404 protein-coding genes, 7 tRNA genes, 1 other RNA gene, 3 pseudogenes and 1 riboswitch (2 of these 416 only partly in view) are annotated in these 452406 nt (G+C 74.1%); of the genes and pseudogenes, 267 read left to right on the top strand and 148 right to left on the bottom strand.

The window, feature by feature from the left end:
* On the bottom strand, positions 1–1344 hold the 5' portion of the coding sequence (locus tag FGI33_RS07385; protein WP_119456587.1) for a DEAD/DEAH box helicase. It extends 204 nt beyond the left edge of the window; 1344 of the gene's 1548 nt are visible here — the first part of the coding sequence; it begins with the start codon at positions 1342–1344; its stop codon lies off the left edge, out of view.
* A 233-nt stretch (positions 1345–1577) separates the two neighbouring features.
* Between FGI33_RS07385 and FGI33_RS07380 the strand changes: the two genes are divergently transcribed.
* Complete coding sequence (locus FGI33_RS07380; protein WP_237581565.1) at positions 1578–2213, top strand: ferritin-like fold-containing protein; 636 nt, start codon at positions 1578–1580, stop codon at positions 2211–2213.
* A 78-nt stretch (positions 2214–2291) separates the two neighbouring features.
* Here FGI33_RS07380 and FGI33_RS07375 read toward each other — a convergent pair whose 3' ends face one another.
* Together FGI33_RS07375 and FGI33_RS07370 are read right to left on the bottom strand one after the other, a co-directional pair.
* Positions 2292–2579: a hypothetical protein gene (locus FGI33_RS07375; protein WP_119435149.1), complete on the bottom strand. Its 288-nt coding sequence runs from the start codon at positions 2577–2579 to the stop codon at positions 2292–2294.
* 10 nt (positions 2580–2589) lie between these two features.
* Positions 2590–2814, bottom strand: coding sequence for a DUF3107 domain-containing protein (locus tag FGI33_RS07370; protein WP_119403222.1), 225 nt, complete (start codon positions 2812–2814; stop codon positions 2590–2592).
* Positions 2815–2973: 159 nt separating this feature from the next.
* Here FGI33_RS07370 and FGI33_RS07365 point away from each other — a divergent pair, with 159 nt between their 5' ends.
* Together FGI33_RS07365 and FGI33_RS07360 are read left to right on the top strand one after the other, a co-directional pair.
* Positions 2974–6243: an ATP-dependent helicase gene (locus FGI33_RS07365; RefSeq protein WP_237581563.1), complete on the top strand. Its 3270-nt coding sequence runs from the start codon at positions 2974–2976 to the stop codon at positions 6241–6243.
* Positions 6244–6278: 35 nt separating this feature from the next.
* Positions 6279–9500 (top strand): ATP-dependent helicase, encoded by a 3222-nt coding sequence (locus FGI33_RS07360; RefSeq protein WP_237582462.1) that lies wholly within the window; start codon positions 6279–6281, stop codon positions 9498–9500.
* Here FGI33_RS07360 and FGI33_RS07355 read toward each other — a convergent pair.
* Entirely contained in the window at positions 9413–10489 is a 1077-nt protein-coding gene (locus tag FGI33_RS07355; protein WP_119434914.1) for a phosphotransferase, read from the bottom strand. The genes FGI33_RS07360 and FGI33_RS07355 overlap by 88 nt on opposite strands.
* 139 nt (positions 10490–10628) lie before the next feature.
* Between FGI33_RS07355 and nudC the strand changes: the two genes are divergently transcribed.
* The gene (gene nudC, locus FGI33_RS07350) at positions 10629–11582 is read left to right on the top strand and encodes an NAD(+) diphosphatase (protein WP_119434913.1); all 954 of its coding nucleotides are present in this window, start codon (positions 10629–10631) and stop codon (positions 11580–11582) included.
* Between the two features lie 10 nt (positions 11583–11592).
* Positions 11593–13515, top strand: a complete 1923-nt coding sequence (locus FGI33_RS07345) for an ATP-dependent helicase (RefSeq protein ID WP_119434912.1) — start codon at positions 11593–11595, stop codon at positions 13513–13515.
* Here the strand turns inward: FGI33_RS07345 and FGI33_RS07340 are convergent.
* Both FGI33_RS07340 and FGI33_RS07335 read right to left on the bottom strand, forming a co-directional pair.
* Positions 13490–13900: pseudogene (locus FGI33_RS07340) on the bottom strand (TOMM precursor leader peptide-binding protein); the annotation flags it as partial. The gene FGI33_RS07345 and the pseudogene FGI33_RS07340 overlap by 26 nt on opposite strands.
* A gap of 490 nt (positions 13901–14390) precedes the next feature.
* The gene (locus FGI33_RS07335) at positions 14391–15806 is read right to left on the bottom strand and encodes a zinc-dependent metalloprotease (RefSeq protein WP_119435605.1); all 1416 of its coding nucleotides are present in this window, start codon (positions 15804–15806) and stop codon (positions 14391–14393) included.
* Positions 15807–16020: 214 nt separating this feature from the next.
* On the opposite strand from FGI33_RS07335, the gene FGI33_RS07330 reads away from it, so the two are divergent.
* The 3 genes from FGI33_RS07330 (at position 16021) to FGI33_RS07320 (ending at position 20421) form a co-directional block, all read left to right on the top strand.
* Positions 16021–17112 (top strand): YlbL family protein, encoded by a 1092-nt coding sequence (locus tag FGI33_RS07330; protein ID WP_237581562.1) that lies wholly within the window; start codon positions 16021–16023, stop codon positions 17110–17112.
* 127 nt (positions 17113–17239) lie between these two features.
* Complete coding sequence (locus FGI33_RS07325) at positions 17240–20191, top strand: UPF0182 family membrane protein (protein ID WP_182623281.1); 2952 nt, start codon at positions 17240–17242, stop codon at positions 20189–20191.
* 156 nt (positions 20192–20347) lie between these two features.
* Positions 20348–20421, top strand: a tRNA-Met gene (locus tag FGI33_RS07320).
* Positions 20422–20488: 67 nt separating this feature from the next.
* On the opposite strand, the gene FGI33_RS07315 is transcribed toward FGI33_RS07320, so the two are convergent.
* The 5 genes from FGI33_RS07315 to lipB form a co-directional block, all read right to left on the bottom strand.
* Positions 20489–21154 carry a peroxiredoxin-like family protein gene (locus FGI33_RS07315; RefSeq protein ID WP_119434300.1) on the bottom strand — a complete coding sequence of 222 codons (666 nt, stop codon included), beginning with the start codon at positions 21152–21154 and terminating at the stop codon, positions 20489–20491.
* A 118-nt stretch (positions 21155–21272) separates the two neighbouring features.
* Positions 21273–22961, bottom strand: coding sequence for an ABC1 kinase family protein (locus FGI33_RS07310; protein WP_119434304.1), 1689 nt, complete (start codon positions 22959–22961; stop codon positions 21273–21275).
* A 29-nt stretch (positions 22962–22990) separates the two neighbouring features.
* Positions 22991–23566 carry a PadR family transcriptional regulator gene (locus tag FGI33_RS07305; protein WP_119434301.1) on the bottom strand — a complete coding sequence of 192 codons (576 nt, stop codon included), beginning with the start codon at positions 23564–23566 and terminating at the stop codon, positions 22991–22993.
* Between the two features lie 128 nt (positions 23567–23694).
* Positions 23695–24684, bottom strand: a complete 990-nt coding sequence (gene lipA / locus FGI33_RS07300; protein WP_119402962.1) for a lipoyl synthase — start codon at positions 24682–24684, stop codon at positions 23695–23697.
* On the bottom strand, positions 24681–25382 hold the full coding sequence (lipB, locus tag FGI33_RS07295; protein WP_119434302.1) for a lipoyl(octanoyl) transferase LipB: 702 nt from the start codon (positions 25380–25382) through the stop codon (positions 24681–24683). The genes lipA and lipB overlap by 4 nt, the downstream gene beginning before the upstream one ends.
* A 100-nt stretch (positions 25383–25482) precedes the next feature.
* Here lipB and FGI33_RS07290 point away from each other — a divergent pair, with 100 nt between their 5' ends.
* Both FGI33_RS07290 and FGI33_RS07285 read left to right on the top strand, forming a co-directional pair.
* Positions 25483–26358 carry a siderophore-interacting protein gene (locus FGI33_RS07290; protein ID WP_237581560.1) on the top strand — a complete coding sequence of 292 codons (876 nt, stop codon included), beginning with the start codon at positions 25483–25485 and terminating at the stop codon, positions 26356–26358.
* A gap of 110 nt (positions 26359–26468) precedes the next feature.
* Entirely contained in the window at positions 26469–27131 is a 663-nt protein-coding gene (locus tag FGI33_RS07285; protein ID WP_119435615.1) for a YitT family protein, read from the top strand.
* 10 nt (positions 27132–27141) lie between these two features.
* On the opposite strand, the gene FGI33_RS07280 is transcribed toward FGI33_RS07285, so the two are convergent.
* On the bottom strand, positions 27142–27669 hold the full coding sequence (locus FGI33_RS07280) for a DUF3817 domain-containing protein (RefSeq protein ID WP_237581558.1): 528 nt from the start codon (positions 27667–27669) through the stop codon (positions 27142–27144).
* A 320-nt stretch (positions 27670–27989) separates the two neighbouring features.
* Here FGI33_RS07280 and FGI33_RS07275 point away from each other — a divergent pair, with 320 nt between their 5' ends.
* Positions 27990–31373: a sialate O-acetylesterase gene (locus FGI33_RS07275; protein WP_237581556.1), complete on the top strand. Its 3384-nt coding sequence runs from the start codon at positions 27990–27992 to the stop codon at positions 31371–31373.
* A 45-nt stretch (positions 31374–31418) separates the two neighbouring features.
* On the opposite strand, the gene FGI33_RS07270 is transcribed toward FGI33_RS07275, so the two are convergent.
* Both FGI33_RS07270 and cmtR read right to left on the bottom strand, forming a co-directional pair.
* Positions 31419–32105 (bottom strand): cation efflux transmembrane domain-containing protein, encoded by a 687-nt coding sequence (locus tag FGI33_RS07270; RefSeq protein WP_119435499.1) that lies wholly within the window; start codon positions 32103–32105, stop codon positions 31419–31421.
* Positions 32102–32455 carry a Cd(II)/Pb(II)-sensing metalloregulatory transcriptional regulator CmtR gene (cmtR, locus tag FGI33_RS07265; protein WP_119435498.1) on the bottom strand — a complete coding sequence of 118 codons (354 nt, stop codon included), beginning with the start codon at positions 32453–32455 and terminating at the stop codon, positions 32102–32104. The genes FGI33_RS07270 and cmtR overlap by 4 nt, the downstream gene beginning before the upstream one ends.
* 107 nt (positions 32456–32562) lie before the next feature.
* On the opposite strand from cmtR, the gene FGI33_RS07260 reads away from it, so the two are divergent.
* Entirely contained in the window at positions 32563–32994 is a 432-nt protein-coding gene (locus FGI33_RS07260; RefSeq protein ID WP_119435497.1) for an arsenate-mycothiol transferase ArsC, read from the top strand.
* Here the strand turns inward: FGI33_RS07260 and FGI33_RS07255 are convergent.
* Positions 32991–33617 (bottom strand): TetR/AcrR family transcriptional regulator, encoded by a 627-nt coding sequence (locus tag FGI33_RS07255; RefSeq protein WP_237581555.1) that lies wholly within the window; start codon positions 33615–33617, stop codon positions 32991–32993. The two genes, FGI33_RS07260 and FGI33_RS07255, sit on opposite strands and share 4 nt — an antisense overlap.
* Positions 33618–33694: 77 nt before the next feature.
* Here FGI33_RS07255 and FGI33_RS07250 point away from each other — a divergent pair, with 77 nt between their 5' ends.
* Together FGI33_RS07250 and FGI33_RS07245 are read left to right on the top strand one after the other, a co-directional pair.
* Entirely contained in the window at positions 33695–35011 is a 1317-nt protein-coding gene (locus FGI33_RS07250; protein ID WP_237581553.1) for a carboxylesterase family protein, read from the top strand.
* A gap of 137 nt (positions 35012–35148) precedes the next feature.
* The gene (locus tag FGI33_RS07245; RefSeq protein WP_237581551.1) at positions 35149–35943 is read left to right on the top strand and encodes a hypothetical protein; all 795 of its coding nucleotides are present in this window, start codon (positions 35149–35151) and stop codon (positions 35941–35943) included.
* A gap of 25 nt (positions 35944–35968) precedes the next feature.
* Here FGI33_RS07245 and FGI33_RS07240 read toward each other — a convergent pair whose 3' ends face one another.
* Entirely contained in the window at positions 35969–36826 is an 858-nt protein-coding gene (locus FGI33_RS07240; RefSeq protein ID WP_119457255.1) for a helix-turn-helix domain-containing protein, read from the bottom strand.
* 131 nt (positions 36827–36957) lie between these two features.
* Here FGI33_RS07240 and FGI33_RS07235 point away from each other — a divergent pair, with 131 nt between their 5' ends.
* Complete coding sequence (locus FGI33_RS07235) at positions 36958–37698, top strand: SDR family NAD(P)-dependent oxidoreductase (RefSeq protein WP_119435728.1); 741 nt, start codon at positions 36958–36960, stop codon at positions 37696–37698.
* A gap of 13 nt (positions 37699–37711) precedes the next feature.
* Here FGI33_RS07235 and FGI33_RS07230 read toward each other — a convergent pair whose 3' ends face one another.
* Both FGI33_RS07230 and FGI33_RS07225 read right to left on the bottom strand, forming a co-directional pair.
* Complete coding sequence (locus FGI33_RS07230) at positions 37712–38278, bottom strand: GNAT family N-acetyltransferase (protein WP_237581550.1); 567 nt, start codon at positions 38276–38278, stop codon at positions 37712–37714.
* A gap of 123 nt (positions 38279–38401) precedes the next feature.
* Positions 38402–40162 carry a DEAD/DEAH box helicase gene (locus tag FGI33_RS07225; protein WP_204586511.1) on the bottom strand — a complete coding sequence of 587 codons (1761 nt, stop codon included), beginning with the start codon at positions 40160–40162 and terminating at the stop codon, positions 38402–38404.
* Between the two features lie 67 nt (positions 40163–40229).
* Between FGI33_RS07225 and FGI33_RS07220 the strand changes: the two genes are divergently transcribed.
* Complete coding sequence (locus tag FGI33_RS07220; RefSeq protein WP_237582446.1) at positions 40230–41009, top strand: DUF4184 family protein; 780 nt, start codon at positions 40230–40232, stop codon at positions 41007–41009.
* Between the two features lie 13 nt (positions 41010–41022).
* Here the strand turns inward: FGI33_RS07220 and FGI33_RS07215 are convergent, their stop codons facing one another.
* A complete protein-coding gene (locus tag FGI33_RS07215; RefSeq protein WP_119402481.1) occupies positions 41023–42054 on the bottom strand; it encodes an Lrp/AsnC family transcriptional regulator in 1032 nt (343 codons plus the stop codon).
* 192 nt (positions 42055–42246) lie between these two features.
* On the opposite strand from FGI33_RS07215, the gene FGI33_RS07210 reads away from it, so the two are divergent.
* From FGI33_RS07210 to FGI33_RS07185, 6 genes are read left to right on the top strand one after another with little or no spacing between them, the layout of a single operon-like run.
* The gene (locus FGI33_RS07210; protein ID WP_182623316.1) at positions 42247–43797 is read left to right on the top strand and encodes an ABC transporter substrate-binding protein; all 1551 of its coding nucleotides are present in this window, start codon (positions 42247–42249) and stop codon (positions 43795–43797) included.
* A 13-nt stretch (positions 43798–43810) separates the two neighbouring features.
* Complete coding sequence (locus tag FGI33_RS07205; protein ID WP_119434882.1) at positions 43811–44869, top strand: ABC transporter permease; 1059 nt, start codon at positions 43811–43813, stop codon at positions 44867–44869.
* Positions 44862–46664: a dipeptide/oligopeptide/nickel ABC transporter permease/ATP-binding protein gene (locus tag FGI33_RS07200; RefSeq protein ID WP_237582445.1), complete on the top strand. Its 1803-nt coding sequence runs from the start codon at positions 44862–44864 to the stop codon at positions 46662–46664. Before FGI33_RS07205 ends, FGI33_RS07200 begins: the two co-directional genes overlap by 8 nt.
* A complete protein-coding gene (locus FGI33_RS07195; protein WP_119435314.1) occupies positions 46661–47530 on the top strand; it encodes an ABC transporter ATP-binding protein in 870 nt (289 codons plus the stop codon). The genes FGI33_RS07200 and FGI33_RS07195 overlap by 4 nt, the downstream gene beginning before the upstream one ends.
* Before the next feature lie 55 nt (positions 47531–47585).
* Complete coding sequence (locus FGI33_RS07190; protein WP_119435313.1) at positions 47586–48878, top strand: metal-dependent hydrolase family protein; 1293 nt, start codon at positions 47586–47588, stop codon at positions 48876–48878.
* Positions 48875–50113 (top strand): M20 metallopeptidase family protein, encoded by a 1239-nt coding sequence (locus tag FGI33_RS07185; protein WP_237582444.1) that lies wholly within the window; start codon positions 48875–48877, stop codon positions 50111–50113. Before FGI33_RS07190 ends, FGI33_RS07185 begins: the two co-directional genes overlap by 4 nt.
* A gap of 31 nt (positions 50114–50144) precedes the next feature.
* Here the strand turns inward: FGI33_RS07185 and FGI33_RS07180 are convergent, their stop codons facing one another.
* Positions 50145–51002, bottom strand: a complete 858-nt coding sequence (locus FGI33_RS07180) for a class I SAM-dependent methyltransferase (RefSeq protein WP_237582443.1) — start codon at positions 51000–51002, stop codon at positions 50145–50147.
* Positions 51003–51049: 47 nt separating this feature from the next.
* Between FGI33_RS07180 and FGI33_RS07175 the strand changes: the two genes are divergently transcribed.
* The gene (locus tag FGI33_RS07175) at positions 51050–51670 is read left to right on the top strand and encodes a helix-turn-helix transcriptional regulator (RefSeq protein WP_119435574.1); all 621 of its coding nucleotides are present in this window, start codon (positions 51050–51052) and stop codon (positions 51668–51670) included.
* Here FGI33_RS07175 and FGI33_RS07170 read toward each other — a convergent pair.
* From FGI33_RS07170 to FGI33_RS07145, 6 genes are all read right to left on the bottom strand, one after another.
* Complete coding sequence (locus FGI33_RS07170; protein WP_237582442.1) at positions 51667–53160, bottom strand: PASTA domain-containing protein; 1494 nt, start codon at positions 53158–53160, stop codon at positions 51667–51669. The two genes, FGI33_RS07175 and FGI33_RS07170, sit on opposite strands and share 4 nt — an antisense overlap.
* A 140-nt stretch (positions 53161–53300) precedes the next feature.
* Positions 53301–53519, bottom strand: a complete 219-nt coding sequence (locus FGI33_RS07165) for a hypothetical protein (RefSeq protein WP_119435819.1) — start codon at positions 53517–53519, stop codon at positions 53301–53303.
* A gap of 154 nt (positions 53520–53673) precedes the next feature.
* On the bottom strand, positions 53674–55203 hold the full coding sequence (locus FGI33_RS07160; protein WP_119435542.1) for a cation:proton antiporter: 1530 nt from the start codon (positions 55201–55203) through the stop codon (positions 53674–53676).
* Positions 55204–55267: 64 nt separating this feature from the next.
* Complete coding sequence (locus FGI33_RS07155; RefSeq protein WP_237582441.1) at positions 55268–55891, bottom strand: alpha/beta hydrolase; 624 nt, start codon at positions 55889–55891, stop codon at positions 55268–55270.
* Positions 55888–56865: a ring-cleaving dioxygenase gene (locus FGI33_RS07150; RefSeq protein WP_119435352.1), complete on the bottom strand. Its 978-nt coding sequence runs from the start codon at positions 56863–56865 to the stop codon at positions 55888–55890. The genes FGI33_RS07155 and FGI33_RS07150 overlap by 4 nt, the downstream gene beginning before the upstream one ends.
* Before the next feature lie 128 nt (positions 56866–56993).
* Positions 56994–57797 carry an Ltp family lipoprotein gene (locus tag FGI33_RS07145; RefSeq protein WP_119435351.1) on the bottom strand — a complete coding sequence of 268 codons (804 nt, stop codon included), beginning with the start codon at positions 57795–57797 and terminating at the stop codon, positions 56994–56996.
* Between the two features lie 154 nt (positions 57798–57951).
* Between FGI33_RS07145 and FGI33_RS07140 the strand changes: the two genes are divergently transcribed.
* Positions 57952–59079 carry a hypothetical protein gene (locus tag FGI33_RS07140; protein ID WP_237582440.1) on the top strand — a complete coding sequence of 376 codons (1128 nt, stop codon included), beginning with the start codon at positions 57952–57954 and terminating at the stop codon, positions 59077–59079.
* 100 nt (positions 59080–59179) lie between these two features.
* The gene (locus FGI33_RS07135; RefSeq protein WP_119435689.1) at positions 59180–59533 is read left to right on the top strand and encodes a VOC family protein; all 354 of its coding nucleotides are present in this window, start codon (positions 59180–59182) and stop codon (positions 59531–59533) included.
* 22 nt (positions 59534–59555) lie between these two features.
* Here FGI33_RS07135 and FGI33_RS07130 read toward each other — a convergent pair whose 3' ends face one another.
* The gene (locus FGI33_RS07130; RefSeq protein WP_086520580.1) at positions 59556–59996 is read right to left on the bottom strand and encodes an iron chaperone; all 441 of its coding nucleotides are present in this window, start codon (positions 59994–59996) and stop codon (positions 59556–59558) included.
* Positions 59997–60101: 105 nt separating this feature from the next.
* Here FGI33_RS07130 and FGI33_RS07125 point away from each other — a divergent pair, with 105 nt between their 5' ends.
* Both FGI33_RS07125 and FGI33_RS07120 read left to right on the top strand, forming a co-directional pair.
* On the top strand, positions 60102–60371 hold the full coding sequence (locus FGI33_RS07125; RefSeq protein WP_119457174.1) for a hypothetical protein: 270 nt from the start codon (positions 60102–60104) through the stop codon (positions 60369–60371).
* Positions 60372–60436: 65 nt separating this feature from the next.
* Positions 60437–61567 (top strand): SDR family oxidoreductase, encoded by a 1131-nt coding sequence (locus FGI33_RS07120; RefSeq protein WP_119435671.1) that lies wholly within the window; start codon positions 60437–60439, stop codon positions 61565–61567.
* Here FGI33_RS07120 and FGI33_RS07115 read toward each other — a convergent pair.
* Positions 61554–62792 carry a DUF418 domain-containing protein gene (locus FGI33_RS07115; RefSeq protein WP_237582439.1) on the bottom strand — a complete coding sequence of 413 codons (1239 nt, stop codon included), beginning with the start codon at positions 62790–62792 and terminating at the stop codon, positions 61554–61556. The two genes, FGI33_RS07120 and FGI33_RS07115, sit on opposite strands and share 14 nt — an antisense overlap.
* 129 nt (positions 62793–62921) lie before the next feature.
* On the opposite strand from FGI33_RS07115, the gene FGI33_RS07110 reads away from it, so the two are divergent.
* The 4 genes from FGI33_RS07110 to FGI33_RS07095 are packed head-to-tail and all read left to right on the top strand — an operon-like array spanning position 62922 to position 66672.
* Complete coding sequence (locus FGI33_RS07110) at positions 62922–63857, top strand: ABC transporter ATP-binding protein (RefSeq protein ID WP_237582438.1); 936 nt, start codon at positions 62922–62924, stop codon at positions 63855–63857.
* The gene (locus FGI33_RS07105) at positions 63854–64717 is read left to right on the top strand and encodes an ABC transporter permease (RefSeq protein WP_119435590.1); all 864 of its coding nucleotides are present in this window, start codon (positions 63854–63856) and stop codon (positions 64715–64717) included. Before FGI33_RS07110 ends, FGI33_RS07105 begins: the two co-directional genes overlap by 4 nt.
* Before the next feature lie 39 nt (positions 64718–64756).
* Positions 64757–66001 (top strand): sensor histidine kinase, encoded by a 1245-nt coding sequence (locus FGI33_RS07100; RefSeq protein ID WP_237582437.1) that lies wholly within the window; start codon positions 64757–64759, stop codon positions 65999–66001.
* Entirely contained in the window at positions 65998–66672 is a 675-nt protein-coding gene (locus FGI33_RS07095) for a response regulator transcription factor (RefSeq protein ID WP_237582436.1), read from the top strand. The genes FGI33_RS07100 and FGI33_RS07095 overlap by 4 nt, the downstream gene beginning before the upstream one ends.
* Before the next feature lie 25 nt (positions 66673–66697).
* Here FGI33_RS07095 and FGI33_RS07090 read toward each other — a convergent pair whose 3' ends face one another.
* Positions 66698–67381, bottom strand: a complete 684-nt coding sequence (locus tag FGI33_RS07090; protein ID WP_237582435.1) for a DUF4232 domain-containing protein — start codon at positions 67379–67381, stop codon at positions 66698–66700.
* Positions 67382–67749: 368 nt separating this feature from the next.
* Between FGI33_RS07090 and FGI33_RS07085 the strand changes: the two genes are divergently transcribed.
* The 3 genes from FGI33_RS07085 (at position 67750) to mmsB (ending at position 71765) form a co-directional block, all read left to right on the top strand.
* Positions 67750–68892 carry a substrate-binding domain-containing protein gene (locus FGI33_RS07085; protein ID WP_119401534.1) on the top strand — a complete coding sequence of 381 codons (1143 nt, stop codon included), beginning with the start codon at positions 67750–67752 and terminating at the stop codon, positions 68890–68892.
* Positions 68893–69015: 123 nt separating this feature from the next.
* Positions 69016–70560 carry a multiple monosaccharide ABC transporter ATP-binding protein gene (gene mmsA, locus FGI33_RS07080; RefSeq protein ID WP_119434986.1) on the top strand — a complete coding sequence of 515 codons (1545 nt, stop codon included), beginning with the start codon at positions 69016–69018 and terminating at the stop codon, positions 70558–70560.
* Positions 70557–71765, top strand: a complete 1209-nt coding sequence (gene mmsB, locus FGI33_RS07075) for a multiple monosaccharide ABC transporter permease (RefSeq protein WP_119434985.1) — start codon at positions 70557–70559, stop codon at positions 71763–71765. The genes mmsA and mmsB overlap by 4 nt, the downstream gene beginning before the upstream one ends.
* A gap of 103 nt (positions 71766–71868) precedes the next feature.
* Here the strand turns inward: mmsB and FGI33_RS07070 are convergent, their stop codons facing one another.
* The 4 genes from FGI33_RS07070 to FGI33_RS07055 all read right to left on the bottom strand — a co-directional run bounded on the left by FGI33_RS07070 (position 71869) and on the right by FGI33_RS07055 (position 74868).
* The gene (locus tag FGI33_RS07070) at positions 71869–72666 is read right to left on the bottom strand and encodes a signal peptidase I (protein ID WP_237582434.1); all 798 of its coding nucleotides are present in this window, start codon (positions 72664–72666) and stop codon (positions 71869–71871) included.
* A gap of 16 nt (positions 72667–72682) precedes the next feature.
* The gene (locus FGI33_RS07065; protein ID WP_119435139.1) at positions 72683–73579 is read right to left on the bottom strand and encodes a hypothetical protein; all 897 of its coding nucleotides are present in this window, start codon (positions 73577–73579) and stop codon (positions 72683–72685) included.
* Entirely contained in the window at positions 73576–74211 is a 636-nt protein-coding gene (locus tag FGI33_RS07060; protein WP_119435138.1) for a hypothetical protein, read from the bottom strand. The genes FGI33_RS07065 and FGI33_RS07060 overlap by 4 nt, the downstream gene beginning before the upstream one ends.
* Before the next feature lie 111 nt (positions 74212–74322).
* Entirely contained in the window at positions 74323–74868 is a 546-nt protein-coding gene (locus FGI33_RS07055) for an alternate-type signal peptide domain-containing protein (protein WP_119435137.1), read from the bottom strand.
* A 368-nt stretch (positions 74869–75236) separates the two neighbouring features.
* Between FGI33_RS07055 and FGI33_RS07050 the strand changes: the two genes are divergently transcribed.
* The 4 genes from FGI33_RS07050 to FGI33_RS07035 all read left to right on the top strand — a co-directional run bounded on the left by FGI33_RS07050 (position 75237) and on the right by FGI33_RS07035 (position 81229).
* On the top strand, positions 75237–76883 hold the full coding sequence (locus FGI33_RS07050; protein WP_237582433.1) for a sensor histidine kinase: 1647 nt from the start codon (positions 75237–75239) through the stop codon (positions 76881–76883).
* Positions 76884–77019: 136 nt separating this feature from the next.
* Positions 77020–78849 carry a BCCT family transporter gene (locus tag FGI33_RS07045; protein WP_119434445.1) on the top strand — a complete coding sequence of 610 codons (1830 nt, stop codon included), beginning with the start codon at positions 77020–77022 and terminating at the stop codon, positions 78847–78849.
* A 129-nt stretch (positions 78850–78978) separates the two neighbouring features.
* Complete coding sequence (locus FGI33_RS07040) at positions 78979–79995, top strand: diacylglycerol/lipid kinase family protein (RefSeq protein WP_119434450.1); 1017 nt, start codon at positions 78979–78981, stop codon at positions 79993–79995.
* A gap of 55 nt (positions 79996–80050) precedes the next feature.
* Positions 80051–81229 carry an AAA family ATPase gene (locus tag FGI33_RS07035; protein WP_119434446.1) on the top strand — a complete coding sequence of 393 codons (1179 nt, stop codon included), beginning with the start codon at positions 80051–80053 and terminating at the stop codon, positions 81227–81229.
* A gap of 91 nt (positions 81230–81320) precedes the next feature.
* Here the strand turns inward: FGI33_RS07035 and FGI33_RS07030 are convergent, their stop codons facing one another.
* From FGI33_RS07030 to FGI33_RS07015, 4 genes are all read right to left on the bottom strand, one after another.
* Positions 81321–82424 carry a fatty acid desaturase family protein gene (locus FGI33_RS07030; RefSeq protein ID WP_119434447.1) on the bottom strand — a complete coding sequence of 368 codons (1104 nt, stop codon included), beginning with the start codon at positions 82422–82424 and terminating at the stop codon, positions 81321–81323.
* Between the two features lie 328 nt (positions 82425–82752).
* The gene (locus FGI33_RS07025; RefSeq protein ID WP_119434448.1) at positions 82753–83796 is read right to left on the bottom strand and encodes an NAD(P)-dependent alcohol dehydrogenase; all 1044 of its coding nucleotides are present in this window, start codon (positions 83794–83796) and stop codon (positions 82753–82755) included.
* Positions 83797–83852: 56 nt separating this feature from the next.
* Positions 83853–84575, bottom strand: a complete 723-nt coding sequence (locus FGI33_RS07020) for a hypothetical protein (RefSeq protein WP_119434449.1) — start codon at positions 84573–84575, stop codon at positions 83853–83855.
* A 128-nt stretch (positions 84576–84703) separates the two neighbouring features.
* The gene (locus FGI33_RS07015) at positions 84704–85741 is read right to left on the bottom strand and encodes a LacI family DNA-binding transcriptional regulator (protein WP_237582432.1); all 1038 of its coding nucleotides are present in this window, start codon (positions 85739–85741) and stop codon (positions 84704–84706) included.
* 110 nt (positions 85742–85851) lie between these two features.
* On the opposite strand from FGI33_RS07015, the gene FGI33_RS07010 reads away from it, so the two are divergent.
* From FGI33_RS07010 to FGI33_RS07000, 3 genes are read left to right on the top strand one after another with little or no spacing between them, the layout of a single operon-like run.
* On the top strand, positions 85852–87063 hold the full coding sequence (locus FGI33_RS07010) for a fumarylacetoacetate hydrolase family protein (protein ID WP_119435362.1): 1212 nt from the start codon (positions 85852–85854) through the stop codon (positions 87061–87063).
* Between the two features lie 11 nt (positions 87064–87074).
* Positions 87075–88253: a mandelate racemase/muconate lactonizing enzyme family protein gene (locus FGI33_RS07005; RefSeq protein WP_237582431.1), complete on the top strand. Its 1179-nt coding sequence runs from the start codon at positions 87075–87077 to the stop codon at positions 88251–88253.
* Between the two features lie 48 nt (positions 88254–88301).
* Positions 88302–88943, top strand: a complete 642-nt coding sequence (locus tag FGI33_RS07000) for a DinB family protein (protein WP_204586450.1) — start codon at positions 88302–88304, stop codon at positions 88941–88943.
* A 31-nt stretch (positions 88944–88974) separates the two neighbouring features.
* Here FGI33_RS07000 and FGI33_RS06995 read toward each other — a convergent pair whose 3' ends face one another.
* Entirely contained in the window at positions 88975–92001 is a 3027-nt protein-coding gene (locus FGI33_RS06995; RefSeq protein WP_237582430.1) for an alpha-mannosidase, read from the bottom strand.
* A 263-nt stretch (positions 92002–92264) separates the two neighbouring features.
* On the opposite strand from FGI33_RS06995, the gene FGI33_RS06990 reads away from it, so the two are divergent.
* On the top strand, positions 92265–93398 hold the full coding sequence (locus FGI33_RS06990) for an iron-containing redox enzyme family protein (protein ID WP_204586446.1): 1134 nt from the start codon (positions 92265–92267) through the stop codon (positions 93396–93398).
* Entirely contained in the window at positions 93395–93682 is a 288-nt protein-coding gene (locus FGI33_RS06985) for a CDGSH iron-sulfur domain-containing protein (protein ID WP_237582429.1), read from the top strand. Before FGI33_RS06990 ends, FGI33_RS06985 begins: the two co-directional genes overlap by 4 nt.
* Positions 93683–93706: 24 nt before the next feature.
* Here FGI33_RS06985 and ypfJ read toward each other — a convergent pair whose 3' ends face one another.
* From ypfJ to FGI33_RS06935, 10 genes are all read right to left on the bottom strand, one after another.
* Positions 93707–94618 (bottom strand): KPN_02809 family neutral zinc metallopeptidase, encoded by a 912-nt coding sequence (gene ypfJ / locus FGI33_RS06980; RefSeq protein ID WP_119435662.1) that lies wholly within the window; start codon positions 94616–94618, stop codon positions 93707–93709.
* 31 nt (positions 94619–94649) lie between these two features.
* Complete coding sequence (locus FGI33_RS06975) at positions 94650–95279, bottom strand: DNA alkylation repair protein (RefSeq protein WP_237582428.1); 630 nt, start codon at positions 95277–95279, stop codon at positions 94650–94652.
* Positions 95276–96289, bottom strand: a complete 1014-nt coding sequence (locus FGI33_RS06970; RefSeq protein ID WP_119435477.1) for an NAD-dependent epimerase/dehydratase family protein — start codon at positions 96287–96289, stop codon at positions 95276–95278. The genes FGI33_RS06975 and FGI33_RS06970 overlap by 4 nt, the downstream gene beginning before the upstream one ends.
* A 114-nt stretch (positions 96290–96403) precedes the next feature.
* Positions 96404–96919: a DUF2017 family protein gene (locus tag FGI33_RS06965; RefSeq protein WP_119435478.1), complete on the bottom strand. Its 516-nt coding sequence runs from the start codon at positions 96917–96919 to the stop codon at positions 96404–96406.
* A complete protein-coding gene (clpS, locus tag FGI33_RS06960; protein WP_237582427.1) occupies positions 96916–97302 on the bottom strand; it encodes an ATP-dependent Clp protease adapter ClpS in 387 nt (128 codons plus the stop codon). The genes FGI33_RS06965 and clpS overlap by 4 nt, the downstream gene beginning before the upstream one ends.
* Before the next feature lie 88 nt (positions 97303–97390).
* Entirely contained in the window at positions 97391–98089 is a 699-nt protein-coding gene (locus FGI33_RS06955; RefSeq protein ID WP_119433856.1) for a response regulator transcription factor, read from the bottom strand.
* Positions 98086–99330, bottom strand: coding sequence for a sensor histidine kinase (locus FGI33_RS06950; RefSeq protein ID WP_119433855.1), 1245 nt, complete (start codon positions 99328–99330; stop codon positions 98086–98088). The genes FGI33_RS06955 and FGI33_RS06950 overlap by 4 nt, the downstream gene beginning before the upstream one ends.
* Positions 99331–99425: 95 nt before the next feature.
* Positions 99426–100265, bottom strand: coding sequence for an ABC transporter permease subunit (locus FGI33_RS06945; RefSeq protein WP_119433854.1), 840 nt, complete (start codon positions 100263–100265; stop codon positions 99426–99428).
* Positions 100262–101197, bottom strand: a complete 936-nt coding sequence (locus FGI33_RS06940) for an ABC transporter ATP-binding protein (RefSeq protein ID WP_119401394.1) — start codon at positions 101195–101197, stop codon at positions 100262–100264. The genes FGI33_RS06945 and FGI33_RS06940 overlap by 4 nt, the downstream gene beginning before the upstream one ends.
* Before the next feature lie 128 nt (positions 101198–101325).
* Positions 101326–102531: an aminotransferase class I/II-fold pyridoxal phosphate-dependent enzyme gene (locus tag FGI33_RS06935; RefSeq protein ID WP_119433853.1), complete on the bottom strand. Its 1206-nt coding sequence runs from the start codon at positions 102529–102531 to the stop codon at positions 101326–101328.
* 228 nt (positions 102532–102759) lie between these two features.
* On the opposite strand from FGI33_RS06935, the gene FGI33_RS06930 reads away from it, so the two are divergent.
* The 7 genes from FGI33_RS06930 to FGI33_RS06900 all read left to right on the top strand — a co-directional run bounded on the left by FGI33_RS06930 (position 102760) and on the right by FGI33_RS06900 (position 110271).
* Positions 102760–103314 (top strand): hypothetical protein, encoded by a 555-nt coding sequence (locus FGI33_RS06930; RefSeq protein WP_147359311.1) that lies wholly within the window; start codon positions 102760–102762, stop codon positions 103312–103314.
* 428 nt (positions 103315–103742) lie between these two features.
* On the top strand, positions 103743–104207 hold the full coding sequence (locus tag FGI33_RS06925) for a hypothetical protein (RefSeq protein ID WP_237582426.1): 465 nt from the start codon (positions 103743–103745) through the stop codon (positions 104205–104207).
* Between the two features lie 227 nt (positions 104208–104434).
* Entirely contained in the window at positions 104435–105973 is a 1539-nt protein-coding gene (locus tag FGI33_RS06920; protein WP_119433850.1) for a S1C family serine protease, read from the top strand.
* Positions 105974–106123: 150 nt separating this feature from the next.
* On the top strand, positions 106124–107197 hold the full coding sequence (locus FGI33_RS06915; RefSeq protein ID WP_119433849.1) for a glycosyltransferase family 2 protein: 1074 nt from the start codon (positions 106124–106126) through the stop codon (positions 107195–107197).
* Complete coding sequence (locus FGI33_RS06910; RefSeq protein ID WP_119433848.1) at positions 107194–108015, top strand: CDP-alcohol phosphatidyltransferase family protein; 822 nt, start codon at positions 107194–107196, stop codon at positions 108013–108015. The genes FGI33_RS06915 and FGI33_RS06910 overlap by 4 nt, the downstream gene beginning before the upstream one ends.
* The gene (locus FGI33_RS06905; protein ID WP_119433847.1) at positions 108012–108887 is read left to right on the top strand and encodes a glycosyltransferase family 2 protein; all 876 of its coding nucleotides are present in this window, start codon (positions 108012–108014) and stop codon (positions 108885–108887) included. The genes FGI33_RS06910 and FGI33_RS06905 overlap by 4 nt, the downstream gene beginning before the upstream one ends.
* 97 nt (positions 108888–108984) lie before the next feature.
* The gene (locus tag FGI33_RS06900; protein WP_119433846.1) at positions 108985–110271 is read left to right on the top strand and encodes a hypothetical protein; all 1287 of its coding nucleotides are present in this window, start codon (positions 108985–108987) and stop codon (positions 110269–110271) included.
* 41 nt (positions 110272–110312) lie between these two features.
* Here the strand turns inward: FGI33_RS06900 and FGI33_RS06895 are convergent, their stop codons facing one another.
* Positions 110313–111062, bottom strand: a complete 750-nt coding sequence (locus FGI33_RS06895) for a hypothetical protein (RefSeq protein ID WP_119433845.1) — start codon at positions 111060–111062, stop codon at positions 110313–110315.
* 155 nt (positions 111063–111217) lie between these two features.
* On the opposite strand from FGI33_RS06895, the gene FGI33_RS06890 reads away from it, so the two are divergent.
* Positions 111218–111541, top strand: a complete 324-nt coding sequence (locus FGI33_RS06890) for a helix-turn-helix domain-containing protein (protein WP_119433844.1) — start codon at positions 111218–111220, stop codon at positions 111539–111541.
* Here the strand turns inward: FGI33_RS06890 and FGI33_RS06885 are convergent.
* From FGI33_RS06885 to FGI33_RS06870, 4 genes are all read right to left on the bottom strand, one after another.
* Entirely contained in the window at positions 111531–111842 is a 312-nt protein-coding gene (locus FGI33_RS06885; protein ID WP_119433843.1) for a hypothetical protein, read from the bottom strand. The two genes, FGI33_RS06890 and FGI33_RS06885, sit on opposite strands and share 11 nt — an antisense overlap.
* An 84-nt stretch (positions 111843–111926) precedes the next feature.
* Positions 111927–112706 (bottom strand): ABC transporter ATP-binding protein, encoded by a 780-nt coding sequence (locus FGI33_RS06880; protein WP_119401405.1) that lies wholly within the window; start codon positions 112704–112706, stop codon positions 111927–111929.
* Positions 112706–113506 carry an ABC transporter permease gene (locus tag FGI33_RS06875; protein ID WP_119433842.1) on the bottom strand — a complete coding sequence of 267 codons (801 nt, stop codon included), beginning with the start codon at positions 113504–113506 and terminating at the stop codon, positions 112706–112708. Before FGI33_RS06875 ends, FGI33_RS06880 begins: the two co-directional genes overlap by 1 nt.
* Positions 113507–113542: 36 nt before the next feature.
* Positions 113543–114235 (bottom strand): phosphocholine cytidylyltransferase family protein, encoded by a 693-nt coding sequence (locus tag FGI33_RS06870; protein ID WP_012037974.1) that lies wholly within the window; start codon positions 114233–114235, stop codon positions 113543–113545.
* 291 nt (positions 114236–114526) lie between these two features.
* Between FGI33_RS06870 and FGI33_RS15515 the strand changes: the two genes are divergently transcribed.
* From FGI33_RS15515 to FGI33_RS06855, 3 genes are read left to right on the top strand one after another with little or no spacing between them, the layout of a single operon-like run.
* Positions 114527–116425, top strand: coding sequence for an ATP-binding cassette domain-containing protein (locus tag FGI33_RS15515; RefSeq protein ID WP_420022559.1), 1899 nt, complete (start codon positions 114527–114529; stop codon positions 116423–116425).
* Positions 116401–117972, top strand: a complete 1572-nt coding sequence (locus tag FGI33_RS06860; protein ID WP_237582425.1) for an ABC transporter permease — start codon at positions 116401–116403, stop codon at positions 117970–117972. The genes FGI33_RS15515 and FGI33_RS06860 overlap by 25 nt, the downstream gene beginning before the upstream one ends.
* A gap of 48 nt (positions 117973–118020) precedes the next feature.
* Positions 118021–118308 (top strand): DUF3039 domain-containing protein, encoded by a 288-nt coding sequence (locus FGI33_RS06855; protein ID WP_119373878.1) that lies wholly within the window; start codon positions 118021–118023, stop codon positions 118306–118308.
* Positions 118309–118348: 40 nt separating this feature from the next.
* Here FGI33_RS06855 and FGI33_RS06850 read toward each other — a convergent pair whose 3' ends face one another.
* Positions 118349–119665, bottom strand: coding sequence for a nicotinate phosphoribosyltransferase (locus FGI33_RS06850; RefSeq protein WP_237582424.1), 1317 nt, complete (start codon positions 119663–119665; stop codon positions 118349–118351).
* 92 nt (positions 119666–119757) lie between these two features.
* On the opposite strand from FGI33_RS06850, the gene FGI33_RS06845 reads away from it, so the two are divergent.
* From FGI33_RS06845 to FGI33_RS06825, 5 genes are all read left to right on the top strand, one after another.
* Complete coding sequence (locus FGI33_RS06845; protein WP_119434127.1) at positions 119758–121221, top strand: cryptochrome/photolyase family protein; 1464 nt, start codon at positions 119758–119760, stop codon at positions 121219–121221.
* Between the two features lie 58 nt (positions 121222–121279).
* Entirely contained in the window at positions 121280–122176 is an 897-nt protein-coding gene (gene murI / locus FGI33_RS06840; protein WP_119434126.1) for a glutamate racemase, read from the top strand.
* Positions 122173–122910 (top strand): ribonuclease PH, encoded by a 738-nt coding sequence (gene rph / locus FGI33_RS06835; protein ID WP_119434125.1) that lies wholly within the window; start codon positions 122173–122175, stop codon positions 122908–122910. Before murI ends, rph begins: the two co-directional genes overlap by 4 nt.
* Positions 122911–122920: 10 nt before the next feature.
* The gene (locus FGI33_RS06830; protein WP_119434124.1) at positions 122921–123529 is read left to right on the top strand and encodes a non-canonical purine NTP pyrophosphatase; all 609 of its coding nucleotides are present in this window, start codon (positions 122921–122923) and stop codon (positions 123527–123529) included.
* 90 nt (positions 123530–123619) lie between these two features.
* Positions 123620–124537, top strand: coding sequence for a cation diffusion facilitator family transporter (locus FGI33_RS06825; RefSeq protein ID WP_119434129.1), 918 nt, complete (start codon positions 123620–123622; stop codon positions 124535–124537).
* A gap of 180 nt (positions 124538–124717) precedes the next feature.
* On the opposite strand, the gene FGI33_RS06820 is transcribed toward FGI33_RS06825, so the two are convergent.
* The 3 genes from FGI33_RS06820 to FGI33_RS06810 form a co-directional block, all read right to left on the bottom strand.
* Positions 124718–125446 carry a DedA family protein gene (locus tag FGI33_RS06820; RefSeq protein WP_119401586.1) on the bottom strand — a complete coding sequence of 243 codons (729 nt, stop codon included), beginning with the start codon at positions 125444–125446 and terminating at the stop codon, positions 124718–124720.
* 125 nt (positions 125447–125571) lie between these two features.
* Positions 125572–126495 (bottom strand): pyridoxal-phosphate dependent enzyme, encoded by a 924-nt coding sequence (locus FGI33_RS06815; RefSeq protein WP_119434123.1) that lies wholly within the window; start codon positions 126493–126495, stop codon positions 125572–125574.
* 63 nt (positions 126496–126558) lie between these two features.
* Positions 126559–126643, bottom strand: a tRNA-Leu gene (locus FGI33_RS06810).
* Between the two features lie 32 nt (positions 126644–126675).
* Between FGI33_RS06810 and xylB the strand changes: the two genes are divergently transcribed.
* The 8 genes from xylB (at position 126676) to FGI33_RS06770 (ending at position 132811) form a co-directional block, all read left to right on the top strand.
* On the top strand, positions 126676–128109 hold the full coding sequence (gene xylB / locus FGI33_RS06805; RefSeq protein ID WP_119434122.1) for a xylulokinase: 1434 nt from the start codon (positions 126676–126678) through the stop codon (positions 128107–128109).
* Positions 128110–128186: 77 nt separating this feature from the next.
* Positions 128187–129416, top strand: a complete 1230-nt coding sequence (locus FGI33_RS06800) for a TadA family conjugal transfer-associated ATPase (protein WP_119434121.1) — start codon at positions 128187–128189, stop codon at positions 129414–129416.
* Complete coding sequence (locus tag FGI33_RS06795; RefSeq protein ID WP_119434120.1) at positions 129413–130276, top strand: type II secretion system F family protein; 864 nt, start codon at positions 129413–129415, stop codon at positions 130274–130276. Before FGI33_RS06800 ends, FGI33_RS06795 begins: the two co-directional genes overlap by 4 nt.
* Entirely contained in the window at positions 130273–131223 is a 951-nt protein-coding gene (locus FGI33_RS06790; protein ID WP_237582423.1) for a type II secretion system F family protein, read from the top strand. The genes FGI33_RS06795 and FGI33_RS06790 overlap by 4 nt, the downstream gene beginning before the upstream one ends.
* 50 nt (positions 131224–131273) lie before the next feature.
* Positions 131274–131468, top strand: coding sequence for a hypothetical protein (locus tag FGI33_RS06785; RefSeq protein WP_119434742.1), 195 nt, complete (start codon positions 131274–131276; stop codon positions 131466–131468).
* Entirely contained in the window at positions 131468–131845 is a 378-nt protein-coding gene (locus FGI33_RS06780; protein ID WP_041464615.1) for a TadE/TadG family type IV pilus assembly protein, read from the top strand. The genes FGI33_RS06785 and FGI33_RS06780 overlap by 1 nt, the downstream gene beginning before the upstream one ends.
* Entirely contained in the window at positions 131820–132275 is a 456-nt protein-coding gene (locus FGI33_RS06775; RefSeq protein ID WP_119434743.1) for a hypothetical protein, read from the top strand. The genes FGI33_RS06780 and FGI33_RS06775 overlap by 26 nt, the downstream gene beginning before the upstream one ends.
* Before the next feature lie 53 nt (positions 132276–132328).
* The gene (locus tag FGI33_RS06770; protein WP_237582422.1) at positions 132329–132811 is read left to right on the top strand and encodes a pilus assembly protein TadG-related protein; all 483 of its coding nucleotides are present in this window, start codon (positions 132329–132331) and stop codon (positions 132809–132811) included.
* A gap of 8 nt (positions 132812–132819) precedes the next feature.
* On the opposite strand, the gene FGI33_RS06765 is transcribed toward FGI33_RS06770, so the two are convergent.
* Positions 132820–134127 carry an MFS transporter gene (locus FGI33_RS06765; RefSeq protein WP_119434745.1) on the bottom strand — a complete coding sequence of 436 codons (1308 nt, stop codon included), beginning with the start codon at positions 134125–134127 and terminating at the stop codon, positions 132820–132822.
* Between the two features lie 75 nt (positions 134128–134202).
* Here FGI33_RS06765 and prfB point away from each other — a divergent pair, with 75 nt between their 5' ends.
* From prfB to FGI33_RS06735, 6 genes are all read left to right on the top strand, one after another.
* The gene (gene prfB / locus FGI33_RS06760) at positions 134203–135306 is read left to right on the top strand and encodes a peptide chain release factor 2 (protein ID WP_119402571.1); all 1104 of its coding nucleotides are present in this window, start codon (positions 134203–134205) and stop codon (positions 135304–135306) included.
* A gap of 75 nt (positions 135307–135381) precedes the next feature.
* Complete coding sequence (gene ftsE, locus FGI33_RS15495) at positions 135382–137013, top strand: cell division ATP-binding protein FtsE (RefSeq protein WP_337249867.1); 1632 nt, start codon at positions 135382–135384, stop codon at positions 137011–137013.
* Positions 137010–137927, top strand: a complete 918-nt coding sequence (gene ftsX / locus FGI33_RS06750) for a permease-like cell division protein FtsX (RefSeq protein WP_119435197.1) — start codon at positions 137010–137012, stop codon at positions 137925–137927. The genes ftsE and ftsX overlap by 4 nt, the downstream gene beginning before the upstream one ends.
* Before the next feature lie 66 nt (positions 137928–137993).
* Positions 137994–138470, top strand: coding sequence for an SsrA-binding protein SmpB (gene smpB / locus FGI33_RS06745; RefSeq protein WP_119400950.1), 477 nt, complete (start codon positions 137994–137996; stop codon positions 138468–138470).
* 143 nt (positions 138471–138613) lie between these two features.
* Positions 138614–138989, top strand: a transfer-messenger RNA (tmRNA) gene (gene ssrA / locus FGI33_RS06740).
* Between the two features lie 295 nt (positions 138990–139284).
* The gene (locus FGI33_RS06735; RefSeq protein ID WP_237582421.1) at positions 139285–140793 is read left to right on the top strand and encodes an MFS transporter; all 1509 of its coding nucleotides are present in this window, start codon (positions 139285–139287) and stop codon (positions 140791–140793) included.
* A 31-nt stretch (positions 140794–140824) separates the two neighbouring features.
* Here the strand turns inward: FGI33_RS06735 and FGI33_RS06730 are convergent, their stop codons facing one another.
* The 3 genes from FGI33_RS06730 to aroA are packed head-to-tail and all read right to left on the bottom strand — an operon-like array spanning position 140825 to position 144184.
* Complete coding sequence (locus tag FGI33_RS06730; RefSeq protein ID WP_119435551.1) at positions 140825–141637, bottom strand: inositol monophosphatase family protein; 813 nt, start codon at positions 141635–141637, stop codon at positions 140825–140827.
* 10 nt (positions 141638–141647) lie between these two features.
* A complete protein-coding gene (gene rsgA / locus FGI33_RS06725; RefSeq protein WP_119400947.1) occupies positions 141648–142724 on the bottom strand; it encodes a ribosome small subunit-dependent GTPase A in 1077 nt (358 codons plus the stop codon).
* Positions 142721–144184 carry a 3-phosphoshikimate 1-carboxyvinyltransferase gene (gene aroA / locus FGI33_RS06720; protein WP_237582420.1) on the bottom strand — a complete coding sequence of 488 codons (1464 nt, stop codon included), beginning with the start codon at positions 144182–144184 and terminating at the stop codon, positions 142721–142723. The genes rsgA and aroA overlap by 4 nt, the downstream gene beginning before the upstream one ends.
* Before the next feature lie 130 nt (positions 144185–144314).
* On the opposite strand from aroA, the gene FGI33_RS06715 reads away from it, so the two are divergent.
* From FGI33_RS06715 to FGI33_RS06705, 3 genes are read left to right on the top strand one after another with little or no spacing between them, the layout of a single operon-like run.
* Positions 144315–145073: a sigma-70 family RNA polymerase sigma factor gene (locus FGI33_RS06715; RefSeq protein WP_272930241.1), complete on the top strand. Its 759-nt coding sequence runs from the start codon at positions 144315–144317 to the stop codon at positions 145071–145073.
* Positions 145070–145312, top strand: a complete 243-nt coding sequence (gene rsrA / locus FGI33_RS06710; RefSeq protein WP_015490009.1) for a mycothiol system anti-sigma-R factor — start codon at positions 145070–145072, stop codon at positions 145310–145312. The genes FGI33_RS06715 and rsrA overlap by 4 nt, the downstream gene beginning before the upstream one ends.
* 35 nt (positions 145313–145347) lie before the next feature.
* Positions 145348–145788, top strand: coding sequence for a GNAT family N-acetyltransferase (locus FGI33_RS06705; protein ID WP_094115595.1), 441 nt, complete (start codon positions 145348–145350; stop codon positions 145786–145788).
* 100 nt (positions 145789–145888) lie between these two features.
* Here FGI33_RS06705 and FGI33_RS06700 read toward each other — a convergent pair whose 3' ends face one another.
* The gene (locus FGI33_RS06700) at positions 145889–149707 is read right to left on the bottom strand and encodes a multifunctional oxoglutarate decarboxylase/oxoglutarate dehydrogenase thiamine pyrophosphate-binding subunit/dihydrolipoyllysine-residue succinyltransferase subunit (RefSeq protein WP_119434474.1); all 3819 of its coding nucleotides are present in this window, start codon (positions 149705–149707) and stop codon (positions 145889–145891) included.
* Positions 149708–149886: 179 nt separating this feature from the next.
* On the opposite strand from FGI33_RS06700, the gene guaB1 reads away from it, so the two are divergent.
* The 3 genes from guaB1 to FGI33_RS06685 all read left to right on the top strand — a co-directional run bounded on the left by guaB1 (position 149887) and on the right by FGI33_RS06685 (position 153906).
* A complete protein-coding gene (gene guaB1, locus FGI33_RS06695) occupies positions 149887–151326 on the top strand; it encodes a GMP reductase (RefSeq protein ID WP_237582419.1) in 1440 nt (479 codons plus the stop codon).
* A 113-nt stretch (positions 151327–151439) separates the two neighbouring features.
* Complete coding sequence (locus FGI33_RS06690; protein WP_119434901.1) at positions 151440–152870, top strand: hemolysin family protein; 1431 nt, start codon at positions 151440–151442, stop codon at positions 152868–152870.
* Complete coding sequence (locus FGI33_RS06685; RefSeq protein ID WP_086520499.1) at positions 152863–153906, top strand: hemolysin family protein; 1044 nt, start codon at positions 152863–152865, stop codon at positions 153904–153906. Before FGI33_RS06690 ends, FGI33_RS06685 begins: the two co-directional genes overlap by 8 nt.
* Before the next feature lie 69 nt (positions 153907–153975).
* Here the strand turns inward: FGI33_RS06685 and FGI33_RS06680 are convergent, their stop codons facing one another.
* Positions 153976–155055: an NADH:flavin oxidoreductase/NADH oxidase gene (locus tag FGI33_RS06680; protein ID WP_119434900.1), complete on the bottom strand. Its 1080-nt coding sequence runs from the start codon at positions 155053–155055 to the stop codon at positions 153976–153978.
* Positions 155056–155192: 137 nt separating this feature from the next.
* Between FGI33_RS06680 and FGI33_RS06675 the strand changes: the two genes are divergently transcribed.
* Positions 155193–156071: an ADP-dependent NAD(P)H-hydrate dehydratase gene (locus FGI33_RS06675; RefSeq protein WP_420022558.1), complete on the top strand. Its 879-nt coding sequence runs from the start codon at positions 155193–155195 to the stop codon at positions 156069–156071.
* Here the strand turns inward: FGI33_RS06675 and FGI33_RS06670 are convergent.
* The 4 genes from FGI33_RS06670 to FGI33_RS06655 all read right to left on the bottom strand — a co-directional run bounded on the left by FGI33_RS06670 (position 156068) and on the right by FGI33_RS06655 (position 159347).
* A complete protein-coding gene (locus tag FGI33_RS06670; RefSeq protein WP_119435269.1) occupies positions 156068–156748 on the bottom strand; it encodes a YceI family protein in 681 nt (226 codons plus the stop codon). The genes FGI33_RS06675 and FGI33_RS06670 overlap by 4 nt on opposite strands.
* Before the next feature lie 132 nt (positions 156749–156880).
* Positions 156881–157627 carry an amino acid ABC transporter ATP-binding protein gene (locus tag FGI33_RS06665; protein WP_119435268.1) on the bottom strand — a complete coding sequence of 249 codons (747 nt, stop codon included), beginning with the start codon at positions 157625–157627 and terminating at the stop codon, positions 156881–156883.
* Complete coding sequence (locus tag FGI33_RS06660; protein ID WP_119435267.1) at positions 157624–158490, bottom strand: amino acid ABC transporter permease; 867 nt, start codon at positions 158488–158490, stop codon at positions 157624–157626. The genes FGI33_RS06665 and FGI33_RS06660 overlap by 4 nt, the downstream gene beginning before the upstream one ends.
* Complete coding sequence (locus FGI33_RS06655) at positions 158490–159347, bottom strand: ABC transporter substrate-binding protein (RefSeq protein ID WP_237582417.1); 858 nt, start codon at positions 159345–159347, stop codon at positions 158490–158492. Before FGI33_RS06655 ends, FGI33_RS06660 begins: the two co-directional genes overlap by 1 nt.
* A 192-nt stretch (positions 159348–159539) precedes the next feature.
* On the opposite strand from FGI33_RS06655, the gene FGI33_RS06650 reads away from it, so the two are divergent.
* Together FGI33_RS06650 and FGI33_RS06645 are read left to right on the top strand one after the other, a co-directional pair.
* Positions 159540–159857, top strand: a complete 318-nt coding sequence (locus tag FGI33_RS06650; protein ID WP_119434161.1) for a thiamine-binding protein — start codon at positions 159540–159542, stop codon at positions 159855–159857.
* A gap of 51 nt (positions 159858–159908) precedes the next feature.
* Positions 159909–161189 carry an MFS transporter gene (locus tag FGI33_RS06645; RefSeq protein ID WP_119434162.1) on the top strand — a complete coding sequence of 427 codons (1281 nt, stop codon included), beginning with the start codon at positions 159909–159911 and terminating at the stop codon, positions 161187–161189.
* A 29-nt stretch (positions 161190–161218) separates the two neighbouring features.
* On the opposite strand, the gene FGI33_RS06640 is transcribed toward FGI33_RS06645, so the two are convergent.
* From FGI33_RS06640 to FGI33_RS06615, 6 genes are all read right to left on the bottom strand, one after another.
* Positions 161219–161824, bottom strand: a complete 606-nt coding sequence (locus FGI33_RS06640; RefSeq protein ID WP_228503762.1) for a LuxR C-terminal-related transcriptional regulator — start codon at positions 161822–161824, stop codon at positions 161219–161221.
* A gap of 78 nt (positions 161825–161902) precedes the next feature.
* Positions 161903–163132 carry a hypothetical protein gene (locus FGI33_RS06635; RefSeq protein ID WP_119434164.1) on the bottom strand — a complete coding sequence of 410 codons (1230 nt, stop codon included), beginning with the start codon at positions 163130–163132 and terminating at the stop codon, positions 161903–161905.
* Complete coding sequence (locus FGI33_RS06630) at positions 163129–164283, bottom strand: sensor histidine kinase (protein ID WP_119434165.1); 1155 nt, start codon at positions 164281–164283, stop codon at positions 163129–163131. The genes FGI33_RS06635 and FGI33_RS06630 overlap by 4 nt, the downstream gene beginning before the upstream one ends.
* A 166-nt stretch (positions 164284–164449) precedes the next feature.
* Positions 164450–165130 carry a response regulator transcription factor gene (locus tag FGI33_RS06625; protein ID WP_119434166.1) on the bottom strand — a complete coding sequence of 227 codons (681 nt, stop codon included), beginning with the start codon at positions 165128–165130 and terminating at the stop codon, positions 164450–164452.
* 120 nt (positions 165131–165250) lie between these two features.
* Positions 165251–166474 carry a homoserine O-acetyltransferase MetX gene (gene metX, locus FGI33_RS06620; protein WP_119434167.1) on the bottom strand — a complete coding sequence of 408 codons (1224 nt, stop codon included), beginning with the start codon at positions 166472–166474 and terminating at the stop codon, positions 165251–165253.
* Positions 166475–166515: 41 nt separating this feature from the next.
* On the bottom strand, positions 166516–167886 hold the full coding sequence (locus FGI33_RS06615) for a bifunctional o-acetylhomoserine/o-acetylserine sulfhydrylase (protein WP_119434168.1): 1371 nt from the start codon (positions 167884–167886) through the stop codon (positions 166516–166518).
* 134 nt (positions 167887–168020) lie between these two features.
* On the opposite strand from FGI33_RS06615, the gene FGI33_RS06610 reads away from it, so the two are divergent.
* Complete coding sequence (locus FGI33_RS06610) at positions 168021–168818, top strand: SDR family NAD(P)-dependent oxidoreductase (protein WP_119434169.1); 798 nt, start codon at positions 168021–168023, stop codon at positions 168816–168818.
* Between the two features lie 21 nt (positions 168819–168839).
* On the opposite strand, the gene FGI33_RS06605 is transcribed toward FGI33_RS06610, so the two are convergent.
* Positions 168840–169514 (bottom strand): TetR/AcrR family transcriptional regulator, encoded by a 675-nt coding sequence (locus FGI33_RS06605; protein ID WP_119434170.1) that lies wholly within the window; start codon positions 169512–169514, stop codon positions 168840–168842.
* Between the two features lie 150 nt (positions 169515–169664).
* Between FGI33_RS06605 and FGI33_RS06600 the strand changes: the two genes are divergently transcribed.
* From FGI33_RS06600 to FGI33_RS06560, 9 genes are all read left to right on the top strand, one after another.
* Complete coding sequence (locus FGI33_RS06600; RefSeq protein ID WP_119434171.1) at positions 169665–170705, top strand: TerC family protein; 1041 nt, start codon at positions 169665–169667, stop codon at positions 170703–170705.
* Entirely contained in the window at positions 170702–171523 is an 822-nt protein-coding gene (locus FGI33_RS06595) for a PP2C family protein-serine/threonine phosphatase (protein WP_237582416.1), read from the top strand. Before FGI33_RS06600 ends, FGI33_RS06595 begins: the two co-directional genes overlap by 4 nt.
* 79 nt (positions 171524–171602) lie before the next feature.
* The gene (leuC, locus tag FGI33_RS06590; RefSeq protein ID WP_119434497.1) at positions 171603–173072 is read left to right on the top strand and encodes a 3-isopropylmalate dehydratase large subunit; all 1470 of its coding nucleotides are present in this window, start codon (positions 171603–171605) and stop codon (positions 173070–173072) included.
* 3 nt (positions 173073–173075) lie between these two features.
* A complete protein-coding gene (gene leuD / locus FGI33_RS06585; RefSeq protein ID WP_119434498.1) occupies positions 173076–173690 on the top strand; it encodes a 3-isopropylmalate dehydratase small subunit in 615 nt (204 codons plus the stop codon).
* Entirely contained in the window at positions 173691–175061 is a 1371-nt protein-coding gene (gene murA / locus FGI33_RS06580) for a UDP-N-acetylglucosamine 1-carboxyvinyltransferase (protein WP_119434499.1), read from the top strand.
* 122 nt (positions 175062–175183) lie between these two features.
* Positions 175184–175921, top strand: a complete 738-nt coding sequence (locus FGI33_RS06575) for a lysophospholipid acyltransferase family protein (RefSeq protein ID WP_119434500.1) — start codon at positions 175184–175186, stop codon at positions 175919–175921.
* Positions 175914–176984 carry an NAD(P)H-dependent glycerol-3-phosphate dehydrogenase gene (locus tag FGI33_RS06570; protein WP_119434501.1) on the top strand — a complete coding sequence of 357 codons (1071 nt, stop codon included), beginning with the start codon at positions 175914–175916 and terminating at the stop codon, positions 176982–176984. The genes FGI33_RS06575 and FGI33_RS06570 overlap by 8 nt, the downstream gene beginning before the upstream one ends.
* A 2-nt stretch (positions 176985–176986) precedes the next feature.
* Complete coding sequence (locus tag FGI33_RS06565) at positions 176987–178096, top strand: D-alanine--D-alanine ligase family protein (protein ID WP_119434502.1); 1110 nt, start codon at positions 176987–176989, stop codon at positions 178094–178096.
* A 39-nt stretch (positions 178097–178135) separates the two neighbouring features.
* Positions 178136–179149, top strand: a complete 1014-nt coding sequence (locus FGI33_RS06560; protein ID WP_194674188.1) for a glycosyltransferase family 2 protein — start codon at positions 178136–178138, stop codon at positions 179147–179149.
* Here the strand turns inward: FGI33_RS06560 and FGI33_RS06555 are convergent.
* Complete coding sequence (locus tag FGI33_RS06555) at positions 179106–179618, bottom strand: DUF3515 domain-containing protein (protein WP_237582415.1); 513 nt, start codon at positions 179616–179618, stop codon at positions 179106–179108. The genes FGI33_RS06560 and FGI33_RS06555 overlap by 44 nt on opposite strands.
* 24 nt (positions 179619–179642) lie before the next feature.
* Here FGI33_RS06555 and FGI33_RS06550 point away from each other — a divergent pair, with 24 nt between their 5' ends.
* Positions 179643–180800 carry a thiamine-phosphate kinase gene (locus tag FGI33_RS06550; protein WP_420022557.1) on the top strand — a complete coding sequence of 386 codons (1158 nt, stop codon included), beginning with the start codon at positions 179643–179645 and terminating at the stop codon, positions 180798–180800.
* On the opposite strand, the gene rsmD is transcribed toward FGI33_RS06550, so the two are convergent.
* Positions 180797–181399, bottom strand: a complete 603-nt coding sequence (gene rsmD / locus FGI33_RS06545) for a 16S rRNA (guanine(966)-N(2))-methyltransferase RsmD (protein WP_237582414.1) — start codon at positions 181397–181399, stop codon at positions 180797–180799. The genes FGI33_RS06550 and rsmD overlap by 4 nt on opposite strands.
* Before the next feature lie 262 nt (positions 181400–181661).
* Here rsmD and FGI33_RS06540 point away from each other — a divergent pair, with 262 nt between their 5' ends.
* Genes FGI33_RS06540 through mutM form a run of 9 tightly spaced genes read left to right on the top strand, consistent with a single transcriptional unit; the run spans position 181662 to position 191680 of the window.
* Positions 181662–182636, top strand: coding sequence for an AAA family ATPase (locus tag FGI33_RS06540; protein ID WP_237582459.1), 975 nt, complete (start codon positions 181662–181664; stop codon positions 182634–182636).
* Between the two features lie 4 nt (positions 182637–182640).
* Positions 182641–183969 (top strand): DUF58 domain-containing protein, encoded by a 1329-nt coding sequence (locus FGI33_RS06535; protein ID WP_237582413.1) that lies wholly within the window; start codon positions 182641–182643, stop codon positions 183967–183969.
* Positions 183966–186497: a transglutaminase TgpA family protein gene (locus tag FGI33_RS06530; RefSeq protein WP_237582412.1), complete on the top strand. Its 2532-nt coding sequence runs from the start codon at positions 183966–183968 to the stop codon at positions 186495–186497. The genes FGI33_RS06535 and FGI33_RS06530 overlap by 4 nt, the downstream gene beginning before the upstream one ends.
* Positions 186494–188686: an ATP-dependent DNA helicase RecG gene (locus FGI33_RS06525; protein WP_237582411.1), complete on the top strand. Its 2193-nt coding sequence runs from the start codon at positions 186494–186496 to the stop codon at positions 188684–188686. Before FGI33_RS06530 ends, FGI33_RS06525 begins: the two co-directional genes overlap by 4 nt.
* A 26-nt stretch (positions 188687–188712) precedes the next feature.
* Entirely contained in the window at positions 188713–189204 is a 492-nt protein-coding gene (gene coaD, locus FGI33_RS06520) for a pantetheine-phosphate adenylyltransferase (protein ID WP_119434738.1), read from the top strand.
* 19 nt (positions 189205–189223) lie between these two features.
* The gene (locus FGI33_RS06515; protein ID WP_119402373.1) at positions 189224–189796 is read left to right on the top strand and encodes a YceD family protein; all 573 of its coding nucleotides are present in this window, start codon (positions 189224–189226) and stop codon (positions 189794–189796) included.
* A 2-nt stretch (positions 189797–189798) separates the two neighbouring features.
* Positions 189799–190002, top strand: coding sequence for a 50S ribosomal protein L32 (gene rpmF / locus FGI33_RS06510; protein WP_012298174.1), 204 nt, complete (start codon positions 189799–189801; stop codon positions 190000–190002).
* Positions 190003–190027: 25 nt separating this feature from the next.
* Positions 190028–190744: a ribonuclease III gene (gene rnc / locus FGI33_RS06505; protein ID WP_119434739.1), complete on the top strand. Its 717-nt coding sequence runs from the start codon at positions 190028–190030 to the stop codon at positions 190742–190744.
* 6 nt (positions 190745–190750) lie between these two features.
* The gene (gene mutM, locus FGI33_RS06500; RefSeq protein ID WP_119434740.1) at positions 190751–191680 is read left to right on the top strand and encodes a bifunctional DNA-formamidopyrimidine glycosylase/DNA-(apurinic or apyrimidinic site) lyase; all 930 of its coding nucleotides are present in this window, start codon (positions 190751–190753) and stop codon (positions 191678–191680) included.
* Between the two features lie 12 nt (positions 191681–191692).
* Here mutM and FGI33_RS06495 read toward each other — a convergent pair whose 3' ends face one another.
* Positions 191693–192811, bottom strand: a complete 1119-nt coding sequence (locus FGI33_RS06495; RefSeq protein ID WP_119434741.1) for a GNAT family N-acetyltransferase — start codon at positions 192809–192811, stop codon at positions 191693–191695.
* Positions 192812–192966: 155 nt separating this feature from the next.
* On the opposite strand from FGI33_RS06495, the gene FGI33_RS06490 reads away from it, so the two are divergent.
* The 4 genes from FGI33_RS06490 to FGI33_RS06475 all read left to right on the top strand — a co-directional run bounded on the left by FGI33_RS06490 (position 192967) and on the right by FGI33_RS06475 (position 199718).
* Complete coding sequence (locus FGI33_RS06490) at positions 192967–196677, top strand: AAA family ATPase (RefSeq protein ID WP_237582410.1); 3711 nt, start codon at positions 192967–192969, stop codon at positions 196675–196677.
* 20 nt (positions 196678–196697) lie between these two features.
* The gene (gene ftsY / locus FGI33_RS06485; protein ID WP_119402582.1) at positions 196698–197573 is read left to right on the top strand and encodes a signal recognition particle-docking protein FtsY; all 876 of its coding nucleotides are present in this window, start codon (positions 196698–196700) and stop codon (positions 197571–197573) included.
* Positions 197574–197623: 50 nt separating this feature from the next.
* Complete coding sequence (gene ffh / locus FGI33_RS06480; RefSeq protein WP_119434994.1) at positions 197624–199195, top strand: signal recognition particle protein; 1572 nt, start codon at positions 197624–197626, stop codon at positions 199193–199195.
* A 145-nt stretch (positions 199196–199340) separates the two neighbouring features.
* Positions 199341–199718, top strand: a complete 378-nt coding sequence (locus tag FGI33_RS06475; RefSeq protein WP_119434993.1) for a VOC family protein — start codon at positions 199341–199343, stop codon at positions 199716–199718.
* Between the two features lie 10 nt (positions 199719–199728).
* Here FGI33_RS06475 and FGI33_RS06470 read toward each other — a convergent pair whose 3' ends face one another.
* A complete protein-coding gene (locus FGI33_RS06470; RefSeq protein ID WP_237582409.1) occupies positions 199729–200922 on the bottom strand; it encodes a MarP family serine protease in 1194 nt (397 codons plus the stop codon).
* 19 nt (positions 200923–200941) lie between these two features.
* On the bottom strand, positions 200942–202075 hold the full coding sequence (locus tag FGI33_RS06465; RefSeq protein ID WP_182478396.1) for a glutamate--cysteine ligase: 1134 nt from the start codon (positions 202073–202075) through the stop codon (positions 200942–200944).
* A gap of 273 nt (positions 202076–202348) precedes the next feature.
* On the opposite strand from FGI33_RS06465, the gene rpsP reads away from it, so the two are divergent.
* From rpsP to trmD, 4 genes are read left to right on the top strand one after another with little or no spacing between them, the layout of a single operon-like run.
* Entirely contained in the window at positions 202349–202762 is a 414-nt protein-coding gene (gene rpsP / locus FGI33_RS06460; protein WP_015490055.1) for a 30S ribosomal protein S16, read from the top strand.
* Positions 202763–202765: 3 nt separating this feature from the next.
* Positions 202766–203002 (top strand): RNA-binding protein, encoded by a 237-nt coding sequence (locus tag FGI33_RS06455; RefSeq protein ID WP_012038054.1) that lies wholly within the window; start codon positions 202766–202768, stop codon positions 203000–203002.
* Positions 202980–203609, top strand: coding sequence for a ribosome maturation factor RimM (gene rimM, locus FGI33_RS06450; protein ID WP_119435043.1), 630 nt, complete (start codon positions 202980–202982; stop codon positions 203607–203609). Before FGI33_RS06455 ends, rimM begins: the two co-directional genes overlap by 23 nt.
* 1 nt (position 203610) lies before the next feature.
* Positions 203611–204297: a tRNA (guanosine(37)-N1)-methyltransferase TrmD gene (gene trmD / locus FGI33_RS06445; protein ID WP_119401731.1), complete on the top strand. Its 687-nt coding sequence runs from the start codon at positions 203611–203613 to the stop codon at positions 204295–204297.
* Positions 204298–204325: 28 nt separating this feature from the next.
* Here trmD and map read toward each other — a convergent pair whose 3' ends face one another.
* Complete coding sequence (map, locus tag FGI33_RS06440) at positions 204326–205093, bottom strand: type I methionyl aminopeptidase (RefSeq protein ID WP_119434833.1); 768 nt, start codon at positions 205091–205093, stop codon at positions 204326–204328.
* A gap of 70 nt (positions 205094–205163) precedes the next feature.
* On the opposite strand from map, the gene FGI33_RS06435 reads away from it, so the two are divergent.
* From FGI33_RS06435 to FGI33_RS06395, 9 genes are all read left to right on the top strand, one after another.
* On the top strand, positions 205164–205655 hold the full coding sequence (locus tag FGI33_RS06435) for a hypothetical protein (RefSeq protein WP_119434834.1): 492 nt from the start codon (positions 205164–205166) through the stop codon (positions 205653–205655).
* 171 nt (positions 205656–205826) lie between these two features.
* Positions 205827–206171, top strand: a complete 345-nt coding sequence (rplS, locus tag FGI33_RS06430) for a 50S ribosomal protein L19 (protein ID WP_012298189.1) — start codon at positions 205827–205829, stop codon at positions 206169–206171.
* 66 nt (positions 206172–206237) lie between these two features.
* Positions 206238–206990: a signal peptidase I gene (lepB, locus tag FGI33_RS06425; RefSeq protein ID WP_119401728.1), complete on the top strand. Its 753-nt coding sequence runs from the start codon at positions 206238–206240 to the stop codon at positions 206988–206990.
* A complete protein-coding gene (locus tag FGI33_RS06420) occupies positions 206990–207649 on the top strand; it encodes a ribonuclease HII (protein ID WP_119434835.1) in 660 nt (219 codons plus the stop codon). The genes lepB and FGI33_RS06420 overlap by 1 nt, the downstream gene beginning before the upstream one ends.
* A gap of 108 nt (positions 207650–207757) precedes the next feature.
* Positions 207758–208081, top strand: coding sequence for a DUF2469 domain-containing protein (locus FGI33_RS06415; protein ID WP_015490062.1), 324 nt, complete (start codon positions 207758–207760; stop codon positions 208079–208081).
* A 110-nt stretch (positions 208082–208191) separates the two neighbouring features.
* Positions 208192–208548: a YraN family protein gene (locus FGI33_RS06410; protein ID WP_119434836.1), complete on the top strand. Its 357-nt coding sequence runs from the start codon at positions 208192–208194 to the stop codon at positions 208546–208548.
* On the top strand, positions 208548–210104 hold the full coding sequence (locus FGI33_RS06405) for a YifB family Mg chelatase-like AAA ATPase (RefSeq protein WP_119457232.1): 1557 nt from the start codon (positions 208548–208550) through the stop codon (positions 210102–210104). The genes FGI33_RS06410 and FGI33_RS06405 overlap by 1 nt, the downstream gene beginning before the upstream one ends.
* A 188-nt stretch (positions 210105–210292) precedes the next feature.
* Positions 210293–211597, top strand: a complete 1305-nt coding sequence (gene dprA, locus FGI33_RS06400; protein ID WP_237582408.1) for a DNA-processing protein DprA — start codon at positions 210293–210295, stop codon at positions 211595–211597.
* Between the two features lie 226 nt (positions 211598–211823).
* On the top strand, positions 211824–212801 hold the full coding sequence (locus tag FGI33_RS06395; RefSeq protein ID WP_119435412.1) for a tyrosine recombinase XerC: 978 nt from the start codon (positions 211824–211826) through the stop codon (positions 212799–212801).
* Between the two features lie 85 nt (positions 212802–212886).
* Here FGI33_RS06395 and FGI33_RS06390 read toward each other — a convergent pair whose 3' ends face one another.
* A complete protein-coding gene (locus FGI33_RS06390) occupies positions 212887–213438 on the bottom strand; it encodes a murein hydrolase activator EnvC family protein (RefSeq protein ID WP_237582407.1) in 552 nt (183 codons plus the stop codon).
* A 99-nt stretch (positions 213439–213537) separates the two neighbouring features.
* Between FGI33_RS06390 and FGI33_RS06385 the strand changes: the two genes are divergently transcribed.
* The 11 genes from FGI33_RS06385 to FGI33_RS06335 all read left to right on the top strand — a co-directional run bounded on the left by FGI33_RS06385 (position 213538) and on the right by FGI33_RS06335 (position 223955).
* The gene (locus FGI33_RS06385; RefSeq protein ID WP_182478393.1) at positions 213538–215013 is read left to right on the top strand and encodes a sugar porter family MFS transporter; all 1476 of its coding nucleotides are present in this window, start codon (positions 213538–213540) and stop codon (positions 215011–215013) included.
* A gap of 238 nt (positions 215014–215251) precedes the next feature.
* A complete protein-coding gene (gene rpsB / locus FGI33_RS06380) occupies positions 215252–216199 on the top strand; it encodes a 30S ribosomal protein S2 (RefSeq protein ID WP_119434798.1) in 948 nt (315 codons plus the stop codon).
* Between the two features lie 110 nt (positions 216200–216309).
* Positions 216310–217137 (top strand): translation elongation factor Ts, encoded by an 828-nt coding sequence (gene tsf / locus FGI33_RS06375; RefSeq protein WP_119402517.1) that lies wholly within the window; start codon positions 216310–216312, stop codon positions 217135–217137.
* Positions 217138–217292: 155 nt separating this feature from the next.
* Entirely contained in the window at positions 217293–218009 is a 717-nt protein-coding gene (gene pyrH / locus FGI33_RS06370; RefSeq protein ID WP_119434797.1) for a UMP kinase, read from the top strand.
* A gap of 153 nt (positions 218010–218162) precedes the next feature.
* Positions 218163–218681, top strand: coding sequence for a ribosome recycling factor (gene frr / locus FGI33_RS06365; RefSeq protein ID WP_045929184.1), 519 nt, complete (start codon positions 218163–218165; stop codon positions 218679–218681).
* A complete protein-coding gene (locus FGI33_RS06360) occupies positions 218682–219722 on the top strand; it encodes a phosphatidate cytidylyltransferase (protein WP_119456372.1) in 1041 nt (346 codons plus the stop codon).
* 10 nt (positions 219723–219732) lie between these two features.
* Complete coding sequence (locus tag FGI33_RS06355; protein WP_119435247.1) at positions 219733–220278, top strand: DivIVA domain-containing protein; 546 nt, start codon at positions 219733–219735, stop codon at positions 220276–220278.
* Between the two features lie 192 nt (positions 220279–220470).
* Complete coding sequence (locus FGI33_RS06350) at positions 220471–221091, top strand: lytic transglycosylase domain-containing protein (RefSeq protein ID WP_237582406.1); 621 nt, start codon at positions 220471–220473, stop codon at positions 221089–221091.
* Positions 221092–221161: 70 nt separating this feature from the next.
* Positions 221162–222892 (top strand): cation:proton antiporter, encoded by a 1731-nt coding sequence (locus FGI33_RS06345; RefSeq protein ID WP_237582405.1) that lies wholly within the window; start codon positions 221162–221164, stop codon positions 222890–222892.
* Between the two features lie 35 nt (positions 222893–222927).
* The gene (locus tag FGI33_RS06340; RefSeq protein WP_045527577.1) at positions 222928–223224 is read left to right on the top strand and encodes a hypothetical protein; all 297 of its coding nucleotides are present in this window, start codon (positions 222928–222930) and stop codon (positions 223222–223224) included.
* Positions 223221–223955 carry an alpha/beta hydrolase gene (locus FGI33_RS06335; protein ID WP_119435116.1) on the top strand — a complete coding sequence of 245 codons (735 nt, stop codon included), beginning with the start codon at positions 223221–223223 and terminating at the stop codon, positions 223953–223955. Before FGI33_RS06340 ends, FGI33_RS06335 begins: the two co-directional genes overlap by 4 nt.
* A gap of 12 nt (positions 223956–223967) precedes the next feature.
* On the opposite strand, the gene FGI33_RS06330 is transcribed toward FGI33_RS06335, so the two are convergent.
* The gene (locus FGI33_RS06330) at positions 223968–225026 is read right to left on the bottom strand and encodes an AI-2E family transporter (protein WP_119435117.1); all 1059 of its coding nucleotides are present in this window, start codon (positions 225024–225026) and stop codon (positions 223968–223970) included.
* Between the two features lie 45 nt (positions 225027–225071).
* Positions 225072–226829 (bottom strand): coiled-coil domain-containing protein, encoded by a 1758-nt coding sequence (locus FGI33_RS06325; RefSeq protein ID WP_237582404.1) that lies wholly within the window; start codon positions 226827–226829, stop codon positions 225072–225074.
* Positions 226830–227114: 285 nt separating this feature from the next.
* Between FGI33_RS06325 and FGI33_RS06320 the strand changes: the two genes are divergently transcribed.
* Entirely contained in the window at positions 227115–228959 is a 1845-nt protein-coding gene (locus FGI33_RS06320; RefSeq protein WP_237582403.1) for a DUF8094 domain-containing protein, read from the top strand.
* Positions 228956–229957: a tetratricopeptide repeat protein gene (locus FGI33_RS06315; RefSeq protein ID WP_119435522.1), complete on the top strand. Its 1002-nt coding sequence runs from the start codon at positions 228956–228958 to the stop codon at positions 229955–229957. The genes FGI33_RS06320 and FGI33_RS06315 overlap by 4 nt, the downstream gene beginning before the upstream one ends.
* A 78-nt stretch (positions 229958–230035) precedes the next feature.
* Here the strand turns inward: FGI33_RS06315 and glgB are convergent, their stop codons facing one another.
* A complete protein-coding gene (gene glgB / locus FGI33_RS06310) occupies positions 230036–232606 on the bottom strand; it encodes a 1,4-alpha-glucan branching protein GlgB (protein ID WP_237582402.1) in 2571 nt (856 codons plus the stop codon).
* Positions 232603–234831 carry an alpha-1,4-glucan--maltose-1-phosphate maltosyltransferase gene (locus tag FGI33_RS06305; protein ID WP_474198190.1) on the bottom strand — a complete coding sequence of 743 codons (2229 nt, stop codon included), beginning with the start codon at positions 234829–234831 and terminating at the stop codon, positions 232603–232605. Before FGI33_RS06305 ends, glgB begins: the two co-directional genes overlap by 4 nt.
* A 462-nt stretch (positions 234832–235293) precedes the next feature.
* Between FGI33_RS06305 and glgP the strand changes: the two genes are divergently transcribed.
* Positions 235294–237849 carry an alpha-glucan family phosphorylase gene (gene glgP, locus FGI33_RS06300; RefSeq protein WP_119435172.1) on the top strand — a complete coding sequence of 852 codons (2556 nt, stop codon included), beginning with the start codon at positions 235294–235296 and terminating at the stop codon, positions 237847–237849.
* A 39-nt stretch (positions 237850–237888) separates the two neighbouring features.
* On the opposite strand, the gene FGI33_RS06295 is transcribed toward glgP, so the two are convergent.
* Positions 237889–239184, bottom strand: coding sequence for an SGNH/GDSL hydrolase family protein (locus FGI33_RS06295; protein ID WP_237582401.1), 1296 nt, complete (start codon positions 239182–239184; stop codon positions 237889–237891).
* A gap of 145 nt (positions 239185–239329) precedes the next feature.
* Complete coding sequence (locus FGI33_RS06290; RefSeq protein ID WP_119435397.1) at positions 239330–241387, bottom strand: glycogen debranching protein; 2058 nt, start codon at positions 241385–241387, stop codon at positions 239330–239332.
* Between the two features lie 18 nt (positions 241388–241405).
* Between FGI33_RS06290 and FGI33_RS06285 the strand changes: the two genes are divergently transcribed.
* The 4 genes from FGI33_RS06285 to FGI33_RS06270 all read left to right on the top strand — a co-directional run bounded on the left by FGI33_RS06285 (position 241406) and on the right by FGI33_RS06270 (position 247755).
* On the top strand, positions 241406–242611 hold the full coding sequence (locus FGI33_RS06285) for a cysteine desulfurase family protein (protein WP_237582400.1): 1206 nt from the start codon (positions 241406–241408) through the stop codon (positions 242609–242611).
* Positions 242608–243771, top strand: coding sequence for a tRNA 2-thiouridine(34) synthase MnmA (mnmA, locus tag FGI33_RS06280; protein ID WP_182623332.1), 1164 nt, complete (start codon positions 242608–242610; stop codon positions 243769–243771). Before FGI33_RS06285 ends, mnmA begins: the two co-directional genes overlap by 4 nt.
* A 7-nt stretch (positions 243772–243778) precedes the next feature.
* A complete protein-coding gene (gene ligA / locus FGI33_RS06275; RefSeq protein ID WP_237582399.1) occupies positions 243779–246265 on the top strand; it encodes an NAD-dependent DNA ligase LigA in 2487 nt (828 codons plus the stop codon).
* 113 nt (positions 246266–246378) lie between these two features.
* Positions 246379–247755, top strand: a complete 1377-nt coding sequence (locus FGI33_RS06270; protein WP_237582398.1) for an alpha/beta hydrolase — start codon at positions 246379–246381, stop codon at positions 247753–247755.
* A gap of 12 nt (positions 247756–247767) precedes the next feature.
* Here the strand turns inward: FGI33_RS06270 and FGI33_RS06265 are convergent, their stop codons facing one another.
* Positions 247768–248220 carry an META domain-containing protein gene (locus tag FGI33_RS06265; protein WP_237582397.1) on the bottom strand — a complete coding sequence of 151 codons (453 nt, stop codon included), beginning with the start codon at positions 248218–248220 and terminating at the stop codon, positions 247768–247770.
* A 56-nt stretch (positions 248221–248276) separates the two neighbouring features.
* Here FGI33_RS06265 and gatC point away from each other — a divergent pair, with 56 nt between their 5' ends.
* From gatC to FGI33_RS06245, 4 genes are read left to right on the top strand one after another with little or no spacing between them, the layout of a single operon-like run.
* Entirely contained in the window at positions 248277–248645 is a 369-nt protein-coding gene (gene gatC / locus FGI33_RS06260) for an Asp-tRNA(Asn)/Glu-tRNA(Gln) amidotransferase subunit GatC (RefSeq protein WP_015490093.1), read from the top strand.
* A gap of 7 nt (positions 248646–248652) precedes the next feature.
* Entirely contained in the window at positions 248653–250200 is a 1548-nt protein-coding gene (gene gatA / locus FGI33_RS06255) for an Asp-tRNA(Asn)/Glu-tRNA(Gln) amidotransferase subunit GatA (RefSeq protein ID WP_119434766.1), read from the top strand.
* Positions 250200–251702 (top strand): Asp-tRNA(Asn)/Glu-tRNA(Gln) amidotransferase subunit GatB, encoded by a 1503-nt coding sequence (gatB, locus tag FGI33_RS06250; RefSeq protein ID WP_119434765.1) that lies wholly within the window; start codon positions 250200–250202, stop codon positions 251700–251702. Before gatA ends, gatB begins: the two co-directional genes overlap by 1 nt.
* Positions 251699–253336 carry an ABC-F family ATP-binding cassette domain-containing protein gene (locus FGI33_RS06245; protein ID WP_119456661.1) on the top strand — a complete coding sequence of 546 codons (1638 nt, stop codon included), beginning with the start codon at positions 251699–251701 and terminating at the stop codon, positions 253334–253336. Before gatB ends, FGI33_RS06245 begins: the two co-directional genes overlap by 4 nt.
* 16 nt (positions 253337–253352) lie before the next feature.
* On the opposite strand, the gene FGI33_RS06240 is transcribed toward FGI33_RS06245, so the two are convergent.
* Positions 253353–255002, bottom strand: a complete 1650-nt coding sequence (locus tag FGI33_RS06240) for a hypothetical protein (protein ID WP_237582396.1) — start codon at positions 255000–255002, stop codon at positions 253353–253355.
* Between the two features lie 123 nt (positions 255003–255125).
* Here FGI33_RS06240 and FGI33_RS06235 point away from each other — a divergent pair, with 123 nt between their 5' ends.
* Positions 255126–255845, top strand: a complete 720-nt coding sequence (locus FGI33_RS06235; protein ID WP_237582395.1) for a DedA family protein — start codon at positions 255126–255128, stop codon at positions 255843–255845.
* 135 nt (positions 255846–255980) lie between these two features.
* Positions 255981–256652 (top strand): hypothetical protein, encoded by a 672-nt coding sequence (locus FGI33_RS06230; RefSeq protein WP_237582394.1) that lies wholly within the window; start codon positions 255981–255983, stop codon positions 256650–256652.
* Positions 256653–256697: 45 nt separating this feature from the next.
* Here the strand turns inward: FGI33_RS06230 and FGI33_RS06225 are convergent, their stop codons facing one another.
* The 6 genes from FGI33_RS06225 to FGI33_RS06200 all read right to left on the bottom strand — a co-directional run bounded on the left by FGI33_RS06225 (position 256698) and on the right by FGI33_RS06200 (position 264251).
* Positions 256698–258386 (bottom strand): long-chain-fatty-acid--CoA ligase, encoded by a 1689-nt coding sequence (locus tag FGI33_RS06225; RefSeq protein WP_237582393.1) that lies wholly within the window; start codon positions 258384–258386, stop codon positions 256698–256700.
* 109 nt (positions 258387–258495) lie between these two features.
* Positions 258496–258942 (bottom strand): SRPBCC family protein, encoded by a 447-nt coding sequence (locus FGI33_RS06220; protein WP_119434680.1) that lies wholly within the window; start codon positions 258940–258942, stop codon positions 258496–258498.
* A gap of 72 nt (positions 258943–259014) precedes the next feature.
* On the bottom strand, positions 259015–260463 hold the full coding sequence (locus FGI33_RS06215; RefSeq protein ID WP_119434681.1) for a phytoene desaturase family protein: 1449 nt from the start codon (positions 260461–260463) through the stop codon (positions 259015–259017).
* Between the two features lie 9 nt (positions 260464–260472).
* Positions 260473–261471: an SDR family oxidoreductase gene (locus FGI33_RS06210; protein ID WP_119434682.1), complete on the bottom strand. Its 999-nt coding sequence runs from the start codon at positions 261469–261471 to the stop codon at positions 260473–260475.
* A 97-nt stretch (positions 261472–261568) separates the two neighbouring features.
* Positions 261569–263257, bottom strand: coding sequence for a long-chain-fatty-acid--CoA ligase (locus tag FGI33_RS06205; protein WP_119434683.1), 1689 nt, complete (start codon positions 263255–263257; stop codon positions 261569–261571).
* A 64-nt stretch (positions 263258–263321) separates the two neighbouring features.
* The gene (locus tag FGI33_RS06200; protein WP_119434684.1) at positions 263322–264251 is read right to left on the bottom strand and encodes an oxidoreductase; all 930 of its coding nucleotides are present in this window, start codon (positions 264249–264251) and stop codon (positions 263322–263324) included.
* A gap of 121 nt (positions 264252–264372) precedes the next feature.
* Here FGI33_RS06200 and FGI33_RS06195 point away from each other — a divergent pair, with 121 nt between their 5' ends.
* Both FGI33_RS06195 and FGI33_RS06190 read left to right on the top strand, forming a co-directional pair.
* On the top strand, positions 264373–264729 hold the full coding sequence (locus tag FGI33_RS06195) for a hypothetical protein (RefSeq protein WP_119435160.1): 357 nt from the start codon (positions 264373–264375) through the stop codon (positions 264727–264729).
* Positions 264726–265931 (top strand): M20/M25/M40 family metallo-hydrolase, encoded by a 1206-nt coding sequence (locus FGI33_RS06190; protein ID WP_119435159.1) that lies wholly within the window; start codon positions 264726–264728, stop codon positions 265929–265931. The genes FGI33_RS06195 and FGI33_RS06190 overlap by 4 nt, the downstream gene beginning before the upstream one ends.
* On the opposite strand, the gene FGI33_RS06185 is transcribed toward FGI33_RS06190, so the two are convergent.
* Positions 265928–266434, bottom strand: a complete 507-nt coding sequence (locus FGI33_RS06185; RefSeq protein WP_119435158.1) for a metallophosphoesterase family protein — start codon at positions 266432–266434, stop codon at positions 265928–265930. The two genes, FGI33_RS06190 and FGI33_RS06185, sit on opposite strands and share 4 nt — an antisense overlap.
* Before the next feature lie 65 nt (positions 266435–266499).
* On the opposite strand from FGI33_RS06185, the gene FGI33_RS06180 reads away from it, so the two are divergent.
* The 7 genes from FGI33_RS06180 (at position 266500) to FGI33_RS06150 (ending at position 272036) form a co-directional block, all read left to right on the top strand.
* The gene (locus FGI33_RS06180) at positions 266500–267033 is read left to right on the top strand and encodes a GNAT family N-acetyltransferase (RefSeq protein WP_119435157.1); all 534 of its coding nucleotides are present in this window, start codon (positions 266500–266502) and stop codon (positions 267031–267033) included.
* 58 nt (positions 267034–267091) lie between these two features.
* Positions 267092–267706, top strand: a complete 615-nt coding sequence (locus FGI33_RS06175) for a sulfite oxidase-like oxidoreductase (RefSeq protein WP_119435156.1) — start codon at positions 267092–267094, stop codon at positions 267704–267706.
* Positions 267673–268443 (top strand): FAD-binding oxidoreductase, encoded by a 771-nt coding sequence (locus FGI33_RS06170; RefSeq protein WP_237582392.1) that lies wholly within the window; start codon positions 267673–267675, stop codon positions 268441–268443. The genes FGI33_RS06175 and FGI33_RS06170 overlap by 34 nt, the downstream gene beginning before the upstream one ends.
* Before the next feature lie 65 nt (positions 268444–268508).
* Complete coding sequence (locus FGI33_RS06165; RefSeq protein ID WP_119435606.1) at positions 268509–269042, top strand: DUF1697 domain-containing protein; 534 nt, start codon at positions 268509–268511, stop codon at positions 269040–269042.
* 117 nt (positions 269043–269159) lie between these two features.
* On the top strand, positions 269160–270164 hold the full coding sequence (locus FGI33_RS06160; RefSeq protein WP_237582391.1) for an oxygenase MpaB family protein: 1005 nt from the start codon (positions 269160–269162) through the stop codon (positions 270162–270164).
* A 73-nt stretch (positions 270165–270237) separates the two neighbouring features.
* The gene (locus FGI33_RS06155; RefSeq protein ID WP_119457484.1) at positions 270238–271530 is read left to right on the top strand and encodes a DNA polymerase IV; all 1293 of its coding nucleotides are present in this window, start codon (positions 270238–270240) and stop codon (positions 271528–271530) included.
* An 11-nt stretch (positions 271531–271541) separates the two neighbouring features.
* On the top strand, positions 271542–272036 hold the full coding sequence (locus FGI33_RS06150) for a hypothetical protein (protein WP_237582390.1): 495 nt from the start codon (positions 271542–271544) through the stop codon (positions 272034–272036).
* A gap of 47 nt (positions 272037–272083) precedes the next feature.
* Here the strand turns inward: FGI33_RS06150 and FGI33_RS06145 are convergent, their stop codons facing one another.
* From FGI33_RS06145 to glgX, 4 genes and pseudogenes are all read right to left on the bottom strand, one after another.
* The gene (locus FGI33_RS06145; protein WP_119434318.1) at positions 272084–273397 is read right to left on the bottom strand and encodes a UDP-glucose dehydrogenase family protein; all 1314 of its coding nucleotides are present in this window, start codon (positions 273395–273397) and stop codon (positions 272084–272086) included.
* Positions 273398–273564: 167 nt separating this feature from the next.
* Positions 273565–275367 (bottom strand): malto-oligosyltrehalose trehalohydrolase, encoded by a 1803-nt coding sequence (gene treZ, locus FGI33_RS06140; protein WP_119434319.1) that lies wholly within the window; start codon positions 275365–275367, stop codon positions 273565–273567.
* Positions 275364–277715 (bottom strand): malto-oligosyltrehalose synthase, encoded by a 2352-nt coding sequence (gene treY, locus FGI33_RS06135; RefSeq protein WP_119434320.1) that lies wholly within the window; start codon positions 277713–277715, stop codon positions 275364–275366. Before treY ends, treZ begins: the two co-directional genes overlap by 4 nt.
* Positions 277712–279916 (bottom strand): annotated as a pseudogene (gene glgX / locus FGI33_RS06130) (glycogen debranching protein GlgX). The gene treY and the pseudogene glgX overlap by 4 nt, the downstream one beginning before the upstream one ends.
* A 207-nt stretch (positions 279917–280123) precedes the next feature.
* On the opposite strand from glgX, the gene FGI33_RS06125 reads away from it, so the two are divergent.
* The 6 genes from FGI33_RS06125 (at position 280124) to FGI33_RS06100 (ending at position 284534) form a co-directional block, all read left to right on the top strand.
* A complete protein-coding gene (locus FGI33_RS06125) occupies positions 280124–280456 on the top strand; it encodes a hypothetical protein (protein WP_012038119.1) in 333 nt (110 codons plus the stop codon).
* A gap of 102 nt (positions 280457–280558) precedes the next feature.
* Positions 280559–280669, top strand: a riboswitch (TPP riboswitch).
* A gap of 35 nt (positions 280670–280704) precedes the next feature.
* On the top strand, positions 280705–281358 hold the full coding sequence (locus tag FGI33_RS06120; RefSeq protein WP_119434321.1) for an ECF transporter S component: 654 nt from the start codon (positions 280705–280707) through the stop codon (positions 281356–281358).
* A gap of 2 nt (positions 281359–281360) precedes the next feature.
* A complete protein-coding gene (locus tag FGI33_RS06115; RefSeq protein WP_237582389.1) occupies positions 281361–282923 on the top strand; it encodes an ABC transporter ATP-binding protein in 1563 nt (520 codons plus the stop codon).
* The gene (locus tag FGI33_RS06110) at positions 282920–283714 is read left to right on the top strand and encodes an energy-coupling factor transporter transmembrane component T family protein (RefSeq protein ID WP_237582388.1); all 795 of its coding nucleotides are present in this window, start codon (positions 282920–282922) and stop codon (positions 283712–283714) included. Before FGI33_RS06115 ends, FGI33_RS06110 begins: the two co-directional genes overlap by 4 nt.
* The gene (locus FGI33_RS06105; RefSeq protein ID WP_119435076.1) at positions 283704–284252 is read left to right on the top strand and encodes a nucleoside/nucleotide kinase family protein; all 549 of its coding nucleotides are present in this window, start codon (positions 283704–283706) and stop codon (positions 284250–284252) included. The genes FGI33_RS06110 and FGI33_RS06105 overlap by 11 nt, the downstream gene beginning before the upstream one ends.
* A 9-nt stretch (positions 284253–284261) precedes the next feature.
* Positions 284262–284534: a hypothetical protein gene (locus tag FGI33_RS06100; RefSeq protein ID WP_119435075.1), complete on the top strand. Its 273-nt coding sequence runs from the start codon at positions 284262–284264 to the stop codon at positions 284532–284534.
* Positions 284535–284658: 124 nt separating this feature from the next.
* Here the strand turns inward: FGI33_RS06100 and FGI33_RS06095 are convergent, their stop codons facing one another.
* From FGI33_RS06095 to orn, 3 genes are all read right to left on the bottom strand, one after another.
* A complete protein-coding gene (locus FGI33_RS06095) occupies positions 284659–285009 on the bottom strand; it encodes a metallopeptidase family protein (protein WP_160479747.1) in 351 nt (116 codons plus the stop codon).
* Positions 285010–285136: 127 nt separating this feature from the next.
* A tRNA-His gene (locus FGI33_RS06090) sits at positions 285137–285212 on the bottom strand.
* Between the two features lie 44 nt (positions 285213–285256).
* On the bottom strand, positions 285257–285877 hold the full coding sequence (gene orn, locus FGI33_RS06085) for an oligoribonuclease (RefSeq protein ID WP_119435073.1): 621 nt from the start codon (positions 285875–285877) through the stop codon (positions 285257–285259).
* A 56-nt stretch (positions 285878–285933) separates the two neighbouring features.
* On the opposite strand from orn, the gene FGI33_RS06080 reads away from it, so the two are divergent.
* The 4 genes from FGI33_RS06080 to nadE all read left to right on the top strand — a co-directional run bounded on the left by FGI33_RS06080 (position 285934) and on the right by nadE (position 287463).
* Entirely contained in the window at positions 285934–286149 is a 216-nt protein-coding gene (locus FGI33_RS06080; protein ID WP_119401713.1) for an SCO4848 family membrane protein, read from the top strand.
* Positions 286150–286181: 32 nt separating this feature from the next.
* Positions 286182–286514: a thioredoxin family protein gene (locus tag FGI33_RS06075; RefSeq protein ID WP_237582387.1), complete on the top strand. Its 333-nt coding sequence runs from the start codon at positions 286182–286184 to the stop codon at positions 286512–286514.
* Positions 286515–286528: 14 nt separating this feature from the next.
* Positions 286529–286601: transfer RNA gene (locus tag FGI33_RS06070), tRNA-Arg, on the top strand.
* Between the two features lie 40 nt (positions 286602–286641).
* On the top strand, positions 286642–287463 hold the full coding sequence (gene nadE / locus FGI33_RS06065; protein WP_119435072.1) for an ammonia-dependent NAD(+) synthetase: 822 nt from the start codon (positions 286642–286644) through the stop codon (positions 287461–287463).
* A 77-nt stretch (positions 287464–287540) separates the two neighbouring features.
* On the opposite strand, the gene FGI33_RS06060 is transcribed toward nadE, so the two are convergent.
* Complete coding sequence (locus FGI33_RS06060) at positions 287541–288251, bottom strand: hypothetical protein (protein ID WP_237582386.1); 711 nt, start codon at positions 288249–288251, stop codon at positions 287541–287543.
* An 83-nt stretch (positions 288252–288334) separates the two neighbouring features.
* Entirely contained in the window at positions 288335–288571 is a 237-nt protein-coding gene (locus FGI33_RS06055; protein WP_119435392.1) for a hypothetical protein, read from the bottom strand.
* A gap of 170 nt (positions 288572–288741) precedes the next feature.
* On the opposite strand from FGI33_RS06055, the gene msrA reads away from it, so the two are divergent.
* The 7 genes from msrA to FGI33_RS06020 all read left to right on the top strand — a co-directional run bounded on the left by msrA (position 288742) and on the right by FGI33_RS06020 (position 293398).
* Positions 288742–289269: a peptide-methionine (S)-S-oxide reductase MsrA gene (gene msrA / locus FGI33_RS06050; protein ID WP_119435391.1), complete on the top strand. Its 528-nt coding sequence runs from the start codon at positions 288742–288744 to the stop codon at positions 289267–289269.
* A 106-nt stretch (positions 289270–289375) separates the two neighbouring features.
* The gene (locus FGI33_RS06045; protein WP_237582385.1) at positions 289376–289597 is read left to right on the top strand and encodes a hypothetical protein; all 222 of its coding nucleotides are present in this window, start codon (positions 289376–289378) and stop codon (positions 289595–289597) included.
* 272 nt (positions 289598–289869) lie between these two features.
* On the top strand, positions 289870–290133 hold the full coding sequence (locus tag FGI33_RS06040; protein WP_237582384.1) for a hypothetical protein: 264 nt from the start codon (positions 289870–289872) through the stop codon (positions 290131–290133).
* Positions 290130–290693 carry a MarR family winged helix-turn-helix transcriptional regulator gene (locus FGI33_RS06035; RefSeq protein ID WP_119435388.1) on the top strand — a complete coding sequence of 188 codons (564 nt, stop codon included), beginning with the start codon at positions 290130–290132 and terminating at the stop codon, positions 290691–290693. The genes FGI33_RS06040 and FGI33_RS06035 overlap by 4 nt, the downstream gene beginning before the upstream one ends.
* Positions 290690–291169 carry a DUF6993 domain-containing protein gene (locus FGI33_RS06030; RefSeq protein ID WP_237582383.1) on the top strand — a complete coding sequence of 160 codons (480 nt, stop codon included), beginning with the start codon at positions 290690–290692 and terminating at the stop codon, positions 291167–291169. The genes FGI33_RS06035 and FGI33_RS06030 overlap by 4 nt, the downstream gene beginning before the upstream one ends.
* 62 nt (positions 291170–291231) lie before the next feature.
* Positions 291232–292914: an energy-dependent translational throttle protein EttA gene (gene ettA, locus FGI33_RS06025; RefSeq protein WP_119435065.1), complete on the top strand. Its 1683-nt coding sequence runs from the start codon at positions 291232–291234 to the stop codon at positions 292912–292914.
* A gap of 4 nt (positions 292915–292918) precedes the next feature.
* Positions 292919–293398, top strand: a complete 480-nt coding sequence (locus tag FGI33_RS06020; protein WP_119435066.1) for an acyl-CoA thioesterase — start codon at positions 292919–292921, stop codon at positions 293396–293398.
* Positions 293399–293407: 9 nt separating this feature from the next.
* Here FGI33_RS06020 and FGI33_RS06015 read toward each other — a convergent pair whose 3' ends face one another.
* Positions 293408–294313, bottom strand: a complete 906-nt coding sequence (locus tag FGI33_RS06015; protein WP_119435067.1) for an acyl-CoA thioesterase — start codon at positions 294311–294313, stop codon at positions 293408–293410.
* 83 nt (positions 294314–294396) lie between these two features.
* Between FGI33_RS06015 and FGI33_RS06010 the strand changes: the two genes are divergently transcribed.
* Positions 294397–295092, top strand: a complete 696-nt coding sequence (locus FGI33_RS06010; RefSeq protein ID WP_237582382.1) for a DUF8185 domain-containing protein — start codon at positions 294397–294399, stop codon at positions 295090–295092.
* A gap of 27 nt (positions 295093–295119) precedes the next feature.
* Here FGI33_RS06010 and FGI33_RS06005 read toward each other — a convergent pair whose 3' ends face one another.
* From FGI33_RS06005 to pepN, 3 genes are all read right to left on the bottom strand, one after another.
* Positions 295120–295515, bottom strand: a complete 396-nt coding sequence (locus FGI33_RS06005) for a globin (protein WP_119435732.1) — start codon at positions 295513–295515, stop codon at positions 295120–295122.
* Complete coding sequence (locus FGI33_RS06000; protein WP_237582381.1) at positions 295515–296828, bottom strand: mechanosensitive ion channel family protein; 1314 nt, start codon at positions 296826–296828, stop codon at positions 295515–295517. The genes FGI33_RS06005 and FGI33_RS06000 overlap by 1 nt, the downstream gene beginning before the upstream one ends.
* A gap of 162 nt (positions 296829–296990) precedes the next feature.
* The gene (pepN, locus tag FGI33_RS05995) at positions 296991–299534 is read right to left on the bottom strand and encodes an aminopeptidase N (RefSeq protein ID WP_237582380.1); all 2544 of its coding nucleotides are present in this window, start codon (positions 299532–299534) and stop codon (positions 296991–296993) included.
* Positions 299535–299686: 152 nt separating this feature from the next.
* Here pepN and FGI33_RS05990 point away from each other — a divergent pair, with 152 nt between their 5' ends.
* The 3 genes from FGI33_RS05990 (at position 299687) to FGI33_RS05980 (ending at position 301912) form a co-directional block, all read left to right on the top strand.
* Positions 299687–300313: a mycothiol-dependent nitroreductase Rv2466c family protein gene (locus FGI33_RS05990; protein ID WP_119435385.1), complete on the top strand. Its 627-nt coding sequence runs from the start codon at positions 299687–299689 to the stop codon at positions 300311–300313.
* Between the two features lie 114 nt (positions 300314–300427).
* Positions 300428–300916 (top strand): ribose-5-phosphate isomerase, encoded by a 489-nt coding sequence (locus tag FGI33_RS05985; protein WP_119434843.1) that lies wholly within the window; start codon positions 300428–300430, stop codon positions 300914–300916.
* A gap of 6 nt (positions 300917–300922) precedes the next feature.
* Positions 300923–301912: an Fpg/Nei family DNA glycosylase gene (locus FGI33_RS05980; RefSeq protein ID WP_119434842.1), complete on the top strand. Its 990-nt coding sequence runs from the start codon at positions 300923–300925 to the stop codon at positions 301910–301912.
* Positions 301913–302010: 98 nt separating this feature from the next.
* Here the strand turns inward: FGI33_RS05980 and FGI33_RS05975 are convergent, their stop codons facing one another.
* From FGI33_RS05975 to FGI33_RS05965, 3 genes are all read right to left on the bottom strand, one after another.
* Positions 302011–302496, bottom strand: a complete 486-nt coding sequence (locus tag FGI33_RS05975; RefSeq protein ID WP_086520391.1) for a Dps family protein — start codon at positions 302494–302496, stop codon at positions 302011–302013.
* Positions 302497–302638: 142 nt separating this feature from the next.
* Positions 302639–308071 carry an SCO7613 C-terminal domain-containing membrane protein gene (locus tag FGI33_RS05970; protein WP_237582379.1) on the bottom strand — a complete coding sequence of 1811 codons (5433 nt, stop codon included), beginning with the start codon at positions 308069–308071 and terminating at the stop codon, positions 302639–302641.
* A 171-nt stretch (positions 308072–308242) separates the two neighbouring features.
* A tRNA-Gly gene (locus FGI33_RS05965) sits at positions 308243–308316 on the bottom strand.
* Between the two features lie 191 nt (positions 308317–308507).
* Between FGI33_RS05965 and FGI33_RS05960 the strand changes: the two genes are divergently transcribed.
* The 4 genes from FGI33_RS05960 (at position 308508) to FGI33_RS05945 (ending at position 311584) form a co-directional block, all read left to right on the top strand.
* A tRNA-Pro gene (locus FGI33_RS05960) sits at positions 308508–308583 on the top strand.
* Between the two features lie 65 nt (positions 308584–308648).
* Entirely contained in the window at positions 308649–310106 is a 1458-nt protein-coding gene (tig, locus tag FGI33_RS05955) for a trigger factor (protein ID WP_119434182.1), read from the top strand.
* 174 nt (positions 310107–310280) lie between these two features.
* Positions 310281–310868 carry an ATP-dependent Clp protease proteolytic subunit gene (locus FGI33_RS05950; protein WP_012038150.1) on the top strand — a complete coding sequence of 196 codons (588 nt, stop codon included), beginning with the start codon at positions 310281–310283 and terminating at the stop codon, positions 310866–310868.
* Positions 310869–310903: 35 nt separating this feature from the next.
* Positions 310904–311584 (top strand): ATP-dependent Clp protease proteolytic subunit, encoded by a 681-nt coding sequence (locus tag FGI33_RS05945; protein WP_012038151.1) that lies wholly within the window; start codon positions 310904–310906, stop codon positions 311582–311584.
* Between the two features lie 64 nt (positions 311585–311648).
* Here FGI33_RS05945 and sfnG read toward each other — a convergent pair whose 3' ends face one another.
* Positions 311649–312791: a dimethylsulfone monooxygenase SfnG gene (sfnG, locus tag FGI33_RS05940; RefSeq protein WP_119434181.1), complete on the bottom strand. Its 1143-nt coding sequence runs from the start codon at positions 312789–312791 to the stop codon at positions 311649–311651.
* Between the two features lie 166 nt (positions 312792–312957).
* On the opposite strand from sfnG, the gene clpX reads away from it, so the two are divergent.
* The gene (gene clpX, locus FGI33_RS05935; protein WP_116055230.1) at positions 312958–314238 is read left to right on the top strand and encodes an ATP-dependent Clp protease ATP-binding subunit ClpX; all 1281 of its coding nucleotides are present in this window, start codon (positions 312958–312960) and stop codon (positions 314236–314238) included.
* 87 nt (positions 314239–314325) lie between these two features.
* Here the strand turns inward: clpX and FGI33_RS05930 are convergent, their stop codons facing one another.
* A complete protein-coding gene (locus FGI33_RS05930; RefSeq protein ID WP_119434180.1) occupies positions 314326–316389 on the bottom strand; it encodes a M3 family metallopeptidase in 2064 nt (687 codons plus the stop codon).
* Positions 316390–316429: 40 nt separating this feature from the next.
* Here FGI33_RS05930 and FGI33_RS05925 point away from each other — a divergent pair, with 40 nt between their 5' ends.
* Positions 316430–317233, top strand: a complete 804-nt coding sequence (locus tag FGI33_RS05925) for a methyltransferase domain-containing protein (protein ID WP_119434179.1) — start codon at positions 316430–316432, stop codon at positions 317231–317233.
* A gap of 25 nt (positions 317234–317258) precedes the next feature.
* On the opposite strand, the gene FGI33_RS05920 is transcribed toward FGI33_RS05925, so the two are convergent.
* The 5 genes from FGI33_RS05920 to FGI33_RS05900 all read right to left on the bottom strand — a co-directional run bounded on the left by FGI33_RS05920 (position 317259) and on the right by FGI33_RS05900 (position 323327).
* Positions 317259–317753 (bottom strand): helix-turn-helix domain-containing protein, encoded by a 495-nt coding sequence (locus tag FGI33_RS05920; RefSeq protein ID WP_119434178.1) that lies wholly within the window; start codon positions 317751–317753, stop codon positions 317259–317261.
* Positions 317754–317890: 137 nt separating this feature from the next.
* A complete protein-coding gene (locus FGI33_RS05915; RefSeq protein ID WP_119434177.1) occupies positions 317891–318154 on the bottom strand; it encodes a hypothetical protein in 264 nt (87 codons plus the stop codon).
* The gene (locus FGI33_RS05910; RefSeq protein ID WP_119403319.1) at positions 318154–318606 is read right to left on the bottom strand and encodes a GNAT family N-acetyltransferase; all 453 of its coding nucleotides are present in this window, start codon (positions 318604–318606) and stop codon (positions 318154–318156) included. Before FGI33_RS05910 ends, FGI33_RS05915 begins: the two co-directional genes overlap by 1 nt.
* Entirely contained in the window at positions 318603–321248 is a 2646-nt protein-coding gene (valS, locus tag FGI33_RS05905) for a valine--tRNA ligase (protein WP_237582378.1), read from the bottom strand. The genes FGI33_RS05910 and valS overlap by 4 nt, the downstream gene beginning before the upstream one ends.
* A 135-nt stretch (positions 321249–321383) precedes the next feature.
* Positions 321384–323327 carry a phosphoenolpyruvate carboxykinase (GTP) gene (locus FGI33_RS05900; RefSeq protein WP_237582377.1) on the bottom strand — a complete coding sequence of 648 codons (1944 nt, stop codon included), beginning with the start codon at positions 323325–323327 and terminating at the stop codon, positions 321384–321386.
* A 109-nt stretch (positions 323328–323436) separates the two neighbouring features.
* Here FGI33_RS05900 and FGI33_RS05895 point away from each other — a divergent pair, with 109 nt between their 5' ends.
* Positions 323437–324864, top strand: coding sequence for a helix-turn-helix transcriptional regulator (locus tag FGI33_RS05895; protein WP_237582376.1), 1428 nt, complete (start codon positions 323437–323439; stop codon positions 324862–324864).
* 18 nt (positions 324865–324882) lie between these two features.
* Here the strand turns inward: FGI33_RS05895 and FGI33_RS05890 are convergent, their stop codons facing one another.
* From FGI33_RS05890 to FGI33_RS05875, 4 genes are read right to left on the bottom strand one after another with little or no spacing between them, the layout of a single operon-like run.
* A complete protein-coding gene (locus FGI33_RS05890; RefSeq protein WP_237584024.1) occupies positions 324883–326553 on the bottom strand; it encodes a dipeptide ABC transporter ATP-binding protein in 1671 nt (556 codons plus the stop codon).
* Positions 326550–327410: an ABC transporter permease gene (locus FGI33_RS05885; RefSeq protein WP_237582374.1), complete on the bottom strand. Its 861-nt coding sequence runs from the start codon at positions 327408–327410 to the stop codon at positions 326550–326552. The genes FGI33_RS05890 and FGI33_RS05885 overlap by 4 nt, the downstream gene beginning before the upstream one ends.
* Positions 327407–328477, bottom strand: coding sequence for an ABC transporter permease (locus FGI33_RS05880; RefSeq protein WP_237582373.1), 1071 nt, complete (start codon positions 328475–328477; stop codon positions 327407–327409). The genes FGI33_RS05885 and FGI33_RS05880 overlap by 4 nt, the downstream gene beginning before the upstream one ends.
* The gene (locus tag FGI33_RS05875; protein ID WP_119435329.1) at positions 328474–330120 is read right to left on the bottom strand and encodes an ABC transporter substrate-binding protein; all 1647 of its coding nucleotides are present in this window, start codon (positions 330118–330120) and stop codon (positions 328474–328476) included. The genes FGI33_RS05880 and FGI33_RS05875 overlap by 4 nt, the downstream gene beginning before the upstream one ends.
* Positions 330121–330224: 104 nt before the next feature.
* On the opposite strand from FGI33_RS05875, the gene FGI33_RS05870 reads away from it, so the two are divergent.
* From FGI33_RS05870 to ndk, 6 genes are all read left to right on the top strand, one after another.
* A complete protein-coding gene (locus tag FGI33_RS05870; protein ID WP_204586278.1) occupies positions 330225–330830 on the top strand; it encodes a TetR/AcrR family transcriptional regulator in 606 nt (201 codons plus the stop codon).
* A gap of 49 nt (positions 330831–330879) precedes the next feature.
* Complete coding sequence (locus tag FGI33_RS05865) at positions 330880–331638, top strand: class I SAM-dependent methyltransferase (RefSeq protein ID WP_119434455.1); 759 nt, start codon at positions 330880–330882, stop codon at positions 331636–331638.
* A 243-nt stretch (positions 331639–331881) separates the two neighbouring features.
* A complete protein-coding gene (gene ileS / locus FGI33_RS05860) occupies positions 331882–335184 on the top strand; it encodes an isoleucine--tRNA ligase (protein ID WP_119434454.1) in 3303 nt (1100 codons plus the stop codon).
* Entirely contained in the window at positions 335181–336755 is a 1575-nt protein-coding gene (locus FGI33_RS05855) for a bifunctional folylpolyglutamate synthase/dihydrofolate synthase (RefSeq protein WP_119434453.1), read from the top strand. Before ileS ends, FGI33_RS05855 begins: the two co-directional genes overlap by 4 nt.
* Positions 336752–337249 carry a DUF4233 domain-containing protein gene (locus tag FGI33_RS05850; protein WP_119434452.1) on the top strand — a complete coding sequence of 166 codons (498 nt, stop codon included), beginning with the start codon at positions 336752–336754 and terminating at the stop codon, positions 337247–337249. Before FGI33_RS05855 ends, FGI33_RS05850 begins: the two co-directional genes overlap by 4 nt.
* Before the next feature lie 9 nt (positions 337250–337258).
* Entirely contained in the window at positions 337259–337678 is a 420-nt protein-coding gene (ndk, locus tag FGI33_RS05845; protein WP_012038171.1) for a nucleoside-diphosphate kinase, read from the top strand.
* Between the two features lie 62 nt (positions 337679–337740).
* Here ndk and FGI33_RS05840 read toward each other — a convergent pair whose 3' ends face one another.
* Entirely contained in the window at positions 337741–338349 is a 609-nt protein-coding gene (locus FGI33_RS05840; RefSeq protein ID WP_119434451.1) for a vitamin K epoxide reductase family protein, read from the bottom strand.
* A 305-nt stretch (positions 338350–338654) separates the two neighbouring features.
* On the opposite strand from FGI33_RS05840, the gene FGI33_RS05835 reads away from it, so the two are divergent.
* Positions 338655–341675, top strand: a complete 3021-nt coding sequence (locus tag FGI33_RS05835) for an Rne/Rng family ribonuclease (protein WP_237582372.1) — start codon at positions 338655–338657, stop codon at positions 341673–341675.
* Between the two features lie 85 nt (positions 341676–341760).
* Here FGI33_RS05835 and FGI33_RS05830 read toward each other — a convergent pair whose 3' ends face one another.
* Entirely contained in the window at positions 341761–342039 is a 279-nt protein-coding gene (locus FGI33_RS05830) for a DUF4031 domain-containing protein (RefSeq protein WP_119435056.1), read from the bottom strand.
* Between the two features lie 291 nt (positions 342040–342330).
* Between FGI33_RS05830 and rplU the strand changes: the two genes are divergently transcribed.
* The 17 genes from rplU to FGI33_RS05745 all read left to right on the top strand — a co-directional run bounded on the left by rplU (position 342331) and on the right by FGI33_RS05745 (position 356061).
* The gene (rplU, locus tag FGI33_RS05825; protein WP_012038175.1) at positions 342331–342639 is read left to right on the top strand and encodes a 50S ribosomal protein L21; all 309 of its coding nucleotides are present in this window, start codon (positions 342331–342333) and stop codon (positions 342637–342639) included.
* Between the two features lie 24 nt (positions 342640–342663).
* Positions 342664–342918, top strand: a complete 255-nt coding sequence (rpmA, locus tag FGI33_RS05820) for a 50S ribosomal protein L27 (RefSeq protein ID WP_012299161.1) — start codon at positions 342664–342666, stop codon at positions 342916–342918.
* Positions 342919–343040: 122 nt separating this feature from the next.
* Positions 343041–344579 (top strand): GTPase ObgE, encoded by a 1539-nt coding sequence (gene obgE / locus FGI33_RS05815; RefSeq protein WP_119435055.1) that lies wholly within the window; start codon positions 343041–343043, stop codon positions 344577–344579.
* A gap of 3 nt (positions 344580–344582) precedes the next feature.
* Entirely contained in the window at positions 344583–345362 is a 780-nt protein-coding gene (gene proB / locus FGI33_RS05810) for a glutamate 5-kinase (RefSeq protein ID WP_119435054.1), read from the top strand.
* Positions 345363–345411: 49 nt separating this feature from the next.
* A complete protein-coding gene (locus tag FGI33_RS05805) occupies positions 345412–346728 on the top strand; it encodes a glutamate-5-semialdehyde dehydrogenase (protein ID WP_237582371.1) in 1317 nt (438 codons plus the stop codon).
* Between the two features lie 98 nt (positions 346729–346826).
* Positions 346827–347042, top strand: a complete 216-nt coding sequence (locus FGI33_RS05800) for a hypothetical protein (RefSeq protein WP_119402173.1) — start codon at positions 346827–346829, stop codon at positions 347040–347042.
* 17 nt (positions 347043–347059) lie between these two features.
* The gene (gene nadD, locus FGI33_RS05795) at positions 347060–347662 is read left to right on the top strand and encodes a nicotinate-nucleotide adenylyltransferase (protein ID WP_015490179.1); all 603 of its coding nucleotides are present in this window, start codon (positions 347060–347062) and stop codon (positions 347660–347662) included.
* Positions 347659–349176: a hypothetical protein gene (locus FGI33_RS05790; RefSeq protein ID WP_237582370.1), complete on the top strand. Its 1518-nt coding sequence runs from the start codon at positions 347659–347661 to the stop codon at positions 349174–349176. Before nadD ends, FGI33_RS05790 begins: the two co-directional genes overlap by 4 nt.
* A 39-nt stretch (positions 349177–349215) precedes the next feature.
* On the top strand, positions 349216–349593 hold the full coding sequence (rsfS, locus tag FGI33_RS05785; RefSeq protein WP_012299154.1) for a ribosome silencing factor: 378 nt from the start codon (positions 349216–349218) through the stop codon (positions 349591–349593).
* A 49-nt stretch (positions 349594–349642) separates the two neighbouring features.
* Positions 349643–350077 (top strand): TFIIB-type zinc ribbon-containing protein, encoded by a 435-nt coding sequence (locus tag FGI33_RS05780; protein ID WP_119435311.1) that lies wholly within the window; start codon positions 349643–349645, stop codon positions 350075–350077.
* A 112-nt stretch (positions 350078–350189) separates the two neighbouring features.
* A tRNA-Ala gene (locus tag FGI33_RS05775) sits at positions 350190–350262 on the top strand.
* 155 nt (positions 350263–350417) lie between these two features.
* Entirely contained in the window at positions 350418–350741 is a 324-nt protein-coding gene (locus tag FGI33_RS05770) for a hypothetical protein (protein WP_119435312.1), read from the top strand.
* A 41-nt stretch (positions 350742–350782) separates the two neighbouring features.
* Positions 350783–351787: an SGNH/GDSL hydrolase family protein gene (locus FGI33_RS05765; protein WP_237582369.1), complete on the top strand. Its 1005-nt coding sequence runs from the start codon at positions 350783–350785 to the stop codon at positions 351785–351787.
* 134 nt (positions 351788–351921) lie between these two features.
* Positions 351922–352710 carry a DeoR/GlpR family DNA-binding transcription regulator gene (locus FGI33_RS05760; protein WP_119434268.1) on the top strand — a complete coding sequence of 263 codons (789 nt, stop codon included), beginning with the start codon at positions 351922–351924 and terminating at the stop codon, positions 352708–352710.
* Complete coding sequence (locus tag FGI33_RS05755; protein ID WP_119434269.1) at positions 352707–353678, top strand: 1-phosphofructokinase family hexose kinase; 972 nt, start codon at positions 352707–352709, stop codon at positions 353676–353678. The genes FGI33_RS05760 and FGI33_RS05755 overlap by 4 nt, the downstream gene beginning before the upstream one ends.
* A gap of 22 nt (positions 353679–353700) precedes the next feature.
* Positions 353701–355734 (top strand): PTS fructose transporter subunit IIABC, encoded by a 2034-nt coding sequence (locus FGI33_RS05750; protein ID WP_119434270.1) that lies wholly within the window; start codon positions 353701–353703, stop codon positions 355732–355734.
* A gap of 54 nt (positions 355735–355788) precedes the next feature.
* Complete coding sequence (locus tag FGI33_RS05745; protein ID WP_086514791.1) at positions 355789–356061, top strand: HPr family phosphocarrier protein; 273 nt, start codon at positions 355789–355791, stop codon at positions 356059–356061.
* A 73-nt stretch (positions 356062–356134) separates the two neighbouring features.
* Here FGI33_RS05745 and FGI33_RS05740 read toward each other — a convergent pair whose 3' ends face one another.
* Both FGI33_RS05740 and FGI33_RS05735 read right to left on the bottom strand, forming a co-directional pair.
* The gene (locus FGI33_RS05740; protein ID WP_182478388.1) at positions 356135–357661 is read right to left on the bottom strand and encodes an SDR family oxidoreductase; all 1527 of its coding nucleotides are present in this window, start codon (positions 357659–357661) and stop codon (positions 356135–356137) included.
* A gap of 58 nt (positions 357662–357719) precedes the next feature.
* Complete coding sequence (locus tag FGI33_RS05735) at positions 357720–357983, bottom strand: hypothetical protein (RefSeq protein WP_119434271.1); 264 nt, start codon at positions 357981–357983, stop codon at positions 357720–357722.
* Positions 357984–358070: 87 nt separating this feature from the next.
* On the opposite strand from FGI33_RS05735, the gene FGI33_RS05730 reads away from it, so the two are divergent.
* Positions 358071–360611 (top strand): DEAD/DEAH box helicase, encoded by a 2541-nt coding sequence (locus FGI33_RS05730; protein WP_119434272.1) that lies wholly within the window; start codon positions 358071–358073, stop codon positions 360609–360611.
* Entirely contained in the window at positions 360608–361537 is a 930-nt protein-coding gene (locus FGI33_RS05725) for an SDR family NAD(P)-dependent oxidoreductase (RefSeq protein WP_237582368.1), read from the top strand. The genes FGI33_RS05730 and FGI33_RS05725 overlap by 4 nt, the downstream gene beginning before the upstream one ends.
* 40 nt (positions 361538–361577) lie before the next feature.
* Here the strand turns inward: FGI33_RS05725 and FGI33_RS05720 are convergent, their stop codons facing one another.
* Positions 361578–362696: a histidinol-phosphate transaminase gene (locus FGI33_RS05720; RefSeq protein WP_119434960.1), complete on the bottom strand. Its 1119-nt coding sequence runs from the start codon at positions 362694–362696 to the stop codon at positions 361578–361580.
* Between the two features lie 84 nt (positions 362697–362780).
* Between FGI33_RS05720 and FGI33_RS05715 the strand changes: the two genes are divergently transcribed.
* From FGI33_RS05715 to FGI33_RS05705, 3 genes are all read left to right on the top strand, one after another.
* Positions 362781–363686, top strand: a complete 906-nt coding sequence (locus FGI33_RS05715; protein ID WP_119434959.1) for an alpha/beta fold hydrolase — start codon at positions 362781–362783, stop codon at positions 363684–363686.
* 67 nt (positions 363687–363753) lie between these two features.
* Positions 363754–364488, top strand: coding sequence for an esterase/lipase family protein (locus FGI33_RS05710; protein ID WP_119434958.1), 735 nt, complete (start codon positions 363754–363756; stop codon positions 364486–364488).
* A gap of 32 nt (positions 364489–364520) precedes the next feature.
* Entirely contained in the window at positions 364521–365924 is a 1404-nt protein-coding gene (locus FGI33_RS05705) for an MFS transporter (protein ID WP_119434957.1), read from the top strand.
* Here the strand turns inward: FGI33_RS05705 and FGI33_RS05700 are convergent.
* Complete coding sequence (locus FGI33_RS05700) at positions 365921–366898, bottom strand: NAD(P)H-quinone oxidoreductase (protein WP_204586258.1); 978 nt, start codon at positions 366896–366898, stop codon at positions 365921–365923. The two genes, FGI33_RS05705 and FGI33_RS05700, sit on opposite strands and share 4 nt — an antisense overlap.
* Positions 366899–367052: 154 nt before the next feature.
* On the opposite strand from FGI33_RS05700, the gene FGI33_RS05695 reads away from it, so the two are divergent.
* Positions 367053–367619: a YceI family protein gene (locus FGI33_RS05695; RefSeq protein ID WP_086522406.1), complete on the top strand. Its 567-nt coding sequence runs from the start codon at positions 367053–367055 to the stop codon at positions 367617–367619.
* A gap of 104 nt (positions 367620–367723) precedes the next feature.
* Here FGI33_RS05695 and FGI33_RS05690 read toward each other — a convergent pair whose 3' ends face one another.
* The 3 genes from FGI33_RS05690 to FGI33_RS05680 all read right to left on the bottom strand — a co-directional run bounded on the left by FGI33_RS05690 (position 367724) and on the right by FGI33_RS05680 (position 373193).
* Positions 367724–368656 carry an alpha/beta hydrolase gene (locus tag FGI33_RS05690; RefSeq protein WP_119435408.1) on the bottom strand — a complete coding sequence of 311 codons (933 nt, stop codon included), beginning with the start codon at positions 368654–368656 and terminating at the stop codon, positions 367724–367726.
* On the bottom strand, positions 368653–369699 hold the full coding sequence (locus FGI33_RS05685) for an FUSC family protein (RefSeq protein WP_237582367.1): 1047 nt from the start codon (positions 369697–369699) through the stop codon (positions 368653–368655). The genes FGI33_RS05690 and FGI33_RS05685 overlap by 4 nt, the downstream gene beginning before the upstream one ends.
* A 71-nt stretch (positions 369700–369770) precedes the next feature.
* On the bottom strand, positions 369771–373193 hold the full coding sequence (locus tag FGI33_RS05680) for a DNA polymerase III subunit alpha (RefSeq protein ID WP_237582366.1): 3423 nt from the start codon (positions 373191–373193) through the stop codon (positions 369771–369773).
* A 114-nt stretch (positions 373194–373307) separates the two neighbouring features.
* Here FGI33_RS05680 and FGI33_RS05675 point away from each other — a divergent pair, with 114 nt between their 5' ends.
* The 3 genes from FGI33_RS05675 to FGI33_RS05665 all read left to right on the top strand — a co-directional run bounded on the left by FGI33_RS05675 (position 373308) and on the right by FGI33_RS05665 (position 376876).
* Complete coding sequence (locus tag FGI33_RS05675; protein ID WP_119434946.1) at positions 373308–374675, top strand: glucose-6-phosphate dehydrogenase; 1368 nt, start codon at positions 373308–373310, stop codon at positions 374673–374675.
* An 88-nt stretch (positions 374676–374763) separates the two neighbouring features.
* Entirely contained in the window at positions 374764–375513 is a 750-nt protein-coding gene (locus tag FGI33_RS05670) for a dienelactone hydrolase family protein (RefSeq protein ID WP_119434945.1), read from the top strand.
* Between the two features lie 106 nt (positions 375514–375619).
* On the top strand, positions 375620–376876 hold the full coding sequence (locus tag FGI33_RS05665) for an LCP family protein (RefSeq protein ID WP_119434944.1): 1257 nt from the start codon (positions 375620–375622) through the stop codon (positions 376874–376876).
* A 13-nt stretch (positions 376877–376889) separates the two neighbouring features.
* On the opposite strand, the gene FGI33_RS05660 is transcribed toward FGI33_RS05665, so the two are convergent.
* A complete protein-coding gene (locus FGI33_RS05660; RefSeq protein WP_237582365.1) occupies positions 376890–377825 on the bottom strand; it encodes a LysR substrate-binding domain-containing protein in 936 nt (311 codons plus the stop codon).
* A 68-nt stretch (positions 377826–377893) separates the two neighbouring features.
* Here FGI33_RS05660 and FGI33_RS05655 point away from each other — a divergent pair, with 68 nt between their 5' ends.
* Positions 377894–378430: a GNAT family N-acetyltransferase gene (locus FGI33_RS05655; RefSeq protein WP_119434359.1), complete on the top strand. Its 537-nt coding sequence runs from the start codon at positions 377894–377896 to the stop codon at positions 378428–378430.
* Positions 378431–378440: 10 nt separating this feature from the next.
* Here FGI33_RS05655 and pnuC read toward each other — a convergent pair whose 3' ends face one another.
* Both pnuC and FGI33_RS05645 read right to left on the bottom strand, forming a co-directional pair.
* A complete protein-coding gene (gene pnuC, locus FGI33_RS05650) occupies positions 378441–379139 on the bottom strand; it encodes a nicotinamide riboside transporter PnuC (protein WP_119434358.1) in 699 nt (232 codons plus the stop codon).
* A 129-nt stretch (positions 379140–379268) separates the two neighbouring features.
* On the bottom strand, positions 379269–379592 hold the full coding sequence (locus FGI33_RS05645) for a DUF6504 family protein (RefSeq protein WP_015490206.1): 324 nt from the start codon (positions 379590–379592) through the stop codon (positions 379269–379271).
* Positions 379593–379843: 251 nt separating this feature from the next.
* Between FGI33_RS05645 and FGI33_RS05640 the strand changes: the two genes are divergently transcribed.
* Positions 379844–380713, top strand: a complete 870-nt coding sequence (locus FGI33_RS05640; protein ID WP_119434357.1) for an aldo/keto reductase — start codon at positions 379844–379846, stop codon at positions 380711–380713.
* Positions 380714–380793: 80 nt separating this feature from the next.
* On the opposite strand, the gene FGI33_RS05635 is transcribed toward FGI33_RS05640, so the two are convergent.
* Both FGI33_RS05635 and FGI33_RS05630 read right to left on the bottom strand, forming a co-directional pair.
* On the bottom strand, positions 380794–381891 hold the full coding sequence (locus FGI33_RS05635; RefSeq protein ID WP_237582364.1) for an App1 family protein: 1098 nt from the start codon (positions 381889–381891) through the stop codon (positions 380794–380796).
* A 37-nt stretch (positions 381892–381928) separates the two neighbouring features.
* Entirely contained in the window at positions 381929–382660 is a 732-nt protein-coding gene (locus FGI33_RS05630; RefSeq protein WP_119434356.1) for an SOS response-associated peptidase, read from the bottom strand.
* A 190-nt stretch (positions 382661–382850) separates the two neighbouring features.
* Between FGI33_RS05630 and FGI33_RS05625 the strand changes: the two genes are divergently transcribed.
* The 8 genes from FGI33_RS05625 (at position 382851) to FGI33_RS05585 (ending at position 389833) form a co-directional block, all read left to right on the top strand.
* Complete coding sequence (locus FGI33_RS05625; protein WP_119434355.1) at positions 382851–383756, top strand: ABC transporter ATP-binding protein; 906 nt, start codon at positions 382851–382853, stop codon at positions 383754–383756.
* Positions 383753–384448 carry an ABC transporter permease gene (locus tag FGI33_RS05620; protein ID WP_119434354.1) on the top strand — a complete coding sequence of 232 codons (696 nt, stop codon included), beginning with the start codon at positions 383753–383755 and terminating at the stop codon, positions 384446–384448. The genes FGI33_RS05625 and FGI33_RS05620 overlap by 4 nt, the downstream gene beginning before the upstream one ends.
* Entirely contained in the window at positions 384445–385170 is a 726-nt protein-coding gene (locus tag FGI33_RS05615; protein WP_119434353.1) for an ABC transporter permease, read from the top strand. Before FGI33_RS05620 ends, FGI33_RS05615 begins: the two co-directional genes overlap by 4 nt.
* Before the next feature lie 14 nt (positions 385171–385184).
* A complete protein-coding gene (locus tag FGI33_RS05610; RefSeq protein WP_119434352.1) occupies positions 385185–386111 on the top strand; it encodes an ABC transporter substrate-binding protein in 927 nt (308 codons plus the stop codon).
* Between the two features lie 146 nt (positions 386112–386257).
* Positions 386258–386707, top strand: a complete 450-nt coding sequence (locus tag FGI33_RS05605) for a DUF3618 domain-containing protein (RefSeq protein WP_237582457.1) — start codon at positions 386258–386260, stop codon at positions 386705–386707.
* Positions 386704–387924: a type III polyketide synthase gene (locus FGI33_RS05600; RefSeq protein WP_237582456.1), complete on the top strand. Its 1221-nt coding sequence runs from the start codon at positions 386704–386706 to the stop codon at positions 387922–387924. Before FGI33_RS05605 ends, FGI33_RS05600 begins: the two co-directional genes overlap by 4 nt.
* Positions 387924–388646 (top strand): class I SAM-dependent methyltransferase, encoded by a 723-nt coding sequence (locus FGI33_RS05595; RefSeq protein WP_237582363.1) that lies wholly within the window; start codon positions 387924–387926, stop codon positions 388644–388646. The genes FGI33_RS05600 and FGI33_RS05595 overlap by 1 nt, the downstream gene beginning before the upstream one ends.
* Positions 388643–389833: an FAD-dependent oxidoreductase gene (locus FGI33_RS05585; protein ID WP_272930246.1), complete on the top strand. Its 1191-nt coding sequence runs from the start codon at positions 388643–388645 to the stop codon at positions 389831–389833. The genes FGI33_RS05595 and FGI33_RS05585 overlap by 4 nt, the downstream gene beginning before the upstream one ends.
* Here the strand turns inward: FGI33_RS05585 and FGI33_RS05580 are convergent.
* Positions 389826–390671 carry a UbiA family prenyltransferase gene (locus FGI33_RS05580; protein WP_119434665.1) on the bottom strand — a complete coding sequence of 282 codons (846 nt, stop codon included), beginning with the start codon at positions 390669–390671 and terminating at the stop codon, positions 389826–389828. The genes FGI33_RS05585 and FGI33_RS05580 overlap by 8 nt on opposite strands.
* Positions 390668–391138 carry a GNAT family N-acetyltransferase gene (locus FGI33_RS05575; RefSeq protein ID WP_119434666.1) on the bottom strand — a complete coding sequence of 157 codons (471 nt, stop codon included), beginning with the start codon at positions 391136–391138 and terminating at the stop codon, positions 390668–390670. Before FGI33_RS05575 ends, FGI33_RS05580 begins: the two co-directional genes overlap by 4 nt.
* Positions 391139–391194: 56 nt before the next feature.
* Here FGI33_RS05575 and FGI33_RS05570 point away from each other — a divergent pair, with 56 nt between their 5' ends.
* Positions 391195–391731 (top strand): GNAT family N-acetyltransferase, encoded by a 537-nt coding sequence (locus FGI33_RS05570; protein ID WP_119434667.1) that lies wholly within the window; start codon positions 391195–391197, stop codon positions 391729–391731.
* A 310-nt stretch (positions 391732–392041) separates the two neighbouring features.
* On the opposite strand, the gene FGI33_RS05565 is transcribed toward FGI33_RS05570, so the two are convergent.
* Positions 392042–392491: a hypothetical protein gene (locus FGI33_RS05565; RefSeq protein ID WP_119434668.1), complete on the bottom strand. Its 450-nt coding sequence runs from the start codon at positions 392489–392491 to the stop codon at positions 392042–392044.
* A gap of 377 nt (positions 392492–392868) precedes the next feature.
* Here FGI33_RS05565 and FGI33_RS05560 point away from each other — a divergent pair, with 377 nt between their 5' ends.
* From FGI33_RS05560 to cydC, 4 genes are read left to right on the top strand one after another with little or no spacing between them, the layout of a single operon-like run.
* Complete coding sequence (locus FGI33_RS05560) at positions 392869–394281, top strand: cytochrome ubiquinol oxidase subunit I (protein WP_119434669.1); 1413 nt, start codon at positions 392869–392871, stop codon at positions 394279–394281.
* A complete protein-coding gene (gene cydB / locus FGI33_RS05555; protein WP_119434670.1) occupies positions 394281–395285 on the top strand; it encodes a cytochrome d ubiquinol oxidase subunit II in 1005 nt (334 codons plus the stop codon). Before FGI33_RS05560 ends, cydB begins: the two co-directional genes overlap by 1 nt.
* A 7-nt stretch (positions 395286–395292) precedes the next feature.
* On the top strand, positions 395293–397053 hold the full coding sequence (cydD, locus tag FGI33_RS05550; protein WP_237582362.1) for a thiol reductant ABC exporter subunit CydD: 1761 nt from the start codon (positions 395293–395295) through the stop codon (positions 397051–397053).
* Positions 397050–398735: a thiol reductant ABC exporter subunit CydC gene (gene cydC / locus FGI33_RS05545; RefSeq protein WP_237582361.1), complete on the top strand. Its 1686-nt coding sequence runs from the start codon at positions 397050–397052 to the stop codon at positions 398733–398735. Before cydD ends, cydC begins: the two co-directional genes overlap by 4 nt.
* A 26-nt stretch (positions 398736–398761) precedes the next feature.
* Here the strand turns inward: cydC and FGI33_RS05540 are convergent, their stop codons facing one another.
* A complete protein-coding gene (locus FGI33_RS05540) occupies positions 398762–399580 on the bottom strand; it encodes an aminotransferase class IV (protein WP_237582360.1) in 819 nt (272 codons plus the stop codon).
* Between the two features lie 53 nt (positions 399581–399633).
* Here FGI33_RS05540 and FGI33_RS05535 point away from each other — a divergent pair, with 53 nt between their 5' ends.
* From FGI33_RS05535 to holA, 5 genes are all read left to right on the top strand, one after another.
* Positions 399634–401103: an anthranilate synthase component I family protein gene (locus FGI33_RS05535; protein ID WP_119434880.1), complete on the top strand. Its 1470-nt coding sequence runs from the start codon at positions 399634–399636 to the stop codon at positions 401101–401103.
* Positions 401104–401202: 99 nt separating this feature from the next.
* Complete coding sequence (gene leuS, locus FGI33_RS05530) at positions 401203–403761, top strand: leucine--tRNA ligase (protein ID WP_119434881.1); 2559 nt, start codon at positions 401203–401205, stop codon at positions 403759–403761.
* A gap of 148 nt (positions 403762–403909) precedes the next feature.
* Positions 403910–404836 (top strand): ComEA family DNA-binding protein, encoded by a 927-nt coding sequence (locus FGI33_RS05525; protein WP_337249871.1) that lies wholly within the window; start codon positions 403910–403912, stop codon positions 404834–404836.
* A complete protein-coding gene (locus FGI33_RS05520) occupies positions 404833–406578 on the top strand; it encodes a ComEC/Rec2 family competence protein (RefSeq protein WP_237582359.1) in 1746 nt (581 codons plus the stop codon). Before FGI33_RS05525 ends, FGI33_RS05520 begins: the two co-directional genes overlap by 4 nt.
* 72 nt (positions 406579–406650) lie before the next feature.
* Positions 406651–407679, top strand: a complete 1029-nt coding sequence (holA, locus tag FGI33_RS05515; protein ID WP_119402850.1) for a DNA polymerase III subunit delta — start codon at positions 406651–406653, stop codon at positions 407677–407679.
* A 170-nt stretch (positions 407680–407849) separates the two neighbouring features.
* Here holA and rpsT read toward each other — a convergent pair whose 3' ends face one another.
* On the bottom strand, positions 407850–408113 hold the full coding sequence (gene rpsT / locus FGI33_RS05510) for a 30S ribosomal protein S20 (RefSeq protein WP_012038238.1): 264 nt from the start codon (positions 408111–408113) through the stop codon (positions 407850–407852).
* Positions 408114–408248: 135 nt separating this feature from the next.
* Complete coding sequence (locus FGI33_RS05505) at positions 408249–408767, bottom strand: NUDIX hydrolase (RefSeq protein WP_119435233.1); 519 nt, start codon at positions 408765–408767, stop codon at positions 408249–408251.
* 110 nt (positions 408768–408877) lie between these two features.
* Here FGI33_RS05505 and FGI33_RS05500 point away from each other — a divergent pair, with 110 nt between their 5' ends.
* From FGI33_RS05500 to FGI33_RS05480, 5 genes are all read left to right on the top strand, one after another.
* A complete protein-coding gene (locus FGI33_RS05500; RefSeq protein ID WP_237582358.1) occupies positions 408878–410077 on the top strand; it encodes a pyridoxal phosphate-dependent aminotransferase in 1200 nt (399 codons plus the stop codon).
* 9 nt (positions 410078–410086) lie between these two features.
* A complete protein-coding gene (locus FGI33_RS05495; RefSeq protein WP_119434005.1) occupies positions 410087–411346 on the top strand; it encodes an amidohydrolase in 1260 nt (419 codons plus the stop codon).
* On the top strand, positions 411343–412320 hold the full coding sequence (locus FGI33_RS05490) for an epimerase (protein WP_119434006.1): 978 nt from the start codon (positions 411343–411345) through the stop codon (positions 412318–412320). The genes FGI33_RS05495 and FGI33_RS05490 overlap by 4 nt, the downstream gene beginning before the upstream one ends.
* Before the next feature lie 108 nt (positions 412321–412428).
* Positions 412429–414276 (top strand): translation elongation factor 4, encoded by a 1848-nt coding sequence (gene lepA, locus FGI33_RS05485; protein WP_119402261.1) that lies wholly within the window; start codon positions 412429–412431, stop codon positions 414274–414276.
* A gap of 51 nt (positions 414277–414327) precedes the next feature.
* Positions 414328–414981, top strand: coding sequence for a DUF1990 family protein (locus FGI33_RS05480; RefSeq protein ID WP_119402259.1), 654 nt, complete (start codon positions 414328–414330; stop codon positions 414979–414981).
* A 21-nt stretch (positions 414982–415002) separates the two neighbouring features.
* Here FGI33_RS05480 and FGI33_RS05475 read toward each other — a convergent pair whose 3' ends face one another.
* A complete protein-coding gene (locus tag FGI33_RS05475; RefSeq protein ID WP_119434007.1) occupies positions 415003–415704 on the bottom strand; it encodes an HAD family hydrolase in 702 nt (233 codons plus the stop codon).
* A 79-nt stretch (positions 415705–415783) separates the two neighbouring features.
* Between FGI33_RS05475 and hemW the strand changes: the two genes are divergently transcribed.
* Positions 415784–417007: a radical SAM family heme chaperone HemW gene (hemW, locus tag FGI33_RS05470; protein ID WP_119434008.1), complete on the top strand. Its 1224-nt coding sequence runs from the start codon at positions 415784–415786 to the stop codon at positions 417005–417007.
* Between the two features lie 15 nt (positions 417008–417022).
* Here hemW and FGI33_RS05465 read toward each other — a convergent pair whose 3' ends face one another.
* Positions 417023–417436, bottom strand: a complete 414-nt coding sequence (locus FGI33_RS05465) for a VOC family protein (protein WP_119434009.1) — start codon at positions 417434–417436, stop codon at positions 417023–417025.
* Between the two features lie 10 nt (positions 417437–417446).
* Entirely contained in the window at positions 417447–417842 is a 396-nt protein-coding gene (locus tag FGI33_RS05460; protein WP_119434010.1) for a DUF4870 domain-containing protein, read from the bottom strand.
* A gap of 185 nt (positions 417843–418027) precedes the next feature.
* Between FGI33_RS05460 and hrcA the strand changes: the two genes are divergently transcribed.
* From hrcA to leuA, 13 genes are all read left to right on the top strand, one after another.
* Entirely contained in the window at positions 418028–419050 is a 1023-nt protein-coding gene (hrcA, locus tag FGI33_RS05455; protein WP_086514837.1) for a heat-inducible transcriptional repressor HrcA, read from the top strand.
* A gap of 60 nt (positions 419051–419110) precedes the next feature.
* Positions 419111–420226 carry a molecular chaperone DnaJ gene (dnaJ, locus tag FGI33_RS05450; RefSeq protein WP_119434011.1) on the top strand — a complete coding sequence of 372 codons (1116 nt, stop codon included), beginning with the start codon at positions 419111–419113 and terminating at the stop codon, positions 420224–420226.
* A 2-nt stretch (positions 420227–420228) separates the two neighbouring features.
* Positions 420229–420981 (top strand): 16S rRNA (uracil(1498)-N(3))-methyltransferase, encoded by a 753-nt coding sequence (locus FGI33_RS05445; protein WP_119434012.1) that lies wholly within the window; start codon positions 420229–420231, stop codon positions 420979–420981.
* A gap of 28 nt (positions 420982–421009) precedes the next feature.
* Positions 421010–421369 carry a histidine triad nucleotide-binding protein gene (locus tag FGI33_RS05440; RefSeq protein WP_119434013.1) on the top strand — a complete coding sequence of 120 codons (360 nt, stop codon included), beginning with the start codon at positions 421010–421012 and terminating at the stop codon, positions 421367–421369.
* Positions 421356–422405 carry a PhoH family protein gene (locus tag FGI33_RS05435; RefSeq protein WP_119434014.1) on the top strand — a complete coding sequence of 350 codons (1050 nt, stop codon included), beginning with the start codon at positions 421356–421358 and terminating at the stop codon, positions 422403–422405. Before FGI33_RS05440 ends, FGI33_RS05435 begins: the two co-directional genes overlap by 14 nt.
* Entirely contained in the window at positions 422402–422863 is a 462-nt protein-coding gene (ybeY, locus tag FGI33_RS05430) for an rRNA maturation RNase YbeY (protein WP_043669058.1), read from the top strand. The genes FGI33_RS05435 and ybeY overlap by 4 nt, the downstream gene beginning before the upstream one ends.
* 10 nt (positions 422864–422873) lie before the next feature.
* The gene (locus FGI33_RS05425; protein ID WP_119434015.1) at positions 422874–424199 is read left to right on the top strand and encodes a hemolysin family protein; all 1326 of its coding nucleotides are present in this window, start codon (positions 422874–422876) and stop codon (positions 424197–424199) included.
* Complete coding sequence (gene era, locus FGI33_RS05420; RefSeq protein WP_237582357.1) at positions 424192–425256, top strand: GTPase Era; 1065 nt, start codon at positions 424192–424194, stop codon at positions 425254–425256. The genes FGI33_RS05425 and era overlap by 8 nt, the downstream gene beginning before the upstream one ends.
* Before the next feature lie 110 nt (positions 425257–425366).
* Positions 425367–426869: a sensor histidine kinase gene (locus FGI33_RS05415; protein WP_237582356.1), complete on the top strand. Its 1503-nt coding sequence runs from the start codon at positions 425367–425369 to the stop codon at positions 426867–426869.
* Between the two features lie 54 nt (positions 426870–426923).
* Positions 426924–427610, top strand: a complete 687-nt coding sequence (locus FGI33_RS05410) for a response regulator (RefSeq protein WP_119434439.1) — start codon at positions 426924–426926, stop codon at positions 427608–427610.
* A gap of 81 nt (positions 427611–427691) precedes the next feature.
* A complete protein-coding gene (locus FGI33_RS05405) occupies positions 427692–429083 on the top strand; it encodes an alpha/beta hydrolase (protein ID WP_119434438.1) in 1392 nt (463 codons plus the stop codon).
* The gene (locus tag FGI33_RS05400) at positions 429080–431644 is read left to right on the top strand and encodes a phosphatidylglycerol lysyltransferase domain-containing protein (protein WP_119434437.1); all 2565 of its coding nucleotides are present in this window, start codon (positions 429080–429082) and stop codon (positions 431642–431644) included. The genes FGI33_RS05405 and FGI33_RS05400 overlap by 4 nt, the downstream gene beginning before the upstream one ends.
* A gap of 165 nt (positions 431645–431809) precedes the next feature.
* Complete coding sequence (gene leuA / locus FGI33_RS05395) at positions 431810–433576, top strand: 2-isopropylmalate synthase (RefSeq protein ID WP_119434436.1); 1767 nt, start codon at positions 431810–431812, stop codon at positions 433574–433576.
* Between the two features lie 106 nt (positions 433577–433682).
* Here leuA and FGI33_RS05390 read toward each other — a convergent pair whose 3' ends face one another.
* Entirely contained in the window at positions 433683–434360 is a 678-nt protein-coding gene (locus FGI33_RS05390; RefSeq protein ID WP_119403354.1) for a trimeric intracellular cation channel family protein, read from the bottom strand.
* A 118-nt stretch (positions 434361–434478) separates the two neighbouring features.
* Between FGI33_RS05390 and recO the strand changes: the two are divergent.
* From recO to FGI33_RS05370, 4 genes and pseudogenes are all read left to right on the top strand, one after another.
* Positions 434479–435192: pseudogene (gene recO, locus FGI33_RS05385) on the top strand (DNA repair protein RecO); the annotation flags it as partial.
* Positions 435193–435410: 218 nt separating this feature from the next.
* Positions 435411–436277 carry an isoprenyl transferase gene (locus FGI33_RS05380; protein ID WP_119434902.1) on the top strand — a complete coding sequence of 289 codons (867 nt, stop codon included), beginning with the start codon at positions 435411–435413 and terminating at the stop codon, positions 436275–436277.
* Positions 436278–436287: 10 nt separating this feature from the next.
* Complete coding sequence (locus FGI33_RS05375; protein ID WP_119434903.1) at positions 436288–437403, top strand: Gfo/Idh/MocA family protein; 1116 nt, start codon at positions 436288–436290, stop codon at positions 437401–437403.
* A gap of 111 nt (positions 437404–437514) precedes the next feature.
* A complete protein-coding gene (locus tag FGI33_RS05370) occupies positions 437515–438900 on the top strand; it encodes a glycine--tRNA ligase (RefSeq protein WP_119434904.1) in 1386 nt (461 codons plus the stop codon).
* A gap of 52 nt (positions 438901–438952) precedes the next feature.
* Here the strand turns inward: FGI33_RS05370 and FGI33_RS05365 are convergent, their stop codons facing one another.
* Entirely contained in the window at positions 438953–439489 is a 537-nt protein-coding gene (locus tag FGI33_RS05365) for an aminoacyl-tRNA deacylase (protein WP_119434905.1), read from the bottom strand.
* Positions 439490–439540: 51 nt separating this feature from the next.
* On the opposite strand from FGI33_RS05365, the gene FGI33_RS05360 reads away from it, so the two are divergent.
* From FGI33_RS05360 to FGI33_RS05310, 11 genes are all read left to right on the top strand, one after another.
* The gene (locus tag FGI33_RS05360; RefSeq protein ID WP_119456802.1) at positions 439541–440266 is read left to right on the top strand and encodes a DsbA family oxidoreductase; all 726 of its coding nucleotides are present in this window, start codon (positions 439541–439543) and stop codon (positions 440264–440266) included.
* Entirely contained in the window at positions 440263–440475 is a 213-nt protein-coding gene (locus FGI33_RS05355) for a hypothetical protein (RefSeq protein ID WP_204586220.1), read from the top strand. Before FGI33_RS05360 ends, FGI33_RS05355 begins: the two co-directional genes overlap by 4 nt.
* Positions 440476–440567: 92 nt before the next feature.
* Positions 440568–441794: a tRNA dihydrouridine synthase DusB gene (gene dusB, locus FGI33_RS05350; protein WP_119435088.1), complete on the top strand. Its 1227-nt coding sequence runs from the start codon at positions 440568–440570 to the stop codon at positions 441792–441794.
* Positions 441784–443058 (top strand): deoxyguanosinetriphosphate triphosphohydrolase, encoded by a 1275-nt coding sequence (locus tag FGI33_RS05345; RefSeq protein ID WP_119435089.1) that lies wholly within the window; start codon positions 441784–441786, stop codon positions 443056–443058. The genes dusB and FGI33_RS05345 overlap by 11 nt, the downstream gene beginning before the upstream one ends.
* A 61-nt stretch (positions 443059–443119) precedes the next feature.
* A complete protein-coding gene (gene dnaG, locus FGI33_RS05340) occupies positions 443120–445012 on the top strand; it encodes a DNA primase (RefSeq protein WP_194674023.1) in 1893 nt (630 codons plus the stop codon).
* Between the two features lie 200 nt (positions 445013–445212).
* On the top strand, positions 445213–446868 hold the full coding sequence (locus tag FGI33_RS05335; protein ID WP_119434747.1) for an ABC transporter substrate-binding protein: 1656 nt from the start codon (positions 445213–445215) through the stop codon (positions 446866–446868).
* A gap of 172 nt (positions 446869–447040) precedes the next feature.
* The gene (locus FGI33_RS05330) at positions 447041–448135 is read left to right on the top strand and encodes an ABC transporter permease (protein WP_119434748.1); all 1095 of its coding nucleotides are present in this window, start codon (positions 447041–447043) and stop codon (positions 448133–448135) included.
* Position 448136: 1 nt separating this feature from the next.
* Positions 448137–449111, top strand: a complete 975-nt coding sequence (locus FGI33_RS05325) for an ABC transporter permease (RefSeq protein ID WP_119402445.1) — start codon at positions 448137–448139, stop codon at positions 449109–449111.
* Positions 449108–450820, top strand: a complete 1713-nt coding sequence (locus FGI33_RS05320) for a dipeptide ABC transporter ATP-binding protein (protein WP_237582354.1) — start codon at positions 449108–449110, stop codon at positions 450818–450820. Before FGI33_RS05325 ends, FGI33_RS05320 begins: the two co-directional genes overlap by 4 nt.
* Before the next feature lie 109 nt (positions 450821–450929).
* On the top strand, positions 450930–451883 hold the full coding sequence (locus FGI33_RS05315; RefSeq protein WP_119435399.1) for an ABC transporter ATP-binding protein: 954 nt from the start codon (positions 450930–450932) through the stop codon (positions 451881–451883).
* A gap of 110 nt (positions 451884–451993) precedes the next feature.
* Positions 451994–452406: the 5' portion of a D-isomer specific 2-hydroxyacid dehydrogenase family protein gene (locus FGI33_RS05310; RefSeq protein ID WP_119435400.1), read on the top strand. 493 nt of this gene lie beyond the right edge of the window; the window shows 413 of its 906 coding nt (coding positions 1–413); its start codon is at positions 451994–451996; its stop codon lies beyond the right edge, outside the window.

Genomic DNA, 452406 nt, shown 5'->3' with positions numbered 1-452406 from the left:
GCCGGAGCGGTCGCCGCCGCTCGATCGGCCGCCGTCACGGCTCCCGCCGCGGTCGCCGCCGCGTCCGCCGTCACGCCCGCCGCGTCCGCCGTCGCGGCCCGAGTCGGAGCCGCGGCTGCCCGGGCGCTCGCGCGGGGTGCCGTCGGGGTTGACCGTGGGGGTCGCGCGGAGGCGGCCCTTGGATCCGGCCGGGATGTCGAGGTCGGTGTAGAGGTGCGGCGAGGACGAGTACGTCTCCGTCGGCTCCGGCTGGCCGAACTCGAGGGCTCGGTTGATGAGCGCCCACTTGTGCAGGTCGTCCCAGTCGACGAACGTGACCGCGATGCCGGTCTTGCCCGCGCGGCCCGTGCGGCCGACGCGGTGCAGGTACGCCTTGTCGTCCTCGGGGATGGTGTGGTTGATCACGTGGGTGACGTCGAGCACGTCGATGCCGCGCGCCGCCACGTCGGTGGCGATGAGGATGTCCTTCTTGCCGGCCTTGAACGCGGCCATGGCGCGCTCGCGCTGCTCCTGGTTGAGGTCGCCGTGCACGGCGGCGGCGTTGAAGCCGCGGTCGTTGAGCTCCTCGACGAGGCGGGCGGCGGCGCGCTTGGTGCGCGTGAAGATCACGGTCTTGCCGCGGCCCTCGGCCTGGAGGATGCGGCCGATGACCTCGTCCTTGTCCATGTTGTGCGCGCGGTAGACGAGGTGGCGGATGTTCGCCTGCATGAGGCCCTCGTCGGGGTCCGTCGCGCGGATGTGGATCGGCTTCGTCATGAAGCGGCGGGCGAGCGCCACGATCGGGCCCGGCATGGTGGCCGAGAACAGCATGGTGTGGCGCACGGCCGGCGTCTGCGCGAACAGCTTCTCGATGTCCGAGAGGAAGCCGAGGTCGAGCATCTTGTCGGCCTCGTCGAGCACCATCTCGCGCACGCCCTGGAGCGAGAGCAGGCGCTGGCCCACGAGGTCGAGGAGGCGGCCCGGGGTGCCGACGACGATCTGCGCCCCGGCCTTGAGCTGCTCGATCTGCCCCTCGTACGCCTTGCCGCCGTAGATGGAGACGACGGTGGTGGCGCGGTTCGCGGTGGCGATCTGGAGGTCCTCGGTGACCTGGACGGCGAGCTCGCGCGTCGGCACGACCACGAGCGCCTGCACGCCGGGCTCGGGCGTGAGGCCGAGCCGCTGGATGAGCGGGAGGCCGAAGCCGAAGGTCTTGCCGGTGCCCGTCTTGGCCTGGCCGATGATGTCCTGGCCGGAGAGGGCCAGGGGGATGGTCTGCTCCTGGATGGGGAAGGGTTCGAGGATGCCGTGGTCGGCGAGCGCCTGCACCATGTCCTCGTCGATGTTCAGTTCGGTGAAAGTCACGTTGTGCCCTGTCTAGCGGTGCGGTCCACGCCCGGACTGCTTCTCTGCGGGCGCGATGGGGCCCTTCCGATGAGGGACCACGGGCGAGTTTAGCGGGCCGGGGCCCGGGCGCCCCCTCCGCCGCCCTTTACACTGGCCACGTGCTCAAGATGTTCGGACGCCGGTCGACGACGATCGAGGCGCCCCGGGTCCGGTCCCGCGGCGAGTCGAAGCGTCGAGCCTCGGCGACGACCGTGAGCGTGGACGACTTCTCGCCCGACACCCTGCGCTTCCTCGGCGCCGTCGCGTACCTGCAGCTGACGGTCTTCGAGACCCTGTCGCGCGCGGTCGCGGAGGCGCCGGACCTCGCCGGCAAGGAGGCCGTGTCGACGGCCGCCGGCATCGCGCTCGGCAAGCACCAGGCGCTCGCCGCGGAGATCAAGCGGCTCGACGGCGACCCCAGCGTCGTGATGGAGCCGCACCGCGCCGCGTTCGACCGCTTCACCGCCACCGTCGCGGGCGCCGACTGGTACGAGTGCCTGCTCTCCGCGTACATCACCACGGGCCTGCTCGACGACTTCTTCGTGCGCCTCGCCTCCGGGCTCCCGTCGGACCAGCGCCAGCGCGTCGTCGTGCTGCTCTCGTCGGGCGTGGGGCAGCAGGGGATCGTCGACGCGGTGCGCGCCGGGATCCGCCTGGACCCGCGCCTCGCCTCGCGCCTGGCCATGTGGGGCCGTCGCCTCGTCGGCGACACGCTGCTCGTCGCGGGGACGGCCATGCGCGCGTCCCTCGCCGACCCGGACGACGCGCGCGTGCACCTCGAGCCCGTGTTCGCGGGGATCATCACGGCGCACACCCGGCGGATGGACGCGCTCGGCCTCACGGCCTGACGCGCGCCGCCGCCCGGCCCGGCACACGACGACGCCCGGCCCCTCGAGGGGACCGGGCGTGGTGTCGTGCGGGTGTCGTCAGCCGCCGATGGCGGCCAGGTCGCGGGCGTCCGCGGCGGAGCGCCGACGTCCCACCACGAGGTCGACGCCCGCCGCGACGAGCGCCGAGACCGCGAGCGTCGCGATCCAGATGACGCCCTGATCCCAGCGGAGGCCCGCCCAGGTGAGCACGACCCACGCGACCATGGCCGCGATCGTGCCCGCGGCGGGGATCAGCAGCGCGCCGTGCGTGGCGCGGCGGGGGAGCGCGTAGCGCGCGACGAGGCCGATGAGGGCGCCGAAGAGCGCGACGAACAGGAGCTCCACGGGCTTCGGGCTAGCGGACGAAGCCGATGCGCGGGGCGTCGGCGCTGCCGAGCTCCACGTAGGCGAGGTGGGCGGTGACGGCGAGGTGGGTGGCGCCCTTCTCGTCGGTGAACGAGATGAACGGCGAGGAGTCGCGGACGGCGGCGGCGACGGTCTCCTGGACCTCCTCGGGGGACTGCTTGGTGCTGAAGGAGAGCTCGCGGGCGGTGTTGACGAGGCCGATACGGATTTCCACGGGAGGTGCCTTTCGATGCGTCGGATGCGACGGTGCCCCCTCAGGCTAGGGCACCCGCATGCGCGGCCCCGCGGCGTTCACTGAGGGCGGACGGGCGGGCGGAGGACGCGGGTCGATCCTGGCTCCGTCGCCGTCGGGGGCCGCCGGTAGCGTGGGCGCGTGACCATCAGGGGATTCCGCCAGCCGCCCGCCACCGTCGGCGACGGCACGGTCCCCCCGGTGGAGCTGGACCCCTCGCAGCGCGCCGTCGTCGAGCTGCCGGTGGGCGTGAGCGCCGCCGTCCTCGGTGCCCCGGGCTCGGGCCGCACCACGACGCTGCGCGAGCTCGTGGCCGAGCGGATACTCGTCCAGGGGCTCGACCCCGCCGAGGTGCTCGTGCTCGCCCCGTCGCGCGCCGCCGCCACGCGCCTGCGCGACGAGCTGGCGCTCCGGGTCGGCGTGCCCACTCTGGGGCCGCTCGCGCGCACGTCCACGTCCGTCGCGTTCGAGGTCCTCGCGCGCCGCGCCGCCGAGACGGGCACCGAGCCGCCCCGGCTGCTCACCGGGGCCGAGCAGGACCAGATCATCGCCGACCTCCTCGCCGGGCACGAGGAGCTGGGCACCGGGCCCGCGTGGCCGGATCCGCTGGGCGTCGAGGTGCGGCGGCTGCGCGCCTTCCGCACGGAGCTGCGCGAGCTGCTCATGCGCGCCACCGAGGAGGGCGTGCGGCCGGACGCGCTCGCCGAGCTCGGCCGCGCGCACGAGGTGCCCGAGTGGATCGCCGCTGCGGAGTTCGCCCGCGAGTACGAGGACGTCGTCGACTCCTTCCGCGGCGACCACCTCGACAGCGCGGAGCTGCTCGCCGAGGCCGTGCTGCTCGTGTCGCGGGGGGAGGCGCTCACGGGGATCCGGCTGGTGATCGCCGACGACCTGCACGAGGCGACCGTCGCGACCCTCTCGCTCCTCCGGGCGCTCGCGGCGCGCGGCGTCGACGTCGTCGCGTTCGGCGACCCGGACGTCGCGGCCGCCACCTTCCGCGGGGCCGAGGCGTCCGCGCTCGGCCGCCTCTCCACCGTGCTCGGCCTGCCCGGCCTCCGCACGCTCGTGCTCGACCGGGTGCACCGGCAGCCGCCCGCGCTCCGGGCGCTCACCTCGGCGGTCACGGCGCGCATCGGCGCGGCGGGCGCGGGGCGGCAGCGGCAGGCGGCATCCGCGCCGGGCCTCGTCGACGACGCCGACCCCATCCAGGTCATCGAGGCGCCGACGCGCGCCCTGGAGCTCGCCCGCCTCGCGCGCCGGCTCCGCGAGGAGCACCTGCTGGGCGGCGTGCCGTGGGCGCGCATGGTCGTGCTCGTGCGCTCCGGATCCCTCGTGCCCCATGTCGCCCGCAGCCTCGCGACCGCCGAGGTGCCGACGCGCACGGCCGTCGCCGGGCGCGCCCTCCGCGACGACCTCGCCGCGCTCGCGCTCATCCGCGCGGTCGACGTGGTGCTCGGCCGCGTGCCGCTCACCCCGGACATCGCGGCGGAGCTCGCCACCGGTCCGCTCGGCGGGCTCGACGGCGTCGCGCTCCGTCGGCTCCGGCTCGCGATGCGGCAGGAGGAGCTCGCGGGCGACGGCCACCGGTCGAGCGACGAGCTGCTCGTCGAGGCCCTCGCCGCGCCCGGCCGGCTCGAGACGCTCGACCTCGCGCCCGCGCGCCGCCTCGGCCGGCTGGCCCGCACGCTCCAGGGGGCCCGCGAGCTCGCCGCGTCCGACGGCACCATCGAGGAGCTGCTCTGGCACCTGTGGGAGGGCTCCCGGCTCGCGACGCCGTGGTTCGAGCAGGCGCTGCAGACGGGGATCGTCGCCGACCAGGCCAACCGCGACCTCGACGGCGTGGTCGCGCTCTTCACGGCCGCGCGGCGGTTCGTCGAGCGGAACCCGGGCCGTCCCGCGTCGGACTTCGTGGAGGAGCTGCTCGGCGCCGAGGTGCCCGAGGACACGCTCTCGCCCCAGCCGCTCGCGGACACCGTGCTCGTCGCGACGCCGTCCGCGGTCGTGGGCGCCGGCTACGAGGTGGTCGCGGTCGCCGCGCTCCAGGAGGGCGTGTGGCCGAACCTGCGGCTGCGCGGATCCCTGCTGCACCCGCAGCGCCTGTCCGCCGTCGCGCGCGGGCTCGACCGGGCCGACGTCGACGAGCGCGCCGAGGTCCTCGGCGACGAGCTGCGGATGCTCGCCCTCGCCGTCTCGCGGGCGGCGCGCGTCGTGGTGCTCAGCGCCACCGCCAACGACGAGGAGGCGCCGTCGCCGTTCCTGCGCCTCGTGCCGCCCGCGCCGGGCCTCGCCGAGGCGGAGGCGGGAGCCGACGCGGGACGGGTGGCGAAGGACGCCCCTGCCGCGCTGCGGATCCGGCCCGACCACCCGCTGTCGCTGCGCGGGCTCGTCGGCGCGCTCCGGCGCGAGCTCGCGGTCGTGCACCGCGACGCCGTGCTGCTCGACGACGGCCGCGTCGTCTCCGGCGACCGCACGGCCCGCCGTCCCGCCGACGCCACCCGGGAGCGCGGCCTCGCCGCCGCGTCCGCCCTCGCGCGCCTCGCGGCGGAGGGCGTGACGGGCGCGGATCCGGCCGACTGGTACGGCCTCCGGGAGCCCTCCACCACCGAGCCCGTCGTCGACCTGACCGACCCCGAGGCGCGCGTGCCCGTGTCGCCGTCGCGCCTGGAGGCCTTCGAGCGCTCGCCGCTCAACTGGTTCATCGACCAGGCGTCCGGCGGATCAACGAGCACCGCCATGGGCATCGGCACCATCGTGCACGCCGTCATGGAGGAGGCGAGCCTCGATCCCGACGCCGACCTCCGTCCGGCCGCCCTCGAGGCCCGCCTCGACGAGCGGTGGGGCGAGCTGCCCTTCGAGTCGCCCTGGGTGGGCGAGCGCGAGCGGCGGCAGGCGGGCGAGCTCATCGCGGGCGTCAGCGGGTACCTCCGCGACTTCGCCGCCGACGGCGGGCGCATGCTCGCGGCCGAGGGCGGCTTCGAGCTGGAGGTGGGCGTCGCGCGCCTCCGCGGGAAGATCGACCGCATCGAGCTGACGAAGGAGGGCCGGGTGGTCATCGTCGACCTCAAGACCGGGCGCCACTACCCGACCCGCGCCGAGATCCCGGCGCACGCGCAGCTCGGCTCGTACCAGCTGGCCTTCGTGGAGGGCTCGCTCGAGGACGCGCCCGCCGACGCCCCGTCCGGCGGCGCGAAGCTGCTCTACGTCTCCGGCGGCACGCGCGGCCTGCCGTACCGCGAGCTGCCGCAGGAGCCGCTCACGCGCGAGGAGCTCGACGGGTTCCGCGCGCGCATCGCCGAGGCGGCCGAGGGCATGGCGGGCGCGACCTTCGAGGGCACGCCGGACCTGGGGGAGCGGGATCCGGGATCGGCCCGGCGCTACCGCATCCACCTCGTGCGGGCGGTGTCGGCGTGAGCGGCGTGGAGGCGACGGGCTCGGGCGGCGGCGGCATGATCAGCGCCCGGCGCATCGCGGAGACGCTCGGCCTGCCGAGCCCCACGGAGCAGCAGCGGCGTGTCATCGAGTCGCCTCTCGAGCCCGGCCTCGTGGTCGCGGGCGCCGGCAGCGGCAAGACCGAGACCATGGCGAGCCGCGTCGTGTGGCTGCTCGCCAACGGGCACGTCGGGGTCGAGGAGATCCTCGGCCTCACCTTCACGCGCAAGGCCGCGGGCGAGCTCGGGGTGCGGATCCGCGCGCGCATCGAGCAGCTGCAGCAGGCCGGGCTCGCGGCCGTCCCCGCGGACGCGTTCGCGACGCCCACCGTGCAGACCTACAACGCCTTCGCGAACGGCATCTTCCGCGACAGCGCCACCCTCATCGGCCGCGAGGCGGAGTCGGTCGTGCTCACGGAGGCGTCCGCCTGGCAGCTGGCGCGCCGGCTCGTCGTCGAGAGCACCGACCCGCGGCTGCTGGAGCTCGGGCGCGGGGTGGATCCCATCACGCAGGCCGTCATCTCCCTCAGCCGGGCCATGAGCGAGAACGTCGCCGACCCGGCCGAGGTCGTGCGCCTCGCCGGGTCGTTCACGGGCCTCGCGGAGCTGCCCTTCGGATCCGCCCGCATCCGGAAGGCCCCCGCGGCCGAGGCGGTCGCCGCCGTCGGCGCGCTGCCGCCGCTCGTCGACCTCGCCGTGCGGTTCCAGGAGGAGAAGACCCGGCGCGGGCTCGTCGAGTACAGCGACCAGGTCGCCTTCGCGCTCGCCATCTGCGAGCGCGTGCCGCAGGTCGTCGCCGAGCACCGGAAGCGGTTCCGCGTCGTGCTGCTCGACGAGTACCAGGACACCTCGGTCGTGCAGACCCGGCTCCTCGCGACGCTCTTCGGCGGCACGCCCGTCATGGCGGTGGGGGATCCGCACCAGTCCATCTACGGCTGGCGCGGCGCGAGCGCGGCGAACCTCGCGCGCTTCGGGGCCGACTTCGCGCCCGCGGGCGCCGCCGCCGCGGACGTGCCCGTCTACGCGCTGTCCACGAGCTGGCGGAACCCGGGCGCGGTCCTCGGCGCCGCGAACCGGATCGTCGAGCCGCTCACCGCCGCGTCGCGGATCCCCGTCGCGCGCCTCGAGCCCCGGCCCGACGCGGGGGACGGCCGCCTCGACGTCGCGTACGAGGAGACCGTCGCCGACGAGGCCGCGGGCGTCGCCGCGTGGTTCGCCGACCGGCTGCGGCAGACCGGATCCGACGGCCGTCCCCGCTCGGCCGCGATGCTGTGCCGCTCGCTCAAGACCATTGAGCCGTTCACCACGGCGCTCGCCGACCGCGGCGTCCCGTTCCGCGTGCTCGGCCTCGGCGGACTGCTCGACCAGCCCGCCGTGGTCGACCTCGTGTGCGTCCTCCGCGTGCTGCACGACCCCACCGCGGGCAGCGAGCTCGTGCGCCTCCTCACGGGCGCGCGCTGGCGCATCGGTACGAAGGACGTCCACGCGCTGTCCCGCGTCGCCTCCTGGCTCATGTCCCGCGACCACGCGCAGAAGCCGCTCGCCGAGGAGGTCCGCGACGGCATCCGGGCCTCCGTGGTGCCCGACGAGGTCGGATCCGTCGTCGACGCGCTCGACTTCGTGGTCGGCGCCCGCGACGGCCACACCGCGCTCGCGGGCTTCAGCGAGGAGGGCCTCGCGCGCCTCCGCGCCGTCGGCCGCCAGTTGCAGGTGCTCCGCTCCCGCGTCGGGCTCGACCTCGTGGACCTCGTCACGGTCGTCCAGCAGGAGCTGCTCCTCGACATCGAGGTCGCCGCCAACGAGACGGATCCGCTCGGCCGCGCGAGCCTCGAGGCCTTCACCGAGCAGGTGGCCGGCTACCTCCAGGGCGACTCCGCCGGCACGCTCGGGCCGTTCCTCGCCTGGCTCGCCGAGGCCGAGCGGCGCGACAACCTGGCGCCGCGCACCGAGGAGCCGGAGCCCGGCACGGTGCAGATCCTCACGATCCACGGCTCGAAGGGCCTCGAGTGGGACGTCGTCGCCGTGCCGCGCATGGTCGAGGGCGAGCTGCCCGGCACGCTCCGGGAGAAGCGCGGCTGGGTCGCGTTCGGCGCCCTCCCGTTCGAGTTCCGCGGCGACTCGGCCGAGCTGCCGTCGCTCGCCTGGCGCGGCGTCGAGACGCAGAGGGAGTTCCAGGAGGCGATGGAGGCGTTCGGCGAGGAGCTCGAGGAGCGCAACGCCGCCGAGCAGCGGCGCCTCGCGTACGTCGCCATCACGCGCACGCGCTCGGACCTGCTGCTCACCGGGTCGTTCTGGTCGACGCAGCAGAAGCCGCGGGATCCCGGGGCGTTCCTCCGCGAGATCCAGCAGGTGGGCCTCATCGCGCCGGACGCGCTGCCCGAGGGGACGGCGCTCGAGGAGAACCCGCTCGAGCCCGGCTCCGCGCGCGTCGCCTGGCCGCTGCCCCCGCTCGGCCCGCGCGAGGCCCGCGTGCGCGCCGCCGCCGAGGCGGTCGCCGTCGCGGACCCGGACGCGGAGACCGTCTGGACGCGCGACATCGACCTGCTCCTCGCCGAGCGCGACGCCCGCGCCCGCGACGCGGAGCTCGTCGACCTGCCCACGCGCATCCCCGCGTCGCGCTTCAAGGACTTCGTGAGCGACCCCGCGGGTGTCGCCGCGCGCCTGCGCCGCCCCATGCCCGAGCGGCCCTACCGGCAGACCCGGCTGGGCACGCTGTTCCACGGCTGGGTCGAGGCGCGGTACGGGCCCGCGGGCACCGCCGACGTCATCGACGCGTCCGGCGTGGAGCTGGACGCGGATCCGACCGAGCCGCACGTGGAGCAGGCGGACCTGGACCGGCTGCGCGCCACCTTCGAGGCGAGCGAGTGGGCGAGCCGGAGGCCCGAGGAGGTCGAGGTGGAGATCCACATGGAGCTCGCCGGCCAGGTCGTCATCTGCAAGATCGACGCGGTCTTCCTCATCGACGGCCGCTACCGCGTCGTCGACTGGAAGACCGGCCGCACCCCGAAGGACGCGGCCGACCTCGAGCTCAAGCAGCTCCAGCTCGCGCTCTACCGCCTCGCGTTCGCGAAGTGGCGCGGCATCGACCCCGACCTCATCGACGCGGAGTTCTACTTCGTCGCGGACGACCGGTCGCTGAAGCCGGAGCGGCTCTACTCCGAGGAGGACCTCGTCGCGCTCTGGTCGGGCGCGCGCACGCCGGACGCGTCGCGCGCGCCGTCGGGGGAGATCGTGGGCTGAGGCCGCGAGTCGAGCATCTCCTCGACCTGGTCGACGTCCATCACGGGCAGCGTCTCGTGCGCGATGCGCTGCCCCTCGTCGGCGCGCACCGTGTCGACGAGCGCGCTGAGCATGTTGACGGCGTCGTCCACGATGCCCTGGTCGCGCGTGTCGGTGCCGTGCAGCAGCCAGCGGGCGATCTCGAGCTCGGCGTAGAGGAGCGCCCGCTGCTTGAGCTGGCGGTCCACGGTGACGTGGTGGGCCTGGTTGTAGGCGCGGAAGACGCTCTCGGCGACGTGCTCGGCGCGCGCGCCCAGCACCCAGTGCAGGTCGTGCGCGGGGTCGGCGACCCGGAGCTCCGACCAGCCGATCACGCCCGTGACGGCGTCTCCGTCGACGAGGAACGAGGACGCCTGCACGGATCCGTTGACGACCGCGGGCTGGAACTGCCAGAGCGACGCGTCGTCGATGGCCTCCTCCCAGCGCGAGAGCAGCAGGCTCGGCACGAGCGCCGTGGCCGCGGCCCGGTCGATGAGCGCGGCCGTCTGGCTGTGGATCTCCGCGGCCGACAGCACGGGCAGGCCGGCGTCCGCGACGAACCCGGTCGGCAAGCTGTGCACGGCCGAGACGGCGGCGCCGATGGCGCGCGCGAGGCCGTCGCCCGCCGGGATCTCGTCGAGCGAGATGACCCGGCCGGGCACGTGCCCGTAGACGAAGCCGCGGGTCGGCTTGATGGGCGCCTGCCCGAGGAACTCGGGCACCTGGAACGGCAGGCGGGAGCGGATCCCGGTGCTCAGCGCCCTCAGCGCCACGAGGTCCGCGGACTGCTCGGACTCGGCGGCCTGCGTGGTCGGCACGCGCACGAGGAGCTCGCGGCCGTCCCGCGTGGAGATGAGCGCGGAGTCGAAGTCGCCCGCGCCGCCCGCCGTGAAGGGGGTGCTGCGGACCACGTCGAGCCCCGAGACGGCCGAGGTCGCCAACGCGGCTAGAGTGAGGTGGGATCTGGCCATGCCTTACAGGTTAGGTCGCTGGGAGCCCTCCGTCTCACCGCGCCACGCGCTTCCAGCCCCACACGCGCACCGTGGGCGGATCGCGACGCACGCCGTCCCGCCCCTCGGCCCGTCCGCCCCCGAAGTCGATTGGTCACCCGTGCTCGACAGCTTCCTCTCCCGCCTGCCCCTGTCCCGCGAGGGCGTCGACCGCGACGGCCTCCACCGCGACTCGCCCGCCCTCTTCGACGAGCTGTGGGCAGATCCCGCCACGCGCGTCCTCGCGCTCCACGGCCACCGCGCGCTGGGCTCCGCCGCGGACGGCCGCGCCGCCCTCGACCTGCTGCCGGTGGACCGCGTGACGAGCGCGACCGTCCGCATCTACCTCGGCCGCACGACCATCGCGCACGAGGGCGAGCCGGTCGGCACGCCCGTCGTCGCCGCGGTCCTCACCGACGCCGCGGCCGCCGAGCTCGAGCCCGCCGACGGGCGCTGGCTGGAGCTGCGGACCACCGCCACGCAGCTCGACGACCGCGACGCCGCGCTCTTCACGGGCGCGCTCGCCACCGCGAACTGGCACGCCTCCCACCCGTTCTCGCCCAAGACGGGCGAGCCCACGGTCGTCGAGCAGGGCGGCTGGGTGCGCCGCGCGCCCTCCGACGGCTCGCAGGTCTTCCCGCGCACCGACGCCGCCGTGATCATGGGCGTCGTCGACCAGGACGATCGCCTGCTCCTCGGCGCCAACGCCATGTGGGGCGGCGACCGCTACTCGCTGCTCGCGGGATTCGTCGAGCCGGGGGAGTCGTTCGAGGCGGCCGTGAAGCGCGAGGTGCTGGAGGAGTCCGGCGTCACCGTCGAGGATCCCCGCTACCTCGGCAGCCAGCCGTGGCCGTTCCCCGCGTCCGTCATGGTCGGCTTCCTGGCGCGCGTCTCCGCGTCGAGCGGGCCCGCGACGCCCGACGGCGTGGAGATCGTGGACCTCCGCTGGTTCAGCCGCGAGGAGCTGCGCGCGTCGCTCGGCGAGATCGCGCTGCCCGGCCCGTCGTCCATCGCGCGCGCCATCATCGAGGAGTGGTACGGCGGTCCCCTCGAGGACGGCGAGCGGGAGTGGTGATCCGCCGATCGTGACCGACCAGCTCGTCCCCGGCACGCCCGGGCGCGACCCCTACGGGTCGACCGCGCCAGGCGCCCTCCCGGCACCCGTGTCCCTCGGCCCCGCATCCGCGGACGAGCCCGAGGACACGCCCGTCGAGGAGGCGCGCACCGCCGAGTCGCTGCTCGAGGCCCTCGACGACCAGCAGCGCCTCGCCGCGCAGGCGCTCCTCGGCCCGGTCGTCGTGCTCGCGGGCGCCGGGACGGGCAAGACGCGCGCCATCACTCACCGCATCGCGTACGGGATCCAGGCCGGCGTCTACCCGCCCAACCGCGTCATGGCGCTCACCTTCACCTCGCGCGCCGCGGCCGAGCTCCGCGGCCGCCTGCGCGAGCTCGGCGCGGGACCCGTCGCCGCGCGCACCTTCCACGCGGCGGCCCTCAAGCAGCTCAACTTCTTCTGGCCGCAGGTGGTCGGCGGCACCATGCCGCGCCTCATCGAGAGCAAGGGCCGGATGCTCGGGCACGCCGCCGAGTCGCTGCGGTTCCGCCTCGACACCGCGGCCTTGCGTGACATGGCCGCCGAGGTCGAGTGGCGCAAGGTCTCGATGATCTCCATCGAGCAGTACGGCCTGGCGGCGCGCACGACGCGCACGCTGCCGCCGCAGCTCGACGCCGACCAGGCCGTCGCGCTCCTCCAGGCCTACGAGGACATCAAGGACCAGCGCCGCCAGCTCGACTTCGAGGACGTGCTGCTCGCGACCGCCGGCATGATCGAGGCCGAGCCGTGGGTCGCGCAGCAGGTGCGCGAGCAGTACCGCTTCTTCGTGGTCGACGAGTACCAGGACGTCTCGCCGCTGCAGCAGACGATCCTCGACCTCTGGATGGGCGACCGCCGCGACCTCTGCGTCGTCGGCGACGCCAGCCAGACCATCTACTCGTTCGCGGGCGCCAAGAGCGCGTACCTCCTCGACTTCGCGTCGCGCTTCCCCGAGGCGACGGTCGTGCGGCTGGAGCGGAACTACCGGTCGACCTCCGGCATCACCGAGGCGGCGAACCGGCTCATGCGCGGCCGCCCGGGCGCGCTCACGCTCGTCTCGGCGGACGCGGATCCCGACGGCGACGGCACCGGCACCGCCTCGCCCGCGAAGGGGCGCGGATCCGCCGCCGTCCCCGGCCGCGGCGAGGGCTTCCGCGCGCCCCAGGTGAGCGCGTTCCCGTCCGACGGCGCCGAGGCGCGTGCCATCGCCGGCGCCATCGCGCAGCAGATCGCCTCCGGCATCGCGCCCGAGGACATCGCCGTGCTCTACCGCATGAACGGCCAGTCGGCGGTGCTCGAGCAGGCGCTCGGCGACGCGGGCGTGAGCTACCAGGTGCGCGGATCCCAGCGCTTCTTCGACCGCCCCGAGATCAAGCAGGCGCTCCTCGCGCTGCGCGGCGCGTCCGTCTCGATCTCCGGCGAGCCGCTCTTCAAGTCGGTGAGCGACGTGCTCCGCGGCCTCGGCTGGAGCCAGCAGCCGCCCGAGCAGCCGGGTGCCGTGCGCGACCGCTGGGAGTCGCTCGACGCGATCATGGGCCTCGCCGAGCGGATGCCCGCGGGCAGCACCTTCCGCGCCTTCACCGACGAGCTGCTCGAGCGGCAGGCGGGCCAGCACGAGCCGACCGTCTCCGCCGCCACGCTCGCGACGCTGCACTCCGCCAAGGGCCTCGAGTGGGAGCACGTCTACCTGATGGGGCTGAGCGAGGGGCTCGTGCCCATCAGCTACGCGCAGACGCTCGAGGCGGTGGACGAGGAGCGGCGCCTCCTCTACGTGGGGATCACGCGCGCGCGGTCCGGGCTGCGGCTCTCCTGGAGCCGGAGCGGACCGCAGCGATCCGGTCAGCGGGATCCGTCGCGGTTCCTGGCAGAGCTCGACACCCGCATCGCGGGTGGGGGCGCGAAGCGCGGCGCGTGACCCGGCCGGTCCGCACGTCGAGCACCGCCTGGTGCGTCGCGAGCGCGTTCTCGCCCGACGCGAGCAGCCGGTCGGCGGGCCGCGCGGCGAGGGCCGCCAGCTCGGCGGGCACGAGCCCCGCCTCGGATCCGCTGTCGCGCCCGAGCAGCTGGGTCGCGATGGCGGGCCACGCCGGATCCGCGTCCCGCCGCCCGAGATCGAGGCAGTAGCAGCAGGCCGTCCGCCCGGGCTCGACGAGCGGTCCGACGACGGCGTGCCGGTCGCCGAGGACCACGGGCAGGTGCGGCACGTCCTCCCGGGACCAGCGGCCGTAGACGGCCGGGGCGATCGCGAAGTGCGCGACGATCACGGCGAGGGCGGTGCGCGGATCCGCGTCGCCGGACATCGGCCGCGGCGCCACCTCGTGCCCGGCGCGCGCGAGCGCGTCCGCGACGCGGTCGGCGGTCGGTCCGCCGCCGACGACGGCGACCGGGCCGGTGCGCGCGCGGCGGGGGAGGCCGGCGTCGCGCGGCGGCAGGAGAGCCGGCCGCACCAGGTCGAGCAGCTGCGTGACGTGCGCGGGGCCGGCGCCCTCGGTCGCCGCGATCATGTCGAGGCCGCCGCGGCTGATGCCGTGCACGAGCGCGTCGAGCAGCCGCTCGTCGAGCCGCGACACGGAGGCGAGCACGACAGGCGGGCGGTCGACGCCGAGCTGGAGGGAGTCCGGCGTGCGCCAGACGAGCGGGAGGCGGGGATCGAGTCGGATGGCCATGGGCGCGGAGAGTGCCCGAGGCGCCGACCGCCCGCCGGCCGCGTCCACAGGCCGCCGGGCGCGGCGCCGCGCGTGCGGCGCCGCGCGTGCGGCGCCGGCCCGGCGGGGGGAGGCGGGGAGCGCGTCAGACGGGACGCGGATCCGACCCGGACGCGTCGTCGGGACCGTCGCCCGGCGTCTCGCCCGGCTCGGTCGCGCGGCCCTGGCCGTCCTCCACGGGGCGTCCCGCGTCGGATCCGCTCAGCAGGTCCTCGAGCGCCTGGTCGACCTCGTCGGGCTCGGGCTCGCCCTGGGTGAGGCGGGCGACGAGCGCGTGCGGCGCGTCGATGTCCTCCGAGGTGGGCAGCACGTCCGGGTGCGACCACAGCGCGTCGCGCTGCTCGGCGCCGACCCCGTCGGAGACCGCCTGCCACATGGCCGCGGCCTCGCGCAGCCGACGCGGCCGGAGCTCGAGGCCCACGAGCGTCGCGAACGCGGACTCGGCCGGACCGCCCGTCGCGCGGCGGCGACGCACGGTCTCGGCGATCGCCGACGCGCGGGGGAGGCGCACGGTGGCCGCGGCCGTGACCACGTCCACCCAGCCCTCGATGAGCGCGAGCATCGTCTCGAGGCGCGCGAGGGCGGCGAGCTGCGCGTCCGTCTTGGGCGGGATGAGGGATCCGTCGACCATGGCCTGGCGGAGCTCCTCGGGGTTCGACGGGTCGAAGCCCTCCGCGAGCGACTCGAGCCGGTCGGTGTCGATGTGCACGCCCTTCGCGAACTCCGTGATGGAGGTGATGAGCTGCAGCCGCAGCCAGCGCGCGTGGCGGAAGAGGCGCGCGTGGGCGAGCTCGCGGACGGCCAGGTAGATCTGCACCTGGTCGTCGGAGACGTCGATCCCCTCGCCGAACGCCTGGACGTTCTGCGGCAGGAGCGCGGCCTGCTGGTCGTCGAGGAGCGGGATGCCGACGTCGCCGCCCGAGACCACCTCGGTCGACAGCTGCCCGACGACCTGGCCGAGCTGCATGGCGAAGAGCGTGCCGCCGAGGTTGCGCATCATGCGGCCGGCGCCCGCGACCATGCCCTGCATCTCCTCGGGCGCGTTCTGCTGGAGCACCTCGGTGAGGGAGTCGGCGATGCTGAGCGCGACGGGCTCGGCGAGCTGCGTCCACACGGGCATGGTGAGCTCGGTCCACTGCGCGCGGGTGATGAGGCGCGGGGCGACCGTGAGCTGGCTGACGAAGGTGACCTCGTCGAGCCAGAGCGCGGCGACCTGGAACGCCTGGTCGAGGGGCGCGGAGGCGGCGGCCGTGACCTGCGTCTGCTCGGCCGCGGCGAGCTGGCGGGCGCCCTCCCGGGCGACCTTCCAGTCGACGCCGTCACCCGTGTTGCTGAGCGCGCCCTGCAGCTGCGCGAGGAGCTGGCGGACCATCTCCGGGTCCTGCGGCAGGCCCGCGGCGCCCGCGAGCTTGTCCGGGTCGATCTGCCCGTCGGCGCCGAGGAACCGCTCCAGCATGCGACGGAACTCGTCCTCGGGGTTCGGGGTGGGCTCGTCGGCCATGGAGGGTCTCCCGGGTGGGTCGAGGGGGTCCGGATCGCGGTGCCGCGGCCGGTGGAACCACGCTAGCCCGCACCCACGGGAAACCCATCCGCATTCGCCTAGGCTGGGCCGTCGCGGCTTCCGCCCGCCGCGAACAGCGGCCGGCAGGGCCGCCCCGACGCCCGTCGCCCGGCCTCCTCCCGGCCCGACGCGCCCCGACCGCGAGGACATCCGGATGAGCCTGTTCGCCCAGCACGCCCCCCGCGCACCCCGGCCCCCGCGCCGCCGCCGGGTCGGGCGCGTGCTCGCCGGCACGGGCGCCGTGCTCGCCCTCGCGCTCGGCCTCATGCCGTCGCCGTACGTCATCGAGCAGCCGGGTCCCGTGTTCGACACCCTCGGCACGAGCGACCACCAGGGCACCGAGCGTCCCCTCATCTCCATCCCCGACCGCACCACGTACCCGACCGACGGCCGGCTCGACATGCTCACCGTCAGCGTCGTCGGCAACCCCGCGCAGCGCCCCGACTGGTTCGCGGTCGTCTCCGCCTGGCTCGACCCGAGCCGGAGCGTCGTGCCCATGGAGGCGGTGTTCCCGGCGGGCCAGACGGCCGAGGATCGCGACGCCCAGAACCAGGACCAGATGACCGACTCGCAGCAGGACGCCGTCGCCGCGGCCCTCACCGAGCTCGGCATCGACGTGCCGCGCACGCTCCAGGTCCAGAGCGTCCTCGCGGGATCCCCGGCCGACGGCCCCCTCCGCGCCGGCGACGCGATCCGCACGGTCGACGGCGCCGACGTGGTCGACCTCGCCGACCTGCAGGCGCGCGTCGCCGCCGCGGGGACGACCACGGCGCTGTCCTTCGGGATCACGCGCGACGGCCAGGACAGCACGGTCGCGGTGACCCCCGCCGAGGACCAGGGCCGCCCCGTCATCGGCATCGTGACCTCGACCTCCTACGAGTTCCCGTTCGAGGTCGACATCCAGCTCGACGACGTCGGCGGTCCGAGCGCCGGCATGATGTTCGCGCTCGGGATCATGGACAAGCTCGAGGAGGGCTCGCTCACCGGCGGCGAGGCCATCGCCGGCACGGGCACGATCGACGCGGCGGGCGACGTCGGCCCCATCGGCGGGATCCGGCAGAAGCTCTTCGGCGCCGAGCGCGCGGGCGCCGAGTACTTCCTGGCGCCCACCGACAACTGCGACGAGGTGCGCGGACACGTCCCCGACGGCCTCCGCGTCTTCGCCGTCTCGACGCTCGACGACTCGCTCGCGGCGCTCGCCGCCATCTCGACGGACGGCGACCTGGACGCGCTGCCGACCTGCTGACGGCGGCGGCCGCCCGGTCGACGCGAGGTCCCCCTTACCAGACGGGAACCCCTGATCGCTCGCAGGTCCCTGGCAACCGCCCCGCCTAGGATGAGGGCTCCGCTGTCCCCGACTCTGAGGCACATCTGTGACTAGCACATCCGCCCGGCCCGCCCGACGGAGCCGAGCCCCGCTCGCCATCACCGCGGCCATCATCGCCGCACTGGTGATCGCGTTCTTCATCTTCGCCGGCTTCTACGCCGACGTCCTCTGGTACGACCAGCTGGGCTACCTGGGCGTGCTGCTCACGCAGTGGGGCGCGGGCATCGCGCTGTTCCTCGTCGGGTTCCTCGCCATGGCGATCCCGGTGTTCGTCAGCATCCAGGTCGCGTACCGCTCGCGGCCGGTCTACGCGAAGCTCAACTCGCAGCTCGACCGCTACCAGCAGGTCGTCGAGCCGCTGCGCCGCCTGGCCATGTTCGCGATCCCCGCGGTCTTCGGCCTCTTCGCCGGCGTCTCGGCGTCGAGCGGCTGGCAGCGCACGCTGCTGTGGCTGAACCGCACGCCCTCCGGCACGACGGACCCGCAGTTCGGGCTCGACGTGTCCTTCTACATGTTCGAGCTGCCCTTCTACCACGCGGTCGTCGGCTTCGCCTCGGCCGTCGTCATCATCTCCATGCTCGGCGTGCTCGCCACCAGCTACCTCTACGGCGCGGTGCGGTTCACGGGTCGCGAGGTGCGCATCTCGAAGAGCTCCCGGATCCAGATCGCGATCACCGCGGGCGTCTACTTCCTGCTGCAGGGCGTGAGCATCTGGCTGGACCAGTACTCCTCCGTGGTCAACACGGCCAACGGCGGGCTGTTCACGGGAGCCGCGTTCTCCGACGTGAACGCGGTCATCCCCGGCCGCACGATCCTCGCGGGCATCGCCGCCGTCGTCGCGGTGCTGTTCCTCATCACCGCGGCCATCGGCCGCTGGCGCCTGCCCATCATCGGCACGGCGGGGCTCATCGTGGCCAGCATCCTCATCGGCACGGCCTACCCGGCCATCGTCCAGCGCTTCCAGGTGGAGCCCAACGAGCGCGCCCTCGAGTCGCAGTTCTACGAGCGCAACATCGAGGCGACCCGCGAGGCCTACGGCCTCGCGGACATCGAGGAGATCCCCTACGACGCGACCACGGACACCACGCCCGGCGCGCTCCGCGAGGACGCCGCGACCACGGCGAACATCCGCATCCTCGACCCCGCGGTCGTGGGCGACGCGTTCAGCCAGCTGCAGCAGTTCCGGCAGTACTACCAGTTCGGCGACAACCTCGACGTCGACCGGTACGACATCGACGGCCGCGTGCAGGACACGGTGGTCGCGGTCCGCGAGCTGAGCCCCACCAACACGGGCACCTCGTGGGTCAACCAGCACCTCGTCTACACGCACGGCTACTCGCTCGTCGCGGCGTACGGCACGCAGCGCACCTCCGACGGCCAGCCCGTGTTCCTCGAGTCGGGGATCCCCGCCTCGGGCGACCTCGGCGACTTCGAGCCGCGCGTGTACTTCGGCGAGGACTCGCCCGACTACTCGATCGTCGGCGGGCCCGAGTCCGGCGACAAGGTCGAGCTCGACTACCCGTCCGGCGTCGACGGCGCGGACGAGACGTACACGACGTTCCAGGGCGACGGCGGGCCGAAGGTCGACAACGTCTTCAAGCGCCTCATCTACGCGCTGAAGTTCCAGTCGGAGCAGATCTTCCTGGCCAACCAGATCAACGACCAGTCGCAGATCCTCTACGACCGCGACCCCGCGGAGCGCGTCGGCAAGGTCGCGCCGTACCTCACGATCGACAAGGACCCGTACCCCAGCGTGGTCGACGGCCGCGTGGTCTGGATCGTCGACGGCTACACGACGAGCGACCAGTACCCGTACTCGCAGCGCCAGGACATGAGCAGCCTCATCGCCGACTCGCAGCAGACGCAGCCGCTCGTGCCGACGGACCGGATCAACTACATCCGCAACTCGGTCAAGGCCACGGTCGACGCCTACGACGGCAAGGTCACGCTCTACGCATGGGACACCGACGACGCGATCCTCAAGACCTGGCAGAAGGTGTTCCCCTCGACCCTCAAGCCGATCGCGGACATCTCGGGCGAGCTCATGAGCCACCTGCGCTTCCCGGCCGACATGTTCAAGGTGCAGCGCGCGGTCCTCGGCAAGTACCACGTGACCGACCCGGGCTCGATCTACTCGAACCAGGACCTCTGGACCACGCCGAACGACCCGACCGCCACCACGGACCCGGGCCAGACGGCCAGCCTCCAGCCGCCGTACTACCTGACCATGCAGATGCCGGGCCAGGACTCGCCGAGGTTCTCGCTCTACTCGACGTTCATCCCGCCGGCCACGCAGGACACGGCCCGGAGCGTGCTCACGGGCTACCTCGGGGTCGACTCGGACGCCGGCAACGTGGCGGGGGAGAAGGCGGCGGACTACGGGAAGCTGCGCCTCCTGACGCTGCCGAACGACGACACCATCCCGGCGCCGACGCAGATCCAGAACAACTTCAACTCGGACACGAACGTGGCGAACCAGCTCAACCTGCTGGAGCGCGGCGGCCGCACGAGCGTGGTGCGCGGCAACCTGCTGACCCTCCCGGTCGGCGGCGGCCTGCTCTACGTGCAGCCGGTGTACGTCCGCTCGACGGGCGACACGAGCTACCCGCTGCTGCGCAAGGTGCTGGTGGCGTTCGGCGACAAGATCGCGTTCGAGGACACGCTGGACGCGGCCCTCGACAGCATCTTCGAGGGTGATTCGGGTGCCACCGCCGGGGACGAGGACGTCGTGCCCACGACGCCGGTCGACGGCGGCACGGGTGACGGGTCCACCGACGGCTCGACCGACGGGGGCACGGGATCCACGCCCACGCCCAGCCCGTCGGCGTCGGCCGCGGCTCCCGCGCAGGACGTGCAGGCGGCACTCGACGCGGCCAACACGGCGCTCCAGGAGCGGCAGGCCGCGTACGCGTCCGGCGACCTCGTCGCCGCCGCGCAGGCGGACCAGCGGTTCACCGAGGCCGTGCAGCGCGCGTACGAGCTGAGCCAGCAGCAGTAGCGCCGGCTCCTCACCAGACGGCCCCGACGGCCCCGCGATGCGGGTGCCGGCGGGGCCGTCCTCGTGCAGGGGAGCGGCGATCGGTCGACGGGATCGTGCGGGAGCCGCCGACGTGGTCATGAGCACCCCGGAGGTCTGGTAATGTATTCCTCGTAGCGCGGGGTGGAGCAGTTCGGTAGCTCGCTGGGCTCATAACCCAGAGGTCGTAGGTTCAAATCCTGCCCCCGCAACAAGATGAAGGCCCGGTCTCCTGGAGACCCGGCCTTCTGCGTTCCCGGACGCGCCCGAGGACGCTCGCTAGCGGGCCGGCAGCGCGTCGACGGCCGCGAGGATCTCCGCCACCTCGGTCCGCGTCGTGTAGTCGACGTGCACGTCGGCGAAGCTCACGCGTCGGTCGGCGTCCACGACGATCACGGTCGGGAACGGGATGTCGCCCGTGCCGTCGGCGTTGCTGTCCGCCACGTCGAAGCCGAGCTGGGCGTGGGCCGCGCGGGCCTCGGGGGTGGGCTCGGTCACGAGGCCGAGCGCGCGCACGAACGCGTTGGAGGGATCCGACAGCACGGCGAAGTCGAGCCCGCCGCCCGCGACCGCCTGCGCGCTGCCCTCGGGCGTCTGCGGGCTCACGGCCACGAGCGTCGCGCCGCGGTCGCGCAGGGCGGGCAGCAGCTCGGCCTGGTACTGGCGGAGGGTCAGGTTGCAGTACGGGCACCAGGCGCCGCGGTACAGCACGACCACCGCGGGGCCGGAGCCGAGGGACGCGTGCAGGTCGACCTCCGCGCCGTCGGGATCCACGAGGGTCGCGGCGGGGAGCGCGTCGCCGGGGGAGACCGCGCCAGCCGGGACGCCGCCCTCGCGGAGGGCCCGCTGCTCCGCGGCGAAGACGCCGGACAGGTCGGGGCCGATCTGCTCGGCGAAGCCGCGGTCGAACTCGGCGATCTGCGCCTGGATGGTGGTGTCGGTCATGGTGTCTCCTCGGTCCGTCGGGTCGGTGCGCTCACCGTAGGCGGGCGATCCGGGACGGATCCTCAAGCGGCGTCACACGGCGTCACGACCGACACCGAGCGGACAGGCGGACCCCGTCTCAGCGGCCGCGGCGGCCCGGGAGCAGCGCCTGCGCGAGGGGGACGACGGCGACCACCAGGAGCACGGTGCCGAGCGCCTCGTCGTCCGGGCGGAGGAGCACGCCGCCGGCGAGGAGGCCGCCGAAGACGAGCGCGGAGACCGCGCGGCGGAGGGTGCGCTCGAGGGCGCCGACGCGGCGCTCGAGCGTGGGATCGCTGATGGGGAGGGCGCCGTCGTCGATGCGCGTGAGCAGGGCGTCGAGGCGGCCCGGGAGGCGGGCGAGAGTGCCGGCCGTGTCGGAGACGCGCGTGCCGAGGTCGCGCACGACGTTGCCGCGTTCCTCGCGGATGAGGCGCTGCGCGTACGGCTCGACGGAGTCCCAGAGGTTGAACGCGGGATCCAGCGCGCTGCACACGCCCGAGGTGAGCGACATGGCGCGGATGATGAGCAGGAAGTCGTCCGGCAGCTGGAACGGCAGGGTGCGCACCACCTCCTGGAACTCGTTCGCGAAGGCGCGGAACTCCCGCGGATCCACCTCCCGCAGCTCCGCGAAGCCGAGACCGCCGAAGCGGGCGAAGAGGCGGGTCATGGCGAGCTCGAGCTGCGTGGTGTCCGCGGACGGGAGCAGCACGCCGATGTCGCGGGCCGCGTCGACGAGGCCCTTCCCGTCGCGCGACGCGGCGGCGATGAGCATCTTGCGCAGGCCCCTGCGGGTGCTCGGCGGCACCTCGCCCATCATCCCGAAGTCGATGAAGGTGAGCGTCCAGCCCTGCTCGACCGAGCCGTCGGTCACGGGCGTGACGAACACGTTGCCGGGGTGCGGATCCGCGTGGAAGAAGCCGTCGGCGAAGAGCTGGTCGAACATCACGGCGGCGAAGACGGGCGCGACGTCGACGGGGTCGATCCCCGCGGCGAGGAGCCCCGCATGGTCGGTGATCTTGATGGCGGTGACGTCCTCGAGCGTGAGCACGCGCCGGGTGCTGCGCTCCCAGACGATCTCGGGGACGGCCACACGGTCGTCGGCCGCGAACATGTCCTGGAAGCGGGCGGAGCTGCGCGCCTCGTGCAGGTAGTCGATCTCCTCGAGGCTCGTCTCGGCGAACTCCTCGACGAGCGCGGGCGCGTCCACGCGGTCGGACACGAGCCGGACGTGCGTGAGCCACCCGCCGATGCGGCGGAGGGCGGCGAGGTCGATGCGGACGATGTCGTCGATGCCGGGGCGCTGGACCTTGATGACCGCGCCCGTGAGGCCCGTGTCGGCGGCGTCGAGGGGGCCGAGGATCGCCCGGTGCGCCTGGCCGAGCGACGCGGCGGCCACGGGCGTCTCGTCGACCCACGCGAAGGCGGCGGCGAGCGGCATGCCCAGCTCGCGCTCCGCCAGCGCCCGGATCTCGGGGAACGGGACGGCGGGCACCTCGTCCTGCAGGTCCTCGAGCTCCGCGGTGATCTCGGGCGGCAGCACGTCGAGGCGCGACGACATGAACTGGCCGACCTTGATCATGAGGCCGCCGAGCTCCACCGCGAGCACGCGGAAGCGCCGGGCGAAGAGCTTCATGCGCCGGGTGCGCGTGCGGTCGGCGATGCGGCGGAGGCCGACACGGGGGAGGAAGAGCTCGTACCACCACGTGACCGCGAGGTTCCAGGCGGCGAAGCGGAGGATGCGGCGGTAGCGGGCGCGCGTCTCCGGGGCGTCGGCCTCGGGATCCATCCCGGGACGGGCGCCGGCCGTGGCCGCGGTCACTCCCGGGCGAGGATCGCGTAGAGGCGGCGGCGGGCCGCGTCGAGCTCGGTCACGGCCTCGGCGACCTGGGCCGCGGTGCCCGTGCGCTGGACCTGCGCGGCGGCCTGGGCGAGCGAGAGGCCGGCCTTCGGGAGGGCGGAGCGGTCGTGCCGGTCGTGGCCGTCGTGCCCGTGCGCGTCGGAGCCGTCGGCCCACGGCGCGGTGATGCCGTCGCGGGAGACCGCGGCGCGGCCCGCCTCCGTGAGCGCGTAGACCTTGCGCCCGTCGGTGGTCTCGGCGGCGATGAGGCCCTCGTCGGAGAGGAGCTGGAGCGTCGGGTAGACCGCTCCGGCGTTGGGCGTCCAGGCGCCGGCCGTGCGCTCCTCGATCTCGTGGATGATGCGGTAGCCGTGCATGGGCTCCTCGGCGAGCAGCGCGAGGACCGCGTGGCGCACGTCATGCGGGCCGGCGCCGTGCCCGGTCGGAGCGCCGTCGCGCTTGTCGAAGCGCGCGCGGAGCGACTCCATCGCCTGCCACACGCTGTCGGCGGCGTCGCCGAACGGGGATCCTGCGGTGGGGGACGATGCGGCCATGTCGAGCTCCTTGCTGTGGGACGTGCGCGGTGCCTCCGACGATATGCCGCGCACCTGGCCGCGGACCCGGGAGCGGGCGCTTCGTCAGCGACCCGACAGGTCCGCGGGCAGGGGAGGGACGGCCGCGCTCAGCCGACGGCCTGCGCGAACCCGCGCGTCGGGTCGGCGAGGTGCTCGAGGCCGGCGGGCAGCGCGCGGCCCTTGGCGGCCATCGACTGCGCCCACAGCCGACCCGCGCGGTACGACGAGCGCACCAGCGGGCCGGCGAGCACGCCGAGGAACCCGATCGCCTCCGCCTCCGCCTTGATCTCCACGAACTCCTCCGGCCGCACCCAGCGCGCGACGGGCAGGTGCCGCGGCGTCGGCCGGAGGTACTGCGTCACGGTGATGATGTCGCAGCCGGCGTCGTGCAGGTCGACGAGCGCCTCGGAGACCTCCTCGCGCGTCTCGCCCATGCCGAGGATGAGGTTCGACTTGGTGATGAGGCCCGCGTCGCGCCCCTGCGTGATCACGTCGAGCGAGCGCTCGTACCGGAACGCCGGGCGGATCCGCTTGAAGATGCGCGGCACCGTCTCCACGTTGTGCGCGAAGACCTCGGGACGGGAGGAGAAGACCTCGGCGAGCAGGTCGGGGTTGCCGGAGAAGTCGGTCGCGAGGATCTCGACGCCCGTGCCGGGGTTGTCCGCGTGGATCCTCCGCACGGTCTCGGCGTGCAGCCACGCGCCCTCGTCGGGCAGGTCGTCGCGCGCCACGCCCGTGACCGTCGCGTAGCGGAGGCCCATCCGGCGCACGGAGTCGGCGACGCGGCGCGGCTCGTCGGTGTCGTAGTCGGCGGGCTTGCCGGTGTCGATCTGGCAGAAGTCGCACCTCCGCGTGCACTGGGATCCGCCGATGAGGAACGTCGCCTCCCGGTCCTCCCAGCACTCGTAGATGTTGGGGCACGCCGCCTCCTGGCAGACGGTGTGCAGGTCCTCGGTCTTCACGAGCTGCTGGAGGGCCTGGTACTCGGGCCCCATCCGGGCCGTCGTCTTGATCCAGCCCGGCTTCCTCTCGATGGGCGTCTCGGCGTTGCGCACCTCGAGGCGGAGCATGCGGCGTCCGTCCGGCGCGGCGCTCACGCGCGGGCTCCGGAGGCGTGGAGGGCGGGAGGGGTCGAGGGCATGGCGGATCCGTTCGGGGAGAGGGCGCGCACGAGGTGCGGGCGGAGGAGGGGGACGACGTCGGCGGGCGTGACCGTGCGGCCGAGGACGCGGCTGAGGGTGGTGACGCCGGCGTCGCGGATGCCGCACGGCACGATGCGGGCGTAGGAGTCGAGGGCGTTGCTGCAGTTGAGCGCGAAGCCGTGCATCGTGACGCGCTCGGCGACGCGCACGCCGATGGCGGCGACCTTCTCGTCGCGGGGCGTGCCGTCGGGGGCGGCGCCGCGGATCCAGACGCCCGAGCGGCCGTCGACGCGGCACGACGCGACGCCGAGGTCGGCGAGGAGGGCGAGGAGCGCGTCCTCGAGGCGGCGGACGTGGGCCACGACGTCGAGCGGCTCCGGCAGCCGCACGATCGGGTAGCCGACCAGCTGGCCCGGCCCGTGCCACGTGATGCGGCCGCCGCGGTCGACGTCGACGACCGGGGTGCCGTCGCGCGGCCTGTCCTCCGGCTCCGTGCGTCGGCCCGCCGTGTAGACGGACGGATGCTCGAGGAGGATGACGGTGTCCTGCGCCCGGCCCGCGACGACGTCGGCATGCAGGGCACGCTGACGCTCGAGGGCCTCGATGTACGGCACGGAGTTGGCGCTTAGCCCCGTGACGACGATGTCGACCACGCGGCCAGCATAGGCGCACGCCCGGCGGGAGCCGCGGCCCCCGGTCGTGCGCGGGGCGCACGTTGCCCCGGGACGCGGGGGAGCGGAGGATGGGTCCTCGATGACCGACTCCGCCGCACCCGCCGCCCTGCCCGTCCGCGCCCCGCGCGCCCAGCACGTCCTCGAGGTGATCCGCACGGAGCGCCTCAGCCCGCACCTCGTCCGCGTGCACCTCGGCGGGGAGGGGACGCGCGCGCTGCTGGAGCAGGCCGTCCCCGAGCGGCTCGCCGCGACCGACGCCTACGTGAAGCTGATGCTGCCGCAGCCGGGATCGGGCCTCGTCCCGCCCTTCTACCTGCCCGCCCTCCGCGAGACGCTGCCGCCCGAGGCGCTGCCGGCGGTTCGGACCTACACGCTGCGGCACACGGATCCGGCCGCGGGCACGTGCGCGATCGACTTCGTGGTGCACGGCGACGACGGGCTCGCGGGCCCCTGGGCGGCGAGCGCGCAGCCCGGCGACCTGCTCGCGGCGAGCGGCCCCGGCGGGCTGTTCCGGCCGAGCGCGGATCCGGCGGTGACGCGCGTGCTGCTCGGCGACGACTCGGCCGTGCCCGCCATCGCCGCGGCGCTCGCCGCGATGCCGGAGGACGCGCGCGGCGTCGCGCTCGTCGAGGTGGACGGGCCCGACGACGAGCTCCCGCTCGCGCACCCCGCGGGCGTCGAGCTGCGCTGGATCCACCGCTCGCGCGTCCCCGACGCCGTCCCCGGGGCCCTGCTCGTCGAGGCCGCCCGCGCGCTCGAGCGGCCCGACGGCGAGGTCGAGGTCTTCGCGCACGGCGAGCGCGGCGCGATGAAGGAGCTGCGCGCGCTCCTCCAGGACGGCTGGGGCATCGACCGCCGCGCCCTGTCGCTCTCCGCGTACTGGGCGCTCGGCCGCGCGGAGGACCGCTTCCAGGCGGAGAAGCGCGAGCCGGTGGGGGCGATCTTCGCGGACTGAGGGCGCCCCGCCGCGTCCGCCGACGCCCCGCGCATCCGCCATGCTGTTCCCTGCGCGTGACGCGGCACGACCGCCCGCGCGGATCCCGTCCCCCCACCCCGGAGACCGCCATGACCGCTTCCGCGTCCGAGCCCCTGCCCACGCCGATCGCCGCCTCGCCCGGCGAGGCGACCACCGCGGGGATCCCGCACTCCGTGATCGAGGACGTGCTGGGGATCCTGACCGGCACCTTCGTCGCGTCGTTCGGGCTGTTCCTGCTCCGGGACGCCGGGGCGGTGACGGGCGGCACCGCCGGCCTCGCGCTGCTGCTGAGCTACACGGGCGTGCTGCCGTTCGGGGTGCTGTTCTTCGTGGTCAACGCGCCGTTCTTCGCGCTCGCCGTCTGGAAGAAGGGGTGGCGGTTCACGATCCGCACGGCCATCTCGGTCGCGCTCGTGTCGCTGTTCTCCTCGCTCCACCCGCTGATGGTCACGAGCCTCGACCTGCAGCCCGTCTACGGCGTGCTCGCGGGGAACCTGCTCGTGGGCATCGGGCTGCTCGTGGTCTTCCGCCACGGATCCAGCCTCGGCGGCTTCAACATCGTCGCGCTCGTCGTGCAGGAGCGGTTCGGCTTCCGGGCCGGGTACGCGCAGATGATCCTCGACGTGGTCGTGATCCTGCTCGGCCTCACCGTGGTCTCGCTCGTGAGCGTCGTGTGGTCGGCGCTCGGCGCGGTGCTGCTCAACCTGGTGCTCGCGCTCAACCACCGGCCGGGGCGCTACACCGGGATGTGAGCCGCGGCCGTCAGCCCTGGGACGTCGCGCCTCCGGGCGCCGGCGCTGATGCAGGGGTCCCGCGCGTCCCGCCGTCGACCGCGTCGGCCGGCTGCCGCAGGTACCCGCGGCGACGCAGTCCGACCTCGAGCGGCAGGGTCGCGAGCGGCGGGATGGCGGCGACGCCCGCGAGGATCGCCGGCTTCCAGCCCCAGCGCAGGCGGATCGCGGCGACGGCCGTGACGATCACGTAGAGCACGAACGCGGCCCCGTGCAGGCGGCCGAAGACGAAGACGCCGAGCTCGGTCGTCTCCGTCACGTACTTGAGGAACATGCCGACGAGGAGGCCGGTCCACGTCACCGCCTCGACGATCGCGACGACGGCGAAGAGGCGGCCGAGGCGCGACGGGCGGTCGGAGCGGTCGCGCGTGCCGCGGACGAGCGCGGCGAACCCGGAGGCCGGTGCGGCGCCGGCCGCGGCGGAGGTGGCGGGCGATCCCGTGGGGCGGGTCCCGCGCTCGGCGGGAGGTGCGGCGTCGGGGTGCGGGGCGTTCGTCATGGGGCCTTCCGGGGCAGGGGGATCCTCCGGGATCCGACGGGCGGGGCAGGTCGCCGCCCACGGTACGCGGCCGCGTCGGGCGGGAGCTGAGGGGGCGCCCGCAGCATGGCGGAGGAGCCGGAGGGCGGCGTCGAGGACCATCGACTTCCCCTGTGCATCCCCTGTGAGCCCGGCGTGCGCGAGGGCGTGGTCGGACACGTGTCACGCATCACCGTAGTGATGTGCAACTATTTCGACATGAGGTGAATCTCGCCTCGACGATCTGGGGGGATCAATTGGGGGAGCACCACTCTGCCGTCCGCCGTGCCTCGACACGGGGGATGCGCACCGCATCCGCGCGCGCACGTCTCATCGCCGCCGTCACGGGGCTCAGCCTCGGGGTGACGCTGCTCGTGGCCGTCGAGCCGTCCGCGGCTCCGGCCGAGGCCACGACGGCCGCCACCGGAGCGTCGTCCGCGCGCGTCATCGCACCCGGCACGAGCGTCGTGACGCCGGCCGCGACCGACGGCGCGCCGACCACCGCGTCGATGATGCGCCTGCTGCAGGCCACCGCGGCCACGGCGCCGTTCACCGCGACGCCCGCGCCCGTCATCACGGGCAAGGCCGTCATCGGGCAGCGCCTCCTCGCCACGACCGCGCGCTGGACCCCGGCCGCGACGAGCAGCGCGTACGCGTGGCTCGTCGACGGCGTGCCCGTGAGCGGGCAGACCACCACCGCGTACACCGTGCGCGCCGCCGACGCCGGATCCGTCATCACGGTCGCCGTCACGGGCAGCCGCTCCGGCTACGACGCCACCACGCAGACGAGCGCGCCGACCGCCACCGTGCCGACGCCCGTCGTCGCGCCGTTCACGGCCGCCCCGAAGCCCACCATCGCCGGATCCCCGCAGGTCGGCTTCACGCTCACCGCGAGGGCCGGCACCTGGACGCCGTGGCCGACGTTCTCCTACTCCTGGACCCGCGACGGCGTGCTCATCGCGGGCCAGACCGGCGTCACCTACCGCGTCACCGAGCAGGACAGCGGCGCGGCGCTCGCCGTGACGGTCACCGGCACGAAGACCGGCTACGCGACGACGTCCACGACGAGCGACGCGATGACCGTCCCGGCCCCGACGCCGACGGCCACGCCCACCGCGACCGCGGCGCCGACGACGGCTCCGACGCCGACGCCGACGCCGACGGTCGCGCCGACGCACGCCGCGACGCCCACGCCGACCCCGACGGTCGCGCCGACGCAGGCCCCGACGCCCACGCCGACCCCGACCGTCGCCCCCACGTCGGCGCCGACACCCGCGCCGACGACGCCGGCCCCCGCGTCGTTCGCCGCCGCCGCGACGCCGACCATCGCCGGCACCGCGCGCGTCGGCTTCACGCTGTCCGCGCGCGCCGGGGTGTGGACCCCATGGCCGACGTTCTCCTACGCGTGGCTCCGCGACGGGGTCGTGATCGCCGGGCAGACCGGCGTGACCTACCGCGTGCAGGCCGGGGACGCGGGATCCCGGATCAGCGTCACCGTCACCGGCACGAAGACCGGCTACGCCACGCAGTCCCTGACGAGCGCGGAGCTCCAGGTCCCGGCCGCCAGCACGCCGACGCCCACCCCGGCGCCGACGACGCCCGCGCCGACCCCGACCGCGACGCCGGGCACGCCGACGCCCATCCCGACGGCCACGACGCCCGTCCCGACCCCGGAGCCCACCACCCCGCCGCAGGACGCGCCGTTCTCGGCGGCCGCCACCCCGACCATCGCCGGCACCGCCCGCGTCGGCTTCACGCTGTCCGCGCGCGCCGGGGTCTGGACGCCCTGGCCGACCTTCTCCTACCTGTGGACCCGCGACGGCGTCGCGATCGACGGCCAGACCGCCGTCACCTACCGCGTCCAGGAGGGCGACCAGGGCGCCACCATCGCCGTGATCGTCACCGGCACGAAGACCGGCTACGTCACGCAGTCGCTCGCGAGCGCCGGGCTCCTCGTGCCGCTGCCCGAGGCCGCGCCCGAGACGCCCGCGCCGACGCCGGACCCCGAGCCCGTCCCGGACGTGGCGTTCGAGTCGGCCGGCACGCCGTCCATCACCGGCCTCGGCCGCGTGGACTACACGCTCACCGCGAAGTCCGGCACGTGGTCGCCGTGGCCGTCCTTCTCCTACGCGTGGCTGCGCGACGGCGTCGTGATCCCGGACCAGACCGGCCCGAGCTACCGCGTGGTGGCGGGCGACGTCGGCACGGGCATCTCGGTCGCCATCACCGGCACGAAGACCGGCTACGTGACGGAGACCGTGACGAGCGAGGCCGTGCCCGTCACCGCGACGCCCGTCATGCCGCCGCCGCCCGCGCCGTCCGTGCCGTTCGAGGCGACGACCGCGCCGGTGATACAGGGATCGCCCGTCGCCGGGACCGCGCTCCGGGTCGAGACGCCCGCGTGGTCGCCGGAGGCCACCGCATACTCCTACGCGTGGGCCCGCGACGGCGTCACCGTGCTGGGCGCGACCGACGCGACGTACACCGTGCGCCGGGCGGACGCCGGATCGCGGATCACCGTGACCGTCACCGGGACGCGCACCGGCTACCAGGCGACGAGCCGCGCGAGCGAGCCGACGGCGACCGTGGTCGACGCCCTCGACGTGCCGCCCGCGACGCCCGCCCCGGCGCCCGGCGACGAGCCGTTCGCGGACGCGCCGAGCCCGGTCATCACGGGCGACGCGGCCGTCGGATCCACCCTCACGGCCGAGACCGCCGCCTGGACGCCCGAGGCGACCGCGCTCTCCTACGTCTGGAAGCGCAACGGCGTGGTCGTGCCCGGCCGCACCGCGTCGACCTACGTGCCGGCGCCCCGCGACGCCGGGTCGCAGGTCACCGTGACCGTCACCGGGCTGGCCGACGGCTACGCGCCGACGTCCCGCACCTCCGTGCCGCGCCAGATCGCCTCGACCGGCGAGGGCTACGACGTCGTCGTGATCCTCGGCCAGTCGAACGCGCAGGGCGTCGGCACCGGGTGGGATCCGGCCGTCGACGTGAGCGTGCCCGGCCTCGACCAGCTCGCCGGCAGCGGCGCCAAGGCCGGGCAGATCGTGCCCGCCAAGGACTCGCTGAGCCACGTGACCACCTGGACGACCTCCGGCGGCGTGCAGGCCGTCGGCCCCGGGATGGAGCTCGGCCGGCACATGCTGGCCGACGCCCGACCCGGCCGGAAGGTCCTGCTCGTCCCCGCCGCGATGGCGTCCACCTCGATGACGGGCGACGGCACCTACGCCTGGAACCCGTCCGACACCCGGTCGCGCATCAACCTGTTCACCCGCGCGCTCGGGCAGATCGACGCCGCGCTCGCGCAGGATCCCGACAACCGCCTCGTCGCGGTCGTCTGGGCCCAGGGCGAGTCCGACGCGACCCGCACGAACGCGGCCGGCTACCAGTCCATGCTGCTCGACCTCGTCGACCGGCTGAACGCGCGCTACGGCGCGGTGCCGTTCCTCATCGGCGGCATGGTGCCCGAGTGGCTGAACGTGTCGACGCTGCGCCAGGCCATCGACACCGCGCAGCAGGGCATGCCGGCGCTCCGGGCGAACGTGTCCTACATCCCCGGAGCCGCGGGGTACAGCAGGGCCGAGGACTCGATCCACTACACGGCCGCCGGCGCGCGGGCCATGGGCGACAAGTACTTCGCCGCCTACCAGCGGGCGACGGGCGCGGTGCAGCTGTCGAAGTAGGGCGGGAGCGGTCGGGCGGGCAGCCCGGCCGCGCCCCGCGCGGCATCAGCAGCAGGCGTCGTCGTGGTCGTCGTGCTCCCGCTCGCCCGTGAGCGCGCCGACGGGCACCGTGCACGCGTCGCCGCGCCACGCCTCGAGGCTCTCGCGGACGGCGAAGGCGGCGATGGCGAGCCCGGCGACCGGATCCGCCCACCACCAGCCGAGCCCGGCGTCGAGCAGCAGCCCCACGAGGAGCGCGGCCGACAGCCACGCGCACACGAGGGTCTGGCGCGAGTCGGCCACGGCGCTCGCCGAGCCGAGCTCGGTGCCCGTGCGGCGCTCGAGCAGGCTGAGCGCGGGCATCACCGCGAGGCTCAGGGCCGCGAGGACGATGCCCGTGGTGCTCGGGCGCGCCTCGGATCCGCCCGCCAGGGCGAGCACGGCATCCACGCTGACGTAGGCCGCGAGTCCGAGGAACGACACCGCGATGAGCCGGAGGGCCGTGCGCTCGCGCGCCTCCGGATCCGGCGCGGAGAACTGCCAGGCGACGGCGGACGCGGCGAGCACCTCCACGATCGAGTCCAGCCCGAAGGCCACGAGCGCGGTCGACGACGCGGCGGCGCCCGCCGTGAGGGCGACGACGGCCTCGACGACGTTCCAGGTGATGGTGCCCGCGACGATCCAGCGGATGCGACGGCGCAGCACATCGCGGCGCGCGATCGTGAGCCGCGGCACGGACGCGAGGCCGCTCACGCGTCCACCCCGCAGCAGCCGGGGTCGCAGAGCGACGGATCCGCGCACGCCCGGTCGTCGTCCACCGCGAGCACGACCTCCACGAGCGCGCCCAGGCGGCGGGCGATGCGCGCGTCCTGGATCTCGTAGCGCGTGCTCCGCCCCTCGGGCACCGTGCGGACGATGCCGCACCCGCGCAGGCAGGCGAGGTGGTTCGACACGTTCTGCCGCGTGAGGCCGAGCCGGTCGGCCAGGAGCGCGGGGTAGGCGGGGCCGTCGAGGAGCTCCAGCAGGATCCGGGACCGCGTGGGGTCCGCGAGCGCGCGGCCGAGCCGGGTCATCACGTCGAGGCGGGGAGCGAGGGTGGGCACGCATCGACGGTACAGCTTGCGCTGTACCGATGTCGAGGGGCGCCCGCGTCGGTCTGGGAGGATCGTCGGGACGCCCGTCCCTGGGCGCCCACCCGACCGGAGGATCCATGGCCGAGCGCATCCCGCACGTCGTCTTCGTCTGCGCCCGCAACGGCGGCAAGTCCCAGCTCGCGGCGGCCCTCATGCGCCACGCGGCGGGCGACGCCGTGGGCGTGACGTCCGCGGGGACGGATCCCGGCACCTCGCTCAACGCGCTCGCGGTCGAGTCGCTCGCCGAGCTCGGCATCGACGTGGCGGGCGAGCGCCCGAAGCCGCTCACCGACGACATGGTGCGCGAGGCCGACCTCGTGGTCGTGCTCGGCGCGGAGGCGCACGTGGACGGCGACCAGGACGTCGCGGTCGAGACGTGGATCACGGACGAGCCCAGCGAGCGCGGCATCGACGGCATGGAGCGGATGCGGCTCGTGCGCGACGACATCCGCGCGCGCGTCGAGGAGCTGCGCGCCCGGCTCGGCGGGGGAGCGCCGGTCGCGGGCTAGGCGTCGACGGACGCGCGCCGGTCGACCCGGCGCGCGACGAGCGCGTCCACGTGCCGCTCGAGCACGCCGAGCGCGCGGGCGCTGCGGGCCGGATCCGGGTCCTCCACCAGCAGCTGCAGCGCGAGTCCCGCGAGGAGCGCCTGCAGGTGGTCGGCCTCGGCGTCGGGATGCGCGTCGGGCCGCAGCAGGCCCGCCGCGCGCAGCTGCGCGAGCTGCTCGAGGCACGTCTCGCGCGCCGCCGCGTGCGCGGTCGCGCGCACCTCGCGCAGCCGCGGGTGCGAGGCCGCGTCCGCGAGGAGCGCCGCCGAGACCTCCGCCTCGGCGCGGCGCGCGTCGTCGAGCGGCAGGTGCTCCGCGAGGATCCGCACGGCCCGGCGTCGGGCATCCGGGTCCGTCCGCCGCGCCCGGACGCGGCCTTCGATGCGCCGCGCGACGAGCGCGGTGGCGTGCGCCACGAGGTCGATGCGACTGGGGAAGCTGTGGCGCAGGGATCCGGTCGAGAGGCCCGCCTCGGCGGCGACCGTGCGGACCGAGACGCCGCTGGCGCCCTCGCGCCGGATGACCCGCCAGACCGCCTCCGCGAGCTCGTCCTCGCGTCGGGCGTGGTCGATCAGGCGGGGCATGGCGTCACGGTAGCACCGGGGTCCGTCGTGCTCCCGGGCCTCCCGGCGAACGCCTCCCGAACGGTAACGTCGATCGAATGAGCGCCTTCTCGCCGCCCTGCGGCCCCGTGGTCGGCTGGGCGGACGGCGAGGTCGTCCGCTCGACCGGCATCCCCTACGCGACCGCCGCCCGCTTCGCCGCGCCCGCCCCGCACCCGGACTGGACGGCGCCGCGCGACGCCACCACGTGGGCGCCCGCGTGCCCGCAGCCGCCCATGGAGGAGCTCGACGCCGTGCTCGGGAGCTTCTCCGGCCTCGCCGTCGACGAGGACTGCCTGCGCCTCTCCGTCACCATGCCGGGCGACGTGCGGCCCGACGACGCGCTGCCCGTCATGGTCTGGATCCACGGCGGCTCGTACGTGTCGGGCGCGGGCGACGTGCCGATCATGGATCCCGCCGCCCTCGTCGCCGAGCAGCGCGTGGTGGTCGTCACGGTCACCTACCGGCTCGGGCTCCTCGGCTACCTCGGCGACGGGCGCGACCGGCCGGCGAACCTCGGCCTCCTCGACCAGCTGGCCGCGCTGCGCTGGGTCGCGCGCAACATCCGGGCGTTCGGCGGGGACCCGGACCGCGTCACCGCGTTCGGGCAGTCGGCGGGCGGCGATGCGGTCGCGCACCTCATGGCCGTGCCCGAGGCCGCGGGCCTGTTCCGCCGGGCGATCGTGCAGAGCGCGCCGCTCGGCATCTCGCGGGGCCGACGACGCATGGCCGCCGCGATGGCGCGCGCCTCCCGCGGACTCACGGCGGACATGCCCGTGGAGGAGGTGCTCGCCCGGCAGGCGGAGGTCGAGCGCGCCGCCGCGCCGTTCGGGCTGCTCGGGGCGATGCCGTTCGGCACGCAGTACGGGCACGCGCCGCTGCCGCCCGAGTCCGGGATCGACGCGGCGTGGGACGCGGCCGCGCCCCGCGTGGACGTGCTCATCGGCAACACGGCCGAGGAGGCGCGGCTGTTCCTGCCGGGGATCCCGTGGCTGGCCCGCCTCACGCGCCTCCCGGTGGTCGGGCCGCTCGTGCGTCGCGCGGCCGTCGCCGCGGTCACGGGCATCGTCTACGGCGTCCCGGGTCGGCGCTTCGCCCGGCGTCATGCGCGCGCCGGCGGCACGGCCCACCGCTACATGATCCGCTGGGCGGCGCCCGGCAGCCCCTTCGGCGCCGCGCACACCGTGGACCTGCCGCTGCTCTTCGGCGACGCGGAGGCGTGGCGCGGGGCTGGCCTCCTCGGGGGCGCCGACTGGGAGGGGATCCAGCGCGACGCCCGGCACGTGCGGCAGGTGTGGGGCGACTTCGCGCGCGCGCGGATCCCGACGAGGCAGCTGATCCCGGGCGTGCTGGAGCTGCGGCGCGTGCGCGGCTGAGGCGGGCGGACGCGCGCTCCCGCGCCGCCCGCCACCCTCTCGGGGGCCGCGGCGCGCACCGAAGCGGGTCGTCGCGTCCGGCAGGCTGGGCGGATCCGCATCCGGACGCCGTCCGTGCCGCCGCCCCAGAGGAGCCCATGTCCGCGCCGAAGCCGTCCCGCGCACCCCGCACCGTCCGCGAGCGCCGGGGGTCGATGATCCTCACGGGCGCGATCATCGCCGTCGTCCTCGCCTTCTCCGCGGCGGTCTCGCTGCGCGACGGGATCGTCCCGCTGTGGGCGTTCCTCGGGCTCACGGGCGGCGGGATCGCCGCGGGCCTGCTCCTCTACGCCGTGAAGCCGGCCGGCCTGCGCTGGCTGCTCATCGCGCTGGTGGTCGGGCTGGCCGTCGCCCTGCGGATCTCGGCGATGCCAGGCGCGATGGCGCCCTGGCTGCTCGGCGTCGTCGCCGGGTCGTTCCTCTCCCGCGACGAGTGGCCGTGGCGCCGGAGCGCGGAGGAGCGGCAGCGCGAGCGGCAGCCGCGGCCGCTCGCGAGCATCCGGCCGTGGTCGGGAGCCGGTCTCACGGCGTCGATCGCCGAGGTGCCGGTCGGGCGGCGCGGCGCGACCGAGACCGGCGTGCTCCTCGCGGCGGGCGGCGTGGCGGCCCGCGTCCGCGTCGACGAGCTGCACCGGCTCGTGACCGGCAGGGCGGGCATCGCCGAGTCGGTGGACTCCGACGACTCCGACGCCTCGGGCCGGACCGTCTACCTCACGCGCGTCGACACGTCGTCGCCGGACTCGATCGTGGGGGAGGTCCTGGTCGGGCTCCCGGGCGACGCGCTCGCCTTCCTGCGCATCACGGATCCCATGCCCGCGGGCCCCGAGGCGGTGCTGACGGGATCCGACCTGGTCGCGTTCCGGGAGTGGGCGCTGACGGTCCCGGCGCCCTGAGAGCGGGAGCGGGAGCGAGGGCGCGTCAGCCGCGGCGCGAGGCGTCGACGGCGCCGCCGGCCGTGAGCGTCGAGAGCAGCCGCAGGCGGTCGGCGTCGGCGCTGCCGGCGTCCGCGTAGTAGGCGACCAGCACCACCCCGTCCACGGGCAGCTTCTCCCGGTGCAGGCGCATGGTGCCGACGACCGGGTGATGCACGACAGCGGTCCCGCCCGCCAGCGGCCGCACGTCCTGCCGGGCCCACAGCGTGCGGAAGCGGGCGCTCGCGAGCGACAGCTCGCCCACCAGCTCGACGGCGCGCGGATCCTCGACGTCGTCGCCGAGGGATCGCCTGGCCATGGCGACGAATCCCGCGACCGCGCCCTCCCAGTCGTCGTGGAAGGCGCGTTCCTCGGGATCCAGCAGGAGCGACCGCAGGCGGTTCTCGCCGACGCGCAGCCGCGGCGAGAACGCGGCGGCGAGGGGGTTCGCCGCCAGCACGTCGAACGCCCGGCCCTCCACGAAGGCCGGCACGTCGAGCGCGGCCAGGAGGTGGTGCAGGCGTGCGGGCACGCTCTCGGTCCGGCGGGCACGGCGGATCCGCGTCGCCGGCGCCCCCAGCTCGGCCAGGTACGCGGCCTCGACCTCGTCGAGCAGGAGCACCCGCGCCAGGGCCCCGAGCACCTGCGGCGACGGATTGCGGTCGCGGCCTCGCTCCAGCCGCAGGTAGTAGTCGGGGCTGATCCCGGCGAGCATCGCGACCTCCTCGCGACGGAGGCCCGTCACTCGGCGCCGCGCGCCGGCGGGGATGCCGGCCCGCTCGGGGGACACGAGGCCGCGCCGCGCGCGGAGGTACGCGCCCAGGCGGTTCGCCGGGCCGTCCCCGTCGGCGGTCGTCGTGTCCACGGGTCGACGCTATCCCGCGCGCCGCGCCGGAGAGGGGCCCCGCCGCTCCCCGGATCAGGGGGGACCTGCCGCCCGATCCGCGTGCGCGCGAACCTCGACGGGCACCCACCACCGGACCACAGGGAGAAACCATGGACATCGCGCACCGCACCGCCCTCATCGTCGGCGGCACCACCGGCATCGGGCTCGGCCTCGCCCAGCGCCTCGCCGACGCCGGCAGCACCGTGATCGTGGGGGGACGCACCGCGGACGAGGTCGACGGGCTCGCGACGGTGCGGATCGACGTCACCGACCCCGACTCCGTCCTCCGCGCCCGCGACGAGGTCCTCGCCGCGCACCCCGGGCTCGACCTCGTCGTCACGATGGCGGGCGTGCTCCTGATCGAGGACCTGCGTGATCCCGCGCACTTCGCCGCGACGGAGACGACGATCCAGGTGAACCTCCTCGGCACGATCCGCGTCGTCGATGCCTTCACGCCGCATCTGGTGGGGCGGGGGAGCGGCGACGTCGTGACCGTGTCGTCGGGCATCGCCTTCCTGCCGTTCCCGCCCATGCCGTCCTACGGGGCGTCGAAGGCGGGGGTCCACGCGTACACGGAGGCCCTGCGCGCGCAGCTCGCCGGGACGGGCGTCGGCGTCACCGAGCTGATCCCGCCGGCGGTCGCTACCGCGGGGCAGGAGCGGGTGAACCCGGCCGCGCTCCCGCTGGACGCCTTCCTCGACGAGGTGGTCGCGCTGATCACCGCGGAGCCGACGCCGCGGGAGGTCGTCGTGGAGGGCGCCCGCCACCTGCGGCACGCGGAGCGCGACGGCACCTACGCCGAGCTGCTGGAGCGCCGCTCGGCCGCGCTGTCGATGCTGCCGGGGCGGTGATCGGCGCCGCCTGTCACGCGAGCACCGGCCACGGCCGCGGCGTCCGGTCGTCGGTCGCGAGGAGGCCGGCGAGCCAGTCGTCCTCGCGGCTGCCGCGTCCCGCCGCGCCGAGGCGGGCGATCCCCTCGAAGCGGAAGCCGAGCGCGCGGGCGACGGCGGCGGATCCCGCGTTCCCCGCGTACGCGCGCCAGCCGATCCGGGCGAGGCCAAGCCCGGTCGCGGCGTCGAACCCGTGGTCGACGACCGCCGCGGCCGCCTCGCGCATGATCCCGCGACCGCGCGCGCCCGGCGCGAGCCAGTACCCGATCTCCGCGGCGCCGTCCGCGATGTCGTGCAGCCCGACCGTGCCCACGAGCCCGCCGCCCTCGAGCACGGCCCAGGTGAGGCGCTCGCCCGATGCCCAGCCGTCGGCGCAGAAGCCCGCGACGTAGGAGACCGCGTCCTCGCGCGCGTACGGCACGGGGACGGGCACGTAGCGCTGGATCGCCGGGTCCTGGCACGCGACGTGGATCGCGTCGACGTCGTCGAGCGCGGGCGGGCGGAGGGCGAGGCGCGCGGTGCGGAGGGTCACGGGATCCATCGGGCCACGCTACCGGCCGGGCGCCCGCCTTCCGCGGCCGGACGCGATGACGGCCCGCCGCCTCCGAGGAGGCGACGGCCGCCGCCTCCGAGGAGGCGACGGGCCGTCGCGGCGATCAGCGGGTCAGTCGCGGGGCTTCCGCCCGCGACGCTCCGGGGCCGCGCCGCGCTCGGCGGCACGGGGGCCGCCGCGGTCGGGGCGGATGTCGATCGGCCGGCCGTTGATGACCGTGCTGGCGAGCTTGTCGAGCTTGTCCTGCGCGAGCCCTGCCGGCAGCTCGACGAGCGAGAAGTCGGGGCGGATGTCGATGTGGCCGAAGTCCTCGCGGCTGAAGCCGCCCTCGTTGGCGAGCGCGCCCACGATCTGGCGCGGCTCGACGCGGTGGCGGCGGCCGACGTCGATGCGGTACGTCGCCATGTTCCCGCTGCCGCGCGCGGGACGGGCGCGACGCTCGCCGCGGTCGTCGCCGTCGCGGCCCGGGCGGTCGTCCCGGCGCTCGCGCTCGACGCGCGGCGGGCGGAGGTCGTCGGCCGAGAGGAGGAGCGGGGTGTCGCCCTGCGCCACGATCGCGAGCGCGGCGGCCACGTCGGACTCGACGACGTCGTGGTGGTTCACGTAGTGGCCCACGATGTCGCGGAACGCGTCGAGGCGCTCGCGGTCCTGCAGCGCCGATGTGATGGCGTCGTCGAAGCGCGTGAGGCGCGTGACGTTCACGTCCTCCGCGCTCGGCATGCGCATCTCGGTCAGCGGCTGGCGCGTGGCCCGCTCGATGGCGGTGAGCAGGCGGCGCTCGCGCGGCGTGACGAAGCTGATCGCCGCGCCGCTGCGTCCTGCGCGACCCGTGCGGCCGATGCGGTGCACGTACGACTCGGTGTCGATGGGGATGTCGTAGTTGACGACGTGGCTGATCCGGTCGACGTCGAGCCCGCGGGCCGCGACGTCGGTCGCCACGAGGATGTCGAGCTTGCCGGACTTCAGCTGCTCGACCGTGCGCTCGCGCTGCGCCTGCGCGACGTCGCCCGAGATGGCGGCCGCCGCGTACCCGCGGGCGCGCAGCTTCTCGGCGAGCGTCTCCGTCTCGTTCTTCGTGCGGACGAAGACGATCATGCCCTCGAAGTTCTCGGTCTCGAGGATGCGCGTGAGGGCGTCGACCTTCTGCGGGTACGACACCATCAGGTACCGCTGCGTGGTGTTCGCGGAGGTCGTGGTCTTGTTCTTGACCGTGATCTCCTCGGGGTCCTGCAGGTACTTGCCCGAGATGCGGCGGATCTGCGCGGGCATCGTCGCCGAGAACAGCGCGATCTGCTTCGACTTCGGGGTGTCCGCGAGGATCGTCTCCACGTCCTCCGCGAAGCCCATCTTGAGCATCTCGTCGGCCTCGTCGAGCACGAGGAACTTCAGCTGCGAGAGGTCGAGGGTGCCCTTGTCGAGGTGGTCCATGATCCGGCCGGGGGTGCCGACGACCACGTGCACGCCGCGGCGGAGCGCCGACAGCTGCACGCCGTAGCCCTGGCCGCCGTAGACGGGCAGCACGTGCACGCCGCGCATGCCGGACGCGTAGCGCTCGAACGCCTCGCACACCTGGAGCGCGAGCTCGCGGGTGGGCGCGAGCACGAGGGCCTGCGGGGTCTTCTGGGACACGTCGAGGTTGGAGAGGATCGGCAGCGCGAACGCGGCCGTCTTGCCGGTGCCGGTCTGGGCGACGCCGAGGACGTCGCGGCCGGACAGCAGGGAGGGGATCGTGGCGGCCTGGATCGCGGAGGGCGTCTCGTAGCCCACGTCCTTGAGTGCCTTGAGCACCTGGTCGGAGAGACCGAGGTCGCTGAAGGTCGTGCGGGGGGCGGCGTCCGCGTCGGGGGTGGATGCGGTGTCGTCAGTGCTCATGCCTCAACGGTAGGGGGTCGGGGGCGCCCCGGGCCCCACGGCGGGCGCGTTCGCGTCAGGATGGGCCGTGCCCTTCACCGTCAGCCACGCCGTCGTCGCCCTGCCGGCGGTGCGCGGCCCGCTGCCGGCGGCGGCCGTCGCGGCGGGCGCGATGGCCCCGGACGTGCCGCTGTTCCTGCCCGGCGGCCTCTCCTACGCCGACACGCACGCGTTCCCGAGCCTCCTCGTGACGGCCCTGCCCGCAGCGGCCGTGCTGCTGGCGGTCTGGATGCTGCTGCTCCGCCCGGCCGCGGGGATCCTCCTGCCCCGGACGATCGCCGCCCGGCTGCCCGCCGCGTGGGCCGCGCGACCGCGGACCACGACGCGCGGCGCGCTCCTCGCGCTCGCCGCGCTCCTCCTCGGCGTGCTGAGCCACGTCGCCTGGGACGCCTTCACGCACGAGGGGCGCGCCGGCTCCGCGCTCCTCCCGGCCCTGGCGCAGCCGTGGGGCCCGCTGCCCGGCTACCGGTGGATCCAGTACGCCTCGTCCGTCGGCGGCCTTGTGGTGCTCGCGATCGCCGGCGCCACGTGGCTGCGCCGCACGCGGCCGCACCCGTCTGCGCGGGGGGCGGAGCCGGCCGCAGGACGCGTGCTCCGCCGCGCGCTCGCCGGGGCGCTCGTCGCGATCGCCGTCGTCGCTCTCGCGCTGCCGGTCGTCGTGGACGGGGTGCCGCGCGACATGGAGGCGCTCCGCGGGATCGCGTTCGATGCGATCACCCGCGGGGGAGCGGCCATGGCGATCGCCGTGCTGCTGGCGGCGCTCGCCGTGCCGGCGCTGCGCCGCGGACGGGCTGCCGCGGTCGACTGACCCGGCGGCGGCCTCACCCGTCGACGTGCGGATCCAGACCCATCGGCACGAACGAGCTCCACCTGCCCTCGTCGTCGAAGAGGTGACCGGTGCGCTTCGCGACGCGCGGCACCACCCAGCGGTCGACGATGCGGATGTTCTGGAACACGCGCGTGAGCTTGCTCTCGATGTCGTCGAGCTCCTCGAGGTTCCGCAGCCACAGCGACGCGACGAGGTTCGCCTGCCCGGTCACCGACGCGCACATCCGCAGCTGCGGGAAGAGGCGGAGCGCGGCGGCGACCTTCTCCATCTCGGACTGCGCGACGCTCAGCCAGATCATCGCCGAGCTCTCCCAGCCGAGCTGGTTGTAGGCGAAGTCGATGCGCCAGCCCACCCAGCTCGCCGCGAGCAGCGTGTCGATGCCGCGGGAGACGGACGCGAGCGACTTGCCCACGCGCTGCTGCACGGCGGAGACCGGGCGCCGGACGTCGTCGGTGAGGGCGTCGATGAGGTCGAGGTACGCCTGCGTGGGCGTCGCGCGGCGCGGGTTCTGCGGGAGCGTCGCCTCGACCGCGCGCGCCTGCGCCGCCGTGAGCGCGGGGACGCGGTAGCTCGAGCCCTCCTGGAAGAAGCGGCGGACGTGGTGCGTGCGCGTCCCGGCGATGCCCGGCACCGAGCTGCCGAGCTCGTCCACCAGCCGGTCGATGGAGAGGAGGTCGGCCGCGGAGAGGGTGAGGTAGAGGTCGCGGGATCCGCTCGTGCAGTGCACGCTCGTGATCTGGCGGCGGGCCGCGCACGCCCGGATCACGTCCTCGCGGTGGCCGGGCCGGCACATCACCTCGACGAGCGCGGTGCGGCGGGGGAGCGCGAGCCCGTCGGTGGCGGCGGTGCTCGGCGGCTCGAGGTAGAAGCAGGTCGACCAGACCACGCGCTCGTCCTTCAGGCGCTGCCAGCGACGGGACAGCGTCGACGCGTCGACCTGCAGGATCCCGCCCAGCTGCGCCCACGAGATGCGCGGGCTGATCTGCACGGCGTTAATGAGCTGGAAATCCAACGGGTCGGCCATCGCACGAATCTGGCATCGGTGTGCCCGATGTGTCAAGAATCCTGCCGATGCGGGCCGAGGACACGAAGGAGCGGGCGCGGAGGGCCGAGCATCGATCCATCGCGCCACGGAGCGCGGCCCGGCGGCACCCGTGCCCCGGACGGCGACGACGCCCCTCTCCCCATCCGCAGCACCCGCCCCACCGGAGGACCGATGCCCGCACCACGCCACCTCGCCGCCACCTCGCTGGTCGCCCTGTCCGCCCTCTCCCTCACGGCCTGCGCCGCGGGCGGGGCGGGCGGCGCGGGCGACAGCATCAACGCGACCCTCGGCACCGACCCGGGCGGCTTCGACCCCGCGCTCGCCCGCGCCGCCGACGACTACGTGGTCGACCGCATGCTGTTCGACACGCTGCTCCGCAAGGACGACGGCAACGTCTTCGTCGGCGGGCTCGCCACCGACTGGGAGGCGGCCAGCGCCTCCGACTACACGTTCACGATCCGGGACGACGCGTCCTGCGCGGACGGCACCCCCATCACGCCGACCGTCGTCGCCGACTCGCTCACGCGCTTCGCCGACCCGGAGACGGCGTCGACCGGTCGCACCCTGGCGCTCGGCGGCGCGTCCGCCGAGATCACGCCCGACGACGCGGCCGGCACGGTGCACGTGCAGCTCTCCGAGGACTGGGCCGACTTCCTCACCGGCATGACGCTGCCGCACTCCGGCATCGTCTGCCCGGCCGGCCTCGCCGACCCCGAGGGGCTCCTCGCCGGCACGGTGCCGGGCGCCTTCTCCGGTCCGTACACGCTCACCGCCTCGCAGCCCGCCGTCTCCTACGAGATGACGCTCCGCGAGGACTACGCCGCCTGGCCCGAGTTCGCGGATCCCGTCGAGGGCATGCCCGCCACCACCGTCACCTTCACGCCGATCGCCGACCCGGCCACCCTCGCGACGCAGCTGCTGTCCCGGGGCGTGGACGTCGCGAGCTTCAGCGGAGAGGAGGTCGAGCGCTTCGACGGCGACGACTCCTTCGCGCAGACGCAGGTGACGGGGCTCACCTCCTACCTCCTCTTCAACCAGCGCGAGGGCTCGCCGTTCGCCGGCCGGCCGGAGCTGCGCCGGGCGGTCGCGCAGGCGGTCGACGGCGTCGCCCTCACCGACGTGCTCACGGACGGGCGGGGTGACCGGATCGCGTCGGTCAGCTCGGACGCGGTCTCGTGCGTCAGCACCGACGACGGGCTCCTGGTGCCCAACGACCCGGACGCCGCGTCCTCCGCGCTCGCGGGCGTCTCGATCCGCCTGGTCGGCACGCAGCTCTTCGGACCGGGCAACGAGTACATCGCCGAGGTGCTGCGCGCCGCGGGTGCCGACGTCAGCTACGACGAGCTCGACAACGCGAACTGGTCGACCACGACGGGCTCGCCGACCGGCTGGGACGTGACCCTGCAGGGCGACATCAACCTCATGGGCACGCTCACCTCGTCGCTGCTGCGCGTGATGGGCCCGAGCCAGGAGGACGGCGGCCGCAACAAGACGGGCGTGGTCGACGACGCCGGGTACGCCGCGCTCACCGAGGCGATGACGGTCGTGGATCCCGAGGAGCGCTGCGCCCCCATGCAGGAGGCGCAGGCCTCGGTGCTCGACACGGTCTCCGCCGCCCCGCTCGCCGCGGTGCCGACCACGGTCGTGACCGCGGAGGGCGTCACCATCCGGGCGTTCGACGACTACGTCGACCCGTCCACGATGCGCCTCGCGGCCGAGTGAGCCGGGGGACGACATGACCGCCGAGACCGTCCCCGTCGCGGGGCCCACGGCCCCCGCGACGCCCGGCCCGGGAGCCGCGCCCGCAGGAGGCGCCACCCGCCGAGGCCGCTCCCTCTGGGTCGACTTCGCGATCCGCCGTGCCCTCGGGCTCGTCGGCACGCTCGTCGCGCTCGTCGTCCTGTCGTTCCTCATCGTGCAGCTCATCCCGGGGGATCCCGCGGTGGCGCTCGCCGGGGCCGACGCGTCGGTCGACGAGATCGAGGCGCTCCGCACGGAGCTCGGGCTCGACCAGCCGGTGCTCCAGCAGTTCGGCGCCTACGTGGCGCAGCTGGCGCAGGGCGACCTCGGGACCTCGTTCCAGTACCGCCAGCCGGTCGCGACCATCATCGAGAACCGGCTGCCGTTCACGGCCACCATCGCGCTCGTCGGCATCGCCGTCGTGCTCGTGGTCGCGGTGCCGCTCGGCATGCTGATCGGCGTCCAGACCCGTGGCGGCCGCCGGCGCTGGCTCGACACGCTGTTCGGCGCCGTCACCGGGTTCCTCGACTCGGTGCCCGGGTACGTGATGGCGACGATCCTCGTGGTGCTGTTCGCGCTCGGGGTCGGCCTCCTGCCGATCTTCCCGCCGGCCTACAACGCCCGGGCCGGTGCCGTCGCGTACGTGCTGCCGATCGCGGCGCTCGCGATCGGGCCGATCTGCACCATCAGCCGCGTGGTCCGCCGCGAGACGCAGGTCGTGCTCGAGGAGGACTACGTGCGCACCGCCCGCGGCTGGCGGCTCGGCGCGCTGCCGCTGCACCTCAAGTACGTGCTGCCGAACCTCATGACCACGACGCTCACCCTGAGCGGCCTGATCCTCAGCGGCATGCTCGGCGGCGCGCTCATCATCGAGAGCGTGTTCGCCCTGCCGGGGCTCGGCACCGGGATCATCAAGGCGATCCTCGACCGCGACTTCCCCGTGATCCAGGGCATGGTCCTCGTCCTCGGGATGATCGCCGCGCTCGTCAACCTGCTCGTCGACGTGGCCCTCGGCCTCATCGACGCGCGCACCCTCGGAGGACGCCATGACTGACACGACCGCCGCCGCGACCGCGGCCGCAGGGCCCGCCGTCGCGGCACCCGGATCCACGCCCCGCCGCTTCCACTGGACGCCCGGCCTCGTCACGGGCCTCGTGCTCCTCGGCGCCGTGGTGCTCGTGGGGATCGTCGCGCCGCTGCTGCTGCAGGAGCAGGCCGACACCATGGCCGAGCGCGCCGCGTCGCCGTCGGCCGCGCACCCGCTCGGCACGGACCAGGCCGGGCACGACATGCTCGCCCGCAGCCTCGTGGCCACGCGGCTCACGCTCGTCATGACGCTCGGCGCCACGGCGATCGCGGTGCTCGTCGGCATCGTCGCGGGCACGGCCGTCTGGCTGCTGCCGCGGCGGGCCCGCGAGGTCTGCCTGCGCGTCATCGACGCGATGGTCGCGTTCCCCGGCCTGCTGCTCGCCCTGGTGGTGGCGGCGATCCTCGGGGCGGGCGCGGTCCCGGCGGTCATCGCCATCGGCGTGGCCGGCATCCCGACCTTCGCGCGGCTCACGGCGAACCTCGCCGCGAAGGTCTCGCAGCGCGACTACGTCTCGACCGCGCGCCTCCTCGGCGTCGGCAACCGCCGGATCGTGACCGACCACATGCTCCCGAACATGGCGGAGCCGCTGCTCGTGCTCGCCGCCTCCACGTTCGCGCAGTCGCTCACCGCGATCTCGGCCCTCTCCTTCGTCGGCCTCGGCGTGCAGTCGCCGCAGTACGACTTCGGGAAGCTGCTCAACGAGGCGCTGCCGTCGCTGCTCGCGGGGCGGCCCGAGCAGACGGTCGGGCCGGCCGTGCTCATCGTCGTGACCGGCCTCGCCGCGATGCTCGTCGGCGACGGGCTCGCGGCCGCCGCGGACCCCCGCTCCGGCCGCCGCGCGTCGGCCGCCTCCGTGCGCGGCGCCGGCACGACCCTCGTGCCCGGGCTCGACGCCATGGTGCGCGTCGAGGACCTCTGGGTCCGCACGTCGTCGGGCGCCCCGCTCGTGAAGGGCATCTCCTTCACGGTGGCCCGCGGGGAGATCGTCGGCATCGTGGGGGAGAGCGGATCCGGCAAGTCGCTCACGGCCATGTCCGTCGCGCGGCTCCTCGCCGACGGGCTCGAGGCCGAGGCCGCCACCATGCGGCTCGACGACGTGGACCTGCTCGGCCGGGTGGATCCGCGGGTCATGGCCCAGACGGTGAGCCTCGTCTACCAGGACCCCGGCAGCACCTTCAACCCGGCGCTCCGGCTCGGCACGCAGCTCACCGAGGTGCTCCGCACGCACCGCGGGCAGTCGCGGTCCGCCGCGCGGGCGACCGTGCTCGACGCGCTCCGCCGCGTGCACCTCACGCTCCCCGAGAAGCGGCTGCGGCAGCACCCGCACGAGCTCTCCGGCGGGATGCGCCAGCGCGCGATGATCGCCGCCGCGCTGTCGGTGGACCCGAAGCTGATCATCGCGGACGAGCCGACCACCGCGCTCGACGTGACCGTGCAGGCCGAGATCCTCCGCGAGCTCAAGCGCCTCAACCGGGAGACCGGAACGGCCGTCATGTTCATCTCGCACGACATCGGCGTGGTCCGCGCCCTCTGCGACCGCGTGCTCGTGATGAACGGCGGCGAGATCGTCGAGGAGATCGACGCCGACCGGCTCGACGCGGCCACCGCCGCGCACCCCTACACGCGGGCGCTGCTCGCGGCGACGCCCAGCCTCACCGAGCGCGTGGGCGAGCTGCCCGTCGTCGACTGGCGCGGCGAGCAGGCGGCCGCCGCCGCGACCGGCTCCCCGACGACCGACACCGAGGAGGTGGCGCGATGAGCGCCCGCATCGACAGCGCCGAGGCCCGAGCGGGCACGACCGGCGCCACCGCCGCGCCGACGCCCGACGCGACGCCGGATCCCGCCGCCCCGCCCATGCTCGAGGTCCGCGGCCTGGACGTCGTCTTCGGCTCGGGATCGCAGGCGGTCCGGGTGCTGAAGGGCGTCGACCTCACCGTCGGCACCGGCCGCACCGTCGGCCTCGTGGGCGAGAGCGGGTCGGGCAAGTCGACGCTCGCGAAGGCGCTCGTCGGCACCGTCACGCCCAGCGCCGGCACCATCCGGATCCAGGGCGTGGACACCCGGACCCTCGGCCGCCGCGACCGGGCCGCCATGCGCCGGCGCGTGCAGATGATCCCGCAGGACCCGTACTCCTCCCTCGACCCGCGGCGCACGATCGGGCAGGCGCTCGCCGAGGCGGTGGATCCGCGCCACCCCGACGTGCGCCGCCACCGCGACGCCATCGCCGAGTGGCTGCGCGTCGTGCGCATGCCGGCCGACGCGATCGACCGCTACCCGCACGAGTTCTCGGGCGGCCAGCGGCAGCGGATCGCGATCGCGCGCGGGCTCGTGGTGCGGCCGGAGTTCGTGGTCGCGGACGAGATCACGTCGGCGCTCGACGTGTCGGTGCAGGCCGAGATCCTCAACCTGGTCGCGCGCCTCCGCCGCGAGCTCGGCCTCTCGATGCTCTTCATCTCGCACAACCTCGCGGTCGTGCGGCATGTGAGCGACGACGTCGTGGTGCTCTACCGCGGCGACGTCGTGGAGCAGGGGCCGACCGAGCAGGTGTACTCCGACCCGCAGCACCCGTACACGCGGCAGCTCCTGGCCGCCGTCCCCGGCGCGCCCGGCTTCTCCATCGACTGACCGGGCGCCGACCGCGCGTCGGCGCCCGCCCATCCGCCCTGACGAGAGGATCCCCATGTCCCGACCCCCCGCACTGGTGCTGACCGGCGCGCGCCTCATCGACGGCACGGGCCGCCCGCCCGTGGACGACGCCGTGCTCGTCGTCGACGACGCCGGCGTCATCGTCCACGCCGGTCCCGCCGCCACCGCCCCGCCCGTCGACGGTGCCCGCACCGTCGACCTCGGCGGCCGCACGCTGCTCCCGGGCTTCATCGACACCCACGTGCACCTGTCCATGGACAGCGCCGACGGTCCGTACCACCGCGTCGCGAGCGACCCGGCCGTGCTCGCGTTCGAGACGGCCGACCGGATCCGCCGCACCCTCGACGCGGGCGTGACGACCGCGCGCGACCTCGGCGGGCTGGGCGCCGGGTACCGCGTCGCCGTCGAGCGCGGGCTCATCGCCGGGCCGCGGCTGCACGTGGCGGTCAAGGTCATCAGCCACACGGGCGGGCACGGCGACTTCCACCTGCCGGGCGGCGCGATCCACACGCACACCGAGGCGATGTCCGAGATCGCCGACGGCGTGGACGAGGTGCGGCGGGCGACCCGGCGCATCCTCCGCTCCGGCGCCGACGTCGTGAAGATCTGCACCACGGGCGGCATGGGCAGCCCGCACGACGCCCCCGAGGACGAGGGGCTCCGCATCGACGAGGTGCGCGCCATCGCCGACGAGCTCGAGCGGCACGGCGGCATCCCGCTCGCGGCGCACGCGCAGGGCACCGCGGGGATCCACGCGGCCGTCCTCGGCGGCGTCACGAGCGTCGAGCACGGCTACGGCGTCGACGACGAGGCCATCGACATGATGGGGGAGCGCGGCACGTTCCTCGTGCCCACCCTCTCGACCGTGTTCATGGCGATCGACCGCGACCGCATGGCGCCGTACCACTACGCGAAGAAGACGCGCTGGACCGGGATCACCAAGGTCAACGTCGCCCACGCCATCGACCGCGGGGTGCGCATCGCGCTCGGCACGGACTCGGGCGTCGGCCCGCACGGCCAGAACCTGCGCGAGCTGGGCTGGATGGTCGAGCTCGGCATGGATCCCATGGACGCGATCGTCGCCGGGACGCGCACGGCCGCCGAGCTCCTCGGGATCGCCGACACGGTCGGCACGCTCGAGCCCGGCCGCCTCGCGGACCTGGTCGTCACCGACGTCGACCCGCTCACCCGGATCGCCGACCTCGGCGACCCCGACAACGTGCTCGTCGTGGCCCAGGCGGGCCGCGTCGTGAAGGACACCATCGGCCTCCTGGACCGCGCCGCGGCCGGGGCCACCGCCGACCGAGAGACGAGGATCCCCGCATGACCGTCGACGCCACGACCGCCCCGCCCGCCGACACCGCCGCCGCGACGGCCGACGACCCGGCCCTCCGGGCCGCCGCCGCCGCGCTGCTCCCCGGCCTGCAGGACCTCCGCCGCCGGCTGCACGCCGAGCCCGAGACGGGCCTCGTGCTGCCCGCGACGCAGGCGGCCGTGCTCGCCGCGCTCGAGGGCCTCGGGCTCGAGATCACGACGGGCACGAGGACGACCTCCGTGGTCGCGGTGCTGCGCGGCGGATCCCCGGGGCCGACCGTGCTCCTCCGCGGCGACATGGACGCGCTGCCGCTCGCCGAGCAGACCGGCCTCGACTACCAGGCGACCAACGGGAGCATGCACGCGTGCGGCCACGACCTGCACACCGCCGGCCTCGTGGGCGCGGCCCGCCTGCTCGCCGCCCGGCGCGACGAGCTCGTCGGCGACGTGCTGCTCATGTTCCAGCCGGGCGAGGAGAGCTGGGGCGGCGCCGAGATCATGATCGAGGAGGGGCTGCTGGAGGCGTCGGGATCGCTGCCGGTCGCCGCGTACGCGCTCCACGTCGGCCCGGGCGAGCGCGGCGTCTTCCAGTCGAGGCCGGGCCCCGTCATGGCGAGCTCGAACAGCTTCTACGCGACGTACCGCGGGGACGGCGGGCACGGGTCCACGCCGTGGAAGGTCACGGATCCCGTGCCGGCGATCGCGGAGCTCACCCTGGCGCTGTCGACCATGGTCGCCAGGCGGACGAGCGTCTTCGACCCGGCCGTCCTCTCCGTCACGATGCTCAATGGGAGCGCGACGCGCAACGTGATCCCCGAGACGGCGGGCCTCGGCGCGACCGTTCGCGCGCACTCGGAGGGCGCGCTGGAGATCCTCGAGCGCGAGTCCGTCCGGCTCGCCGAGGGCATCGGCGACGCGCACGGGCTCGCGACCACCGCGGAGTTCTCGCGGCACTACCCGCCGACGGTCAACGACGCCGCGGAGATCGCGCGCGTCGAGGACGCCGTCGCGGCCCTCTTCGGCGCCGAGCGCTACGGGACGATGCCGCACCCGATGATGGGATCCGAGGACTTCTCCTTCGTGCTCCAGCGGGTGCCGGGCGCGTTCGTGATGGTGGGCGCGTCGCCTGACGGCGTGGATCCGGCGTCCTGCGCGTCGAACCACTCGCCGTACGTGCTCTTCGACGACGCCGTTCTCGCCGACATGGCGACGCTGCTCGCGCACCTGGCGTTGACGCGGCTGCGCTGAAGCCGGCATCGGCGACCGGCGGCGGATCCCGTCAGCGGGGCCGGCGCCCGACGTACGCGGTGCGGGTCCGGCGGAGGGCGACGCCCGGGATGCGCGCCAGGGCGTGCGGGCCGTCGTCGTCGAGGAGGGCGTCGAGGGCCGCGCGGTCGCCGGCGTCCAGGCGGTCGGCCGATCGGTCGTGAACGCGGGCCAGCCACGCGCGGGCGTAGGGGAGGGTCGCCGTGGCGGCGATCGGATCCGCGGGGTCGGGGTCGATGCGGAACACGCGCGTCGCGACGTCGACGAGGCCCGCGTCCCGCAGCCACGGCGCCCAGTCCGGGTGCGACGGCCCGGCGGTGCCGCCGTGCGTGACCGCGTCGTCGAGGCGGTCGGCGAATCCCGGGCGGACGAGGTCGACATCGAGTTCGTCCGGCAGGAAGCGCGGCGCGCCGTCCATCTCGACGACCGCGAGCAGGCCGCCCGGCGCGAGCCCGTCGTGCACGCGCGCGAGGAGCCGCGCGGGGTCGGCGACCTCGTGCAGCATGAGCGACGCCCAGACCAGGTCGGCGGACGGCAGCGCGGGCCAGCCCGCGTCGAGGTCGGCGAGCACGGTGCGGATCCGGTCGGCGAGCCCGTCGACGACGGCGCGCTCGGCGACGCGGCCGAGCATGGCGGCGCTCGCGTCGACGGCGTGCACCTCGGCCCGGTCGAAGCGCCGCGCGAGCGCGACGGTCCCCGTGCCGGTCCCCGCGCCGAGGTCGACGAGCACGCGGCCGGCGGTGTCGCGCGCGAGGCGGCGGACCCAGGCGGTCAGCTCCCGCTGGTGCGCGTGCAGGATCCGGGCGTCGAGGTCGAGCATGCGGGCGAGCGAGGGGTCGGCGGGGCCGTGGGCGTGGTGCGGGTGCGTCATGGATCCAGGCTGGCGCACGCCTGCTCGTGGCGCATACGATCTTGCCCGTGACGCAAGAGCCCGATCTCGACGCCCTCGTCCGCCAGCGCATCCGGAGCCTGCGGGAGGCCCGCGGCTGGTCGCTCGACGCGCTGGCCGCCCGCTGCTTCCTCAGCCCGTCGACGCTCAGCCGCATCGAGACCGGTCACCGGCGCATCGCGCTCGACCAGCTCGTGCCGATCGCGCAGGCCCTCGAGACGTCGCTCGACGCGCTCATCGAGTCGGGCGACGACGCCGACGTCGTGATCCGCCCCCAGGCGGACTCGGAGGCGGGGCGCACGATGTGGATCCTCTCGCGCGGCGGCGGCAGCGGCTCGGGCCCGTTCGTCGCGAAGATGCGCATGACGCCGACGCGGCCCGTCTCGGTGGACCAGCTCGGCGTGCACCCCGGCCGCGACTGGTTCACGGTGCTCTCGGGCACGGCCCGGCTCCAGCTGGGGGAGCGGACGATCCTCGTGGAGGCGGGCGACGCCGCCGAGTTCTCGACCATGGTGCCGCACGCCATCGGCGCGCACCGCGGCGTGGTCGAGATCCTGACGATCCTCGATCGCGACGGGCAGCGCGCGCACCTGCGGACGACGGGGACGGTGGCCGCCGCGCAGGCGGGAGACGATCCGACGGACGGCTAGCCCTCGGGCGTCGGGGCGTCGCTCGGCACCGGACTCGGGTCAGGGCCAGGGTCCACCGGATCGGTGGTCGCGGGCGGGTCGGTGGGCACCGGAGGCACGGGGTCGGTCGTCGCGGGCGGGTCCGTGGGCACTGGAGGCACGGGGTCGGTCGTCGGCACCGGGTCGGTGGTCGGCACCGGGTCCGTCGTGGGCTGGGGATCGGTCGTCGGTGCCGGGTCGCTGCCCGTCCCGCCGCCGCTTCCGCTTCCGCCGCTTCCGCCGCTTCCGCCGCCACCCGTGCCGGTGCCGCCGCCCGGGGTGAAGGTCCCCGTGCCCGGACGCGTGCCGGGACGCGACGGGACGTCGGGCGCCTTCGGCACGACGGGAAGCGCGATCCGCTCGGGGGCGGCGGTGGCGAGCGTGAGGGTCACGACCGTGCCGGGCGCGACGCGCGTTCCGGCGGCCGGGTCCTGGCTCGCGACGATGCCGACGTCCTGGCGCACGAACCCGCCGCCGCCGCTGCCCGCGAAGGCGATGCCGAAGCCGGACGCGGCGAGCGTGTCACCGGCGTCGGCGCCGGTCATGCGGGTGACGTCGACCATCTCGACCAGGCCGTCGGCCGAGATCGGGAGCGGGTTGGCGGGATCCGTCGCGTCCGGCACGGGACGCGAGTCGGAGATCTCGATGGTGTCGGGGTCCGCGACGTCCTCGCGCGGGGTGGGGAGCGTGGAGGCGACCGCGCCGCCCGCGATGAGCACGAGCGCGAGGCCCGCCGCGACACCGCCGGCCGCGCGGCTGCGGATCCCGGGGATCCAGGCGGAGCCGCGGCGGATGAGCGGGATGAGCCCCGCGACGAGGGCGACCACGCCGAGCGCGATGAGGAGTCCCGGGATCCCGGCGATGACGGCGGCGGCGACCACGAGCACGGCGGCGACCGCGAGCGCGGCCCACGGCCAGGTGCTGCGGCCGCGGAGGGCCGGAGCGGTGGCGGCGGCGCGGGGCACGGGGGCGGAGGCGGCGCTCGTGGCCGGGCGCGGCGGCGCGAAGCTGCCGGCGACGGACGTGGTCCGCGGCGCGGGAGCGGGGGCTGGCGCGTCGAGGGGCGCTCCCGTCGGCGGCGCCATCGGCAGGCCGGCGGGCGGCGCGACGGGGTCGCCGGTCGGCGGCGCCGTCGGGTAGCCCGCGGGAGGCGCGACGGGCGCGCCCGTGGGCGGGGCGAGCGGCGCGCCGACGGGCGGGGCCTCCACGGAGGCGTCGACGGCGGATCCGGCGGGCGGGGCGAGGGGGGCGGCCCCGGGCGCGTAGTCCTCGGGCAGCGGCGACTCGGAGATCAGCTTGGGCTCGGGCGTCGACGACGCGCGGCCCGGGAAGACGCGGCGGCTGGAGACGAGCGACGTCCAGCGGGCGCCGTCCCAGAAGCGCTGGTTCCCCTCGCCGTCGCCGAACCAGCCGGGCTCGTCGGACGACGGGGTGACCGACGTCGGGGAGGCGGGCGGCGGGGTCGACGACATGGTGCTCCTCGGGGAGAGCGCTCCTCAGGTGGAGAAACTGCTCCTCCGCCCAGAGTAGGCGGCGCCCGGGCCGGTCGGGAAGCCCGGGCGCGTCGCCGGGCGGCCCGCCGCACCCCCAATCAGGGGCGCGGCGGCGGGCGTCAGGCGGCGAGCGGCGCGGCGGCAGTCGGAGCAGCGGCCCGTGCGGCGGCGAGCATCGGCGCGAGGTCGACCTCGAGGCTGCGCGTGCCGGCGAGGCGGAAGCCGTCGGCGCCGCCCGCGAAGGCCACGCAGGAGGGATCGCCGGGGAGCGGGGTCGCGGCGGCCGACGGCGTCGGGGCGTAGGCGTGGGCGGTGGTGGGGGCGACGATGGCGGGCACGGGATCCTCCTGATCTCGCCGCCCGGGCGGGCGGTGCACCCAGGCTCGCGGAGCGGCCGCGTGCGCGCGTCCTCCTCGGGGCCCCCGCGCCTCGTCCCGAGGGGGGAGACGCGGGGCCGGCCCGGCCGCGTGATCCGCGGGAGGGCGTCACCGATCAGCGCGCGTCGTCCGCCTCGCGCCGGCCGAGGGCCACGTCCTCCGCGTCGATCATCCCGAGCACGGCGCGCACGGCGATCTCCGGGTAGCGCCCCTCGCGCCGGGCCGCGAGCACGGCGACGCGCTCGGCGTCGATCATGCGGCGCCGCACCCGGTCGTGCGTCAGGCGCTCGGTCGTGGTCTCCGGCAGGGCGTCGTCGCCCGGTCCGTCGTCCGCGCCGTCCTCCCGCATCGCCACGGCGCGCGCCGCGAGCCCGGCCTCGCGCGCCTCGTCGAGGAGGCGGTCGCGGTCGGAGCGCTCCTGGTCGTCGGCGGAGTGCCCGAGCCGCAGCCGGCGGATGATGGCGGGCAACGCGAGCCCGCCGACCAGCGTCCCGGCCACCATCACGAACGCGAGGAACTGGAGCAGCTCCCGCTCCGGCGTCTCCTCGGGCAGGAGGAACGCGGCGGCGAGCGTCACCACGCCGCGGACACCGGCGGACGACACGGCGGTCACGGTGCGCCAGGTCCAGGTGCGGGCCCGCAGCCGCGCCGGCCCGTGGTCGAACAGCACCTTCGCGAGCGCCACCGAGGCGAAGCGCGCGGCGGCGAGGACGGCGAGGAGCAGGATCGAGAGCCCGGCGATCGCCCATCCGTCGAGGCTCGACTCGGGCAGGTCGCGCAGGATGCCGGCGAGGCTCAGCCCGATGATGAGGAAGACCGCGTTCTCGAGCAGGAACTGGATCGTGCGCCAGTTCACCGACTCCGCGATGCGCGCCTCGGGCGACTGGATGAGCGGAGACCGGTAGCCGAGCACGAGGCCGGCCGCGACGACCGCGAGCACGCCGGATCCGCCCAGCTCCTGCGCCGGGATGAAGGCGACGTACGGGATCGCGAGCGACAGGCTCGTGTCGAGCACGGCGGAGCGCAGGTAGCGGCGCACGGCGGAGAAGAGGAACGCGACCGCGAGGCCGATCGCCACGCCCAGCAGCACCGCGACGAGGAAGCCGCCCGCGACGTCGATCGGGTGCACGACGCCGACGATCGCGGCGATGGCCGTGTTGAGCGCCACGAGCGCGGTCGCGTCGTTGAGGAGGCTCTCGGTCTCGAGGATCGACATGACCCGGCGGGGAAGCTTCACGCGCCCGGCGACGGCCGAGACCGCGACCGCGTCCGTCGGCGCGACGACGGCGCCGAGGGCCAGCGCCGCCGCGAGCCCCACGGCCGGCACGAGCGCCCACAGGGTCAGCCCGAACGCGAGCAGCGTGAACACGACGACGCCCACCGAGAGCACGACGATGCTGTCGCGCCGGGCGCGGATGTCGGCGAGCGGCGTCCGGATCGCGGCCGCGAACAGCAGCGGCGGCAGCAGCCCGTAGAGCACGGCGTCCGGCTCGATCACGAGCTGAGGCACGCCCGGCACGAACGACAGCGCCGCGCCGACCGCGACCAGCGCCACGGGCGCCGACCAGCCGACGCGCCCCGCGAGCCCCGAGACCGCGACGGTCACGACGACGAAGGAGACGACCCAGGCGATGATCTCGGGCATGCGCGGCTTCCGGTCGGGGCGGTCGGGGAGGGGTGGGGCGGGACGGGACGGGCCGCGGCGGGGATCAGCCGGTGCGGAGACGCGCGCGGGCCGCGTCGAGGTCCCTCGCGTCGAGCCCGTGCCCGCCCGGTCGCACGTGGGAGGTGACATCGGCGCCGCGGGCCAGCGCCTCGCGCACCGTCCGCTCCACGTCGACGAGCGGCGCCATGGCGTCCGCGTCGCCGTTTAGCAGCGTGATCCGCGTGCCCGACAGGTCGGCCGCGGGCTCCCGGTCGCCGAGCGGCCAGCGCGCGGAGAAGGCGATCGTCTCGGGCAGCGCGGACGGGTGCAGCAGCGTGGTCGCCAGCGCCATGTTCGCCCCGTTCGAGAACCCGACAGCGAGGATCTCCCGGTCCCCCAGAGCGTAGGCCGACCGGGCCTCGGCGACCAGGTCGGCGAGCTCGGCCGCGCGCGCGACCACGTCGTCGACGTCGAAGACGCCCTCGGCGTGCCGGCGGAACCAGCGGGCCGCGGATCCCTCGCGCACGCTCCCGCGCGGCGCCAGCACGGGCTGCCCGGGCGCCAGGAGCCGCGCGAGCTCGAGGCCCTGCCGCTCGTCGGCGCCCGTGCCGTGGAGGCCGAGGATCACGGGGCCGGTGTCGGCGCCCGGCTGGAGCACGTGAGGCGTGCGGTCGAGGAGCGCGCTCACGCCGCGGATCCGTCGGCCGGGGCGGGCTCCTCGTCGGGCAGGCGGAGCGGCGGCACGGCGGCCTCGATGTCGGCGCGGCTGGGCTCGAGCCACGGCGGGAGGCGGAGGCTGCGGCCGAGCTCGAGCAGCGGCTCGTCGATGTCGAAGCCGGGGGTGTCCGTCGCGATCTCGAAGAGCACGCCGCCGGGCTCGCGGAAGTAGATGGAGGTGAAGTACTGCCGGTCGAGGATCTGCGTCACCTGGTGCCCGCGATCCACCAGCTCGTCGCGCCACGCCTGCTGCTCGACGCGGCCGGGCACGCGGAACGCGACGTGGTGCACGGTGCCGCCGGCCGTGAGGCCCTGCTGCGCGCCCGGGTCGGCGACGAGGTCGACGATCGCGCCGGGCCCGCCGTCGCCCGCCGCGAAGCGGAAGCGGCCGTCGCGCTCGTCCACGAGCCGGAGCCCGAGGTCGTCGGTGAGGACGGACGCCGTGCCCGCGGGATCCCGCACGGTGAGCACCGAGGAATGCTGGCCGCGGATCGCGTGCTCGGCGGGGACGTCGGCCGAGTCCCACGGCGCGCGCGGGTCGTCGACGGAGGAGGCCACGAGGTCGATCTGCAGCCCGTCGGGGTCGCGGAGCGAGAGGCGCTCCTCCTCGGATCCGCTCGACGAGATCGACGAGGCGACGCCGACCTGACGCAGGTGCTCGGCCCACCAGCCGAGGCTCCCGGCGGGCACGGAGAACGCGGTCGTCGTGGACTGGCCCGCGCCGACGCGGCCCGCGGGCACGCCCTTCCAGGGGAAGAAGGTGAGGAGGGATCCGGGCCGGCCCTCGGTGTCGCCGTAGTAGAGGTGGTAGCTGCCGGGACTGTCGAAGTTCACGGTGCGCTTGACGAGCCGGAGGCCCATCGCGCGCACGTAGAAGTCGACGTTCCGCTGCGGGTCGCCGCCGATGGCGGTCACGTGATGCAGTCCCTGGGTGCTGGCGGTCATGAGGCGCTCCTTCCGCGCGGCCCGGTCGGGCCATGTCCATGCAAACGCATGAGACGGCGGATCATTCCCGGTGGGACGGAGGAGGGGAGGCGGCATCGGCGCCACCTCCCCTCCTCCGCGCTCACGTGTCAGTCGTCGAGGTGCGCGATGGCGTAGTCCGCCTCCTCCGCGGTGAACTTCTCGCCGTACTCGCTCGTGAGCTGGTCCCGGATCGCGGCGGGCGACATCGCCGCCATCTCCCGATACGTCTTCGCCTTCGCGAGCGCGTTGGCGTTCCAGTCGGCCTGGACGTTGTCCACGGCGTACTGCGCGGCCTCCGGCGTGAACTGCTCGCCGTACTCGCTCGTGAGCTGGTCGTACAGGCCGGCCTTGCTCATGTCGAGGCCGTTCGCGTAGGTCTCCGCCTTGATGAGCGCGGTCGCGCTCTCGGCTGGGACGGCGGGTGCCGCGGGCGCGGCGGCTGCGGTCGTCTCCTCGGCGACGGGTTCGGTCGCCTCGGGCGTCGGGGTCGGCAGCGCCTCGGCCTCGGCGGACGACTCGACGACCCCGGCGGTGCCCGTGGAGCTGCCCGCAGTGCCGAGCGCCGCGGCGAACACGAGGGTCACGACCAACGAGGTGACGGCCCCGACGGCGCCGAGCGACAGGCCGGTGATCGCCATGCCCTTGCTCTGGGCGCGACGGAGGGCGAGGATCCCGAGCACCACGGCCGCCGCTCCCGCGATCAGCCCGAAGAACGGGGCGAGACCCGTGAGGAAGGCGACTATGCCGACGACCAGCGCGGCGACAGCGAGGCCCTTCGGGCGGACGCCGTAGGGCGGCGGCGGCGGCGGCATGGTGGCCGTGCCGGCGGGGGTGGGCGGCCCGTAGGGGCCGGTAGGCGTGGGCTGGTGCGGGTCCGGGGACGGGTATCCCGGCTGCTCGGGTGCGGTCATGCCCGCAGCATGCCAGCGCGGCCGCCGCGTGGAGGACCGATCCCGGGTCGCCAGGACCCCCACTTCGCGGCGCGGGGACCCCCACTTCGCGGGCATCGGTCCTGACCGTGGTCCTCGCCCATCCCCCTAGCCTGGATCGACGAGGGAGACGCCCATGGACCTGCGCTGGCTGAGCGCGCCCGACGACGAGGTCGCGGAGGCGATGCGCACCGTGCGCACCGGCGCCCGGCCGTCGTGGGTCCCGTCGCGCCGCAAGGTGCTCGCGCACGTCAACGACTCGCTGATCCTCTGGTGCGTCTGCATCGTCCTCATGTACTTCGGCATCGTCACCGACGGCGCGGGGGACGGCACCGTCACGCCCGCGACGATCGCGGGGCTCGCGGGAGCCGCCATGGTCCTCGCCGTCTGGATCCTCGGATCCCGCCTCCTGCACCGCTGGGCGGCCCGGCCGCCGTCGCCACGCGCCCGCGGACGGGAGTGGCGCCAGCACCTCACCGCGCTCGCCAACGGGTTCGCGCCGCAGCCGAGCGGCGGCCGCACCTTCCGCGCGCTCATCACCGAGGACGCGGGCGGCGTGCTCGTCGTCCCGCGCTTCCGCGCCGCGGGCGTGGAGTTCGGCAACGTCGTCCGGAAGCGCGCCCGCCGCACCGGCTGGAGCTACGTGGCGGTGACGCTCCCCGTGCCGCTGCCGCACCTGCTGCTCGACGCCACCGCGAACGACGCGCGCGGCGGCGACCTCCCGGCGAGCGTGCGCGGGGGCCAGCGCCTCTCCCTCGAGGGCGACTTCGACTGGCACTTCCGCCTCTTCGCGCCCGCGGAGTACGAGCGCGACGCGCTCTTCCTGCTGACGCCCGACGTCATGGCGGCGCTCGTCGACGACGCGGCGGACTTCGACGTCGAGATGGTCGACGACACGCTCGTGTTCTTCCGCCGCGAGCTCGCCGACTTCGCCGAGGCGGGGCCATGGGAGGCGGCCGGGCGGATCCTCGACGGCGTCGCCGCGCGCATCCGGCGACGCGCGGTCCGGTACCGCGACGAGCGCGTGCTGCTCGGCGCCGGAGGGCGGGCCGCGCCGCTGCGCGCGGACCTGGACGAGCAGGAGCCGGATCCCCGCGCCCCGCGCATCGCCGCCGACGGCCGTCGCCTCGACGTCCGCGACCGCCGCACCGGCTGCCTCGGCGCCCTCGGCTGGTTCGCGTGGATCGCGTTCCGCGCCTCGCTGATCTTCGTGCCCGCGGTCTTCGCGATCGCGGGCTTCATGTCGATCGTCGACGGGCGCTGACCGGCGGGTGGGCCTCAGCTGGTCGTCGACGCGCGATCCGCCCGGCGCAGCGTCGACGCCGGGGCTTCCCCCGCGGATCCGCAGCAGCCAGCATGAGCGCATGGGACGCATCCTCGGCATCGGCGGTCTGCTCTTCCGCGCGGACGACCCCGTCGCGCTCACCGCGTGGTACCGGGACGTGCTCGGGCTCGACCTCGACGCGCAGGGCGTGTGGCAGCAGGAGGCCGGCCCCACCGTCGTCGCGGCCGCGGCGCGCACGGCGCCGCCGTCGCGGGCGCCGGAGCAGCGGCTGATGCTGGACCTCCGCGTGAGCGACCTGGACGGCCTCGTCGCGCGCCTCGCCGCGGCCGGCGCGGAGGTCGCGCCCGGCATCGAGGACATGCCCGGCGTCGGACGCTTCTCCTGGGTGACGGATCCCGAGGGCTCCCGGATCGAGCTGTGGGAGCCGAGCTGACGGCAGTCCCGTCGCCGCCCGCTCAGCCGCCGACGGCCCGCCGCACCAGCTCCGCAACGCGCTCCTCGTTCGCGGGATCCACCGCGGTCAGCGCGTAGGAGGTCGGCCACATCGTGCCCTCGTCGAGCTGCGCCGGATCCTGGAAGCCGAGCGTCGAGTACCGCGTGCCGAACTTCGAGCCCGGCTGGAAGAACACGACCGGCTTGCCGTCGGCGTCCGCGTAGGCCGGGAAGCCGTACCAGGTCTTGGGCGCGAGGTCGGGCGCGTGCTCGAGCACGATGCCGTGCAGCCACTCGGCGATCGCGCGCTCCTCGGGCGGCATCGCGGCGAACGCGTCGAGCACGCCCTGCAGCGCGGCGGCCTGCTTGTCGGCGGCCTTCTGCGCCTTCGCCTCCTCGCGCAGCTCGCGGGCGCGCTGCTTCATCGCGTCGCGCTCGTCCTTGGAGAAACCGCTGTCGGTCATGTCCGCTCCCTCGCGTGGTGGTGTGCCTGGAGCGTGGCAGGTGCCGGGGGAGCCGGCAAGCGCCGCGCGGATCCCGCACCCTCGCCGACGGCGTACCGTCGGACCATGAGCACCCACGAGCAGGACCAGCCCATCATGGACGGCGCCGGCGAGGCCACCGCGGACGAGAAGCGCGCCGGGCTCGCCGAGCAGGTCGCCTACGACCACCGCGACAGCGGATCCGAGGCCATGGCCGCCGACCTCGACCGCCGCACCGCGGACGCCGGGCTCGCCGAGGAGCCCGCCGATCCCGCGGCGACGCAGGCGACCTCCACCGGCCGCGACGGCGTCGACGGCGAGGCCGACGCGGAGGTCGACGGGCCGCACCCCGCCTGATCCCCGACACGCCCGCGAGGAGCCGCCCGGAATGCCCCGGCGGCTCCTCGTCGTTGGGGCAGGGGATGACCGAGAACCGAGAGACCCCCGTCCGCACGTCCGCCCCCGCCGCATCCCCCCGCTCCGACGGCACCGGCCGCACGGCCCTCGTCGTCGGCGCGACCGGCATCAGCGGATCGGCGCTGGTCGACCAGCTCACCGCCGAGGGCTGGGACGTGCTCGCCCTCAGCCGCCGCGCCGGGGCCGACCGCCCGGGCGTCCGCTGGATCAGCGCCGACCTGCGCTCCGCCGACGACCTCCGCCGCGTCCTCGCGCCCGAGAAGCCCACGCACGTGTTCTTCACGGCGTGGTCGCGCCAGGCCACCGAGCAGGAGAACATCGACGTCAACGGCGGCATGGTGCGCGACCTGCTCGCCGCCCTCGACGGCGCGCCCGTCGAGCACGCCGCGCTCGTCACCGGCCTCAAGCACTACCTCGGCCCGTTCGAGGCGTACGGCCAGGGCAACATGCCCGACACCCCCTTCCACGAGGAGGAGGAGCGCCTCGACGCCCCCAACTTCTACTACGCGCAGGAGGACGAGCTCTTCGCCGCCGCCGCGCGCCAGGGCTTCACGTGGTCGGTGCACCGCTCGCACACCGTCATCGGGCACGCGGTCGGCAACCAGATGAACATGGGCCTGACCCTCGCGGTCTACGGATCCCTCTGCCGCGACCTCGGCCTGCCGTTCGTCTTCCCGGGCAGCGAGACCCAGTGGAACGGTCTCACGGACGTCACCGACGCGACCGTCCTCGCCGACCAGATGGTGTGGGCGTCCACCGCCGAGGCGGGCCGCGACGAGGCGTTCAACGTCGTCAACGGCGACGTCTTCCGCTGGCGCTGGATGTGGCCGCGCCTCGCCGTCTTCTTCGGCGTCGAGCCCGTCGGGTTCCAGGACGCGCCGCGTCCGCTCGAGCAGCAGATGGCCGGCTACGAGGACGACTGGGCGCGCATCGCGCGCGAGGCCGGTCTCGCCGAGTCCGATCTGAACCGCATCGCCTCCTGGTGGCACACCGACGCCGACCTCGGCCGGGACATCGAGGTCGTCACCGACATCAGCAAGAGCCGGCTCGCCGGGTTCCACACGCACCACCGCACCCTCGACAGCTTCCTCGGGCTGTTCGAGCGCTACCGCGCGGAGGAGCTCATCCCGCGCTGACCGGCTGCGCGGGCGCCGCGGGTCCCGCGGCCGGGCGCCCGTACGCCAGGCGGCGGATGGCCCACTCGGCGGGACCCGCCCGGCCGGCGCGCTCGAGCGCCACGGCCACCGCGACCGTGACGAGCCACACGCCGATCGCGATCAGCGCGATGCGCGCCGTGCCCGCGCCGACGCCGAGGGCGAGCGACCACGGCTCCAGCAGGATCGCGAACAGCGCCGACTGGAGCAGGTAGCACGTCATCGAGCGGCGGCCCACGGCGACGAGCGCGCGGAGCACAGGTCCGGGCGCGGGATCCCCGAGGCGGGCCCGCGCCGCGACCGCCCAGCCCACGAGGCCGAGCAGGCCGAGCGCACCGCCGACACCGGTCGCGCCGTGCAGCACGCCGAGCAGGTAGAGCGCCACGGGATCCGCGTCGATCGCGCCGACCGTCGCGAGCACGAGCGGGAGGGCGCCGAGCACGCTGACGGGCATCCCCACGAGCGCCAGCCGGCGCAGCAGCGGCACGTGCGCGGCCGGGTCCTCGAGCACCCGGCGGCGGCCGAGCAGGATCCCGATCGCGGCCAGCGGCACGAGCGCCCCGACCGTCACGGGCGTCGCGACGACGAGCGCCGTGAGCGCGACCGCCCGGCTCGCGAGGTCGCCGAGGAAGGTGCCGTCGCCGCCGAGGAGGGATCCGGATCCGTCGTCGCCCGTGAGGCCGTCCGCCCCCGCCACCACGAGGAACACGATCGCGGGCGCCCACACGAGCACGCGGAACGCGCGGTCGCTCGCGCGGTACGTGGCCGCGAGGGCGAGCCCGAGGATCCCGTACGACAGCAGGATGTCGCCCTCGAACAGCAGCACCACGTGCAGCGCCCCGAAGACCATCAACCACAGGCTGCGGCGGAGGAGCAGCCGCTGCGCGCGCGGTCCGTCGACGCCCGCGGCCGCCTGGCGGCGCAGGATCACCGCGAACCCGTACGCGAACAGCATCGTGAACAGCGGGAACGCGCGGTTGTCGACGAGCGTGCCCACGAGCGCGTCGGCGACGTGGTCGAGCGCGGTGCCGTCCGACGGGCGGCCGAGCGGACCCGTCGGGCGGCCGGCGATGAAGTAGACGGAGTTGGCGAGCGCGATGCCGAGCAGCGCGATCCCGCGGAGGAGGTCGGGCGCGAGGCTGCGCTCCGCCGCGGACGTCGGGCCGGCGGAGGGGACGGGCGCGGGGGATGCGGGGAGCGGGGTCACGGATCCAGCCTGCCCGCCAGGTGATCGGCCCGCCACCGCGGCCGCGCGCCCGCATCCACCGATCGGCCGATGCCGTGGATCGACCGCTCGGCCGTTCCGCTCTCGCCCGCCGACCGCCACGCTGGATCCATGACCACAGCAGCCGTCGAGGAGCACGTCAGCGTGCGCGACCTCGAGAAGACCTACGGCACGACCACCGCCCTCCGGGGCGTCACCTTCGACATACACCGCGGCGAGACGTTCGCGCTCCTCGGCCCGAACGGCGCCGGCAAGTCGACGACCATCGAGATCCTCGAGGGGTACCGGCTCCGCTCGGGCGGATCCGCGACCGTGCTCGGCGTGGACCCCGCGACCGGCGGCCGCGCCTGGCGCGCCCGCATCGGCATGGTGCTCCAGTCGAGCTCCGAGAGCGGCGCGATGACGGTCCGCGAGCAGGTCGCGCACTTCGCCGCGATGTACCCGCGGCCGCGCGACGTCGACGCGACCATCGAGGCGGTGGGCCTCACCGAGAAGGCCGGCACGCTGCTGCGCGCGCTCTCGGGCGGCCAGCGGCGGCGGGTGGACGTGGCCCTCGGGATCATCGGACGCCCCGAGCTGCTGTTCCTCGACGAGCCGACCACGGGCTTCGACCCCGAGGCCCGGCACCGGTTCTGGGACCTCATCCGCGAGCTCAAGGCGGAGGGCACGACCATCCTCCTCACGACGCACTACCTCGACGAGGCGGCGCAGCTCGGCGACCGGGCCGCGGTGATCGCGGGCGGGCGCCTGGTGGCGATCGGCCGGCTCGACGAGATCGGGGGAGAGGAGGCGCGGATCCCGCGGGTGCTCTGGCGCGACGACGACGGATCCCACGACGAGCGCACCCGGACGCCCGGCGCGTTCGTGTCGCGTCTCTCGGCGGCGACGCCCGGCGGCGAGCCGCGCGACCTGCGCATCGTCCGGCCGAGCCTCGAGGACGTGTACCTCGGGCTGCTCGCGGAGGCGGGCGCCCCGGACCCGTCCGGGGCCGACGCCCCTGCCGCGACCCCCGCCGCCGCGGCCTCCGCCGAGGAGGTGGCGGCATGACCGCCGTCCGCCCCGCGCGTCCCGCCGCGGACCGCGCCCCGGCCCTGCCCGGCGTCCTCCCGCTCGGGATCCACCGCGTCCGCTACGAGGTGCGCCGCTACTTCCGCCAGACCGACACGATCATCTTCACGTTCCTGTTCCCGGTCATCATGCTGTCGATCTTCTCGGTGGCCTTCGGCTCGTCCGGGAACCTCGGCACGGCGCCCGACGGCTCCGGCGGCGTGAGCGCGGCGGCCTACTACCTGCCGGGCATGATCGCGGCGGGCATCCTCCTCTCGGGCGTGCAGAACCTCGCGGTCGACATCGCGATGGAGCGCAGCGACGGCACGCTCAAGCGACTCGCCGGATCCCCGCTGCCCGTGCTCTCGTACTTCCTCGGCAAGGGCGGGCAGGTCATCGTGACCTCGCTCCTGCAGATGGTAGTGCTGCTGCTCGTCGCCCGGTTCGCGTTCGGGGTGGAGCTGCCCACCGACCCCGGCCGGTGGGCCACGTTCGCGTGGGTCTACGCGCTCGGGATCACGTCGTCGGCCGTGCTCGGCATCGCGCTCAGCCGCATCCCGCGCTCCGGCGCCTCGGCCACGGCCGTCATCACGCCGATCGTGCTCGTGCTGCAGTTCATCAGCGGCGTGTACCTCACCTTCACGATGCTGCCGAGCTGGCTGCAGGACGTCGCCTCCTTCCTGCCGCTGAAGTGGATGGCGCAGGGCATGCGCGCCGTCTTCCTGCCGGACGCGCTCGCGGCGTCCGAGCGCGGCGGCACGTGGGACCTCCCGGGCGTGGCGGTCGTCCTCGCCATCTGGCTGGTGGGCGGCACGATCGCCGCGGTCGCCACCTTCCGCTGGATCCGCCGGGACTCCTGAGCGGTGCGCGACGGTCGGAGGGGATGGCAGGCTCAGGGGATGATCCCGGTCCGCACCGTCCACATCGCCTACGCGGTGACGATGGCGCTGCTGGTCCTGCTCACCCTCGGCACGGGCAGCGACGCCGGATGGGGCGCGTGGGGCGCGATCGCGACGATGACCGCCCTCTACCTCGTGATCGGCCGTCGGGCGCTCGAGGCCTCCGCGGCGGCGGCGGCCACGGAGGCCCGGCTCCCGCCGGAGCCGTCGGCCGTCGTCTTCCTCGCGCTCGTCATCCCGGCCGCGACCTGGGGCGTCGCGAGCCTGTCGTCGTTCGCGATCGTGCAGTGCGTGCTGTGCCCGCTCGTCTGGCTGCTCCTCGACCGGGTGCGCGACGCCGTCATCGGGACCCTCGTGCTCACCGGATCCATCGCCGTGGGCTTCGTGGTCGGCTTCGGGGACCTGCCGGGCGCGCTCCCGACCATGGCGGTGTCGCAGGGGCTCAGCCTCGGCGGGAGCGTCGCGCTCGGGCTGTGGATCACGCGCATCGCCGACCTCAGCCGCGAGCGCCTGCAGCTCCTGGAGGGGCTGCGCGCGGCGCAGGCGCAGGTCGAGGCGCTCGGCCGCGAGGCGGGGGCGGCCCGCGAGCGGGAGCGCCTGTCGGCCGACATCCACGACACGGTCGCGCAGGACCTCACCGGCCTCGTGCTGCTCGCCCAGCGCGGTCGGCGGGAGCTCCGCGGCGGCCAGGCGTCGGCGACGGACGCGACCCTGGCCGAGCTGGAGGAGGGAGCGCGCGACGCGCTCACGCAGACCCGCGCGATCGTCGCCGCCACCGCGCCCGTCGAGCTGACGGACGGCCTGGGCCAGGCCCTGGCCCGGCTCGGCGCGCGCCTGTCCCGCGAGACCGGCACCCCGGTCGCGGTGCGGGCGGACGCGGGCGTCGGATCCGTCGACCGCGACGCCGAGGTCGTCCTCCTCCGCTGCGCGCAGGAGGGCCTCGCGAACGTGCGGCGCCACGCGGGCGCGTCCGCCGTGGAGGTGGTCCTCGGGCGCGACGGCGCGGACGTGGTGCTCGCGGTCCGCGACGACGGCCGCGGGTTCGACCCCGCGCGCGCGTCCGGCGGGTACGGGCTCGACGGCATGCGCCGCCGGCTCGCCTCGGCCGGCGGGCGCCTCGACGTCGCGAGCGGCACCGGCGGCACGCGGCTCACGGCGCGGATCCCGGCGCACGCGGCGCCCGCCGATCCGCGCGACGTCGAGCCGTCACCGGCCACCGCGACCCCCGCCCGGGCCCGCGCATGACGCCCCCGCCCGTCCGCGTCGCCGTCGTCGACGACCACCCCGTCGTCCGCGCCGGCCTCGCCGCGCTCCTCGCGTCCGCCGACGACATCGACGTCGTCGGCCAGGCGGCCGACGGCGAGGCGGCGGTCGCCCTCGCCCGCGCGGAGCGCCCTGACGTCGTCCTCATGGACCTCCGCATGCCCGGTCTCGACGGGGTCGGCGCGACCGCCCGCATCCGCGAGGAGGCGCCGGACGTGCGCGTCCTCGTGCTGACCACCTACGAGACCGACGCGAGCATCCTCACCGCCATCGAGGCCGGCGCGAGCGGCTACCTGCTGAAGGCGGCGCCGGAGGAGGAGATCCTCGCGGGCGTCCGCGCGGTGGCCCGCGGCGACGTCGCCCTCGCCCCCGCGATCGCCGCCGCGCTGGTCCGCCAGGTGGCGCGTCCCGCCGCCGAGCCCGCGACGCCGACGCCGACGCTCAGCCCGCGCGAGACCGAGGTGCTCGCGCTCGTGGCCGCCGGCCGCACCAACGCCCGCATCGCCCTCGAGCTGCATGTGACGCCCGCGACCGTGAAGACGCACCTGCTGCACGTGTTCGAGAAGCTCGGCGTCGGCGACCGGACCCGCGCGGTCACGCTCGCGATGGAGCTCGGTCTGCTGCCGCCCGTGACCGGACCCGCGCGCGGCTGAGCCGCCCGCCACCCGGCGCCACGGGTCAGGACGCCACGAACCCGCCCACCTCGAGCAGCGCGTGGTCGCTCGTCGAGCAGGCGGGCTCCGGCCAGGCGACGAAGAGCGACGCGGTGGATCCGGGCGGGTACACGCGCAGGCCGTCGGCCGGGGTCAGCCCGCATTCCGCGTCGGGGTAGACCTGCCCGTCGGTGTAGTGCAGCGGCGCCTGGGCCGACGCGCCCGGCTCCAGGGTGACGGTGGGGTGGTCCGTGCCGCGGTCGAGCGTGGCGGGGAGGCCGAGCTGGGTGCCGTCCCCGTCCCCGACGAAGGAGACGCCCGGCCAGCCCTGCAGCGTGCACGGCGACGCGGACCAGTTGGTGAGCACGACGGTCACGCGCTGCTGGCTCATCCCCGTGCCCTCGCCCGGGTCGCCGCCGGGCCCGGACGCCGGGGCGATGGATCCGGTGAGCGCGTCGACCGCGCAGCGCGCGGCGTCCCCGGAGGCGGCCGGGTCGCCGGTCGCCCCGTCGGACGCGGCGGCGGTGGGGGAGGCCGCGGGCGTCGCGGTCGGGGTGCCCGTGGGGGCGACGCTGGCGGGCTGGTCGGCCGGGGGCGCGGTCGCGGATCCGCCGCCCGCGTCCGTGCAGCCGGCCAGCGCGAGGGCGGCGGCGAGGGCGAGCGGGGCGAGCAGGCGGGGGATGCGGGAGGGGCGGCGATCGGTGCTCATCACCCCGGTCTACGCCACGTCCCGACCGGGCGCGAGCGCCTGTCCGATCCGCGATCACGCCCCGGCGCGGCCGTCGCGCGCCCGCTCCGCCCCCGACCGAGGGACACCCCGGTAACGCTTGGATAACGTCTGTCGGATGCCGTATCGGCGGCTGCGGAAATGGATAAGTTCTGACCGACGACAAACGCACGGACGCCGCGACCCGGCCGCTCCGCCGGGGGTCGCGCCGCACCGAACCCGAACCACCACCAGCACTCACCGCACCAGCACCCGACCCGAGGACGCGTCGGCGCACCAGGCCTTCGCGAGGACGCGACCGCCGGGTGCACCGCACGACCCGGACGGGCCACCCGAGAGGACCCGCCGACATGGCATCCGGACGACACGCACGAAAGATCAGCTCCCTCCTCCTCCTCGCCGGCGTCGCCGTCGGCATGACCGCCTGCGCGCCCCAGGGCGCCACGAACACCGGCTCCGGCGACGGCGGCGACGCCGCCGGCGGCACCGAGTGCAACGTCGGCATCTCGATGCCTACGCGCAGCCTCGAGCGCTGGATCAACGACGGCGAGGGCCTGAAGACCAAGCTCGAGGGCGACGACTGCACCGTCGACCTCCAGTACGCCGACAACAAGACCGACGCCCAGATCAGCCAGATCCAGAACCAGGTCGCGGGCGGCGCCAAGATCCTCGTGGTCGCGGCCGTCGACGGCAAGACGCTCGGCCCGGCCCTCGAGGACGCGAAGAGCCAGGGCGTCACGGTCATCGCCTACGACCGCCTCATCAACGGCACGGACGCCGTCGACTACTACGCGACGTTCGACAACTACAAGGTCGGCACGCTCCAGGGCGAGTTCATCAAGGACACGCTCGACCTCGACAACGCGGCCGGGCCCTTCACGCTCGAGCCCTTCGCCGGCAGCCCCGACGACAACAACGCCGGCTTCTTCTTCGGCGGAGCGTGGGACGTCCTCCAGCCCTACGTCGAGAGCGGCAAGCTCACCGTGCCCTCGGGCAAGTCGCCCGCCACGAGCGCCGACTGGCAGTCCATCGGCATCCTTGGCTGGGGATCCGACGACGCGCAGGCCGAGATGGACAACCGCCTGCAGTCGTTCTACACGGGCGGCCAGAAGGTCCAGGTCGTGCTCTCGCCCAACGACAGCCTCGCGCTCGGCATCGAAGCGTCGCTCTCCAGCGCCGGCTACGCGCCCGGCGCCGACTGGCCCGTCATCACCGGCCAGGACGCCGACAAGGCGAACGTCCAGGCGATCCTCGCGGACAAGCAGTCCATGACCGTCTGGAAGGACACCCGGGCGCTCGGCGACCAGGTCCAGAAGATGATCGGCGAGATCGTCGCGGGCGACGAGGTCACCGTCAACGACACCAAGTCGTACGACAACGGCAACAAGGTCGTCCCGTCGTTCCTCCTCGACCCGCAGGTGGTCGTGAAGGACGACGTGCAGTCCGTGCTCGTCGACTCCGGCTTCCTCAAGGCGTCCGACGTCGGCCTGTAGCCCCACTCGCGGCCGACGGGCGCCCGGCACCACGCCGGGCGCCCGTCGGCCGCGCATCCGTCTCCACCCGGCGCGCGCCGATCCGGCACGCGCCACCGACCCGAACGGGAACCAGGAGCAGCAATGGACGACGTCATCCTGCAGATGACCGGCATCGTCAAGGAGTTCACGGGCGTGCGCGCCCTCGACGGCGTGGACGTCACCGTCCGCCGCGGCGAGGTGCACGCCATCTGCGGCGAGAACGGCGCGGGCAAGTCGACGCTGATGAAGGTGCTCAGCGGCGTGTACCCGCACGGCTCGTACGAGGGCACCATCACGATCGACGGCCGCGAGGTCCGCTACGGATCCATCAACGACAGCGAGCGCGACGGGGTGGTCATCATCCACCAGGAGCTCGCGCTCAGCCCCTACCTCTCCATCGCGGAGAACATCTTCCTCGGCAACGAGATGTCGCGCGGCGGCGTCATCGACTGGAACAAGACGAACCTCGAGGCCGTCAAGCTGCTGAAGCGCGTCGGGCTCGACGAGAACCCGGCGACGCGCGTGCTCGAGCTCGGCGTGGGCAAGCAGCAGCTCGTGGAGATCGCGAAGGCGCTCTCCAAGGAGGTGAAGCTCCTGATCCTCGACGAGCCGACCGCCGCGCTCAACGACGACGACTCGGCGCACCTGCTGGGCCTCATCCGCCTGCTGCGCGACGACGGCATCACGAGCATCATCATCAGCCACAAGCTCAACGAGATCCGGGCCATCGCGGACGACGTCACCGTCATCCGCGACGGCAAGACCATCGAGACGTTCCCCGTCACCGACTCGGACGAGATCGAGACGCGCATCATCCGCGCGATGGTCGGCCGCCCGCTCGACGCGCAGTTCCCGCCGCGGGATCCGCACATCGGCGAGGAGAAGCTCCGCGTCGAGGGCTGGACCGTGCACCACCCGGTGGACGTCGACCGCGTCGTCGTCGACGACGCCTCGTTCACCGTCCGCGCGGGCGAGGTCGTCGGGTTCGCCGGCCTCATGGGCGCGGGTCGCACGGAGCTCGCGATGAGCATCTTCGGGCGCTCTTACGGCACCGGCATCACCGGCCGGATCTTCAAGGACGGCAAGGAGATCCGCACCCGCACCGTGAGCGAGGCCATCAAGAACGGCATCGCCTACGCGACCGAGGACCGGAAGCGCTACGGGCTCAACCTCATCGGCAGCATCACGGTGAACGTCTCGGCCGCCGCGCTCTCCAAGCTCGTCAAGCTCGGCGTGATCGACCGCCACCGCGAGTACGCGGTCGCCGACGACTACCGCAAGAAGATGAACATCAAGACGCCCGACGTCGCGGGGGTGGTCGGCAAGCTGTCCGGCGGCAACCAGCAGAAGGTCGTCCTCAGCAAGTGGATCTACTCGGGTCCCGACGTGCTCATCCTCGACGAGCCGACCCGCGGCATCGACGTGGGGGCGAAGTACGAGATCTACAGCATCATCAACCAGCTCGCGGCCGAGGGGAAGGCGGTCATCGTCATCTCCTCCGAGCTGCCCGAGCTCATCGGCCTCTCGGACCGGATCTACACGATCGCCGAGGGGCGGCTCACCGCGGAGGTCTCCCGGGCCGACGCGACACAGGAGGAGCTGATGCGGCACATGACCGCCAGCCGGAAGTCAGGAGTCGACCAGTGACCGTCACCGCCGAGCAGGCCACATCGCCCAACGCGCCCGCGCCCGACGGCGTGAAGACGCGCAAGCGCCGCCGCATCGACCTCCGCCAGTACGGGATCCTCGCGGCCCTGGCCGTCATCATCCTGCTGTTCCAGATCCTCACCGAGGGGCGGCTGCTCTACCCGGGCAACGTCGCGAACCTCATCCAGCAGAACGCGTACGTGCTGATCCTCGCGATGGGCATGGTCATCGTGATCATCGCGGGCCACATCGACCTGTCGGTGGGCTCGGTCGTCGCGACGGTCGGCGCCGTCGCCGCGCTCAGCATGAACGAGTGGGGGCTGCCGTGGGGGACCGCGGTCGTGCTGTCGCTCGTGGTCGGCGCGCTGATCGGCGCGTGGCAGGGCTTCTGGGTGGCGTTCGTCGGCATCCCGGCGTTCATCGTCACGCTCGCGGGCATGCTCGTGTTCCGCGGCGTCGCGCTCGTGCTCCTCACGGGCGGCACGATCTCGGGCCTCCCCGCGGAGTTCAACTCCATCGGCTCGGGCAACCTGCCGACGACGGGCGCGCCCGACCTGCTCACGCTCGGGATCGGCGCGCTCGTGTCGCTGGCGCTCGTGGTCCAGCAGCTCCGCACCCGCGCCACGCTCCGCAAGCTCGAGCTGCCGCGCGAGCGGGCGATCTCGTTCTGGATCCGCACCGCCATCGCCGTCTTCGCGATCATGTACCTCTGCTACCTGCTGGCCTACAACCGCGGGACGCCGATCATCCTGATCATCCTGGCGACGCTCGTGCTGCTCTACTCGTTCCTCCTCACGCGCACGGTGTTCGGCCGGCACGTGTACGCGATGGGCGGCAACCTGTTCGCCGCGATGATGTCGGGCGTCAAGACCCGCTGGGTCAACTTCTTCATCTTCGTGAACATGGGCCTGCTCGCCGGGCTCGCGGGCGTCGTCAGCACGGCGCGCGCCGGATCCGCGGTGGCCTCGGCCGGCCAGAGCTTCGAGCTCGACGCCATCGCCGCGGTGTTCATCGGCGGCGCGGCGGTGCAGGGCGGCGTCGGCACGGTCGTCGGCGCGGTCATCGGCGGCCTCGTGATGGGCGTGCTCAACCAGGGCCTGTCGATCCTGTCGGTCGACGCGGCCTGGCAGCAGGTCATCAAGGGCCTGGTGCTGCTCCTCGCGGTCGCCTTCGACGTCTACAGCAAGCGGCGCTCCGGGCGCTGACCCGCGACGCAGCAGGACCTTCGGCCCGGCCGCTCCCCACTCGGGGGAGCGACCGGGCCGTCGTCGTGGGTGGGGGCGGTTCGCCCGCGATCCGCGTCGGCGATCAGCCGCGGTGGCGTCCCCGCGCGCGCGGGCTGTCGGCGGCGGGGGCCGCGTCGACGCCCGGGTGCGAGGGGTCCTGGCGCGCGGCCTCCGCCACGCCCTCGGACATCGCGTCGGAGTGCACGTGATCGCCCTCCGCCACGGCGTCCGCCGCGGCCGATGCGGCGCGCCGGCGCCGGGTCTGCACGGCGCCCGTGATGATCGTGACCGCCGCGTAGCAGAGCAGCGCGACCGCCGCTGCCGGGATGATCCAGCTGCGGGCCTGCCCGTTCACGGCCTGGTTGGCCCAGCCGACGAGCGGCACCGAGTACCAGACCTCGCCCTGGATCTGGCCGGGCGTCACGGGCAGCGAGTCGGGCGACGCGTTGTTGTCGCCCTTGAACGTGAAGGAGCGCGTGCCGTCGGAGGCCGACGCGATGGCGGTGATCCGGTGCGTGATGACCGCGGGGTCGCCCGAGCGGATCTGGTAGGTCGCGACGTCGCCCACCTCCAGCGCGTCCGGGTCGACGGGCCGCACGACGATGAGCGTGCCGGGCGGGAGGGTCGGCTCCATCGACTGCGTGAGGATCGTCAGCGGCACGGATCCCGAGACCTTCGGCACCACGAGCAGCACGCCCGCCAGCGCGATGACGAGCAGCAGGATCCCGACGCTGAGGCCCACGGCCGCCGAGCGGGCGAGCTGCGCGACGCCGCCGCGGGGCGTGGTGCCGGCCTCGAGCTCGACGGGCGCGAGGTCGTCCGCGGGACGGCCGAGGGCGTCGGCGTGCCGCGCGCGGAGGCGGGGGAGGAGGCGGGGCATGGGCGGGGGTCCGGGGTCAGGAGCAGCGGAAGCCGCGCGCGCCGTTCTGGCTGATGGCGACGATCGTGCCGCTGGCGACCTGGCGCACGCTCCTGTCGGAGGAGTCGAGGAGGTCGACCGTGACGCGCACGGTCCCGTCGGGGGCGAGGGAGGCGGGGACCTCGGATCCGCTCACCGTGGCCTGGCCGTAGTAGCCCTGCGACTTGGCGATGCGCGTGCCGTTGACGAAGACGCCGTAGTACGGCTCGTTCTCGACGTCCCACGCGAGCGTGACGTACCAGTCGCCGTCGGTCGGCGTGCAGCGGAAGCCGCCCGTGACGGCGGGGCCGGCGGCGGTCTGCGTGGCGGAGGTGGAGGCGCGGCCGGTCCAGCTGCCGGATCCGAGGACGACGCCGAGCGTGCCCGTGACGGTCGCGGACCCGCTCGTGGGGAAGCCCGACGCGGTGGTGCGCACGCACCAGGTCGACTTCGCGCCGCCCGCGAGGGTGCCGGAGACGGTGGGCGGCGCGGCCCAGGTGCCGGAGACGGACCCGGAGCCGACGGAGGAGGTGGCCGAGCAGCTCGACGCGGTGGTGCTCCAGGCGACGACCTTCGTGCCGCGGGCGAGCGCCTGGTCGGCGTTGCCGGGGGCGGTCGCGGAGACGGTGCCGGTCCAGGGCGACGAGGCGGTGCCGGTGTTGGTGACGACGACCGTCGCCGTGCGGCTCGGGCTGCTGGAGCTGACGGCGCCGGCGAGCTGGTCGAAGCCCGTGCTCGTCACGGCGACGGTCGCGGCGCGGACGGACGTGCCGGTGGTGGTGCTGGATCCCCACAGGGCGTACCCCGCGGTGCTGCCCGCGCCGACGAGGAGGACGGTGAGGCCCACGAGGAGCGCGACGCGGCCGCGGCCCAGGCGGCGACGGGCGCGCGTCACGGCTTCACCTGCGTGCCGGTCAGGGCGAAGGTGAGCTGGCCGGTGGATCCCTGCACGCTCTGCGGCGCGTCCTGGTCGAGGACGACCTCGGAGCAGACGACGGCGGAGGCGCCGGGCTGGATGCGGACGAAGCCGCTCGTGGTGGTGAGCTGACCGGGGCGTCCGGACCACGTGGTGGCGCCGGAGACGCAGGCGGACGTGGAGGCGACCGGCCCGATGCGCACGGAGAGCTCGCCGAGGAAGGCGCTGTTCGATGAGGTGCCTCGGGCGGATACGGCCACGTCCAAGGGTACCGTCCCCGTGTTCTTCGCGGTGAAGGTGCCGATGGCGCCCTGCCCCGGGAGGAGGCGCGAGGAGTCGAGGGCCGACTGCTGCGTGACGACGAGGCCGCTGGTCCCGCTCGTGACGCCCGCGGGCTGCGCGCTCGCGGATCCGTTCCAGAGGGCGTAGCTGCCGCCGGTGGCGGCGAGCGAGGCGACGACGACCGCGGTGAGGAGGCCGGTGGTGAGCCAGGCGGCGCGGAGCGGGCTGCGCTGGGCGGGCTGCGCCGAGCGGCGGCCGTGGACGGGACGCGCGGCCGTGGAGCGACGACCGCGAGCGGGACGCGGGGCGGGTGCCTGCCTCGTGCTCATGTCGGGTCGCTCCGGTTCGTGTCGCGGGTGGATCGTGATGCGGGTGGTGCGGGGAGGGGATGGAGCCCCCTCCCCGCGGGCGACGTCACCGCGGGGAGGGGAGACCGGGGACTAGATCGCGCGCTGCGTGAGCGTGAAGGCGAGCTTGTCGAAGGAGAGCGAGCCGTTCTGGCCGGTCGTCGCGGTGGAGGGGAAGGTGACCGTGAGGACGACGTTGACCTTGGAGGCGGACGTCGACGGCTTGACCGTGAAGGTGTTCGCGGCGGAGGCGGGGGTGATGCTGGCGTCGGTCGAGGTGACGTCGAGCTTCGTGGTGATGGCCGCCTTGAGCGCCGAGTCGCCGGTGATGGAGACGGGGTTGTAGGTGAGGTCCGCGGCGAGCGAGTCGCCGGTCGCCGTCACGGTCAGCGCGCTCGTGTACTGGAGGACGTTGCCGGGGACGATGCGGTAGGTCGACGGGTCGATGACCTTGCTGCCGCCGTTGGTGATGTCGGTCCAGACGCCCGCGGTGTCGGCGGCGATGGCCAGGTTGCCCGAGGAGACGCTGGAGGCGGCGACCGTGGCGTTGGCGTTCCACAGCGCGAAGCTGCCGGCGCCGCCGAGGAGGAGGACGATTCCGGCGGCACCTGCGACGGCACCGGAGACGATCTTGTTCATGGGGATTCCTGTTCTTCGCGCGGTGTGCCGCGCATGCTCATGGGGAGGCGTCGGGTGGGTGTCCCGCCGGTCGTCTCCGGTCCTCGGTCGGCGCCTGTGCGGCGCTCTCGCGGTGTCGGTCCGGTGTTTCCTTCGACGTGCATCACTCTGACGGAGCGGCCTCAAGCCACCCGCTGGGGATCCGCAAGTCCCGCCGAGCTTTCCCGCAAGCCCGGCCCGGCATCGGCTCAAGGGCCCGGCAGCTGTCCGCGGACGATCCGCCCGGGGCCCGCCCGGCGTCGCGGACCGGGGAGGAGGGGGCTCGGCGCGTCGCCCGGTCTAGGCTCGGTCCACGGCGTCCCCCGACGGCGGATGGAGGAGGACAGCGCATGACCCCTCCCGCCCTCGTGGCCCGGATCTCCGCGGACGACCGGCGCCGGCGCGGCTCCACCCGGGCGCAGATCCCCTTCCTCCTCAGCTGCGCGGTGGTCGCGGTCCTCGTGGCGGTGGTGGAGCCCGCCGTCCAGCGCGACGCCTGGTACGCGGCCGCCATCGCCCTCGTGCTCGTCGGCTCCGTCCTCGCCCTCGTGGTCGGGGCCAGCCGGATCCCGTCGGCCGTCCTCATCGCGGTGCCCGCGCTCGACCTGCTGGCGGTGGCGTTCATCCGCGACGCGACGGCGGCCTCCCTCCCGGCCGCGGCGCTGCTCGTGATCTTCCCGCTCCTCTGGCTCGTGTTCGGCTTCCCGTCGGGCGGCGTCCCCGTCGCGATCGCGGGCGCGCTCGCGATCACCGTCTTCCCCGTCCTGCGCGACGGCGCCCTCCCCGACACGAGCGACGGCTGGGCCGACCTCGTCGCCGGCTTCCTCCTCACCGCCCTGCTGGTCACCGCGGCGGGTCAGGCCGCGGCGACCCAGCGCCGGGACCAGCGCGAGCTGGCCGAGTCGACCGCCGCCCAGGCCCGGCTCCTCGCGGAGTCGCGCGAGCAGACCGCGACCATCCGCGACGTCGCGGACGCCGTCGACGTCGGGATCGTCTTCTTCGACGCCGACGACCGTCCCGTCATCCGCAACGCGGCGGTCCGCACGCTGCTCGAGATCGCGGGCTACGACCACGAGACGGGCCTGGCGACGTCGGTGTACGGATCCGACCGCGTCACGCCCGTGGCCCGCGAGGGCAAGGTGCTGATGGAGGCGATCTACGCCGACAAGGTGCACGGCCCCGTCTACTGGGTGGGGGAGCCCGGCAACCAGCGCGCCCTCGTGCTCTCCGTCCGGCCGATCGGACGCCGGCCCGGCCAGCTGACGGGCACGGTCCTCGGGGCCTACGACGTCACCGACCTCGCCCAGGCCGTGCAGGTGCGCGACGAGTTCCTCGCGACCGTGTCGCACGAGCTGCGGACGCCGCTCACGAGCATCGTCGGCTACCTCGACCTCCTCGACGAGATGCACGACCCCGCCGAGCTCGGCATCCAGGAGGAGGTCGCGGTGATCCAGCGCAACGTGGCGCAGCTGTCGAGCATCATCGGCTCGCTCCTCGAGGGCGCCGACCACGCTCCCGCCCTGCGCCGCGGCCCGGTCGACATGACGGCCGTCGTCGACGCGGTCGTGCGGCCGGCGGCGGCGCGGGCGGCCGAGCGCGGCCTGGTGCTCGAGGCGCGGCTCGACGCGGGGATCCGGCTGGACGGCGACGCGGACCGGCTCGCGCAGGTCGTCGAGGCGCTCGTCTCCAACGCGCTCGTCTTCACGCCGTCCGGCCGGATCGACGTCGTCCTCGCGCGCGAGGGCGCCGACGCCGTGCTCTCCGTGGTCGACACGGGCGTCGGCCTCAGCGAGGAGGACCAGCAGCACGCGTTCGACCGCTTCTTCCGCGCGCAGTCGGCCCGCGACGGCGCCGTCCCTGGCCTCGGGCTCGGCCTCTCCATCGCCGAGCGGACCGTCCGGGCGCACGGCGGATCCCTGCGCATCGCGAGCCGCCTCGGCCACGGCACGCGCGTGGTCGCGACCCTCCCGATCGGCGACGGGGCCACCGCTCCATAGCCCTCCCCATAGCGGATGGCAAGGGACGATCGCGAATCGACCGATCCGCGGGCCCCCGCCTAGACTCGGCCGGTCGCTCGCAGGACCCCTGCGGGCGATGCCCATGTCACCGAGCCCATAGGAGCCCATCCCCTCCATGACCTCCACGCGCACGTCCGCAGAACGCCTCCTCGACCGTCTGGTCCCGAAGCGCAGATCGGGTCCCGACGGGACCCGGCCACCCCGCCGCGACCACTCCGACCACCGCCTGCTCGAGGCCCGCTTCACGGGGTCCGTCGACCTCTACGAGCCCGAGCACCCGAAGATCGACCGCCTCGTCTTCGGCGTCACGGCCGTCCTCGCGGTCGGCTTCGTCGTCTGGGGCATCGTGAGCACCGACGGCCTCGCGTCGATCTCGGGCTCCGCGCAGAGCTGGGTCATCGAGAAGACCGGCTGGCTGTTCGTGCTGGCCGCGAGCTTCTTCGTGATCTTCGTCATCTGGCTGGCCGCGAGCCGCTACGGCCGCATCAAGCTCGGCGCTGACGACGAGAAGCCGCAGTTCAAGACGGTGTCGTGGATCGCGATGATGTTCAGCGCGGGCATGGGCATCGGCCTGATGTTCTTCGGCGCCGCCGAGCCGCTCAGCTTCTTCGTCACCCCGCCGCCCGGCACGACGCAGCCGGAGTCGGAGGCGGCGATCCGCACCGCGATGGCCACCGCGATGTTCCACTGGGGCCTCCACCCGTGGGCGATCTACGCGGTCGCCGGCATCGCGATCGGCTACGGCACCTTCCGCAAGGGCCGCAAGCAGCTCTTCTCCTCCATCTTCCAGCCGCTGCTCGGCACCAAGCGCACCGAGGGCTGGGCGGGCCGCGTCATCGACATGCTCGCGATCTTCGCCACGCTGTTCGGCTCGGCGGCCTCGCTCGGCATCGGCGCGACGCAGATCGGCGCCGGCTTGGAGTTCAACGGCTGGGTGGACGAGGCCACGGCCCCGCTCCTCATCGGCATCATCGTCGTGCTCACGATCGCGTTCATCTTCTCGGCCGTCTCGGGCATCGCCCGCGGCATCCAGTGGCTGTCCAACATCAACATGGTCCTGGCCGTCGTGCTGGCCGTGTTCGTGTTCGTCGTCGGCCCGACGCTCCTCATCCTCAACCTCATCCCCGCCACGCTCGGCGCGTACCTCGGCGACATGACCGAGATGGCGTCGCGCACCGCGGCGACCGGCGGCGACGAGATGAGCGCCTGGCTCTCCAGCTGGACGGTCTTCTACTGGGCCTGGTGGATCTCGTGGACGCCGTTCGTCGGCATGTTCATCGCGCGCATCAGCCGCGGCCGCACCATCCGCGAGTTCGTCGTCGGCGTGCTCCTGGCGCCCAGCATCGTGGCCCTCATCTGGTTCTCGATCTTCGGCGGCTCCGCGATCCACGCGCAGCAGACCGACGGCGACATGACCGTCGACGGCGCCGTGGTGAGCGACAACACGCTGTTCCAGCTGCTCAACCACTACCCGCTGGCCAGCATCAGCACCGTCCTCGTGATGCTGCTCGTCGCGATCTTCTTCGTCTCCGGCGCTGACTCGGCGTCGATCGTCATGGGCACGCTCTCGCAGCGCGGCGCGCTCCACCCGAGCCGCAAGGTCGTCATCTTCTGGGGCGTCGTCATGGGCGCGGTCGCCGCGATCATGCTCGCCATCGGCGGGGGAGGCACCGAGGCCCTCACCGGCCTGCAGAACCTCACGGTCGTGGCATCGCTGCCGTTCGTGATCGTGATGCTCGTGGCCTGCTACGCGCTCTGGAAGGAGCTGCGCACGGATCCGCTCATCGTGCGCCGCCAGGTCGCGGTCGAGATGATGCGCGACGCCGTCGTCAACGGCGTCGAGCAGCACGGCGACCACTTCCAGCTCTCGGTCGACCCCGTCGACCCGGACGAGGCGGAGGTCCGCGAGCCCCTCGGCGACGAGGACGAGGCCCGGCGCTCCTGACGCCGATCCCGACGACGACGCCGACCCGCGCCCTGCGCGCGGGTCGGCGTCGTCGTCCGCGGGACAGCGGGCGCACGCGGGTGCCCCGCGGACCCCTCGCGGGCCGCGCGCGTCGGTAGGGTGACCATGATGACGACCTCCACTCCCGCCTCCGCACCCTCGCCCGCGCCCACCGACGGGTCGGGCCGTCGTGCCGCCGTCGTCTACAACCCCATCAAGGTCGACCTCGAGTCGCTGAAGACGAAGGTCGCGCACGCCGCGGGCGTCGCCGGCTGGGGGGAGACCCTGTGGTTCGAGACCAGCGAGGACGACCCGGGACGGGGTGCTGCGGAGGAGGCGCTGTCGCACGACGTGGACATGGTCATCGCGGCGGGCGGCGACGGCACGGTCCGCGCGGTCGCCGAGGGCATGGCCGGATCCGGCGTCTCGCTCGGCCTCCTGCCCTCCGGCACCGGCAACCTGCTGGCCCGCAACCTCAAGCTCACGCTCAACGACGTCGACCACTCGCTGGAGGCGGCCTTCTCCGGCCACGACCGCACGGTCGACCTCGCGAGCATCGAGATCCTGCGCGAGGACGAGTCCCGCGACAAGCACGTGTTCGTCGTCATGGCGGGCGTCGGGATCGACGCGAAGATGCTCGCGAACACCGACTCGGAGCTGAAGAAGCGCGTCGGCTGGCTCGCCTACGTCGACGCGATCTTCAAGGCGCTCCGCGACAAGGACCAGCTCCGCCTGCGCTACCGCCTCGACGGCCGCAGCACCCACCGCCGTCGCGCGCACACGCTCATCGTCGGCAACTGCGGGTCGCTGCCCGCCAACATCCTGCTGCTGCCGGACGCCGCGGTCGACGACGGCATCCTCGACGTGGTGCTCATGCGCCCCGAGGGGATCCTCGGCTGGGTCCAGATCTGGCTCAAGGTCGCGTGGGAGAACGGCGTCGTCCGCCGCACCGCCGCGGGCCGACGCCTGATGGGCCCCGAGAAGGAGGTCCGCGCGCTCGAGTACCGCACCGCCGAGGAGGTCGTGGTGCGCCTCGAGAAGGAGGAGGACATCGAGCTCGACGGCGATCCCTTCGGACGTGCCATCGGCTTCAAGATCAACGTGCTGCCCGGCGGGCTGACCGTGCGGGTGCCGCAGGACTCCTGACCCGCGCCGCCCGGCCGCGCTCGCGCGTGTCGGCGGCCCGTGGGAGGGTCGCGGCATGATCCGCACCCTCGCCGTCTCCGGCTACCGCTCCGTCCGCGACCTCGCGCTGCCGCTCACCGGCCTCGACGTGATCACGGGAGCGAACGGCAGCGGCAAGTCGAACGTGTACCGGGCGCTCCGCCTCATCGCCGACATGGCGCAGGGCGGCGCGGTCGGCGCGCTCGCACGCGAGGGCGGGCTCGAGGCGGTGCTGTGGGCGGGGCCCGAGGGGCTCAGCCGCGCCATGCGCGACGGCGACCACGAGGTGCAGGGCACCATGCGGAAGGGCCCGATCGCGCTCCGGCTCGGCTTCGCGGGCGACGAGCTCGGCTACCTCGTCGACCTCGGGATCCCGCAGCGGGATCCGCGCGCCCTGCCGGCCACCATGTTCGGGCGGGATCCGGAGATCAAGCGCGAGCTCGTCTTCAGCGGGCCCGTGGCGCGTCCCCGCTCGCTGGTGTTGGAGCGCCGCTGGCAGGACGTGCGCGTCCGCGACGAGTCCGACGGGTGGATGCGCGTGCCCGCGATGGTGCCGCCGCACCTCAGCGTCCTCAGCGAGGTGGCCGACGCGGTCACCAGCCCGGAGGCGATGATCCTCCGGCGGCGCATGAGCGGCTGGCGCTTCTACGACCACCTCCGCACCGACGTGGACGCCCCGGCCCGCCGGCCGCGCGTCGGCACGCGCACGCCCGTCCTCGCGAGCGACGGCGCGGATCTCGCGGCCGCGGTGCAGACCATCCGCGAGTGGGGGAACGGCGACGCGCTCGACGCCCTGGTCGACCGGGCGTTCCCCGGCTCGACCATCCTGGTCCGCTCGCAGGACGGGGTCATGACGCTCGGGCTCCGGCAGCCCGGCATGCTGCGCGTGCTCGACGCGGCCGAGCTCTCGGACGGCACGCTGCGGATGCTCATGCTGACGGCCGCCCTGCTCACGACGGAGCCGCCGGAGCTGATGGTGCTCAACGAGCCGGAGACGAGCCTGCACCGGGATCTGCTGCCGGCGCTCGGCGAGCTCATCGCGGCGGCGTCCCGGCACGTGCAGATCCTCGTCGTCACGCACGCGCCGGGCCTCGCCGCGGTTGTGTCGGAGCACGCGGAGGCCGGCGAGCTCGTGCTGGAGAAGCCGCACGGCGAGACCGTGCTCCGCGGGCAGGGGCTGCTCAGCGCCCCGTCGTGGGACTGGGGCAAGCGCTAGACCCGCCTGCCGTCCGACACGACGACGCCTCCCGGTCGCGGCCCGGGTGGGCGGCGCGAGCGGGAGGCGTCGGTGGTGCGGGGTGCCGGGGTCAGCGGCCGAACGCCGCCGATGCGGGGCAGTCGAACGGGTCGCCGCCGGCGGAGAGGCCGACGCGGTTGAGGTAGGCGATGACGATGCCGTACGACGCCAGCAGCGTGGTCTCGGTGTACGGGATGCTGTGCGTCGCGCAGTACTCCTTGGCGATGATCTGCGCCTTCTTGAGCGCGGGCCGCGGCATGTTCGGGAAGAGGTGGTGCTCGATCTGGTAGTTGAGCCCGCCCATGTAGATGTCGGTCAGCCACGTGCTCTTGATGTTGCGCGAGGTGAGCACCTGGCGGCGGAGGAAGTCGACCTTGGAGTCCTTGGGCAGGACGGGCATGCCCTTGTGGTTCGGGGCGAACGAGGCGCCCATGTACACGCCGAAGACCGCGAGCTGCACGCCGACGAAGGCGAACGCCATGCCGAGGGGCAGGAAGAAGAAGACGACCGCGAGGTAGGCGATGATGCGCGTGGAGAGCATCGAGATCTCGAGCCAGCGCTTGTCGACCTTGCCGCGGCCGAAGACGGTGCGGAAGCCGTGCACGTGGAGGTTCAGGCCCTCGAACATGAGGATCGGGAAGAACGCGTAGCCCTGGTGGCGCGTGAACCAGCCGTAGACGCCCTTGGCGCGGGCGGCGTCCTCCGTGGTGAAGGAGATGACGTCGCGCTCGATGTCCGGGTCCTTGCCCATGACGTTCGGGTTGGCGTGGTGACGCGAGTGCTTGGTCATCCACCAGGAGTAGCTGATGCCGACGAAGAGGTTGGCGAGCGTGCGGCCCGCGATGTCGTTGGCCTTGCCGGACTCGAACACCTGGCGGTGCGAGGCCTCGTGGGCGAGGAAGGCGAACTGGGTGAAGATGATGCCGAGCCCGGCGGCGATGAGCAGCTGGAACCAGCTGTCGCCGAGGAGCACGAAGCCGGCGCCGAGGCCGACGAGCGCGGCGGTGATGCCGGCGAACATGAGCACGTAGAAGCCGACGCGGCGCTCCAGCAGCCCGGCCTCGCGGACCGTGTGGAGGAGGCCCGAGTAGGCGGTGGTGGGATTGGATCCGCCGCCGCGCTTGGGCTTGGTCAGGACGATGCGGGGAGGGGCGGAGGTGTCGATGTCTGTCATGTGCCTGCTCGCTCGAAGGTCGGGGCCTCTCGGCCAGGGGGAGCGGTCCGTCTCACGGGACCCGGGGGATGCAGCGCCGTGATCCGCATGACGCTCCGGCTGCCGGGGATCAGGGGCGACCGAGTCCTTACCTTGCCATGCCGGAGGACGTCATGGGCTGGGAAAGCGTCGGTGCGTCGCGGCTCGCCGGTCGCATGTAAGGTTCGCCGCCGACCGCCTGGCGGTTCGGTCCCGTTCCTCGGGAGGAGCTCCACGGAGGCATGCCGTGCGCGGCATGCAGGGCCTCCGCGTGCGGCCCCTCGCCCCGACGCCCGGGCGTCCCCGGGCGCTACGGGACGATGACCGCGCGGCCCCGGACGGCGCCCGCGGCGAGCGCGGCGTAGGCGTCCGGTCCGTCCTCGAGGGCGTAGCGCTGCGTCTCGACCGTGACCTGGCCGGAGCGCGCGAGGTCGAGCACCTCGATCAGCTCGGACCGGCTGCCCCAGTAGGGGATCCGGACGGCGGCGTCGAACGCGATGGTGCCGAATCCGACCTCGACCGTGCCGCCGCCGATGCCGACGATCGTCACGTCGCCGGCCGGCTCGACGACCTGGAGGGCCGTCGCCATGGTGGGCGTCGCGCCGACGAAGTCGAAGACCGCCTGCACGCCGCGTCCTCCGGTGATCGCGCGGATGCCGTCGGCGGCGTCCCCGTCGCTGATCACCGTGTGGTGCGCGCCGACGTGGCGGGCGAGCTCGAGCTTCTCCTCGTTCACGTCGAGGGCGATGACGGTGGCGCCGCTGAGGGCGCGGAGGATCTGTATCCCGACGTGCCCGAGTCCGCCGGTGCCGATGACGACGGCGTACGTGCCCGCGCCGAGCTTCGGCAGCGAGGTCTTGATCGCGTGGTACGGGGTGAGGCCGGCGTCGGTGAGCGAGACGTTCGCGACGGGGTCGAGGTCGCCGAGCGGCACGAGGTGGCGCGGGTCGTCGACGATCATGTACTCGGCCATGGCGCCGGGCGCGCCGAGCCCGGGAGGCTGGATCCCCTCGTCCGCGGCGTTCTCGCAGTAGTTCTCGCGGCCCTCGGCGCACGCGTGGCAGCGGCCGCAGCCCCAGGGTCCGTAGACCGCGACAGCGTCGCCGACGGCGAGGTGCTCGACGCCCGCGCCCAGCTCCTCGACGACGCCCGCGCCCTCGTGGCCGAGCGTCAGGGGGAGCGGGTAGCCGCCGGCGCGGTACTCCTCCTCCGAGAGGCCCATCACGTACTCGTCCGAGTGGCACACGCCGGCGGCGGTGACGCGGAGGAGCACCTGGCCGGGGCCGGGGGTCGGCTTCTCGATCTCGACGACCTCGGGGTGGGATCCGATGCGGGTGTACTGGAGCGCCTTCACGGGACCAGCGTATTCCCCACACGGGGGAACCTCCTGGACGCAGGGGCCAGGACGCGTCAGGGGAGGCGGCTGCCGTGCGGCGGCTCGACGGGCGGGGCCTGCGTGCGCTCCGACTCGGGGAGGGCGAGCTCGGCGTCGGCAGCGTCGCGGAGGAGGGCCATCGGACCGGCCACCCGCGCCGTCGTGAACAGCGTCGACGCGGACATCAGCACGTAGACCGGGAGGAACCAGGCCAGGGTCCCGCCGCCTCCTCCGATCAGATGGGCCGGTGTCCCGACGATCGAGACGGTGAGGAGTACCGCCGCCCCGGGGACGGGCGCCGCCGCCGAGGCGATGGCGCGGCGCGCTTCCGTCGCGACGCGCTCGGCGGTCCCCGGCGCGAGGGTGACGCGACCACGGGAGTCCACGGCGCGGTCGAGGAGTGCCGCGTCGCGCCACGCCGGATGGCTGCCCACGACGGACGGGTGCCGGCGGATCGCGCGGGTCATCCAGATCCACAGCGGCACTACACCCGCGCCCGCGCCGACGACGAGGCCGATCAGGACGGCGGACGGGCTCGCGGTGTCCTCCCCGTCGGCCCGGGCGAAGACGGGTCGGAGGAGCAGCGCCGTGCCCGTGCCCGCGATCACCGCGACGCCGACCGCCACGAGCAGTCGCCGCCGCGTGATGACCTCCGCGATCCACGCGGCGATCGCGCGCGCGCCGATGCGGGCCAGCTCGCGCTTGCCGTGACCGGGGTCGGCGTGCGGGGCGTCGGCGGTCGTGTCGTCGGCGGTCATGCGGGCCTCCCTGGCGGATCCGGGCCGGAGCCCGCGTCCATCCTCCCGGGCGCGCTCGTCCGCGTCGGCCAGCGCGGTGGCCCCCGTCCGGGCGCGACCCTGCTGGCGAGGCCCCTGGCGGTGCTGCGTCAGCCGGCTCCGGTCGAGGCGCGGACCACCAGGCGGGTGGGCAGCTCGACATGCTCGTCCGCCGCGGATCCCGAGCGGGCCGCGTGCACGAGGTCGACCGCCCGGGCCGCCATCGCGGCGAGCGGCTGGCGGACGGTCGTCAGCGGGGGACGCGCGGCGGCGGCGCGCGGCTCGTCGTCGAAGCCCACCAGGAGCACGTCCTCGGGGACGCGGAGGCCCGCGGTCGCGGCGGCGCGGGAGACGGCGAAGGCCATGTCGTCGGTGACGGCGAAGACGCCGAGCGGGCCGCCCGCGGCGGAGGCGGCGCAGGTCGCGCGGGCCAGCTCGCGGGCGTCGATCACCTCGTTCGAGGACCAGCCCGTGGTGATCCGGTCGAGGGGCGCGTGCGGCCGGCCGGCGCGGACGGCGTCGCGGAAGCCCGCCTCCCGGGCGCGGCCGAAGCGGAACCGCGGCGCGCCCGCGACGACGAGGAAGCCGGTCGCGCCCCGCGCCACGAGGTGAGCGCCTGCGTCATGGCCGCCCGCGCGGTCCGTGGTGCCGACGGACGAGGTGCCGTCGGGGACCTCGCCGCGCGGGTCGAGCAGCACGAGCGGGATGCCGAGGTCGCGGAGGCCGTCGCGCTCGGCGGCGGTGGGGGTGGTCACGCCGAGGATCACGCCCGAGGAGCGCCGGGCGACGACGCGCGCGAACCAGTCGTCGGCCGGATCCGCGCGCTCGACCGTGAGGGCGAGGTCGTAGCCGAGGGCGGCGGCGCGGTCGCGGGCGGCGTCGGCGACCGTGCGCGTCCAGGGGTTGCCGAAGCGGCCGACCACGAGCTCGACGAGCCGGGGCTCGTGCAGGGCGGGGCGGCCGCGCCGGGTGGCGGACCGGCGGTAGCCGAGGTCGGCGGCGGCGCGGAGGATCCGGGTGCGCGTCTCCGGCCGCACCTCGCCCCGGCCGCTCAGCACGCGGGACGCGCTCGAGACGGAGACGCCGGCGGCGCGCGCGACGTCGGCGAGCGTCGCCGCGGGCCCTGCCTGCTCCGCCTCCGCGTCCATCCCGCCATATTCGCGCAAATCCGTGGACCGCGGGGCGCCGGTGGGGCACGCTCGTCGCAGCGACGACGCACCGGGGACCCGCCCGCCCGTCGCGGGACGGAGCGGTCGCCATGCAGGAGCACTCCTACGAGGACGGGCGCGGGCGCGGGCCCGCCGACGCGGCGCCCGTCGGCACGCTGCCCGAGGATGCCGACAGGGCCGTCCTCGTCGGCCGGGTCTGGGATCCGCGGGCGGGCGGCCCGTCACCCGTCGTCGTCCGGGACGGCGTGGTCCACGACCTCAGCGCGGTCGTCGCCACCGTGAGCGAGCTGGCCGACGCGCCGGATCCCGTCGCCCTCGTCACCGAGGCGCCCCCGCGCCCGCTCGGCACGGTGGAGGACGTCGTCGCGAACGCGCGGCCGGACACCCGGGATCCGGCCCGGCCGTGGATCCTGTCGCCCGTCGACCTGCAGGCGGTGAAGGCCGCGGGCGTGACCTTCGCCGCGTCGCTCATGGAGCGCGTCATCGAGGAGCGCGCCGGCGGAGACGCGGCCGCCGCCTCCGCGGTACGGGAGGAGATCACGCGCCTCCTCGGCGCGGAGGTCCGCGACGTCGTGCCCGGCTCCCCGGCCGCCCTCCGCCTCCGCGACGCCATGCTCGCCGCGGGCACCTGGAGCCCCTACCTCGAGGTGGGCCTCGGCACGGACGCCGAGATCTTCACGAAGGGGCAGCCGCTCAGCACCGTCGGGACGGGCGACGACGTGGGCGTCCTCGCCGCGAGCGACTGGAACAACCCGGAGCCGGAGGTCGCGCTCGTCGTCTCCTCCGCCGGCCTCGTCGTCGGCGCGACGCTCGCGAACGACGTGAACCTCCGCGATGTCGAGGGGCGCAGCGCGCTCCTGCTCGGCCGCGCGAAGGACGCCAACGCGTCCGGCGCGGTGGGCCCCTTCATCCGCCTGCTCGACGAGGGTTTCGGGATGGACGACGTGCGCGCGCTCCGGGTCGCGCTCGCGGTCGACGGCGCCGACGGGTACGCGCTCCGCGCCGTCTCCGACATGTCGCTCATCTCCCGCGACCCGCTCGACCTCGTGCGCCAGCTCATCGGCCCGCACCACTCCTACCCGGACGGCGCGCTGCTCATGCTCGGCACGATGTTCGCGCCCACCGACGACCGCGACGCCCCGGGGCGCGGCTTCACGCACCACCGGGACGACGTCGTGCGCATCTCGTCGCCGCGGCTCGGCACGCTCGAGAACCGCGTGCGCGCCGCCGAGGACTGCGCGCCGTGGACCTTCGGCGTGCGCGCGCTGATGCGTCACCTGTCCGAGAGGGAGACCCGATGAGGATCACGCGCGTGAGCACGGTCGTCGTCGACTTCTACCGGACCAACCTCGTGTTCCTGCGCGTCGAGACGGACGAGGGGCTCACGGGGATCGCCGAGGCGACGCTCGAGGGCCAGGAGCACGCGGTGCAGGGCGCCGTCCAGGTGCTCGAGCGGGCGGTGCTCGGCCGGGATCCGCGCCGCATCGCGCAGGTCGTGCACGAGGTCGCGCGCGACGGCTACTGGCGCGGCGGACCCGTGACCGGCACCGCGCTGAGCGCGCTCGAGATGGCGCTCTGGGACATCTCTGCACGCGAGCTCGGCGTGCCCGTGCACCGCATGCTCGGCGGGCAGGTGCGCGACCGGGTCCGGGCGTACGCCAACGGCTGGTTCTCGGGGATCAGCGCGCCGGAGGACTTCGCGGCCGCGGCGGTCGCGACCGTCGCGACGGGCTTCCGCGGCCTCAAGTGGGATCCGTTCGAGGCGGCCGAGCGGCACGCGACGGACCGCGACATCGACCGGATGCTGGAGTCGGTCGCGGCCGTGCGCGACGCCGTCGGTGGCGACGTCGAGCTGTTCATCGAGGGGCACGGGCGCTTCGACGTGCCCACCGCCATCCGCATCGCCCGGCGCCTCGAGCGGTTCGACCCGGTCTTCTTCGAGGAGCCCTGCCCACCGGAGGGCGTCGACGCGATGGTCGAGATCCGGTCGAAGTCGCCCGTCGCGATCGCCGCGGGGGAGCGCTGGTACGGCCGGCAGGGGTTCGTCGGGCCGCTCGCGCGCGGCGCGGTGGACTTCGTGCAGCCCGACGTGACGCACGCCGGCGGGCTGATGGAGCTGGTCTTCATCTCGACCCTCGCCGCGCACCACCACGTGCCGTTCGCGCCGCACAACCCCAGCGGTCCGCTGAGCACCGCGGCCACGCTGCAGCTCGGCGCGACCCTGCCGAACTTCCGCTACCTCGAGATCATGGCGGTGGATGTGCCGTGGCGGTCGGAGATCTCGGACGAGCGGCTGGAGCTGACGGCGGAGGGCGACGTGATGATCCCCGAGGGCGTGGGCCTCGGCATCGAGCTCGACCTCGACGCGATCGCCGAGCACCCGTTCACGCCGCACCCGATGCGGCTGTTCCAGGACGCGGTCGCGGACATCCGGCCGCGGGACGCCCGCTCGTACTTCACGCGCGGCGGGCAGCCGATCGGGCCTAGCTGACTAGTTCGGGGCTGGACGCGCGTCGGAGGGGGCTGGGATGCTCGCGGCATGACCGCAGCGCAGCCCTCATCCGACACGCCCTCCGAGCGCGGCGACGACGCCGTCCGCGACGACCTCATCCGCCACCTCCGCCTCGCCCGCGAGGCGCTCGTCTGGAAGCTCGACGGCCTCGGCGAGCACGACGTCCGCCGGCCGCTCGTGCCGACGGGATCCAACCTGCTCGGCCTCGTGAAGCACGCGGCGGGCGTGGAGGCCGGCTACCTCGGCTCGGTCTTCGGCCGGCCGTTCCCCGAGGAGCTGCCCTGGATGGCGGAGGACGCGCCGCCGAACGCCGACATGCGCGCGACCGCGGAGGAGTCGCGCGAGGACGTCGTCGGGCTGTCCCGCCGCGTCGGCGCGCACTCCGAGGCGACGCTGCGGGCGCTGCCGCTCGACGCCGTCGGCCGCGTGCCGTGGTGGCCGGGGGAGGCCGGGCGGGTGACCGTGCAGCGGATCGCCGTGCACCTCATCGCCGAGCTCAACCGGCACGCGGGGCACGCGGACGTGCTCCGCGAGCTCGTGGACGGATCCGCGGGGCTGCGCGTCGACAACGGCAACCTGCCGGAGGGCGACGCCGCCTTCTGGCGGGCCGAGCACGCGGAGACCGCGCGGATCGCCCGCCAAGCTGCGGGGCGGCCGCCGGTCGACTGACCGGCCGCGCCCCGCCGCGCGGGCATCGCGGCTACCGCCGGGCGAACCGCAGGGTCGCGATCTCGAACGGCCGGAGCGTCAGCGCGATCCCGTCGGCCGAGACCTGCGCGTCCTCGCCCGCGAGGGGCCGCTCCAGGAGGTCGGTGCGGACGGCGTCGCCGAGCCCGGCCGCCGGATCCACCCGCACCACCGCCTGCTCTCGCCCGCCGCGCGCCTCGTAGATCCGCACGACGAGGTCGCCCGAGCGGTCCTCCGCGAGCTTGACGGCCTCGATCACCACGGCCGCGTTCGACGACGTGACGAGCGGCGCGACGCCGTGGTCGCCGGTGACCTCGCGCACCGGCAGGTTGAGCCGGTAGCCCGCGTCGGCGGCGTCGAGCACGTCGGGCGCGACGCGCACCGCGCTGCGCAGCACGTGCCGGCCCTGGTCGGCGTGCGGGTCGGGGAACACGGGCGCCCGGAGGAGCGACTGGCGCACGAGGGTCGCGCTGCCGCCGTCGGGGCGGGGGATCCGCGTCACGTCGTGCCCGTACGTCGCGTCGTTCGCGACCGCCACGCCGAAGCCGGGCTCGCCCACGTGCACCCAGCGGTGCGCGACCGTCTCGAAGCGCGCCGTCTCCCACGACGTGTTCGCGTGGGTGACGCGCTGCACGTGCCCGAACTGCACCTCGGACGCGGCGCGGTCGCCGTGCACGTCGAGCGGGAACGCCAGCTTGAGGAGCTTCTGCCGCTCGTGCCAGTCGACGTCGGTGACCACCTGCAGCTCCGGCTCGCCGGCGGGCAGCGTCCACGTCTGCGTGACGCGCGACGCGCCGAACGCCCGCTCGACCACGAGGGCGTCGCCGTCGATCCGCACCGCCTGGACGTCGGTGAGGTCGGTGCGGTTGCGGCGGTAGGCGTCGTCGATGTCCCACGCGTCCCACTGGTTCGGGGTGTCGCGGAACAGCTGGAGGAGGCCGAGGCGCTGGCCGGGGGCGACGAGGTCGCGGCCGGATGCGGCGTCGACGAGCGAGGAGACCGTGCCGTCGGCGTCGAACCGCGCGCGGACGAGCCCGTTGTCGAGGAGCCAGCCGTCGCCGTCCGCGACGGGCGCGGGGGAGGCGGGCGCGTGATCCACGACCGCGGCCGACAGCGCGCCCACGCCCGCCGCGTCCACGGGCGCCGCGTTGAACGCGATGCGCCGGTCGCCCGATCCCGCGAGCGCGGACTGCGCCTCGGCGACGAGCTCCAGGAGCCGGCCCTGCACGCGCGCGTGCTCGCGCTCGGCCTCCTGGTGCACCCAGGCGATCGACGTGCCCGGGAGGATGTCGTGGAACTGCAGCAGCAGCACGGTGCGCCAGAGCGCGTCGAGCTCGTCGTGCGGGTAGGCGACGAGGTCGCGCACGGCGGCGGTCGCGAGCCACAGCTCCGCCTCCCGCAGCAGGTGCTCGCTGCGCCGGTTGCCCTGCTTCGTGCGCGCCTGCGACGTGTACGTGCCGCGGTGGAACTCGAGGTACATCTCGCCCGACCACACGTGCGGATCCGGGATCGCGGCCCTCGCGGCGTCGAAGAACGACAGCGGCGTGCCGAGCTCCACGCGCGGCGACCCTTCGAGGTCGCGCGTGCGGTGCGCCGCCGCGGTCATCTCGCGGGTCGGCCCGCCACCGCCGTCGCCCCAGCCGAACGGGACGATGGACGCGTTGTGCACGGCCTTCTCGGCGTGCTGCCGCTCGGCGCGCGCGAGGTCCTCCCCGGAGAGGTCGGAGTTGTAGGAGTCCACCGGCGGGAAGTGCGTGAGGACGCGGCTGCCGTCGATGCCCTCCCAGAGGAACGTGTGGTGCGGCATCGTGTTCGTCTCGTTCCACGACTGCTTCTGGGTGAGGAAGTACTCGGCGCCCGCGCCGCGCACGATCTGCGGGAGGGCGCCCGTGTAGCCGAAGGAGTCGGGGAGCCACACCTCGCGGGCGTCGATCCCGAACTCCTCCAGGAAGAAGCGCTTGCCCTGCACGAGCTGGCGGACGAGCGCCTCGCCGCCCGGCATGTTCGTGTCCGACTCGACCCACATGCCGCCGACGGGCACGAAGCGGCCCTCGGCCACGCGCCGGCGGAGCCGCTCGAACAGCTCCGGGTGGTCCTCCTTCAGCCATGCGTACTGCTGCGCGCTGCTGGCCGCGAAGACGAAGTCGGGATCCTCGTCCATGAGCGCGAGCACGTTGGAGAACGTGCGGGCGACCTTCCGGCGGGTCTCGCGCACGGGCCAGAGCCACGCCGAGTCGATGTGCGCGTGGCCGACCGCGGTGACCCGGTGCGCGCTGGCGTGCGCGGGCGCGGCGAGCACGGCCCGGAGCGCGTCCCGGCCGGCGGCGGCGGTCCCGGCGACGTCGTCGGGGTCCACCGCGTCGCACGCCCGCTCGAGCGCCGCGAGGATCTCCGCGCGTCGCGACGACGCCGGATCCAGCTGGCCCATGAGCCCCTGCAGCGTCCAGACGTCGCGGTCGAGCTCCCAGACCGCCTCGTCGCGCCACGCGAGCTCCATGGTCCGGAGCGTGTAGATGGGGTCGTCGCCCGCGGTCGCGAGGTCGCCGAGCGGCGTCTCGCCGTAGAAGGAGTTCCCGCCGACGTCGGGGTTGGAGGCCGCCTCTATCCAGAGGTCGATGGGGGTGCCGGGCGCGGTGCCCGCCCCGATCGCGGCGAGCGGCACGTAGCCGTTGCACGGCTCGATCGCCTTGACGACGCTGCCGTCGGGCCGGTGCACGAGGCCCTCGGCCTGGAACCCGGGCTGGCGGTCGCTGAAGCCGAGGTCGACGAGCACCTCGAGCGCCGTGCCCGCGGCGGCCCCGTCCTCCGGCACGGTGCCGGTGACATGGAACCACGTCGTGCCCCACGCCCTGCTCCACGGCGTGCCGACCGCGAACGGCCGGTAGTCCTGCCGCACGGCCTCCGCGAACGGCACCGGCTCGCCGGGCGCGTCCCACGCCTCGATGGCGAGCGGGATCCGGCGGCGGTGGATGTGGGGCGTCAGGCGGTCCTGCACGAAGCGGGCGACGCGGGCCTCGGCGAGCGCGGTGGTGGGGGGCATGGTCATCTCCAGTCGATGGCGCGGCGGACCGCGGGCGGCGTGCGGATGGCCGTGCGAGGCGCGGGCGCGTCCGCGCGGCGGACGACCTGGCCTCGTCGCCATCGACTTAACTCAATCCGATGGGATAAATCATGTCAACACATGCGCCGGGTGGTGACGGCGCACCCGCAGGCCGCGCGGCCCGCCCCCGAGCCCTTACCGCTGCCCGGGGGAGACGCCGACACGCCCGGCCGGGCCGACCGCGGGCGGAGCAGTGTGGAGGCATGACCGATCTGCTCGCGACCGCCCACGAAGCGGTGCGCACCCTCCCGTCGCCCCTCCCCGCCGCGCGCGGACCCCTCAGCGCGGCGCTCCTCGTCGACCTCGCCGGCGGATCCGCCGCGCCGGTCGCGCCTGGACCCGGCACCGCCGCCGCCGACGCCCGCGCCATCGCCTCCGCCCCCGACCTCGCGGCGCTCGCCGCGGAGGCGCTCGCCGCGACGGACGACGTCGTCCGCGACGACGACGTCCAGCTGGCCCTGTTCTGCCTCTACGAGCTCCACCACGCCGGCCTCGACGGCGTGGACGACGACCGCGAGTGGGACCCGCGGCTGATCGCCGTGCGCGGGATCCTCGAGCGCGCGTTCGAGGCCGCCCTGCGCGAGCGCATCGCCGTGCCCGAGCGCCCGGAGCCCACGTCCGCGGGCGTCGCGGCCGCGCTCTTCGCGCTCACCTCGGCGGACTCCGGCCCGTCCCTGTCGCGCTTCGTCGCGCGGAAGGCGAGCGTGGAGCAGCTCTGCGAGTTCCTCGTGCAGCGGTCGATCTACACGCTCGGCGAGGCCGACCCGCACTCCTGGGCGATCCCGCGCCTCCGCGGCCGCGCCAAGGCCGCCCTCGTGGAGATCCAGGCCGACGAGTACGGCGGCGGCCGGCCCGAGCGCGTGCACGCGTCCATCTTCGGCGCGACGCTCCGCGGCGTCGGCCTCGACGACCGCTACGGCGCGTACCTCGACGACGTGCCCGCGATCACGCTCGCGTCCTCCAACGCCATGTCGCTGTTCGGCCTGCACCGGCGCCTCCGCGGCGCCATCGTCGGCCACCTCGCCGCGTTCGAGATGACCTCGAGCGTGCCCAGCCGCCTCTACGCCAGCGGGATCCGCCGCCTCGGCTTCGGCGACGACGTCGCCTGGTACTACGACGAGCACGTCGAGGCGGACGCCGTGCACGAGCAGATCGCGGCGCACGACCTCGCGGGCGGGCTCGTGGAGTCCGAGCCCGAGCTGCTCGACGACGTGCTGTTCGGCGCGGCCGCGTGCCTCGAGGTCGAGGGCTGGGTCGGCGCGCACGTGCTGGCGAGCTGGCAGGCCGGCCGGTCGTCGTTGCGCGAGGGATCGACCGCCGCCGTGGTCGCCGCGTGAGCGCGTCGTCCGCCGACAGGGCCTCCGCGTCGGGCCCGGCGCCCGCCCGGTCGTCCGCCCGGTCGTCCGCCCCCGAGCCGGCGCGCATCATCGCGTACCCGGACGGACCGCTGCTCGTGCGCGGCGACTTCGAGATCGTGGACCCCGCGGGCCGTCCGGTGCCGCGGACGCGCAGCACCGTCGCGCTGTGCCGCTGCGGGGTCTCCTCGATCAAGCCCTACTGCGACGGCACGCATCGGTTGGTCGGCTTCCGCACGGATCCGCCCGCGCCCGCCCCGGAGTAGGCCGACGCTCCGGGAGCGCACGGCCTAGAGCGCGCTGCCCGGCACGGAGAACGTGTCGCACGCCGTGGGTCCGCCCGCGCGGCCGGCCTCGAACCAGCGCTGGCGCTGCTCGGCGGATCCGTGGGTCCAGGTGTCCGGATCCACCCCGCCGCCCGACTGGGCCTGGATGCGGTCGTCGCCCACGGCGGCCGCGGCGTCGAGCGCGTCGGCCACCTCGGTCGCGCTGACGGGCTCGAGGAACGCGACCCCGGAGTCGTCCCGCACCTGGGCGGCGGCGCCGACCCACGCGCCGGCGTAGCAGTCGGCCTGCACCTCGAGCCGCACCGAGTCGGAGTCCTGCCCCGCGCCGCTGCGGTCCGCGCGGTCGAACGCGCCCGAGAGCTGCTGGATGTGGTGGCCCCACTCGTGGCCGACGACGTACATCTGCGCGAGCGGCCCGCCCGAGGCGCCGAAGCGCGTGCGCAGCTCGTCGAAGAACGTCGTGTCGACGAAGAGGCGCCGGTCCGGCGGGCAGTAGAAGGGACCGGTGGCGCTCGTGGCCTCGCCGCAGCCGGTGCTCGTCGCGTCGGAGAACAGCGAGAAGTCCGGGCGCACGTAGTCGGCGACGCCGACCTCGGCTGCCGCGGTGGTCCAGTACGTGTCGAGCGAGTCGGCCGCGCCCGCCATGCGGCACTCGACGCTGGCGTTCGCCTCGGCGCCGGTCGTGCAGCCCTCGATCGCCTCGTCCTGCTCCTGCGAGGAGCCGCCCGCCCCGGAGCCGCCCGCCCCGCCCACGAGCTGCGAGAGGTCGACGCCCGTGAACTGCTGCACGAGGATCACCGCGACCACCACGAGGAGACCGCCGCCGCCGGCCGCGATGCCGGTCGTGCGTCCTCGGCCGCCGCGCCGCCGGGTGACCTTGCTGCTGTCGATGCGGGCGTCGTCGTCGAAGGTCATGACACGAACGTACCCGGGCGCGGGGGAGGCGTCAGGCGAGGTCCGGCCGCGTCTCCCGCGCGGTCTCCCGCACCCGCTCGACCGCCTCGCGCACCACGTCGTGACCGCCGCGGGGCGCGGCCTGCGCGGTGCGGGCGCGGCGGACGAACGCGTCCCAGTCGCCGCCGCCCGCCCGGAGCGGGCGCGTCGCCGCGAGGAGCGCCGCCCGGCGCAGCCACACGTCCTGCTCGCCCGCCCACCGGTCGAGCGCCTGGTCGGCTCGGGCACGCGGGGTCCCGGAGAGGCGCTCGACGAGAGGGCCGATGACGTCGAGGGCGAGGGGATCCACGAGCGCCCGCAGCCGCGCATCCCGCACGAAGCCCTCGATGCGCGTGAGGTCGCCGTTGTCGAGCCCGTCGACGTGCTCCTGCAGCAGCACGACCGCGGCGAGCCGCCGCTCGTAGACGCGCGACCGCCAGAGCTCCGACGCGAGCGCGACCGCCTCGTCCCGGGTCATGCCCGGCCGCCGCCGCCCGAGGTCCCGCACGGTCCCGCGCACGGCGCCGACGGACGCGCCCACGAACTCCAGGTCGGAGCGCAGCCGCTCCCGCTCCGCCTCGGCGCGGTACCACGCGCCCTCCCGCTCGAGGGCCGCCGCGACGAACTCGGCGTCCTCGGTCATCCGGCGAGCGGCGCCGAGCCCTCGCGCCCGGTGCGGTGCACGAAGGCGCGGCCGAACTCGGCCAGCACCTCCTCCGCCGTGTGGGTCGGCGCCCAGCCCAGCACCTCGTGGGCGCGGGCCGTCGACATCACGGGCACGTTCGCGGCGATGTCGATCCAGCCCGGATCCGTCCGCTGAACGCGCAGCCGCCAGCTCGCCGAGACGAGCGCCCGCAGCGCCGGCAGCGGCACCGTCACGACGCGCGCGTCGAGCAGGCGGCCGACGAGCTCGGGATCCACGACGGGGTCCGCCGCGACGTTGAACGCGCCGGGCGCGCGCCGCTCCACCGCGCGCCAGAACGCGTCCGCGACGTCCTCGTTGTGCACCACCTGCGACACCAGCTCGCGGGGGAGCGGCAGCACCGGGGTGCGGGTGGCGAGGCCCATCCAGCGGGTGGGGATCCACCGCCCGAGGAAGAGCCCGGCGATCTCCGCGGCGGCCTCGTCGTGCATCACGAGCCCGGGTCGCATGCGCGTCACGACGATCCCCGGGTGGGTGGCCTCGAAGGCGTCCATCGCCCGCTCGTTCTCGGCCTTGTGCCGCGAGTAGTGGGAGGTGTGGATCCCGCCGGTGGGCCAGGACTCGTCGCGCGGCCGGTCCTTCGGGGCCGCGCTGTACGCGCCGACCGAGGACGCGACGACCACCTGCGGCAGGCCCGCCTGGGCCACGGCCTCGAGCACGTGGGCCGTGCCGATGACGTTGGTGCGGTGCATCACGCGCTCGCGGTGGTTCGGCTGCAGCGCCCAGCCGAGGTGGATCACCGCGTCGGCGCCGCGCATGGTCGCGGCGAGACCGGAGACCGCGCCCGCCGCCCCGATGTCGGCGAGGCGCCACGTGACGCCGGAGTAGGGCTCGAGGGACGCGTCGGGCATGCGCCGGGCGACGCCCACGATCTCGGCGCCCGCGGCGTGGAGGCGGCGCAGCACCCCGGTGCCGAGGTTCCCGGTCGCTCCGATGACGACGACGCGCATGCTGCTCCTCTCCTGCGGACGGGACCCGATGGGCCGGCTGATCCGCGGGTCCCCTCCATCATGCTCGCCGACGCCCGCCGCCGAGCCGGCGCGCGACGGCTGCCCGGCCGACGCTCAGCGGTCGACGGCCTCGATGAGCGATCCCTGCGCGAACGTCAGCCAGTCGTACAGGCTCGCGCTCTCCTCGGGGGCGCGGTCGCGCCAGCCGTCGGCCTCGTCGATGCGCAGCGGCACCGAGATCGCGAGCCGCAGGTCGTTGAGCGTGCGGAGCCAGGCCTGCGCGCCCGTCGGATCCAGCACGACGAGGAGGCCCCGCCGGCCGGCCCCGCGCGCGTCGGCCTCCGCGAGCGTCGCCTCGACCGTGGTGGCGTTCGCGGCCTTCGCCTCGCCGAGGTCGGACGCCGTGAAGCGCCGGAACTCCGCCGACGCCTCGGCGTCGTCCGGGTACGCGTCCGGCAGCAGGCGTGCGACGACGGGGGAGGGCGCGGCGCCGTCCGTCGCGCCGCCGGTCGCGGTGCCCTCGTCGAGGATCCCGCGCAGCTCGTCGAGGATCCCGCGCAGCATGGCGACCTCGTGCGGCTCGAGGTGCGCGGCGATCGTGCCGTCGGGCCGCGCGCGGAAGGCCCTCACGCGTCCACCCGCTCGAGCGTGGCCCACAGGCCGTAGCCGTGCATCGCGAGCACGTGGCGCTCGATCTCCTCGCGGATCCCCGTGGCGACGACCGCCCGGCCGTCCTCGTGCACCCGGAGCATCAGCTCGTCGGCGCGCTCGCGGGTGAAGCCGAAGTAGCTGCGGAACACGTACGAGACGTACGTCATGAGGTTCACCGGGTCGTTCCAGACCACGCAGCTCCACACCGGCGGCGTCGCGGCGCGCTCCAGCAGGCTCGTGTCGGATTCCGTCCGCGTCCTGGACCCGGGGTCGCCCGCGGGTGGGCCGGCGGGCGGGTCGGCGGCCCGTCGCGCGGCGGGCAGGCGGCGCGGTGCGCGCGCGTCGGCTGCGGTGGTGGTCATCGCGCTCCCGTGGTGTCGTCCCGGCGAGCGGCCGGGGGGATCCATCCTCTCCCGCGCGGAGACCCGGCGGCGACCCGATGGCCGCGGGTCACGCACCCGGACGCACCAGCCCGCAGTCGTACGCGAGGATCACGGCCTGCACGCGGTCCCGCACCTCGAGCTTCGCGAGCACCCGCCCGACGTGCGTCTTCACGGTGGACTCCGACAGGAACAGCCGCCCGGCGATCTCCTGGTTGGTGAGCCCCTCGGCCAGCGCCGTGAGCACCTCCAGCTCGCGCGCGGTCAGCGGGCGCAGGCGCGGGTCGGCCGCGCCCTCCCCGGTGCCGGCCGCCCCGCCGGTCGCGGGCATGGTCGGCCCGAGCAGCTCGATCATGCGCCGCGTCACCCGCGGCGAGATCGCGGCGTCGCCGTCGGCGACCGCGCGGATCGCCTCCATCAGGTGCTCGGGCCGCGTGTCCTTCACGAGGAACCCGCTCGCCCCGGCCCGCAGCCCGGCGAACGCGTACTCGTCGAGGTCGAACGTGGTCAGCACGATGACGCGCGTCGCCGGGTGCCGCGCGACGATCTCGGCGGTCGCCTCGATCCCGTCCATGCCGGGCATGCGCACGTCCATCAGCACGATGTCGGGGGCGAGCTCGCTCGCGCGCTCCACGGCGGCGCGGCCGTCGGCGGCCTCGCCCACGACCTCGATCCCGGGCTCGGCGTCGAGCACCATGCGGAAGCCCATGCGCACGAGCGCCTGGTCGTCCACGATGAGCACGCGGACGGGGGTGCTGGTGTCGGTCATCGGTCCTCCTGGTCGCGGGTGCTGCGGTCGATGGGGTCGGGGGGACGCCGCGCGTCGCCGGGACGGACGTCGTGGAGCCCGCTGGGCATGGTCGCCAGCACGCGCCAGCCGCCGTTCTCGCGCCGGCCGGCGGTCGCCGTGCCGCCGTAGACGGCCATGCGCTCCGCGACGCCGACGAGGCCGCGACCGCTGCCGGGGACGGGCGGGACGACGGGGCCGGTGCGGTCGTCGTCGGTGACCTCGACGATGATCTCCTCCGGCCGGTGGTCGACGCGCACCTCGACCCGGTCGGCGTTCGGCGCGTACCGGAGCACGTTGGTGAGCGACTCCTGCACGACGCGGAAGACGGCGAGCTGGCGCCCCGGGTCGTCGGGCGGCGCGCCCGTGCTGGTGAAGCGCACGGGGAGGCCGGTGGAGCGGAACGAGTCGACCAGCGCGGCGAGGTCGGCGTGGCCGGGCTGCGGTGCGCGGAGGGACGGCGCGGCGGCGTCGCCCGCGCCGGGCTCCTCCGCGAGTACGCCCAGCATGCGGCGCATCTCGGAGAGTGAGGTGCGACCGGTCTCGGCGACCTCGCGCATCGCGTCGCGCGCGAGCTCCGGCCGGGCGACGGCGCTCGCGGCCGCCCCGTCGGCGAGCGTCACCATCACGGTGATCCCGTGGGCGACGATGTCGTGGATCTCGCGCGCGATCCGCGTCCGCTCCGCCGCCGTCGCGAGCCTGGCCTGCTGGTCGCGCTCGCGGGCGAGCTGCACCGCCAGGTCCCGCAGCGCCTCGACGTAGCGCTTGCGTGCGCCCACGTTCGTGCCGATGAGCGTCGCGATGAGCGGGAGGATCAGGTTCACCAGCAGCATGGTCGCGATCGACAGGGCAAGGGGACCCTGGCCGGCCGTCGCCGGCGTGACGACCGCGATGACGACGGCGACGCCGCCGAGCCCGATCCACGCGCGCCGGGACGATCCGTGGACGGCCAGCGCGTAGAGCGCGAGGGGGACGGCTCCGCCGTCGAAGCTGCCGGACACGAGGGCCGCCGCGGCGGCGGCCGCGGCCGAGACGGCCAGGACGGCGGCGGGTCGGCTGCGTCGGAACATGAGCGCGACGCCCGTCAGGATGCTGAGGGCGGCCAGCGCGATGCCGCCGGGGACGCCGGGGGACCTGCTGCCGACGACGGGGGCCGCGCTCACCGACAGCAGGGTGAAGCCGATCGCGATGACGGCGTCGACCGTCCGCGGGTGCCGGGCCATCCAGCCGCGGAACGCGCCGGGCGGCGTGGGCAGCCGTACGCCGTCGGGCGCGGCGGTGTCCGCCGCGCCCGACGGCGCCCTTCGCCCCGCGTCGATCAGGCGTCCCGCTTGCGGGCGAGGATGAGCGCGGGCACGAGGATCACGGCGACCCACCCGATCATCACGAGCAGCGCCTGCCAGAACTCCAGCGAGCCGGGGGCGCCGCTGCCGATGCTGTACAGGCGGTTGCCCGCGCTGAGCGGGAAGTAGGGCTCGAGGTCCGCGACCCAGTCGAGCACGCCGCCGAGCAGCTGGCCGACGATCGGGACGACGAGCACGAGGCCCACGAGCGCCCCGATGCCCGCGGCGCCGTTGCGCAGCAGCAGGCCGAAGCCGAAGCCCATCAGCCCGATGAGCACGACGAAGAGCACGCCGCCGAGGGCCGCGAGGAGGAAGTCCCCCGACAGCATGTCGACCTCGGCGCCGGCGGACGCGAAGTACCCCCGGGCGATGACGAGCGCGACGGCCACCGCGACGGCGGTCACGACGAAGGTCACGACCGTGTAGACGATCGCCTTCGCGGCGATGACGCCCAGGCGACCCGGCGCGGCGCTGAAGGACGAGCGGATCATGCCGGTCGAGTACTCGCCGCTGATCACCAGCACCCCGAGGACGCCCGCGACGAGCATCGACAGGGTCAACCCGCTGAGGCCCACCGAGACGAGCAGGTCGGTCGCGGGGATGCCGGGGAGGGACAGCTGGTCCCGCAGCTGGTCCACCACGAACGGCGTGAACAGCGCGGAGAAGCCGGCGAGGAGGAGGAACACGAGCGCGAAGCACCAGATGGTGGAGCGGAGCGTGCGGAGCTTGATCCACTCGGAGCGCATGAGGCGGGGGAGCGTGGGGCGGCCCTTCGTCACCGGAGCGGGCGCGTAGGTCGTGGTGGTGGCGGTCATCGTGCGATCTCCTGCTCGGTCTGGCCGACTGCGGCGCTGTGGTACTCGACGTCGCCCTGCGTGAGCGACAGGTAGGCGTCCTCGAGGGACGCGGTGACCGGGGTGAGCTCGTGCAGCACGACGCCCGCGGACATCGCCGCGTCGCCGACCTGCGCGGCCGTGAGGCCGGTGATCTCGATCACGTCGCGCTCGACGCTGGTGACCACGACCTCGGGCCGCGCCACCGCCTGGCCGAGCCGGTCGGCGTGCGGGGAGCGGACCCGGACGAGGCCGCTCGTGGCCCCGGCGACGACCGCCGCGACGGGTGCGTCGGCGAGCACGCGACCGCGCCCGAGCACGATGAGGTGATCCGCGGTCTGCGCCATCTCGCTCATGAGGTGGGAGGAGAGGAGCACGGTGCGGCCCTGGCCGGCGAGGTAGCGGGTGATGTTGCGCACCCACATGACGCCCTCGGGGTCGAGGCCGTTGACGGGCTCGTCGAGGATCAGCGTGCGCGGGTCGCCGAGGAGAGCGACGGCGATGCCGAGGCGCTGCCCCATGCCGAGGGAGAAGCCGCCGACGCGCTTCTTGGCGACGGGCTGGAGGCCCGTCATCTCGATGACCTCGTTCACGCGCGAACGCGGGATCCCGTGCGTGGCCGCCATCGCGAGCAGGTGGTTGTAGGCGCTGCGGCCCGTGTGCACGGCCTTCGCGTCGAGGAGCGCCCCGACCTCGTGGAGCGGGGCCTGGAGGTCGCGGTAACGGCGGCCGTTGACGGTCACGGAGCCGGAGGTGGGGCTGTCGAGCCCGACGATCATGCGCATCGTGGTGGACTTGCCGGCGCCGTTCGGACCGAGGAATCCGGTCACCATGCCGGGCTGGACGGTGAAGCTCACGCCGTCCACGGCGGTCTTCGCGCCGTAGCGCTTGGTCAGGTTCTCAGCGACGATCATGCGCGCTGCCTCCTCAGATGGGTGCGCGGGCCCAGCGCCCGCGGAAGCCACGTTAGGCGCGGGCCCATCGCCGGGGCGTCCCCCCTCCGGCCCCCGTCCCGCGGTGACGCTGGTACCAGGGTGCCGGGTCAGGCGGTCCCGACCGCCAGCGCGCCGAGCCGCCGGGCGGCCTCCTCCAGCACGTCGGTCCGCTTGCAGAACGCGAACCGCACGAGGGACGCGTGCTCCGCGGCGAGGGGCGCGTGGCAGAAGGCCGACAGCGGCACGCCGACCACGCCCGCGAGCCCCGGGAGCCGCAGGCACAGCTCCCGGGAGTCGGCGAAGCCGAGCGGGGCCGCGTCCGCGACGATGAAGTACCCGGCCGCGGGGAGGTGGATCCGGAAGCCCGCGGCCGTCAGCCCCGACGCGAGGACGTCCCGCTTGTGCCGCAGGTCGTCGGCGATCCCGTCGTACACGGCGTCGGGGAGCGCCAGCCCCGTCGCGATGGCCGGCTGGAACGGCGCCCCGTTGACGAAGGTCAGGAACTGCTTCACCGCGAGGATCGCCGACACGAGCGGCGCCGGAGCGGTCAGCCAGCCGATCTTCCACCCCGTGGTGCGGAACGTCTTGCCGCCCGACGAGATGGTCACCGTGCGCTCGCGGGCCCCCGGCAGCGTCGCCACCGGCACGTGGGGCGCGTCGAAGACGAGGTGCTCGTAGACCTCGTCCGTGACGATGACGGCGTCGTGCGCGATGGCGAGCTCCACCACCAGCTCGCGCACCTCGCGGCTGAGGACGGTCCCGGTCGGGTTGTGCGGGTCGTTCAGGAGGATCACGCGGGTGCGGTCGGTGATCACGCGGCGGAGGTCCTCGAGCCGCGGCTGGAAGTCGGGGGCGCGCAGCGGCACCGTGCGGTGGATCCCGCGGGCGAGCGAGATGAGGGCCCCGTACGCGTCGTAGAACGGCTCGAGCGTCACGACCTCGTCGCCCTCCTCGACGAGCGCGAGCAGCGTCGCGGCGATGGCCTCGGTCGCGCCGGCGGTTACGAGCACCTCGGTCTCCGGATCCACGGCGAGGCCGTAGAAGCGCGTCTGGTGCGCGGCGACGGCCTGCCGCAGCTCGGGCGTGCCGCGACCGGGCGGGTACTGGTTCATGCCGGCGGAGATCGCGTCGCGCGCGGCCTCCAGGACTTCGCGGGGACCGTCCTCGTCGGGGAACCCCTGACCGAGGTTGATCGCGCCCGTGGCCGCCGCCAGCGCGCTCATCTCCGCGAACACGGTGGTGCCCGGGATCCCGTCGGCTGTCAGCAGCATCGCCCCGCGGGCCGCGCGCACCCACGCGCCGGGAATCGTCATACGCCCATCATGGCCCGCCGGCTCCCTGGAACGACGAGTCAACTTGCATTCGGCAAGGCCTGCGCGAGCTCCTCCATCACTGCAGCGCTCGGTGGATGAGATGTGGAGATCCTCGCCGTGGATCTGCCTCGCTGGCCTATGTTTCCGGGACCCGCTGGAGGGGAAGTTATTGTCGCTGACCGCAACTCGAGGTCAGCGGCGCAAGAGCGAGATGGCAAGGGGGGACGCATGCGCAATGTCGATCGATCAGGAGTTCGCGCGCGAACACGTGCAGCAGCGATGTGTTCGGGTGTGCTGCTGACTCTCATTCTTGGGGGCTGCGCACCCACCACGTCCGTCATTTCTGTTACTGCGGCCACGACGGAGTCGAAGGCCGCTCAGGACGCCGAGACCTTCGAGCAGCAATACGCAAAGTATGTCTCGCTTCCTCTCGACGAGATCTCGGAGGACGATCTCACTCCGCTTCTGACAGGTGACCTCCTCGCCGAGAGCACCAAAGAGATCGCTGATACAAGAGAACGAGGAACACAAGTCATCGGAAAATACACGTACTCGAGGTTCGCCGTCACGGATCAAGGGATCGAGGCCTCGGGCCAGGCCTACATGGTCGCCCAAGCGTGCCTCGATGTGACTGGTTCGCGCATCCACGACAGCAGTGGCATCGACATCACGCCCGATCGTGACCCTCTGGTCTCCATGCAGCTCAAAGCGGTGACTGTTGACGATGGGTCGTGGCGCATCAGTGATGCGGTCCGTAACGACGAGGTGAAAGCGTGCGATTAAAGGTCGCGATGACTGGGGTGCTGGTTGCCATCATTCTCGCCTCGACGGCATCTCCCGCTCTCGCTGAGGCCACATCGTGCGGTGCGCTCATGCCTAGCTCGGGCCAATGCACATCTGGGCGCGTACTTGGAGAGACAGTCGAGCTCGAGGGACATGACTCTGAGGACCATGCGGGTGCTGCCGCTTCCCCTGCCCTCGGGGACACGCCGGGGTCTCACCAGCGCTCGCCATCGGTCGTTGCGGATCCGCATCCGCATCCGGTGACGCGTCGTGATCGTCTGGCGGCGGATGTGGACGCGCCGTGTCGGCCGGGTGTGGGGTTGTGTGCGGATGGGCAGCATGCGTTCCTGCCGCCGGCGAAGGCGCCGACGAAGCCGGCGGATCCAGCACCGTCCGTGCCTGCAGCTCCCGCGGTGACGTTGGCGGATGTGGCGCAGTTCGTGCCGCGGGATGCGTCGATCCGGTCGCAGCCGAACGGGTGGGCGATCGTGGGTGCGCCGGTGAACCTGTTCACGGACGCGACCGCTGAGGTGGTCGATGGCCAGTTGCTGGGTCGGCCAGCGCAGGTGCGGTTCGTGCCGGTGTCGTTCGTCTGGGATCACGGCGACGGCACGTCGACGACGGTGGTGGGTCCGGGTGCGTCGTGGAAGCAGCTGGGGCAGCAGGACTTCACCGCGACGGACACGAGCCATGTGTATGCGGCCATCGGCGACCGGCAGGTCACTCTGACGATCGCGTATGCGCCGTCGTACCGGTTCGACGGGGGCGGGTGGCAGCAGATCGCGGGCACGCTGCCGGTGCAGATCGGGCCGGTGAGGATCCATGTGCTCCAGGGGTCGACGGTGCTGGTCGGTGGCGCGTGCGGGGAGCGGGACGCCGGGCCAGGATGCTGATGTTGGGCAGCGTCTGCTCGGGTCGACGAAGCCCAGCCACCGGACGTGACCGTCCCCGGTGCTCAACCCGCCGCCGCGTACGCTCGTCCCAGCAGGCGAGCTGACCGCGCAGCGCCGTCCGATGCGCTCGTCGCCGTGCCGGTCACGGGCGGGGCGCTGTCAGGGCGGCCATAGGGAACGCCCAGACTCGCCCTGAATGCTGGCACGACCTGAGAGGAGCACCACCGATGACGGACAGAAGCCACGGCGAAGACGAGCACGAGGGCGGCCGCGAGGTCGACGGCCGAGCCGAGGGCTCCTCGACGGAGGCGCCGTCGTCCACCACCCCTCAGTCGGGCGATGGGGGATCCGCCTGGCCGGCGCCCGCGGGTCCGGCCGCCGCATCCCACCCCGCGCCGACGAGCCCGGACCAGCGGGACACCCTCGCCTACGGCACGAACCCGCAGGCGGATCACACCGCGACCGCTCCTCTCGCGGGCCCCGCAGCGGAGGGTCACGAGCCGGGCGGCGTCACCACGACCGCCCCTCCCAAGAAGAAGGCCAACAAGGCGCTGCCGCTCGTCGCCATGCTGGCCGTCGGGGCCCTCATCGGCGGCGCCGCCGGCGGGCTCACCACCTGGGCCATCGCGCACGACGACGCCTCCACCGAGACCGTCAGCCAGTCGCCCGCGAACATCACCGTCAACGACCCGGACAACGCGACGCCCATCACGGCCGTCGCCGCGAAGGTGTCCGGCTCGGTCGTCACCATCGACGTGGCCGGTGCGCAGGCCGGGGGCACCGGTTCCGGTGTCGTCCTCTCGAGCGACGGCTACGTCCTCACGAACACGCACGTCGTCACGCTCGACGGCCAGACCGGTGACGCCACCATCCAGGTCAAGACGGCGGACGGCGCCCTGTACTCCGCGAAGCTGATCGGCACGGATCCCGTCGTCGACCTCGCCGTCATCAAGCTCGACGATGCGAGCGGCCTGACGCCCATCGAGTTCGCCGACTCGTCCAAGCTCAACGTCGGCGACACGGCCATCGCCATCGGCGCCCCTCTCGGCCTCTCCGGGACCGTCACCGACGGCATCGTCAGCGCCCTCGACCGGAGCATCCAGGTGGCGTCCTCGGCAGCCCCGACGACGCCGGGCGACGGTAGCCAGAGCGACGAGACGCCGTTCAACTTCTGGCCCTTCGGCAACGAGGGCCAGGGTGGATCCGGCGGGCAGGGCAGCCAGGGCGGATCCGGCGCCCAGGGCGGCCAGGCGGCGGCGACCATCAACCTCGCGGTCATCCAGACCGACGCGGCCATCAACCCGGGCAACTCGGGTGGTGCCCTGCTCGACGGCGACGGCAAGCTCATCGGCGTCAACGTGGCCATCGCGAACGCGGGCGGCACGAGCTCCACGGCCGGCAGCATCGGCGTCGGCTTCGCCATCCCGTCGAACCTGGCGAAGCGCGTGGGCCAGGAGATCATCCAGAACGGCAGCGCCTCCCACGGGCTCCTCGGAGCGAGCGTCCGCGACGTCGCCAGCGGCGACTCCTCGACCCCGGTCGGCGGCGCGTTCATCGCCGAGGTCCAGAGCGGCGGCGCGGCGGCCGCGGCGGGCCTGCAGCAGGGCGACATCGTCACCGCGTTCGGCAGCATCCCGATCAGCAAGGCGAGCGACCTCACGGCGCAGGTGCGGGCCCTCGCGGGCGGCAGCGACGTCGAGCTGACCGTGATCCGCGGTGGGCAAAAGCAGCAGGTCGACGTGAAGCTCGGCACGCTGCAGCAGTAGCGGGCACGACGCACGGGGGCGGATCGGCGCATGCCGGTCCGCCCCCGTGCGTCCGGCATCGGCGGGCGGCGGACGGGGAGGCTGGTAAACTCCTGCGAGGCTCGGCCCCCGACGGGCCCCGGCCGCACCTCCCTCAAGAGATCGGCTCAGATGGCGCACCACCCGCGACGCGACCCCGCCGCCGGCAGCCCCGGCGATCTCCCCGCCGTCTCGTACGTCATGCCGATCCTCAACGAGGCGGCCCACGTGCGCGCCGCCGTGGACAGCATGATGCAGCAGGACTACGCCGGCGACTTCGAGGTCGTCCTGGCGCTCGGGCCGAGCACGGACGGCACGACCGAGGTCGTCCGCGATATGGCTCGGGCCGATCCGCGCATCACGAGCGTCGACAACCCCACGGGATCCACGCCCGGAGGCCTGAACGCCGCCATCCGCGCCACGCGCCATCCCATCGTGATCCGCGTCGACGCCCACTCGCTCCTGCCGCGCGACTACACGCGCATCGCCGTCGAGACCCTGCAGACCACCGGCGCGGACAACGTCGGCGGGCTCATGTCGGCCGAGGGGCGCACGCCGTTCGAGAAGGCCGTCGCCCGCGCGTACGGTGCCCGGGTCGGGCTCGGCGGCACCGCGCACCACGTCGGCGGCAAGGAGGGCCCGGCGGAGACCGCGTACCTCGGCGCCTTCCGCCGCGAGCGGCTCGTCGAGGTCGGGCTCTTCGACGAGGGCGTGCGCCGGGGCCAGGACTGGGAGCTCAACCGCCGGCTCCGACAGAGCGGCGGACTGGTGTGGTTCACGCCGCGGATGAAGGTCACGTACCGTCCGCGCTCCACGCTCCGCTCGCTCATCCGCCAGTTCTTCGCGACCGGGCTCTGGCGCGGGGAGCTCGCGCGTCGCTACACGCGGCAGAACTCCGTGCGGTACTTCGTGCCGCCGGTGGCCGTCGCCGGAGTGGCCGCGGGTCTCCTCCTCGGTACCGCGGGCCTCGTGGGGGCCGCGCTCGGGATGCCGGGACTGCGCCGCCTCGTCGGCGCGTTCGTCGTGCCCGGCGTCTACGCCGGCTTCGTGCTGGTGAGCACCGTCTCGGTGGCCTCGCGGGACGGCGCGGCGACCATGCTGCGGTTCGCGGCGGTCCTGCCGTCCATCCACTTCAGCTGGGGCACCGGGTTCGTGCTCGGCTTCCTCGAGCTCACCGACGACCTCGACGGGCACACGGGCCGATGAGCGCGGCTCCCGGCACCGGCGACCGCGGCCTGCCCTCGTCCATCGCGGAGCTGCGGCGGGTGACGCAGCCACCGGAGGTGCGCCTGCGCGCGAACGCCGAGCACTGGACGGCGCACCTCTACCTGCGCGACCTCTCGCCGTACCTGACCTGGCTGCTGCTCCGGACCCGGATCAGCGCGAACGGCGTCACCGTCGTCATGATCCTCACGGGCTGGGCCGCCGCCGCGGCGCTGCTCATCCCCGGCATCGCGGGCGCCGCCCTCGCGCTGGTCCTCGGCCAGCTGCAGATGCTCGTGGACTGCTGCGACGGCGAGGTCGCCCGGTGGCGCCGTACGTCCTCACCGGTGGGCCACTTCCTGGACGCCGTGGGGCACTACTCGACCGAGACGTTGATCGCGCTCGCCCTCGGGATCCGCGCCGCCGCCTACCCCTTCGAGGCGCCGGGCGACCTGCCGTGGACGACCCTCGCGTTCGCGCTGGCGCTCGTCATCGTGCTGAACAAGGCGCTGAACGACATGGTGCGCGTGGCCCGCGCGTCGGCCGACCTGCCCAAGGCGCCCGTCGGCGCCGGCACGGTCGCGTCGCAGCACTCCCTGATCGCCACGGCCCGCCGCGTCGTGCGGTTCCTGCCCTTCCACCGCATGTTCCACTCGGTGGAGCTCACCATCGTGACCTTCGTCGTCGCGCTGGTCGGCCTCGTCGCCGGTCAGCCGGAGACCGACCGGGTGTTCCTCGTCGTCCTGGTGCCGCTCGCGGTGCTGGCGCTCGTCGGGCACTTCGTGATGATCGTCACCTCGCGTCGGCTGACCTCGGCGTGACGGACGCCGTCCCGCGCGTCGGCGTCGTCGTCCTCAGCCAGGGGCGTCGGCCGGAGGGTCTGGCGGCCTCGCTCGCGTCGGTGCTGCGTCAGGAGGGCGTCGCGCTCGACATCGTCGTGGTCGGCAACGGCTGGGATCCCCGCGGCCTCCCGGACGGCGTGCGCGGCCTGCACCTGCCGGAGAACCTCGGCATCCCGGCGGGCCGGAACGCGGGCGTCCCGCTCGTCACCGGCGAGACGCTGTTCTTCCTCGACGACGACGAGACCGTCCCCAGCGCGGCGTTCCTCGCGGACTCCCTCGCGCTCATGCGAGGTGCGGGCGACATCGCGCTCGTCCAGCCGCGCATCGTGGACCCGACCGGAGCGGCCACGCCGCGCCGCTGGATCCCGCGCATCCGCAAGGGCGACCCCGCGCGCTCGAGCGCGGTCATGTCCGTGCTGGAGGGCGCCGTCGTGGTCCGCCGCGACGCGTTCGAGGCCGCCGGCGGCTGGGCGGGGGAGTTCTTCTACGCCCACGAGGGGATCGAGCTGGCCTGGCGCGTCTGGGACCAGGGGCTGCGCGCCTGGTACGCCGGCGACCTCGTCGCGCACCATCCGGCGGTCGCCCCCACCCGGCACGCGGAGTACCACCGCCTCACCGCGCGCAACCGCGTCTGGCTCGCCCGGCGCAACCTGCCGCTCCCGCTCGTCCCCGTGTACGTGGGGTCATGGACCGCCGTGCAGCTGCTGCGCTCCGCGCGGAACCGGGACGGGCTCGGCACCTGGCTGCGCGGCTGGCGCGAGGGCTGGACGACGTCGCCCGGGCCGCGTCGGCCGATGTCGTGGGTCACCGTGATCCGCATGGCGCGCGCGGGCAGGCCGCCCGTCATCTGATCGTGATCCCGCCCCGCTCGGTCACGATCGCACACCGTTCCGCGCCCCCGGCCGGGGCTCGTCCTGAGGGGCCCGGAGCGCTGGCTACGGTGGATGCATGGGTCTCCTGAACGACGCTCGCCTCGGCGTGCGCGCTGTCCGCTCGCTGGTCCATCAGCGCCGTGCGCGCGGGACCCTGCAGCGCAAGCTCGCGCTCCGCGCCCCCTCGCCGCAGGGCGAGTACCGCATCGCCGTGTACTTCGCCGACTCGGCCGTGAACATGTACCAGATCCGGCAGTGGTACCGGCCGCTCGTCGAGCTGGCGCGCACGCACCCGGTCGTGATCCTGAGCCGCCACCCGAGCGGCGCGAACGCGCTCCTCGACGAGAGCCCCCTCCCCGTTGAGTACGTGCGCCGCGTCGCGGACCTCGAGCGGGTCATCGCGGAGCAGGACATCCGCATCGTCCTCTACGTCAACCAGAACACCCGCAACTTCCAGATGATGCGGTACGGGCGCCGCTGGCACGTCTTCGTCAACCACGGCGAGTCCGACAAGATGTACATGACCACCAACCAGTTCAAGGCGTACGACTACAGCCTCATCGCCGGCGACGCGGCGCGCGCCCGGCTCGGCAAGGTGCTCTGGGACTACGACCTCGACCGCCGCGCGATCCCCATCGGGCGTCCGCAGGCCGACCACTACTCGGGCGAGCTGCCGTACGCGCCCGACGACCGCACGGTCGTCCTCTACGCGCCCACGTGGGAGGGTGACCGCGCCGCCGCGGCGTACGGATCCATCGCGTCGCACGGGGTGCCGCTGGTCCGCGACCTCATCGCGACCGGACGGCACCGCGTCGTCTACCGCCCGCATCCGCGGTCGGGCGTCGTCGATCCTGAGTACGCGCGCGCCAACCGCGAGATCGCGGCCATGCTCGAGCGGGCGAACGCGCAGGATCCCTCGGCGCAGCACGTCGTCGACCGCTCGCGCGAGCTCGCCTGGCAGCTGTCCGCCGCGGACCTCGCCATCGTCGACATCTCCGCGATGGTCTACGACCGACTCGCGGCGGGGCGTCCGCTCCTGGTGACGCGGCCGGTGCGGCCCGAGGCGCAGATCGACACCGACGGCTACCTGTCCGACTGCGAGTGGCTGACCGCGGACGACGCGCGCGACGTCGTCACCCGGCTGGACGCGCTGCAGCACGATGCCGCGGCGGACCGCCGGCTCGCCGCGTGGGTCCGCCACTACTTCGGCGACACCTCTCCCGGCGCGGCGACCGCACGCTTCCACGCGGCCGTCGAGCACCTGATGGGGGAGTGGGATCGCCACGCGACGCTGCACGCCCGGGACGACGCCGCGGATCCGGCGGCCGACGCCCAGGTCGACGACGAGGACGAGGAGGCCTGAGCCTCCCGCGCGGAGGGCGACACCGCCCTCCCGCGATGGGCTCAGCCCTTCGCGGCCCTCTTCTCGGCGACGCGGATCACGCGCGGCTTCCGCTCCGGCACCGCGAGCTCGTCGGGGAAGCCGGCGGGCGCGGGACCGAACGCCTGACGGGAGCTCGCGACGATCTTGCCGCCGAGCATCCGGTTGCCGGCGCCGCCGATGACGGCGCCGATGCCGAACGGGACGGCGCGGCCGATGGCGCTCGCGCTCTGGTTGACCACGAACCGCTTGATGAAGGCGCGCTTGATGCGGTCGGCGATGGGGCCGATGGCGAACGAGGGAAGGCCGGACGTGATGGCACGGCCCCAGTTCGCGTTCCGGTCGACGGGCTGACCGGAGAACTGGCCCGTGAACTGCTGGATCACCTGGGCACCCGGGGCGCCGAGCATCATGGTCATCACGAGGGCGCGTGCTCGGGCCGGATCCTCGACGGAGATCCCGTGCACCTCGGTGATGGACTGCGCGAAGAGGGCGCTCGCCTCGAGGAAGCCGGCCGTCTCCACGCCCGTGAGCGCGAGGGACACGCCGGTGCCGACGCCGGGGATCACCGCGCTGGCTCCCACGGCGGCGCCTCCCGCGGTGACGGCGGCGAGGAAGCGCTTCTCGAGGATCGCGATGATGCGGTCCGGGGAGGCCTCCGGGTGGCGGGCGCGGATCGAGCGGATGTGGGCGAGCACGACGGGGCGCTGCACGGACAGGAGACGATCTATCCCGGTGGCGACGGTCGGGTCGAGCTCGGAGGCGTCCTTCATGCTCCGAGCCTACGCGGGGCGACCCTCCACGACCGTGCCCTCGACGTCCACCGGATGCACGCATCGATGTCCGGACTATCCACGGAGACGCGGGCGCAGACGCATGGGGCGCCCGCGCTCTGGTCATTCCTCCATGTGGCGGATAAGCATGTGCCATGGTCACCACCGTCTCCGACGCCGCCGCCGAGTTCGGCTCCCGGGTGCGCGAGCAGCGCCAGCGCATCGGCATCAGCCAGGAGACGCTCGCGGAGCTCTCCGGCATCCACTGGACCGCGCTCGGCAAGATCGAGCGCGGGCAGCGCAACCCGAGCCTGCGCAACATCATCAAGATCGCGAGCGGGCTCGACGTCGATGCGGGTCTGCTCGTGACCGGCCTCACCGCCGACATGCTGCCGAAGGACGACGGGGACTCGCCCGCCGAGCTCATCCGCCTGGAGCGCGAGCGCGACCGACGCGGCACCACGCCCGTCAGAAGCTGACCCGCCACAGGTACTCGCCCCCGTCCGGCCGGAACCAGCGCACCACGAGGATCGTGTCGAGCGCCAGGTCGTCGCCGCGGATGGTGGTGGACAGGCGCTCCCCGGGACGGACGGTGACGGGCGCGCGCGACAGCATCGTGCCGGACCCGAGCAGGTGCAGCGAGATGGCGTGCAGCACCTCGTCGCCGACGTTGACCAGCGCGAAGCGCGGCCGCGCCGACGTGCGGTCGAAGTGCCAGGGCACGCGGTACGCGGGCTCGGGGTCGGGACGGACGGGCAGGGGCGGGACCGATCGCAGCATGCGTGCACGGTAGGGGCGGCGTGCGACGTGCGGTGTCGCGGGCCTGTGGAACGGCGCTGCTGGGGAGGAGGGGACGGTCTCCGGCTAGGCGCCGGCGGCCGGCGGCGGGTTGTGGTCGGCGTTGTAGGCGTCCATCACCTGGTCGATGGGGCCGTCGAGGACGAGGGCGCCCTTGTCGAGGTACAGGCCCCGCGTGCAGAAGCGGCGGAGGTCGCGCTCGTTGTGCGAGACGAAGAAGAGCGTGCGGCCCTCCGCGAGCATCTCCTCGATCCGGTGGTAGCACTTCTCCCGGAACGCCCGGTCGCCCACGGCGAGGACCTCGTCCACGAGGAGCACCGGCTCGTCGAGCCGCGAGATCACCGCGAAGGCGATGCGCACCTTCATCCCGCTCGAGAGGTGCTTGTAGGGGGTGTCGACGAAGTCGGGGATCTCGGCGAACGCGATGATCTCGTCGAACCGCGCGTCGATCTCGGCCTTGGACATGCCGTGGAGCCCCGCCGTGAGGTAGATGTTGTCGCGGACTGTGAGGTCGTTGACGAAGCCGCCCGTGATCTCGATGAGCGGGGCGACGCCCGCGTGGACGCCGATCGACCCCTCGTCCGCGATGAGCACCTCGGCGACGAGCTTGAGGAGCGTCGACTTGCCCTGGCCGTTGCGGCCGACCACGCCGATCGCCTCGCCTTGGCGCACCTCGAAGGAGACGTGGCGCAGCGCCCAGAACTCGCCGGGCCGCGCGCGTCGGGCGGATCCCGCGAACAGGTCCTTGAAGCTCCGGCGGGACTTGCGGTTGCGGCGGAAGCGGATGCCGGCGTCCTCGACCGCGAGGACGGTGCGCGCGTCGGGCGACGGGTGCGACGGGCCCATCAGATCTCCTTCAGGACGGCCGGGAGCGAGCGGCGGAAGACCAGGGCGCCGACGGCGACCAACGCCGCCGAGATGGCCGCGCTCACCCCGACGGCGTACCAGTCGAGCTCGGCGGGGAAGAACGCGGCCCGGTACAGGCCGAAGATCCCGGTGAGCGGGTTCAGCGCGGCCCAGGGGTGCAGGTCAGCGGGCAGGTCGCTCGACGAGTAGACGATGGGGGAGGCGTAGAAGAGGAAGCGCAGCACGAGCTTCACGGCGCGCTCGAGGTCGCGGAAGAAGACGACGAGCGGCGAGATGATCAGCCCGATGCCCAGGAGCAGCGTGGCCTGCAGGAGCACGGCGAGCGGGAAGAGCAGCACGTCCACGTCGAGGCGGGCTCCCGCGACGATCGCGAAGACGGCGAGCACCGGCAGGCTCGCGATGAACTCGAAGCCCTTGGCGAGCACGAGCCGCAGCACCCAGATGCTCCGGGGGATCCGCGTCGAGCGCACGAGCTTCGCCTGCGAGCTGAACGCCCTGGTGAAGTCGCTCGTGGCCCCCGTGAACCACATCCACGGCAGGAGCGCCGCGAGCAGGAACACGATGTACGGCTCCTGGCCGACGTCGCGCTGGAAGACGACGGTGAAGACGAACCAGTAGATGCCCGACATGACGAGCGGATCGAGGATCGACCAGAACCAGCCGAGCGCGCTCGTCGAGTAGCGCACCTTGAGGTCGCGCGTCGTGAGGAGCCAGAGCGAGCGTCGGTAGCGGGCCGCGGGGGTGCGGGACGCGCGACCGGGGATGGCGGCATCGGGCACGGCGGGGATCCTCTGCGTCAGCATCCCCGAGGCGGTCTAGACGAAGAGGTTGGCCCTTTCGAGGTCCTCCGCGAAGTCGACCTCGACCGCGTACAGGTCGGAGATGTCTACCGGTTCGACGAGCAGGGAGTCCTGCTCGATCGCCAACTCTATTCCACGCTCGAAGTAGTCCTGGTCGGCGACCCGGGCGAGCTGGCGGATGAGGACCGGCTTGTCGGCCTTGGAGACGTAGTTGATGCCGACCGCCTCGCCGAGGCCGCCCTTCACCGTCTTCGACAGCTCCCGGATGAAGCCCTCGGGGCTGGTCGTGTACTTGACCTCCTCGTCGGAGACGCGGGAGGTGTTGACCGTGACGAACGACTGGTCGCGCGCGATCATCGCGGCGGCGCGGCGCAGGATCATCGGGTCGAAGACCACGTCGCCGTTCATCCAGAGGACGCCGCCGGGGCCCGAGGCACGGAGGGCGCGGAGCAGGCTCTTCGACGTGTTCGTCTGGTCGTACTGCTCGTTGTAGATGTAGTCGGCGTCCGGGAAGGCGTCGATGATGTGGTCGAGCTTGTAGCCGACGACGATGCTGACCTTGGCGTCGTCGCCGAGGCCGAAGCGGATGTTGTCGAACTGCTGGCCCATGATGGTGCGGCCGTCGCTCAGCTCGGTGAGGGGCTTGGGGAGGCTGCGTCCGAGACGGCTGCCCATGCCTGCCGCCAGGATGACTACCTGCGTGGTCATGTGTTCTCCGTTCGATGCGGGTGCCGAGTGCGGTCGGGACCCCCGGACGTCGAGGGTTCGCCCGGACTTCACCCGCGGGTTTCCTGTTCGACACTCCGTCATGCCTCCTCCATCGTAGGCCGCGGGCGGGGAAATAGGGGGGATGCGGGCAGGGCTCGTGTCCCTTTCGTGATCTGGACGGGCCTCCGCGGAGGGGACGTCGGCTCCTCCGGACGCGGCCGTGGGCGCCCGTGGCGGGACCGCCGAGGACGGCGGATCGGGCACGGAGGACCGCCTTGCTAACGTGGGGCCGTGACCGACGCCCCCGACGAGACGACCTCCCCCGACGCCACGTCCGACCCCGCTGCGGGCCCCCGGGATCACGCCGATCGCGCTCCGTCCGCGCCCGTGGGGGAGGCGGCCGCCGACGCGGTCGCCGCCGAGGCCGAGCCGGAGCCGGCGACCGTCGTGGCCGCGGTGCCCCGGCCTCCGCGCCCCGGTCAGCGCGTCCCCCGCCGTGCCACCGCGCCGTCGCCGCGGACCGCGCCCGCCGTGGTCGTGGCGCCGACGCCGCCGCGTGTGAAGTCCACCCCCGTCGCGGCGCCCGCGTCGCGGCCGTCCGACGGGAAAGCCGACGGCGAGGGGGAGTCGGCTGCGACGGAAGCCCGTCCGCCGCGGGTCCGACGGCGCACGCGCGTGCAGCGCGCGGCGGGGAGCGCCGAGCCGGTGGCGGCCACGCAGAGCGCCGCTCCCTCGGAGGCGGATGAGGACCGGACGGCCGAGACGCCGGTCGTCGGCTCGCCCACGACGTCCGCTCCCGTACCGGGGACCCCGGACGACGTCGCGGCGACGCAGCCGGATCAGGACGGCCTGTCGGAGCTCCGCGGGATGTTCGCGGATGACGACCCGCAGCCCGTGGGCGCCGACGCCGAGGACCAGGACGTGGCGCCGACCGATGACGCCGCCACGGCGGACGGGTCCCGTGCCTCCTCGGTCGAGGTCGAGCAGGACGTCAGCGGGGTCGCGGACGCGGAAGAGGGTGCGCCCGACGCCGACGCCGACGCCGACGCCGACGCCGTTCCAGAAGCCGACGCGGGTCAAGAACCCGAGCCCGAGCAGGACGCGACGGACGCCGTCGAGCCCACCCCGGCCGACGCGGCCGGGGAGAGGGCGGTGGATCCGGTGCCGGCTCCCGAAGCGGAGGCCGACACCGACACCACGGTCGCCTCCGAGCAGGACGCCGAGATCGCGCCCGCGGCGCCAGCGATCCCGCACGAGGGGGACGAGGACGCTCCCGCATTGGACGAGGATCCCGCGCCCGCCCGCTCCGTCACCGTCCGCACCGACAGCCTCACCGCGCCGCGCTCCACGCGCCCCGGCCTCGCCGGGGTGGCGGAGACCGCGCTCACGCCGTCGGTCCGCGGCGACCGCGCCGCCGCTCCGGAGCTGGGGGAGGACGTCCTCGTCATCGACGGCCTCACCAAGCGCTTCGACGAGAAGGTGGCGGTCGACGACATCGCGCTCACGGTCCGCGCCGGGTCCTTCTACGGCATCGTCGGCCCGAACGGCGCAGGCAAGACGACGACCATGTCCATGGTCACGGGGCTCCTCCGGCCCGATGCCGGCGCCGTGACGGTCAACGGCATCGACGTCTGGCGCGAGCCGCTCGTCGCGAAGCGGAGCATCGGCGTGCTGCCGGACCGACTCCGCCTCTTCGACCGCCTCACCGGCGCGCAGCTCCTGCACTACTCGGGCGCCCTCCGAGGGCTCGACGACGCGGAGATCCGCAGCCGCTCGGCCGACCTCGTCGCCGCGTTCGGTCTCGAGGACGCTGTCGGCCGGCTCGTCACCGACTACTCGGCGGGCATGACCAAGAAGGTCGCGCTCGCCTGCGCCATGATCCACTCGCCGCGCATGCTCGTCCTCGACGAGCCGTTCGAGTCGGTCGACCCCGTGTCGTCCGCGAACGTCGTCGAGATCCTGCAGGACTACGTGGCCCACGGCGGCACGGTGGTGCTGTCGAGCCACGGCATGGACTTCATCCAGCGCATCTGCGACCACGTCGCGATCATCGTCAACGGCCGGGTGCTCGCCGCGGGCACCATGGACGAGGTCCGCGCGGGCCGCTCGCTGGAGGAGCGCTTCGTCGCCCTGGCCGGCGGTCGACGCACGGCGGAGGGGTTCTCGTGGTTGCACTCGTTCTCCGACTGAGGCTCGCCCTCCTCGCCAACGCGCTCCGCCGCAGCCCCTGGCAGGTCCTCGGGCTCGTCGCGGCCGGCGTCTACGGGATCCTCGTCACCGTGCTCGCCGTCGGCGCCCTCGCCGGGCTCCGCGACGCCGACGTCGCCTCGGCGCGGGACGTCGTGGTCGCCGGAGGCGCCCTCGTGGTGCTCGGCGCGCTCGTCGTGCCGCTCGTGCTCGGATCCGAGGACGCCATGGACCCGCGCCGCTTCGCGCCCTACGGCATCGAGCCCCGGCGCCTGGCCGTCGCGCTCGCCGCGGCCGCCGTCGTCAGCGTCCCGGGCGCGGTCCTCGTCGCCGTGGCGCTGACCACCGTGGTCACGTGGGCCCGCGATCCGCTCACCGCCCTCGTCGCCGTGGTCGCGGCCTGCGCCGCCGTCGCCACGTGCGTGCTCGTCGCGCGGATCAGCACGGTCCTCTCCTCCGTCCTGCTCAGCACGCGCCGGGCCCGCGAGGCGACCGGTCTCGCGGCCGGGCTCGTGGCCGTGCTGCTCGTGCCCGTGGTCGTCGCGCTCGCGCAGGCCGACCTCCTCGACGACGGGCTCCGTCCCGCGCGCGGCATGCTCGGCGTCATCGCCTGGACGCCGCTCGGCGCCGCCTGGTCGGCTCCCGCCGCGGCGGTCGCGGGCGACGTCGGGGGAGCCGCCGGCATGCTCCTGGTGGCCGTCGCCTCGGCGGCGCTGCTCGCGCTCGCCTGGGTCCGCCTCGTGCCGTGGGCCCTCACCGCGCCGGACCGCGCCGGCGGCGGCCGCGTCCAGACCGGCCTCGGCTGGTTTGGCCGCTTCGGCGCCTCGCCCGCGGGTGCGGTGGCCGCGCGGAGCGTCACCTACTGGATCCGCGACCCGCGCTACCGCGCCACGCTCGTGCTGATCCCGGTGCTCCCGCTCGTGCTCCTCGTCCCGCTCGTGATCGTGGACGTCGACGCGCACGTGCTGGCCCTGGTCCCGCTGCCGGTGATGGCGCTCTTCCTCGGCTGGAGCGTGCACAACGACACCGCGCACGACCACACCGCGGTGTGGCTGCACGTCGTGTCGGGGATCCGCGGCGTCGCGGACCGCGTCGGCCGCCTCGTGCCCGTCCTCGCAATCGGCATCCCGCTCGTCGCGATCGGCGCGCCGCTCAGCGCCCTCGGCTTCGGCGACGCGTCCGTCCTGCCCTCCGTCATCGGGGTCAGCGGCGGGGTCCTGCTCGTCGGGGTCGGCCTGTCGTCGCTCTTCTCGGCGCGCTTCCCGTACCCGGCGTCGCGCCCCGGCGACAGCCCCTTCCACGCGCCGCAGAGCGTGAGCGCCGGCGGATCCACCGTGCCCACGCTCACGTTCCTCGCCACCGTCGCCCTGGCGCTGCCGTCGGTGTGGCTCGGCTGGATGGGACTCGTCCACGGCGGCGCGTACCCGGCGTGGTCGCTCGTCGTGGGGCTGGGCATCGGCATCGTGACGCTCGGGGCCGGCGTGGTCGGCGGGGGTCGCGTGTTCGAGCGGCGCGGCCCCGAGCTCCTGGCCTTCGCGCAGCGCCACTAGCGGATCCGCGCCACCGGTCCCCGCGCGCCGGAAAAGTAGACTGACGTCATGGTCATCCTCAGCATCGAACAGGCCCCCGGAAGCCCCACGCAGGGCGGCGGGACCGACACCCTCGACCGCGAGCTCGAGGAGCTCCTCGAGCAGGAGACGATCGAGCCCGGCGATCACGAGCGCTTCTCGCACTACGTGAAGAAGGACAAGATCCTCGAGTCCGCGATCAGCGGCAAGCCCGTCAAGGCGCTCTGCGGCAAGAAGTGGCTGCCCGGCCGCGACCCGGAGAAGTTCCCCGTCTGCCCCGACTGCAAGCGCATCTACGAGAACATGAAGCCCGAGTAGGAGCCCCGCCACCGCACGAGACGCGTCCGCCCGATCCGCGTCAGGCGGCCGTGCCCTCCTCGGTGGGGATCGCCGGGTCGCCCGCCCGGAGCCGGAAGGCCTGCGCCGGCAGCGCGCGCACGGCGACGGCGTGGTGCGCGCGAGCCGCGGCGGTGCCCGCGCTTCCGAGCCAGCGCGGATCCGGCTCGCCGCCCTCGGCCAGAGTGACGACGAGGTCGCGGTCGCCGGGGAGCGGAGCCGGGTGCGGGCCGACGGTGACGAGCTCCGACGTCGCGACGCCCTGGGCGTCATGGCGCCGCAGCGCGCCCTTGAGGCCGCCGCGGCTCTGCTTGCCCGTCGACCGCTTCGCGACGGCCACCCACTCGCCGTCGCCGCCCGCGTCGCGGTGCGCGACGAGCTTGAAGACCATGCCGGCCGCCGGGGCGCCGGATCCGGTGACGAGCGAGGTCCCGACCCCGTAGGAGTCGACGGGGGAGGCGGCGAGCCCGGCGATGCCGTGCTCGTCGAGGTCGTTGGTGACGGTGATCCGCGTGCCCGTGGCGCCCAGCGCGTCGAGCTGCGCGCGCACCTCGCCGACGAGCACCGGCAGGTCGCCGGAGTCGAGCCGGACGGCGCCGAGGCCGGGGCCGGCGACGCGGACCGCGGTCTCCACGCCCTGGCGCACGTCGTAGGTGTCCACGAGGAGGGTCGTGCCGGGGCCGAGCGCGTCGACCTGGGCCCGGAACGCCTGCTCCTCGGTGTCGTGCAGGAGCGTGAAGGAGTGGGCGGCGGTGCCCATGGTCGGCACGCCCCACGTGCGGCCGGCCTCGAGGTTCGAGGTGGCGCCGAAGCCCGCGATGAAGGCCGCGCGTGCGGCGGCGACGGCGGAGCGCTCGCCCGTGCGGCGGGATCCCATCTCCGCGAGCGGGCGGCCGCCGGCGACCTGCACCATGCGCGCGGCGGCGCTCGCGACCGCGGAGTCGTAGTTGAGGACGCTGAGCACGAGCGTCTCGAGGATCACCCCGTCGGCGAACGGCGCCTCGACCGTGAGGAGCGGCGATCCGGGGAAGTAGACCTCGCCCTCGCGGTAGCCGGTGATGCGGCCGCGGAACCGGTAGTCGGCGAGCCAGGCCAGGGCCTCATCGCCCACGACGCGCTCGGAGCGCAGGTACTCGAGCTCGGCGTCGCCGAAGCGGAAGTCGCGGATCAGCTCGAGGAGCCGGCCGGTGCCGGCGACGACGCCGAAGCGGCGGCCGCTCGGGAGGCGCCGGGCGAAGCACTCGAAGACGCACTCGCGGTCGTGGGTGCCCGCCTTCAGCGCTGCGTCGAGCATCGTCAGCTCGTACCGGTCGGTGAGGAGGGAGGTCGCCTGGGTCACCCGCCCAGCCTAGGGCGGCGCCCGTCGGGGGCGGCCCGTCCGCATCGCGCACGGGTCGGGACGATGACGGGGGTCCGGCCTAGGTTCGTGCCATGGAGCGCACGCGATGGATCCTGGCCGACCAGCTGGGCGACCACTTCGACGACGGCGGGCCGATGCTGCTCATCGAGTCGCGGGGCCTGCTCGCCCGGCGGCCGTACCACCGGGCCAAGGCGCACCTCATCCTGTCGGGCATCCGGCACCGCGCGCGGGCGCTGGGCGACCGGGTGGAGTTCCACCAGGTCGACCACTACCGCGAGGTCGTCGAGGGCCGGGACGACCTCGAGGTCATCGACCCCACCTCCCGCGGGCTCCGGCGCCTCGTCGCGGAGATCGGCGCGGAGGTGCTCCCGAGCCGCGGCTTCGTCACGAGCGAGCAGGAGTTCGCCGAGTGGATGGCGGGCCGCACCTCGAACCGGCTCGTCATGGAGGACTTCTACCGGTGGTCGCGCGCCCGCACGGGCATCCTCATGGACGGCGACGACCCGGTCGGCGGCCGCTGGAACTACGACCACGACAACCGCGAGAGGCCGCCGAAGGGCGCGGCCACCCTCGGCCTGCCCGAGCCGTGGTGGCCGGAGGAGGACGACATCGACCGGGAGGTCCGCGCCGACCTCGACGAGTGGGAGCGGAAGGGTCTCGTGCGCTTCGTGGGCGACGACGGGCCGCGGCGCTTCGCGGTCACGCCCGAGGAGGGGCGCCTGGCGCTCGACGACTTCGTGGCGAGCCGGCTCAACGACTTCGGCCCCTTCGAGGACGCGTCGCTCCAGGGGGACTGGACCATGGCGCACTCGCTCATGAGCGCCACCATGAACATGGGGGTGCTGGATCCGGCGGACGTCATCGAGCGCATCGTCGCCGAGCACGCGGCCGGGCGCGCGCCCATCGCGAGCGTCGAGGGCATCGTGCGGCAGATCATGGGCTGGCGCGACTACGTGTGGCACCTCTACTGGGCCTTCGAGGACGACTACACGTCGCAGAACCGGCTCGACGCGCACCGCGGCGTGCCGACCGCGCTGCAGGAGCTCGACGCGTCCGGCATCGAGGCCGCGTGCCTCTCCCACGTCGTCGACAAGGTGCGCGCGCACGGGTGGGCGCACCACATCGAGCGGCTGATGATCCTCGGCAACCTGGCGCTCCAGCGCGGCTACGACCCCGAGGCCATGAACGACTGGTTCATCGACTCCTTCGTCGACGGCACGCCGTGGGTCATGCCGGCGAACGTCGTCGGCATGGCGCTGCACGCCGACGGCGGTCGCATGGCGACGAAGCCGTACGCGGGCGGCGGCGCCTATATCGACCGGATGTCGGACCACTGCGGCGGCTGCCCGTTCGACCCGAAGGTCCGCGTCGGCCCCACGGCGTGCCCGTACACGGCCGGGTACTGGTGGTTCCTCGACCGCAACCAGGAGCGTCTCCGCGGCAACGCGCGCATGGCCCAGCCGCTCGCCGGGCTGCGCCGGCTGAAGGACCTGCCGGAGCTCGTCGCCCAGGAGGACGCCCGGCGGTCGCTGTGACGCGCGCGCGACCGCGGTCGGCTCCGGGCGCGCCCGGGGCCGCCGGTAGGCTGGCACGATGAGCGACGCGCCGATCGGGATCTTCGACTCCGGCGTCGGCGGCCTCACGGTGGCCCGCGCCGTCGCGACGCTCCTCCCGCGCGAGTCGATCATCTACATCGGCGACACGGCGCACACGCCCTACGGCGACAAGCCCATCGCGGACGTCCGACGCTACGCGCTCGCGGTCCTCGACGACCTCGTCGAGCGCGGCGTGAAGATGCTCGTCATCGCCTGCAACACGGCCTCCGCGGCCATGCTGCGCGACGCCCGCGAGCGCTACGACATCCCCGTGGTGGAGGTGATCCAGCCGGCCGTGCGCACCGCCGTGAGCGTCACACGCAACCACCGCGTGGGTGTCATCGCCACCCACGCCACCGTCACGAGCCGCGCCTACGACGACGCCTTCGCGGCCGCGCCGCACCTGGCGCTCACCTCGGCCGAGGCGCCGCGCTTCGTCGAGTTCGTCGAGCGGGGCGAGACGTCGGGCCCCGAGCTGATGGCGGCCGCGGCGGAGTACCTCGCGCCGCTGCGCGCGGCCGACGTCGACACGCTCGTCCTCGGCTGCACGCACTACCCGTTCCTCGAGGGCGCGATCTCGCTGCTCATGGGCCCCGACGTCACGCTCGTCTCGAGCGACACCGAGACCGCCAAGGACGTGTACCGGGAGCTCGTGTCCGCGGGCCTCGAGCGCCGCTCCGACGCGCCGCCCGTGATCCGGTACGAGGCCACCGGCGGGCGCGCGTCCGACTTCGAGGACCTCGCGCGCCGCATGCTCGGGACGGGCGTCACGCACGTCGAGCTCGTCGAGACGGGCGCGATCTCCCTGCCCCACCGGCTGCGGGACGACGCGTCCGACGCGCCGAACGCCGATGTCACCCCATCCACCCCCGACCCGAGCCGAGGCCGCACATGACCGACCCCACCCCCCGCCACGACGGCCGCGCCGCCGACCAGCTGCGCGAGATCACCATCGAGCGGAACTGGAGCGAGCAGGCCGAGGGATCCGCCCTCATCTCCTTCGGGCGCACCCGCGTCCTCTGCACCGCGTCCTTCACGAACCGCGTGCCGCGCTGGAAGGCCGGCAGCGGCCAGGGCTGGGTCACGGCCGAGTACGCGATGCTCCCGCGCGCCACCAACGAGCGCATGGACCGCGAGGCCGTCAAGGGCAAGGTCGGCGGGCGCACGCACGAGATCTCCCGCCTCATCGGCCGCAGCCTCCGCGCCGTCGTCGACATGAAGGCCCTCGGCGAGAACACGATCGTCATCGACTGCGACGTGCTGCAGGCCGACGGCGGCACGCGCACGGCGGCCATCACGGGCGCGTACGTCGCGCTGGCCGACGCGCTCGAGTGGGGCCGCGAGCGGAAGTTCATCGCGCAGCGCGCCACGCCGCTCAAGGACAGCGTCGCCGCGGTCTCCGTGGGAATCGTCGACGGGAAGCCCCTGCTCGACCTCGCGTACGTCGAGGACGTCCGGGCCGAGACCGACATGAACGTCGTGATGACGGGCAGCGGATCCTTCGTCGAGGTCCAGGGCACGGCGGAGGGCGCGCCCTTCGACCGCGCCGAGCTCGACGCCCTCCTCGACCTCGCGCTCGGCGGCGGCACCACGCTCACCGCGCTGCAGGCGCAGGCGCTCGGCCGCTGAGGGAACGGCCGTGATCGCGCTCGTCCTCGCCACGCACAACGCCCACAAGGTCGAGGAGCTGCGCCGGATCCTCGGCACCCGCCTCGACGGGATCGACCTGGTCGCCTACGACGGCCCCGAGCCCGTCGAGGACGGCACGACGTTCGAGGAGAACGCGCTCATCAAGGCGCGCGCGGCGGCGCTCCACACGGGGCACGCGGCGCTGGCGGACGACTCCGGCATCGGCGTCGACGTCCTGGGCGGATCGCCGGGCATCTTCTCCGCGCGCTGGTCCGGGCCTGCGCGGGACAGCCGCGAGAACCTCGAGCTGCTCCTCTGGCAGCTGGGGGACGTGCCGGACGCCCACCGCGGCGCCCGCTTCACGTGCGCCGCGGCCCTCGTCGTCCCCACCGCGGACGGCCTCGTCGAGCGCACCGCGGTCGGCGTGTGGGAGGGATCCGTGCTCCGCGAGGTCGCCGGCGGCGGCGGCTTCGGCTACGACCCGGTCTTCCGGCCGGCCACCGGCGGCGCGAGCGCGGCGGCCCTCAGCGCCGACGAGAAGAACCGCGTCAGCCACCGCGCGCTCGCGTTCGACGCGATCATGCCCGTGGTCCGGCGGGAGCTCCTCGGCGAGGGCTGACGCCTCCTCCCGACCCTCCTGAGAGCGGGACTCGTTCCCGACTGCGCCCCCGGCTGGATCCGCATGACCGCGGGCCCGTACGGTGGACGCATGGGTTCCGGATCGCACGACCACGGCGCGGCCACGACCGACCGTCGCCGCCTCGTCGCCGCCATCGCGATCACCGCCACCGTCCTCGTGGTCGAGGTCGTCGGCGCGCTCGTCTCCGGGTCGCTGGCGCTGCTCGCCGACGCGGGCCACATGACGAGCGACCTGCTGGGCCTCGGCATCGCCCTGGTCGCCACCATCGTCGCCGCCCGTCCCGCGACCGACCGGCACACCTTCGGCTTCCAGCGCGGCGAGGTCCTCGGCGCCCTCGTCAACGGGCTGATCCTCTCGGGCGTCGCCGTCTACGTCGCGGTGCAGGGCATCCAGCGGCTGCTCGCGCCGGAGGGCCCCGAGGTCGACCCGGGCATCATGCTGCTCGCGGCCTGCATCGGCCTGGTCGCCAACATCGGGGCGCTCCTGGTGCTCCGCGGGGGAGCGGGGCGCTCGATCAACATGCGCGGCGCCTACCTCGAGGTGCTCGGCGACGCCTTCGGGTCCGTCGCCACGATCATCGCGGGCGTGGTGATCGCGGTCACCGGCTTCGGGCGCGCGGACGCCATCGCCTCGCTCGTCATCGCCGCGCTCATCGTGCCGCGGGCGGTCGTGCTGCTGCGCGACGTCGTGCGCGTGCTGAACGAGTCCACGCCCGTGGGCACCGAGCCCGAGCGGATCCGCGCCCACCTGCTCGAGACCCCCGGCGTCACGGCGGTCCACGACGTGCACGTCTGGGCCATCACGTCCGGGTCGCCTGTCTTCACCGCGCACGTCGTGGTAGAGCAGGAGGTGTTCCGCGAGGGCCGCACGGGCGAGCTGCTCGACCGGCTGTCCGGCTGCCTCGACGACCACTTCGACGTCGAGCACAGCACCTTCCAGCTGGAGCCCGAGGAGCACGCCGGGCATGAGCACCGCCACCACGTCTGACGCGGCGGACGACCCGTCGGGTGGACGCAGCGGGTCACGACCGATGCCGCGCGTCACCGGCATGCGGGGCGTCGCCGGGATCGGCGGATCAGCGGTGCGTGGCTGCCACCATCAGCGCCGCGTGGACGCCCGCCTCAGCGCCGCGTGGACGCCCGCCTCAGCGCCGCGTGGGCGCCCGCCTCAGCGCCGCGGGTCGTTCGAGGGGTCCTGGTCGAACTCCTCGCGGGTGAGCGCGAGGTCCTCGCCGTCGTGCGTGACGCCCGCCGCCTCCTCGTCGCGCGCGTGCTTGCGCGCCCGCAGGAAGTGGATCGCCGCGGGCACGACCGTGACGAACACGGCCCCCAGGAGCACGTAGTCGATGTAGTGCGTGACGAAGTCGCGGATCGGCGGGAAGCCGTTGAGCAGGTGGCCCAGGAAGGTGAGGCCCGCGCCCCAGATGAGGGCGCCGATCGCGTTGTAGAGGGAGTACTTGCGGTAGTCCATGTGGCCGACGCCGGCGGCGATGGGCGCGAAGGTGCGGACGATGGGCACGAAGCGCGCCGCGATGACGGCGAGCCCGCCGAAGCGCGCGAAGAAGGCGTTGGTGCGCACGACGTTCTGCCGGCTGAAGATGCCGGAGTCCTTGCGCTCGAAGACCCGCGGTCCCGCCTTGTGGCCGATGAGGTAGCCGACCTCGCCGCCCGCGAACGCCGAGAAGGCGATCGCCAGGCAGACCCACCAGATGTCGATGCCGGTGATCCCGGGGAGGGTCAGGCCCGCGATGACGAGGAGCGTGTCGCCGGGGAACAGGAACCCGAACAGCAGGCCGGTCTCGGCGAAGATGATCAGGCAGATCCCGATGAGGGCGAATCCCCCGAACGACTCGATGAGGGTCGTCGAGTCGAGGAAGTCGAAGAGCAGGGGATGCACGTGGTGGCTCCAGTCGTGGTGGGTCGCGACGTGAGCGGTGCGACCTGCGGCAGAGCACAGGATATCGGGCGAGGCCGCGCGCGCGCCGAGTCCCGGCCACCCCCGGTCGAGGGCCGTGGCGCGGGTCAGGCGCCGAGGTCGGCGTGGCCGAAGAGCCCCGGGATGCCGCCCGAGTGCCAGAGGACGACCAGGTCGTCCGGCCCGATGGATCCCTCGCTCACGGCTGCCGCCAGCCCGGCCGCGGCGCGGGCCGTGTAGGTGGGGTCGAGGAGGATCCCCGTCGTGCGCGCCACGAGCACGAGCGCGTCCCGCGCCTCGTCCGTGAGGTGCCCGTAGCCGGAGCCGACGCGGCCCTCGTCGATGCGCAGGGCGTCCGCGCGGATCCCCGTGCCGCGCTCCGCGAGGAACCCCGCGACCACGGCGCGCGGCTCGGCGACCGCCCCGCAGTGGACGCCGAGGACGCGCTCGGGCCCCAGCGCCTCGACGAGCCCGGCCATCGTGCCGCCGGAGCCGAGGGCGGCGACGACGTGGTCGACCTCGCCCACCTGCCCGGTGAGCTCGTGGCCCGCGTCGACGAAGCCCTGCACGGAGTGCGCGTCGGATCCGCCGAACGCCACCCGGTGCACGCGCGTGCCGGCCGCCTCGAGCTCCGCGACGACGGACGCGGCGCGCGAGTCCGTCGGCTCGTCACCCGACCACTCGATGCGCGCGCCGTACAGCCCGTCGAGCAGCACGTTGCCGCGCGCCGCGACCTCCTGGCCCTCGAGGACCAGCACGACGTCGAGGCCGAGCGCCGCGCCGGCCGCCGCGGTCATGCGCGCGTGGTTGCTCTGCGCGGCGCCCGTGGTGAGCACCGTGCTGACCCCGCGCGCGACGGCCCGGCCGAGCGAGCGCTCGAGCTTCCTCGCCTTGTTGCCGCCGCCGCCCCAGCCGATGAGGTCGTCGCGCTTCATCAGGAGCCGCTCGGGGTGCAGGCCGAGCGCTTCCGCGAGGCGGGGGACCGGGTGCACGGGGGTCTCCTGGGTCCAGAGGCGGAGGCGTTCGTCCACGGGATGCTCCTCGCTGCGGGTCGGAGCGCCGCGGCGGCGAGTGGCCCTCGCGGGCTCCTCGGCTGGTGCGGGAGAAGGGACTTGAACCCTCACGCTCGAAAGCACAGGAACCTAAATCCTGCGTGTCTACCGATTCCACCACTCCCGCGGGTGCCCGACCAGCTTAGGACGCCCCCTAATATGTTGATCGTGACAACGAAGACACTCGTAGCAGGCATCGACTCCTCCACGCAGAGCTGCAAGGTGGTCGTCCGCGACCTCGACACGGGCGCCCTCGTGCGCTCCGGCCGCGCGTCCCACCCCGACGGCACGGAGGTGGATCCCGCGCACTGGTGGGACGCGCTCCTCTCCGCCATCGCCGACGCCGGCGGCCTCGACGACGTCGCCGCCATCTCCGTCGGCGGCCAGCAGCACGGCATGGTCTGCCTCGACGAACGGGGCGCCGTCGTCCGCGACGCGCTCCTCTGGAACGACACGCGCTCCGCGCAGGCCGCCGCCGACCTCCGCGACGAGCTCGGCGCCGAGACCTGGGCGAGCGCCACGGGCGTGGTCCCGGTCGCGTCCTTCACCGCCACCAAGCTCCGCTGGCTCCGCGACACCGAGCCCGAGAACGCCGCCCGTGTGGCCGCCATCGCCCTCCCGCACGACTGGCTGACCTGGCGCCTGCTCGGCCACGGCGTCGGATCCCCGGACCTCGCCGCCCTCGCCACCGACCGCTCCGACGCGAGCGGCACCGCGTACTGGTCGAGCGTCACGGGGGAGTACCGCCTCGACCTGCTGGAGCGCGCGCTCGGCCGCGTGGTCGGCCTGCCGCGGGTCCTCGGGCCCGGCGAGTCCGCCGGCGTCACGGGCGACGGGATCCCCGGCGTCCCTGCCGGCATCCCCGTCGGCCCCGGCGCGGGCGACAACGCGGCCGCCGCGCTCGGCCTCGGCGCGGTGCCGGGCGACGTGGTCGTGTCGATCGGCACGTCCGGCACGGTGTTCGCCGTCACGGCGGATCCCATCACCGACGCCTCCGGCACGGTCGCCGGCTTCGCGGACGCCACGGGCAACTTCCTCCCGCTCATCGCGACCCTCAACGCCGCCCGCGTGCTCGACGGCGGCGCCCGGCTCCTCGGCGTCGACCACGCGCGGCTGTCCGACCTCGCGCTCGAGGCGCCCGCGGGATCCGACGGCCTCGTGCTCCTGCCCTACTTCGAGGGCGAGCGCACCCCCAACCTGCCCGACGCGACCGCGTCCCTCCACGGCATGACCCTCCGCAACAGCACGCCCGCGTCCATGGCCCGCGCGCACGTCGAGGGCATGCTGTGCGGCCTGGCCGACGGGCTCGACGCGATCACGCGCCAGGGCGTGCAGGTGGAGCGCGTGCTCCTCATCGGCGGCGGGGCGAAGAGCCGCGCCGTGCGCGAGATCGCGCCGACGATCTTCGGCGTCCCCATCCACGTGCCGGACGCGGGCGAGTTCGTCGCCGACGGCGCCGCGAAGCAGGCCGCGTGGATCCTCACGGGCAGCGTCCCCGAGTGGCCCCTCGCGGGCGACGAGGTCTTCGACGCGCCGGGCGTGCCCGCGGTGCGCCAGGCGTACGCGGCGGCGAAGGCGGAGCTGGGGTACTGACGACCGCGCGCCGGCGCTGACCCGCCTGCCTGTGGACGGGCTCGGCGGGATAGCCGCCTGATCAGCATCCTGTCCGGGTGCAGACGCGGCCCCCCCTCGACACCATCGCCGGACGCGTTCGCGAGCGACTGCGGGACGAGGGCGCGACCGCAGATCCAGCGGGCACCGCGGCCGTGGTGCGCGAGGAGGTCCGGCGGTTCGCCGAGCAGGCGCTCGGATCCGACTCCCGCCTCCTCGACGACGAGGCCGCGACCGAGCGGCAGGTGCTGGCGCGGATAACGGGCTTCGGTGCCCTCCAGCCGCTCCTCGACGACGACTCGATCGAGGAGATCTGGATCAACGCGCCCACGCGCGTCTTCGTGGCGCGGTCGGGCGTCCCGGAGCTGACCCCGCTCGTCCTGACCGATGCCGAGGTGCGCGACCTCGTCGAGCGGATGCTGCAGTCCTCCGGTCGTCGGGTGGACCTGTCGACGCCCTTCGTGGACGCGTCCCTGCCCGACGGGTCGCGGCTGCACGTGGTGATCCCGGACGTGACGCGGCGGCACTGGGCCGTCAACATCCGCAAGTTCTCGCGGCGGATCCGCGACCTCGACCACCTGGTGGCCCTCGGCAGCCTGCCGCTGCAGGCTGCCGAGTTCCTGCGCATGAGCGTGCGGGCGGGCCTGTCCATCGTGGTCAGCGGCGCGACGCACACAGGCAAGACCACGATGATCGACGCGCTCCTGTCCGCGGCGCGCGCCTCGGACCGCATCGTCACGGTCGAGGAGACGTTCGAGCTGGATCCGGCGGGTCGCGACGTCGTGGCCATGCAGTGCCGGCAGCCGAGCCTCGAGGGTTCGGGCGAGATCACGCTGCGGCGGCTCATCAAGGAGGCGCTGCGGATGCGGCCGGACCGGCTCGTGGTCGGCGAGGTGCGGGAGGCGGAGTGCCTCGACCTCCTCATCGCGCTCAACTCGGGCGTGCCCGGCATGTGCTCCATCCACGCGAACAGCGCGCGCGAGGCGCTCGTCAAGCTGTGCACGCTGCCGCTGCTGGCCGGCCGCAACATCGACTCGGCGTTCGTCGTGCCGACCGTCGCGACGTCGGTGGACCTGGTCGTGCACCTCGAGGTGCTGCCGTCAGGCGCGCGGCGGGTGGTCGAGATCCTCGCCCCCGGCGGTCGGCACTCGGGCATGGTCATCGAGGCGAGCTCGGTGTTCGCCCTGGAGGACGGGATCCTGACGGCCACCGGCGGGCAGCCCGCGCACCTGGGCAAGTTCCGCGCGGCCGGGCTCGATCCGCTGCGCGTGCTGGTGGGGGCGGCGTGAGCGTCGCCCTCGGCCTCGCGTTCGGCGCGGGGCTGCTGCTCCTGATCTCGCCGCGCCTGTGGCCGGCCTCTCCCGACGGATCCGGTCGCGCACGCGGGCTGACCGCGTCCGTGCACGACCGCCTCACCCATGCAGGGTTGGGTCGGGTCTCGGTCAGCTCGTTCCTCGCCGTCTCCGCCCTGGTCGGGCTCGCGGCCGGCGTCCTGGTGGAGGCGATCCTCCGCGTGGACGGCGCCGCGCTCGCCGCCGCGGCGACGGGCCTGGTGCTCCCGTGGGCGGTGGTGGGCGCGCGTTCCGCGTCGCGTCGCCGCGCGCACCGCGAGGTGTGGCCCGACGTCGTCGACCACCTCGTGAGCGCGGTGCGAGCGGGAATGGGCCTGCCGGATGCGGTGGCCTCGCTCGCCGTGGCGGGGCCCGCAGGGCTGCGACCCGCGTTCCAGGAGTTCGCATCCGTCCACCGCACCACGGGCAGCTTCGCCGTGGCGCTCGACGAGCTCAAGGACCGGCTCGCGGATCCCACGGCCGACCGCATCCTCGAGACGCTGCGGATGGCGCGCGAGGTGGGCGGCACGCAGCTGCCGGACGTGCTCCGCGGGCTCGCCCGGTTCCTCCGCGAGGAGGCCGCGATCCGGAGCGAGGCGGAGGCCCGGCAGTCGTGGGTCGTGAACGCGGCCAAGCTCGGCGTCGCGGCGCCGTGGATCATCCTGGCGCTGCTCTCGACCCGCTCGGAGGCGGTCGCCGCCTACGACACTCCCGCGGGCACCGTGGTCATCGTGGTCGGGCTCGTGGTGTCCGCCGTCGCCTACCGCGTGATGCTCGCCCTCGGGAGGCTGCCGGAGGACCGGAGGTGGTTCGCATGACGGGGATCGAGTCCTGGGGCGCCGTCCTCGGCCTCGTCGCGGGGGTGGGCCTCTGGACGATGATGGCCGCGGTGCCGCGGTTCCGTCGCGCCCGCCTGCTGGACCGCGTCGCCCCGCACGTCCTCGACGTCTCCGAGGGCGCGCGTCAGCACCTCGCCCTCACCGCCGTCCACCCGCTGCCCGTGCTCGGGACGCTCGGCGCCCCGGCGGTCATCCCGCTGCGGCACGGCCTCGCGCGCGTGCTCGGCGGCGCCGAGCGCATCGAGCGGCTGCTCGGCCAGTCCGGCTCGACCGAGGACGTCGAGCGGCACCGGTCGCGCCAGCTCGTGGGCGTCGTCCTCGGCACCGCCGCGGGCATCGTCGTCGCCGCGCTGGTGGGCGGCGCCGCCCTCCTGGCGGGCGGCCTGCCGCAGACGCAGCTGCTCGTCGTGCCCGTTGTCGCGGCGGTCGCCGGTCTGGTCGCCTGCGACACCGCGCTGGAGCGGCGCGCGAAGCGACGGGTCGCGCGCATCGCGGCCGAGCTGCCCACCGTGCTCGAGTTCCTGGCGCTCAGCCTCGCCGCGGGGGAGGGCCTGCTCGACGCCCTCCGTCGCGTCGCCCGCGTGGGCTCCGGCGAGCTCGCGGGGGAGCTGGGCCGCGTGGTCGCCGACGTCGGCACCGGGATCCCCGTCACCCGCGCCTTCGACGACCTCGCGAGGCGGCTGGCGATGCCGCCCGTGTCGCGTCTCGTCGACCAGCTCGCCGGATCCCTGGAGCGCGGCACCCCGCTCGCCGAGGTCCTCCGCGCGCAGGCCCAGGACGCGCGCGAGGTCGCCAAGCGCGAGCTCCTCGAGAGCGCCGGCCGCAAGGAGGTGGGGATGCTCGTGCCGCTGGTGTTCCTGATCCTCCCGCTCACCATCGTCTTCGCCCTGTTCCCCGGCGTGTTCGTCCTGCAGCTCGGGCTGTAGGCCGGCCGCCGAGCATCCACCCCGATCCGACACCGACCGAGAGGCACGACATGACCGACGAACGAGGCGCACTGGGCCCGGGCGCGACGCCCGGGGCGCCGTGGGACGACGACCGCGGCGACGTGCCCGGCTGGGTGCTCATCACGCTGATGACGGCGGGTCTCGTCATCATCCTGTGGGGCGTCGCGGGACCCCTGCTGCAGAACGTGTTCACCCAGGCCATCGACCGGGTCACGTCCTTCTGATGCGCGACGACCGCGGCTCGGCACCCGCCGAGTTCGTCATGGTCGGGGCTCTCCTGGTCGTCCTCGCCCTGTCGGTGGTGCAGCTCGCGCTGGCGCTGCACGTGCGGACGACCGTGCTGGATGCGGCCGCCGAGGGGGCGCGCACGGCCGCGCTCGCCGGGGCCACCCGCGCCGACGGCATCGAGCGCACACGCGAGCTGATCACCACGGCCGTGGGGCCGCGCTATGCGGAGGACGTCACCGCGGGCACGGGCACCGTGCTCGGTCACGCGGTCGTGAGCGTCACGGTGCGGACGACGCTCCCCCTCGTCGGCCTCCTCGGCGTCGACCGCGGGCTGGAGGTGACGGGGCATGCGGCCGTGGAGCGCCTGGGCTGACGATCGCGGTTCGGCGGCGCTGGAGTTCATCACGGCGGGCGTCCTCCTCCTCGTCCCGCTCGTCTACCTGGTCGTCGCGCTGTCCACGATCCAGGGCGCGGCGCTCGGCACGGAGGGCGCGGCGCGGCAGGCGGCACGCGTGTACGTGCGGGCGGACGACGACGCGTCGGGCCGGCGGGAGGCGCGGTCGGCCGTCGAGGTCGCGCTCGCCGACCAGGGCATCGCGCCCGACGGGATCGCCCTCGACATCACGTGCGCCCCGGATCCGACGAGCTGCCACGCGCCGAGGTCGCTCGTGCACGTCTCGGTCCGCGTCGCGGCCGAGCTCCCCCTCGCGCCGCCCGTCGCGGGGCCGGACGCGCCGGGATCGGTCGCGGTGCACGGCGATGCCGACGAGCGCGTGTCGGTCTTCGCGCGAGGAGGGCGGTGAGCGGCGGGCGGTCGCGGCTTCGTCGCGGCTGCGCATGCATCGCCGGAGTCGCGGTGGCCGGGGACGACGGCTCGATCCTTCCCCTCGTCATCGCCTCGTGCGCGCTCGGTCTCGCCGTGATCCTCATGGTCTCGGCCGCGTCCTCGCTCTACCTCGAGCGCGTGCGCCTCTTCTCGCTGGCGGACGCTGCGGCGCTGGCCGGCGCGGAGTCCTTCGACGTCGACGGGGCCAGCCCTGCGCCGATCGCGGTCGACGACGACGGCGTCGCGCTCCCGCCCCTCACGGACGACGGCGTCGCCTCCACGGTCGCGGCGTTCCTCGCGGACGAGCCGACCGCAGGCATCCACGACCTGCACGTCGACGGCGCCACGACGCCGGACGGCCGCAGCGCGCGCGTCACGCTGTCCGCCATGTGGATCCCGCCCGTCGCGTCCCTGTTCGCCCCCGACGGCGTGCGCATCGACGTCACGAGCACCGCCCGCACCGTGCTCGTGGGGCCGGGCGCGGCGCCCGTCGGACCCGCCGGAGGCGGGTGAGTGGCGCGTCAGGCCGTCGGCCGTGGCTTCCGCGGCACGTACCTCGGCACGTACCGCACGAGGATCCCGGCGCCGATGAGCCCGAGCACGCCCATCACGCCGCTGGCGACGGCGAGCGACGCGGCGGAGGTGAGGGCGGCGATGAGGAGCGGGGAGGCGGCGCTGCCGGCGTCGCCCGTGAAGCGCCAGGCGCCGAGGAAGGGGGCCGGGTCCTCGCGGGGGGCGAGGTCGGCGCCGAGGGTCATGAGGATCCCCGAGCCCACGCCGTTCGCGACCGACATGAACATGGCCACGCCGATGAACCACTGCACGCTCGTCGGCAGGTCCGGCGTGAGCGCGAGCACGAGGTAGCCGATCCCGAGCCCGACCATCGACGGCACGGCGCTCCAGAGGCGGCCGAACCGGTCCATGATCTGGCCGCTCGCGTAGAAGAGGGCGAAGTCCACGCCGCCCGCGATGCCGATGATGAGCGCCGTGTTCGCGTCGGAGATGCCGATGCTCACGGCCCACAGGGGGAGGAGCACGCCGCGGCCCGCGCGCATCGCGCCGATGAGGGCCGCGCCGGAGCCGAGCTTCACGAGCACGCCCTTGAACCGCCACAGCGTGCGCGCGAGGCCGGCCGACTCGCGGGCCGGGGGAGCGGCGCCCGCGGTCGCGGCCACGGACTCGTCGTCCTGCGGCTCGCCGGCCGTCGCGGGCGCGGCGCTCTGCAGGTCGGCCGCGCGGTTCCGGCGCACGACGTCCATCGGGTCGGGCAGCACGATGAGCGTCACGGCGGCCGCGAGGCACGCGACGATGTGGATCACGAACGCCGACTGCGAGGCGCCCGTCAGGTGGATCACGCCGGCGGCCAGGAACGGCCCCACGAAGTAGCCGGCGCGGAACGTGCCGCCGAGCGTCGACAGAGCGCGGGCGCGGTACGCCTGCGGCACGAAGCTCGTCATGAACGCGTGCCGGGCGAGCGCGAACACGGCCGTCGAGACGCCGATGAGGAACACCCCCACGCCGAGCACGAGCGGGTTCGGCGCGAGGAGGCACAGCACCAGGCCGCCGATGGAGACGAAGGCCGCGCCGATCATGGCGGTCCGCTCGCCGATGCGGCTCACCACGGATCCGCTCGGGATGTCGCCCACCAGCTCGCCGAGCATGATCATGCCGCCGATGAACGCGGCGATCGCCAGCGAGGCGCCGAGGCTGCCGGCGACGATCGGGATGATGGGGATGATCGCCCCCTCGCCGATGGAGAAGAGGAGCGCGGGCAGCAGCGCCGGGAGCGCCACCGCGCGGAGGGAGAAGGGAGCATCCGGGGTCGACATCGCCCCCGAGCCTACGCGCGGCAGGCCCCCGCCCCGGACGTCGCCCGCGGGCCGGACGGTAGGCTGGGCGGCACCATGATCGACCAGGACTTCTCTTCGCGGATCACAGAATTGCGCGACACCTACTCCAACATCCGCTCGGTCGTCGGCGTCGAGCGCCTGCAGCAGGAGGTCGAGGAGCTGAGCGCCCAGGCGGGCGAGCCGGACCTCTGGGACGACACCGAGAAGGCGCAGAAGGTCACGAGCGACCTGAGCCACCGCCAGTCCGAGCTCAAGCGCATCGACGAGCTGCAGCGCCGCCTCGACGACCTCGACGTGCTCGTCGAGATGGCCAAGGACGACGAGGAGTCCGCCGAGGAGGCGGTCGTCGAGCTCGAGGGCATCACCAAGATCATGGACGAGCTCGAGGTGCAGACGCTCCTCAACGGCGAGTTCGACCCTCGCCCCGCGGTGGTCACGATCCGCGCGGGCGCCGGCGGCGTCGACGCGGCCGACTTCGCCGAGATGCTCATGCGCATGTACCTGCGCTGGGCCGAGCAGCACGACTACTCCGCGACCGTGCTCGACACGTCCTACGCGGAGGAGGCGGGCATCAAGTCGGCGACCTTCGAGATCGACGCGCCCTACGCGTTCGGCACGCTCTCCGTCGAGGCCGGCACGCACCGCCTCGTGCGCATGAGCCCCTTCAACTCCGCCGGCAAGCGCCAGACGTCGTTCGCCGCCGTCGAGGTCGTGCCGCTCATCGAGCAGACCGAGTCGATCGAGATCCCCGAGAACGACATGCGGGTGGACGTCTTCCGCTCGTCCGGCCCCGGCGGCCAGTCCGTCAACACGACCGACTCGGCGGTGCGGATCACCCACCTGCCCACCGGCATCGTCGTCACCTGCCAGAACGAGAAGAGCCAGATCCAGAACCGCGCCGCCGCCCTCCGGGTGCTGCAGTCGCGCCTGCTCCTCGTCCAGCGCGAGCAGGAGGCGGCCACCAAGAAGGAGCTCGCGGGCAACATCACCGCGAGCTGGGGCGACCAGATGCGCAGCTACGTGCTCGCGCCGTACCAGATGGTCAAGGACCTCCGCACGGAGCATGAGGTGAACAACCCGTCCAACGTGTTCGACGGCGACCTCGACGGCTTCATCTCCGCGGGGATCCGCTGGCGGAAGTCGCCCGACCGCGCCTGAGAGAGTCCGGGGGACCGCTCGCCGCGGTGAGTCGATGCGGCGAAAGGCACCTCCCGTGCCTAGGGTCGTACCGACATGATCAGGTTCGACCACGTATCCAAGGTGTATCCCGGCAACCCCCGACCGGCGCTGAGCTCCGTCGACCTCGAGATCCTCCGGGGGGAGTTCGTCTTCCTCGTCGGCGCGTCCGGGTCCGGCAAGTCCAGCTTCCTGCGTCTCGTGCTCAAGGAGGATCGGCCCACGAACGGGACGATCCACGTCCTGGGCCAGCAGCTGAACCAGCTGTCGAGCCGCAAGGTCCCTTACTACCGGCGCAGCCTGGGGGTGGTGTTCCAGGACTTCCGGCTGCTCCCGAACAAGTCGGTCTTCGACAACGTCGCCTTCACGCTCCAGGTGATCGGCAAGTCGCGCGGCTTCATCCAGGAGGCCGTCCCGGACGTGCTCGCCATGGTGGGCCTCCAGGGCAAGGAGCAGCGCCTCCCGCACGAGCTCTCCGGCGGCGAGCAGCAGCGCGTGGCCATCGCCCGCGCCGTGGTCAACAAGCCGGCCGTGCTCCTCGCGGACGAGCCCACGGGCAACCTGGACCCGCTGACCAGCGCGGGCATCATGCAGGTGCTCGAGCGGATCAACGCCAACGGCACCACCGTGATCATGGCCACCCACGACTCCGGCATCGTCGACCAGATGCAGAAGCGCGTCATCGAGCTGATCGGCGGCGAGGTCGTCCGCGACGAGGTCGGCGGCCAGTACCAGACCTCCGCCATCGACCTGCCGCGCACGGCCGAGAACCCGGTCGGCGTGAACCCCGAGCACCCGCCCGTGGCCGCGCCGACGCCCGTGTTTGTGCCCGCCGCGCCGCTCCCGGCCCCCGTGCGTCCCGCCGCTCCGGCGGAGCCCGCGAACGCCGCGGAGCGTCGCGAGCAGGCCAAGCGCGACAAGCAGCGCCGCGCCGACGAGAAGGCGCGCGCCAAGGAGGAGGCGACCCGCGAGGCCGCCGCCGCCAAGGCCGCCAAGAAGGCGCCGAAGAAGCCCGCGAAGGACGCCGTGGTTGCGGCCGCCGCTCCCGCAGCCGCGCCCGCGCCGGCCGCCGACGCCGTCCCGATCGTGCCGGCCTCCGCGCCCGATCGCGTCGCCGAGCGCACGCCTGCGGCGCAGCCCGCCCTCGACGCCGGGTCCGACCGCGCATCCCGTCCTGACGCCCCGGCCTACGCCCCGTCGGCGTTCGCCGAGGCGGCGCGCGTGGATCCCGTCCCCGAGCGCGAGGTCGAGCGCGAGCGTCCGGCCCCGGCCCCGGCCGCGGAGGAGCGCCGCGAGCCCGCCCCGGCGCGCCCCGAGCCGACCGCGCCCGAGCCCGTCCGTCCCGAGCGATCCGTCGAGCCGACGCCCTCGCGCGCCGTGCCCGTCATCCGCGACGAGGCGCCGCCCGTCGACGACGGCCCGCCCGCCGCGCCCACGCCGCCGAGCCGGCGCAACGGCGGGGGAGCGGCCCCCGCGGCCCCGAGCACCGGATCCATCCGACGGCTCCCCGAGGGCACCGGCGTGATCCGCCTGCCCGACCTGTCCGACGGCCAGGGCGGATCCGCGCCCGCCGACGGACGCGACGACGCCGAGCTCGCCGAGCTCGGCCTGGCCGAGAAGCTGGGCCTCCGCGCCCGCGGCGAGTCGCCGGACGACACCGGCGCACAGGATGTGGGGCCCACGCGATGAGACTCGGACTCGTCCTCTCCGAGGTCGGCCACGGCCTCCGTCGGAACGTCAGCATGGTCGTCTCGGTCGTGCTCGTCACCTTCATCTCGCTCACGTTCGTGGGCGCCGCCGTCCTGCTGCAGATGCAGATCGGCCAGATGAAGAACTACTGGTACGACCGCGCCCAGGTCGCGATCGACTTCTGCACCGACACGTCGGTGCCGAGCGAGACCTGCGTCAACGGCAAGGCCACCCAGGAGCAGATCGACGCGGTCCAGCAGCAGCTCGACAGCGACACGCTCGCCCCGTTCATCGACAAGTACTACTTCGAGGACCAGGACACGGCGTACAAGAACTTCCAGGAGCAGTTCAAGGGCGATCCGGTCACCGAGCTGGTGCAGCCCGAGTTCCTCAACGAGGCGTTCTGGGTGAACCTCAAGGACCCGTCGAAGTCCGACATCCTCAGCGACAGCCTCTCCGGGCTCGCCGGCGTCGAGAACGTGACCGACCAACGGCAGTACCTCGACCAGATCTTCTCGATCCTCAACGCCGCCAGCCTCACCGCCGTCGGGATCGCCGGGCTCATGCTCGTCGCGGCCGCCCTGCTGATCGCCACCACGATCCGCCTGTCCGCGTTCTCGCGGAGACGGGAGCTGGGCATCATGAGGCTGGTCGGGGCGTCGAACCGCTTCATCCAGACCCCGTTCATCCTCGAGGGCGTGTTCGCTGCCCTCATCGGATCGGTGCTCGCCAGCGCGGCGACGGTGGCGCTCGTGCGGTTCTTCGTCCAGGGGTTCCTGAGCACGCGGCTCACATCGATATCGCTCGTGAACATGGACGACGCGCTGCTCGTGGTGCCGATCCTCCTCGGCGTCGGCGTGGTGCTCGCGGCGGTCTCCGCCAACTTCGCGATCAGCCGGTACCTGCGGATCTGATCCTCGGGTAGGCTGATGGGCTGCCCGGATCCGGGCGGATCCACCTGAACCATCGAGGAGACCACCGTGCCCAGGGAACGTGGCGAGAAGGTGGTGGCGACCAACCGCAAGGCGCGCCACGACTACACCATCGAGTCGACCTACGAGGCCGGCCTCGTGCTCACGGGCACCGAGGTCAAGTCCCTCCGGCAGGGGCGCGCCTCGCTCGTCGACGGCTACGCGTTCGTCGACGGCGGCGAGGCGTGGCTGGATGCGGTGCACATCCCGGAGTACAACCAGGGCACCTGGAACAACCACCCGGTGCGCCGCAAGCGCAAGCTCCTCCTGCACAAGGAGCAGATCCTCAAGATCCACTCCAAGGTCAAGGAGGGCGGCTTCACGGTCGTCCCGCTCCAGCTCTACTTCGTCGACGGCCGCGCGAAGGTCGAGCTCGCCATCGCGAAGGGCAAGAAGGAGTACGACAAGCGCCAGACGCTGCGCGAGCGCCAGGACAAGCGCGAGGCGGACCGGGCGATGTCGTCCCACCGCCGCCTCGGCGAGTAGGCCCGCCCCTCCCGGTGGTGCGCCCGGCATCGGTCGGGTAACATGGAGGGCTGGGCGCGGAAGAGGCGGCCGGCGATTGACAACTCGACAGCGTGGAACATGCGACCCGGCTCGGGCGCCTCTCGAGGCGCTCTGCCGTTCATGGGGATGATCGGTTTCGACATTGCCTGAATGACTGCGAGAAGCGGGTCGAGGATGCAGGGCTATCTCGTAAACGCTCTCTGCAAAATACAACTGCCAATAACAAGCAGTCGTCCTTCGCTCTCGCTGCCTAAGCGAGCGCACTAACAGGACCGTCGACCCGGTGATGCTCTCTATCCGGTAAGTCGGCGTCAGATCAGGGAGCTCGCTGCGCGGTCGTGCCTCAGGGCCGCGCGGGACTCGAACTGAGGCTGGGCCCGTCGACTCAGATGCCAGGAGCAAGTGTCGGGGCCGAGTAGGACGTCTTTCCTGGCTACACCCGTAGAAGGCGCAGGATTACAGCAGTGGACCGGGGTTCGATTCCCCGCATCTCCACCATCGCGTCGCATGCTCCACGCTCGTCGAGGGTCCGGATCCGTCCGGGCAGACCGAAGGCCCCGTCCAGCAGGACGGGGCCTTCGGTCTGCCGCGGGGACCCGGCGCCCGCTCACCGAGGTCCGAGACGCGGCCGGGCGCGGCCCGCCGGCGCGACACGTCAGCCGGCGTCTGCTCGGGCTCCGGCGGGCGCTCGATCGGGACGATTCCCCCAGGTGAGGAGCAAGCTGGTCGAGGGCACGGTGCCCTCGCTCGCGGGAGCGGGAATACATAGCCCGTGTATGGGATTCGATACCTCATGACCGGACGCACCACCGCGGGCACGACCCCGACCTCGACCCCGACCCCGACCGACGACCAGGATCGCACCCGCTGGCAGGCCTTCTGGGTGTGCGTCGGCGTCGCGGCGCTCACGATCCTCGACCTCTCGAAGGTCAACGTCGGGCTCCCGTCGATCGAGGAGTCCCTCGGCGCCGGATCCACCGACCTGCAGCTCATCGTCGCCGGCTACGCCCTCGCGTTCGGCCTGGCCCTCGTGCCCGCCGGCCGCCTCGGCGACATCCGCAGCCGCCGGCTCATGTTCGTGGTCGGCCTCAGCTCCTTCACCATCGCGAGCCTCCTGTGCGCCATCGCGCCGGACGTGAAGACCCTCGTGGTCGCGCGGATCCTGCAGGGCGTGGCCGCCGGCATCCAGATGCCGCAGGTGCTCGGCCTCATCCAGCAGCTCTTCCAGGGCGAGGAGCGGGCGCGCGCGTTCGGCCTGTTCGGCGCCGTGGTCGGCATCTCCACCGCGTTCGGGCCGACGCTCGGCGGCCTGCTGATCCAGCTCGGCGGCCCCGAGGACGGCTGGCGCCTGCTGTTCTGGATGAACATCCCGCTCGGCATCGTCGCCATCGCGTTCGCGCTCAAGCTGCTGCCGCGACGGCAGGCGAGGCCCCAGGCGAAGACGGGCCTCGACCCCGTCGGCGTCGTCCTCCTCGCGATCGCCACGTTCTCGCTCATGCTGCCGTTCGTGCTCACGACGGGCGGGCCCGACGACGACCCGCTGCGGTGGATCTGGCTCGCCGGCGCCGTCGTCGCCGCGGCGCTCTTCGTCGCCTGGGAGCGACGCTACGAGCGGTCGGGCAAGTCACCCGTCGTGCACTTCGCGCTCTTCAAGCTCTCCTCGTACCGCAACGGGATCCTCATCGCTACCGCGTACTTCGCCGCGATCCCCGCGGTGTTCCTGCTCACGACGCTGTACCTCCAGCAGGGGCTCGGCCTCGCGCCGGTGTTCGCCGGCATGGTCAGCATCCCGTTCGCGCTGTCGTCGGCCGTGACCGCGTGGATCGGGGGCCGCCTCGTCTCGCGGCTCGGCCGCCAGCTGGTCGTGATCGGGCTCGCGATCGTCGCGGTCGGCATCACGCTGCTGCTCCTCGCCGCGGTGCTCACGCCGCAGGAGGCGACGCCCTGGGCGATGGCCGCGGCCATGCTCGTCGCGGGCGTCGGGGCGGGCTTCGTGATCTCGCCGAACCAGACGCTCACGCTCGCCGAGATCCCTGTGACCGAGGGCGGCGTCGCCGGATCCATGGCGCAGGTCGGCCAGCGCGTCGGCACGGCCGTGGGCGTCGCGGCCGCGTCGGCCACCTTCTTCAGCACGCTCTACGCCGAGGCCACCGGCGGCGGCGACGCGAGCCTCGCGGTGTACCACGACGGGTTCCGCAACGGCTTCCTCGTGACGATCGCGCTGGTGGCGGTGGCCCTCACGCTCGGGCTGGTCGACCTCGGCCAGCGCCGTCGTCGCCGGCAGCGCGCCGCGACCGCCTGAGCGGGCGGCACGGAGCGCGGCGGAGGCGGGCTCAGCGCGCGACGACCGCCAGCACGGCGTCGTGGAGGCGCCCGTTGGTGGCGAGCGCGGATCCGTGCCACGGCCCCGCCTCGCCGTCGATCGACGTGAACCGGCCGCCCGCCTCCTCGATCACGGGGATGAGCGCGGCCATGTCGTAGGGCTTCAGATCGTGCTCGCCCGCGATGTCGAGGAGTCCCTCGGCGAGCAGCATGTAGGCCCACATGTCGCCGAAGTCGCGGGAGCGCTTCACGCGTCCCGAGAGGTCGATGAGCTCGTCGAGCCGGTTGGCGTCACGCCAGCGCTGCACGCCGGCGACGCTCATCGAGGCGTCCTCGAGCCGGTCGACGTCCGAGACCCGGATCCTGCGCTCCTGCGAGGTGGTGGCCTGCCCGAGCGTGTCGTCGACGTAGGCGCCGAGGCCGGTCGCGCCCCACCAGCGGCGGCCGAGCGCGGGCGCGCTGACGACGCCGACCACGGGCACGCCGTCCACCGCGAGCGCGATGAGCGTGCCCCAGACGGGCACGCCGCGCGCGAAGTTGGAGGTGCCGTCGATGGGGTCCACGATCCACTGCCGGGACGACGAGCCGGACGTGCCGTACTCCTCGCCGAGCACGCTGTCGTGCGGGCGGCTGTCGGCGATGCCGGCGCGGATCGCGCGCTCGACCGACGTGTCGGCGTCGGTGACCCAGCTGGAGTCGGCCTTCGTCTCGATGGCGAGGTCGGCGGAGCGGAAGCGGTCGAGCGAGATCGCGTCGGCCATGTCGGCGAGCTCCCGGGCGAGCCGCAGGTCGGACGACAGGGAGTGCAGGGGTTCGGAGGCCACGGGGTCGAGCCTAGCGATCGGCCTGGTCGCCCTTCGCCGCGTCCGACCGGTTGGCGACGAGGTGCTGGAGCGAGTGCAGCCGCTCGCGCCCGGCGTCCCCGAGCTCGCCCGCCTCGACCCGGTCCACGATCTCCCAGTCGTGCGCCTCCGTGAGCGGGATGCCGCCCGGCGGCTCGCCCTCGGGCAGGTGCGCGTAGCTGGCGAACGAGCGGAGGATGTTCGCCGGATCCACGTGCCCGAGCCCGAACGAGCGCACGCCCGGGGTGTCGATGATCCAGCCGTGGCCGCCGTCGCCCGTCTCGACGCGCATGGAGACGGTGGAGCTCGACGTGTGGCGGCCGCGCCCGGTGACCTGGTTGACGACGCCCGTGGCGCGCTTGGCGTCCGGCACGAGCGCGTTCACGAGCGTGGACTTGCCGACGCCGGAGTGGCCGACGGCGACGGTCGTGCGGTCGGCCAGCAGCGCGCGCAGCTCGTCGAGCGGGACGTCGTCGGAACGGCTCAGCACGATGGGCACGTCGAGCACGCGGAAGTGCGCGGCGAAGGGCGCGGGGTCGGCGACGTCCGACTTGGTGATGCAGAGGATCGGCTGGATCCCGGCGTCGAAGGCCGCCACCAGGTAGCGGTCCACCAGGCGCGCGCGCGGCTCGGGCTCGGCGGCCGCGACGACGATGAGCATCTGGTCGGCGTTCGCCACGATCACGCGCTCGACGGCGTCGGAGTCGTCGGCGCTCCGGCGCAGCAGCGTGCGCCGGGGGGCGATGCGGACGATGCGCGACAGGCTGCCCTCGTCGCCCGAGGTGTCGCCCACGATGTCGACGCGGTCGTTGGTGACCACCGCCTTCTTGCCGAGCTCTCTCGCGCGCGTGGCGGTCAGCGTGTGCTCGTCGGGCGTGTCCTCGCCCACGAGCACGCCGAAGCGGCCACGGTCGACCGTGAGCACGCGGCCCTCGACGGCGTCGGTGTGGCCGGGGCGCTGCTTGCTGCGCGGCTTGTTGCCCTTGGGGTTGGGGCGCACGCGCACCGAGGACTCGTCGTAGGCGTCCCAGACGCCGTCGTCCTGCTCGGGATCCGCGAGCCAGCTCACAGGAGGCCGCCGAGGCCGCCCGCGGCGCCCGGCCCGGTGATCCCGCCGAGCGCGAGGGGATCGACGGCGGCGCGCGGCGCGCGGCCGAGGAGCGGGCCGAGCCACAGCTCGGGGAACTCGGGCAGCGTCTTCGCGGTCGTGCCGATGTCGTCGATCTCGACGCCCGGGGCGGCCAGGCCGACGATCGCGCCCGCGGTCGCCATGCGGTGGTCCTCGTAGGCGCGCCACGGGCCGCCGTGCAGCGCGGCAGGCGCGATAGCGAGGCCGTCCTCGAGCTCGGTGACGGATCCGCCGAGCCCGGTGATCTCGGCCGCCAGCGCCGCCAGCCGGTCCGTCTCGTGGCCGCGCAGGTGCCCGATGCCCGTGATGCGGCTGGGCCCGTCGGCGAGGGCCGCGAGCGCGACCAGCGCGGGCGCCAGCTCGCCGCCGGTGCTGAGGTCGAGGTCGATGCCGGGGATGCGTCCGCCCGCGGCGAGGCCCGGGCCGCCGTCGACCACGAGCGCGCCCGCCTCGCGGGTGACGGTGGCGCCGAACCGCGGCAGCAGGTGCTCGAGGTCGGCGCCGACCTGCGTCGTCTCCTCGGGCCAGCCGGGGATGGACACGCGGCCGCCGGCGACGATCGCCGCGGCGAGGAACGGCGCGGCGTTGGAGAGGTCGGGCTCGATGCGCACCTCGCGGCCCGCGATGGGGGAGGAGGGCACGATCCAGAGGCCGGGCTCCGGGCTCTCGACCACGACGCCGCGATCGGCGAGCGTGCGGATCGTCATCTCGATGTGCGGCATGCTCGGCAGCGTCCGACCCGTGTGCCGGAGCCGGAGCCCCTGGGTGAACCGGGGCGCGGCGAGCAGCAGGCCGGAGACGAACTGGCTGGAGGCGGACGCGTCGATGGCGATCTCGCCGCCCGGCACCTCCCCGGTCCCGTAGAGGCTGAAGGGCAGCGCGCGGCGGCCGTCGTCGTTGACGTCGACCCCGAGGGCCCGGAGCGCCTCGATCGTGCCGGACATGGGGCGGCGGCGCGCGCTCGGGTCGCCGTCGAAGGAGACGGGACCGAGGGCGAGAGCGGCGACGGGCGGCAGGAAGCGCATCACGGTGCCGGCGAGGCCGCACTCGATGGTGATCCCGCCCGCGAGCTCCGCCGGGGTGATGCGCAGGTCGGGCCCGAACGCGCCGTCGCCGTCGACCTCCTCGATCACGGTGCCGAGGGCCCGCAGCGCCTCCACCATGAGGCGGGTGTCGCGCGACCGCAGCGGCGCGCGGAGCGTCGAGGGGGAGTCGGCGAGGGCGGACAGCACCAGCTCGCGGTTCGTCAGGCTCTTGGATCCCGGGAGCGGCACGGTCGCGTCGAGCGGCCCGTCCGCCGCGGGCGCCGCCCAGGGCCCGTCGTCCGTCGGCACGGGCGCATGGGTCCGGTCGTCGTCGTACGGGCTGAAGGTCGGACCGGAATACCTGAAGATCTCCATGGGTTCACCAGAGTACCGGGCAGACGTCCGGCAGGCCCGGATCCCGGGCCGGGAAGGATCACCCGTGATCACGAGGACAGCACCGGCGGCCCCGTCCGCCGAGCTCGTGCGCGCCGTAGAATCTGCCCTGATGGCCACTTCAGGGAACACCAGTCACGACGCGCCGGCCGAGACCTCCGGGGGCGACGCGCCCACCGCACCCGCCGCGCCCGCGGAGCTCGTGGAGGCCGTCGTGCACTCCACCGAGGAGGCCGCGGACCACGAGGAGGCCGAGCGGGCCGAGGCCGAGGAGCCGCGCAAGGCCCAGCCCGGCGACAACCGCGAGCTCTTCGAGGAGCAGGCGCTCCCGTTCATCGACCAGCTGTACGCCGCGGGCCTGCGCATGACGCGCAACCCCGCCGACGCGCAGGACCTGGTGCAGGAGACGTTCGTGAAGGCCTACACGGCCTTCCACCAGTTCAAGCAGGGCACGAACCTCAAGGCCTGGCTGTACCGGATCCTCACGAACACCTTCATCAACAACTACCGCAAGAAGCAGCGGGACCCCTACAACGGCACCATCGACGAGCTCGAGGACTGGCAGTTGGGCGGCGCGACGAGCGCCACGGCCACCACCACGCGCTCCGCCGAGGCCGAGGCCATCGACCACCTCCCGGACAGCACCGTCAAGGACGCGCTGCAGTCCATCCCGGAGGACTTCCGCATGGCCGTCTACTTCGCCGACGTCGAGGGCTTCTCCTACCAGGAGATCGCCGACATCATGAAGACCCCCGTGGGCACCGTCATGAGCCGCCTGCACCGCGGCCGCCGGATGCTGCGGAGCCTGCTTTCCGACTACGCGCGCGAGCGGGGCATCTCCACCGCGCACCTCACTGGAGCGACCAAATGAGCGACTGCGGCTGCGACAAGGCCAAGAAGGATCTCGAGGAGTACCTGCACCACGAGCTCGACAAGGCGGACGCCGCGGACATCCGCGAGCACATGGCGAACTGCCCGGACTGCGCGCGCGAGCACCGCGTCGGCGTCGTCCTGCGGGACACCGTGCGCCGCGCCTGCACCGAGGCGGCACCGGAGGACCTGCGCACGCAGGTGATGGAGAAGCTGCGGGCCATCCAGGCCACGCACTGACCGACGCGGCCATGGTCTCCCGGTAATCTCGGGACGTGACCAACGCGATCCAGTCCCTCGGGACGCCCTCCCCGTCCGACCTCACCGTCATCGTCGAGCTGCTCCGGCTGCTCGACTACGAGGTGGACGAGGAGCGCGTCGCGGCACGGCTCTCGCGCATGACCGCCGCGGCCGGCCACGAGACGTGGGTCGTCCGCGACGACGCCGGTGAGATCGCCGGGCTCGCGGGCGGGCACCTGATGTGGGGCCTCGCCGACGACGAGCCCATCGCGCAGCTGATCATCCTGGTGGTGCGCGAGGGTCGACAGGCCGGCGGCATCGGCTCCGACCTCATCCGCCACTACGAGGCGTGGGCGCGCGAGCACGGCGCGACGCGGTTCCTCGCGACCTCCGCGGCGGCGCGCGACAACGTCACGCGCTTCTACGCCCGCCGCGGCTACCACGCGTCCGGCATCCGCTACTCGAAGCTCGGCTGACGGCCGGCCGACGCGCGCGGCGACGCGGCCGCCGCATGACGAGAGGCCCGATCCCCTGGGGACCGGGCCTCTCGTCATGCCGGGCGCGAGCCCGCGCGGATCACTCCGCGGTGGCCCGCGCGATCAGGTCCGACTGCTCGGTCGCGTGGCGCTTGCTCGAGCCGGCGGCCGGCGACGCGGCGGCCGGGCGGGAGACGACGCGCACCGGGCGGTCGGGGATCGCCCGGCCGAGCTCGACGTGCACGAACGGCCATGCGCCCTGGTTCTCGGGCTCGTCCTGCACCCAGACAACCTCGGCGTCCGGGTACGACTCGACGACGCGGCGCACCTGCTCCTCGGGGAACGGGTAGAACTGCTCGAGCCGCACGAGCGCGATGGACGTGTCCTGACGCTTCTCCAGCTCGCCCAGCAGGTCGTAGTGCACCTTGCCGGAGTGGAGCAGCACGCGGCGCACGGCACCGCGGTCTTGGATGCGGACGTCGTCGATCACCGGCTCGAAGCGACCCGAGGTGAAGGCCTCGACGTCGCTCGTGGCACCGCGCAGCCGCAGCATGGCCTTCGGCGTGAAGACCACGAGCGGGCGGCGGGGTCGGGAGTACGCCTGGCGGCGCAGCAGGTGGAAGTACGACGCGGGCGTCGACGGACGCGCGACCGTCATGTTCTGCTCGGCGCACAGCTGCAGGAACCGCTCGATGCGCGCGGACGAGTGGTCGGGACCCTGGCCCTCGTAGCCGTGCGGCAGCAGCAGCACGACGCTCGAGCGCTGGCCCCACTTCTGCTCGGCCGAGGAGATGAACTCGTCGATGATCGTCTGCGCGCCGTTGGCGAAGTCGCCGAACTGCGCCTCCCACAGGACCAGCGCGTCGGGCCGCTCGACCGAGTAGCCGTACTCGAAGCCCATCGCCGCGTACTCGCTGAGCAGCGTGTCGTAGATCCAGAACCGGGCCTGCCGGTCGCTGAGGTTCGCGAGGGGCAGCCACTCCTGGCCGTTGTCGCGGTCGTGCAGCACCGCGTGGCGCTGGACGAACGTGCCGCGGCGCGAGTCCTGGCCGGCGAGGCGGACGGGCGTGTTCTCCAGCAGCAGGGAGCCGATGGCGAGGAGCTCGCCGAAGGCCCAATCGATGGATCCGCTCCGGCTCATCTCGAGCCGCTTGCGCATGAGCGCCTGCAGCTTCGGGTGAACGGAGAAGCCCTGCGGCGGGTTGTCGTGCGCATCGCCGACAGCGTGGATCACGGACTCGGAGACGCCCGTGGTCTCGGGCTCGCCGTGGCCGTCGTCCTGCTGGGAGTCGGGGCGCTCGAGGTCCGCGACCGCGCCGGCGTCGTCGGTCTGGATCGGGATGGACGAGGTCTGCGCCGCGTGCGTCTCGGCGAAGGCGCGCTCCAGGCGGTCCTGGAAGTCCTTCTGCGCCGCGTCGTACTCCTCCTGCGTGATGTCGCCGCGACCGACGAGCGCCTCCGTGTACAGCTTCCGCACCGAGCGCTTGGCCTCGATGAGGTTGTACATGAGGGGCTGCGTCATCGACGGGTCGTCGCCCTCGTTGTGGCCGCGACGGCGGTAGCAGACGAGGTCGATGACGACGTCCTTCTTGAACTCCTGGCGGAACTCGAAGGCGAGGTGCGCGACGCGGGCCACGGCCTCGGGGTCGTCGCCGTTCACGTGGAAGATCGGCGCCTGGATGCTCTTGGCCACGTCGGTCGAGTACACCGACGAGCGGGACTCCGACGGCGGCGTGGTGAAGCCGACCTGGTTGTTGATGACGATGTGGACCGTGCCGCCCGTGCGGTACGCGCGCAGCTGCGAGAGCTGCAGGGTCTCGAAGACCACGCCCTGGCCGGCCATCGAGGCGTCGCCGTGGACGAGGATCGGCAGGACGGAGAACGAGCCGATGGGCTTCCGGTCCTGCTTGGCGCGGACGATGCCCTCGAGCACGCCGTTGACGGCCTCGAGGTGCGACGGGTTCGCCGCGAGGTACACCGGCATCTCCTCGCCGTGGACGCCGCGGAACGTGCCCTCGGTCCCGAGGTGGTACTTCACGTCGCCGGATCCCTGGACGGTGCGCGGGTCCTGCGTGCCCTCGAACTCGCGGAAGATCTGGCCGTAGCTCTTGCCCGCGATGTTGGTGAGGACGTTGAGGCGGCCGCGGTGGGCCATGCCGATCGCGACCTCGTCGAGGCCGTGGTCCGCCGCGCCCTGGAGCAGCGTGTCCAGGAGGGAGATGGTGGACTCGCCGCCCTCGAGGCTGAAGCGCTTCTGGCCGACGTACTTGGTCTGCAGGAACGTCTCGAACGCCTCGGACTCGTTGAGCTTCGAGAGGATGCGCATCTGCTCGTCGTGCGTGGGCTTCGCGTAGGGCTGCTCGACCTTGCCCTGGATCCAGCGGCGCTCGTCGGGCTGCTGGATGTGCATGTACTCGATGCCGATGGTGCGGCAGTAGGAGTCGCGCAGGATCCCGAGGACGTCGCGCAGGAGCGCCTGGCGCCGGCCGCCGAAGCCGTCGGTGACGAACTCGCGGTCGAGGTCCCAGAACGTGAGCCCGTGGTTCGTGATCTCGAGGTCCGGGTGCGTGCGCTGCTGGTACTCGAGCGGGTCGATGTCCGCCATGAGGTGCCCGCGGACGCGGTACGCGTTGATGAGCTCCTGCACGCGGCTGGTCTTGGAGACCCGCTCGGAGAGGTCGACGTTGATGTCGGTGGCCCACTGGATCGGGTCGTACGGGATGCGGAGCGCCGCGAAGATGTCCTCGTAGAAGCCGTGCTGGCCGATGAGGCGCTCGTGCACGATCTTGAGGAACTCGCCGGAGCCCGCGCCCTGGATGACGCGGTGGTCGTAGGTGCTCGTGAGCGTGATGGTCTTGCCGATGCCGAGCTCCACGAGCGTCTTGGGGGAGGAGCCCTGGAACTCGGCCGGGTACTCGAGCGCGCCGGCGCCGATGATGGCGCCCTGGCCCTTCATGAGGCGGGGGACCGAGTGGACGGTGCCGATGCCGCCGGGGTTCGTGAGCGAGATGGTGGTGCCGGCGAAGTCGCCCGCGGCGAGCTTGTTGCCGCGCGCCTTCTTCACCAGCTCTTCGTACGCCTGCAGGAACTCGCCGAAGGTCATGGCCTCGGCGCCCTTGATGCTCGGGACGAGGAGCGCGCGCGTGCCGTCGGGCTTCGGCATGTCGATCGCGATGCCGAGGTTGATGTGCGCGGGGGAGACGACGCTGGGCTTGCCATCGACCTCGTCGTAGTGCACGTTCTGGCTCGGGAACTCCTTGAGCGCCTGGATGAGCGCCCAGCCGATGAGGTGCGTGAAGGAGACCTTGCCGCCGCGGGCGCGCTTCAGGTGGTTGTTGATGACGATGCGGTTGTCGATCATCAGCTTCGCGGGAATGGTGCGGACGCTGGTCGCGGTCGGGATGGTGAGCGACGCGTCCATGTTGGTCGCGAGGGACTTCGCCATGCCGCGGAGGGGCGAGACCTCGTCCTCGCCGGGCGGCGTCGGCTCCTGGCCCTTCTTCGCCGGTGCCTTCGCGGGCGCCTGGGCGGGGATGGGCTGCTGCTTGGGGGCGATGCTCGTCGTGCGCGCGGCGGGCTGGGATCCGGTGGCGGGCTGTTGCGCCTGCGCGTCGGGCTGGCCGGCGGCCGCGGGGGACGGCGTCGATGCCGGGGCCCCCGTGTTGGTCGTCGCGGGGGCCGAGGTGCTCGCCGCGTCCGGGATCTGCGCCTCGGCGGTCTGGTCGCCGGTGGCCGGCGTCGCCTCGCGGCCCTCGATCACGGTGGTGTGGTAGTTCTCCAGGATCGGCCACCAGCTGCGGTCGACGGAGTCCTTGTCGACCACGAACCTCTCGTACATCTCGTCGACGAGCCACTCGTTGGCTCCGAAGTCGCCCGTGGAACCGTCATCGGTCCCCGTACCAGTCACCTGGCTCGACACAGTTGATCGCCCGCTCTCTTGCTGTTGGTCGTCTGCCTCGCGCGGCCCGTTCGCGTGCCGCGCGTCCACGATCACCCAGCCTAAACCTTCCCCCGGTCGGGCCGCCGGGAGCGGCGCGTCGGAAGCCGCGCGGGCCACCGGCCTGGTGCGGGCCCGGACGGCGGGGCTACCGTCGGGGCATGAGGTTCACCGGAGAGGCTCCCGCCCATGACCTGACGTACTCGGACGTGTTCCTGAGCCCCGGCCGGTCCGACGTCGCGAGCCGGATGGACGTCGACCTCGCGCCCGGCGACGGCACGCCGTGCACCATCCCGGTGGTCGCGAGCAACATGGGCTCGGTCACCGGCCCGCGGCTGGCCGCCGTGCTCGCCCGGCGCGGGGGCATCGGCATCCTGCCGCAGGACCTCCGCCCGCAGGAGCTGGACGCCGCGATCCGCCGGGTCAAGGACCAGCCCGTCGCCTACGACTCGCCGCTCGAGCTGCCGCCCGACGCGACCGCGGGGCAGGCGCGCGAGCTCCTTCCGCCCATCGCCGGCCACGGCATCGTGCTGCGCGACGCGGACGGGGAGATGGTCGGCTGCCTCGAGGGCACGCAGCTCGCCGGCGTCCCCGACGGCACGCGGCTCGGCGACCTCCCGCACGGCGCGCTCGCCTCCCTCGACGCCGACGACGTGCCCACGGGCCGCGCGGCGTTCGAGCTGATGCACGCCGCCGGCATCGACTTCGCGCCCGTGCTCGCCCACGGCCGCCTGGTCGGCACCCTCAGCCGCCGCAGCGCGCTGCGCTCCACCGTCTACGCGCCCGCGCTCGACGGGCACGGGCGCCTCGCGGTCGGCGCCGCGGTCGGCGTCAACGGCGACCCCGTCGGCCGCGCCCGCGCGCTGCTGGCTGCCGGGGTCGACGTGCTCGTGCTCGACACGGCGCACGGGCACCAGGAGGCGATGCTCCGCGCGATCCGCGACGTGCGCGCCCTCGACCCGCGCGTGCCCCTCGTGGCCGGCAACGTCGTGACCGCCGAGGGCGCGCGCGACCTCGTCGAGGCGGGCGCCGACATCGTCAAGGTCGGCGTCGGCCCCGGCGCCATGTGCACCACCCGCATGATGACCGCGGTCGGCCGGCCCCAGTTCTCCGCCGTGCTCGACACGGCCGAGGCGGCCCGCGCCGCCGGCGCGCTCGTCTGGGCGGACGGGGGAGTGCGGTACCCGCGCGACGTGGCGCTCGCCCTCGCCGCGGGCGCCGCGAGCGTGATGATCGGATCCTGGTTCGCGGGCACCGTCGAGTCGCCCGGGCGCCTCCTCGTCGACGACGACGGCGGGCTCGCCAAGGAGAGCTGGGGCATGGCGTCCACGCGCGCCGTGCAGGAGCGGTTCGGCCGGCGCGAGGCGTTCGAGCTGGCCAGGCGCACGCTCTTCGCGGAGGGGATCTCGACGAGCCGGATCCGCATCGACCCGCTCCGCCCCGGACTCGAGGACCTGCTCGACACGATCACCTCCGGCGTCCGGAGCGCGTTCACGTACGCCGGGGCGCGCACGCGCGAGGAGTTCGCGGAGCGCGCCGCCGTCGGGATCCAGTCCGCGGCGGGCTACGAGGAGGGCAAGCCCCTGCCGGTCGGCTGGTGAGCCCCGGTATGCTCGACGGACGATGGACGACCCCCCTCCTGCTCATAGACCCCCGCCGCGCGCGCCCCTCCGACTGAAGCCGGCCGTGCGCCCGGCGCCCGGGAGCCGCCCCGGTGAATGAATGGCTCCTCCTCGCCGCGGGTCTCGTCCTGACCCTCGGCACCGGCCTCTTCGTGGCCAGCGAGTTCGCGCTCGTCAACCTCGACCGCTCCGACCTCGAGAAGCGCCAGGAGCGCGGCGAGAAGCGGCTCGGCCCGCCCATCCGCGCCCTCCGCATCACCTCGACCCACCTCTCCAGCGCCCAGCTCGGCATCACGCTGACGACGCTGCTCACCGGCTACACGATGGAACCGGCGCTGAGCCTGCTGCTCACCGGGCCTCTCACGTCCGCGGGGCTCGCCGAGGGCCTCGTCTCCCCGGTGTCGACCGTCGTGGCGCTCGTCGTCGCGACGCTCCTGTCGATGATCGTCGGCGAGCTCGTGCCGAAGAACTTCGCGCTGGCCCTGCCGCGCGAGACGGCCAAGCTCGTGATCCCGTTCCAGACCCTGTTCACCACGGTCTTCAAGCCCGCCGTGCTGCTGCTCAACAACAGCGCGAACGGGATCCTCCGGCTCGTCGGCATCGAGCCCAAGGAGGAGCTGTCGGGCGCCCGGAGCGCCGAGGAGCTGTCCTCGCTCGTCCGCCGCTCCGCGCTCGCCGGCCTCCTCGAGGACGACACGGCGATGCTCCTCAGCCGCACGCTGCGCTTCGCCGACCTCACGGCGTCCGACGTCATGACGCCGCGGCTCCGCGTGAAGTCGGTCGAGCGCACCGACAGCGCGCAGACCGTGATCGAGCTCGCCATGACCACGGGCTACTCGCGCTTCCCCGTGACGGACGACGGCGTCGACGACGTCATCGGCCTCGTGCACGTGAAGCAGGCCGTGGCCGTGCCGCGCGAGAAGCGCGCGCTGGTGCCCGTCACCGCGCTGCAGTCCGAGGCGATCCGCGTGCCCGAGACCATGAAGCTCGACGACCTGCTCGGCGAGCTGCGCGGCCGCGGGTTCCAGATGGCGGTCGTCGTCGACGAGTACGGCGGCACCGCCGGGGTCGCGACCCTCGAGGACCTGGTCGAGGAGCTGGTCGGCGAGCTCGCCGACGAGCACGACCGCACGCGCGCCGGCGTCGTCCGCTCGCGCGACTCGCTCACCTTCCCCGGCATGCTCCGTCCCGACGAGCTCCTCGAGCGCACGGGTCTCCGGATCCCCGACGAGGGCCCGTACGAGACCGCGGCCGGCTTCGTCATGAGCGAGCTCGGCCGCCTGCCCGTGGTCGGCGACGAGCTGGAGCTCGAGACCGGCACGCTGCGGGTCGAGCGGCTCGACGGCCGGCGCATCGACCGGATCCGCTTCACGCCCGTCCCCGAGCCCGTCGCCACCGCGGTGGGCACCACGCGGGCCGAGCGCCAGGCGGACCGCCAGGCCGAGCGCCAGGCCGACCGCGAGGCCGGACGACAGGCGGACGCGGAACGCGCCGCCATGAGGAAGGAGCCGTCCCGTGGGTGAGTACGCCGGGGGGATCATCGCGCTCGTCGTGCTGCTCGCCGTCAACGCCTTCTTCGTCGGCGCCGAGTTCGCGGTCATCTCCGCGAAGCGGTCGCAGATCGAGCCCCGGGCGGAGGAGGGCAGCCGCGCCGCGCGCATCACGCTCTTCGCCATGGAGCACGCGACGCTCATGCTCGCGACGACGCAGCTCGGCATCACCGTGTGCTCGCTGCTGATCCTCAACGTGTCCGAGCCGGCGATCCACCACCTGCTGGAGATCCCGCTGGGGGCCACCGGGCTGCCGGAGGAGGCGATCTCCACGATCGCGTTCGTCATCGCGCTGCTCATCGTGTCGTTCCTGCACGTGGTGCTCGGCGAGATGGTGCCGAAGAACATCTCGTTCTCGGTGCCGGACCGGGCGGCCCTGCTGCTCGCGCCGCCGCTCGTGGGGATCGCGCGCGTGGTGAAGCCGCTCATCGTGGCCCTCAACGCGATCTCGAACGCCGTGCTCCGCCTGGCCAAGGTCGAGCCGAAGGACGAGGCCGCGAGCGCGTTCACGCTCGACGAGGTGCAGGGCATCGTCGACCAGTCGACCCGCGAGGGGCTGCTGGAGGACCGGACGGGCGCGCTCACCGCGGCGTTCGAGTTCACGGGGAAGAAGGTGCAGGACATCGCGATCCCGCTGGGCGCCCTGGTCAGCCTGCCCGAGACCGCGTCGCCGTCCGAGGTCGAGCGCGCCGTCGCCCGGCACGGCTTCTCGCGGTACGTGATCGTCGACGAGGCCGGGGAGCCGACCGGCTACCTGCACCTCAAGGACGTCATCGACCTCGACGAGGCCGACGAGTTCGTGCGCCCGGTGCCGGCCAAGCGGATCCGCCAGCTCGTGTCGGTCTTCGAGGGCACCGAGCTCGAGGACGCGCTGGCGATGATGCGCCGCTCCGGCGCCCACCTCGCCCGCGCCTTCACGGAGGCCGGCGAGACCACGGGCGTGCTGTTCCTCGAGGACATCATCGAGGAGCTCGTCGGCGAGGTGCAGGACGCGACCCGACGGGTCTGACCCGCCCGCGCACCACGACGGCCCGGCACCCCAGGGGGATGCCGGGCCGTCGTGCTGTGGCGTGGAGGGTCAGGCCGCCCAGCGCGCGCGGTCGTACTGCTTGGGCCAGTAGTCGATCTCGACGCCCAGCGCGTGCGCGGCCCGCAGCGCGAAGTGCGGGTCGCGGAGCATCTCGCGGCCGAGCATGACGGCGTCCGCGCGGCCCTCGGCGACGACCGCCTCCGCCTGCGCGGGCTCGGTGATGAGGCCGACGGCGTTGAGCGCGACCTTCGCGTGCTCCTTCACGTACTCGGCGAAGGGCACCTGGTAGCCGGGCGCGACGGGGATCGTGACGCCCGTGGTGTTGCCGCCCGTGGAGATGTCGAAGAAGTCGGCGCCGTGCTCGGCGGCCCATGCGGCGACGGTCGCGGTCTGCTGCTCGTCCCAGCCGGCGTCGCCCGCCCAGTCGGTGGCGGAGAAGCGCACCAGGAGCGGCGCGTCGGGGACCTCGGCGCGCACGGCGTCGATCACCTGGAGCAGCAGGCGCGCCCGGTTCTCCAGGCTGCCGCCGAACTCGTCGTCGCGGTGGTTGCTGAGGGGCGAGAGGAACTGGTGCAGGAGGTAGCCGTGCGCGGCGTGGAGCTCGAGCACGTCGAAGCCGGCGTCGACCGCGCGGCGGGCGGCCGCGGCGAAGTCGTCGACGACCTTGCGGATCCCGTCGGCGTCGAGCGCGACGGGCGTGCCATACCCGGGGAACGGCTCGGCCGACGGGGCGACGGTCTCCCAGCCGCCCTCCTCGGCGGGCATCGTGCCGCGGCCCGAGAACGAGTAGGTGGAGGCCTTGCGGCCGGCGTGCGCGAGCTGGATCGCGGCGACCGCGCCCATCGAGTGGATGAAGTCGACGATCGGCGCCCACGCGTCGCGCTGAACGTCGTCCCAGATGCCGGTGTCCTCGGGCGTGATGCGCGCCTCGGGGCTCACGCCCGTGGCCTCCGCCATCACGAGTCCCGCGCCGCCGCGGGCGAACGAGCCGAGGTGCGCGAGGTGCCATGCGCCCGGGACGCCGTCGCGCGCGTCGATGCTGTACTGGCACATGGGCGCGACCCAGATGCGGTTGCGGGCGGTGACGCCGCGGACGGTGATCGGCTCGAAGAGCGGGGACGTGGTCATGGGGATCCTTCCAGGCGGGCGGCCGCTCGGCTCCTCTCGGGAGGCGCGGCGCGCGGGGACGGGCGGAGGGCGTCGTCGGCCTCATGGACCCAAGGCCCGGCGCGGCCGCCGCATTCCCGCGCGCCTATCGTGAGGGCATGAGCGACGCGCAGGACGACCACGCACCCGACGGCTGGATCCGGCAGGACGCCGAGCGCACGCGCCGGGCGATCCGCCTCCCGCGGGACGACGACGACAAGTACACGCGCGGCGTGCTGGGCGTCCGCACGGGCTCCGACCGCTACCCGGGCGCCGCGGTCCTCGGCGTCGAGGCCGCCGCGCGCACGGGCGTCGGCATGATCCGCTACCTCGGCCCCGCGGGCGCGTCCGCCTCGGTGCTGGCCCGCCGCCCCGAGGTCGTCACGGCCGACGGGCGCGTGCAGGCGTGGCTCGTCGGATCCGGCATGGACCAGGCGCATCGCGACGACGCCGCGACCGACGCCATCACGGCGGCGCTCCGGCAGGGGCTGCCGGCCGTCGTCGACGCGGGTGCCCTCGACCTCGTGGGTCGCGCCACCGGCCCCGTCGTCGTCACGCCGCACTTCCGCGAGCTGTCCCGGCTGCTCGACGGCGCCGGCATCGAGGCGTCGGCGGAGCAGATCGCCGCGGACGCCCCGGGCTGGGCCGAGCGGGCGGCGCAGGAGCTCGGCGTGTGCGTGCTCCTCAAGGGCGCGACCACGTACGTGGTCGGCGGTGGGACGCGCATCGCGGTGCGCGCGGGGACGCCGTGGCTCGCGACGGCGGGCTCGGGCGACGTCCTGGGCGGCGTGCTCGGGTCCCTGGTCGCGGGGGCGTCGGCGCGGATCCCCGACGCGGCGGATCCCCTCGCGGTCCTCGCCGACGTCGCCGCGGCCGCCGCGTGGCTGCACGGTCGCGCCGGCGACATCGCGTCCGGCGGCGGACCGATCACGGCCCTCGACGTCGCCGAGGCGATGCCGAGGGCCGTGCGCGAGGCGCTGGAGGGATCCGGCGCCTAGGCCTTCGCGACGTCGAGCGAGAACTCGACCGAGCCGTGGTCCTCGACCGTCACGAAGCCGAGGCTCGGCGCCTGCACGCCGAAGTCCTGGAACGTGATGGGGATCGAGCCCACGATCTGCCCGCCGTCGGACGTGAACGACGCCTGCATCTGCGCGGTCACGCTCTTCGTCACGCCGTGCAGGGTCAGGTCGCCGGTCACGTCGTACGTCGCCGGGACGCCGGCCTCGACCCCGTCGGCGGCGATCGGCTGCGTGAGCGTGAAGGTGGCGGTCGGGAAGTCGCCCGTCTTCATGGCCTCGTCCTGGAAGTACGCGTCGCGCGGCGGCTGGTCGGTCGCGATCTTCGTCACGTCGACTGTCATGGTGCCCTCCGTGACCTGGGATCCGGCGATCGTGATGTCGCCCGTGACGGCGTCTGTCCGGCCGTTGACCGTGACCGGCGTGCCGTTGAGCACCTCGTCGACGCGGTAGCCGGCGTAGGACGACCCGCCCACGGTCCATTCGCCGGTGAGGTCGCCGATCGCGCCGCCCGCCGCGGGCGTCGACGCGAGGGTGGGGGCGGCGTCGGGAGTGCCCGCCAGCTGCTTGTAGATCGGTCCGCCGAACGCCGCGAATGCGCCGACGAGGACGACCACGCCGCCCGCGACCCCGATGGTGATTTTCGTCTTCTTGTCCATGCTCGTGGCTTCCCTCCGTCGACCGGACGCCGGCACGAGCGGCCTCCGGAGCTTGAACACTCAATTACCGGGGGAGTCTGACGGAGACGCGGGCCGGACCCGACGCGTCGTCCACAGGCCGGCGAGGCCGACTCAGGGGGCGTCCGGGCCCGCGAGCCGTCGGAGGAACTCGCGCGTGCGCGGCTCGCGCGGCGCGTCGAAGACCTCCGCGGGCGTGCCCTCCTCGACGACCACCCCGCCGTCGAGGAACACCACCCGGTGGGCGACCTGGCGGGCGAAGCCCATCTCGTGGGTCGCCATGACGATGGTGGTGCCGGTGGCGCCGATGACGCGGACGAGGTCGAGGACCTCGCCGACGAGCTCGGGATCCAGGGCGCTCGTGATCTCGTCGAGCAGCAGCAGCTCCGGCTCGGTCACGACGGCCCGGGCGATCGCGACCCGTTGCTGCTGCCCGCCCGACAGACGGTCCGGGTAGGAGCCGGCCCGGTCGACGAGGCCCACGCGGTCGAGGAGGGCCATGGCCCGCTCCTCGCTCTCGCCCCGCCCGCGGCGGAGGACCCGGCGGCTCGCGAGCGTCACGTTGTCGAGCACCGTGAGGTGCGGGAACAGGTTGAAGTGCTGGAAGACGACGCCGATGCGGGCGCGCACGCGGTCGGCGTCGACGCGGGGATCGCTGATGTCGTCGCCCGCCAGCAGGACCCTGCCGTCGTCGATGCGCTCGAGGAGGTTGATCGTGCGGAGCAGGGTCGACTTCCCGGAGCCGCTCGCGCCGATGAGCGCGACGATCTCGTGCGAGTCGACGCGGAGGTCGACGCCCCGCAGCACCTCGGTCCCGCCGTAGGACTTCCGGATGCCCTCCAGGCGCAGCACCTCGCTCATGCCGTCTCCCCCTGCTCGCGGCGGCGCACGCGCGCGGCGTACCAGTCGGTGAGCCGGATGGTCGGGACGGCCAGCAGCACGAACAGCAGCCCGGCCAGCACGTACGGCGTGAAGTTGTAGGCGGCCGCGGTCTCGAGCTGCGCCGCCCGCACGGCGTCGACGGCTCCGAGGACGCTGACCAGGCCGACGTCCTTCTGCATCGCGACGAAGTCGTTCATCAGGGCGGGCGTGACCTTGCGGACGGCCTGGGGGAGGATCACCACGCGCAGCGCCTGCCCGCGCGTGAGGCCGAGGGAGCGCGCCGACATGACCTGCGACGGGTGGACGGCGTCGATGCCCGCGCGGATCACCTCGGACACGTAGGCCGAGTAGACGAGCACCAGCGCGATCGTGCCCCACACCTCCGCGGGGAGCCGGGGCGTGAGCTGCAGGCCGGGGATCCCGAAGCCGACGACGTACAGCACGATGATGAGCGGGATGCCGCGGAAGAAGTCGGTGTACGCGGCCGCCAGCGCGCGCAGCGGGAACAGGACCGGACCCCGGAGGGTGCGGAGGATCGCGAGCGCGAGCCCGAGGACCAGCACCCCGATCGCCGCGGCGACGAGCACGCGCAGGTTGAGGAGGAGCCCCGCGAACACGCGCGGCCACGCGTCGACGAGCACGCCCGGGTCCAGGAACTGCTGCTGGACGCGTGCCCACCCCGGGGTGTCCACGACGACGACCCACACCAGGGCGGCGAGGGCCAGCGTGCTCGCGAGGCTGACGAGGACGCTGCGCGTGCCCTGACGGCGGCGGTAGCGGCGTCGGTCGAGCTCGAGCGGGCTGGGGGAGTGCGCGGACGGGGACGCGTGCGGGCCCGGCACTAGCCGAGCACGGGGGCGGTGTCGTCGGAGGCGAGCCAGGTGGTCGCGAGCTCGTCGAGCGTGCCGTCGGCCCGCAGGGAGTCGACCGCGCCGCTCACGTCGGTGGTCAGGCTCGACCCGAGCGGCAGCACGATGCCGAACTCGTCGCCCTCCTCGCCCTCCGCCCTGGGGAGCTGCCCCACGAGCACGCCGCCCTCGAGGTCGGCGCTCGTGAGGTAGAACGCGGTGGGCAGGTCCACGACCAGGGCGTCGATCTGCCCGTTCTGGAGCGCGAGCTTGGCGTCGTCGTTGGACGTGAACGCCTGCACGCCGGAGGTCGGCTGGATGTGCGCCTCGGCCGCCTGGAAGCTCGTGGTCCCCGTCTGGGCGCCGACGACGAGGTCCCGGAGGTCCGCGAGCGACGCCGCGTCGGCGGCGGGCGAGCCCTCGACCGTCACCACCGCCTGCGTCGTCTCGTAGTACGGCGTCGAGAAGTCGACGGCCTGGCGGCGGTCGTCGGTGATGCTGAACTGCTGCAGGTTGAGGTCGAAGTCCTTGGGGCCGGGCGCGATGGCGGCGTCGAAGCTCGTGCGCACCCACTCCACGTCGTCGGCCGCGAAGCCGAGCCGGTCGGCGACCGCGTAGGCGACGGCGGACTCGAAGCCCTTCCCGGACGCGGGGTCGTCGTCGATGACCCACGGCGAGTACGCGAACTCGCCCGTCGCGACGGTGAGCTTCCCGTCCGCGACGTAGCCGGCGGCGGCCGGCGTGCCGTCCTCCCCGGATCCGGCCGCGCAGCCGCCGAGGGCGATGGCCGCCGCGATCGAGGCGACGAGGGCGGCGGCCTGGCGCAGGCGGGCGGGACGGGGTCGGGACACGGGCACTCCTGGATCACGCGGGGGTAGGGTCGGGCAGACCGCCAGCCTGCCGGATCGTGCGACGCGCGGCACGACGCGGCCCCGCCGTGTGACCTCCCGTGACGTCGGCGCGTCGAATAGCCTGGGCGCACAGCCGGACGCCGGCCGGGCGCCCGCCCGGACCACCGCCGCCGTCGACCACCGGGGGTCCCCATGCTCGTCGCCTTCTCCGTCGCACCCAGCGGGGGCGACGCGCCCGACGCCTCCGTCCACGACGCCGTGGCCGCCGCGGTCGCGGTCGTCCGCGCATCCGGCCTGCCGAACCGCACCGACGCCATGTTCACCACGATCGAGGGCGACTGGGACGAGGTCTTCGACGTGGTCCGCCGCGCCACCGAGGGCGTCGCGCCCTTCGGCACGCGCGTCTCGCTCGTGCTGAAGGCGGACATCCGCCCCGGCTACGAGGGCGAGCTGACGGGCAAGCTCGACCGCCTGGAGCAGGCCCTCGAGGCGCGCGGCACCGACGCCTGACCGCGGGGGACGATGCCCGGGCCGGATCCCGACCGCCGGTAGGCTCGTCGGGTGAATCCCCCCTCCTCCGGGCGGGCGACCCTGTCGCCGGCCCGCGTCCGCATCGCCCTGCTCGCCCTCGCGATGGGCGGGTTCGCCATCGGCACCACGGAGTTCGTCGCGATGGGGCTCCTCCCGCAGCTCGCGGCCGACCTGCTGCCCGACGTGGCCGCGCGCTCGACGGAGGCCGCCAACGCGCAGGCCGGTACCCTGATCAGCGCCTACGCCCTCGGCGTCGTGGTGGGCGCGCCGACCATCGCGGCGGCGTCCGCCCGGGCGCCGCGGCGGAAGCTGCTGCTCTGGCTGCTCCTGGCCTTCACGCTCGGCACGGTGCTCAGCGCGATCCTCCCGAGCTTCGGCCTCGTCGTCGTCGCGCGCTTCGTCGCCGGCCTGCCGCACGGCGCCTACTTCGGCATCGCCTCGCTCGTCGCCGCGCAGCTCATGGGGGAGGGCAAGCGCGCCCGAGGAGTGGCGTTCGTCCTGGCCGGGCTCACCATCGCGAACGTGATCGGCGTGCCCATCGTCACGTGGATCGGGCAGAACGCCGGCTGGCGCGTCGCCTACCTCGTCGTCGCCGCGATCTTCGCCGCCACCTTCGTGGCCGTGTCCCTGGCCGTGCCGGCGCAGGACGGCAACCCCGAGGCCACGCTCCGGCGCGAGCTCCGCGCGTTCACGCGGCTGCAGGTCTGGCTCGCGCTCCTCATCGGCGCGATCGGCTTCGGCGGCTTCTTCGCCGTCTACACGTTCGTGTCGCCCATGGTGACCGAGGTGACAGGGCTGCCCGAGTGGTCGGTGCCGCTCGCGCTCGTGGTCGTGGGACTCGGCATGACGGTCGGCAACCTCGCGGGCGGCTGGTGGGCGGACCGCGACGTGCGGACCGCGCTGCTCTCCCTCTTCGGCCTGCTGATCGCGTCGCTCGTGGGTCTCGTGCTCACCGCGTCGAACCCGGTCGGCCTGTTCGCGTTCCTGTTCCTCATCGGCGGGTCCGCGGCGGCGCTGTCGCCCGGGATCCAGATCCGGCTGATGGACGTGGCGCACGACTCGCAGTCCATCGCCGCGGCGCTCAACCACTCGGCGCTCAACACGGGCAACGCGGTCGGCGCGGCGCTCGGCGGGGTGACGGTCGCGGCGGGGCTCGGCTACACGTCGCCCGCGCTCGTGGGCGTCGGGCTCAGCGTCGCCGGCCTCCTCATCGCGCTGGCGAGCTTCGGGCTCGACCGGCACCGACGCGCGTCCCGCCGGGCGGCGGACGGCGGCCGCCCCACCACGCAGCCGATCGCGCTCGGCGGCTGAGCCGGGCGCACGGCCGGCGACCCGTCCGGCTACTCGCCCTGGAGCAGGATGCCGTCCTGGATAGCGCGCTTCCGCAGCGCCACCTTGGTGCCGACGTCGAAGCCCGCGACGCGGTACTTCTCGCGGATCCGCTTGAGGTACGACTTCGCCGTCTCCTCGGAGATGCCGAGGCTGTAGGCCACCGACTTGACGGGCTCGCCGCCGCCGTAGAGCGCCATGACCCGTCGCTCCTGCGCGCTGAGCTTCGGCACGCCGCCGACGTCGGTGCTGTTGATGGCGAGGTCGAGCTCCGCGGAGATGTACGACTGGCCGTCGGCCGCGAGGCGGATGGCGTCGACGATCATGCTGGCGTCCTCGCTCTTCACGAGGTAGCCGAGGGCGCCGGACGCGAGGGCCTCCCGCACCACGTTCGGCTCCGAGTACGTGCTCATGAGCACGGTCTTGACGCCGGTGGTCTTGAGGGTCGCGATCTTCAGCGAGATCGGGAGGTTGTCCTTGAGGTCGAGGTCGAGCAGGACCACGTCGACGGGGAACCGCGGGTGCGTCAGCAGCTCGGGCCAGGTGGACACGGCGGCGACCATCTCGATGTCGGACGCGGCGTTGCGGATCCACTCGGTCAGGGCCCCGAGCAGCATCCTGTGGTCGTCCACGATGGCGAGGGTGATCGGTCGGTTCTCAGCTGACACGTGCTCTCCGGTCCTTGTGCGTGGCCCTCACCGGTCGGCGGGGTTGTCCACTACGCAGTCGATGGTGATCAGCAGGCTCGCACCGCGGGTGCTCTCGGTGTGCGTGCCGACTTTGTCGATAGCATCCCACGTCGAGGGATCCAGTCGGGTGCGGGGGAGCCCCGTCGTCGTGACGACGATGGGCACGACGGCGCGGCGCAGCGGCACGGGCTGCGCGCCGGGCGGCCGTCCCCGGAGCGGTCCGAGCGCGAGCTGCACCGAGACCTCGGGCGCGCCGTTCCGGCGCTCCGTCGAGGTGAGCAGGAGCCACACCGCGGACAGCAGGCCGTCGCGCTGGCGGCGGTCGAGGAGGCCGGCGAGGGCGTTCGGGTCGCTGAGCGTGACGTCGGGCCCGAGGAACTCCGACTCCGTGATGGCGTGGTGCAGCCACGTCTCGCGCCGGCCCTCGATCAGGTGCAGCCGCAGCTCGGTGGCGAGCGACGCGGCCGTCGAGGCGGCGAGGGGCGACAGGGGGAGGGGCTCGCGCCCGTTCGCGACGTCGTCGAGGAGCTGCTCCGCGGCCAGGTCGAGGCGCGCGAGCTCCTCGGAGGCCATCATGCCGACGGCGTAGCGCGGCGCGGACACGGTGCTCTGCACCAGGACGCGGTCCAGCTCCATCTCCGTCACGCGCCGGAACCCGCGGACGACCGTCACGCCGAACGCCGCGGGCACGACCGCGCGGGCGATCGCCGAGATCTCGGGGGCGAGGTCGCCGGGGAGCACGGGATCCGAGAACAGGAAGACGAGGAGGAGCACGATGCCGAGGGCCGCGTCCACCGCGAGCACCTCGCGCGCCGGGCGGTACGTGACCGTGGTGAGGAGCGCCGCGCCCGCCGCGATGCCGGCCGTGGCGTGCTGCATCACGTCGCCGAGGGGCCACACCGCCGCCAGGTCGAGCGCGACCACGAGCGCGAGCCCCGTCACGAAGACGGCCATGAGCGGCCCCGGCAGACGGTCGCGGAGGGCGCGGATGGCCACGACGACCGCGGCGAGGAGGGCGACGAGGAGGATCCACGCGGTCGCGGTGAGCCCGGGCGACGGCATGATCCGGTAGTCGAGCGCGAAGCGGACCAGGCCGTACCCCATGGCGATGGCGCAGACGACCGCGGATCCCGCGCCCAGGTAGCCGAGGCCGATCGACGGCTGCGCCGGCGTGCCCGCGGGCAGCCGGATTCGACGGCTCGTGCGCGGCGCGGCGCCCTCCGCGCGGACGCTCACTTGGGCACCTCGAGGACGACCGTGGTGCCGGAGCCGGGGGAGGAGAACAGCCGGGCGTTGCCGCCGACGTCGGTGAGGCGCGCCACGACCGACTCCTTGAAGCCGAGCTTCGCCTGGTCCACGTGCGCGAGGTCGAAGCCGACGCCGGCGTCCGTGACCATCGCGCGCACGGTGGTGTCGTCGTCGGTGATCGTCACGTGCGCCTCGGTGACGCCCGCGTGCCGCCGCACGTTCTCCAGGCACTCCGCGAGGGAGAGGAGGAAGGCGTCGAGGATGTCGCTCGGCAGCAGGACCTGCCCGGTCCCGTGCCAGCTCACCTCGAGGCCCATCCGGCCGAAGCGCTGCTTGACCGACTCCAGGGTGTTGCCGAGGACGGACTGCTCGACGGGCTCCAGGGTGTAGCCGCCCGATGCCTGCGGGGTGGGATTCGCGCCGAGGCGCAGCTGGCGGAGGAGGCGCGCGTCGTCGGCGGCCTGCTGGCGCATGGCCTGCGGCGTGACGCCGACGCCGGAGTGCGCGAGGAGCGTGAGGGTCGCCAGCACGGTGTCGTGCAGGAGCCGGGCGCCCTGGCGCCGCTGCGCCTCGAGCTCGCTCGCCATGCGCTCGGCGCGGTGCGCGCGCCCGATGTCGGTGATGCGGCGGCCGACACGGCGCACGGCCACGCTCAGCCAGTAGCCGAGGATCGCGGCGAGCAGCCAGCCGAACACGTGCACGAGCACGACGTAGGGGAAGGCGGCGGTGCCCCAGGACACGCCGACGGCGACGGCGCTGGTGAGCGCGAACGCGGCCGCGACGACGCGGAGCCGGCCCGGGCGGATGGTCTCCAGGAGAGCGAGCGACCCGATGGCGCCGGCGGAGATGTGGGTGAGCGCGGTGAGGGACGACGCGGAGCGCCCGCCGAGCTGCGCGACGACCATCGCCGCGATCCCCGCGACGAGCACGACGAGCATCCACCTCACGCGCGCGTCCGTCCCGATGCGCCACTGGGCGACGGCGAGGACGGCGAGGAGGGCGACGCTGCCGGCCGCCGCGGGCACCGGGATCTCGCCGGGCAGCAGGATGCAGGCGACCGCGACCGCGGTGAAGCTGAGGCCGTACACGCGTGCGGTCCGCTGCAGCAGGCGCTCGCGCTCGCGCTTCATGCGATCCATCGGGTCCCCGCTCGGAGTGCGCCGACGCCGGTGGCGTGCGCTCGGTGTGCCTCCGATCCTAGGCGCGTCGGTCACGCCCCTGTCACGACGAGGTGATGCGGCGGGGCGATTGTCCACATGCCGTAGGATCGCCCGCCGTCCGACCCGACGGGCTGCGGGGCGCGCCCTACTCCGGCGCGATCCAGCCGTGCCGGATGGCGTGACGCCGCAGCAGGAGCTTCGTCCCGAGGTCCGTCCCCGCGTGCAGGTACTTGCGGCGTCCGCGCTTGATGTACGACTTGACGGTCTCCTCGGTCGTGCTCATCGCCTCCGCCACGTCGCGGATCGACCGCCCGCCGGCGTAGAGCACGAGCGCGCGCTGCTCCTGCTGGCCGAGGCGCGGATCCTCCTCGGCGTGGAAGTCCTGCATCGCCTGCTGCACGAGCGCGGACTGCCGGGGCGTGCCGTCGGCGGCCGCGTGGATGCTCGCGATCAGCTCCTCCGACGACTCCGCCTTGGGCACCACCGCGGACGCGCCCGCGCGCATGGCGCCGTGGATGGTCGACGGGTCGGCGTGCGTGCTCAGCAGCACGGACGTGAGGCCCGCGCCCGTCAGCGTGCGGATCTTCTGCGCCACGGGGACCTCGTCGCGCAGCGCCAGGTCGAGGACGACGACGTCGAAGGCGTCCGGGAAGCGCTCGTCGCGCACGAGCCCGCTCCACGTGGGCGAGGTCGCGACGACCTCGACGCCGGTGCGGGGCCGGGAGAGCCGGGCGCTCAGGCCGTCCAGCAGCAGGACGTGGTCGTCGACCAGCGCCACGCGGACCCGCTGGCCCTGGCCCGTCGCGTGCAGCGGACGTCGGCTCATCGGTGCTCCCCTCGTACGCCGGTGCCCGGAGGCGGCGGCGTGCTCCCAGGGGAAGCATAGGAACGCATGATGTCGCGAGGCGATGCCGCGGGCGGAACTCACCCCCGGACTGGGGCGCTCCTACGCGTCGGCGTCGGCGTCAGCGTCGAGCAGGCGCGCGAGCTCCCGGCCCACGGCCTCGTTCTCGATGAGGAACCCGTCGTGGCCGTAGTCGGAGGAGATCACCACGACCTCGCCGCCGTCGATCGACCCGGGCACGGCCCGCGCGATGAGCCGCTGGTCCGGCACCGGGAAGAGCCGGTCGCTGTCGATGCCGACCACGAGCGTCGCCGCCCGCACCCGCCCGAGCGCGGTCTCCACGCCGCCGCGGTCGCGGCCCACGTCGTGCGAGCTCATGGCGTCGATGAGGCGGATGTAGCTGGTCGCGTCGAAGCGCCGGGTGAACTTGTTCCCGTGGAAGTCGAGGTACGACTCCACCGCGTACCTGCCCTCGTCGCCCATGGGGCTGATGCCGCTCTGCCAGGACCGCGCGAAGCGCTGGTTGAGCTCGTCCGGGCTCCGGTAGTTGAGGAGCGCCATGCGGCGCGCGAGCGCGAGGCCGCGGTGCGGGCCGTCGCCGTCGGCCGCGTCGAAGTAGTCGCCGTCGCGGTAGGCGGGGTCCATGCGGATCGCCTCGGCCTGCACGGAGTTCAGCGCGATCTGGTCGGCGCTCGCGATGGCGGGGGCCGCGAGGATCGCGAGCCGGCGCATCCGGTCGGGGAACCCCGCGCCCCACTCGAGCGCCTGCATCCCGCCCATGGACCCGCCCACCACCGCGGCCCACACGTCGATGCCGAGCGCGTCCGCGAGGGCGGCCTGCACCGCCACCTGGTCGCGGATGGTGATGTAGGGGAACCGGTCGCCCCACTCGGCGCCGTCGGGCGCGAGGGACGCGGGGCCGGTCGTCCCCTGGCAGCCGCCGAGCATGTTCGGGGCGACGACGAACCAGCGGTCGGTGTCGATCGCGAGTCCGGGCCCCACGATGCCCGCCCACCAGCCGCCCGTCGGCTGGCCTGGGCCCGCGGGTCCGCGGAGGTGGCTGTCGCCCGTGAGCGCGTGCAGCACGAGCACGGCGTTGCCGCCGTCCGGGTCGCGCTCGCCGAAGGTCTCGTACGCGACGCGCACCGACGGGATCCGCCCGCCCGCCTCCAGGTCGATCGCGCCGACCGAGGCGAAGAGGCGGTCGGCGACGGGGTCGCCCTCGCGCCACGCGCCCGACGCGGGCGGGCGGCCGATCAGGGAGCGGATCTGCGCGTCCGTCACGAGGCTCGACGGGACGGTGTCCTCGGGTGTCTGCCAGTCCATCCCGATCAGTGAAGCACCCGCGGCGGACGCGCGCCCGAGTGTTACGCCCCGGTCGGCCCGGCGCCCTGCAGCGACCTGTCGATCGCGGCGTCCTTCACCGCGCGCGCGGCCCGGAGCCCGGCCGCGAGGTCGTCGATGATGTCGTCGATGCTCTCCAGGCCGACCGACAGGCGCACGAGGCCGGGCGTGACGCCGGCCGTCAGCTGCTGCTCGGGCGTCAGCTGCGCGTGGGTCGTCGACGCCGGGTGGATCACGAGGCTCCGCACGTCGCCGATGTTCGCCAGGTGGCTGAACAGCTGCAGCGAGTCGACGAGCGCGCGCCCCGCGTCCACCCCGCCCTTGAGCTCGAAGGAGAGCACCGCGCCGACGCCGTGCGGCGCATACCGGTTCGCGGCCGCGTACGAGGGGCTCGTCGGCAGGCCCGCGTAGTAGACGTCCGCGATGTCCTCGTGCGCGTCGAGCCATTCCGCGACCGCCTGCGCGTTCTGCACGTGCCGCTCGATCCGGAGGCTCAGCGTCTCGATGCCCTGGATGAGCTGCCAGGCGCTCGCCGGGGCGATGGACGCGCCGAGGTCGCGCAGCAGCTGCACGCGCGCCTTGGTGATGTACGCGACGCCGTCGCCGAGGGCCTCGGTGAACGTGACGCCGTGGTACGACGGGTCGGGCGTGGTGAGGCCCGGGAAGCGCTCGCCGTGCCGCGACCACGGGAACCGGCCGCCGTCCACGACGAGGCCGCCGATGACGGTGCCATGGCCGCCGAGGAACTTGGTGGCCGAGTGCACCACGACGTCGGCCCCGTGCTCGAAGGGGCGGATCAGGTACGGCGTCGCGATCGTGTTGTCGACGATGAGCGGCACGCCCGCCTCGTGCGCCGCGTCCGCGACGGCGCGGATGTCGAGGATGTTGATGCGCGGGTTGCCGATCGTCTCCGCGAAGAAGAGCTTGGTGTTCGGCCGGACGGCGCGCGCCCAGGCCGCGGGGTCGTCCTGGTCCTCCACGAAGGTCGTCTCGATCCCGAGCTTCGCGAGCGTGTACTTGAAGAGGTTGTACGTGCCGCCGTAGATCGAGGAGCTCGAGACGATGTGGTCGCCCGCCTGCGCGATGTTGAGCACCGCGAAGGTGGACGCCGACTGCCCGGAGGCGACGAGGAGCGCGGCCGTGCCGCCCTCGAGGGCCGCGATGCGCTCCTCGACGACGGCCTGCGTCGGGTTCATGATCCGCGTGTAGATGTTGCCCGGCTGCGCCAGCGCGAAGAGGTCCTGCGCGTGCTGGGAGTCGTCGAACACGTACGACGTCGTCTGGTAGATCGGCGTGGCGCGCGCGTGGGTGGTCGGATCCGGCGCCGCCCCCGCGTGGATCTGCTGCGTCTCGAAGCGCCAGCCCGCTGCCCGGTCCTCGTCGTGGTCGCTCATCGTCGTGCCTTCCCTCGTGCGTCGGTGCCGCCCGTGCGGGCGCACCCCGACAGTAGGAAGCGCTCCGCGGCGGGTCAACGCGGACCCGTCGCGGGGCGTAACCCGCGGGCCCGCGCGTTCCCTACGCTGGGGTCATGTCCAGCAGCAAGAGGGTCGTCGTCACGGGTGCGAGCTCGGGGATCGGCGCCGCCACCGTCCGTCTTTTCCGGAGCCGGGGGTGGGACGTCGTCGGCGTCGCCCGCCGCGAGGACCGCCTCCGGGCGCTCGCCGAGGAGACCGGGGCCTCCTACGCGGTGGCCGACCTCACGGTGCAGGCCGACGTCGACGCGCTCCGCGACCACCTCCGCGAGACGGGCGACGTGCACGCGCTCGTCAACAACGCCGGAGGAGCGGTGGGCACCGACTCCGTCGAGGGCGGTTCGCCCGAGGACTGGGCGTGGATGTACGAGATCAACGTCCTCGCCGTGCAGCGCGTGACGAGCGCCCTCCTGCCGCTGCTCCGCGCCGGCGTGCCCGAGGGCGGCAGCGCCGACGTCGTGACCGTCAGCTCGATCGCCGCGCACGTCCCCTACGAGGGCGGCGGCGGGTACAACGCGGCCAAGGCCGCGGCGCACGCGATGCTCGGCGTGCTGCGCCTGGAGCTCGCGGGCGAGCCCATCCGCGTGATCGAGATCGCGCCGGGACAGGTGCGCACGGAGGAGTTCTCGCTCGTGCGCTTCGGCGGCGACCGGGCCAAGGCCGACGCGGTCTACGACGGCGTGCCCGGGCCGCTGACCGCGGAGGACGTGGCCGAGGCGATCGTGCACGCCGTCGAGCTGCCGCCGCACGTGAACGTCGACCTGCTGACCCTCAAGCCCGTCGCGCAGGCGGCCCCGCACAAGCTCGTGCGGAAGCCGCTCGCGGTCCGCGAGGAGCTGACCGACCGCGGCTGATCCCGCCGGCCGGCGCCGTCGTCAGGCCGCGGGCAGCTGCGCGTCGGCCGGCACGTCCGGCAGGGGACCGGTGAGGAACCCCTGCACCACGGGCCCGTGCAGGGCCACGACCATCTCGCGGGACATGCTCGCGATGGGCTCGCTCCGCCAGATGTAGCGCGTGATGGCGATGCCGCCGAGGGCCGCGCCCACGAGCGAGTTGCGCACGTCGGCCTCGTCCTGCGGGATCCCCTCCGGCAGGGCGCTCATCCAGTGCTGCGGCGCCGCCTCGGCGAACCGGCGATAGGCGGCGCTGTCGTGGTCCGACGACACGGTGACCCAGCGCATGATGGTGGACCCGACGGGGTGCTCCCACGTGTGCAGGGCCGCGGCGACGAGGGCGGCGCCGCGCTCCTCGATCGGGAGCTCGCGCAGCACGAGGTAGGGGGCGAGGAGGTCCTCCGAGGGGCGCAGCGCCTCCTCGAGCAGGGCCTCGAGGGAGCCGAAGTAGTAGCGGACGAGGCTCGGGTCGACCCCGGCCGCCGCGGCGATGCGGCGGGCGCTGACGCGATCGGCGCCGGACTCGATGAAGAGCATGCGGGCCGCGTCGATGATGCTGGCGCGGGCGTCGCCGGAGGTGCGGGGGCCGCGGCGCCGGGGTCCGGCTTCCTCCCCGCCGTGGTCGGGTGCATCGAGCTCGTTCGCCATTACGGACATGGGGCGTCCCTCTCGTGTCATGAGCGACCAACGTAATGGCGGGCCGATGGCCGGATGCCCCGGATGGGGGAATTGTGAACAACCCGTCGGCCGCCATGTAGTTTCGTCGAGGCATGTCCGTGCCGCTCCCGTGCTGCAGAAAGCCTCCGCGTGCCCCTGGTCCTCCCCCTCCCGTTCGAGATCGTCTCCCTGACGGTGCTCGTCCTCGTCCTCGTCGCCGACCTGCTGATCGTCTACCGGCGCCCGCACGTCCCCTCGACGAAGGAGTCGGCCCTCTGGGTCGCGTTCTACGTGGGGCTCGCGCTCGTGTTCGCGGTCATCATGCTGTTCGTCGCGGGCGGTGAGCACGCGGGCCAGTTCCTCGCCGGGTGGCTGACGGAGTACAGCCTCAGCATCGACAACCTGTTCGTGTTCGTCATCATCATGAGCCGGTTCAGCGTGCCCCGGAAGTACCAGCAGGAGGTGCTCATGGTGGGCATCATCATCGCGCTGGTGCTGCGCGGCATCTTCATCCTTCTGGGCGCGGAGCTCATCGAGAGCTACAGCTGGATCTTCTACATCTTCGGCGCGTTCCTGCTCTACACGGCGGTCAAGCAGGCCGTGGGCGACGAGGACGAGGAGAGCGAGGACTCGCTCTTCATCCGGTTCCTGCGCCGGCGCCTCAAGATCGCCCCGGACTTCGACGGCTCCAAGGTCCGCACCGTCATCGACGGCCGCAAGGTGCTCACGCCGATGGTCATCGTGTTCGTCTCGATCGGCACCACGGACCTGATCTTCGCCCTCGACTCCATCCCCGCGATCTTCGGCATCACCGAGTCGCCGTTCATCGTCTTCACCGCGAACATCTTCGCGCTCATGGGCCTCCGCCAGCTCTACTTCCTGCTGGGCGGCCTGCTCGACCGGCTCGTGTACCTCAAGTACGGGATCGCGTTCATCCTCTTCTTCATCGGCGTGAAGCTCGTGCTGCACGCCATGCACGAGAACACGCTGCCGTTCGTCAACGGCGGCGAGGGCATCGAGTGGGCGCCCGAGATCCCGACCATCGTGAGCCTCGTGGTGATCCTCGCGTCGATGGTGGTCGCGACCGTGGCCAGCCTCATCAAGATGCGCGCCGACGGGATCCCCGTGACGAGCCCCGACGCCGACGCCGCGTCGGTCGAGCGCGGCGACGACGACCGGGCCGGCCGGTGACCGAGGCGCGCACCATCGCGCTCGGCGGGCGCCGGATCCACGTCGCCTGGGCCGCCCGCACCGACGTCGGCAGCGTGCGCGCCGTGAACGAGGACGGGCTCCTCGCCGACCCGCCGGTCTGGCTCGTGGCCGACGGCATGGGCGGGCACGCGTTCGGCGACCGCGCGAGCGCCACCCTCGTGGAGACCTTCGGCGGCCTGTCGGGCGACGCGCCCGTCACGCGCGACCTCATCGTCGAGGCGGTCGACGCCTCCAACGACGCGATCGGCGACCTCATCACGGGCGACGACCCGCCCGGCACCGTGGCCGGCACGACGCTCGCGGGCGTCGCGCTCGTGCGCTCGGACGACGGCGACCCGCTCTGGATGGTCTTCAACGTCGGGGACTCGCGCGTCTACGCCTGGACGGACGGCCGCCTCGAGCAGGTGACGATCGACCACTCGGCCGTGCAGGAGCTCGTCGACCAGGGCCGCATGACGCGCGCGGAGGCCGAGCGGAGCCCGGTGCGGAACCTCATCACGCGCGCCGTCGGATCCCACGACGAGGTCGCCGCCGACGAGTGGCTGCTGCCGGTCGTCGACCACCAGGTGTTCCTCATCTGCTCCGACGGGCTCACCAAGGAGCTCGACGACCAGGCGATCTCCGGCGTGCTGCAGCTCGCGCGCGCGGACGGCGGTGGCGTCGACCGGGCGGCGGACGCGCTCGTCGCGCAGGCGCTGGCCTCCGGCGGCCGCGACAACGTCACGGTCGTGGTGATCGAGGCGAGCGCCGAGGACGAGCCGCTCGACGCCGGGTCCGCGGGCGCGCCCATCACCTGAGGAATAGCCGCGGGCACCCGGCGTTAGACTCCCATGATGCGCGAGGGCACCCCCGCGCCCCTGCCATGAGGAGAGCCGCGTGCAGCCTGCGAAGACCCTGGCCGAGAAGGTGTGGGCCGACCACCTGGTCGCCGAGGGGGAGGACGGCACTCCCGACCTCCTCTACATCGACCTCCACCTCGTCCACGAGGTGACCAGCCCCCAGGCCTTCGACGGCCTCCGGCTCGCCGGCCGCCCCGTGCGCCGACCGGACCTCACCATCGCGACCGAGGACCACAACACGCCGACGGTCGGCATCGACCGGCCCATCGCCGACCTGACGAGCCGCACCCAGATCCACACCCTCCGCGCGAACGCCGAGGAGTTCGGGATCCGCCTGCACTCCCTCGGCGACATCGAGCAGGGCATCGTGCACGTCGTGGGTCCGCAGCTCGGCCTCACCATGCCGGGCATCACGGTCGTGTGCGGCGACTCGCACACCTCCACCCACGGCGCGTTCGGCGCCATGGCGTTCGGCATCGGCACGAGCGAGGTCGAGCACGTCATGGCCACGCAGACGCTGCCGCTCCAGCCGTTCAAGACCATGGCCGTGACGGTCGAGGGCACGCTGCGCCCCGGCGTGACGGCGAAGGACATCATCCTCGCGGTCATCGCGCAGATCGGCACGGGCGGCGGGCAGGGCTACGTGCTCGAGTACCGCGGCAGCGCCATCCGCTCGCTCTCCATGGAGGGCCGCATGACGATCTGCAACATGTCGATCGAGGCGGGCGCGCGCGCCGGCATGGTCGCCCCCGACCAGACCACGTACGACTACCTGAAGGGGCGCCCGCACGCCCCGACCGGCGCCGACTGGGACGAGGCCGTGGCCTACTGGGACACCCTCGCGACCGACGACGACGCGGTCTTCGACGCCGAGGTCTTCCTCGACGCGGACACCCTCGAGCCCTTCGTCACGTGGGGCACGAACCCGGGCCAGGGCGTCTCGCTCAGCGAGCCCGTGCCGGATCCCGCCGCCGTCGCCGACCCGAACAAGCGCGCCGCCGCCGAGCGCGCGCTCGCCTACATGGACCTCGCCCCCGGCACGCCCATGAAGGAGATCGCGGTCGACACCGTCTTCATCGGCTCCTGCACCAACAGCCGCGTGGAGGACCTGCGCGCCGCCGCCGAGATCGTGCGCGGCCGGACCAAGGCCGAGGGCGTCCGCGTGATGGTCGTCCCGGGCAGCGCGCGCGTGCGGCTCGAGGCCGAGGCCGAGGGCATCGACAAGGTCTTCACCGACTTCGGCGCCGAGTGGCGCTTCGCCGGCTGCTCCATGTGCCTCGGCATGAACCCCGACCAGCTCGCGCCGGGGGAGCGCTGCGCCTCCACGAGCAACCGCAACTTCGAGGGCCGGCAGGGGAAGGGCGGGCGCACGCACCTCGTGTCGCCGCTCGTGGCCGCGGCCACCGCGATCCGCGGCACGCTGTCGAGCCCGTGGGACCTGCAGGAGGACGGCGTCGTCGACGCCGAGTCGATCCGCCAGGCCGCCGCCGTCGGACAGGGGGTCTGAGCCGTGGAGCCCGTCAGCCGCGTCACCGGCACCGCCGTCCCGCTCAAGCGGTCGAACGTCGACACCGACCAGATCATCCCCGCCCAGTTCCTCAAGCGCGTCACCAAGACCGGCTTCGAGGACGCCCTGTTCTTCCAGTGGCGGCAGGATCCGGACTTCTTCATCAACCAGCCGGTCTACGAGGGCGCCACCGTCCTCGTCGCCGGTCCCGACTTCGGCACGGGCTCGTCCCGCGAGCACGCCGTGTGGGCGCTGCGCGACTACGGCTTCCGGGCCGTGCTCAGCCCGAGGTTCGGCGACATCTTCCGGGGCAACTCCGGGAAGCAGGGCCTCCTCACGGGTCTCGTGACGGAGGACGACGTCGAGAGGCTGTGGGCCGCGATGGACGCGGAGCCCGGACTCGACCTCACCGTCGACCTCGTCGAGCGGGTCGCCACGGCACCCGGCCTGACGGTCCCGTTCGAGATCGACGAATACACTCGGTGGCGGCTCCTCGAGGGGCTCGACGACATCGCCCTCACCCTCCGGGACGAGGACGCCATCACCACCTTCGAATCACGACGGGCCGCATGGCGCCCGCGCACCTTGCCGGCCCGGCCGGCAGCTCTGGAGAACTGAATGAACTCACTAGTCAGCGACGCCAAGAAGGCGGGGGAGCGGGTGGGCCTCCTGTCCGACTCCATCGTGATCAACGGCGGCATCCCGCTGCGCGGTCGCATCGCGGTCCGCGGGGCCAAGAACCTGGCCACGAAGGCCATGGTCGCCTCGCTCCTCGGCGAGAGCCCCAGCCTCCTGCGCTCGGTGCCGGACATCAGCGACGTCCGCGTCGTCTCGGGCCTCCTCGAGGTGCACGGCGTCACGCTCCGCAAGGGCGAGCAGGAGGGCGACCTCATCCTCGACCCGAAGGACGTCGAGAGCGCCCACATGGCGGACATCGACGCGCACGCGGGCAGCTCGCGCATCCCGATCCTCTTCTGCGGCCCGCTGCTGCACCGTCTCGGCGAGGCGTTCATCCCCGACCTCGGCGGCTGCCGCATCGGCGACCGCCCCATCGACTTCCACCTCGACGCGCTGCGCGCCTTCGGCGCCGTCGTCGAGAAGCTCCCGAGCGGGATCCGCCTCACGGCCCCGAACGGCCTGAAGGGCGCGAACGTCGAGCTGCCCTACCCCAGCGTCGGCGCGACCGAGCAGGTGCTGCTCACGGGCGTCCGCGCGAAGGGCATCACGGAGCTGAAGAACGCGGCCATCGAGCCCGAGATCATGGACCTCATCGCGATCCTGCAGAAGATGGGCGCGATCATCTCCGTCGAGCCGAACCGCGTGATCCTCATCGAGGGCGTCGACCGCCTCGAGGGCTACACGCACCGCGCGCTCTTCGACCGCAACGAGGCCGCGAGCTGGGCCTCCGCCGCCCTCGCCACGCACGGCGACATCTTCGTCGGCGGCGTGCGCCAGGCCGAGATGATGACCTTCCTCAACGTCTTCCGGAAGGTCGGCGGCGCGTTCGACATCGAGGAGGACGGCATCCGGTTCTACCACCCGGGCGGCGACCTCAAGCCCGTGGTCATCGAGACCGACGTGCACCCCGGCTTCATGACGGACTGGCAGCAGCCGCTCGTCGTGGCGCTCACGCAGGCGCCCGGCGTCTCGATCATCCACGAGACCGTGTACGAGAACCGCTTCGGCTTCACGGACGCGCTCAACGAGATGGGCGCCGACATCGTCGTCCACAAGGAGGGCCTCGAGGGCCACGAGCGCCGCGTGGCGCGTCGCGACTTCGAGCAGGCCGCGGTCATCACCGGACCCACGCACCTGCACGGCGCGGACATCACCGTGCCCGACCTCCGCGGCGGGTTCAGCCACCTCATCGCCGCGCTCACGGCCGAGGGCCGGTCCACCGTCAGCAACGTCGGGATCATCTCCCGCGGCTACGAGGACTTCATCGGGAAGCTGCGCCAGCTCGGCGCCGACTTCTCCTACGAGGGATAGCCTCGCCGGCGGCGCCCGCGCCGCCCACGCCGACCGGGCGCGTCCACCAGGACGCGCCCGGTCCGCCGCCGGGCTGATCCCGGCGGGCGACCGACGACGACCGCGACCCGACCGGAGGATCCATGGCGAACGAGAAGTCCCGACCGTCGATCTTCTGGGTGCTGGCCGCGCTCGTGCTGCCCGTGCTGAACGCCGCCGTGCGGTTCGAGATCCGGGACCCCGAGCGCCTGCCCCGGACGGGCTCCTACGTGCTCGCCCCGAACCACTACAGCGAGATCGACCCCGTCGTGATGGGCGCCGTCGCCTGGAAGCTCGGGCGCCTGCCCCGCTTCCTCGCCAAGGCCTCGCTGTTCGACGTGCCGGTCGTCGGCTGGTTCCTCCGCCGCTCCGGGCAGATCCCCGTGCAGCGCGACGGCGGCGTCCGCGGCGGCCAGGCCATCGAGGCCGCGACGGACCTCGCGCGCGACGGCCGCATCGTCGTCGTGTACCCCGAGGGCACCCTCACGCGCGACCCCGACCTCTGGCCCATGCGCGGCAAGACCGGCGCCGTCCGCCTCGCCCTGCAGGCCGGGATCCCCGTGATCCCCGCCGCCCACTGGGGCACGCAGGAGCTCATGGGCCGCTACTCGAAGCGCGTGCGGCTCTTCCCGCGGAAGACGATCCACGTGGTCATCGGCGAGCCCGTCGACCTCGACCGCTTCCGCGACCGGAGCCTCGACTCCGCGACCCTCACCGAGGCGACCGCCGTCGTCATGGCCGCCATCACGCAGCTCGTGGAGGAGCTGCGCGGCGAGACCGCCCCGACCGAGCGGTGGGATCCCCGCTCGAAGAACCAGAAGGAGACCGGCCGATTTGAGTGACGCGACCGCGAGCCCGACCCCCGCAGCCTCCGCACCGGCGCCCGAACCGGACGCGGGGGAGCGGCGCCGCATCGTCGTCCTCGGCGCCGGCAGCTGGGGCACCACCTTCGCGAAGGTGATGGCCGACGGCGGGAACGACGTCGTCATGTGGGCCCGTCGCCCCGAGCTCGCCCGGGAGATCACCGAGGCCAAGCGCAACAGCGACTACCTGCCGGGGATCAACCTGCCCCAGCGGCTCACGGCCGACCCGTCGCTCGAGCGCGTGCTCGCCGGCGCCACCGACGTCTTCGTCTCGGTGCCCAGCCAGACGCTGCGCGCCAACCTCGAGTCGGCGCGCGAGCTGATCCCGTCCGACGCGGTCGTCGTCAGCCTGATGAAGGGCGTGGAGAAGGGCACCGGCCTCCGGATGAGCGAGGTGATCGCCGAGGTGCTGGGGATCGGGCCGGAGCGCATCGCCGTGGCGTCGGGCCCGAACCTCGCGCTCGAGATCGCCCGGGAGCAGCCGACGGCCGTCGTGGTGTCGTCCGCGGAGCAGGTGACGGCCGAGCGCGTGGCCAAGATCGCCCGCAGCTCCTACTTCCGCTCGTTCGTGAACACCGACGTCATCGGCACCGAGTTCGGCGGCGTGCTCAAGAACCTCATCGCCGTCGCGGTCGGCATCGTCGACGGCGTGGGCTACGGCGAGAACACGAAGGCCTCGATCATCACGCGCGGCCTCGCCGAGATGACGGCGTTCTCCGTCGCCTACGGTGCCCGCGCGGAGACGCTCGCGGGCCTCGCCGGCCTCGGCGACCTCATCGCCACGTGCGAGTCGTCGCTGTCCCGCAACAACACCGCGGGCCGCCTGCTCGGCCAGGGCTACAGCTTCACCGACGTCGTCAAGAGCATGCAGCAGACGGCCGAGGGGCTCTCCTCCGTCGCGCCCGTGCTCGAGCTCGCCCGCCAGCGTGGCGTGCTCATGCCGATCGTCGAGCAGGTGTCGCAGGTGCTGGCGGGCACGCTGTCGCCGCGCGACATCGCGCCCCACCTCACCACCGACGACGACACGCCCCAGGGGGAGTGACCATGACCGCACGGATCCGGGTGGTGCTCCTCTTCGGCGGCACCTCCAGCGAGCACTCCATCAGCTGCGCGACGGCGAGCGGCGTGCTCGGCGCCATCGACCGGGAGCGGTTCGAGGTGATCCCCGTGGGCATCACGCCGGGCGGGGCGTTCACGCTCCAGGAGGACGACGCATCGGCCCTCGCCCTCGACGCCGACGCGCTGCCCCAGGTCGTCGACAACGGCACGCGCGTGCGCTGGCCCGAGGACGCGGGCAGCCGCGAGGTCGCGGTGCGCGACGCCGACGGCACCGAGCGCTCGCTCGGCCGGGTCGACCTCGTCTTCCCGATCCTGCACGGCACGCAGGGCGAGGACGGGACCGTGCAGGGCATGCTCGAGCTCGCCGGCCTGCCGTACGTCGGTTCCGGCGTGCTCGCCTCCGCGCTCGGCATGGACAAGCACTTCGCGAAGACCGTGCTGCAGGCTGCGGGCATCCGGGTGGCGCCGTGGATCACGGTCACGCGCCACGAGTGGGTCGCCGACCCCGCGGGCGTCCGGGACCGGGCCGCCGCGCTCGGGGTGCCGGCGTTCGTGAAGCCCGCCCGCGCCGGATCCAGCGTGGGCGTGAGCCGCGTCGCCGAGGCCGACGGGCTCGACGCCGCCCTCGAGGTCGCCTTCCTGGAGGACGACCGCGTGCTCGTCGAGTCCGGGCTCGTCGGCCGCGAGGTCGAGTGCGCGATCCTCGACGAGGGTCCGGGCCGCGAGCCCAGCGCATCGGTCGCGGGCGAGATCGTGGTGTCCGGCCGGGACTTCTACGACTTCGACGCGAAGTACCTCGGTGCGGACGGCATCGACCTGGTGTGTCCCGCCGACGTCACCGACGCCGAGCTCGCCGAGCTGCGGGAGCTGTCGATCCGCGCCTTCCGCGCCGTCGACGGCCGGGGGCTCGCCCGCGTGGACTTCTTCCTCACGGCCGACGGCTTCGTGCTCAACGAGATCAACACGATGCCGGGCTTCACGCCCATCTCGATGTTCCCCGCGTGCTGGGAGGCCTCGGGCCTCGCCTACCCGGAGCTCATCTCGCGCCTGCTCGACGTGGCGCTCGCGTGGGAGGCGGATGGCGCCCGCGCCTGAGGCCGGTTGTCCCCGGGCGATGAGCCTAGGCTCGGACGCATGCTCGTAGGACGATCCGTCGCCCGGCCCCGCCTCCATCCCGACGCCCGACCCGGACCGCTCGCGCGGCTCGGGGACCGCGCCCGCGGCGGGATGGCGACGACCCGTCCCGCGGCTCCCGGCGCGGACGCCGCCCTCCCGGCGGGGAGGCCCGGGCGGCCCACCGTCTCCGTCGTGATCCCCGTGCGCGACGACGCGGGGCACCTGCGCGCGTGCCTGCAGGCCCTCGCGCGGCAGACGGTCCCGCCCGACGAGGTCGTGGTGGTCGACAACGCCTCCCGCGACGACAGCGCCGACGTGGCGCGCGAGGCCGGCGCGCGCGTCGTCCACGAGGGGGTCGTCGGGATCCCCGCGGCCGCCTCCGCCGGCTACGACGCCGCCCGGCACGAGGTCATCGCCCGGCTCGACGCCGACTGCGTGCCGCCCGCCGACTGGATCGAGCGGCTCGGCGACGTGCTCGCCGCCCGGCCCGACGTCGCCGCCGTCACCGGGGCCGCGCGGTTCCTCGACGGGCCCCGGGCGCTCCGCGGGATCGCCGCCGTCGCGTACCTCGGCGCCTACTTCGCGTCCGTGACGCTCGCGCTCGGGCACCCGCCGCTGTTCGGATCCAACTTCGCGCTCCGCCGCGACGCGTGGCTCGACGTGCGCGACGAGGTGCACCGCGAGGGCACGCACCTGCACGACGACATCGACCTGTCCGTGCACCTGGGCCCCGAGCGCCGCATCGTGCTCGACCCGCACCTCGGCATGGGGATCAGCATGCGGCCCCTGACCCGGCCGTCGACCCTGCCGCTCCGGATGAGCCGCGGCATGGCGTCGCTGACGGTGCACTGGCCGCACGAGCTGCCGTGGCTGCGCTGGTGGCGGACGGGTGCGCGGGTGCTCGACGAGCGCCGCGCGCGGCGCGTGGCGGGCGCCCGGCGGGAGCGGGCCGTGGGCGCGGGATCCGTGCCGACGGGATCGCTGCCGGTCAGCTCCCCGGAGGCGGCGCGTCGCCCAGGTCCTGCGCGCTGACGCACTTCGCCGTCTGCGGGATCACCGCGACGACGCCGCTGAGGTCCGTGAGCGCGGTGTAGCTGGCCTGCGTGGAGTCGATGACGACCTCGACCGCGGGCGTGCGGCCGTAGGTCGTGTAGCGGATGTCGGGGGCGCGCGAGTCGTCCTCCACCCAGTCGACGTCGTCGTAGCTGATGCACGCGTCCGTCGTGGGGCCGGGCGTCGCGACGCCGCAGCGGAGGATCACGGTGCTCTGCGGGTCGCCCCACGCGCCCGTGCCCTGCGCGTCGGTCTCGCGCAGCGGCGCGGTGCCGAGCTCGGCGGGCAGGTGGACGACCACGTCGGCGCACAGGGGATCGGTCGCGCCCGGGGCCGCCCCGAGCGAGACCGTGGGGGCGCAGCCGGCGACGGCGACGGCGATGCCGCACGCGGCGACCGCGGCGGCGACGGGGCGCAGCAGGGCGCGGGCGGGGCGGCGGGGAGTCATCGCGATCAGGCTACCGTGGCAGTCGTGACGACTCCTGGGACGCCCTCCGCTGCGGATCCGACCGACGCGAGCGCGGGGCCGCGCGGCACCGTCGGGCCCGCGGATGCGACCGACGAGGGCGCCGACGATGGGGCGACCCTCGGCAGCGCGGGGGAGCTGGCGACGCTCGCGCGGATCCTGCCGCACCTGCCCGCCGCGGACGCCGCCGACGAGGGCCCGGGCGACGACTGCGCGGTCGTGCGGGCGCCCGACGGCCGGTTCGTGATCACGACGGACATGATGATCGAGGGCCCCGACTTCCGCCTCGCCTGGTCGACCCCCCACGACCTCGGACGCCGCGCGGCGACCTCGAACCTCGCCGACGTCGCCGCCATGGGCGCCCGTCCGACCGCGCTGCTCGTCGCCATCGCGGCCCCCGCGGGCACGCCCGTCGCCGACCTCGAGGCCCTCGCCGACGGCCTGCGGGAGGGCTGCCTCCTCCAGGCGCCCGGCTGCGGCGTCGTGGGCGGCGACCTGTCCGTGTCGGACGCGCTGGTCATCACGGTCACGGCCACGGGCGACCTGGAGGGGCGCGATCCCGTGCTGCGCTCGGGCGCGCGACCGGGCGACGTGATCGCAGTGGCCGGCACGCTCGGCATGGCCGCGGCGGGCGTCCGCCTCCTGTTCGACCACGCGCGGGGCCCCGGCCCCGACGCCGCCCTCGTCCCCGACGCCGCGCTCGCCCGGGCGCTGCGGGCGTCGCACCCCGACGCGGTCGAGGCGCAGCTCGCGCCCGTCGCGCCGTTGACGGCGGGCGTCGCCGCGGCGCGCGCCGGCGCGACCGCGATGCTCGACGTCTCCGACGGCCTCCTCCTCGACCTCGGCCGTCTGGCCCGCGCGAGCGGCGTGGCCGTCGACCTCGGATCCGCCGCCCTCGCCGACGACGCCCGCCGGGTCGCCGCCGCGCACCCGTCGCTCCCGCCCGCCGCGTTCGACCTCGTGCTCACCGGGGGCGAGGACCACGCGCTCGTCGCCGCGTTCCCCGCGGGCGCGACGCTCCCGGACCCGTTCCGCGCGATCGGCGTGGTCGCGGCCCCGGGACCTGATGGTCCTGCCGCGACGGTCGACGGCGCGCCCTACGCCGGCCCGCGCACGGCGCTCGGCGGCTGGGACCCGTACGCCGACTGGGACGGGGCGCGCTAGGACGCGGGTGCGTCCGCCACGTCGTCCCCGGTGGATCCCGCGACGGCCCACCACACGACCGTGTCGCCGTACGCCTTCCGGCGGTCGAGCGCGATCCCCGCGGGCCACGCCGGCTCGGCGGAGCGCGCGCTGCGCTCGACCATGACGAGGGCGCCCTCGACGAGCCGCGGGACGAGCGCGGCCAGCTCCTCCGCCAGCTCGGCGTCGCCGACCTCGTAGGGCGGATCAAGGAACGCGACGTCGTAGGACCCGCGGTCGCCCGCGAGGAACGCGCGCACGCTCTGCGCGGCCACCCGGATCCGCGGCACGGAGTCGGACGGGGCCGCGCCCTCGATGATCCGCGCGTTCGACCGGCAGACGGCCGCGGCCGGCACCGCGCGCTCCACGAGGACGACCTCGCGCGCGCCGCGGCTGGCGGCCTCGAGGCCGAGGGCCCCGGAGCCGGCGTACAGGTCGAGGACGCGCGCGCCGTCGAGCGCGTCCCGGGCCTCGAGCCCGGAGAACAGGGCCTCGCGCACCCGGTCGCTCGTGGGGCGCGTGCCCGTCCGCGGCACGCGGAGCACGAGGGAGCCGGCGAACCCGGCCACGATGCGGGTCACGACGGACGCCCGGCGGGGCGCGGGACGGCGGCGTTCGGAGCGGGGTGCACGGGCGACCACGCTACCGGCCTGTCCGCCCCCGGAGGCGGGCCGGACGCTCCCGGGTGCCTGACGTATGCTGCGATGACGCCCACGACGCTGGAGGAACTCCGTGACGAGTCCCGAGTCCGAGTCCGTCCCCCTGCATGCCGGGTCGGCGCAGCCGCCCGCCCGCATCCGCGCCGCCGCGCGTCGGGCCGACGACCCGCACGGCGCGCCCTCCATGCCGCTGGAGGAGGTGCGCCGGCTGGCCGACCTGATCCTCGCGAACATCGACGCGGTCATGTCCGGCAAGCAGGACGCCACCCGCATGGCGCTGACCGTGTTCCTCTCCGGCGGCCACCTCCTCATCGAGGACGTCCCGGGCGTCGGCAAGACCATGCTCGCCAAGGCGCTCGCGCGCAGCGTCGACTGCACCGTGAACCGGATCCAGTTCACGCCCGACCTGCTGCCCTCGGACGTCACGGGCGTCTCCGTCTACAGCCAGGCCGACCACCGCTTCGAGTTCCAGCCGGGCGCCGTGTTCGCGAACATCGTCATCGGCGACGAGATCAACCGCGCGAGCCCCAAGACGCAGTCGGCGCTCCTGGAGTGCATGGAGGAGGGGCAGGTCACGGTCGACGGCGTCACGCATCCTCTGCAGCAGCCCTTCACCGTGGTCGCCACGCAGAACCCCGTCGAGATGGAGGGCACGTACGCGCTCCCCGAGGCGCAGCGCGACCGCTTCATGGCCCGCATCTCGATGGGCTACCCCGACGCCTCCGCGGAGCTCGCCATGCTCCGCTCCCGCGACACCGTGAGCCCGCTGGACGAGCTGCGGCCCGTGGTCGACGCCGAGGACCTCGACGCCATGATGCACGCGGCCCGCGGCGTGTACGTGTCCGACCCCGTGTCCCGCTACACCGTCGCGATCGTGCAGGCCACGCGCGGCCACGAGGACATCCGCCTCGGCGCGAGCCCCCGCGCCACGCTCCAGCTGATCCGCGCCGCCAAGACCCGCGCCGCGCTCGACGGGCGCGACTTCGTGCTGCCCGACGACATCGACGCCCTCGCCGCGCCCGTGCTCGCGCACCGGCTCGTCGCGACCGGCCGGGCGCTCGGCCAGCGCGGCCGCGGCCAGGCGGCCGTGGCGGAGATCCTCGAGCGCATCGTCGCGTCGACCGCCGTGCCGCTGAGCGCCGCCGGACGGACGCGCTGACCCCGTGCCGCCCCTCGCGCGCCTGATGCGCCGGATCGGCATCGAGGCCGTCCCGCACCCGACCCTCCGCGGGATCGCCCTGCTCGCCGCGGGGGTCGCCGCGTTCGCGGGCGCGTTCATCGCGGGGCGGCGCGAATTCGTCTTCATCGGCGTCGCCCTCCTCGCGCTCCCGCTGCTCGCGGCCGCCTGGCTCGTGATCGCGCGGGTGCGGCTGCACGTGGAGCGGTCCTTCACGTCCGCGGTCGTCGAGTCGGGCACGCCGACGACCGTCACCGTGTCGGTCGCCAACGCGGGGACCATGCCCACGCCGCGCTCGTGGGTGCTCGACCTGGTGCCCGGATCCGACGGCGCGACGCCGCCCGCCGAGCTGCCCTCGATGCGCGGGCTCGCGCGCGGATCCCGGCGCTCCTCGGCCCGTCCCGTCCTCCGCTACGACCTCACGCCCGAGCGCCGCGGCGTCCACGAGGTGGGCCCGCTCGCCGTCGAGGAGCACGACCCCTTCCGCCTGATGGGGCTGCGGCACGTCGCGGGCGGGACCTCCCGCCTCGTAGTCACCCCGCGCCTGACGGACCTCGAGGCCGAGCCCGGCGGGCAGGTCTCCTCCGAGGGCGAGTCCGAGCGCGTGCAGCGCCGCGCCGACGGCGGCGAGGACGACCTCGGTACGCGCGAGTACCGGGCGGGGGATCCGCTCCGCCGCGTGCACTGGCGCGCCACCGCCCGGCACGGCGAGCTCATGGTGCGCCAGGAGGAGCAGCGGTCGAGCCCGCGCTCGCTCGTGCTCCTCGACACGCGCGCCGCCGGCTTCCCGCAGCACGCCGACGACGACGGGGACGGGGACCGGGCCTTCGAGCGCGCGGTCGCGTTCGCGGCGTCCGTGGGCGTCCACCTGCAGCGCGGCGGGTACGCGGTCCACCTGATCGAGACGGCCGCGGGATCCGACCGGCAGGCCGCCGTCGCCGCCCGACCCGGGGACGCCGCGGCCGAGGGCGACCTGCTCCTCCACCTCGCCGAGGTGCGGCCCGCGCCCGTGGACCCCGACCACGACGGCGTCCAGGAGGCCCTCGCCGACCTGCGCCGCAGCCGCCGCGCCGTCCCCATCCACGCCGTCCTCGGCCACCTCGACGAGGACGAGGCCCGGCGGCTCGCGGGCTTCGGCGCCGCCTGCCGCCCCGCGGTCGCGTTCCTCGCGCTCCCGGGCCGCGTCGACGGCCGCGACGACCGCGAGGCCCTGCGGATCCTGCGCGAGTCCGGCTGGCGCACGGTCGTCCTCGACGACGACACCCGACCGGCCGACGCCTGGCGCGCCGCCCGCACCGAGGAGATGGCGCGATGACCGACCTCGACGCCGTCGGCCTCGGCGGCCGCGAGCGCTGGAGCGTCGAGCCGCGCCCGCTGCCGGGGGAGCGCGCGGGCGGACCGGGCGGACGCGGCGACGGATCTGGCCCCGGCCGCCGTGACGGGCAGGCGGGATCCGGGCGCGCGGCCGCACGCTGGCCGCTCACCGCCGCGCTGGGCGTCGCCCTCCTCGCCGGCGCCGCCAGCCTCCACCTGCTCGTCGAGCCGGGGGCCTGGTTCCTGCTCTGCGTCGTGATCGTCGCCGCCGTGCTCGGATCCGCCGCCCTGCTGCGCTCGCTCGGCGTGCCGCGGCTCCTCGCCTCGCTCGGCGGACTGGTGCTCCTCGTGCTCCTCGTCACGCTCGTGTTCGCGGGGCGCACCGCCGTGCTCGGCGTGATCCCCACCCCGGAGACCGTGCGCACGCTCCTCGCCGTCGGCGAGCAGGCGGGCCAGGAGATCTACCGGCGGTCGGCGCCCGTGCCTCCGCTCGCGTCCATCGTCTTCGTGATCGTGGCCTCGATCGGCGCCCTTGCGGTCGTGCTCGACGTGCTCGCGCACGCGCTCCGCCTGCCCGCCGTCACCGGGCTCCCGCTCCTCGTGCTCGTCTCCGTCCCCGGCGCGGTGCTCGTGGGCGAGTTCTCCGTCTGGTCCTTCGCCGTCACGGCGCTCGCCTGGTTCGCGGTGCTCGCGGCCGACGCGCGCGAGACGGACCGGGAGGGCGGCTGGCGCGGATCCGGCCTCCTCGGGGGATCCCGCCCCGCGCCCCCGCCCGCCCCGCGCCGCTCCTCGTCCGGTCGTCCGGCGGGGTCCGCGCGCACGACGCTCGCCTCCGCGGGCGCGCTCGCGGGCGGCGCGGTCGTCCTCTCCCTCGTCGCGCCCGCGATCGTCCCCGGCCTCACGTCGGCGACCTTCCCGACGGCCTCCGGCTCCGGGCAGGGCGGCTCGCGCGTCGTCAACCCGATCCTCGACCTCGGCGACGACCTCCGCCGTCCCGTCGACGTCGAGGCGCTCCGCTACTCCACGGCGTCCCTCACGCCCCTCTACTTCAAGGTGACGACGCTCTCGCGCTTCGAGGGCGACGAGTGGGCGCCGTCGCCGCTGCGCCCGCCGGACGGGAACACCGTCGACGCGATCGGGCCGGACCTCGGATCCGGATCCGACGTGCCGTCCGAGGAGGTCGAGGCGCGCGTGCAGGTCGAGGGCTCCTCGAGCGCCTGGCTGCCCGCGCCCTACGCGCCCCGCAGCGTCAGCGGGCTCGAGGGGTCGTGGCGGTGGTCCGAGCAGGGCCTCGCGATCCGCTCGTCCGACTCCGACAGCCGCGACCAGAGCTACACCGTGCGGAGCGAGCTGCCGCGCCCCGAGCGCGAGCAGCTGGAGGCCGTCGCGCCCGCGACCGACGACGACCTCCAGCCGTACCTGCAGATCCCCTCCGGCACCCCGGACATCGTCGCCTCGACGACGGCGGAGGTCCTCGCCGGCATCGACTCGCCGTACGACCAGGCGCTCGCGCTCCAGGAGTTCTTCACGGGCGGGCAGTTCCGCTACTCGGAGGACGCGCCCGTCGAGCAGGGCTACGACGGCAGCGGCGTCGACGTCGTGGGGGAGTTCCTCCGCGTGCGCTCGGGCTACTGCGTGCACTTCGCGTCGGCCATGGCGATCATGGCGCGCGAGGCGGGCATCCCGTCGCGCGTGGCCGTCGGCTACCTGCCGGGCGACCAGGTCGGACGCGACGGCGACCTCATCACCTACCGCGTCGGATCCCACGACCTGCACTCCTGGCCCGAGCTGTACTTCTCCGGCATCGGCTGGATCGCGTTCGAGCCCACGCCGGGCCGCGGCCAGGCCGCGCCGTACGCCCAGCCCTCCGCCGCGCCGACCACCGCGCCCACGCCGTCCGCGACGCCGAGCGCGCCGACCGAGGCCACCCCGTCCGCGACGCCCGCCCCCACCGCCTCGGCCGCGCCCGGCGCGAGCGGCGCCGCGGGCGTCCGGATCCCGTGGGCGGCGCTCGGCACCGCGGCCCTCGTGCTCCTCGTGCTCGCCCTCCTCGCCGCTCCGGCCCTCCTGCGCCGGGCCCGCCGCTCCGGACGGCTGCGCGCGCTCGAGGCCGGCGACGCGCCCCCGGGCACGGCGTGGCGCGAGGCGGAGGACCAGGCGGTCGACCTGGGGATCCGCGTGCCCGACACCGAGTCGCCGCGCGAGCTCGGGCGCCGCCTCCAGGGCGACGACCCGTCGCTCGCCGACCCGGTGGCCCTCCTGGTCGGCGCCCGCGAGCGGGAGCGCTTCGCCCGCGCCGGCGTGCCGGTGGACGCCCGGGCCGGCGCCGCGCAGGCCGCCGCGCTCGTCGCGCTGGGCGACGCGCTCCGCGCCCGCGCGGGACGGGCCGACCGGATCCTCGCGTCGGTCGCCCCGCGGTCGCTCGTCCGCCGCCGCCCGCGCACCGACGACGGAGCCGACGACGGGACGGCGGGCGGACCGCCGTCCGCGCCGCCGGCGTCGGACGCCCCTCGTACACTCGGGGGATGACCGGATCCGACGCCGCGCTCGCGGGCGTCGTGGGCGGCCGCACCGCGGGCGTGCTGCAGAAGGCCTTCGGCCTGCGCACGGTCGCCGACCTCCTCGAGCACCTCCCGCGCCGCTACGCCCGCCGCGGCGAGCTCACGGCCCTCGCCGAGCTGCCCGTCGACCAGCAGGCCACCATCGTCGCCGAGGTGCGCGAGGTGCGCGAGCGCCCCATGCGGGCCCGGCGCGGCAGCATCCTCGAGGTGCGGATCACCGACGGCCGCGGCTTCCTCACCCTCACCTTCTTCAACCAGGCGTGGCGCGCCAAGGACCTGGTGCCCGGCGTCCGCGGGATCTTCGCGGGCAAGGTCAGCGACTACCGCGGCGCGCTCCAGCTGGCCCACCCCGACTACGAGCTCTTCGACGCGCACGAGGGCCCGGAGCTCTCCGGCGGCGAGCCGGACGCGGCCGCGCGCCGCTGGGCCGAGATGCCCATCCCCATCTACCCGGCCACCGCCTCGATGGCGAGCTGGCAGGTCGCGAGGTCGGTGGAGCTGGCGCTCGACGCGGTCGACGACCTCGAGGATCCCGTCCCCGCCGACGTGCGCGCCGAGCGCGGCCTCCTTCCTTACCGCGAGGCGCTCGAGGGCGTGCACCGCCCCGAGAAGGACGTCGACTGGCGGCGCGGCCGCGACGCCCTCCGCTTCCAGGAGGCGTTCGTCCTGCAGACCGCGCTCCTGCAGCGGCGGCAGGCGGCGCGCGCGCTGCCGGCGACCCCGCGGATCCCGACCCCCGGCGGGCGCCTCGATCGGCTCGACGCCCAGCTGCCCTTCACGCGCACGGGCGACCAGCGGCTCGTCGGCGAGGAGATCGCGACGGACATGGCCCGCACCTGGCCCATGAACCGGCTCGTGCAGGGCGAGGTCGGCTCCGGCAAGACGCTCGTCGCGCTCCGCGCCATGCTCGCGGTCGCCGACTCCGGGGGCCAGTCCGCGCTGCTCGCGCCCACCGAGGTGCTCGCGAGCCAGCACCTCCGCTCGCTCACGGCGTCGCTCGGGCCCGACCTCGCGGCGGAGCTCATGCCCACCCTGCTCACCGGCCAGCTCTCGACCGCCGAGCGGAAGCGCGCGCTGCTGCGCATCGTCAGCGGCCAGGCGCGCATCGTCGTGGGCACGCACGCGCTCCTCGGCGACCGCGTGGAGTTCCTCGACCTCGGCCTCGTCGTGGTCGACGAGCAGCACCGCTTCGGCGTCGACCAGCGCGAGGCGCTCCGGCGGAAGGGCGGCACGCCGCCCCATGTGCTCGTCCTCACCGCCACGCCGATCCCGCGCACGGTCGCGATGACGGTGTTCGGCGACCTCGACGTCTCCACCATCGCCGAGCTGCCGAGCGGCCGCCAGCCCATCGAGTCCTTCGTGGTCCCGCTGCACGAGCAGCCGCGGTGGATCGAGCGGGTGTGGGAGCGCACGGCCGAGGAGATCCAGAAGGGCCGCCAGGCGTTCGTGGTGTGCCCGGCGATCGACCCGCAGGATCCCGACGCCGAGGACGAGGACGCCGCCGACGCCGCGGAGGGCGCCGACGACGCGCCGACCCGGCCGGCGCTGGCGACCGTCACCGAGGTCGACGCGCTGCTCGCGGCGCACCCCCGCCTCGGATCCGTCCGCCGCGCCGTGCTGCACGGCCGCATGACGGGGGAGGAGAAGGACCGCGTGATGCGCGCCTTCTCGGCGGGCGACATCGACCTCATCGTGGCGACCACCGTCATCGAGGTGGGCGTCGACGTGCCGAACGCCTCGACCATGGTGATCCTCGACGCCGACCGCTTCGGCGTCTCGCAGCTGCACCAGCTGCGCGGCCGCGTCGGTCGCGGCGGCGTGCCCGGGCTCTGCCTCATGGTCACGCACGCCGAACCGGAGACCGTGGCGCGCGAGCGGGTGGACGCCGTCGCGGCGACGCTCGACGGCTTCGAGCTCGCGCGCGTCGACCTCGAGCTCCGCCGCGAGGGCAACGTCCTCGGCACGAACCAGTCGGGCGGTCGGTCGTCGCTCCGGCTGCTGCGGGTCGCGCAGGACGGCGACCTCATCGAGTCCGCGCGCGAGCACGCCCACGACGTGCTCGAGGCGTCGCCGGAGCTCCAGGGCCATCCCGCGCTCGCCCGCGCGCTCGCCCGGCGGCTCGACGACGAGGAGCGCGCGTTCCTCGACAAGAACTAGGGCAGCGCCCGCCGTAGGCTGACGGGATGCAGCGGATCGCCGTCGTCCCCGGATCGTTCGACCCCGTCACGCTCGGGCACCTCGACGTGATCCGTCGGGCCGCCCGCCTCTACGACGAGCTCGTCGTGCTGGTCGTGCACAACCCCGGCAAGACGCCGATGCTCCCGCTCGAGGAGCGCCTGGCCCTCCTCGAGCGCGTGATCCGCGACGCCGGCCTCCCCGACGCCGTCCGCATCGACTCGTGGGGCGCCGGCCTCCTCGTCGACTACTGCCGGCAGGTCGGCGCGACCGTCCTCGTCAAGGGCGTCCGGTCGCAGCTCGACGTGACGTACGAGACGCCCATGGCCCTCGTCAACCGCGACCTCGCCGACGTCGAGACCGTGCTGCTGCTGCCGGATCCCGCGCACGCCCACGTGTCCAGCTCGCTCGTGCGCCAGGTCGAGGCGCTCGGCGGCGACGTCGCGCCCTACGTCCCGGAGGCCGTCCGGGAGGCGCTGGCCGTCCGGCGCGCCGGCTGACGCCCCGTAGGATCTACGGGTGTCCAGGTTCCAGAAGACCCCATTCACGGTCCACGTCCACGACATCGTGCACCGCCCCGGGGAGATGCGCGAGCTCGACCTGACCATCGTCACCCCCGAGCGCATGGGGGAGGGCCTCATCGCCGTCCCCGAGGGTCGCGAGATGCGCGTGCACGTGCGCCTGGAGTCCCTGCACGACGGGATCCTGGCGACCGGCGAGGTCGACACGGTGGCCGACGGGCAGTCCGCGCGCACCCTCGCCGACATGCAGGAGCGTGTCCAGGTCGATTTCGCGGAGATGTTCGCGTACTCTCTTGATGAAGCTTTCGACTACCAGGTCCAGGACGAGCACGTGGACCTGGAGCCGGTCATCCGGGATGCGGTGGTCCTTTCACTGCCGTTCCAGCCCGAAGTGCCGGGCGAGGACCTCGATCTCGATCTGGGTCCCGGCATCAGCCTGGTCCTGGCGGACTCCGACCCGGAGCCCGTGATCGATCAGCGCTGGGCGGCCCTGTCCGGCTTCCGAGCTTCCGAAGACAGCGGTGCGGCGCGTGAAGACGCCGACACCGAAACGCAGAGAGATGAGAGTTAGCCATGGCTGTACCCAAGAGGAAGATGTCCCGATCCAACACGCGCGCGCGTCGCTCGCAGTGGAAGGCCGAGGCTCCCACGCTCGTCAAGACCATCGAGAACGGCAAGGTCGTCTACTCCATGCCGCACCGCGCGCGTGTGATCGAGGACGCCGCCGGCACCCCCCTGTACATGGAGTACAAGGGCCGCAAGGTCGCCGACGTCTAGTCGCGACCCGCACGGTACGTCGGACATGACCGACACCACGGGATCCCGCGTCCACGGCGACCGCGACGCGCTCCGGCGCCTCCTCGCCGTGGACGTGAGCCCCGAGCTCCTCGAGCTCGCGCTCACCCACCGCTCGTACGCGTACGAGCACGGCGGCATCCCGCACAACGAGCGCCTCGAGTTCCTCGGCGACTCCATCCTCGGGCAGGCCGTCACGGTCATGCTCTACCTCGAGAACCCCGACCTCGACGAGGGCGAGCTCGCCAAGCGGCGCGCCAGCCTCGTCTCGAGCGTCGCCCTCGCGGAGGTCGCCACGCGCATCGGGCTCGGCGAGCACCTGCTGCTCGGCCGGGGCGAGGAGCTCACGGGCGGCCGCGCCAAGTCGTCGATCCTCGCCGACACGGTCGAGGCCATCATCGGCGCCTGCTACCTCGACGCCGGGGGAGAGGCTGCGACGGGCCTCGTGCTGCGCCTCATCGCGCCCCTCCTCGAGGACCCCGCGCGGTTCGGCGCCGCCATGGACCCGAAGACCGCGCTCCAGGAGAGCGCCGCGCGCCAGGGCCTCCCCGCGCCCGTCTACGACGTGAGCGACAGCGGACCCGACCACAGCAAGCGCTTCCACGCCGTCGTCACGGTGGGCGGCGCCGTCCGCACCACGGGCGAGGGATCCAGCAAGAAGCAGGCCGAGATGACGGCCGCGCTCGAGGCGTGGACCCGCCTCGAGGCGCGCACCACGGCCTGACCCGCGGTGCCCGAGCTCCCCGAGGTCGAGGTCGTCCGCGCCGGCCTCGAGCCCGCGGTCGCCGGCGCCCGCGTCACCGGCGTCGAGATCCTCGACGCGCGATCCCTCAAGCGGCACGATCCGCTGGAGGGCGCGTTCGTCGACCTGCTGGTCGGCCGCGTGATCACGTCCGCCGTCCGCCGCGGCAAGTTCCTGTGGCTGCCGCTCGAGTCCGACGCCGGGCGCGACGCCACCGGACCCCGCGCCCTGGTCACGCACCTCGGCATGAGCGGGCAGGTGCTCCTCCGCGAGCCCGGGTCCGACCCGGACGGGCTGCTCCGGATCCGCCTGGGCATCGAGCACCCGACGCACGGCGAGCTCGTGGTCGCCTTCGTCGACCAGCGGATCTTCGGGTCGATGGCGGTGGACCGTCTCGTCGCGACGCCCGACGGGCACGCGGGCGGGCGCGGATCCGACGCCGCGCTCGTGCCGACGCAGGTCGCCCACATCGCGCGGGATCCGCTCGACCCGGCCTTCGACGACGAGCTGCTCCTCGAGCGCATCGCGAAGCGCCGCACCGGCATCAAGCGCGCGCTGCTCGACCAGACGCTCGTGAGCGGCATCGGCAACATCTACGCGGACGAGGCGCTCTGGGCGGCGCGGATCCACTACGCCCACCCCACGGACCGGCTCGGCCGCGGGCGCGCGCTGCGGCTCGTCGCCGAGGTGCGGCACGTGCTCGCCCGGGCGCTGGCGGAGGGCGGCACGAGCTTCGACGCGCAGTACGTGAACGTCAACGGGGCGTCCGGGTACTTCTCGCACTCCCTCAACGCGTACGGCCAGCAGGGGAAGCCGTGCCCGCGCTGCGGCACGCCGATCGTGCGCGAGGCCTTCATGAACCGCGGGTCGCACCTGTGCCCGCGCTGCCAGCCGCTGCCGGATCCCGCGGCCGCCTGACCCTCGCGGCCCTCAGCGCGCCGGCCCGACCTCCCGCAGCCAGCTGCCGCTCGTGCCGACGTGCCGGAAGCCGAGCGCCTCGTTCACCGCGAGCATCGGCCGGTTCTCGTCGGCGTTCCAGGTGACGACGCGGTCCGCCTCGGGCGCCTCGCGCGCCAGGAGCCGCAAGTTCTCGACCTTGAGGAGCATGCCGAGGCGGTGGCCCCGGTGCTCGCCGAGCACGAGCGTGTCCTGCTGGTAGGTGTACGCGTGGCCGTCGGAGCGCCGGCCGCTGGGGGAGACGGCGATCTCCGTGAAGCCGACGAGGCGTCCCGTCGCCACGTGCTGCGCCGCGGTCGTGAGGCCCATGCGACCCGCGGAGGCGCGGCGCGCCTCGGCCTCCCGGATCCGGTCGGCGTCCCAGGCGTCCTCGACCTGCGGGAGGTCGCCGGGGGGCGCGTCGGTCGACATGCGCGTGTGCAGCACGGCGAGGTCGTCGAGCAGGTGCGCGGGCGTCGCATCCACCCAGGACAGGACGCGGTAGTCGTCGCCGGCGGCGCGGCGCGCGTCGGCGAGGTGGGCGTCGAGCGTCGGGGCCGCGGCGACGGTGTCGAGCGCGCTCGTCCGCGCGGTCTGGCCGAGGCGGTAGCCGGCGTCGACGGCGAAGCGGGACGACGGGTCGTCGGCGCCGACCGCGCCGATCCCGGTCGGGGAGGGGATGGGCGCGCCGTTCGCCTCGGCGCGGTGGTTCGTGAAGCCCGTGAGCGTCCGGCAGCCCTCGTCGAGCGCGATGCGCTCGACCCGCTCCCGCAGCGCGCGCCCGATGCCGCGCCGCCGGTGCTCGGGCAGCACGGACACCGCCACGTCGGAGGTGGTCGGGTCGGCGAGCCAGGTCGTGAGGAGCCCGCGGCCGACGATCCGGCCGTCCACGTGCGCGGCGAACAGCCGCTTCCGCACGTGCGCCACGTCGGCGTAGTCGGCGATCAGCTCCTGCGGCAGCCACACGAACGCGTCGTGCCCGAGGTCGTGCGACTGCGCGCGGTTGACGACGTCGGTGAGGGCGACGAAGTCGTCCCAGCCCGCCGCGCCGGGTGCGCTCGGCGGGCGGACCTCCTCGACGGCGAAGGGGCGGGCGTCGGCGGCGTGCGGCATGGTCGGCTCCCTCGTCGGCGCGCGCGGGCGGTGCGGTCCGGCGCGCCACCACGCTATCGGCGCGCGACGGGCCCGGCCTCCCGCGCGCGGCTCCCGGCGGCCGCCCGCGCGTCCGGTACCGTGATCGAGACCATCACGCGAGGAGGGCGGCGGGCGTGCACCTGAAGAGCCTGACCCTCAAGGGGTTCAAGTCGTTCGCGCAGCCGACCACGTTCCAATTCGAGACCGGGGTGACCTGCGTCGTCGGGCCCAACGGATCCGGCAAGTCGAACGTCGTCGACGCCCTCGCCTGGGTGATGGGCGAGCAGGGCGCCAAGACCCTCCGCGGCGGCAAGATGGAGGACGTCATCTTCGCCGGCACCTCGACGCGCGGGCCCCTCGGCCGCGCCGAGGTCACGCTCACGATCGACAACGCCGACGGCGCGCTGCCCATCGACTACACCGAGGTCGCGATCCGCCGCACGCTCTTCCGCAACGGCGGCAGCGAGTACGCGATCAACGGCACGTCCTGCCGCCTCCTCGACGTGCAGGAGCTCCTGAGCGACTCCGGGCTCGGCCGCGAGATGCACGTCATCGTCGGGCAGGGCCGGCTCGACAACGTCCTGCGCGCGACGCCCGAGGAGCGGCGCGGCTTCATCGAGGAGGCCGCGGGCATCCTGAAGCACCGGCGCCGCAAGGAGCGCACCCTCCGCAAGCTCGAGGGGATGCAGGCGAACCTGACGCGCCTCAACGACCTGGCGGGGGAGATCCGCCGGCAGCTCAAGCCGCTCGGCCGGCAGGCGGAGGTGGCGCGGCAGGCGCAGACCGTGGCGGCCGTGGTCCGCGACGCCCGCGCGCGGCTCGTCGCCGACGAGGTGGTGACCCTCCGGCGCGCGCTCGCGGAGCACACGCGCACCGAGGAGGAGCGTACGACCGAGCGGATGGTGCTGCAGGAGAAGCTCGACCGGGCGGTCATCCGCTCCGAGCGCATCGTCGAGGAGCAGGAGGGCGACGAGGTCGACGGCGCCCGCCGCACGGCGTTCGCGCTGGAGCAGGTGCAGGAGCGCCTGCGGAATCTCCTGTCGCTCGCGCAGCAGCGGCTGGCGCTCCTCGGATCCGCCGACGACGCCCCCGAGGCCGCGACCGGCACCACGCCGGCGCAGGTGCAGGAGTCCCGCGACGAGGCCGCGCGCCTCGTGACGCTCATCGGCGAGGCCGAGGCGGGCTGGGCGGCCGCGCGCCAGGCGACCGCGGCGGGCCGGCAGGCGCTCGACGCGCTCGACGAGGAGATCCAGGCCCAGAGCGCGCTCGTCTCCCGGTACGACCTCGAGATCGCGGGCCTGACGGGGCGCGCGGAGACCGCGGGATCCCGGCTCGCGGCCGTGCGCGGCGAGGTGCTCCGGCAGCAGAACGCGCTCGACGCGGCGCGTGCCCGACTGGCCGCGGCCGAGGCGGAGCGGGAGCGCGGCGAGGCGGAGGGCGAGGCCGACGAGCAGGGCGGATCCGAGCTCACCCGCGCCTACGAGGACGCGCAGGCCGACGTCGCGAGCGAGGAGTCCGCGATCGAGGCCGTGCGCGAGGAGCTGCACGCCAAGGAGCGCGAGCGCGACGCCCTGGCCGCGCGCGACGAGGCCCTCGCGAGCGCGCTCGACCAGCGCGACGGATCCAGCGACCTGGTCGCCGCTGGTCTTCCCGGCATCCGCGGCCTCCTCGCCGAGCACGTGCGCGTGCAGCCCGGCTACGAGGCCGCCGTCGCCGCGGCCCTCGGCTCCCTGGCCGACGCGGTGCTCGCCGAGACGCACGACGACGCCGTGGCCGCGCTCCGCCGCGCGGTCGACGACGACCTGGGGCGCGTGGAGGTGGTCGTCGCGGGATCCGCCGACGCGCCGGCCGCGGCCTCGCCGACCGACGGCGCGGGACCCGTACCCGTCGCGTCCGTCGTCGACGCGCCCGACGGCGTGCGCCGGATCCTCGCGGGCGTCGTCGTGGTCGACGACCTCGCGCGGGCGGTCGAGCTCGCGGCCGGACCCGACGCGCCGGCGACCGTGATCACGCGCGGCGGCGACGTCGTGTCGGCGCACGTGCTGCGCGGCGGATCCGGCGCCACCCGCTCCAAGCTCGAGCTCGTCGCCGCGCGCGAGGCCGCCGCGACCACGCTGACCGACGTCCGCGCCCGCATCGACGACCTCCAGGTGGACCTCGCGGCCGGCCGGGAGCGCCTCCGCGCCGCCCGCGAGCGCGCGTCCGCCGCGCTCGGCGGCCTCCGCGAGGCCGACGCGCGCCTCGCCGCGCACGCCGAGCGCCTCAGCCGCTCGCGCGCCCAGGCCGAGTCCGCCGCCGCCGAGCTCGCCCGCGTGCAGCGCGGCCTCGACCTCGCGAGCGCCTCCGTCGACGAGGCCGTCGCCGCCTCCGACGCCGCCCGCCGCGCCCTCGACGAGGCGCGCTCCCGCCCCCGACCCGTGCTCGACGCGAGCGGCCGGGACGCGCTGGTGGCCGAGTGGGAGGCCGCGCGCGAGGCCGAGATCGAGGCGCGCCTCCAGGTCGAGACGGCCCGCGAGCGCGTGCGCGCGGAGCAGGAGCGCACGGTCGCGCTCGAGCGCCGCCTCGCCGCGGAGCGCGCCGCCGCCGAGGAGGCCGCCCGCCGCCAGGTGATCCGGCGCCGCCAGATCGCGCGCGCCGCGTCGGTCGCCGACGCCCTCCCCGCCGTCGTGCGCGCCGCCGACCGCAGCACGGCGGAGGCGCGTCTCGTGCTCGCCCGCGCGGAGGAGGCCCGCGCCGGCCGCAACGCCGAGCTGGTGGCGCTCCGCCGCGAGGAGGCCGAGCTACGCACGCGCCTGCACGGCATCACCGAGGACGTGCACGGCCTCGAGCTGCAGATCTACGAGAAGCGCCTGCAGGTCTCGCAGCTGCTCGCGCGCGCCGCGAGCGAGCTCGGCCTGGGGGAGGAGGTGCTCGTCGCCGAGTACGGACCCGACGTGCCCGTCCCCGAGGAGGCGGCGCTGCCGCCGCGGCAGCGCCCGCGCGCCGCCGTGGAGGAGGAGTCCGACGGGTCCGCCGCGGATCCCGAGGACGACGCGCCCTCCGACGCCCCCGCCCCGGATCCCGCCGACGGGGACGACGACGCGGAGGACGCCCCGCCCGTCCCCACCCGCCCCTTCGACCGCGAGGAGCAGCGTGTCCGGCTGCAGGTCGCCGAGCGGAAGCTCGCCCAGCTGGGCCGCGTGAACCCGCTCGCCCTCGAGGAGTTCGCCGCGCTCGAGCAGCGCCACCTCTTCCTCACCGAGCAGCTCGCCGACCTCACGGCCACCCGGAAGGACCTGCTCACGATCATCGACGACATCGACCGCACCATGCAGGGCGTGTTCGCGGCGGCGTTCGAGGACACCCGGGCGGCGTTCGACCGCGTCTTCCCGATCCTCTTCCCGGGCGGCACGGGCAGCATCCACCTCACCGATCCCGAGCAGCTGCTCACCACGGGCATCGAGGTCAGCGTGCGCCCCGCGGGCAAGCGCATCGAGCGCCTGTCGCTGCTCTCCGGCGGGGAGCGCTCGCTCGCGGCCGTGGCCCTGCTCATCGCGATCTTCACCGCCCGGCCGAGCCCGTTCTACATCATGGACGAGGTCGAGGCGGCCCTCGACGACGCCAACCTCGGCCGCCTGCTCACGATCCTCGAGCAGCTCCGCGACACGTCGCAGCTCATCGTGATCACCCACCAGAAGCGCACGATGGAGATCGCCGACGCGCTCTACGGCGTCTCGATGCGCCAGGACGGCGTGAGCGCGGTCGTCGGCCAGCGCGTGAGCCGCGACGCCCGCCCCGAGACGGCACCCGACGCGGTGGCCGCTCCCGCGCCCGAGCCCGCCCGCGAGGAGCAGGCCGCCTCCTGACCCGCGGCTACGCTGGGCACATGGCAGCCCGCACCCCCTGGTCCCTCTCCGGCGCGCTCCGCGGGATGTTCGCGAAGCCGACGATCGACGAGACCACGTGGGACGACCTCGAGACCGCGCTCATCACCGCGGACTTCGGCCCCGACGTCACCGAGGCCACCATCGACGACCTCCGCCAGAAGGTCGAGCGCTACCGCACGACCGACCCGCGCGACCTCCAGCGCATGCTCCGGGAGAGCATCGAGGAGCGCCTGGCCAAGCACGACCCGACGCTGAAGCTCAGCGCCCGCCCCGCCGTGATCCTCGTGGTCGGCGTCAACGGCGTCGGCAAGACCACCACCATCGGCAAGTTCGCGAAGTTCCTCCGCAACTACGGCCGCACGGTCGTCGTCGGCGCCGCGGACACCTTCCGCGCGGCCGCCGTCGACCAGCTCGCCACGTGGGCCGACCGCGCCGGCGCCGACATCGTCCGCCCGCAGCAGCCCGGCCAGGATCCGGCGAGCGTCGCCTTCCAGACCGTCGAGCACGCCATGCGGACGGGCACGGAGATGGTCATCATCGACACGGCCGGCCGCCTGCACACCAAGGGCGGCCTCATGGACGAGCTGTCGAAGATCCGCCGCGTGGTCGAGAAGCAGTCGCCCATCGCCGAGGTGCTGCTGGTGCTCGACGCGACGACCGGCCAGAACGGGCTCGCGCAGGCGCAGGCCTTCATCGAGCACGGCGGCGTCACGGGCCTGGTCATCACCAAGCTCGACGGATCCGCCAAGGGCGGCTTCATCCTCAACGTGCAGGAGCGCACGGGCATCCCCATCAAGCTCATCGGCCAGGGCGAGGGCATCGGCGACCTCACGGGCTTCACGCCCCACGTCTTCGCGCAGAACCTGGTCGGCTGACCCGGGTGCCGGCTCGGGGGACGTCCCGCGCCGGTTAAGCTGGATCCACCATGGCTACCTTCGGAACACTCTCGGACCGCCTCGCCGAGACCTTCAAGAACCTGCGCGGCAAGGGCAAGCTCAGCGCCGCCGACGTCGACGGCACCGTCCGCGAGATCCGCCGCGCGCTGCTCGAGGCCGACGTCGCGCTCGACGTCGTCAAGGCGTTCACCGCGTCCGTCCGCGAGCGCGCGCTCGGCGGCGAGGTCAGCCAGGCGCTGAACCCCGCCCAGCAGGTCGTGCAGATCGTCAACGAGGAGCTCGTCGGCATCCTCGGCGGCCAGCAGCGCCGCATCCAGTTCGCCAAGAGGCCGCCGACCGTGATCATGCTCGCCGGCCTCCAGGGCGCGGGAAAGACGACCCTCGCGGGCAAGCTCGGCAAGTGGCTCGCGAAGGACGGCCACACGCCGATGCTCGTCGCGGCCGACCTCCAGCGCCCGAACGCCGTGCAGCAGCTGCAGGTCGTCGGCGAGCAGGCGGGCGTCCCCGTCTTCGCGCCCGAGCCCGGCAACGGCAAGGGCAACCCCGTCCGCGTCGCCAAGGACGCGATGAAGCACGCGGTCGACAAGCAGTACAGCGTCGTCATCATCGACACGGCCGGCCGCCTCGGCGTCGACCAGGAGCTGATGAAGCAGGCCGCGGACATCCGCAAGGCCACCGACCCCGACGAGGTCCTCTTCGTCATCGACGCCATGATCGGCCAGGACGCGGTCGCGACCGCGAAGGCGTTCCAGGACGGCGTCGACTTCACGGGCGTCGTGCTCTCCAAGCTCGACGGCGACGCGCGCGGAGGAGCGGCCCTGTCGGTCGCCTCCGTCACCGGCCGCCCGATCATGTTCGCCTCCACGGGCGAGGGCCTCGACGACTTCGAGCCCTTCCACCCCGACCGCATGGCGAGCCGCATCCTCGACCTCGGCGACATCCTCACCCTCATCGAGCAGGCCCAGCAGGCCTTCGACGAGGAGGAGGCGATGGAGGTCGCCCAGAAGCTCGCGAGCGACACCTTCACGCTCGACGACTTCCTCAAGCAGATGCAGCAGCTCCGCGGCAAGGGCTCGATCAAGAAGATGATGGGCATGCTCCCCGGCATGGGCGCCATGAAGGAGCAGCTGGAGAACTTCGACGAGAAGGAGATCGTCCGCACCGAGGCGATCATCCAGTCGATGACGAAGGCCGAGCGCCAGAACCCGAAGCTGCTCAACGGCTCGCGCCGCCTGCGCATCGCCCGCGGATCCGGCATGACCGTCACCGACGTCAACGGCCTCGTGCAGCGCTTCGAGCAGGCGTCGAAGATGATGCGCACGGTCGCGCGCGGCGGCATGCCGCAGATCCCCGGCATGGGCCCGATGCCCGGCGCGCACTCGAGCCGCAAGCCCGTGCAGCAGAAGAAGAAGGGCTCGAAGTCGGGCAACCCGGCCAAGCGCGCACAGGAGAACGCGGCGCTCGCGTCGGGCCAGCGCATCGGCGGCCCCACGGCGCCGGCCGGCTCGGGCTTCGGCCTGGCGGGCAAGGCCGCGGGCGGCGCGAACGGCGCCCCGAGCGAGGAGGAGCTCGCCTCGCTGCAGAAGTTCCTCGGTCGCTGACCCGACCGACCCGCGCGATCCACGACGGCGCCCTCCCCACCGGGAGGGCGCCGTCCGCGCATGCCTCGACGCGCGGGCGGGGACGTGCGAGCCTGGGTCCGCGCATCGCGGCGCCCCGTCGCGGTCCCGGCGTCAGGAGCTCCCCGTGTTCGCACCCGTCACCGCCTTCAGCGGATTCAGCGTCGACGACGTCCCCGCCGCGCTCGCGTTCTACCGGGACACGCTCGGCCTCGAGGTCGAGGAGGTGCCCGAGATGGGCATGCTCCGGCTCGTGCTGCCCGGATCCGGCGCCCGCGTCCTCGTCTACCCGAAGCCCGGCCACGAGCCCGCGACCTTCACGGTCCTCAACCTCCAGGTCGACGACGTCGACGAGGCGGTCGTCGCGCTGAACGCGCGCGGCGTCGAGACGGCGATCTTCGCGGGGATGCCCACGGACGCGCGCGGCGTCATGCGCGGCAACGGTCCCGACATCGCGTGGTTCCGGGATCCCGCCGGCAACGTGCTGTCCGTCGTCGCCGGGTGACGCCCGGGCGTCAGACGGAGCAGCGCCCGGAGTCCACCGGGGTCGTCGCGCCGGCCTGCTGCAGCACGGGCGCGATCTCGTCGAGCGTCATCGCGTAGCCCGTCTGCGAGTCGATCGTCGAGGTCGCGAAGACGAGGCCGACCACCCGACCCTGCGCGTCGAACAGCGCGCCGCCGGAGTCACCGGGCCGGACGGTGCCGCGCACGGAGTACACCTCCCGCGTGACGGGCTGCTCGTGCTGGATGTCGGTGCCGAGCGCCTCGACCACCTCGCGGATCCGCGCGCCGGTCGCCTGGTACGGCCCGCCGCCCGGGTAGCCGGCGACGACGGCCGCGTCGGACGCCCGCAGCTCGTCGCCGAGCGCGAGCGGCGCCGCGGTGAGGCCGGGCACGGCGAGGATCGCGACGTCGCGCGCGGGGTCGAACACCACGAGGTCCGCCTCGAGCAGCTGGCCGGTCCCGCCCTGCTGCACGTAGACCTGGTCGGACCCGGTCACGACGTGCGCGTTCGTCACGACGCGGTCGCCCTGCACGACCCAGCCGCTGCCGGAGGAGGAGGTGCCGCAGGCGGGCGCCGAGGAGAGCACCTTCACGACGCTCGCGGCGGAGCGGCGCACGGCGTCGGGCACGTCCGCGTCGGGCTCGGCCGTGTCGGCGATGGCCCCCTCGCCGTTGGCGAAGACGCGCGGGTAGCCGACGTCGTGCAGCGCGTCGTCGAGCGCGGAGAGGGCGGTGCCGCTCGAGATGGGGCTGACCCGGTCGAGCGTCGCGAGGATGCGCGACGACGAGGCGAGCTGCACCGCGGGGATCACGCCGCTGGATCCGAGGAAGCCGCCGATGAACCAGACCGAGACGGCCCAGGCCGCGAGCCCCGCGACGGCGCCGATGCCGCGGTCGAGCCCGCGCGCGGCGCCGCGCGGGCGGAGCAGGCGCGTGAGGACGCTGGCGACCTGCGCGAGGATCCCGCTCACGAGCGAGGTGGTGACGAGCATGAGGAGCGCTGCCGCGAGGGTGCGGGTGATCCCGGTCGCGACGCCGAACTGGTCGAGGAGCGCCAGGAAGGCCGGCGTGATCCAGAGCGCGAGCAGCACGCCGAGCACGATGCCGGCGAGCCCGGCGACCGTGACGATGGCCCCGCGACGCCAGCCGGCGACGGCCGCGAGCACCGCGACGACGAGGATGACGATGTCGACGACGGGGCTCACCTGCACAGTCTGCCCCGCGTCACCGGCCCAATCCTGAGCGCAGCTCCTCGACGAGGTGCGTGACGACGGGGGCGAGCGCGCCGTCGTTCTCCTCGGCGACCCGCAGCTGCCGCTGGTAGCTCGCGCCGCGGTCGACGATGTCGAGGATCCCGCGCAGCTCCGCCTCGCAGCCGAGCGCGTCCGCGGTGGGGGAGAGGCGCTCGACGAGCGCCCGGGTGTCGTCGCCGACGAGGGCCTCGTCGCCCGCGGCGTCCTGGATGATGATGGCGTCCATCCCGTAGCGGGCCGCGCGCCACTTGTTCTCGCGCACGAACCACGGCTGCATCCGCGGCAGCTCCTCGCCGCGGTCGAGCGCGGCCGACATGTCGTGCACGAGGCACTGCACGAGCGCGGCGAGCGACGCGATCTCCGCGAGGGTGGAGACGCCGTCGAACACGCGGGTCTCGAGCGTGCCCCACTTCGGCGCCGGCCGGATGTCCCAGCGCAGCTCGCTGTGGTGGTCGATGACGCCGACGTGCGTCATGTCCGCGACGAGCCGCTCGTAGTCGGCCCACGTGGTGAGCTCCGGCGGGAGACCTGCCGTGGGCAGCTGCTGGAACATCAGCGCCCGGTTGGACGCGTAGCCCGTCTCCTGCCCGGACCAGAACGGGCTCGAGGCGCTGAGCGCCTGGAACCGGGGGAGGTGCACCAGCAGCGCGTTGAGGATGGGGAGCGCCTTGGACGCGTCGTCGATCCCGACGTGCACGTGCACGCCCCAGATCATCATCTGCCGCCCCCACCACCTGGTGCGGTCGAGCAGCGTCGCGTAGCGCTCGTTGTCCGGCGTGACGTCCTGGTCGGGCCATGCGCTGAAGGGGTGCGTGCCCGCGCACATGAGGTCGATGCCGAGCGGATCCGCGACGTCCACGACCCGCTCGATGAGCCGCGCCAGGTCGTCCACGGCGTGCCCGACGCGGGCGTGCGGCGCGCTGACGACCTCGACCGTGTTGGTGAGGAACTCCCCGGTCACGTGCGGGTGCGCGTCATCGTTAGGGAAGGAGCGGAGGATCTCCGGTGCGACGCCGGCGAGCTCGCCCGAGCCGCGGTCGACGCACGCGAGCTCCCACTCGATCCCGACGCGGGACGGGGGCCGGTGGGCGAAGTCGATCTGCATGCGGGTCCTGCCGTCCACGGGGTCTCGGGGCGCATGCGCCGGGTGTCGTCCGATCATGCCACGCACCCCGGCGGGCGGCCGGGCGATGACGCCGTGCGGCGCGCCGAGGAATGGGGTCCCGGCCCGGCCCGGCGTCTGCCATAATGATCTGTCGAGTCCGCGATCGTCCGACCCTCTAATCAGGCGCCGCGAGACCCCATCGAACCAATGCCGAGTGTGCCCCCACGCTCACGGCCGTCAGTTCACCCCACACGAAAGAAATTCAGGAGAATTGTGGCTGTCAAGATCCGTCTGAAGCGCCTGGGCAAGATCCGCGCGCCGTACTACCGCATCGTCGTCGCCGACTCGCGCACCAAGCGCGACGGCCGCGTCATCGAGGAGATCGGCAAGTACCACCCCACCGAGGAGCCCTCGTTCATCGAGGTCCAGTCGGAGCGGGCGCAGTACTGGCTCTCCGTGGGCGCCCAGCCCACCGAGCAGGTCGAGGCCCTCCTCAAGCTCACCGGCGACTGGGGTCGCTTCAAGGGCGACAAGGACGCCGTCTCCACCGTCCGCACCCGCGAGGCGAAGCCCGCCTACGTCGCGGACGAGAAGAAGAAGCCGGTCCTGAAGCCCAAGACCGAGAAGGCCGCACCCGCGCCCGAGGCCGCCGCGCCCGAGGCCGAGTCGACCGAGGAGCAGGCCTAGCCCATGCTCGCTCCCGCGCTCGCTCATCTGGTCAAGGGCATCGTCGAGCACCCGGACGACGTCTCCGTGACGAGCAAGGGATCCCCCCGCGGCGAGGTCCTCGAGGTGCGCGTGCACCCCGAGGACCTCGGCCGGGTCATCGGCCGCGCGGGTCGCACCGCGAAGGCCCTCCGGACGCTCGTCTCGGCTCTCGCCGACGGCCAGCGCGTCCGCGTCGATGTGGTGGACACCGATTCCTGAGGACATCGTCCGTGACCCCGCGGCGTTCCGCGTGGGCCGGCTGACCAAGGCGCACGGGCTCAAGGGCGCCGTGAAGCTCGAGCTGTTCACGGACGACCCCGACAAGCGGTTTGTCCCGGGCGCCGAGTTCTCGCTGCAGGTCCCCGAGTCGTCGCCCTGGCACGGACGCTCCCTCACGCTCACCGAGCTCCGCTGGTACAACAGCCACCCCGTCGGGTTCTTCGAGGGCGTCGCCGACCGCACGGCCGCCGAGTCGCTCGCCAAGGCCATCCTCTGGATGACGCCGCCGGCCGACGAGGCCGCCGAGCCCGACGCCTGGTACGACCACCAGCTCGTCGGCCTGAAGGTCCTCCGCGACGGCGTCGAGGTGGGCACCGTCTCCCTCGTCGACCACTTCCCGGCGCAGGACCTGCTGCACGTCGACACGCCCTCCGGCACCGTGCTCGTGCCCTTCGTGCAGGCCATCGTCCCGTCGGTCGACGTGGAGGCCGGCACGCTCGTCGTCACGCCGCCGCTCGGCCTCTTCGAGGACGTCCCGGATGAGCAGCCGGCACCCTCCGCGGCCGCGACGCCCGAGTCCGCCCCCGAGGGCGACGACGCCCGCTGACATGCGGATCGACATCGTCTCGATCTTCCCCGAGTTCTTCGGGGTGCTCGACATCTCCCTTCTCGGTCGCGCGCGCCAGTCCGGCCTCATCGACCTCCGCGTGCACGACCTGCGCGCCTTCACGCACGACCGGCACCGCACGGTCGACGACACCCCGTACGGCGGAGGCGCCGGCATGGTGATGCGGCCGGAGCCGTGGGGCGAGGCCATGGACGAGGTGCTCGCCGACGAGACGGATCCGGTCGTCATCTTCCCGTCGCCCGCGGGCGAGGTCTTCACGCAGGCCATGGCCCAGGAGCTGTCCGCCGAGCCGCATCTCGCCTTCGGCTGCGGCCGCTACGAGGGCATCGACCAGCGCGTCGTCGACCACACCGCCGCGCGCGCGCGGGTCCGCCTGGTGAGCCTCGGCGACTACGTGCTGAACGGCGGCGAGGTCGCCGTCATGGCGATGATCGAGGCCATCGGCCGACTCGTGCCGGGCGTCGTCGGCAATCCCGCGAGCCTCGTGGAGGAGAGCCACTCCGACGGGCTGCTCGAGCACCCCAGCTACACGAAGCCGCCCGAGTGGCGCGGGCTCGCCGTGCCCGACGTGCTGCGCAGCGGCAACCACGGCGCCATCGCGGCGTGGCGTCGCGAGCAGCAGCTCGAGCGCACGCGGCGCGTCCGCCCCGACCTGCTGCCCGAGTAGGCCGGCTCCGCGGCGCCCGCGCCGGGGGTCAGGCGCGGGCGGTGAGGATCAGCGGGCCGGACTCGGTGATCGCGACGGTGTGCTCCATGTGCGCGCCGCGCGAGCCGTCGGCGCTCCGGAGCGTCCAGCCGTCCCTGTCCGTGAAGATCTCGTCGGTGCTCTGCAGGAACCACGGCTCGATCGCGATGACGAGGCCGGGACGCAGCGGCACGCCGCGGTTCGGCCGGCCCTGGTTCGCGATGTGCGGGTCGCCGTGCATGGTGCGGCCGACGCCGTGGCCGCCGAAGTCGGTGTTGACCGAGTAGCCGGCCTCGGTCGCGACGGCGCCGATGGCGGCCGAGATGTCGCCCGTGCGCCCGCCGGGCTGCGCGGCGCGGATCCCGGCCTCGAGGGCGGCGGTCGTCACCTCGATGAGGCGGACGTCCTCCTCGCGCGGCGTGCCCACGATGACGCTGACGGCGGAGTCGCTGACCCAGCCGTCGACCGAAGCGGCGAAGTCGAGGCTCAGGAGGTCGCCGTCCTGCAGGCGGTAGTCGTGGGGGAGCCCGTGCAGCACGCCGTCGTTGACGGACGTGCAGAGCACCTTGCCGAAGGGCATGGCGCCGAACGACGGGTGGTAGTCGATGTAGCAGGACTCGGCGCCGCGCTCGCGGATCATGCGGTGCGCCTGGCGGTCGAGGTCGAGCAGGTTGACGCCCACGTCGGCCTGCGCGGCGAGGGCTGTCAGCACGGAGGCCACGAACTCCCCGGCGGGTCGCATCTGGTCCATCTCGGCGGGCGTTCGCAGTTCCATCACGCGGAGGATCCTACGGGAGCCGGGCTGCGGCGCCCCTGTGGCGCCCAGGATCCGCCCGTACCATCTCCCCATGCAGCAGTCCCCGCTCCTCGGCCTCCGCCGCGCGCTCTACCGCTGGCAGCTCGCCGCGGTCGTCGTGCTCCCCGCCTGGATCCTCGTGGGCTGGGCGGCCTTCGGGTCCGGCGGGTGGGAGCTCCTCCTCGTGATGATCGCGGCCGGCGCCCTGGGGATCGCGCTGCTCGCCGCCCTCGGCCTCGTGCTCGCCCGGCGCTCCGTCCGCACGTCGCGGGCCGTCTCGCCGACGGACGCGGTGGCGATGGGCGTCCTGACCCTCGCCGTCATCGGCGCGGGCACGTACTCGGTCGTGAGCACCTGGTGCGCCGTCGTGGCGGTCCTCGCCGCCGTCGCGCTCATCGCGCTGGCCGTCAGGCAGCTGCTCGCGGAGACGCGGCAGCGCATGCAGGAGGTCATCGCGGTCATCGAGCGCGACGCGCAGCCGCGTCCGCCCGAGTGGAAGGCCGCCGAGGGCCCCGACGCCGGGCGCACCATCCGGCTGGACTGATCCACCTCCCGCGGGCGCCGCGCTTTGCGCTCGACGCGCCCGAGGTGACAGAATGGGCGATAGTGCCTGCCGTCGACCCTGCCACGGGGGAGTCGGCCACTCATGCGGGCCGTTCCCCTTCCAGACATTGATGCGCAGTCGACCCGTGGCGGTTGCAGAGAGCGGTACACCATGCACATCCTCGATTCCGTCGACAAGGCGTCGCTGCGGTCGGACATCCCCGACTTCCGCGCCGGCGACACGGTCAAGGTCCACGTCAACATCGTCGAGGGCAGCCGCTCGCGCATCCAGGTGTTCCAGGGCATCGTCATCGGCCGTCAGGGCGAGGGCGTCCGCGAGACGTTCTGCGTCCGCAAGGTCAGCTTCCAGGTCGGCGTGGAGCGCACGTTCCCGGTGCACTCCCCGGTCATCGACCACATCGAGGTCGTGACGCGCGGCGACGTGCGCCGCGCCAAGCTGTACTTCCTGCGCGACCTGCGCGGCAAGAAGGCGAAGATCAAGGAGAAGCGCTCCTAGAGCCTCCCCACCTGTCATCCCACTGAGCTCCCGGCGCATATGCTTGCCGGGAGCTCAGGCGGTTAAATGACAGACAGCACGGCGCCCGTGGAGACGAGATCCTCGGGCAGGCACAGCGGCGGCGGGTCGCGCGGATGGAAGACGTTCCTGCGGGACGTCCTCGTCATCTTCGTGGTGGCCCTCCTCGTCTCCATCCTGATCAAGGCGTTCCTGATCCGGTCGTTCTACATCCCGTCGTCCTCCATGGAGGACACGCTGCAGATCAACGACCGCATCGTGGTGAACCAGCTCACGCCGCGGCTCATGCCGCTCGAGCGCGGGGACGTGGTCGTGTTCCGCGATCCGGGCGGCTGGCTCACGCCGTCGCCCGAGGTCGACAAGCCGCCGCTCGCCGCGGCGGTGGACTGGGCCCTCACCACGGTGGGGCTGTCCGCGTCGGACAGCAACGACCACCTCATCAAGCGGCTCATCGGGCTGCCGGGCGACCACGTCGTCTGCTGCAACTCCCTCGGCCAGATGAGCGTCAACGACGTCCCGCTCGACGAGCCGTACCTGAAGCTCGTCCCCGGCGACACGCGCGCCTCCGACGACCCGTTCGACGTCACCGTCCCCGCCGACTCGCTCTGGGTCATGGGCGACAACCGCGGCAACTCCGCGGACTCCCGGTACAACGTCACCGGCCCCACGCACGGCTTCGTGCCGATCGACCACGTGGTCGGCCGCGCGTTCGTCATCACCTGGCCCATCGACCGCTGGTCGATCCTCAGCGACCACCCCGAGACGTTCGGCGACGTGCCCGACGCGGTCCCCGCCGGCTGATGCCGGTCGCGGATCCGACCCTGGAGCTGGAGCGGGAGCTCCTCGGCGCGGGCGCGGCGCTCGTCATCGGCTGCGACGAGGTGGGGCGCGGCGCCCTCGCCGGGCCCGTCGCGGTGGGCATGGCGGCCCTCGGCCACGACGCCGGGGCGTTCCCGGCGGGCCTTCGCGACTCGAAGATGCTCAGCGAGAAGCGCCGTGAGGCGCTGCACCCCGAGGTGTCGGCCTGGGTGCGGCACTCCGCGATCGGCATGGCGTCCGCCCAGGAGGTGGACGCGCTCGGGATCACGGCCTGCCTCGGCCTCGCCGGGCGGCGCGCGCTCGTCGAGCTCCACCACCTCGGCGTGCCGCTCCTCGACAGCGTCGTGCTCCTCGACGGGTCGCACGACTGGCTCACGCCCGCGCTCGCCCATCCGGTGCCGATCCGGCTCCGGGTCAAGGCCGACCGCGACTGCGCGTCGGTCGCCGCGGCGTCCGTGCTCGCCAAGGTGCACCGCGACCGCCTGATGGCGGCCTGGCACGAGGAGTCGCCCGAGTACGGCTGGGCCGGGAACAAGGGCTACGGCAGCCCGGCCCACCTCGACGCCATCCGGGCGAGCGGGGCGTCCCGGATCCACCGGCGCAGCTGGCTCACCGGCGTGCTGGAGACGCCGGGCTCGTGACGCCCGTCCCGCCACCGCGGCATCCCGCGTGCGCGTCGGGTCGCGGGTGGCCCGGCGGATGCCCGGCCGGACGGCGGCGGTCGCGGGGGCGGTTAGGATCGACGGACCATGGATGACGACGAGTTCGAGGACTACGACCGCGAGGTGGAGCTCGCGCTCTACCGGGAGTACCGGGACATCGTGTCCCAGTTCAAGTACGTGGTCGAGACCGAGCGGCGCTTCTACCTCGCCAACGAGGTCGATCTCGTGCGGCGCGACACGGAGCACGACTTCTACTTCGAGCTGACCATGACGGACGTGTGGGTCTGGGACGTCTACCGCTCGGACCGGTTCGTGAAGTCCGTCCGCGTGCTCACCTTCAAGGACGTGAACGTCGAGGAGCTGTCGGCGAAGGAGTTCGAGCTCCCCAAGGAGCTCGCCATCGACGAGTAGGGCTCCGACGGGATCCCTCCCCAGGCGCCCGCGCGGCATCCACCGCACGGCACGGCCGCGGGCGGTGACGCGTGACGCCGCCGTCGCGCATGCTCCTCGCGGAGGTGCGCATGACACGCGAGCAGGACCTGGGACGACGCGGCGAGGATCTCGCGGCACGGCATCTGATCGGGCGCGGCTACGAGCTCGTCGAGCGCAACTGGCGGTGCCGGGAGGGTGAGATCGACCTCGTGATGACCCACGCGGGCACGACCGTGCTCGTGGAGGTCAAGACGCGCGCGGGGCTCGGCTACGGGCATCCGCTGGAGGCGGTCACGCGCTCCAAGGCCGCGCGACTGCGGGTCCTCGCCGGCCTCTGGTGCCAGGCGCATCCGGAGCGGCGCGGGCCCGTGCGGATCGACGTCGTGGGCGTGGTCTGGCCTCCGGGCGGGCGGCCGTCCGTCGAGGTCGTGCGGAGCGCCTGCTGATGGCCGTCGGTCGCACGCTCGCCGTCGCCCTCTCGGGCCTCGACGGGGCCCTCGTCGACGTGGAGGCGGACATCACGAGCCAGCTCCCCGGATTCGTCCTCATCGGCCTGCCGGACGCCGCGCTGAGCCAGGCCCGCGAGCGGGTCCGCGCCGCGACCGGCAACGCGGGGTGCGAGTTCCCGGTCCGCCGGGTCACCGTCAACCTATCGCCGGCCGTGCTGCCGAAGCACGGCTCCGGCTTCGACCTCGCGATCGCCCTGGCGGTCCTCGCGGCGGGCGGGTCGGTGTCGGCCGAGTCCGTGGCCGGCACGGTCCACCTCGGCGAGCTGGGACTCGACGGGCGGCTGCGTCCGACGCACGGCATCCTGCCCGCGGTGCTCGCCGCGCGTCGTGCGGGCGTCCGCCGGGTCATGGTGCCGCGCTGCCACGCGGACGAGGCCTCCCTCGTGCCCGACGTGCGTGTCATCGCCGTGGCGGGGCTGCGGGACGCGGCGATCCACCACGGCGCCGAGCTCGAGCCGGAGCCGGAGGAGGACGACGCTCGGCCTGTCGCGGCGGCGGGGTCGGCCTCGACGCAGGTCCTGGGCGGCCGGGAGGCGGCGGAGCCCTGCCTCGGCGACGTCGTCGGCAACGAGGAGGCCGTGGAGGCGCTCGTAGTCGCCGCGGCGGGCGGGCACCACATGTTCCTGCTCGGTCCGCCCGGCGCGGGGAAGACCATGCTCGCGCAGCGGCTGCCCGGTCTCCTGCCGGACCTCGACGAGGAGGCCGCGCTGGAGGTCGGCTGCATCCGCTCGCTGTGCGGAGAGCGGCTGGGCCCCGAGCTGCCCGTGCGGCCGCCCCTGGAGGCGCCGCACCACACGGCGAGCGCCGCGGGCATCGTCGGGGGCGGCAGCGGGCGCATCCGTCCGGGGGCCGCCGTGCGCGCCAGCGGGGGAGTGCTCTTCCTCGACGAGGCACCGGAGTTCGCCGGCGCGGTGCTCGACTGCCTGCGGCAACCGCTCGAGTCGGGTGTCATCAGCATCCACCGGGCGAACGGGGTCGCCCACTACCCGGGACGGTTCCAGCTGGTCATGGCGGCCAACCCCTGCCCGTGCGGGTCGTACGGCGTGGTCGGAGCCGACTGCTCGTGCCCGCCCCAGGCGCGGCGGCGCTACCTCGCGCGCCTCTCCGGACCCCTCATGGACCGCATGGACATCCGGCTCGGCGTCCGCCGGGTCACGACGGCCGTGCACCTGGCCGCAGGAGACGCACCCCGCGTCACGACGGCCACGGCCCGGGTGCGCGTCGCGGCGGCTCGAGCGGCCGCGGCGGAGCGATGGGCGATGACGCCGTGGCGCACCAACGCCCACGTCTCCGGCACCTGGCTCCGGCGCGAGGCGCGCATCGCGCGAGGAGCGACGGCTTCCCTCGACCGCGCGCTGGATCGCGGGCTGCTCACCATGCGCGGCTACGACCGGGTCCTGCGGCTCGGGTGGACGCTCGCGGACCTGGAGGGCGCGTCGAGCCCCGACGCCGACCACCTGGGCCGGGCGCTTCTCCTGCGAGGCGCATCGTGATCGCCGAGCAGGGAGGCGGGGTCGAGGACGCGAATGCCGCACCCGAGGACACGGAGCGCACCACGCCGTCCTCCGACGGACGCCGTCCACGAACCGCTGACGCCCGTCGCAGCTTCGTCTGAGGACCGGACTCGGCACGTGCGCGCTCCGTCGCCCGCCTCGGATTGACCGCGCGCGAACTGGACGAGATGGTCGCCCCGCTCCGCCCCCATCCCGGATGGTCGGGTCAGGGGGCGGTCGATGCGGACACGGAGGAGGTCGCGGCGCGCTGCACGTGGTCCGGCATCGCCGAGCCCGGCGATCGCGTCGCGGGAGCGGTCATCGGCGTCCTGGGTGCGTGCGCTGCCCTGGCCGCCGTGGTCGACGGCTGCTCGGCCGAGACCGTCGTCGGGGCCATGCTCGAGGCGGGACTCGACCTGCAGGAGGACGGCCGCGCCGCGCTCGTCGGCGAGGTCGACGGCGCGCTCGAGCGTTGGCGGCCTCGCGTGGTGCGGGCGGAGGCGCTGGCCCGGCTCCACGCCGCTCGCGCGGTGGGCGCGCACGTGCTGGTGCCGGGGGATCCGCGGTGGCCGGTCGGCGCGGACGACCTGGGACCGCATGCGCCGCTCGTCCTGTGGTGCACGGGAGCGCCGGACGCGATCGCGGCGCTCACGGGGTCCGTGGCCATCGTCGGAGCACGCGCCGCGACGGGCTACGGCGAGCACGTCACGGCCGAGCTGTCGGCGGGCCTCGTCGACCGCGGCGTGACGGTGGTCTCGGGCGGCGCCTACGGCATCGACGGGGCGGCGCATCGCGCGGCCATCGGATCCGCGGGGCGGACGGTCGCGTTCCTCGCAGGCGGGGTCGACCGCCTCTACCCGTCCGGCCACGCGGACCTCTTCGCCCGGATGCGTCGTGACGGTGCCGTGGTGTCGGAGCTACCCTGCGGGGCGTCCCCGACCCGGTGGCGGTTCCTCCTGCGCAACCGCCTCATCGCGGCGGTCAGCGCGGCCACCGTCGTGGTCGAGGCCGGCGCGCGCAGCGGGTCGCTGAACACGGCCAACCACGCGCTCGCGCTGGAGCGGCCGCTCGGCGCCGTCCCGGGTCCGGTGACGAGCGCGTCGTCGTCGGGGTGCCACCGTCTGCTCCGCGAGTCCCAGGCGGTCTGCATCACCTCCGCTGACGACGTGATGGAGCTCCTGCCGGTCGGGGTCGGAGCGCGATCGCGCGTCCAGGAGACGGATCCTCGGGAAGCGGCCCTCCGGGCGGGGCCGGGCGATGCCGGTCCCGGCACGGCTGGCGTGGGCGACCGGGCTGCTGCCGGGCGGTCCGATCCGCGCGTCGTGCGCGTGCTCGACGCCCTCGCCGTCCGGCGAGGCCGCGACACCGCCGACATCGCGGCGCGAGCGGGCCTCGGCGTCGCCGAGACGTCGTCCGTGCTGGGCATGCTCGAGCTCGAGGGGCAGGTCGCCCGGCCGGACGGCGGCTGGGTGCGGCGAGCGGGATCCCGGTGACGCGCCTCGGCGGCGGAGATGCCGTCTCGGTCCGCCGGGGGGAGCGCGCGCCGTCGGAGGATGCAGCGCCGCAGCCCGATGAGCGCAGCCGGCCCGGTCCATCGGTCCGAGTCCGACGGCCCCGCGCGTCCTGTCCCGGCCGTTCCCTTCGCTGTCCCGTCCCATCCCCATCCGCGCGCCGGCGCGAACCGGGTGCGGGTCCACGTAGCCTTCCGGGATGGACGAGGTGCGGGTCGGCGATGGCCGCGTCGAGCGCGGGGCCGGGCGCTCGCAGCCTCCGAGCGCCGCACGGGGTGCCACCGGGCTCGAGGTGGACGTCGTCGCCTTCGGGACCTCCCTGGATCGGGAGCGGGGGAGCTCAGCGCACACCGTGCGGGCGTACTCCGCGGACCTCCGCGACCTCGCGGCGCACGCCGCACGACAGGGCATCACGACGTCCTCCGGCCTCGACCTGGAGGTGCTGCGCGACTGGCTCTGGCGGGGGTCGCAGGCCCGGCTCGCTCCCGCGACGCTGGCGCGGCGATCGGCGGCCGTGCGGGGGTTCGGAGCGTGGCTCGCGCGCACGGGTCGTGTCGACGCCGATCCCGCCGTGCGGCTGAAGGCGCCGCGGGCGGGATCGCATCTCCCTCGGGTGCTGGCGCGTGAGCAGATGTCCGGCCTCCTCGCGGGCCTGGGGACGCGTGCGGCGCAGGACGACCCCGCGGCGCTCCGGGACCTCGCCGTCATCGAGCTGCTCTACGCCTCCGCCCTCCGGGTGTCCGAGCTCACGGGGCTCGACCTCGGCGACGTCGACGCGTCCCGACTCACCGTGCGCGTGATCGGCAAGGGCGACCGCGAGCGCGTCGTGCCGTTCGGCGTCCCCGCGGCCGAGTCGCTCGACTCCTACGTCTCCCGCGCCCGTCCGGCTCTCGTCACCCCGCGGACCGGGACGGCGCTGTTCCTGGGCGCGCGCGGAGGGCGGCTGGGATCCCGCGCGGTCTACGGCCTCGTCGCCTCGCTGCTGGCGGACATCCCGGGGTCGGGGCCGCAGGGACCGCACGCCCTCCGGCACACGGCGGCGACCCACCTGCTCGACGGGGGAGCCGACCTCCGCACCGTGCAGGAGATGCTCGGTCACGCGAGCCTCGGGACGACGCAGATCTACACGCACGTCTCGATCGAGCGGCTGCGGCGCAGCTACGAGGGCGCGCACCCGCGCGCCTGACCCGCGTCCATCGGGCGCGGCAGCGGCCCGACCAGGATGCGGGAGCGCAGGACCGTCCCCGCGGCGCCGATGGCCGCGCCCGGTGTCACGGATCCAGCGGCAGCAGCACCGCGTGCTGCAGGGCGGCGAGCAGGAGCGCCGGATCCACGTACTCGCCGTGCAGGCGCGCCCCGAGGTGCAGCCCGCCTTCGGGCTCGTGGCGTGGCGACGCCGCGAGCGTGCCGACGACCTGCCCGGCGACGACGGCGTCGCCCGCGGCGACCAGCGGCACGACCGGCTCGACGGACGACACGAGCCCGTCCGCGCGCCGGATGCTCACGACCGGGCGGTCGACGACCACGCCGGCGAAGGAGACGGTCCCGTCGGCGGGAGCGCGGACCTCGGCGCCCGGCGCGACCGCGATGTCGATGCCGCGGTGGCCGGGCCCGTACTCGGTGGTCGGAGCCTGGAACGGCCGCGTGACCGTGTGGGGCGGGTCGACCGGCCATTGCCACCGCGCCGTCGCCGCAGGGCGATCCTCCGCGGGCACCGCATCCGCCGCGGCCCGCCCCGGCATGGACGACGCCGTCACGCCGACGAGCAGCGCCACCGCGAGCGCCGCCGCGCCCGCCCTCCTTCGCCCGTCCCCGCCGCGCATGCGCCCTCCCTCCCCGGCGGACGCGTCCCGGCCCCCGGTCGGCCGCATCATGCCCCCTGCGGCGTCGCAGCGCCGCCGGGTGCCCGCCCCGTCGGAGAAGTGGCAGAGTTGTCCGTTGTGAACGAGACGACGACCCCCCGGGATGACAAGAAGCTCCAGCGACGCGCGATCGGCCTGGCCGTCTCGGCCGCGGTGGGGGGCTTCCTCTTCGGGTTCGACTCCTCGGTCATCAACGGCGCGGTCTCCGCGATCCAGGGCCGCTTCGAGCTGAGCGAGACGCTCATCGGCTTCGCGGTCGCCAGCGCGCTGCTCGGCTGCGCGCTCGGCGCCTACCTCGCGGGCCGCATCGCCGACCGCATCGGCCGTCGCTGGACGATGATCATCGGCGCGGGCTTCTTCTTCATCAGCGCCTTCGGCTCGGGCTACGCCTTCAGCGTCTGGGACCTCACCATCTGGCGCGTCATCGGCGGTCTCGGGATCGGCATCGCCTCGGTCGTCGCCCCCGCGTACATCGCGGAGATCTCGCCGAAGCTCCTCCGCGGCCGCCTCGCGTCGCTGCAGCAGCTCGCGATCACGCTCGGCATCTTCACCGCCCTCCTCTCGGACGCCGTCTTCGCCGGGGCCGCCGGCGGCGCGTCGGAGGAGTTCTGGTTCGGGCTCGAGGCCTGGCGCTGGATGCTCCTCGTCTGCGCGATCCCGGCCGTGATCTACGGCTTCCTCGCGTACCGCCTCCCCGAGTCCCCGCGCTTCCTGGTGGAGAAGGGCCGCAAGGACGAGGCCCAGGAGATCCTCGCGAGCGTCTGGAAGCAGGAGGACATCGACCGCGCGAGCCGCGACCTCGAGCGCCAGATCGAGGAGGACCGCGTCGCCAAGCGCACCGGCACGCTCCGCGGGAGGAAGTTCGGCCTCCAGGGCATCGTCTGGATCGGCATCATCCTGTCCGTGTTCCAGCAGTTCGTCGGCATCAACGTGATCTTCTACTACTCCACGACGCTCTGGCAGGCCGTCGGCTTCGACGAGTCGCAGTCGCTGCTCACCTCGGTCATCACCGCGGTCACGAACGTCGCCGTCACCTTCATCGCCATCGCGCTCGTCGACCGCATCGGCCGGCGCCCGATCCTCCTGTCCGGCTCGCTCGCCATGGCCGTCTCCCTCGCCGTGATGGCGATCTGCTTCAGCCAGTCCTCGACCGTCGACGGCGAGGTCGCCCTGCCGCAGCCCTTCGGCGTCATCGCGATCATCGCGGCCAACGTCTTCGTCATCGGCTTCGGCGCGTCGTGGGGCCCGCTCGTCTGGGTGCTGCTCGGCGAGATCTTCCCGAACCGGATCCGCGCCAAGGCCCTCGGCGTCGCCGCCATGGCCCAGTGGATCGCGAACTTCGCCATCACCGTGTCGTTCCCGGCGCTGTCCGCCTTCTCGCTGCCCTTCACCTACGGCATGTACGCCGCCTTCGCCGCGCTGTCCTTCGTCTTCGTCCTCACGAAGATCCCGGAGACGAACGGCATGTCGCTCGAGGAGGCCGAGACGCTCTTCGTCGACAAGCCCAAGAAGCGCAAGGACGCCGCGCGCGCCTGATCCGCCGCGCCGCCCCGCCGGTCGTCCGGCGGGTGGTACCATCGAGCAGCATCCGATCCAGGTCGGGTGACTACGCGTGCCCATCAGGCCGCCGCATCCACTCGGTCTCCTCGTGGCGATGATCCCTGTCGCCGAAGGAGCGGATGCGCGCCGGGCACCAGGATCAGCGGTCGTCCCGACCGCCGAGCGAACCGACGAGGCGCGCCGCGACAGCGCGCGCCGGAACAGGAGTACGGCCATGGCCGTCGTCACCATCCGCCAGCTGCTCGACTGCGGCGTCCACTTCGGTCACCCGAAGACGCGCTGGAACCCGAAGATGAAGCGCTTCATCTTCACCGAGCGCTCCGGCATCTACATCATCGACCTGCAGCAGTCGCTGGCCCTCATCGACAAGGCGTACGACTTCGTCAAGGAGACGGTCGCCCACGGCGGCACCATCCTCTTCGTCGGCACCAAGAAGCAGGCGCAGGAGTCCATCGCCGAGCAGGCGCAGCGCGTCGGCCAGCCCTACGTGAACCAGCGCTGGCTGGGTGGTCTGCTGACCAACTTCCAGACGGTCCACAAGCGCCTCAACCGCCTCAAGGAGCTCGACCTCGTCGACTTCGACGACACGACGCGCGGCTTCACCAAGAAGGAGCTGCTCATCCAGCGTCGCGAGCGCGACAAGCTGGAGAAGAGCCTCGGCGGCATCCGCAACCTCACCAAGACGCCGTCGGCGATGTGGGTCGTGGACACCAAGAAGGAGCACCTCGCGATCGACGAGGCGCGCAAGCTCGGCATCCCCGTCATCGGCATCCTCGACACCAACTGCGACCCCGACGAGGTCCAGTACCCGATCCCCGGGAACGACGACGCGATCCGCTCCGTCGCGCTGCTGACGCGCATCATCGCCGACGCCGCCGCCGAGGGCCTCATCCAGCGCCACCAGAAGCCCGACGCCGAGGGCTCCGCCCCCGCCGAGCCGCTGGCCGACTGGGAGCGCGAGCTGCTCGAGCAGGGCGACGCCGCGAAGGCCGCGCTGCCCGTCGAGGAGAACGACGTCGACGCCGAGGTCTCCGCCAAGAACGAGGCGAAGTCCGATGACGAGGTCGCCGCGCCCGTGCACGCCCCCGAGTCCGACGACGCCACTGAGGCGAAGATCGAGGCCGAGGCGACCGACGCCGAGAAGGCTCCGGTCTCCGAGTAGTCCGACCACACGCACCATCCCGACGGGCGGGCGCGGGTTCCGCGCCCGCCCGTCGGGCACTCACCACCGGGAGACCCCCGGATCATCACCTACAGAAGGAGTCCATGAGCATGGCGAACTTCACTGCCGCTGACGTCAAGGAGCTGCGCGACCGCCTCGGCGCCGGCATGATGGACAGCAAGAACGCGCTGGTCGAGGCCGACGGCGACATCGAGAAGGCCATCGAGATCCTGCGCCTCAAGGGCCAGAAGGGCAACGCCAAGCGCGGCGACCGCTCCACCGCCGAGGGCCTCGTCGCCGCGACCGAGGAGGACGGCGCCGCCACCCTCATCGAGCTCGCGTGCGAGACCGACTTCGTCGCGAAGAACGACAAGTTCATCGCGCTGTCCGAGTCCGTCCTCGCCGCCGTCGTCGCGGCCGGCGCGTCCACCGTCGAGGAGGCCCTCCAGGCCCCCGCCGGCGAGCAGACCGTCGACCAGCTGATCAGCGACCAGGCCGCGATCCTCGGCGAGAAGATCGCGCTGCGCCGCGTCGCCCGCCTCTCGGGCGAGCACCAGGAGATCTACCTCCACCGCACGTCGAAGGACCTCCCGCCCCAGGTCGGCGTCGTCGTCGACTACACCGGCACGGACGCGGAGACGGCCCGCAGCATCGCCCAGCACATCGCGTTCGCCAACCCGGAGTACCTTGCCCGCGAGGACGTCCCGGCGGACAAGGTCGAGGCCGAGCGCGCGATCGTCACCGAGATCTCGCGCAACGAGGGCAAGCCCGAGGCCGCCCTGCCGAAGATCATCGAGGGTCGCCTCACCGGCTACTTCAAGCAGGTCGCGCTCCTCGAGCAGGACTACGCGAAGGACAACAAGCAGTCCGTCAAGAAGGTCGTCGAGGCCGCTGGCCTCACGGTCACGGGCTTCGCCCGCTTCAAGGTCGGCGCCTAGCACCACCACGGGGAGCCCGGGTCGCATGCGACCCGGGCTCCCTTCTCCATGTCCGGGGAGGGCGGCCGCGAGGCGCCGCCGCCCCCGCCGGGCGTCACAGTAGATTGGACCGGGGCCGGATCCGGCGACCGGAACGCGAGGACGGGAACACCACCATGACCGATCAGACCACCACCCGCCGCGTCCTCCTCAAGCTCTCCGGGGAGTCCTTCGGCGGCGGCCAGATGGGCGTCGACCCGGACGTCGTCAGCGCCCTCGCCCGCGAGATCGCCGAGGCCGCGAAGACCGTCGAGGTCGCGATCGTGGTCGGCGGCGGCAACTTCTTCCGCGGCGCGCAGCTGTCGCAGCGCGGCATGGACCGCGGCCGCGCGGACTACATGGGCATGCTCGGCACCGTGATGAACGCCCTCGCCCTGCAGGACTTCCTCGAGCAGGCCGGCGCCGCCACGCGCGTACAGTCGGCCATCTCCATGACGCAGGTCGCCGAGCCGTACATCCCGCGCCGCGCCGTGCGCCACCTCGAGAAGGGCCGCATCGTCATCTTCGGCGCCGGCGCCGGCCTGCCCTACTTCTCGACCGACACGGTCGCCGCGCAGCGCGCCCTCGAGATCTCCGCCACCGAGGTGCTCGTCGCCAAGAACGGCGTCGACGGCGTCTACACCGGCGACCCCCGCACGGACCCGTCGGCCACGCTCCTCGACACCGTCACGTACCAGGACGCCCTGCAGCGCGGCCTCAAGGTCGTCGACTCGACCGCCTTCAGCCTCTGCATGGACAACGACATGAAGATGGTCGTCTTCGGCATGGAGCCGGGCGGCAACGTCACCCGCGCCATCCGGGGCGAGCGCATCGGCACCATCGTCTCCAACTGACGACGGGCGCTCCGTCGCCGGCCCCCGACGGGCCGCGTCGCGGCAGGAGCGCCTCCCCATCCGCGTTAAGATCGACCGGGCGCCCACCGCGCCCGCGCTACCGAAGGAGATCCCGTGACCGTCGCCGAAGTCCTCGCAGATGCCCGAGACCGGATGGGCAAGGCCGTCGAGGCGGTGAAGGAGGACTTCGGGAGCGTCCGCACGGGCCGCGCGAACCCCGCCCTCTTCCAGAAGGTCATGGTCGAGTACTACGGCAGCCCCACGCCGCTCGGCCAGCTCGCGAGCATGAACAACCCCGAGGCGCGCACGCTCATCGTGACGCCCTACGACAAGACGGCCCTCAAGGAGATCGAGAAGGCCCTCGTCAACGTCCCGAACCTGAGCGCCACCGTCGGCAACGACGGCGAGATGGTCCGCCTCACGCTCCCGGAGCTCACGGAGGACCGCCGCAAGGAGTTCGTCAAGATCGTCCGCGGCAAGGCGGAGGAGGGTCGCGTCAGCGTCCGCAACATCCGCCGTCGCTCCAAGGACGAGCTGGACGCGCTCAAGGGCGAGGTCGGCGACGACGAGGTGGCGCGCGGCGAGAAGGAGCTCGAGGCCCTCACCAAGACGCACACCGACCAGGTCGACGACGCGCTGAAGCGCAAAGAGACCGAACTCCTCGAGGTCTAGGTGGCCAGCCCCGAGGATCCCGTCGAGCGGGCGCCCGTCGTGCCGCCCGCGTCGGGCCCCGACGGCGCTCCGCGGATCCGCCGGCACCGCGGCCGCGTGACGCGCGCCGAGTTCGAGGCGCAGGTGCAGGCGACCCGGGCCGACCTGACCGCGCAGGTCCGGGCGACGCGCGCATCGCTCGAGGCGACGAACGACCGCATCAACGCGCGGACGGGACGCAACCTCCTCTTCGCCGTCACGGTGGGACTCCTGCTCGGCGGGGTCGTGCTCGTCAGCCTCGTCGTCGTCAAGCAGCTGTTCCTGCTCATCGCCGTCGCCCTGGTGGCGTTCACGGCGTACGAGCTCGCGACGGCGCTGCGCCAGGCGGGCCGCCGCGTCCCGCGCGTGGGCTCGGTCATCGCCGTCGTCGCGCTCGTGCCCATCACCTACTACGGCCGGCCGGACGGGCAGTGGCTGGGGCTCCTCGGTGCCATGGCCTTCGTCGCGCTCTGGCGAGTCGTGGAGCAGGCCGTGCCCGCCCGGCGTACCCCGGTGCGCGCGCTCGTCGGCGACGTCGGCTCGAGCGTCTTCCTGCTCGCCTACGTCGGGCTCCTCGGATCGTTCGCCGTGCTGCTCACCGCGGGCGACGGCGGGGAGTGGTGGACCCTCGCGTTCCTCATCCTCGTGGTGTGCTCCGACACGGGCGCCTACGTCGCCGGGCTCAACTTCGGCAAGCACCCCATGGCGCCCACCATCAGCCCCAAGAAGACGTGGGAGGGCTTCGCCGGCGCGGTAGTCGCCGCGGTGCTCGCCGGCATCCTGCTCTCGCTGTTCATGATCCAGCAGGAGTGGTGGTTCGGGATCGTGCTCGGCCTCGTGATCGTCGTGACCGCGACGCTCGGCGACCTGGCCGAGTCGCTGATCAAGCGCGACCTCGGCGTCAAGGACATCAGCTCCTGGCTGCCGGGCCACGGGGGGTTCCTCGACCGCCTCGACTCGGTGCTGCCGTCGGCCGCGGTGGCCTATGCGCTGTTCCTCATCGTCACGGGCGCTTCCTCGTAGGATGTCCCGGATGACCACCACCTTCCCGAGCGCCGGGCGCCGCGAGCGCGGCTACGACCCGGACCAGGTCGACGCCTTCCTGCGCGACGCGCGTCGCTGCTACGACGACGAGGCCGACCGGTCGCTGACCTCCGAGACGATCCGCCGGGTGTCCTTCGACATGCGCCGCGGGGGCTACTCGGCCGCCGCGGTGGACCGGGTGCTCGAGCGCCTGGAGGACGCGTTCGCGGTGCGGGAGCGTGACCGCACGGTGGCCCGCGTCGGCGCCGAGGCCTGGAACGCCGAGGCGAGGCGCGCCGCGCAGGAGATCCTCGACCGGGTCAGCCGGCCCGCGGGGGAGCGCTTCGACCGCGCCGGGTTCCTGACCACCGGGTACGACCGCCGGGAGGTGGACCGCTTCGCGGACCGCGTGGCGAAGTACTTCCGCGGCACCAAGCCCATGAGCGTCGACGACGTGCGCACCGTGGCCTTCCACCCGCGCCGCGGCGGATACCGCGAGGCCCAGGTCGACCTCCTGCTGGACGCCGTCATCGACGTGATGAACGCCGTCCGCTGATCCGTCGGCCCCTCCTCCCCATGCGATCCGCCTGGCAGGACGCCCCCGATCCGCGTCGCGGGTCGCCATCCGGGTAACGGTTGGGTAAAGTCGTCCGGAGCCATGGGTAGACACACGAACGCACTCGCTCCTCGCCAGCCGCTCACGACCGCTCCGAGGGCCGTCCCGCGACGGCGCTCCGCGTTCTCGCGCGTGGCCGCCCCCACCATCGCGTTCGGCGCCGCCGCCGCGTTCATGCTCGTCAACGTCGTGGATCCCACGTCCGGCGCGGTCGCGAACCCGCAGTACCAGGAGTACCAGACCACCGTCGCGCAGCTGGCCCGGGCCGACGCCCAGTCCCTCACGGTCGCCACGGCCGACACCGCGGTCGAGATCGAGCCCGGCTTCGAGTCCGTCGCGGCCCCGCCGCCCCCGCCGCCCGTCGTGGAGTCCACGCCGGCCACCGGGTCCGGCTCCGGCTCCTCCGCGAAGTCGTCCGGCTCCAGCGGTGGTGGTGCCATCGCGATCCCGGATCCCGGCAGCGCCAAGGGCATCGCCCGCAGCATCCTCGCCTCGCAGGGCATGGGCGACGACCAGTACGCGTGCCTCGACTACCTCTGGACCAAGGAGTCCGGCTGGCGGGTGAACGCCTACAACCCCAGCGGCGCCTACGGCATCCCGCAGGCCCTGCCCGGCAGCAAGATGGCATCGGCGGGCGCCGACTGGCAGACCAACCCGGCCACGCAGATCACCTGGGGCCTTGGCTACATCGACTCGCGCTACGGCTCCCCGTGCGGCGCGAAGGCGCACAGCGTCCTCAAGAACTGGTACTGACCCCCGCGCCGGTCTCGGCCGGACGGCGACGCCGCGCGGGGTGCCCTCCGCGCCGGGCTAGCCTCGGAGCATGGACTACGCGGCTCTCGGCGTCGCCGGGATCGCGACCCTGGTGTCCGTCACGCTCCTCGCGCGGCGCATCGGCGTCGCCACGCCGCTCGTGCTGGTCCTCGTCGGAGTCGCGATCTCGTACCTCCCCGGCGTGCCCCCGGTCGAGGTGCCGCCCGAGCTGATCCTCGCGGGCGTCCTCCCGCCCCTGCTGTACGGCGCCGCCGTCACCGTCCCGCTCGTGGACCTCCGGCGGAACCTCCGGACGATCGTCAGCCTCTCGGTGGTCCTGGTGCTCGTGTCGGCCTTCGGGATCGGCCTGCTCCTCTACGCGCTCTTCCCGCACCTGTCGTACGCCGGCGCCCTCGCGCTCGGCGCCGTCGTCAGCCCGCCCGACGCCGTGGCCGCCACGAGCATCGCCCGTCGGCTCGGCCTGCCGCCGCGCCTCGTGACCGTCCTCGAAGGGGAGGGCCTCGTCAACGACGCGACGGCGCTCGTGCTGCTGCGCACCTCGATCGCGGCCGTGGGCGCGTCCGTCGACCTGTGGCAGGCCGCCGGGGGCTTCGTGCTCTCCGCGGTGGGCGCCCTCGGCATCGGCATCGCCGTCGGCATCGTCACCACCGAGGTGCGGCGACGGCTCGACGATCCCGTCCTCGACACCGCGATCTCCTTCGCCGTGCCGTTCGTGGCCTTCATCCCCGCGGAGGAGGTCGGGGCGTCGGGCGTGCTCGCCGTGGTGGCCGCGGGCATCTGGTCCGGGCACCGGAGCGCGTCGACGCTGTCGGCGCAGTCGCGCATCAACGAGCGGCTGAACTGGCGCACCGTGCTCTTCCTGCTGGAGAACGGCGTCTTCCTGGTGATGGGGCTGGAGCTCCGCGACATCATCGACGAGGTGCACGAGGCGGACCTCGGCGTGGGGACCGCGGTGGCGTACGGGGCGCTCACGCTCGTCGTCCTGACCCTGATCCGCTTCGGCTTCCTGGTCCCGCTGCTGCTGGGGCTGCGGCGCCACGAGGAGCACGTCGCGGCGCGCACGCGCCGGGTCAGGCGAGGGCTCGAGCGGCTCCGGCGGGAGCGCGGCGACGACCGGCCCTCGCGGCGGGAGCGGGCGGCCGCGCGGATCCTCCGACGTCGCCGCGCCGACCTGCAGGCCCTCCGCTCGCAGGGGCTCGGGTGGCGCGGCGGACTCGTGCTCGGCTGGGCGGGGATGCGCGGCGTGGTGACGCTCGCGGCCGCGCAGTCGCTGCCGTCGGGGACCCCGTACCGCGCGCAGCTCGTGCTCATCGCGTTCACGGTCGCGATCGTGTCCCTGCTCGTCAACGGCGGCACGCTGCCCGCGGTCATCCGGCTGAGCGGGATCCGCGGCAGCGACGCGGTGGAGGACCAGCGGCAGCTCGCGGCGCTCGTCCGGGAGCTGGCCGACGCCGGGATCCGCGCGGTCGACGAGGGCGTGCGGCAGCTGCCCGAGGGGACGGTCGTGGACGACGAGGTCGTCGAGCGCGTGCGCCGCGACACGGCGATGAAAGCCGAGTGGGTGACCGAGCGCGCCGACGCGATGGCGGCGGACGACGACGCACCGCTGAGCCCGCGGGCGGCGTACCTCCTGCTCCGGCGGCACGTCCTCGACGCCGAGCGCGCGGCCCTGCTCGAGGCCCGCGGCACGGGGGAGCACCCGTCGCGCGTGCTCGCCCGCGCGCAGCGCATGCTGGACCAGGAGGAGGCGCGCCTCGGCCGCCAGGCGGACGCCGGCTGACCGGACGCGTGCGTCGCGCCGCCTAGGATCGGAACATGCCGCGCAGCAATCGACCCCGGGGGAGACGCGCGCGCCAGGAGGACGACGAGGACGTGCTGACGCGCCTCCTCAGCGGCTCGCAGCACACCGAGACGCGGCGGGGCCGCGTCTGGAACGTGCAGCCCGTGTCGGCGGCGCGTGCCCTCAAGGTCTACCGCTGCCCCGGCTGCACCCTCGACATCGAGCCCGGCCACGCGCACGTCGTGGCCTGGCGCGCCGACGGCATGATGGGCGAGCAGAGCGACCTCGCCGCCCGCCGCCACTGGCACACCCACTGCTGGAAGGTCTCATGACGGACGCCGCGCCCCGCCCCATCACGAGCTCCACCGAGCTGCCCGCCAGGCGCGAGGACGTCGAGCTCACGACCGCCGACGGCCTGCGGCTCGTGGGGGAGCTCGCGCTGCCCGCGGACCGGGATCCGGTGGCGACGCTCGTGACACTGCACCCGCTGCCCACGGCGGGCGGCTTCATGGACTCGCACGTGCTCCGCAAGGCGGCGCTGCGCCTGCCCGCGATGGCCGGCCTCGCGGTGCTGCGGTTCAACACGCGCGGCACGACGTCCGCCCGCGGCACGAGCGAGGGCGCCTTCGACGGCGGGGACGCGGAGCGGCTCGACCTCGCCGCCGCCATGGACCTCGTGGCGGCGCGCGGCCTCCCCGCTCCCTGGATCGTCGGCTGGTCCTTCGGCACGGAGATCGCCCTCAAGCACGGTCGCCAGCACCCCGTCGAGGGCGCGATCCTGCTGTCGCCGCCGCTGCACCGCGCGACCGCCGACGAGGTGGCCGCGTGGCACGGCGACCCGCGCCGCCTCGTGATCCTCGTGCCCGAGCACGACGACTTCCTGCAGCCGGCCGAGGCGCGCGAGCGGTTCGCGTCCGTGCCGGAGGCGGAGCTGATCGCCGTGGACGGCGCCAAGCACCTCTGGGTGGGGGAGTCGCAGGTCTCGCGCGTCCTCACCGAGATCGTGCGCACGGTGAATCCCGCGGCGCTGCCGCTGCCGACCGAGTGGCCGACCGCGCGCTGATCCGACGCGCGGTCAGCGCTCGTTCTGGAGCGGGACGGCGACCTGGCGGATGATCAGCAGCACCGCGGCGGCGACCGGCACCGCGATGAGCGCGCCGAGCACGCCGAGGAGGGTGCCGCCCGTGAGCGCCGCGATGACCACGACGACGCCGGGCACCTTCACGGCGCGGTTCATGATGTTCGGGCTGAGGACGTACGCCTCGATCTGCATGTAGACGAGGTAGTAGACGGCCACGGCGATCCACGTGTTCATCGACTCGGGCAGCAGCACGATCTGGCCGAGCACGATGAGCGCCGAGCCGGTGATCGTGCCCACGAGCGGCAGCAGCGAGAACAGGAACGCGATGAACGCCCAGACCGCCGGCAGCGCGGCGCCCACGATGCTGAGGTAGACGAAGCTGAGGACGCCGTTGCAGAGCGCGAGGCCGACCTGGCCCATCACGTAGCGGCCGACCGACTGCGTGATCTGCTCGGCGATGTCGGCGAAGCGCGCGCGGCGGGTGGCCGGCACGAGCTTGTAGAGGCCGCTCTTGAACGAGTTGAGCGAGGCCGTGAAGTACATGGTGAGGATCACGACGATCACCAGGCCGAACAGGAAGTTGCCGATGGTGAAGGCGACGGTGATGACGTTCCCCGTGATGGCGGCGACGTTCGACGCGTTGGAGAGGTACTGGATGAGCTGGTCCGCGCCGCTCTGCACGTCGAAGACCTCGCGCGGCACGAACGACTGCAGGTTCTCGATGAACTGGTCGCCGCTCACGCTCTGCGCGTACTGCACGATCTGCGTGACGAGGGCGCTCGCCTGGTTCACGACGACGGGGATGACCGCCAGCAGCACGCCCGCGAGCGAGCCGAGCAGCACGAGGAAGATCACGAGGATGGCGACCGGGCGCGGCACGCCCTTCCGCTCGAGGAACGTCACGAGCGGGTCGATGCCGAGCGCCAGGAAGATGGCCGTGCCCACGTACGTGAGGACCGTGCCGAGCGAGACGAGCGCGCCGCCGATGACGAGCGCGGTGAGCACGCCGAGGCCGGCCAGGAGGCCGAGGCGGTAGGGGTTCTGGATCTTCACGTCGTGGGCCTCCGAGTGGGCACGCGCGGAGCGCGCGGTGCGGTCTTAGTCGTCGTCGGAGGAGGCGTCGTCCGCCTGGGTCAGCACGCCGCGGACGTTCTCGAGGTACGCGGCCACCGCCTCGCGCTCGATCCTAATGCGGTCCAGGCGCTCCTCCGCGTCGGCGACGGTCTCGCGCGCGCGGCGCTCCGCGTCGGCCACGGTCTCGCGGGATCGGCGCTCGGCGTCGGCGAAGGCGGCGCGGGCGTCGTGGTCGGCGTCCTCGCGGACCTGGCGCGCGGCATCGCGGCTCTCGACGGCGAGGGTCTCCGCCTCCTCGCGCGTGGCGGCGAGGAGCGCCGTGACCTCCTGCAGCCGCGCCTCCGCCTCGCCGAGGTAGGCGGCCGTGCGATCGGCTGCATCGCGCTGGCGGTCGGCGGCGTCGCGCGCGTCGTGGTCGCGGCGGGCCGTGATCTCGGCGTCGAGGTCGAGGTGGCCCTGCTCGATCTCCCGGCTGAGCAGCAGGCGCGCCTCGTCGGCCTCGGCCCGGATCTCGCGGCGCGTCTCGGCCGCCTCGCGTTCGAGCCGCAGGCGCTCGGCCTCGCGGCGGTCGGCCTCCAGCGCCTCGGCCTCGGCGACCTCGCGCTCGAGGGCGGCTCGCGCTGTCACGGCCTCGAGCTCGAGCTGGGCGCGCGTCGTCCGGGTCTCGCGCTCCAGGCGCTCGGTTCCCTGCGCGATGTCGCGGGCGAGGTCGGTGCGGGCCTCGTCGACGTCGCGGGCGAATTCCGCGCGCGCGGACGCCACCTCGAGGTCGAGCGCCTCGCGGGTCTCGGCGATCTCGCGCTCGAGGGCCGCGCGGGTCTCCTCCACGTCGCGGTCGAACGCGGTGCGCTCCGCCAGGATCCGGCGGTCGAAGTCGTCGCGCGACGCCTGCAGGTCCCGGTCCCAGTCGGTGCGCGCCTGCTCGATCTCGCGGTCGAGGTCGGCACGGGTCTGCTCGTCGAGCTGGGCGAGGGCGATCCGCCGGGTCTCCTCGTCGAGCCGGAGGCGGTCCTCGGTCTCCCGGACGTCGCGGTCGAGGTCGGCGCGCTCCTCGGCGACGGACTCGTCGTGGCGGGCGCGCGCGTCGGCGAGCTCGCGCTCGAGCGCACCCCGGGCGAGGACGGTCTCGCGGGCGAGGTCCGCGGCGTCGCGGCGGGCCTCGTCGGTCTCGCGGTCGACGCGTGCGCGCAGCTCCGCGACCTCGCGGGCCGCCTCGGCGCGCTGGGCGTCGGTGTCGCGCAGGGCCGTGGCGCGGAGGTCGGCCACCTCGGTGCGCGTGCGGAGGAGGAGGGCGGCGGCCTCGCGCTCGGCGTCGCTGCGGAGGCCCTCGGCGCGGTCGTCGGCGCGCTCGCCCAGGTCGTCGGCCTCGCGGCGGGCGGCGTCGAGGATGTGGGCGGCCTGGGCCCGCGCGGAGTCGACGAGGTGGCGAGCGGTCGCCTCGGCCTCGGCGCGCTGGGCGTCCGTCTCCTCCTGCGTGGCGCGGCGGAGCCGGGCGGCGTCCGCGTCCGCCTGGGCGACCAGCCGGGTGGACTGCTCCTCGGCGACGCGGAGGGTGGCCTCGAGCCGGGTGCCGAGCCCGGCGAACGTGGGGCTGCCGACCTCGTCCAGCTCGTCGCGCAGCTCCTGCTCGCTGCGGCGGAGGCGCTCGGCCTCCGCCCGCAGCTCCGCGCCCTGCTGGTTGGAGCGGATGAGCTCGCGGCGCAGGTCGGCGACGGCCCGATCGACCTCGTCGCGGTTGTAGCCGCGCATGGCGGGGCTGAACGGCGTGTCGTCGTGGGGCACGGGGGACTCCTTCGCGGGCGGCTCGCGGACGCCGGGCGGGGCGCGGCAGGAGGCGATCCTACCGAGTCGGGCCCCCGCGCCCCGGCGGGCGACCCGGTCCCGGCGGCCCGCGGAGGAGGCGCTCCCAGGGTCGTCCGGTATCCTTCGATGTCGTCGTCCGCCGCCGGTCCGCCCGGAGCACGGCGGATCCGTCGCGAGAGCACCCGTGCTCGTCGGCCGTCGCGGTCGGCACCCCGACCGCCGCGCATGCGGCCGCCGCCCGCGACGACACGAGAGGAGACACCCGTGCGATTCGTCCTGGCGATCGCGACCTTCGTGGTCGCGGCCCTCATGATCGGGCTGGGGATCGCCCAGCACACGTTCCTGGCGGGACCCGACCGCATCACGGCGGCCACGTCGTCCGCCGGCGGCGCCGCCTACACGATCGTCGACGGGGAGACGCTCAACGCGCACCCCGGCCTGCAGGACACGGTCGTCCGCGGCGACGGCGAGGTCTTCGCGGCCTACGGCCCCACCGTCGACGTCGAGGCGTGGGTGGGCAGCAGCCCCTACACGCGGATCGCGATGGACGAGCAGGGCGCGCTGACGAGCCAGGTCGTGCAGCCGGAGGCGACCACGCCGACCCCCACGCCGAGCCCCACGGCCGACGCGTCGGGGACCACCGCCGAGGCGGAGCCCACGGTGACCGATCCCCGCGGATCCGACCTCTGGCTGTCCGAGCAGACCGGCCAGGGCGAGGTCGAGCTCAGCACGCGGCTCCCGGCCGACGTCAGCCTCATCCTCGCGACCGACGGCCAGGCCGCCGCTCCGGCCGACGTCGCGCTCTCGTGGCCGTCCGAGGGCGAGTCGCCCTGGGTCGTCCCGCTCGTGGTCGGCGGCATCGCGCTGCTCGTCCTCGGGCTCGTCCTCTACCTCCTGGCGCTCCGCCACCTGCGCCGCAGCCGCGGACCGCGCCGCAACCTCCCGCCGCGCGGCGGCCCGCGCATCCCGCGGATCGGCCCGGCCGCCCGGCGCGCGGCCCTCACCGCCGGGACCGGGGCCGCTCCCGCTGCGCCCAAGGGCCGCGGTCGTCGAGGCATGATCGCGCTGCCCGTCCTCGTCGTCACCGGCCTCGCGCTGAGCGGCTGCACCGCCCAGGGCGCGCCGGCCGACATCGCGGCGGGCGCGGCCTCCACCGCCACGCCCACCCCCACCTCCTCGCTCGACGCCGCCCGCGAGGCCGAGGACGCGGATCCGCCCGTCGTCACCGAGGACCAGGCCGCGCGCATCGTGTCCCGCGTCTCCGAGGTCGCGACCGCGGCCGACCAGTCCCTCGACGCGGCCACGCTGACGCCGCGCTTCGCCGGCCCGGCGCTGCAGGAGCGCACGTCCGACTACCAGGTGCGCAAGGCGAAGCCGGATGCGACGCCGGTCCCCTCCATCCCCACGGGCGACCTCCAGCTGACCCTGCCGCAGGCGACGCTCGCCTGGCCGCGCACCGTCGCGGCGGTCGTGAAGGACCCCGACACCGACGACGCGCCCACGCTGTCGCTCACCCTCGTGCAGGACAGCCCGCGCGACAACTACCGCGTGCTGTACGTCATGCCCATCTCCACCACGGCGGCGCTCCCGGACGTGGCCCCCGCCGCGATCGGCGCGGCGCGGCTCGCGGCGGACGTGAAGCTCCTGGCCCTCCAGCCGGACCAGCTCTCCGCGGCCTACGCCGACGTCCTCAACAAGGGCGACGACAGCGAGTACGCCGACCTCTTCGACCCGACCGACGACGGCGTGCGCGCGCAGGACGCCAAGCGCAAGGTCGACTTCCCGGCGTCGATCGGCGAGACCGGCTCGGTGGAGTTCGCGGCCACGGCGGACACGGCGACGCCCGTGGCGATGTCGACCGTGGAGTCCGGGGCGCTCGTGAGCGTCACGGTCCAGCTCGGCATCGTCGCGAAGCCCACCGCCGAGGGCGCGAAGGTCAACGCGAACCCGGAGGTCCAGGCGATCACCGGGCTCACGGACTCGGCGAAGGGCTTCGACACCGTCCGCACGGCGCAGATGCTCATGTACGTCCCGCCCGTGAACTCGGGCGAGAAGATCCGCCTCTACGCGTCCAGCACCCACATCACCTCGGCCAAGGAGCTCCCATGACGAACGTGCCCCCCTCCGCCGCGAGCCTCCGCGGCGCCGTCGACCTCTCCTCGCTCGTGAACCGGGCCCAGGCGCCGGTTGCGCCCGCGGGCGGGGCTGCCGCTGCCGGCGCGCCCGCCGCCCCGGGCGTCGCCCCCGCGGCCGGTGCGCCCGGCGCCCGGCAGACGGTCGACGTCCCGGGCCTCGTGCTCGCGGCCGACGACGCGTCCTTCACGCAGTTCCTCGACATCTCGTCCGTGGTGCCCGTGATCGTCGAGCTCGTCTCGACGGGCCTCGCCTCCAGCCGGGAGCTGTCTCCCGTGCTCGAGCGCGTCGTCACCGCGCAGGCGGGCCGCGTGCTGCTCGTCCGCATCGACGTGGACCAGAGCCCGCAGCTCGGCCAGGCGTTCCAGGCGCAGACCGTCCCGACGGTCGCGGCGCTCATCGGCGGTCGTCCCGTGGGCCTGTTCGCGGGCGTGATCCCCGAGGACCAGGTGCTCGACGTCATCCAGCAGGTGCTGGAGCTCGCGCAGCAGAACGGCGTGACCGGGCAGGCCGTGGCCCCCGGCGGATCCGCCGAGCCCGCCGCGCCCGTCGAGGAGCCCCTGCCGCCCCACCACGCGGAGGCCTACGCCTTCATCGAGCAGGGCGACTACGCGTCCGCCGCGGCCGAGTACCGCACGGCCATCGCGCAGAACCCGCGCGACGCCCTCGCGGTCGCCGGCCTCGCGCAGGTGAGCCTGCTGCACCGGCTCGCCGGCACGGCGGCGGACGCTGTCCGCAGCGCCGCCGCCTCCGCCCCGGAGGACGTCGACGCGCAGCTGCTCGTCGCCGACCTCGACCTCTCCGGCGGTCACGTCGAGGACGCCTTCGACCGGCTCCTCACGCTGTTCCCGTCGCTCGACGCCGACGGCCGTGAGGCCGTGCGCCAGCGCCTGCTCGAGCACTTCGAGGTCGTGGGGCTCGAGGACCCGCGCGTCGCGGTCGCGCGACGCCGCCTCACGCGCCTGCTCTACTGACGCGCGTCCCGCCACGACGACGACGGCGCCGCATCCCTCCCGGGGTGCGGCGCCGTCGTCATGCGCGGTGCGGTGCGGTCAGACCGTGGGCACCCGCGGGGTGCCGTCGTCCGAGCCGGGGGCGTCGTCCGTCGCGGACAGCCCCTCGACGGGCGGCTGCGCGTCGGGCGACTGGGGGAGCACGGGCGCCGCGCTCGCCTCGGCGAACGGCGTGCCGTCGGCGCGGGACTCGTCCGCGTCGGGCGCCGCGTGCGCGGGCGCCTCGACCGGACGGAGGTCCGCCGGGTCCTGCCGCAGCCGCAGCCAGAGGCCGGCGAGCGGCGGCAGCGTCAGCTCCGCCGAGGCGGGACGGCCGTGCCAGCCCTCGTCGCCCGCGTGGACGGCGCCGAGGTTGCCGACGCCGGATCCGCCGAACTGCTCGGCGTCCGTGTTGAGGATCTCCTCCCACACGCCCGCCTGCGGCAGCCCCAGCCGGTAGCCAGAGATGGGCGCGCCGGAGAAGTTGTGCACGACGGCGACCTGGTTGCCCTCGCGGTCACGACGGAGGAACGCGAGCACGTTGCGCCCGGCGTCGCCCGCGTCGATCCACTCGAAGCCGGCGGGGTCGTTGTCGAGCGCCCACAGCGCGGGCGTGTCGATGTACGTCCGGTTGAGCGACCCGACGAGGTCGAACAGGGCGCGGTGCACGGGCTGGTCGAGGATCCACCAGTCCAGGCCGCGCTCCTCGCTCCACTCGGACGGCTGCCCGAACTCCTGGCCCATGAAGAGCAGCTGCTTGCCGGGGTGCGACCACATGAAGCTGAGGTAGGCGCGCACGTTGGCGAGCTTCTGCCAGTGGTCGCCCGGCATCTTGCCGACGAGCGAGCCCTTCCCGTGCACGACCTCGTCGTGGCTGATGGGGAGGAGGAAGTTCTCCGTGTACGCGTAGACCATCGAGAACGTGATCTGGCCGTGGTGGTACGCGCGGTACATCGGGTCGACCGCCGTGTAGTCGAGCGTGTCGTGCATCCAGCCCATGTTCCACTTGAGCCCGAAGCCGAGGCCGCCGTCGCTCGTGGGGCGGGTGACGCCGGGGAAGCTCGTGGACTCCTCCGCGATCATCACGATGCCGGGGTGGGTGCGGTACGCCGTGGCGTTGACCTCCTGCAGGAACGAGATCGCCTCGAGGTTCTCGCGGCCGCCGTGCACGTTCGGCAGCCACTGGCCCTCCTCGCGGGAGTAGTCGAGGTACAGCATCGAGGCCACCGCGTCGACCCGCAGGCCGTCGATGTGGAACTCCTCGAACCAGTACAGCGCGTTCGCGACCAGGAAGTTGCGGACCTGCGAGTGGCCGAAGTCGAAGACGAGGGTGCCCCAGTCCTGCTGCTCGCCGCGTCGCGGGTCGGTGTGCTCGTAGAGCGGCTGGCCGTCGAACTGAGCGAGCGCGAAGGCGTCCTTCGGGAAGTGGGCCGGGACCCAGTCCACGATGACGCCGATGCCCGCGCGGTGCAGGGTGTCGATGAGGAACTTGAGGTCGTCGGGGGAGCCGAACCGCGAGGTGGGCGCGTAGTAGCCGGAGACCTGGTAGCCCCAGGATCCGCCGAACGGGTGCTCCGCGAGCGGCAGGAACTCGACGTGCGTGTAGGAGAGCTCCTGGAGGTAGGCGACGAGCTCGCCGGCGACCTCGCGGTAGCCGAGGCCGGGGCGCCAGGATCCGAGGTGCATCTCGTACACGCTCATGGGGGAGTCGTGCGGGTCGCGCTGGGCGCGCTGCTCGAGCCACGCGGCGTCGTCCCACTGGTAGTCGCTCGTCTCGACGCGCGAGGCGGTGGCGGGCGGGACCTCGGTCATGCGGGCCATCGGGTCCGCCTTCTCGATCCACTGCCCGGCCTGCGTGAGGATCTCGAACTTGTACGAGACGCCCGGCTCGACGCCCGGGACGAAGAGCTCCCAGACGCCGTTGCCGTCGAGGCGGCGCATCGAGTGCTGCACGCCGTCCCACCCGTTGAAGCCGCCGATGACGCGGACGGCGCGGGCGTGCGGCGCCCAGACGGCGAAGGAGACGCCCTGGTACGTCCGCGCGACGCCCCAGTGCTCGCGGTGGTGGGCGCCGAGGACGTCCCAGAGGCGCTCGTGGCGGCCCTCGCCGAAGAGGTACAGGTCGAGGTCGCCGACGGTGGGGAGGAAGCGGTACGGGTCGTCGCTCGTCCAGGTGCCGCCGTCGGAGTAGCGCGCCTCGACCTGGTAGTCCTGCAGGCCGAGCACGTGCGCGCCCTGCCAGACGCCGTGGCCCACATGGGCGAGGGCGACGCGGGCGCCCGTGGAGAGGACCACCGAGACGGCCTCGGCGAGCGGGCGCAGCGCCCGGACGACGACGAGGTCGTCGCCGACGCCGTCGATCGCGACCGGGTGCTGGCCGAGGACCGAGTGCGGTCCGGAGTGGACGCCCTCGGCGACGGCGCGCAGGTCGTGGTCGGCGACCTCGGGGAGGCGGATGGGGTCGGAGGCGGAGGCGGGCGCCTCCTCGGCGGGGACGTCGTCGGCCGCGGGCACGGCGACGTCGGCGCCCTGCTCGGGGTCGGCGTCGGCGGCCGGCGGTACGACGACGTCGGCGCCGGTCGGCTCGTCCTGGGGGTCGTGCGCGGGGGTGGTGTCGGTCATGTCCGTCATCCCTTCGATGCGGTCGGGTGGACCCGGAACACGTGCACGGGGTGCGTGAACGCGTCGAGCCGGACGAAGTTGGAGGTCGACCACGTGTAGACGTCGCCCGTGAGGAGGTCCTCGACGTCGAACACGGCGTCCTCGGCGAGGCCGAAGCGGGTCGGGTCGAGGTAGACCTGGGTCTCGCGCGCCGAGTGCGGGTCGACGTTGGCGACCACGAGGATCGTGTCGGCCTCGCCCGTGCCGGTGTGCTCGGCCGCGAGGTGCTTGGAGTAGACGAGGATCGAGTCGTCGTCGCTCCAGTGCACGTCGAGGTTCCGCAGCTGGCGGAGCGCGGGGTGCTCACGGCGGATCTCGTTGAGGCGCGTGATCTCCGGCGCGATGGATCCGCCGAGCTCCTCCTGGCGGGCCCAGTCGCGCGGCTTGTACTCGTACTTCTCGTTGTCGATGTTCTCCTCGGCGCCGGGGCGCGCGACGTTCTCGATCAGCTCGTAGCCCGAGTAGATGCCCCACGACGGCGACGCGGTCGCGGCGATCGCGGCGCGGATCCGGTACGCGGCCCGCCCGCCGAACTGCAGGTACGGCGTGAGGATGTCGTGCGTGTTCGCGAAGAAGTTCGGGCGCAGGTAGTCGCTCGTCTCGTGGCTCACCTCGGTGAGGTACTCCTCGAGCTCCTTCTTCGTGTTCCGCCAGGTGAAGTAGGTGTACGACTGCTGGAACCCGATCTTGGCGAGCGTGCGCATCATCGCGGGGCGCGTGAACGCCTCGCTGAGGAAGATCGCGTCGGGCTCGTCGCGCATCACCTGGTGGATGAGGCGCTCCCAGAACACGAGCGGCTTGGTGTGCGGGTTGTCGACGCGGAAGATCTTCACGCCGAGGCCGAGCCACACGCGCATGACCCGGAGCATCTCGCGGTACGAGCCTTCGGGGTCGTTGTCGAAGTTGAGCGGGTAGATGTCCTGGTACTTCTTCGGCGGGTTCTCCGCGTAGGCGATGGAGCCGTCGGGCAGCGTCGTGAACAGCTCCGGGTGCGTCGTGACCCAGGGGTGGTCGGGCGAGGCCTGGAGCGCGATGTCGATGGCGAGCTCCATGCCGTGGTCGGCGACCGCGGCCACGAACTCGCGGAAGTCGTCGACCGTGCCGAGCTCCGGGTGGATGCTGTCGTGCCCGCCGTCGGCCGAGCCGATGCCGTACGGCGAGCCCGGGTCGTGGGGCCCCGCGGTGAGCGTGTTGTTCGGGCCCTTGCGGTTGGTCCGGCCGATGGGGTGCACCGGCGGGACGTAGACGACGTCGAAGCCCATGTCGCGGATCGCGGGGAGGCGGCGGGCGGCGGTGGCGAACGTGCCGCTCGTCCAGGAGCCGTCCTCGTGCTCGACCGCGCCCTCGGAGCGGGGGAAGAACTCGTACCAGGATCCGACGGCCGCGCGCTCGCGCTCGACGACGATCGTGCGCTCCGGCGAGAGCGTGACCAGGCTGCGGAGGGGGACGCGGTCGATCGCGCCGAGGACCTCGGGGGTCGTCGCGGCGGCGAGGCGCGCGGCGGGCGACGCGTCGGCGTCGGCGATCCCCGCGAGCGCGGCGCGGAGCAGCTCGCGGTCGGCGTCCTCGCGCTCGTCGTCGGCGGCCGCGCGCTCGAGCGCCTCGGCGCCGAGGGCGAGCATCACGTCGACGTCGAGGCCCGCGGGGACCTTGATCTCCGCGTTGTGCAGCCACGTGCCGAAGTCGTCGGACCACGCGCTCACGCGCCAGGTCCAGACGCCCTGCGTCTCGAGCTGGGCCGAGGCGATCCAGCGGTCGAGGCCGGGCTTCGTGGCGTCGAGCGCCATGCGGTGCGAGGTGACGGCGCCCGTCGGGTCGGTGAGGAGGACGTCGGCGCCGATGAGGTCGTGGCCCTCGCGGAAGATCGTCGCGCCGAAGGGCACGACGTCGTGGACGAAGCTCTTGGCGGGCCAGAGGTCGTCCTCGATCTGCGGGGTGAGCGACAGGATCGGGATGCGGCCGATGACGGGGACGTAGTCGTCGTCCTCGGGCTCGGCGGCCGGCGTCGACTCGGCTGCCGGCGTCGGCTCGGCTGCCGGCGTCGGCTCGGCTGCCGGCGTCGGCTCGACGGGGCGCTCGGGCTCGGGCGCCGGCGCGGCGACGGGTGCCGCATGACGGGGCGCGGACGGCGCGGCGGTGACGGGCTCCGTGGCCGACGCGGCGGGGGTCGGCTCGGGCGTCGGCTCCGCGGCCACGGGCGCTGCGGGCGCCTCGGTCACGGTCGGCTCCACGGGCGCCGGAGTCGCGACGGGCGGCTGCGGCTCGGGCGCCTCGGCGACGGGAGCGGGAGGGGTCGGCGCGGGCACCTCGGGGATCAGCGGGGGCCGCGGCTCGGGCGGCTTCTGGGCGTCCTGGAGCTTCTGGGCCTTGGCGGCCTTGCGGGCTGCACGGCCGCGCACCGGGCGGGGGAGGGGATCGGGTCCGTCCTGGGGTGTGGTCACTGTTCGACCGTAGCCCGTGCGCCGTCCGGCTGTCGCTCGCCGCGGCGGCGTCGGACGCCGTGCGGATCCCCGACGCCCGCGCGTCACCGCCCGTGCGCCCCGCGGCCACGGCACCTCCACGCGCGGGCAGGACCCTGGTGCCCGCCACCCCGCGCCCCTAGGCTCGGGAGCCATCCGCGCGGGTCCACCCGCCGCCGTCCGGTCCGAGGGAGTCCCGTGAAGGCCATCCGCAGATTCACCGTCCGTGCCGTCCTCCCGGAGGAGCTGTCCGCGCTGGACGAGCTCGCCGGGAACCTCCGATGGTCCTGGTACGAGCCCACCCGCCGCGTTTTCGCGCACGTGAGCCCCGAGCTCTGGGAGGGGACGGGCCACGATCCGGTCGCGCTGCTCGGCGCGGTCGACCAGGACCGGCTCCGCGAGCTCGCGGCCGACGAGGGCTTCGTCGCGTGGGCCGATGAGCAGCGGCAGGACCTCCGCGCGTACTGCCGGGAGCCCCGCTGGTACCAGTCGCTCGGCGACGACGTGCCCGAGGCGATCGGCTACTTCTCGCCGGAGTTCGGCATCGCGGCCGCGCTCCCGCAGTACTCGGGCGGCCTCGGCATCCTCGCGGGCGACCACCTGAAGAGCGCCTCCGACCTCGGCGTCCCCCTCGTGGGCGTCGGCCTCTTCTACCGCTCCGGCTACTTCCGCCAGGGGATCTCCTCCGACGGCTGGCAGCAGGAGACCTACCCCGTCTTCGACCCCGACGGCCTCCCGCTGCAGGTGCTGCGCGACGCCGACGGCGCGCCCGTGCACGTCGCCCTCGAGCTGCCCGCCGACCGCACGCTGCACGCGCGGATCTGGCAGGCCCGCGTCGGCCGCATCCCGCTGCTCCTCCTCGACACCGACGTCACCGAGAACGACGAGGACCTCCGCCGCGTCACCGACCGGCTCTACGGCGGCGGCGGCGAGCACCGCCTGCACCAGGAGCTGCTGCTCGGGATCGGCGGGGTGCGGGCCATCGCGGCGCATGCGCGCGTCACGGGCGCTCCCGTCCCGCGCGTCTTCCACACCAACGAGGGCCACGCCGGCTTCCTCGGCGTCGAGCGGATCTCCACCCTCATGGCCGACGGCCTCGACTTCGACGAGGCGCTCCAGGTGGTGCGCGCCGGCACGGTCTTCACGACGCACACGCCCGTGCCCGCGGGCATCGACCGGTTCGACGTCGACCTCGTGCGGCAGCACGTCACGGAGCGGCTGCTGCCGGGCGTCCCGCCGGAGCGCGTGCTCGGGCTCGGCGCCGAGGCCCACGACGGCGGATCGCCCGACGTGTTCAACATGGCGCTCATGGGCCTCCGCCTCGCGCAGCGCGCCAACGGCGTCTCGCAGCTGCACGGCGAGGTCAGCCGCGGGATGTTCGCCGGTCTCTGGCCGGGGTTCGACACCGACGAGGTGCCGATCACGAGCGTGACGAACGGCGTCCACGCGCCGACGTGGACGGATCCGATGCTCATGTCGCTCGCGCGCGAGCGCCTCGGCACGTGGGACACCACGGCGGCCGACTGGTCGTCGCCCGCCGTGAGCGACGGCGACCTCTGGGACGTGCGCGGCCGGATGCGCCGCCAGCTCGTCGAGGACGCCCGCCGCCGCGTCGTGCGCGCCTGGCGCGAGCAGAACCCGGGCGCGGTGGAGCCCGCGTGGCTCGAGGACGTGCTCGACCCCGAGGTGCTCACGATCGGGTTCGCCCGGCGCGTGCCGACCTACAAGCGGCTCACGCTCATGCTCCACGACCGGGAGCGCCTCCGCCGGATCCTCACCGACCCGGACCGGCCCGTGCAGATCGTGGTCGCGGGCAAGTCGCACCCGGCGGACGACGAGGGCAAGCGCCTCATCCAGGAGCTCGTGCGGTTCGCGGCCGAGCCGGGGATCCGCGGCCGGCTCGTGTTCCTGCCCGACTACGACATCGGCATGGCGCAGCTGCTCTACCCGGGCACCGACGTCTGGCTCAACAACCCGCTGCGCCCGCTCGAGGCGTGCGGCACGTCCGGCATGAAGGCGGCGCTCAACGGCGCCCTCAACCTGTCGATCCTCGACGGCTGGTGGAACGAGTACTACGACGGCGGCAACGGCTGGGCGATCCCGTCGGCCGACCGCGCCCACGACGGCGCCGAGCGCGACGCCATGGAGGCGACGGCGCTGTACGACCTCATCGAGAACCGCATCGCGCCGCGCTTCTACGAGCGCGACGCGGACGGCGTGCCCGTCGGATGGGTCGGCGACATCCGGCACACGCTCCGGACGCTGTCGCCCGAGCTGAGCGCCGACCGGATGGTGCGGCAGTACGTCGAGCGGCTGTACGTGCCGGCCGGCCGCGCGCAGGCCGTCGTCGCGGCGGACGGATCCGCCCGGGCGCGCGAGCTGGCGGCGTGGCGCGGACGCGTCGCCGCCGCGTGGCCGTCGGTGCAGGTCGCGCACGTCGAGTCGGAGGGCGTCGAGCACCAGGCGCAGGTCGGCGACGAGCTGCGGGTGCGCGCGTGGGTCGCGCTCGGCGGCCTCGGCGCGGACGACGTGACGGTCGAGGTCGTGCACGGGCGCACGGGCGAGGGCGACGTGCTCCAGGACGTGGTGCGGCAGGCGCTCGAGCCCGTCGGCGGATCCGGCGGGCAGCAGGAGTACGCGGGCGCCGTGCGGCTCGCGAGCGCGGGGCCGTTCGGCTACACCGTGCGCGTGGTGCCGCGGCACGAGCTGCTGGCGTCGAGCGCGGAGCCGGGGCTGGTCGCGGTCGCCGTCTGACGCGGGCGGGAGGCGTCCCCCGGGGCGCCTCCCGCGGCATCAGGCCGGGGTGGCCTGGAGCTTCGCGGCGAGCACCTCGGCGAAGCGGGCATAGCCGCGGTCGTTCGGGTGGTTGTCCGGCCCCATCCAGCCGTACGGGTCGGAGGCGCCCTCGCCGACCATGCGCGGGATGTACGCGCCGATCTCGAAGACGTCGGCCCGCGGATCCGCCGACGCCGCATCCCGGAGCGCGTTGATGTAGTCGGCCCACGTCGTGCCGCGGATGGGGAGCGTCGTCCGCTCGTACGGCGGCGTGAAGAGGATGGGCGCCTCGCTCGTGGTGCGGATCAGCTCGATGAGCACGGCCGCGTCGGAGCGCACCTGCTCGGGCGTGCGGACGACCACGTCGTTGATGAGGTGCTCGGGCATCCAGAGGTCGAGCTCGAAGCGCGGGGCCGAGCGGATCCACGTGCTCACGCCGTCGGGACGCGCCCGCTCCGAGAGCTGCCAGAGCTGCGAGCCGGAGTTCCCGCCCTCGATGACGTGGATCCCGCGGTCCTCGTCGCCGTCGAAGAGCCAGGCGCCCTCGAGCTCGGGCTTCCCGCCGGCCCACGCGACCGTGATCGCGTGCTCGGCGGACTCGAGCGGCGGGCTCGTCCAGGTGAGGGATCCGCCGACGTCCGCGCGCACCGTCTCGGGCGCGCCGTCGTCGACCTGCACGGTGATCGCCGCGTCGAGGCCGGGCGCCCACCAGCACACCCGCGCCGAGGTCATGCGCGCGGCGTACGTGCCGGGACCCCCGGCCTCGGTGAGCGCGACCACGCGGCGCCCCCAGCCGTGCCGGCCGCCCGCGGCGGGCGTCCCCGCGAACGCGAAGCCCTGGTCGGCGGGCACGGTGATCTGGTGCCGCGAGGCGACGTAGTCGAGGCCGCCGCGCGCGCCCGACGGGTACGCGCCGCGCAGCCGGTCGCGGAGCTGGGCGGGGTAGGCGTGCTGCAGCGTGGTCGCGCCCTGGCCCTCGGTGATGCTGTCGCCGAGCACGCCGATCGCAAGGCGGCGCTCGCGGACCTGGTCCCGGAGGGCGTAGAAGCCGGCGAGCGCGTCGTCGGGGGCGTAGGTCATGGGGTCGATCGGCGGGCCGCCGGACGCGGTGACGGCGGGCGCGGCGGGATCCCCGGTGCCCGCCGTCGGCGCGGCGGTCGCGCCCGCGGTGGGCGGGGCCGGGCGGGGCGTCGTGGTGCAGCCCGCGACGGCGGCGACGGCGGACAGCGCGGCGAGGCCGCCGCCGGCGACGAGCGCGCGCCGGGTGAGCGTGCGGCGGCGGTCCGCGGGCGGGGCGGGGGACTCGTCGGTCATGTGCGGCGTCCTCGTCGTTCTGGGCGCGGCGGTGCGCGGCGGATCGTGCGGGCGCCTCCAGGAGAGCACACGAGCGCCGCGCCGCGCGAACCCGCGGCGGCCCCCGTCCGGGTCGGGCGGCGGGCGCATCCCCGTCGGGGCGCGGTCAGCCGGCCCGGTAGATCCGCAGGGCCGGGCCGTCGACCTCGACGCGGTCTCCGGGCGCGTCGGACGCCGTCACGAGCTCGGGCCGCTCCCACTCGCTCGACCAGAGGAGGCGCCAGGCGGTCACGCCGTCCTGCTCCGGCAGCGTCACCGTCGCCCGGGACTCCTGCCCGTGGACGACGACGAGCACGCAGCTCGGGTCCTCGGTCTCGGGGGTCGACGTGGTGATCCACTGCAGCGTGCGCGTGCCCGGCGACTGCCAGGCCGACTCCGTCATGGGCGCGCCGTCCGCGTCGCGCCAGGCGAGGACCGACGCGCTCGGCACGCGCGCGTCCGGCTCCGCGTAGCGCACCGGCCGGAGCGCCGGGTTGTCCCGCCGGATCCGGAGCAGGTGGCGCGTGGTCGCCTCCAGGTCCATCCGCCACGCGTCCTCGTCCCAGCGCATCCACGTCGCCGCGTTGTCGAGGCAGTAGCCGTTGTTGTTGCCGCGCTGCGTGCGTCCGCGCTCGTCGCCCATGGTGATCATGGGGATCCCCGCGGAGACGAGCAGCGTTCCGAGCAGGTTGCGCGAGGTGCGCCTGCGGGCGGCGAGGATCGCGGCGTCGCGCGTCGGGCCCTCCACGCCGTGGTTCCACGAGCGGTTCGCGTCGGTGCCGTCGCGGTTCGACTCGCCGTTGCCGCTGTTGTGCTTGCGGTCGTAGGACGTGAGGTCCGCCAGCGTGAACCCGTCGTGCGCGGTGACGAAGGAGACGGAGGCGAGCGGGCCGCGGTCAGCGGCGAAGGTGCCGGAGGATCCCGCGAGGCAGGAGGCCAGCGCGCCCACCCCGTTCGGCGCGCGGCCGCTGCGCCGGGCCTCGGCCACGTCGGCGAGCCAGAAGTCGCGCACGCGGTCGCGGTAGCCGTCGTTCCACTCGCTCCAGCCGGATCCGAACCCGCCCGTGCGCCAGCCGCCCATGCCCACGTCCCACGGCTCGGCGATCATCAGGAGGCCGTCGAGCGCCTCGTCCTCGACGATGGCGCGCAGCAGCGGGTGCGCGGGGTCGAAGTCCACGCGCTCGTCGCGGCCGAGCGTGACGGCGAGGTCGAAGCGGAAGCCGTCGACGCCCATCACGTCGGACCAGTGCTCGAGCGAGTCGAGCACCAGGCGCTGCGCGTCCGGCCGGGACAGGTCGACCGTGTTGCCGCAGCCCGTCACGTCGATGGGCGTCCCGTCCGGCGCGTGCCGGTAGTAGCGCGAGCCGTCGATGCCGCGGAGGCTCGTGATCGGCCCGTCGGCGCCCTCCTCCGCCGTGTGGTTGTAGACGACGTCGAGCACGACCTGGATCCCCGCGGCGTGCAGCGCGTCGACCATGGCCCGGAACTCGGCCGCGACCCCGTCGGCCCCCGCGTCCCGCGCCCGGCGCGTGGCGTAGGGCGCGTGCGGCGCGAGGTAGGCGAGCGTGTTGTAGCCCCAGTGGTTGATCCGGCCCTGCGCGCGCAGCCGCTCCTCGCTCGTGGAGGCGTGCACGGGCAGGAGCTCGACCGTCGTGATCCCGAGGTCGACCAGGCGCTCCACCGTGGTCGCGTGCCCGAGGCCCGCGTACGTGCCGCGGAGCTCCTCCGGCAGCCGCTCGTCGGTCTTCGTGAAGCCGCGCACGTGCAGCTCGTAGACGACCTGCCGGTCGCGCGGCACGACGGGGCGGGAGGCGCGGCGGGCGGCCCGCTCCTCCGCGGGCACCTCGCTCGTGACGACCGAGCGCCACGCGGTGGGGCCCACCTGCACGAGGCCGCGGGCGTACGGATCCAGGAGGTGCCGCGTCGGGTCGAAGGAGTCGCCGGGGGCGGGGTCGCCGTCGACGCGCACGGAGTACGCGGTGCCGGGGACGAGCCGCGCGCTGGATCCCGTCCAGAGGCCCTCGTCGCCCCGCTCCATCGCCACGACCTCCACCACCCGGCGGGGATCGTCGACGTCCGAGACGGTGAGCTCCACGGCGGACGCGCCGTGGCTCACGACGCGCAGCGTGCCGCCCTGGTCGTGGAGCGTCAGCCCCAGGGGCACGGGCGATCCGGGGCGCGGCATGCGACCTAGGGTAGGGGCATGACGGTCTACCTGGACCACGCGGCCACGACCCCGATGCGGCCGGAGGCGATCGCGGCGCTCGCCGGGGCGCTGACCCTGGTGGGGAACCCGTCCTCCATCCACTCGCACGGCCAGGAGGCGCGGCGCGTGCTGGAGGAGGCGCGCGAGGCCATCGCGCGGGCGCTCGGCGCGGACCCGGTCGAGGTGATCCTCACCTCCGGCGGCACCGAGTCGGTGAACCTCGGGATCAAGGGGCTGCACGGCGCGCGCGTCGCGGCGGATCCCCGGCGCACGCGGATCCTCGTGCCCGACGGCGAGCACCACGCCACGGTCGACACGGTCGAGTGGCTCGAGCGGCGCGGGGCCGTCGTGGAGCGGCTCCCCATCGACGCGGTCGGGCGCATCCGGGTCGATCAGGTCGCCGCCGCGCTCGCCGCGGACCCCGGATCCGTCTCCCTGCTCACCTTCCTCGCCGCGAGCAACGAGGTCGGCACGATCCAGCCCGTCGAGGAGCTCGCCGCCCTCGCCCGCGCGCACGGCGTGCCCGTGCACGTCGACGCGGTCGCGGCCCTCGGGCACATGCCGGTCCCGTTCCGGCGCTGGCGCGACGCCGGGGTGCACGCGGTCAGCGTCTCGGCGCACAAGGTCGGCGGGCCCGTCGGCAGCGGCGCGCTCGTGCTCGCGCGGCAGGCGACGGTGGATCCGCAGATCCACGGCGGCGGCCAGCAGCGGCAGGTGCGCTCGGGCACGCAGGACGCCGCGTCCGCGGTGGCGTTCGCGACGGCCGTGACGCTCGCCGTGGCGGAGCTCGACGCCGAGGCGGTGCGCCTCGCGCGCCTCCGCGACCGCCTGGTCGAGAGCGCGCTCCGCGACGTCCCGGGCGCCGTCCTCCGCGGCGACCCGGATCCCGCGGGCCGCCTCCCCGGCAACGCGCACCTCACCTTCGTGGGCTGCCAAGGCGACTCGCTCCTGCTCCTGCTGGACATGGCCGGCGTCTCGGTGAGCACCGGATCCGCGTGCCAGGCCGGCGTGCCCGAGGTCTCGCACGTGCTCCTCGGCATGGGCATCCCCGAGGACGAGGCCCGCGGCGCGCTCCGGTTCACGCTCGGCCGCACGACGACCGACGACGACGTCGACGCGCTCCTCGCGGCGCTGCCCGACGCCGTCGCGCGGGCCTCCCGGGCGGGTCTCGCGGGCCGCGCGGCGCGTAGGCTCACGGGGTGAAGATCCTCGCAGCGATGAGTGGCGGAGTCGACTCCGCCGTGGCCGCCGCCCGTGCCGTGGAGGCCGGGCACGACGTGACGGGCGTGCACCTCGCACTGAGCCGCATGCCGGGGACGCTCCGCACCGGATCCCGCGGCTGCTGCACCATCGAGGACTCGATGGACGCCCGCCGCACCGCCGACCTCCTCGGCATCCCGTTCTACGTGTGGGACTTCTCCGAGCGCTTCGCGGCCGACGTCGTCGACGACTTCGTCGCCGAGTACCAGGCCGGCCGCACCCCCAACCCGTGCATGCGCTGCAACGAGCGGATCAAGTTCGCCGCGCTGCTCGAGAAGGCGCTCGACCTCGGCTTCGACGCCGTCTGCACGGGCCACTACGCCGACGTGCTCCCGGGGCCCGACGGGCAGCCCGAGCTCCACCGCGCGGCGGCGTGGGCCAAGGACCAGTCGTATGTGCTGGGCGTGCTCACGGCCGAGCAGATCGCGCACTCGTACTTCCCGCTCGGATCCACGCCCTCCAAGGCCGAGGTGCGCGCGGAGGCCCAGGCGCGCGGGATCCAGGTGGCGCAGAAGCCCGACAGCCACGACATCTGCTTCATCCCCGACGGCGACACGCGCGGCTGGCTCGCCGACCGCGTGGGCGCGGAGCCGGGAGACATCCTCGACGGCGCGGGGAACGCGATCGGCACGCACCGGGGCGCGGCGGCATTCACGGTCGGGCAGCGCAAGGGCCTCGCGATCGGCACCCCCGCGCCCGACGGGCGGCCGCGCTTCGTGCTGGAGATCCGGCCGAAGGACAACACCGTGGTCGTCGGCCCGCAGGAGGCGCTCGCCATCCGCGAGATCGCCGGATCCTCGTACACCTGGGCCGGCACCCCGCCCACGCGGCCCGACCAGCCGTTCGACTGCGACGTGCAGATCCGCGCGCACGCCGACCCGGTCCCCGCGCGCGCCCGGCTGTCGGGGGTCGACGGCATCATCGAGCTCGTGATCACCCCGCGAGATCCCCTCATCGGCGTCGCCCCCGGGCAGACCGCCGTCGTCTACGCCGGCACGCGCGTGCTCGGCCAGGTCACGATCGACCGCACCGTGAGCGCCGTGGACGACGCCCGGCCGCCGATGCGCGACGCCGCCCTCGTCGGCGCGGCCGCGGGGGAGTGACGCGCGCATGAGCGACACCGCCACCGCATCGCCCGCCGCGGACGACGCCGTCCCGGCCATCACCCCCGCCGACCTCGAGGCCGCCTCCGCCCGGGTCGACGCCCTCCGCACCGAGATCGAGCGCCACCGCGACGAGTACTACGGGGCGGACGCGAGCACCCTCAGCGACGCCGAGTACGACGCGCTCGTGCACGAGCTCGAGGCGCTCGAGGAGGCGCACCCGACCCTCCGCAGCCAGGACAGCCCCACGCAGACGGTCGGCGGCCGCGCCGAGACCACGCTCTTCGCGCCCGTCACGCACGCCGAGCGCATGCTCAGCCTCGACAACGTCTTCAGCGAGGAGGAGCTCGCCGAGTGGGCCGCCAAGGTCGAGCGTGACGCCGGCAGCGGCCGCGTCCGCTACCTCAGCGAGCTCAAGATCGACGGGCTGGCCATCAACCTCCGCTACGAGCACGGCGTGCTCGTCACGGCGGCCACGCGCGGCGACGGCGTCGTCGGCGAGGACGTCACGCAGAACGTCCTCACCATGGGGACGGTCCCCGAGCGCCTGTCCGGCACCGGGCACCCGCCGCTCGTCGAGGTGCGCGGCGAGATCTTCTTCCCCGTCGCGGAGTTCGACGAGCTCAACGCCCGGCAGCTGGAGGTGGGGGAGCGCGTCTTCGCGAACCCGCGCAACGCGGCCGCGGGATCCCTGCGCCAGAAGGAGGAGGGCAAGACCGCCGCCCGCCTCGAGCTCATGCACGCGCGCATCCGGCGCCTCCGCATGCTCGTGCACGGCATCGGCGCGTGGCCCGTCCGCGAGCTGGAGCGCGACGCGCACGTGTCCGCGCAGTCCGAGGTCTACGGGCTGCTGGCCGGCTGGGGCCTGCCCATCTCCACCCACTTCCGCGTGTTCGACGACATCGCCGACGTCACCGCGTTCGTCCGGCGCCACGGTGCGCACCGCGCCGAGGTCGAGCACCAGATCGACGGCATCGTGATCAAGGTCGACGATCTGGGGCTGCACGAGGAGCTCGGCGCCACGAGCCGCGCGCCGCGCTGGGCGACCGCCTACAAGTACCCGCCCGAGGAGGTCAACACGACGCTCCTCGACATCGTCGTGAGCGTCGGCCGCACGGGCCGGGCCACGCCGTTCGCCGTGATGGAGAAGGTCGAGGTCGCCGGATCCGAGGTGCGCCAGGCCACGCTGCACAACCAGCAGGTCGTCAAGGCCAAGGGCGTGCTCATCGGCGACACGGTCGTGCTGCGCAAGGCCGGCGACGTCATCCCCGAGGTGCTCGGCCCGGTCGTCGAGCTGCGCGACGGCACGGAGCGCGAGTTCGTCATGCCCACGCTCTGCCCCGAGTGCCAGACGCCGCTGCGCCCCGCGAAGGAGGGCGACATCGACCTCCGCTGCCCGAACGCGCGCAGCTGCCCGGCGCAGGTGCGCGGCCGCGTCGAGCACGTGGCGTCGCGCGGCGCGCTCGACATCGAGGGCCTCGGCGAGGTCGCGGCGGCCGCGCTCACGCAGCCGCTCGAGCCCGAGGATCCGCCGCTCGAGACCGAGGCGGGCCTGTTCGAGCTGACGATGGCCGACCTCGTGCCCATCACGGTCGTCGTGCGCGACGCCGAGACCGGCATGGTGAAGGTCGACGAGCGGACGGGCGAGGCGAAGCGCGTCACGCCGTTCCGCCGCAAGCGCGTCGCGAAGCGCGACGGCGCGTTCGACCCCGAGCGGCCGTGGGGCGACGAGGACAGCGTCCCGTCGAAGTCCGCCGAGGTGCTGCTCGAGAACCTCGAGAAGGCGAAGACGCAGGACCTCTGGCGGATCCTCGTGGCGCTCAGCATCCGCCACGTCGGCCCGGTCGCGGCGCGCGCCCTGGCCGGCTGGTTCGGCTCCCTCGACGCCATCCGCTCCGCCAGCCGCGAGGAGCTGGCCGCGGTGGACGGCGTGGGCGGCATCATCGCCGACGCGCTGCTCGACTGGTTCGAGGTCGACTGGCACCGCGAGATCGTGGACCGCTGGGAGAGGGCGGGCGTGGTCACGGCCGTCCCCGGCCACCCCGGTCCGGGCGCCGCGGCCGCCGCGGGCGGCGTCCTCGCCGGGCTGACCGTCGTGGCCACCGGCTCGCTCGACGGCTACACGCGCGAGGGCGCGCTCGAGGCGATCATGGCGGCGGGCGGCAAGGCCGGATCCAGCGTCAGCAAGAAGACCCACTACGTCGCCGCCGGTCCGGGCGCCGGCTCCAAGCTCGGCAAGGCGGAGGCGCTCGGCGTGCGGATCATCGACGCGGCCGAGTTCCGCCTGCTGGTGGAGCAGGGACCCGACGCCATCGCCCTGCCCGACGCGGATCCCGCGCCGGAGGAGGCGGGCGCCGCGCCCGACGGCGAGCCGGCGGAGACCGAGCCGCCCGCGCCGAAGCGCGCCCGGAAGCGGAAGGCCGCGGCCGAGGCGGATCCCGCGAGCCCGACGGACGCCGACACCGAGCCGGGGGATCCCGCGACCACCCCCTGATCGGGCCTCCCGCCCGACACGTCGCGCCGATACCATGGGCGGACGCGTCGGCGCGGGCGCGCCATCCGCAGGCGCCGGCCCTCCCACGCCGGCTCTCTGGGGGATCTCGAACCGTGACGACTCGCGTCCGCGTGCTGCTCGCCGCCTCGGCCATCCTGTGCGGGCTGGTCGGGTCGCTCGTCGCGCCCGCGACCACGGCCGGAGCGGCGACCCGCCCGATCGCCGTCCTCGCCGGTCCGGACGCCGCGGATCCCGCCACCGGCGCGCACCTGCCGAGCCCCGCGCGGGTGATCCAGCAGCTCCGCGACCCGGAGGCCTCCGACCGCACGCTCCGCGACACGTCCCCCGTCGCGCTCCTCGGGGCGCTGCCCGCGCTCGACGCGCCGGAGCTCCGGACGCTCGCGCGCGCGATCCCGGAGACGATCCGGGAGCTCGTCCGCCGCCCGCCCGCCGTGTCCGGCGTCGCCGCGTGGTGGTCGGGACTCGCGCCCTCCGAGCGCCGCGACCTCGCCCAGGGCATCCCCGAGCTCGTCGGGAACCTGGAGGGCATCCCGGTGGTCGAGCGCGACGCCGCCAACCGCCGCCTGCTCGCCGAGCGCGAGCGCGAGCTGCACGCCGAGGCCGCGACGACGCCGGGTCGCGGCGCGCAGCAGGCGGTCGGGCGCGACCTGGACATGCTCGCCGAGGTGCGTCGGGCGCTGGAGCCCGCGGTGGGCGGCCCCGCGCGCTCGCTCCTGACGCTCGACACGACGTGGCCGGGACGCGCCGGCATCGTGATGGGGGACCTCGACACCGCGGCGTACGTCGGGATCGTCGTGCCCGGCATGTTCTACTCCGTGTCCGACCGCCTGGTCGACTGGACAGACGTCGCCGCGCGCCTCCAGCAGCAGCAGACCACCCTGCTCGGCGCGAGCGCGGCGCAGGGCGCGGGCGGCGTCGCCACCATCTCCTGGATCGGCTACCGCACGCCCGACCTCCTCGGCATCGGCTCGCTCGACCTGGCGCACGAGGGCGCGCAGTACCTCGAGGGCGCGATCCAGGGGATCCAGGGCCTGCGCCGCGACGACCCGCCGTACGTGACGGTCATCGCGCACTCGTACGGCTCGACCGCGGCGCTGCTCGCGCTGTCGAGCGGGCGGGCGTCCGTCGACGCGCTGGCCGTCGTCGGGTCCCCGGGCGGCGCCGTGCGCGACGCCGGGCAGCTCGACGTCCCCGCCGGGCGGGTGTTCGTGGGCGAGGCCCCGTGGGATCCGGTGGTCGGCTCGTCGTACTTCGGGTCGGACCCGGGCAGCGCGTCGTTCGGCGCCGCGCACTTCGGGGTCACCGGGACGGGCGCGTCCGGGGGCGTCTCGGCCGACGGATCCCTCGTGGGCGTCGTCGGGCACAACAGCTACTTCGACCGCGGCACGGAGTCCTTCCGGAACCTCGCGCTCATCGGCATCGACCGCCCGGTCGCGCGCGACGTGCTCGCCGACGCCAGCGGCAGGTAGCGGGCCCGCGCGTCAGCCGCGGCTGCGCTCGGCGTACTCCAGCCGCACGTCGTCGGGGCCCGTCGCGACGAGGTGGCCGTCGTCCACCTCGAGCGACGACACCCGGGAGAGGTCCTGGAGGTAGCGGGCCTCGAGGCCGCCGTCCTCGCACGCGAGCTGGCCGGGGACGACCCCGGCGAGCATCCCGTCGCCCTTCCCGGCCATCGTGCCGGAGTAGTCGTTGCAGGGGCCACGGCCGCTGACCCCGCCGCCGCCGACCCGCATCGTGATGAGCGCGTCACCCACGTCCAGGTCGCCCGCGGCGTCGGATCCGGACACGAGGTGCCAGTTGCCGCGCACGTCGCTGACGGGCGCGCATCCGGCGAGCGGCGCGAGAGCCAGCGCGGCGACGGCGACGGCGGCGACCGCGGCCCCTCGGGGTCGTCCGGATCGGCGGCGGGCGGGGATCCGGGCTGCGGTGGGCATGGGGGTCACGCTAATAGAATCTCCCGGTACCCCCGCACACAGTCCTTTGGAGACGCATGCCCGACACCCGGCCCGAGCCCGCCGACGCGACCAGCGGGGACGAGACCCCCCAGGCGCCGACCCCCACGGAGCAGATCAGCCGGGAGCAGGTGGAGCACCTCGCCGGCCTCGCGCGCATCCGCCTGAGCGCGGAGGAGATCGACCAGCTCACGACCGAGCTCGGCCTCATCGTGGAGTCGGTCGCGAAGGTCACCGCGGTCGCGGGACCGGACGTCCCCGCCACGAGCCACCCGATCCCGCTCGTGAACGTCTACCGGCCCGACGTGCCGGGCGAGACGCTGACCACCGCCCAGGCGCTCGCGGGCGCACCCGAGCACGACGGATCCCGCTTCAAGGTGTCGGCGATCCTCGGCGAAGAGCAGTAGGAGCACCATGACCGACGACCTCACGCGCCTCAGCGCCGCCGACCTCGCCGACCGCCTCGCGTCCCGCGACGTCTCGAGCGTCGACGCCGTGCGCGCGCACCTCGACCGCATCGACCACGTCGACGGCGACGTCCACGCGTTCCTCCACGTCTCCGGGGAACGCGCCCTCGGGCGCGCCGCCGAGATCGACGCGCAGCGCGCCGACGGCGCCCCGCTCGGTCCGCTCGCGGGCGTGCCCATCGCCATCAAGGACGTGCTCTGCACCATCGACATGCCGTCCACCGCGGGCTCGCGCATGCTCGAGGGCTGGACTCCGCCCTACGACGCCACGGTCGTCCAGCGCCTCCGCGCCGCGGGCCTCGTTCCGCTCGGCAAGACCAACATGGACGAGTTCGCGATGGGATCCTCCACCGAGCACTCGGCCTTCGGCGCCACGCACAACCCGTGGGACCTCGACCGCATCCCCGGCGGCTCGGGCGGCGGATCCGCGGCAGCGGTCGCCGCGTTCGAGGCGCCCGTCGCGCTCGGCTCCGACACGGGCGGCTCCATCCGGCAGCCCGCCGCCGTCACCGGATCCGTGGGCGTCAAGCCCACCTACGGCGGCGTGAGCCGGTACGGCGCCATCGCGCTCGCCTCGAGCCTCGACCAGGTCGGCCCGGTCTCCCGCACGGTGCTCGACTCGGCGCTCGTCCACGACGTCATCGGCGGGCACGACCCGCGCGACTCCACGTCGCTCACCGACACGTGGCCCTCGTTCGCTGAGGCCGCGCGCGCCGGGCAGCGCGAGGGATCCGTGAAGGGCCTCCGCATCGGCGTCGTGAAGCAGCTCGACGGCGAGGGCTTCCAGGCCGGCGTCACGCAGCGCTTCCGCGAGGCGCTCGACCTCCTCGAGCAGGCGGGCGCGGAGATCGTCGAGGTCTCCGCCCCGAACTTCGAGCACGCCATCGCCGCGTACTACCTGATCCTCCCCGCGGAGGCGTCGAGCAACCTCGCCAAGTTCGACTCGGTGCGCTTCGGCCTCCGCGTCAACCCGCCCGGCGGCGGCACCGTCGAGGACGTCATGGCGGCGACCCGCGAGGCCGGCTTCGGCCCCGAGGTCAAGCGCCGCATCATCCTCGGCACCTACGCGCTGAGCGCCGGCTACTACGACGCCTACTACGGCAGCGCGCAGAGGGTCCGCACGCTCATCCAGCGCGACTTCGACGCCGCGTTCCAGCAGGTCGACGTGCTGGTCACGCCTTCCGCGCCCACGACGGCGTTCAAGCTCGGCGAGAAGCTCGACGACCCGCTGGCGATGTACCTCAACGACCTCACGACGATCCCCGCGAACCTCGCGGGCGTCCCCGGCATCGGCCTCCCCATCGGGCTCGCGCCCGAGGACGGCCTGCCCGTCGGGATCCAGTTCATGGCGCCCGCCCGCGAGGACGCGCGCCTCTACACGGTCGGCGCCGCGCTCGAGGGGATCCTCGAGCGGCGGTGGGGCGGGCCCCTGCTCGCCCAGGCACCCGAGCTCGCGCGCGCCGCGCGACGCACCACGGACGGAGACACGCACTGATGGCCAAGGCCGAGCTGATGGACTACGACAAGGCCATCGAGATGTTCGAGCCCGTGCTCGGGTTCGAGGTGCACGTGGAGCTGAACACGCGCACGAAGATGTTCTCCGACGCCCCGAACTTCTTCGGCGGCGAGCCCAACACCAACATCACGCCCGTGGACCTGGGCCTCCCGGGCTCGCTGCCGGTCGTGAACGAGCAGGCCGTGCGGTACTCGATCAGCCTGGGCCTCGCGCTCGGCTGCGAGATCGCGCCCAGCTCCCGCTTTGCCCGGAAGAACTACTTCTACCCGGACCTCGCGAAGAACTACCAGATCAGCCAGTTCGACGAGCCCATCGCGTTCCGCGGCTCGGTCGAGGTGGAGATGCCCGACGGCCGCATCGTCACGGTGCCGATCGAGCGCGCGCACATGGAGGAGGACGCCGGGAAGCTCACGCACGTGGGCGGCGCGACGGGCCGGATCCAGGGCGCCGACCACTCGCTCGTCGACTACAACCGCGCCGGCGTGCCGCTCGTGGAGATCGTCACCGACATCATCTACGGGGCAGAGGCCGAGGCGCCCGAGCTCGCGAAGGCGTACGTGTCGACCATCCGCGACATCGTCGTGGCGCTCGGCATCTCCGACGCGAAGATGGAGCGCGGCAACCTCCGCTGCGACGCGAACATCTCGCTGAGCCCGCGCGGATCCGGGAAGCTCGGCACCCGCACGGAGACCAAGAACGTCAACTCGCTCCGCAGCGTCGAGCGCGCCATCCGCTACGAGATCCAGCGTCAGGCGGCCATCCTCGCCGCCGGCGGCACGATCACGCAGGAGACGCGGCACTGGCACGAGGACACCGGCCGCACCTCCGCCGGCCGCCCCAAGAGCGACGCCGACGACTACCGCTACTTCCCGGAGCCCGACCTGCTGCCCGTGCAGCCGAGCGCCGAGCTGATCGAGGAGCTGCGCGCGGCGCTGCCCGAGTCGCCCGCGATCCGCCGCCGCCGGCTCAAGGCCGAGTGGGGCTTCACCGACCTCGAGTTCCAGGACGTCGTGAACTCGGGGCTCCTCACCGAGCTCGTGGACACGGTCGAGGCCGGGGCCGCCCCGCAGGCGGCGCGCAAGTGGTGGACGGGCGAGATCGCCCGCATCGCCAACGCGCGCGGCGTGGACGCGGCGACGCTCATCAGCCCCGCGCAGGTCGCGTCCGTCATCGAGCTGGTCGAGGCCGGCACGCTGACGAACCGCCTCGCGCGCGACGTGATCGAGGGCGTCATCGACGGCGAGGGCACGGCGCAGGAGGTCGTGGACGCCCGCGGCCTCGCGGTCGTGTCCGACGACGGCCCGCTCATCGCCGCCATCGACGAGGCGCTCCAGGCGCAGCCCGACGTCCTCGCGAAGATCCGCGACGGCAAGGTGCAGGCCGCCGGGGCCGTCATCGGCGCCGTGATGAAGGCCATGCGCGGCCAGGCGGACGCGGCCCGCGTCCGCGAGCTCGTGCTGGAGCGCGCGCAGGCCTCGTGACCGCAACCCTCGTCGCCCGCGGCCTCGCCGGAGGACACGGGCACCGCACGCTGTTCTCCGGGCTCGACCTCACGGTCGCGCCCGGGGACGTCGTCGGCCTCGTCGGCGCGAACGGCGCCGGGAAGAGCACGCTGCTGCGGCTCCTCGCCGGCGTCGACGCGCCGCAGGACGGCCGCGTGCTGCTCTCGCCCGCCGACGCGTTCATCGGCTGGCTGCCGCAGGAGCACGAGAGGATCCCGGGCGAGACCGTCGCGGGCTACGTCGCCCGCCGCACCGGCTGCGCCGAGGCCTCGGCCGAGCTGGACCGCACGGCCGTCGCCCTCGGCGAGGGCCTGCCCGGCGCCGACGACGCGTACGGCACCGCGCTCGACCGCTGGATGGCGAGCGGCGCCGCCGACCTCGACGAGCGCCTGCCCGTGACGCTCGCGGAGCTCGGGCTCGACCTCGACCCGGAGCTCCCCACCGCGGGCCTCTCCGGCGGGCAGGCCGCGCGCGTCGCCCTCGCCGCGCTCCTGCTCAGCCGCTTCGACGTCGTGCTCCTCGACGAGCCCACCAACGACCTCGACCTCGACGGCCTCGCGCGCCTGGAGTCCTTCGTGCGCGGCCTCCGCGGCGGCGTCGTCCTCGTCTCCCACGACCGCGAGTTCCTCGCGCGCTGCGTCACCACGGTCGTCGAGCTCGACCTCGCGCAGGACAGCGTCCGCGTCTACGAGGGCGGCTACGACGCGTTCCTCGAGGAGCGCCAGGTCGCCCGCCGCCACGCGCGCGAGGCGTACGAGCAGTTCGCCGACACCAAGGCGGACCTCGTGTCCCGCGCCCGCACGCAGCGCGAGTGGTCGTCCCAGGGCGTCCGGAACGCCATGCGGAAGTCGCCCGACAACGACAAGATCCGCCGCAAGGCCTCGGCCGAGTCCAGCGAGAAGCAGGGCCAGAAGGTCCGCCAGATGGAGAGCCGCATCGCGCGCCTCGAGGAGGTCGAGGAGCCCCGCAAGGAGTGGGAGCTCGCCTTCACCATCGGGCAGGCGCCCCGGTCGAGCGCCGTGGTCGCGACGCTGCGCGCGGCGACCGTCACGCGCGGCGGCTTCACCCTCGGTCCCGTGTCGCTCCAGGTGGACGGCGGCGACCGCATCGGGATCACCGGCCCGAACGGCGCCGGCAAGTCGACGCTGCTCGGGCTGATCCTCGGCCGCATCGCCCCGGACGCCGGCGACGCGTCACCGGGTCGCAGCGTGCAGGTGGGCGAGATCGACCAGGCCCGCCAGTCGCTGCGGAGCGAGCTGCCCCTCGCGGAGTCGTTCGCGGAGCAGGTGCCGGATCTCTCGCCCGCCGAGGTCCGCACGCTGCTCGCCAAGTTCGGCCTGCGCGCCGACCACGTCACGCGTCCCGTCGATGGCCTCTCTCCCGGCGAGCGCACGCGAGCGGGCCTCGCGCTCCTGCAGGCCCGCGGGGTCAACCTGCTGGTGCTCGACGAGCCGACCAACCACCTCGACCTGCCCGCCATCGAGCAGCTCGAGCAGGCGCTCGACTCCTACGACGGCACGCTCCTGCTCGTCACGCACGACCGGCGGATGCTCGACGCCGTGCGCCTCGACCGGCACTGGCACGTGGACCGGGGCGTCGTCACCGAGTCCTGAGCCGCGCCCGTCCTCGCTACTGGTAGGTGACGAGGTCCGGCACGGGGGAGACGTCGCGCATCGTCTGCTCGGGGCTCAGCATCGGCGTGTCCTCGTCGATGAAGTTCTTCCATCCCCAGGCCATCCCGGCCGGCGCGTCGGCGTGGAGGGCGCGCCAGGTCGCCTGCTTGTCGGGCTGGCCGCCCTGCCCGTCCGCGTGGACGAGCATCGCGAGCTCGGGGTGGTCCATGTCGAGCGACGCGCGGTCCTGGATCATGCTCAGCCGGAACTGGTGCAGCACGAGCATCTTCTGCGGCAGGCCCCTCTCGCGGACGAGGCCGGCGAGCCAGTCGGTCGTGGCGTCGACCTCGGCCGCGGACACGCTGCCGATCTGCTTCAGCGGCACCTGGTCCGGGCCGAGCCGCCACTCGGGGTCGAGCGCGAGGCCGACGCCCGGCTGCGCGAGCACGGACTCGTACCGCTTCGCCTGCGTCAGGAAGTCGGTGCGGCCGGGCTGGAGGTCGATGACGACGTAGACGCCCGCATCCCTCGCGGCGTCGATCCAGGGCTGCAGCGTCTCGACGGGGACCTCGGACGAGTAGTCGCCGTTGGGTCCCGCCGAGCCCGCGGCGACGGTGGCGATGAGCTCGAACATGGGGATCACGGGCTCGTCGGAGTAGGGCTGGTACTCGGCCGCCTGCGCCTTCGCGCGCGCGACGGCGTCCGCGGGCCCCTGCTCGCCCAGCACGCCGAGCGCGCCCGTGCCGGCGGCGCCGTAGAGCGCGACGTAGCGCTTGCCGGGGAGCACGAGCTGGCCGCCGCCCGGGAGCTGGTCGCCCGTGGACGCCGTGCGGATGCGGCCCTCGAGCGACGCGTCGTCCGCAAAGGCGGCGCCGACCGCGATGGCGCTCGTCGCGCCCGCGTCGTGCAGCGCGGCGATCGCGTCGGCGGAGGCGCGCGGGTCCGGGGTCCCCTCGGGCACGACGGTCACGCCGACGCCGGCCGCGCGCGCGGTCGCGACCGCGGCGAGGGAGGACGCGGCGTCGGTGGCGAGCGCGTGCGCGCCGGTGAGGGCGGCGGCGGGCGCGGTGGCGGGGAGGGCGTCGTCGCCGGATCCCGCGGTCGGGGTCGTGGGGGAGGCGTCGCCGTCGGGCGCGGCGAGCGCGGCCACGCGCGACACGGCGGCGGACGGATCCGCGTCGGGCGCGTCGGCGACCTCGGCCCCGGTGACCCGGGCCACGTCGGCGGCGTGGTCGGCGCGCACCACGGTGGTCGACGCCGGCAGCGCCGACGCGGCGTCGTCGCCGAGGTCGCCGACGGCGAGCACCCCCGAGGATCCGAGGCGCGCGATCTCGGGCGCGGCGCCGGCCCCCTGGACGATGAGCGGCGCGCCGAGCGCGACCGCGGCCTCGGCGCCGAGCTCCTGCGCCGCGACGTCGCCCGCGGGCGCGAGCACGGCGACGGGCGCCTGGCGGAAGAGGCTCCCGCTCATGGCGATCGACGCGTCCGAGTCGTCGGCCTGGCCCACGACGGTGAGCGGCGCCTCGGGCGCGGCCGTCACGGGGCGGAGCGCGTCGGGCGTCCGCTCCTCCGCGGTGCAGGCGCCGAGGCCCGCGACGAGGGCGACGGCGGCGAGGAGGGCGGCGGAGGCGCGGAGGGATCGGGGGAGGCGGAGGGGGGACGACACCCGACCACGCTACGCGACCCCCGGCGGGGGCGGGCCGACGCGCCGACGCCCGGCGCGGGACGGCGACGTCCGCCGGCCGTCGTCGACACGGGCCTCCCGGGAGCCGCCCGGTAGCGTGGTCGGGTGACCGCTCTCCTGCCGCCGACCCTCCTGCCGACGACGACGATCGCCGGCGCCCGCCCCGCCGCCGGCGCCGAGGATCCGCTCGAGGGCCTCGACGGCCTCGTGGGCGCCGCCGCCCGCGTGATCGAGGCGCTCGGCGAGGTGGGCGTCGGCGCCATGACGTTCATCGAGACCGTCTTCCCGCCCATCCCGAGCGAGGTCGTGCTGCCGCTCGCCGGCTTCGTCGCGGCGACGGGTCGCATGAACCTGGTGCTCGTGATCGTCGCCAGCACGCTCGGCGCCTACCTCGGCGCCCTGCTCCTGTACTGGCTCGGCCGGAAGGCGGGGGAGGAGCGGACCATCCGCGTGCTCTCGAGGCTGCCGCTCGTGGAGCGCCACGACTTCGAGGTGGCCGCCGCGTGGTTCCACCGGCACGGCAGGTCGGCGGTGTTCTTCGGCCGTCTCGTGCCGGGCGTCCGCAGCCTGATCTCCCTGCCGGCGGGCGCGGCGGGCATGCACCTCGGCACGTTCAGCTTCTACACGATCGCCGGCAGCGGCCTCTGGAACGGCGCCCTCATCGGGTTGGGCGCGGCCCTCGGCAGCCAGTACGAGCTGATCGACGCGTACGCGCAGTACCTCGACTACGCGGTCTACGCCGTGCTCGGGATCCTCGTGCTCCTGCTGGTCGGCCGCGCCCTCCGCCGCCGGGCACAGCGGCGCGGGGCCGAGCGCGACAGCTGACCCGGAGCGGTCCCGCGCCGGCGCGGGCGACGCGCACCCGCCTCCCACGGGGCTCCCGGGCCCGCCGCGTACGGTGGCCGGAGGCCGACGAGGTCGGCGATCCGCGCCGATCCGGCCCCGGCGAGAGGCACCACCATGGGATTCCTGGACAGGCTCCTGGGCCGCGACGAGCAGCCCGACGGACGACGTGACCGCGCCGAGGCCGGCGCCCCGCGCGAGCGCAGCGCCGACGAGGTCGCCGTCGAGCGCTACCGCTACCTGCTCCGCACCGCGCCGCCGGAGAGGATCGAGGAGGTGCACCTGGAGGCCTTCCAGAAGCTCACCCCGGAGCAGCGCGAGATCCTCTTCCGCCAGCTGAGCTCGGACGCCGCCGAGGGCGACGCGCCCGTGGACGACCGCCCCGAGTCGCTCGCCCGCTCCGCCACGCGCTCGGAGATGCGCGCGCCCGGCACGCTCGAGCGCACCCTCGGCCCGCGCGGCGGACTCGCCGGCGGCGGCGGCGCCGGGATGGGCATGGGCGGCATGATCGCCGGATCCATGCTCGGCACCATCGCGGGCGTCGTGGTCGGCTCGGCCATCGCGCAGGCGCTCATCCCCGACGCGGTCGGCTACGACCAGGCGGGCGCGGACGGCGCGGACGGCGGCGCCGACGCGGGGGCCGACGGCGGAGCGGACGCGGGCGCGACGGACGCCGGCGCTGCCGACGCCGGCGGCGCCGACGCGGGCGCCGGGGACTTCGGCAGCGGCGACTTCGGCGGCGGCGACTTCGGGGGCGGCGGCGACTTCGGCGGCGGCGACTTCTTCTAGCGCACGGCGGGCCGTGCCGCGGCGTCCGGGGAGGTCCCCGGGCGCCTAGCCGGCGTCGACGATGCCCTCGCGCACCTTCCGGCGCAGCACCTTGCCGAGGAGCGACGTCGGCAGCTCGTCGAGCACCACGATCCGGCGCGGCACCTTGTAGGCGGCCAGCTCGCCGCGCAGCGTCGTCCGCGCGGCCTGCTCGTCGAGCGTCGCCCCCTCCTCGAGCACCACGGCGGCCACGACCTCCTCGTCGCCGCCGTCGCGGGGGATCCCCACCACCGCGGCGTCGCGCACGCCCGGCAGCTGCCGCACGGCGTCCTCGACCTCGCTCGGCGAGACGTTGAACCCGCCCGTGATGATGAGCTCCTTGATCCGGTCGGCGATGCGCACGAAGCCGTCCTGGTCGATCGTCACCACGTCGCCCGTGCGGAACCAGCCGCCCTCGAGGAGCACGGCGGCCGTCTCGTCCGGGCGGCCGTGGTAGCCGCGGAACACCTGGGGCCCGCGCACGAGCAGCTCGCCGGGCTCGCCCGCGGGCCGGTCGACGGTCGGGTCCTCGGGATCCACGACGCGCACCTCGGTGTTGGGCAGCGGCAGGCCGACCGTGCCCGCGCGGCGCGTGTCGCCGACGGGGTTCGCCATCAGCACGGGCGAGCACTCCGAGAGGCCGTAGCCCTCGACGAGCCAGCCGCCGGTCTGCCCCTCCCACGGCACGACGACCGACTCGGGCAGCGCCATGGCGCCGGAGATGGAGATCGAGATGCCCGCGAGCGAGACGCCCTCCGCCTCGGCGGCCTCGCGCAGGCGCTTGTAGATGGGCGGCACGGCGGGCAGGAACGTCGGCGGGTGGCGGCGGATCGCCTGCAGCACGAGGTCCGGCTCGAAGCGCGGGAACAGCACCAGGCGCGAGCCCATGCTCATCGCGAAGGTGAGGCAGAGGGTCAGCCCGTAGGCGTGGAACATGGGCAGCACGGCGTAGACGACGCTCGTGCCGCGGGAGACGGTCGGCACCCACGCGCGGGACTGGGCCGCGTTCGCGCTGAGGTTGAGGTGCGTGAGCTCGGCGCCCTTCGGCGCGCCCGTCGTGCCGCTCGTGTACTGGATGACCGCGAGGTCGGTCGCCGCCGGACGCGGGTGGTCGACCGGCAGGGGAGCGACGGCGGAGATCCGCTCCCAGGTGATCGTGCCGGAGACCTTCGCGGCGATGGCGGCGCGCGCCGCGCGGGCCTTCGGGACGGGGAGGCGCAGGAGGAGGCGCGTGCGCCGGGGCATGGCGCGCGTCACGTCGACGGACACGATGCGCTCGGGCCGCACGCCGTCGGGCAGCGCCTGGATCGTCGCGACCGACCGGTCCCACGCGATCACCGTGCGGGCGCCGTGGTCCTCGAACTGGTGCTGCAGCTCGCGCGGCGTGTAGAGCGGGTTGTGCTCGACCACGACGGCGCCGAGGCGCAGCACGGCGTAGAACGCCACGACGTGCTGGGGGCAGTTGGGCAGCACGATCGCGACCGGGTCGCCCGCGCGGACGCCCGCGTCGTGCAGGCCCTGCGCGGCGCGCGCGATCCGCTCGCCGAGCTCGCGGTAGCTGGTCTCCGCCCCGAGGAAGTCGAGCGCGGTGCCACCGGGGAAGCGGAGGACGGACTGGTCGACGATGTCCACGAGCGATCCCTGCGGCAGGTCGATCTCGTGCGGGACGTCGGGCGCGTAGCTGGCCAGCCAGGCCCGCTCGGTGGGGGTGGTCACCCCTCCCACCCTAGGCCGCGAGCGTGCCCGGGCCGGTGACGCGGAGGCGACGGCACGGGGACGCGTGCCTCGCGCGGCGCCGGGGACGCGGAGGGCGCGCCCCGCGGGGTCAGTCCCGCCCCGCGCGCCGCCCCTCGGCCAGGTACGCGAGCCGGTGCAGCGTCTCGACGTTGCGCGCGTGCAGGAGCAGGTCGAGGATCGGCGCGGGCACGAGGCGCCCCGGGCCCCGCACGGCCTCCTCGGTCATGCGGACCTCGCACCCGTCCGGCAGCGTCCGCACCTCGACGGTGACGCGCGCCTCGCCGAGCGGCCAGCCCTTCGGCTGCATGACCATGCGGCGCGGCGGATCCCACTCGAGCATCGTGGTCGCGTCGTCGATGAGCGCAGGCCACGAGCCGAAGGAGTGGTGCAGCTGGGATCCGACCGCGGGCCAGGCGTCGTCGACGGCCCGCATCCGGGACGCGCCGACGACCCAGGCGGGGAACAGCCAGCCGTCGGCGACCACCTCGACGACGTCGGACGGGGAGCACTTCATGCGGCGGCGGGTGACGGACATGGGTCCAGTCTGCTGCGCGCGTCCAGGCTGCGGTAATCGGCTCGTCGGGCTCGACGCCCGCGGGCGGCCCTGCTACAGGGAGAGGTCCGGTCCGCGCTCGATCCCGAACTCGTGCCGGAGCGCGCTCCGGGCGGCCTGGTACCCGGCCATCCCGTGCACGCCGGGGCCGGGTGTCGCCGAGCTCGACGCGAGGTAGACGCCCGCGGCGGGCGTCCGCCACGGATCCGGCGACAGCACGGGACGCGCGAGGAGCTGCCACACGCTCGCGGCGCCCGCGGCGATGTCGCCGCCGATGTAGTTGGGGTCGTGCTCCTCCATCCCGACGGCGTCGATGCTGGAGGAGGCGAGGATCAGGTCGCGGAAGCCGGGGGCGAAGCGCTCGATCTGGCGGGTGATCGCCTCGGTCTGGTCGACCGTGGATCCCGCGGGCACGTGGGTGTACGCCCAGAGCACGTGCTTGCCCTCGGGTGCGCGGCCGGGGTCGTCGATCGACGGCTGCGCGACGAGCACGTACGGGTCGTCGCTGTGGCGCCCGGCGGCGACGTCGCGCTCGGCCCGCTGGATCTCGGCGCGGGTGCCGCCGACGTGCAGCGTGCCCGCCTTCCGGAGCTCGGGATCCGTCCACGGCACGGGCCCGGAGAGCGCGAAGTCGACCTTGGAGGCCGCGTTGCCGTAGCGGAAGCGGCGGAGGGCGCGGAGGTAGCGGGCGGGCAGGCGGTCGCTCGCGATGCGCGAGAGCGCCCGGGCGCTGGTGTCGAGCAGCACGGCGCGGGCGGCGGGCAGCTCGCGCAGCGTCCGCACCTCGGATCCCGTGACGACCTCGCCGCCGTGCGCCCGCAGGTCGTCGACCATCGCGTCGACGATGGACTGGCTGCCGCCGATCGGCACCGGCCAGCCGCGCGCGTGGGCGTACGCGCCGAGGGACAGCGCGGCCGCGGCCGTCGACACGCTCGGCATCGTCTGGATCGCGTGCGCGGCGACCCCGGTGAACATGGCGGGGGCCACGTCCCCCCGGAAGCGCGCGTTCCACGCGGGCGAGCCCTGCTCGAGCGCGCGGAGGCCCAGCCGGATCGCGGTGGGCGGGTGCCGGGGCACCTGGAGCAGCGGGCCGTTCGTGAACTGGGCGACCCGGTCGGCGGACGCGGCGAGCGGTCCCATGAGCTGCCGCCACGCGCGCCCGTCGACGCCGAGCGCGTCGACGGTGCGTTCGATGTCGCGGTAGGCGATGCCCGAGACGCCGCCGTCGAGCGGATGCCCGTAGGAGATCTCGGGCACGACGAGGTCGATGCGCCGGTCGAGCTGGAACGCCCGGAAGAACCCGGACGCGAGCGCCATCGGGTGCACGGCGGAGCAGATGTCGTGGTGGAAGCCGGGGAGCGTGAGCTCCGCCGTGCGGCTCCCGCCGCCGATCGTGTCGGCCCGCTCGTGCACCTCCACGCGGAGCCCCGCGCGGGCCATCGTCACGGCCGCGGCCAGCCCGTTCGGTCCGGATCCGACCACGATCGCGTCGATGTCACCCATGCGTCGAGGCTATCGGCGACGGAGCGCCGCGGTGCCGGCGGCCAGACCGGAGAGGAGCGCGCCCGCGCCGATGGCGACGGCCTTCGCGCGGTTGCGGACGATCCACACCTGCGGGCTCATCATGCGGGCGCGGTCGCTGAAGATGCCGCGCGCGCCGTGGTCGCCCGCGGTCGGCGTGTAGAGGTTGGTCGTGAGCATGGGCTGCGTCTTGTCCTCCGCCTGCTGGCCGGTGTAGCCGGTCTTCGCGAGGTAGCCGTCGAGCCAGTTGGCGACGAAGCGGTTGCCGAGGACGGTCATGACGGTCGGCTCGCCCACCCAGTTCCGGCGCTTCGGCTTCTCCGCGACCGCGGCGATGGCCTGCGCGCCCACCTCGGGCTCGAAGATCGGCGGCACGGGCTGCGGGTGGTGCGGCAGCTGCGACTTGACCCAGTTGAACTGGATCGTGTTGAGCGCGGGCATGTCGACCGTGGAGATCCTCACCTTGCTCTCGTTGTGGATCAGCTCGGTCGTCACCGACTCGGTGAACCCCTGCACGGCGTGCTTCGCGGCGCAGTACGCGGCCTGGAGCGGGATCCCGCGGTGGGCGAGCGCCGAGCCGACCTGGATCACGTGGCCGCTGTCGCGCGGCACCATGCGGCTGAGGGCGGCGCGCGTGCCGTTGACGAAGCCGAAGTAGTTGACGGCGGTGGCGCGCTCGAAGTCGGCCGGGTCGGTGGTGAGGAACTCGCCGAAGACGCCGACCATGGCGTCGTTGACCCACAGGTCGATGGGGCCGAGCTCGTCCTCGACGCGGTCCGCGGCGGCCTCCACGGCCAGGCGGTCGGCGACGTCGGTGGAGATGCCGAGCCCGCGGCGCCCGCGCGCCTCGATGTCGGCGACGGCGCCCGCGAGCCCGTCCTCGCCGCGAGCGAGGACGGCGACGTCCCAGCCGCGGTCCGCGAGCTCCCGTACGGTCGCTCGGCCCAGTCCGGCCGATCCTCCGGTGACGACGGCGATGCCTCGAGTCATGGCGCTCCTTCGATGGTTGGTGCACGAAACGTGCTCCTCCACCGTAGGACCGTCGCGGCGGCCGACCCGGCGCGCGGCCCGTCCTGCCAGGCGGCGGTCAGCCTTCGCGCTGCAGGTCCTCGCGCACCTGGCGGCGCAGGACCTTGCCGATCAGCGACGTCGGCAGCGCATCGACCTGCATCACCCGGCGCGGGACCTTGTACGCGGTGAGGTGGGCACGGCAGTAGGCGCGGATCGCGGCCTCGTCGAGCGTCGCGCCCGGATCCAGCACGACGGCCGCCGTGACGTCCTCGCCGCCGTCCGCCGAGGGCAGCCCGACGACGGCGACGCCCTGCACGCCCGGGGCGCCGCGCACGACGTCCTCGACCTCGCTGGGGGAGACGTTGAAGCCGCCCGTGATGATGAGCTCCTTCATCCGGTCGACGATCGTCGTGAAGCCGTCGGCGTCGACGCGCACGATGTCGCCCGTGCGGAACCAGCCGCCGTCGAGGAGCGCGGCGCGCGTCTCGTCGGGGCGGCGCCAGTAGCCCTGGAACACCTGCGGGCCGCGGATGAGCAGCTCGCCCTCCTCGCCGGCCGCGCGGTCGACGGTCGGGTCCTCGGGATCCACGACGCGCACCTCGGTGCTCGGGAACGGCACGCCGACCGTGCCGGGACGCCGCGACGGGCCGATGGGGTTGCCGAGCGCCACGGGCGACGTCTCGGTGAGGCCGTAGCCCTCGACGAGGTACCCGCCCGTGAGGCCCTCCCACAGCTCGACGGTGGACACCGGCAGGTTCATGGCGCCGGAGATCGCGAACCGGACCCCCGTGAGGTCGACCCGCTTCGCCTTCGCGCCGCGCGCCAGCCGCTCGTAGATGGGCGGCACGGCGGGCAGGAACGTCGGCGGGTGCTTGCGCGCGGCGGCGAGCACGAGGTCCACGTCGAACTTCGGGAAGAGCACGAGGCGCGCGCCGATGGCCATGGCGAACGTGAGGCAGAGCGTGAGGCCGTAGGCGTGGAACATCGGCAGCACCCCGTAGACGGTCTCGCCGCCGTCGGCGAGGCCGGGCACCCAGGCGCGGCCCTGCATGGCGTTGGCGTGCAGGTTCCGGTGGGTGAGGACCGCGCCCTTGGGGCTCGCGGTCGTGCCGCTCGTGTACTGGAGGATCGCGACGTCGTCGAGCTCGGGACGCGGGCGGGAGGCGGCGATGCGGCGGTGGTCGACGAGCTCCTCCCACGTGACGGTGTCCTCCACCGGCGTCGTGATCGCGGCGCGGGCGCGTCGGGCGGCGGGCACGGGCAGGCGCAGCTTGAGGCGCGTGGCGAGCGGCATGGCGGCGGGCAGGTCGACCGAGATGATCGTGTCGACGGGCACGTCGCGCGGCATGTCCTGGATCGTGCCGACGACCGTGTTCCAGGCGATGGCGACGCGCGCGCCGTGGTCCTCGAACTGGTGCCGGAGCTCGCGCGGCGTGTAGAGCGGGTTGTGCTCGACGACGATCGCGCCGAGCCGCAGCACCGCGTAGAAGGCGACGACGTGCTGCGGGCAGTTCGGCAGCACGAGCGCGACGCGGTCGCCCTTGCGGACGCCGAGGCGGCGCAGGCCCTCGGCCGCGCGGCTGATCTGGTCGCCCATCTCGCGGTAGGTCGTCTCGCGGCCGAAGAACTCGAGCGCGACGGCCTTCGCGTGCCGCTGGATGGAGCGCTCCACCATGTCGACGAGGGATCCGATGACCGGCGGGATGTCGGCCGACACCCCGTCCGCGTAGCTGCGTACCCAGGGGCGGTCGGCGTCGATGCTCATGTCCCCACCATAGGGAATGCGCCCGGGCGGGACCCGGGCGCATCCGTCGTGCATCGGTCGCGGGCTACGCGGGGTAGACGACCCCGGTCAGCTGCTCGGACGCGTCCCAGAGGCGGCGGGCGAGCTCGGGGTCCTTCGACCACGGGCTCGAGGCGGCCAGGTGCGGCATGCCGCTCATCCCGCCCGCGCCCGCGGGACCGTAGTAGTCGCCCGGGTGCACGCCGAGGCCGGTCGCGGCCTGGATCTGCGGGAGGGCGCCCACGCGCACGTCCTGGCCCATCGCGGCCGGCCCGAACCTCGCGGCCAGGTCGCTCACCGCGCCCTGCGGCCCGGATCCCGGACCGTTCTTCGCGAGGTTCGTCGACGTGACGCCCGGGTGCGCGGCGACGGCCGTGAGGCCCCAGCCCCGCTCCTCGGAGAGCGCCTGCAGGCGGCGCATGAAGAGCAGGTTCGCGAGCTTCGCCTGGCCGTACGCCGCCCAGGGGCTGTACCGGCGCTCGGACTGGAGGTCGCCGAACGCGATGCGGCCCATCCAGTGCGCGAGGCTCGAGACGACGACCACGCGGGGCGCGTCGGCCGCCTGCAGCGCCGGCAGGAGCAGCCCGGTCAGCGCGAAGTGTCCGAGGTGGTTGGTTCCGAGCTGGATCTCGAAGCCGTCGGCCGTCTCGCGCCGGTCCGGCGGGGCCATGACGCCGGCGTTGTCGACCAGGATGTCGATCGGCCCGCGCTCGATCTCGCGGTCGGCGAAGGCGCGCACGGAGGCGAGGTCGGCGAGGTCGAGGGATCCGACCTCCACGTGGACGCCGGGGTGGCGGTCGCGGATGGATCCTGCCGCGTCCTCGCCGCGCTCGGGGTCGCGCGAGGTGAGCACGACGGAGGCGCCGGCCGCGGCGAGCCGGCGCGCGGTCTCGAGGCCGAGGCCGCTGTTGCCGCCGGTGACGACGGCGCGCTTCCCGTCGAGCGGGCTGATGATGATGTCGGTGGGACGGGGCACGCGGACTCCTCTTGCGGGTGGGATCCCCACGCTAGCGACGTCGGCCGGGCGTCGCCCGTGCGGGCGGCGCGGGGCCGCGCGCCGGGCGGCGGTCGGAGGCCGCCGATGGGAGGATCGGGGCATGTGGATGAGACGCGGCCGGGACGGATCCGAGGGCGAGCGGGGGAGCGACGCGACGCACGCGATCGGGGTCGGGGCCGTCGTCGTGATCCTCGACGGCGCCGCCGCCACGGGCGACCCCGCGCTCGACGGCGAGCCCGTCGGCCTCGTGGTCGCCTCCGCCTCCGACGGCCTGCGCAGCGTGAGCCCCGTGCCGACCGCGCGCGGTCGCGCATGGGTCGTGGAGCTCGGCTCGGACGACGACGACGGCACGGCCGGTCGCCGGGTCGTCGTGCCGCAGAGCGCCCTGCGACTCGTGGACGACGTCGACGAGACGGTCCCCGCGCTGCCCGCCGACGACCTCCCGCCGCGCGCGTGAGCGGCGCCGTCACAGGACCCGACGCGGGCGTCGCGGGACTCGTCGATCCCGTCGACCTCGCCGCCGAGCTGATCCGCATCGACTCGACCAACCCCGACCTCGTGACCGGCGCAGCGGGGGAGACCGCGGTCGCCGCCCACGTCGCCGCCTGGCTCCGCGCCCGCGGCTTCGACGTGCGCGTGCTCGAGGACGTCCCCGGGCGCCCGACGGTCCTCGCCACCGCGCGCGGCACGGGCGGCGGCCGCACGATCCTCCTCGACGGGCACCTCGACACCGTGCCGCCCGGCGACCCCGCGCGCGGCGGCCTGGCGCCCCTGATCGAAGAAGGCCGTCTGCTCGGCCGCGGCGCGTTCGACATGAAGGCGGGCCTCGCCGCGATGATGGTGGCCGCCGACCGCGCCCGCCGGATCGGCACGCGCGGCGACGTCGTGCTGGCGCTCGTCGCCGACGAGGAGTTCGGCAGCATCGGCACCGAGGAGGCGCTCCGGGCGCTGGCCGCCGCCGGCACGCGGATCGACGGCGCCGTGATCTCCGAGCCCAGCCAGTCCGAGGCGATCGTCGCCCACCGCGGATTCGGCTGGTACGAGATCCGACTCACCGGGCGCGCGGCCCACGGGTCGATGCCCGAGCAGGGCGTCGACGCGATCGCGCACGCCGGGCTCGTGCTCCGCGAGCTCGACGCGCTGGCCGAGCGTCTCGCCGCGGGACCCCGCCACCCGCTGCTCGGGACGGGCGCGGTGCGCGTCTCCCGGATCCACGGCGGCTCGGACGCGGCCACGGTCGCCGACTCCTGCGTGCTCACGGTCGAGCGGCGCTTCCTCCCCGGCCAGTCCACGGCCGACGTCGAGGCCGAGCTGCGCGCCGCGCTCACCGCGGTCGCCGCCCGCACGCCGGGCATGGTCGCGGAGCTCGAGGCGCTCGTCGCCCGCGCGGCCTTCGAGGCGGACGTCGACGGGCCGCTCGCGCGCGCCGTGCTCGACAGCGGGGCGCGCGTCACCGGATCGCCCGTCCCGCACCGCGGCGAGCCGTTCTGGACCGACGCCGGGCTCGTGCTCGAGGCCGGGATCCCGTGCATCCTCCTGGGCGTCACCGGCGGCGGCGCGCACGCGGACGAGGAGTGGGCCGAGGTCGACTCGATCCGCCGGCTCGCGGACGTGCTCGAGGGCGCGATCCTCGACTTCTGCGGGACCGCCGGCGCCTAGTCGCGCGTCGCCGACCGGTGCAGCTCCACGTCGAGCCGCCCCGCGTCGGCCGTCGCGGTCATCCAGGTGAAGTCCGGCTGGCGGCGGCGGTCGGTGGGCGAGCCGGGGTTGAGGAGGCGGAGGCCCGCGGGCGTCACGGTGTCCCAGGGGATGTGGCTGTGGCCGAAGACGAGCACGTCGGCGTCCGGGAACGCGGCGTCCATGCGGCGCTCGCGGCCCGTGGAGGCGCCCGTCTCGTGCGTGACGGCGAACCGGATCCCCTCGATCACCGCCCGGGCCGTCTCCGGCAGCCGCGCCCGCAGCCCCGCGGGGTCGTTGTTGCCCCAGCATGCGAGGAGCCGGGCCGAGCGCGCCGCGATCGCGTCGAGGGCGGGCTCGTCGACCCAGTCGCCCGCGTGCACCACGACGTCGGCGGCGTCGATCGCCCGCCACAGCGCCCGCGGCAGGTCCTTCGCGCGCTTCGGGAGGTGGGTGTCGCTGAGGAGCACGAGCGATGCGGTCACCCGGGCAACGGTACGCGGGCGCCGGGCCGGCCGGTCCGGTCGCCCGGCTCCCGTACCCTCGATGCGTGACCCCCGCCACCCGCGACCTCGTGCCCGCCGACCTCGCCTGGATGGTGCCGCTCAACAACGCGGCCGTGCCCGCGGTCCCGCCCATGGACGCCGCGTCGCTCGGCGAGGTGCTCGGCCACGCCGACCTCGCGATCGCCGTCGTCGACGCGGACGCGCCCGGCGCGACGCCCGTCGGCATGCTCCTCGCGATGCAGCCGGGCGGCGCCTACGACAGCCCGAACTACCGCTGGTTCGCGGAGCGCGGGGTCGACGGCCTCTACGTCGACCGGATCGTGGTCGCCGATGGCCACCGCGGGAGCCGGCTCGGCCAGGTCCTCTACGCCCGCGTCTTCGGCGAGGCCCGGCGCAGCGGGCGCGCGGCCGTCACGTGCGAGGTCAACACGCTCCCGCCGAACCCCGGGTCGCTCGCCTTCCACGGCCGGCTCGGCTTCGTCCGCCTCGCCGAGGTCGTCGACCCGGACGGGCTGCACGCGGTCGCCATGCTGTCCGCTCCCGTGGATCCGGATCCGTCCGACTCGTCCGCGCGCTGATCCCGCGCGCCATGATGGACGGGACCCCGCCCACCACCCGCCCCTCGAGGAGGCGCCCATGACCGGCATCACCCGCGGCTTCGTCGGCCGCCCGCGGAAGGGCCCGGCCGACCGGCTCCCGCCCGGCCAGTACGACACCCAGGGCGGCTGGCCCGTCCTCACCGCCGAGGCCGTCCCGAACCTGCCGGAGTCGCGCTGGTCCATCGCCGTCGACGGCCTCGTCGAGCGCCCGACCACCTGGGACTGGGACGAGGCGCACGCGCTGCCGCGCTCCGAGTACGCGGGCGACATCCACTGCGTCACCACGTGGACCCGGCTCGACACGCGCTTCGCGGGCGTGAGCGTCGACACGCTGCTGGACGCCGCTGGCCCGCTCCCGGAGGCGCGCTTCGTCCTCGCGACCTCGCACTCCGGCTACACGACGAACCTCCCGCTCGAGGACCTCCGCGGCGGCCGGGCGTGGATCGCGTGGGAGGCGGACGGCCGCCCGCTCACGGCGGACCACGGCGGACCCGCGCGCCTCCTCGTGCCGCACCTCTACTTCTGGAAGAGCGCGAAGTGGATCGCCCGCCTCACGCTCCTCGACCGCGACCAGCAGGGCTTCTGGGAGCGCAACGGCTACCACGACCGCGGCGACCCGTGGCGCGAGCAGCGCTACCAGGGCGACCGCTGAGCGCGCCGGAGCCCGGGTCCGCGCGCGAGCCCGCCGTCCCGGCCTCCGTCGGCGGCGAGTGGCGGACGGCGAGGATCACCGCGCTCGAGCACCCGACGCCCACGACCGTCCTGCTGCGCTTCGACGTGCCCGACCGGATCCCGCACCTGCCCGGCCAGCACTGCGTCGTCCGGCTGCGCGCGGAGGACGGGTACACGGCCCAGCGCTCGTACTCCATCCTCTCGGCGCCGCACGAGCAGGACGTCGAGCTGCTGATGGAGCGCTACGAGGACGGCGAGGTGAGCGGGTTCTTCGCCGACGTCGCGCGGGTCGGCGACGAGATCGAGATGCGCCTGCCCATCGGCGGCTTCTTCGTCTGGGACGGCGCGACGCCGGCGGTCGCGCTCGGCGGCGGCACGGGCGCGGTGCCGCTCGTGTCGATGGTCCGCCACGCGCGGCACCTCGGCGTCCCGCACCTCGTGCGCGTGGCCGTCTCGGCGCGCACGGCGGTCGACGTCCCGTGCCGCGCGGAGCTCGAGGCCGCAGGCGCGCTCATCGTGACCACGCGTGAGCGGCACGGCGCGCGCGGGTTCGGGCGCCTGCGGGCCGAGGAGGTCGCGGGGCTCGCGGCGGGCGCCGGGGTGGCGTTCGTGTGCGGATCCACGGCGTTCGCGGGCGGCGCGACGCGCCTCCTCCTCGACGCCGGGGTCGGCCGCGACGCGATCCGCATCGAGCAGTTCGGCCCGTCGGGGGAGTGACGTCGACGGCCCACCGGGCCACACTGGGGCGGACGGCGACGGAGCCGCGGGGGAGCGGGTGCCGCATGGAGCGATCGGTCGTGCTGCTGCGCGGGATCAACGTCGGACGCGCGAAGCAGGTGCCGATGGCGGATCTCGCCGCGGCGCTCGAGGGGCTCGGCTACCTGCGCGTCCGCACCCACCTGCGGAGCGGCAACGCGGTCGTCGACCACGAGCGGCCGAGCGGCCGCGGCGCCGCGGTGGCGATCGAGGACGCGGTGCGGCTCGCGACAGGCGTGACGGCGGACGTGCACCTCGTCCCCGCGGCCGACTTCCGCCGCATCGCGGCCGGCATCCCGTTCGGCGACGTCGCCGACGACCCCGCCCGCCTCCTCGTCTCCTTCCTCGACCGGCCGCTGGATCCGCTGCCCGCCCCGCCGCAGGCCGCGGCGATCGCCCCCGACCTCGTCGAGGTCGCGCGCGACGCGGTCTACTCCTGGCACCCCGACGGCGTGTCGGCGTCGCGCGTGCCGCTGGCGTTCTGGCGTGGCCTCGGGGCCTCCGTGACGGCGAGGAACGCCCGCACCGTGGCGGCCCTCGTCGCGCTCCTCGACGCGTGACCGCGTCGCCCGGAGGCGCGTCCCCCGCATGGGGGTGGCGTCCAGGCAGCCGTCACGCCCCCGTTCCGGGTCGGGGGCGCTGCGGCCTCCTCAGGGCGCGGGCAGGGGGATAGGTTCGTGCACGTGAGCAGATTCGCGGACCGCTGGAAGTCCCACATCCTGGAGACCTTCTCCGCGGACTCCGAGGGGCGCCCGCAGTGGATCCAGGACCTGGAGGACGGCGAGGACGCCGGCTGGTTCGGCCCCGGATCCGCCGTCTGGGCCGTGCACGGCGGCATGCCGACGCTCGTGGCCGGGATCCGCGCCCTCCTCATGCAGACGCTGCACCCGGGCGCCATGGCCGGGGTCCACGACTGGTCGCGCTACCGCGAGGACCCGCTCGGCCGCCTCGCCGGCACCGTGCGCTGGGTCATCACCACCTCGTTCGGCGACCGGGACACCGCCGTCGACGTGAGCCGGCGCGTGCGCGGCTACCACCGGAAGGTGCAGGGCACGTTCGTCGACGGCCTCGGCGTCGAGCGCCCCTACAGCGCGAACGACCCCGACCTGCTCTCCTGGGTGCACATCGTCTTCACCGACGCGTTCCTCAGCACGCACATGCAGTGGGGGCCGCCGATCCCGGGAGGGCCCGACCGGTACGTGGCCGAGTGGGCGAAGGCGGGCGAGCTCATGGGCGTGGAGGCGCCGCCGCGCTCGCACGCCGAGCTGCACGCGCAGATCGACGCGTTCCACGACCAGGGCCTCCTCCGCGCCGACGAGCGCACCCGCGAGACGATCTCCTTCCTCCGCGAGCCGCCCCTGCGCGCGTCCATGCTCCCGGCCTACCGCGTGCTCTTCGCCGGGGCCGTGGCCTCGCTCGAGCCCAGGTACCGAGAGCTCCTCGGGCTCGACAGGGCGTCGTTCGGCCCCTTCCCGCTGCCGGCGCTCGCCTCGACCCGCGTGATGCTCGGGGTCGCCGGACGCGTGATGGGCGACCAGTCGACGAGCCACGAGGCCGCGCTCAAGCGCATCGCGCGGCTGGAGGGCAGGTCGAGCGCGTCGCCGTCCGACGCCGACGCCGTCGCCGAGCCGTGCCCCGGGCGCGGCGACGACGCCGGGCACCGCGCCCAGCCCGCGGCCTGATCCCGACGCCGCCGTCCCGTCGGCGGGCGCCCGAGCGGCCGATGTCGGCGGCCCGGGCTAGCGTGGACACGAGATGAGCAGGCAGGACGGATCGACCAGGCGCACGTCCGACGCGAGCGCGGACGACTCCGAGGCCACCATCCTCCACATCGACATGGACGCGTTCTTCGCCGCCGTCGAGCTGCTCGAGCGGCCGGAGCTGCGCGGAACCCCCGTCATCGTCGGCGGGTCGTCGGGCCGCGGCGTGGTCACGAGCGCCACCTACGAGGCCAGGCGCTTCGGCGTCCGCTCGGCCATGCCCATGGCGCAGGCGCTGCGCCTCTGCCCGCAGGCCACGGTCATCGGCGGCCACATGGAGAAGTACGCGCACTGGTCGCGCGTGGTCATGGGCATCTTCCGCGACGTCACGCCGCTCGTCGAGCCGCTCAGCATCGACGAGGCGTTCCTCGACGTGGCCGGCGCCCGGGGGCTCTTCGGGTCGCCCGCGGAGATCGGCGCGATGATCCGCCGCCGCGTGCACGCCGAGACCGGCCTCACCTGCTCGGTCGGCGCGGCCTCCACCAAGTTCGTCGCCAAGCTCGCCAGCACGCGCTGCAAGCCCGACGGCCTGCTCGTCATCCCCGCGGCCGAGACGCTGCCGTTCCTCCATGCGCTGCCCGTCGGCGCGCTCTGGGGCGTCGGGAAGACCACAGAGGAGTCGCTCCTCCGCCGCGGCCTCCGCACGGTCGCCGACATCGCGGACACCCCGCTGCCCGCCCTGCAGTCGATGCTCGGCGAGTCCGCGGGCGCCCGCCTGCACGACCTCTCCTGGGGGCGGGATCCCCGGCGCGTCAGCACGCACCGCGAGGAGAAGAGCATGGGGCACGAGAACACGTTCCACGACGACGTGACCGATCCCGACGTCGTGCGCCGCGAGCTCCTCGGCCAGGCCACGCGCGTCGCCGAGCGGCTGCGGCGCGCGGGCCTCACCGCCCGCACCGTGTCGCTCAAGCTCCGCTACTCCGACTTCCGCACCATCACGCGGTCCCGCACGCTGTCGGAGCCCACCGACGTCGCGCGTCGCATCTACGACGAGATCCGCGACGTGTACGAGCAGGTCGCGCGTCCGGGCGACCGGGTCCGGCTCGTGGGCGTGCGCGCCGAGCAGCTCGACGACGCCGACAACCGCGCCGTCGCCCTGTGGGACGCGGACGAGGGCTGGCGCGAGGCCGAGCGCACGGTCGACCAGGCGGCGGAGCGCTTCGGCCGCGGCGCCATCGGCCCGGCGTCGCTGCTCCGGAAGCCGGGGGCGAAGCGGGCCACGGTGTCGGATCCGCGCACGGAGGCGGCCGCCCGCGGTACCCTCCCCGGACACCCGCCCGACTGACGAGGACCCCCATGACCGATCCCGCCGCGCCCGCCCCCGACGACCACGTCCCGGCCGCGGAGGGGGGAGCGGCCCCGGAGGGGATCCCGGGCTCCGCGGCGCCGGCCGCCCCGGTACCTCCTGCCGCCGCGGCACCTCCTGCCGAGCCGTACGCGCCTGCCTCCGCCGCCGCCCCGTACGGCCTCGCGCCCGCGCCGGTCCCGCCCTCCCCGGCAGCGGTCGCCTGGGGCCAGCCGGTCTACGCGGTCGCGCCGCCGAGGGGCCTCAGCCTCACCTCGATGATCCTGGGCCTCGTCTCGGTCCTGTTCTTCTGGACGTTCCTCTGCCCGCTCGTCGGCCTCGTGTTCGGCATCGTCGGCATCCGCAAGGAGCCCGCCGGCCGCGGCTTCGCCGTCACGGGCCTCATCCTCAACGGCCTGCTGCTGCTCATCCCGGTCGCGGTCGTGCTCTCGATCCTCGTCGCGGGCGGGGCCCTCTTCGGCATCGCGGCGACCGCCCCGCGCTGAGGCCGGATCGCGCGCCGCGAGGGCATGACGCGATCCGGCCGGGTCGGCTAGGGCCGGCCCATGCCGCGGTAGCGCCACCCGGCGGCGCGCCACGCGACGGGGTCGAGGCAGTTGCGGCCGTCGACGATCACGGGAGTCGACACGATGGCCTTGAGCTCCGCGGGGTCGATGGCCCGGTACTGCTTCCACTCGGTGAGCAGCATGACGACGTCGGCGTCGCGCGCCGCCTCCTGCCAGGTGTCGACGTAGGTGAGCTCGGGGAAGCGGCGGCGCGAGTTCTCGTTCGCGTACGGATCCGTCGCGAGCACGCGCGCGCCCTGCAGCTGCAGCTGCGCGGAGATGCTGAGCGCGGGGGAGTCGCGCACGTCGTCCGACTCCGGCTTGAAGGCGAGGCCCAGCACGGCGACGTTGCGGCCGAGCAGGGATCCGCCGCACACCTCGCGCGCCACGTCGACCGCGCGCACGCGACGGCGCATGTTGATGGAGTCGACCTCGCGGAGGAAGGTGAGCGCCTGGTCGGCGCCGAGCTCGCCCGCGCGCGCCATGAACGCGCGGATGTCCTTCGGGAGGCAGCCGCCGCCGAAGCCGACCCCCGCGTTGAGGAACCGGCGGCCGATGCGGTCGTCGTAGCCGATGGCGTCCGCGAGCTGCGTGACGTCGGCGCCGGTGGCCTCGCACACCTCCGCCATGGCGTTGATGAAGGAGATCTTGGTCGCGAGGAACGCGTTGGCGGACACCTTCACGAGCTCGGCCGTCTCGTAGTCGGTCGTGACCCGGGCGGTGCCGGTGCCGAGGGCCGTCGCGTACACCTCGTCGAGCGTCGTCCGCGCGGCCTCGCCGGCGTCGCCCGCGGGCAGGCCGTAGACGAAGCGGTCGGGCGTGAGCGTGTCCTCGACGGCGAAGCCCTCGCGCAGGAACTCCGGGTTCCACATGAGCGTCGCGCCGGGGACGCGCCCCTCGATGCGCTCGGCGAGGCGCCTGGCCGTGCCGACGGGCACCGTGGACTTGCCCGCCACGAGGTCGCCGTCGGCGAGGTGGGGGATGAGGGCGTCCACCGCTGCGTCGACGTAGGTCAGGTCGGCCGCGTTCTCGCCGCGCTTCTGCGGGGTGCCAACCGCGATGAAGTGCACGCGCGCCCCGGCGGCCTCGGCGATGTCGGTGGTGAACCGGAGGCGGCCGGTAGCGAGCTGCTCGGTGAGGAGCTCCGGCAGGCCCGGCTCGAAGAACGGGGCGACGCCGGACTGGAGCGACGCGATCTTGGCCTGGTCGACGTCGATCGCGACGACGTCGTGCCCGAGGCGGCTCATGCAGGCCGCGTGGACGGTGCCGAGGTAGCCGCAGCCGATGACAGATATGCGCACAGGTGTCCATTCGTCGAGAGGTCTCCGCGAGCTGGCATGCGGGAACGTCTTCGGCGTGCCCCCCAGCCCCGGCCGGTTCGAACGTAGCACGGGTCCGTGACGTGCCAGGGGCGGGGCCCGACGTGCGCTCGCGCGCCGCGTCGGACCCCGCCCCCGGATGCGGTGGATCAGGCCAGCAACGCCTCCGCGGAGTCCGCCACCGGGCCGAGGATCGCGGCCGAGCGCGCGGGCAGCACGACCTCGTCGGCGCCCAGCGCGACGCCCGGCGCGGTCGCGAGCAGCAGCGCGGGACGCTCGCCCACGACGGGCACGCGGCGCTCCTCGTCGGACAGGTTGACCACGATGGACAGCTCGCCGCGGTCCATCACGAGCAGGCGCGCCTCCTCGTGCACCTCGACCTCGACCTCGGCGAAGCGGGGGTCGGTGAGGTCGGGGTGGGCGCGACGCAGGCGGATCAGCTCGCCGTACAGGCCGAACAGGCGGGCGTGCCGCGAGTCGGCGGCCTCGGTCCCGTACAGCTCCGACCAGTCGAGCTTGGAGTCCTGGAAGGTCGAGAGGTCCTGCGGGTTCGGCACGACCGACTCGTCCCAGCCCATCTTCGCGAACTCCTCGATGCGGCCCTTCGCGGTCGCCTCGCCGAGGTCGTGCTCCGGGTGCGACGTGAAGAACTGCCACGGGGTGGTGGCGCCCCACTCCTCGCCCATGAAGAGCATCGGCGTGAAGGGCGACGTCAGCGTGAGGACCGCGGCCAGCGCGAGCCCGCCCTCGTCGAGCGTCGCCGTGAGGCGGTCGCCCGTGGCGCGGTTGCCGATCTGGTCGTGGTTCTGGTTCGCGACCACGAGGCGGTGCGCGGGGATCCGCTCCCGGTCGATCGGCCGGCCGTGGACGCGGCCGCGGAACGACGACCACGTGCCGTCGTGGAAGAAGCCGCGCGTGATGACCTTGGCGAGCGCCCCGAGCGACGCGAAGTCCTCGTAGTACCCGGTCGTCTCGCCCGTGAGCGCGACGTGGACGGCGTGGTGGAAGTCGTCGCTCCACTGCGCGTCGAGCCCGTAGCCGTGCGCCTCGCGGGAGGTGATCAGCTTCGGGTCGTTGAGGTCGGACTCCGCGATGAGCGTGAGCGGGCGGCCGACGTGGGCCGACAGCACGTCCACCTGCACCGCGAGCTCCTCGAGGAGGTGCGTCGCGGTCGCGTCGACGAGCGCGTGCACCGCATCGAGGCGCAGCGCGTCGACGTGGTAGTCGCCGAGCCACATGAGCGCGTTGTCGATGATGTACTCGCGCACGGGACCGGAGTCCTCGCCGTCGAGGTTGAGGCTGGATCCCCACGTGTTGGCCGACGCCTCGTGGAGGTACGGCCCGAACTCCGGCAGGTAGTTGCCCGAGGGGCCGAGGTGGTTGTACACGACGTCCTGCACGACGCCGAGGCCGCGCGCGTGGCACGCGTCGACGAAGCGCTGGTACGCCTCGGGTCCGCCGTAGGTCTCCTGGACCGTGTACCAGAGGACGCCGTCGTAGCCCCAGTTGTGGGTGCCGTTGAAGCCGTTGACCGGCAGCACCTCCACGAGGTCCACGCCGAGCGCCACGAGGTGGTCGAGCCTGTCGATGGCGGAGTCGAGCGTGCCGTCGGGCGTGAACGTCCCGATGTGCATCTCGTAGATGACGGCCCCCGCGAGCTGGCGCCCGGTCCACGCCTGGTCGGTCCACGCGAAGGACGACGGGTCGTACGTGCGCGAGCGGCCGTGGACGCCCTCGGGCTGGCGACGCGAGCGCGGGTCCGGCAGCGGGGTGTCGGAGTCGTCCACGAGGTAGCCGTAGTCGAGGTCGCCGGAGGGCAGGGCCTCGGCGCGGTCGGCGTCGAGGGTCCACCAGCCGTCGCCGACGGGCGCGAGCGGCAGGCGCTCGTCGCCCACGGAGAGGGCCAGGGTGCGGGCTTTCGGGGCCCAGATGTCGAAGCGGTCGTCGGTCATGCTCGGCTCCCGGGGGTGAGATCGGCGGCGGTGGACGCGGGCGCGAGGATCGCGACCGGGTAGTCGGCGAGGAGCGCCGCGACGGACACGCGCCCGCCGTCGAGACGACGGCCGCTCACGTGGTCGACGAGCTCGCCCTCGGGCAGCGCGATGGTGGTGGATCCCCATCCGCCGCCGGTCTCGAGGCCGACGGGCAGGCGGGTCGCGACGGTGATCGCCCCGCCGCGGTCGAAGGCGATCACGTGGGCGGCGGCGTCGCCCGTCGCGCGCACGGGCTCGTAGCCCGTGAACAGCTCCGGGTGCTCGCGACGGAGGCGGAGCGCGCGCGCCGTGACGAGGAGCTTGGCGGCCCCCGTCTCGTCGATGGCGGGCTCGGCGCCCTTGAGCACGGCGTCGAGGGCGGCGCGGCGGGTGCCGAAGTCGACCTCGCGGCGGTTGTCGGGATCCACGAGGCTCGTCTCCCACAGCTCGCTTCCCTGGTAGACGTCCGGCATGCCGGGCGCTGTGAGCTGGATGGCCTTGGCGGCCAGCGCGTTCGACCAGCCCGGTCCGGAGAGCCGATCGTAGAGCCCGGCGACGATCGTGCGGGCGCGCGGGTCGTCGAAGGCCGCGTCGACGAGCGCGTGCATGCGCTCCTCGAAGGCCTCGTCGGGCGCGGTCCACGTGGTGGAGTCGCCGGCCTCGCGCGACGCCTTCTCGGCGTACGCGTGCAGGCGCTCGCGCGACGCGGGCCACGTGCCGACGAGCGTCTGCCAGAGCAGGTTCTCGAACGGGCCGTCGCCGGTCGGCGCGACCTCGCGGAGCTGGCCGAGCGCGTCGCGCCAGGCCTCGGGCGTCTCGGAGAGCACGTCGATGCGGGCGCGGACGTCCTCGCCGCGCTTGGTGTCGTGCGTGGAGAGCGTCGTCATCGCGTGCGGGGCGACGCGGTGCCGCTCCTGCTGGCGCGCGTGGAAGTCGTCGACGTCGATCGCGAAGATCGACGGGTCGGCGCCGACCTCGTTGAGCGAGACGAGGCGCGAGTAGCGGTAGAACGCGGTGTCCTCGACGCCCTTGGCCATGACCATGCCGCTCGTCTGCTGGAAGCGCTGGGCGACGAGCGTGGACGGGTCGGAGAGCTGCGGCATGAGCGCGTCGATCGTGGCCTCGAGGTCGGGGCGGCTCGCGCGCGCAGCCGCGGCGGCCTCCTCGAGGTGCGCCAGCCCGCCGGGCAGGTAGCTGCGGTAGACGGGGAAGGTGGCCAGCAGCTCGGCGAGCGCGTCGGCGGCGTCCGCGGGCGCGTCGTCCACGAGGCGCTCGAGGCGCAGGACCTCGCTGCGGAGGATCCCGTCGGCGATGCCGCGCTTGGTGCCGCGGATCATGTCGGCCCAGCTGGTGAGCTCGCCCTGCGGCAGGCCGCGCAGCGACGCCTCGAGGTGGTCGAGCTCGACCTGGCCGTCGGGGTCGACGAGCACGCGGTCGATCTCCGCGAGCGCGTCGTAGCCCGTGGTGCCGGCGGTCGCCCAGTCGGTGGGCAGCGTCTCGCCGGGCTCGAGGATCTTCTCGACGAGCACGTACGCGCCGCCCGTGATGCGCGCGAGGTCGTCGAGGTACCCCTTCGGGTCGAGCAGGCCGTCCGGGTGGTCGACGCGGAGCCCGTCGGCGAGGCCCTCGCGGAACCAGCGCGAGATCTCCGCGTGCGACTCCTCGAAGACGCGCGGCAGCTCCACGCGGATGCCCGCGAGCGTGTTGACCGCGAAGAAGCGGCGGTAGTTGAGCTCGGCGTCGGCGCGGCGCCAGTTGATCAGCTCGTAGGACTGGCGCTCGTGCACCGTGCGGGCGTCCGCGTCGTCCTCGGCCGTGCCGGGCGCGACGGGGTAGCGCGTGTCGTAGTACCGGAGCTCGACGGTGCCGTCGTCGCCGCGCACCAGCTTCAGCTCGTCGAGCTCGGACTCGCCGTCGCCGAGCACGGGGATCCGCACCTTGCCCTGCCCGAAGTCCCAGTCGACGTCGAACGCGTCGGCGTAGCGGCTCGCGGTGCCGTGCAGGAGCAGGTCCCACCACCAGAGGCTCTCCACGGGCGTCGCGACGCCGACGTGGTTGGGGACGATGTCCACCAGCACGCCGAGGCCGAGCTCGTGGGCGCGGTCCGCGACGGCCTTCATGCCCGCCGCGCCGCCGCGCGCCGGGTCGACCTGCGAGTGGTCGACGACGTCGTAGCCGTGGTCGGACCCGGGCTCGGCCGTGAGGATCGGGCTGAGGTACACCCAGTCCGCGCCGAGGTCCTTCACGTACTGCAGCTGCTCGGCCACGGCGGCGAGGTCGAATGACTCCCGCACCTGGAACCGGTACGTGGAGATGGGGGTTCTCAACTGATGTCGCTCCTTGGTTCTGCGGCCGGCCGGTCGGCCTGCGCGTGGGTGAGGACGGCGAGGCTCGCCGCGACCGAGTGGTCGGGCTCCACCTCGGGCTCGGTGTAGGCGCGCAGCACCACGAGCGCCTTGGCCGCCACGTCCACGACGCTACTCGCGCGGAGGGCCGTCGAGTCGGCTCCGACGCCCGCGGTGTCGATCACGGTCTCCCACGCGTCCGCGTACTCGTCCGACGGGAGGGTGAAGGACACCGGCTCGTCGTGCGCGTTGAAGTAGAGGAGGAAGTGCGTGTCGTAGATGTCCTCGCCGCGGCGGTCGCGCCCGCGGATCCCGTTGCCGTTGAGGAACATGCCGATGGCACGGAGGCCGGACTCCCAGTCGTCGTCGACCATCGGGGTCGCGTCGCCGTCGAGCCACACGATGTCGGGCAGCGGCTCGCCCTCGCCGCGGCGCACGGGCCGCCCGTCGAAGAAGCGCCCGCGGCGGAACGTCGGGTGCTCCTTGCGGAGCCGCACGACGGACGCGGTGAACTCGACGAGCGGCTGGTCGGCCTGGTCCCAGTGCACCCAGCTGATCTCGTTGTCCTGCGCGTAGGTGTTGTTGTTGCCCTGCTGCGTGCGCCCGAGCTCGTCGCCGTGCAGGATCATCGGCACGCCCTGCGACAGGATCATGGTCGCGAGCATGTTGCGCTGCTGCCGGCCGCGCAGCGTGAGGATCGCCGGGTCGTCCGTCGGCCCCTCCACGCCCATGTTCCAGGAGCGGTTGTGGCTCTCGCCGTCCTTGTTGTCCTCGCCGTTCGCCTCGTTGTGCTTCTCGTCGTACGAGACCAGGTCCGCGATCGTGAAGCCGTCGTGCGCGGTGATGAAGTTGATCGACGCGACCGGTCGTCGCCCCGAGTGCTCGTAGAGGTCGGCCGACCCCGTGATGCGCGCCGCGAACTCGCCGAGCGACGAGGCCTCGCCGCGCCAGAAGTCGCGCACGGTGTCGCGGTACTTGCCGTTCCACTCGGTCCACTGCGGCGGGAAGTTGCCCACCTGGTAGCCGCCGGGGCCCACGTCCCAGGGCTCGGCGATGAGCTTGACCTGCGACACCACGGGGTCCTGCTGCACGAGCTCGAAGAAGGTGGCGAGCTTGTCGACGTCGTAGAACTCGCGGGCGAGCGCCGAGGCGAGGTCGAAGCGGAACCCGTCGACGTGCATCTCGGTGACCCACTAGCGCAGCGAGTCCATGATCAGCTGCAGCGCGTGCGGGTGGCGCACGTTGAGCGAGTTCCCCGTGCCCGTGTAGTCCATGTAGTAGGTGGGGTCGTCCTCCATGAGCCGGTAGTAGGCCTGGTTGTCGATGCCCTTGAACGAGAGCGTCGGCCCGAGGTGGTTGCCCTCGGCCGTGTGGTTGTAGACCACGTCGAGGATGACCTCGATGCCGGCGGCGTGCAGCGCCCGCACCATGGACTTGAACTCCTGCACCTGCTGGCCGAGCTCGCCCGTGGACGAGTAGGCGTTGTGCGGCGCGAAGAAGCCGATGGTGTTGTAGCCCCAGTAGTTGCGGAGGCCCTTCTCGAGCAGCGTGTTGTCCTGCACGAACTGGTGCACCGGCATGAGCTCGATGGCCGTCACGCCGAGCTTCTGCAGGTGGTCGATGACGGCGGGGTGCGCGATGCCGGCGTACGTGCCGCGCAGCTCCTCGGGGATCCGCGGGTTCAGCTGCGTGAGCCCCTTCACGTGCGCCTCGTAGACGACGGTCTCGCTGTAGGGCGTGCGGGGGAGGCGGTCGCCGTCCCAGTCGAAGAACGGGTTGACCACGACGCCGAGCATCATGTGCGGGCCCGAGTCCTCGTCGTTGCGGCTCGACGGGTCGCCGAAGTCGTAGGCGAACAGCGACGGGTGCCAGTCGAACTCGCCGCAGGTGGCCTTGGCGTAGGGATCCAGCAGCAGCTTCGCGGGGTTGGACCGGTGACCGGCCTCGGGCTCGTACGGCCCGGCGACGCGGTAGCCGTAGCGCTGCCCCGGCTGCACGTGCGGGAGGTAGCAGTGCCAGACGTGCGCGTCGACCTCCGTCACGTCCACGCGGGTCTCGGTGCCGTCCTCCTCGATGAGGCACAGCTGCACCTGCTCGGCGACCTCGCTGAAGAGCGCGAAGTTCGTGCCGCTCCCGTCGAAGGTCGCGCCGAGCGGGTAGGGGTTTCCGGGCCAGGTGTGCAAGTGGTCCTCCAGTTGGGTCGACTCGTCCGCAGACGGCGCGCACGGGGAGGGTGCGCGGTGTCCGTCGGGGGCGGGGCAGGCGGTTCATCCGCGGGGCCGCAGCGGCAGGGAGGCCGGATGCGACGCAGCGACGCACCAGGGGCGAGGGTACCGTGAGGACCCGGATCGGCCCGCATCCGACGGGTGCAGCGGGGTACGGTGGGACGCATGACCAACCTCGTCGCACAGCTCGCAGAGAACGTGAAGAACGCCGGAGTGGGGACGGTCTACGGCGACCCCCTCGACATCGACGGCTCGACCATCGTGCCCGTCGCATTCGCCTGGTACGGCTTCGGCGGGGGCAGCGACCTCCCCGACTCCGACGGCAACGTCGCGGGCGGCGGCGGGGGCGGTGGCGCCACGTGGCCCATCGGCGCGTACATCGCCACCGACGGCGAGGTGCGGTTCCAGCCCAACGTCATCGCGCTGCTCGCGGTGGCGACCCCCGTCATCTGGATCTCCGGCAAGGTCCTCGTCAAGCTCATCAAGACGCTGAAGTAGCGCACGTCGCACGACCACCGCGGAGCGCGGGTGCCCTCGGGTGCCCGCGCTCCCGTGCGTTCGGGGACGTGCGCCCCGGGCGCGTCGGACGCGCGCTATGCTCACCGTGAACACGGGAGTCCGGTGAGCCGGGCTGAGAGGAAGACCCCCAGTCTTCGACCGTCGAACCTGATCTGGATCATGCCAGCGCAGGGAGGTTTCCTTTCTCCACCCGTGCCCTCTTCCATCGCATCCGAAGGGCACGACCAATGACCGCATCACCGTCCTCCACGGCGTCCGCCGTCCCCGCCGATTCCGGCGCCCGCACCCCGCGCTCCGGCCTCCGCGCCCGCTGGCGGGTCATCGACATCGTCGTGGCGAGCGTCCTGGGCGTCGCGTCCGGCCTCGTCTTCGTCATCTGGAACACGGCGTCCGTGCCGGTCGGCGGCTTCTTCGAGCCGCTGCTGCCGGGCCTCCAGGCGCTCGCGGGCGGCGGCTGGCTGTTCGCCGGCGTGCTCACCGGCATCGTCATCCGCAAGCCCGGCGCCGCCCTCTACGGCGAGCTCCTCGCGGCGTTCGTCTCCATGCTCGTCGGCAACGTGTGGGGGGTCGGGACGCTGCTCTCCGGCCTCACGCAGGGCCTCGGCGCGGAGCTCGTGCTCCTCGTCTTCCTCTACGCGAACTGGCGCGCCTACGTCGCCGTGCTCGCGGGCATGGGCGCCGGGCTCGGCATGGCGATCACGGACCTCATCACGTACTACCCGGGATCCACGCCGCTGTTCGCCACGATCTACACGGTGGCGGCGCTCGTCTCGGGTGCGATCGTCGCGGGGCTCCTCTCGTGGCTGGTCGCCCGAGCGCTCGCCCGCACCGGCGCGCTCTCGCGCTTCGCCTCGGGCCGCGACACCGCGGCCCGCGTCTGACCGTGCGGCGGCCGGGCCGTCGCACGGCGTCGATCGACGCGTCGCGCGTCCCGCTCGCCGGGCCGGAGGCGACGGCCGACGCGGCGGGCGGGGCGTCCGTGCGGGCCGAGGGCTGGGGCTGGCGGCACGCGGGTCGGAGCGCCTGGGCGGTCCGCGACGTGGACCTCGTCATCGAGCCGGGCGAGCGGGTGCTGCTGCTCGGCGCGTCCGGCGCGGGCAAGACCACGCTCATGCACGCCCTCGCCGGCGTCCTCGGCGGCGACGACGAGGGGGAGACCCGCGGCACCCTGCTCGTCGACGGGGAGGATCCGGCCGCCCGCCGCGGCCGCGCGGGGCTCGTGCTGCAGGATCCGGATGCGCAGGTGATCCTCTCCCGCGTCGGCGACGACGTCGCGTTCGGCTGCGAGAACCTCGGCGTCCCGCGCGACGAGATCTGGGCGCGCGTGCGCGACGCGCTCGACGCGGTGGGCCTCGACGTCGCCCTCGACCGCTCCACGACCGCGCTCTCCGGCGGGCAGAAGCAGCGCCTCGCCCTCGCCGGGGTCCTCGCCATGCGGCCGGGGCTCCTGCTGCTCGACGAGCCGACCGCGAACCTCGATCCCGAGGGCGTCGGGGAGGTGCGTCACGCCGTGGGGTCGGTGGTCGAGCGGACCGGCGCGACCCTCGTCGTCATCGAGCACCGCGTGGCCGTGTGGCAGGACCTCGTCGACCGGGTCGTCGTGCTGGCGGCCGACGGCGGGGTCCTCGCCGACGGGGCGCCCGACGACGTCCTCCGCGACCAGGGCGCGTCCCTCGCCGCCGCGGGCGTCTGGGTGCCGGGCCGCGAGCCGGCCGCGCCCGTCCGCGATCGGGCCGCGCCCGCGACGCTCCTCCGCGCGGACGGCCTCGCCGTGGGGCGGGGCGGCGCCCGCGGCACCGCGGTGGCCGACGGCGTCGGCGTCGCGCTCGGTTCCGGCCGCGTCACCGCCCTCACCGGACCGAACGGCGGCGGCAAGAGCACGCTCGCGCTGACGCTCGGCGGCCTCCTGCCCGCGCTGTCCGGCCGGGTCGTCGCGGAGGCGGCCCTCGCCGACGGCCTCGGCGCGGATCCCGTCGCCTGGCGCTCGCGCGAGCTGGCCGCCCGCATCGGCACCGTCTTCCAGGACCCGGAGCACCAGCTCCTCGCCGGCACCGTGCGCGCGGAGCTCGAGGTCGGCCCGCGCGCCGTGGGCATGGATCCCGCGGACGCCGCCCGCCGCGTCGACGAGCTGCTCACGCGCCTGCGCCTCGACGGCCTCGCGCAGGCCAACCCCTTCACGCTGTCGGGCGGCGAGAAGCGGCGCCTCTCCGTGGCGACGGCCCTCGCGACCGCGCCGCGCCTCCTCGTGCTCGACGAGCCGACGTTCGGGCAGGACGCCCGCACCTGGGCCGAGCTCGTCGCGCTCCTGGCCGACCTCGTCGACCGCGCGGGCGTCGGCGTCCTGGCCGTCACCCACGACGCGGACCTCGTCCGCGCGCTCGCGGACGACGTCCTCCGCCTCGACGCCGTCCCGGGCTCCGCCGCCCGCCTGGAGGTCGTGCGGTGAGCGCCGCCCCGACCTCGGTCGTGCCCGCCGCCCGTGCGACCGGCCTCGCCGCCGTCAACCCCGTCGCCCGGCTCGCGGCGGCCCTCGTCCTGACGCTCGTCCTCGTGCTGAGCCTCGACGTGGTCTCCGCGGGCGTGGCGCTCGCGCTCGAGCTGCTGCTCCTGCCCGCCGCGGGGATCCGTCCGCGCGCGTTCCTCGTCCGGGGCATCCCGATCTGGATCGCGGCGCCCGGCGCCGGTCTGACGATCCTGCTCTACGGCCGCACGTCCGGCGACGTGTACGCCCAGTTCCTGCTCGTCGTCGTCAGCGAGGGGTCCGTCCTGCTGGCGGTCGCCACGACGCTGCGCGTGCTGGCCATCGGCGTCGCCTCTCTCGCCCTGTTCACGGACGTGGATCCCACGGACCTCGCCGACGGCCTCGCCCAGGTCGCGCGCCTGCCGTCCCGCTTCGTCCTCGGGGCGCTCGCGGGCGTCCGGCTGGTGGGCCTCCTCCTCGACGACTGGCGCTCGCTCGAGCTGGCCCGTCGTGCACGCGGCGTCGCCGACCGCGGCCGGATCCGACGCTTCGCCGGGCAGGCCTTCGCGCTCCTCGTGCTCTCCATCCGGCGCGGCAGCAAGCTGGCGACCGCCATGGAGGCCCGCGGCTTCGGCGGCGGCACCGCCCGCACGTGGGCCCGGCCCAGCGTCATCGGCCGTCGCGAGGCGCTGGTCGTGGCGGTCGCCGTGCTCGTGGCCGCCTGCGCGGTGGCGGCCGCCGTCGCGGCCGGGACGTGGGGCTCCGGTGCGGCCTGAGGCGGGGGAGCGACGCCCGGCGCTGGTCCTCGTCGACGGCCCGTCCGGCTCCGGCAAGTCGACCCTGGCGGACGCCCTCGTCCGCGACGGCGACCCGGACGCGGGGCTCCCGCCCGGCGCTCAGCTCCTCCGGCTCGACGACGTCTACCCCGGCTGGGACGGCCTCGAGGCGGCGTCCCGGCACCTCGAGCGCGAGGTCCTGTCGGAGATGCGCCCGGGCGGCCGCCCCCGCTGGCGACGCTGGGACTGGTCCGCCGACGCGCCCGCGGAGTGGCACGACCTGGACCCGGGGCGCCCGCTCGTGGTCGAGGGCTGCGGATCCCTGACCCGGGCCGCCGCGCGCCTCGCCACGCACCGCATCTGGGTGGAGGCGGATGACGCCGTGCGACGGGCCCGCGCCATCGCCCGCGACGGCGAGGCCTTCGCGCGGGAGTGGGAGCGCTGGGACGCGCAGTGGCGCGCGCACGTCGACCGGGAGGATCCGCGCGCCCTGGCCGACGCCGTCGTCCGCACGGACGCCGTGGCGGCGGCCGGGTAGCCTGAGGCCATGACCGATTCCGCACCGTCCGACGTCCGCTACCTCGCCGTCTACGCCGACGGCCCCCTCGAGGGCACCACCGAGACCCGCGTCCTCGTCGACGGCCAGCACGACGAGACCATCAGCACCATGTCGGCCGTGGAGGGCAAGGAGTCTCTCTTCCAGTACCGCGCCGGCCAGGTGTCCGAGGTCGCGGGCGAGCAGCGCGTGACCTACACGTTCGTGGCCGACGGCAGCGACGACGTCCTCGGCGAGGGCGACGACGAGTCCCTCGAGCTCTGATCCCCGGCACATCCGGCGCCTGAGCGCCCGCCGACGACCCCGGCCCGCCCTGCGGCTGCCGGGGTCGTCATGCGTCCGGGCCGCACGATGCGCGGACCGTGGGCCGGTGCGTCCGCGGTGAGTCTCAGGCCCAGCCGAGCTCGTGGAGCCGGTCGTCGTCGATGCCGTGGAAGTGCGCGATCTCGTGCACGAGCGTGACGTGGACGAGATCCCGCAGCGCGTCCATGTCCTCGGCCTCGTGCAGGTGCGGCTCGCGGTAGACGACGATGCGGTCCGGCATCTCGCCGAACCCGTATTGCCCGCGCTCGGTCATGGCCACGCCGTCGTAGAGGCCCAGCAGGTCGAGCGACCCGTCCTCGGGCCGGTCCTCGACCACGAACACGACGTTGTCGAGCCCGTCCACCATCTCGTCCGGCAGCTCGTCGAGCTCGTCGACCACCAGTCGCTCGAAGTCGTCGGGATCGCAGCGCAGCATCCGCCCACCCTCCCATACGCGCATGCGCGGGAGCCCGGCCGATGCGATGGTCGGCCGCGTGACGGTCGGCGACCACGGGGGAGACGACGGAAGGGCCGGGACCCTCTCGGATCCCGGCCCTTCCCGGTGGGGTGGACGACGGGGCTCGAACCCGCGACTTCCGGCTCCACAAGCCAGCGCTCTGCCAACTGAGCTACGCCCACCATGCGGCCGATCCCGCTCTCGCGGACGGCCATGGAAGAGGATACTACAGCCGCGGGGCCCACGCGGACGTCACGTCCGCGGAGATGGCCTGCACGTCCTCGGTGGCCGGTCCGGGCGCCGGCACGAAGGCCGCGCGGCGGTAGTACTCGAGCTCCCGGATCGACTCCAGGATGTCCGCGAGGGCGCGGTGGCCGCCGTTCTTCGCCGGGGAGTTGAAGTAGATCCGGGGGAACCACTCCTTCGCCAGCACCTTGATGGAGGAGACGTCGACGCTGCGGTAGTGGAGGTGCGCGTCCACGCGGGGCATGTACTTCGCGAGGAACGCGCGGTCGGTGCCGATGGTGTTGCCCGCGATGGGCGCCTTGCCGCCGTTCGGCACGTGCTGCAGCAGGTACTCGAGCACCGCGAACTCGGCGTCGGCGAGGCTGACGCCCGCGGGGATCTCGTCTAGCAGCCCCGAGGACCGGTGCATGTCGGTGACGAACTCGCCCATGTTCGCGAGCGCGGCGGGGTCGGGGTTGATCACGATCGTGAAGCCGGCGTCGACGGGGACGAGGTCGAAGTCGGTGACGACGACGGCGACCTCCACCAGCTCGTCGATCGCGAGGTCGAGCCCCGTCATCTCGCAGTCGATCCACACCAGCCGGTCAGAGTTGTTGCCCATCCCCCGATCCTATCGGCGGGCCCGGGCCGCCCTGATGCGCCGCCTACCATGGGGGAGTGATCACCCTCCTCGCCGTCCTGCTCATCGTCAACGGCGTCTGGAACGTCGTCGTGTGGCCGCAGTTCCTCAAGCGCGTCGCGAAGGATCCCCGAGCCCGCGCCGCCGACGGGTCGCGCACCGCCTTCTTCACCGTCCACCTCGTGCTGGTGTCGGTGTCCCTGCTCCTCGCCCTCGTCTCGATCGTCGCCGCCGTCGCGGCCTTCGCGTCCTGACCCCCGGAGGGGGCGCGCCCAGGCCCGACGCGGTGCCCGCGGGATCCGAGGGCGTGCGGGTGATCATGTTCTCCTCCCTCTTCTGCGTTCCGTGCCAGGCGACCCGGCGCTCGCTCCAGGAGGTCCAGCGGCTGCTGCCCTGGCTCCCGGTCGAGGAGCTCGACGTCGCGGCGCACGCGGACCTGGCCGAGGCGGAGCGCATCCGGTCGACGCCCACGATCCTCGTGCGCGCGGGGGACCGCGAGGTGTTTCGCGCGGAGGGCGTGCCGACCGCGCCCCAGGTGCTGCAGGCGGTCGTGCGGGCCATGGACGGGACGGCCGCCGCCGCTCCCGGCAGCGCCCCGGGGCGCCCGGATCCCGCGTAGTACCCTCGTCACGACCCCCTGTAGCTCAATGGATAGAGCATCGGCCTTCTAATCCGACGGTTGCGCGTTCGAGTCGCGCCGGGGGGACCGACTGTCGGAAGCGCCGGATCGGACGTAGATTCGACGCATGCGCGACATCCAGTCACAGATCATCGCCGCCCTCGAGGTGCGCCCGACCATCGATCCCGCCGACGAGGTCCGCAAGCGCGTCGACTTCCTCAAGGCCTACCTCCGATCCACCGGTGCCGAGGGCTTCGTCCTCGGCGTCAGCGGCGGGCAGGACTCCTCCCTGGCCGGGCGCATCGCCCAGCTCGCCGTCGAGGAGCTCGCCGCCGAGGGGCTCCTCGCCGAGTTCGTCGCCGTGCGCCTGCCGTACGGCGTGCAGGCGGACGAGGAGGACGCGCAGCTCGCGCTCTCCTTCATCCAGCCGAAGTCGAGCGTGGTCTTCGACATCAAGCGCGCCGTCGACGGCTTCCAGGCCGAGTACGCCGACGCGGCCGGTCACGCGATGACGGACTTCACCAAGGGCAACGTCAAGGCGCGCTCGCGCATGGTCGCCCAGTATGCCCTGGCCGGGCAGGCCCGCCTGCTGGTGATCGGCACGGACCACGCCGCGGAAGCGGTCACGGGCTTCTTCACGAAGTACGGCGACGGCGGGGCGGACGTGCTCCCGCTCACGGGCCTCACCAAGCGCCAGGGCCGGGCCCTCCTCGAGCACCTCGGCGCGCCGGAGCGGCTCTACCTCAAGGCGCCCACCGCGGACCTCCTCGACGACACCCCCGGCCAGACCGACGAGGCCAACCTCGGCCTCACGTACGCCGACATCGACGACTTCCTCGAGGGCCGCGACGTCGACGACGAGGTGGCCGAGGCCATCGAGGCCCGCTACCAGAGCACCGAGCACAAGCGTCGGGTCCCCGCGAGCATGTTCGACGACTGGTGGAAGTGATCCCCGTCTGACCCCACGCGACGACGCCCCGCACCTCATCCGAGGTGCGGGGCGTCGTCATGTGCCGGCGGGGACGGTCAGCGCCGCTCGGCCTCCGCGGCGCGCGAGTTGGCGGCAGCCGACGAGGGCACGGGCGGGCTGTACTGCTCGTCCGGCGACTCGACCCGGCGCTCGGCGGCCGGCTGGTCGTCGGCACCGCTGCGCCACGGCACCGGCACGGGAGCGACGGCGGTCGGCTCGGCGGGGCGCGCCTGCGGCCGGCTCGCGGCGCCCGTGTCGGTGGCCGGCTGGTCGTCCTCGAACTGCCAGCGGGAGATGTCGCCCTGGAAGATCTTGCGGGCGCGGCCGGGGTGGTGCTGCCACTCGACCATGCGGTCGCGGAACTCGGCGAGCTGCGCGTCGAACTGGAAGCCGAAGCTGCCGCTGCCGCGCTTGAACTCGGTGATCTCGTGCGCGGCCCAGGTCGCGGCGGTCGCCGCGCCCTTGACCGGCAGGAGTCGGATGCGGATGTCGGCCTCGCCCGCGGCGCGGTCGGCGAGCACGCGCTCCTGCGCTGTGAGGCCGTCCCACGCGGACGCCTGGCGCGCCGCGTCGATCAGCACGCCGATGGCGGCGGCCTTCACCTCGCGGTCGTGCCGGGTGAGGATCCGCTGCGTGGCGCTGCGCGCGATTACGGCGGCGAGCACGCCGGCAACCACGATGGCGACGAAGGGGACGACGACGCCGGAGAGGAGCTGCGTGCCCCGCTCGGACGCGAGGGCATCGAGGAGATCATTCCACCACTGCATGCGGCGACCGTACCCCGGGCCCCGGGCGCCGTCCGGGAGGCCGCGCGGGCGCGTCGCGCCGACCGCCACCGGGCGGCCGGCCGTCAGAAGCGCAGGCAGTCCACCGCGTCCTGCAGCGACCAGAAGTCGCCCAGCGGGACGAACCCCTGCGCGTCCCGGCGCAGCCGCTTGGCGCGGAAGCGCTCGCCCTGCGGCTCGTGCATGCGCTCGACGTAGCCGAGCACCGCGCCGTCCGGCCGGGTGACCCGCAGGAGCCCGTCGTGCAGCTCGCGCACCTGCGCGGCCGAGCGCGACAGGGGGGTGTAGGTGATGCTGGGCATGGTGTCCTCCGTCCGCGTGCCGCCGGCCCGGCGGTGTCTCGATGTCCCCGAAGCTACGGGGGACCACCGACATCCCGACCGGCAGGAATGGGCGGCGCCCGATGACGGTTCCCTCCCATGTCGACCACCGCGGACCTCGCGCGCGTCGACGGGAAGTAGGTTCATCTCTCATGCAGACATTCATCCTCGCCGGCGGCTGCTTCTGGTGCCTCGATGCGGTCTACCGCACCCTCGACGGCGTCCAGGACGTCATCTCCGGGTACATCGGCGGTCACACCGCCCACCCCTCCTACGACGCCGTGTGCACGGGCGCGACCGGGCACGCCGAGGCGGTGAAGGTGGTCTTCGACGAGGAGGTCATCCCCGCCGACGTCATCCTCGACGTGTTCTTCACGCTGCACGACCCGCGTCAGCTCAACCGCCAGGGCGCCGACGTCGGCACCCAGTACCGCTCGGCGATGTTCCCCGCGGACGCGGAGCAGGAGCAGCTGTTCCGGGACGCGATCGCCCGCGCCGGCGAGCTGTGGGACGGCACGCCCGTCACCACGATCGAGCCGGTCGGCACCTGGTACGACGCGGAGGACTACCACCAGGACTTCTTCGCCAAGAACCCGGGACAGGGCTACTGCAACGCGGTCGCCGTGCCCAAGGTGAACAAGGTGCGGAAGTCGTTCGCGCAGTACGTGCGCGCGGCCTGATCCACCTCCCCTCGACGCCCCGCGGCCTGTACGGCCGCGGGGCGTCGGCGTACCATCGGCACGTCCGGGCGACGAGGCCCGGCCAGGAGAGGCGACGACGATGTCGATGACCACCAGCACGAGCACGACCGGACTCCCGCGCACGGCGGGCAAGACCTGGGTGGCCTTCGGGGCCACGGGGGCGCTCGCCTCCATCCACTCGCACGACGACGGCTACGAGGTGCGGTCGCTGCACCGCGGCGTCGTGGCCGGCACCTACCCCACCCTGGAGATCGCGAAGGCGGCGCTCCGCGCGGGCCACGACGGCCTCCGCTTCTCCGAGCACTGAGCCCGGACGTCCCCTCCCCATGCACGCGCGCGTCGTGCCGTGCGCGGGATGCCCTCGGCGACCCCGTGGAGCCCCTGCTCTGACGCATCCTCGGTCGCGGCCGTCGGGGCGCGGGAGGAGGGGCGATGAGCGCGGGAAGCCGGGGACCGGGCCACGAGGCGCGGGGGAGCGGGACGCACGTCGCGGTGCGCGGCACGGTCGCGCGGCGGCCGCGATGCATCCGCACGGTCGAGGGATGGGAGGTCGCGAGCCTCCTCGTCGGACCCCGGTGCGTGAGGCATCCGGGTGGCGCCGCGGACGGACCGGGCGGCCCGGACGGCGGCGCGATCCTCGTCGTGTGCGCCGGCGCCTGCATCTCCGGGGTCGTGGCGGGTCTCGCCGTCGGCGAGGAGGTGATCGTCCTGGGCGAGCTCGTCCCCCGTCGGGCAGCCCGGCCGGAGCACGACGCCGTGGAGCTCGTGGGGCACGCCGTGCTCGCGCGACGCGGCATCGGGGCCGTCGGCACCACGGCGGCGGAGCCTAGGATCGCACCATGAGCGGATCCCCCCGGTGGCTCGAGCCGGATCAGCAGCGCGCCTGGCGGACCGTCATCGTCGCGCTGAACAACGTCAGCGAGCGCATCGAGCGGGAGCTCCTCCGCGACGCGGGCATGCCGCACGCCTACTACATGATCCTCGTCCGCCTGTCGGAGGCCGAGGGCGGCGCCCTCCCCATGAGCGTCCTGGCCCGCGCGCTGCAGGCCTCGGCGAGCCGCACCTCGCACGCCGTCACCCGCCTGGAGCAGCTGGGCTGGGTGCGCCGCTCGCGGTCGCCCCACGACGGCCGGAGCCTGCTCGCCGAGCTCACCGACGAGGGTCGCGCGACCCTCGAGGCGGCGGCACCCGGGCACGCGGAGGAGGTGCTCCGCACGGTGTTCGACCCGCTGACCGCCGAGCAGACCGCGCAGCTCGAGGCCATCGCGCGGGATATCCTCGCCAGCATGAGCGCATCCTCCCTCGACGACGGCCGGGGGAGCGCCCGCGGCGACGACCTCGCCATCCCCCCGGCACCCGACCGCGACGCCGACCCGGCCTGCGCCGACGAGTCCGCCGCGTGATCCGCGCCGGCCGCGCCCTCCTGGCGCCGGCGCTCCTCGGCGCCCTGCTCCTCTCGGCCTGCACGCAGTCGGCTCCCGCGCCGGAGCCGACCCCGACCGCCGTCGTGGAGAGCGGCGATCCCGGTGCCGCGCCCACCACGCCGACCATCGCGCCCGTCGACCCGGACGGCACGGCGGAGGGCAACCTCCCCGCGTTCGAGGCGACGGCGGGCGGCGTGGTCGCCGCGGATCCCAACGCGCAGGGTCGGGCCCTCGTGGACGCGCTCGTGGCCGCCGGCTTCCCGAAGGACCGCATGGAGGTCACCGCGGACGCGACGCCCCTCGGCAACTCGGTCGACTCGATCCTCGTCTCCGTGCACATGCCGGACGCGTGCCTCATCGGGCAGCGCGCCCAGGACGGGTTCAGCGCCCACGTCGAGCCGGCGCTCTCCTCGGGTCGCTGCCTGGTCGGCCAGACGCGCGCGATCGACTGGTGACGGCGGCGCTGACGCGTCCCAGCGCGGCGTCCGGGGCGCGCGGCACTGAATAGACTCGTGCCATGGCTGAATACATCTACTCGATGGTCCGCGCCCGGAAGTCGGTCGGCGACAAGCTGATCCTCGACGACGTCACCATGTCGTTCATCCCCGGCGCGAAGATCGGCGTCGTCGGGCCGAACGGCGCGGGCAAGTCGACGATCCTGAAGATCATGGCGGGCCTCGACACGCCCAGCAACGGCGAGGCCAAGCTCTCGCCCGGCTACTCGGTCGGCATCCTCATGCAGGAGCCCGAGCTCGACGAGTCGAAGACCGTGCTGGAGAACGTCCAGGAGGGCGTGGGCCCGCTGAAGGCCCAGGTCGACCACTACAACGAGATCGCCGCGGCCATGGCCGAGCCCGACGCCGACTTCGACACCCTCCTCGCCGAGATGGGCACGCTGCAGGAGGCCATCGACGCCGCCGACGGCTGGGAGCTCGACTCGCAGCTCGAGCAGGCGATGGACGCGCTGCGCACCCCGCCGGGCGACGCCTCGGTCGCGAACCTCTCCGGCGGCGAGAAGCGCCGCGTCGCGCTCTGCAAGCTGCTGCTCCAGAAGCCCGACCTGCTGCTCCTCGACGAGCCCACCAACCACCTCGACGCCGAGAGCGTGCTCTGGCTCGAGCAGCACCTCTCCAAGTACCCCGGCGCCGTCCTCGCCGTGACCCACGACCGGTACTTCCTCGACCACGTCGCGGAGTGGATCGCCGAGGTCGACCGCGGACGCCTCTACCCCTACGAGGGCAACTACTCGACCTACCTCGAGAAGAAGCAGGAGCGCCTCAGCGTCCAGGGCAAGAAGGACGCCAAGCTCTCCAAGCGCCTCGCCGAGGAGCTCGACTGGGTGCGCAGCAACGCGAAGGGCCGCCAGGCGAAGTCGAAGGCGCGCCTCGCGCGCTACGAGGAGATGGTGACCGAGGCGGAGCGCACGAGGAAGCTGGACTTCGAGGAGATCCAGATCCCCGTCGGCCCGCGCCTCGGCTCGCAGGTCATCGACGCGAAGAAGCTGCACAAGCAGTTCGGCGAGCGGGTCCTCATCGACGACCTCTCCTTCACGCTGCCCCGCAACGGCATCGTCGGCGTCATCGGCCCGAACGGCGTCGGCAAGACCACGCTGTTCAAGACCATCGTCGGCTTCGAGCCGCTGGACGCCGGCGAGCTCAAGGTCGGCGACACCGTCGACATCTCCTACGTCGACCAGAGCCGCGGCGGCATCGACCCCGAGAAGTCGCTCTTCGAGGTCGTCTCCGACGGCCAGGACTACATCCAGGTCGGCAAGCAGGAGGTGCCCGCGCGCGCCTACGTCTCCACGTTCGGCTTCAAGGGCCCCGACCAGCAGAAGAAGGCCGGCATCCTCTCCGGCGGCGAGCGCAACCGCCTGAACCTCGCGCTCACGCTCAAGCAGGGCGGCAACCTGCTGCTGCTCGACGAGCCCACCAACGACCTGGACGTCGAGACGCTCGGCAGCCTGGAGAACGCGCTGCTCGAGTTCCCCGGGTGCGCCGTGGTCATCACGCACGACCGGTGGTTCCTCGACCGGATCGCGACCCACATCCTGTCCTACGAGGGCACGGAGGAGGATCCGGCGAACTGGTACTGGTTCGAGGGCAACTTCGAGTCGTACGAGCAGAACAAGATCGAGCGCCTGGGCGCGGACGCCGCGAAGCCGCACCGCTCCGCGTACCGCAAGCTCACGCGCGACTGATCCCGTGACCCGGGTCCACGTCCCGGTCCACCTCAGGTGGGCCGACCTCGACGCCTACGACCACGTGAACAACGTGGAGGTCCTGCGGCTCCTGGAGGAGGCGCGCGTCCGCGCGTTCTGGCGGGGCGACGACGACGGGGACGGCGTGGACCCGGGGATGGCGCTCATCGACGCGACGGCCGGCGCCGCCACGATGACGATGATCGCGCGGCAGGAGATCGAGTACCTGCTGCCCATCTCCTACGGGCGGCGGCCGCTCGACGTGCAGGTGTGGCTGGGACGGCTCGGCGGGTCCAGCCTCGAGGCCTGCTACGAGGTGCGGACGCCCGTGGGTGTCGAGCCGTCGGCGCTGTACGCGCGGGCGACCTCGACCATCGTGCTGGTCGACGCCGCGACGGGGAGGCCCCGCCGGATCACCGGCGACGAGCGCGCCGCCTGGGCGGAGTACGTCGAGGAGCCCGTCGCCTTCAGCCGACGCGGCTGAGCCGGGCCGTCAGCCCCGTGCCTCGGCCGGGACGCGGACCATGCCCTCCTGCGCCACGCTCGCGAGCAGCACGCCGTCGCGGGAGTAGATGCGGCCGAGCGAGAGGCCGCGGCCGCCCTGGGCGCTCGTCGACTCCTGCACGTAGAGCATCCACTCGTCGGCGCGGCCGAAGCGGTGGAACCACATCGCGTGGTCGAGGCTCGCGGCCTTGATGCCGGGCGTCGCCCAGGAGAGGCCATGCCGGCGGTAGATGGACTCGAGGATCGAGTAGTCGCTCGCGTAGGCGAGGGACGCGAGGTGGACGGCGGGGTCGTCGGGGAGGCGGCCGATGGCGCGGATCCACACGGCCTGGTGCGCGACGCGGTCGGGCGCGGCGCCGAAGTAGACGGGCTGCTCGACGTGGCGCATGTCGAAGGGGCGGTCGTTCGCCCAGTGCGCGGCGACGGGGTGGTCGATGCGGGAGAGCACGTCGCGCGCGCTCGGCAGCGACTCCGGCTCGGGGATCCCCTCGGGCATGGGCGCCTGGTGCTCGAGTCCCTCGTCCGCGTCCTGGAACGAGGCGATCATCGAGAGGATCGGGCGGCCGTCCTGGTAGGCCTGCGTGCGGCGGGTCGAGAACGAGCGGCCGTCGTGGATCCGGTCGACCGAGAAGGTGATGGGCTTCGTGACGTCGCCGGGCCGGAGGAAGTAGCCGTGCATGCTGTGCGGGCGGCGGTCGGCGTCCGTGGTGCGCATGGCCGCGACGAGGGACTGCGCGAGCACCTGGCCGCCGAAGACGCGGCCCATCGGCATCCACTGCGACGGGCCCGTGGAGATGTCCTCGCTCGTGCGCGCGCCCGTGTCGGTGAGGTCGAGCGCGGTGAGCAGGCCGGCGAGCGGGCCGTCGTCCGGGATGTCGGATGCGTGGTCGGTCATTGGTCCTCCGCCTGGCGGGTCCGGCTTCGGGCGGCCGGGCGCCCGGCGGATCGCACGGGCGCATCCAGTAGCTTAGACACGCCATGACGCCCTCCTTCGCCCTCCGGGACGCCCTCGCCCTCGGCGATCTGCAGACCTTCCTCGGGCGCTCCGCCCGCGTCGACGACGGGGCCGTGCGCCTCATCGGATCCGGCGGGGTGCTCGCCGCCTACACCTCGGTGCTCCAGCCCGCCGGCCTCCTCGACCGGTCGCCCACGGTGCTCGGCCTCCGCACGTTCGCGGCCGAGACGCAGGCGGACGTCGACAGCGTGGTCCCGATCCGCGCGCTCCTCGACCGCCTCGCGCGCCTCGAGGGACCGGCGACCGGATCCCCGGGCGAGCCCGTCGGCGTGCTCGTGCCGCCGGACACCGCCACCGCGCCGTGGGCGGGGATCTCGCCCCCGCGCGCCGGATGGGAGCGCGTAGCGGACGTCGCGGCACCCGCCCTCCGCGCGGCGGCGCGCGCCGGGATCGACGAGGTCGCCGCCGCCGTGCCGTCGGGCATCGGCGAGCAGATCGTGTCGCGCGTGCGCGGCGAGGTGTGGGGCCGCCCCGTGGATGGTGCGCCCGACGTCGTCGCCGGCGGGGCGTTCGCCGCCTACAGCCTCGGGTTCCTGGGCCCGGACCCCGCGCCCGACGCGGAGCAGGACGACGAGGAGGCGCCCGTCGCGGTGTTCCGCGTCGGCCCGTGGACGCGCCTCACCACGGCGCGCGGGCACGTGCTCGTGCGGCGCCTCTAGCGCGACGATCGGCGTCGGCGGACGCCCTCAGGACTCGTCGAAGGTGTTGACCATCGCGTGGGCGGCGCGCTCCAGGTAGTCCCAGAGCTGCGCCTCGTGCAGGGGCGAGAGGTCGAGCGAGTCGACGGCCACGCGCATGTGCGCGAGCCAGCGGTCGCGTGCGTCGGGGTTCACGCGGAACGGCATGTGCCGCATCCGCAGGCGCGGGTGGCCGCGCTCGTCGCTGTACGTGGTGGGACCGCCCCAGTACTGCTCGAGGAACCCGGTGAGGCGCTGGATCGCGCCCTCGAGGTCCTCCTCCGGGTACATCGCGACGAGGACGGGGTCCTCCGCGACGCCGCGGTAGAACTCCCGGACCAGCCTCTCGAATGTCGGGCGGCCGCCGACGTCGTCGTAGAACGAGTTGGCGAGCAGGTCGGCCATCAGGACTCCTCGGGCGGGGTGGCGGGCTTCCTCGGCTGACGCGGCGCGCGCGGCGGCTTCGGGGGAGCGGCGTCCGCGGATCCGGCGTCCGTCCCGGTCGTCGCGTCGTCGGACGGCGCGGCCGCGGGGTCCTCCGGGAGGACGGTCCAGGTCGCGGTGACCTCGTCCTCGTCCGGTTCGGCGTCCCGGGCGGGCGACGGGTCCTGCGCGGGGATCACCTGCGTCGCGCGCGGGTCCGGGCGGGAGCCGGCGGCGCCGCGGACGACGGGGGAGGCGGATCCGGCTGCCGGGGATCCGGGCTGCCGCTGGGCGACCTTCCGGGCGGCGCGCGTGCGGGGAGCCGGCTGCTCCGGCTGCTGCACGGGCGTCGACGCGGTGCGCGGCGGGTGCGCGCCGCCCACGCTGGCCGCGCTGTCGAAGCCGGTGAGCACGACGGCGGTGAGCGACGGCAGGGTGACGCCCATCGCGTCGAGGCTCGCCTTGAGCCGGGCCCGGAGCTCGCGGGAGACGTCGTCGCGGGCGTTGCTGCGCGTCTTGACGACCACGCGGATCACGACGGCCGACTCCGAGATCGACTCGATGCCCCACAGCTCGGGCTTCTCGACGATGCGCGAGCGCCACTTCGGGGTGGACGCGAGCTCGACGGCGGTCGCGAGCATGCGCTCCTGCACGGCCTGCACGTCGGTGTCGTAGGGGACGGCGAGGTCGATGACGACGCGCGCCCAGCCCTGCGACATGTTGCCGACGCGGAGGATCTCGCCGTTGCGCACGAACCAGAGCGTGCCGTTGACGTCGCGGAGGGTCGTGATGCGGATGCCGACGGTCTCGACGACTCCCGTCGCAGGCCCCACGTCGACGACGTCGCCGACGCCGAGCTGGTCCTCCACGACCATGAATAGGCCGTTGAGGATGTCCTTGACGATGTTCTGGGCGCCGAAGCCGAGGCCGGCGCCGAGGGCGGCGGTGAGGAGGGCGAGGGAGCTCGTCACGTTCGGCGCCACCACGGAGAGCACGCTCGCTATGACGATGACGACGATCACGACGGTGGTGATGTTGCTGAGGACGCTGCCCAGGGTGCGGGTCCGCTGGACCACGCGCACGGCGGTGAGCGGCGATGCCTGGATGGACTGCGTGTCGTCGACGTTCTGCCGCTTCTTCACGCCGTTGACGATCTGGTCGACGGTGTTGCGGATCACCACCAGGAGGATCCACCGGACGATCACGCCGCCGAGGACGAACGAGACGACCTGGATGAGGACGCTCCACGTGGAGAAGAACGAGCCGTCGCCGCAGCACACCATGCTCAGGTCCATCGCGACGCGCTTCCGACGGGGGTGAGGAGAGGGGAGGTCATCCGGACGAGTGTACCGGCGGCCTCCCCGGCCGCCCCTGGGTCCGTGCGCATGAGCGACGGCGGGGACGACGAGGGGGACGGCCGCGTGCGCGACCGTCCCCCTCGGGTGGAGCCGTGGTGCCTACTCGGCGTCCTTCGCCTGCGCCCGGAGCGCCCGCTCCACGCCCGACAGCAGCTCGCTGACGAGGCGGCGGAGCGCCGGCGGCTCGGGGTTCGCGTCGAGCCAGGCGACGGTCGCGTCGCGCAGCGCCGCGTCGGCGAGCGGCGACGGGTAGAAGCCGCCGATGAGCGCGGCGGCGATTGCGTAGCTTCGCGACTCCCACACGCCCTGCAGGGCGTCGAAGTACGCGCCCACGTAGGGACGCAGCAGCTCGGTGTCCGCCGCGCGCCGGAAGCCGAGGCCCGTGGTGCGCACGATCGTGTTCGGCTCGGTGTCGGCCTCCCACACGGACGCCCATGCCGCCTGCTTGCCCTCCGCCGTGGGGAGCGCCGCGCGGGCCTGGGCCGCGGACTGCGCGCCCGTCGCCGTGCGGTCGGCCGCGAGGGCCTGGTCGATCTCGGCGGTGCCGGCGCGACCGCCCGCGACGAGCGCGGTCAGGAGCTCCCAGCGGAGGTCCGCGTCGATCTCGACGCCCTCGAGCGTCTCGGTGCCGTCGAGCAGCGCCTGCACGTGATCCAGCTGGGCCGCCTCCTGGGCGACCTGCGCGAAGGTGCGCAGGAACTGGAACTGGTTGTCGGATCCGGGCGCCGCCTGCGCCGTGAGCGCCCACAGCTCCGACGCGACCGTCGCGAGCAGCTCGTCGCGGTGGTCGGGCGCCGAGTACGTGGTGGCGGCGACGGTCAGCTGCGCGAGCGCGTAGCGGAGGGCCGTCGACTCGTCCTCGGTCGCCACGTTGTCGAGCACGAGGCGCGCGTAGTCGCGGGCGCGGATCTCGCCGTCGCGCGTGGCGTCCCACACCGAGGCGAAGACGAGCGAGCGGGCGAGCGAGTCCTCGAACGCGGCGAGGTGGCGCATCGCGACCTCGAGCGACGCGGCATCCAGGCGGACCTTCGAGTAGGTGAGGTCGTCGTCGTTCAGCAGCACGAGCGCGGGGCGCTGGCGGCCGACGAGCTCGGCGACCTCGGTGCGGTCGCCGTCGACGTCGAGCTCGAACCGGTCGGTGCGGACGAGGTGCGCGTCGCGCAGCTCGTAGAAGCCGATCGCCAGGCGGTGCGGGCGGAGCGTCGGGTAGTCCTCGGCGGCCTCCTGCAGCACGGCGAACGACGTGATGACGCCGTCCTCGTCGGTCGCGATCTCGGGACGCAGCGTGTTGACGCCCGAGGTCTTCAGCCACAGGTCGGTCCAGCGCTCGAGGTCGCGGCCGCTCGTGCCCTCGAGCTCCGTGGTGAAGTCGCGGAGCGTCGAGTTGCCGAACGCGTGGCGCTGGAAGTACGCGGCCACGCCCGCGAGGAACTCGTCCTGGCCGACGTAGGCGACGAGCTGGCGGAGGACCGACGCGCCCTTGGCGTACGTGATGCCGTCGAAGTTGACCTGCACGTCCTCCAGGTCATTGATGGTCGCGTAGACGGGGTGCGTGCTCGGCAGCTGGTCCTGGTTGTAGGCCCAGGACTTCTCACCGGCGTTGAACGTGGTCCAGGCGCCCGTCCACTCGGTGCCCTCGGCCGTGGCCAGGGTCGAGATGTAGGTCGCGAAGGACTCGTTGAGCCACAGGTCGTCCCACCACTTCATGGTGACCAGGTCGCCGAACCACATGTGCGCGAGCTCGTGCAGGATCGTCGTGACCCGGCGCTCCTTCACCGCGTCGGTGACCTTGGAGCGGAAGACGTAGCTCTCCACGAACGTGACGGCGCCCGCGTTCTCCATCGCGCCGGCGTTGAACTCCGGGACGAAGAGCTGGTCGTACTTCGGGAACGGGTACGGGTACGCGAAGCGCTCCTCGTAGAACGCGAAGCCCTCGCGGGTCTTCTCGAACACGTAGTCGGCGTCGAGGTGGTCCATCAGCGACTTGCGGGCGAAGACGCCGAGCGGGATCGTGCGACCGTCGCTCGAGGTGAGCTCGCTGCGGACGACGCCGTAGGGGCCCGCGATGAGCGCCGTGATGTAGCTCGACATGCGGAGCGTCGGCTCGAAGGTCCACGTGGAGGCGCCGTCGGCGGCGGCCGTGGGCTCGGGCGTGGGGGAGTTGGAGACGACCTCCCAGTGCGACGGCGCGGTGACCGTGAAGCGGAAGACCGCCTTGAGGTCGGGCTGCTCGAACACCGCGAACATGCGGCGGGAGTCCGGCACCTCGAACTGGGAATAGAGGTAGACCTCGTCGTCGACGGGATCCACGAAGCGGTGCAGCCCCTCGCCCGTGTTCGTGTACATGGCGTCGGCGACGACCGTCAGCTCGTTCTCCTGCGCGAGGTCGTCGAGGCGGATGCGCACGCCGTCGCTCACGTCGGCCGGGTCGAGCTCGCGGCCGTTCAGCGTGACCGCGTGCACCGTGCGGGTGATCGCGTCGATGAACGTGGACGCGCCCGCCGTGGCGGTGAAGCGCACGGTCGTGGTGGATCCGAACACCTCCGCGCCCCGCGTGAGGTCGAGCGCGACGTCGTACTCGGAGACGGCCAGCAGCGCGGCGCGCTCCTCGGCCTCGACGCGGGTGAGGTTCTCTCCTGGCATGGTGCTCCTGCTCGTCCGTGAGGTGGGTGGGCCGTGCGGCGGACGCGCCTCGCGTGGCGGCGCACCGGGCGGTCGAGGACCGCGGGTGCGCAGGCGGAGCGGCGCCGCTTTCGGAGCCGATCCTATTGCGTCCGCTGACCTAGGCTTGGGGGATGTCCGACGTTCAGAGCACTGCCCGCACCACCGCCGTCGAGTTCTGGTTCGACCCGTCCTGCCCCTGGGCGTGGATGACCTCCCGCTGGGTCGACGAGGTCGCCCGCCACCGCGACCTCGACATCACCTGGCGGGTCATGAGCCTCGCCGTCCTCAACGAGGACAAGGCCGACGACCCGAACTTCGCCGCCTTCCTCCCGCGCGCGCTCCGGTTCACGCGCCTCGTCGCCGCGGTCGAGGCCGAGCACGGCGCCGAGCACGTCAAGCCGCTGTATGACGCCCTCGGCACGCGGATCCACCTCCGCGACCAGAAGGACGCCGACGTCGTGATCCCCGAGGTGCTCGCCGAGCTCGGCCTCCCCGCTGGGCTCGCCGAGACGAGCCGCACCGACCGCTACGACGAGCCGATGCGCGCCAGCCACTTCGACGGCATCGAGCGCGTCGGCCAGGACGTCGGCACGCCCGTCATCGCGGTGGACGGCGTCGCCTTCTTCGGTCCCGTCATCTCGCCCGCTCCGAAGGGCGAGGAGGCCGTCAAGCTGTGGGACGGCGTCGTCGCCGTCGCCGGCTACCCGGGCTTCTTCGAGATCAAGCGCTCGCGCACCGTGGGCCCGATCTTCGACTGACCCTTTCCCGTCGCGCGCGCGGCGGCCGGGCGTCCGCGGATGCCCGGCCGTCGCGCGCCCGGCACCGCCCGCGCCGCGGGCACGACGCCGCCTGCGCGGCAGGAGGAGTGCACGATGCGCATCCACATCGCGACCGACCACGCGGGCCTCGACTTCTCGAGGTTCCTCACCGAGCACCTGACCGAGGCCGGGCACGACGTCGTGGACCACGGGCCCACCTCGTACGACCCCCTCGACGACTACCCGTCGTTCTGCATCCGCGCGGCCCGGGCCGTCGTCGCCGACCAGCGCGACGGCACCACCGCGCTCGGCGTGGTCTTCGGCGGATCCGGCAACGGCGAGCAGATCGCCGCGAACAAGGTCGAGGGCGTGCGCGCTGCGCTCGTCTGGAACCTCTCGACCGCCGTGCTCGCGCGCCAGCACAACGACGCCAACGTGATCTCCATCGGCGCCCGCCAGCACACCGTCGAGGAGGCCACCGCCTTCATCGACGTCTTCATCGCGGAGCCGTTCTCCGCGGAGGAGCGGCACGCGCGCCGCATCGCGCAGCTCGCCGAGTACGAGACGACGGGGGCCATCGCCGGTCACCCCGTCACCGACTAGGCCGCCGTGCCCGAGGGGCATTCGATCCATCGGATCGCGAAGCAGTTCGAGGCGCACTTCGTGGGCGAAGTCGTGCAGGCGTCGTCGCCGCAGGGCCGGTTCGCGGAGGGCGCCGCCGTGCTCGACGGCCGCCGGCTCCTCGCCGCGAAGGCGGTGGGCAAGCAGATGTTCCTCGAGTTCGACGGCGACGTCTGGCTGCGGGTGCACCTCGGCCTCTACGGCGCGTGGGACTTCGCGGGCGAGGTCTCGACGCTCAACCGGATGGGGCAGAACGGCATGCGCGGGGACGTGCCCGTCGACGATCGCGTCGACGACGCGCCGGTCGACTCCGACGCCGAGGACTCGCTCGCCAGCATCGGGGCGCCGCGTCGGGCGCGCCTCCGCATGGCCGAGCAGGAGAAGGTGCACGATCCGTTCTCGGCCGACGCGTGGCCGCCGGAGCCCGTGGGCCAGGTGCGCGTGCGGCTCCTCACCGAGCACGCCGTGGCGGATCTGCGTGGGCCCACCGCGTGCGTCGTCGCGAGCCCCGAGGAGGTGCGGCAGGCCATCGACAAGCTGGGACCGGATCCGCTCGTCGACGGCGGCAAGCGCTCGGAGGACCGCTTCACGGCGACGGTGCGCAGGAAGCCGACGGCCATCGGCCTGCTGCTCATGGACCAGGCCGTGGTCAGCGGGATCGGCAACGTCTACCGCGCGGAGCTGCTGTTCCGCGCCCGGCAGAACCCGCACACGCCGGGACGCGACGTGCCCGAGGACGTCGTCCGCGGGCTCTGGCGGGACTGGTCCAAGCTCCTGCGCAAGGGCGTCGAGGTCGGCCAGATGATGACCATGGACGGCCTGCGCGGCAAGAGGCTCGAGGCCGCGCTCCGCAACCGCGCGGACCGGCACTGGGTCTACCACCGCGAGGGGCTGCCGTGCCGGGTGTGCGGCACGAACATCGTCATGGAGGAGGCCGCCGGCCGGAAGCTGTACTGGTGCCCGTACTGCCAGGCGTGACGCGCTCCTGGGGCTGACCCGGCGCATGCACGACGAAGGGGCCCGGATCCGATCGGATCCGGGCCCCTCGACCGTCGCGGCGGGTGCTGCGGGCGGCGCTACTCGCTGATGTGGGCGAAGAGGAACCAGCGGTCCTTCTCGAGCCCGCGGGCGATCTCGATGGCGACGTCCTGGCTGTTGACGTCGATGTCGCCCAGCTCCTGGACGGCGCGGTTGACGAGCTCCATCGTCGCGTCGATCTGCGCGATGACCTCGGCGATGGTGGCGCTCGACGGGCGGAAGCCCGGCGTGAGCGGCGCGGTGGTGGTGGACGCGGCGACGGTCTCGATGCGCGCGTCGATCGGCAGGCCGAGGGCGACGACGCGCTCGGCGGCGGTGTCAGCCCAGTCCTGCGCGTGGGAGACGAGGACGTCGAGGAACTCGTGCACGCCGATGAAGTTGGCGCCGCGGACGTGCCAGTGCGCCTGCTTGCCGTTGACGGCCAGCGCCTGGAGGTTGACGGCGACGGGGCTGAGGAACTGCGCGACGCCGGCGGCGACGTCGGCCGATGCGGAGCTGGTGGGGACGTGGACGGTGTCGGTCATGGGTTCTCTCCTCGAGCGGCGGGACGGGTCTGCGGGCTGCGGACGATGCCGTCAATCTCGCGCATCCCGCCGCCGCCCGCAAGCAAGCTGAGGCATGGCTTACCGGGTCGCGGCCCGGCTCAGGACGCGGATCCGAGCCGCGTCAGCGCAGCGCGGACACGCGTGCCGCCACCTCCTTCACGTCCCGGATGCGCCGCTCGTAGCGAGCCGCGACCGCGATCAGGACGACGCCGCCGATGCCCGCCCACGCCCACCAGGGCACGGTCGTGGAGGCGACGCGGATCCAGGGCCAGAGCTGGGCGAGCGCGTGCACGAGCAGGACGACGGCACCGACGAGGAAGGGCGCGCGGAGCTTGAGGCGCGCTCCCGCGAGCAGCGTCGCGAGCGCGAGTATCCCGAGGCCCACGATGCGCCAGGCGGGGCTCGGGCCGAGGTCCGCGAGCAGCGGGGGGACGAGCAGGACGAGGAGCCCGGGAGCCAGGTGCCGCATGCTGCCCGACGTCGCGTCGCGGATGAGGCGTCGCGCGCCGACCACGAGGAGCGCCGCGGCGATCGGCACGGTCACGGTCTCCACGGGATCGGCGGCGCCCGTGACGAACAGGACCGCCGCGACGACCCCGCCGACGACGAGCGCCGCGGGCGCGAGCACGCGGTCGTGCAGCGGGGGAGCGACGAGGGGGCTCCCCGAGGTGTCGGCTGCCGTCGTGACCTGCCGCGCGGGGGAGCAGGCGACGTGGATCGCCGCGATCAGGGCGACCAGGAGCGCGGAGCGCGGGCCGACGTCGTGCATCCCCTCGGCGTGGGCGCGCAGGATCCCGGTGGCCCCCACCGCCCCGGCGCCGATCAGCGCGACCAGCACGGCGGCGCGGGGCACGAGGCGGAGCACGGCGTCGACGGGGACGCCCGCTGCGAGGGTCGCGTCCACCGCTCCGGCCGTGTGCGCGCCGGGACCGGACGAGCCGTCCTCGGCGACGATGGCCGCGGGAGGAGCTCCCACGCGATCGGCGGGGAGTCGCGTCTCCCGTGCGGGGAGGAGGCCGACGGCGAGCACGAGGACCACGGCGGCCGCGAGCGTCCACAGGTCCGCTCGTCCGAAGGTCGCGGGCTCGTACGCGTCCAGCTGGCCGATGGTCCTCCCGAATCCGACGAGCGGGACGGCGAGCCCGGCCGCCGCCGCGGTGGCGAGGAGGAGGGGCCGCGTCGCCGACGCGACGTCAGCCTGTCGCAGGGCGGCCGCCGCGAGGAGGAGGACGACGCCGGCCGCGGATCCGAGCACGAGCGCCCGCACGGGCGTCCCCGTCCACGACGCGACGGACGTGGGGAGGGCGGCGAGCAGGAGGGCACCGAGCAGGACGGGCGCCGCGCCGGTCGCCCGGACAGGGAGCGGTGACGCCTCGTGGCGGAGGCGGCCGGGGATCCCGCGGTGGATGAGCGCCGCCACCACGAGCATCACGCCGGCCGGGGGCAGGACGTAGGGCTCGACGACGTCCACGCCGCTGCGGCCGAGCGCGAGCCACAGGGCGGCGGAGCCCAGGGCGAGGGCGATCCAGCCGACGTGGCGCCGTAGGCGGGACCCCGATCCGGAGGAGGCGACGAGCACGGCGACCGCCGAGAGGAGCAGGGCGACGGGAAGGCCGGCGCCGTCGACGGCCGTGCCGACCGCGACGGTGCCGGCGACGAGCACGCCCGTGGCCGCGTCGGCGGCGTGCCGCAGCACGTCGTCGACCGGTCCGGACGCGCGTGCGGGGATGGATGCGGGAACGGGGTTCCTGAGACGGTCGGCGGCGCCGACGGCCGCGACCAGGATGGCCACGATCGCCGGCACGGCCAGCGCGGCGGCGTCCACGGAGACGTACCCGCCGCGCCAGGAGAGGAACGCAACGAGCACGGCCCCGAGCAGGGCGATGGCCGCAGACGCGGCGAGAACGCGCCGATGCACGGACCGGATCACGAGCAGCACCCCGGCTCCCGCCACCAGCGCGACGCTGGCGACGAGGGGACGGACGACGCCCTCTCCCGACCCGACGGACGCGGACATCACGGCGGCGACGAGCGCGGTCGTGCCGGCCCAGGCGGCCCCGGCGAGCCGCGCGTCCGCGGGGCTGCGCGCGCCGCGCAGGACGAGCGCGCCGACCCCGACGAGCAGCGCGGCCGTGATCGCCAGCTGCGCGTCGACGGCCGGCTCGCGGGAGACGGATCCGATGGAGAGGCGGAGGGCGTGCGTCCCGCCGACGACCAGGACGCCGATGCCGCCGCCGATCACCACGGCGCGCACGAGCGGACGGACGGGGGAGGGGGCGCGACGCAGCGCCGCGGCGCCGCCCAGGGCGAGGGCCGCGCAGATCCCGGTGAGGAGGGAGGGCCGGAGCACGTCGTCGGGGCGGCCCACGGCGGCCAGGGGCAGGACCGCGATGAGGATCCCCGCGAGGGTCAGCGCGCTGACGCCGCGGCGGACCCGGGGACCGACCGGCGACGCGATCCCGTCTCCGTCGACGCGCACCGCGCCACGGTGCATCAGCGCGGCGACGAGGAGCAGCGCGCCCGCGACGGGCAGCCAGTAGGCCTCCGCCGACGTCGTGCCGCCCGCCAGCAGCCGCGACCACAGCGCCGCGATCCCCGTGGCGAGCGCCGTCCACGCCCAGACCCGGCGTGCGCTCCGGGACAGGAGCAGCCCGTCGTGCGCGACGGAGAGGGCGAGCGCCGTGGCGGCGAGCAGGAGCAGCGGGATCCAGAGGAGCTCGCGCCCCCCGCGCGTCGGATCGAAGGAGACGGCGACGAGCAGGGCCCCGGCAGAGACGCCGACCGTGCCCACGTCGAGGGCGACGCGCAGCGCCCGCGACGCGTTCTGATACGCGAGGAGGGCGGCGACGGCCACGACGAGGGCGACGGCGGCGGGGACGACGCCGTGCGGCGTGGCGCCGCGGTCGGCCAGGGCGCCGGCGGTCAGGACCGCGAGCAGCAGCGTCGGCGCCACGAGGGCGGCCGTCGTGAGCCGCCAGCGACGCAGCGCCGTGGTCCCCGGAGTCCGCGATGCGGCGGCCTCCTCGTCCCCGCGCGGCGCCCGCGCGGGGAGCTCGACGCGTCGTGCGCCGCCGAGGGTCCAGGCCACGAGCCCGGCGACGAGGACCACCTGCGCCGCGATGGACCAGACGGGCGAGGCGGTCAACGCACCGCCGACCCGATCCGCTCCGACGATCGCGACCGGCAGGGCCGTGAGGCACGCCGGGAGGAGGACCGTCGCGAGCAGCGCGCGTCGCCGCACGCCCGGGCGTCCCCGGAGCGCCCCGGTGACGAGGACGACGAGCCCGGATGCCAGCAGCAGGAGCACGAGGGGATCCGCGGCGTCGTCGAGCGCGCTCGTGACGGGCACGGCACCGATCACGCGCGCCGCGGTCAACGACGGCGCGAGGCCTCCCACGGCGACGAGGCCGACGAGCGCGGCCCCTGCCGTGGCGAGGCGCGCGGTGTCGTCGCCGCGCGCGGTGCGGGAACCGACGACGAGGAGCAGGACCACGACGGGCGTGACCGCCCACCACGTCCCGGTGCTCGCCCAGGATCCGGCCCCGGCGAGCCCTCCCGCTGCGACGGAGAGCGCCGCGAGCGGCGCATCGGGCACGACGGCGAGGCGTGGCCTCCGACGCGAGGCGAGCCGCCACGCGAGGGCACCCGCGGACACGACGAGGTACGCGGCGACCACCACGGCGACGGGGCCGAGGGCGGGGATCGCGACGACCACCGCGGCCGCCGCCGACCACGCGAGCAGGGTCCGGCGCGCCGGGAGACGACGGCCCAGGAGGGCGGCGAGGGCGGCGACGATCCAGACCAGGAGCAGTCCGAGCGCCGCCGCGCGGACGTCACCCGGCAGGTCGGCGACGTCGCTCGTCCGGCTGAGGACGATCACCGGGTCGTCGAGCGGCCCCTGCCCCCAGGCGGGGAGGCCGACGACCATGGTGGCCGTGATGCCGCCGAGCCCGGCGATCGCCGCGGGGATCCCCGCGATGACGGCGACGACCAGGGCGGCGTTCGCGGCGATGCGCGTGGTGCCGGCCACGGCGCGGTCGGGCAGGCGGTGGGCTGCCACGTCGAGGACGGCAGCCGCGAACGCCGCTGCGACGACCTGCGCGCAGAACGTGAGGAGCGCCGGCCCGCCCGTGAGCGCCGTGACGGGCACGGCGGCCGCGGCACCTACGCCGGCGACCACGGCCGCGAGGACGCGCAACGGATCCGTCGGTGACGTCGTGGACGCCGACGCCGACGCCGATCCGAGCGCCGACGGGGCTGCGTCGTTCGACTCGTCCGTGCCGCCGACGACGTCGATCGCGCTGACGAGCGCGTCGACATCGCCCTCCGACACGGCGGTGGCGTTCCCCGCACGGGCGAGGTGCGGCTCGTCGTGCGACGCGGGCCGCGCGAGGGCCCAGGCGTGCGCGGCGCTGGCGAGGGCCGCGACGAGGAGGGGGAGCGCCGGGACCGCGTCGGGGTCGACCGCGCTGGCGGCGCCCGCGACGACCGCGGCGGTGGCGGCTGCGACGCCCACCACCCGGAGGATCCGGCGCTCGAGCGCGTCCGGCAGGGCGACCGGGCGCGACCGGGGTGCTGAGTGGACGAGAGCCACGGCCGAGGCTGCCGCGAGGGCGAGCGCCGTGCGTGTGCCGGCGTCCGACGACGGGACGGCGCCGACGAGGAGGCCGGCCGCGACCGTCAGCCCCGCCCAGCCGGCGATGCCCGCCGCGCGGATCCGGAGCAGGGGTCGGAGGGCGAGGAGCGCCGATGAGACGACGAGCGTCCCCACGCCGAAGTGGACGAACGGGTCGTTCGAGGCGGCTCCCGCCAGGTCGTAGGACCGCACGGCCCACACGTCGAGGTGCATCAGGACGATGCCCACCACGCCGACGGCCTCGGCGGTGCCGGGCAGCCGGCGCCGGGAGAGGACCGCCGCCGCGGCCAGCGCGGCCACGGTGACGGCGGCGGTGATCGCCGCCCGGACGACGAGCCCGTAGGTGACGAAGGCGTAGACGACGTAGAAGACCGCGGCGACCGACAGCAGCACGACGCCGATGGCGAGCAGCACGGCCGGGACGCTGATGCGGCGCCGGGGCTCGGCGGGAGCGGGGGGTCGGAGGTCGACCCGGTCCTGCGGCGGCCGCGGCACGTCGGCGCCGCCGGGCACGGCCATGGACGGTGCCGGCGGCGCGGGCGCCTCGGCGACGGGGGCCTCCGTCCGCGGCGCGTCCACGAGCGCCGGGGCGGAGCGCTCCCGGGCCGAGGGCTCCGGAGCGATGGCCGGGGAGGACGCGGCGATCTCGGCCGCGCGGGTGCGTCCCGCCTCCGCGCTCCAGAGCCGCATCGCGTCGAGCAGGCCCTCCCGCTCCGCGATCGCGTCGACGACGCGATGCGACGCCTCGAGCACGTCCGCTGCCTGGGGCGCCCGGACGTCGAGCCCGCAGCGGGCGCAGACGAGCGCGCCCAGCGGCGCGAGGCAGGCGGGGCACAGGTCGGTGCGAAGGAGGTCGTCGGGTCGTGCGGCCCAGGGCGGCGCCCCGATCCGTGATCCCCGTGCGTCGTCCTCGCCCATGCAGCCCCCCGAGCTCGCCCGTTGCGGAAGCTCCCAGGCTATCCACGGAGCAGGACGCTATCCGGCCGACGGGCGGGACTCGTCGGCTCGCCCCGAACGGGGGAGGGGCGGCGCCGTGACCGGGCTGGGGAGGACGATCCATGCCGGACACGCGAGCTGATGAGGAGGATGTGGAGGGGATGACGGGAATCGAACCCGCGTGATCAGTTTGGAAGACTGAGGCTCTACCATTGAGCTACATCCCCGCGATGCCCGGACCGCCGCCCTCGAGGGGCCGTGCTCCGGATGCGCGGGATCCAGCGTAGCGCAGGCTCCCGTCGCCGGTGACCAGCGGCGGGCACGAGTCGGATAGGCTGTGCCACGGTCGGATCGGCTTCCGCGCGCCTGCACGAAGAGGGGCACGGCGCCCGCTGCGACCGAGGGAATGCGTGGCAGCCGGGGCGTAGCGTAGTGGCTAGCGCGTCCGCTTTGGGAGCGGAAGACCGCAGGTTCGAGTCCTGTCGCCCCGACCACATCCCCGACGACGAAATGCCGTCTCAGCCGAGGCGCGTACCGCGATTACAGGAGAACTCCACACGTGAAGACCACGGTCGAAAAGCTGAGCCCCACGCGCGTCAAGCTCGCGATCTCTGCCACCCCCGAAGACCTGAAGCCGCACATCGACCACGCATACGGCCACATCGCCGAGCAGGTCGCCATCCCCGGCTTCCGCAAGGGCAAGGTGCCGCCGCCCATCATCGACCAGCGCGTCGGCCGCGAGGCCGTGCTGGAGCATGCCGTCAACGACGGCATGGACGGCTTCTACCAGGCTGCCGTCAAGGAGACGGACATCCGTCCCCTCGGCCGCCCCGAGGCCGACGTCAAGGAGTGGCCCGGCAAGGACCTCACCGGCGACCTCCTCCTCGAGATCGAGGTCGACGTCCGCCCCGAGTTCGACCTTCCCGCGTACGAGGGCCTCGAGCTCACCGTGGACTCCGTCGAGGTCACCGACGACGAGGTCGGCACCGAGCTGGACAGCCTGCGCAGCCGCTTCGGCACGCTGATCACGGTCGACCGCCCCGCGAAGACGGGCGACTTCGTCCAGATCGACCTCACCGCCACGATCGCCGGCAACGCCGTCGACACCGCGAGCGGCATCTCCTACGAGCTCGGCTCCGGCGACCTCATCGACGGCATCGACGAGGCCCTCGAGTCCCTCACCGCCGGCGAGAGCACCACCTTCGAGTCGAAGCTGCTCGGCGGCGACAACGAGGGCGAGACGGCCGAGATCGCCGTCACCGTCCAGTCCGTCAAGGAGCGCGAGCTGCCCGAGGCCGACGACGACTTCGCGCAGATCGCCAGCGAGTTCGACACCATCGAGGAGCTGCGCGCGGACCTCAAGGTCCAGGTCGGCAAGTCCAAGGTCTTCGGCCAGGTCACCCAGGCCCGCGACCAGATCGTCGACAAGCTCCTCGAGGGCGTCGAGATCCCCGTGCCCGAGAAGCTCGTCGAGGACGAGGTGCACCGCCACCTCGAGAACGAGAACCGCCTCGAGGACGACGTGCACCGCGCCGAGGTCAAGGAGTCCAGCGAGAAGGCCTTCCGCCAGCAGCTGCTCCTCGACGTCATCGCCGAGAAGGAGGAGCTGAAGGTCAGCCAGGACGAGCTGACCCAGTACCTCATCCAGGGCGCGCAGCAGTACAACATGGAGCCGAACGAGTTCGTCCAGGTGCTGCAGCAGAACAACCAGATCCCCGCCATGGTCGGCGAGGTCGCGCGCAACAAGGCCCTCGCGGTCGTGCTCGACAAGGCGAAGGTCGTGGACGCCGACGGCAAGGTCGTCGACGTGACCGAGTTCACGCAGCCCGTCGTGCGCGACGCGGACGCCGTGTCTGCGGAGCCCGCCGCCGACGCGGACGCCGAGGCCGTCGTGGCCGACGCTCCCGCCGAGGAGGCCGAGGAGGCGCCCGTCGGCGACGAGGCTCCCGCCGAGAAGCCGAAGAAGAAGGCGCCCGCGAAGAAGAAGGCCGCCGAGAAGGCCGCCGACTCCGAGTAGTCACCTCATCCGCCGGTCCCGACCGGCGGAGCGACGAGGGCCCGGGGAGCGCATGCTCCCCGGGCCCTCGTGCGTCCGGCGGCCGCGCTCCGCCCGCGGCGAACACGGGCGTCGGGGCGGATGCGCTCCGATAGATTCATGACTCGAAGCGACGAATGAATGGGAGCTCGAACAATGGCCGAACCGACACTGGTACCCGGTGTTTTTGACCGACTGCTGAAGGACCGCATCATCTGGCTCGGATCCGAGGTCCGCGACGACAACGCGAACGAGATCTGCGCGAAGATCCTGCTGCTGGCGGCGGAGGATTCCGAGAAGGACATCTTCCTGTACATCAACTCGCCCGGCGGTTCCATCACCGCGGGAATGGCCATCTACGACACCATGCAGTTCGTCCCCAACGACATCGTCACCGTCGGCATCGGCATGGCCGCGTCCATGGGCCAGCTGCTGCTCACGAGCGGCACCAAGGGCAAGCGCTACATCACGCCGAACGCGCGCGTGCTGCTCCACCAGCCCCACGGCGGATTCGGCGGCACGTCGAGCGACATCCAGACGCAGGCCCAGCTCATCCTCTCGATGAAGCAGCGCCTCGCCGAGATCACCGCGGGCCAGACCGGCAAGACGGCCGAGCAGATCAACGAGGACGGCGACCGCGACCGCTGGTTCACCGCCCAGGAGGCCCTCGAGTACGGCTTCGTCGACCACATCCGCGAGTCCGCGACCGACGTCGTCGGCGGCGGCGGCACCGAGACCTCCTGAGCGACAGACAGAAGAGACAGGCAGAGAAGAAGAACATGGAACTCCCCACCTTCGGCGGCGCCCGCGGCGCCGGCTCCACCGCCACGAGCCCGTCGTCGCGGTACATCCTCCCCAGCTTCGAGGAGCGCACGGCCTACGGGTACAAGCGCCAGGACCCGTACGCGAAGCTCTTCGAGGACCGCATCATCTTCCTCGGCGTGCAGGTCGACGACGCGTCCGCGGATGACGTCATGGCCCAGCTCCTCGTGCTCGAGTCGATGGACCCCGACCGCGACATCGTCATGTACATCAACTCGCCCGGCGGCTCGTTCACGGCCATGACGGCGATCTACGACACGATGCAGTACGTCTCGCCGCAGATCCAGACGGTCTGCCTCGGCCAGGCGGCCTCGGCCGCGGCCGTGCTGCTCGCGGGCGGCGCGCCCGGCAAGCGCCTGGCGCTCCCCAACGCGCGCGTGCTCATCCACCAGCCGGCCACGGGCGAGTCGAGCGGCGGACAGGCGTCCGACATCGAGATCCAGGCCGCGGAGATCATGCGCATGCGCTCCTGGCTCGAGGACACGCTCGCGAAGCACACCAACCGCGACCGCGACCAGATCAACCGCGACATCGAGCGCGACAAGATCCTGGGCGCCGACGAGGCCCTGGAGTACGGCCTCATCGACCAGGTGCTCACCTCGCGCAAGAACCTGACGGCGGCGATCCCCGCCCGCTAGGCCCGCACGGACGGAAGGGGCGGTCGGCATCAGCCGACCGCCCCTTCGCCGTGTCCACGGAGGATCAGGCGGCGGGCTCCTCCAGCTCGCCGCGCTCGATCGCCTCCCGCTCGAGCTCGCGCACGATGGGCAGCACCCGCGTGCCGAACACCTCGATGTCCTCGAGGTAGTGCAGGAAGCCGAGCAGCAGCAGGTCGACCCCGCGCTTCCGGTACTCGACCATGCGGCGCGCGATCTGCTCCGGCGTGCCGATGAGGCCCGTGCGGAAGCCGTCGTTGTACTGCACGAGGTCGCGGAAGGTCGAGTCCGACCACATGCCCTTGCCGTCGCCGGTGGACGCCCCGGCCTGCTTCACGGCCTGACGGAAGCCCTCGACGGCGTCGGGGTTCGCCTTGGCGATGATCTCCTCGAGCACGTCTTGCGCCTCCCGCTCGGTGTCGCGCGCGATGACGAAGCCGTTGAGGCCGAACTTGACCCGCTGAGTGCGACCGGCGGCGCGGGCCGAGGCGAGCACGTCGGCGCGCTGCTCCTCGAAGCCGGCGTAGTCCTTGCCGTTCGAGAAGTACCAGTCCGTGACGCGGCCGCCCATCTCGCGCGCGTCCGTGCTGTTGCCGCCCATGAAGATCTCCGGGTGCGCGCGGCCGGGCACGGCGACGGGCGGCGGCTTCAGCGTGAAGTCGTGGATCCGGTAGAAGTCGCCCAGGTGCGTGAACTCCCGCTCCGTCCAGAGGCCGCGGAGCACCCGGATGAACTCCTCGGTGCGGCGGTAGCGCTCCCCGTGCTCGAGCCACGGCTCGCCGAAGCCGACGAACTCGTCCTTCAGCCAGCCGGAGACGACGTTGACGGCGGCGCGGCCGTGCGACATGTGGTCGGCCGTGATGATCCACTTGGCGAGCACGCCCGGGTGCCAGAGCCCCGGGTGCACGGCGGCGATCACCTTGAGCCTCTCCGTCGCGAGCAGGAGGCCGAGCGAGAACGACGTGGACTCGTGCTGCTGGTCGGCGCCGTAGGACGCGGCGTACCGCACCTGGCTCAGCGCGTAGTCGAAGCCACGCCTCTCGGCGAGCTGCGCGACGCGGACGTTGAAGTCGAAGTCGAAGTGGGTGCGCTGCTCGATGTCGCTCGTCACGAGGCCGCCCGAGACGTTGGGGACCCAGTAGGCGAAGGACAGCGCGTCGGGGGATGCGGTGGCGGTGTTCTCGGTCATGCGGACATGGTGGGGGCGTGCCCTGGGGCGCACCCCCTGTGTTGCGCCGTGTGACGGCCACCGCGCGGATCATGGCACGCGACGGGCCGTGCTCCCAGGGGTCCGGGGGATGTCTCATGCACGGGTTAGGCTCGTGGAACACCGCACGACTTCCGGGGAGGCTTCCATGGCACGCATCGGCGAGAGCGCGGATCTGCTCAAGTGCTCCTTCTGCGGGAAGAGCCAGAAGCAGGTCCAGCAGCTGATCGCGGGACCGGGCGTCTACATCTGCGACGAGTGCGTGGAGCTCTGCAACGAGATCATCGAGGAGCGCCTGGCCGAGGCCAGCGAGGAGACCACGGGCGAGTTCGACCTCCCCAAGCCGAAGGAGATCTTCGGCTTCCTCGACGAGTACGTCATCGGCCAGGAGGCCGCCAAGCGCGCCCTGTCCGTCGCGGTCTACAACCACTACAAGCGCGTCCGCGCCGTCGGCACCATCGGGCCGGCCGAGACCGTGGGCGACGAGATCGAGATCGCCAAGAGCAACATCCTCCTCATCGGCCCCACCGGCTGCGGCAAGACGTACCTCGCGCAGACGCTGGCGAAGCGCCTGAACGTGCCTTTCGCGGTCGCGGACGCGACCGCCCTCACCGAGGCGGGCTACGTGGGCGAGGACGTCGAGAACATCCTCCTGAAGCTCATCCAGGCCGCGGACTACGACGTGAAGCGCGCCGAGACCGGGATCATCTACATCGACGAGGTCGACAAGATCGCGCGCAAGGCGGAGAACCCGAGCATCACGCGCGACGTGTCGGGCGAGGGCGTGCAGCAGGCGCTGCTGAAGATCCTCGAGGGCACGGTCGCCTCGGTCCCGCCGCAGGGCGGCCGCAAGCACCCGCACCAGGAGTTCATCCAGGTCGACACGACCAACGTGCTCTTCATCGTCGCGGGCGCCTTCGCCGGGCTCGAGGACATCATCAGCCAGCGCGCGGGCAAGAAGGGCATCGGCTTTGGCGCCCCGCTCCACCGCAAGGACGTCAACGCCGACGTGTTCGGCGAGGTGCTGCCGGAGGACCTGCACAAGTTCGGCCTCATCCCGGAGTTCATCGGGCGCCTCCCCGTCGTCACCACGGTGACGCAGCTCGACCAGCGCGCGCTCATGGAGATCCTCACCAAGCCGCGCAACGCGCTCGTGCGCCAGTACCAGCGCATGTTCGAGCTCGACGGCGTGGAGCTGGAGTTCGAGCAGGGCGCCCTGGAGTCCATCGCCGACCTCGCCGTCCTGCGCCAGACGGGCGCACGCGGCCTCCGGGCCATCCTCGAGGAGGTGCTCGGGCCGATCATGTTCGACATCCCCTCGGACGACGAGGTGGGTCGCGTGGTCATCACGCGCGAGTCGGTCGTGCAGAATGCCGCGCCGACCATCGTGCCGCGCGCCTCGATGCTGCGCGCGGAGAAGTCCGCCTGATCCGGCCGGCCCGCCGACCGGCCGCCGCACGACGAGAGCGCCGCACCCCCTGAGGGGCGCGGCGCTCTCGTCATCCGCGGCGTGGGATCAGTCGGCGAGGCCCCGGCGCTCGAGGAGCGGCTCGATCACGGCGTCGCGGCCGCGGAAGTCGCGGTACGCCTCCAGCGGGTCCTTCGATCCGCCGACGCCGAGGAGCCGCGCGCGGAACCGGTCGCCGTTCGCCCGCGTGAGGCCGCCGTTCTCGTGGAACCACTCGACGGTGTCGGCGTCCAGCACCTCGCTCCAGATGTAGGAGTAGTAGCCGGCGTCGTAGCCGCCCGCGAAGGTGTGCTGGAAGTAGCTCGACGCGTAGCGGGGGAGGACGGCCGGCACGTCGAGGCCGACGGCGGCGAGCGCGTCCGCTTGGAACGCGTCGACGTCCTCGACGCGGTCGTCGACGCCGATCCGGTGCCAGGCCTGGTCGAGGAGCGCGGCGCCCAGATACTCGCTCGTGAGGAAGCCCTCGTTGAACGCGCTGGACGCCTGGACCGCGGCGACGAGCTCGGCGGGCATCGGCTCGCCCGTCTCGTGGTGCACGGCGTAGGAGCCGAGGATCTCGGGCCACAGCATCCACATCTCGTTCACCTGGCTGGGGAACTCGACGAAGTCGCGGAAGACGTTCGTGCCGGCGAACCGCGGGTAGGTCACGCGCGCGAAGAGCCCGTGCAGCGCGTGGCCGAACTCGTGGAACAGGGTGTTCGTCTCGTCGTAGCTGAGGAGCGTGGGCTGGCCGGCGGGCGGCTTCGGCACGTTGAGGTTGTTGAGCACGACCGTGGGCGTGTCGAGCAGTGCGCTCTGCGAGATGAGCGGGTTCATCCACGCGCCGCCGCGCTTCGAGTCGCGCGTGTGCAGGTCGAGCACGTAGAGGCCCACGGGGGATCCGTCCTCGTCGCGCACCTCGAAGACGCGCGCGTCGCGGTGGTAGGCGACGATGTCGTCGCGCTCCGTGAAGGTGACGCCGTAGAGCTCCGTGGCCGCCCGGAAGACCCCGTCGCGCAGCACGCGGTCGGCCTCGAGGTACGGGCGCATCCGCTCGGTGTCGACGTCGTAGCGCTCGGTGCGCACCTTCTCGCTGTAGAAGGCCCAGTCCCAGGCGGCGAGCTCGAACGACGGCTCACCGCGCTCCTCCTGCGTGCGGTCGATCACGCGCTGCAGCTCGACGGCCTCGGCGCGGGCGTTGCGGGCCGCGGCCGGGGCGAGGCGGCCGAGCATGTCGGCGACGGCCTCGGGCGTGCGGGCCGTCTGGTCGGCGGTGACGGCGGCGGCGTGGCTCGGGAAGCCGAGGAGCGCGGCGCGCTCGGCGCGGAGCCGGGTGATCTCGAGCACGAGCGGGCGGTTGTCGTGGTCGTTCCCGCGGGATCCGCGGGCGAGCGACGCCTCCATGATCCGCTGGCGCAGCCCGCGGTCCGTCAGCTGCGACAGGTAGGGGTGCCCGGTGGGCAGCACGAGCGTGATGAGGTGCTTGCCCTCCAGCCCGCGGTCGGCGGCGGCCTGCGCGGCGGCCGCGATGGCGCCGTCGCCCAGGCCGTCGAGCTCCGCCACGTCGTCGACCACGACGGCGAGGTCGTTGGTGTCCTCGAGCAGGTTCGACTCGAAGCGCGTCGTGAGGACGGACAGGCGGCGGTTGAGGTCGCGGAGCAGGCCCTTGGCGTCGTCGTCGAGCCCGGCGCCGGCGATCGTGAACTCGGCCAGGTAGCGCTCGACGAGGTAGACGGACTCCGCGTGGAGGCCGGAGTCGTGGCGCGCGTCGTGGACGGCGCGGATGCGGGCGTAGAGCGCGGAGTCGAGGCGGATCGCGTCCTCGTGCGCGGCGAGCTCGGGCGCGATCTCCGACTCGAGCTCGCGCGTGAAGGGGGAGCTGTCCGACGAGGTGAGGGTGAAGAAGACGTGGCCGACGCGGTCGAGGATCCGGCCGGACCGCTCGAGCGCGACGAGCGTGTTCTCGAAGGACGGCGGCTCCGTCGACCCCGCGATGGCGCGCACCTCCGCGAGGTGCTCGGCGATGCCGGCCTCGAAGGCGGGACGGAAGTGCTCCTCCCGGATATCGGCGAAGGGGGGCATGCCGTAGGGGAGGGTGCTCGGCTCGAGGAAGGGGTTCGGGGGCGTCGTCATGTTCCGAGCCTAGGCCGGGCGGCGACCTAGGCTCGGGGGGGTGAAGATCGAGCGATACACCCACGGCCACCACGAGAGCGTCCTCCGCGTGCACAGCGCGCGGACCGTCCGGAACTCCGCCGCCTACCTGGAGCCGCACCTGCGTCCGGGCCTGGACGTGCTGGACGTGGGGAGCGGACCCGGGACCATCACGGTCGAGCTCGCCGACCTCGTCGCGCCGGGGCGCGTCGTGGGCCTCGACATGTCGGAGGACGTCGTGCGGCAGGCGTCGGAGCTCGCCGCCGCGCGCGGGACGGCCAACGTCGAGTTCGTCACGGGATCCGTGTACGAGCTGCCGTACGCGGACGCGTCCTTCGACGTCGTGCACGCGCACCAGGTGCTGCAGCACGTCGGCGACCCCGTCCGCGCGCTGGCGGAGATGCGCCGCGTGACCCGTCCCGGCGGCCTGGTGGCGGCGCGCGACGTCATCTACTCGAAGGTCGCGCTGTTCCCCGAGTCGGACGGGCTGCGGCTCTGGGCCGACGTGTACCTGCCCGTGCACCGGGCGAACGGCGGCGAGCCCGACGCGGGATCCCGTCTCAAGGCCTGGGCGCGGGAGGCGGGCTTCACCGAGATCGCGTCGAGCGCGTCGGTGTGGTGCTTCTCCTCCGACGACGAGCGGGCCTGGTGGGGCGGCGCGTGGGCCGACCGCGCGGTGGCGTCCGCGTTCGCGGGCCAGGCGCGCGACGGCGGCTTCGCGACGGACGACGACCTGCAGGCGATCCGCGCCGGCTGGCAGGACTGGGCCGCGGACGACGACGGCTTCCTGGCGATGCCGCACGGGGAGATCCTCGCCCGGCGCTGACCGGGAGCGGTCGCGGCCGCTGCGCTCACGCGGTCGTGGTCGCCTCGCGGAGGCTCCGGATGACGGTCGAGGTCCGGTCGACGTCGCCGTCGAGCCGGCCGTCGTGCGCCTCCAGGGCGTGGCGCACGAAGGCGACGCGGGCGCGCTCCATCGCCGCGAGCATCGCGCTGCCCTCGGGGCCGAGGGTGAGGACGGTCTCCGCGCCGTCCGGCGTCTCGACGACGTATCCCCGGTGGACCATGCTGGCGAGCCCGGGCGTGACGGCGGCGCGGGAGGTCCGGCACCTGCTCATGAGGTCCTGGCGGGTCACCCGGTCGTATCGGGCGATGATGCGCAGGAAGAGCACCTGGAGCCCGGTCAGCGGCTCCCAGACGGGGAGGAGCGCCTCGTGCATGTCGTCGGACAGGGACATCACGGCGTCGGCCAGGATGCGGAGCTCGTCGTCCCCGGGTCGTCCGGTGGACTCGCCCGCGCTGTCAGGGGACGAGACGGGATGGGCGCCGAGGGCGTCGATGTGCATGTGGTCCCCTGTCATGGGCGATGGGTGGCCGCTGTCCGGCCAGCGCACGTCGAGACCGCCCACCGGGGCCGGGCGGGCGCTCGACGGACGCGGGACGGGCGCGGGCTCTGTCGCGCGGAGGTCGCCCGGGTCGGGGGTCAGTCGTCGAAGGGGTCGTCCGTGGACTCGCCGGGGATCGTGATGGTCGCCGCGTCCTCCACGGGGTCGTAGCGGATCACGGTGCCGTCGTCGAGCTCGACGACGGGCTTCCGCTCGAGCCAGGTGAGCGTCCAGCGCCACTGCGAGGTGTCGGTCGCGAGCGCGACGACGTCCTGCTCGACCGTCTTCACGGCGAGCAGCACGACCTCGGGCAGGTCAGCCGGGGCGATGCCGCCGACGGGCCAGCGGGTGCCGAGCTGCATCAGACGTCCTGCTCGTAGGTGACCCACGTGGTGCGGCGGGCGACCCGATCGTAGAGGCGCTGCGCGTCGGCGTTGTCCTCGGCGGTGATCCACCGGAGCATGCCGGCGCCGTCGCGGCGCGCGACCTCGGCGACCGCGCCGAGCAGCTTCTCGCCGACGCCCTGGCGGCGCGAGATCTCGCGCACGTACAGGTCGTCGACCAGCAGGCCGTCGGTGCCGCGCGCGAGGCGCGAGAAGCGGTGGAAGTGCGCGAGGCCGACGAGGGCGCCCTCGTGGGCGTCGTCGACCGCGACGAGCGCGGAGCTCGCGTGCCGCTCGTCGATGAGGTGGCTCCACGCGAGGACAGCGTTCTCGTCGGTCAGCTCGGTGCCGTAGAACTCCGCGTAGCCCGCGAACAGGTCGAACCAGGGGAAGAAGTCGCCGTCGCGGACGGGGCGGATCGAGATGGTCATGCGTCGGTCTCCTCGTGCTGCTCGGCGGTCGCGAGCGTGATGCGGGTGACGGCGGGGCCGTCCCCCTCGGTGAAGGTCAGGTCGGTGATGCGGCCCACGGCGCGGAGGTCCCGCGCCACGAGCTCGAGCGAGCGGATGTCCTCGGGCGACGCGGAGACGACGGCCTCGGCGACGGGCGTCTTCTGCGAGGCCTTGGCGTCGGTCTTGGCGCGGCGGATCCCCACGAGCGCGCGACCCGCGAGGGCGAGCAGCCGCGGGTCGGCCGCGCCGCCGGTCGCCGGGGCGTCCGGGTTCGGCGCGGTGGGCCAGGCGGCGGTGTGGATCGAGCCGTCGTGCGACCAGCTCCACGCCTCCTCCGCCGCGAACGGCACGAAGGGCGCGAACAGGCGCAGGAGCACGTCGAGGGCCTCGCGGAGCGCGGCGACCGCGGATCCCCGGTCGGCCGGATCGGCGTCCGCCGAGTAGGCGCGGTCCTTGACGAGCTCGAGGTAGTCGTCGCAGAACGTCCAGAAGAAGCTCTCCGTGACCTCGAGCGCGCGGGCGTGGTCGTACTCCTCGAGCGCCGTGGTGGCGGTCTCGACGACCTCGGCGAGGGCCGCGAGCATCCCGACGTCGATGGCGTGGGTGGCGCGGGCGCCCTCCGGGGCCTCGAAGGAGAGGATGAACTTCGCGGCGTTGAGGACCTTGATCGCGAGCCGGCGGCCGATCTTGATCTGCGTCGGGTTCTGCGGGTCCATCGCGGCGTCGACGCCGAGGCGCGCGGACGCGGCCCAGTAGCGCACCGCGTCGGAGCCGAACTGCTCGAGCGTGGCCGCGGGGGTGACGACGTTGCCCTTGGACTTCGACATCTTCTTGCGGTCGGGGTCGAGGATCCAGCCGGAGATCGCGGCGGTCGTCCAGGGCGCCGCTCCGTGCTCCAGCTCGGCCCGGAGGACGGTGGAGAAGAGCCACGTGCGGATGATGTCCTGGCCCTGCGGGCGCATCGAGAACGGGAAGACGAGGTCGAACAGCTCCGGGTCGCGCTCCCACCCGCCCGCGAGCTGCGGGGTGAGGGAGGAGGTGGCCCAGGTGTCCATGACGTCGAGCTCGCCCTGGAAGCCGCCGGGGACGCCGCGCTGGTCCTCGGAGTAGCCGGGGGCGGGATCCGACGACGGGTCGACGGGCAGCTGGTCCTCGGTGGGCGTGATGGCCCTCTCGAACTCCGGGTTGCCGTCGGCGTCGAGCGGGTACCAGACGGGCAGCGGCACGCCGAAGAAGCGCTGGCGGGAGACGAGCCAGTCGCCGTTGAGGCCGCCGACCCAGTTCTCGTAGCGCACGCGCATGAAGTCGGGCACGAACGCGATCTCGCGGCCGCGGGAAAGGAGGCCCGCGCGCAGCTCCTCGTCCCGGCCGCCGTTGCGGATGTACCACTGGCGGGTGGAGACGATCTCGAGGGGCTTGTCGCCCTTCTCGTAGAACTTCACGGGGTGGGTGATCTTGCGCGGATCGCCGATGAGCTCGCCGGAGGCCGTGAGGAGCTCGACCACGGCGGCCTTCGCGGAGAAGACGGTCTTGCCGGCGAGCATGGCGTACGCCTCGCGGCCGGCCTCCGACGTGATCGCGGCGGGCGCCTCGGAGACGATGCGGCCGTCGAAGCCCACGATCGCGCGGTTCTCCAGCTGCAGCTCGCGCCACCAGACGACGTCGTTGAGGTCGCCGAAGGTGCAGACCATGGCGATGCCGGATCCCTTGTCGGGCTGCGCGAGATGGTGCGCGAGCACGGGCACCTCGACGCTGAAGACCGGAGTGGTGACGGTGGTGCCGAACAGGCCCTGGTAGCGCTCGTCATCCGGGTGCGCGACGAGGGCGACGCACGCGGCGAGGAGCTCGGGGCGCGTGGTGTCGATGATCACGTCGTCGCCGTCCGGGCGGTGGAACGCGAGGCGGTGGTAGGCGCTCGGCTGCTCGCGGTCCTCGAGCTCGGCCTGCGCGACCGCGGTGCGGAAGGTGACGTCCCACAGGGTGGGCGCGTCGGCCTGGTAGGCCTCGCCGCGGGCGAGGTTGCGGAGGAACGCGCGCTGCGAGGCGACCTGCGCCTCGGCGCCGATGGTCCGGTAGCTCTGGCGCCAGTCGACGCTCAGGCCGAGCGCGCGGAAGAGGTCCTCGAACTGCTTCTCGTCCTCCTCGGTGAGGCGCTCGCAGAGCTCGATGAAGTTGCGGCGGGAGATGGGCTGCTGGTCGCCCGGCTTCGACGTGCCGCCGGTCTCGGCCGGCTGGTACGCCGGGTCGTAGGGGAGCGTCGGGTCGCAGCGGACGCCGTAGAAGTTCTGGACGCGGCGCTCGGTGGGGAGCCCGTTGTCGTCCCAGCCGAGCGGGTAGAAGACGCTCTCACCGCGCATGCGGCGGTAGCGGGCGATGACGTCGGTGTGCGTGTAGCTGAAGACGTGGCCGATGTGCAGGGACCCGCTCGCCGTGGGCGGCGGGGTGTCGATCGAGAAGACGGTGCCGGTGGCGGCCTCGTCGCGGCGGAAGTCGTACGTGCCGTCGGCCTGCCAGCGCTCGCCCCACTTGGCCTCGAGGCCCTCGAGGGCGGGCTTGTCGGGGACCCGGGCGACCTGTCCGGTCGTCTCCTGCGCGGTGTCCGGACGTCGTTCGTCAGCCATGCGTGCTCCGGTTCCCTCGATGTGGACGGCACCGTGTCGATGGTGAGGTGCCTTCTGTGCGGGATCCAGGCTACCGGATGGGGGCGCGGCGGCCGGATGCGGGGGCGGAGGCGCCCCCGCGTGAGGCCGCCGGTCTCAGTCGGAGGCGGTCGCGGCGGCCTCGCGGAAGCGGCGGCGCATGGCGTGCACGCGGTCCGTCAGCTCCGCGGGAACGCGGCCGCCGAAGCGGGCGAAGTGGGCGTCCACGGCGTCGAGCTCCTCGAGCCAGAGCTCGGGATCCAGCGACAGCAGCTCGTCGAGCGCTCCCGCCGCGAGCTCGAGACCGGCCACGTCGATGTCCTCCGCCCGGGGCAGGCCGCCGACGGGCGACGGGCGGACGGGCACGCGGCCGTCCAGCCGCCGCACGATCCACTCCAGCACGCGCGCGTTCTCGCCGAAGCCGGGCCAGAGGAAGGTACCGTCCTCGCCCTTCCGGAACCAGTTGACCTGGAAGACGCGGGGCGCGCCCGCGCCGAGGCCTCGCCCCACCTCGAGCCAGTGCCGCCAGTGGTCCGCCATGTCGTAGCCGCAGAACGGCTGCATCGCGAAGGGGTCGTGGCGGAGCTCGCCGACCCGGCCCTCGGCGGCGGCCGTCCGCTCGGACGCCATGGTCGCCCCGACGAAGACGCCGTGCTCCCAGTCGTCCGCCTCCGCGACGAGCGGGACGTTCGTGGCGCGGCGCCCGCCGAAGAGGATCGCGTCGACCACGACGCCGTCGGGGTCGTCCCAGTCGTCGGCGAGCGACGGGCACTGCTCCAGGCCCACGGTGAAGCGCGCGTTCGGGTGGGCGGCGGGTGCGCCGGAGGCGGGCGACCAGGGCTGCCCCCGCCAGTCGACGAGACCGGCGGGCGGCCTCGGCGTCATGCCCTCCCACCACACGTCGCCGTCGGGGCGGATGGCGACGTTCGTGAAGATCGCGTTGCCCCACACGGTCGCCATGGCGACGGGGTTCGTGGACTCGCCCGTGCCGGGCGCCACCCCGAAGAGCCCGCGCTCGGGGTTCACGGCGCGGAGGCGGCCCTGCGCGTCCGGGCGGAGCCAGGCGATGTCGTCGCCCAGCGTCTCGACCGTCCACCCGGGGATCGTCGGGGTGAGCATCGCGAGGTTGGTCTTGCCGCACGCCGACGGGAACGCGGCCGCGACGTGGAAGCGGCGGCCCTCGGGGCTCGTGATCCGGATGAGGAGCATGTGCTCCGCGAGCCACCCCTCGTCGCGCGCCATCACCGAGGCGATCCGGAGCGAGAAGCACTTCTTGCCGAGCAGCGCGTTGCCGCCGTAGCCCGAGCCGAACGAGATGATCTCGCGGGCCTCGGGGAAGTGGCAGATGCGCTTGTCGGCGTTGTGCGGCCACGGCACGTCGGCCGTGCGGCGGCCGCGGTCGTCCACGAGCGGCGCGCCGAGGCCGTGCAGCGCGCGGACCCACGCGGTGTCGGGTCCGATGAGGCGCAGCGCATCGTCGCCCATCCGGGTCATGAGCGCCATGCTCGCCACGACGTAGGGGCTGTCGGTGATCTGCACGCCGAGCTGCGAGATGGCGCCGCCGAGCGGGCCCATGGAGAAGGGGACGACGTACAGGGTGCGGCCCCGCATGGATCCGGCGAGCAGCGCGTCCAGCTCGGCGCGCGTCCGCGCGGGGTCGCGCCAGTTGTTCGTGGGGCCGGCGTCGGCGGGATCCGCGGAGCAGATGAAGGTGCGGTCCTCGACGCGCGCGACGTCGGCCGGGTCGCTCCGCGCGAGGAAGCTGTGCGGGCGCCACTCGGGGTTCAGCCGGATGAGGGTTCCGGCGTCGACCATCTCGCGCGTGATGCGGTCGTACTCGGCGACGCTGCCCGTGCACCAGACGACGCGGTCGGGGCGGGTGAGCCGGGCGACGTCGGCCACCCACTCCGCGATGCGCGGGTCGCGGCAAAGCGCGGGGGCGGTAGCGCCGGGCGGGAGCGGGACGGCGTCGGGCCCGGCGGCCCGGGGTGCGGGCGAGGCGGCGGCGGCGCGTGCGCGGCCGGCGGCGGTGGCGGGTGGTGCGGCCTGGATGGTGGTCATGGATCCGTCCCCTTCGATCGGTCTGTCGTTCCAGCGTGCGACCCGTCAGGATGGGGTTCGGGGATCCGTCTGCGTGAAGATCCGCGGATGTTCACGGAGAGGTGAAGGAATGGACCAGCTCGTCATCGGCCGGCGCATCCGGCACGCGCGGAAGGGCGCCGGGCTCACGCTGCAGGCGCTGGGGGAGCGGGCGGGGATCCTGCCGAGCCAGCTGAGCATGATCGAGAACGGCCGGCGCGAGACGCGGCTGTCGACGCTCGGGCGGATCGCGGGCGCGCTCGGCGTGGACGTCATACACCTGCTCGCGGCGGACGCGCCGGACGCGCGCTCGGCCCTCGAGATCGAGCTCGACCGGGCGCAGCGCTCGTCGCTCTACGGCGCGCTCGGGCTGCCGGCCGTGCCCGCGAGCCGCGCGCTCCCGCAGGAGACGCTGGAGGCGCTCGTGGGTCTCCACCGCGAGCTGGCGCGGCGCGCACGCGAGTCGATCGCGACGCCCGAGGAGGCCAGGCGGGCGAACACCGAGCAGCGGCTCATGATGCGGCAGCAGGACAACCACATCCCCGCCATCGAGGAGCTGGCCGAGCGGATGCTCGCGGACGTCGGCCACCGGAGCGGCGCCCTGTCGCACCGCAGCGTCAGCCGCATGGCCGAGGGGCTCGGGTTCGAGCTCATCTACGTGGACGACCTGCCGCGATCGACGCGCTCGGTCACCGACCTCGGGGAGGGGCGGATCTACCTGCCGCCCGCGTCCATCCCCGGCGGCCACGGCCTCCGCTCGATGGCCCTGCAGGCGATGGCGCACCGCGTGCTCGGGCACGAGGAGCCCGCGAGCTACGCGGACTTCCTGCGGCAGCGGCTGGAGATCAACTACTTCGCGGCGGCGTGCCTCATGCCGTTGACGCAGTCGGTCGCGTTCCTCTCCGAGGCCAAGGCCCGGCGCGACCTCGCGGTGGAGGACTTCCGCGACGCGTTCGGCGTGACGCACGAGGCGGCCGCGCTCCGGCTCACGAACATCAGCACCACGCACCTCGACCTCCGCGTGCACTTCCTGCGCGTGGGCGGCGACGGCGCGGTCTACAAGGCGTACGAGAACGACGGCCTGCCGCTGCCCGTCGACGTGACCGGCGCGGTCGAGGGGCAGCCGGTGTGCCGCGAGTGGGCGGCGCGCGGCGCGTTCGACCGCACGAACCGCACGACCGAGTTCCACCAGTACACGGACACGCCCGCGGGGACGTTCTGGTGCTCGACGCAGACGGGATCCACCTCCGAGGGCGAGTACTCCATCTCCTTCGGCGTGCCGTTCGGGCACGCGAAGTGGTTCCGGGGACGCGAGACGACGGCGCGCAGCGTGTCGCGGTGCCCGGACGAGTCGTGCTGCCGGCGCGCGGATCCCGAGGACGCCGGCCGGTGGCGCGACCGGGCCTGGCCGAGCGCCCGGCTGCACGCGCACATCCTCGCGCCGCTGCCGCGCGGCGCGTTCCCCGGGGTGGACGACCGGGAGCTGTACGCGTTCCTCGACCGGCACGCCGGGGAATGACGCCGGGCGCCGGGCCGGTCAGCGCGGCGCGGCGTCCGGATCCAGCCGCGGGACGGCGGCGAGCAGCGCCCGGGTGACGGGGTGCGTCGGGCGCGTGAGCACGTCGTCGGCGGAACCGCGCTCCACGATCCGGCCGTCGGACATGACGGCGACCTCGTCGCTCATGTGCGCCACGACGCCGAGGTCGTGCGAGATGAGGAGGAGGCCGAGGCCGAGGCGCCGCTGCAGCTCGTCGAGGAGGTCGAGCACCTGCGCCTGCACGGCGATGTCGAGGGCGGAGACGGGCTCGTCGCAGATCAGCACGTCGGGGCGGGCCGCGAGGGCGCGCGCGATGGCGACGCGCTGCCGCTGGCCGCCCGACAGCCGCGCAGGACGTCGGCGGAGGAGCGCCGGCTCGAGGCCCACCTGCGCGAGGAGCGTGGCGGGGGAGTCGAACGCGCGGGCGCCGCGGAGGCCCGCGACGGCGAGGGCGTCCTGGAGGACGCGGTCGACGGTCCAGCGCGGGTCGAAGGACGCGAGCGGGTCCTGGTAGACGGCGCCGACGCGCGCGCGGCGGCCGCGGCGCTCGCGCTCCGGGATGCCGCTCCACGGCGCGTCGTCGAGCGTGACGACGCCCGCGTCCGGCTCCTCGAGCGCGAGCAGGAGGCGGGCGACCGTGGTCTTGCCCGACCCGGATCCGCCGACGAGGCCGAGCGTGCGGCCGCGGCGCACCTCGAGGGAGACGTCGTCGACGGCCGTGCGCGCGGATCCGGCGGGACCGCGAAAGGAGCGGGTGACGCCCGTGGCGCGGAGGACGACCCGGTCGTCGGCGTGCGGCGCGGCGCTCGCGGCGGGGGCCGCTGCGGCCGCGTCGATGCGGGCCTCCGACAGCGCGACGCCGCGCGGGACGCCCGTCGGCACCGCGGCCACGAGCGCGCGCGTCCGGCGGTGGGCCGGCGCGCGGAGGACGTCCGCGGTCGGGCCCTCCTCGACGACGCGGCCGTCGTGCATCACGGCGACGCGGTCGGCGAGGCGGGCGACGACGGCGAGGTCGTGGCTGACGAGCAGGGTGGCCTGGCCGCGCGTGCGCAGGTCGGCGAGCAGGTCGATGATGCGCGCCTGCACGGTCGCGTCGAGCGCGGTCGTCGGCTCGTCGGCGACGAGCAGCGGCGGATCCATCGCGAGGGCGGCCGCGAGCAGCGCCCGCTGCCGGAGCCCGCCCGAGAGCTCGCCGGAGCGCTGGTGCACGCGCGTCGCGGGGTCCGGCATGCCCACGCGCTCGAGCAGCTCGAGGACGCGCGCCCGACGCGCGCGGGGGTCCCGCATCCCGTGGATCCGGAGGGCGTCGCCGATCTCGCGGCCGATGGGGCGGAGCGGGTCGAGCGAGGAGAGCGCGTCCTGCAGCACGAGGCCGACGCCGGATCCTCGGACGCGCCGCCACGCGCGGGGACCGGCGGCGCGCAGGTCGCGGCCGCCGATCTCCAGCACGTCGGCCCGGACGTCGGCACCGGCGCCCGCGAGGCCGAGGAGGCTCCTCGCGGTGACGCTCTTGCCGGAGCCGGACGTGCCGACGAGCGCGAGGCACTCGGCGGGCGCGATCCGCAGGGAGACGCCGTGCACCACGGGGACGCCGTCGAAGGACACGCGGAGGTCCTCGACGCGCAGGGCGGGCGGCGTCGGGGTCGCGCCGGGCACGGATCCGCCGCTCACGACGCGCGCACCCGTCGCTCGAGCGCCCGGCCGAGCACGGTCGACGCCGTCGCGGTCAGCACGATCATGAGCCCGGGCACCACCGTCAGCCAAGGCGCGGAGCCGATGTAGGTGCGGCCGGCCGCGAGCATCGCGCCCCACTCGGGATCCGGCGGCACCGTCCCCAACCCGAGGTAGCTGAGCGACGAGGCCCACACGATGGCCTGGCCGACGCCGAGCGTCCCGAGCACGAAGAGGGGCGCGGCCGTGTTCGGCAGGATGTGCCGCGCGAGCACCACGAGCGGCGGGCGGCCGAGCACGGTCGCCGCCTCCACGTACGCGGAGCGGCGCACGGACATGACCCGGCCGCGGATGATGCGCGCGTAGCCGGGCGCGGCCGAGATCCCGACGGCGAGGGTGGCGCTGCCGATGCCGGGGCCGAGGATCACGATGAGGAAGAGGGCGAGCAGGAGGCCCGGGAACGCGAAGACGACCTCGATCACGCGGTTGACGGCGAAGTCGGCGACGCGACCCAGGAGCGCGGCGGCGAGCCCGAGGACCGCGCCGAGGCCCAGGCCGATGGCCGTGGCGCTCACGCCGATCACGAGGCTGGGGCCCGCGCCGTGCACGACGCGCGTGAGCACGTCGCGACCGGACTCGTCGGTGCCGAGCAGGTGACCGGCGCCGGGAGGACGGAACGCCTCGGCGGGCGCGATGGCGAGCGGGTCGCCCGGCGCGACGAGCCCGGGGGCGAGGGCGGAGACGAGGAGCGCGAGCACGACGATCGCGGCGCCCGCGGTGCCGGCCACGGCCAGGATCCGGACCGGGGGGCGCGACGGCGCGGCGGCGAGGAGCGTCGCGGCGCGGGGGTCGCTCATCGGGCGGCCGCCGGCGCGTCGGCCGCTGCCGCGGGGTCGGCCACGGGCGCGACGCCCGCGGGGACCGGAGCGGCCGCGGGCACGGGCCCGGTGCGCGCGTCGACGAGCCGCGGGTCGACGATGCGCGCGAGGAGGTCCGTCACGGCCGTGAGCACGATGTAGACGACCGCCACCACGAGCACCACGCCCACGATGACGGGCACGTCCCGGCTGGTCACGGCCGAGAGCGCGGTGCGGCCGAGGCCGGGGCGGGCGAAGATCTGCTCGACGACCACGGCGCCCGAGATGAGGAAGCCGAACGCCCAGCCGGACAGCGCGATCCCGGGGGCGGCCGCGTGCCGCAGGGCGTGCCGCAGCCGCACGCCCGCCTCGGACTCGCCGCGCGCCCGTGCCGCGAGCGCGAACGGGGAGTCGAGCGCGTCCAGCAGCGCCTCGCGCATGATCTGCCCGAGGAAGCCGGCCAGCGGGATCGCGAGCGTGAGGACGGGGAGGACGAGGCCCGCGGGCGACGATCCGCTCACGGCCGGCAACCAGCCGAGCCCGGTGGAGAAGACGAGGATCAGCACCACGCCGATCCAGAAGTGCGGGAGCGACGCCGCGACGATCTCGACGCCGGCGCCCAGCGCCCCGGCGATGCGCCCCGCGCCCGAGGAGACGAGCGCGAGGCCGAGCGCGAGGATCCACGCGACCGCGAGCGCGAGCACGGCCAGTAATAGCGTGTCCGGCAGCTGCCGCGCGAGCACCGCGACGACGTCCTCGCGCAGCGCGTACGACCGGCCGAGGTCGCCCTGCGCCAGGCGGCCGAGCTGCGCGAGGTACTGCACGAGGAGCGGCTGGTCGAGCCCGTACTCGGCGCGCACCGCGGCGACCGCCTCGGGCGGCGCCTGCGACCCGGGGCCGCCGAGGATCGCCTGCGCGGGATCTCCCGGGATCAGCCGCACCGCGAGGAACGTGACGGTCGCGACCGCCCAGAGGACGAGGACCGCGCCGCCGATCCGGGCCCCGACGGCGCGCAGCGGCGCGGATCGACGGGAGCCGGACGCGCGGACAGCGCGGCCGCGCCTCACCGGGCGAGCCAGGTGTCGTACAGCGTCGGCGTGGAGACCGACGGCAGGGCCCGGAGGCCCTGGACGGCGGTGCCGTGCAGGAAGTGGTTCTGCTGGTCGTAGAGCGGCAGGATCCAGTACCCGGCCATCACGCGCTGCTGCACGTCGGCGTAGAGCGCGTTCCGCCGGTCGAGGTCGGTCGTGGCGCGCGCCTCGGCGAGCGCCTGGTCGATCTCGGGCACCGACACCTTGGCGTGGTTGGCGAAGTAGCCGCTCGGCGCGGGCGTGATGCCGGAGGTGTCGTAGAGGATCCGCAGGACGTCGGGTCCGGCCTTCGTGTACGGCGCGCTGACGAGCTCGTACGCGTCGTCGCCGAGCGCCTCGTACCAGGAGCCGAGGTCCATGGGCTCGAGCTGCACGTCGAAGCCGACCTGCTTGGTGGTGGCCTGGATCTGCTCGAACAGCGACTGCTCGGCGGGGATCGACTGGTTGGTGCTCACGGGGAAGCGGAGCGTGAGGCGCGTGCCGTCCTTCGTGCGGATCCCGTCGGCGTCCTTCGCGGACCAGCCGGCCTCGTCGAGGAGCGCCGCCGCGCGGTCGGCGTCGATGCCGAAGAGGTCGGGGTCGGAGACGGCGGCCGGCTCCGTGCTCGCGAGCGGCGAGTACGAGCGCTCGGCGGTGCCCTGGAAGAGCGCGGTGATCCCCGCGTCGACGTCGGCCGAGCGGATGAAGGCCTCGCGCACGCGCTCGTCGTCGAAGGGCGCCTGGCCCGAGTTCAGCTCGATGCGGTTCGAGGCGCCGGGCCGCGGCGCGTCCAGCTCGCCGAGCGCGCCGCCCGCCGTGGCCGAGGCGATCGCGTCGGGCTGCGCGTTGTCGATCACGTCGACCTCGCCGCTCTGCAGCGCCGCGTAGCGGGAGGCCGCGTCCGGCAGGAAGCGCCAGTCGATGCGCTCGAGGTACGCGGGGCCGGTGTGCGCCGCGTCGGCGGGCGGCGACGAGTAGGCGTCGTTGCGCACGAGCGAGATGGACTGCTGGCGGTCCCAGCGCTCGACGCTGAACGGGCCGGTGCCGATGGGCTGCGCGCAGTTCGCGTCGGTGCCGCGGGCGATCCCGGCGGGCGACTCCATGGCGAGCCAGGGCTGCGACAGGGACTCGAGCAGCGCGCTGTCCGGGGTCGAGAGGGTGAGCTGCACGGTGTCGGCGTCGACCGCGGTCGCGTCGGCGATCGCCTGCAGCGCGAGGTAGCCCGTAGAGGAGAGCGTCGCGGGATCCTGCACGTGGCGGATGTTCGCGACGACGGCGTCCGCGTCGAACGGCGTGCCGTCGGTGAACGAGACCCCCTGGCGCAGCTCCAGCGTGAGGCCGAGCCCGTCGTCGCTCCAGGTCCAGCTGTCGGCGAGCCACGGCGTGATCCCGCCCTTCCCGTCGAGGGAGACGAGCGGCTCGAGGAACTGGGAGGAGACGAGCGCCTGCGGGTAGTTGCCGCCGACGTGGGGGTCGAGGCACTCGGGCTCGGCGTCGCCGGACGCGTAGACGAGCGTGCCGCCGGAGACGGGGGTGGTCGACGCCTCGGGTTCGGCCGAGGTGCAGCCGGTGAGGGCGAGGGCGGTCGCGGCGATGACGCCGAGGCCCGCGAGGGCGCGGGTGCGCGAGGTGGGGATCATGGGGGCTTCCGATGTGCGCGCCGCTGCGGGCGCTGGTGCGGGTGTTTCTGTACCGAGTCCAACAATACGCGGAAGCAGCCGCTCCGGTGCGCCAGGATGGGCGCATGACCTCCGCCCGTCCCGCCGGCCGTCCGCGCCGCTCGTCGCGCGCGACGCTCGAGGAGGCCGCGGCGGAGCTGTTCCTCGAGAACACGTACGCCGCGACGACCGTCGAGCAGATCGCCCAGCGCGCCGGCGTCAGCCGCGCCACGTTCTTCAACTACTTCGCCTCCAAGGCCGACCTGCTGTGGGCGGGGCTCGACGACACCCTGCGCGCGTGCGGCGACGCCCTCGCGTCAGCGGACGCCGGCGGCTCGGTCGTCGACGGCGTCGTCGACGCGGTGATCGGCGCCGCCCGCTCCCGGGGCGAGGGCTGGCTGCCGCTCGCTCTCACGCAGCACGAGGTCATGGGGCTCGGCGCCGACGTCGCGGGCGAGGGCGTGGCCCGCGCGGCGCCGCTCGTGGATCCCGTCGCGCAGGCCATCGCGCGCGCGTCCGGCCGCCGGGCCTCCGCGGCGCCCGTGCGCGTCGCGGCCGCCGTGATCGCCGCCGCGACGGCCGCCGCGGTCGTCGCGTGGGCCGGGGACGGCGTGGGCCGCGGGCCGCTCGAGGACGCGGTCCGCCGCGCGCTGGATCCGCTCCGCCCGGCCCTCGACGCGACCCTCGGGTGACGTGCGGCGCGCGCCCCGTCCACCTGTCAAGACGGGCGATGATGGGCCCATGACCGCCGACGCCGCCCCGCAGCCCGACCGCTCCGTCCTCGCCTCCTCGTTCGGGGCCGTGGCCGACCAGTACGACCGCGTCCGCCCGGGCTACCCCGACGACGCCGTCGACTGGATGCTCCCGGCCGGCGCTCGCCGCGTGGTCGACCTCGGCGCGGGGACCGGGAAGCTCACCCGCCTCCTCGCCGCGCGCGGCCTCGCCGTCACCGCGGTCGAGCCCGACGACCGGATGCGCCAGGTGCTCGCGGCGTCCTCGCCGGAGGTCGACGTCCAGGCGGGCAGCGGCGAGGCGATCCCCGTCGGCGACGGCGAGGAGGACGCCGTCCTCGTCGCGCAGGCTTGGCACTGGATGGACGCGGGCGCCGCAGCGCGCGAGGCCGCGCGCGTCCTGCGTCCGGGCGGGCGCCTCGGCATCGTCTGGAACGTGATGGACACCGAGGTCGACTGGGTCCGCGAGCTCGACGCCCTGCTCCAGCCGGGCGCCCGGGCCGCGGGCCGCGCGACGGAGCCCGGCCCGTTCCCCGGCTTCGGCCCGGTCGAGCACGCGTCGTTCGCCCACGTGCACCGCGTGGCACCCGAGGACGTGGTGGCCCTCGCCGGATCCATCAGCCGGATCAGCACGCTGCCCGATGCCGCGCGCGCCCGGGTGCTCGACGACATCCGGACGCTCCTCGCCGGCCACCCGGACACCGCGGGCCGCGACGCGCTCGACCTGCCGTACCGCGTCGACGCGTACCGCGCCCAGCTCGGCGGCTAGGCGCGCCCCGTCCCGCCGCGACGGCGCGCTAGGATCGACCGCACAGGCGCCGATCCGGCCATCACCGGGGAGCCTTCGGAAGAAAGCCGCGGAGGACGCGGTCAGTAGAACCGAACGGGTCGGGCCCGTCATCGCCTTCAGGAGAGTGGCCGCGCGTCGCGTGGCAAGCGGGGTGGTACCGCGCTCGGGGATCCGCACGAGGGATCCGGGCGTCCTCGCGGAGCCGACGCCCGAGGAGATGCCATGACCTACCCCCGTCCCGTCCCCGACGACCCGAGCGCCCCCGACCAGGTCGCCGCGAGCCCGCGCTTCCCGGACGTCGAGAAGGGCATCCTCGCCTTCTGGAAGCGCGACGACACCTTCCGCGCCTCCGTCGAGCGGCGCGAGGGATGCGACGAGTGGGTCTTCTACGACGGCCCGCCCTTCGCCAACGGCCTCCCGCACTACGGGCACCTCCTCACGGGCTACGCCAAGGACGCGTTCCCGCGCTTCCAGACCATGCGCGGCAAGCAGGTCCACCGCCGCTTCGGCTGGGACACGCACGGCCTGCCCGCGGAGCTCGAGGCGATGCGCCAGCTCGGGATCACCGAGAAGAGCGAGATCGAGGAGATGGGCGTCGAGGAGTTCAACGCCGTCGCCCGCCGCTCCGTGCTCGAGTACACGGGCGAGTGGGAGGACTACGTCACCCGGTCGGCCCGCTGGGTCGACTTCGAGGACGACTACAAGACGCTCGACCTCGACTTCATGGAGTCGGTCATCTGGGCGTTCAAGGAGCTGCACGCCAAGGGCCTCGCCTACGAGGGCTTCCGCGTGCTGCCGTACTGCTGGCACGACCAGACGCCGCTGAGCAACCACGAGCTGCGGATGGACGACGACGTCTACCGCATGCGCCAGGACCAGTCGGTCACCGTCACCTTCCCGCTCGTCGGGGCGAAGGCGGAGTCGCTCGGCCTCACGGCCGTGCGCGCGCTCGCCTGGACGACGACGCCCTGGACCCTGCCGACCAACATGGCGCTCGCGGTCGGGCCGGACATCACCTACGCCGTGGTGCCCGCCGGCCCCGCGGGCACGCCGGACGCCGAGGCGCCCGACGCCCTGCCCCGGGAGTCGTCCGTGCAGCTCGCGGCCGAGGTGCTCGGATCCGAGTACCTCATCGCCCAGGACCTCGTGGGGAACTACGCCAAGGACCTCGGCTACGCGTCCGCCGACGAGGCCCGCGCCGCCGTCTCCCGCACCGTCCTCGGCCGCCAGCTCGAGGGCGTCGCGTACGACCGCCTCTGGGACTTCTACGCCGACACGGAGGCGTTCGGCACCGAGAACGCGTGGCAGGTGCTCGTCGCCGACTACGTCACGACCACGGACGGCACCGGCATCGTCCACCAGGCCCCGGCCTACGGCGAGGAGGACCAGCAGGTCTGCGCCGCGGCCGGGATCCCCGTGATCCTCTCGCTCGACGAGGGCGGCCGCTTCGTCGACACCGTCCCCGAGGTCGCGGGCGAGCTGTGGTCGGACGCCGGCAAGACGCTCACGCGCATGCTCAAGGCGCAGGGCCGCCTCGTCCGCCAGGCCAGCTACGAGCACTCCTACCCGCACTGCTGGCGCTGCAAGAACCCGCTCATCTACAAGGCGGTCTCCAGCTGGTTCGTGCGCGTCACCGACTTCCGCGACGACATGGTGCGCCTCAACCAGGACATCGCGTGGACGCCCGAGAACGTCAAGGACGGCCAGTTCGGCAAGTGGATCGGCAACGCCCGCGACTGGTCGATCAGCCGCAACCGGTTCTGGGGCAGCCCCATCCCGGTGTGGAAGAGCGACGACCCGGCCTACCCGCGCATCGACGTGTACGGCAGCCTCGACGAGCTCGAGGCCGACTTCGGCGTGCGCCCGACGGATCTGCACCGCCCCTTCATCGACCGTCTCACGCGGCCGAACCCCGACGACCCGACGGGGAAGAGCACCATGCGCCGGATCGAGGACGTGCTCGACGTCTGGTTCGACTCCGGATCCATGCCGTTCGCGCAGGTGCACTACCCGTTCGAGAACCGCGAGTGGTTCGACCAGCACAGCCCGGCCGACTTCATCGTCGAGTACATCGGGCAGACCCGCGGCTGGTTCTACACGCTGCACGCGCTGTCGACCGCCCTCTTCGACCGGCCCGCGTTCTCGAGCGTCGTCAGCCACGGCATCGTGCTCGGCAACGACGGCCAGAAGATGTCGAAGTCGCTCCGCAACTACCCGGACGTGAACGAGGTGTTCGACCGCGACGGATCCGACGCCATGCGCTGGTTCCTGCTCGCGAGCCCCGTGCTCCGCGGCGGCAACCTCGTCGTCACCGAGGAGGGGATCCGCGAGGGCGTCCGCCAGGTGCTGCTCCCGCTCTGGAGCACCTGGTACTTCTTCTCGCTCTACGCCAACTCCGCGCAGCCCGGCGGCTACGAGGCGACGCGCGACACGACGAGCGACGACGTGCTGGACCGCTACATCCTGGCCCGCACGCGCCGCCTCGTCATCGAGGTCACCGAGCACATGACCGCGCTCGACTCGACGCTGGCCGCCGCCTCCCTCCGCGACTTCGCCGACGTGCTCACCAACTGGTACGTGCGCCGCAGCCGCGACCGCTTCTGGGCGGGCACGGAGCAGGGCGACACGCGCGCGTTCGACACGCTGCACACGGTCCTGGAGACCGTGACGCGCGTCGCGGCGCCGCTGCTCCCGCTCGTGTCCGAGCGCATCTGGAAGGACCTCACCGGGGGGCGCAGCGTCCACCTGGAGGACTGGCCGGAGCCCGACGACCTGCCCGCGGACGACCGCCTCGTCGAGGTGATGGACCGGGTCCGCCAGGTCGCCTCGACCGCGCTCTCGCTCCGCAAGCAGTCCGGCCTCCGCGTGCGCCAGCCGCTCGCGCGCCTCACGGTCGTGAGCGACGACGCCGACGGGCTCGCCCGGTTCGAGGACATCCTGCGCGACGAGCTCAACGTCAAGTCGGTGTCCGTCGAGGAGCTGACCCCGACGAGCGCGGCCGACGCGGGGATCACGCGCCGCCTCACCGTCAACGCGCGCGTCGCCGGGCCGCGCCTCGGCAAGGGCGTGCAGCAGGTGATCCAGGCCGCCCGCCAGGGCGACTGGACGGAGGCCGACGGCCAGGTCGTCGCGGGCGGCGTGCCGCTCGTGGCCGGCGAGTACGAGCTCGTCCTGGAGGTCGCGGGCGACCGCGCCGACCAGGCGCTCGCGCTCCTGCCGGGCGGCGGCTTCCTGCTGCTCGACACCGCGCTCACGCCGGAGCTCGAGGCCGAGGGCCTGGCGCGCGACGTCGTGCGCAACGTGCAGGACGCGCGGAAGGGCGCGGGGCTCGACGTGAGCGACCGCATCTCCCTCGTGATCCGGCTGGACGCCGCGGGCGCCGAGCAGGCGGAGCGGTTCCGCGACCTCATCGCCCGTGAGACCCTGGCGGTGGCCCTGCGGATCGACGCGGACGCGGAGGCGACGGAGGCCGGCATCACCGTCGGCGGCGGATCGCCCCTGGACATCGAGGTGGAGCGAGCATGAACGACCAGCGGGGCGGACGCCCCTTCGACGACGACGCGGACGACGTCCGCCGGGACGACGACTTCGAGCCCGAGACGGACGAGGGCGTCGACGCCGCGGCGCGCGCGCTCGACCCCGACGTCGACGGCCTGAGCGACGACCAGCTCTTCGCCGACGACGCCGCCGAGCTCCGCCGCGAGGCCGAGCAGTCCATCGTGGCCGGCCGCGAGGTCGACGACGAGAACTACTTCGAGCGCGAGGGCGACGCCGTCTACCAGGCGCTGCTCGCCCGGATGGGGGAGCAGGCGCCGCAGCCGCGCCTGTCGGCCACCCGCCGCGTGGTCGAGCTGCTCGGCGACCCGCAGCGCGCGTACGCGATCGTGCACGTCACCGGCACCAACGGGAAGACGTCGACGAGCCGGATCACCGAGAGCATCCTGCGCGCCACCGGCCTCCGCACGGGCCTCTTCACGAGCCCGCACCTCGTGCGCTTCAACGAGCGCATCGTCGTCGACGGCCTGCCGATCACCGACGAGGCGCTCAGCCGCAACTGGGCCGACGTCGAGCCCTTCATCGACCTGGTCGACCAGGAGCTCGTCGCCGCGGGCGAGGAGCCCGTCACCTTCTTCGAGGCGCTCACCGTGCTCGCGTTCGCGTCCTTCGCGGACGCGCCCGTGGACGTCGCCGTGATCGAGGTCGGCATGGGCGGCGAGTGGGACAGCACCAACGTCGGCGACGGCCAGGTCGCCGTGTTCACGCCCGTCTCGCTCGACCACACACAGCGCCTCGGATCCACCGTCGCGGAGATCGCGCGCACCAAGTCCGGCATCGTCAAGCCCGCCGCGGACGTGGTGTCGAGCGCGCAGGACCCCGAGGTCGTGGCCGAGCTCATGCGCGCGGCCGAGCTGACGGAGTCGACGTGGTCGATGGAGGGGGAGCGGTTCCGCCTCCTCGACACGACCCTCGCGGTCGGCGGCCAAATCATCAGCGTGCAGGGCCTCGCGGGCACCTACCGCGACGTGTTCCTGCCGCTCTTCGGCGCGCACCAGGCGCAGAACGCCGCGGTCGCGATCGCCGCGGTCGAGTCGTTCCTCGGCGGCGGCGACCACGCCATCCACGACGACGTGCTCGCGGAGGGCCTCGCCACCGCGACGAGCCCCGGCCGCCTGCAGGTCGTGGGCACCGAGCCGACCGTGCTCGTCGACGCCGCCCACAACCCCGCGGGCGCCGCGTCGCTCGCGGCCGCGCTGCCCGTCTACTTCACGTTCGACCGCGTCACGGCCGTCATCGGCGTGCTCGCGGACAAGGACGCGGAGGGCATCGTGCGCGAGCTCGCGCCCGTCGTCGACCACTTCATCGTCACGCGGTCCACGTCGGAGCGCTCGGTGGATCCCGACGAGCTGGCCCGCATCGTCGTCGGCGTCGTCGGCCGCGACCGGGTCACGGTCGAACCCGACCTCCGCACCGCCCTCGAGGACGCGCGCGACTCCGCGGGTGAGACCGAGAAGGGCGCGGCGCTCGTCACCGGCTCGATCCTCCTCGTCGGCGAGGCCATCGCCCACGCCGCCGACGAGGGCTGGAAGACCGCGTGAGCACCGACGGCCGCCCGGCCCGCACACGACGGCCGCGCCCGCCGCGCACGACGGTCGAGATCCTCGGATCCATCGTCATGGGCTTCCAGGTCATCGTGGTGTTCCTCGCGAGCCTCGTCGCCTTCGGCCTCGAGGCGCTACCGGCGCTCCCCGCGCTCGGCGGCGGCGCCCTCCTCGTGCTGGCCATGCTCGCCGTCGTCGGCGCGCTCCGCACTCCGCTGGGCATCCGCGCCGGCTGGGTCGTGCAGGTGCTCGTCGTCCTCACCGGCTTCGTGCTGCCCGCGATGTTCGCGGTCGGCGGCTTCTTCCTGCTGCTCTGGATCTACGCCATGGTGCAGGGCGCCCGCATCGACCGCGAGAAGGCGGCCGCGCGCGGCGCGTGGGAGCAGGCCATGCTCGACGAGCAGGCCGCGGCGGGCAACGCGCCCGCGCCGGGCGACGAGCGCCCCACCGACCACCGACCGACCACCGAGCCGCCGGCTCCCACCCCGTAGGAGGCACCCATGTCCGCTCCCGTCCAGGAGACCCTCGTCCTCGTCAAGCCCGACGGCGTCGCCCGCGGCCTCACCGGCGAGATCCTCCGCCGCATCGAGGCCAAGGGCTACCAGATCGTCGACCTCCGCATGGTCCAGGCCGAGCGCGCACTGCTCGAGCAGCACTACGAGGAGCACCAGGGCAAGCCGTTCTACGAGCCGCTCGTGGAGTTCATGGAGTCGGGCCCGATCGTCGCGGTGCGCGTCGCCGGGAACCGCGTCATCGAGGGCTTCCGCTCGCTCGCCGGCACGACCGACCCGACGGGCGCCGCCCCCGGCACGATCCGCGGCGACCTCGGCCGCGACTGGGGCCTCGCCGTGGCGCAGAACCTCGTGCACGGCAGCGACTCCCCGGAGTCGGCCGCGCGCGAGCTCGCGCTCTGGTTCTAGGACCCGCGAGACGAGAGGGGCCGACCGGCGATCCGGTCGGCCCCTCTCGTCGTCCGGGCGCCTCAGCCGAACAGCGTCGGGATGAGCGCCGGGAACGTCGCGATGATCGCGACCACGATGATCGCGTAGTTGAGCACCACGACCGCCCACGTGTACGGCGCCACGGCGTCGGCGGCCCGGCGGACGCCCGCGGGCAGCGGCAGGAGCCCCGCGCGGGCGGTGGCGGAGAGCGTGCCCCACCACAGCGGGATCATCGCGCTCCACACCAGGAGGCAGTACGGGCAGAGCGCGCCGATGACGAAGACGCTCTGCGTGAAGAGCCACGTCACGAACACCCAGCCGCCGAGCGTGCCGAGCGCGAACAGCGTCCAGAACCAGCGCGCGAACCGGGCGCCCGCGAACAGGGCCATGCCGATCACGACGGGCACCACGAACGCCGCCACGCCGATGAGCGGGTTCGGGAAGCCGAACAGCGATCCCTGCGGCGACTGGATGACGGTGGCGCACGAGATGAACGGGTTGACGTCGCACGAGAGCGACGCGCCCGGGTTCTCCAGGAGGTGCAGCCGGTCGAGCACGAGGACGAACGCGCCGATCCAGCCGACGACGCCCGTGACGACGAGCAGGACGGCCAGCGAGCGGGGGTGCGCGGGGGCCCGGGTGGCGGTCATGCGGCGATCATGGCAGACGGGGGAGCGCCGACCCTGACGGCCGGGTGGGCGTCGGCGTGCGATACTGGCAGGCAGGTCGACCCGCCGCGCGGGACGACCGCCATGAAGAGTCTTTCCCGGGGCAGACCCGGACCGCCCGGCACGTCCGGCGGCGGACAGCCAGTTCCGCACCAGTGCGCACGACCGAAGCCTCGGGCCGGACGTCGCAGACCAGGATCGACGGAGAACCGCGTACGCGGGGATCCACTCGGAGAGCTACCGGGGCACGGCGCGGCCGTACCGACCGGTTGAGGAGTGCACCAGAGATGGTGGAGAGAGACGAGAACACCGGCAGGAGGCGACCCAGCCTCTTCGAGCGGCTCACGGGCCGTCGCGCCGAGACGACCGCGGCGACGGGGACCGGCGGCACGCCCGCCATCCCCGCGTCCGCGACCCCCGAGGCGAGCGGCACGCCCGCCGCCTCCGAAGCGAAGGGCCACACCCTGAACGAGAACGACGACACCCGATCCACGCCCGACGAGACGGAGGCGCCGGTCGTCCGACGCTCCCGCCGCGCGAGCACGCCCGCATCCGCGCCCGCGGTCGCCCAGCCGGACGACGCCAGCGTCGACGCGTCCGCCTCGGCCTCGGCCTCCGCTCCCGCGGCCTCCGAGGACGCTCCGGCCGCCGAGCAGCCCGCCGCGCCCGCCGCCCGGGCGCCCCGGAAGCGCGCCCCCCGCAAGGCCGCCGTCCCGGCCGAGCAGGAGGAGCCCGTCGGCGGCGTCGCCGACACGGAGGCGACCGTCGACGAGCCCGCCGCGGCCGAGCCGGTCGACGAGCCCGCCGCCGAGGCCCCCGCGGCTCCGGCACGCGCCGTGCCGTCCCTCTCCGTCTTCTTCCAGGCCCCGGACATCGCGCCGCTGCCTCCCCGCCGCGAGCGGGACGACCGCCGGGACGACCGCCGGGACGACGCCCGCGACGAGGACGACGACCTCGACCGCGACGACCGCCCCTCGCGCTCCTCGCGTCGCGGTGGCCGCGGACAGGACCGCGGCGTCAGCCGCGACGGCCGCGGCCGCGACCCCCGCGACGACGACCACGACGACGAGGACGACTCGCCGTCGGTCCGCCGCCGCGCGCGCCGCCGCTCCGGCGAGGAGGGCCGCGACGGCGACGACGCGCCCGGCACGGTCGTCAAGGTCCGCACGCCGCGCGAGCCCGAGCTCATCACCGAGCCGCAGCGGATCAAGGGATCCACGCGCCTCGAGGCCAAGAAGCAGCGCCGCCGCGACGGGCGCGACGCCGGCCGCCGCCGCCCCGTCCTCACCGAGTCGGAGTACCTGGCGCGCCGCGAGTCCGTCGACCGCAGCATGATCGTGCGCTCGCGCGACGGCAAGATCCAGATCGGCGTCCTCGAGGACCAGGTGCTCGTGGAGCACTACGTCGCCCGCGCCGACGAGGCGTCCCTCATCGGCAACGTCTACCTCGGCCGCGTCCAGAACGTGCTGCCCAGCATGGAGGCCGCCTTCATCGACATCGGCCGCGGCCGCAACGCCGTGCTCTACTCCGGCGAGGTCGACTGGGAGGCCGCCAACGCCGACAAGGGGCCGGGCAACCACGCGCGTCGCATCGAGGTGGCGCTGAAGCCCGGCGACCGCGTGCTCGTCCAGGTCACCAAGGACCCGGTCGGCCACAAGGGCGCCCGCCTCACGAGCCAGGTGAGCCTCCCCGGCCGCTACCTCGTGTACGTGCCCAACGGGTCCATGAACGGCATCAGCCGCAAGCTCCCCGACACCGAGCGCGCGCGCCTCAAGAAGACGCTCAAGGAGGTGCTGCCCGAGAACGTGGGCGTCATCGTCCGCACCGCCGCCGAGGGCGCGACCGAGGAGCAGCTGAAGCTCGACGTCGAGCGCCTCACGTCGCAGTGGGCCGAGATCAGCCGCCAGGTCGAGAAGGCGCAGGCGCCCGCGCTCCTGCACTCGGAGCCCGACCTGCTGCTGAAGATCATCCGCGACGTCTTCAACGAGGACTTCCGCGAGCTCGTGATCGACGGCGGCGACGCCCAGGAGATCATCGAGGGCTACCTGCGCGGCGTGGCGCCCGACCTCATCGACCGGGTGCAGACGTACTCGGGCGAGAAGGACTCGTTCGACCACTACCGCGTCAGCGAGCAGATCGAGAAGGCGCTCGACCGCAAGGTCTGGCTGCCCTCCGGCGGCTCGCTCGTCATCGACCGCACCGAGGCCATGACCGTGGTCGACGTCAACACGGGCAAGTTCGTCGGATCCGGCGGCAACCTCGAGGAGACCGTCACCAAGAACAACCTCGAGGCCGCGGAGGAGATCGTCCGCCAGATGCGCCTGCGGGACATCGGCGGGATCATCGTCGTCGACTTCATCGACATGGTCCTCGAGACCAACCGCGACCTCGTCCTCCGCCGCCTGGTGGAGTGCCTCAGCCGCGACCGGACCAAGCACCAGGTCGCCGAGGTGACCTCGCTCGGCCTCGTGCAGATGACCCGCAAGAAGCTCGGCCTCGGGCTGCTCGAGTCGTTCTCCGAGAACTGCGAGACGTGCGCCGGGCGGGGGATCATCATCCACCACGACCCGCTCATGGCCCACAAGCAGACGCCCCAGGAGCCCGTGCAGGGCCAGGGTCGTCGTCGCGGCGGCAAGGGCCAGCAGGACCACGGCACCGGCGGCGGCAACGGCGGCGGCGGTCGCGGAAGCGGGGGCGGCCAGGCGCAGCAGCAGCAGCAGCGCCCGCCCGCGGCCAGCACCCACAGCATCACCGACGACGCGCGCAGCGCCCTGGCGAAGATCGCCACGAGCACCATCCAGACGGTGACCGAGGCCATCGACCGGGTCGAGGACGTCGTGCGCACGCCGGACGGGACAGCCGAGGCCCCGTCGCAGGCCGACGCCGCTCCCGTCGAGGAGCAGCCGCGCGGCGACCGCCCGCGTCGCAGCCGCGGGGGCCGGGGACGCGCGTCGTCCGCGACCGCCGAGGCGCCCGAGCGCTCGGAGACGCAGGCGCCCACCGTCGAGGCGCCGTCCGCGCCCGCCGAGGACCCGACGCCCGCCGACGCTCCCGTGGAGGAGCCCGCCCTGTCGACGCTGGAGCCGCGCGAGGCCATCCGCCTGGAGCCCGTGCAGATCCTCGACATCCCGGTCGCGAGCACCCGCACGGCCCCGCGCCGCGTGAGCTCGGCCGACGCGGAGCAGCTGCTCGGCTCCGTGCTCGACGCGCTGCCGCAGCCCAAGGAGCCCGGCCAGGGGCGTTCGCGCAGCCGCCGGGTCTCCACGCAGACGCTCACGACGCCGGCCCCGGCCGACGACGCGAGCTGACGCGTCGGCCGCCCGCTCGGCGGCCGCACGACCGAGGGCCCGGAGCATCCGCTCCGGGCCCTCGGTCGTCGTCGACCACGCGCGGTCAGGAGCCGGGCGCGCGCCGCTCCCGCTGGGTGACCCGCAGGCCGCTCGCCTGCAGCCGGCGCACGAGGTCGCGGTTGGAGACCGGCTCGGCGCCGCGCGCCACCAGCTCCGCGTGCCGCTCCTCGGGCACGTCGTAGTGGTCGCGGTCGAAGGCGCGCTCCGGGATCCCGGCGGCGCGGGCGAAGGCGTGCAGCTCCTCGAGCGACGCGTCGCTCACGAGGTGTGCCCAGAGCCGGCCGTGCGCGGGCCAGGCCGGTCGGTCGAGGAGCACGCTCATGCTGCGAGCTTAGGCAGGCGGCGCCGCGTCGGCGGTCCGGGGGAGCGGACGGGACACGCGCGACGCGCCCGGCGCGCATGCGGCGGGACGGGCGCCGGCTCGCGTATGATCGACCGAGGACGCCGGGGGCCTGGAGTTTGACCCCTGTCCGGCGTTCCGGTAACGTGAGTCGCTGGCATGCGCCGATCCCCAGAGATCGTGCGCCTGCGGCAGACTTCCTCCAATGATTCGGGCCACAGGGCGTCAAGTCCCCAGTGAGTCAAGCCCGCGAGAGAAAACAGGTACGGAAAAGTGGTTTACGCAGTTGTGCGCGCCGGCGGTCGGCAGGAGAAGGTCGAGGTCGGGACCATCGTCACGATGGACCGGGTCAAGAACCAGCAGAGCGGCAAGGTCGTGCTCCCCGCGGTCCTGCTCGTCGACGGCGACACCATCACCACGGACGCCGCGAAGCTCGCCGACGTCACCGTCAGCGCCGAGATCCTGAACGACCTCCGCGGTCCCAAGATCGTCATCCAGAAGTTCAAGAACAAGACCGGGTACAAGAAGCGCCAGGGGCACCGCCAGGACCTCACGCGCGTCCAGGTCACCGAGATCAACTAGCACTGAGAACGCAGGGAGAAGCAGATGGCACACAAGAAGGGCGCGAGCTCTACCCGCAACGGCCGTGACTCGAACGCCCAGCGCCTCGGCGTGAAGCGCTTCGGCGGCCAGGTCGTCGGCGCCGGCGAGATCATCGTCCGCCAGCGCGGCACGCACTTCCACCCCGGCGTCAACGTCGGGCGTGGCGGCGACGACACGCTGTTCGCCCTCTCCGCCGGCTCGGTGGAGTTCGGCGTCAAGGGCGGCCGCAAGGTCGTCAACATCGTCGTCCCGGCCTAGCGCAGGCCGACAGCACGGACCCTGCAGCGGCACTGCCGCGCAGCACCTCAAGGGCGGGCCTCCTCGGCCCGCCCTTGCGTGCGTTTCGCGGGGAACACCTCTAGAAGAAACGAGCGACAGCCATGGCGACATTCGTCGACACCGTGACCCTCCACCTGCGGGCGGGAAACGGCGGCAACGGCTGCGTCTCGGTCCGCCGCGAGAAGTTCAAGCCCCTCGCGGGACCCGACGGCGGCAACGGCGGCAACGGCGGGGACATCGTCCTCGTCGCCGACCCACAGGTCACGACGCTGCTGGCCTACCACCGCGGTCCGCACCGCTCGTCCCGCAACGGCGGTCCCGGCATGGGCGACCACCGCCACGGCACGCTCGGCGAGATGCTCGAGCTCCCGGTGCCCGTGGGCACCGTCGTGAAGGACGTGGACGGCAACGAGCTCGCCGACATGGCCACGCCCGGCATGCGCTTCATCGCGGCGGAGGCCGGCCAGGGCGGGCTCGGCAACGCGTCGCTCGCCACCACCAAGCGCAAGGCGCCGGGCTTCGCTCTGCTCGGCACGCGCGGCTACGAGGGCGACGTCGTCCTCGAGCTGAAGGTCGTCGCCGACGTGGCGCTCGTGGGCTACCCGTCCGCGGGCAAGTCGAGCCTGGTCGCCGCCATCTCGGCCGCGAAGCCGAAGATCGCCGACTACCCCTTCACCACGCTGCACCCGAACCTCGGCGTCGTCGAGGTCGCGGACTCGCGCTACACCGTCGCGGACGTGCCCGGCCTCATCGAGGGCGCGAGCGAGGGCAAGGGCCTCGGCCTCGAGTTCCTCCGCCACGTCGAGCGCTGCTCCGCCCTCCTGCACGTGCTCGACTGCGCGACGCTGGATCCCGGCCGCGACCCCATCTCGGACCTCGACATCATCCTCACCGAGCTCGCCGCCTACCCGGTGCCCGCCGGCCAGGTGCCGCTGCTCGAGCGTCCGCAGCTCATCGCGCTCAACAAGATCGACGTGCCCGAGGCCCAGGAGCTCGCCGAGCTCGTCCGTCCCGAGCTCGAGGCCCGCGGCTACCGCGTCTTCGACATCTCCACGGTCAGCCACGACGGCCTGCGCCAGCTGTCCTTCGCCCTCGCCGAGCTCGTCGAGGACGCCAGGAGGAAGGCCGCCGAGGAGCCCGAGGCCCCGCGGATCGTGCTGCGTCCCCGCGCCGTCAACGAGAAGCCGTTCACCATCCGCGTCGACGGCGGCAGCTACGGCGACATCTACCGCGTCATCGGCACCAAGCCCGAGCGCTGGGTGCAGCAGACCGACTTCACCAACGACGAGGCCGTCGGCTACCTCGCTGACCGCCTGGCCAAGCTCGGCGTCGAGGACGGGCTGTTCAAGGCGGGCGCCGTGGCCGGATCCAGCGTCGTCATCGGCGAGGGCGACGGCATCGTCTTCGACTGGGAGCCCACCCTCACGTCGACGGCGGAGCTCATCACGAGCCCCCGCGGCGCCGACGCCCGCGTCGACCCGATCAGCCGCCGCACCAACCAGGCGCGTCGCGAGGACTACTTCGCCCGCATGGACGCCAAGGCCGAGGCCCGCGCGCAGCTCGTGCGCGAGGGCGAGGCGGGCCTCTGGGCGGACGACGACGCGACCGACGAGGACGCGCCCACGGACGACAGGGCGTAGCGGGTGGGCACGGCCACGCGCGCGGGCGTCGCGTCCGCGCGGCGCATCGTCGTGAAGGTCGGCTCGTCCTCCATCAGCGGGGAGAACGCCGGCCAGATCGCGCCCCTCGTGGACGCGATCGCGTCGGCGCACGCACGGGGAGCCGAGATCGTCCTCGTCTCCTCCGGCGCCATCGCGACGGGGATGCCCTTCCTCCGGCTGGACGACCGCCCGGCCGACCTCGCCACGCAGCAGGCCGCCGCCGCGGTCGGCCAGAGCGTGCTGATCTTCCGCTACCAGGAGAGCCTCGACCGCTACGGCATCGTCGCGGGCCAGGTGCTCCTCACGGCCGGCGACCTCGCGGCGCCCGACCACCGCGAGAACGCGCAGCGCGCCATGGAGCGCCTGCTGGGGCTCCGGCTGCTGCCGATCGTCAACGAGAACGACACCGTGGCCACGCACGAGATCCGCTTCGGCGACAACGACCGGCTCGCCGCGCTCGTCGCCCGGCTGGTCGACGCCGACCTGCTGCTCCTCCTCTCGGACGTGGACGCGCTCTACACGCGGCCGCCCCAGGAGCCCGGTGCCCGACGCATCGAGCACGTAGCGTTCGGCGACGAGCTCGAGGGCGTCGAGATCGGCAGCACGGGCACGGGCGTGGGCACCGGGGGAGCGGTGACGAAGGTCGCCGCCGCGCGCCTCGCCGCCGAGGCCGGCACCGGGGTCCTGCTCACGTCGACCGCGCAGGTGGCGGAGGCCCTCGACGGCGCCCCCGTCGGCACCTGGTTCGCGCCCCGCGGCTGAGCCGCCCGTCGACGCTCCCGGGCCGGCGCGCCTGGCTAGGCTGCCGTGCATGCCCTCGAACGCCCCCGGCGCCTCCGCCGTCCTACCCGCCGACGTCATCCCGGAGGACTCCCACCCCGCTGACGACCTCGAGCGGATCCTCGTGGCCGGCCGGGCGGCGTCCACGGCCCTCGCCGCCAGCACGTCGGTCCGGCGCGACGCGGCGCTCGACGCCGTCGCGGTCGCCCTCGTCGACGCGTCCGACCGCATCGTCGCCGCGAACGCCGCCGACCTCGCCGCGGGCCGTGCATCCGGGCTGGCGACCGGCCTCCTCGACCGGCTGACGCTCGACGCGCGGCGCGTGGCGTCGCTCGCCGACGCCGTCTCCGGGATCCGCGCGCTCGACGACCCGCTCGGCCACGTCGTCCGCGGCCGCACGCTCCCGAACGGCCTGCTGCTCTCGCAGGTGCGCGTGCCCTTCGGCGTCGTCGGCGCGATCTACGAGGCGCGACCCAACGTCACGGTCGACATCGCGGCCCTCGCCCTCAAGAGCGGGAACGCCGTCGTGCTGCGCGGGGGATCCGCCGCGCTCCGCACCAACGCCGTCCTCGTCGACGTGATGCGCGGCGCCCTCGAGCGCGCCGGCCTCCCCGCGGACTCGGTGCAGACGGTCGACGCGCACGGCCGCGCGGGCGCCGCCCGGCTCATGCGGGCGCGCGGCCTCGTGGACGTGCTCGTGCCACGGGGGTCCGCCGAGCTCATCCGCACCGTCGTGGAGGAGTCCACCGTGCCCGTCATCGAGACCGGGGCGGGCGTCGTCCACGTCTACCTCGACGCGTCGGCCGACGCGCGCATGGCCGTCGACATCGCGGTCGACGCCAAGGTCAGCCGCCCGAGCGTGTGCAACGCGATGGAGACGCTCCTCGTCCACCGCGACGCCGCGGCCCGGATCCTGCCCGCCGTGCTCGACGCCCTCCGCGACCGCGGCGTGACCGTGCACGGCGACGCCGCGGTGCGCGCGCTGTGGCCCGACGCGGTCCCCGCCACCGACGACGACTGGGCCGCCGAGTACCTCTCGCTCGACCTGGCCGTGCGCGTCGTCGACTCCGTGAAGGACGCCGTCGCCCACATCGCCCGATGGTCGACGCACCACACCGAGTCCATCGTCACGGCCGACCTCGCCGTGGCCGAGCGCTTCCTCGCCGCCGTGGACTCGGCCGTCGTCATGGTCAACGCGTCCACGCGCTTCACCGACGGATCCGAGTTCGGGTTCGGCGCGGAGGTCGGCATCTCCACGCAGAAGCTGCACGCACGCGGTCCGATGGGACTCCAGGAGCTCACCAGCACCAAGTGGGTCGTGCGGGGGAGCGGCCAGGTCCGCGGCTGACGGCGCGCCCGGCCGCGGGTGCGCCCCGTGCGGGGGCCCGCCGGTAGGATGGCAGGCGCCGCCTCCGCTCGACGGGGCGTGCCACGAACGGAGATCCCATGCACGCGCTGACCACCACCATCCTCGCCGAGACCGAGCACGCCATGGAGCTCGCCGCTCCGCTGTGGGTGTTCCCGGCCGTCGCGGCCGTCGTGTTCGTCGCGCTCGGGGTGGTCATGTTCAGCTTCCGCGACGTGAGCAACCGCCACTCGGAGAAGTGGGGCAAGCCCCCCGTCGCCGAGCAGGGCCACGGCACCGCCGACTCGACGCACTGAGCGCGAGCACCCGCCAGATGACGACACCCGCGACCCCGCGCCTCCGCATCGGGGTCATGGGCGGCACGTTCGACCCCATCCACAACGGCCACCTCGTCGCGGCGAGCGAGGTGCAGCAGCACCTCCAGCTCGACGAGGTGATCTTCGTCCCCACCGGGCAGCCGTGGCAGAAGCAGACGGTCACGGACGGCGAGCACCGCTACCTGATGACCGTGATCGCGACCGCGGCCAACCCGCGCTTCACCGTGAGCCGCGTCGACATCGACCGCGCGGGCACCACGTACACGATCGACACGCTCCGCGACATCCGGCGCACGCACCCGGACGCGGAGCTCTTCTTCATCACGGGCGCGGACGCGATCCAGCAGATCCTCGGCTGGAAGGACGTCGCCGAGCTGTGGGACCTGGCGCACTTCGTCGCCGTCACCCGTCCCGGCCACGACCTGACCGAGAGCGGCCTCCCGCACGCCGACGTAAGATTGCTGGAGGTCCCGGCGCTGGCGATCTCCTCGACCGACTGCCGGGCCCGTGTCGGACGGGGCTTCCCCGTGTGGTACCTCGTCCCCGACGGAGTCGTCCAGTACATCTCCAAGCACCACCTGTATCGGAGCCCGCAATGACCCCCTCCCACGATGCGCCCGACCCCGGGCCGACCTCGTTCGACGACGGTCCCGCTCCCGCGACCCTCGGGCTGAGCCGCCGCGAGATGCGCGCCGCCGAGCGCGCCCGCGCGCGTGAGCTCGGCATCGACGAGGCCGACGACGCGCCGGCGGAGGACGCCTCCGCCGCGGTCGAGGAGGCCCCCGCGGCTCCGGCCGAGTCGGAGACCGCGCCCGCCGCGGCCGCGGATGACGACCGACCCGCCGAGGCGTCGTCGTCCGCACCCGAGCCCCTGAGCGCGCCCGGCGTGGGACCCGAGACCTCCGCGATCCTGCTGTCCGGCGGCGTGCTGACGCGCCGGCAGCTCCGCGCGATCCGCGAGGCCGAGGAGGCAGCCCGGCAGCAGCGCGGCTCCGACCACGGCGAGGACGCCGACGGGTCCGACCGCCCCGCCCCTCCGGAGCCCGCCGCCACGACGGGATCGACCGCCGCTCCCGTCGACGACGCCCCTCCCACGCCGGCCACCGAGCCGTCCGTCCCGCCGTACGCGCGCTACGGCCGCGGATCCCGGGCGACGCCCCGTCCGCGCGCCCCCTACGGCAGCGCCTACCGCCGGTCCGCTCCCGCCGAGACCCCTGACGCGGTCGCGTCCGAGGAGGGCGTGGTCGCCACCTCGGAGACCACGACCACGACACCCGAGACGTCCTCGACGGCCGCCGACGCCCTCGCGGACCGCTCCTCCGAGACGCCGTCCGCATGGCCCTTCGCGCCCATCGTCCCGTCCGACGACGCCGCCGACCGCGACGTGGACGACTCCGGCGAGCAGCCGACCGTGCCGCCGCTGGCCTCGCACGTGCCGAGCCGCGACGAGGATCCGCGTCCCGCGCCGTCCCTCGAGCCCGCCCCGTGGGTCACCGGATCCGCCGCGCACGTGATCGAGCCGGCGTTCGGCACCCGGGCGTCCGCGGCCACCGAGGGCGTCGAGGTCGAGGACGTGGACGCGGTCGATCGCGTCGAGGCCGAGGACCGCGTCGTCGTCGAGGCGCCGGGCGTCACGATCGAGGCGCCCGACGCCCGCACCCCGTTCACCCCGCCGACCGGCCACTGGTCGGTGCAGGACCAGGTCGACGAGGACCAGCCGCACACCGGCAACCACTTCATCCTCCCGTCCGTGCCGCACGCCAACGACATGCAGCAGGCGCTCAACAGCACGGGCGAGATCATCATCACGGGCTCCATCGACCTGCCCCGCAGCCTCGGCTCGATGGGCACGCACCCGGACCGGTTCGACACGGCCGACATGGACCGCATCCTCGAGCAGGGCGACGACCACGACCACGCCCCCGCCGGATCCGACTCCGAGCCCGTGCGCGCCAGCCGGGCCGTCAGCACCCACACCTCGACGCGCGCCGTCGTGCAGCCGCCGCCCCGCAAGCGCTTCACCGCGCCCGTGGTCGCGGCCGTCACGGCCGGGGGAGTCGCCGTCATCGGCGCGGGCCTCGTCATCGTCGCGTTCATGACGAATGTATTCTGATCGTCTGACGCACCATCCCACCCGTCCCGGAAGGACTCTGTGACCGCTTCTCCCCGCGCCCTCGACCTGCTCAAGGTCGCCGCATCCGCTGCCGACTCCAAGCAGGCCATCGACCTGGTCGCGCTCGACGTCTCCGGGCCCCTGCCCCTCACCGACGTCTTCCTCATCGCCTCGGCTCGCAACGAGCGGAACGCGCAGGCGGTCGCCGACGAGATCGAGGACAAGATGATCGAGGCCGGCGCCAAGCCGCTGCGCCGCGAGGGGAAGAGCGAGGGCCGCTGGATCCTTCTCGACTTCGGCGACGTCGTCGCCCACGTCTTCACCGAGGAGGACCGCATGTACTACTCGCTGGAGCGCCTCTGGAAGGACTGCCCCGTCGTCGCCCTCGAGATCGAGCCGACGGCCTCCGCATCCTGACCCCATCCCCCCGGGCAGCGACGCCCGGCACCCGCGAGGAGCTCCCCGCATGAAGTGCCCCAACGACTCCGCGACCCTCGTGATGAGCGAGCGCGCCGGCGTCGAGATCGACTACTGCCCGGACTGCCGCGGGGTTTGGCTCGACCGCGGCGAGCTCGACAAGATCCTCGACCGCGCCGAGCAGGAGATGCGCGCCGCTCCGGCGGCCGCGTCGCCGTCGGCTCCGGCCGCCCCGCTCGGCGGCTACCCGGATCCGCGCCGCGACGACCGTCGCCGTGACGACGACCGCCGCGGGGATGACGACCGTCGCGGGGATGACCGTCGCCGGGACGACGACCGCTACCGCGACCCCGGATCGCGGGGCGACGCGTACGGGGTCCGCGGCGAGTCGGCGTACCCCGCCGCGGGCGGCCACGGCTACGGCGACGGGCACGGCGGGAAGCGCCGCAAGAAGGAGAGCTGGCTCAGCGAGCTCTTCGACTGACCCCTCGTCGCCGTCGGACCATCCGCCGTCCGGCGACGAGGATGCCCTGGTCATGGGGTGGTCGGAATGTGTAGTAATGTAGACGAGTCGCTTCCGCAGGGAAGCGGATCACGGGTCTGTGGCGCAGTTGGTAGCGCACCTGCATGGCATGCAGGGGGTCAGGGGTTCGAATCCCCTCAGATCCACCCTCGAGCCCCGCTCCTCCTCACGGAGGGACGGGGCTCTTCTCGTCTCCGCTCTCCTCGTCCTCGATGCGGGATCGCTCCCCGATCGGGGGACTGTCCTCCACTTGGAGGACGCGGGTACCGTGGCTCAGGTCATCGACCCCTGGAGCTCCACAATGTCGCACGCCACCCTGCACCGGACCCGCACCACCGACCCGCACCGCACGTCGGTCGTCGGCTCCGCGGTGCTGGGCTTCCTCGCGGCGTTCGTGGTGGGCGCGGCCGTGATCGTGACGCTCCTCATCACCTCGTTCGCCCAGGGCACCGAGGGCTACCCGGGACTCGACGTGCCCGGCGTGGTCGACACCCGCATCGACCACGGCAGCGTCGTGACGCAGATCGGCCCGGGCGGGTTCCTCTTCCCGCTGGCAGCGGGGCTCGTCGTCGGTCTGATCGTCGCCGTCGTCGTGTACGCGCGCCAGCGCCGCATCGAGGACTGACCCGGCCGACCGGGGACGCGCCCGCGCGTAGGGTCGAGGCGATGCACCGCCGTCCCGCACGCCCCGTCGCCCGCGCCGCCTCCCGGATCCGCGGGGCCGCCCTCGCGGCGTCCACGACCGCCCTCCTCATCCTGGCGTCCGGCTGCGCGTCCCCCGACGTCGTCATGCCGACGGCCCCGGCGGCCCCGCTCAGGGTGGTCTCCCTCGGCGACTCGTACTCCACGGGCACCGGACCCGCCGAGCCGCTCCCGGGGGACCCGGGTGTGTGCGGCCGCACCGTCGCCTCCTCGGTGCGGGTCGCGGCGGCGGAGGTCGGCGCGGAGCTCGTGGACGCGGCCTGCGACGGCGCCAGCACGGCCGACCTCATCGCCCCGCGGGAGCGCGGCGGCCAGACCGTGCCCGCGCAGCTCGACGCGCTGGCGGACGGCGCCGACGTCGTCCTCGTGCGCCTCGGGGGCAACGACCTCGGCTTCCCGGCGCTCGTCGGCGGATGCCTCGCCCGGGATCCGGACGGACCCGTCGCGGCCGGGCCCGCGACCTGCGTGGACGCGCTCGCGCCCGCCGGCGGCACCGACGGCGTCCGGGCGCGCATCGACGGGGAGGTGGCGACGCGTCTCGGCGAGGCGTTCGCGCGGATCCGCGCCGCGGCACCCGACGCGCGCATCGTCGCGCTCGGCTACCTGACCGTGCTCGGCGATCCCGACGCGCTCCCCGCGGAGGGCTGCCTGCGGGCGACGGCGACGTCGACGGCGAACGGCCAGGTGCTCCTCACCGACCGGGACGCGGCGTGGCTCGCGGGGATCCAGCGCGAGCTCGACGGCGCGATCGCCCGGGCGGCGGCGGACGCCGGTGCCCGGTTCGTGGACCAGGAGACCCCGACCGCGGCGCATGGCTCCTGCGCGGGCGACGCCGGGGATCCGTACGTGGCGGGGCTCGGTGGCAGCCAGGGATCCGTACCCCTCCACCCCAACGCGACCGGTCTCGCCTGGGAGGCGGGCGCCCTGGCGGGTGTGCTGCGCGAGGAGGCGGCGGCGCTCGGGCGCTGATCCGCGTCGCTCCGTGACCGGACCGCCGAGGTCGATGTGGGTTCGTGTGGTTTCGTGTTGCTTCTCCTGCGGATGCGGGTTACAGTGCGAGGACGCGAGGCGCACGTGCCCCACGGAGTCGAAGGAGACCGCCCATGTACGCGGAAGAGCGCCAGGACAGGGTGGTCGCCCTCCTCGAGCGCACCGGCCGCGTGGCGGTCGTCGACCTGGCCCGCGGCTTCGACGTGACGACGGAGACGGTCCGCCGCGACCTCGCCCAGCTCGAGGGCCGCGGCGTCCTCCGCCGGGTGCACGGCGGGGCCGTCCGGGCCGACCGCTCGACGCGCGCCGAGGAGAGCCTCGACACCCGGGGCTCCCGCAACACGGCGGCCAAGGCGCGCATCGCCGACGCGGCCATGGGGTTCCTGCCCGCGAGCTTCGCGGGATCCATCGCGATCGACGCCGGCACCACCACCGGACTGGTCGCGGAGCGCGTCGCCGCCTGGCGGCCCGACGTGCCCGGCCGCACGCTCGTCGTGGTCACGCACTCCATGTCGATCGCCCAGACCGTCACCCGCAACCCCGCCGTCGAGGTGCAGCTGCTCGGCGGACGCGTCCGCGGCATCACGAGCGCGGCCGTCGGCCCCGCCACCCTCGGCCAGCTCGCGCGGCTGCGACCCGACATCGCCTTCATCGGCGCCAACGGGATCCACGCGGAGTTCGGCCTCAGCACCCCCGACGAAGAGGAGGCGGCCGTGAAGACCGCGTTGACCCGAGGATCCCGACGCGCCGTGGCGCTCGTCGACGCGTCGAAGGCGGGGGAGGAGGCGCTCGTCGGCTTCGCGGCCCTCGACGACCTCGACGCGCTCGTGACCGACGCCGCGCCCGACGGCCCGCTGGCCGCGGCGCTGGCGGCCGCCGAGGTGGAGGTGATGGTCGCGTGATCCTGACCCTCACCGCCAACCCGAGCCTCGACCGCACCATCGACCTCGCCGGGGCCCTCGCGCGCGGCGCCGTCCAGCGGGCCCGCGGCGTCGCCGAGCAGCCGGGCGGCAAGGGCGTCAACGTCTCGCGCGCGCTGATCGCCTCCGGCCTCGACACGGTCGCGCTGCTGCCCGGCCGCCTCGACGACCCGATGCTGGTGGCGCTGGCCGCCGAGCGGATCCCGCTCGACCAGCTCGACATCTCCGGCCGCGTGCGCCAGAACGTCACGCTCACCGAGCCGGACGGCACGACCACCAAGGTCAACGAGCCCGGCCCCGCGCTGTCGCCCACGGAGGCGGACGCGCTCGTCGCGCTCGTGATCCGCCACGCGCGTCGGGCGAGCTGGCTCGTCCTGGCGGGATCCCTGCCGCCCGGCCTCGACGACGACTTCCACGCCCGCGTGGTGCAGGCCGTGCGCGCCGAGCTCGGCGACGCCGCGCCGCGGATCGCCGTCGACTCGTCGGGCGCGCCCATGGCCGCGCTCGTCGCGTCCGGCGCGGTCGTCGACCTCGTCAAGCCCAACGCCGAGGAGCTCGCGGAGCTCGTCGGCCTCCCCGACCCGGATGCGCTCGAGGCCGACCCCCGGCTGGCCCACGACGCATCCCGCTCCCTCGTCTCCCGCGGCTGCCGGGCGGTCCTCGCGACCCTCGGCGCTCGGGGGGCCGTCCTCACCACGGCCGAGGGCGGGTGGCTCGCCACCATGCCCCCGATCGTGCCGGTGAGCACCGTGGGCGCGGGCGACTCGTCGCTCGCGGGCTACCTGCTCGCCGACCACCGCGGAGCCGGACCCGAGGGGCGGCTGGCGCAGGCCGTCGCCCACGGATCCGCCGCCGCGTCCCTGCCCGGCAGCACCATGCCGTCCCCCGACCAGACCCGGCCGGACAGCGTCACCGTCCGGCCGCTCCTCCCGATCGCCGCCGATCGCTGACCCGTCCCACCTGGAGAAGAACATGCCATCGCTCATCACGAACCGCCTCGTGCTCCTCGACGCCGACCTCGGCGCCGACCGCGAGCACGCCGTCCGCACGCTGGCCGAGCGCGTCGTCGCCGAGGGCCGCGCCACCGACGCCGACGCCCTCTTCGCCGACGCGTGGGAGCGCGAGTCGAAGACCGACACCGGCATGGGCGGCGGCCTCGCCATCCCGCACTGCCGCTCCGCCGCGGTCACCGAGGCCACGCTCGTCATGGCGCGGCCGGAGCCCGCCGTCGACTTCGGCGCGCCGGACGGCCCCGCCGACCTCGTGTTCTTCATCGCCGCGCCCGACGGCGCCGACCAGGAGCACCTCGTGCTGCTGTCGCGGCTCGCCCGGTCGCTCATCAAGCCGGAGTTCGTCGAGGCGCTGCGCACGGCGACCGACGAGGACCAGGTCGTCTCGCTCGTGGAGGGCGCGCTCGTGGACGAGCCCGCCTCCTCGACGGGGGCCCCGGCCGCCGCCCCCGCGGCGACGGCGTCCGCTCCCGCCGACGCGCCCGTCCTCATCGCCGTCACCGCGTGCCCCACCGGCATCGCGCACACCTACATGGCGGCCGACTCGCTCGTCGCCGCGGCCCAGCGCGCGGGCGTCGAGCTGCACGTCGAGACCCAGGGATCCTCCTCGGTCACGCCCGTGGACCCCGCGATCATCGCGCGGGCCACGGCCGTCATCTTCGCGGTCGACGTGGACGTGCGCGACCGCGCGCGCTTCGCCGGCAAGCCGGTCATCCAGTCGCCCGTCAAGCGCGGCATCGACCAGCCCGACCAGATGGTCGCCGAGGCCGTCGCGGCCGCGAAGGACCCCTCCGCCCCGCGCGTGCCGGGCGGCGCGTCGTCCTCGGCCGGATCCGAGCAGGCCTCCCCGCAGGCGTCGCAGTCGGTGGGCGCGCGCCTCAAGCGCTGGCTGCTCACGGGCGTCAGCTACATGATCCCGTTCGTCGCGGGCGGCGGTCTCCTCATCGCGCTCGGCTTCCTCCTCGGCGGATACCGGATCACCGAGACGGCGTCCGACGTGGTGCTGCAGAACTCGCTCGCGAACCTGCCCGCGGGCGGCCTCGGCCAGTACCTCGGCGCCGTCGCGTTCGTGATCGGCAACGCGTCGATGGCGTTCCTCGTGCCCGCGCTGGCCGGCTACATCGCCTACGCCATCGCCGACCGGCCGGGCATCGCGCCCGGATTCGTCGCGGGATCCATCTCCGTCATCATGGGCGCCGGCTTCCTCGGCGGCCTGGTGGGAGGCCTGCTCGCGGGCGGCATCGCCTACGCGATCGGCCGCATCGACGTGCCGCGCTGGCTGCGGGGCCTCATGCCCGTCGTGATCATCCCGCTGCTCGCCTCGATCGTCGCCTCGGGCCTCATGATCATGGTGCTCGGCGGACCCATCGCGGCGCTCACGCGCGGCCTCAACGACTTCCTGTCCGGCCTCACCGGCGCGTCCGCGATCCTGCTCGGCGTCATCCTCGGCGTCATGATGTGCATCGACCTCGGCGGTCCCATCAACAAGGTCGCCTACTCGTTCGCGGTCGCCGGACTCGGCGCCGGATCCATCACCGACCAGACGCCGTGGGAGATCATGGCCGCGGTCATGGCCGCCGGCATGGTGCCACCGCTCGCCCTCGCGCTCGCCTCCACCGTCATCGACCGCCGCCTGTTCAGCCCGGCGGAGCGCGAGAACGGCAAGGCCGCGTGGCTGCTCGGCGCCGCGTTCATCTCCGAGGGCGCCATCCCGTTCGCCGCGGTCGACCCGCTGCGCGTGATCCCCGCCAGCATCGTCGGCGGCGGCGTCACGGGCGCCATGATCATGGGCCTGCAGGTCGTCTCCCAGGCGCCCCATGGCGGCGTGTTCGTGCTCTTCGCCATGAACGGCACGTTCCTCGGGTTCCTCGCCTCCGTCGCCGTCGGCACGGTCGTGACGGCGTTCCTCGTCGTGCTGCTCAAGCGCTTCACGACGAAGCGCCCCGAGGCCGCCGCCGTCGCGCCCGTCGACCAGGGCGTCCCCGTCGCGGCCTGATCTGTCGTAGCCCGATCCCGCCCGACCCATCCCCCCACTAGAAGGAGAACGTCCATGACCGAGCGCACCGCCACCATCGGCAGCCGCGTGGGCCTGCACGCCCGACCCGCATCCCTCTTCATCGAGGCCGTGCGCCGCACGGGCGTGCCCGTGAAGATCAGCAAGCCGGGCGGCACCCCGCTCGACGCGACGAGCATCCTGTCGCTCATGAGCCTCGGCGCCGCCAACGGCGACCAGGTCGTGCTCACGGCCGAGGGCGACGGCGCGGACGCCGCGCTCGACGAGCTGGCCGCGCTGCTCGAGAGCGACCTCGACGCCGTCGAGTAGCCCCGACACGACGAGAGGCCCGGACACCGCGATGCGGGTCCGGGCCTCTCGGCGTGTCAGGCGTCGGGCGGCGTCACCACTCGGCGACGCGGTAGTCCTTGAGGAAGACGCCCGAGATGTCCTCGCCGGCCTGGCCCATGACGATGGGGTCGTAGACGCGCGCCGCGCCGTCGACGAGGTCGAGCGGGGCGTGGAAGCCCTCCTCCGCGAGCCGCACCTTGGTGGGGTGCGGGCGCTCGTCGGTGATCCAGCCGGTGTCGACGCTCGTCATGAGGATGCCGTCGGTCTCGCGCATCTCGCGCGCCGACGTGCGGGTCATCATGTTGAGCGCGGCCTTCGCCATGTTCGTGTGCGGGTGGCCCGGGCCCTTGTAGGCCCGGGCGAACTGGCCCTCCATGGCGCTGACGTTGACGACGTACTTGCGCCGCGCGGCGGACGCGGCCATCGCGGGGCGCAGCCGGCTGACGAGCAGGAACGGCGCCGTGACGTTGGCGAGCTGCACCTCGAGCATCTCGAGCGGATCCACCTCGTGCACCACCTGGGTCCAGCTGTTCGCGTCGTGCAGGTCGGGCACGAGGCCGCCCGCGTCGATCGCGGTGCCGGCGGCGAGCCGCGCGAGCGAGGAGGAGCCCGCCGTCATCGCGAGCTCGGTGACCTCGGCGGCCGTGATCCCGGTCGCGGTCGAGAGGATCGGGTGCGCCGCGACGGACGCGGCGAGGGCCGCCGGGTGGGCGTCGGCCGTGTGGCCGAAGGTCAGGAGCTCCGGCAGGTCGCCGTCGGGCAGCGGCGCGGCCTCGGCCTCCGACAGCGGCGCGTACGAGCCGGGGGAGCGGCGCACGGTCTGGGCGGCGTTGTTGATGAGGATGTCGAGCGGACCCGCGGCGGCCACCGCGTCCGTGAGCCCGATGACCTGCGCCGGGTCGCGGAGGTCGAGGCCCACGATGCGGAGGCGGTGCACCCACTCGTGCGCGTCCGGCAGCCCGGCGAAGCGGCGCACCGCGTCGCGCGGGAAGCGCGTGGTGATGGTGGTGTGCGCGCCGTCGCGGAGGAGCCGCAGCGCGATGTGCATGCCGATCTTCGCGCGCCCGCCCGTGAGGAGGGCCCGCATGCCCGTGAGGTCGGTGCGGGCCTCGCGCTTCGCGTGGTTGAGGAGCGCGCAGTCGGGGCAGAGCTGGTGGTAGAACGCGTCGACCTGCGTGTAGTGCTGCTTGCAGATGTAGCAGGGGCGCGAGCGGAGGAGCGTGCCGGCGGTGGGCTTCGCGGTCGTGATGGCCAGCGGGATCCCGCGGGTCTCGTCGTCGATGCGGTCGGGCGCGCCCGTGGCGGTGGCCGCGACGACGGCGCGGTCGGCGCTGGCGACGGCCTCGCGCTTCTCGAGCCGCCGGGCCTTCTTCACCTGCTTGAACATGGAGGCGGTGGCGCGGCGGACGGCGACGAAGTCGGGGTGCTCCTCGTCGATGTCGGCGAGCGAGCCGAGCACGCGGAGCGCGGTGGCGAGGTCGTCCGGGTCGATGGCCGATCCGGGCACGGCGGCGGAGGGCGAGGGGGTGACGGGATCCGCGGGGCGCGCGGGGTCGTCGGGCAGGGCGTCGGAGGGCACAGGAGATGATACCCGCCGCCGTCGCCGCAGCCCGCGGCGGGAGGTCGACGGCCGCGCGCTACATCGTGGTGGCGAAGCCGACCGCGGCGGCGATGACCGCCCAGAGGGCGATGCTCACGACGACGAGGGCGACGAGCCCGGTGCGGCGGTCGCGCCAGCGCGCCCGCTCGGCCTCGGGTCCTGCCGGGACGGACCACGGGGCCCGGCTCCCGGCGGTCAGCCCGTCCGTGCGCGTCGACTCCGCGTGCGCCTCGACGGGCCGCCCCGAGGCGGGGTCGAGCGGGGTGCGATCGGGACGCGGGTGGAGCGGGAGGGACGGCATCCGGCGACCGTACGCGCTGGCGCCCGGCGGACCCTGCTGCCTGTGGAGAACTCGGCGGCGGGGTGCGTGGGGGAGGATGGACGCATCATGTCGGACACCGCGCTCGCCCCCACGCTCACCGAGGAGGCGGCCCGCCTGGCCGTGGACGGGGCGACCGACGAGGCCATCTACGACGCCTTCGCCGAGTGGGCGATCGGGCGGGGGATCGAGCTGTACCCGGCGCAGGACGAGGCGGCGCTGGAGATCGCGTCGGGCGCGAACCTCATCCTCTCGACGCCGACCGGCACGGGGAAGTCGCTCGTCGCCGTCGCGGCGCACTTCGCGGCCCTCGCCCGCGGACGCCGCTCGTACTACACCGCGCCGATCAAGGCCCTCGTGTCCGAGAAGTTCTTCGCGCTCGTCGAGCTGTTCGGCGCCGCGCAGGTGGGGATGGTCACGGGCGACTCCTCGGTGAACCCGGACGCGCCGATCATCTGCTGCACCGCCGAGATCCTCGCCAACCGGTCGCTCCGCGGCGGCGCGGACACGCCCGTCGACCAGGTCGTGATGGACGAGTTCCACTTCTACGCGGATCCGCAGCGCGGCTGGGCCTGGCAGGTGCCGCTCCTGCTCCTGCCGCACGCGCAGTTCGTGCTCATGTCGGCGACCCTCGGCGACGTGACGGACCTCGCGGACGACCTCACCCGCCGCACCGGCCGGCCGACGGCGCGCATCACGGGCATCGAGCGCCCGGTGCCGCTCTTCTTCCACTACGCGGTGACGCCGGTGCAGGAGACCGTCGAGGAGCTGCTCGACACGAAGCAGGCGCCCGTCTACATCGTGCACTTCGCGCAGGCCGCGGCCCTCGAGCGGGCGCAGGCGCTCTCGAGCATCAAGATCGTGACGCGCGAGCAGCGGGACGAGATCGCGGAGATCATCGGCGGCTTCCGCTTCAGCACCGCGTTCGGCAAGACGCTGTCGCGGCTCGTGCGCGCGGGGATCGGCGTGCACCATGCGGGCATGCTGCCGAAGTACCGGCGCCTCGTCGAGCAGCTCGCGCAGCAGGGGCTCCTCCGGGTGATCTGCGGCACCGACACGCTCGGCGTCGGCATCAACGTCCCCATCCGCACCGTGCTCTTCACGGGCCTCACCAAGTACGACGGCACCCGGATGCGCCAGCTCAACGCGCGCGAGTTCCACCAGATCGCGGGGCGCGCCGGCCGCGCCGGGTACGACACCGCCGGGACCGTGGTCGCGCAGGCGCCCGAGCACGAGACCGAGAACATCAAGATGCTCGAGCGCGCGGGCGACGACGTGAAGAAGCGGCGGAAGCTCGTGCGCAAGAAGGCGCCCGAGGGCTTCGTCTCGTGGGGCGAGCCGAGCTTCCGCAAGCTCATCGACGCGGAGCCCGAGCGGCTGACGTCGAGCATGCAGGTGAGCCACGCGATGATGCTCAACGTCATCGCGCGCGGCGGCGACGTGTTCGGGAACATGCGCGCGCTCGTCGAGGACAACCACGAGCCGCGCACCCGTCAGCTCGCGCTCGCCCGCCGCGCCCTCGCCATCTACCGCACCCTGCGGACGGCGGGCATCGTCGAGCAGGTGGACGACCCCGACGGCGGGCCCACGCGGATCACGCTGACGGTCGACCTGCAGGCCGACTTCGCGCTCAACCAGCCGCTGTCGCCGTTCGCCGTGGCCGTGTTCGAGATCCTCGACCGGGAGTCGCCGACGTACGCGCTCGACATGGTGAGCGTGGTCGAGGCGACCCTCGACGACCCGCGGCCGATCCTCTCCCAGCAGCAGTTCAAGGCCCGCGGCGAGGCCGTGCAGGCCATGAAGGCGGAGGGAATCGAGTACGACCAGCGCATGGAGCTGCTCGAGGCCGTCACCCACCCGAAGCCGCTCGAGGAGCTGCTCGACCAGTCGTTCGCGACCTACAGCGCGAGCCAGCCGTGGATCGGCGACTTCGCGCTCAGCCCGAAGTCGGTCGTCCGCGACATGTACGAGCGGGCGATGTCCTTCAGCGAGCTGATCTCCTTCTACGGCCTCATGCGCTCCGAGGGACTCGTGCTCCGCTACCTCTCCGACGCGTTCCGGGCGCTGCGCCAGACCATCCCCGACGAGGCCAAGACCGAGGAGCTGCTCGACGTGATCGAGTGGCTCGGCGAGCTCGTGCGCCAGGTCGACTCGAGCCTCCTCGACGAGTGGGAGGAGCTGTCGCACCCGACGGCGGCTCCCGGCGACGCTCCCGTGCTGCCGCCGGCGCCCAAGCTGCTCACGTCGAACACGCGCGCGTTCCGGATCCTCGTGCGCAACGAGCTGTTCCGCCGCGTGCAGCTCGCGGCCCGCGAGGACCTGCAGGCCCTCGGCGAGCTCGACGCCGCCGCCGGGTTCGACGCCGACGCCTGGGGCGACGCGCTCGACGGCTACTTCGGCGAGTACGACCGGATCCTCACCGACGGCGACGCCCGCAGCCAGGCGCTCGTGACGATCGAGGAGGGGCCGACCGCGTGGACCGTGCGGCAGGCGCTGCACGATCCCGAGGGCGACCACGACTGGGGAATCGAGGCGACCGTCGACCTCGACGCGTCGAACGAGGTCGGCGAGGCCGTCGTGCGCGTGACCCGCGTGGGCACCCTCTCGTGACCCCGGCGCCGCGCCTTCCCGACCTCGCCGGGCGGACGATCCTCGTCACCGGCGCGAACGGCGGCATCGGCTTCTGGACCTCCGCGCAGCTCGCCGCCGCGGGCGCCCGGGTGCTGCTGGCCTGCCGCTCGGCGGAGCGCGGGGACGCGGCCGCCCGCGCGATCGGGGCGCGCGTGCCGGGAGCCGACGTCGACGTCGTGCCCCTCGACCTGGCGAGCCTCGCGAGCGTCGACGCGTGCGTCGCCGCCGTCCGGGAGGACATCGACGCGATCGTCGCGAACGCGGGGGTGACCCCCGCGGGCGGTCGCGCACGCCACCGCCGGACGACCGTCGACGGGTTCGAGGAGATGATGGGCACCAACGCGCTCGGGCACTTCGCGCTCGTGGCGGGGCTCGCGCCGCGGCTCCGGGCCGGCGGCCGCGTCGTGATGCTGGGATCCCTCGCGCACCGCTTCTCGCCCCTCGACCTCGGCGACCTCGCGGGGGAGCGGCGCATGCCGCCGCTCGTGCGCTACGGCCGGTCGAAGACGGCGTGCATGACGATCGCCGCCGAGCTCGACCGCAGGTACCGGGCCGCGGGATCCGACCGCGTCGCCCTCTCCGCGCACCCCGGCTACGCGGTCGACGCGCTGACGCCGCCGCAGGATCCCGCCCGCCGCCCGCACGGGATCGCCGCCGCGCGCCGCCGGCTCGCCGGCGCGGGACGCGTCCTCGTGCAGGGCAAGGACGCCGGCGCCTGGCCGGTGGCGCACGCGGCCGCTGCCGACGGCGTCACGGGCGGCGCCTCCTGGGGACCTGGAGGACCGCTCGAGCTGAAGGGCGCGCCGGCTCCCGCGTTCGTCGCGGAGCACGCGCGGTCGCGCGCCGTCGCCGAGCAGCTGTGGTCGGCCGCCGAGGACGCGACGGGGATCCGCTTCCGGCCCTGACGGAGGCCGCCCTCCGACGCCGCGAGGCCGGATGCCGGGATCAGCCCCGCGGCGTCCCGAGCACGTCGTCGAGCGCGTCGCGGAACGCGGCCGTCTCCTCGAGGGTGCCGACGGACACGCGCAGCCAGCCCTCGGGACCGGTCTCGCGGATGAGGACGCCGTGGTCCAGCAGCCCCTGCCACACGGCGTGCCGGTCGGGGAAGCGCCCGAACAGCACGAAGTTCGCGTCCGACGGCGCGACCTCGAAGCCGCGGCCGCGCAGCCACTCGACGAGCCCGTCGCGCTCCTCCCGCAGCGACGCGACCTGCGCGAGCAGCACCCCGCTGTGCCGGAGCGCGGCGGTCGCGCTGACCTGGGTGATCCGGGACAGGTGGTACGGCAGGCGCACGATGCGGAGCGCGTCGACGACCGCGGGGGAGGCCGCGAGGTACCCGAGCCGGCCGCCCGCGAACGCGAACGCCTTGCTCATGGTGCGCGACACGATCAGCCGCGGGTGGTCCGGCAGCAGCGAGATGGCCGTCGGGACGCCCTCGCGGCGGAACTCGGCGTACGCCTCGTCGATCACCACGACGCCCGGCGCGACGGAGAGCACGTGCTCGATCTCGCGGGTCGTGAGCGCGGTGCCGGTGGGGTTGTTCGGCGAGGTGAGGAACACGACGCTCGGCTGGTGCTGCTCGACGAGCGCCGTGACGTTCGCGAGGTCGAGCGTGAAGTCCTCCTGGCGGCGGCCCGAGACCCACGTGGTGAGCGTGTTGCGCGCGTACTCGGGGTACATCGCGTAGTGCGGCGCGAACGAGAGCGCGACGCGGTCGCTGCCGCCGAAGGCCTGGAGCACCTGCTGCAGCACCTCGTTGGACCCGTTCGCCGCCCAGACGTTCTCCGGCCCGAGCGCGAGCCCGCTGTCGGCCGTGAGGTAGTCGGCGAGCTCGGTGCGGAGCTCGAGGAACTCGCGGTCCGGGTAGCGGTTGAGCCCGCGGGCGGCCTCGAGCACGGCCTCGCTCACGGCGACCGCGACCTCCTCGGGCAGCGGGTAGGGGTTCTCGTTGACGTTGAGGAGCACCGGCACGTCGAGCTGCGGAGCGCCGTACGGCTCCTCGCCGCGGATCCCGTCACGGAGGGGCAGGTCGGCGAGGGTGGTCTCGGACCAGTCGGGGCTCATGGGTCTCCTCGGGGTTCGTCGGGCGTCCATCCTCCCATCGCCCGGGGCGGCGGACGCGCGACGCCGGGCGGCTAGGGTCGACGGATGCGCTCCCCCCTCGCCCGGCTCACCCGCGTCCGGCGACCCGGGGACGTGCACCGCACCGAGTCCGCGCCGCCGCGCTGGCTCCTGCTCTCCCGCCGCTACGGATCCCGCGCGATCCCCGTCGAGCACGACCTCGAGCGCCGCACCGTCCTCGGCTTCCGCATCGCGATCAAGGTGTTCCGGTCGCCCGGCGCGAACGCGGGCCGCACGCCCTCCGCCGCTCCCGCGGCCGCGCGGCCGTCGTTCGTGCTCGTGCACGGGATCGGCGTCTCCTCGCGCTACTTCCACCCCGTGGCCGCGTTCCTCGCCGAGCACGGGACGGTGTACGCGGTCGACCTGCCGGGCTACGGGGAGTCCCCGCGGGTCCGGCGGGACGTGACGCTCGACGACCACGCCGACGTCGTGGCCGAGGTGATCCGGATGCACGGGCTCGTCGACCCGGTCGTCGTCGGCCACTCGATGGGGACGCAGATCGTGACCCGGCTCGCCGTCGACCACCCCGAGGTCGCCGACCGCATCGTGCTCATCGCGCCCACGCTCCCGCCGCGGACGCGCGGGCTCGTGCGGGCGGCCCTCGCGCTCGCGGTCGACACCCTCCGCGAGCCGCTGCTCGCGAACGCCGTGGTGCTGGGCGACTACTTCCTGCGCTGCGGGATCCCGTACTACCTCCGGCAGCTGCCGCACCTCATCGACGACGCGATCGAGGAGCGGGCGCCGCGCATCCGCGCGTGCACGCTCGTCATCGTGGGGGACCGGGACGCCGTGGTCGACCGCCCGTTCGCGCGCGACCTCGCCGCCCGGATCCCGCGCGGCGTCCACCGGGTCGCCCGCGGACCCCACGTCGTGATGTACACGGATCCGCTCGGCGTGGCGCGCGCCATCCTGGAGCATGCCCGAGCCCGCTGACCGGGCGCGCGAGCCCTCGTCGCACATGCCGGCGTTCGCGCGCCCCGCGCCCGGGCAGGATGGACGGGTGAGCGCCGCCGGATCCGAGACCCTGCCGCCGCTCCCACTCCTGCGGAAGGCGCTCGACTGGGCGCTCGACTACGCCTACGTGCTGCGCTGGCAGCTCGCCGCCACGCTCTCCCGCGACGACGCCCGGTCGTTCGAGGACGGGCGCGACGACCGGCCGACGATCCTCGTGCTGCCCGGCGTCTACGAGCGCTGGCAGTTCATGCTGCCGATCATCCGGCGCCTGCACGCGCGCGGCCACGGCGTGCACGTGGTCGGCGCGCTCGGCGCGAACGTGGGTCGCGTCGCCGAGATGTCGCGCCGGGCTCGCGCGTACCTCGAGGCCGAGGACCTGCGCGACGTCGTCATCGTGGCACACAGCAAGGGCGGCCTCATCGGCAAGCACCTCATGGCGTTCGGCGACCCGGACCGGCGGATCCGCGCCATGGTCGCCGTCAACGCGCCCTTCGGCGGATCCTCGTACGCGCGCCTCATCCCCGTCCGCAGCATCCGCGACTTCTCGCCGCGGAACGCCGCGCTCGTGGAGCTCGGCCGGTCGCGCGAGGTCAACGCGCGGATCACGAGCGTGTTCGCGCGCTTCGACCCCCACATCCCGGGCGGGAGCTCGCTCGACGGCGCGACGGACGAGCGGGTCCGGGCGTCGGGCCACTTCCGCATCATGGGCGACGAGGACGTGCTGCGCCGGGTGGAGGCCGCGATCGACCGGGCGGGGACCGCGGCGGGTCCGCCCGCCTGATCCCGCTCCGGCGCGCGGCGCATACTGGGCACATGCCCGATCCCGCCGCCGCGACCCCTGGGGACGGCCACCCGGGCGGCACGGCGAACGGCCGCGGACGCACGGTGCTCGTCGTCGCGATCCTCGCCTCCTTCGTCGCGTTCCTCGACGGCACGGTCGTCAACGTCGCGCTGCCCGCCATCGGGGCGGACCTCGGCGGCGGCCTCGTCGTGCAGCAGTGGGTCGTGGACGCGTACCTCATCACCCTCGGCGCGCTGATCCTCCTGGCCGGCTCCCTCTCCGACGCCTTCGGCCGGGTGCGCGTGCTGCGCTGGGGGCTCGTCGGCTTCGGCGTCACGTCGCTCGTGTGCGCGATCGCGCCGACCGCCGGGATCCTCATCGCCGCGCGCGCCGCCCAGGGCGCGGCCGGGGCGCTGCTCGTGCCGAGCTCGCTGGCCCTCATCGCGCAGGCCTTCCGCGGTCCCGCGCAGGCGAAGGCCATCGGCTCGTGGACGGCCTGGACCGGCACTGCGATGCTCGTCGGCCCCGTCCTCGGCGGCGTCCTCGTGGACGCGCTCGACTGGCGGCTCGTGTTCGGGATCAACGTGCTCCCCATCGCCGTGACCCTCGTGCTCCTCGCCCGGCTGCCGCACGACGCGCCCGTCGCGGACGGCACGCGCGTCGACGTGCCGGGCGCCGTGCTCGGCGCCCTCGGGATCGGCGGCCCCGTCTTCGCGCTCATCGAGCAGTCGCGGCTCGGCATCGGCCACCCGCTCGTGGTCGCCAGCCTCGTCGTCGGCGTCGCGTGCCTCGCGCTCTTCGTGGTGCGCGAGCGCCGCACGCCGCACCCGATGCTGCCGCTCTCGCTCTTCCGCGAGCGGGACTTCCTCGTCGGCAACATCGCGACCGTCGGCATCTACGGCGCGCTCTCGCTCGGCGGCTTCGTGATCGCGGTCTTCCTGCAGCAGACCGGCGGCCTCTCCGCGACGGCCGCGGGACTCGCGCTCGTGCCGACCACCGTGATCATGCTGCTGCTGTCGACGCGCTTCGGGGCCCTCGCGGGGCGGATCGGGCCGCGGCTCCTCATGGGAGCGGGGCCCATCGTCGCGGGCGGCGGCTATCTGCTCCTGCTGCGCGTCGCCGAGCCCGTGGACTACTGGGGTCAGCTCCTGCCGGGCATCCTCGTCTTCGGCCTGGGCCTCTCGATGACGGTCGCGCCGCTGACCGCGACGATCCTCGAGGCCGTGCCGTCCGCGCAGGCGGGAATCGCCTCGGCCGTCAACAACGCCGTCTCGCGCGTCGCGGGGCTCGTCGCGATCGCCGCGATCGGGCTGGTCGCCGGGCCCGACCTCGACGTCGCGGCGTTCCACCGCGTGGTGCTCGTGACCGCGGCGCTGCTGGTCGCGGGCGGGCTGGTGTCCCTGGTCGGGATCCGCTCCCGCCGCGGCGGCCGCTAGACGGCCAGCAGCACCTTGCCCACGTGCTGCGACGACGCCACGTGGGCGTGCGCGGCGGCCGCCTCGGCGAGCGGGAAGACGCGGTCGACGACCGGGCGCACGGATCCGTCGGCCACCGCCGGCCACACGTCCGCGCGGACGGCCGCGACGATGCGCGCCTTGTCGTCGGCGTCGCGGGCGCGGAGCGTCGTGCCCCAGATGCGGCCGCGGCGCGCCATCAGCTGGCCGAGCGCGATGCTCGTGGGGGCGCCGCTCTGCGCGCCGATCACCATGATCCGGCCGTCGCGCGCGAGGGCGCGGATGTCCCGGTCGATGTAGTCGCCGCCGATCGCGTCGAGCACGACGTCGGCGCCGTGGCCGTCGGTCGCCTCGAGGAGCGCCTCGACGAAGTCCTGCTCGCGGTAGTCGATGAGGATCTCGGCGCCGAGCGCCCGGCACGCGTCGAGCTTCGCGGGGCTGCCGGCGGTGACGGCCACGCGCGCGCCGAGCCGCGCGGCCAGCTGGATCGCCATGGTGCCGATGCCGCTCGACCCGCCGTGCACGAGCAGGGTCTCGCCCGGCGCGAGGCCCGCGTCGAGCACGACGTTCGACCACACGGTCGCGACCACCTCGGGCAGCCCGGCCGCCTCGACGAGGTCGAGACCGTCGGGCACCGGCAGGACGTGGCGCTCGTCGACCGCGACGAGCTCCGCGTATCCGCCGCCGGCGAGCAGGGCGCACACCCGGTCGCCCACGCTCCAGCGCGTCGCGCCCGCGCCGACCGCCTCGATCGTGCCGGACACCTCGAGCCCCAGGTGCGTCGGCGCCCCCGCGGGCGGCGGGTAGGCGCCCTCGCGCTGGCTGAGGTCGGCGCGGTTGACGCCGGCGGCGGCCACGCGGATCAGCACCTCGCCGTCACCCGCGACGGGATCCGGGAGGTCGGTGAGGGAGAGGACGTCGGGGGAGCCGGGGGAGGGGAAGGTGATCGCGCGCATCCCGCCACGGTACGCCCGCCGCACCCCGCATCCGGCCGACCCCAGAAGTACATGAACTCGCAAAGAAAAATGGGAATGGAAGCGGTATCCATGCGCTTGCATACCTTCGAGGCCGTCGGCCCGCACCCATGACCCCTGTACGAAAGGCACGCACATGAGCGACACCAGCACCGTCCCCGGCTACATCGCCGGCACCTGGACCATCGACAAGACCCACAGCTCGGTCGGCTTCAGCATCCGCCACATCATGATCAGCAAGGTCAAGGGCACGTTCAAGGACTTCGACGCCGAGATCGTCACGGGCGCCACCCCCGAGCAGAGCTCCGTCAAGGCGCACGCGACCATCGCCTCGATCGACACGAACGAGCCGAACCGCGACCAGCACCTCCGCACGAACGACTTCTTCGACGCCGAGAACAACCCCACCATCGACTTCGTCTCGACCGCCGTGCGCGTCGAGAAGGACGGCGACGCGAAGGTCGACGGCGAGCTCACCGTCCGCGGCGTCACCAAGCCCGTCACGTTCGACGTCGAGTTCGGCGGCTTCGGCGGCGACCCCTACGGCCAGACCAAGTTCGGCGCGACGGCCACCACGGTCATCAACCGCGAGGACTTCGGCCTCACCTACAACGCGGCCCTCGAGACCGGCGGCGTGCTGCTCGGCGACAAGGTCACCATCACGCTCGACATCCAGGCGGTCCTCGCGACCCCCGCGGCCTAGCGCGCACCGGCCGGGCATCCGTCCGGTCGCCTCCGCGTCAGGCGGATCCGACGCCCCCGTTCCCCTCCGAGGGACCGGGGGCGTCGTCGTCCCCGGATCGCGCCTCAGGCGACGCGGCCGAGCGCCCGCAGCGTCTCGACGGGGCGCTCGACGTGCGCGAAGTGGCCGGCGTCGCGGATCACGGCGGACCGGAGCGCGGGCACCGCGCGCGCGAGCAGGTCGAGGTCGTCCGGGGACACGAACACGTCGTCGTCGCCCCGCACGGCGACGACCGGGCAGGCGATGCGCGACCACAGGCCGTCCGCGTCGTACCCGCGCGTGACCTCCGCGGCGAGCGAGAACGCGCGCGGACGCGCCTCGGTCGCGATGGCGTCGACGATCGACCGGCGCACCCTCCAGCCGTGCGCGAAGAGCGGCAGCGCGATCGCGCGCATCAGCCGGATGCGGCCGACGCCGCGGATGAGCGCCGTGCCGGGGCGGCCGAGCCGGCGCATGGTGCGCATCACGCCGAGCATCATGGTGAAGCCCGGGATGAGGCGGAACTCCCGCACGGGATGCGCGACGCTCGCGATGACCGAGTACGTGGTGGGCGAGACGAGCTCCACGGAGACGGCGCGGTCGGGGTCGCGCGCGGCCAGGTGCAGCGCGATGAAGCCGCCCATCGAGTGGCCGACGAGCCGCCAGCGCGCGTAGCCGAGGCCGTCGACGACCGCGCGGACGGCGTCGGCGATGGCGTCGACCGTCGCCTGGTCGTCGGTCGCGTCGAGCGGGGAGCCGCCCCACCCCGGCAGGTCGATCGCGACCACGTCGGCGAACGGGACGCCCGCCTCGCGGGCGGTGCGGATCAGCGGCGTCCAGGTGGTCCAGGATCCGGCGGCGCCGTGCAGCATCACCGTCGCCGTGTCGGATCCGCGGACCGCGGCGTGGTGGTGCCGCACGACGCCGAGGCCGGTGGGGGTGCTGCCGCGCGCGAGGCCGGAGGCGGCGGGATCCGCGTCCAGCTCGAGCGGGCTGTATCCGGGCAGGGGCCCCGTCACTCGGCGCCGCCGATGATCTCCGAGCGGATGCGGCGGATGTCCTCCAGCAGCGACCCGATGAGGATCCAGTGCTCCTCGCTCGGCTGCAGCACCACGAGCGGGGCCGTGAGCGCGGGCTCCTCTCGCCCGTCGGCGCCGCCCGCGCGGCCGTCGCCCGGCAGCGCGTGCTCGGCGAGGAGCCGCACGTCGTGGGCCGCGCGCGTCAGCTCCGTCGCGATGCCGCGGACGACGGGCTCCTCGGCGAGCGACGGGTCGTAGCGGTCGTGCACGGCGCGCGTCATGCCGACCACGCGGTTGACGAGCACGGTGAGCGTCGCGAGGAGCTCCCGGTCGGCCTCGAGCAGCGCGCGGTGCCGCCGCCGGAGCGGGTTGAGGGTGAGGCTCTCGAGCCCCCGGTCGACCTCGGCGACGGCCTTCGTGTGGAGCGGCCGCAGCTCGCGGGCGCGGGCGAGCATGCGGTCGAGCTCGTCGCGGTCGACCGGCTCGGACAGCGCCCCCGCCAGCCGATCGAGGGCCGCGGCGCAGTCGCCCGCGAGGCCGACCACGGCGCGCCGGCTCGCCTCGTGCAGCACGGGCGGGGCGATCGCGATGTTGACGACCACGCCGATGGCCGCGCCGAGGATCGTCTCCACGATGCGGTCGACCGCGTAGACGGGCGAGAGCTGGCCGATGGCGAGCACGAGCATCGCGCTGATGGGGATCTGCGTGCTCGACCCGGGCGTCAGCCGGAACACCCAGCCCACCAGCACGGCGACGACGACCGCGAGGAGCACCACCCAGCTCGACGTGCCGAGCGCCAGCCCGAGGAGGAGCGCGAGCAGCACGCCCGTGATCACGCCGAGGCTGCGCTCGACCGCCTTCCCGAAGGTCTGGTTGATGCTCGGCTGCACCACGAGCAGCGCCGCGATGGTCGCGAAGATGGGCAGCTGCGCGGGCAGCAGGGCGATGCAGACGAACCAGGCGATGATCGCGGCGACCGAGGTCTTGACCACCTGGACGAACGGGATGCGCGTGGTGGTGCGGACGGTCGTGGTGATGCGCACGTGCGGCCTCCGGCGGCGGTCTCGGGTGGATCCATCATCCCGCGGGCGGAGGACACCGGGCGACCGGGGCCTCAGGCGACCTGGGCCGCGTCGTCCATCCCGTCGGCCCCGCCGCCGCCCTGCCGCCTCGCGTCCTGCCAGCGCGCCCACATCTCCTTGAGGTCCCACGCGTCCTCCGCCTGGATGGAGACGCCGCGCTCGCCCGTGCGCCGGGTGCGCCCGCGGATGACGAGCAGCCTCGTGCCGAAGAGCATGGGCCCGGCCTTCTGCTGCGCCTCGTCGAAGAAGGTGGAGTCGGAGCAGCCCGTGCCGTCGTCGAGGCTGATGAAGACCACGCGCTTGCCGCTGCGCATGGGCGGCGTCTGCGTGGCGATGCGGATCCCCGCGACCACCACCTCGGAGCCGCTGCGCACCTCGAGCAGCTGGCTCGCCGGGATGACCCCGAGCTCGTCGAGCATGGGCCGGTAGCTCTCCAGCACGTGCTCGGTGACCTCCATCTGCAGGATGTCGAGCTCGGCGGCGACGCGCGCGCGGCCGTCGGGGTCGGGCGAGCCGCGCGGGATGAGGTCGCGGTCGTCGACGAAGAGCGGCAGCTGGCCGGCCGGATCCGCGGGACGGGCCGCCCGCGCCGTGAGCCGGCGCGCGAACGCCATCACGTCGCCGCGCGACGCGGCCCCGCGCGCCGCCCGGTCGGCCTCGTCCGTCGCGAGCGAGTCGAGCGCGCCCACGGCGGCCAGCCGCTCGAGCAGCGCGCGCGACGGCTGCGCCTTCGCGTAGAAGTCGCTGATGGAGTCGTAGGGCTGGCCCCGCTCGATCCGCTCCAGCTCCGCCTGGCTCATCCCGTGCACGTCCTGCAGCGACAGCCGGATCCCCAGCTCGCCGATGCGCGTGCGCCCCGTCGTCCCCTCGCCCTCGACGCGCTCCACGCGGTAGACGCCGGTCGACCGGTTGACGTCGAGCGGCAGCACGGGCACGCCCATGCGACGCGCCTCGGTGAGGAGCAGGCGCTTGGGGTACATGCCGGGGTCGTGCGTGAGGATCCCCGCGAGGAACTCCGCCGGGTAGTGCGTCTTCAGCCACGCGCTCTGCCACGTGGGCAGCGCGAACGCGGCGCCGTGCGCCTTGCAGAACCCGAACGAGCCGAAGCCCTTGAGCGCCTTCCAGATGCGCTCGACGTCGGCGTCCGAGAAGGGGCGCCGGCCCGTGCGCCCGTCGACGTGCAGGGCGGTGCGCTCCCGGAACGCGGCCTCGACCACGGTGTCCATGCGCTCCATGTTGCGGCGCAGCTCGTCGGCCTCCGCGAGGGAGACCTGCATGCAGTCGGCGAAGATCCGGATGACCTGCTCGTGGTAGATGACGACGCCGAACGTGGGCGCGAGGAACGGCGCGAAGCGCGGGTGCAGGTAGTCGGGCCGGGTGATGCCGTGCTTCGTGTCGAGGAACGGCGCGACCATGTTGCCCTTCATGGGGCCCGGCCGGAACAGCGAGATGTCGGCGATGAGGTCCTCGTACACGTCCGGCTGCATCTTGCCGATGAGCTCGCGCTGCCCGGGCGACTCGATCTGGAACATGCCGAGCGTGTGCGTGGTGCGGATGGCCGCGAAGGTCTCCTCGTCGTCGTGCGGGATCTCGTCGAGCTCGATGCGCCCGTCGCGGTGCACGTAGCGCGCGTCGACCGGGACGCCGCCCGCGACCGCCGAGCGCGTGCCGTGGATGCGGTGGATCTCCTCCAGCGCGTACGCCATGGTGCTCTGCATCCGCACGCCGAGGATGTCGAGCTTCAGGAGCCCCATGTCGTCGATGTCGTCCTTGTCGAACTGGCTCATCGGCAGGCCCATGCCGCTCGGCTGCACGGGGCTCGTGCTGAGCAGGTCGGAGTCGCCGAGGATCACGCCGCACGGGTGCATGGAGATGTGCCGAGGGAGCCGGTCGAGCCGCTCGGTGAGGTCGACCAGCAGGTCGATGCTGGGGTCGTCGCGCACGAGGTCGGCGATGGGCTTGAGCTCGGGCTTCGTCTCGAGCACCGCCCGGAACTCGCGCGCGTTGAACCGCCAGATGTTCTTGGCGATGAAGTCGATCTGCTGCTCGTCGAGGTCGAGCGCGAGCCCGGCGTCGCGCGCGGCGCCGCGGGCCCGGTACGTGTTCTGCATCGACAGCAGGGTGACCCGGTTGCTGCCGTACTTCTCGAACACGCGGTGGTAGACCTCGTGCCGGCGCGCGGACTCCACGTCGATGTCGATGTCCGGCAGCGTCGAGCGGACCTTGCCGAGGAAGCGCTCGAAGAGCAGGTCGTGCTCGAGCGGGTCGACGTTGGAGATGCGCAGCAGGTAGTTGACGAGGCTGCCCGCGCCGGATCCCCGCGCCTGGTTGCGCACGCCCATGTCGCGCATGAGCGCGCAGACGTCGGCGACCGTGAGGAAGTAGGTGGCGAAGCCGAAGCCCGTGATGGTCTGGAGCTCGGTGCGCATGCGGGCGAGCACGCGCTGCCGCATCGACTCGTCCACGTGCCCGAACCGCTCGGTGACGCCGGCCTCGGCCTTCCGCCAGAGCGCCTCGTCCGGGTCGCCCGTCACCCCGATGACCGACTTCTCCGGCAGCTTCGGCTTCCGCCAGGCGAGGTCGGCGTCGGGATCCAGCCGGCAGCGGTCGGCGAGCTCCTCGGTGGCGCGCAGCAGCGCCTCGCCGGCCCGACGGTCGAGCGCCGACGTGCCCGCGATCTCCCGGGCGATCTCCTGCATCTCGGCCGGGGTCTTCAGCCACGCCTGCCCGTTGGGCTGCGGGCGGAACGACCCGAGCGGCCGGAGCGTGCCGGCGGCGTCGAGCACGTCGCCCGTGAGCGCGTCGTCGGGCTCGAGGTAGCGCACGGCGTTGGTGAGCACCGCGGGGACGCGGTGGGCGTCGGCGAGCTCGAGCATGCGGGCGGCGTGCCGGAGGCTCGCGGACTCGCCGGGCTCGGTGAAGTGGCAGACCACCTCGACCACGACCGCGCCGGGCAGGAGCCGGGCCCACTCGGCTAGGTGGCGGGACGCGAGCGCGTGGTCGCCCGCCGCGACGGCGCGGCCGACGTCCGAGTCGGGCCCGAGCATGACGGTGCCGACCGGCCCCTCCTCGCCGAGCAGGAACGCGGGCGGCCGGGAGCGCGCGATGCCGGCCTGGGCGCTCCGGGCGGTGCTCCTCGCCGTGCCGCGCCCGTGGCTCGCGCTGATGAGCCGGCTGAGCGCCGCCCAGCCCTGCCCGCGCGTGCCGCCGTGCGCGAGCACCGTGATCCGTCCCGGGTGCTCGCCCGTGAGCCCGAGCTCCGCGCCGACGACGGGGGAGACCCCCTGGGCGATGGAGCGGCGGATGTGGCGGACGGCGCCGTACAGCCCGTCGCGGTCGGTGATCGCCGCGGCCGGCGCGCCCTCGGACGCGACCCGGTCGACGAGCGCCTCGGGCGCCGAGGTGCCGAAGTGGGCGGAGAAGGCGGACGCGACGTGCAGGTGGGTGAAGCTCACGCGCGCCTCCCTCGATGTCCGCCCGCGCCCTCCCCGGGCGCGATGTTCGAACGGATGTTCGACTCGCCCAGTGTAGGTCGGCTGCCCGGCAGCCGCGACCCGTAGTCTCGGAGGATGACCAGCGAACCCTCCACCCTCGTCATCCTCGGCGCCAGCGGCGACCTCACGGAACGCCTCCTCCTGCCGGGTCTCGGCAGCCTCGTGGCGAGCGATCGGGGGCGCAGGATCCAGCTCATCGGCACCGGACGGAGCGAACGCAGCCCGCAGGAGTGGACGAAGACGGTCAAGACCGCGTTCGACTCGGTCGACGCCACGGGACGCCGGGCAGCGGGCATCGTCTCGTCCACCAAGTACATCCAGGCCGACCCCACCGACCTCGACGACCTGAAGCGCATCCTCGAGGCGTGCGAGGGCGCGCCGGCCCTCTACTTCGCGCTGCCGCCGGCCATCTCCATCGCGGTGTGCGAGCAGCTGGAGAAGCTCGACCTGCCGGAGGGCACCACGCTGGCGCTCGAGAAGCCGTTCGGCTCGAACAGCCGCAGCGCCGCGCAGCTCAACCGCCAGCTGCTGAAGCTCGTGCCGGAGGACCGCATCCACCGCACCGACCACTTCCTCGGCCTCTCCACGGTGCTCAACCTCGTGTCGCTGCGCTTCGCCAACCGCTTCTTCGAGTCGGTGTGGAGCGCCCGGGACATCGAGAAGGTCGAGATCCTCTACGACGAGACGCTCGCGCTCGAGGGCCGCGCCGCCTACTACGACAAGTCGGGCGCGCTCGTCGACATGATCCAGAGCCACCTGCTGCAGGTGCTCGCGGTCTTCGCGATGGAGCCGCCCGCGAGCATCGACCCGGACGACCTGCGCTCGAACATCGCCTCGGTCCTCCGCGCCACCGAGGTGTGGGACAACGACCCCGTCGCGCACAGCCGCCGGGCCCGGTACACGGGCGCGACGGTCGACGGCACGCGCATCCCCGCGTACGCCAAGGAGGAGGGGGTGGATCCGGCCAACGAGACGGAGACGCTCGCCGAGGTCACGTTCGGCGTCGCGAACGCGCGCTGGGCGGGAGTGCCGTTCCGCCTGCGCTCGGGCAAGGCCCTCAAGGAGGCGTCCAAGCGCATCGTCGTCACCTTCAAGCCGGTGGCGCACCTGCCGCGGGGCCTCCACGGCTCCGCCCGACCGGACCGGCTCATCATCGACCTCAAGCCCGACGGCATCTCGCTCGAGGTCACGATGGACGGCACGGGCGAGCCCTTCACGCTCACGCAATCCACGTTCCGCGCGGAGTTCGCCCAGCCCGAGCTCACCCCGTACGGCGAGGTGCTCGACGGGATCCTCGCGGGTGATCCGCGCCTCTCGGTCCGCGGCGACGTGGCCGAGCGGTGCTGGCGCATCGTCGCGCCCGTCATGCGCGCCTGGAAGGGCGACCGCGTGCCCATGGCCGAGTACCGCGCGGGATCCGCGGGGCCGACCGCCTGGCGCTGACCGCCCCACGTCGACCTCCCGCATGACGGCTCCCTGGGCGTCGTCGCCTCCCGGCGGCGGCGCCCTCGTCGCGTCCTAGCGTGAGGGCATGCCCGTGACCCTCACCGAGATCCCCCTGCCCGCCGCCGCGCCCGGGGCGTCGCCCGGCCTCCACGGCGTGCTGGCGGTGCCGGACGGGGAGGGCCCCTGGCCCGCCGTCGTGGTGGTGCACGAGGCCTTCGGCGTCACCGACGTCATGCGCCGCCAGGCCGAGCGCCTCGCCGAGGCCGGCTTCCTCGCGCTCATGCCCGACCTCTTCTCCGCGGGCGGCGCGCGCCGCTGCCTGGTCGCGACATTCCGGACGCTGGCAGCGGGGGAGGGCCGCGCGTTCGTCGACGTCGAGTCCGCCCGCCGCGCCCTCCTCGCCCGCGCCGACTGCACCGGGCGCGTCGGCGTCATCGGGTTCTGCATGGGCGGCGGGTTCGCCCTGGCCGCGGCCTCCCGGGGCTTCGACGCGTCGAGCGTCAACTACGGGATGCTGCCCGAGGACCTCGACGGCGTGCTCGACGGCGCGTGCCCGATCGTCGCGAGCTACGGCGGCCGCGACCGGCAGCTCGCGGGGTCCGCCGACCGCCTCGAGGCCGCCCTCGTGGCGCACGGCATCGACCACGACGTGCGCGAGTACGCAGCCGCCGGGCACTCCTTCCTCAACGAGGCCGAGATGGGTCCCCGGCCGCTCCGCCCGGTGCTGCGCGCGGTCGGCATGGGCCCGGAGCCCGCGTCGGCGGCGGACGCGTGGCGGCGGATCGACGCCTTTCTCGACGCCCACCTGCGCGGCGAGGAGCGGACGGGCGCCTAGCGCACGGGCCCGCGCGCCGAGCGGACTCTCCACCGCCCTCGGCTACCCTGTGGAGGATCCGGGTGCCCGCGCCCGGCGCTCCCCGCCCGGCGACGAGAGATCCCCCATGCAGCACGCCCCCCAGAGGACCCGCTCCGACCGGGCCCGCGTCCGCGGCATCGCACGGCACGGCCGGCTCCGCACCCCGAGCGCCGGACGCACCGTGATGAAGGGCATCGCCGCGACCGTGGCGGTCGCCCTCGTGAGCACGCTCTCGGTCGTGGGCATCGCCGCCTGGGACCTCTCCCGCACCGTCGCCGACAACACGGTCGACATCTCGGGCGGCCAGACCATGCCGCCGTCGCTCGGCGGCATCGACGGCGGCGCGAACATCCTCATCGTCGGCAGCGACAGCCGCGCCGGCCAGGGCGACGGATACGGCGCCGCGAAGGACGTGGGCACGGCCACCCTCAACGACGTCACGATGCTGCTCCACATCAGCGAGGACAGCAGCCGCGCGACGGTCATCTCCTTCCCGCGCGACATGCTCGTGCCCATCCCCGAGTGCGAGGGCCCCGACGGCACGAAGTACGCCGCCAGCTCGCGCGCCCAGCTCAACGAGTCGCTGTCGCGCGGCGGCTTCGAGTGCACCGTGCGGATGGTCGAGGGCCTCACCGGGCTCGACATCCCCTACGGCGGCGTCGTGCAGTTCAACGGCGTGGTCGAGATGTCCAACGCCGTCGGCGGCGTCGAGGTCTGCGTGGCCAACGGCATCTACGACAAGAAGACCGACCTGTCGCTGGATCCCGGCCTCCACACGCTCCAGGGCAAGGACGCCGTGCAGTTCCTCCGCACCCGCTACGGCGTCGGCGACGGCAGCGACATCTCGCGCATCGGCAACCAGCAGGTGTTCCTGAGCGCTCTCGTGCGCACCATCAAGAGCACCGACACCCTCACCAACCCCGCCAAGCTCTACGGCATCGCGCGCGCGGTGGTCGACAACATGCAGCTGTCCACGTCGCTCGCCGACCTCGACACGCTCGTCTCGGTCGCGCTCACCTTCAAGGACATCCCGCTCGACGACGTCGTGTTCCTGCAGTACCCGGGCACGGTGCTCGCCAACGGGCGGGTCCAGCCGGACGAGGCGGCCGCCGCGCAGCTCGTGGGCCTCCTCGCGTCCGACGCGGACTTCTCGCTCGGCCAGGCGGCGACGTCCGACGAGTCCGGCAGCGTGCCCGCCGACGGGGCCACGACCCCGCCCGCCACGACCGCGCCGCCGACCGGCGGGTCGACGACGCCGCCCACCGCGACGGCCGAGGTGCTCGACCCGAGCATCACCGGCCAGACCGCCGCGCAGAGCACCTGCTCCAACGGGCAGGGCTGATCCGGCGCCGCCGTCAGCGCGCCGACCGTCCTCGCGAGGCCGGATCCGGGGCGGCCTCCGTCGCGCGCGCCGCGAGGAACGCCCGCACGACGGGGTTCGGATCGTCGGCGCGCGTCGCGACGTGCACCGTCGAGGTCGCGCGCGAGTCCCGGAGCGGGACGACGCGGACCGTGTCCGGCGCGCCGACCGTCGCGCTCCGCGGGGCGATCGTCACGCCGAGCCCCGCCCCCACGAGGTGGATGATCATGGTCCACGTCGACCCCTCCTGGACGACCCGCACGATCCGGCCCCGTTCGGTGACGGGCTCGAGGTTCCGCGCGTAGGCGTCGTCGCTCGCGCGTCGCGGCGGGAACACGAAGGGCTCGTCGGCGAGGAGGGCGGCGTCCACCGCGGGCAGGGCGGCCAGCGGATGCGCGGCCGGCACGACCGCCGCGAACGGCTCGGTGAGGAGCTCCGCGAGGTCGACGCCGTCCGCCGGATCCGGGTCCCGCACGATCGCGACGTCGAGCTCGCCCCGGATCAGCGCCTCCATCAGGTCGACCGTGAAGCCCTCGCGCACCCGCACCTCGACGTCCGGGTGATGCGCGCGGAACCGCCGGATGCTCTCCACGGGCCCGGTCCGCTCCGCCGGGATCGCGACGGTCGAGTGGACCATGCCGAGGTCGAGCCGCCCCGCGTCCCCGCGGGCGATGCGCGCCACCTCGTCGAGCCCGGCCTCGGCCTGCCGGAGCAGCGCGCGCCCGCGATCCCGCAGCGCGGCGCCGGCCGGCGTGACGGCGACGCTCCGGGAGGTGCGCACGAGCAGCGCCACGCCGAGCCGGCGCTCGAGGCGCTGCACCTGCTGGGAGAGCACCGGCTGGGCGATGCCGAGCTGCTCCGCGGCCCGGCCGAAGTGCCGCTCGTCGGCGACGGCGAGGAAGGAGCGGACGAGGCGGAGGTCGAGATCCATTCACGAACGCTATCGGAGCGACGTCTTCCATATTGGACTCGGCCCGCGGCGGCGGAGATGCTGGATCCATGAGCACGCACGCCGAGAGCCCGTCCGCACCTGCATCCGCCCCGATCGAGATCTCGCCGCTCGTCGACGACGCCGACGCCCGCGCCTTCCGCGCGTTGAACGAGGCCTGGATCACGACGCTGTTCGCGCTCGAGCCCGACGACGAGCGCGTGCTGGCCGACCCGCGCGGCCAGGTCGTCGACCGCGGCGGCGCGGTGCTCCTCGCCCGCGACGGGGACCGCGTCGTGGGATGCGTCGCCCTGATCCCCGAGGGCGACGGCCTGTGGGAGCTCGCGAAGATGGCGGTCGACGCGTCCGTCCGCGGGCGGGGGACCGGGCGGAAGCTGCTCCTCGCCGCGCTCGACGAGGCGCGACGACGGGGAGCGGGCGCCGTGGTGCTCGGCAGCAGCGTCGACCTGCCGGCGGCCGTCCACCTCTACGAGAGCGTGGGGTTCCGGCACGTGCCGCCCGCGGAGGTCGGGCACATGCCCTACGCGCGGGCCAGCGTGTTCATGCGGCACGACCTCGGCGACGGGCCCGGGGCCGAGCGCGACTGACGCGTCTTCGTCAGCGCTCGGCGGGCGCCTCGACGATCCGCGGGTCCGGGAAGGCCGTCTCGACCGCTGGCGCGTCGGTGCCGCGGGCGCGCATCCAGACGAAGAAGCCCGCGAGCGTGAAGGCGCCGTAGAAGACGTACATGAAGGCGGACGCGTAGTAGCCGGCGCTCACGAGCAGCGGCACGCCGACGAGGTCGACGGCCACCCACACGAGCCAGAACTCGACCCAGCCCTTGGCCATGCCGTAGGTGGCGAGGAGCGAGCCGACGAAGATCCAGGCGTCGGCCCACACGGGCTCGTAGGAGCCGAGCGCGCGGAAGACGGGCGTGAGGATCGCGGTGCCGCCGACGAGCGCGACCACGAGCAGGATCCGCTCGCGACCGGACGCCCACTGCGGGACGACGGGCGCGCCGCCGTGCCTGGCCTGCTGCCAGCGGTACCAGCCGTAGACCGACACGGCGATGAACATGACCTGGCGGCCGGCCTGGCCGAGGAGGTTCACGGGGTTCGGCGTGCCGAAGACGGCGCCGAGGAAGACGGTGAACAGGAGCACGTTGCCGACGATGCCGACGGGCCACGCCCACACCTTGCGGCGCATGCCGCCGAGCGCGCTGGCGAGGCCGAAGAGGTTGCCGACGATCTCGCGCCAGAGGATGGTCTGGTCGCCGATGCGGAGCTGCGCGTCGAACAGCCACTCGAGTGCCGCCATGCGGGATCCCTCCGTGCGCCGCGGTCCGGGTGACCTGCGTGCGGGCGCCGTGCGCGGCGCCGATGGGGTGAAGGCGCGGGCGCCCCCGGCTATTCCCCGGGCCGCCCGGCACCCGGCGAGGGGGCGGCCTCAGGCGAACAGGCGCACGTCGAGCTCCTCGTCCGACGCGGTGACGAGCGACCAGCGGCCGCGCGCGTCGACGCTCAGGTCGAACGAGCCGTCGACCCGGCGTGCGCCCGTGGTGAGCGGCACGGCCTCGACGCGCCACATCCGCAGCTCCAGCAGGTGGGCGCTCGCGCCGCGGGGCGCGCGGCCCGTGCGCTGCCACCAGTCGACCCGCGCGATCCACCGCTCGGGCGAGCTCACCACCCCGTAGACCACGCCCCGCCAGGTGAACCGCAGCGGCGATCCGTCGCCCGAGAGCTCGACCTCCACGTCCTCGTCGATCCGCATGGTGCCGCTCCTCTCGCCCGCGCCGGCCGCGCTCCTGCATTCGAACGGATGTTCGAACGTCTGATCCGAGTGTAGGAACGCCCGCCGACATCCACGAGGGGAGCGGGCGGATCCACCTCACCCTCGACCGGAGGCTGAGGGTCGTGTCCGGATCGCGCGCATCGGGCATGGATCGGCGGGTCGCCGCGTTGGCACCAGGGTCCCGAGGGCGGCAGACGCCCCCTCGTCATCGACACCCGAGGAGGGTCCACATGACCGACACCACCACCCGCCCCGCCGGCGCCTCCGGCACCTTCACCATCGGCGGCGACCTGCCCGTCGTCCGGCTCGGCTACGGCACCATGCAGCTGACCGGCGAGGGCGTCTGGGGCGCCCCCGAGGACCCGCAGGAGGCCGTCCGCGTCATCCGGCGCGCCGCCGAGCTCGGCGTCACGTTCTTCGACACCGCCGACTCCTACGGCCCGTTCGTGGCCGAGGAGCTCCTCAAGGAGGCGCTCCACCCGTACGCCGACGACGTCGTCATCGCGACCAAGGGCGGGCTCACGCGCCCCGGCCCCGGCGACTGGCAGCCCGTCGGCCGCCCCGAGTACCTGCGCCAGCAGGCCGAGCTGAGCCTGCGCCACCTCGGCCTCGAGCGCATCGACCTCTACCAGCTGCACCGCATCGACCCGGCCGTGCCGCTCGCCGACCAGATCGGCGTGCTCAAGGACCTGCAGTCCGAGGGCAAGATCCGCCACATCGGGCTCTCCGAGGTGCAGGTCGACGACGTGAAGGCCGCGCGCGAGATCGCCGAGATCGTCTCCGTGCAGAACCTCTTCAACCTCGCCAAGCGCGACGCCGAGCCGCTGCTCGACTACGCCGAGGCCGAGGGCCTCGCCTTCATCCCGTGGTTCCCGCTCGCGACCGGCGAGCTCGCGAAGGACGGCGGCCCGCTCGACGACCTCGCGAAGCAGCACGACGCGCGCGCCTCGCAGCTCGCGCTCGCGTGGCTCCTGCGCCGCTCGCCCGTCATGCTGCCGATCCCCGGCACCAAGTCGGTCGGGCACGTCGAGGACAACATCGCCGCGGCGGGCATCGAGCTCACCGACGACGAGTTCCAGGCGCTCACCGACGCCGTCTGATCCACCCGCACGCAGGAGGGCCCCGCAGGATCGCTCCTGCGGGGCCCTCGTGCGTGGCGCCCTCGTGCGTCGGCCGCGGGCTAGGACCCGATGCGGGTGCCCGAGTCGTCCGCGAGCCCGAGGTCGTCGAGCTGGGCGAGGAGGCTCGCGCCGTCGGGCGCGTAGACCCACGGCACGGAGCTGTCGAGCGCGCGCTTCTCGGCCTTGGCCCGACCGCCCGCGAGCACGGCCTCGCCCGCGCTGAGCTGCCGGATGAGCACGACCTTCACGTTGTCGGGGTGCTGCTCCGCGAACTCGCCGTAGAGGAGCTCGTCGTGCTGGCCGTCGTCGCCCGCGAGGATCCACTTCACGCGCGGGAACTCCTCGGCCAGCCGCTTCAGGTTGAGCCGCTTGTGCTCCATGCCGCTGCGGAACCAGCGGTCGACCGTGGGGCCCCAGTCGGTGAGGAGGATCGGGCCCGGCGGGTACAGGTTCCGCGACAGGAACCGCGTGAGCGTCGGCGCCACGTTCCACGCGCCGGTCGAGAGGTAGAGGACGGGCGCGCCGGCGTGCCGGACGCGCAGCCGCTCGTAGAGCACCGCCATGCCCGGCGTGGGCGTGCGGGCGTGCTCGTCGAGCACGAACGTGTTCCAGGCGGCGAGGAACGGCCGGGGGAGCGCGGTCACCATGACGGTGTCGTCGACGTCGCTGAGGATCCCCGTGCGCACGTCGTCGCCGACGATGAACACGGGCGCCTCGACGGTCTCGGACCCCTCGGACCGGATGCGGATCGTGTGCCAGCCGCTCGGCAGGGTGGCCTCGACGACCTGGTCGACGACGCCGCCGCGGTCGGCCCGCACGTGGTGCTCGGTCCCGTCGATCTCGACGACGACGTCGACGTCGGTGAGCGGCACGCTCGTGAAGCTCCGCCAGCCGCGGACGACCTTGTCGCCGGCCAGCGCGCGCTTGCTCTTCGGGTCGGTGAGGAGGACGCGGCAGAGGACGCGGACCCAGCGGACGGATCCGTAGCCGGCGTAGGGGATGACCGTCGCCTTCAGCCCGCGCTTGCGGGCACGGCCCTCGCGGATCTCGTGGATGCGGTCCTCGATGCGCGCCGCCCGGTGCAGCACGGGTGCGGCGGCCGGTGACTCGAGGAGCGTGCGGGTCGCGTGCTTCTTCTTCTTCGAGGAGGGGGCCACGCGCCCAGTCAACCAGACGCGGGGAGCCGGCCCGTCGTCACACGGGCCGCGCGAGCTCCGCCGTGTCCGGCGCGCCCTGGTCGATCCCGGGGCCGACCTCGTCCATCGCGAGCTCCTCGATCACGTCCTCCGCCTGCGCGGCGACGGCCCGCACCAGGTCGGGGGAGCCCTCGGCCGTGGGATCGAGCCACTCCTCGACGACGTCCGGGGAGAGCACGACGGGCATGCGCTCCGCGAGCGCCTCCACCGTGCCGGCCGCCGGCCGGGTGAGCACCGCGCAGCTGAGCACCCAGCGGGCCGGGTCGTCGGCGGCGCGCGCGGGATCCCGCCACCACTCGTACAGCGCGGCGAGGAGGACCGTGCCCTCGCCCGCGCCGACGAGGTAGGGGGTGCGCAGGCCGTCGTCGGTCTCGTGGTGCTCGTAGTAGCCCGTGACGGGGATCGCCGCGCGCCGGGACACGAGCGCCTGCAGGAGCTCCGGCCGGGAGGCGAGCTGCTCGGCGGGGACCTCGGCGAGGGGCGGGCCCTGGTCAGGCCCCGGGGATCCCGCGGGCACGAGCCCCCACCGCGCGGACTCGAGGCGCCGCACGGGCACCTGGTCCTCGGTGTCGCCCTCGGCCCGGCGCGGCAGCGTGTCGACGACGACCGCGACGCGCCCGCCGGGGACGATGCGCCAGGAGGGCGCGGGGACGGCGTCGCCCGCGTGATCCACGTCGAGCAGCCCGACCAGGTCGTCGGCGGTCGTGGCCCGGGCGAGGATGCGCGTCATGCCCTCCATCCTGGCGGACGCGTCCGACGCCGACCGACGCCAGCGAGCCATCCGGGGACTGTCCGCGGAAGCCCCATTTGTTACGAAGTGGCGACAGCGGACGACCCGGTGCGACCGTTCCGGCGCCGGCGTGGTTCGCTGGAGGACCTGGCAAGTGTCGATTCGTAGCGCATACGAGGAATGAGCCACCATGATCGAGTTCCACCACGTCCGCAAGCAGTACCCGGACGGCACGCTCGCGATCGAGGACTTCAGCCTCGTCGTCCCCTCGCAGACCACCACGGTCCTCGTCGGATCCTCGGGCTGCGGCAAGACGACCCTCATGCGGATGATCAACCGGATGGTCGAGCCCACCTCGGGTCGCATCGAGATCGACGGCACCGACATCGCGTCGCAGGACGCCGTGAAGCTCCGCCGCAGCATCGGCTACGTGATGCAGAACTCCGGCCTCCTGCCGCACCGCAAGGTCGTCGACAACATCGCGACCGTGCCGCGGCTCACCGGTGTCGACAAGCGGACGGCGCGCGAGGGCGCCCTCAAGCTCATGGACACCGTGGGCCTCGACCGCTCGATGGCCGACCGCTACCCGTCCCAGCTCTCCGGCGGCCAGCAGCAGCGCGTCGGCGTCGCCCGCGGCCTCGCCGTCGACCCGAACATCCTGCTCATGGACGAGCCGTTCGGCGCCGTCGACCCGCTCGTGCGGGACGACCTGCAGAAGGAGCTCATCCGCCTGCGCACCGAGCTCGACAAGACCGTCGTCTTCGTGACGCACGACATCGACGAGGCGTTCCTGCTCGGCGACCAGGTCGTGATCCTCGAGAAGGGCGGCCGCATCGCCCAGCAGGGCACCCCGCAGGAGATCCTCTCCAATCCGGCGAACGACTTCGTCCGCGACTTCGTGGGCGCCGACAAGGGCAAGCGCGCGCTGCACGTCGAGGACACCGGCACGGGACAGGTGCTCGTCGACCGCGACGGCCGGCTGGTGGGCGTGCTCGACGACGAGGGGCGCGCCGCCGCCCGATCCGCATCCGCTCCGACCGAGGCGGGGGCCGCGCACGCCCCCGGTGCCCCGGCGCAGGGTGCGGGACCCGCGTGAACTGGGTCATCGCCAACTTCGGCACGGTGCTCGACCTCGCCGTGACGCACATCTCCCTGGCCGCGCCGCCCATCATCGTGGGCCTCCTGCTCTCGCTCCCGTTCGGCTGGCTGGCCAACCGCTACCGGCCGGTCCGCGGACCCCTGCTGACGCTCGGCGGGATCCTCTACACGATCCCGTCGCTGCCCCTGCTGATCGCGATCCCCGTCATCATCGGCACCACGATCATCGACCCGGCGAACGTGGTCGTCGCGCTCACGATCTACGCGTTCGCGCTGCTCGTGCGCATCACCTCCGATGCCCTGGCCGCCGTCCCCGCGGACGTGAAGCAGTCGGCGACGGCGATGGGCTACTCCGGCTGGGCGCGCTTCTGGCGCGTCGAGCTGCCGCTCGCGGGACCCGTGCTTCTCGCCGGTCTCCGCGTCATCTCCGTCAGCACGGTGAGCATGGTCACCGTCGGCGCGCTGACCGGGATCCAGAGCCTCGGCACGATGATCCTCAGCGGGTACCGGCGCTCCTTCTACACGGAGATCCTCACGGGCGTGGTCGGCATCCTCCTGCTGGCGCTCGCCTTCGACCTCATCCTCCTGCTCGCCGGCCGCCTCCTCATGCCGTGGGCCTCGGCGACGTCCACCCCGACGCGGCGTCGCACGCGCCGCGCCCTGCTCGCCACCGAGGGAGGCGCCTCGTGAGCTTCTTCGTCGACGCGTTCGCGATCATCCTCGATCCGTCCCGGTGGACCGGGACCGGTGGCTTCGCCGTCGCCCTGCGCGACCACCTCTGGTACACGTTCCTGTCGATCGCGCTCGCCTCGATCGTCGCCGTGCCCGCCGGCCTGTACATCGGCCACACCGGCAAGGGGCGCAACCTCGCCGTCGGGTTCTCCGGAGGCCTGCGTGCCCTGCCCACGCTCGGCGTGCTGGTGCTCCTCGGCCTGTACTTCGGCATCGGGCTGACCGGCCCGATCGTGACCTTCGCGATCCTCGGCATCCCGCCTCTGCTCGCCGGCGTGTACGCGGGCGTCCAGGCCGTCGACCGCGCGACCATCGACGCGGCGCGCGCCGTCGGGCTGACGGAGTGGCAGATCCTCGGCCGCGTCGAGATCCCGCTCGCGCTGCCGCTCATCATCAGCGGGTTCCGCGCGTCGACGCTCCAGGTGATCAGCACCGTCACGCTCGGGGCCTACCTCGGGCTCACCGGCCTCGGTCCGTACATCTTCACCGGACTCACGACGCGGAACTTCCCGCTCATGCTCACCGGCGCGATCCTCGTGACCGCGCTGGCGCTCGTCGTCGACGCGGTCTTCGCGATCGTCCAGCGCGCCGTCGTCCCCCGCGGCGTCGTCGCCGCGTCGGGACGCACCCCCGACTCACCGCGGGCCTCGTCGAGGCCCGCGGTCAGCACCACTCCCTGAAAGGAACACAGCACATGACCCACAGCATCACCCGCCGGCTCCTCGTCGGCACCGTCGCGCTGGGCACCGCGATGGCCCTCGCCGGCTGCTCGTCCGGCGATCCCCTCGACACCTCGGGCGGCTCGGCCTCGGCCGCGCCCACCGACACGATCTCCGTCGGCTCCGCCGCCTTCGGCGAGAACGTCATCCTCGCCGAGGTCTACGCGCAGGCCCTCGAGGCCAACGACGTGAAGGTCACGCGCAACCTGCAGATCGGCGAGCGCGAGGTCTACCTCAAGGCGCTCGAGGAGGGGTCCATCGACCTCATCCCCGAGTACACGGGCAACCTGCTCTCGGCGTACGACACGGAGTCCACCGCGACCTCGAGCGACGACGTGTACGCCGCGCTCGGCGACGCCCTGCCGGACGGCTTCGAGGTGCTCGACGAGTCGCCCGCCGAGGACAAGGACTCCTACAACGTCACGAAGGAGTACTCGGAGACGAACGGCGTCACGAGCCTCTCCGACCTGAAGGGCAAGGGCGTCCGCGTCGGCGGCGGCGCGGTGCTGGGCGAGCGCGAGTACGGGATCCCCGGCCTCACGGGCACCTACGGCATCGACGCGAGCCTCGTCACCATCGAGGACCAGGGCGGCCCCAACACCGTCAAGGCGCTCCTCGACGGCCAGGTCGACATGGCGAACATCTACTCGACCACGCCGTCGATCCTCGACAACGGCTTCGTGACGCTGGAGGACCCCGAGAACCTCATCAAGGCGCAGAACGTCGTGCCGCTCGTCAACACGGCGAAGATGAACCCGGACGTCACCGCGATCCTCGACAAGGTGTCGGCCGCGCTGACCACCGAGGACCTCACCGAGATGAACCGCCGCAACCAGGGCGACGAGAAGGCCGAGCCGGCCGCGATCGCCGCCGACTGGCTGAAGGAGAAGGCCCTCTTCTAGAGGCGCCGACCGGGCGGAGACGCCCGGCACCCGCGAGGGGTCGACGCGCGAGCGCCGGCCCCTCGCGCCGTCGGTGCCCGGCCCGGGCACGACGGAGCATGATGGATCGACCGCACACGACCTTTCCCGACGGCAGGAGCCCGCGCATGGCCAAGAAGAAGTCCCCGACCGGAGAGGTCAGCGTCCTCGGCGCCGTGACCACGGTCGCCCGCGAGGTCCGCAAGCACAAGACGGTCGCCGAGTCGGCGCCGCACGGCCAGGGCGCGAACATCCCGCCCGCCCCCAAGCGCAGCCCCGAGGAGCTGAAGCGCGACATCCGCGCCGGGCGCGACGAGCTCGCGCGCACCGTCCGCGAGCTCGAGACGGCGCTCGACGTGCCGGCCCGCGCGTCCGAGCTCAAGGCCGACGCCTCTGCCCGCGCCCGCGCCCTCCGCGACGACGTCACCACGCGCGTCCGCACGACCGGCCGGGACGTCGCGCGCCGCACGCGCGCGTTCACGAAGGAGGACCCGGCCGTGGCCGCGTCGATCGGCGCGGGCGCGGTCGCCGTCGTCATCGCGATCGGCGCCGCGGTCGTCTCCGGCGGCCGACGCTGATCCCCTCGATCCGCTCCATCGCCACGGCGGTGCCGCCGACCGTCCTCGCCCAGGACGGCGTACGCGACCTCTTCGGCAGCCAGCCGGAGCTCGGGCGCCTCGGCACGCGGCTCGTGTCGGCGGCCTTCGGCGCGTCCGGCATCCGCACGCGCCACACGGTGCTCCGCGAGCTCGGCACGGCGCCGGGGATGGCGGGAGCCGACGCGCCGGTCGACGCGGACGACGGCGAGCCCGTCTTCTACGACCGGGCGAGCGGGCGGATCCTCACGCCGGGGACCGGCGCCCGCAACGACGCGTACATCCGCGAGGCCCCCGCCCTGCTGCTCGGCGCGGCGCGGCAGGCGCTCGACGAGGCCGACGGCGTCGAGGCGGCGGACGTCACGCACGTCGTCACCGTCTCCTGCACGGGCTTCTACGCGCCCGGCCCCGACTACGCCGTCGTGCGCGGACTCGGGCTCGGCGCCGCCACCCAGCGCTTCCACCTCGGCTTCATGGGCTGCTACGGCGCGTTCCCCGCGCTCCGCATGGCCGCCCAGTTCTGCGCGGCCGACCCCGACGCCGTCGTCCTCGTGGTCTGCGTGGAGCTCTGCTCGCTGCACCTGCACTCCTCGGGCGACGCCGACACGATCGTCGCCTCCTCCGTCTTCGGGGACGGGGCCGCGGCCGCCGTCGTCACCGCGCGGCCCGCGCCCGCCGGATCCACCGTCCTCGACCTCGACGCGTTCGAGACCGTCCTGACGCCCGTGGGCGAGGACGACATGGCGTGGACCATCGGCGACCAGGGCTTCGACATGATCCTGTCGAGCTACGTGCCGAAGATCATCGACGAGCACATCACGGGCGCCCTCGTGCCGCTGTGGGCCCAGGTGCCCGCGCTCGCGGGCGTCGCGCCCGGCGCGATCGAGGACTGGGCCATCCACCCGGGCGGCCGCAGCATCCTCGACCGCGTGGAGGACCGGCTGGACCTCGCGCCCGCGCAGCTCGCCGCCTCGCGGTCGACGCTCGCGGAGGTCGGCAACATGTCGAGCGCGACGGTGCTGTTCGTGCTCCGGCGGATCCTGCACCGGACGCCGCCCGCCGACGTGCCCGGCCGGCCGGACGTCGCGGAGTCCGCACCCGCCCCGGCGACCGGGCCCGGCGCGGGACGCGTGTGCGCCATGGCGTTCGGGCCCGGCCTCACGGTCGAGACCGCGCTCATGACCCGCCGGACCGCCTGATGGACCTCTCGCGGCGCGACGCCGGGCTCACCGAGCTCATGGACGACCCGGACTGCGATCCCGTCGCACTCGACCGCACCTACGCGCGGTTCGGCATCGTCAACCGCGTGGTCGCCGGATGGCGCGGGGTCTACCGGTCGCGGATCCGCCCGCTCCTGTCCGCGGAGCGGGAGACGACGCTCCTCGACATCGGCTCCGGCGGCGGCGACGTGCCGCTCGCCCTCGCGCGGTGGGCCCGGCGCGACGGGCTGCGGCTGCGCGTGACGGGCACCGACCCGGATCCGCGCGCCGCCGCCTTCGCGGGCGCCCGGCCGCGCGACCCCGACGTCGAGTTCGTCGCCGCGTCGAGCGGGGACCTCGTCGCCGCGGGCCGCCGGTTCGACCTCGTGACGAGCAACCACGTGCTCCACCACCTCGACGAGGCCGCGTTCGACGCGCTGCTGGCCGACTCCGCCGCGCTCGCCCCGCGCGCGATCCACGGCGACATCGCGCGCGGCCGCATCGCCTACGCGCTCTACGGCCCCGCCTCCCGGCTCGTCGCGCGCGGCTCCTTCGTGCACGTCGACGGGCTCCGGTCGATCCGGCGCAGCTGGACGCCCGTCGAGCTCGCCCTCCGCGTGCCCGCCGGCTGGCGCGTCGAGGGGGCCGTGCCGTTCCGCGTGCTCGTCGTCCGCGACCCGTCGGCGGGCCGCGCCGGCCCCGTCGGGCGCCCGGGCCGATGACGCGCGTCGACGCGCTGGTCGTGGGCGGCGGGCCCGTCGGGATCCACCTCGCCGCGCTCCTCGCGCAGGCCGGGCTCGACGTGCGGGTGTGGGAGGCGCGGACGGCGCCGGCCCTGCTGTCGCGGGCCATCGGGATCCACGCGCCGTCGCTCGACGCGTTCGACCGGCTCGGCGTCGCGGACGAGATGGTCGCCCAGGCGGTCCTCGTCCGGACGGGCATCGCGATGGGCCCCCGCGGGGAGCTCGGGCGCGTCTCGTTCGCCGGGGTCTCGACCACGCACCCGTACGTCGCGGCGCTGCCGCAGTGGCGCACCGAGGCGATCCTCGCCGCGCGACTGGCCGCCCTCGCGCGGGACGCGCTGCGGCGCGGGGTGACGCTCACGGCGCTCGACGCGGATCCCGTCGGGCTGCCGGGCGGCGTCGTCCGCGCGACGGGCGAGGACGCCGACGGAGCGTCCGTCGAGGTCACCGCGTCCCTCGTCATCGGCGCGGACGGCCCGCGCGGCGCGGTCCGCGGGCTCCTCGGGATCGGCGTCGACGAGCGCCCCCTGCCCGACCGCTTCCTCATGGGCGACGCGCCCGACCGCACCAACGGCGGCGACGACGCGGTCGTCACGCTGCACCCGGACGGCGTCGTCGAGTCCTTCCCGCTGCCGGGCGGTCTGCGCCGCTTCGTCGTGGGCCTCCGCGACGGGGAGCGCGACGGGGATCCCGCCAACGTGCTCGCTCGCGCGGTGGGGGAGCGCACCGGGCACGACGTGTCGGCCTCGGAGCTGGATCCCGTCAGCGGCTTCGGCGTGCGTCGGCGCCTCGCGCGCCGCATGGTCGCCGGACGCGGCGTCCTCATCGGCGACGCGGCCCACGAGATCAGCCCCATCGGCGGGCAGGGCATGAACCTGGGCTGGCTCGACGCGGACGCCCTCGCGCCGATCCTCGTGGACGCCGTCCGCGGGCGCGGGGGCGTGCCGGATGCCACGCGCCTCGCCCGCTGGGAGCGCGACCGGCTCGCCAGCGCGCGCCGCGCCGCCGTCCAGTCGGAGATCAACACGGCGCTCGGGCGTCCCGTCCGCGGGCTCACCCGGATCGTGCGCGATGCGGGGCTGCGCGCGGTGCTCGCCTCGCCCGCCGCGGCCGGTCTGGCCTCCGTCTACGCCATGGGGCGGGACGCGGGCGCGCGCGTCAGGTGAGGCGGGTGGCGTTCAGCGCGATCTGGGCGACGAGCAGCAGCGACGCCGCCATGATCAGCTGGAACAGCAGGCGCCCCGGCGGCCGGGTGACGACGCGCACGGCACCCCACGCGGCGATGCCCAGCGTGACGACGAGCCCCGCGACCGCGAGCGGCGTGATCGCGTGCGCCGGATCCGCGAGCACCGGGCCCACGGCGACGATGACCGCACCCAGCGCGAGCGCCCCGAACGCCACCAGCCCGGACGGCACGCGCCCCAGGCGGTGCGGCAGGCCGCGGACGCCCGTGCGCGCGTCGTCCTCGAGGTCGGGCAGCACGTTGGTGAAGTGGATGGAGACGCCGAGCACCGCGCCCGTCGCGACGGCCCACGCGGCGGCGAGCGCGGGATCCTCGGCGCCGAGCGCGACGACCGTCGGCAGGATCCCGAAGGCCACGACGAAGGGCACCACGCTCGCCGCGGTGCGCTTCAGCCCGGCGTTGTATGCCCAGCCGGCGCCCACGAGCACGACGTGCGCCAGCAGGAAGGCGGGCCCGAGCGCGGCGGACGCGACGAGGCAGGCCGCCGCCGTCGCGAGGGCGGCCGCCCGCACCTGGCCGACCGTGATCTCCCCGCGCGCGACGGGCTTGTCGGCCCGCGCGACGCTGCGGTCGCGCTCGGCGTCGATCCAGTCGTTGGAGAGCCCGATGGACAGCTGCCCGAGGAGCACGGCCAGCGCCACGGCGACGACGCGCCCGACCCCGTAGCCGAGCGCGACCGCGAGGCCCGCGGCCAGCACCGTCACGGTGGCCGTCGGCCCCGGGTGCGAGGAGAGGGCGAGGAGCCGGAGCCGGCGGATCACGCGAGCGTCAGCGCGTAGCAGCGGGAGCCCTCGGAGTCGGCGTAGGCGCCGAAGCGGGGGATCTCGGTCCAGCCCTCCCGGGCGTAGAACCGCATCGCGTCGGGCTGCTCGGGTCCGGTCTCGAGCACGAGGTCGACCACGCCGAGCCCGCGGGCCGCCTCCTCGAGCGCGCGGAGGAGGGCCGTCGCGACGCCCGTGCCGCGGACGGCGGGCACCACGTACATGCGCTTGAGCTCCGCCCAGGGCGTCCCGTCGCCGCGGTCGCCGAGCGGGCGGATCCCGCCGCAGCCGACGGGCGTCCCGTCCCCGTCGCGCGCGACGAGGAAGGCGGCCATGTCGGCGGCCGTGGGCTTCGTGCCCGGCTCCGTGTCGCCGCCGTAGCGGAGGTCGAGCTCGGCGCGCTGGGCGGCGCGGAGGGCGGTGGCGTCGTCGTCGTCCCACGCGACCCGCGCGATGGTGAGGTCCATGCGTCGATCCTGCCGCACGGACCGGAGCCTCCTGACCGCTCCGCTACCCTGCTGGCATGAGGATCCGCCCCGCCGAGCCCCGTGACGTCGACGACCTGCTGGAGATCCGCAACGACGCGATCCTGCACGGCACCGCCCTCTGGACCGAGGAGCCGGTCGACCGCGCCGAGCGCGAGGCGTGGTTCCGCGAGACGGCGGAGGCGGGAGAGCCGATCCTCGTCGCCGAGGTCGATGGCGCGTTCGCGGGCTACGGCACCTACGGCCCCTGGCGGCGCATGTCCGGCTACCGGTTCTCCGTCGAGGACTCGGTCTACGTCCGCGACGCCTTCCAGGGGCAGGGCATCGGCCGCGCGCTCGTCGAGGCGGTCGTCGAGCACGCGCGCGCCGCCGGCAAGCGCGCCGTGTTCGCGGACATCGAGGCCGGCAACACGGGCTCCATCCGCCTGCACGAGCGGCTCGGGTTCCGGCAGGTGGGGCTGCTGCCCGGCATCGGCTGGAAGTTCGGCCGGCCGCTCGACCTCGCGATCCTGCACCTGCCGCTCGTCGACGACGGGGACGCGCAGCAGGACGGGCACGGCGGCGCGGGGCGCTGATCCCCGCGAGCCGATCCGCACGGCGGACGGTCGAGAGGCCCGGCACGGGGCGCGGGAACGCCACGGGTGCCGGGCCTCTCCGGTGATCACGGTCCTTCGGGGGACGGGCGATCTCCGTGGTCCGGGAGCCGTCCGGTCCGGGGGGAGTGGACGGACGTGCTCGTCGGGTTGCGAGCGCCAGGCCCAAGGGGGGGGGTAAGGGCCGTGCGCTCATGGACGACTCTAGCGGGTCCCCCTTTATGCGGACACGCGGACATGGCCCCAGAAGGAGGGGCGTCGCCGGGGGACAGAGGCGGCGGGACCGCCCGGGTCAGTCCTGGGACTCGTCGAGCTCGCGTCCGCCGACCGCGACCACGGCGTCGCGGAGCGCGTGGAAGTTGTCGACCGTGAGGCCGTTGCGGAGGAGGTACGGCTCCACGCCGCCGCGGCCGGCCAGCGAGTGCAGCGCCTGGATGACGGGCGCGGGATCCCCGTCGACCGCGTGCTGCGCGGCGTCGCGGACGTCGAGACCGCCCGCCACGAGCGCGAGCGCGACGACGAGGGCGTCCTCGGTCGAGGCGGCGCGGGCGTCGTAGCGCACAGCGGGATCCCCGGCCTGGAGCCGGTCGGCCGCCTCGGCGACCCGCGCCGTCAGGTGCGCGCCCTCGGCCACGAGCAGGGCGACGAAGGCCGAGGCGGGGGCGCCGACGGCGGACGCGCCGGCCAGGGGAGCGGAGGCGAGGTGGTCGGGAGCCGAGGAGGCGGGAGCGGGTGAGGTCATGGCGGCGGCCCTTCGGTCGACGTGCGCGGTGCGGGTGGGAGCGGTGCCGGATCCGGATGCCGACGGCGGGTGCGGAGCCGGTGCCGGCCCCGCGCGTGGGCGCACCGGGTCGACGCCGATCCGGATGCGTGATCCGACCCTCGCCCGGCCGGGTGAACGGCCGGTGTCGCGTGCACCGCCGGGCGGCCAACGCGACGCGGCCGGGACCCGCGCGCCGGGCTCGCGCGGATCGTCTACAAGTCGTAGAATCAAGGCGTCGCGATGGAGCACACCACCCGCATGATCCGCCCTCCACAGGAAGCGCATCCGGTCGCCATGACACCGCACCCCGTCCCCGCAGACCCCCGCCCCGGCCGCCGCCAGAGCGGTCGCCCCGAGTGAACGAGCTCCTCGACCCGCTCGTCCTGTCCCGCTGGCAGTTCGGCCTCACGACCGTCTACCACTTCCTCTTCGTGCCGCTCACGATCGGCATGGCCTTCGTGTGCGCGCTCTACCAGACGGCCTGGGTCCGCACCGGGAAGCAGCACTACCTGCGCCTGACGCGGTTCTTCGGGAGGATCTTCCTCATCAACTTCGCGATGGGCACCGTCACGGGCATCGTGCAGGAGTTCCAGTTCGGCATGAACTGGTCGGAGTACTCCCGCTTCGTCGGCGACGTGTTCGGCGCCCCGCTCGCGCTCGAGGGCCTGCTCGCGTTCTTCCTCGAGGCGTCGTTCATCGGCGTGTGGATCTTCGGCTGGGACAAGCTGCCGAAGCGGCTGCACCTGGCGTCCATCTGGGTGGTGTCGATCGCGTCGATCCTGTCGGCCTACTTCATCCTCGCGGCCAACGCGTTCATGCAGAACCCCGTGGGCTACCGCATCGACGAGGCCCGCGGCCGTGCCGAGCTCACGGACATCTGGGCGCTCCTCACCAACAAGGTCGCCCTCGCCGCCTTCCCCCACACGATCTTCGCGGCCTTCATGTGCGCGGCGGCCGTGATCATCTCGGTCGCCGCGTGGCACCTGTCCCGCAACCAGCACCTCGAGACGATGATGCCGGCCATGCGGTTCGGCATGTGGTTCATGGTCGTCTCCGGAGCGCTCACGATCCTGTCGGGCGACCAGCTCGGCCTCGCGATGGTGCAGACGCAGCCCATGAAGATGGCCGCCGCCGAGGCGCACTACGACACGTCGTCCGGCGCCGCCGCGTCGTTCTCGCTCTTCACCTGGGGCACGCCGGACGGGTCGAGCGAGCTGTTCTCCATCCGCATCCCGTACCTGCTGTCGTTCCTCTCCACGCACACGCTCGACGGCACGGTCGAGGGCATCAACGACCTGCAGGCGCAGTACGTCGCCAGCTACGGCCCCGGCGACTACACGCCCACCATCTGGGTCACCTACTGGGCGTTCCGCTGGATGATCGGCTTCGGGATGGCGGCCATCGGCGTCGCGGTCGCGGGCCTGTGGTTCACGCGCCGCGGCCGGGCCATCACGCGTCCGTGGATGTGGAAGGTCGCCATCTGGGCCGCCCCGCTGCCGCTGCTCGCCATGACCGTCGGATGGATCTTCACGGAGATGGGCCGCCAGCCGTGGATCGTGTTCAGCCTGCTGCAGACGTCCTCCGCGGTGTCGCCGAACGTCACCGGGATCCAGGTGCTGCTCTCGCTCGTCGCCTTCACGGTGGTCTACGGGTCGCTCGCGGTGGTGGAGTTCCGCCTCATCCTCAAGGCCGCCCAGGAGGGGCCGGAGGACGAGCGGGAACCGGATCCCGTGACGGGCGAGGTCGTCCGGGAAGCGAGCGTGTACTGATGGACCTCCCCCTCCTCTGGTTCGGCGTCATCGCGTTCCTCTTCGTCGGCTACTTCGTGCTCGACGGCTTCGACTTCGGCGTGGGCATGAGCCTGCCGTTCCTCGCCAAGGACGACACCGACCGCCGCGTGCTCATCAACACCATCGGGCCGGTGTGGGACCTCAACGAGACGTGGCTCATCGTCGCGGGCGCCGCGCTCTTCGCGGCCTTCCCGGAGTGGTACGCGACGATGTTCAGCGGCTTCTACCTGCTGCTGCTCGCGATCCTCATCACGCTCATCCTCCGGGGGGTCTCGTTCGAGTACCGGCACCAGGGGGCGTCCGACCGGTGGCGCGGGTGGTTCGACGCGATGATCGTCGTGGGCAGCGTCGTGCCGTCGTTCCTCTGGGGCGTCGTGTTCGCGAACGTGGTGCGCGGCGTGCCCATGGACGCGGACCACGACCACACGGGATCCACGCTCGACCTGCTGAACCCGTACGCGCTGCTCGGCGGGCTCACGACGCTGTCGCTGTTCCTCGTCAACGGGCTGCAGTTCGCGGCGCTCAAGACCGACGGTCCCATCCGCGCCCGGGCCCGGCTGCTCTCGATGCGGGTCGGGGCCGTGACCATCGTGATCGCGGCGGCGTTCCTCGTCTGGACCACGCTCGCGCACGGGTCGGCACTGTCGGGCATCGTGTCCGCGCTCGCGGCCGCCGCGCTCGTCGGGTCGTACGTCGCCAACGTCCGAGGACGGGAGCGGTGGGCGTTCGGGCTGCTCGCCGCGACCATCGCGCTCGCGGTCGCCAGCCTCTTCACGGCGCTGCACCCGTACGTGATGCCCGCGTCGAACGACCCGGCGAACGGGCTCACGCTCGACAACGCGTCGTCGTCGCCCTACACGCTCACGATCATGACGTGGGCCGCGGGCTTCGCGCTGCCGCTGATCCTCGCCTACCAGGCGTGGACGTACTGGGTGTTCCGGAAGCGCATCACGCGCGCCGTGATCACCCGGGCCGCGCACTAGGCGCGCCGTGAAGCCCCTGGATCCGCGGCTGCTGCGGCACTCTGCGTCGGCCCGCGCCATGCTCGCCGTGGGCGCCGTGCTGGGCGCCGTGCAGACGGTCGCGCTCGTCGCCTTCTGCTGGTCGCTCACGCAGCTCGTCGTGCGGGCGATCGGCGGGGCGGATGCGGCCGCGCTCGCGCCCGTGCTCGCGCTCGCGGTCGGATCCGCCGTCGTGCGCGGCGCCGCGGCCTGGCTCCTCGACGTGGTCGGCGCGCGCGGAGCGGCGAGGGTCACGGCCGAGCTGCGACGACGCGCGCTCCGGGCGGTCGCCGACCTCGGTCCCGCCTGGACGGCCGGCCGCAGCCGCGGGCGGCTCGCTACGATCGTGGGCCCCGGTCTCGACGCGCTCGACCCGTACTTCGCGCGCTACGTGCCGCAGCTGATCCTCACTGCGCTCGCGACCCCGATCGTCGTGACCGTGCTCTTCGCCGCCGACCCGCTCACGGGCGTCACCGTGCTCGCGACGCTGCCCGTGATCCCGGTGTTCATGGTGCTCGTCGGCTGGGCCACGCAGGAGGTGCAGCGGCGGCAGTGGTCCCGCCTCACCGAGCTCGCGTCGGGCTTCCTCGAGGTGGTCGACGGGCTCTCGACGCTCCTGGTCTTCGGGCGCGCCCGGCGGCAGACGGGGCGGATCCGCCGGGTCACGGAGGAGCACCGCGTCGAGACCATGCGCGTGCTCCGGATCTCGTTCCTCTCCGGCTTCGTCCTGGAGCTCGCGGCGTCGCTGTCGGTCGCGCTCGCGGCGGTGTCGGTGGGCGTGCGCCTCATCGGCGGGCAGCTGGACCTCGAGGTGGGGCTCTTCGTGCTGCTGCTCGCGCCCGAGGCGTTCCTCCCGATCCGGCAGGTGGGCGTGCAGTTCCACGCGGCCGCCGAGGGGGTCGCGGCGGCCGACGACGTGCTCGGGATCCTGGAGGAGGAGCGGGCCGGCCGGGCGGCGCGGACCGTCCCGGGGACGGTGGCCGCGACGGCTCCCGCGGGCGACGCGCTCGTGGTCCGCGACCTGTCGGTCTCCCGCGGCGACCGGCTCGTGCTCGCGGGGATCCACGCGACCTTTCCGCGCGGACGCGTCACGGCCGTGACCGGGCCGAGCGGCGTCGGCAAGTCCTCGCTCGTCGCCGCGATCCTCGGGCAGCTGCCCGCGGGCGGGGCCGTCGGCTGGGTCGACGACCACGACGACGCCCCCACGCCGCGCCCGCCCGTCCCGACCGAGATCGCCTGGGCGGGACAGCGACCGGGGCTCGTCGCGGGCACGGTGCGCGAGAACGTGGCGCTGGGCGTCGCGGATCCCGACGACGCGCTCGTCCGACGGGCCCTCGCGCTCGCGGCGGCCGACGGCGTCGACCCCGACCTCGTGCTCGGCGTCGGCGGCCAGGGGCTCTCGGGAGGGCAGGCGCAGCGGGTCGCCGTCGCGCGCGCCGTGCACCGCGCGCTCGCCGTCGACTGCCCGCTCGTGCTGCTCGACGAGCCGAGCTCCGCGCTCGACGCCGCGACCGAGGAGCGGCTCGCCCGGGGGATCCGCGCGCTCGCCGACCAGGGGCGCGCGGTCGTGGTCGTCACCCACCGCGGCGCGCTCGTGCGGGCGGCGGACGCCGAGCTGCGGCTGGGCGGGGGATCCGGCGAGGACGACGTGCCGGCGGGTCCCGGGTCGCCGGTCGGCGCCGACCTCGCCGCCGTCGCTCCCGCGCGCATCGCCCCGGAGCCCGCCTGGCGCGCGCAGGTGGCGCCGTGAACCGCGACGGCGTCCTGCGGCTCGCGCAGCCGCCCGCCCGGCGCGCCCTGCCCGGGCTCCTCGCGGGCCTCGCGAGCGCCGTCGGCGCGGTCGCGCTCCTCGCCACCTCGGCCTGGCTCATCACGCGCGCGTCCGAGCAACCGCCCATCCTGTTCCTCGGCATGGCGATCGTCGGGGTCCGGGCGTTCGCGCTCGGCCGCGCCGCGTTCCGCTACCTCGAGCGGATCACGAGCCACGACGCGGCGTTCCGCGCGCTGTCCACCCTGCGCGTGGGCGTCTTCGAGCGGCTCCTCCCGTTCGCGCCCGCGGGCCTCCGCGACACGCGCCGCGGCGACCTCCTCACCCGGCTCGTCGGCGACGTCGACCGGCTCCAGGACCTCCCGCTGCGCGTGGTGCAGCCGCTGGCGGTGTCGGTGATCGTGCAGGCGGCGAGCGTCGCGGTCGTGGGGGCGGTGCTGCCGGCGGCGGGGATCGCGCTCGCCGTCGTGCTCGCGCTCGGCCTCGCCGTCGGCGTCGGCGCGACCACGGCGATCGCGGGGCGCGCCGAGATGCGCATCGCGCCGCTCCGCGCCCGGCTGCATGACCTCGTGCTCGACCTCATCGGCGGCCTCGACGTGCTGGCCGCGTTCGGGGCGGTGGACGACCGGCTCGCCGCGATCGACCGGGCCGCGACCGACCTCCGGCGGGCGGAGCTGCGCAGCGCCGCGGCGGCGGGCGTCACCACGGGCGTCGTCATCGCCGGGACGGGCGCCGTCGCGGGCTGGACCGTGCTGCAGGGCGTTCCTGGCCTCGCGTCCGGGACGCTGGATCCCGCGTGGCTCGCGCTGGCCGCGCTGGTGCCGCTCGCCCTGGTCGAGCAGGCGACGGCCGTGCCGCTCGCGGTGCAGGCGTGGCGGCGCGTGCGCACGAGCGCGGAGCGCGTGGCCGGCGTCGTGCCGGAGACGGTGCCCGACGAGATCCCGCGCGAGCCGGACGACGCCGACGCGGAGCCCGTGGACGCCGCGTCACCCGCGGGCACGACGCTCGAGGTCCGCGACCTCGTCACGCGCTGGCCGGGGGCCGACGAGGACGCCCTCGCGCCCGTGTCGCTCGTGGTGCGGCCGGGGGAGACGGTCGTGGTGCGCGGCCCGAGCGGATCCGGGAAGTCGTCGCTCGCGGCCGCCCTCGCCCGGTTCCTCGAGTCCGGCGGCGCGTACGAGCTGGACGGCCGGGACGCCCGGTCGATGGCGCCGTCGGCCGTCCGGCGGATCGTGGGCCTCTGCGAGCAGGCGCCGCACCTCTTCGACGCGAGCATCCGGCAGAACCTGCTCTTCGCCCGCGAGGACGCGACGGACGACGAGCTCGTCGGCGTGCTCGCCCGTGTCGGGCTCGCGGACTGGACCGCCGAGCGGGGCGGCCTCGACGCGCGCGTCGGCGACCGCGGCGGCCTCGTCTCCGGCGGGCAGGCGCAGCGGATCGCCCTGGCGCGGGCCCTGCTCGCCGACTTCCCGGTGCTCGTCCTCGACGAGCCGACGGCGGACGTCGACGCCGAGCGCGCCCGCGCCGTGCTGCGCGACGTGCTCACGGCCGCGCGCGACAGCGGACGCGGGGTGCTTTTGCTCACGCACACGGAGGTGCCGGGCGACCTCGTGGACCGGACGATCGAGCTGCGGGTCGCGGGCGACGGCGTGCGGACGCGCTGACGCGTCGTCGCGCTGACCCGCGGTCGTCAGCCCGTGGGGAGCTCGCGCCGCAGCGCGTCGAGCCGGGTGCGCCAGGCGCGCACGCGACCGGGCTCAGCCGCGGTCGCCGGGCCGTCGATCCAGCCGCGCACCAGGCGGATCCCGTGCAGCGCGCTGACGGACCACACCTCGCGGCCGTCGAGGTCGGACGGCCGGGCCTGCTCGTGCAGCACATCGACGCCGAGGGCCGTGGCCAGGGCGACGATGCTGCGCTCGGTGACGCTCGGGATCCGCGGCACGTCGCCCTCGACGACCGCGAGGGCGTCGCCGTGCCACCACAGGATGGCGCTGTACGCGCCCTCCACGATGGTGCCGTCGTCCGCGAGGATCACCGCCTCGCCCGCGCCGTACCGGGACGCGCGGCTGCGCAGGGCGCCGAGCGCGTGCAGGTCCGGTCCCTTGACGCGCGGCGTCGTGCGCGGATCCGGCCCGTCGTGGTCGCGGAGCACCACCGACGCCGTGCGCTCCGGCGCCGGTCGCACGAGCAGCCGCGCGACGTCGCCGTCCGGCCCGCGGAGCGCCTCCACGCGCGGGAACCACGCCCCCTCGCGGGGCAGCGCGGCGACCGCGGCGTCGAGGAAGGCCGCGGGATCCGGCACGGCGGCCGCCTGCAGGCGCAGCGACGCGAGGAACCGCTGGCGGTGGACGTCGAGCGCGAGCACGCGGCCCCCGTCGACGAGGAACGAGTCGGCCGCGAGCACCCGGTGGCCGGCGGGTCGCGCCTCCTCGGCCCCTCCACCGGCGGGATCCGCGCCGCCCGCCGCCCAGCCGGCCGCGGTCCACCGGAGGATCGTCTCGGAACTCATACCCTTGAGGCTAGGCGGCCGCCGGGTGCGCTCACGACACCGGGAGGCCGAGCATGCACGAGGGCGACGCGCGCGCCGCGGGCCGGGTCGTCGGCCGCCGGCTGGGCGCCTGGCACGAGCCGGAGGCGGTCTTCCTCGCGCTCTTCGCCCAGGAGACCGCCGGCGATGTGGCCTGGCTCGACGACTCGGCGGGGGAGGGGTGGAGCTACCTGGCCGCGTCCGCCGGCACCGTGGCCGCGTGGCCGCGGGGGGTGTTCGCGGGGCTGGCGGAGCTGCTGCCCGCGTCCGCGGTGCCGTCCTCCGCGCCCGCCGCCGACCACGACGTCCTCCCCGACGGCCTCGCGTTCCGGCTGGGCGTCGTCGGCTGGATCCCGCACGACGCCTGGACGGAGACCGTCCCGCTCCACCACGCGCCGCCGACCGCCTCCGCGGACGCCGCGGACCGCGTCCCCGCCGCCGTCCTCCGTGTCGACCGCCTCCTCGCCTTCGACCACCGGGCGGGGGAGGTCTGGGCCGTCGCCCGCGCCGGGGATCCCTGGCCGCATGCCGTGGAGGAGGAGCTCGCCCGCGCCGCGGCGTCCGTCGCGTCGGGCGTCCCGGAGCCCACCGTCGACACCGCCGACGCCGACCGGCCGCCCGTCTGGCGCCACGACGACGCCGCCTACCTCGGCCTCATCCGCTCCTGCCAGGAGTCCATCCGCCGCGGCGACGCCTACCAGCTGTGCCTCACGAACAGCGCGACCGTCCCGGGCGTCGTCGACCCGGTCCGCGTCCACCTCGCCCTCCGCGCCCTGAGCCCCACGCACCACGGCGCCTTCCTGCGCGCGGGCACGACGACGCTCGTCAGCGCATCGCCCGAGCGGTTCGTCGAGGTCGACGCGGCCGGCACCCTGCGCACGCTGCCCATCAAGGGCACGCGACCCCGCCACGCGGATGCCGCCGCCGACGCGCGGGCGCGCGCCGACCTCCTCGCGAGCGAGAAGGAGCGCGCGGAGAACGTCATGATCGTCGACCTGATGCGCAACGACCTCAGCCGCGTGTGCGTGCTGGGATCCGTGCGCGTCACGAGCCTGTTCGCCGTCGAGGCCTACGCGCAGGTGCACCAGCTCGTGAGCCGCGTCGAGGGCGAGCTGGCGCCCGGCGTCTCGGCCGTCGACGCGGTGCGGGCGCTGTTCCCGGCCGGATCCATGACGGGCGCCCCGAAGTCCGCGGCCGTCGGCATCCTCCAGGCGCTCGAACTCGGACCGCGCGGCGTCTACGCGGGTGCGTTCGGCTGGTTCGGCGACGACGGCCGCGTCGACCTCGCCATGGTGATCCGCTCGGTGGTCGTCACGGACGGCCGGGCCACGGTCGGCGCGGGCGGCGGGATCACGGCGCTGTCCGTCCCCGAGGAGGAGCTCGAGGAGGTGCGCGTGAAGGCCGCGCCGCTCCTGGCGGCCGTCCGGGCGGGTCGCGTGGAGTCCCCGCGCGGCGGTCCCGATTCGCCGCGGCCGTCCCTCCCCAGCGGGGCCGATCCCGCCTGACCGGCAGCCCCTCCCACCGGTTCGGGACCGCACCCGCGCGTTCACTAGTCTTGTCGAGGCCTTCACGGCCGCGACCCCCGCATCGAATCGAGAGCGCCCTTGGCACACGAGACACCCGACACCCCCGGCGACACCTACGACTTCCACGCCATCGAGGCGGAGTGGTCGGCGGTCTGGGAGCGCGAGCAGCCGTTCCGCACGCCGGACGCGAGCGACAGCCGCCCGCGCAAGTACATCCTCGACATGTTCCCGTACCCCTCGGGCGACCTGCACATGGGCCACGCGGAGGCGTTCGCGCTCGGCGACGCGGTCGCGCGGTACTGGCGCCAGCAGGGCTTCAACGTGCTGCACCCCATCGGCTGGGACTCGTTCGGCCTGCCCGCGGAGAACGCGGCCATCAAGCGCGGGGTCGACCCGCGCGAGTGGACCTACGCGAACATCGAGACGCAGAAGCAGTCGATGAAGCGCTACGGACTCTCCTTCGACTGGGAGCGCGAGCTCCACACGAGCGACCCCGAGTACTACCGGTGGAACCAGTGGCTGTTCCTCAAGATGCACGAGAAGGGCCTCGCCTACCGCAAGGACAGCTGGGTGAACTGGGATCCGGTGGACCAGACCGTGCTCGCGAACGAGCAGGTCCTGCCGGACGGCACGTCCGACCGCTCCGGCGCCGTCGTCGTCAAGAAGAAGCTCACGCAGTGGTACCTGCGGATCACCGACTACGCCGACCGCCTCGTCGACGACCTGAACCAGCTCGAGGGCACGTGGCCCGCCAAGGTCCTCAGCATGCAGCGCAACTGGATCGGCCGCTCGATCGGCGCGGAGGTCGACTTCGTCGTCGAGGGCCGCGACGAGCCCGTCACGGTGTTCACCACGCGTCCGGACACGCTGCACGGCGCGACCTTCATGGTCGTCGCGCCCGACAGCGACCTGGCCGCGGAGCTCGTCGAGGGCGCGTCCGAGGAGATCCGCGAGGACTTCCGCGGCTACCTCGAGCGCACGCAGCGCCTCAACGAGATCGAGCGCTCCACGACCGATCGCCCCAAGACCGGCATCCCGCTCGGGCGCACGGCGATCAACCCGGTCAACGGCGAGCGGATCCCCGTCTGGGCGGCCGACTACGTGCTCGCCGACTACGGCACGGGCGCGGTCATGGCCGTGCCCGCGCACGACCAGCGCGACCTCGACTTCGCGCGCGCCTTCGACCTGCCCGTGCGCGTCGTCGTCGACACCACGCAGCCCGTCACGGGCGCGATCCGCATCATCCCCGAGGACGGCGAGCTGCCGGACCTCGAGGAGGTGCTGCCCGGTCGCACGGGCGTGGCGCTCCCCGGCGAGGGCCGCCTCATCAACTCCGGCTCGCTGAACGGCCTGAGCAAGCAGCCGGCCATCAAGCGCGTCATCGAGCAGCTGGAGGCCGAGGGCCGCGGACGCGCCGCGAAGAGCTACCGCCTGCGCGACTGGCTCATCTCGCGCCAGCGCTTCTGGGGCACGCCCATCCCCATCGTCTACGACGCCGAGGGCACCGAGATCCGCGTGCCCGAGGACCAGCTGCCCGTCCGCCTGCCGGACACCGCGGGCCTCGACCTCACGCCGAAGGGCAAGTCGCCGCTGGCCGCCGCCACGGAGTGGTCGAACGTCGCGAGCCCCGTCGACGGCAGCTCGGCCACGCGCGACCCCGACACCATGGACACGTTCATGGACAGCTCCTGGTACTGGCTGCGCTTCCTGTCGCCGAACGACGCCACCAAGGCGTTCGACCCGGCCGACGCCGACCGCTGGGCGCCCATCGACCAGTACGTGGGCGGCGTGGAGCACGCGATCCTGCACCTGCTGTATTCGCGCTTCATCACCAAGGTCCTGTTCGACCTCGGCTACGTCACCTTCACCGAGCCGTTCAGCGCGCTGCTCAACCAGGGCATGGTGCTCTCCGGCGGCAGCAAGATGTCGAAGAGCAAGGGCGGTGTCGACCTCGGGAGCGAGATGGACCGCCACGGCGTCGACGCCATCCGCCTGACCATGGCGTTCGCCGGCCCGCCGGAGGACGACATCGACTGGGAGGACGTGTCCCCGTCCGGCTCCGCGAAGTTCCTCGCGCGCGCCTGGCGGCTCACGGGCGACATCACGAGCGCGCCCGAGGTCGAGTGGAAGACGGGGGACGAGGCGCTCCGCCGCGTCACCCACCGCTTCCTCGCGGAGGCGCCCGGCATGCTCGAGGCGTTCAAGTTCAACGTCGTCATCGCGCGCACCATGGAGCTCGTCAACGCCATCCGCAAGACCATCGACCAGGGCCCGGGCGGCGGCGACGCGGCCGTGCGGGAGGCGACGGAGGTCGTCGCCATCGCGCTCAGCCTGTTCGCGCCGTACACGGCGGAGGACATGTGGAAGCGCCTCGGCCGCGAGGGCTCGGTCGCGTTCGCCGGCTGGCGCAAGGCCGACCGCAACCTGCTCGTCGTGAACACGGTGACGGCCGTCGTGCAGGTCGACGGCAAGGTGCGCGACAAGCTCGAGGTCGACGCCAAGATCGGCGCGGACGAGCTCGAGGCGCTCGCGCGGGAGACCGCGGGCGTCAAGCGGTCCACCGCCGGGCGCACGATCGACAAGGTCATCGTGCGCGCGCCCAAGATCGTGAGCATCACCACCACGCCCGCTCCCTGACGGGCGGCCCGCGACGCGACGTCGCGGTGACACGGGGGCGGTCCGGCGACGGGCCGCCCCCGCTCCATCCCAGGGCGGATCCGCGTCGGCGATCCCCAGACCGCGCCGCGGAGGCCGGATGCCGCGGCGTCCCGCCTACCGTGCCCGCATGCGCCCCCTCCGCCGTCCCGGTCCCGGTCCCGATGCCGCCGAGCAGCCGGGTTGGTCCGAGGGCGGCGAGGAGTTCGACGCGACGTGGCCCTCGGACGGGGAGGTTCCCTTCCGGGACCTGGCGGTGGAGGAGCCGTCCCACGCCGACCCGCGGGCACCCCGCGAGCCCGACGACGCGCATCCGCTCCCCGGGCAGCGGGCGCGCGTCCGTCTCCGCGTCGGCGTCGGGGCGGCGGCCGTGCTGGTCGGCGCCGCCCTCGTGGTGGCGATCCTCGTCACCGCCGTGCAGTCCGCGGGTGAGGCCTCGTCGACGGCGCCCACCGCGTCGCATCCCAGCTCCGCGGCGCCCACCGGCTCGGGCTCGGGCTCGGGCTCCGACTCGGACGCGGCGGACCCGGTCGGGTCCGCTGGCGGCGAGGCGGGTGCGGACGCCGCGGTCGACGGGAGCAGCGCGAGCGGGGGATCCGCCGCGGGTGCGACGACGCCCATCTACGTGCACGTCGTCGGCGCGGTGGCCTCCCCGGGGCTCTACCCGCTGGCGCCGGGGAGCCGCGTGGTCGACGCCCTCGCCGCCGCGCACGGCTTCGCCGACGGCGCCGACACCGCGGGCGTGAACCTGGCCCGCGTCCTCTCCGACGGCGAGCAGCTCGTCGTGCCGCGCCAGGGGGAGGCACCGGCGGCTCCCGCGACGTCGGGCGCGAGCGGCGGGAGCGGCGGGAGCGCGAGCCCGTCGGCGCCGGTGGACCTCAACACGGCCACGGCGGAGCAGCTGGAGACGCTCCCGCGCGTGGGCCCGGCGATGGCCGCGCGCATCATCGCGTGGCGTTCCGCGCACGGCCGCTTCACGCGCGTCGCCGATCTCGGACGCGTCCCGGGCATCGGCGACCGCACGCTCGCCTCGCTCACCCCGCTGGTGCGGGTGTGACCGTGCGGTCGTCGCGTCGTCGGCGGGGCGATGCCGCCCCGCCCATCGACCTGCGGCTGGCGATCCCCGCGGCCGTCGGCTGGGCCTCGACGGCGGCCGCGATCGGCGTCCGCGGGGCGTCGGGGCCTCTCGCCGTCGTACTCGGGTCGCTGGCGCTGTCGTCCGTCGGGGTCGCCATCGGGTCGTCCGTCCACGCGCGGCCGTACGCGGCACCGACCGGATCGCCACGGGACGGGCGTCGCCGCGCCCGCCAGCCCGCACAGCGCGTCCACGGATCCACGTCGGCCCGGATCCGCCGCGCAGCTGCCGCGCTGGCCGTCGCCGCCGGGGTCACGGCCATGCTGCTCGGCGCCGCCGCGGTCCGCGAGCCGTCGCGTCACCCGGATGCCCTCGAGTCCGCGGCACGCACGGACGGCATGGTGGTGGCGGACGCCGTCGTCGACGAGCCGCCCGCCCCGGTCGCGTCGCACGCCGGGAGCGGCGCGGGCCGCGCCGACCGGGTGCGCCTCGCCGCGCACCTCACCGCCCTGCACGTCGGCCGCGAGGGGGACGGACGCGCGGTCGACGACACGGTGCTGCTGCCGAGCGCGGTGCCGGTCGTGGTCTTCGCCACGGGCGCCGGCGGCGCGGACGACGGATCCGGCCCCGACGGGCGCGGGCGCCCCCGCCTCGGCGTGGGCGCCGTCGTGCGGGTGAGCGCGGCCGTCCGGCCCGCGGATCCGGCGGACCGCGCCGCGTACCTCCTCCTCGCCCGCGGGCGGCCCGAGCCCACGCGTCGGCCCGCCGGCCCGCTCGGCCTCGCCGACGCCCTCCGCTCGGGCCTCGCCGACGCCGCGGCCGGCCTCCGCGGCCCGGGGGCGCAGCTGCTGCCCGGCCTCGCCATCGGCGACGTGTCCGCCGTGGATCCCGCGCTCGCGCAGACCATGAAGGACAGCTCGCTGACGCACCTCACGGCGGTGTCCGGGGCGAACTGCGCGGTCATCGTGGGCCTCGTGCTCGCGCTGGCGGCCGCCGCCGGGCTGAGGCGACCCGCCCGAGCGGTCGCGGCGATGGCGGCGCTCGGCGCGTTCGTGATCCTCGTGACGCCGCAGCCCAGCGTGCTGCGCGCCGCGCTCATGGCCGCCGTGCTCATCGTGTCCAGCGCGTCCGGTCGGCCGTCCCGCGGCGTGCCCGCCCTCGCGGTGGCCGTCGTCGTGCTGCTCGTGGGCGACCCCTGGCTGGCGCGCGACCTCGGCTTCGCCCTGAGCGTGCTGGCGACGGCCGGCCTCCTCGTGCTGGCGCCCCCGCTCGCCGAGCGCCTGTCGCGTCGCATGCCCCGCCGCCTGGCCGAGGCGCTCGCGATCCCCGTCGCCGCACAGGTGGCGTGCCAGCCCGTGCTCCTCGTGCTGCAGCCCGGCCTGCCCGTGCACGGCGTCCTCGCCAACGTCCTGGCCGAGCCGGCCGCCGCGCCCGCCACCATCGGCGGCCTCATCGCCTGCGTCCTCCTGCCGGTCCTGCCGCCGGCGGGAGACCTCGCGCTGCGGCTGGCATGGCTCCCGGCCTCCTGGATCGCGGCGGTCGCCTCCGTCACCTCGCGCCTGCCGTGGGGCCGCGTGCCGTGGGCATCGGGCCCCGCGGGCGTCGTCGCCCTCGCGGTCGCGATCGCCCTGGTCGTCGCGGCGGTGGCGCTCGGCCCTCCGACCGGCCCGGGTCGCCCGCCCGCCGCCGTCCCCGGGCCTGGCGATGTCCCACCCGACGGCTAACCTGGATCCGCTCGACCGGCGGCGCGTGCCGCCCGCGGGCATCCGCATCCCGCACCCTCCGGAAGGACCCGCATGGCGACCAGGACGTCCCGCAGCACGGCGGCGAAGCCCTCCGCGGCCATCCCGCAGCTCTCGTGGGACGCGGTGCGGCCGGCGCCCATCGTCCTCGTGTCCGGCACCGAGGCCCTCCTCGCCGACCGCGCGATGCGGCGCCTCCGCGACATCCTCACGGCGGAGGACCCGCGCATCGAGGTCTCCGACATCGAGGCCGACTCGTACGCGCCCGGCGAGCTCATCACGCTGGCCAGCCCGTCCCTGTTCGCGGAGCCGCGGCTCATCCGCGTCGTGAACGTGGAGAAGTGCTCCGACCAGTTCCTGCTCGACGCCGTGGCCTACCTCGACTCGCCGGCCGACGACACCTACGTGGTGCTCCGGCACGCCGGGGGAGTGCGCGGCAAGAAGCTGCTCGACGCCGTGCGCGCGGGGACCGGCGGTGGCATCGAGATCGTGTGCGCCGAGCTCAAGAAGGACAGCGAGAAGCACGACTTCGCCGTCGCCGAGTTCCGTGCCGCGAAGCGCTCCATCACGCCGGGCGCCGTGCGGCAGCTCGTGGCGGCGTTCCAGGACGACGTGAGCGAGCTGGCGTCGGCGTGCCAGCAGCTCATCTCGGACACCGCCCACGAGATCACCGAGGTCACGGTCGACCAGTACTACGGCGGTCGCGTCGAGATCAACGCGTTCGCGGTCGCGGACTCGGCGATCGCCGGCCGCAGCGGCGAGGCGCTCGTGCTGCTCCGGCACGCGCTCACCTCGGGCGCGGATCCGGTGCCGCTCATCGCGGCGTTCGCCATGAAGATCCGCACGATGGCGAAGGTGTCGGGCGTGTCGGGTGCCTCGGGCCAGCTGGCGTCCAAGCTCGGCATGGCGCCGTGGCAGGTCGACCGCGCCCGGCGCGACCTGCAGCTGTGGGACGACGCGGGTCTCGGCCGGGCCATCGAGGCCCTCGCCGAGGCGGACGCGCAGGTCAAGGGCGGCGGGCGCGATCCCGTCTACTCGCTGGAGCGCATGGTGCGCACCATCGCCTCGCGCGGCCGCGACTGACGGCACCTACCGACGGCACCGACCGACGGCACCGACCGACGGCACCGACCGACGACACGAGCGTCGGCGATGAGCGACCCGCCGCCCGCGGCACAGCGGTCGGGACAGCGCCCGCAAATGACGACGGGCCCCGCGCGATGCGCGGGGCCCGTCGTTCACACCAGGGGAGATCAGCCGATCTTGGCGACCTGCTTGGCGATCGCGCCCTTGCGGTTCGCGGCCTGGTTCTTGTGGATGACGCCCTTGCTGGCGGCCTTGTCGAGCTTCTTGCCGGCGAGGCTGACGGCCTTGACGGCCGCGTCCTTGTCGCCCGCGGTGATGGCGGTCTTGACGGAGCGGATGGCCGTCTTCAGCTCGCTCTTCACGGCCTTGTTGCGCTCCTGGGCCTTCTTGTTGGTGCCGATGCGCTTGATCTGCGACTTGATGTTTGCCACGTGTTATGTCTTCCGTTCGAGTTGTCGTCGTATGAGTTGCCGCTCAGCGAGAGAGGGCGCCTGCGGCGATACCGCGTGATCGGGGAGGATCACACGCAAGCCAACAGGCGACGATACCAGGTCGCGGCCGGGAAATCAGGCCGCGAAGCCCCGCGCGTCGCGGTCGTGGCGCGGGACGTCCTCGCCGGGGCGCACGAAGCGGGTCTCGGGCTCGTCGTCGAGCGCGTTCCGGATGCGCGCGAGGAAGTCGGCGGGCATCTCCGGGAGCGCGTCCACCGGCCACCACGCGACCTCCAGCGACTCGTCGTCGTTGACGCGCGCCTCGCCCGAGACGTAGCGGCAGCGGAACGTGAGGTCGAGGTAGCTGGCGCGATCGCCGTTGGGGTAGGTGATCTCGCCCGTCGTCCCCACGGCGACCAGCCGCTCGACATCCACGGTCACGCCGGTCTCCTCCTCCGCCTCGCGCCAGGCGCCCACGGCGGGCTCCTCGCCGGGCTCGAGGATCCCCGAGACGGGCGCCCACGCGCCGGTGTCGCCGCGACGGACGAGGAGGACGCGGGGGCCGTCGAGGATCACGGCCGTGACGCCGGAGAGCCACAGGGGAGCGGTGCCGACCCGCTCGCGGAGGGAGACGATGAAGTCGGGGATGCCCATGCCGCGAGCCTATCGACGCGGAGCGGGCGGGCGGGCCGGCCGATCGGAAGCCGCCCGACGCCCGCGCGACGGCGCCCGCCCCCCCCACCCGCGGGAATACGCTCGATGCCGTGCCCCGTCTCGCGCCCCACATCCCGTCCGTGCCCGAGTCGGGCATCCGCCGCATCCTCGAGCTGTCCTTCGAGGTGGACGACGTCATCGCCCTGGGCGTCGGCGAGCCGGACGTGCCCGTGGCGCCGCACATCCGCGAGGCCGCCCGCGTGGCCTGGGCGGAGGACCGCACCGACTACACCGCGAACGCGGGCATCCCGGAGCTGCGCGCCGCGCTGGTCGAGAAGCTCCGCCGGGACAACGGGCTCGACGTGCAGACGGAGCAGGTCTGGGTCACCGTCGGCGCGACGCAGGCGCTGTACCAGGCGATGACGCTCACGCTGGGCGCGGGCGACGAGGCCCTCGTGCCGGATCCCGGCTACACGACCTTCTCGATGGGCGCGCGCATGCTCCAGGCCGAGCCCGTGACCTACCCGCTCCTGCCCGAGCGCGGCTTCCTGCCCGACATGGCGGAGCTCGAGCGGCTCGTCACCGCGCGCACGCGCGTCCTCGTCGTCAACTCGCCGTCGAACCCGCTCGGGGCCGTGTTCCCGCGGGAGACGCTCCGCGAGCTCCTCGCGTTCGCGCGCCGCCACGACCTCTGGGTGATCAGCGACGAGGTCTACGAGTACTTCGTGCACGACGCCGAGCACGTGAGCATGGCGAGCCTGCAGGAGCCGGGGGAGCAGCGCGTCCTGAGCGCGTTCTCGCTCTCCAAGACCTACGCGCTGACCGGGGTCCGCGTCGGCTACCTCGTGGTGCCGAGCGGGATGACGACGACGATGCGCACGGTCCAGGAGGCGACCATCAGCTGCGTCAGCGCGCCCGCGCAGTGGGCGGGCGTCGCCGCGGTCACGGGCGACCAGTCGCACGTCCGGCAGGCGATCGCCCACTATCGCGAGAACCTCGACGCGGCCACGGCCCTGCTGGAGGAGCGGGGGATCCGGCACCTCCGGCCGACCGGCGCGTTCTACCTCTGGATCGACGTGTCCCACGCCTCCGACGGCGACGTCGCCGGCTGGGCGGAGCGCTTCCTCCTCCGCGACCGCGTGGCCGTCGCCCCGGGCAGCGCGTTCGGCCGCTCGGGCGAGGGGTGGATCCGCGTCTGCGTCGCCGCCGACCGCGACGCGCTCCTCAAGGGCATCCGCCGGCTGCCGGCGCCCGGCGACGCCGTGCCCGGGCCCGCGCCCGCGACGGACGCGGCGACACCCGCGTCCTAGGCTCGGAGCATGCCCCTCTCCGACAGCACCGCACCCGTCCGCGCCTCCGCCTCCTCCGTCACCGCGATCGTCGGCGGCCATGTCGTCCCCGTCGACGCCGCCCCGATCCCGGGCGGCACCGTCCTCCTCCGCGACGGCCTCGTCGCCGCGGTCGGGCAGGGCGGCGACGTCGAGGTCCCCGAGGGCGCGACCGTCATCGACGCCGCCGGCCGCTGGGTCCTCCCCGGGTTCGTCGAGGCGCACGGCCACGTCGGCATCCACGAGGAGGCCAACGGCCCCGCGGGCAACGACACCAACGAGATGACCGACCCCGACATGAGCTCGGTGCGCGCGATCGACGCCATCGACATCGACGACGAGGGCTTCCGCGACGCGCTCAAGGGCGGCGTGACGACCATCGTCGTGAAGCCCGGCTCCGGCAACCCGATCGGCGGCCAGTCCGTCGCGATCAAGTCGTGGGGCGGCCGCACGATCGACGAGCAGCTCGTCAGCGACTCCGTGAGCGTCAAGAGCGCCCTGGGCGAGAACCCGAAGCGCGTCTACGGCGCCAAGGACCGCACGCCGTCCACCCGCCTGGGCGTCGCCATGGTGATCCGCCGCGCCTTCCGCGACGCCGAGGACTACCGCGCGGCCCGCGACCACGCCGCGAAGGAGGGCAAGCCCTTCTCGCGCGACCTCGGCAAGGAGACGCTCGTGCGCGTGCTCGACGGCGAGCTCGCCTGGGACCAGCACACGCACCGCCACGACGACATCGCGACCGCGATCCGCCTCGCCGACGAGTTCGGCTACCGCCTGGTCGTCAACCACGGCACCGAGGGCGACAAGATCGCGGACGTGCTCGCCGAGCGCGGCATCCCCGTGATCTTCGGCCCGATGATCACCTCGCGCTCCAAGGTCGAGCTCCGCGACCGCGCCGTCGCGAACCTCGCGGCGCTGCACCGCGCGGGCGTCCTCGTCGCGATCACGACCGACGCGCCCGTCGTGCCGATCGACTTCCTCGTGCACCAGGCGTCCTTCGCCGTGAAGGACGGCCTGCCCGCCGACATCGCGATCCGCGCCATCACCGCGAACCCCGCCGCGATCCTCCGCCTCGACGACCGCGTCGGCGCGCTCACGCCGGGCCTCGACGCCGACGTCGTGATTTGGTCGGGCGACCCGCTCGACGTCCAGTCGCGCGCCGAGCACGTCATCATCGGCGGCAGCACGGTCTACACCTGGGCCGACGGCGTCGGCACGACGGTCGAGCGCCGCACGCGCTTCGGCGCGTGAGCGACGCGCCGGGGGCGGCCGCCCCGCGCACCGCGGTCGTCGCGGGCGCGTCCGGCTTCATCGGCCAGGTGCTCGTGCGCGAGCTCGCCGACGAGCGCTACCGCGTGCTCACGATCGGCCGCTCGGGCGCGGACGCGCGCTGGGGCGACGAGGACGGGATCCGCCGCATCGTCGACGGCGCCGACCTGCTCGTGAACCTCGCGGGCAAGAGCGTGGACTGCCGCTACGGCGTCGCGAACCGCCGGGAGATCCTGCGCTCGCGCGTCGAGACGACCGGCGAGCTCGCGCGCGCCGTCGCGGACAGCGCGCGGCCCGTGCCCGTCTGGATCAACGCCTCCACGGCCACCGTCTACCGGCACGCCACCGACCATCCGCAGACCGAGTCGACGGGCGAGCTCGGCGACGACTTCTCGCCGTCGGTGGGCCGCGCGTGGGAGCGGGCGTTCCTCTCGCCCGAGCTGCCCGCCACCCGGCGCGTGGCGCTGCGGATCGCGATCGTCCTCGGCCGCGACGGCGCGCTGCAGCCGCTCCTCGGCCTCGCGCGCTTCGGCCTCGGCGGCCCGCAGCTCGACGGCCGGTTCCCCGGACGCCCCTCCCGGATCCGCGCCGGCGCCCACCATGTGTTCCAGCCCACCCACGGCCGCCAGGTCTTCAGCTGGCTGCACATCGACGACCTGGTCGGCATCATCCGCTTCGTGCGCGACACCCCGTCGCTCGAGGGCCCGGTCAACGCGTCGAGCCCCGCGCCCGTCACCAACCGCCGGCTGATGAGGATCCTCCGTCGCGCCGTCGGCGTGCCCGTCGGGCTCGCCGCGAACCGGTGGATGCTCGAGGTCGGCATGTGGCTGTTCCGCACCGAGCCGGAGCTCGTGCTCAAGAGCCGCTGGGTCGTCCCGGAGACGCTCGAGGCCGCGGGGTACCGGTTCCGGTGGCCGGAGCTGGACGCGGCGGTCGCCGACATCGTCCGGCGCTGATTGTCCCGCGGCGCGCAGGCCATCGGGCGCGCGCCGCGGGGACGGCCCGACGGGCGTGCCGTGGGATGATCGTGGTTCCGCTCCACCGACGAGACCCGTAAGGAACGCGTGAGCCCCCTAGCATCGAAGGCCCTCCGGCCCGCCGCGACCGACCCCGCGTCCATCCGCAACTTCTGCATCATCGCCCACATCGACCACGGCAAGTCCACGCTGGCCGACCGCATGCTGCAGATGACGGGCGTCGTCGACTCGCGCTCCATGCGCGCCCAGTACCTCGACCGCATGGACATCGAGCGCGAGCGCGGCATCACGATCAAGAGCCAGGCCGTGCGCATGCCGTGGGAGCTCGACGGGCGCACGTACGCGCTCAACATGATCGACACCCCGGGCCACGTCGACTTCTCCTACGAGGTCAGCCGGTCGCTCGCCGCGTGCGAGGGCGCCATCCTCCTGGTCGACGCCGCGCAGGGCATCGAGGCGCAGACCCTCGCGAACCTCTACCTCGCGCTCGAGAACGACCTCACGATCATCCCGGTGCTCAACAAGATCGACCTGCCGGCCGCCGACCCCGACAAGTACGCCGCCGAGCTCGCCTCGCTCATCGGCGGCGACCCGTCGGACGTGCTGCGCGTCTCCGGCAAGACCGGCGCCGGCGTCGAGGACCTCCTCGACCGCGTCTCCCGCACCATCCCCGCGCCCGTCGGCGACCCCGACGGCGCCGCGCGCGCCATGATCTTCGACTCGGTCTACGACGCCTACCGCGGCGTGGTCACCTACGTCCGCATGATCGACGGCAAGCTCAGCCCGCGCGAGAAGATCTCGATGATGTCGACGCGCGCCACCCACGAGATCCTCGAGATCGGCGTCAGCTCGCCCGAGCCCACGCCGTCCGACGGCCTCGGGGTCGGCGAGGTCGGCTACCTCATCACGGGCGTGAAGGACGTGCGCCAGTCGAAGGTCGGCGACACCGTCACGACCGCCGCGCGCCCCGCGACCGAGGCGCTGCCCGGCTACACGGAGCCGCTGCCCATGGTCTTCTCCGGGCTCTACCCGATCGACGGATCCGACTACCCCGACCTCCGCGACGCCCTCGACAAGCTCAAGCTCTCGGACGCCGCGCTCGTCTACGAGCCCGAGACCTCGGTCGCGCTGGGCTTCGGCTTCCGCTGCGGCTTCCTCGGCCTCCTGCACCTCGAGATCATCACCGAGCGCCTCTCGCGCGAGTTCGGCCTCGACCTCATCACGACGGCCCCGTCCGTGATCTACGAGGTCACGAGCGAGGACAAGAGGACGGTCACGGTCACCAACCCGAGCGAGTTCCCGGGCGGCAAGATCGTCAGCGTCTCCGAGCCCGTGGTGAAGGCCGCGATCCTCGCGCCCAAGGACTACGTCGGCACGATCATGGAGCTGTGCCAGTCGCGGCGCGGGATCCTGCTCGGCATGGAGTACCTCGGCGAGGACCGGGTGGAGATCCGCTACACGATGCCGCTCGGCGAGATCGTGTTCGACTTCTTCGACAACCTCAAGAGCAAGACGGCCGGCTACGCGTCGCTCGACTACGAGCCCGCGGGCTCGCAGGACTCCGACCTCGTGAAGGTCGACATCCTGCTGCAGGGCGAGCAGGTCGACGCGTTCAGCGCCATCGTGCACCGCGACAAGGCGTACGCGTACGGCGTGCTCATGACGGGCCGCCTCCGCGAGCTCATCCCGCGCCAGCAGTTCGAGGTGCCGATCCAGGCGGCCATCGGCGCCAGGATCATCGCCCGCGAGTCCATCCGCGCCATGCGGAAGGACGTGCTCGCCAAGTGCTACGGCGGCGACATCACCCGCAAGCGCAAGCTCCTCGAGAAGCAGAAGGAGGGCAAGAAGCGCATGAAGATGGTCGGCCGCGTCGAGGTCCCCCAGGAGGCGTTCATCGCGGCGCTCTCGGGCGACACGGAGAAGAAGGCGAAGTAGCCGCGCGGGCGCCCGGCGTCCGTCCGGGCGCCACCGCCTAGGCTTGCCCCCATGCGCCGCAGCACCTACACCGCGACCGCCGTCACGTACGGCTCCGTCGGCGGCACCCAGGCCGTCGACCTCATGACCTACCCGCCCGAGGGCTACCGTCCCGCGGAGGCGAGCGCGCGGCTCGGCAGCGGCGACGAGCGCTTCGAGCAGGCCGTCGCCCTCCTCATGACCTGGGGCGTGCAGCGCGGCAGCGGCATCGAGGTCACCCGCATCGAGCAGGAGGTCCCCGACGACCCCGGCTACGCGGGACTCGAGTTCGACGCGGACGGGGTGCCCCAGGTCCCCGTCGACCGCCCGCGCGAGACGCTGTACGGCGACGACGGCACCGCGTGGATCACGTCGGGCACCTCGGCCGTGCTCCGCATGCCGTTCGGCCCGTTCCACCCCGAGGCGCCCGTCCGCGTCGTCTACACCGTGCAGGAGACCGACCGCGTCGGCTTCGCGTACGGCACGGTGCACGGCCACCCGCTCAGCGGCGAGGAGGCGTTCCTCGTCTCGCGGGAGCCCGACGGCAGCGTGTGGCTCACCCTCCGCGTCTTCTCCAGGCCGGCGTCGTGGCCGATGCGACTCGCGAGCCCGGTGCTCCGCGTCGTGCAGGGCGTCTTCATGCGCCGGTACCTCAAGGCCCTGCACCCGGCGGTCGCGTCCGCCTGATCCGACGCCCGCCGAGCCGGGTCAGCGCGCGGCGAGCCCGTCGAGGTACTCCATGACCTCGTCGTGGCCCGCCTGGAGGTCGGGCACCACGACGGCCGCGTGCGCGTCCGGCGACCGGAGCTGCGCCACGTCGTAGGCCCCCGTGGCGACCGCCACGAACGGGAAGCCGGCGGCCTCGGCCGCGACGCCGTCGGCGGGGGTGTCGCCGACGATCACGACGGTGGCCCCTGCCAGCGCCTCCGCGGCGCGGCGCGTGAGGTCGCTGCGGATCCGCGCCTCGTGCCCGAAGAACGACGAATCCCAGTCGAAGAGGTCGACGTCGAGCCCCGCGCCGTCGAGCTTGTAGCGCGCGCGGAGGGGCGAGTTCCCGGTGAGCAGCGCGTTCACCCAGCCGCGCCCGGCGACGTCGGCGACGAGCCGCGGGACCCCGACGGGCACCTCGCGCCGACCCGCGCCGTAGTGCTCGACGCGCGACATGCCCTCGAGCCGCTCGCGGACCGCGGCGTGCAGCGACGCGGGCAGGCCGTACAGGTCGAGGGTCTCCCAGATGATCTGGCCGTCGGTCTTCCCGTGCGCGTGGACCGTGCGGTCCTCGAGCTCCTCGCCCGCGGCGAGCTCGATCGCGCGGTGGTACATGCTGCCGGCGCGCGGGCCGTTGAGGAGGAGCGTGCCGTCGACGTCCCAGAGGACGTGCAGGGGCCGGGGCGAGGGGGCGTCGGTCATGCCCCCATCCTGCCGGAGGGCGGGGCGTCCCCGACGGCGCGCGCACCGGCGCACCTCCCGGCCGGGGGATGATGGACGGATGCCGTCCGCCCTGCCCCTCGCCGATCCCGCCCCCGTCGACGGCCTGCTCCCCGCCTCCGCGTCGGCCGGCGCCGACGAGCGCGCGTTCGGGGTCTACCTGCACGTCCCGTTCTGCCGCGTCCGCTGCGGCTACTGCGACTTCAACACCTACACGGCGCCCGAGCTGCGCGGCGTGAGGCAGTCCGACTTCGCGTCGCAGGCCGTGCAGGAGGTGCGCTTCGCCGGATCCGCGCTGCGGGACTCCGGCGTGCCCGCCCGCCCCGCCTCCACCGTCTTCCTCGGCGGCGGCACCCCGACGCTCCTCCCGGTCGAGGACCTCGTCCGGATGCTCGACGCCGTGCGCGACACGTGGGGCATCGCCGAGGGCGCCGAGGTCACGACGGAGGCGAACCCCGACAGCGTCGACGACGCCTACCTCGCGGCCCTCGCCGCCGGCGGCTTCACTCGCGTCTCGTTCGGCATGCAGTCGGCGGTCCCGCGCGTCCTCGCGACGCTGGAGCGGACGCACGACCCCGCGCGCATCGCGCCCGTCGTCCGCGGCGCCCGAGCCGCCGGCCTCGAGGTGAGCCTCGACCTCATCTACGGGACGCCGGGGGAGACCATCGACGACTGGCGCGCCTCGCTCGAGCAGGCCATCGGCGAGGCGCCCGACCACCTCTCCGCCTACGCGCTCATCGTGGAGCCCGGCACGAAGCTCGCGCGGCAGATCCGCCGCGGCGAGGTGCCCGAGCCCGACGAGGACCTCCAGGCCGACATGTACGAGCTCGCCGACCGCCTGCTCGGCGAGGCCGGCTACGAGTGGTACGAGGTGAGCAACTGGGCGCGCGGCGGCCGCCGCAGCCGCCACAACCTCGCCTACTGGCAGGGCCACGACTGGTGGGGCGTCGGCCCCGGCGCGCACAGCCACGTGGGCGGCGTCCGCTGGTGGAACGTCAAGCACCCGGCCGCGTACGCCGACCGCGTGCTCGCGGGCGCCTCGCCCGGCGCGGGCCGCGAGTCGCTCGACGACGCGACGCGCGAGGTGGAGCGCGTGCTCCTCGGCGCCCGCATCCGCGACGGCCTGGCCATCCCGACGCTCACCGCGGAGGGCCGCCGCCAGGTCGCGGGCCTCATCGCCGACGGCCTGGTGGATCCGCGCGCCGCGCTGTCCGGCACGCTCGTGCTCACGCTGCAGGGGCGCCTGCTGGCCGACGCCGTCGTGCGGCGCCTGCTCGAGGACTAGGCCGCCCGCCGGTCCTCAGAGGACGACGGCGCCCACCACGTCGCCGGCCTCGCGCTCGGCGTCGCTGCGCTCCACGCAGAACTCGTTGCCCTCGGGATCCGCGAGCACCACCCAGCCGCTGCCGTCCGCGTTGCGCCGGTCGGCGACGAGCGCCGCCCCGAGCGCGACCACGCGCTCGACCTCCTCGTCGCGCGTGCGGTCGTCCGGCGCGAGGTCGAGGTGGAGCCGGTTCTTCGCCGTCTTGGGCGTGTCCGCGCGCTGGAGGATGATGCCGAGCCCGGAGACGGGGTCGCCCAGCCAGGCGGCGTCCTCGCCGGGGAGGTTCGGCTCGTCCGGGTCCTCCGCGAAGCCGGTCACGCCGGCCCAGAAGAGGGACAGCGCGTGCGGGTCGCGGCAGTCGATCGCGACATGCCGGATCCTCGCGCTCACGGCCGATCGCCTACTTGATCCACCGGATGTTGAGCGGGTAGCGGTACGGGCGTCCGGCCTGCACCCGGGTGCCGCCGATGATCGCGAACACGATGTTGACTACGACCACCGCGAAGATCACGAGGCCGAGGAGCAGGCCGATGATGATCCCGAGGATCGGGATGACCCCGAACACCACCTGCAGCACGTTGAGGATGACGAGAGCGCCGACCACGTTGATGGTCCAGTTGGTCGCCTCCTTGCCCTCCTGGTCGGTGAACCGGCCGCGCTCGCGGAACACGAGCCACACGATGAACGACGGCACGATGAGGATCGCGAGGAAGTGCGTGAGCGACGCCCAGAGGCGGTCCTCGCTCGGGGTGAGCGGAGCGGGCGCGCCGTACGGGTGGGGATCGGGTGCAGACATCGCGGGGAGCCTCTCGGTGCCGGGCGACGACCGGGGGACGGCGGACGCGGACGGATCGTGGGTGGGGCCGGGAGCACCGGGCCCGTCCACGGTACCGCCGACGACGCGCGACCGGCAATGCCGAGCACCCGCTGACCCGCGGTACGATTGGCAGTCAGGATCGACGAGTGCCAGGAGGGAGCGCGATGGTCTCGGAACGCGGGCTCGACGTCCTCCGGGTGATCGTGCAGGACTACGTGTCCTCGCGCGAGCCCGTGGGCTCCAAGTCCATCGTGGAGCGCCACGCCTTCGGCGTCTCGGCCGCCACCATCCGCAACGACATGGCCCTCCTCGAGGAGGAGGAGCTGATCGCCGCCCCGCACACGTCGTCCGGTCGCGTGCCGACGGACAAGGGCTACCGGCTCTTCGTCGACCAGCTCGCCGACGTCCGTCCGCTCACGCCCGCGCAGCGCCAGGCGATCCACGTGTTCCTCGGCGAGTCCGTCGACCTCGACGACGTGCTCGCCCGCACGGTGCGCCTCCTCGCGCAGCTGACCAACCAGGTCGCGCTCGTGCAGTACCCGTCGCTCGCCACGAGCCACGTGAAGCACGTCGAGCTCGTGGCGCTGTCCACCACGCGCGTGCTCACCGTGCTCATCACCGACACGGGCCGCGTCGAGCAGCGCGTCGTTGAGCTCGCGGGGGACCCGGACGACGCGTTCCTCGCGGTCATGCGCACGCGGATCAACCGGGCCGTCGGCGGGCTCGGCCTCGCGGAGGCCGCGACCCGGCTCGAGACGCTGTCCGACGAGGTCGAGCCCGCCCAGCGCGCGGCCGCGTCCGTGCTCGCGGGCACGCTCGTGGAGCAGGTGCTCGCGAACCGGCAGGAGCGGCTGCTGCTCGCCGGATCCGCGAACCTCGCCCGCACCGAGCGCGACTTCCCCGGCAGCATCTCGCCCGTCCTCGAGGCCATCGAGGAGCAGGTGGTTCTCCTGCGCCTCCTCGGCGAGATGGAGGCCGACCAGCACGGCGTCTCGGTGAGCATCGGCCGGGAGAACGCCCCGTTCGGCCTCGGCGAGACCAGCGTGCTCACCAGCGGCTACAGCTCGTCCGGCGGGGTCCTCGCGCGCCTCGGCGTGCTGGGGCCGACCCGGATGGACTACTCCACCAACATGGCGTCGGTGCGCGCGGTCGCGCGCTACCTCTCCCGCCTGCTCGAGGAGCGGTGACGGCCCCGCGCCGGCGCACCGCCCCTGTTCCCCACGACCATCACCACCGAAGGGCCCGACGTGGCTGACCACTACGAAGTACTCGGCGTGAGCCGCGAGGCGACGCCAGAGGAGATCAAGAAGGCGTACCGCAAGCAGGCGCGCCAGCTCCACCCGGACGTCAACGACGCCCCCGACGCCGCCGAGCGGTTCAAGCTCGTGACGCACGCCTACGACGTGCTGTCGGATCCCCAGCAGCGCCAGCAGTACGACCTCGGCCCGCAGGCCGGGTTCGGCGGCGGCGGCGGGCAGGGCTTCGGCGGGTTCGGCGACATCTTCGAGACGTTCTTCGGCGGCCAGCAGGGCGGCGGCGGACGCGGTCCGCGCTCCCGCCAGGAGCGCGGCCAGGACGCGCTGCTGCGCGTGGAGGTCGAGCTCGAGGAGGTCATCTTCGGCGTGCACCGCGACCTCGAGGTCGACACGGCCGTCGTGTGCGACACGTGCCACGGATCCTGCGCGCAGCCCGGCACGAGCGCCGTCACGTGCGACATCTGCCGCGGCTCCGGCAGCATCCAGCGCCAGGTGCGCTCGCTCCTCGGCAACGTCATGACGTCGAGCCCCTGCGGCACGTGCCGCGGCTACGGCACCGTCATCCCGCACCCCTGCCCCACGTGCCAGGGCCAGGGCCGCGTCCGCGCGCGCCGCACCGTCCCGGTCGACATCCCGGCCGGCGTCGACACGGGCCTCCGCCTGCAGATGCCGGGCTCCGGCGAGGTCGGCCCCGCGGGCGGCCCCAACGGCGACCTCTACCTCGAGATCAAGGTCGCGCACCACGACGTGTTCAGCCGCAACGGCGACGACCTGCTCGCGACCGTCGAGGTGAGCATGGTCGACGCGATCCTCGGCAGCGACGCGCACATCCAGGCGCTCGACGGCGACGTCGACCTGGAGCTGCGCCCCGGGATCCAGAGCGCCGAGATCATCACGGTGCGCGGCCGCGGCGTCACGAAGCTCCGCGGCTCCGGGCGCGGCGACCTCAAGATCGGGATCCAGGTGGTCACGCCGCAGAAGCTCGACCACAAGGAGCGCGACCTCATCCAGCAGTTCGCGCGCCGCAACAAGGCGCCCGCGCCGCACCTCGCGCACTTCCAGCAGGGCCTGTTCCAGAAGCTCCGCGACCGCTTCCTCAACGTCTGACCGTGGCGCACTTCCACCTCGCGGACGACCTCGACGCGGCCGACCTCGCCGTCGGCCGCGTCGTCGCGCTCGGGCCGCAGGAGTCGCGGCACGCGGTGACGGTGAGCCGGGTGCGCGCGGGGGAGGGCCTGCTCGTCGGCGACGGGCAGGGCACCATCGCGTCCTGCGTCGTCACGACGGCGGATCCGCAGCGGCTCGAGCTCCGCGTGGAGTCCGTCGAGGCGCACCCCGATCCCTCGCCGCGCGTCGTCCTCGTGCAGGCGCTGGCGAAGGGCGACCGCGACGAGCTCGCGGTGCAGGCGGCGACCGAGCTCGGCGTCGACGCCGTGATCCCGTGGCAGGCCCAGCGCTCCGTCTCGCGCTGGGAGGGCCAGAAGGTCGCCAAGGGCCGGGAGCGCTGGCGGGCGATCGTCCGCGAGGCCGTGAAGCAGTCCATCCGCCCCCGCGTGCCCGAGGTGGAGCCGCTCGCGACGACCAAGGACCTCGTGCGCCTGGCCGCGACCGCGCGCGTTCTCGTGCTCGACCCGACCGCCGAGGCGCGGCTGTCGCGGCTCGACCTGACGACGGCCGAGGGCGACGCCGCGACCGACGTGCTGCTCGTGGTCGGACCCGAGGGCGGCATCAGCCCGGCCGAGGTCGAGGCGCTGCGGGCGGAGGGCGCGATCCCGGTGGCGCTCGGACCGGGGATCCTCCGCACGTCCACCGCCGGTCCCGCCGCGCTGGCGCTCGTCAACGCCGCGCTCGGGCGCTGGTGACGTCGCAGGTCCCGCGTAGGCTGGGCGCATGACCAGCACCGCAGAGCCCACCGTCTTCGAGCGCATCGTCGCGCGCGAGATCCCGGCCGAGATCGTCGCGGAGACCGACCGCGTCATCGCCTTCGAGGACATCGCGCCCAAGGCGCCCGTGCACGTGCTCGTGGTGCCCAAGTCGGCCGCGTACCGCGACGTCGTCGAGCTCGCCGCGGGCGACCCCGGGCTCCTCGCGGAGGTCGTCGGACTCGCGTCGCGCATCGCCGCCGAGCGCGCGGGCGGGCAGTTCCGCCTCGTCTTCAACACGGGGGCCGACGCCGGCCAGACCGTGTCCCACGTGCACGCGCACGTCCTCGCCGGCTTCGGCGGCCGGGAGGACCATGTCGGGCTCTGACCCGCGGGGCGGCGCGGCGGCCCACGAGGACCGCGTCGAGCAGACGGCGACGATGGACGGCGTGCTCATGGTGCGCCTCCTCGGGCCTCAGGACCGGCTGCTCCGGCAGATCGAGCGCGAGCACCCGGACGTCGACGTCCGGGTCCGCGGGAACGAGATCACGCTCGTCGGCACCCGGGCGGACGTGGCCGCGGCCCGTCGGCTCATCGACGAGGTCGTGGCGATGGTGGAGGACGGACAGCACGTGGAACCCCAGGAGATCGAGACGAGCGCGCGCAGGCTCGGCGAGGACGACGCGCGGACCCTGTCCGACGTGCTGAGCGAGGCCATCGTGCAGTCGCGCGGCCGCACCGTCCGGCCGAAGACGCAGGGCCAGAAGCAGTACGTGCAGGCCATCGACGAGAACACGATCGTGTTCGGCATCGGCCCCGCCGGCACCGGCAAGACGTACCTCGCGATGGCGAAGGCCGTCCAGGCGCTGCAGCGCAAGGAGGTCGAGCGCATCATCCTCACGCGCCCGGCCGTCGAGGCGGGCGAGCGGCTCGGCTACCTGCCGGGATCGCTCACCGACAAGATCGACCCGTACCTCCGCCCGCTGTTCGACGCGCTCAACGAGATGATGGATCCGGAGCTCGTCCCGAAGCTCATGGCCTCGAACACGATCGAGGTCGCCCCGCTCGCCTACATGCGCGGCCGCACGCTGAACAACGCGTTCGTCGTGCTCGACGAGGCGCAGAACACCACGCCCGAGCAGATGAAGATGTTCCTGACCCGTCTCGGCTTCGGCTCGAAGATGGTCGTCACGGGCGACATCACGCAGGTCGACCTGCCCACCGGGTCCAGCGGCCTGCAGCTCGTCACGCGCGTGCTCGACGGCATGGACGACATCCACTTCTCCCGCCTCACGAGCGACGACGTCGTGCGGCACACCCTGGTCGGGCGCATCGTGGACGCGTACACGCGCTACGACGCGGAGCGCAAGGCCGCCGACCACCTCCGCGCCGAGCGCCGCACCGCCCCTGGGAGCACCCGATGAGCATCGAGATCAACAACGAGTCGGCTATCGAGGTCGACGAGCCGCTCATCCAGCGCCTCGCCACCTACGCCCTCGACACCCTGCACGTGCACCCCGACGCCGAGCTCGCCATCGTGATGGTGGACGAGGGCGCCATGGAGCAGCTGCACGTGCAGTGGATGGACGAGCCGGGCCCCACCGACGTCCTCAGCTTCCCGATGGACGAGCTGCGCCCCGGCACCGAGGACCGCCCCACTCCCGCCGGCCTCCTCGGCGACATCGTCGTGTGCCCGCAGGTCGCGGCCGAGCAGGCGGTGACGGCGGGGCACTCCACGATGGAGGAGATCCTGCTGCTCACGGCGCATGGCATCCTGCACCTGCTCGGCTTCGACCACGCCGAGCCCGACGAGGAGCGCGAGATGTTCGGGCTCCAGCGCGACATCCTGATCGGGTTCGCCATGAGCGAGCGCGGGCGCTGACCCGCAGCCGATGCTCGCCCTCCTCCTCCCCGCGTTCCTCCTGGTCGTCCTCGGCGGCCTGTTCGCCGCCGCCGAGTCGGCCATCTCCTCGCTGTCCCGCGCGGACATCCAGGAGCTCGCGATCACCTCGCGCGCCCGCCGGTCGATGCTCGCCATCTCCACCGACACCGGCGCGTACGTCAACTCGCTGAGCTTCGTGCGCATCGTCGCGGAGACGAGCGCCGCCGTGCTCGTGACGCTGGCGCTCGCCTACACGATCGACGAGTGGTGGATCACGATGCTCGTGGCCGCCGCGATCATGACGGCCGTCTCCTTCGTGCTGGTGGGCGCGAGCCCGCGCTCCGTCGGCCGCGTGCACGCGCGCCCGCTGCTGGCGTGGACGGCGCTGCTCGTGCGGGGGATCCGCGTCTCCATCGGGCCGGTCGCCGACGCGCTCGTCGCCCTCGGCAACCGCGTCACGCCCGGCCGCCCCAAGACCGTCGCGACGTTCACCAGCGAGGAGCAGCTCCTCAGCATGGTCGACGAGGCCACGGAGCTGGAGGTGCTCGAGGAGGACGACCGGGAGCTCATCCACTCCATCTTCGAGTTCAACGACACGGTCGTGCGCGAGGTGATGATCCCGCGCACCGACATGGTGGTGGTGGAGCAGACCGTGCACGTCGGATCCGCGCTCGGCCTCTTCCTCTCCCGCGGCATCTCGCGCGCACCGGTCACCGGTCGCGACTCCGACGAGATCGAGGGCGTGCTGTACCTGCGCGACCTCGCGCGCATGGTCTACGAGCGGCCCGAGGAGGCGGAGCGCATGACGGTGGACCAGCTCGCGCGCCCCGCCGTGTTCGTGCCCGAGTCGCAGAAGGCCGACGCGCTGCTCCGGCAGATGCAGCTCGAGTCCAACCACCTCGCGATGGTGGTGGACGAGTACGGCGGCATCGCCGGGCTCGTCACCCTCGAGGACCTCATCGAGGAGCTCGTGGGCGACATCAGCGACGAGTACGACCGCGACGTGCCCGAGTTCGAGGACCTGGGGGACGGCGTGTACCGTGTGAGCGCCCGGCTGCCGATCGACGAGCTGGGCGACCTGTTCGGGCTCGAGCTCGACGACGACGACGTGGACAGCGCCGGCGGCCTTCTCGCGAAGACCCTGGGGCGCCTGCCCGAGCGCGGATCCGTGGTGCGCGTCGGCGGCCTCGTCCTCACGGCCGACCGGGTCGAGGGGCGCCGCACCCGCATCAGCACGATCCTCGTCGAGCGCGACCGCGCGGGCGACGCCGACGACGACGACCACGAGGCGGCCCCCGCGGGCGCCGCCGCCAGCAGAGGACACGACCATGACTGATCCCCGGGACGACGAGACGACCGCGGGCGACGCGCCCGTCGACGAAACGACCGCCGACACCGTGGCGATCGACGCGACGGCCGCGCCCGCGCCGCTGTCCGACGAGGCCTGGGGCATCGACCGCGCCGCCGAGCCGTCGCGCGCCGCGCGCAAGCCGCGCGGGGGAGCGCCCGCCTACCGCGCGGGCTTCGTCTCCTTCGTCGGCCGCCCCAACGTCGGCAAGTCGACGCTGACGAACGCGCTGGTGGGCGAGAAGGTCGCCATCACGAGCTCCAAGCCGCAGACGACGCGCAAGGCCATCCGCGGCATCGTGCACCGGCCGGACGGGCAGCTGATCCTCGTCGACACCCCCGGGATCCACCGCCCGCGCACGCTCCTCGGCGAGCGGCTGAACGCGCTCGTGCAGACCACGCTCGGCGACGTCGACGTCATCGGGCTGTGCATCCCCGCGGACGAGCGGATCGGCCCGGGCGACCGCTTCATCAACGACCAGCTCGACGAGTACCCGCGGGCCCGCAAGATCGCGATCGTCACGAAGACCGACTCCGCCTCCCGCCACGCGGTCGCCGAGCAGCTGCTCGCCGTGCAGGAGCTGCGCGACTGGGACGCGATCGTGCCCGTCTCGGCCGTGGAGGCGATCCAGCTCGACGCGCTCGTGGGCGAGCTCCTCAGGGCGCTGCCCGTCTCGGAGCAGCTCTACCCGTCCGACGCCGTCACCGAGGAGGGGCTCGAGGCGCGGATCTCGGAGCTCATCCGCGAGGCCGCGCTCGAGGGAGTGCAGGACGAGCTGCCGCACTCGCTCGCCGTCACCATCGACGACATGATCCAGCGCGAGGACAAGGAGCTGCTCGAGATCTACGCGAACCTCTTCGTCGAGCGCGACAGCCAGAAGGGCATCGTCATCGGGGCGCAGGGCTCGCGGCTGAAGCACGTCGGGCAGGTGGCGCGCGCGCAGATCGAGCCGCTCGTCGGCACGCGCGTGTTCCTGTCCCTGCGCGTGAAGATCGCCAAGGACTGGCAGCGCGACCCGAAGCTGCTCGGCCGCCTCGGGTTCTGATCCGCGGGCCGGGCGCCCGCGTACATCCCGCGGATGAGATCGGGGCGCCTCCGCGGGGATCCTCGGCCGCCGAGGGCGCCTGGGCCGGACGCGGCACGTACGGTGGTCGCATGCTCCGACGGATCCCGAGGTACCAGCTCGTCCTCGACGTCGTCCTCGCCGTGGCGTTCGTCGTCCTCCTCGCCCCCGGGTCGATCGGCGTCGCCGCCGCGAGCGCGTTCGGGGTCTTCTCCTTCGCGACCTCCGAGGTCTCGCTCGTCCTCGTGCTCCTCATGGGCGCGGCCCTGGCCGTCCGCCGGGCCGCGCCGGGGCTGTCGCTCGCCGTCGCCTGGGCGGGCGCGATCATCCAGATGGGAGCGGGGGCGACCGTCGAGCCCGGCGACATCGCCATCGCGGGCGTCGTCTACTGCACCGCCGCCTACGGCAGCCGCGTCACGCGCGCCCTGGGCCTCGCGTCCGCGATCGTCGGCGGCGTGGTCGCCGCCTCCTACCTGTCCTACGCCGCGGGCCGCGTCCCGGTCGGCCGGCTCGCGTTCAGCACGGGGGAGTGGGCCGACTTCGCCACGCTCTTCCTGTTCCTCCTGCTCTGCGCCTGGAGCGTGCTCCTCGCGTCGTGGACGGCGGGCCGCCTCGTCGTCGCGTCGCGCGCGTCGCACGCGAGCCGGGACGCGCAGGAGGCGGCCGAGCGCGACCAGGCGCGGGCGCTGCAGGACGTGGTCATCGAGCAGGAGCGGAACCGCATCGCGCGCGACATGCACGACGTCGTCGCGCACTCGCTCGCCGTGGTGATCGCGCAGGCCGACGGCGCGCGCTACGCCCGGCTCGTGGACCCCGACGCCGCCGACCAGGCGCTCCGCACCATCTCCACGACCGCCCGGCAGGCGCTCGGCGACGTGCGGATCCTCCTGGCGCAGCTGCGGCACAGCGAGGACGACACCCCGCAGCCCGAGCTCAAGGAGCTGAGCGACCTCATCGACCAGATGCGCTCGACGGGCCTCACCATCCAGTTCGCGGAGACGGGACAGCCCGGCGAGTTCGGCACCGGGCAGCAGCTCGCCGTGTACCGGATCGTGCAGGAGGCGCTCACCAACGTCCTGCGGCACGGCGACGTCGGGCACCCCGTCGAGGTCGAGCTCGCGTGGGAGCCGGACGGCGTCTCGGTGTCGGTGCGGAGCCGGACCCTGCCGGATCCGGTGCGCCCCGCCCGCGCCACGACGGGCATCATCGCCCTCCCCGTGCTGCCGCCCGCGCCCGCCACCCCGACCCAGCCGGTCGGCCACGGCCTGGCCGGGATGCGCGAGCGCGCCACGCTGTCGGGCGGGCGCTTCTCGGCGGGCGTGCGCGAGGGCGTGTGGACCGTGTCGGCGTGGATCCCGTTCGCCCCCGCCACGCGCCCGGTGCCCCGCGTGCCCGTCGCCGGCGCGTCCGTCGGCACCGGGGCGGACGCGCCCAGCCGCCCCCTCACGCTCGACGAGCTGTTCCCGCCGGAGGCCGCGGCAGCGGGGACCGCGACGCCCGCACGGCCCGTCAGCCCGCACCGCACCGCGGCCGCCCGCGGGGCCGCTGCCTCCGCGGCTCGGCGCGTCCGCGACGACCGGCCCGCCGGATCCTGACCCGTCGCGCCCCGCGACGCCCTCTGCCCACCCGACCCCGATCGAAGGACCCCCGTGCCCACCCCACCCATCCGCGTCGCCCTGGTCGACGACCAGGCCCTGTTCCGCACGGGCGTCCGCATGCTCATCTCCTCGCAGCCCGACCTCGAGTTCGCGGGCGACGCCGCCAACGGCCAGGAGGCCGTGGAGCTGGCGCAGCGCGAGCGCCCCGACGTGATCCTCATGGACATCCGCATGCCCGTGATGGACGGGATCCAGGCCACGGCGGAGGTCCTGCGGTCCGCGGACGCGCGCGGCGAGCGCCCGCCGCGCGTCCTGGTGCTCACGACCTTCGACCTCGACGAGAGCGCCGCGCGCGCCATCCGCGCGGGGGCGAGCGGCTTCGTGCTGAAGGACGCCGACCCCGAGTTCCTGCTGGCCGCGATCCGCACCGTCCACGCCGGCAACTCGGTCATCGCCGCGTCGGCGACGCGGCAGCTGCTGGAGCACTTCGACCCGGGCTCCCGGCCGCGCGTGGCGCCGCCCGCGTTCGCGTCGCTGACCTCGCGCGAGCGGGAGATCTTCGTCCTCGCGGCGCGCGGCCTCAGCAACGCGGAGATCGCGCAGGCGGAGTTCCTCAGCGAGGCGACGGTGAAGACGCACGTCAGCCGCATCCTCGCGAAGCTGAGCCTCCGCGACCGCGTGCAGCTCGTGGTCTTCGCCTTCGAGCACCGGCTGAACGGATCCCCGGCCGAGGGCTAGCCGCTCGCCGCGCCACCCCGCTCGCCCAGGATCGGGTGGGCTAGATTCGATCGCTGCCGCTCCCGCCCCAGAGGACCATCCGTGCTCCACGATCTCGCCGACCTGCCGATCATCTCGGCCTCCTTCGTGACCGCGGCGGCCCTCGCACCGGCGATCCTGCTCGTGCTCCTGTCCGTCGTCGCCCGCCGCGCGCGCGTCCGCCGCGGGGCCCGGGCGGCGGATCCGCGGCGCACCCTGGCGGAGACCGCCCTCGCCGCGGGGCTCGGCGCCCTCGTCGGCCTCGCCGTCGCGTTCGTGCTCGGCGACGTCCTCGACCTCTTCGGCGTGGTCCTCTCGACCGGCACGCGGGGGTGGACGGCCATCGGCGGCACGGGCCTCGGGCTGGCGGCCATCGCGCTCGCCCGGGGAGGGCGCAGCCTCACGGGCGTCGGGGGATCCACGCCGCCGCCGCGCCGCCTCCGCGTCCTGCACACGGCCGTCGGCGTCCTGGTCGTGCCGCTCGTCGTGCTCGCCTCCGCCGTCGGCATCAACGCCGACCTGCAGGAGTACCCGAACGTCGCCGCGGCGTTCGGCCTCACCCGCGTGCTGCCGCTCGACCTTTCCGCGCTCCCGACGCCCGACGGCGCCGCGCCGGCGTCCGCGGGTCCCCTCGAGGACAGCTGGCGACCGGCGGGCGCGCTCCCGGCGCGCGGCCGGCTCGGCACGACCACCATCCCGGCGACGACGTCCGGCTTCGCGGCCCGCGAGGCACTCGTCTACCTGCCGCCCGCCGCGCTCGTCGACGACGCCCCCGCCCTGCCCGTGGTGGTCGCCATGTCCGGGCAGCCCGGCTCGCCCCTCGACATGTTCGCGTCGGGTCGGCTCGACCGGGTGATGGACCAGTACGCGAGCGCGCACGACGGCCTGGCGCCGATCGTCGTCGTGCCGGACCAGCTCGGCGCGCCGGAGGACAACCCCATGTGCGTGGACTCGCCGCTCGGGCGATCGGCCACGTACATCACGGTGGACGTCCCCGCGTGGATCCGCGCCCACCTGCGCGTGCTCCCGGACCGGACCGCGTGGTCAGTGCTCGGCTTCTCCCAGGGCGGCACGTGCGCGGCCCAGCTCGGCGCGGCCCACCCGGACATCTTCGGCTCGCTCGTCGACATCTCCGGCGAGATGGCCCCGACCATCGGCGCGGACACCGTGCAGGCGGCATTCGGGGGGTCGCAGGCCCAGTACGCGGCGGCCTTCCCCGCGGCCATCATGGAGGCCATGAGCCCGTACGCGGACATGAGCGGCTACTTCTGCGCCGGAGAGGACGACGCGCAGTACCGCCCGCAGGTCGAGCAGGTGGAGGCGGCCGCGCGCGCCTCCGGGATGGCCACGCGCCTCAGCATGTCCCCGGGCACCTCGCACGACTGGGGCACGGTCCAGTGGTGCGTGCAGGACGCGCTGCCCGAGCTGGGCCAGCGGCTGGGCATCGCCCGATGAGCGCCCCGTCGCGTCCGTTCACGTTCGCCGGCGCCGCGCGCGCCCTCGGCGTGCGGCTCCTCCGGCAGCGGGTCACGCTGGGGATCGCGCTCGTGATCCTGCTGCTCGCCGTGCTGCCCGCCGTCTCCGACGCCTGGCGCCGCGTCGTCCACCACCAGCTGGCCACGGGCTACGAGGCGGTCGTCGAGCGCGGCCACTGGTGGACCACGGCCACCGCGGCGTTCCTCACCGACGGGCCCGTGGAGCTCGTCGTCTCGCTCTTCGCCGTGCTCGTCCTCGTCGGCGTCGCGGAGCACCTCATGGGCTGGTGGCGCACGCTCCTCGGGTTCGTGCTCACCGGGACCGTCGGCTCGCTCCTCGGCATCGCCGTGCAGGCCCAGGGCCTGGTCGACGGCGAGCTCTGGTCGCACGGCGTGCGGGGCATCGCGACGGCGGATCCGCTCACGGCGGTCGCGGGCGTGCTCGCGCTCTCGAGCGCGTGGGCGGGCGTCCTGTGGCGGCGGCGCATCCGCGTGGTGCTCGTCGTCGTGGTGCTCGTGTTCCTGCTGTACTCGGGCCAGCCGAGCGACCTCTACCGGCTCCTCGCGATCCTGGTCGGCGGCGTCCTCGGCGCGCTGCTGCACCGCCCCGCCGGGGGAGCGCGCTGGCAGCGCAGCTCCCACCACGAGGTGCGCGTGATGCTCGCGGCGGTCGTCGCGATCCTCGGCACGGGCCCCGTCATCGCGCTGCTGTCCCGCAGCCGCTACGGGCCGCTCGCCCCCATCGCGCTGCTGTTCGTCGACGACCGCGTGCCCGGCGACGCGATCTCCACCCGCTGCCTGTCGAGCGACTTCACGCACGACTGCCTGCAGGAGATCATGCTGGCGCGCATCGGCGGCGGCGTCGGCCCGATCCTCCTGTCGGTGGCGCCGCTGCTCGCGCTGCTCGTCGCCGCGTACGGCCTGGCGCGCGGTCGGCGCTTCGCCGTCTGGCTGGCGGTCAGCGTCAACCTGCTGCTCGCCGTGCTGTCCGCCTACGCGTTCGGGATGCTCGTGCACCGCGACATGGTCTCGCCGCGCCTGTCCGCGTCGCCGTCCGCGCACCCGGAGGCGGTCGCGGCCCTCATCGCGTCGGTGGCGCTGCCGCTCGGCAGCGCCATCATCCTGGTGCTCCTGCGCCGGCACTTCACCATCCTGTCGACGGCCCCCGCCATCCGGCGCTTCCTCGTGACCACGGGCGTCGCCCTCGCCGGGCTCATGGCGCTGTTCGTGGCGACGGGGCTCGCGCTCTCCGACGCCTTCACCCGGCCGGTGGACCTCAACGACCTGCTCGCCGAGGCGCCCGACCGCTTCATCCCGGCGTCGTTCCTGCGGGGCGAGTCGCTCGACTTCCTGCCGACCGACCCGATCACCGACGTCGTCTACCGCGGGGTCGGCCCGGTGTTCTGGATCATCCTGGTGATCGCGAGCCTGCGCGCCATCGCCGACGTCCGCATCGCCGCCGTGCCCCGGGCGCAGGCGCGCGTCGCCCCCGCCCTCCGCCGCGGCGCGATCGGCTCGCTCTCGCACATGGCGACCTGGCCGGGGAACTCCTACTGGATCGCCGCCGACGGGCAGACGGTCGTGGCGTACCGCGTGGTGGGCAGCGTCGCCATCACCACGGCGGCGCCCCTCGGTCCGCCCGCCGACGACCGGGCTGTCCGCGACGTCCTCGGCCAGTTCGCGCGCTTCGCCGACGACAACGGGTGGACCCCCGTCTTCTACAGCGTCCCCGCGTCCATGGCGCCGCTGTTCCGCGACATGGGCTGGGAGACGCTCGTCGTCGCCGAGGAGACCGTCGTGCGGCCGGGCACCTGGCAGACCACGGGCAAGAAGTGGCAGGACGTCCGCACGTCCATCAACCGCGCCGACCGTGCCGGGATCCGCGCCGAGTGGACCACCTGGGCCGAGCTGCCCCTCGCGTGGGCGAGCCAGATCGAGCAGATGTCCGAGGAGTGGGTCGCCGAGAAGGAGCTGCCCGAGATGGGCTTCACGCTGGGCGGCGTGGAGGAGCTGCGCGATCCCGCGGTGCGGCTCATGCTCGCGATCGACGCCGACGACCGCGTGCAGGCGGCCACGAGCTGGCTGCCCACCTGGCGCGACGGCGAGGTGGTCGGCTGGACGCTCGACTTCATGCGCCGCCGCCCGGACGGCATCAACGGCGTCATGGAGTTCCTCATCGCCCGCTCGGCCATGCGGATGAAGGAGGACGGCATCGAGTTCATGAGCCTCTCCGCCGCGCCGCTCGCGCAGACCCGCGCCGCGTCCCCGAAGGGCGAGCAGGCGGACGCCGGCGCCGGCCAGGAGCGCCAGGAGAGCGCGGTCGAGCGGATCCTCGAGTTCCTCGCGGACTCGCTGGAGCCGGTGTACGGCTTCCGCTCGCTGCTGGAGTTCAAGCGCAAGTTCCAGCCGGAGCTCGTGCCGCTGATCATGGCCTACCCGGACGCGACGGCCCTGCCGACGATCGGCCTCGCGCTGACCCGCGCCTACCTGCCGTCGACGTCCGTGCGCGACCTCACCCGCGTGCTCCGCTCCGCCCGATGAGCGCCGCCCGGGCGCCGCGGCGGGTGCGGACCCCCGCGGCGCCGGTGTACCGTGGTCGCATGCAGTCCGGCCGCCTCCTCCTTAGTCGCCGCGGCGAGGCCTGATCCGGCCCTCCTCGTCGCGGAGTCCCGTCACGGCTGACCCGACACCGACGAGGAGACGACCATGAAGAGCACGCAGACCCCCAGCGGGATGCCCATCCACAAGTACCGCCCGTTCCACGAGCAGATCGCCGTGGACCTGCCCGACCGCACCTGGCCCGCCCGCCGGATCACCGAGGCGCCGCGCTGGTGCGCCGTGGACCTCCGCGACGGCAACCAGGCGCTCATCGACCCGATGAGCCCCGAGCGCAAGCGCATCATGTTCGACCTGCTGGTGCGCATGGGCTACAAGGAGATCGAGGTCGGCTTCCCGTCGGCCAGCCAGACCGACTTCGACTTCGTGCGCAGCCTCATCGAGGAGGACGCGATCCCGGACGACGTGACGATCCAGGTCCTCACGCAGGCCCGCGAGCACCTCATCGCCCGCACCTACGAGTCGCTGCGCGGCGCGAAGCGGGCCATCGTGCACCTCTACAACTCGACGAGCGTGCTGCAGCGCGAGGTCGTGTTCCGCACCGACAAGCAGGGCATCATCGACATCGCGCTCGAGGGCGCGCGCCTCTGCAAGCGCTACGAGGAGACGATCCCCGAGGTGGACGTCTTCTACGAGTACTCGCCCGAGAGCTACACGGGCACCGAGCTGGAGTTCGCGGCGGAGATCTGCAACCGCGTCGTCGACGTCTTCGACCCGACCCCCGAGCGCAAGGTCATCCTCAACCTGCCCGCGACCGTCGAGATGGCGACCCCGAACGTCTACGCCGACTCCATCGAGTGGATGTGCCGCCACCTCGACCGCCGCGACGAGATCCTCGTCTCGCTGCACCCGCACAACGACCGCGGCACGGCAGTGGCCGCCGCCGAGCTCGGCTACCTGGCCGGCGCCGACCGCATCGAGGGCTGCCTGTTCGGCAACGGGGAGCGCACGGGCAACGTCGACCTCGTCGCGCTCGGGATCAACCTGTTCACGCAGGGCATCGACCCCCAGATCGACTTCAGCGACCTGGACGGGATCAAGCGCACGGCCGAGCACTGCAACCAGCTGGCCGTGCCGGAGCGCAGCCCCTGGGCGGGCGACCTGGTCTACACGGCGTTCAGCGGATCCCACCAGGACGCCATCAAGAAGGGCTTCGAGGCGATGGCCGCCGACGCCGCGGCGCAGGGCGTCACCGTGGACGACATCCCGTGGGCCGTGCCGTACCTGCCGGTCGACCCGCAGGACCTCGGCCGCTCCTACGAGGCCGTGATCCGCGTCAACTCGCAGTCCGGCAAGGGCGGCGTCGCGTACCTGCTGAAGGCCGACCACTCGCTCGACCTGCCGCGCCGCCTGCAGATCGAGTTCTCGGGCGTCGTGCAGGCCACGACCGACGCCGAGGGCGGCGAGGTCACGAGCGCGCAGATCTGGTCGATCTTCCAGGACGAGTACCTGCCCGCGCCGCTCGACCGCGCCGAGGACAAGTGGGGCCGGTTCGAGCTCACGTCCACGCGCACGTCGAGCGACATGGGCGGATCCGTCTCCCTCGAGGTCGAGCTCCGCGACGGCGACGAGGTGCGCTCCGCGACCGCCTCCGGCAACGGCCCGATCGCCGCGTTCCTGCAGGTGCTCGCCGACCAGGGCGTGGACGTGCGCCTGCTCGACTACGTGGAGCACGCGCTGAGCGCGAGCGGCGACGCGCTGGCCGCGTCCTACGTGGAGCTCGAGGTCGAGGGCGTGCGCCTCTGGGGCGTCGGCATCGACGAGGACAGCTCGACCGCGTCGCTCGAGGCGATCGTCTCCGGCGTCAACCGCGCGATCCGCCGCACGGTGCGCGAGCCGGAGCTCGCCGCGGTCTGATCCGCGGCGCGCGATCCACGACGGCCGGGCGGCGACGCCCGGCCGTCGTCGTGCGCGGCGGCGGCCAGGCGGGGCGGCGCCGGATCCGCGCTCCGGGCGCGGGGGATCAGCGCCGCGGGCGCGGCCGGCGCAGCGCCGTGAACCGCAGGCGGCTGAGCGCGCGCTGCTCCGGGAGGCTCCACCCGAAGCGCACTGCGAGGAGCCGGGTGGTGGCCGTGACGGCGACGCAGACGATGGCCGCGATCCACATGGGCACGCCGAACGCCGCGAGCACGACGACGATGACGGCGCCCACGCCCGCGGCGACCGCGTAGAGCGAGCCGACGTGCATCATCGCGATGGGCAGGTTGAGCAGCAGGTCGCGGACGAACGAGCCGCCGACCGCCGACACGACCCCGATGAAGACCGCGGGCACCCCCGGCACCCCGGCGGCCAGGGCCTTCGACGTGCCGATGGCGCAGAACAGGCCGATGGTGAGCGCGTCGAGGGCGGTGATGACGACGTCGAGGCGGGTGAAGATCCGCTCGAGCAGCATGCCGCCGAGGGCCGCCGCGACCGCGACGAGCATGAGCCAGTTGCTGGAGAGCGCCGCGGGCGTGACGTCGAGGAACACGTCGCGGAGGAGGCCGCCGCCGAGGCCCGTCGCCGTGCCGATGATGGCGACGCCGAGCAGGTCGAGGCGGCGGTCGCGGAAGCCCGCCGCGAACATGGCGCCCTGGAGGCTGCCGATGCTGACCGCCAGGAGGTCCGCCCAGAGCGGGATGGTGAGGGGGACGGGATCCATGGCCTCCCCTTGATAGCACAGCGCGGGCGCCGCACCCGGCCGCGCGACGCCGCGCGGACCGGGCCCGCCCCGCGCGGCGGCGGAGGGGGAGCCGGCGCGCGGGGCGGATAATCGAGGGGTGCCCCTCTACCGTGACGAGATCGTCGTCCTGCGCACCCACAAGCTGGGCGAGGCGGACCGGATCGTCACGATGCTCTCGCGCCAGCACGGCAAGATCCGCGCGGTGGCCAAGGGCGTGCGCCGGACGCAGTCGAAGTTCGGCGCCCGCCTCGAGCCGTTCATGGTCGCCGACGCCCAGTTCTTCGAGGGCCGGACGCTCGACATCATCACGCAGGCCGAGTCGATCGCGTCCTACGGCGCCCTCATCGCGGCCGACTACGGCAGCTACACCGCCGCCAGCGCCATGGTCGAGACCGCCGACCGCGTCACGGAGGACGAGGGATCGCTCCAGCACTACCTGCTCCTCGTCGGCGCGCTCCGGTCCCTCAGCCGCCGCGAGCACGGCGCGAGCCTCACGCTCGACTCCTACCTGCTGCGGAGCCTGTCGATGGCCGGATGGGCGCCGAGCTTCCAGGACTGCGCGGTGACGGGCGCGCCCGGGCCGCACTCCGCCTTCGTCGTGCAGCTCGGCGGCGTGGTCGCCGACTCCGCCGCCCCGCCCGGATCCCCGCGGCTCGACCCCGACACCCTCGCGCTGCTCTCCGCGCTCCTCACGGGCGACTGGCCGCACGCCGAGGCCGCCACGCTCCGGTCGCAGGCGCGCGCGAGCGGCGTGGTCGCGGCGTACGCGCAGTGGCACCTCGACCGGGGGATCCGCTCGCTCGGCCTCGTCGACCGCAGCGACGCCCGCCAGCTGCTGCCGCCCACCGAGCGGCCCGTGCCGCTCGACGCGCCCGACCTCGACGGCGCCGACCGGGATCCCGCCGCGGCCCTCGCCGCCGCCACCGCGTCCGTCGTCCGCTCCACGCCGCGCGACGCGGATCCCGACCCCGACGCCGACGCCTTGCCCGCGACCCCCGCCGACCGCCCCCGAGCACAGGAGACGACCCCATGAGCCGACGCCCCGAGGTCCCCGGCCGCACCGACCTCCCGCTCGACTGGACCGGCGAGCGGCCGCCCGCGATCCCCGCCGACCTCGTGCCGAAGCACATCGCGGTCGTCATGGACGGCAACGGCCGCTGGGCGAACCAGCGCGGCCTCCCGCGCACGGCCGGCCACCAGGCGGGCGAGGAGGCGTGGTTCGACACCGTCGCGGGCGCCGTCCAGCTGGGCGCGACGCACCTCTCCGTCTACGCCTTCTCGACCGAGAACTGGAAGCGCTCGCCCGCCGAGGTGCGCTTCCTCATGGGCTTCAACCGCGACGTGATCCACCGCCGCCGCGACCAGCTGGACGCCTGGAACGTCCGCATCCGCTGGGCCGGCCGCCGCCCGCGCCTCTGGCGCAGCGTCATCGACGACCTGCAGGTCGCCGAGGAGATGACCAAGCACAACACCGGGATGACGCTCACGATGTGCATCAACTACGGCGGCCGCACCGAGATCGGCGACGCCGTGCGCCGCATCGCCGAGGACGTGGACGCCGGCCGGCTCAAGGCGTCGCGCGTCGACGAGCGCACGATCCAGCGCTACCTGTACCTGCCGGACGTGCCCGACGTCGACCTCTTCATCCGCAGCTCGGGCGAGCAGCGCACGAGCAACTTCCTGCTCTGGCAGTCGGCGTACGCGGAGATGGTGTTCCTCGACCGGCTGTGGCCCGACTTCCGGCGGAAGGACCTCTGGGACGCCGTCGAGAGCTACGTGCACCGCGACCGGCGGTTCGGCGGCGCGGTCGACGCGCACGCGGGCGACGCCGACCAGGGGTCCGCGGAGGATCCGGACGCCGAGGCCGAGGGCGACCGGGAGCCGGCCGCTCAGTAGCATCGGGGACGTGAGCACACCCGAGAACGCGCCCCGTACCTCCGCCGCACCCGCACCCGCGTCCGTGGAGGGCGCCGATGCCCCGATCCGCGTCGGCATCGTTGGCTACGGCCTCGCCGGCCGGGTCTTCCACGCGCCGTTCCTCGCGGCGAGCCCCGACTACCGCATCGCGCTGGTGTCGACCTCCGACGCGGACCGCGCCGCGCAGGTCCGCGAGCGCCACCCCGGCGCCGACGTCGTGGCGTCCGCGGACGAGCTGTTCGCGCGCTCCGCCGAGCTCGACATGGTCGTGATCGCGTCGCCCGCCTCCGCGCACCTCCGCCAGGGGCTGCAGGCGCTCGACGCGCACCTGGCCGTCGTGATGGACAAGCCGTTCGTCGCGACCGTGGACGAGGCGCTCATGCTCATCGAGCGCGCCGAGGCCCTCGGCGTCCCGTTCTCCGTCTTCCAGAACCGGCGCCTCGACGGCGACTTCCTCACCGTGAAGGCGCTCATCGCGTCAGGCCGCCTCGGGGAGGTCCACCGCTTCGAGTCGACATTCGAGCGCTGGGGCGGGCCCGTCCGCGACCGCTGGCAGGACCGCGAGACGCCGGCCGACGCGGCGGGCATCTCCTACGACCTCGGCAGCCACCTGATCGACCAGGCGCTCGAGCTCTTCGGCCCCGTCGCCGACTTCGCGGCCGAGCTCGCCACCGTGCGCGACGGATCCGCGAGCGACGACGACGCCTTCTACTCGCTGCTGCACGAGTCGGGCGTGCAGTCGCACATCACCGTCAGCCGCGTCGCCGCGCTGGCGGGACCCCGCTTCCGCGTGCTCGGCACCGCGGGCGCGTACGCCGTCCACGGGCTCGACCCGCAGGAGCCGCTGCTGAAGGAGGGCGCGGCGCCGACCGACCCCGGCTTCGGCGAGGCGCCCGAGTCGGAGTGGGGCACGCTCGTCGAGGCGGCCGGGGATCCCGCGGGGGAGCGCGTCCCCACCGAGCGCGGGCGCTACGCCGAGTTCTATCGCGCCATGGCCGACGCCGTCCGCGGCCGCGGGCCCGTCCCGGTCGAGCCGCGCGACTCGCTGGAGACCGTCCGCATCGTCGAGCTCGCGCACCGGCGGACCGCGGGCGACGAGGACTGAGCGCGACGCGCCCGTAGACTGGGGGCCGCCTTTCCCGGCGACGCCGGCATCCCGCCGGCCCGTCGCCGTCCGCCGACCGGGCACCCAGTCCGGCCCCACCTAGGAGCAAACGTGGCAACCCCCTCGCGTCTCGATCCCGTCATCAACCTCGCCAAGCGGCGCGGGTTCGTCTTCCAGGCGGGTGAGATCTACGGCGGCTCGCGCTCCGCGTGGGACTACGGGCCGCTCGGCGTGGCGCTGAAGGAGAACATCAAGCGCCAGTGGTGGCAGACCATGGTCAACGGCCGCGACGACGTCGTCGGCCTCGACTCCTCGGTCATCCTGCCCCGCCGGGTGTGGGAGGCCTCCGGCCACGTCGAGGTCTTCAGCGACCCGCTGGTCGAGTCGCTGCACACGCACAAGCGCTACCGCGCCGACCACCTGCTCGAGGCCTACGAGGCGAAGCACGGCCACCCGCCGGTCAACGGCCTCGCCGACGTCAACGACCCCGACACCGGCCAGCCCGGATCCTGGACCGAGCCGCAGAACTTCTCCGGCCTGCTCAAGACGTTCCTCGGCCCGGTCGACAACCAGGAGGGCCTGCACTACCTCCGCCCCGAGACCGCGCAGGGCATCTTCGTCAACTTCGCCAACGTGCTGAGCGCCGCACGCCAGAAGCCGCCGTTCGGCATCGGCCAGATCGGCAAGAGCTTCCGGAACGAGATCACGCCGCAGAACTGGATCTTCCGCACGCGCGAGTTCGAGCAGATGGAGATGGAGTTCTTCGTCGAGCCCGGCACCGACGCCGAGTGGCACCAGTACTGGATCGACGCCCGCTACGCCTGGTACACCGACCTCGGCATCGACCCCGAGAACCTCCGCCTGTTCGAGCACCCGCAGGAGAAGCTCTCGCACTACTCGACCCGCACGGTCGACATCGAGTACCGCTTCGGCTTCGCCGGCGGCGCGTGGGGCGAGCTCGAGGGCATCGCGAACCGGACCGACTACGACCTGCGCACGCACTCGGAGGCGTCCGGCCAGGACCTCTCGTACTTCGACCAGACGAAGAACGAGCGGTGGATCCCGTACGTCATCGAGCCCGCGGCCGGCCTGACCCGCTCGATGATGGCCTTCCTCGTCGACGCGTACCACGAGGACGAGGCGCCGAACGCGAAGGGCGGCGTCGACAAGCGCACGGTCCTCCGCCTCGACCGTCGCCTCGCGCCCGTCAAGGTCGCCGTGCTGCCGCTGTCGCGCAACGAGCGGCTGTCGCCCGTCGCGCGGGAGCTCGCCGCGGAGCTGCGCAAGGTCTGGAACATCGAGTTCGACGACGCCGGCGCCATCGGCCGCCGCTACCGCCGCCAGGACGAGATCGGCACGCCGTTCTGCGTGACGATCGACTTCGACACGCTCGACGACCAGGCCGTCACGGTGCGCGAGCGCGACACCATGGCGCAGGAGCGCATCCCGCTCGACGAGCTCATGGGCTACCTGGCCGGGCAGCTCATCGGCGCCTGACCCGCCGATCCCCGAACGGCCGATCCGCCGTCCCCGGCCCGCCTCACGCGGGTCAGGGGCGGCGGATCGTCAGCTCGTCGGTGATGTCGCCGACGGTCGCGCCGAGCGCGTCCACGAGCGCGTCCGCGTCCACGAGGGCCGAGACGCCGTGCTCGCCGCCGCCCATCCCGATGCGCCGGCCGGCGACGCGCTCGTCCGCGTAGACGGGCAGGTCGCCGTGGGCGCCGAGCGGCGTGATGGTGCCGCGCTCGTACCCGGTCGCCGCGAGCGCCACCTCGGGCGCGGGCATCGAGAGCTTGTTGACGCCCACGAGCGCGCGCAGCTTCGCCCAGCTGATCTGCCGGTCGCCCGGCACGAGCGCGATGAGCAGGGCGCCGTCGTGGCGCTTCACCACGAGCGACTTCACGAGGTGCGACGGCGCGATGCCGAGGCCGCGGGCGGCCTCGTCGAGGGATCCGGCGTCCGGGCGGTCGACCACCTCGACGTCGATCCCGAGGCGGGCGGCGTGCGCGAGCACGCGGTCGCGTCCGCGGGGAGCGGCGTCGGCGTCGGATGCGGGAGGGACGGGGGAGGGGGTGCTGTCGGCCATGCTCGGGCAACACCGCGGGAATGCCCCGCCTTCCCGACGCGTTGCCCAGCCGTGACCGACTCCTCCGCCCCCGCCCTGCCCGCCATCCGCGTCGACGTCTGGTCGGACATCGCCTGCCCGTGGTGCTACGTCGGCAAGCGGCGCTTCGAGGCCGGCGCGCGCGCCTTCGCCGAGCGGACGCCGGGTGCGCCGGAGATCGCGATCACCTACCGCTCCTTCGAGCTCGCACCGGACACCCCGGTCGACTTCCAGGGCACCGAGGTCGACTTCCTCGCGGGCCACAAGGGCATCCCGGCCGACCGCGTCGCGACCATGCTCGACGACATGACCCGGCTCGCCGCCGCCGAGGGCCTCGCCTACGACTACGACGCGCTCCAGCACACGAACACCGTCCTCGCCCACGAGCTGCTGCACCTGGCGCGCGTGCGCGGCGTGCAGCTCGAGATGGTGGAGCGGCTGCTGAAGGCGTACTTCACCGAGGGGCGCCACGTGGGCCGCGTGCCGGACCTCGTCGAGCTCGCGGTCGAGGTCGGCCTCGACGCCGACGAGGCGCGCGAGGCCCTCGAGACGCACCGGCACCTGGACGACGTCCGCGCCGACCAGGCGCAGGCCATGGCGTACGGGATCCAGGGCGTGCCCTTCTTCGTGATCGACGAGCGCTTCGGCATCTCCGGCGCGCAGGACCCGACCGTCTTCGCGTCCGCGCTCGGCGAGGCGCTGGCCGCGCGCGACGGCGACACCGTCCGCGTCGTCGCGGGCGAGGAGGCGGCGCGATGAGCGCGGCGCCCGCCACCGGCACGCTGCCCGTCGTCGCGTCACCGTCCCCGTTCACGATGCTCGGCGCATCCGACGCCGCCGCCTGCGAGGGCGACGCGTGCCTCGTTCCCGGCGCCGCGACGGCCGACCCGGCGACCGCGGACGACGCGTCCCCGGCCGCCGACCTCGCGCGCGTCCGCGACGCGATCGACGCCGGTCGGGCCATCTGACCGTCCCTCCCCAGGCGCCCGCCGCCTGGTCCCCGCGGGGATCGCGCCCCGCGTCCGCCGCCCGCCGTCCCGTCTGGGAGAATCGAGCCGTCATGTCCTCTCCGACCCTCGCCCCCGTCCCCTCCGCGGCCGACGCGCCCGGCGCCCCGGCGCCCGCCGCCGAGCCCGCCCTCCGCATCGGCGGCATCCCGCTCGACGTCCCCGTGGTGCTCGCCCCCATGGCGGGCATCACCAACACCGCGTTCCGGCGCCTGTGCCGCGAGTTCGGCGCCGGCCTCTACGTCAGCGAGATGATCACGAGCCGCGCCCTCGTCGAGCGCACGCCCGAGTCCATGCGGCTCATCACGCACCACCCGTCGGAGAAGGTGCGCTCCATCCAGCTCTACGGGGTGGATCCGAAGACCGTGCGCGAGGCCGTCACCATGCTCGTCGCGGAGGACCGGGCCGACCACATCGACCTCAACTTCGGCTGCCCCGTGGCCAAGGTCACGCGCAAGGGCGGGGGAGCCGCTCTGCCGTGGAAGCTCGGCCTCTTCACCGACATCGTCGAGGGCGCCGTGAAGGCGGCGGGCGACATCCCGCTCACCGTGAAGATGCGCAAGGGCATCGACGCCGACCACCTCACCTACCTCGAGGCCGGGCGCGCCGCCGAGGCCGCCGGCGTCGCGTCCATCGCGCTGCACGCGCGCACGGCTGCGGACTACTACAGCGGCCACGCCGACTGGTCGGCCATCGCGAAGCTGAAGCAGACCGTGACGAGCGTTCCGGTGCTCGGCAACGGCGACATCTGGGCCGCGGAGGACGCGATCCGGATGATGGACGAGACGGGCGCAGACGGCGTGGTCGTCGGCCGCGGCTGCCTCGGCCGCCCCTGGCTGTTCGGCGACCTCGCGGCCGCGTTCCACGCGCGCGCCGCCGGGCTCGACCCCGCGGACACGCCCCGCGCGCACCCGTCGCAGGGCCAGGTCGCCGACACGTTCCGCCGCCACGTCGAGCTCCTCGCCGAGTTCTTCGAGAGCGAGGAGCGCGGCTGCCGGGACGCGCGCAAGCACGTGGCCTGGTACTTCAAGGGGTACCCCGTCGGCGGCGACCTGCGGGCGGCGCTCGCCTCGGCGTCCTCGCTGGAGGAGATCGACGGCCTGCTCGCCACCCTCGACCGCGACCAGCCCTACCCGGGCGCGGGCGCCGAGGGCGCGCGCGGCCGTCAGGGCAGCATGAAGCGCACGGCGCTGCCGGACCGCTGGCTCGAGAGCCGGGACATCGACGCGCAGGATGCGATGGACATCGCGGACGGGGAGATCCACAACAGTGGCGGCTGAGGGCACGACGACGGGGTCCACGTACAGCGAGACCGACGCGGAGCGCTGGTATCCGGAGCAGCACTCGTCGAGGCGCAGCGACTTCGCGCGCGACCGCGCCCGGCTCCTGCACTCCAGCGCGCTGCGCCGCCTGGCCGCCAAGACGCAGGTGCTGAGCCCGATGGCCGGGCTCGACTTCGCGCGCAACCGCCTCACGCACTCCCTCGAGGTGGCGCAGGTGGGCCGCGAGCTCGCCTCGAGCCTCGACCTGGATCCCGACGTGGTCGACACCGCGTGCCTCGCGCACGACATCGGCCACCCGCCCTTCGGCCACAACGGCGAGCGGGCGCTCAACGACTGGGCGTCCGACATCGGCGGCTTCGAGGGCAACGCGCAGACCCTGCGGCTGCTCACGCGGCTGGAGCCCAAGGTCATCGGGCCGGAGGGCCGCCCGTACGGGCTCAACCTCACGCGCGCCAGCCTCGACGCGAGCTGCAAGTACCCGTGGCCGAGCTCGCAGTCGGTGCCCGACCCGTCCGGCCGCGGCAAGTTCGGCTTCTACGACGACGACGTGGCCGCGTTCGAGTGGCTGCGCGAGGGCGCGCCCGCGGGCCGGCGCTGCATCGAGGCGGAGGTCATGGACCTCAGCGACGACATCGCCTACTCCGTCCACGACTTCGAGGACGCCATCGTCGGCGGCTACGTCGACGTGCGCACGCTCGGCGCCCGGGTCGACCACGAGGAGCTCGTCGACTCGATGGTCGCGTGGATCGGCGGCGCGCACTCGCACGAGGAGCTCATCCAGGCGTTCGACCGGCTCGACTCCCTCGACGTCTGGGTGGACGAGTACGACGGCGGCCGCGGCGCGCAGGCCGCGCTCAAGGACCTCACGAGCCAGCTCATCGGCCGGTTCGCGGGCGCCGCCACGCAGCTCACGCGGGCCACGCACACCGACCGCAGCCTCATCCGCTTCGGCGCGCACGTCGTGGTGCCCCGCGCCATCCAGGCGGAGATCGCGGTGCTCAAGGGCATCGTCGCGGCGTTCGTCATGTCGAAGAACACGCGCCAGCCCATCTACGCGCGGCAGCGCGAGGTGCTCGCGGGCCTCGCGGACGCGCTGCACGCGCGCGGCGCCGACGAGCTCGACCCGGGCTTCGCGGGCGACTGGCGCGAGGCAGAGGACGACGGCGCCCGCAAGCGCGTGATCGTCGACCAGGTCGCCAGCCTCACCGACCAGTCGGCCATCGCCTGGTACGAGCGCCTGTGCGCGCGTCCGGTCTTCTGACGCCCGCGTCGGGCGGTCGCTGGCCCCGGATCGCGCCGGGGGCCGGACGTAGGATAAGCCAATGGCCCTGATCCGCAAGAGCGACATCGACGAGGTCCGCTCCCGGGTCAACCTGGGCGACGTCGTGGGGGAGTACGTCACCCTCAAGTCCGCCGGCGTCGGTTCCCTGAAGGGCCTCTGCCCCTTCCACGACGAGCGCACCCCGAGCTTCCATGTTCGGCCGCAGGTCGGCTTCTACCACTGCTTCGGCTGCGGCGAGGGCGGGGACGTCTACACGTTCCTGCAGCGCATGGACCACGTGACGTTCGCCGAGGCCGTCGAGCGCATGGCGCAGCGGATCGGCTACCAGCTCCACTACGAGGACGGCCAGGCCGCCACCGACCAGGGCAACCGCTCCCGGCTCCTCGGCGCGAACGAGGCGGCCGCGGAGTTCTTCGTCGAGCAGCTCGGGTCCGAGGAGGCGGAGATCGGCCGCACCTTCCTCGGGGAGCGCGGCTTCGACCAGGGCGCGGCGCAGCGGTTCGGCGTCGGCTTCGCCCCGCAGAGCTGGGACGCGCTGTCCTCGCACCTGAAGGCCAAGGGGTACACGGAGGCCGAGCTCGTGACCGCCGGTCTCCTCAGCCAGGGCGACCGCGGCGCCTACGACCGGTTCCGCGGCCGGCTGGTGTGGCCCATCCGCGACCTCACGGGCGCCACCGTCGGCTTCGGCGCGCGCCGCCTGCGCGAGGACGACAAGGGCCCGAAGTACCTCAACACCCCCGAGACGCCCGTCTACCACAAGAGCTCCGTGCTCTACGGGCTCGACCTCGCCAAGCGCGACGTGAGCCGCGGCCGCCAGGTCGTCGTGGTCGAGGGCTACACCGACGTCATGGCGTGCCACCTCGCGGGCGTGACCACCGCGGTCGCCACGTGCGGCACCTCGTTCGGCGTCGACCACATCAAGGTGCTCCGTCGCGTGCTCGGCGACGACAGCGGCCTCGGCGAGGTCGTCTTCACGTTCGACCCCGACGCCGCCGGGCAGAAGGCCGCCATGCGCGCGTTCTCCGAGGAGCGCCGGTTCGCCGCGCAGACCTACGTCGCGGTCGGGCCCGAGGGACTGGATCCCTGCGACCTCCGCCTGACGCGCGGCGACGACGCCGTGCGCCGCATGATCCAGGGCAAGAAGCCCATGTTCGAGTTCGCGATCAAGCAGATCCTCGCCGACCACGACCTCGACACCGTCGAGGGCCGGGTCGCCGCGCTCCGGGCCGCCGCGCCCGTGGTCGCCGACATCCGCGACCCGTCGCTCCGCCCCGGCTACGCGCGCGAGCTCGCCGGCTGGCTCGGCATGGACCTCACCGAGGTGGGCCGCGCCGTCCAGACCGCGGGCCGCAGCATGCCCGCCGACGGCGCCGACCGCTCGGGCGGAGCGCCGCAGGGCCGCCACGCGCAGGGCGGGCACGGCCCGGACGACGACGGCGCCGGCGACGCGTCCCGATCCATGTCGCTCATGGACCTCCCGACCGACCTCGCGACCCGCCTCGAGCGCGACGCCCTCATGGCGATGCTGCAGCACCCCGAGCTCGTCGGGAACGACCTCGTCATGCGCGCCGCGCAGGTCACCTTCGTCAACGAGAGCCTCGCGGTCGTCCGCGACGGCGTCATCGGCAGCATGGACGCCCTCGGCGGCGCGGACTGGCTGTCGCGCGTCGCCCTCGAGGTGCCGGAGTCGTTCGCGACGCTCGTGAAGCAGCTGGGCGTCGCGCCGCTGCCGAACCGCGGCGACGCGGACAAGCTCGCCGTCTACGTGAAGGGCGTCACGGCGGAGCTCGTCGGGCGCGACCTCCTGCGCCGCAAGGCCGACCTCATCGGGCGGCTGCAGCGCACCGACGCGACCCACGAGCGCGAGCGGTACCAGGAGATCCAGCGCGAGCTCATGCAGGTCGAGGCCGAGCGCCGGGCGCTCCGCGAGTAGGCGCGATCCGTCCGCGTCGACCGCGCCCCGCGACGGATCCCGTCGCGCGGGCCATGTTTCATTCGTGTGAAGAAGCGTCCCCGCGCCTCCCCGGGGTCCGGGCTGCTGTTTCCCGTGTGTTAGAAATCATGCACAGCACAGCGTCCGTGTCTTCCCGATGCGCGGGCGCGAATCCCCTTCATGAAAGAGGCACTCGGAACATGACGTCCGCATTCACGAGGCGCTCACGCGTCCTGCTCGCCACGGCCGGGTTCTCCGCCGCGGCCCTCGTCCTCGCCGGCTGCTCCGGCGGATCCGGCGACCCGCTCGCCGAGGACGGCGCGACAGGCGGCGGCTCCATCGTCGTCGGCACGACCGACAAGGTCCTCTCGCTCGACCCGGCCGGCTCCTACGACAACGGCTCGTTCGCGGTGCAGAACCAGGTCTACCCGTTCCTGTTCAACAGCCCCTACGGCAGCCCGGACGTCGAGCCCGACCTCGCCGTCTCCGGCGAGTACACCTCGCCGAACGAGTTCACGGTCGAGCTGAAGCCCGACCTGAAGTTCGCGAACGGCCACGCGCTCACCGCGAGCGACGTCAAGTTCACGTTCGACCGCATCGCGACCATCGCGGCCAACGGCGCCGACAACGGCAACGGCCCGTCGTCGCTCCTCGCGAACGTCGAGTCCGTCGCGGCGCCCGACGACACCACCGTCGTCTTCACGCTGAAGACCGCGAACGACCAGACCTTCGAGCAGGTGCTCTCCAGCCCCGCCGGCCCCATCGTCGACGAGGAGGTCTTCCCGGCCGACGCGCTGGCCGACCCGGCCGACATCGTCTCGGCGAACGCCTTCGCGGGCCAGTACGTCATCACCGACTTCCAGCTCAACCAGCTCGTCGCCTACGCGCCGAACGCCGACTACCAGGGCGTCCTGCCGAAGGCCGAGAACGGCGGCGTGACCGCGCGCTACTACGCGGACGAGACCACCATGAAGCTCGCCGTGCAGAACGGCGAGATCGACGTCGCGGGCCGCTCGCTCGGCGCGACCGACATCGCCGACCTCAAGAAGGACGACTCCGTCCAGGTCATCGACGGCCCCGGCGGCGAGATCCGCTACATCACGTTCAACCTGAACACGCAGCCCTTCGGCAAGAGCACGGGCGAGGCCGACGAGGCCAAGGCCCTCGCGGTGCGCCAGGCGGCCGCCGACCTCATCGACCGCGAGGAGCTGTCGACCCAGGTCTACAACGGCACCTACACGCCGCTCTACTCCTACGTGGCCGACGGCCTCTCCGGCGCCAACGAGGCGCTCAAGGGCCTGTACGGCGACGGCGACGGCGGACCCGACGCGGACAAGGCCGCGAAGGCCCTATCCGACGCGGGCGTGCAGACGCCGGTCGCGCTGCAGCTCCAGTTCAACCCGGACCACTACGGCGCCGGCTCGGACGACGAGTACTCGCTCATCAAGCAGCAGCTCGAGGCGACCGGCCTGTTCCAGGTCAACCTGCAGTCCACGATCTGGGACCAGTACAGCAAGGCCCGCGTCAACGACGAGTACCCGGCGTACCAGCTCGGCTGGTTCCCCGACTACTCGGACGCGGACAACTACCTCACGCCGTTCTTCTCCCCGCAGTCCTTCGTGAAGAACCACTACGACAACCCCACCGTGACGGACCTCATCACGCAGCAGCTGTCGGAGGCGGACGCCACGAAGCGCGCCGAGATCATCGGCCAGATCCAGGACGACGTCGCCGCCGACCTGCCGACCCTGCCCCTGCTCCAGGGCTCGCAGGTCGCGGTGGCCGGCAAGGACGTGAAGGGCGTGACGCTCGACGCCTCCTTCAAGTTCCGCTACGCGCCGATCACCAAGGGCTAGCCGGCCCGACGGAGGGCGTCTCCTAGACTGACGACCTCCACGGATGGGGCGTCCCGCTGCGGCGGGACGCCCCATCCCTCTGCCACCGGCGGTGGTCCGCCACCCGCGGCGGCACGCCGACCCGATCGACCCGACGCACCACCCGCACGACGACCCGAAAGGCCCATCCGCCGTGACCGTCATCCCGGACGCCGCCCCCGCGTCCGCGCCCCCCGGGGCGCAGCAGCCCAAGGCCCGGAAGCAGGGGATCGGGCTCGGCCAGTACATCCTCATCCGCGCCGTGCTCATCATCCCGACCGTGTTCATCCTCGTGACGCTGGTCTTCTTCCTCATGCGCATCGTGGGCGACCCGATCTCCGCCGCCGTGGGCGACCGCCTCACGCCGGAGCAGCTGCAGGAGCGCCTCGCGACCGCCGGGTTCGACCGGCCGATCATCGTCCAGTACCTCGAGTACCTCGGCCAGATCGCCACCGGCAACTTCGGCCGCTCGCTCACCGACAACCGGCTCATCAGCGAGGTGCTGCTGCAGTACGGCTCGGCCACGCTCGAGCTCGTCGTCTACTCGCTCCTCGTCGCGTTCCTCATCGGCATCCCGCTCGGCCTCGTCGCCGCCTACTTCAAGGACCGCACGCCCGACGCCGTGCTGCGGATCCTCGCGATCCTCGCCTACGCCACGCCCGTCTTCTTCGCGGGCCTGCTGCTGAAGCTCGTCTTCTCCGTCTGGCTCGGGATCCTGCCGCTGTCCGGCCGCGCGGACACCCGCGTGGAGGTCGCTCTCGGCCGGCTCGAGAACCCGACCGGCATCTACCTGATCGACGCGATCCGCCTCGGCAGCCCCACCGCCGTGAGCGACGTGCTCGAGCACGCGGTGCTGCCGGCGCTCGCGCTGGGGCTCCTGACCGCGGGCATCTTCCTGCGGCTCGTGCGCACCAACGTCATCTCCACGCTCGGCACCGAGTACGTGGACGCGGCCCGCTCGCGCGGCGTCGGCGAGTTCCGCCTCACCACCCGGCACGCGCTGAAGCCCGCCCTCATCCCGATCATCACGGTCGTCGGCCTGCAGATCGCCGTGATGCTCGGCGGCGCGGTGCTCACGGAGACCACGTTCGAGTGGCGGGGCCTCGGCTTCCAGCTCGCGCAGTACCTGGCGGCGCGCGACTTCGTGGCCGTGCAGGGCATCGTGGCGCTGCTGGCCGTGATCGTGGCCGTGACCAACTTCATCGTCGACGTCGTCGCGGCGCTCATCGACCCGCGAGTGAGGTACTGACATGACCGACACCACCACCGCGCCCGCGCCCGTCCCGGCGCGCCGCACCCTGTTCCAGCGCCTCCCGCTCGTCTCGCACGTGCGCCAGAGCGTGGGCCTCCAGCGCGGCATGCTCGTCGCCGGCATGGTCATCACGGGGGTCTTCATCGTGCTCGCGGCATTCGCGCCGCTCATCGCCCCGTTCGGCTTCGCGCAGGGCCGCGACGACAGCGGGTCCTTCCCGCGCACGTCGGCGCCCGACGGCACCCACATCTGGGGCACCACGGTGGGCGGCTACGACGTGTTCTCGCGCGTCGTCTGGGGCACGCAGACCGCGCTGTCCGTCGTCGTGATCGCCGTGATCCTGTCGCTGTTCCTCGGCGTGCTGCTCGGGGTGGTCTCCGGCTACCTGGGCGGCTGGCTCGACCGGATCCTCGTGGTCATCGCCGACGCCATCTACCCGTTCCCGACGCTGCTGCTCGCCATCGTGGTGAGCATCGTGCTGAACGGCGGGCAGTCGAGCCTGTGGGGCGGCATCCTGTCGGCGGCCGTGAGCATCACGGTCGTCTACATCCCGCAGTACTTCCGGGTCATCCGCGCGGAGGTCGTGCGGCTGAAGGCGGAGGCGTTCGTCGAGAGCGCCAAGGTCATCGGCACGTCGACGCCGCGGATCATGTTCGTGCACGTGCTGCGGAACTCCACCCGCACGCTGCCGCTGATCCTCACGCTCAACGCCTCCGAGGCGATCCTCACGCTCGCGGGCCTCGGCTTCCTCGGCTTCGGCATCTCGCCGACGTCGGCCGCCGAATGGGGCTACGACCTCAACCGCGCGCTCGCGGACACCGCGAGCGGCGTCTGGTGGACGGGCGTCTTCCCCGGCGTCGCCATCGTGCTGCTCGTCCTCGGGCTCACGCTCGTGGGCGAGAGCGTGAACGACATCTCCGACCCCAAGCTGCGCGCCCGCAAGCGCGCCTCGACGAAGAAGGTGGCCGCATGAGCGACGTCGTCTCGATCCGCGACCTCGGCGTCACCTTCGCGACCGACGGCGGCGACGTCCGCGCGGTCGACGGGGTGTCCCTGACGGTGGCGCCCGGCGAGATCCTCGCCATCGTGGGGGAGTCGGGGTCGGGCAAGTCCGTCACCGCCCGCACGATCCTCGGCCTCCTGCCCGACACCGCCGTCACCGACGGCGCGGTCCTGCTGAGCGACCGGACGGGCCAGGGCGCGGTCGACGTGCTGTCGATCTCCGCCGACGAGCTGCGCCGCGCGCGCGGCCGCGACGTCGCGATGGTGTTCCAGGAGCCGTCCACGGCGCTCAACCCCGTGCACACGGTCGGCTGGCAGATCGTCGAGGGCCTCCGCGCCCACGGCCGCGTCTCGAAGAAGGAGGGCCGCGCGAAGGCGATCGACATCCTCCGCCGCGTGGGCATCCCCGACCCCGAGACGCGCGTCGACCACTATCCGCACCAGTTCTCGGGCGGGCAGAAGCAGCGCGTCGTCATCGCCATGGCGCTCGTGCTGGATCCCGGGCTCATCGTCGCCGACGAGCCCACCACCGCGCTCGACGTGACCGTGCAGGCCGAGATCCTCGACCTGCTGCGCCGCTGCCGCGACGAGTTCGGCGCCGCCGTGATCCTCATCACGCACAACATGGGCGTCGTGGCCGACCTCGCCGACCGCGTGGCCGTCATGTACCGCTCGCGGCTCGTGGAGCAGGCCGACGTGGCCACGCTCTTCGCCTCCCCGAAGGAGGAGTACACGCGGAACCTGCTGGCGTCCGTGCCGAAGCTCGGCGAGGGCGTCGCCGCGACCGTGGAGCGCGCCGCGGTGCGCTCCCGGGCCCGCGCGGCGTCGGACGCCGAGGCGGCGCCCGTCGTCGTGGCGCGCGGCCTGGAGATCGAGTACCCCGGTCGCCTCGGGTCGCCCGCCTTCCGCGCCGTCAAGGGCGTGGACCTGCGCATCGAGGCCGGCGAGGTCCTCGGGCTCGTGGGGGAGTCGGGCTCCGGCAAGACCACCATCGGCCGCGCCATCGCGGGGCTCACGAACGTCACCGGCGGATCCCTCCAGGTCCTCGGCACCGAGATGCTCGGCGTGCGCGAGCGCGACTTCCGGAAGCAGCGCGCCGACATCGGGTTCGTGTTCCAGGACCCGGCGACGAGCTTCAACCCGCGCCTCACGATCGCCGAGTGCGTGGCCGAGCCGCTCATCGTCCACGGCCGCGCGAAGACCCCGCAGGCGGCGCGCGGGCGCGTCGACGAGCTGCTCGAGGCCGTCCAGCTGCCGAAGGCGTTCGGCGACCGCTACCCGCACGAGCTCTCGGGCGGCCAGCGCCAGCGCGCCAGCCTCGCCCGCGGGCTCGCGCTCGAGCCGTCGCTGCTCGTGGCCGACGAGCCCACGAGCGCGCTCGACGTGTCGGTGCAGGCACGCGTGCTGGAGCTCTTCGCGGAGCTGCAGCGCGAGCTCGGGTTCGCGGCGCTGTTCATCAGCCACGACCTGGCCGTCGTCGACCTGCTCGCCGACCGCATCGCCGTCCTGTACCGCGGCGAGCTCGTGGAGGAGGGGACGGGCGCGGAGGTGCTCGGGAACCCGCAGCACCCCTACACGCAGCGCCTGCTGGCGTCGCTGCCGGTGCCGGATCCGCGCGAGCAGGCCGAGCGCCGCGCGCGCCTGCACGCGCTCCGGGCCGCCGAGCGGCCGGCTGGCTAGCCCGCTCCGAGCGGGGCCCGACCGACCCCGGGCATGATGGGTCGGAACCCGCATCCGTCGTGCGGCCGGCAGCTCCGGCCGCACGACCACGCCGAGGACGGAGCAGCGCATGACGCACACCCCCCGAGACGCCGACGCGGACGGCGGGGCAGCCGAGCCCGTGCTCGACGCCCGCGACCTGCGTCTCGCCTACCCCGCCCGGCGCGGCGCAGAGACGCCGCCGGCCGTGGACGGGATCACGCTGCGGATCCAGCCCGGCGAGGTGCTCGGGGTCGTCGGCGCGAGCGGATCCGGCAAGTCGTCCCTCGCGCGCGTGCTCGCGGGCCTCGTGCCGTCGGGCGACGAGGGGGCCGCCGTGCCGCGGATCACGGGCGGCGACGCCTCCGTCCTCGGCCAGGGCCTCCGCCGCATCGGCCGCCGCGCCCGCACGCGCACCACCTACGGCATCGGCTACGTGCCGCAGGACGCCGGCACCACGCTGCACCCGCAGCTCACCGCGAGCGAGGCCATCGCCGAGCCGATCTTCTCCCGCGACCGCCGCTTCGACAGCCAGGTCGCCGCGCGTCGCGTCGTCACGCTGCTCACCGCGCTCGACCTCCCGCCCGGCACGCAGGACCGCTACCCGCACGAGCTCTCGAGCGGCCAGCGCCAGCGCGTCGCCCTCGCCCGCGCGCTCGTCCTCGGCCCGCGCCTCCTCATCGCCGACGAGCCGACCTCGGGCGTCGACGTCATGAGCCGCGTCGCCGTGCTCGACCTGCTGCGCGACCTCCAGTCGCGCGGCGGCTTCTCCGCCCTCGTGGTGAGCCACGACCTCGCCGTCGTCGAGCGCCTCACCGACCGCCTCGCCGTGCTGCACCGCGGCACCCTCGTCGGCTACGGCGCGATCGACGACGTGCTCGCGGATCCCACGCACCCGTACGTGCGGGGCCTCGCGGAGTCGCGCACGGCCGCCGCGCCCGCCGCCGAGCCCGCGCCCGCGGAGCGGGACCCCGACCCGGTCGTCGTGCTGCGATCCCCTGAACCGCCCGCCCGCGTCCCGCACCCCCGGAGGCCCCGCACATGACCGACACCACCGCATCCGCATCCGCCGACCGCCGCGTCCACCGCGCCGTCGACGGCGCCACGCCGCACCGCCTCACGGGCGACGCGCGTCCGACGCCGGGCCCGATCGCCATGCTCCCGCGCACCGAGGACGCCTACCTCGAGGCCGTCCACGCGGGCGGCGGCGAGGTGGCCGAGCTGTCGGAGGACACCCGCGGCATCGTCTGGCTCTCCATCCGCCGCGCCGCCGAGCTCACCGACACGCTCGCCGCCAACCCGCAGGTCCAGTGGGTGCAGCTGCCGTTCGCGGGCGTCGACGCCTTCGCCGACACGCTCCGCGAGTGCGACCGGCCGGACCTCGTCTGGACGAGCGCGAAGGGCGCCTACTCCGAGCCGGTCGCCGAGCACGCCCTCGCGCTGACGCTCGCGGCCCTGCGGCAGCTGCCGGAGCGCGCCCGGGCGACCTCCTGGGGATCCTCCGCCGGCCTCTCGCTCTACCGCTCCGAGGTCGTCGTGGTCGGCGCGGGCGGCATCGCCCTGGAGTA

The sequence above is a fragment of the Clavibacter phaseoli genome, assembly GCF_021922925.1.
In the GTDB taxonomy this organism is placed as follows: Bacteria; Actinomycetota; Actinomycetes; order Actinomycetales; family Microbacteriaceae; genus Clavibacter; species Clavibacter phaseoli.
This window is presented reverse-complemented; position numbering and strand designations above follow the sequence as displayed.

What these genes read in the sequence shown, in the direction of transcription:
- FGI33_RS07360 (WP_237582462.1), top strand. Translation starts at nt 6,279, where the DNA reads ATGATCAGCGCCCGGCGCATCGCGGAGACGCTCGGCCTGCCGAGCCCC.
- FGI33_RS07355 (WP_119434914.1), bottom strand. Translation starts at nt 10,489, where the DNA reads ATGGCCAGATCCCACCTCACTCTAGCCGCGTTGGCGACCTCGGCCGTC.
- FGI33_RS07335 (WP_119435605.1), bottom strand. Translation starts at nt 15,806, where the DNA reads ATGGCCGACGAGCCCACCCCGAACCCCGAGGACGAGTTCCGTCGCATG.
- FGI33_RS07330 (WP_237581562.1), top strand. Translation starts at nt 16,021, where the DNA reads ATGAGCCTGTTCGCCCAGCACGCCCCCCGCGCACCCCGGCCCCCGCGC.
- FGI33_RS07315 (WP_119434300.1), bottom strand. Translation starts at nt 21,154, where the DNA reads ATGACCGACACCACCATCCAGGCGCAGATCGCCGAGTTCGACCGCGGC.
- FGI33_RS07310 (WP_119434304.1), bottom strand. Translation starts at nt 22,961, where the DNA reads ATGGATCCCGAGGCCGACGCCCCGGAGACGCGCGCCCGCTACCGCCGC.
- FGI33_RS07305 (WP_119434301.1), bottom strand. Translation starts at nt 23,566, where the DNA reads ATGGCCGCATCGTCCCCCACCGCAGGATCCCCGTTCGGCGACGCCGCC.
- FGI33_RS07290 (WP_237581560.1), top strand. Translation starts at nt 25,483, where the DNA reads ATGACCGACTCCGCCGCACCCGCCGCCCTGCCCGTCCGCGCCCCGCGC.
- FGI33_RS07285 (WP_119435615.1), top strand. Translation starts at nt 26,469, where the DNA reads ATGACCGCTTCCGCGTCCGAGCCCCTGCCCACGCCGATCGCCGCCTCG.
- FGI33_RS07280 (WP_237581558.1), bottom strand. Translation starts at nt 27,669, where the DNA reads ATGACGAACGCCCCGCACCCCGACGCCGCACCTCCCGCCGAGCGCGGG.
- FGI33_RS07275 (WP_237581556.1), top strand. Translation starts at nt 27,990, where the DNA reads ATGCGCACCGCATCCGCGCGCGCACGTCTCATCGCCGCCGTCACGGGG.
- FGI33_RS07260 (WP_119435497.1), top strand. Translation starts at nt 32,563, where the DNA reads ATGGCCGAGCGCATCCCGCACGTCGTCTTCGTCTGCGCCCGCAACGGC.
- FGI33_RS07255 (WP_237581555.1), bottom strand. Translation starts at nt 33,617, where the DNA reads ATGCCCCGCCTGATCGACCACGCCCGACGCGAGGACGAGCTCGCGGAG.
- FGI33_RS07250 (WP_237581553.1), top strand. Translation starts at nt 33,695, where the DNA reads ATGAGCGCCTTCTCGCCGCCCTGCGGCCCCGTGGTCGGCTGGGCGGAC.
- FGI33_RS07245 (WP_237581551.1), top strand. Translation starts at nt 35,149, where the DNA reads ATGTCCGCGCCGAAGCCGTCCCGCGCACCCCGCACCGTCCGCGAGCGC.
- FGI33_RS07235 (WP_119435728.1), top strand. Translation starts at nt 36,958, where the DNA reads ATGGACATCGCGCACCGCACCGCCCTCATCGTCGGCGGCACCACCGGC.
- FGI33_RS07230 (WP_237581550.1), bottom strand. Translation starts at nt 38,278, where the DNA reads ATGGATCCCGTGACCCTCCGCACCGCGCGCCTCGCCCTCCGCCCGCCC.
- FGI33_RS07225 (WP_204586511.1), bottom strand. Translation starts at nt 40,162, where the DNA reads ATGAGCACTGACGACACCGCATCCACCCCCGACGCGGACGCCGCCCCC.
- FGI33_RS07215 (WP_119402481.1), bottom strand. Translation starts at nt 42,054, where the DNA reads ATGGCCGACCCGTTGGATTTCCAGCTCATTAACGCCGTGCAGATCAGC.
- FGI33_RS07210 (WP_182623316.1), top strand. Translation starts at nt 42,247, where the DNA reads ATGCCCGCACCACGCCACCTCGCCGCCACCTCGCTGGTCGCCCTGTCC.
- FGI33_RS07205 (WP_119434882.1), top strand. Translation starts at nt 43,811, where the DNA reads ATGACCGCCGAGACCGTCCCCGTCGCGGGGCCCACGGCCCCCGCGACG.
- FGI33_RS07200 (WP_237582445.1), top strand. Translation starts at nt 44,862, where the DNA reads ATGACTGACACGACCGCCGCCGCGACCGCGGCCGCAGGGCCCGCCGTC.
- FGI33_RS07195 (WP_119435314.1), top strand. Translation starts at nt 46,661, where the DNA reads ATGAGCGCCCGCATCGACAGCGCCGAGGCCCGAGCGGGCACGACCGGC.
- FGI33_RS07190 (WP_119435313.1), top strand. Translation starts at nt 47,586, where the DNA reads ATGTCCCGACCCCCCGCACTGGTGCTGACCGGCGCGCGCCTCATCGAC.
- FGI33_RS07185 (WP_237582444.1), top strand. Translation starts at nt 48,875, where the DNA reads ATGACCGTCGACGCCACGACCGCCCCGCCCGCCGACACCGCCGCCGCG.
- FGI33_RS07180 (WP_237582443.1), bottom strand. Translation starts at nt 51,002, where the DNA reads ATGACGCACCCGCACCACGCCCACGGCCCCGCCGACCCCTCGCTCGCC.
- FGI33_RS07170 (WP_237582442.1), bottom strand. Translation starts at nt 53,160, where the DNA reads ATGTCGTCGACCCCGCCGCCCGCCTCCCCGACGTCGGTCACCCCGTCG.
- FGI33_RS07160 (WP_119435542.1), bottom strand. Translation starts at nt 55,203, where the DNA reads ATGCCCGAGATCATCGCCTGGGTCGTCTCCTTCGTCGTCGTGACCGTC.
- FGI33_RS07150 (WP_119435352.1), bottom strand. Translation starts at nt 56,865, where the DNA reads ATGACCGCCAGCACCCAGGGACTGCATCACGTGACCGCCATCGGCGGC.
- FGI33_RS07145 (WP_119435351.1), bottom strand. Translation starts at nt 57,797, where the DNA reads ATGACCGCACCCGAGCAGCCGGGATACCCGTCCCCGGACCCGCACCAG.
- FGI33_RS07140 (WP_237582440.1), top strand. Translation starts at nt 57,952, where the DNA reads ATGGACCTGCGCTGGCTGAGCGCGCCCGACGACGAGGTCGCGGAGGCG.
- FGI33_RS07135 (WP_119435689.1), top strand. Translation starts at nt 59,180, where the DNA reads ATGGGACGCATCCTCGGCATCGGCGGTCTGCTCTTCCGCGCGGACGAC.
- FGI33_RS07130 (WP_086520580.1), bottom strand. Translation starts at nt 59,996, where the DNA reads ATGACCGACAGCGGTTTCTCCAAGGACGAGCGCGACGCGATGAAGCAG.
- FGI33_RS07125 (WP_119457174.1), top strand. Translation starts at nt 60,102, where the DNA reads ATGAGCACCCACGAGCAGGACCAGCCCATCATGGACGGCGCCGGCGAG.
- FGI33_RS07120 (WP_119435671.1), top strand. Translation starts at nt 60,437, where the DNA reads ATGACCGAGAACCGAGAGACCCCCGTCCGCACGTCCGCCCCCGCCGCA.
- FGI33_RS07110 (WP_237582438.1), top strand. Translation starts at nt 62,922, where the DNA reads ATGACCACAGCAGCCGTCGAGGAGCACGTCAGCGTGCGCGACCTCGAG.
- FGI33_RS07105 (WP_119435590.1), top strand. Translation starts at nt 63,854, where the DNA reads ATGACCGCCGTCCGCCCCGCGCGTCCCGCCGCGGACCGCGCCCCGGCC.
- FGI33_RS07100 (WP_237582437.1), top strand. Translation starts at nt 64,757, where the DNA reads ATGATCCCGGTCCGCACCGTCCACATCGCCTACGCGGTGACGATGGCG.
- FGI33_RS07095 (WP_237582436.1), top strand. Translation starts at nt 65,998, where the DNA reads ATGACGCCCCCGCCCGTCCGCGTCGCCGTCGTCGACGACCACCCCGTC.
- FGI33_RS07090 (WP_237582435.1), bottom strand. Translation starts at nt 67,381, where the DNA reads ATGAGCACCGATCGCCGCCCCTCCCGCATCCCCCGCCTGCTCGCCCCG.
- FGI33_RS07085 (WP_119401534.1), top strand. Translation starts at nt 67,750, where the DNA reads ATGGCATCCGGACGACACGCACGAAAGATCAGCTCCCTCCTCCTCCTC.
- mmsA (WP_119434986.1), top strand. Translation starts at nt 69,016, where the DNA reads ATGGACGACGTCATCCTGCAGATGACCGGCATCGTCAAGGAGTTCACG.
- FGI33_RS07070 (WP_237582434.1), bottom strand. Translation starts at nt 72,666, where the DNA reads ATGCCCCGCCTCCTCCCCCGCCTCCGCGCGCGGCACGCCGACGCCCTC.
- FGI33_RS07060 (WP_119435138.1), bottom strand. Translation starts at nt 74,211, where the DNA reads ATGAGCACGAGGCAGGCACCCGCCCCGCGTCCCGCTCGCGGTCGTCGC.
- FGI33_RS07055 (WP_119435137.1), bottom strand. Translation starts at nt 74,868, where the DNA reads ATGAACAAGATCGTCTCCGGTGCCGTCGCAGGTGCCGCCGGAATCGTC.
- FGI33_RS07050 (WP_237582433.1), top strand. Translation starts at nt 75,237, where the DNA reads ATGACCCCTCCCGCCCTCGTGGCCCGGATCTCCGCGGACGACCGGCGC.
- FGI33_RS07045 (WP_119434445.1), top strand. Translation starts at nt 77,020, where the DNA reads ATGACCTCCACGCGCACGTCCGCAGAACGCCTCCTCGACCGTCTGGTC.
- FGI33_RS07040 (WP_119434450.1), top strand. Translation starts at nt 78,979, where the DNA reads ATGACGACCTCCACTCCCGCCTCCGCACCCTCGCCCGCGCCCACCGAC.
- FGI33_RS07035 (WP_119434446.1), top strand. Translation starts at nt 80,051, where the DNA reads ATGATCCGCACCCTCGCCGTCTCCGGCTACCGCTCCGTCCGCGACCTC.
- FGI33_RS07030 (WP_119434447.1), bottom strand. Translation starts at nt 82,424, where the DNA reads ATGACAGACATCGACACCTCCGCCCCTCCCCGCATCGTCCTGACCAAG.
- FGI33_RS07020 (WP_119434449.1), bottom strand. Translation starts at nt 84,575, where the DNA reads ATGACCGCCGACGACACGACCGCCGACGCCCCGCACGCCGACCCCGGT.
- FGI33_RS07015 (WP_237582432.1), bottom strand. Translation starts at nt 85,741, where the DNA reads ATGGACGCGGAGGCGGAGCAGGCAGGGCCCGCGGCGACGCTCGCCGAC.
- FGI33_RS07010 (WP_119435362.1), top strand. Translation starts at nt 85,852, where the DNA reads ATGCAGGAGCACTCCTACGAGGACGGGCGCGGGCGCGGGCCCGCCGAC.
- FGI33_RS07000 (WP_204586450.1), top strand. Translation starts at nt 88,302, where the DNA reads ATGACCGCAGCGCAGCCCTCATCCGACACGCCCTCCGAGCGCGGCGAC.
- FGI33_RS06995 (WP_237582430.1), bottom strand. Translation starts at nt 92,001, where the DNA reads ATGCCCCCCACCACCGCGCTCGCCGAGGCCCGCGTCGCCCGCTTCGTG.
- FGI33_RS06990 (WP_204586446.1), top strand. Translation starts at nt 92,265, where the DNA reads ATGACCGATCTGCTCGCGACCGCCCACGAAGCGGTGCGCACCCTCCCG.
- ypfJ (WP_119435662.1), bottom strand. Translation starts at nt 94,618, where the DNA reads ATGACCTTCGACGACGACGCCCGCATCGACAGCAGCAAGGTCACCCGG.
- FGI33_RS06975 (WP_237582428.1), bottom strand. Translation starts at nt 95,279, where the DNA reads ATGACCGAGGACGCCGAGTTCGTCGCGGCGGCCCTCGAGCGGGAGGGC.
- FGI33_RS06970 (WP_119435477.1), bottom strand. Translation starts at nt 96,289, where the DNA reads ATGCGCGTCGTCGTCATCGGAGCGACCGGGAACCTCGGCACCGGGGTG.
- clpS (WP_237582427.1), bottom strand. Translation starts at nt 97,302, where the DNA reads ATGACCACCACCGCAGCCGACGCGCGCGCACCGCGCCGCCTGCCCGCC.
- FGI33_RS06955 (WP_119433856.1), bottom strand. Translation starts at nt 98,089, where the DNA reads ATGACCGACACCAGCACCCCCGTCCGCGTGCTCATCGTGGACGACCAG.
- FGI33_RS06950 (WP_119433855.1), bottom strand. Translation starts at nt 99,330, where the DNA reads ATGGCCCGGCACCCGCGGACGGTCGACGCCGTCATCGCGATCGGCTTC.
- FGI33_RS06945 (WP_119433854.1), bottom strand. Translation starts at nt 100,265, where the DNA reads ATGACCGCCACCACCACGACCTACGCGCCCGCTCCGGTGACGAAGGGC.
- FGI33_RS06940 (WP_119401394.1), bottom strand. Translation starts at nt 101,197, where the DNA reads ATGATCGTCGCTGAGAACCTGACCAAGCGCTACGGCGCGAAGACCGCC.
- FGI33_RS06935 (WP_119433853.1), bottom strand. Translation starts at nt 102,531, where the DNA reads ATGACGATTCCCGGCGCGTGGGTGCGCGCGGCCCGCGGGGCGATGCTG.
- FGI33_RS06930 (WP_147359311.1), top strand. Translation starts at nt 102,760, where the DNA reads ATGCGCAATGTCGATCGATCAGGAGTTCGCGCGCGAACACGTGCAGCA.
- FGI33_RS06920 (WP_119433850.1), top strand. Translation starts at nt 104,435, where the DNA reads ATGACGGACAGAAGCCACGGCGAAGACGAGCACGAGGGCGGCCGCGAG.
- FGI33_RS06915 (WP_119433849.1), top strand. Translation starts at nt 106,124, where the DNA reads ATGGCGCACCACCCGCGACGCGACCCCGCCGCCGGCAGCCCCGGCGAT.
- FGI33_RS06910 (WP_119433848.1), top strand. Translation starts at nt 107,194, where the DNA reads ATGAGCGCGGCTCCCGGCACCGGCGACCGCGGCCTGCCCTCGTCCATC.
- FGI33_RS06900 (WP_119433846.1), top strand. Translation starts at nt 108,985, where the DNA reads ATGGGTCTCCTGAACGACGCTCGCCTCGGCGTGCGCGCTGTCCGCTCG.
- FGI33_RS06895 (WP_119433845.1), bottom strand. Translation starts at nt 111,062, where the DNA reads ATGAAGGACGCCTCCGAGCTCGACCCGACCGTCGCCACCGGGATAGAT.
- FGI33_RS06890 (WP_119433844.1), top strand. Translation starts at nt 111,218, where the DNA reads ATGGTCACCACCGTCTCCGACGCCGCCGCCGAGTTCGGCTCCCGGGTG.
- FGI33_RS06885 (WP_119433843.1), bottom strand. Translation starts at nt 111,842, where the DNA reads ATGCTGCGATCGGTCCCGCCCCTGCCCGTCCGTCCCGACCCCGAGCCC.
- FGI33_RS06880 (WP_119401405.1), bottom strand. Translation starts at nt 112,706, where the DNA reads ATGGGCCCGTCGCACCCGTCGCCCGACGCGCGCACCGTCCTCGCGGTC.
- FGI33_RS06870 (WP_012037974.1), bottom strand. Translation starts at nt 114,235, where the DNA reads ATGACCACGCAGGTAGTCATCCTGGCGGCAGGCATGGGCAGCCGTCTC.
- FGI33_RS06855 (WP_119373878.1), top strand. Translation starts at nt 118,021, where the DNA reads ATGGTCATCCTCAGCATCGAACAGGCCCCCGGAAGCCCCACGCAGGGC.
- FGI33_RS06845 (WP_119434127.1), top strand. Translation starts at nt 119,758, where the DNA reads ATGGAGCGCACGCGATGGATCCTGGCCGACCAGCTGGGCGACCACTTC.
- murI (WP_119434126.1), top strand. Translation starts at nt 121,280, where the DNA reads ATGAGCGACGCGCCGATCGGGATCTTCGACTCCGGCGTCGGCGGCCTC.
- rph (WP_119434125.1), top strand. Translation starts at nt 122,173, where the DNA reads ATGACCGACCCCACCCCCCGCCACGACGGCCGCGCCGCCGACCAGCTG.
- FGI33_RS06825 (WP_119434129.1), top strand. Translation starts at nt 123,620, where the DNA reads ATGGGTTCCGGATCGCACGACCACGGCGCGGCCACGACCGACCGTCGC.
- xylB (WP_119434122.1), top strand. Translation starts at nt 126,676, where the DNA reads ATGTTGATCGTGACAACGAAGACACTCGTAGCAGGCATCGACTCCTCC.
- FGI33_RS06790 (WP_237582423.1), top strand. Translation starts at nt 130,273, where the DNA reads ATGACGGGGATCGAGTCCTGGGGCGCCGTCCTCGGCCTCGTCGCGGGG.
- FGI33_RS06785 (WP_119434742.1), top strand. Translation starts at nt 131,274, where the DNA reads ATGACCGACGAACGAGGCGCACTGGGCCCGGGCGCGACGCCCGGGGCG.
- FGI33_RS06780 (WP_041464615.1), top strand. Translation starts at nt 131,468, where the DNA reads ATGCGCGACGACCGCGGCTCGGCACCCGCCGAGTTCGTCATGGTCGGG.
- FGI33_RS06775 (WP_119434743.1), top strand. Translation starts at nt 131,820, where the DNA reads ATGCGGCCGTGGAGCGCCTGGGCTGACGATCGCGGTTCGGCGGCGCTG.
- FGI33_RS06765 (WP_119434745.1), bottom strand. Translation starts at nt 134,127, where the DNA reads ATGTCGACCCCGGATGCTCCCTTCTCCCTCCGCGCGGTGGCGCTCCCG.
- prfB (WP_119402571.1), top strand. Translation starts at nt 134,203, where the DNA reads ATGATCGACCAGGACTTCTCTTCGCGGATCACAGAATTGCGCGACACC.
- ftsE (WP_337249867.1), top strand. Translation starts at nt 135,382, where the DNA reads ATGATCAGGTTCGACCACGTATCCAAGGTGTATCCCGGCAACCCCCGA.
- ftsX (WP_119435197.1), top strand. Translation starts at nt 137,010, where the DNA reads ATGAGACTCGGACTCGTCCTCTCCGAGGTCGGCCACGGCCTCCGTCGG.
- FGI33_RS06735 (WP_237582421.1), top strand. Translation starts at nt 139,285, where the DNA reads ATGACCGGACGCACCACCGCGGGCACGACCCCGACCTCGACCCCGACC.
- aroA (WP_237582420.1), bottom strand. Translation starts at nt 144,184, where the DNA reads ATGGAGATCTTCAGGTATTCCGGTCCGACCTTCAGCCCGTACGACGAC.
- FGI33_RS06715 (WP_272930241.1), top strand. Translation starts at nt 144,315, where the DNA reads ATGGCCACTTCAGGGAACACCAGTCACGACGCGCCGGCCGAGACCTCC.
- rsrA (WP_015490009.1), top strand. Translation starts at nt 145,070, where the DNA reads ATGAGCGACTGCGGCTGCGACAAGGCCAAGAAGGATCTCGAGGAGTAC.
- guaB1 (WP_237582419.1), top strand. Translation starts at nt 149,887, where the DNA reads ATGAGGTTCACCGGAGAGGCTCCCGCCCATGACCTGACGTACTCGGAC.
- FGI33_RS06680 (WP_119434900.1), bottom strand. Translation starts at nt 155,055, where the DNA reads ATGACCACGTCCCCGCTCTTCGAGCCGATCACCGTCCGCGGCGTCACC.
- FGI33_RS06675 (WP_420022558.1), top strand. Translation starts at nt 155,193, where the DNA reads ATGAGCGACGCGCAGGACGACCACGCACCCGACGGCTGGATCCGGCAG.
- FGI33_RS06670 (WP_119435269.1), bottom strand. Translation starts at nt 156,748, where the DNA reads ATGGACAAGAAGACGAAAATCACCATCGGGGTCGCGGGCGGCGTGGTC.
- FGI33_RS06665 (WP_119435268.1), bottom strand. Translation starts at nt 157,627, where the DNA reads ATGAGCGAGGTGCTGCGCCTGGAGGGCATCCGGAAGTCCTACGGCGGG.
- FGI33_RS06650 (WP_119434161.1), top strand. Translation starts at nt 159,540, where the DNA reads ATGCTCGTCGCCTTCTCCGTCGCACCCAGCGGGGGCGACGCGCCCGAC.
- FGI33_RS06640 (WP_228503762.1), bottom strand. Translation starts at nt 161,824, where the DNA reads ATGCTGCTCGGGGCCCTGACCGAGTGGATCCGCAACGCCGCGTCCGAC.
- FGI33_RS06630 (WP_119434165.1), bottom strand. Translation starts at nt 164,283, where the DNA reads ATGGATCGCATGAAGCGCGAGCGCGAGCGCCTGCTGCAGCGGACCGCA.
- FGI33_RS06625 (WP_119434166.1), bottom strand. Translation starts at nt 165,130, where the DNA reads ATGAGCCGACGTCCGCTGCACGCGACGGGCCAGGGCCAGCGGGTCCGC.
- metX (WP_119434167.1), bottom strand. Translation starts at nt 166,474, where the DNA reads ATGGACTGGCAGACACCCGAGGACACCGTCCCGTCGAGCCTCGTGACG.
- FGI33_RS06615 (WP_119434168.1), bottom strand. Translation starts at nt 167,886, where the DNA reads ATGAGCGACCACGACGAGGACCGGGCAGCGGGCTGGCGCTTCGAGACG.
- FGI33_RS06610 (WP_119434169.1), top strand. Translation starts at nt 168,021, where the DNA reads ATGTCCAGCAGCAAGAGGGTCGTCGTCACGGGTGCGAGCTCGGGGATC.
- FGI33_RS06605 (WP_119434170.1), bottom strand. Translation starts at nt 169,514, where the DNA reads ATGTCCGTAATGGCGAACGAGCTCGATGCACCCGACCACGGCGGGGAG.
- murA (WP_119434499.1), top strand. Translation starts at nt 173,691, where the DNA reads ATGAACTCACTAGTCAGCGACGCCAAGAAGGCGGGGGAGCGGGTGGGC.
- FGI33_RS06575 (WP_119434500.1), top strand. Translation starts at nt 175,184, where the DNA reads ATGGCGAACGAGAAGTCCCGACCGTCGATCTTCTGGGTGCTGGCCGCG.
- FGI33_RS06565 (WP_119434502.1), top strand. Translation starts at nt 176,987, where the DNA reads ATGACCGCACGGATCCGGGTGGTGCTCCTCTTCGGCGGCACCTCCAGC.
- FGI33_RS06560 (WP_194674188.1), top strand. Translation starts at nt 178,136, where the DNA reads ATGCTCGTAGGACGATCCGTCGCCCGGCCCCGCCTCCATCCCGACGCC.
- FGI33_RS06555 (WP_237582415.1), bottom strand. Translation starts at nt 179,618, where the DNA reads ATGACTCCCCGCCGCCCCGCCCGCGCCCTGCTGCGCCCCGTCGCCGCC.
- FGI33_RS06540 (WP_237582459.1), top strand. Translation starts at nt 181,662, where the DNA reads ATGCCGCTGGAGGAGGTGCGCCGGCTGGCCGACCTGATCCTCGCGAAC.
- FGI33_RS06530 (WP_237582412.1), top strand. Translation starts at nt 183,966, where the DNA reads ATGACCGACCTCGACGCCGTCGGCCTCGGCGGCCGCGAGCGCTGGAGC.
- FGI33_RS06525 (WP_237582411.1), top strand. Translation starts at nt 186,494, where the DNA reads ATGACCGGATCCGACGCCGCGCTCGCGGGCGTCGTGGGCGGCCGCACC.
- coaD (WP_119434738.1), top strand. Translation starts at nt 188,713, where the DNA reads ATGCAGCGGATCGCCGTCGTCCCCGGATCGTTCGACCCCGTCACGCTC.
- rpmF (WP_012298174.1), top strand. Translation starts at nt 189,799, where the DNA reads ATGGCTGTACCCAAGAGGAAGATGTCCCGATCCAACACGCGCGCGCGT.
- rnc (WP_119434739.1), top strand. Translation starts at nt 190,028, where the DNA reads ATGACCGACACCACGGGATCCCGCGTCCACGGCGACCGCGACGCGCTC.
- FGI33_RS06495 (WP_119434741.1), bottom strand. Translation starts at nt 192,811, where the DNA reads ATGCCGCACGCCGCCGACGCCCGCCCCTTCGCCGTCGAGGAGGTCCGC.
- ftsY (WP_119402582.1), top strand. Translation starts at nt 196,698, where the DNA reads ATGGCAGCCCGCACCCCCTGGTCCCTCTCCGGCGCGCTCCGCGGGATG.
- ffh (WP_119434994.1), top strand. Translation starts at nt 197,624, where the DNA reads ATGGCTACCTTCGGAACACTCTCGGACCGCCTCGCCGAGACCTTCAAG.
- FGI33_RS06465 (WP_182478396.1), bottom strand. Translation starts at nt 202,075, where the DNA reads ATGCAGATCGACTTCGCCCACCGGCCCCCGTCCCGCGTCGGGATCGAG.
- FGI33_RS06455 (WP_012038054.1), top strand. Translation starts at nt 202,766, where the DNA reads ATGCTCGCTCCCGCGCTCGCTCATCTGGTCAAGGGCATCGTCGAGCAC.
- rimM (WP_119435043.1), top strand. Translation starts at nt 202,980, where the DNA reads ATGTGGTGGACACCGATTCCTGAGGACATCGTCCGTGACCCCGCGGCG.
- trmD (WP_119401731.1), top strand. Translation starts at nt 203,611, where the DNA reads ATGCGGATCGACATCGTCTCGATCTTCCCCGAGTTCTTCGGGGTGCTC.
- FGI33_RS06435 (WP_119434834.1), top strand. Translation starts at nt 205,164, where the DNA reads ATGCAGCAGTCCCCGCTCCTCGGCCTCCGCCGCGCGCTCTACCGCTGG.
- rplS (WP_012298189.1), top strand. Translation starts at nt 205,827, where the DNA reads ATGCACATCCTCGATTCCGTCGACAAGGCGTCGCTGCGGTCGGACATC.
- lepB (WP_119401728.1), top strand. Translation starts at nt 206,238, where the DNA reads ATGACAGACAGCACGGCGCCCGTGGAGACGAGATCCTCGGGCAGGCAC.
- FGI33_RS06420 (WP_119434835.1), top strand. Translation starts at nt 206,990, where the DNA reads ATGCCGGTCGCGGATCCGACCCTGGAGCTGGAGCGGGAGCTCCTCGGC.
- FGI33_RS06415 (WP_015490062.1), top strand. Translation starts at nt 207,758, where the DNA reads ATGGATGACGACGAGTTCGAGGACTACGACCGCGAGGTGGAGCTCGCG.
- FGI33_RS06410 (WP_119434836.1), top strand. Translation starts at nt 208,192, where the DNA reads ATGACACGCGAGCAGGACCTGGGACGACGCGGCGAGGATCTCGCGGCA.
- FGI33_RS06405 (WP_119457232.1), top strand. Translation starts at nt 208,548, where the DNA reads ATGGCCGTCGGTCGCACGCTCGCCGTCGCCCTCTCGGGCCTCGACGGG.
- dprA (WP_237582408.1), top strand. Translation starts at nt 210,293, where the DNA reads ATGGTCGCCCCGCTCCGCCCCCATCCCGGATGGTCGGGTCAGGGGGCG.
- FGI33_RS06390 (WP_237582407.1), bottom strand. Translation starts at nt 213,438, where the DNA reads ATGCGCGGCGGGGACGGGCGAAGGAGGGCGGGCGCGGCGGCGCTCGCG.
- rpsB (WP_119434798.1), top strand. Translation starts at nt 215,252, where the DNA reads ATGGCCGTCGTCACCATCCGCCAGCTGCTCGACTGCGGCGTCCACTTC.
- tsf (WP_119402517.1), top strand. Translation starts at nt 216,310, where the DNA reads ATGGCGAACTTCACTGCCGCTGACGTCAAGGAGCTGCGCGACCGCCTC.
- pyrH (WP_119434797.1), top strand. Translation starts at nt 217,293, where the DNA reads ATGACCGATCAGACCACCACCCGCCGCGTCCTCCTCAAGCTCTCCGGG.
- frr (WP_045929184.1), top strand. Translation starts at nt 218,163, where the DNA reads ATGGGCAAGGCCGTCGAGGCGGTGAAGGAGGACTTCGGGAGCGTCCGC.
- FGI33_RS06355 (WP_119435247.1), top strand. Translation starts at nt 219,733, where the DNA reads ATGACCACCACCTTCCCGAGCGCCGGGCGCCGCGAGCGCGGCTACGAC.
- FGI33_RS06345 (WP_237582405.1), top strand. Translation starts at nt 221,162, where the DNA reads ATGGACTACGCGGCTCTCGGCGTCGCCGGGATCGCGACCCTGGTGTCC.
- FGI33_RS06340 (WP_045527577.1), top strand. Translation starts at nt 222,928, where the DNA reads ATGCCGCGCAGCAATCGACCCCGGGGGAGACGCGCGCGCCAGGAGGAC.
- FGI33_RS06335 (WP_119435116.1), top strand. Translation starts at nt 223,221, where the DNA reads ATGACGGACGCCGCGCCCCGCCCCATCACGAGCTCCACCGAGCTGCCC.
- FGI33_RS06315 (WP_119435522.1), top strand. Translation starts at nt 228,956, where the DNA reads ATGACGAACGTGCCCCCCTCCGCCGCGAGCCTCCGCGGCGCCGTCGAC.
- glgB (WP_237582402.1), bottom strand. Translation starts at nt 232,606, where the DNA reads ATGACGGACATGACCGACACCACCCCCGCGCACGACCCCCAGGACGAG.
- FGI33_RS06295 (WP_237582401.1), bottom strand. Translation starts at nt 239,184, where the DNA reads ATGACCGACGAGTCCCCCGCCCCGCCCGCGGACCGCCGCCGCACGCTC.
- FGI33_RS06290 (WP_119435397.1), bottom strand. Translation starts at nt 241,387, where the DNA reads ATGCCGCGCCCCGGATCGCCCGTGCCCCTGGGGCTGACGCTCCACGAC.
- FGI33_RS06285 (WP_237582400.1), top strand. Translation starts at nt 241,406, where the DNA reads ATGACGGTCTACCTGGACCACGCGGCCACGACCCCGATGCGGCCGGAG.
- ligA (WP_237582399.1), top strand. Translation starts at nt 243,779, where the DNA reads ATGAGCGACACCGCCACCGCATCGCCCGCCGCGGACGACGCCGTCCCG.
- FGI33_RS06265 (WP_237582397.1), bottom strand. Translation starts at nt 248,220, where the DNA reads ATGCCCACCGCAGCCCGGATCCCCGCCCGCCGCCGATCCGGACGACCC.
- gatC (WP_015490093.1), top strand. Translation starts at nt 248,277, where the DNA reads ATGCCCGACACCCGGCCCGAGCCCGCCGACGCGACCAGCGGGGACGAG.
- gatA (WP_119434766.1), top strand. Translation starts at nt 248,653, where the DNA reads ATGACCGACGACCTCACGCGCCTCAGCGCCGCCGACCTCGCCGACCGC.
- gatB (WP_119434765.1), top strand. Translation starts at nt 250,200, where the DNA reads ATGGCCAAGGCCGAGCTGATGGACTACGACAAGGCCATCGAGATGTTC.
- FGI33_RS06230 (WP_237582394.1), top strand. Translation starts at nt 255,981, where the DNA reads ATGGGATTCCTGGACAGGCTCCTGGGCCGCGACGAGCAGCCCGACGGA.
- FGI33_RS06220 (WP_119434680.1), bottom strand. Translation starts at nt 258,942, where the DNA reads ATGTCCGTCACCCGCCGCCGCATGAAGTGCTCCCCGTCCGACGTCGTC.
- FGI33_RS06215 (WP_119434681.1), bottom strand. Translation starts at nt 260,463, where the DNA reads ATGGGTGACATCGACGCGATCGTGGTCGGATCCGGACCGAACGGGCTG.
- FGI33_RS06210 (WP_119434682.1), bottom strand. Translation starts at nt 261,471, where the DNA reads ATGACTCGAGGCATCGCCGTCGTCACCGGAGGATCGGCCGGACTGGGC.
- FGI33_RS06205 (WP_119434683.1), bottom strand. Translation starts at nt 263,257, where the DNA reads ATGAGCATCGACGCCGACCGCCCCTGGGTACGCAGCTACGCGGACGGG.
- FGI33_RS06195 (WP_119435160.1), top strand. Translation starts at nt 264,373, where the DNA reads ATGTGGATGAGACGCGGCCGGGACGGATCCGAGGGCGAGCGGGGGAGC.
- FGI33_RS06175 (WP_119435156.1), top strand. Translation starts at nt 267,092, where the DNA reads ATGACCGGCATCACCCGCGGCTTCGTCGGCCGCCCGCGGAAGGGCCCG.
- FGI33_RS06165 (WP_119435606.1), top strand. Translation starts at nt 268,509, where the DNA reads ATGGAGCGATCGGTCGTGCTGCTGCGCGGGATCAACGTCGGACGCGCG.
- FGI33_RS06155 (WP_119457484.1), top strand. Translation starts at nt 270,238, where the DNA reads ATGAGCAGGCAGGACGGATCGACCAGGCGCACGTCCGACGCGAGCGCG.
- FGI33_RS06150 (WP_237582390.1), top strand. Translation starts at nt 271,542, where the DNA reads ATGACCGATCCCGCCGCGCCCGCCCCCGACGACCACGTCCCGGCCGCG.
- treZ (WP_119434319.1), bottom strand. Translation starts at nt 275,367, where the DNA reads ATGACCGACGACCGCTTCGACATCTGGGCCCCGAAAGCCCGCACCCTG.
- FGI33_RS06125 (WP_012038119.1), top strand. Translation starts at nt 280,124, where the DNA reads ATGACCAACCTCGTCGCACAGCTCGCAGAGAACGTGAAGAACGCCGGA.
- FGI33_RS06120 (WP_119434321.1), top strand. Translation starts at nt 280,705, where the DNA reads ATGACCGCATCACCGTCCTCCACGGCGTCCGCCGTCCCCGCCGATTCC.
- FGI33_RS06100 (WP_119435075.1), top strand. Translation starts at nt 284,262, where the DNA reads ATGACCGATTCCGCACCGTCCGACGTCCGCTACCTCGCCGTCTACGCC.
- FGI33_RS06095 (WP_160479747.1), bottom strand. Translation starts at nt 285,009, where the DNA reads ATGCTGCGCTGCGATCCCGACGACTTCGAGCGACTGGTGGTCGACGAG.
- orn (WP_119435073.1), bottom strand. Translation starts at nt 285,877, where the DNA reads ATGGGCAACAACTCTGACCGGCTGGTGTGGATCGACTGCGAGATGACG.
- nadE (WP_119435072.1), top strand. Translation starts at nt 286,642, where the DNA reads ATGCGCGACATCCAGTCACAGATCATCGCCGCCCTCGAGGTGCGCCCG.
- FGI33_RS06060 (WP_237582386.1), bottom strand. Translation starts at nt 288,251, where the DNA reads ATGCAGTGGTGGAATGATCTCCTCGATGCCCTCGCGTCCGAGCGGGGC.
- FGI33_RS06055 (WP_119435392.1), bottom strand. Translation starts at nt 288,571, where the DNA reads ATGCCCAGCATCACCTACACCCCCCTGTCGCGCTCGGCCGCGCAGGTG.
- msrA (WP_119435391.1), top strand. Translation starts at nt 288,742, where the DNA reads ATGCAGACATTCATCCTCGCCGGCGGCTGCTTCTGGTGCCTCGATGCG.
- FGI33_RS06045 (WP_237582385.1), top strand. Translation starts at nt 289,376, where the DNA reads ATGACCACCAGCACGAGCACGACCGGACTCCCGCGCACGGCGGGCAAG.
- FGI33_RS06035 (WP_119435388.1), top strand. Translation starts at nt 290,130, where the DNA reads ATGAGCGGATCCCCCCGGTGGCTCGAGCCGGATCAGCAGCGCGCCTGG.
- ettA (WP_119435065.1), top strand. Translation starts at nt 291,232, where the DNA reads ATGGCTGAATACATCTACTCGATGGTCCGCGCCCGGAAGTCGGTCGGC.
- FGI33_RS06015 (WP_119435067.1), bottom strand. Translation starts at nt 294,313, where the DNA reads ATGACCGACCACGCATCCGACATCCCGGACGACGGCCCGCTCGCCGGC.
- FGI33_RS06010 (WP_237582382.1), top strand. Translation starts at nt 294,397, where the DNA reads ATGACGCCCTCCTTCGCCCTCCGGGACGCCCTCGCCCTCGGCGATCTG.
- FGI33_RS06005 (WP_119435732.1), bottom strand. Translation starts at nt 295,515, where the DNA reads ATGGCCGACCTGCTCGCCAACTCGTTCTACGACGACGTCGGCGGCCGC.
- FGI33_RS06000 (WP_237582381.1), bottom strand. Translation starts at nt 296,828, where the DNA reads ATGGACCTGAGCATGGTGTGCTGCGGCGACGGCTCGTTCTTCTCCACG.
- pepN (WP_237582380.1), bottom strand. Translation starts at nt 299,534, where the DNA reads ATGCCAGGAGAGAACCTCACCCGCGTCGAGGCCGAGGAGCGCGCCGCG.
- FGI33_RS05990 (WP_119435385.1), top strand. Translation starts at nt 299,687, where the DNA reads ATGTCCGACGTTCAGAGCACTGCCCGCACCACCGCCGTCGAGTTCTGG.
- FGI33_RS05985 (WP_119434843.1), top strand. Translation starts at nt 300,428, where the DNA reads ATGCGCATCCACATCGCGACCGACCACGCGGGCCTCGACTTCTCGAGG.
- FGI33_RS05975 (WP_086520391.1), bottom strand. Translation starts at nt 302,496, where the DNA reads ATGACCGACACCGTCCACGTCCCCACCAGCTCCGCATCGGCCGACGTC.
- FGI33_RS05970 (WP_237582379.1), bottom strand. Translation starts at nt 308,071, where the DNA reads ATGGGCGAGGACGACGCACGGGGATCACGGATCGGGGCGCCGCCCTGG.
- FGI33_RS05950 (WP_012038150.1), top strand. Translation starts at nt 310,281, where the DNA reads ATGGCCGAACCGACACTGGTACCCGGTGTTTTTGACCGACTGCTGAAG.
- FGI33_RS05945 (WP_012038151.1), top strand. Translation starts at nt 310,904, where the DNA reads ATGGAACTCCCCACCTTCGGCGGCGCCCGCGGCGCCGGCTCCACCGCC.
- sfnG (WP_119434181.1), bottom strand. Translation starts at nt 312,791, where the DNA reads ATGACCGAGAACACCGCCACCGCATCCCCCGACGCGCTGTCCTTCGCC.
- clpX (WP_116055230.1), top strand. Translation starts at nt 312,958, where the DNA reads ATGGCACGCATCGGCGAGAGCGCGGATCTGCTCAAGTGCTCCTTCTGC.
- FGI33_RS05930 (WP_119434180.1), bottom strand. Translation starts at nt 316,389, where the DNA reads ATGACGACGCCCCCGAACCCCTTCCTCGAGCCGAGCACCCTCCCCTAC.
- FGI33_RS05920 (WP_119434178.1), bottom strand. Translation starts at nt 317,753, where the DNA reads ATGCACATCGACGCCCTCGGCGCCCATCCCGTCTCGTCCCCTGACAGC.
- FGI33_RS05915 (WP_119434177.1), bottom strand. Translation starts at nt 318,154, where the DNA reads ATGCAGCTCGGCACCCGCTGGCCCGTCGGCGGCATCGCCCCGGCTGAC.
- FGI33_RS05910 (WP_119403319.1), bottom strand. Translation starts at nt 318,606, where the DNA reads ATGACCATCTCGATCCGCCCCGTCCGCGACGGCGACTTCTTCCCCTGG.
- valS (WP_237582378.1), bottom strand. Translation starts at nt 321,248, where the DNA reads ATGGCTGACGAACGACGTCCGGACACCGCGCAGGAGACGACCGGACAG.
- FGI33_RS05900 (WP_237582377.1), bottom strand. Translation starts at nt 323,327, where the DNA reads ATGACCACCATCCAGGCCGCACCACCCGCCACCGCCGCCGGCCGCGCA.
- FGI33_RS05895 (WP_237582376.1), top strand. Translation starts at nt 323,437, where the DNA reads ATGGACCAGCTCGTCATCGGCCGGCGCATCCGGCACGCGCGGAAGGGC.
- FGI33_RS05885 (WP_237582374.1), bottom strand. Translation starts at nt 327,410, where the DNA reads ATGAGCGACCCCCGCGCCGCGACGCTCCTCGCCGCCGCGCCGTCGCGC.
- FGI33_RS05875 (WP_119435329.1), bottom strand. Translation starts at nt 330,120, where the DNA reads ATGATCCCCACCTCGCGCACCCGCGCCCTCGCGGGCCTCGGCGTCATC.
- FGI33_RS05870 (WP_204586278.1), top strand. Translation starts at nt 330,225, where the DNA reads ATGACCTCCGCCCGTCCCGCCGGCCGTCCGCGCCGCTCGTCGCGCGCG.
- FGI33_RS05865 (WP_119434455.1), top strand. Translation starts at nt 330,880, where the DNA reads ATGACCGCCGACGCCGCCCCGCAGCCCGACCGCTCCGTCCTCGCCTCC.
- ileS (WP_119434454.1), top strand. Translation starts at nt 331,882, where the DNA reads ATGACCTACCCCCGTCCCGTCCCCGACGACCCGAGCGCCCCCGACCAG.
- FGI33_RS05855 (WP_119434453.1), top strand. Translation starts at nt 335,181, where the DNA reads ATGAACGACCAGCGGGGCGGACGCCCCTTCGACGACGACGCGGACGAC.
- ndk (WP_012038171.1), top strand. Translation starts at nt 337,259, where the DNA reads ATGTCCGCTCCCGTCCAGGAGACCCTCGTCCTCGTCAAGCCCGACGGC.
- FGI33_RS05840 (WP_119434451.1), bottom strand. Translation starts at nt 338,349, where the DNA reads ATGACCGCCACCCGGGCCCCCGCGCACCCCCGCTCGCTGGCCGTCCTG.
- FGI33_RS05835 (WP_237582372.1), top strand. Translation starts at nt 338,655, where the DNA reads ATGGTGGAGAGAGACGAGAACACCGGCAGGAGGCGACCCAGCCTCTTC.
- FGI33_RS05830 (WP_119435056.1), bottom strand. Translation starts at nt 342,039, where the DNA reads ATGAGCGTGCTCCTCGACCGACCGGCCTGGCCCGCGCACGGCCGGCTC.
- rpmA (WP_012299161.1), top strand. Translation starts at nt 342,664, where the DNA reads ATGGCACACAAGAAGGGCGCGAGCTCTACCCGCAACGGCCGTGACTCG.
- obgE (WP_119435055.1), top strand. Translation starts at nt 343,041, where the DNA reads ATGGCGACATTCGTCGACACCGTGACCCTCCACCTGCGGGCGGGAAAC.
- FGI33_RS05805 (WP_237582371.1), top strand. Translation starts at nt 345,412, where the DNA reads ATGCCCTCGAACGCCCCCGGCGCCTCCGCCGTCCTACCCGCCGACGTC.
- FGI33_RS05800 (WP_119402173.1), top strand. Translation starts at nt 346,827, where the DNA reads ATGCACGCGCTGACCACCACCATCCTCGCCGAGACCGAGCACGCCATG.
- nadD (WP_015490179.1), top strand. Translation starts at nt 347,060, where the DNA reads ATGACGACACCCGCGACCCCGCGCCTCCGCATCGGGGTCATGGGCGGC.
- FGI33_RS05790 (WP_237582370.1), top strand. Translation starts at nt 347,659, where the DNA reads ATGACCCCCTCCCACGATGCGCCCGACCCCGGGCCGACCTCGTTCGAC.
- FGI33_RS05780 (WP_119435311.1), top strand. Translation starts at nt 349,643, where the DNA reads ATGAAGTGCCCCAACGACTCCGCGACCCTCGTGATGAGCGAGCGCGCC.
- FGI33_RS05770 (WP_119435312.1), top strand. Translation starts at nt 350,418, where the DNA reads ATGTCGCACGCCACCCTGCACCGGACCCGCACCACCGACCCGCACCGC.
- FGI33_RS05765 (WP_237582369.1), top strand. Translation starts at nt 350,783, where the DNA reads ATGCACCGCCGTCCCGCACGCCCCGTCGCCCGCGCCGCCTCCCGGATC.
- FGI33_RS05760 (WP_119434268.1), top strand. Translation starts at nt 351,922, where the DNA reads ATGTACGCGGAAGAGCGCCAGGACAGGGTGGTCGCCCTCCTCGAGCGC.
- FGI33_RS05750 (WP_119434270.1), top strand. Translation starts at nt 353,701, where the DNA reads ATGCCATCGCTCATCACGAACCGCCTCGTGCTCCTCGACGCCGACCTC.
- FGI33_RS05745 (WP_086514791.1), top strand. Translation starts at nt 355,789, where the DNA reads ATGACCGAGCGCACCGCCACCATCGGCAGCCGCGTGGGCCTGCACGCC.
- FGI33_RS05735 (WP_119434271.1), bottom strand. Translation starts at nt 357,983, where the DNA reads ATGCCGTCCCTCCCGCTCCACCCGCGTCCCGATCGCACCCCGCTCGAC.
- FGI33_RS05730 (WP_119434272.1), top strand. Translation starts at nt 358,071, where the DNA reads ATGTCGGACACCGCGCTCGCCCCCACGCTCACCGAGGAGGCGGCCCGC.
- FGI33_RS05720 (WP_119434960.1), bottom strand. Translation starts at nt 362,696, where the DNA reads ATGAGCCCCGACTGGTCCGAGACCACCCTCGCCGACCTGCCCCTCCGT.
- FGI33_RS05715 (WP_119434959.1), top strand. Translation starts at nt 362,781, where the DNA reads ATGCGCTCCCCCCTCGCCCGGCTCACCCGCGTCCGGCGACCCGGGGAC.
- FGI33_RS05705 (WP_119434957.1), top strand. Translation starts at nt 364,521, where the DNA reads ATGCCCGATCCCGCCGCCGCGACCCCTGGGGACGGCCACCCGGGCGGC.
- FGI33_RS05700 (WP_204586258.1), bottom strand. Translation starts at nt 366,898, where the DNA reads ATGCGCGCGATCACCTTCCCCTCCCCCGGCTCCCCCGACGTCCTCTCC.
- FGI33_RS05695 (WP_086522406.1), top strand. Translation starts at nt 367,053, where the DNA reads ATGAGCGACACCAGCACCGTCCCCGGCTACATCGCCGGCACCTGGACC.
- FGI33_RS05675 (WP_119434946.1), top strand. Translation starts at nt 373,308, where the DNA reads ATGACCAGCGAACCCTCCACCCTCGTCATCCTCGGCGCCAGCGGCGAC.
- FGI33_RS05670 (WP_119434945.1), top strand. Translation starts at nt 374,764, where the DNA reads ATGCCCGTGACCCTCACCGAGATCCCCCTGCCCGCCGCCGCGCCCGGG.
- FGI33_RS05665 (WP_119434944.1), top strand. Translation starts at nt 375,620, where the DNA reads ATGCAGCACGCCCCCCAGAGGACCCGCTCCGACCGGGCCCGCGTCCGC.
- FGI33_RS05660 (WP_237582365.1), bottom strand. Translation starts at nt 377,825, where the DNA reads ATGGATCTCGACCTCCGCCTCGTCCGCTCCTTCCTCGCCGTCGCCGAC.
- FGI33_RS05655 (WP_119434359.1), top strand. Translation starts at nt 377,894, where the DNA reads ATGAGCACGCACGCCGAGAGCCCGTCCGCACCTGCATCCGCCCCGATC.
- pnuC (WP_119434358.1), bottom strand. Translation starts at nt 379,139, where the DNA reads ATGGCGGCACTCGAGTGGCTGTTCGACGCGCAGCTCCGCATCGGCGAC.
- FGI33_RS05645 (WP_015490206.1), bottom strand. Translation starts at nt 379,592, where the DNA reads ATGCGGATCGACGAGGACGTGGAGGTCGAGCTCTCGGGCGACGGATCG.
- FGI33_RS05640 (WP_119434357.1), top strand. Translation starts at nt 379,844, where the DNA reads ATGACCGACACCACCACCCGCCCCGCCGGCGCCTCCGGCACCTTCACC.
- FGI33_RS05630 (WP_119434356.1), bottom strand. Translation starts at nt 382,660, where the DNA reads ATGACGCGCATCCTCGCCCGGGCCACGACCGCCGACGACCTGGTCGGG.
- FGI33_RS05625 (WP_119434355.1), top strand. Translation starts at nt 382,851, where the DNA reads ATGATCGAGTTCCACCACGTCCGCAAGCAGTACCCGGACGGCACGCTC.
- FGI33_RS05610 (WP_119434352.1), top strand. Translation starts at nt 385,185, where the DNA reads ATGACCCACAGCATCACCCGCCGGCTCCTCGTCGGCACCGTCGCGCTG.
- FGI33_RS05605 (WP_237582457.1), top strand. Translation starts at nt 386,258, where the DNA reads ATGGCCAAGAAGAAGTCCCCGACCGGAGAGGTCAGCGTCCTCGGCGCC.
- FGI33_RS05595 (WP_237582363.1), top strand. Translation starts at nt 387,924, where the DNA reads ATGGACCTCTCGCGGCGCGACGCCGGGCTCACCGAGCTCATGGACGAC.
- FGI33_RS05585 (WP_272930246.1), top strand. Translation starts at nt 388,643, where the DNA reads ATGACGCGCGTCGACGCGCTGGTCGTGGGCGGCGGGCCCGTCGGGATC.
- FGI33_RS05575 (WP_119434666.1), bottom strand. Translation starts at nt 391,138, where the DNA reads ATGGACCTCACCATCGCGCGGGTCGCGTGGGACGACGACGACGCCACC.
- FGI33_RS05570 (WP_119434667.1), top strand. Translation starts at nt 391,195, where the DNA reads ATGAGGATCCGCCCCGCCGAGCCCCGTGACGTCGACGACCTGCTGGAG.
- FGI33_RS05565 (WP_119434668.1), bottom strand. Translation starts at nt 392,491, where the DNA reads ATGACCTCACCCGCTCCCGCCTCCTCGGCTCCCGACCACCTCGCCTCC.
- cydB (WP_119434670.1), top strand. Translation starts at nt 394,281, where the DNA reads ATGGACCTCCCCCTCCTCTGGTTCGGCGTCATCGCGTTCCTCTTCGTC.
- FGI33_RS05540 (WP_237582360.1), bottom strand. Translation starts at nt 399,580, where the DNA reads ATGAGTTCCGAGACGATCCTCCGGTGGACCGCGGCCGGCTGGGCGGCG.
- FGI33_RS05535 (WP_119434880.1), top strand. Translation starts at nt 399,634, where the DNA reads ATGCACGAGGGCGACGCGCGCGCCGCGGGCCGGGTCGTCGGCCGCCGG.
- FGI33_RS05525 (WP_337249871.1), top strand. Translation starts at nt 403,910, where the DNA reads ATGCGCCCCCTCCGCCGTCCCGGTCCCGGTCCCGATGCCGCCGAGCAG.
- holA (WP_119402850.1), top strand. Translation starts at nt 406,651, where the DNA reads ATGGCGACCAGGACGTCCCGCAGCACGGCGGCGAAGCCCTCCGCGGCC.
- FGI33_RS05505 (WP_119435233.1), bottom strand. Translation starts at nt 408,767, where the DNA reads ATGGGCATCCCCGACTTCATCGTCTCCCTCCGCGAGCGGGTCGGCACC.
- FGI33_RS05495 (WP_119434005.1), top strand. Translation starts at nt 410,087, where the DNA reads ATGCCCCTCTCCGACAGCACCGCACCCGTCCGCGCCTCCGCCTCCTCC.
- FGI33_RS05480 (WP_119402259.1), top strand. Translation starts at nt 414,328, where the DNA reads ATGCGCCGCAGCACCTACACCGCGACCGCCGTCACGTACGGCTCCGTC.
- FGI33_RS05475 (WP_119434007.1), bottom strand. Translation starts at nt 415,704, where the DNA reads ATGACCGACGCCCCCTCGCCCCGGCCCCTGCACGTCCTCTGGGACGTC.
- hemW (WP_119434008.1), top strand. Translation starts at nt 415,784, where the DNA reads ATGCCGTCCGCCCTGCCCCTCGCCGATCCCGCCCCCGTCGACGGCCTG.
- FGI33_RS05460 (WP_119434010.1), bottom strand. Translation starts at nt 417,842, where the DNA reads ATGTCTGCACCCGATCCCCACCCGTACGGCGCGCCCGCTCCGCTCACC.
- hrcA (WP_086514837.1), top strand. Translation starts at nt 418,028, where the DNA reads ATGGTCTCGGAACGCGGGCTCGACGTCCTCCGGGTGATCGTGCAGGAC.
- FGI33_RS05440 (WP_119434013.1), top strand. Translation starts at nt 421,010, where the DNA reads ATGACCAGCACCGCAGAGCCCACCGTCTTCGAGCGCATCGTCGCGCGC.
- FGI33_RS05435 (WP_119434014.1), top strand. Translation starts at nt 421,356, where the DNA reads ATGTCGGGCTCTGACCCGCGGGGCGGCGCGGCGGCCCACGAGGACCGC.
- ybeY (WP_043669058.1), top strand. Translation starts at nt 422,402, where the DNA reads ATGAGCATCGAGATCAACAACGAGTCGGCTATCGAGGTCGACGAGCCG.
- FGI33_RS05425 (WP_119434015.1), top strand. Translation starts at nt 422,874, where the DNA reads ATGCTCGCCCTCCTCCTCCCCGCGTTCCTCCTGGTCGTCCTCGGCGGC.
- era (WP_237582357.1), top strand. Translation starts at nt 424,192, where the DNA reads ATGACTGATCCCCGGGACGACGAGACGACCGCGGGCGACGCGCCCGTC.
- FGI33_RS05415 (WP_237582356.1), top strand. Translation starts at nt 425,367, where the DNA reads ATGCTCCGACGGATCCCGAGGTACCAGCTCGTCCTCGACGTCGTCCTC.
- FGI33_RS05400 (WP_119434437.1), top strand. Translation starts at nt 429,080, where the DNA reads ATGAGCGCCCCGTCGCGTCCGTTCACGTTCGCCGGCGCCGCGCGCGCC.
- leuA (WP_119434436.1), top strand. Translation starts at nt 431,810, where the DNA reads ATGAAGAGCACGCAGACCCCCAGCGGGATGCCCATCCACAAGTACCGC.
- FGI33_RS05390 (WP_119403354.1), bottom strand. Translation starts at nt 434,360, where the DNA reads ATGGATCCCGTCCCCCTCACCATCCCGCTCTGGGCGGACCTCCTGGCG.
- FGI33_RS05380 (WP_119434902.1), top strand. Translation starts at nt 435,411, where the DNA reads ATGAGCCGACGCCCCGAGGTCCCCGGCCGCACCGACCTCCCGCTCGAC.
- FGI33_RS05365 (WP_119434905.1), bottom strand. Translation starts at nt 439,489, where the DNA reads ATGGCCGACAGCACCCCCTCCCCCGTCCCTCCCGCATCCGACGCCGAC.
- FGI33_RS05355 (WP_204586220.1), top strand. Translation starts at nt 440,263, where the DNA reads ATGAGCGCGGCGCCCGCCACCGGCACGCTGCCCGTCGTCGCGTCACCG.
- dusB (WP_119435088.1), top strand. Translation starts at nt 440,568, where the DNA reads ATGTCCTCTCCGACCCTCGCCCCCGTCCCCTCCGCGGCCGACGCGCCC.
- dnaG (WP_194674023.1), top strand. Translation starts at nt 443,120, where the DNA reads ATGGCCCTGATCCGCAAGAGCGACATCGACGAGGTCCGCTCCCGGGTC.
- FGI33_RS05335 (WP_119434747.1), top strand. Translation starts at nt 445,213, where the DNA reads ATGACGTCCGCATTCACGAGGCGCTCACGCGTCCTGCTCGCCACGGCC.
- FGI33_RS05325 (WP_119402445.1), top strand. Translation starts at nt 448,137, where the DNA reads ATGACCGACACCACCACCGCGCCCGCGCCCGTCCCGGCGCGCCGCACC.
- FGI33_RS05320 (WP_237582354.1), top strand. Translation starts at nt 449,108, where the DNA reads ATGAGCGACGTCGTCTCGATCCGCGACCTCGGCGTCACCTTCGCGACC.
- FGI33_RS05315 (WP_119435399.1), top strand. Translation starts at nt 450,930, where the DNA reads ATGACGCACACCCCCCGAGACGCCGACGCGGACGGCGGGGCAGCCGAG.